Consider the following 461373-nt stretch of genomic DNA (forward strand, 5'->3'; position numbering starts at 1 on the left):
GGTCGCGGTAGAATGCCAATGCTGCTTCGTAGCGCTCTAAGGCTTCGCTGCTGCGTTTGAGGAACTGCAAGACATCGCCGATTTCTAATAATGTATTAGCTTCACCCAAGCGAGCGCCTATGTCGCGGTAGAATGCCAATGCTGCTTCGTAGCGCTCTAAGGCTTCTGTTGCTTTATAAACTCGAAACTTCGCTTTCCCTGCCCAATAATAAACTTGTGCTTTAGCTGGTGTTGCCACTTGCTCTGCTGCAATCTGTTCTAATAATGTTGTAATCAGCGATTCTAGTTCGGCAACACGAAAATTATTGTTCCAGTTTTGGGCTAAATCTTTAAGCTCACTGCCTTTCCACTCCCGGTCAACTACAATCAAGTGATACAGCCATTCAATTTGAGTTTCTGGCTGTTCATTGGCACTGCCAAAATACTCGGCTGCTCGTTGCGACAACGTGATAAACTCATCACGATGTTCTTGCCGCAGATGTTTTAACATCAGATTTCGCGTCAAATCATGAACATTATGCCCTCTATCAGGAAACTCTTCCACAAAAGGTAAAGCTTGCAATTCTGTATAGAGTTGAGATGATTGGGTTTGCAATTCTGGGCGCAGTGCTGCCAAAATCTCTGCATTAAACCAGTGTGGTACTACCGCCGCCCATACAGCCGCAGCTAACTCAGGCGAAAGCGTTAAGAGAAAACTCTCCGTTACAATCCAAGAGCGTTCTTCGTCTGTTTGTGCCTTTGCCAGCTTCTCTAAGAATGAATTATTCACAGCCGTTTCCTCGCCATCGCGTGTAGCGTTTTTAAGGCTGTCATAGTTGCCGCAGGTTGACCTTTAGACAGTATCATTGCGGACTCAACTTGAAATTCATTCAGCGATAGTCCTTCATTTTGGGCATAATCACACCAGGCTTTCAATTCCAAAATCGCTTCCAAAGGACAAAAGTCATGTAAACCCATCCACTCAACTGTTGGTTCCGGAATCTCTTGTCCGGCAATTACCACAATCAGCTTTTTTATCTTGACAACTTGTCTTAAAAATTTGCCACTTAACCAGTTTGCCAGTTCAGTAGGAGCTTTTTGATAAGAATCAAACAAAAATATTAGCTTTTCAGGAATTTGCTCTAAGTCCTGAAAAAAGGCCTCTTGTACTTTAGCAAAGCGAATATCAAGTGCCAACTTATCTTCACCAGACAAAACCACACTTAACTGGTTATCTTTGCCAATCATTGTTGTGTCAGAGACTTCTATCCCTGAACTGAGATATTGCTCCATAGCAGCATTTAATCTGGGAAAACGTTTCTTTCCTAGATAGTCAGGTACACAATCAAAAATGTAGGCAATTCCTCGCTGTGCCGATTTGATATCTATGTCCACACACAATACATTTTTTTCAGGTAATGTGTGCTTAAACCTTGTTAGTAACCAAGTTTTGCCAAAACCAGATTCGGCTTTAATTAAAAGTATACGTTTGGCAACGCTTCCCTGCACCATCCGATTAAAAAGTAAAACTTCCTGTGTGCGATTAGCAATAATCATGGATTCGGAGGATTATTTTGCTGAGGAGAAGATGGAGGATTGGCATCATCTGTCACAGAAAACTCTTGGTTTTCACCGTCTATATCAGTATTTTCTACCCAAACGTCTCCTTTAGTAACTGTTGCTTTATTTCCCTTCCCTGTCATCCGTGTTCTTCTAACAACAGTTCCCGGATTTGTCCCTGGCTGAGGGGGAGTTGGTTGTGAAGACTGTCTACCCCAAGCGTTACCGAAGATGAGTTGAAGAATATTAACTAAAAAGGCTCCCACTAAGGCAGCACCAATCATTTGAACCAATCCTCTGACATTTGATGTTTTCGCAACTTCTCCAGATAACCATGCCCAAATTCCTGACAAGAGAGCAAGTTCAATTACTACAGCAATAACCAAGAACCAGCTACCCCGAAAGATTCTTAACGGGGGTAATTGATTAATCAGATATCCAGAAACGGCACCGATAAATGCAGGTACTAAAATTTGTAAAAGCTCGTTTGGCATAGCAAAACAAACTAATTTGGTTGCGATTTTGCTTAATTAGGCTGAATTTACTATACACCCTAGATATAGCGGTTCTCGAATGGAAGCAATACACTTTGACCTCTCTCCTAAAAGGCTAACGGTGTGTACACACAAGTCGAATTACCCCCCTTAATCCCCCCTTGTGAAGGGGGGAAACAATAGATTTTCGTTCCCTCCCCTTTATAAGGGGAGGGTTAGGGTGGGGTAATTCGAGGACTGGTAGTGATTCGATACCTTGTGCGTAAATCTTATTCATGGATAATCAAGTGCGATCGCTAATCCCAAAACGAAGAGATACAGAAGTAGCTTTTCCCACAGTAAGATAAAAAACAGCTCAAAAACTAAATTAGTATATTTAATACTAGAATTACAGATTAAACCTTAAAACTATTGGTACATGGTATGTCGCTCAATCCCAATCTGGATGAAATCCAGTTGACCAAAGACGATTACGAACGCTTCTCCCGACACCTAATTTTGCCGGAAGTAGGACTAGAAGGACAAAAGCGCCTAAAAGCTGCCAGTGTCGTGTGTATCGGTACAGGTGGACTAGGTGCACCACTACTTTTATATCTGGCGGCGGCGGGTATTGGACGTATCGGGATTGTCGATTTTGATGTTGTCGATACTTCTAACTTACAACGCCAAGTCATCCACGGTACATCCTGGGTAGGTAAACCTAAGATTGAATCGGCAAAAAACCGCATTCACGAGATTAACCCCTATTGTCAGGTTGATTTATACGAAACCCGCCTAACTTCCGAAAACGCTCTAGAAATCCTTGAACCTTACGATATCGTCGTGGATGGTACTGATAACTTCCCCACTAGATATCTAGTTAACGACGCTTGCGTATTGCTGAATAAGCCCAACGTCTACGGTTCAATTTTACGCTTTGAAGGGCAAGCTACTGTATTTAACTACCAAGGTGGGCCAAATTATCGTGACCTTTTCCCAGAACCACCACCACCAGGAATGGTTCCCTCTTGTGCAGAAGGTGGGGTATTGGGAATTTTGCCCGGAATTATTGGTTTAATTCAAGCAACGGAAACTGTCAAAATTATTCTGGGACAAGGTAATACCTTAAGTGGACGATTGCTACTATACAATGCCTTAGATATGAAATTCCGGGAGTTGAAGCTGCGTCCTAACCCAATTCGCCCTGTGATTGAAAAACTGATAGACTACGAACAATTCTGCGGAATTCCCCAAGCTAAGGCAGAGGAGGCTAAACAGCAGATGGAAATGCAAGAAATGACCGTTAAGGATTTGAAGGAGTTGCTAGATAGTGGTGCGAAGGATTTTGTACTGCTAGATGTCCGCAACCCCAATGAGTACGACATTGCTAAAATTCCTGGTTCAGTGTTAGTGCCCTTACCAGACATTGAAAATGGCAATGGCGTTGCCAAGGTGAAGGAAATATTAAACGGTCATCGCTTAATTGCTCATTGTAAGATGGGCGGGCGATCGGCAAAAGCCCTCGGCATTCTCAAAGAAGCTGGGATTGTTGGGACGAATGTCAAAGGCGGAATTACCGCTTGGAGCCGAGAAATTGATCCTTCTGTTCCAGAGTATTAAAAACGCATAGGCGCTTCTCTACGAGACGCTACGTGTAGCTTGCTTCCCCGTAGGGGTACGCCTTCCCGGAGGGTAGGAACGCAGAGGTACGCAGAGAATAATCTTTGCGTACCTCTAAGTTTACAACCTGACTTTCTTAATTATGAATGAGCTACAGGTTTAACTTGACCCAACAAACTGTGCAGTTTTTCGCCTTCAATGACCTCTGTTTCTAAGAGTTGAGTAGCGATCGCTTCTAGCAAGTCTCGGTTCTGTCTAAGAATCTCTAGGGCTTGCTCGTGGGCTGTTTCTACGATTTCCTTGACTTCGATATCAATAGCTTTCGCTGTGTCTTCACTCACCGCCCGCCGAGGATTAGGAGCACCATTACCCAAGAACATAGACTGTTGTCCTTGTTGGTAAGCTAATGGCCCTAAAACTTTGCTCATACCATAAGTTGTTACCATCCGTTCTGCCAAGTCAGTTGCTCGTTGCAAATCGTTGGAAGCACCGGTTGTAATACTGTTAAACACAATCTCTTCGGCGGAACGTCCACCTAACAAAGTCGCAATCTGACCCCGCAGTTCATCTTCATTCAGCAAAAAGCGGTCTTCAGTTGGTAATTGCAGAGTGTAACCCAAAGCTGCCATTCCCCGAGGAATAATCGAAATCTTTTCTACGCGACCGTTTCCTGTGGTTAGCGCCCCGACCATTGCGTGACCAACTTCATGGTAAGCAACAATCTTTTTCTCAGTCTCGTTCATCACTCGACTTTTCTTCTCTAAACCGGCGACTACCCGCTCAATTGCTTCAGCAAAGTCTTCTTGAGCAATCCTTTCACGCATATTACGCGCTGCTAATAGTGCCGCTTCATTTACCAAGTTTGCCAAATCTGCACCAGCAAAACCAGGGGTACGAGTAGCGATCGCTCTTAAATCTACATCATCTCCTAATTTTACCTTTTGAGCGTGAATCTTGAGAATTGCTTCCCGACCAGATAAATCGGGACGGTCTACCAACACCTGGCGGTCAAAGCGGCCTGGACGCAGCAATGCAGAGTCAAGGCTTTCGGGGCGGTTGGTAGCTGCTAGGACAATCACCGTTGCATCACCAGCTGCAAACCCATCCATCTCAGTTAGTAACTGGTTGAGAGTCTGTTCTCGCTCATCGTTACCACCGTAAAAGCCGTTACTGCTACGAGACTTACCGATTGCATCCAATTCATCAATGAATACAATACAAGGAGCCTGTTTCTTTGCCTGCTCAAACAAATCCCGCACTCTAGAAGATCCTACACCGACAAACAATTCTACAAACTCCGAACCAGAGATACTAAAGAATGGAACTCCTGCTTCTCCGGCTACGGCTTTCGCTAAAAGTGTCTTACCAGTACCCGGAGGCCCAACTAACAAAACACCTTTGGGAATCCTAGCGCCAATTTGTGTAAATCGTGCCGGAGTCTTGAGGAAATCCACAATTTCCACTAACTCAGTTTTTGCTTCTTCTACCCCAGCCACGTCTGCAAAGGTGATTTTACCTGATTCGCCTTCAACGTAAACTTTAGCTTTGCTCTTACCAATAGAAAGCGCACCTTGGGGGCCACCGCCACCACCACGGGCAACAAAGAACTGCCAAATACCAATAAAAATTAGTGGTGGAATCACCCAACTTAAGAGGGTTGTAAACCAAGTATTCTTGGGTGGAGGTGTAGCAGCGAATTCAACTCCCTTTTCTTCTAGCAGTTTAGGTAACTCTAAATCAAAGATTGGTGTAGTTGCAAACACCGGGCCCGGCTCGGCATTTTCTGCTTTTAGTTGGTAAATAATCTGGTTTTGACCAACGGAAACGCGGCTAACTTCCCCTTCTTGTACTTGATGTATAAATAAGCTGTAGGGAACACCAGTAGGGCCAGAGGCAAATAAACCAGGCGAAAATAGATTTAAGAGCAAAAATAGCCCGGATACTGCCAGTAATATATTAGCAATGATCCGAAAACGAGGTGACTTAGGCTGTTCTTTAATTGGCATTGAGGTTACTAATCCTTAAAATGAAACCCGTTAAAAATGTGACTTTCACAGAAAGTCTGTTATTTGCCATCCAAATAGTTGAAGCAGTAGCTCATACCATTTAACAAACAATTTGATACAGAAGTAAACCTTGAAAGCATTGCTGTATCTAAGTTTTTTAATTGCGAATTGGTATTATACTGTCTCCAACCAATCAAAAATTTGGGCTAACTGATCCAGTGTTACCAGTCCATACTGCCAGAGGGTCATAGCCAGAAAGTTTGGGGTTTGCTCACAATGTCGCAAAGCAAGAGAAATTGCTCCACTAGGAACACCCAACTCTTCTTTTAAGAAATGCACCAATTGATCTGTAGCTTTCATAAAAATGTTAAATAAGCTTTATTTCTGAGAGAGCTTAACTTGGGTGATGTAATGCCCAGGCTTGTTCAGTTTGTTTTTATCGTTAACAATACTAACGCTTCTCATAATTTCTCTCCTCTAGCAATGGTTGCAGAATTTTTTATTTATGTAACTAAACTTAACAATTAAATTAATCTTTGTGAACTAACGAGCAAATACGGTTTACCGTACTCAAAGAGTTAATATCACTTGAAATGAGAAAATTTTAGGAACGCGGATTTAATTAAACCTGAGTTCGACAGATTCCAAAGAACCCCTCTGCAAACCTCTCTCTGCTTCGGGGAGAGGTTCATTGATTTTACAACTTACCAGAGCGATCGCCTTTGCCAAAGTCATGTAAAGTTATCTGTGGTGCGATCGCTTCACTGTATTATCTCACCAGTTAAACCGTGACTTTAAATCCAGAAACTTTCTTCAGCAACATTGCAACTGAGACGATTCCCGTCAACTCTGTAGCGGCTCCCGTCAACTCTGTAGTGGCTCCCGTTAACTCTGTAGCGGCTCCCGTCAACTCTGTAGCGGCTCCCGTCAACTCTGTAGTGACTCTCGTCAACTCTGTAGCGGCTCCCGTTAACTCTGTAGTGACTCTCGTCAACTCTGTAGCGGTTCTCGTTAACTCTGTAGTGGCTCCCGTTAACTCTGTAGTGGCTCCCGTCACGATTGAGATGACTAATATTTAAAAATTGGTCATCTCAATCGTGATTTTGTGACTATATAGGTAATAAACCTACAATAGTTGTCACTAGAAGCTAGTTTCTACTTCTGATATCAAAATCGGTGAATCACTTATGATTACCGTATCTGTGGAAAAATCGGAAAAGCCTCTTTCCCCCTGCCTCCTATGCTCTAAATGATAAGTCTTTAGCCGGACATGATATGATTCCCTATTTTCCACCGGGACACACTTGCTGCAATCTTTGGGGAAGTTGCCGACACATCTGCTGAAATCCTTGAGGATTAATTTGCCACCAAGCAAATAATCCCAAACTTGTACCCCCCACAAGCAATGCCAAAACTCCCCCTAGCATTACCAAACGTTTACCCCGCTTAGGTTTTGTAATTAAAGTTGGTGGAATTTCAGGGCTTAAAACTGGTTCCTCTGAAAGATCCAAATCTAAATCCAAATCTAAATCCAAATCTAGCAAAGCTTGCGAACTTTCTGTAAAAGAAATTGGTTCTTCTAATTTCTCTAGTTCCTCTAATTCCTCTAGTTTTTCTTCCTCTGGTTCCTCTAATTCCTCTAGTTTTTCTTTCTCTGGTTCCTCTGTTTCTTCTTGTATCGCTGCTTCTATAATTTCTTCTGGCAACGCCGGAGTCACAGGTACTAAGTATTCTGGGGAGATACGGCAATAAGTGAGAACAACCGACGTATTATCATGCCCATTTTTTTCGTTTGCTAAGTTAATCCAGTTGCAAACAGCATCTTCAACTGTCAGTTCACCTTTTAACACGGGTATTGCATAATCTTGCCAAGATTGTTCCACCAAGTTTTTATCACTTAAACCATCAGAACAAAGTAGCAATATGCCATCTTCTTCCAGGATGAATCGCTGAATTTTGATACGCAAAGATTCTGCATCTCTAGTCCCCAATGCTTGAGTTAAGGCATTAGCATCTGCTCTCAAGAGTGCTTTTCGATACAAGCTTTTAGCAAAACGCACTTCTCGCGTTGCCACATCATCATCTACTGTCAGTAGCTGACAATAATTGCGAGTAATCCAATAAGCACGGCTATCGCCAACATTAGCCAAGTAAAGTTCATGAGTATTATTAGATTGCCAGCCAGTACTCGTCTGCACTCGTTGTGGAACTTGCAGCGCCATCACAATGGTTGTAGCCATGCGTTCTTTGCCTTGGCGTTTTTGTTCATTATTGCGGGCACTAATCAGATTATTTACCACCCGTAAGCTTGCTTCTAATTGTTCCTGCAATAACTCTGGTGGTACAAGTACAGCTTGTTCTCTAACCTCCTTAAGTAAAGCGCGGATTTGCAACTTTACAGACTGCACCGCTAACTTACTGGCAACCTCCCCGCCTTCATGTCCGCCAATGCCATCGCAAACAATCGACAAGTGAGGCAATAAAGGTTCATTGAAAGCGACGGGAAACTCCATCCCCTTGTCGGTGGAGAGGGACAGTTGCTCCGCCGCATGGGGCATTGGGGATTGGGCATTGGTAACTTCTTCCTCATGCCCGATGCCCGATTCCCCACGCCCAAAAACTCCATCTCCTTGTGAGTGGAGTTTGTTATCTAAGTCACTTACAGCATTTGGGTAGCAAGCGTCTTCATTTTGCGCCATAATTGGCCCAATATCTGTAGAGCCTGCCACCTTCAAAACTAGTGGCAATTCTGCCGCAGATGCTAGTAGTAAATTATTGAGTTGAATATTAATAGTCTCTAACTCAACCTCATCACACATCTGCTGGACTATGTTCTGTAACCCTTTGGCTACTGATGCCTTTGCAGACGCTACCCAAAACTGCCAACACTCCCCTAGATTTCGTAAACTCAGTTTCTCATCTGCTGGTGTTTGGTAAAGTTCCAATAGTCGCACACACCAACCTTGAACTCTCAAGTTGTCTACTACTAGTAAACTGCGGCTAAGTCCCAATTCTGATAAAGATGGCCAAAGTTGGAGAATTTGCCACAGCCAATAAACTTGTCGTACCGCCGTTGCTTGCTCCCATGCCTCAACAATAGTTGAATAGATATTTCCTTTCTCATCTATCGGCACATTTTCTAACAACAGAATATCAGTTGTATCTCCCTCAAAGTTACTAGCAAACCCATAAGCCTGGGGGAGATGTAATCGCTCTTGATATAATCGTAGGTAAGGAATTACTTCCGTTGGCAATTCTTCAGGTGCATCTGGCGGCAGTCCCGGTTGAGTATCCAGCCAAATCTGGGGACTAATTACCTCATATCTCTGTGCTACCCTCGTACCTGGTGAGATTTTGGCAGACAATGAGCCAGTAGCCCAAAGATAGCGGTGAACTAAAGGAGTTTGACAAGTGGCACAAACACTATCTCCAATCGGATTAATGGGGCTATTACAGCGTGGATTTATACAATAAATTATCAGTTGAGTAGAAATCATAAAGGTATAAATTTAACAAACAAATCAACTAATGAACTTCGATTAAGTTTAGCTGGCAAAGATTTGAAGGCTAGAATAGACTGGATTTGTGTACCGCTAGCTACATCTTGTTACTGAAATTAATCAAAATTATTGGTAAAAAGACCAAGTTTTGTTTTCTGTAAATAACTTACGTCTGGCTGTATCTAATCGTAGAAATGCATTTACGTCAATGTAGAGTTTAGGATGGCGCTATGCCAAGTTTTACTTTAATTTGGCTTCTGGCAGGAGCAGTACTGTGTTTAATGGAACTGTTGTTACCATCGGCGTTTGTTGCTTTGATGATGGGAATTAGCGCTTTGGTGGTGGCGCTGCTGTCTGGTGTGGGTTTGGCAAGTGTATGGTTGCAAATTGTAGTTTGGCTATTACTTTCCACATTACTAATCGTGCTTTCTCGTCGGTTTTTGCAACCGCGACAACGCAAATCAAAAATTCGGGATGCAGTCATAGCTGAAACTTTAACAGAAATTCTGCCTGGGAAAACAGGGCGGGTGCTGTATGAAGGAAATTCTTGGCAAGCACGATGTGACGATGACAAATTTACCGTACCACCTCATCAAAAAGTTTATGTGGTTAGGAGAGAAGGTACTACTTTGATTGTGATACCAGAAAATTTGTTGAATTCTTAGTCATTTGTCATTAGTTCTTCTTCCCCTGCTCCACTCCCCTTTCCTTTTGAGTCACATTTAATACTTAAAAATTAGGAGATTTACAATGGAACAGTTTTTTTTACTAATATTTTTAGCCCTTGGTGGTTCTGCCGTAGCGGGATCTGTGAAAGTCGTTAATCAAGGCAATCAAGCTTTGGTGGAAAGATTGGGTAGTTATAACAAAAAACTGGAACCAGGACTAAACTTTGTCGTCCCTTTCGTAGATAGAGTTGTCTACCGAGAAACTATCAAAGAAAAAGTTTTAGATATTCCTCCTCAACAGTGCATCACCCGTGACAACGTTGGCATTGAGGTAGATGCAGTGTTTTACTGGCGCATTGTGGATATGGAAAAAGCCTGGTATAAGGTAGAAAATCTCCAGTCGGCAATGGTAAATATGGTGCTGACTCAAATTCGCGCCGAAATGGGACAACTGGAGTTGGATCAAACCTTTACTGCTCGTTCCCATATCAGTGAGCTTTTATTACAGGATTTGGACGTTGCTACCGATCCTTGGGGTGTGAAAGTGACACGGGTAGAACTACGAGATATTATTCCGTCTCAGGCGGTGCGAGAATCGATGGAATTGCAAATGTCGGCAGAACGGCGCAGACGGGCAGCAATTTTAAATTCTGAAGGTGAACGCGAAGCTGCCATCAATAGCGCTAGAGGTAAAGCTGAGGCACAAATCTTGGATGCTGAAGCTCGTCAAAAATCGGTAATTTTGCAAGCAGAAGCCGAACAAAAGGCGATCATTTTGAAGGCTCAAGCTGAACGTCAGCAGCAGGTTTTGAAAGCCCAGGCGATCGCAGAATCATCAGAAATTATTGCCCAAAAGCTCCACAATAACCCTAATGCCAATAAAGCGGTGGAAGTTCTGTTTGCCTTGGGTTATCTCGATATGGGCGCGACAATTGGTAAAAGCGATAGCAGCAAGGTGATTTTTATAGATCCGCGCACCATCCCCGCTGCTTTAGAGGGCATACGTTCTGTCGTTTCAGATGGTCAGGTTAGCTCTAACGAATTGTTTTCTAAACAAATACCAGGATTAGAAAACAATCGCCCTAGTTAGAAGGGGTAGAAGGGGCATGAGGGGACAAGTTTCTTTCTTGTCTCTTGGTCTTTTCCCAATGACCAATGACTAATGACTAATGACTAATGATAATTAACCCAGAACAGGTCATCAACGCTATTATTGCGATCGCTAATCCTTTAATTAAGGAAAAAATTCAGCGCAATGAGACTGTAATTAAATTACTTCAGCAGTTTAATCTCGATCCAGAGCATCCACCAGCAGATTTTAGTGGGGTTTATGCATACACACTGGTAGAGTACGGTATTGGAAAACCTAAACCTTTTTTAGAACTTTTTCGCCAAGAATCAATAAAACAAGCTTTCCGCAAAGCATTGGATCATAATAACCCCTCAATTTTGCTTTCTGAGGTTGATGCTTGGCTTGATGCATACTCGTTGGGTGATGACATTAGAAGTTTGGGAATTGACATTAAACGGGAAATTGCCGCGTTTTATATTGTTTTTGCCGAAGTTGCTAAACGCACTCGCAACCCAGCAGATACACTTATGAGCCAACAAATTGGCTCTTTGCAAAAACGCATTGTAAATATCCAAGAAGTACTTGACAGGTTGCCGACGCTGGAAGGTATTCGTACAAAGATAGCGCGGTTGGCTGCACAAAATTCTCCCGCATTGCTGGAGGCCGAAACACCCATCGAAAATCAATGTCGAGCCATAGCCCTAGCTCAACAAATGCGCGGCTGGTTTGAAACCTTGGGCTACCGCTTTGAAAAGTATGAAATTTGGGGTGATTCATATTTTGAATGGATTATTAATGTGCCAACCCGGCGTAACCGATATGACCGCATCCTAATCCGGGGAATTGAAGGCGAAGTTGGACTCAAGGATGTAGCTGTTTTGCGTGCTTCTGTGGAGCAGCAGAGAACTGATGAAGGTTGGTTAGTAACAGCAAGACGAATTGCACGCGCGGCACGGAATGAAGTTGAAAAGGAGGAAAATCGCCATTTAGGTTGTTACACTTTTGACGAACTCATTGACCAAGATGCTGATTTTAGCGATTATCTTGATTGGTTGTCAGCAGAAATTATCCGGCGGCAAATAGATACAAGATACGTTCCTTTAGCCTGCACAAAAGAGGAAATTGACCCCGATACTAAGCAGCGAATCGGCATTAGTCATTATAGCGATCGCGATGGTTGGATTGATGGTTATATTGATGTGTGGTTGGACGATCCCGCCAAAGAGCATATTTCTATACTAGGAGAATTTGGTACGGGGAAAACTTGGTTTGCTTTCCATTATGCTTGGGTGGCATTGCAACGTTACCGAGATGCCCAAAAACGCGGTGTTGAGCGTCCCCGTTTGCCTTTGGTAATTACACTCCGGGATTTTGCCAAAGCAATAAATGTTGAGAACGTTTTAGCTGGGTTCTTTTTTACACAACATAATATCCGTTTAACTAGCGAAGTATTTGATCAGTTGAACGGCATGGGTAAATTGCTGCTAATTTTCGATGGTTTTGACGAAATGGCAGCAAAAGTTGACCGTCAGCAGATGATTAATAACTTCTGGGAACTGGCAAAAGTGGTGGTTCCCGGTGCCAAGGTTGTTTTAACTTGTCGCACCGAACATTTTCCCGACGCAAAGGAAGGACGCGCTTTACTCAATGCCGAGTTGCAAGCATCTACCAAGCAGTTGACGGGGGAAACACCACAGTTTGAAGTGCTGGAACTGGAGAAATTTAACGACGAGCAAATTCGACTGGTGTTGTCGCACCAAACGGAAGCTGCAACAGTTGAGCAAGTAATGGGAAATCCACAATTATTGGATTTAGCCCGTCGTCCGGTGATGACAGAGTTAATTTTGGAAGCTTTGCCAGATATTGAGGCGGGTAAACCTGTGGATATGTCGCGGGTTTACTTGTACGCGGTGCGGCGGAAAATGGAACGGGATATTAAGAGCGATCGCACGTTTACATCTTTGGCAGAAAAGTTATACTTTTTGTGCGAACTATCTTGGGAAATGCTGTCTAAAGATGAAATGAGCCTCAATTATCGGCTTTTCCCAGAACGCATTCGCCGCTTATTTGGTTCTGTAGTTCAAGAAGAGAAGGATTTAGACCACTGGCACTACGACATGATGGGGCAAACAATGCTCATTCGCAATGCTGATGGTGATTGTACTCCAGCGCATCGGTCTTTATTAGAGTTTTTTGTAGCGTATAAATTTGCAGCAGAGTTGGGAGCCTTAGCGAGTGATTTTACTGATTTAGCGCAGGTGCGGTTCCAAATAAATCATGATGTTGCGCCTGTTGATTATAGTTGGTCTACTTATTTCAGTTGTCAGGTAGATGTGGCTGGGGAGATTTTACCAACTGCGGCATTGAAAGGATTTGTGAGTGAATCGTTGGAGAAGTTAAGGGTGACTTTTGGTAAAGCACCTTTAACAAAAGCCGTGATGGATTTGTTAGTAGGGATGATTGATGTTGAGCTTAAGGAATCGGTAGTTAAGGTTATTGAGGAGACGCGGGGAAAAAGTGAGGATGAGGTTGGTTATGTTGGGGGAAACGCAGCAACAGTTTTGATAAAGGTTGATAAGTTTGCTTTGGATGGAAGAGATTTAAGCGGCACTGTGCTTAAAGGTGCTGATTTTACTGAGGCTAGCTTGCGTCATGTTAATTTTGCACAAGCAAATTTGATTGACAGCACTTTTACTAGACTATTGGGTGCAATTTCTTCAGTTGCGTATAGTTTTGATAGTCAATTTGTAGCTACTGGTGATGGTGAAGGCATTGTTCGTATATGGAAAGTTTCTACTAGCGAGGAAATTTTGACTTGTAATGGACATACTGGCGGAATACTTTCGGTTGACTTTAGTCACGATAGTAATAAAGTTGCTAGCAGTAGTCACGATGGGACAATCAGGCTATGGGATATCCGCACTGGTAAATGTTTAATAATTTTACAAGGACACAATAGTTCTATAAATTCAGTTTCTTTCTGTCCTCAAGGTAAGATTCTTGCTAGTGGCAGTTTTGATAATACAGTGAGATTATGGGATATTCAAACTGGTAAATGCTTACAGATTTTGCAGGGGCATACTAATTCAGTATACTCAATTGCATTTAGTCCAGATGGTGAGATGCTGGCTAGTAGTGGTTTTGAACACACGATCAAATTATGGAATATTAAAACTAGCCAATGCTTAAAAACTTTAGAAGGACATAGAAATTCTGTAAAATCAGTTGCTTTTAGTCCAGATGGTAAGATGCTTGCAAGTGGTAGTTATGATGAGACTGTAAGATTATGGAACGTGAATACAGGCGAATGTAAGTTAACTTTGCAAGGGCATAATACATTAGTAGTTGCTTTTAGCCCTGATAGTAAGATAATTGCTACTACCGGCCACCAAACTATCAGATTTTGGGATGTAAAAATAGGTAAATGTTTCAAAATATTGGAGGGGCATTTCAATTCAGTACGTTCAATTGCTTTTAGTCCAGATGGAGATACTCTTGTTAGCGGTAGTTATGACAAGACAGTGAGATTTTGGGATGTTGCTACAGGTGAATGCCAAAAACTTTTACAGGGACACAGTATTTGGGTAAACTCTGTCGCTTTTAGTTTAAATGGTGAAATCATTGTTAGTGCAGATGATGAGACAACAGTAAAATTATGGAATGTTGGTACTGGTAAATCTGTAAAAATTTTACAAGGTCACACCAATTGGGTGCAATCAGTTGCTATTGACAGAGATGGTGAAATAATTGCTAGCGGTAGTGTTGATACAACAGTCAGATTATGGAATTTCCGCACAGGACAATGCTTGAACATTTTGCGGGGACACAGTGATTGGGTACGATCAATCGTTTTCTGCCCAAATGCTCAGATACTAGCTAGTGGTAGTGTTGACGGAAGTGTAAGATTATGGGATACAAAACTTGGAGAATGCTGGAAAATTTTTGAAGATAATCACTCAATCCGCTCAGTTGCATTCAGTCCCGATGGTGAAACATTAGCTATTAGTAATTCTGGCGGAGAAGTGAAGCTATGGAACATCTATACGAGCCAATGTCTTAAAACATTAGAAATCGGAAACGGCCCTTGGACACGTTCAATTGCTTTCAGTGCGGATGGTAAACTTTTAGCTAGTGGTACTCTTAATGAAAGCGTTGGGTTATGGTGTCCCTTCACGGGTGAATGCTGGAAAACTTTACAAGGTCACACCAAATCAGTATCGGCAGTTGCTTTTAGTCCAGATGGTAAAACTTTAGCGAGTGGTGCAGACGACCAAAGTGTAATACTTTGGGATATAAGCAGTGGTAAATATCTTAAAATTTTAAAAGGTCATTCTCTTTGGATTCGTTCAGTTGCTTTTAGTCTGGATAGTAAAATGCTTGCTAGTTGTAGTGGTGATGGCACAATAATGCTTTGGGAGACTAGCACAGGTAATTGCATAAGAACCCTTAGACCAAAAAGACCTTACGAAGATATGAACATTACAGGCGTTACAGGTTTAACTGAATCTAAAAAAGCAACTCTCAAAGCATTAGGTGCTATGGAATATGAAGTTTAATATTTTTAGCCTATTGCACTTCTGCTAATTGTGGAGTCAATGCAATTAAGGAAAGTTGATTTACCACAGTAACAAAACCTCAACTCCTAAAACCTCAGCACTTGTTGCTAAAGCTTCATCAGCCGTTACCAATTGAATATCATTTTGAAATGTAATTGTCAAATGTAGAGCATCCAGTGTACGCAATGGTGTATCAAACCGACTAATCCACTCACGCGCTAAATTATAGTGAACTGTTTCCACCGCAATTTGAGTATAAAATCCACTATCCAAATCTGCTTGGAAACTTTCTACAATGGCTATTGCATCTTGCTGAGATATTTCTTGCATTCTGACTCGACGCGATAACGCAGAAACGAGTTCAACCTCAACCAACTGACTCAAACCTACTTCAGTTTCATTGAGTAGTAATTGTTCAACTGCATCGCTTAAAGCTTCTGTCCAATACAAAGGAGCGATAACGCTTGTATCTAAATAAATCAACGACGTTCCTCTATACGTGCATTTATGACAGTTGTACTCAATGACTCACCCTTAATCCCAAGAGAATCACGAAATTGTTTCATACTTGCTAATCGTTCTTCTTTTGGTAGCGGAGGAACTAAACGAGCTACAGCTTTATCTTGCTCTAGCAAAATTACTTCTTCTCCCCTAGCTACTTGTTCCAAGAGAGATTTTAAATTCATAGCTGCTTCTTCAACGCTAATTCTCAACACTGCATTACTCCTGTAGTTAAGCTTGAAGATCAAAGAAAATTTCCTGCTCACATCATTTCTTTATAGAAATTCACATTATTAGCCTGTATAAGCAGGCTTTTTTCTAGTAGCCACGGGCTTGAGTCTGTGGAAAAATGAAATGCAACATAACATAAAATGGGTATGATTATTGACTAATTTCACTAGCTTGATTTACCTGGCATTGATTGCACAACCCAAAAAACTCTAAGGTGTGGTAAAAAACTTTAAACTTATGGCTGGATTTTAACTGGTCTTCTAGGTCATGAACGGGGCATTGATTAATCGGAATTGAGACACCGCATTGCAAGCAAGTAAGGTGGTGTTTGTCTTGCTGCGCTAGACTATAGAGGGCTTCACCGTTAGCCAAATTTCGCACTTGTACCATGCCTTCGAGTTTTAAGGCTTCTAGGGAACGGTAAACTGTTGCTAAACCCATGCTCTGATTTGTGTTACGTAGTTCTACGTAAATATCTTGAGCGGAAATGCCTTTTTTGATGGTTTTCAGTAGATTGAAAATACGCTCTTGACTGCGGGTGCGTATGACTCTCATAGATAATTATTTTAATATGCCACTGTAGTTGAAGCTGTTAGATAGGCTAATTGATCAATTAACTTTAACGGCTTCGTAATCTTATTTTCACTCAGTTGGAACAGAAAGTTATAGTATAGCGATCGCAGCATTCAGCAAAAGCCCGTGCAAACCAAGTATCTAGCCAAAATTTTCGTGACGCTTCGTCCTTCAGTCTTAGACCCTGCTGGCGTAGCTGTACAATCCGGTCTTAAGCAAATGGGATACGAGAACGTTGACCAGGTGCGGATTGGTAAGTACATTGAACTCACCATTACTTCGTCTGATGAGAAAAAAGCTCGTCAAGACCTCGATCGCATTTGTGACCAAATGTTAGCAAATCCCGTGATTGAAAATTATCGCTTTGATTTGATTGAGGTCGAAACCCAAACGGGAGTCTTTTAGGGATTAGGCATGGAGAAGAGGACAAGGGGACAAGGAGAATTGGGGACAAGGGGAAAGACTTGTTGCAAGTTCTAACTTTTGTCCCCTTGTCCCCCTGCTCCCCCTGCCTCCCCTGCTTCCCCTGCCTCCCCCACTCCCCACTCCCCACTCCCTTTGATTAATCATGAAATTCGGTGTTATTGTTTTTCCCGGTTCTAATTGCGATCGCGATGTTGCTTATGTAACCAGAGACTTGTTGGGGCAACCGACTCGCATGGTTTGGCATCAAGAAACAGATATTGCTGATTTAGATGTCGTTATTATCCCTGGTGGCTTTAGTTACGGGGATTATCTGCGCTGCGGTGCGATCGCGCGTTTTTCACCCGTGATGCAACAGGTTATTGAACATGCCCAAAAGGGTAAGTTTGTAATCGGTATTTGCAACGGTTTTCAGGTATTAACTGAAGCTGGACTTTTGCCAGGGGTGTTGACTAGAAATCGAGATTTACATTTTATTTGCGATCGCGCCCCCTTGAAAGTTGAGCGGACTAATCTCCCTTGGACGCAAGCTTATACGACTGGTGAAGTTATCACTTTGCCCATTGCCCACGGAGAGGGTCAATTCTACGCTAACGCAGCCACTCTGGCAGAAATTGAAGATAACGGGCAAGTTGTGTTTCGCTATGAAGGGGAGAATCCCAACGGTTCAGTCAATAACATTGCCGGAATTTGCGATCGCCAGGGCAATGTGTTGGGGATGATGCCGCACCCAGAAAGAGCCTCTGACGCGATGCTAGGGAATAGCGATGGCTTGAGGCTGTTTCAGGGATTGTTGGAGAAGGTAGCGGCATTAGCCTAGTACCGCAGGGCGGAAGTCAAAAGTCAAAAGCCAAAAGTTTTATATATCAAGACTTTTGTAAGTTTTAAAATGGTAGTTTGATTTTTACCGCGCTGTACTAGTAGTCTGTCAATAAAAGACCTCTTGCAAAAATCTCTAACACCCCACCCCCAACCCCTCCCCGCTTGCGGGGCTACGGTGTACACACAAGTTATCGAATCACTACCAGTCCTCGAATTACCCCACCCTAACCCTCCCCTTATAAAGGGGAAGGAACTAGATAGATTTCTTTTTCCCCCCTTAGAAAGGGGGGATTAAGGGGGGTAATTCGACTTGTGTGTACACCGTAGGCTTGCGAGGAAGGGAGCGTTTGCGTTAGCAAATGCGGGGTGGGGTTCTTCGGGTTAATAAGCAATCAAGCGGACATAATATTAACGTACCTCTTTAAGGGTATCAATTTGCTTGGTAAACAATTCAGTGAATAAACTAAGCACAGTCCGTTCTTCGCGTACTTTTATATTGGCACTAATTGACATACCTGATTGTAACTTGACGTTTTTCCCCTTAATCACTAAGAATTGTCTATCTAAATGGAGCTTTGCTGGAAATCTATAAAACTGATGTGTTTGATCTGGTGGTAATGCGTCTGATCCTATCCCATCCACTTCCCCTTTGATATCGCCAAATTCGCTGTAAGGAAAAGAGTCAATTCTGACATCTACCTTCATTCCTTTTCGGACGAAACCAATATCTTTGTTAGTAATGAAAACTTCAGCTATATAGTTTTCATTTGGGACTATTTGCATCAGTTTTGTAGTCGGAGTCGCTACGAATCCAGGGTTTTTTGCTTGTAAATCAAAAACTGTTCCGGCTACAGGCGCACGGAGTTCTTGATATTTAACATTTAACTGGGCTTGAGATATTTTACTATTGACATCTGCCAAACGTTGTTCATTATCTAAAATAACCTTCATGAATTGGCTATCGATTTCGGCAATGCGCTGTTTGTTATCAGCTATCTTATCCAAAATGTTTTTATCAGAAAGAGCCACTGTATTGCTTAACTCTTGTTGCCCTTTTTGTATATCAAACTGGAGACGTTTTTCTTCCTCGCCCAATTGCGCCACTTCTGCTGTGCGGTTTTGTACTTCTTGCTGTTGGTTGAGATACTGAAGCTGAGAAATACCACCTTGTTCTGCTAATATCTTAAGTTTAGCTAAAATCCCCTCTTGAATCGCTAAACTTGCTTTACTATCTTCCAGCTTATATTTGTTTTGAGCGAGTTGTTTTTTGGTTTTTTCTACTTCTAATTGCGCTGCCAAGGAGCGAGAGTCTAATTCTTTTTTGGCAACTTGTAGAAGTTGTTGTTCATCAATCCCTAGTGCGGAACCACTACCAGAATTTTTTAATTGAGTCCGTAATAATTCGTTTTCTCCTACTAACGTTGCCCGACTTTTCAGCAGAAAAGCAGCTTCTTGTGGCAAATTACTGCGTAAATATAACAGTTCAGAACCACTGGTGTTAGTTGCCATCATCAATTGGCGATAAATTTGGTTTTCTTTAATTAATGCAATGCGAATTTTCTTCAAAGAATCTAATTCAGCAACAGAAGCGATGGAATCAAAAGTTAGCAATAAATCTCCTGCCTTTACCTCTTGCCCATCTTTAACATTAACTGTTTTCACGACTCCACTAACAGGAGCCTGAACTTCTTTGACTGTTCCTTCAGGCTTTAATTGCCCTGTTGCTGGCACTACTTGCTCAATTTTGGCAAAATAAGCCCAAGCAATCCCAAAGCAGGCTAATGCCATTAGAGTGATCATAATTGTACGCGACCACATTGGAGATTGGCGCAAGACAATAGATTGCTCAAATTCCTGACTACTTGAGTTGATTAAAGACTGTTGAGCAGCTTTCTGTTGTTTTGTAAGGACTAATGAATCTTGCTTGACTCCATTTTTGTGATTGCCGTTGATGTGATTCCCATTAAGTTGAGTCATAACGATTTTAGATTTTGGATTTTAGATTTTGGATTTTTTGTAGAGTCGGCATTCTTTACCAATGCGAAAACCTTAATTTTGATATTTTGTGACAGTACCTACCCTACAGTTATTGCTATATCTATAAAATGTTAGTCAAACTGAAATATTTTGAAAAAGATGCGGGTAGTGAGGGGGATGAGGGAGCAGGGGGAAAATTACTCTCCTCTGCTCCCTGCTCCCTGCCCCTCTGCCTCTTCCTCATGCCCAATGCAATTGACTAATTACAAGTTCACATCTTGTTGCTGATACAGGTAAAAATAATGACCCTTAGCAGCCATTAATTCTTGATGGCTACCTTTTTCTATAACCCTGCTATTATCCATCACAACGATCATGTCTGCATTACTTACAGTATTCAGTCTATGGGTAATAAAAAATACTGTATCACCCTTGAATGCTTTGGCTAAATTGAGACATATTTGCCGCTCTGTGGGATAATCTAGTGCGCTGGTTGCTTCATCTAAAACTAGCAATTTTGGTCGTTGTAAAACAGAGCGAGCGATCGCAATTCTTTGTCGTTGTCCCCCTGAAAGTGCAGAACCCCGTTCTCCTACCCGCGTGTTGTAACCGTTGGGTAAGTTCATGATAAACTCGTGGGCGCACGCCACCTGAGCCGCTTCGATAATTTCTTCGGTTGTCGCATCAGGATTGGTTAGGGCAATATTTTCCTGAACGCTACCATCAAACAACAACGTTTCTTGGGGAACTACGCCAATTTGTCTTCGCAGTGAATAAAGTTCAACTTTGGCAATATCATAACCATCAATCAAAATTCTGCCGGACTCAGTTTCGTAAAGCCTCAGCAATAACTTCATCATCGTACTTTTACCAGATCCACTTTGTCCGACAATGCCGACAAATTTTCCTGGCTCAAATTCGAGGTTGACATTAGAAAGTTGCAGAGGGCCACTTGTGCCAAAACGGAAGGAAACATTTTCGTATTTCACTGCTCCCTTAATCGTAGGTAAGGGTATATTGTAGCGGTCTGTTTCTCCTTCTTGTGGCGTATCGACAATATCGCTTAAACGTTCTAAAGACAAGGCTGTTTCTTGGAAGCTTTGCCAGAGTTGAGCTAAACGCAATATTGGGCTGGTGACGTAACCCGATATAATTCTAAAGGCAATTAATTCGCCTAAAGTTAATTCTCCTTGGAGTACTAAATAAGCTCCTACCCACAAAACGAGTAAGCTACTGAGTTTGTTGAGAAAGTTGCTGGTAGAGTTAGCGAGGGTGGAAGTAACAACAGTTTTAAAACCAGCAGCAACAAACCGAGCGTAACGCTCTTGCCAAGAAAAGCGCGATCGCAATTCGATATTCTGCGCTTTTACGGTTTGAATTCCTGACATCACCTCAACTAAATAAGATTGAGTTTCGGCGTTGCGTTCGGCTTTGCCACGTAACTGTCTACTAATCGTGGGAGAAGCAACTAAGGTGATAATCACAAATATTGGAATTGTGCTTAAGCCTACTAAGGTGAGTTGCCAACTGTAAATCAGCATCACACCGATATAGACTAGCGAAAACAGAGCATCTAACCCAACTGTTAAAGCAGTACCTGTCAAGAATTGGCGGATATTTTCTAATTCGTTGATACGAGTGGAAAGCTCACCCACCGGTCGGCGTTCAAAGTAGCGCAGTGGTAAACGTAACAAGTGGTCGATAATTTGTGACCCTAAACCCATATCGATCCGGTTAGTGGTATCGACAAATAAGTAGGTTCGTAAAGTAGTCAATACTGCTTCAAATAGCCCGACTACTAATAGTAAAATCCCCAAAATATGTAATGTGCCAATACTATTTTGAGTGATAACTTTGTCGATAATTAACTGAACCACCAGAGGATTCGCCAACGCTGCCAACTGCACGAAAAAGGAAGCGACAAATACCTCTATCAGAACTCGGCGGTGGCGTGACAAATAGGGTAGAAACCACCGTAAACTAAAACGCTCTTGCGGTGTTTGATTGGTAGCAGTCAGCAGTAATACCTTAACTTTGGGCGGAAAGTCGGTTGGATCGACATCTAATTGTTCAACTAATTGAGCGGGTTTGCAGCGCACAATTCCTTTGGATGGGACACCGACAACCACGGTATTTGCATCCACTTCATATAAAACGGCAAAATTATCACCATAACGAATCAGCGCCGGTGTGGGGATGCGCGACACTGAGGCGATTGGTAGCTCTATCAACTGCGCCTTCAGTCCGATTAACTCTGCCAGGTAAGCAGTAACTTGAAACGATATGACACCCTGACGTTTGACTTGCTCAGTTAAGATGCGGCGAACCACTTCTCGACGAAACGGCATTTCTAGGTGCTTCGCAATCATTTGGAAGCAGGCGAAGGCTGTATTTAATTCTCCCTTACCACTAAAAAACGGGTATTTTTGTTTTGACGAACTTTTTGAGGTTGGGGTGGGTGTCTGAGGAAATATTTCGTCTGATGCATAGGGAATATCTAATTCCTCTGTGCTATCTGTGGTGTTACTTGCCGCAAGGACTATCTCATGACTATCTTCTAATATCAAATCTGACGGATGTATGCCAACCAACCGGGCAGGGTTTTGACTTATGACTTGGATATTGTCTCTGTCATTATCGAATTCTATGCGATCGCCAGGTGAGAAATTCGTGACTGTACCTCCGCCACTCAAAAACCAGACCCTTTCGCTATCGAGTTGGTTGAATGGAGTTGCCCCTGGAGGGAGGTAATGTATTTTTGCCTGTGGTAGGGCATTTTCTGCCACTTCTTTAAAATTTAAAGTAGCAAGCGGTTGCTGTTTCCAATACGAGCTGAAAATATCAAAAACTTCTACTAAATAGCTGCGGTTCTTGCGAGCATTGGCAAAATCTGGGTATAAACCCAGAAAGCTAAAATATGCCGATGCACTCACGGTTAAACATACTACTTCGGTGGAGGCGATCGCGGTTTCACAGGCAACATCGCGTAACAAACCAATTTCGCCAATAATTTCCCCCGGTTGCAGCAATTTTAGGGTAGTTGGCAGTTGCGTGTGGGGATCGTATCCCAACAGGCGCACTTGTCCCTCATAAATGATGGTAATGTGTTCTGGGAGACTTTCCTTACCAATAATTTTCTGACCTATCCGATAGCGCCAAGCTTGCACCTGTTCTGATAGGTTAGCGATCGCTGCATCTGGTAAACGATCAAACCCTTCTAGGGTGGTGACAAATTCGAGGAAACTGTTCTTAATATAAGTCATATAAAACAAGTAAAAGTGAGGAATTAAGCCGAAAACATTAGGGAGTATTACTTACTAACAGTTAGAGCTTTGGCTTTTATGCTAGTACTGACAATACTTCTGTGCATTCCGGTGTCTAAATATGTAAAAGTACAGAGGGTAGCTTCGTCTAATTGCAGGAATGTATTTATATCACACGGTTAGAATTGTTGGGCGTTTTTCAAAATCAATTAAAGTATGGTGTAAATACATTGAGGATAAGTTATCACTTAAGGAAACTACATAATTTATACAAACTTAAACTCAGTAACTAGCATTGCAATTATGTAAAATGGATACTTATCATCAAACGAAGACACATAAACGCAGTTATTAAATTTAGTATCGCCTATTCTAATTTATGATAATCAACATGAAACTATCACAGATGCTTTTTTAAGTAAATACCCTAGTTAAGAATTATGTAATAAACAAAACTTTAAATTTCGGAATTTTTTTAACAAATTCTTGAGTATGGGGATTGACGGTATCACTGATGGCAAAATAGTAAGCTTTTCTCAGCAAACAGCGCTATACCTGATTTGTAAAACAATTCTCCATCACTTTTTTGCTAGCCTAATTTAATAAAAATTAACTAGAAAAGTAAAGGTGAAGATTTTTTGTCACCTTACAGTAATTAAGTATTAAATTTATGAATAAAAGACAATAACTGGCTTCGGTAAATTTACCGATTTAATTAATATCAAGTTCATCTAATTACTATGCATAAAACAACCTCTTTTTCAATCAGTATGAGGTTGTTTTATACTACTAAGTAATTACTATGATTAGATATTACGCAGGATTAATACGTAAATTTGCCTGCACAATTATATCGTTGTAATCTTTGTCGCCACCATTTACCAAATCCTCAAAGCCAAAGGTGTTGTTCCCTAACATCCGAATGTGATCTGTCTTGTCTGAGTTAGCACCCAAGAATGCGAAGTAAACATTATTATTAGCATTGTTATTGAGAATCGTATCAGGACTACCATTAACAATAATAAATGGTGCAAACAGAGAATCAGGCCCAAAAGTCGCAGTAGAATCTGCTGTCCCTTGGTTATTCACTCTTAAGTCAATGCTTGAAACGCGTCCACGCACGGCGGCTTGGGCGTAACCAGCCTGTCCAACGAGAATATCTGCTTTGCCATCACCATTGGTGTCAATGCCACCATTTTGATCAGCCACCCGATAAAAGCCCACAAAGTTGTTGTAAGAAGCTTCTCTGTTGACTACAAAGTTAGCTGTTACCGATTGTGCCACACCCCGTAAATCAATCAGTTCCCCTTGATACTGATCTTGCAGATTTGTACCTAAAGTTACTTGTTTATCTGTTGGCTGAATCGTCACAACCAAATCCGGGAAGTTGAGAGAAAACCCTTCCTCTTCTGTGTTGTTATTTGTAGCTGAGGAAAAAATAACGTTTGAGAAAGAGCTTTTTCCTGAGAGTATATCCTGAGTAGTGCTGTTAGATACCAGATAAAATCTGAGTTTGGTATCAGAGTCAAGTTCTAAGATGTTTGTTAGATCGGCAGGATTAAAACCATTAGGCAGATTGGCAAGGGTAGAAAAAACCAGTTTGGAGCGCAAAAGAGCTGCTTGTGTATAGCCTTCTGCACCAGGGGCTATGCCGTTAATCCTACCTTGTTCATCATCAACAGTAAATACATTCAGTTCATTCACCTCTTTGGAGGTGTTGGTTTTAATCTTGATTGAGAGCTTTCCTTTATCACCTTTAAGGTTCAGCTTAGTCTTGACACTAAAGATATCGCCTGTAATTTTTGTCAGTAGAGGAGTCCCCTCAGCAACTGCAATTGTAAACACATCACTGGCTTTTTCTCCAGCAACATCCTGAGCGGTAACTTTGATGTTTATACTACCTACCTCCTGATTATCAGGAGTACCAGTAAAAGTCCTGGTAGCAGCATTAAATTTCAATCCATTCGGCAGAGGCGTATCGTCGTCTAGAGTTGCAGTGTAGGTGAGGGTATCTCCGACATCTGGATCGGTGAAAGTGTCATCTGGTACAGTGAAGCTGAAGAAAATACCTTCAGTGGCTTGTTGGTCTGCGATCGCCTTAGACAAGACTGGAGGATCATTGACATTATTAATCGTGATTTTAAACACATCACTGACTTTTTCTCCACCACCATCCTGAGCGGTAACTTTGATGTTTCGACTACCTACCTCCTGATTATCAGGAGTACCACTGAAAGTCTGGGTAGCAGCATTAAATTTCAATCCATTTGGTAGAGGCGTATCGTCGTCTAGAGTTGCAGTGTAGGTGAGAGTATCTCCGACATCTGGATCAGTAAAAGTGCCATCTGGTACAGTGAAAGTGAATAAAATACCTTGGGTGGCTTGTTGGTCTGCGATCGCCTTGGACAAGATTGGTGCTGCCATAATCTTAATTGATTAGTACTTACTATTTATGAATATCTTCGCCAAAAAAAGGGTACGAAAAAATCACGCTGAAGTAGTAGAGTTATTGTTTCTCACTACGACAACTCAGAAACCACTTTTCAGCCCGTGCCGGATATCTTATCACTGTTACACTACCGCAGATCACCCCTACAACGGAAGCCAATACGGTTCGGTTAATAATATTTTAAGAGTTACATACTTTACAAATTAAGCATCTTATGAGTTATCAAGCTTATTAAGATAAAACTTTTGCCCTATCTCGTTCCTGGGCTGCTACCTGGAAATGCGATCGCTCAAAAGCAAGAATGAGTAACAAAAAATCGGGCTTTTTGCTCCCCTCTCCTTACTAAGAAGAGGGGTTAGGTTTTGTAATTTATTAAATCCGCGTTTTAAGTCAAGACACTAGCAGAAAAAACGAAATCATTTATTGTGAGGCTAGTTGATACAATTCCCACTAATGAAGCCAACTCTATATTTCCAGTTTTCACGATAGTGTCAGCACCCTGTTGCAATAGCCTGAGATTACTGAAGTTAATACCGCCCAGCCCGATTTTATCAATGCCGATCGCAAAATCAGTAATAATGTTCTTGCTAGTTGGTAGACTGGCGTTAGCAATCCAGAATTGGTCAGCACCAGCACCACCAGTTAAGCGATTACCGCCTCCAATACCTGCAAATAGCACATCATCGCCATCACCACCAAACACCGAATCATTAGCACTAGAGAAGAGTTTGTCATCCCCAGAACCACCGTAGAGACGGTTATTGCTACCATTACTTTTGAGGGTGTCGTTACCTGAGCCACCGAAGGACAGTTGACGAGTTCCTTCAACTACTGTGAGAGTATCATTGCCTGCTGCCCCAAATAGATTATTACTACCATTGGCTTCAACTACGGTAATTTCATCATTACCATTTCCACCATCAGCACTAGTGTTGTTAGCAGGACTATTTGCGCCAATCAAGACTTGATCGTTACCGTCTCCTGTCGACACCGAGGAGTTACTGCCGACCACCACCGTGTCATCACCTGTTCCAGTGAAAATTGTGTTACCTTTATTACCCTCTACAAAGTCTGCTCCGTCGCCTGTAAATAAGGTTTGCTTTGGCTTGAGTGTGACATCATCACTGTTAGTAGAACCAAATTGAAGGTCTAGTGTTGTTAGTCCAACAGTGCGACCATCAAACCCTGCGGCTGTAAAGTACTGAGTATTACCTACACTTTGATAATCTAGAGTTGTTGCTTGACCATTAGTAGTTTCTTCCGAAGTCAAGACTTGTTTATTGGAGAGAACTGCATTCGGGCCTCCCACTAGTGCTTCTGTAATGACACGACCTTTTAAATCGCCATTACTGGGAATATCTAAACCCAGAATCCGAGCAAGTGTAGGCGTTACATCAGCATTACTGACGGGTGCATAGTCTACATAGCCTTGTTTAAAGTCGGGGCCAATAGCCTCCATGTTATTAAAAGTATCACCTCGACCAAAGCTGCCATGCATCCCCTGTCCTTGCTGCAAAGTTGTATCAGCAATTTCTACTTGAGCTTGAGGATTGTTTGGGTTGCTTGGGTCAGTGCTAAAGCTTTTGAAATTGATAACTATAGATGGAACTGGTGTTTTAGCATCACCTTTTAGCCCGATCGCACTCAGTGGTAAAGCACCTGGGATGTCTCCATAGGCATCGTCTACAAAAATACCACTGATGTAGTCTTTTTGGGAAAGCAGATCCACGACTTGTTTAGCAAAGTTAGCATTGCCATTAGGCAGATAAATTAAGTCAGAACCACCATTGGCAGCTACAACTATCTTTGTACCTGAGTCAAGTTGGCCATTAATTACCTGACCTGTACCACCAATTACACCATTCCCAGAAATAGGACGTTGACCTTTTGTGGCATCAACAGTTGCATACTGGATTTGGTTGAGGTTTGGGGGAAGGGTTGTCGGGTTAGGATCGTATAATGGTAGACCGAGATCGTGAGCTAAATCAATCGCCACAAAGCCTGCTGGTAGAAATCCCGGATTTACGCCTTCATAAGTTTGGGTGGCAGCATAACTTGTAGTTTTTGTGCCTTGACTATCAATAGCTTGTTTGCTGATGGTAGAAAAACCGTGGTCAGAAGTAACAAAGACATCAGTAGTCTTGTCTAAGCCTGTGCTTTTGAGATAGTCAAGAAGTTGCTTTAAATTATCATCAGCATTTTTGACCCCAGCTTTTGACGTAGGGCCATTGATACCTGGTGTCAAAGTGTTTAAACTATCACCCTGATTGTGTTGACTACCATCAGGATCTCTTGACCAGTAAACCAATGCGAATGGTTTACCGTCTTCCTGAAACTTGGGTAAAATTACTTTGGTAGTGGCATCTGCAAAATATTGTTGTTGAGCAATATTGGCATTGAGAGTGCCAGGAGTTGTATTATTACCAGCTGGTTGGACTCGTGGTGTGGGTTTTACATCTAGACCAGCTGCTTGTAAGCGATTAACAATATCTGGATCGAGTGGAACACCAGAAGGTGAACCGGCGGCTGTAGGCGGCGGTGTTGCACCATTTGTAGTGTCATCAATAATAATTGTATCGGGAGTAGGAATAGTACCTGTAGTACCACCTTCTCGATTAACTTGGGTAACATCTTGGATGGCAACTGGCCCTAGTTTACCAACTGCTGCTGTGTTGAAACCCTGCGATCGCGCATAAGCTAGAAGTGACTCTTCATCTAAAAAGTTGTTACCGGGAAACTTTTCGTCAATATCCCCTAGAACCGCATCATTTTCGATAAATGGCGTAACACTACCATTGGCATTAGCACTAGGAAAACCAGTGTAGATGGTGTTGCTAAAGTCACCTGTATCACCAAGATAATGCCCGGTGGCGATCGCAGAAGCATTCGGCGTGGTAAATGTCGGAAACAGTGAATGACTATTGGCAAAAGTAACTCCCTGCTGACGGATGCTATATAAAGTTGGCGTATCAATGGGGTTTACAGAACCGTTACGCAATCCATCTGCAACAAAAATAATGACATTTCTACCGTTGCCATTTGTATCAGCCATGTCAGTTAATCCTTAAGTATTGTGAGCTACGATTAATCGCAGCAATTGTATGTCTGTAGACTGAGCGATTAATTACACTCAACCCAAACTGAAAAATTTTTTGCTAGAGAAACCTGGGTAGTATTTGGCGACAAAATGCTTGGTGTCCACATAAATTAGTGGAGAAAATCAAATGAGTATAACTCTGGTCACTGCCTCAAAAGATAGTTGCTCAATGTTTAAGAAAGGTTATAAAAAAGTTAAGATTTGGGACAAAAAGCAGAAGGCTCTTTACGAACAAAAAGATCCCCGATTCCTTCAATAAATCGGGGATCTGCTCCTTTCGGTGGAGAGCAAATCAAATATGATTTCTATATCACTTTTTTGCATTAGCAAAATTGCTACAGCTTAATTAATGAATGTTACATCTAAGCTGTAATCATCTTTGGGCTAAATGACACTAGCAGAAAAAACGAAATCATTTATTGTGAGGCTAGTTGATACAATTCCCACTAATGAAGCCAACTCTATATTTCCGGTTTTCACGATAGTGTCAGCACCCTGTTGCAATAGCCTGAGATTACTGAAGTTAATACCGCCCAGCCCGATTTTATCAATGCCACTGGCAAAATCAGTAATAATGTTCTTGCTAGTTGGCAGACTGGCGTTAGCAATCCAAAACTGGTCAGTACCAGCACCACCAGTTAAGCGATTACCGCCTCCAATACCTGCAAATAGCACATCATCACCATCACCACCAAACACTGAATCATTAGCACTAGAGAAGAGTTTGTCATCCCCAGAACCACCGTAGAGACGGTTATTGCTACCATTACTTTTGAGGGTGTCGTTACCTGAGCCACCGAAGGATAGTTGACGAGTTCCTTCAACTACTGTGAGAGTATCATTGCCTGCTGCCCCAAATAGATTATTACTACCATTGGCTTCAACTACGGTAACTTTATCATTACCATTTCCACCGTCAGCACTAGTGTTGTTAGCAGGACTATTTGCGCCAATCAAGACTTGATCGTTACCATCTCCTGTGGACACCAAGGAGTTACTATCCACAAGCACCGTATCATCCCCATTCCCAGTTTGGATTGTGTTACCTTTAGTACCCTGTACAAAGTCTGCTCCGTCGCCTGTAAATAAAGTTTGATTTGGCTCAAGTGTAATATTATCGCTGGTAGTGGAGCCAAACTTAATTACTTCAGATTGAGGTTGACCTAAACCAGGAGCAAGATTGAGGGAATTATCCAGCTTCAACAGAATAATTTCATTGTTGTCTATGACTGGATTTTGAGGATCGTTTCCAGGACGACCTGTAGAGAAAGGATAGTTGTTGTCATTAGCTACCAAAATGGTGTTTTTGTCAACAACTAAAACATTTTCAATGGTTTGGAATGGGAAGTCAAAGGTAGTTTTACCATCTCCATTCAGGTCGTTGGGGTCTTGGATATTTAACAAGTCTGCAACTTCTTGTTTAGCTACATAGCCATTAGAATCTGTCTTAGACAAGTCTATTTTGTAAATCTTCTTAAATTTAGCCGCAGCCCCTTGATTGTTATCCCGTTCAATAACTAGGTACTCATTATCATTAATTACTGCTAAATCACCGATGGAATTTGACGGATTATCCAATCTGTAGTAACGTAACTGATCGCTGTATTTATGGCTAGCAATATCAAATTCGTTAATCCGCAAAGCACCAGGAGTATCGCCTTGAACCGTACCCTCTAGCAGCATATAGAGTTTGGTTTTGCTGGCGTTGATTGCTCCACCTTCAAAACCTTTGGAACTAGCTAAGTTAGCAAAAGCATCTCCTGAAAGAACATCGGGGTTTTGTGGCGATCGCACTATATTATATTGAGGATCGTCTCTGAGTTTATCCCGTACTCCATCGGCGATATCTGGGAAATCTGAGAAGAGTGCATCTACCCCTAGTTGATAAAACTGCTGAATTTCTAGTGCTAGCTTGCCTTTGTAATCTGCTGCTAAGTATTGATCTTCTGCTCGGAAGGTGTAAGGATGAACCTGCAACCCGGCATTGTGAGCATCTTGAACTAATGTAGAGGGAGGTAATGTTGTCTTATCAGCATCATTGACTACTCCATCGCCATTGACATCATCGGCTTTGCCATCACCATTAGCGTCAGTACCTTTGACGCTAACAATCATCCGCTTCCAAGGGCCAATGCCATCAGCATAAGTGGCAACTTCAGCCAAACCTTCTGGTGTTCGCAAGTCGCCATAAGTGCGAGTGTCACCACTGACTTTCAAATCATAAGGCTGACTCTCGATGATCTTGCCGTTAATGTCAATGTCACTAGCATCTAAAAGTTGAACAAGGGGAATATCCACCCCTGCCGCAGGCATAATGCGATCGTGCAGTTCTTTAAGGTTACTCACTTCAAAGGACTGGATGAAAATGCGACTGGGGTCAGTAAAATTATTTGCCTTCAGTGTATCGATTAATAACTGGCTGATGTTTCTGTTTATTTTGTTCGTGGTGCCAACATAGGTAGCTTCATCGGCAAAATAGGTCGGATGCTTAGTTTCAGGGTAGATACCAATCTTTTTACCTGTATCAGCTTCTACTTGCTTAACTAAATTGATGATTTCCGTGAAGGTAGGAATTTCAAATTGATCGTCAAAGGAGTGATCGCGGAAAGGTAGACGTTCTTCTGCACGTAAAGTCTTGATTTCAGCTAAGGTGAAGTCTTCAGCAAACCAACCTGTAATTGTGTTTCCATCTAAACTTACCGTTTTCTTGCGATCGGCAAACTCTGGATGCTTGTAAACATCTGTGGTTGTATTGTTGAAATTGACAGTACCATCAGCGTTCAAAACTGCTAAAGCTGGCTCATGACGAGCAATTAGCACACCATCTTTTGTAACTACCAAATCAGGCTCAATAAAGTCAGCGCCTCGGGCAATTGCTTGTTTATAAGACTCTAAGGTATGCTCTGGACGATAGCCACTTGCACCTCTATGACCAATTACTTTAGGAACTTCTCCATCTAAAGTTTTGAATCGGTCGGGTGTAGCGATCGGAGCCTCTAATAACTTACCAGTCGCATCAAAATGTAGTAGGTAGGGGCCAAACTCATCTCCTACCCAGATTGTCCCATCTTTATCAAAGACGAATGACTCTACATCAAAGTCTGCACCAGTTAATAATCTTCCAGTAGTTCCCTCATTGACAATTTGGAAAGGAACTTTTTTATTAGGATCAGACAGTTGGATGTAGTCTAAAACTTTAACACTGCCGTCTCCATTTTCTGTCCCTTTAAAATTTGGATCTACACGATTGATTCGTAGTAGAAAATCTGCACTATTATCTTTGCTACCGTAACCATTATCTGATAAAAAGTACAAAGAGTCACTGTTAGCAAATTGGACACCACTAAAGCCTTGTATTGGCTGTCCTGGGAAAGGCCCGGTTCTGCCATTAGCTGAAACGTCTGCACCAGAAGCTGGCCCATCACTAAAGGTATCAGCAGGTAAAGAAGCAAAGCCGACTAACTCAATTGCCATAATTTAGAATGTTGGTTGGGTATTTGGATTTAACTGCATCACAAGCTATTGAAGTTTTATCATTACTTGTGGGAAAAATAAATCATGAACTCAGGCTAGAAAACGGAATTATTGGTAAATTTCAGAATTGCAAAAATATAGCTTGAGAACTTGTATCCAAAATTAATCAATTATTCAATTACGTCAGCAATTGCCAACTGCGATCTGTTCAGTCAACTACTAATCTGTGTTAGTGAGTAATGAGTCTATAATCTGAGATTCAGAAAATATTTTTCCAGGAGAAGATTAAGATAAGATAAAATTAAATAGAAGAAATGATTAAGTATTTACATGAAAAACAAAACTTATACAGATGATATTGTGACATGATAAAGTCAGCCCCTTGCCCACAAGATGCTGCGCGAACGGGGAAGTCAGAAGTCAAAAGTCAATATATTTATATTTTAAATCCAACTGAATGTATTGATAATTATCAAAAGATAAAATTTGAGTTTTTGCAGCTTTATTTTGTTAGCGATCGCATCACTTTTAATCGTCAGTATTTATATCATTTGTGAAAATATTTATAACTAATGAAATGTTTAGATACCCGACTTGTTTAAGGAGTCGGGCATCTCATTGTTCAAGAATAATTTAGGATTCGGATGACCCTAGCCAACAAACTAAGCCACAACGCTAGCAGAAAAAACGAAATCATTTGCAGTCAGACTCGTTGAAATAATTCCTAGCAATGAAACCAACTCTGTATTTCCAATTTTCACCAAAGTGCCACTACACTGTTGCGACAGTGTTAGCTCACTAAATTGAGTTACGCCAACACCGCCAAGCCCAATTTTGTCAATCCCGATCGCAAAATCAGTCACAATGTTCTTGCTAGTTGGCAGACTACCATTGGCAATCCAGAATTGATCAGCACCAGTACCACCAGTTAAGCGATTACCGCCCTGTTGAGCAGCAAAAAGCACATCATTACCATCATCACCAAACAGCGAGTCATTGATATTAGAGAAGAGTTTGTCATCTCCAGAACCACCGTAAAGACGGTTATTGCTACCATTACTCGTGAGGATGTCGTTACCTGAGCCACCGAATAATGATTGACGAGAACCTTCAATCACTGTGAGAGTATCATCACCTGCCGCCCCAAACAAATTATTACTACCACTAGCTTCTACCACAGTAATAACATCATCACCATTGCCACCATCAGCACTGGTATTTTGAGCCGGGCCATTTTGACCAATAAATATGCGATCGCTACCATCTTCCCCAGAAACTGAAGAGTCGCTGCCTGCAAGCACAGTGTCATCATCGTTTCTAGCTAGGATTGTGTTACCTTGAGCGCCTTCTACAAAGTCTGCTCCGTCACCGACACTAAAGAATTGTCCTGGCTCAAGATTGACAGTATCGCTGTTGCTAGAACCAAAACCATTGGGGAAAGTAGGTAGTTGGGCAACAGGATGACGCGGATCGTAACTAGTGGTGTCGATATTTAGGGAATTGGGGAAGGCATTGGCGATATTTTCCCAAGGCACTAGCTTAAAGTTAGAGTTGACATTTTCGCCATCGATAGTCTTAGCAGGTTCATTGGAGCCGTCTTGGGTGACAAATAAACCAAATGGGAAGTTAGGCCCCAATGGCACATTAATCACATCAGCCCCATCTGACTCTTGCACACTGTCAATTGATCCATTGTTACCAATGGCAAAGTTACCCACATATTCGTTGTTACCTTCACGAGTGTAGGCAACAAAGGTGCTATCGCCTTGGCTAGATGCTAGCAGGTAGCCTGTGCCGTTTTTGCCGTAGTAGATGGTCAATCCTTCGGCATCGTCGGTGAGGTGAGAACCACCCTCAAAACGAACGCGATCAATTAGCTTGCCTGTTGTGCTACCGTCCGGTTCTGCCTGGAATTTCCAGATGCCCACATCTTCTTGGGCTATATAGAGAAAACCGGTTTGTTGGTCAACTACCATACCCTCTGTTTGGGGAGAACGCCCTTCTGTAGTAGGCGAGGGGATGGTAAATTCCCGCACTAGTTCTGCTCCAATTTGGCCATTACCTTTGTCAATCAATTTGAACTGAGCTATATCTCCAGTTTGGCGGCGACTGGTAAAGACATAGTAATCATTAGTTACAGGACTACGGTATAAGGTAAGTCCGTAAGAACTGCGAGTTGATGCAGAATAGGGAGGTTCAAAAGGTGATTCTTGGAAGATAGTACCAATATTGCTATCGGTGATATTTTCCAGATATTGACCAGGGGTGGTGGGGTTGGGGTTAATTTTGAATATTGCTAGTTTGTCGTTGTTGCGATCGCTAGCTACGGCAATATCAACAGATTGATTGCCTAATTTGAAACCGTATTGCAGGTCAATGTTGTTGTAGCGAATGCCACCAGGATTAACTGTCTGCAACAAATTACCAGACAAGTCATAAACCCGCAATCCAGCATTTTTGACTGAGGTTAATACTAGGCTATCACCAGAGTTTGTAGCATTAACATAGATGGCAGGATCATCAGCATCGGCATTCTGATCTACAGCAGGTAGTGCTGAATCTTCATCATCAAATAAATCGGGGTGGGTTTCTACTGTGGGTGCAGCAGTAGGAACTAAGTCTGCATTCAAAGTGAGAATTTGGGTAAATTGACTTTGGCTGAAGTTATTATCACTTACCAGCACAATCGACTGGCTACCATCTGCTAGTTTTGGCCCAAAGGTAATGCCCTCGATGTTATCTGTACCGTTAGGCAAGTTTAAGTCATTTAAATTCAACAGCAGACGTTTTTGAGCAGGTTTGATAGTAGCTAGTTGTTCAGCACTCAAATTATTGAGAGAATCGTAAAAACTAATGTCAGTTGCACCTTGTAAAGAAACTTCGTAGATTTTAATGGTGTTGCCTACACCTTCGGCAAAGGAACGTTCTAAGGCCAGTAAGGTTCCCCGGTTATCTATTGCTAGTAAATCTGTCAAACCATTGTTACTGGAACCTGTGCTAGGGTTCGGCGCTTGAGCGATAGTATCGGTAGTGTAGAGGTATTCTTTTTCTGGTTGTCCAGTAACCAGATTGTATTGCAGAATCCGGGAAGGGCTGCCACTAGTGAGTGAAGCCTTTAATCCATCTTGGGAGAGCGCGTTTTCAGTGGCGGTAAATAAAGTTTTTTGGTCGGGTGTAATGGTGAGACTTTCAAATGCCAAATTATTGTAAACGCCTGATGTCTGCGTATCACCTGCATCGATAATACCGTTGTTGTTGGTATCTTCAACTACTGGTAAGAATTTGGTAGGAATAAGTAGAGATCCTACTTCTTGCCCTGTTGTAAGGGAAAATTCCTTAATAAAGGGATTGGTAACACGACCAGCAGTAGGATTTACTTCGCCCTCTGAAGAAATGAAAACATTACCATTGTTAGTTAAAGCAATGCCTTCTGGGTCAAGGCTATTGAGTGCAAAGAAATTACTATTGCTATCTTTTAATGGTGTAACATCCGTAAAAGTTACCCCATCGCCAGCAGTGAAGGTATAAAAACGAGCAGGGGCAACTTGAGAGCGATCGTCTGAGATCGCGTAGTAACGATTATTTGCTGCATCATAAGTTACACCAGACAATCCACCTAAGGGAGTAGAAACTCCATTTACAGTTCCCGCCGCACCAGCAGGAATAAAGCCAGTAACGAAGGTAGTTTGTGTTTCAAAACTTACATTAGGAATGGTTTTACCTGCTTCAGTTGGTCTACCTTGCACATCTGCGAACACTAAGCGATGGTCAGAACTGGGGAAGGGAAAAGTACCTACTGGGGAGAATGTCGGGTCAGTATTTAAAGGCCAAAATACTCCTGAGTTGGTAATTGTTAGGTCAGCAGAGGGTAGCACGTAATCAGTCCGCAGGTTTCCGGGAGTTGTATCAGCAAAGTCTGCGGTATCAAAGCTAGGATTACCTTTTTGGCTAGCATTTGCACCACCTTGTAACCTTGCTTGTTGGGGGCCACCAAGGCTGGTAGGGATGACATTAGTATTGATATTGGGATTTTGCAGCAGTTGGCGAACAGCGTTGTCATAACTGTCACCATCTACGGGGTCAGCATTTTGATCACCCATAATCACAAAGTCTGAACCAGCAGCAATACCACCCGTTTTACCTGCATCATCATAGATATAATCATTTTTACCAGGCGTAATATAGTCTGCCCAAAAACGGATTTCATCATGGTTGCGTTTGCCGTTGCGGTCTTCCGGCCCATCAAAGGTTGGGGGTGTGGGGTGGCTGACGAGCACATGAATTGTCTCGCCGTTTACCTGAATGGGGACATCCCAATGACTTTTGGAGGAGAGGCGTAAAACTTTCAGTTCGTCCTCAGAATACCAATCTCTTGTCTGTGGTGTTGTCGGATCATCGGGAAGCAAAGCATTGGGCATATCCTTCCAGAGGAAGTTTTGGAAGGTGCGGACATGGGCAGTGTCGATGGGATATTTAGATAACAGCAACATTCCGTATTGACCAGGAAAATTACCGAATCCGAGGGCATCATCGCCATATCCCGGTTCGCCTGGGGTTGTAACTACTGTGCCGTTATTGTTCAAGTCAAAGCCAGAGGCAATACCCGTGTTGGAAGGAGCGATGTAAAAATAAGGATAATCAACGGGAGTTGCACCATTTTGACTGACTGCAAGATAATTTTGCTTGAATAGTTGAACTGCCTCCGGGGAGTAGTCAAACTCATTTATCAGTTGCACGTCTGAGTTATTGCGCTGGATGATTTCAGCAACAGCCTTGGCTTGAGCATTGTCAAGGGTAGACAAATCGCTGACTAATTGACCTTCAACGTTTCGATTCAGGGAAGCGTTGAACTGGGAAAAGCGAATTGTATTTGTAGTTACCATACTGGGAAAAGTTAAAGGAATTTAATTTTTAAAACTTATTGTTTTTGCCAAGCCTCAGACAACAGCGAGTTAATAGTGAAAGCGTCATCAACTCACCCTCGTAAATTGCCGAAGGTATTGATTAAGAATCTGCTTTCTTGGATTAACTTTTGCAGGTGGATACATCAAAGGTGCAGGTGGATACATTAAAGGTGCAGGTGGATACATTAAAGATGCAAGTCGATGCAACTTAGTTACAAGTCAATACATCAAAGGTGCAAGTCGATGCAACAAAGCAATTTGTAGAGTGGGCAAACATTTGCCCACCCAACACACTTAAACAGAGATAAAATTGCTTTGCGTCAGCGTCTTAGTATCAAACGCAGTCAGCACCGCTAGAGTTTGATTGCCTAAGCTAATCTGATTACCAGAGAAAGACAACTGATTAAAACTCAAACCAGACAAGCCGATTTTATCGCCCTCACCTAAACTGAAATCGGTAATGGTTTCTCGACCTGTGGCTTTCTCCAACACAAAGATATCGCTACCAGTACCGCCAGTTAAGTTATCATCACCCTTGCCACCGTTGAGGAAATCATTACCCGCACCGCCGACAAGTAAATCTTGACCATCACCACCTAAAAGGGTGTCGTTACCGTCACCGCCATAAAGTTTATCATCACCGTTATCACCTTCAAGATTGTCATTACCAGCATCACCATAAAGTGTGTCTTGACCATTACCGCCAAAGAGATTATCGTTGCCAGTACCGCCATAGAGTAAATCGTCACCATTGTCACCCACAAGGTTATCATTGCCAGCATTGCCGGAAATGGTATCTTGCCCATTGAGTCCGTTAATGATGTCGTTGCCGGATGTGCCACTGAGGTTATCGTTATTGTTAGTGCCGTTGAGGTTTGTACCGATTGCTACCGTTACTATCGCCACATCTGTGCCACCATTACCATCGCTGACGGTATAGTTAAAGCTGCCATTACCAGTGAAATTGGTTGTGGGAGTGAAAACTACATTGCCACTGCCATTTAAGGTAACACTACCGTTAACACCGTTATTCACAGCAGTGATGCTCAAAGCACCGCCGTCTACATCGGTATCGTTGGCTAACAAATCAGTCGCTAACAGAGTCAATGGCGTATTTTGATTGGCGCTAGCAGAGTCATCACCGGCTACAGGTGCTTGGTTTGCAGACAGATTAAACCGAGCTAGGCTAGGGTCATGGTCGCTATCCTGATCGGCGAACTCTGAGTTGATGTGAACTACATCATATCCATCCAGCTTACTGAGTAAACTATTACTCACTAAAACGTGGTCAAGTGTCTGCGCGTTGCCTTCAAAGTTGTAGGTGTAACGCTCATTTGGAGGTAGGGTTTCAATTAAGGAAGTCAGCCCAGCGCTTTCTAAAATGCTAACAGGATTGGAGAACTCAAAGTCATTTAAGTCGCCTACTACTGCGACATTGGCATTGGAGTCGATCGCTAAAATACTTTGGACAAAGTTTTTCACCAGCGTAGCTTGTTGCTGACGCTGGGTTTCGCTACTAAGAGTTGGCGGTTGGTTTGGCCCATATAGCGGTTGGTCGCCACCTTTAGAATTAAAGTGGTTGCCAACTATATAAACAGTTTTACCGTTGAAAGTAAATTCACCAACTAACGGTTTGCGACTGGTAGTAAAGGCGGAGTTGGTGGGATCAATGCGACCAGGGCTAGCAGAAAGTGTGGGTACACCATTGACATTGCTGACTGTGGTATTCGTTAGAGTACCGCCACCGGGGATGTCTACAAACTGAACTCGGCTAGGATTAAATAAGAAACCTTGGCGAATATTACCACCAGGTTCACCGCCATCTTGGTTGTTTGCTGGGTCAATTTCTCGATATTGATATGTGGGGCCGCCAGCCGCAACAATGCTATTTATTAATGTTTGGAAGGTTGTGCTAGCATCAACTACACCGTTATTTGTCGGCCCGTTATTGTCTTGAATTTCTTCTAGAGCAATGATATCTGGCGATTTCAGATTATTAACAATGCGGCTGGCAAGGTTGTTAAACTTGGCTGCACCATCGCCAGGGTCAAGGTTTTCAACGTTGAAGGTAGCAACTGTCAGTTGATTATTGGTGGGAGTTAAATTAGTGACTTCCTTAGTCAGCGTGTTGGAAGTCACACTCACCGAGGTAGGCAAAACTTCATAGTTGCTGAAACTGTAATCGACCACACCTTTAATCGTGTCGAAAGTAGCACCGACGTTAACTTTGGGTGAGCTACCAGAGGTAAACAGCGCGTCATCAATTTGGATACGTTCTGGATTAAAATCATTAGGACTAATCACCACACCACCGCGTGCTGTGCGTCCAGTGGCATTTGCGCCATTGTCCGCTAGTACCCAAATCTCTCCAAAAGAATTAGTTGGACTCACTGCCACAGGATTATTTACTTGTACTAGCATTCCTTCTAAACTTTCATAGAAATCAATGCCATCTTGGGCAGGGTCAAAGGTGGTGGTTCCAGTTTCGATATTACCAGTAGTGTCGTTATCGATTACTGAAGTGGGAATGGTTCTGCCGCCATTGCCGAGAATGGTTGCAGATGGTAAAGCATTACCACTAGAGAGTTTGACAATTGTGGGGTTAGTAATTTCTGTGGTTGTGAGGTTGTTAGAACCAGTAGCGCCACCAGGGCGGAACTCTGTTACCGTACCGCTTACCTTTACAGAGTCACCTACTTGTACAGTTGGCGCTGATGAGGTGAAGATAAAAATACCTTCGGAAGTGCGATCGTCGCTGTCTGGGTTGGGGTCTTGGATGTAGAAACCATTAGATTTCAGTGCGGTAACAATTCCTGGAACATCAGCTACATCTTGTCCATTTAAGGGTGAGATGTGAGATGCACCCTGAATATCGTGAATCCGAGGATTCACGACAACAGCGCCTAGTATAATGCTATCGGTGCGAAACTTTTTGAAATTGTTTTCTGATAAATCTTTGGCTGCTGTGCCGTCGTTGTAAAGAACGCTGTTGCCATCATCGCTGACGAATTGAATTTGAGAGGTATTTGTTAAATTCTCAGGGATGGTGATAATTCCTTCCGGGTTGAAGCTAGCAGGAAAAGTGGCAGTACGCAATTGCGGGGCGCTGTTAGGATTGCCATCCCAAGTGTAGAGGCGGAAATCGTTAGGGGCTGCTCCGGCATCTCCTGCTGGGCCAGCAATAATTACGTACTGGTTATTGGAATTCTTGCGAATTTCCCGAATACCCCGACCGCCTAAATCTAATTCTATAGGAGCGCCGAATTGTGCCGAGCCTTGTGTACCACCGCTAGCTGATATTAGGCTGGCGAAGTTGGTAACTTGAACAATCAGGGCATTAGCTCGTCCAGACGGGGGAACTTGGGGGGCGCGGAAAGCAATATAAGCTGTGGTATTGTCGGGAGCTATTTCTAAGCCCTCAATATTGTAGCCGTTTGTTTGCTTTGACCCGATACTAGTTGCAGCACTAGCAGCCAAGCCGTAGTAATTGGCTCCCTTGCCATGACCATTGGTAACATCCCAGTTAATGATGTCTTCGCGTAAAAAGTTATAACGTCCACCATAGCTAAGTGTGGTGGATGCTCCCGTACCAGTAATATCGGTGGCAAAAACCCGATCGCGGTTAGGGCGAGATTTACCATCATCGCTATTACTTTCTGATCCTAACCAGAAAATGCGATTGCCTACCCTGGTAGAAGCTTCAAGATCCACTTCTCGTAATACCCCAGAAGAACTATCAGTTAATCCTAAAGAGCTTGTAAAATCAAAGCCAGTTACCGGGAGTCCTGACTTACTGGAATCGTAGAGACGCAAAACTTGATTTTCGTCATCGGCTTCTAAGAAAAATGTTCCGCCCACGGGGATAGCGGTAGATGCATCACTCGTACCCGTTAAAAATTGAGTTGTGGGAGTACCGTTATTCGCTGATGCTGCATAAGCGATCGCATAATTAGCAGTATTAGCACCATCACTGACGGTCACTGTAATATTGGCATTACCAACACCTACAGGATTAATTTTCAGATTGCGGCTATTTCCAGTGCCAGTTAGCGTTAAATTGCCGTTAGGAACTACTGCGGCATTACTGCTGGTGACTGTGACGGTTAAATTGTCTACAAGAGTATCGGAATCTGCGATCGTAAAGTTTACGCCTAGTGTCTTTGCTGGATCGTTGGGGTTGTCGATAACACCGCTAATTGCTCCTGTTCCTGTGGTGGATAAAGCACCGTTAGCATCTAACAAATCTGTGGTGCTGGCTGTGTCTAGTTGAATAGTTGGCGCTTGTCCACTGACAACATCATTATCGGTGATGGTAATATTTTGAGTAGTAGTGCTGCCAAGGCTGATACCAGAGGAAGGGTTGCTGATAGTTAAGGTAGCGGTTTCTGTACCTTCAACCAAGGCATCATCAACAACGGTAAAGGTAACAAAACCTGTGGTTGAACCACTAGGGATAGTAATTATAGTGTCGCTGAGGTTGTAATCCTCTGGGGTGATGTTAGTTCCGGTTACAGCCAAGTTAACTGTTTGATTGCTGGATACTGCACTAGAAGTTGTGGCTGTAACAGTAATTGCTGTTTTACCTGCTTCCGAACCAGCATTCGGACTGACAGATAGGTTGACTGTTGGTGTTGCTGCACCACCAATACTAAACGTACCACTGAAATTTGTTGTGTCGGTGTCGCTACCAGTCCAGTTGCTTGCTGTATTAATTGCAGTCCTCGCTTCTGCTACTGATGCAAAACTAGTCGGGCCTGTGTAGCGTGAATCGTCAAATTCAGAAGATGCCTTACCGACTGCAACTGCATTGGTTCCAACAGTCAAACCAGTCGGCAAGGCAGTGGTGTTAGAATCGATCGCATTGGCATCGAAGCTTGAACGGTTGATAGTCACAGCAGCCAGGAAAGTAGGCGAAGTGCTGGTAGTTGAACTACCTGAACCACTTAGCGCACCCTGAAAGGCAATCAGGGAGTCACCCGATGTTGATAGGGCAAAGCTTGTACCGCCACTAACATTAGTCCAACCAGTGTTAGTGCCTCCATCAACATAAGTAACGACGGTTCCGACAGTCTGAGCCGTGGGTGCTACATACTGCAAAACTCCTTCGCCAGTACGGAAAGAGCCAGATGACTGCCAGCCATTATCTGTAACATTAATGATAGTCCCAGCGTCGATGTCTTTTAGCAGTACAAAAGAGAAGGTGTCGGGATTATCGGCAATCAGACTTAGAAATGCAACATCGCCAGCAGTTAGATTTGTAGGCATAACAATTTTCTTTTCCTTGAATTGGGGGAAACAAGCTTGAAGAATTCAGAAGTGAGAATTTAGTAGTCAAAATTAAAACAAAAACTCAAGTAATTTTAACGAAGCCAATTAATTCGCAAACAATCTAGATCGAACAAGGGTAGTTATGTGACAAGTATGACTTAATAAGATGTAATTGCTTATGTATTAAGTGCGATCGCAACACTCATACTAATTCACGAAAATCCTAATATGTATAGATTTATTGTAGGGGATGATAATGCCATGCCCTTACCAGTATTTAAAGTGAAATGGTATCACCAGCAACTGAGGCGATCGCATCCCATAACCACAAAAGGATGGATGCAAAAACTTAATTCATCCAAAAATTGACTATATAGTTAGTAAAAAAGTCACATATTTTAGTAGTATTAATCCGTATTCAACAACCTCAAACTATCTTGTTAACATTAAGAAACCGCTAGCAAAAGGTTAAAACAACAAATATTTGGTATGGCATCTCGTTTGCCCATAAAAAAAGCGGACACGATGCCCGCCTTACAATAAGTAGTTGGATATTATTAACTAAAAGTTACTATTGCCTACCGGAAATTACCAGGATTTAAGCGAACAGAGTTAGGTTGAGACTGACGACGAATTGCTACTCCATTGCGAAGATTTCTAGCGCTACCACCATCTTTGCGATCAAGGAAAGGTTTGAGATTAATACCACTTCTAGATGAACTAACCCGATTATTGCCACCGCCTAAAAGAGTGCGTCCTAAATTATATAATTCGTTGCCTCCACTACTGCGATCGCCATAGGTGTTAACGGCTATAGTTTGTTGCCCACTGTCAGCAGTGGTCAAGTTCTGAAAAATACTATTGCGGATAACATAGGGGTCTTTCCCAGGCGGTACTGTCAGCACAATTCTACAGGTTGGGTTAGCTTGTGTTGTAACGCAGACAATATTTTCGTTATTTTCTGTTGCTGTCTGGAGTTCCTGTAAGCCATCTGGGCGATACTGTTCTAAGCGACTGGCAATTGCTGTACAACGTCTTTGTGCATCCCAACCACCGCCCAAAGCTGCAGGTGCAGCCCAAGCAAAGTATTGCCCTGGTTGACTTTGTGGCTGATACATAACAGTGTATTGACCATTGTAAGTCTGACAGGTAAACCGAGTTGTACCATCAGCTGAGGGTGAAGTTGGTATACCGGTTGACGTGTCTATTGGTACTGGTGCTGATGAACCATCTGATGGTACTGTTGGTACGACAACGCCATCGCCAGTAGAATTATATTGCGCCATTGCTACGGAATTGCCCAGACACAAAGATAAGCCAAGACTACCCAAAGATATCAATCGAAGCAGTTGTGATGGCATAAATCATCCTCCAGTAGAAATAGGTAGGGAACTGATAATTTAAGTGACGAATAATTCTCTGTTTTGATTCATCAAAAACGCTATTTTTTTTCCTCTCTTGCTTTTTTCTCTGCAAGTAGCTTTTTTACCCGTGCTTTAATTTCTAGATAACGCATTATTAATTTTGACTTTTGACTTTTGACTAAAATTCGAGGCTATCAACATCTGCGGTTGGATAAAACCACTTATCTCAAGGCTTTCGCGCAAAGCACCAGCCAATAGTGGCTGACCTGTATTTTCCACAGATTCATCCTCTAACTGAAAATCTGCGGGCAAGGCTTCCCAAGATATTACCAATTCTGTTGAAGATTTAGCTTTAGGGACTTCCAGAAAATAAATTATCCAATTTACTCAGATCATATTTTTCTTTCTCCCCCAGCAAGAACTGCTCCCTGCCCCCCTGCCTACACCACGATAGAATATTTTTTTAGTTGGAAGTCCCTTATCGAGTTGGGTTGTCATAAACACCCCTTTTTATTGATTTGTCTTTATTTTATGGCTGACCCGTAGCTTGTTGCTGACGAGGTGACAAAAAAAGGCTAGGATGTAAGTCAACCGCTCCGCCCACAAGGGGGTGGGGCGGTTGAACCAGCGCTCCCATAACACCGAAAATCTGTTTAAACTGTGACTTTTGTACCGTCAAATTTGGTGAATGTAAAGCCATTGAATATTTCGTTGTAACCCAGTCTCTCATCCCTAAGCAGGCTAATAGCAACCTCTTCTCCCAAAGCCAAAGCAGCTGAACCATCGGAACGCCAATGGATACCGCCATGACCGCGACCAATAGCATAGTTAGTTGCTAATTTATTCAATTCTCCACCTACAGTTAGTGGTGTCCCACTGTAAGGAATTACTTTTGTGGGATCATTGGGATCAGGTACTACTGGTGAAGGGATAATAAAGTTTTCATCAAAAAACGCTTTCAACAGTGTGACATTGACGCCAGCAGTGGCAGCCGCACCACCAGTATAAGAGGAATGGGTTGGCGCTGCTTCTGGATATGCTTGGGGCAGTAGATAGGTATTGAAGGTGCTAAAGGTCTGAGCCAAAGCTTGGGAATTAAAAACCTCCGAATTAATCGGATACTTAGTTTTATTAACAATGTTGTTGTATACTAGCCCACCAAACGCTTCTGGGCGTAAAGTGCGGTGTACATAATACTTCTGCCAGTATGATGCTCTGATTACACGCGAGCTAGCCAAGTTAAGCAAGGCTTGGAAATGTCCCAGTGCAAAGGTTGCATTAGAACCAATTTGGGTCTTCGATCTGACGTAGGGATTGCCCGGATTCAAAGGTGTACCGTTGCTATTAAGAATCAAGGAGGCTCCCAGGTATGTAGGGCCGCCAATATGGGCATATTCACCTAAATCCCGAACTGTGGTTATGTAACGATTTTTGGGATCGTATTTTATGGATTTCCCTGAACTACCTCCATTCTGAATAGTCAACCATTCTTGAAAATTAAGTAGAAAGTCATTACCTGGAAGAGCAGTACGAATCAATGGCGAAACAAACTGAGTTCCCCAAGGAATAGTTAGCAACAAAAATTGTGAAAGATAGGGCCCGTCTAGTACTCCTGGTGGGATAACATATCTTGTACTTGAACCTGAACCAACGTAGTTGACACTACCACGAAATAAAGTTTGAGGAGTGACACGGCCATTTTGTTTTGGCCCTCGAAACGCCGAAAGCTTGTTGAGGTCTTCGACGGCTGCTAAAACTTTTGGGTTGTCAGTATTGTTTTGCAGCTTGGAAAGAGGTACATCTCGGAGTAAAGCTTGCCAGTAGAGTTCAACTGCTTCAGCAGCGCGTTCGGCGCTAGCTAGAGCTGGTGGTGGCGGCACAGCTATCTGTGCAGCATTGATTCCTTCTAGGCTAATTGCCAGAGGCCCTTGAGGATTAACCAGCTTTCTGCCGCCACCCAAGATGATATTTTCATAATCATTCGGGTTTTGCGTTGTCAGTGCTTTGGTCAAAGAGTTGTAAGCTTCTAGCTTGACTTCGCCTCGCTCGTTATGCGGTAATCCCCTACTGTCAGAGCCGATTTTGTTGGGATAACGCTCTTCATCGCCGTTGGTCGGATGCGGCGGAATGGGAATACTCCGTTCAACTCTGGCTGCTTCAACACGGACTCGATAGGCTTTATCAACAAAGCTGTTGTAGTTGAAGGCTCGATTATACCGTCTGTTGATATCTTGGGCTTGTACAACATTTCCTCCCTTCTTTGAAGAGAAAGGTGAACCTAAAACTCCTGCAACAACGCTAGCGGCACTAAACAAACCAGCACGACCGAGAAATGAGCGTCTGCTAGCGTGACTACCAAAAAAACGTTTGCTAGCTACACGGGGTTGTTTCAGTTTATTTATTTCGCTATTAGCCTGAGCAGCTTGCTCGGAACCTTCATGAGAATTCGGATCTTCTACTTGCATGAGATGTTCTCCATTGGCAAAAAATAATACAAAAATTTAGTTATGAGTGAATACATGAGCATTGCAAAGCTAGAACAACTAGCCACACACAAAATACGCGCCTCCAGAAAAACAAGTTAATATCGCCGGATTTAGGATGAAATCTGGGATTACTCTACTGGAGGTTAACTTGCATAGAAGGTGATTTTTCTGAAAGTCATCTAGATATTCAGTGCTGTTATGATGCTTTCATCACACGGCTGTTATAACTTTGTGGTTGTAACTCAGTCTGATAGGATGTTGCCGGGGTTAAAACATAGCTAAAACTACGGCTTAATTCTAGTCAAACTACAAACTACTGTAAATTTATCGATTTACCGTATTTTATAGATATTAAATTAGACTTTCTCACAATCGGTGATAAAAATCAAGAGGTTTTTACGTTAAACTTAGGGACTTCCAAGAAATAAATTATCCAAATGAACGAACCACAGAGACAAGGCAGCGCGGTCTTGGGGGTTTCCCCCATGAGCGACTCCGCGCACAGAAGCCAGTGCGTCCTTGCGGTTCCCCGACTTCTACCCCTACGGGGATCTTGTCTTGCTACGCTTTTAGCATTCCCGCTCTTTAGCAACTGGCGCGACATAGAGAGAGAAGGAAGAGAAGGAAAAATTGCTTAACTGAACTGTATTGAGATAAATTTCCGTCAAGACAAAGGATTGATTATTGCAAAGACGGCGATTTATCGCGTCTCTTGCCTTAACCGAACCATATTTGGATTAGCGCCAATCAGAGAAGCATTAAAGCCAACCCACAGGATTAAAAAACAAAAAACCCCGGCGAAACTAACCGAGGTAAGAGAGAGAGGTACGAATGACGATGAGATACAGCAATACCGAAATTTAAAAAATCTTAGCTAACGCTAAAACCTACTAAAACTAAAGTTGTAACAATTAAAGTTGCAAAAAGACCCTGTAAAACATATTTACGTTGTTCCCAAATTGCTGGGTACTCAGCGTAGTAAATTTTGGGTTCAGATGCGTAGTTATTGAGAACGCCGTCTTCGTTAGTGGTGGTGTACATAGTTTTTTCTCTTTTTTGTTTGTTTATGTAACTAAATTTAACAATATTGTTACAAAACGTCAAGAGTACTTGACAAAAAAAGACTGATGGATTTAATAAAAGTTGCTTATCAGGTATAGGGGATTTAGGCGAAGCTGCCCCAGCCGCCGAAAGCGGCATATCTGTTGGCTCACCGCTATGCCTTTACGAAATTTTTTAAATCGCAAAATCTAAAATCCAAATTAGAAACACGTTAGCGTAGTGATTTCGCGTCTCTACTAGTAATCACATTTAGCGCTCTATCTATTGCAATTATTCAGGACTTACGCAAAAATTGCTAACTTTGCTTAATTTATCGAACTGCCAAGAGCGCCGAGAATTCATAGAGTGTGCGTAAGTCCTACTAACCAAGGTGCGAAGCTCGTCACATCGAACCTTCGACGTGGTAGACTTCGGGCGATCGCTTTACTTTTTCTGGTTGGAGATCGCCTGTTTATTCGACAAGCGCTCGCGCTTCGACTAAGACTCTGCATCACCATCATCATCTATTCGTTGAATTTGCTCTTGATGAGTTGTCACTGTGGTAGTGGGATTGCTTTGCATAATCGCTGGCGGAACAGGTATTGATGGTTTTAAAACCATCACCGCCAAAGCAAAAAACATTGCAGTTATAGCTACGATGGCAACATTATTGCTACTGTCTTTACTCACGGCAGTCATCACATGTTTTAGCAGTGCATGAAACTGCTGCTCTTGTTCGGCATTTGCTGCCCTAAGCACAAATGCTTTAGGAGCATTTAATTTATGATTGAAATTGCTGGGTCTAGGGTGATCGGATTTCATGGTTGTAACCCCTACTTTTGATACTTGCCTGGAGAAATCCAGGTTTTTTCTTGAAACAGCGATCGCTCTCTATCTGAAGTTGTCGTCAAAAGCTTGAAACGACCAAATTCCGTTAATACACAAGATAGTATTTTTGTACAGTGCGTAAGTCCTATTATTTTTAGATGAAGTATAAATCTACATCTAATTATTCATTACCGCATCCAAAAGCACATTGGCATCAAAGCGGACTACATCTGTGCAAGGTAGCCCAGTTTCTGCTATTGTTTGAGCAATGCTTTCCTCTGCGGCAGACTGATCTAAATGGGCTGTATTCAGCGCTATCCCCACTACAGGAACACTTCCAAAAGCACCACCAGCGCTAGCAACAGTTTCATAAAGCCGAATCACTTCTGATAAAGGTGGAATTAGTACATGGGGATGATTACGTACATGAACTTGTCTTGCGCGATGTGCTAACAGCAGTTGGGTTGGTTGCGAACCACGGATTAGGGGTAAGGTTGCTGTTGAACCAGGATGTAGCAGTGAACCTTGTCCTTCAATGTGCAGGATGTCGTGGTTTTTGCCATAGCGCATAACTATTTGTTCTACAGCACCGGCGGCAAAGTCTACCCGCACGGCATCTAAAGCCACTCCGTCCCCTTCTAACATCACGCCAGTTTGACCGGTGGCGAGGAATTTAGAACGCCAACCTCGCTGTTTTGCTGCCCAATGTAACTCTAGACTAGTTGACATTTTACCGATCGCCATATCGGTTCCCACTGTCAAAACCCGCCGACAGGAAAGGGTACGTGCCATTCCACTAGCAACACTTATATTAGGTGGCTCTTTGCGTATATCCCAAATTACTTGCCCTGGTTTTAACAGTGCATTTAACTCTGGTATGTTCGCCATTGGTGTATGTAAACCATTTACCAGCGACATTCCAGCTTCTAGAGCGCCTTTAATTTCCAACCAGTAATCATCTGGTACAGCACCACCTCCTGGAGCAATGCCAATTACCAAGACTTCTGGCTTGTATTCTAGGACTGCGGCTACCGATGCCACTATTGGGACATCACGCTTGATTTTGGTTAATTCTGGTAGGGATTTGCCAGCACACTCGCGATCAATTACGGCTACGATTGGGGCTTGACTGTAACGTAAAATTGCTAACCCTGTTTTGCCGTGATGCCCAATAACTCCTTCATGCAGCAAGATAGCTACTCGTTGATTAAGTGATAGTTGCACTGTGGTGTACCCCCAAACCTGGTAAATCGTTTGGCAAAACTTTTCCTTCTTTTAGCAATGCACCCATAAAAGGGTCATCAATTAAATTGAGGTGACTGTCTAAATCTAGATAATCAGCTAGTGGCGCTAGCTGTAATGCTGCTGTATTAGCTAGGGAACTGTCAGAATAGCAACCAAACATTACTTGCAACCGATATGCTCGCGCTGTATGTACCATTCGCATTGCTTCAGTTAGCCCCCCTGATTTCATCAGTTTGATATTAATACCATCCACGTAGTTTGCCAAATGGGGAATATCGGAGCTTGTGAAGCAACTTTCATCGACAAAGATGGGCAGGGGAGAGTGTTCTTTGAGTTTTGCTAAACTTTTTTCCTGCCCCCGTGGCAATGGCTGTTCTACATATTTTATACCTAAATTAGCTAGCCAATTGCACATTGCGATCGCATCCTCCAAACTCCAGCCCCCGTTGGCATCAACAAAAAATTCTAATTTAGGTGCTTCTTCTCGCACTGCTAAGAGCATTTTTTTATCTGCATCTATGCCATCTGGATTACCCAGCTTTACCTTGAAAAGGCGGACATCAGTAAATTGTAACCAGTCTCGCGCTCTAGCCCTGGCTGCTTCTGGTGAATTAATCCCAATTGTGACGGAAGTCGGGACTATTTGGTTGCGATCGAGTCCCCAAATTTGCCATAAGGGTAATCCTACGCGCTTACCCAACCAGTCATGCATTGCTATATCTAACGCCGCTCTTGCAGCAGAAGGAACCTGGTTTTGTGTTAAAACTTGTTCAATTTCTTGTCGTTGTAAAGGGCTGAATCCTTCCAAAAATGAAACAACTTGCTGTAGGGCATCTTTGATTGTATCAGTTGATTGCCGATGATTACCCACACCGAATGGCGACGCTTCCCCCCAGCCTTCGATCCCATCATGTGAAATTCTCACCCAGACATTAGTTGTCTGTGCCGTTGTACCTCGACTAATAGTCAACGGAAACCTTTTATTTACTGTAAATAACTTTATATTTATTTGCATACTTCTTATACATATTATGTTATGCAAAGCCAGTGTAAGTTCAAAGTTTAGATTATTAGATGCATCTGTTATACTTTTTTACATTCATTGCTTGATGACTGAAGTTTTTATACATTATTTTTATTTATGAATGACTTAAAAAAATGGAAGATTTTAAAATCAAAAATGGTTTTAGATCATCCTTGGTGTCAGGTGAGGCAAGATGAAATAGAATTACCGAATGGGAAAATTATAGATGATTATTTTGTCAGTATTAAGCCTGACGTTGCGATGGTTTTACCTATTACTAATAATAAAGAGATAATTTTTGTCCGGCAGTACAGACATGCAGTAGGTGAATTTTTCTTAGAACTGCCAGCAGGCAATTTTGACCCAACAAAAGAGAGTGCAAAAATAGCAGCAATTAGAGAACTGAGAGAAGAAACGGGTTATATTTCCCAAATAATTAGAAAAATCGGAACTTTATACGATAAGCCGAGTAAAGATACCAATAAAATACATTTATTTTTAGCAGAGAATGTGAGCAAAATTGGAGAGCAACAATTAGATATTACAGAAGAGATTGAAGTTGTATTAATTCCCGTAGAATCAGTTTTAGACAAAATTATTCAGGGAGAGATTTGTGTTGCAGGAACTATAGCCGCTCTCTTCTTAGGTTTAAAGTTTATCACTTCTCAATAATTAATATAGCTTTTTTGGTTTTAGCAAGAATGATGCTTGAGACAGTTTTAAACTTTGGGTAATTTCAACTACTTCAATTGACATATAGTTACGCATAGCAGCCTAACAATTCTTTAAATTTGTAGCATACAATGCAATCCATGAGTACCGGACAAATTCCAATCTTTAATCAAAAACACTATACTTGTGACGATAATTCCAGATGAAGCATTGGTAGTTCGGGGAGGGCGTAATCGTCCAGAGGATATTCGACGTGGAATAGCTACTCATCCTAGTGGCATAACAGGAATTTCTGTAGAATGTGCAGTAGGATCGTCAGTAGCGGAGTTGGCATTGAGTATTCCTCATGGGCAGATTGGTGTAACAACAGTTGGCGAGGTTCGCCAAGCAGGTGGTGATGTAATCCGAACATCCGGTAGAAGTGCTAATCATGCAACATTAAGGGGTTTAAACCCGCAGCAAGTTAGTCAACTCCTTACACCTACTGTTCCAAATCCAATAAAGCAGCAGTTATAGTTTGGATCACCTAGAATGATTACTCCTAGAGTTTTTGCAGATTTTCATAATGCTGATGCTGAAGGGCGTTTGCGTTTGAACTGTATTGGTACAATCGAAGACTTGGCGAATCAAAGTATTGAGCTACGAGATGGGCAGTTACTCACTATATATAGCGAGGATTTGGAAGTTGATGGAGTGGTGCAGTTCTCCGAAGAGGAGAAGTTGTGGGTTGCTGCCATTGATTGGGATCGAATCAGACAAGTTGAAGATTTTGTTGTGCAGGCACAAGTTTGAGTATGCACGCACCTAATTTTTTAGTTTTTATCTTGCCCATTGCTGCAAGATGTAAGCATAAAAAGCCTCTTTATCTACTTTATCCATTGCATAAATTTTCCGACCACCAGGAACTACTTTAGTACGCCCCTGACTAATACCAGTGGTGATAATTTCTGTTTCCCACTCGCGCAATTGATAAAATTCTGGATGTCCCAGATAAGCTGTTGCCAACACATCCCAAAAATAATAATCCTGGGGGATAACTAGTGCATAACATTGTCCGGCTAAATCAGAAATTGGGTAGTGGCGTTGTCGTCCCATTTTGTATACTAACTCCGATGTGACTGGGACATTGTTAGTTAAATCCAAAGGACACATAATAATTTCAATTTGCGTTTGCCATACCCGCGCTGCTGAAACCGCATCCCAATAAACATTCCATTCGGCAGAACCATCTTGTCCTGCTTCTAAGCTTTTTTCTACATTGCCACCAACATTTAATGCACCCCCCATCCACACAATTTTGTGAATCTTGGCTTCAATATCTGGTGCTTTGTCTAACGCCACTGCAACCGTTGTCAAAGGCCCAGTTACCATCAACGTTACGGGGTCTGATGCCTCCCGCAACACCTGTATCATAAAATCTTGACCTGTTTCGGCAACCAAAGGCGTAGTAATGGTTTGGCTTTGATTGAGAATGGGGAGATGGTCAACGATAAACGAATCGCGGCGATAGAGAGTAGGAAATGGATTGATACCGCGCACAGTACTTTCTGCTACCGGGATATGAGAAAATCCCATCAAATCTATAATTTTACGTGTGGCGCTAACAGCAGGTTGAATGTAGCAATCTGCTGGAGTAACAACAACACCAAGGAGTTCAATATGATCCATCGTCAACAGCAGCATAGTTGCTAAATAATCATCTACACCGCCATCGTGATCCATTAATACTAGTTGTTTTGTCATAAAAGGAGAATTATATGGATGAGTTTATGGAAGCTGCTATTCAAGAAGCAAAACAAGGCAGACAAGAAGGGGGAATTCCCATTGGTTCGGTTCTCGTTAAGGATGGCAAAATTCTCGGCAGAGGACACAATAAACGTGTGCAAGACGCAGATCCTGTAACCCACGCGGAAATCGATTGTCTCCGCAATGCTGGGAGAGTTGGCAGCTACAGAGGTACTACACTTTATTCAACTCTAATGCCGTGTTACCTGTGCGCTGGGGCAGTAGTACAATTTGGAATTAAAAAAGTCATCGTTGGAGAATCCAGAACTTTTCCTGGTGCTAAAGAATTTATGGTATCTCACGGTGTGGAAGTAATTGATCTTAATCTTGATGATTGCGAACAAATGATGAGTGAGTTTATTGAAACTAACCCCCAACTTTGGAATGAAGATATCGGTAATTAGAGACAAGAGAGACGCGATTAATCGGCGTCTGTACAAGAGAGACGCGATTAATCGCGTCTGTACAAGAGTAGCCGGTGTCTTAGTGACTTTTGATAGGAGAATTATAGTAAGAGCGATCGCTATCTAAAAAGTCACCTTCACACGGACACTCATCACTCCTAACCTAGCAAAAGTGTGCTGTTATTATCAATCAGCGTCAGAGTTGCATTAGTAGCCATACCGGGGTTTTGCTGCGCCAATGCACCATAAGACTGAATGTAACGTCGCACTTCTAGGGGAAAGTGGGGGTAATCTAATAGTGCATCTCCATCAGCAATAGTTGCCCAAAACTCGCGCAAACTAGGAGCTAATTTTTTTGCCTGTGATAATGGTAAGTTTAATGGAGAGTGAGTTAGTAGCTTGATTAAGAATGGGAAAGAGCGATCGCCCATCCACTGCCGCGATGACTGTTGCAAGTCGGGGAACTCAGGCAATGACTCAACCCGATGAGATAAAATTTGCAACGATTCTTTACCTTGGTTATCTCGATGAAACTCTAGCACCCGATAAGGGTGAGGATAGCTTACTAAAGAACCTGTGGTAATATCATATACTCCATCTGAGTAAGCAATATCCTGAACGTGCAAATGCCCCGTAAATACTAGTTTGACTCCGTAGCGCCTTAGCAACTGCAACAGTTCTGCTGAATTGGACAACATGTATCGATTTGCCAGTGGATGGTTAGATTGATTGGGCAAATGCTCCACTACATTATGATGCACCATCACCAGAACTAATTCATCAACAGATGCCGCCAGCACCTCTTCTAACCACCGTAGCTGTTTGGCATCCAAACACCCTACCTGCTCACCTTGGTCATTAAAGGAGTTAGAATTCAGCCCAATCAGCTTAACTCCAGGCAATAACTGACGAATATAGTAAATCTGTTGTGGATCTTCATAGCCATACTTTGTGTAATAGTAGGGAAAATCCGCAAAAGCAATTGATTGCTGATCAGCCCATAGCACAGGAACATCATGATTGCCAGGAACAACATAGACGGGAAAAGGTAGCTGGGCTAAACATTGTTGCAACCAGGCGTGGTTCTCTGGTTCGCCGTGCTGGGTTAAGTCTCCTGGTAACAACAAGAAATCTAAATCAAGTTGTGTTAAATGTTCTAGTACACTTTGAAACGCCGAGATACTGACTTCTACTAGATGGAACCGATTGGGATGATCCCAGATTGTATGGGGAAGTGCCAGGTGTAAGTCACTGACTACCGCAAAGCGAAAATTGAGAGCCATTGATTTATGAAAATGTTAAAAGCAGAGGTTAAAACAAGCCTTTTCTCAAAAGTATAACGCTTGCTTTGTTTCGCTGCTCAGGAGTGCATTTACTTAATATTTGTATACATTGAGCATAGATTAAACGCTATGCTGACAATTAATTTAAAAGCTGAATATAACCATTAATCTGTAAAAATTATCGGAAATTAGCATCAGCCAATAACTAATGGGTAATAATTCAATAGTGTTAGCGACACGAAATGCAATCGCTTTGTTTGTTGGTTTCTCTGCTACTCACCTTTTCGGTAAAATAACTTAGCAGATCAGCAAGGAACAGGTTCAGGATCATGGCTCAAGCTAGTATTGGGATTATTGGTGGTAGTGGTCTGTATAAAATGGACGCGCTCAAAGATATAGAAGAGGTGCATATCCAAACCCCCTTCGGTTCACCATCAGATGCTTTGATTCTGGGGACTTTAGATAGTACACGGGTAGCTTTTCTGGCGCGTCATGGTCGCAATCACACACTGTTACCCTCTGAGTTACCGTTTCGCGCTAATATCTATGCGATGAAGCAATTGGGTGTGAAGTATTTAATTTCAGCTAGTGCTGTGGGTTCTTTGAAGGAAGAAGCGAAACCATTGGATATGGTAGTGCCAGATCAGTTTATTGACAGAACGAAAAACCGAATTTCAACGTTTTTTGGTGAGGGAATTGTTGCTCACATTGCCTTTGGCGATCCAATTTGTAAGAATTTGGCTGGTGTGTTGGCAGATGCGATCGCATCTCTCAATTTACCAGAAGTTACTCTCCATCGCGGCGGTACTTATGTGTGCATGGAAGGGCCGGCTTTTTCCACCAAGGCGGAATCGAATCTTTACCGCAGCTGGGATGCAACAATCATTGGGATGACGAATTTACCAGAGGCGAAGTTGGCAAGGGAAGCCGAAATTGCCTACTCAACTTTAGCTTTGGTGACAGATTATGATTGTTGGCATCCAGATCACGACAGTGTGACAGTAGAATTGGTAATTGCCAATTTGTTGCGAAATGCTGCGAATGCTCAAAAGGTTATTCAAGAAACTGTGCGGCGGTTGAGTGAAAATCCGCCGCCGAGTGAGGCGCATTCGGCGTTGCAGTATGCAATTTTGACTCAGTTAGATAAAGCACCAGCAGCGACGAAGGAAAAATTAGGGTTATTGTTGCAGAAGTATTTGTAGTATAAGAATTCAGAATTTATAAAAATTGGAAACCCTAATTTCATAATTTGAAGGAAATTAAGCAGCTTTACCACCCTTAATTTTCCAGTCATTCTGACTTCTAATTTTTGTACAGGCGCGATTAATCGCGTCTCCTAAATTCTTACAAAATAACTAATGGCAAATGACAGACAAGACCTCGCTAATATAATATCCATCTATGTTTGATAACGTCTGTCGCTTTTTAGCAGAGTCATTTTCAGGCGATTTTGCCACCTGGTTACTTGGCGAATCTATTGCACTTACCCAACTCAGTCCATCAGAATTATCCCTCGAACCGATTCGAGCAGATGCGTTAATTCTATTACAGTCAGACGAAATTGTTCTGCATATCGAATTTCAAACCGAAGCAAAAGCCGAAATTCCCTTTCGGATGACTGATTATCGATTAAGGGTGTATCGCAAATTTCCCCGAAAGCGAATGCATCAAGTTGTCATTTACCTGCAACCCACAACATCTGAATTAGTCCAACAAACAGCTTTTGTTTTAGAAAACACCCGTCATGAATTTGGAGTTATTCGTCTTTGGGAACAACCAAGCGAAATATTTTTAAATACTCCTGGTTTGTTACCGTTTGCAACTCTCAGTCGAACTGAGGATAAAACGCGAACATTGCAACAGGTTGCTGAAGCTATTGAGCGAATAAACGATACCCGAACACAAAGTAATATTGCTGCGTCAACGGCAGTCAAAGCTTAGGGTTAGTATTAAACAAGGAACTGATTAAAAGGTTATTACGGAGTGATGCTATGCGCGAGTCTGTAATTTATCAGGATATCCAGCAGGAAAAAGCTTTATCGATTGTTATCCGACTACTTCGCCGTAAAGTCGGAACTGTTGCACCTGCACAGCTATTAAAAATTCAAGCTTTAGACTCAACACAGTTGGATGATTTAGCAGAGGCTTTACTTGATTTTTCGAGTTTAACCCATTTAGAAGCTTGGTTAGCGCAAAATCAAAGTTAGTACAGCAGAATTGGGGAGTTTTCCGAGTCAGATATAGTTCAATACAGTTCAGTTAAGCATTTCTTTCTTCTCTCTGCGTCCTTGGCGTCCTTGGCGGTTCGTTAAAAAAATTGAGTTTGACAAAGAGTTTTAGCCTTAACTGAACCGTATTGAGATATAGTTTTTTAAATTAGAGCAAAAGCACAGATGTGTCAAGGAAGTACCAACGACGAATTTATTCGTCTTGAATATTAGCACCTCGCCATCCATGCAAAATCGGCATAGCAAACAATCCCCACGCTAAACCCGTAATTAATCCAAAAGGCGTAACCAGATAATTATTAAAACTCCACAAACCGAAAATCTGTGCTGCCAATTCCAAAGGATAAGCCATCATTAGCACACTAGCTAAAGCTACACCACTCCAGCCATACTGATTCAGCCAGTAAAAACCTTTACCACCAGTTATCCCATACAACAGACGAGTAATCAGCAAACCCGTGACAGTGCCGTAGCAGCGCATACACACAGCCATAATAAACGGTGGTGCTAAATCTAACCCCATATCTGGTTGCGGACATACATGATTACCCATGAAATAAATGATGTCCGCAATCCCAGGAAGCAAAGACACTCCAGACGCAGCCAAAAAGGGAGCGATAGGCGGGCCAAAAACCATCCCTACCAACAAGAAATCAGCAATCAAACTTACCCAATTAACCTGCAATTCTTCAGTGAAAGCTACTCTTGTCATTTTCCTTTCTTCGCGCCCTTTGCGTCTTTGCGGTACCCTGCGGGAAGCCCTACGGGTTCGCCAGATCCTTTATGCCGGGGAACCCGTCCACCGGACTGGCTCACCGTTTCCCGTCTACGTCCTCTTAACCTACCTTATTAACATAAGGACTTGTCAACTTATCCAACTGCTGAATCAACAGACTTAAGAATAATCCCACATCTGTCACTACACCCACCGATTCTACAGAACCGCGATCGCTTAACTTAGTCACCACAGCTGGATTAATATCCACACACACCATTTTCACTCCCGCCGGAGTCATATTCCCTACGCCAATCGAGTGCAGCATTGATGACAGCATCAAAATCATCTCCGCACCTTCTAGGTGTTTAGCATATTTCTCCTGTGCTTGAATCAAATCCATTACGGTATCAGGCAAAGGCCCGTCATCCCGAATCGATCCCGCAAGCACAAAAGGCACATTATTGTGGACACACTCATACATCACGCCACTTTTAATTGCCCCCGCTTCCACAGCTTTATGAATGCTGCCATAACGGCGGATACTATTAATTACCTTCAGGTGATGCCGATGTCCACCATGCACTACAACACCCCGCTTCATGTCTACACCCAAGGAAGTGCCCATGATATTTTGCTCGATGTCGTGAACTGCGATCGCATTACCACCCAGCAACGCTTGCACGTATCCTTCTCGAATCAGTTGCGCCAAGTGTTCGCCGCCACCAGTATGAATCACTACCGGGCCAGCCGTGACAACTACCTTACCACCAGCATCGCGGATTTTCCGCAATTCCCAAGCGACTTGCTCAACAACCAATTCCACGCGCCGTTCGCTGGAAACTCCCGCCGACATAAAGCTGAATTCTTGGGTGCTGCGGAGTTCGCGCGATTCAGTTTTGCGGATGGTGCGGATACCTAACACATCTACAATTACTCGTTCGCCAACTTTTAAATCGCGTAGTATTTTACACCGAGCAACTAGGCCATTAGCGGTTTGGGTAATTGCGATCGCACCATCCATCCGTTGATTTTCCACCTTCACCCACTGGCCATCAATTCGGACTTCGGTGGGATAAATTGTACTAACGTAGAAATCATCAGGTGCAACGCCGTCTTGAATTACCGGCTCAAGTTTTGCGTCTCGCTCATCATGCGGTAAATCTACAGCACCCAAATCAATCAACCGAGAGATGATTTCTTCCATCACCTCATGGGATGGCGCTGATACCCTAACCTCGGCGGCTGAGGTACTTTGACGCTGTTCTCCCAAGTTAAAATTCAGGACTTTGAAGCTTCCCCCAGCGTCTATAATTAAATCCAAAGCGCGGTTAATTAAGCCTGCGTCGAGCAAGTGTCCTTCCATGCGGATGACACGGCTTTCTACCGAGACATTAGCATGAAGTTCATCTCTAACTGGTTCTGTTACCCGCAAAGTTAAGCATTTAGCCGCACCGCCAGCTTTGAGAAATTCGGTAAGCGGTGTTTCCAGCACTTGGAAACCTACATCTGCAAGGCGGGTTTTCAAAGCCTCACTCGCCTTGTTCATAATGACGATGCTATCTACATTCACCGCATTACAAGCGAAGTTGACTGCATCAGCTTCTTCAAGTGCGATTCGCTTTTCGGGTGCGACTCGCATTTCGATTAAGCGGTTAGAGTAAGCATCAAAAGCGCCTGGATAATATAGCAAATAGCCATTTGCTAAAGGACAAAAACAGGTATCTAAGTGATAGAAACGTTCGTCTATGAGTCGCAGGGATAGCACCTCAATATCCAGCCATTTAGCTAAATAAGGGTGAGAATCTAATTCCGAGCGGAAACCGTATCCCGCCCATAACCAGCGTCCTTCTCGATCCAGCAGTGCGTCCCCTGCTCCCTCAAAGGGCAAATCTTTGGGAAGTTCATTGACTGTATAACCATTTGCCTCAAACCATTGTTTGAAGAAAGGCTCCTCTCCCTGACGTTCTTTGTGCAAAAAGCGACTGAGGACGACATTATTCCCTAATACTAAGCCAGCGTTGGCGGTAAAAACCAAATCTGGCCAACCTTTTTCAGGTGGTACTAAGTCTACAATGGCGTGTTCTTTAAGGATCTGGTGTAGTCCCTGCCACTGTTCCACGGCGCGATCGCGCGATGACTTGTGAATATTTCCTTCCATCCAAGGATTAATCACATAGTCCACATCGTAGTGGTCAGGAGGGCACATCAAAAAGCGAATACGGGAAGTCATAAAAATCTTACAAGCGTTTTATATGCTAGCCTATTTGGGATACAGAGGGATAGAGATTTTCGATTTACTGACATTCGATAGAATCTGTTACTAGAGCTTCTATCTTTTGATAGTTGAAGGTTTTACAAAGGGTTCACTATTAATTCTATTACTGGTAGATAGTAATAAGTACAGAAGGTGGCAAAAGTAATTAGTCATTAGTCATTGGTCATTAATATTCTCCCCCTGCCTCCTGCCCCCTGCCTTAAAATATTGCTCGTAGGTTAAAAATTAATATCATTTAGCCTAATAAGTGGCACAAGTAGAGCCAAAATATACTTTAATTAGATGAAAAATTAAGTATATACTTATACTGCTGCCGCTTATGTCATCGCCCCTTGAGCGCCCGCTAAAACTTGAGATCAGACTGCCATCCTCCCATCCTCACTTATTAGAAGGGCTAGATATATGGCTGCGTTTGGGTTTGATATCCGATGCCCAAGTTAAGCAGCTATGCCGAGAATTCTTGGTGTGTACGGTGGTGTTACAACCCCAGCCTGAAGCTAAAACAAAGGTAGCGTTTGTAACTTCCAACCCCGTGCAGCAGTTGCCCGTAGCAGCTTTACAACCTAGTAGCCGTAGACAACCGCAGCAACAACCAGCTAAACCCAACTTTATCAGCACAATGTTGCAGTCCTTGGGGGCAGAACTGAGTGTGCGTTGGCTACTTTTTCTAGGGGTATTCTTGGTAGTTGTGTCCTCTGGGGTACTGGCTGCGAGTCAGTGGGAGAGGTTTCCGGCTTCTGGACAGTATGGAGTTTTATTTGCTTATACTTTAACTTTCTGGGGATTAAGCTTTTGGGCAATTAGGCAAAGCAACCTTAGATTGACGGCTCAGACATTGCTAATTGTCACCATGCTGTTAGTGCCAGTGAATTTTTGGGCAATGGATAGCTTTCGATTGTGGCAAAATCCTTTAGATTGGATTGTAGTTGCGATCGCTTGTCCTACCCTCACTGCTATAACTGTTCTACTCTCCAAAAATCGCAGTATTTTTCCCAATTTACTTACCGGCAAATTACCTCTAATAAATATTCTGGGGCTGAGTTATCTGCATTGGGGTTGGCAATTACCAGGATTTCCCTTGATTGCCGTTTATGTGGCAATGATCGGCACAACTATTCTTACCGTTTATCATAATTACCAACAGCTTAATGCTATCAGTGAAGAAGATCGGCGTGATAAGCGCCAAGCAAGTATTAGTTTGGCTGCCACTGTAATTATTTATGCTTTGATAGTGCTGCTAGTGCGGGCAATTTTTGTTGTTCGGGTAGATGTGACGCAGTTGGGGTTAGCTATTGGTATTTGTGGCTGGCTTGTAACTTGGTTAGCAGAGAAGGGGAGGGCAGGGGGCAGGGGGCAGGGGGTAGGGGGAGCAGGGGAGGCAGGGGGAGCAGGGGAAGATAAAGAAGTAAATTCTTCATCCTCCTTATCTCCTCCATTCCCTTCGTCCTTGTTACTCTGGGAAAGACTGGGCGGCACTCTACTCTTCTTGGGTTGGCTGGTTTCGGTAGTAAGTTATCCTTGGCAGGCAATAGCTGTAAGTGGTTTGGGTTTGTGGTTTGTCGGAAGTCGTCTGCGGCAGTACAGTTTAAAATTAGACTTTGCAGCAGTTTTCGTTATTGGCTTGCAGACGATTTGGCTAGGTTGGCGATTAGTACCTGATAGCTTACAGAAATTAGCGATCGCAACCGCTACTCAACTTACTAATTCTCAAAATGAACCTTGGGCGTTGCTGAGTATAGCTTTATTTCCCTACATAATTTTGATGGTGGCGTTCACAGATAGTTTGCATCGCAACGAAAAGCGAGAATTGGCTAAATTTGGCGAACTGCTCACCCTCTTATTTGGAGCTTTTTTAACAACGATCGCAATAGTAAATCCGGCATTGCGATCGCTAAATCTGCTATTTTCTACAATTACTCTGGCATTTGTCACTCAACGCCGCTCCCCCGCATCCCTTCCCCTGATATATCTAACTCACATCGTGGGAGTGCTGACTTTTTGTTTTACCATTAATTGGTTATTACCAACCCTGAATCATCAAGTCTGGGCAAGTATTTTATTAGCTCTGATGGTTGCAGAATGGATATTTAGTTTAAGCGAAGGACTATGGCGACGTAGTGCCTGGGACATTGGTTTAGGATTAGCCGCCGCTAGTTTTTTCCTATTGTGGATGAATGCAGAATCATCTTGGTATGGCATAGCTGATAGACAAGCTTATTGGGGAGTCTTATGGCTAATTACGCCTATAACTCTCACAGGTGTTGCCAATGCCACAATTATAGAGCGTCGCCTTACTAGCCGTTACTTGAGTGTATTGGCTGTGGGAGTTGCCCAGTTACTGACTTTACAGCTACCTGAAACCAGATTAATTGGTTTAGCTGTAGGTACAGGATTGATGTTTGTAAATACGCGCTATTTGCGAAACCAAATATCTGCGGTAATTACAGAAGGATTTCTTCTAAGTTTTATCGTGGCACTTTTATGGGTAGGCGTACCTGGCTTACCTCGCCTCGCGCTACCAGGTTGGTTCGTCGTCGGAGCGATCGCAATCCTAATTTTATGGTTAACGCGAACAGTTTTGAACCAACGCGGTAACGAATTAGCAATTATATATGCAGCCGCCAGTGATAAATGGGCGATCGCCTTGTGTGGTTTTGAGTTGTTTGGTTTGACGATACACTCAATATTAATTTATTCAGGTTTTATTACTTCGGGATTTTTGTACATAGCTGCCACTGCAATCACCTTGGTAGCTATTGTTTATCGCAGTTGGCGAGAACCGACAAATTGGGCATTTTATGGCATCGGTTGGTCTTTGGAATTGTTGACTGCCCAAGGGCTGGGATTTGGGGAACGATCAATAATTAGGATTGCGATCGCAAATATTGCTTTAGGTTTAATCGCTCAACTTGTCGGCGAGTGGTGGCGACGACGACATCAATTAGAAAGCCTTCCTAGCAGTTTTCATATTTTGCCATTAATTTATGCTGCATTTAGTGTATTGCTGCGTGTGAACACCTTCACCGAATGGACTGGTTTGTATTCTTTGGGTGTAGCTTTAATTATCATTGGCGTGGGGCGACGCCGCGAAGACTTTAAACTCCTGCTGTACTTAGGAATTATTGGCGTATCAATTTCTGCCTATGAACTTTTGTTCTATCAAATGTCACAAGCTACAGGAGGAGCATTAGGTGATGGATTGATTGCCATGTCTACCCTTGGCGCAACTATTATGTATGCTTACCGCATCCTGTCGCCTTGGTTGGTAAGCTACTTACGGCTGACTCCTCAAGAACTGAAAGGAATTGCCCATATTCACTGGGCTTGGAGTAGCTGTTTATTAATGGCTGCCATTCCTCTTCCCATTGCAGTTAACCGTTTAGTGGGATTGGGAACGGGAGTATTTTTGATTCGCTATGCCATCTTTCAAGGACGAAATTTGCCCATTTCCCCCAGCATTTTTGGAGGAATCACAATCGCCGAAATGTGGGTTTACCTTGGTTTATTAGAGGTAGCCGGGATGAGGGTTTATTGGCGCGAGACAGCAGTAGGACGATTTTGGGCTGGGCCGTTAGTTCCTTGGAACGGTGCGAGCGCCTGTGTGGTAGCCTATTTTCTGTACATCTTACCTTGGGAAAATTGGGGTTGGTCTAAAAGACCTTGGCAGCAAGCCGCTTATATCATACCACTGATAATTTTATGGGAAACTAGACTGCGAACTTATCCCATTACCTTGCTACTCGCAGCTGGATTTTACATCTTCCTTGCAAAGGTCAGTGAAAACATCCGTTTTACTTATATTAGTGTGGCGTTGATTGATTGGGCGCTTTACCGTTGGTTTGATTCCTTACGCCTAACTGATGCTTTGTGGTATGTAACACCCATTGGGTTATCACTGCTTTATATTGCTCAAGTAGACACCCAACTGAAGCTACCAGAGTACAAAATATCTCGCCATATTCTGAGAGTGTTAGGTAGTGGTTTAATTTGTGGGTGGGCAATTTTATTTCATCAAAATACAGCTTGGATACCGGGAATTTTCAGCCTCATCGCCATTTTTGCCGGATTAGCTTTGCGAGTGCGGGCTTTTCTCTACATTGGTACAGCGACTTTTTTAATCACTACAATCTATCAATCAGTAATTTTCAGCTTGCAGTATTCCTTTTTAAAATGGGTTGTTGGCTTGCTAGTTGGCATTCTCCTGATTTACATCGCCGCTAACTTTGAAACCCGTCGCGCTCAAATAACTTCCTTAATTCGTAGCGCCATTGATGAATTCCAATCATGGGAATAGTCAGCTAAATGTTGAACTAATTAGATAGGCGGGCGATTGACTCGTATCAGTTTTCCAAACAAAGATTCTTCAGCTGCAATTGCCTCATGAATCCGGGTGGCTAATCGCTGCCGATCCAAATCCTCTGTGCAAACAATGATACCTGCATGATCTGGACTCATGCGATGCAAGCGGATAAAATCATCTCGATTTACTGTCAGCACTGCCCGCCCCTGAATCGTCGCCAATACAAGCACTTGGTCATCAGGAATTTGCTGGTTGGCTTGCCCTGCTTCTTGTACCGTCAGCACATCGTGACCAAATTGACGCAATAGCCCCGTAACCACTTTGGGAAACCCTTCATCGGCATAAAGCAATACCACCTTTAAGCCGCCTCTTGCCGTGCGATCGCTGCTTCAATTTCTTTAGGATAAACCTCAGCGTACAGCCATGCGTTCACCAAATCGGCAGCCGTTAGTGTCGGGTAATCTTCTAACAAATAGGCTTCACTTGCCCCTTGATGGCGCAAGCTAACCAACAGCCAAACCGGAATTCGAGTCTGCCGAATACAGGCATCGCCCCCCATCACCCCTGGTGTTTTCTCAATACCAATCAACCCATTGCCCAGACTCGCCGCCAAAATCTGAATTGCTTGTGCCTTTTCTTCCAAAGACAGGGCTAAAAGTTGAGGTTGTAGCTCTTTGAGTGTCATTGTGAGTATTAAACTGAATACTTGAGATGACTCATCTCCTAAATTGTTTAATTCTATCTTAATAGAACACTCTTGACTCCCGATGCGATTCGTTCGCGTAGCATCTCGCACGAAAAGAGCAATTACAGGAGATAAATTGCAACTAATACAGCAATCCTATCTAATTTGTGAAAATTCGCAGTGTCCAGATCCCCGACTTCTTTAAGAAGTAGGGGATCTAACTTTTCAATAAAACTCGTTAGCATCCATCAAAAAATATTGCTCCAGGGTTGACGTTTCGGTGTTTCGCGCAGTCTGTAGCAGCTTCCGTCTTCCCTGCAAGAACTTCTGTCTTCACGTTTCGGTGTTTCGCGCAGTCCGTAGCAACTTCCGCCTTGCCTGCAAGAACTTCTGTCTTCACGTTTCGGTGTTTCGCGCAGTCTGCAAGAACTTCTGTCTTCACGTTTCGGTGTTTCGCGCAGTCTGTAGCAACTTCCGTCTTCCCTGCAAGAACTTCTGTCTTCACATTTTGGTGTTTCGCGCAGTCTGTAGCAACTTCCGTCTTCCCTGCAAAAATTTCCGTTTTTCCTGTAGCAACTTCTTCTTTAACTCAGTGCTAAGTCGTGAGTCGTGAGTAAAGAGCAACTACGGTTATAAAAGGGAGAGGAAGAATGAAAATTGCTGAAATGACTCAAATTTTAGTTTTCTGAAAAAAAATCAACAATTTTACGCAGGACAACCTTGTAAAAAATTGTCCACTATTGAATTACTTGAATTAGGGTATTAATTATGGCAAGACAAAAACGCGATTCACGTATCCTTAGCAAAGCTGAGATGCGCTTGGCAAGTGTTAAATCTATCAGTCCTACTCTAGATGTAGGAGATAATTTAACGGTTAAAGATTATACAAACAAAATTGCAAGTCTCCGTCAATCTTTGGAAGCATACAATACCACTCTCTCTACTATTGATGTTTTATTAACCCAAATCACCGAAAATGAAAGAGATTTGGCAGACTATTCTGAAAAAATTTTGCTTGGTGTTGCTTATAAGTTTGGTAAAAATAGCCACGAGTATCAGATGGCTGGTGGTACTCGTAAAAGCAATCGCAAGCGTAGTGTACGCCAAGGTGTTGTTTTAACTAAGTAGGTCGTGGTGAATATTTATCGTCAGGATAAGGCAGGAGGCAGGAGGCAGAAGGAAAGAGGGTTTAAGCCTATTTCATTTTTCTTTACATAGTTTGGTTTTTCTTACTCGTTCTACTTACCAGCTAAAGGCAAGACTCTTCAAAAGTGAAGTTTAAGAAGATGAGGGGGATAAGGAAAGTTAAGAGGATAGGGAATACAAAGATTTTATCCACTCCCATTCCTGTATCAAACCTTCTCTTAAGGAAACTTGCGGCTGATATCCGAGAATTTTTTTCGCTTTAGATATATCAGCCGCCGTGTGGCGGGCGTCTCCCATCGCTTTTTCTATGTAGTTTTTCTTAATTGATTTTCCAACAATTTCTTCAATCGTATCCAAGACTTCTGCTAAAACCACCTTGCTACCGCCACCGATATTAAAGATTTCTCCTACTGCTTCAGGTGTAGAGGCGGCGGCTAAATTGGCGGCGATGATATCACTAACAAAGGTAAACTCCCGCGTTTGCTGGCCATCGCCGTAAATAGGAATCGCCTCATCCTGCAAAATCGATTTAAAGAACTTATGAAATGCCATATCTGGGCGCTGTTTGGGCCCATATACTGTAAAATAGCGCAATGACACACAAGGGACGCCAAAGTTTTTGTGATATAGTTCACATAAAAACTCCGCAGCTAGTTTCGTAATGCCGTAAGGAGAAACTGGTTTAGGACAAATTCTTTCATGGGTAGGTAACGTTTCTGCATCACCATATATACTAGATGAAGATGCAAACACTAACCTTTTCAGGTGTTTAGCATCCTTAGCTGCTTCTAACAAAACTTGTGTAGCGTTAATATTTCGTTCTGCATAACCTCGAAAAGCTTTACCCCAACTTGCTCTAACACCTGCTTGCGCCGCTTGATGGTAAACTATATCTACATCTTTTAAGAGTTTTTGCCAATCTAAAAACTGCATGTCTGCTTCAATTAATGTAAAGCCAGGTGACTGATGTAAGTGTGCAATATTTTTACGCTTTAACATCGGATCGTAGTAATCATTAAATTCATCAATTCCGATCACTTCTTCTCCTTGTTGCAGTAATGTTTCTACAAAATGAGAGCCAATAAAGCCAGCAGCTCCAGTAACAATAATTTTAGCCATGTTGCCTATTTTTTGATATTTAAATTGTTTTCTATATTCACAGATTCATAATTGTAATCAATAATCGTCATTACTTGAAGATGATTTTTTTACTCAATTATTTAAATGGTTAAAAACCATGATAAATAGTTAAATATTTTACTGATATTGGAACAAATTCATATACTCGTTTAAGTATTGCAATTTGAGAAAAGTTATAATTATACTAGTTAACCAAGTTAAATTTTAAGAATTAATACAGTAAAAATTCAATATAGTGGTTCTCAGTTTACTAGGTACAGAACCCCATTTTTAACCTAAGATCAAACAAAGAGCTTGCTTTGATGAACTTCATTTGATTACAAAAAGCTATAGCTATATTTATTACTGCCCCTGCTTGTGAGCCTTTTTATTTATGAAGCAATACAGTTTAGTCAAGCTTTTATTCTCTCCCCCTGCCTCCCCTGCCTCCCCTGCCTGCCTTAACAGATAAATTTCCTTAACCCAAGCGTATTGATTTATGAGGGGGCTTGCATAAGTGTGAAAATTAATGAAAAATTGATCCGCGAGAGCCAAATAGGGCATTCTCGTTTCGCAAGGAACGCACGAGGAAAGCAGTGAAAGTTTTAGTTGTAGGTAATGGAGGGCGCGAACATGCTCTGGCATGGAAACTGTTGCAATCTGAGCAAGTTGAGCAAGTTGTCTGTGTACCAGGCAATGGAGGTACAGCAAGTCTGGAACGTTGCCATAACTTGCCCTTAACAGTAGGTGATTTTGAGGGCATGAGCCGATATGCTCTAGAAAATGGTATTACTCTGGTGATAGTTGGGCCAGAAGTGCCTTTGGCAATGGGAATCACAGATTACCTCCAAAAGAAAGGATTGATGGTATTTGGCCCAGTCAGAGCGGGAGCGCAAATTGAAGCGAGCAAAGCTTGGGCAAAAGCCCTGATGCAAGAAGCAGGGATTCCGACGGCACGGGCTGCGGTATTTACGCAAGCAGCAGCAGCAAAATCTTATATCAAATCTCAGGGAGCGCCAATTGTCGTTAAAGCTGATGGCTTGGCGGCTGGTAAGGGCGTAATAGTAGCTGAAACAGTTGCACAGGCAGAAAGTGCCGTTGATGCAATTTTTCAAGGGCAATTTGGCAGTGCTGGTGAATTTGTTGTCATTGAAGAATGTTTAGTTGGGCAAGAGGTATCAATTTTAGCGTTAACAGATGGGTTAACGATTCGCTCCCTGTTGCCGGCTCAAGACCATAAGCGAGTTGGTGAGGGCGATACGGGAGACAATACTGGTGGCATGGGAGCATACAGCCCAGCACCCATCGCTACGCCAGAGTTGATGGCACGCATTCAAACGGAAGTATTAGAAAGAGCGATCGCAACCTTACTAGCTCAAAATATTGATTACCGAGGTGTACTGTATGCTGGGTTAATGATTGCACCCGATGGCGACTTTAAGGTTTTGGAATTTAACTGTCGCTTTGGCGATCCAGAAACCCAGGTGATTTTGCCACTGTTAGAAACACCCTTAGAAGAGTTGCTTTTAGCCTGTGTACAACAGCGATTAGGTGAATTGCCACCCATTGCCTGGAAAAAGGGAGTATCTGCAACTGTAGTTGCAGCTTCAGGTGGTTATCCAGGAGAATATGAGAAAGGCCAAGTCATTACTGGCATTAGTGAGGCAGAAGCAACCGGAGCAACAGTATTTCATGCAGGTACAAAATTAAACCAGCAACAAGAAGTTGTCACAGATGGGGGTCGGGTATTAAATGTGACTGGAATTGGAGAAAATTTTCAGCAAGCGATCGCCCAAGCATACGCAGGTATCAAATATATCCAGTTTGAGGGGATATATTACCGGAGAGATATTGGGCATAGAGTAGCCAGCGTAAAGCAGAGGCAAGGATAAGGCAGGGGGCAGGGGGAGGGAAAGTCGTAGTGAAGTCCAGAAATTGGATAATTTATTTTTTGGAGTTCGCTAACCTGAGCCGGAAAACTAGCCTAAAATCACGACAGGTTGAATTTTTGTTAGACTGCTCATCTGATCTGTGCGTAACTAATAGTCACAAAAATGGAGTTTAACGCCTTAATCCTCAACTGGATATCAACTCGGATGCCTGAAATGAGGTAAATTCGTTAAGACTACCTTACATAAATATCCCCTGGAGTTTCCCATCTCTCCCTCTTCCCTAACATGTTTGTCAAATTAACTGTTAATTTTTTAGTTGTTGGGCTTTATAACAAAGAGTATTAACAACTTTATTTAAGATGCTAAGTCTGTTTAAAACAATTCAACATGTGATCGCCACTTGGTGGTCGGAGTTCACACTCCAGACCAAATTATTGGCTGTAGCCACAATGGTAGTTTCATTGGTGATGAGTGGCTTGACCTTCTGGGCTGTGAATACAATCCAGCAGGATGCGCGGATGAATGACACCCGCTTTGGCCGTGACTTGGGGCTGCTGCTGGCTGCCAACGTTGCCCCCCTAGTCGCTGACAATAATCTGACTGAGGTTGCCCAATTTTCTCAACGCTTCTACAGCAGCACCTCTAGTGTGCGTTATATGCTTTACGCTGACGAAAACGGGGAAATCTTTTTTGGCATTCCTTTTTGGGAAGCGGAGGTAGAAAACTCTCTCACCATAAAACGGCGGATACAACTGCCGGAAGATTACCCTGGTGATGGGGAAAAGCCAATGGTGCGGCAACATACAACCCCAGATGGAACAGTCACCGATGTATTTATTCCCTTGATTGTCAATAAAAAATACTTAGGTGTATTAGCGATCGGTATCAACCCCAATCAGACTGCTGTCATCTCCACCAATTTTACCCGCGATGTCACCATTGCCGTTTTTATTACCATTTGGGTAATGGTGATTTTGGCAGGAGTAATAAACGCCTTGACCATCACTAAGCCCATTAAAGAACTACTGGTGGGAGTGAAGCAAATTGCTACCGGGAATTTCAAGCAGCGCATTGATTTACCTTTAGGGGGCGAACTGGGGGAGTTAATTTTAAGCTTTAATGAAATGGCAGAGCGATTAGAGCGCTATGAAGAACAAAATATTGAGGAACTGACCGCAGAAAAAGCCAAGCTACAAACCCTAGTTTCAACGATCGCAGATGGCGCTGTGTTGATTGACAATAACATGCAGGTGATTTTAGCTAACCCCACAGCAGAGCGAATTTTTGGCTGGGAAAACGCTGATGTGGAAGGTAATAATTTGTTACATCACTTGCCATTATCGGTACAAATGGAAATCGCTAGCCCCTTGTACGAAATGGCAGCAGGCAAATGCGAAAGCGCCGAATTCCGAATTTTTCTTAACCAACCCACCCCGCGAACGATCCGAATTCTCTTGACTACAGTACTCAATGTGCAAAGGGAAAGCATCAAAGGTATTGCGATTACTGTCCAAGATATAACCCGTGAGGTGGAATTAAACGAGGCAAAAAGCCAATTTATCAGCAACGTTTCTCACGAACTGCGAACGCCTCTATTCAACATCAAAACTTATATTGAAACTCTGCACGACTACGGCGAAGACTTAGCTTTAAAAGAACGAAAAGAGTTTCTGCAAACAGTCAACCATGAAACTGATCGCCTGACTCGGTTAGTTAATGATGTTTTGGATTTGTCAAAACTCGAATCTGGTCGCAATTACAGCTTCGATGGCGTAGATTTAGCCCAAGCGATCGAGCAAACCCTGCGTACTTACCAACTGAATGCTAAAGATAAAGGTGTTGAACTCATTCAAGAAGTTGCTCCTAATTTGCCATTAGTGATGGGTAATTACGATCTATTAGTACAAGTGTTTGGCAATCTGATTGGTAATGCCCTTAAATTCACTAAAGCCGGTGGTAAAGTGGCAATCCGCGCCTACCAACTAGATTTTAAACCCAGTCACACCCAATCTGCTCCAGTGCGGATTGAAATTTCTGATACTGGAATTGGCATCGCCACAGAAGATCAACACTCAATTTTTGAACGCTTCTTTCGCGTAGAAAACCGAGTTCACACTTTAGAAGGCACGGGTTTAGGTTTATCGATTGTCAGAAATATTATTGACAGACATCGTAGTAAAGTCCATCTGGTGAGTGAAGTTGGTATAGGCACCACTTTTTGGTTCGATTTAGCCACCTTTGAAGAAAAAGCGTCACCCATATTAATTGAACCTATTGCTGAAGCATCCAAAATCACAACAGTTTGAAGGTTAGGGAAGCATCCAAAATCATCACAGCCTGGAGATTAGGAATTGGGCATGGTTTGTTATTTTTTACCATTCCCTATAGTGACGATTTCGGATGAAGCGTTTGAGGGAATTGCCAGATGAATGGGGAATAGCTGCACTAGACTATAAGTAAGTTGAATTGACTCAATATTTAACAACATTGTCATTATCTATGAAAGCAATTGAAACCACAGCGACAATTAATGAGAGTGGACAACTTACGCTCGATAAATCACTGGGATTCATCAAACCACAACGTGTTCGTGTTATTGTCTTACTTTCCGAAGATGACGAAACCGATCCCGATGAAACACCTACAGAAGTTGTTATAGAAGGTATTCGCCAAGGTTTACACGAAGCTTTAACTGGGCAAACTCTTCCCCTCTCCGAAATGTGGTCAGGCATCGATGCAGAGTGAACTATCGCCAACCCAGATCGCTCTTACACCTCGTTTCAAAAGGGATCTTCGAGAACTTGCCAAACGTTATCCTTCAATTCGTACTGATCTCCAACCCTTAATTGACCAACTTCAAGCAGGTGAAATCCTCGGTGATAGAATTGCTGGAGTTAAATATCAGGTTTTCAAAGTTTGTCTCAAAAATAGCAACATTCAAAAAGGAAAAAGTGGAGGCTATCGAGTCATTTATTATCTGAAAACCGATCGAGGAATTATACTCACTACAATTTATTCCAAATCCGATATTTCAGATGTTAGTAATGAAACAATTGAAGAAGCAATCGCACAATACGAGCAAGAAATTCAAATAGCTGATAATTCAGATGTATAAACCCGGGTTTTTTGATACATCATCAATTGCAATTTAGCTGAGGAGACAATTTAAATATAAAATCGTAACTATTTAGCTCTGTATTAGACTCAACACAGAAGCATTATATTCCCCACTCCCCAGAAAACCCACATCAAGACCTTAATATAACGAATAACAAACAGACCAATAATAAACCCAAAAGTAACAGCAAAGCCTGATTGCGTTTTACCCAATTTTTTACAGTTATTGCAAAACTATTACTGTAACGTTGCTGTTCTAACTCTAACTTTGTCTCTTCAATATTTTGGTAGAGGGTACAGTCTTTAGCATAGGGACGCTGAGGAAAATTGCAAGTATCATCAGCATGATAAGTGCAGGTGTCGCATAGATACCCGCCCCCAGTGGCGCGGTGTAATGGAATACCAGGATGACCGTAAGCTTTGAGTGTCGTCCGGCAATAGGGACAACTAATAGCTTGACTATCAACGAGTTGATGGCAGTGGGGACAAGATACAGTAGCCAAAACCTTTAGTGCAAATAAGTTGAGTAAACTCTTTGATTCTAGCCATTCTTGAATTTTACTAGCAACACAGGCAAAAATTTTTACAAAGTAGAAATTAGCGGATAAAATTGTAAAGTTGGATGCCTCTCGGTGCTAGTATGATTGCTGACTATGGCTCAATACTGCAAAACATTTTTCAAGCGATCGCTCCAAATAGTAATGAATCCGATGTAGAGCAAAAGGTAGTAGTTCCCCTATTGCGTATCCTTGGTTACAGCAATGCCGATTGGCAGTCTCAAGTGGTAATTCTACAATCTAAGCTTGACTTCCTAGTGGGTCAACCAGACTCCGCTTTAATAAAACCAGCATATTTAATTATTGAAGTTAAAGCGCCCAGCAAAAACATTGCTCACAGCGTTTGGCAAATTAATAATTACATGCGCCACACTGGGTCTGTTATCGGGCTATTAACCAATGGCTATGACTTTCGTATACTTTATAACTATGATAAAAAAATTACAACTATTGTAGAGTATTCCCAAGCCACACTTATTCATAAATATCGGTCATTTTACAAAATTTTATCCAAAAAAACTTATTTAAACTTTACTTCTACTTTGTATAAAAATCAACAAAATATTCGTTTACAGTTTTTAAATTTAATCTCAAAAGAGGTGCAAGAAGAAGATATGTTGGGCTTATTCAACAAAGGCAAAACTTCTCCTATTCAAACACAGCAAACTAGTGAAGAAAAAAAATTAGTTTCTGAAACTAAAGAGGAACGCAAATCGATGATTATTACTGTATTTAATAACAAAGGTGGCGTAGGTAAAACGACAACAACTATCAACCTTGCGGCTGCTCTCAATAAGCTAGGTAAGCGAGTGCTGCTGATTGATATTGACGCTCAAGCTAATCTAACAATGGGATTAGGGATAGATCCTTTAGATGATGTTGAAAAGCAAGGTAAAAAAGATATTACCCATTTACTGACTGAACCAAGAACTAGTTTAGAAGAAACGATTATTCATAAGAACTGGGATGATGTTGAACTAGATATTGTTCCATCTCACATTCGTTTGAGTTATATGGAAGCTACGCTGATTAATACACCAGATATTGATCGTGTACTAGCTAAGAAGCTAAACAAACATCGTAATCAATATGATTATATCTTAATTGACCCACCGCCATCATTTGGTAAAGCTAATACTATTTCACTCATGGCCTCTTCTGGAGTATTAATTCCTACCCAGTTAGCTCCTTATCCCATTCGGGCATTAGAGTACGTGATTTCAAGAGCCATTGCACTTGATGAATCCAAAGATGAACCACTGCCAATTTTGGGAATAGCAGTCAGTATGTACAATAGAGCCGCAAATAAGGTTGCTTTAGCTATGACTCAGCAGATTTTTGATATTTTATCAAAGAATCCTGAAAGTAAAAATATAGAGTTATTCCCCCAAGAAACATGGATTCCAAGCCTGAGCATAGTTTCAACTACACCTAATAAGGGGTATCCGATTTGCTTTGCAGAATTTGATAAAGAATTAAATTCTAAAGATAAAGAAGCTGCACAGGATGCTTTTAACTGCTATATAAAACTAGCTAAACAATTGATTTCTGTTACCAAGGAAAAGGAGTAAGAAAATGAATAGCGCAGAACGCCGCGATCGTATTGTTGAATATTTACGTATCAAGTCAATCTCTCATGGACAAGTTTACACTTTTCAAATCGCTGTACCAGAGTCTGAAGTTTCAGAAGTTCCTTTTGAAAAACGTGAATACTTAAGTAACAGCCTTATTCAACAAGGCACTAATTTAATTCCTCTGATTGTGCGTCGTACTGAAGCATACAGTGAGGAAGAAGAGTATGAAGTTGTTTATGGTGCTGATTGGTGTCTAGTTGCTAAAGAACTTGACATTGAGAAACTCTGGGTTTGGGTATTTGATATGACTGATGAGCAAGCTGCTGCTGCTAAAGAAGAAATGCAGCAATTATTAGGGTTTTCAGATCCTATTGTAGTCTTACCATCAGTTTCTGAAGACACAGAATCAACTCAAAGAATACTTAAACAGCTTAATAAATTAGTTCTGGAAGTAGAAACGCTTAACAAAAAGATTGAACAAGTTACTACATCAGTTAAAAAATTGGAGGAGAGTCGAAGCAAGCAAACAAATATTGACATTGAGTTAGTTCAGCAATTTACAGAAGCTGTCAAAAAGATTATTGAAGAAGTTCCAAGCAAGCCATTGTACAGCATGAAAAAAGACCAACTTCAAGAAATTGCAAGAAAAAAAGGTGTTAAAATAACAACACGAATGACAAAGACTGATATTCTCAATGCTATTGAAAAAGCTGATAAAAATCATGTAGGCTAACTGAGCATTGCTTAAGATTCAGTTATTCACAGTAAATAATTTTCTTTACCCCTCTACGCCTCTGCGTGAGCTATTCCCCACCACGTACTTGATAGAAAAAAACGATCCCTGCGGCGAACTGCGTTAACGCATTTCTATAGCCTAACCATGCATCTGTCGCAATGCATTAAACGCCTTACCTCGCAATCCAACTGGTAACAACGATAACCCTAAACCAGTCCAAGCTTTAGCAGCCGAAAAAGACTGTCCTGCTAAAACTAGCTCTCTGCCTTTTTGCGTTTCACCCTTTTCAATTAAACGCAAACCTAATAATAATTGCGTTTCAGTTAGACGATTTTTCCTGATAGTCTCTATTTTTTCAGACTCAAACTTATAACTTTCTAAATACTGCATTTTATCAAACAAATAAGGAATGGCTCGATTAATACCTTGCTGCTCCGCATGGGTGCGATATTCCATCAATAATTCTGGTAAGTAATAACCTTTTTTGCCAGCCAAAGCCAGACGCACAAATAAATCATTATCCTCACAATTTTGCAGATTTGGCTGCATATATCCTAATTCTTGTAATGCTTTACGGCGAAATAATGTCGCCCCAACTTGAAAGCTTTGCTGAATAAATACCACTTCCAACAAATTGTCTACAACACCTGCTGGTAAATTCTTTCTACCCCAGCGATGAGAATTTTCTTGAGTTTTTACCTCATCCCGCACATTATCAATATCAATTATCCAATGGTCTGTACCAACAAAATCAATACTAAAGTCTTGAGCAAGAATAGCTGCTGTACTTGCAAGAAAATCGGGTGTTAGCCGATCATCATCATCAAATTTAATAAAGTATTCACCACTAGCTGCATCAAAGCCAGAGCGCATATTATTACTTTTACCAATATTTTGCAGATGACGGATATATTTAATCCGATGATCTGTATACTGTGACATTAATTCGGGTGTGCGATCGCTAGAACCGTCATCACAAATAATTAGCTCAAAGTCTTGCTCAGACTGATTGAGTACACTGTCAATGGCATAAGGAAGGAGATGAACACGGTTAAAAGTAGGAATACAAACAGTAATTTTAGGCATATTCTATACTATTTTAGGAAATATAGTAAATAAAATTGTATCCGCTCAGTAAGTAGGGGTAAAGAGAAAAATAACAAGGAATATTGATACGTTTCACGAATGATTTAAGATTGGTATAGTTTGCATGACGTTAACATTACCCGTTGTTTGTTTACATTGGTAAAACCCCTGCTGTGCTATCGTTTGTCCCAAAAATTCACTGTAGGGACTTCCAGAAAATAAATTATCCAATTTACTCAGATCATATTTTTCTTTCTCCCCCAGCAAAAACTGCTCCCTGCCCCCCTGCCTACACCACGATAGAATATTTTTTTAGTTGGAAGTCCCGTATTCTTGGGCATTGGATTAAAACACTCAACCGACAGTTAATCACTGATAAATAAATACTATTTTTAATTTAAGTAGAAAAGGAGTAGCAATGTCTGGCATTGAAGACAACAAAATAATTGCTCAACGGTGGATAGAACTCATTAGCGAGCATCGGATTGAAGATATCTGCGAGATGACTGCCCCAACTTGGAGAATGCACGGTGGTTTACCTGGGCTTCCTCCGGGGCCAGATGGGGTACGTAAACTTTTTGGTTCATTTGGGGCTATCCAGCAGAAATGGACAATTGAAGACGTAATTGCTGAAGGTGACAAAGTAGTGGTGCGTGCAACTAATACCTGCGTTCAGGAAAGTTTTTTTGGAATACCAAGTTATGGCCGAGAGCAAACGTTCACAGCTATTTTCATTCATTGGATTGTTGACGGGAAAATAATTGAAACCTGGCGTAACGCTGATGATCTCGGACGAGTTCTTCAGCTTGGGGCGCGGATTGAGCCAGGAGCTTCTGTATAGTAACTTTAGAGACTTGCTGAAATGGCAAGTCTCTTGAGAAACATTGGTGTCGTCGTTTTGATGACTGCTTTGGTTGCAGAAGCGGAGATTTATTGAGATTAATTTTGTCGCTAAATTGAGCCAAGCATTCTTGTATTTGGCGATCGCTTGAATAACTCCCATCTCAGTAGTATCAGTGTATCGCTAACAACTTTATGGAGTTCCACATTTATCTGGGTTAAAGCCTTTTGCATCCGTTGAAAATGAACACAAGCACTATTAGTAGCTTAAGGTATTGTTAACAAAAATTAGTATTTTGCAAATGCTCCAAGAAAGGAAAATTTTGTCAGAGTAGAAGTAAAGCTTTCGAGATTCACTCGTGTGTAAATTAAATGACTCTAATATTTAAAGAAACAACCAATAAAGACAATTATACCCGTGTTGCTCAACTTAAAGATGTTCAAGCAGCAGGCAGTTTGTTAGTCCACAAGGGAAAACATACTATTGTTTTGTTTTACTCAGATAATAAAGTTTATGCAATAGATAACCGATGTCCCCACATGGGTTTTCCATTGCAAGGTAGCATTTGCAAAGATGGTATTGTTACTTGTCCTTGGCATTATGCCCGCTTTGATATAGCTAGTGGTGGAACCTTCGACTCTTGGGCAGATGATGTTCCGGCATTTCCTGTGGAAATCCGTGATGGTGAAGTTTGGGTGAATTTAGCACCGCCAGTTAATCTTCATGCCCACCAACGCCAACGCCTTGAAGATGGTTTAAAGCAGAGTATTTCTTTAGTGATTGCCAAATCAACGATCGCACTGTTAGATATAGGAGTAAATCCGGCTGAACCATTTCAAATCGGTCTAAAATTTGGCACTAGTTACAACAAAACAGGTTGGGGTATAGGTTTAACTATCCATACCTGCATGATGAATCTCCTACCTTATCTAGATCAAGAAGACAAGCCTCGTGCCTTATTTCACGGACTTTCGGCAGTCGCTAATGATAGTGCAGATGCGCCGCCTCTGTTTGTTGTTCAGCCATTGCCTAACTCTACCGTTGATTTTCCGACTCTTAAAAGCTGGTTTTGCCAGTTTATTGAAGTACGGGATAGTGAAGCTGCACAAAGATGTCTAGTATCTGCGATTCGCTCAGGGGCTAATTTAGAGCAAGTTGCAGATATGCTGTTTTCATCGGCTACAGATCATCGTTATCTTGATATTGGGCATACCCTTGATTTTATTAACAAAGCACTAGAAGCACTTGATGTTGTTGGTTGGGAAGCTGCGGAATCTGTTCTACCTAGCTTAGTTTCGGGTTTAGCTAGTGCATCCCGAATGGAAGAATCTAATTCTTGGCGCTACCCTGTAGATTTGGTGGCAATATTAGAGTCGGCTTTTGAGCAATTACCCACTGTCTTAAGTGCAGGGAAATCTCAACGAGGAACTTGGTCAAACTCGAAGCAATTAATACCAATTTTATTAGGTGAAGACCCACAAGCGATCGCAGACTCGCTACTAAATGCCCTACAAGCAGGTTGTACAGAAGAACAATTAGCAAGTGTTGTTACTTATACAGCCGCACTGCGTGTAGCTCGTTTTAATACTAACAATGACTTTGGAGATTGGAATTCAGCACATCATCCATTTACTTTTGCTAACGCTGTGCATCAAGGGTTACGACGAGTGCCAACAGTTGAACTACTCAGAGGAGTCTTTGATGCGGCGATGAGTGTCTATTTAAATCGTTTTTTGAATGTACCACCAGCACGACTTCTAGAAGCTAAAGACTCCGTTTCAAATCCCGAAGAATTACTCCAGCAGCTACCAGATTTATTAAATCGTCAGCAGCAAGTTAACCAAACAGGTCAATTAGTGGCTAATTATTTATATAGTGGTGGCAAGCCTGAAAGACTAATGGCGCTGCTAGGAAAAATGATGCTCAGAGAAAACCGTGATTTTCATGTAATTCAAGAAATAGAAGCCGCTTTTCGTCAGTATTCTTTATTAGGCGATGCTCCTGCTGGGATTCATGTATTAGTTGCTGCTGCTCGGTATTTAGCAGCCCATTCTCCCACAATGCGATCGCAAGCACAAACCTATCAAATCGCTTATCGGTTACATAAAGGCGATCGCCTATTCGAGGAATCTTGACAAGCTCTCGGCTTCTAGTCATAGGCGCCGACTTTGAAAATTGAGTTTTCAATTTAAAAAGCCCTGGTAAAAATCCAGGGCTTTGTTTTATATCGGTTTATTAAATGCCAGCTAAAAATCTTTGCCAGCGCTTTCTATACACATAATCATCGCTCAATCATTTGCTAAAAAATAGCGCAGAACTACCCAATTTTTACCCATCTTACCTGGGTATTGCCTTAATAATTTCTTTAGATTTGCACATATTTTTACCGCGAAATCATTTATCTTCAGATTTTGCACTACGGGATTTAGTGTAAACGCTCCTCCCTAACTACTCCATCCCCTACAATCCATGCTACCCAATGGCTTTAGGTCAACAGCAGCAACCACTACACCCAACATCCTCCGTTATCACTAGCTAGCATGAGGTCATCTGCTTTGTAATCCCAGGCGTGACAAAGCAGATACTTCTACCGTTTCACTTTAAGGTTGATACATTTAGGCAAGCAGGGGAGCAGAGGAGCAGGGGAGCAGAGGGGAAAGAATTTGTATCAGGATTTTAGTGAAATGGTATTCTACCCCAATACGGTTCAGTTAAGGCTAAAACTCTTTGTCAAACTCAATTTTTTTAACGAACCGCCAAGGACGCCAAGGACGCAGAGAGAAGAAAGAAATGCTTAACTGAACTGTATTGACTTCTACCCCACCAAATCCACTTTGCTGTTGCTTACCAATATCTTGTAATCTATTTTTTAAACTTGATAATGTTATGAAAAAAATATCATCGCTCAAATCTTCTAACTTTAGCAAAAAATTCACAATGAGAAGAGAAAAAACTTTCGGCATATTTCTTGCATCTGCGCTATTACTTGCTTCTTTACCTTGTGTAACAGTTGCACAGACTAAGCCTGGCGCAGTTCCATCTAAAATTAATGGCAGTACGACCCAATCTAAAACAGTAGTTGCACGTATTTGGCATGGTCAAACACTGACGAATAAAGCAGAGGAATATTATAAATATTTAACTGAAGCTGGAATTAAGAAAATCCAATCGATTCCTGGAAATCGAGGAGCGCAAGTATTTCGTCGAACTAATGGCACAATTACAGAGTTTACTGTTATCTCTTATTGGGAGTCACGCGATGCTATTCGTGCCTTTGCTGGCAATGATATAGAACAAGTACACCCTTTACCCAAAGATAACCAGTATCTGATTGAACCAGAAACCAAGGTTAAACATTTTGATGTTTTACTAGATCAACGCCAATAATTCATTAAGGGAGTAAATACTCTTACGTCGAGATTCCACCTCAAATGCCGATTACTAAAATTTACCCTAGCAATACCGACCGTAAGCAATTGGTTTAGTAGAGTTAGCGGTAAAGGGGAGCATTGGCTCTATATTGCTAAATTACTAAGCCACGAACTGAATCACACCCCATTGTCCATTAGTTAACCAAGAATGGTCAGATTTTGCTACTTTCTCAACAACCTCAGATTCTAAACCTACTGCTACTTCCGACTTCAGGGTGCGTAATGCTACTGTTGGTACAGGTAAATAACAGACTATATCTGCAAAGCTGGTAGTAATATCCCAGTGGCGATCGCCTAATAATCGGCGATAATTTGCATCTCCTTTGACTATAATTAAGCTGGCATTGGTTAACTCATTCTTGAGAGAGTTAGGCATTTCCCAAAATGCTAAAGGTGATGTCCAAAAGTAATTTTCAGACAACACTAAACGCCTTGATGTAATATGCCTCTCCAATCTTTGAGCGAAAGATGTCACTTGTTGATCACTAGTAGCGGCTAAAAAACTTATTGTGTCATGTACATCCTTAATCATGGCATCAGAAACGAAAGTAGGATGGGGTTTCAGATGCAGGTAAACTTCATTAGCTAAGTTGCTACTTAATAAAAAATCTACTAAGCATAAATCACAAACAAGTTCAAAACCAGCATTGTCTAAGACAAAATCAATACGACCTCCTTGACAAAGAGTTAATAATTCACTAACTTGGGAGGCATCATTTACTAAAATGTGAGCTAGTTGATTTTGAATATCAAAACGGCTCCGGTCGTCCTCGAATGCTGACCATAAACTCAAGTCAACTCGATTTCCCCACAAAGCGAAATATAAGAGTGCAATTAAAGCTGTTTGATGTGCTGGGGCATCAATTTCAGAATCTTCTAGCCATTTATTAACCTGAGTACATAGAAGAATAGTCGAGTCAAGAGACGCTTCTAACCCCTGAGATTTTTGCAATTGGAATGGATCAACAGCTTGCCATATACCAGGGCGAAAATAATGAGTAATTTCTAGAATTAACCGATAAAAATAAGTCTCTACAAAAAACCAAGGAATATCTATCCAACGCTGACCTTTGTAAGCTTCTAGATACGTATCCCAAGCTGAAAAATCTGCACCAGTATCATTCACTAGAGGTTGTAAATATCCTGTTGGCAGTTCTGTAGCAAGGCTTTCTAATCTTGTATTAATATCCGCTGAAAAATTATTTTCCACGATAACTCGGCGAGCGATCGCAGGCATTCTTTGAGTGACTGTAAACTCAGTAAAAGAACCGATTTCTGAGCCTAAAAGTGATGGAGGTAGTGGTAATTTTGGCACTTTATATGAATTGATCACGAATTTCTCTTGCCCTCTATTTATAATCTATTAGCATTCAATAATCCTATAATCACCCTTTAAGAGGAACTTGTGTGTATGATAACGTCAAATTCCTAATATTTGAGATCATCTCCTTGAATTGCTTAAGCATCACCGCAAAAATAAGTTGTATAAATTTATTTTTAAACTAAATATTAGCCTTAATTTTCAAGCAAAAATATTTAAATTGTTTTTCTGTGGCTCCTTACAATAGCTATAAACTTATACCATTTCTTTGTGAGGCTGCGCCAAACCTTCTTAAATTCTTTCTTTCTTTGTGTCCTTTGCGGTTCGTTTTTCTTCCTTGTACTTAAATATGGTTTAGCACATCTTCATACAGAATTGGTATTAACCAAGACTACTTGTTTTAAAAGCAATAGTTATATAGAACTCATATTTGATTTTTGAACAAAACTCAGTACACCCTTATTCCTTCTTCCCAGTCCCCAATCCTTTACCTCTAGGAGTGATTCAAAAATTAAATCGGATTGCTATATTAGATAGGAATTTGGATACAAAATTCTGTTTCTTGGCTTGTTTTTGAGGTGCAAGTTAATTTGCCTTGATGCATTTCTACTACAATTTGATAACTAATAAATAAGCCAAGCCCAGTTCCTTTGCCAACAGGCTTTGTTGTAAAGAACGGATCAAATATTTTAGAAATTACCGATTCGTGAATACCTAAACCATTGTTTTTAATGCAAATATTAAGCCAAGTTTCATCAATGATCTCAGTCTTAATCCAAATAGTAGGAACAAACGTTTGACATTGAGTATCTTGACTAATTGATAGATTAGCAATTGCCTCGTTTAAAGCATATATAGCGTTATTTAAAATATTTAAAAATACTTGATTTAGTTGTGCAGGATAGCACTTTACATAAGGAATTACTCCATAGTTTTTAATTATTTGAATTACCGGATTTCCTGACTCACTTTGTAAGCGGTGACGAAGCAATGTGATTGTGTGATTGATACCTGCGTGAATATCAACATTTTTGATATCTGCTTCATCCAACCGAGAAAAATTTCGCAGTAACAGCACAATTTCTCTAATGCGTTCGCTGCCAACTTGCATCGACTCCAGCAGCTTACCTAAATCTTTTTGAATAAAGTCCAAATCCCAGGCTATTATTGCTTCTTGAATTTGTAGCGAGGGAACTGGATAGGTTTGCTGATAGAGTTGCAAAATTTTTAATAAGACTTCTGTATACTCAGATGCATGAGTGAGATTAGCGTAAATAAAGTTAACTGGATTATTAATTTCGTGAGCAATCCCTGCAACTAATTGCCGCAAACTCGACATTTTTTCAGTTTGCACCAGTTGAGCCTGAGTATATTTGAGTTTATCAAGGGTAACTTTTAGGTCGTGATTAGCTTGAATTAGCTCAATATTTCGTTGTTCTACTCTAGCTTCCAGTTGCTCATTCGTTTGCTTCAATAATGCTTCTGCTTGTTTGCGTAAGCGAAGCTCGTCGTAGACATCACTAATATTAATCAGTGAGCCAGAGAATTCTGTTTCACTTTGAGGTTGAGCAGATAGTTCCAACCAAACAATTACACCAGTTTGATGGTAAAAGCGGAGTACTTGACAAACCTCTACTCCGGTTTGTAGCTTTTCTAGAGTTTCTGACCACAAGTGCCGATCATTCAAGTCAATGAAATTGCCTAAAGCACTACCGATGACATCTGTTATCCCATAACCAAGAGTATTTGTCCAGGCTCGGTTAAGGAAATTGAGATTACCCAAGCGATCGCACTTAAACACAATTTCGCGCAGACTATTCACCAATTCCCGGTAACGCCGCTCGGATTCAGACAATTTCTCAATCAAACTGTACTGAATCTGTGTATGCAATTCATTGTTTATATCTGACATTCTACTATACTCTCAAACGCTGAAGTAGCTCGGTATGGTTAATTGTATCGGCGTATAAGGGGAAAACGTGAGTGTGGTAGAATTCTTGCTCAAACACCGTGCGAGCAGAAGTACAATCAGACAAAATAACAACCTGATAGCCTTTCTCATGTGCAGAACGACCTGTAGAATCAATACAGACCGAAGTGACTGCACCAGCTAGAACTACATGAGTAATCTCTTTTTCATGGAGAATCATGTCTAAGTTAGTATTCATGAAAGCATTAAATCCTCGTTTCCCGGGAACTTCGAGAATTCTGCTGCTAAAGGGTAGCAACTCATCAATCATCTGCGATCCCTTCGTACCAGCTTGAAAAGCCCCAACTGACTTGATAGTTTTAAGAATGCCAACAGGTTCAACCAATTCCTCGTAGTTTGGCGTAAAAAAAATCGGTGTGGCAATCATCAACACTGGAGTTTGTCGCAAACATTGTACAAGCTCAACAGTGTTTTCTAATACTTTGGTGGCCCTTGAAGATTCCTCAATCACACTATGTAGAATACCATCGGTTGCAAAGTAGTCATTTTGATAACCAATCAAGATCACAGCAGTACTTTGAGGTTGCATTGTATTTTTAAGTATTTAGTATATATAGACTCTTTATTATTCCCGTTTTAAATGTGTTTCTAACGATAACTAACACAGGGAACATATAGGGGTGTGAGTCGAATGGCATAATCGTTAAGCGTTAACCTTGATCTGGTTGGCTTTGAAGCGTAGGGCAAAGCAGCGCCATCGCTCTTAAGGCAGGCGAACGGCATCATAAAAGCCTAAAGCCAAAGAGCTTAAAACTTTGTAATAGTTCTCCCTAGTTGCTGTTATCTAGTCAGGACTTACGCAACCGACACAGAGCAATCGCAAACTAGTAGTACATAAGTATTGCTTGGAAGGAGAGATTTAAGTCTTCAGGTTTTAAATCACCGTTATCTTCAGATGTGTCTTTTAAGATTTTTTCTATACCTTTAGATACCATACTATGTATGCCCGAATCTAATACTTTTTGTATTGTTTTCTGTGCAAGTTAGTTGTTTGATATAAGTTCTTTTCTTTCTCACAAAATTTAGGTGTTCACTGAAGAGTTTTCTACATTTTTCACATTTGATTTCCTATCAAGGAGCAAAGCTGAAACCGATTACTAAAATTGTATCAATCACTGCTTTAAAGCAAATTAATTGGTATAAGCTTTCCCGTTAAGTCTTTCTAACTCTAGTACTTTGTCTACCAAGCTTTTTCCGCCATGCCTCCATGTAAATGTAAAACACTGGAGTTAGATAGAGAGTCAATATCTGAGAGAACGCTAATCCACCAACGATCGCAATTCCCAAAGGACGACGCGCTTCTGAACCTATTCCTGTACCCAGAGCAATAGGGAGCGTGCCAATTAAAGCTGCCATCGTCGTCATCATAATCGGGCGGAAGCGAGTCAAGCAAGCGGTATAGATGGCATCAAAGGAATTTTTACCTTCCTTTCGCTGCGCTTCAATGGCAAAATCCACTAGCATAATGCCGTTTTTCTTAACGATGCCCACTAGCAGAATGATGCCGATGAAAGAGTAAAGATTTAAATCAACCTGGAAAATCAGCAGCGTCAGTAATGCGCCAAAACCCGCCGAAGGCAGACCGGAAAGAATGGTGATTGGGTGTATAAAATCTTCATAGAGGATACCGAGAATTAGATAAATTACTAAAATAGACACCAACAACAATACACCTAAATCGTTGAAAGATTGTTGGAAGGTTTGGGCTGAACCTTGAAAGCTGGGGGTAATTGTTGAGGGTAATAGCTCACTGGCTGCTTGCTTGATAGCATCTGTAGCCTGACTTAGAGATGTTCCTGGGAGCGTATCAAAAGAGATAGTTGCAGAGGGGAGTTGAGCAACGTGAGTAACGGTGAGAGGGCCGACATTTTGAGTGATATTAGCGATCGCACTTAGGGGAACCTGTTTTCCAGTACTCGATTGCACATATAGTAGTGATAGGGCGCTGGGATCTCGCTGAAACTCCGGTTTTACTTCTAAAATTACATAAAATTGGTCATTTGGGGTATAGATAGTTGACACCTGGCTGGAACCATAAGCGGCGCTGAGGGTTTGTTCAACTTGTTGGGCGGTAATCCCAAGAGTTGCAGCTTTGTTGTGGTCAACTTGGACTTGGATTTGAGGAGTGCTGAGTTGTAAATCACTGTCAACGTCCCGGAGTCCTGGTAGAGTTTTGACTTTATCTACAAGTTTAGGAACGTATTGGCGCAGGTCTTGTAAATTCAAACTCTGCAAGGTGAATTGATAAGTAGAATTAGTTTGTTGACCGCCGATGGGAATAGCTGGCGGAGAACGGAGGAATGTCTTAACCCCAACTACACGTTTCAATTTGGGGGTTAGTTCTTGAATGATTTCGTCAGCACTCAGTTTACGTTCTGAACGTGGCTTGAGCCGAATCGTAATTCGCCCGGAGTTTACCGACGCATTCGGGCCACTTGCACCCACAATCGAGTCAACTGCTTCAATGTTGGGGTCTTTACGAATGATGTCAACAACCTTTTGCTGGTGACGGCGCATATCATCAAAAGAAATATCTTGCGCTCCTTTGGTGTTCGCCATCAGTTGTCCGGTGTCTTCGGTTGGAATAAATCCTTTGGGAACGATGACGAACAGATAGACGGTCATTACCAGCAAAATGCCAGAACCAATCAGTGTCATCAGGCGGTATTTTAAAATTGGTTTGAGCGTCCAATCATATCCTTGCAGTAGTAAATCAAATGCTCGTTCTGAGACGCGATACAACAAATTTGGTCTTTGCTGATGTGATGAACTTAAGAAACGACTGCATAACATGGGGGTGAGACTGAGGGAAACAAAACCCGAAACCAAAATTGCCACTGCGATCGTCACGGCAAATTCATGAAATAATTTCCCGATTATTCCACTCATAAACATGATGGGAATAAACACCGCTACTAAGGAAAGGGTCATTGACAAAATGGTGAAGCTGATTTCCTTCGATCCCTTCAATGCCGCGTTCAAGGGAGATTCGCCCATTTCTCGATAACGGACGATATTTTCTAACACCACGATCGCATCATCCACGACAAAGCCCACAGAAAGGGTTAACGCCATGAGTGAAAGGTTGTCTAGGGAGAAACCCGACAGATACATCACCGCAAAAGTGCCAATAATTGCTACAGGTAACGCCAAACTGGGAATTAGGGTAGCTGTTATGTCACGTAAAAATAAGAAAATCACCAAGACAACTAGACAAACCGACAGAACCAAAGTAAATTTCACATCGTTGACAGAGGCGCGGATCGTTTGGGAGCGATCGTACATAATCCCCATCTCAATGGATTTGGGAACTTGTTCGCGGAGTGTAGGTAAAAGCTCTTGGATAGCATCAACAATATTTACCGTATTAGCACCCGGCTGCGGCTGTACAGCGAGAACAACAGAATGACGATTTGTTACTTTGCGATCGCTATACAAATTCGAGACTTTAACGTTTTGTTCGCTGTCAATTATCTGCCCCAAATCCTGGAGTCGCACGGGCGCACCATTCTTGTAAGTTACAATTAGCTGGCGATAGCTGGCAGCATCGGTGAGTTGACCGTTCGCCTGAATCGTATAATTTTTGTAACTGTCAGAGAGACTGCCAGTTGGTAAGTTGACATTTCCTTGTTGAATTGCAGTTTTTACCTGACTTAGACCAATTCCCCGCGATGCTAACTCTCGCGGGTCAAGCTGGACGCGGACTGCATATTGCTGTTGACCAAAAACCTGTACCTGAGCAACACCATCAATCATCGAAATTGGTTGACCAACTGTTACCTCTGCGTATTCATCTACTGTCGAGATTGGCTGTGTCTCCGAATACATATAGAGGAAGAGAATTGGTGAGACAGATGGGTTAACTTTACGGTATGTGGGGGGGTGAGGCATTCCGGCTGGTAGTTGTCCGGCTGCTGCTGAGATGGCTGCCTGTACATCTTTGGCGGCATCTTCCACTCGGCGACTAAAGTCAAATTGTAGGGAAATGTTAGTGCTACCGGTTGAACTGGTGGAATTGAATGAATTGAGTCCGGCTATTTCGGTAAACTGTCTTTCTAGTGGTGCGGCGACGGAAGATGCCATTGTTTCGGGGGTAGCACCAGGGAGACTAGCAGAGACAGAAATAAAAGGATATTCAACGTTGGGTAAGGCGCTGATGGGTAATAGTAGATAACTCATCAGACCGAAGATGAGTATACCCATCATTACCAAAGTGGTCATGACTGGACGACGGATGAAGAGTTCTGAAAGGTTCATGGGTTTTGTTATTGAGTTAAGGCTTAACTCTTTGTCAAAGTCAATTTTTTTTAAACGAACCGCAAAGGACGCAAACAGCGCAAAGGAAGAGAAGGAAGAAATGGTTAAGTGAAATGTGTTGAAATTATATTTCAAAGTGAGTTTAATAAATGTGTGATGGGTGCAACGGCTCTATCTGCATATTTATAAACATCTCTAACGACTCCCACACTGCTTCTTGAACTTATCTATCTCTTCCTTTGTGTCCTTTGCGTCCTTTGCGGTTCGTTTAAAAAAGTTAAACATTACGATCGCTCACCTGTAAATGAGAACACCCGCCGAAACTTAACTTGATTAAGCTTTTTCCGCCACGATTCCATATATATATAGAAGACGGGTGTTAAATACAGAGTCAATATCTGAGAAAATACCAGTCCGCCCACAACTGCAATCCCTAGAGGACGGCGGGATTCCGAACCAGCCCCAAATCCGATCGCAATAGGCAAGGTTCCCATTAATGCTGCCATCGTCGTCATCATAATTGGACGGAAGCGCACCAAACAGGCTTGATAAATTGCCTCAGACGGTTTTTTCAATTCTTCTCGCTGGGCAACAATTGCAAAATCCACCATCATAATCCCGTTTTTCTTCACAATGCCCACTAAGAGAATTATGCCTATGAAGGAGTAAACGTTGAGTTCAACATGGAATATTATCAGCGTTAACAATGCCCCAAAACCTGCTGATGGCAAACCCGAAAGAATTGTAATTGGGTGAATGAAATCCTCATAGAGAATACCCAGGATTAGATAAATTACTAGGATGGCGATCACTAACAATAAACCCAAACTCGGCAGTGAACTTTGAAATACTTGGCTTGCGCCCTGAAAACTGGTGCTAATACTCTTAGGAATCACTTGATCGATCAGTTCTGCAATTTTTTGGTTGGCATTTCCCAAGGACGCACCAGGGGCGAGGTTAAAGGAAATGGTAGCAGCGTTCATCCGACCGTTATGATTGACCATTAACGGGCTGACTCCCTGAGATAGTTTGGCGAATGTCTTTAGAGGAACTGCTACTCCTGTGCTGGAGTTAATGTATAAGGTTAACAGAGCATTGATATCCTGCTGATATTGCGGTGCTAATTCCAAAATCACCTGATACTCATTGGTTGCTGCATAGATGGTTGACACTTGGTAGGAACCGTAAGCACTTCTGAGGGTATTTTCGATTTGCTCGGCGGTAATACCATAAGTTGAAGCTTTATCGCGGTCAATGTCAATTTGAATCTGGGAAGCAAATTGTAAATCGCTGTTGACATCCTGGAGTTCTGGTAAGTTCTTCATCTTCAGAACAAGTTGGGGAACATATTCTTGTAAGGGTTTAACATCAGAACTCTGAAGTGCAACCTGGTAAAGTCCTGTGCTTTGTTGAGCGCCAATGGGTATCGCTGGAGGATTTTGTAAGAATACTTGGATGCCTGGAACAGTGGCAAGTTTGGTTCGCAAATTTTGCACGATTTCGTCAGCACCAAGTTGGCGCTGCGATCGCGGTTTTAAGCGAATAAACAAACTACCAGAATTGGCTGCAACTGCTGCCCCACTGCCACTAGCACTCGCTCCCGCGCCAATATTGGAGTTGACTGCATCTACATTTGGATCTTGGCGGATCAGGTTAGCAACTGTCTGCTGATGCTGGACAAGATTATCGAAGGATGCATCTTGGGCTGCTTGGGTAATGCCTGTAATTTGTCCGGTATCTTCGCTAGGAATAAAGCCCTTTGGAACTACCACCAACAACCCAACTGTCACCACCAATAGAACGACAGATAAAATCATCGTGGTGAAGTGATATTTTAAGACTTTTTTGAGACTCCAATCGTACAGACCGAGGAAGCGATCAAATACATATTCGGAAGCTTGATATAACCGACTTTGATTAGCATGATCCACAGGACGCAGAAAACGGCTGCACAACATGGGAGTCAAAGTCAAAGATACAAAACCAGAGACGAGAATTGCCACTGCGATCGTCACAGCAAATTCATGAAATAATCGTCCCAGCACTTCACTCATGAACAACATGGGGATGAACACTGCAACTAGGGAAAGTGTCATCGACAGAATTGTAAAACCAATTTCTCTCGACCCATTCAACGCCGCTTCTAAGGGACGTTCCCCCATTTCCATGTGGCGGACGATATTTTCTAGCATGACGATCGCATCATCCACTACGAAACCCACTGAAAGGGTCAACGCCATCAGTGACAGGTTATCTAGTGAGTATTGCAGCAAATACATCACCGCAAAAGTTCCAATCAGCGAAACGGGTAAAGCCAAACTGGGAATCACCGTCGCCGAGAGGTTCCGTAAAAAGATGAAAATTACTAAGATAACTAGAGCGATCGTCAGAATCAACGTAAATCTGACATCATCTACTGAATCTCGAATTGATTGAGACGCATCATAAAGAATCCCAATTTCTACTGATGCCGGAATCTGCGATCGCAAATCCGGGAGCAATTTCTTAATCGTGTCTACGACTTGCACCGTATTGGTTCCGGGCTGCCTTTGAATAGTGATAATAATGGCGCGAGTATTGTTATACCAGCTTGCTACTTTGTCATTTTCTACACTGTCAACAATCCGACCCAGTTGATTGAGATAGATGGGCATTCCATCTTTATAAGATACTATTAACTGACGATAAGCAGCCGCATCCTCAAGTTGTCCGTTAGTTTGGACTGTAAAATTCTTGTGATTTCCCGAAAGACTGCCGGTAGGCAAATTGACATTACCTTGTTGAATAGCCGTCGCCACCTGATCTAGCCCAATTTGTCGCGCTGCCAATTGCTGCGGATCGAGTTGAATACGAGCCGCATACTTTTGGGAACCGTAGACAGCTACCTGTGCTACCCCATTGATTGTAGATAGCTTTTGCGCTAAATAAGTCTCGGCATAATTGTCTACCTGGGAAAGCGGCAGAGTAGGAGAATCGAGGTAAAGGTAGAGAATCGGTTGATCTGCGGGGTTAACTTTGCTGTAGGTGGGAGGATTAAGTAAATCGTTAGCAATTTGTCCCGATGCTCCCGATATCGCAGCTTGTACATCCTGCGCTGCATCATCAATGTTCCGACTCAGGTTAAATTGCAGGGTAATTTGAGTCTGTCCCAGAGTGCTAGTTGAGTTGAGCGAATCGAGTCCAGCAATACTGGAAAATTGCTTTTCTAGAGGACGGGCAACCGATGCTGCCATTGTTTCCGGGCTGGCTCCCGGTCGGGAAGCACTTACCTGAATTGTAGGATAATCTACACTTGGTAAATCGCTGATTGGCAGCAGGCGATAACTCATGAAACCGAAGATCAAAATCGCCGCCATCACCAGAGTTGTCATGATCGGGCGACGGATAAATGGTTCTGAGAGGTTCATGAATCACCTCCACCAGAGTTACGGGAATGATTTCTTCTTGGCTGATTCGAGTCATTACCGCCTTGAGAATTGCCGGGTGTTTTGACGCGAACTTTGCTCCCGGAGATGAGATTTGCCTGACCATCGGTAACAATTTTATCCCCTGGTTGTGGCCCTTTCTGAATTACATCTAGCCCCTGAATCGTGCTGCTAACTGTAACTGGAACGTTTTCTACCGTCATGTCTGGCTTAACTACAAAAACAAACTGCCCATCGGGGCCATTCTGCACGGCTTGGGAAGGAACAACCGTTGCATTCGGTTCTTCGGTCAACGTTAAAGTTGCGTTGACAAATTGACCGGGAAACAAATGTCCCTGAGTGTTGTCAAAGTCGCCAATTAGTTGAATTGTCCCCGTGGTGTTATCAACTGTGTTATTGACAAAGGTCAAAGCACCTGGTATTGGATGAGATGGATTATCGGGGAACGTTACATCTACCTTCAGCTTGCCATTCTGCATATATTTTTGTACCTGGGGCAGATTTGTTTCAGGAATGGAAAAAGCAACTTGAATCGGGCGAATTTGGGTGATGGTAACAAGTGGAGTTGTGCTGTTGGCTTGTACCACATTGCCCTGAGTCACGAGAATATTGCCAGCGCGACCATCAATCGGCGCATAAATTTTGGCGTAAGATAATTGCACTTTGGTATTGTCTAATGCTCCCTGGTCTGAAACGACAACAGCTTGAGCATTAGCGATCGCAGCTTGATCGCCCTTGACAACTGCGCCAGCATTAGTCAGCGCCACTTGATCGCTTTTCAAAACAGCCTCAGCATTAGCGATCGCTTCTCGATCTGCTTGGAGGGTTGCTGTAGCCGATTTACTATTAGAAACGTATTGCTGTGCTTGATCTAAACTGATAGCGCCTTTTTTGTATAACGTAGTATAGCGATCGCTCTGTCCTTGGGCAAATTCTGCTTGCGCTTGATCCTTGGCCAAATTCGCCTGGGCTTGTCGCACTAAAGCTTGGTCTTTGACTAAAGTGGCTCTGGCTTGATCTACCTGACCCAAATCTCTAGTTAATGCGTCTCTGGCTTGTTGTACCGAGGCTTGGTCTTTAGCTACAGTACCTTGAGCTTGCTGGATTGCAGCAGCTTGCGATCGGTCATCTAGAGTAAACAAAAGTTGTCCCTTTTTTACATCTTGACCTTTCTTGAAATAAACGCCAACAATCCGCCCACTAGCTTGGGGCGTAATCGATACCGTAGAACCCGCTTGTACATTACCGATCGCCTGTAGTTGCAACGGAACCGTTTTTTGTGTCACCATTGCCACAGTTACAGGTGTCACTTGCTGCCGATTACGCCCAGACTTTTCAGATTTGTCTGACTTGGCTGCACTCGCATGGATACCAAAAAAACCTAGCCCAGACAGCAATAGCATACCCAAAATTACCAAACGAATCTTTTTCTTTTTAGGCGATCGCGGTAGCTCTGGTTCTATCCTGTTCTCAGTCAAATTCTCGTTAGAAATTTCAATTTCATGGTTCATCAGAACCTCCAATGGATTTTAGTGTAAATATCTAGGCGTAAATAAATTAAAGTTTGTAGTGAGTTAGCGCGGTCTTCTCCCAAAGGGAGAGGCTTCTGCTAACACGAAGCGTCTCGTAGAGAAGGCGGTTTCCCTGATGAGCGACTAACTTTCCTGTTGGGTAAGGACTTTAGTTTTGATAGTCATTATTTTTAGAGATGAATCACTTATCACAAACCAGGATTATTAGAAACAATGAAATCTTTTACCACTTCAACTCCCGCTTATACCAATTTTATTTGAGGCGGCACATTTGAATAATTAGTTTTTTCCGGCTTGCTCGACGTGTTTTACAAATGGTGATTTTGTAGAATGTGAATCAAACCAATAATATTGTTCAATGCTTTTTAGAAAATCATACTTAAAATATTTCCTCATTTTATATACTTTGATAAATACTTATCTTTGTGTTTATTTATTACTTGTTAAACTGCCGATATAGAACTTGTAGAGCTTGTTTTTCTATCTGTCTAACTCGTTCTCGACTAATACCTATTCGCTTACCTATCTCTTCTAGAGTAAATTCATGTCCATCTGTTAATCCAAAATGCAAGGTTAATATTTCTTGTTGTTGTTTGGACAAGCTTGACAATAAGCTATCAACTTCATCATCGAAAAATTGCTGAGTAGTATAGCCATTTTCAGAATATCTATAATCTTCTATTAAATCTTCTAATTTCATCTCTTTATCTGACCCAACTCGAAGTTCGAGGGAGATAGTTGTACGAGCCAAAGCTAGATATTCTCGAATCTGACTAGGCTCTAAAGAAAGTGCATGAGCAATTTCTTTAGTGGTAGGAATACGTCCCAGCTTTTGAGATAACTCTCGCTGAACGCGCTTAATTTTGTTTAACTTTTCATTGATGTGCATCGGTAATCGAATCGCGCGTCCTTGTTGGGCGATCGCTCTGGTAATTCCTTGACGAATCCACCAGTAAACGTAGGTTGAAAATCTGTATCCTAGAGCCGGATTGAATTTTTCAACTCCTCTCTCTAAACCTAATGCACCTTCTTGAATTAAATCCATTAGCTCTAAGTTACGTCTTTGATATTGCTTGGCAATTGACACCACAAGCCGAAGATTAGACGCGATCATTTTCTGCTTGGCTTTTTTACCTTGATTTAGCTGTTGAAGTAGTTCCTGTTCACTTAACTGCATCTGGTTAGCCCATTCTGGCAATGTAGGTGTACGCTTTAATTCAACAGTCATTTTTTCTGATTCAGCAAGTATTTTCATCATCTGCTGAACTTGCTGGGCAAAAAAAACTTCTTGTTCTTGAGTCAACAGAGGTATCCGTCCAATTTCTTGAAGATAAGCACGGACTGTATCAGTGGAAGCTTTGCTTGTGTTAATAGCTTTAGTATCTGGAAATGATGTTAAATTACTCATAGTGAGTTAGCCTTTGCTCATTAATTAGGGTATTTTAGATTAGGGAAAAACCGTAGATAGTGGCTCGACGCTCCATAAAGGTTTTTATAAAAAAACCAGGTATCAAGCACTAGCTCCAAAAGAGCAATCAATACCCAAATTGCTAAAGAAACAATTACAGGTAGGCTGATATCAGGAAACTTCCTTTGCAAATCGATAATGCCAAATAACAGCAAAAACAGAAGTGAAACTCCCAATAGAAAGGACAGCTTAACGATCGCCAGAATGAAACGACTCATCTCTAAGATGCGATTGTAAAGCCTGGAAAATCTTTCCAGGATTTCCTCCATATTATTGATGACCAGTAGAATTTGTTGTTGATGTAGATGGGTAGCTAACGATAATTGTTGCTGCATTTGCATCAATTCATGTTCATTCTTGAAATTATCTAAAAGCTTGTCCCAAGGCAGTACTTGAGAGTTATTTGCCCAGATTGGAAAATCTTTTAAATGCAAGGGAACTAAATAGTTAATGAGTGCTATCAGAGCTTCATCAAAGTTACTAAGTTCAGAGGGAAGGGACTGAGTTAAACGAATGAGTTGGTCAATCTGAATCTGAAGTGTATAGTAATCTTCATATCTCCTTTGAGCGATCAACTGACTAGTAAAGGTGAGGAAAACAATTAACACCCCCAATAAAGCAGCTAGGGACTGGGATACAGCAGAAAAAAATTCAATCGCTACCTGTTTAGGTACTGTCAGCCAGGGGGCGTTTTCCCGCATAGAAAAAACTAGAGTGGCAACAAATACAAGCCCAACGATCGCTAGCTGATGGCGGGTAATCATAGCTATGACTATCCGCACTAAAGGAGTGTTACTGAGTTGAACCAGGATTTTTAGACCTGGGGCTGGTTCATAAATTTGGAGTCGTTTGGTTTTATAGGTTGACATGGTTGAAAGATACACTTCTTGACTTGTTGACAAGTATTCGTATACTTATTTACCACGCTGTAAACTTAGATGATTGTCCTCTGATTGAATCAATTTGCTCAGGTTAGCAACGGCGCTAGCATACTGAGGATCGGCTAATGTCGCCAAGGTTTGGTTTTGCACTAATGCTTTCTGTTGTGCCTCGCTTAACTCCACGTTAATATCTGGGGCAATGCCGACATGATTGATATCTCGACCTTTTGGTGTGTAGTATTTAGCGATCGTTAGTTTCAGACCTGAACCATCCTCTAGTGGCTCTACGGCTTGAACTAAACCTTTACCGAAAGTGCGAGTCCCTACTAAGGTAGCGCGATGATCGTCTTGCAGCGCTCCCGATAGAATTTCGCTAGCGCTAGCAGATCCCTTATCAACCAGTATTACTAAGGGTTTGTTGGTGAGAGGATGTCCCGATGCATTGTAGCTCTCTTTAACTTGGTCTCGATTTACCAAAGACACGATCGCCCCTTGCTTCAACCACATACTGGCAATTTGCAAACTTGCATCCAGCAGTCCACCTGGATCGGAACGCAAATCCAAAACGTAGCCCTGCACCTGCTGTTTTTCTAATGCTTGAATTGCTCGGTGCATCTCTGCGGGGGCAGTTTGTGTAAACTCTGGCAAACGAATATAACCAATTTTACCTGCTGCGGTTGTTTGCGTGTTGTAAGTTACAGGATGGATAGCAATATTGGCACGGGTAAGTTGGAAAGTTTGCGATTTATTGCCCCGTTGAATCATGAGTACTACTTTGGTTCCCACGGGGCCAAGAATCCGCTTAACGGCATCGTCAATTTTCATCCCCTGAGTTTTTTGACCGTTAATCTGAACAATTACATCATCCGGCAAAATACCTGCTTTAAAAGCAGGGGTTCCTTGAATTGGGGCGACAACGGTTAAGGCTTTAGTTTTTTCATTCTGTGCAAGTTCTAATCCTACGCCACTGAGGTTGCCAGAAATGTCGTTATTTAGGGCTTTAAATTCTTGTGGGTCAAAAAACTCCGTGTAGCGATCGCCTAATTTTGCCACCATTTCTTGAATCGCTCCATAAGCCTCTTTCTTAGAACTATAGGAACGGCTCATATACTGTTGTCGAATTGCTTTCCAATCTTGATGGTTAAAGCTGACATCAACATAATTTTTATCTAGGATTTGCCACACCTCATCCACCATATTTTGGGAGTTAGATTGGGGTTTACCTAAAGCTTTAGAAGCGTAAAAACTACTTCCTACAAGGATTGCTGCGATAGCGGCTAGTTCTATATTGACGAAGAATTTTTGTTTAAACATGCTTTAACTCTTGAAGAATAAGACAGAATTTAGAATATAATCCATGAAGGACTAATTTTTGACTTTTGGCTTTTGACTTTTGACTTCCGCCTTGCGGTACTAGGAGTTACCTTGGGATTGTCCTTTGCGGTGGGGATAAGCAGTCTTAAAAATATTCTGAATTTTAGTCTTTTGTTCAGCCGTAAGATTCAGGCTCAAAACTGCTTTACGCATTTTTTCACCTTGCTGTAATTTCGTTGACAATTCCTTTACCTGATCTGGGGTCAGAACTGCCTCAACTTGCTTGCGAACTTCTTCGCGCTTCTGGGCACGTTCTGGCGTATTGGCTCCTGGAGATGTCGTAGAAGTATCAGATACCTTTGTTCCATCATTCCCTTGAGATACATCTAGAGATTTAGAACTGGTGCAACCTGTCATTCCTCCAATCAGGATAGTTGCAAATAGCAGGATTGGTAAAATTATCTGTTTTTTAATCATTTACTTCTCTTGTGTTTGTTGTGTGTAATTATAGATAGCTGTTTAGTAGAAGATGTTTGAAAAGTCGCTGCTTTACTTACACAAGCTAATCTTAAAAGTTAGAATCAGTTTGCACATGAGCTAGAATTCCTAACCTAACCAGTAAAAAAGTACTCAAGTTATTGTGACTTTTTTCCTAATTTAGAAATAGTTAATTAGTCGGAACGGCTCTACCGATACTAGAGACAGATTCGTTATATAGGGAAGTAATGAGGACTGGGGACTGGGTAAAAAATTATCAGTCCCCAGTCCCTAGTTCCCATTCCCCATTTTCCAGTTCAATATTTACCTCTAAAATTGTGAAAATACCTATGGTTTTGTTAGAAAGACCATTGAGTTGGAACAGTTCTATGGTTCGCTTGATCTACCCATCTTTCCGTCTGTTGCTTTACTTAGAGTGGCTGTTATTAGCCACGGCAGTGTTCATGGAAGTTCTGCTGCCGTTTCAGTTGTCCTGGTCGTTGCTGCTAAGAATTCTGGCGATCGCAACTTTCAGTTTGATGGGCTTGAGACTACCAATGGTTAAGCTGGAAACAAAATTACTTTATACAGCCCTGGAATTCGGTTTAATTTGGCTACCGGCGACTCAACATAGCTTATCTCCTCGCTCCGTTTTGCTACTGTGTCTGGTACTGGTGATGCGGAGTTGTCTGATATTTAAGCGATCGGGACAGTTGGTTGTCTTGGGTTTATCTTTGCTATCGCATGGAATACTGCTTTTGTCAAGACCCATTGAACCTGAGAATTTTATGCGAGATAAGATGATCGCTATGTCTTGGGATTGGCGATTAAGTAATATATTATTGTTTAGCTTAACGTTAGTATTCGCTTTATTGTTAATTAACGCCCTGCTTGCAGAGCGCCAAAGTCGAGAGCAGTTAGAAATTGCCCATCAGCAATTAGAGAAAATCAATCAACAACTGTGCCAGTATGCTCTACGGATTGAAGATCAGGCAACTTTGCAGGAACGCAACCGAATTGCCCGCGAAATTCATGATGGGTTAGGACACACTCTCGCCGCCCAAACCATTCAGATTAATAATACTTTGTTGTTTTGGCAATCAAATAATGATAAAGCATTGACATTTCTCAAGCAGGCGAAAGAATTGGGGGCTGAGGCACTGCTAGAAATTCGGCGATCGCTTTCTGTTTTGCGTTCAAATCCTTTGCAAGGGCAATCTCTTAAATCAGCCATTGAAAAGCTACTGACAGATTTTCAGCAAACCACAGGTATTGAACCGTCCTGTAAAATTGATCTACTGTACAGTTTATCAACAGAAGTAAACACGGCCCTTTACCGCATTGTGCAAGAATCGTTGACAAATATTTGCAAACATGCTGAGGCAACGAGTGTCACTGTTAGACTACTGGCTCACGCTGGAATGATTCATCTGTCAATCGAAGATAATGGAAAAGGGTTTAACCCTACTCAAAATACAACTGGGTTTGGGTTACAAGGGATGCGAGAACGGGCTGTTGCACTGGGCGGCCAGTTGAATCTCCACAGCCAACTAGGAACTGGTTGTTGTATTTCTGTTTCTTTGCCACTATCAAAGGTTTTGTTATAAGGCTTTTCAATTAATTGAATTACCCACTCCCCACTCCCTACTCCCCATCTAAGTTATGATTCAGATTTTATTAGTTGACGATCAGCATCTTATTCGCCAGGGACTTAAGAGTATGCTTGAGTCGAATGCCCAGATGCAGGTAGTCGGTGAGGCGGAGAATGGGCAACGGGCGCTCGAACAGATTGCCGCGCTGCAACCCGATATTGTGCTAATGGATATCCGAATGCCTGTAATGGATGGAGTTGCCACAACAAAAGCGATCGCTCAACAATATCCTGATATTAAGGTTCTCGTCCTCACCACCTTTGATGATGATGAGTATGTTTTCCAGGCAATGCGACTAGGAGCCAAAGGCTATTTGCTCAAGGACACCGAACCAGATGAACTAATGTTAGCAATTCGAGCCGTCTACAAGGGACAAACCTTACTCGGCCCAGGATTGTTTGAGAAAGCACTCACGCCTATTGCTGCACCTGTCGCATCTGTGCAACCTCCTCCAGAATTGGCGCAACTTACACCTAGAGAATTAGATGTATTGCGGTTAATTGCTTGTGGAGCTAATAACCGTGAAATTGCTGAATCCCTGTTTCTTTCAGAAAATACTGTTAAGAATTATGTTACCAACATTTTGAGTCGGTTGAGTTTACGCGATCGCACTCAAGCCGCTTTGTTTGCCTATTCGTTGTTTGGTGAACTTAAATAGATAAATACAAAAATAATATTAAGGGCAGGGGGCAGGGAGAAAGAGAGTTTGAGGCTTGTTTATTTTATTTACACAGTTTGGTTTTATTATGCCGACTTATTTAAATTTGGGATTGTGAATGAGGAAAATCAATATTTTCTTTGATCGACAATTTAAAATTTGGGGATTGTTTGACTCTATAAGTATGTTAATAGAGGAACTATTCAATTTGCTGTCTAAGCGACGGTGTTAGAATCATTAGTCCCCGGACAATCTCTTCAGGAGTGGCTGTGCTATCTGTCGTCTTTTGAGCGATCGCCATCACTTCCAAAGCTAGGTTCGTGGGAATTCCCCTTGCTTCTAACCGCTTCAATTCCAAAATGTCAATGCCTGCTGCCAATCCATCTAAATACTCTTCTACACTCACTCCTAAGTTTTCAATTTCCGACATGGGTATAATTGGTTTTTTGTTTGACTTCTATAATTCAAGCATCAATATGTTCTTGTTGGGGGCGTAAGCTATTAATAGTAGCGGTCAAAACTAGGACAATTGCCAAAATCAACACGCTATTTCTGAGCATTGAATTATCAAAGTGCTTGATTGCGATCGCCACCAATGCCCAGAGTATTACTCCTGTATAAGCGATGTCTCGACGCTGGATGACAATAAATGCTGCAACTGCTGTTGCTATCGATACCATGACGAGAGTCCAGATTACAGCAGAAATTCCCCAACCGTTCCACCTATGAAAATACAAGGCACACGCTACGTTGACAATGGTAGCCACGCTGATCCAGCCTAGATAAATGCTGATCGGAAAGTGAATACACCATTTTTTCAGCCGAGATACACGCGATTTACCAATTTCTAACCGCATATAAACACCAATCAGGGGCAACAGAATCAAGAGCATTGCTATTACAGAAAGAGCAAAAAAGCGAGACAAAAACAGATACACCCAGATACTTTGAGCAACACAGGCAATTACCAATAGATAACCTGTGTTACGCAAATCAGGCTCATCTTGTTGGTTAGGTAGAGCTTGGTATACCCCAAAAGCAAATAACCCAAGGTAAATCAGCCCCCAGATAGCAAAGGCATAATTGGCAGGGATAATCAAGACATTTTTAAACAAAGTATTGGAAATTTCCCCTATACTGAGTCCATTGAGCGGAAAAATGTTCGATATTACGTTGATAACAAATGCACCAAAGATTGCAGCCAAAGTAACAAGCTGCCGCCAAAAATCCCGGTAATTGCCTTTTGTGGACTGCTGCATAGGATGTTAACTCATATCTTTTGTGCTTTTAGCTTACATCTGAAAAAGAGCGACGCATATAAACCACAGGCATATCGTGCAAGTTAATGAGGAACCAGAGCGATCGCTCTCTACCTAACTCAAATTTCTTTTCTGCGATCGCCTGCCGGAAATTGTAAACCAGCCCACTGCCAGAGATTTCCTTTCTACGAGACGCTGAACGCGAACGCTAGAAAGAGCGTGATTCAGTACCTAATGCCACACCAGCAGTTTTTGGCTGTATGTATACAATGTGTTCTATGATCATTGAAAAATCTTTTTGTTAGCAAAATGTCCAAGCGTAGTTACGCCATTCTAGGAACTGGTGCATTAGGTGGCTTTTATGGTGCAAAACTGCAAAAAGCTGGCTTAGATGTCCACTTTTTGCTGAAGAGTGATTATGAATATGTCAGTAAATCTGGTTTACTTATTGAGTCAAAAGATGGTGATTTCACCTTGACTCAAGTCAATGCCTACAATGATATAGAAAAAATGCCACGATGTGATGTGGTAGTGATAGCACTAAAGACGACACAAAACCATTTATTGCCGCAGATGTTACCACCACTCGTTAGGGATGATGGGGTAGTGTTGGTATTGCAAAATGGACTGGCGGTGGAAGAAGAAGTTGCCAAAATAGTTGGCAATGTCAGCATTATTGGTGGTTTGTGTTTTCTTTGTTCCAATAAAGTCGGAGCAGGACATATCCGCCACGTTGACTATGGAAAAATTATTTTAGGGGGATATGCTTCTGGCTATGATCCTACTGAGATTACAGATAAGATGCAGCAAATTGCCGATGACTTTACTAATGCTGGTATCTCAATAGAATTAGTTGAAGACTTATTAATAGGGCGATGGAAAAAATTGGTGTGGAATATTCCCTATAATGGACTGTCTGTAATTCTCAACGCTAGAACAGATGAATTAATGTCATATCCCCACACCCGCAAATTAGTTGAACAATTGATGTATGAAGTTGTAGCAGGGTCGAAAAGTTGTGGACGCATCATTCCTGATAGCTTCATTCAAACAATGCTGGATTACACCTTGAAGATGAAGCCTTATCGTACCAGTATGAAAATTGACTACGACGAAAGGCGACCTATGGAAGTAGAAGCAATTTTCGGGAACCCATTACGGAAAGCGCAAGCAGCAGATGTAGATTTACCGCAGATTAGCTGTATATACCAGCAGCTAAAGTTTTTGGATGAAAAAATAAGAGTGGGAGAACGGGAAAACGCTTAATTATTATTGTCTGAAACACTACACCCAACACTTAATATCGTGGTAAGACGATTAGCATAAAATTTTACCCCTCAAAACTTTTCAAACAGCCTCTAAAAACACAAGACATCATGAGTCAGGGAAGCATAATATCTCTCGGTAACGTTAATGCAGATTTTCAGGTACGAGTTGATCGCCGTCCAGACTGGGAGCAACGCGAAAAAATGAAACCATGAATGCGGATGGAAGAATACTTTAAATAATCGTAAAAATTCAGTCCACAAATCAACCTTTACCTCTTGGTGTAAATCTGCAAACCCAACAACAGGGAGAACTGATTGATTTACGGGGTGTCACAGAATTGGTTAAAGCTGATTTTGTGGTGAATAGAGAAGCTGCTTTTAATAACTTTGTTGGATTCTATCAAGTAGCGAATGAGAATGGTGGTATTGATACTAATGGCGATAGCCAACCTGATATTCTCCCCGGAGAGGCTGGTTATACTCAAGCAGCAGTTCGTGGGCGTATTGCTGGCATTGAACTAAAAGTTAATAACCAAGGTACGCCTATTTACATCGGCAGTTTAACACCTGGTTCTATCTTTGCACCATTTATAATTGTTGATGGCAGACCCGATGCAGTGTTAGATACTAATTCTAGTAACGATCCAAGCGTTTACTTCCCCTTTTTGGGTGCTAACACTGAGAAAGTGGATCATCTTCGCCTGTTAGGAAGTAATATCTTTGGTTTTGAAGATTTAGTCAATGGTGGCGATCGAGATTTTAATGATGTAATTGTGCAAGTTAATTTAAGTAAATATATTGTTTAAATAGTCATACCTCCTCAAGTTTCAGCACTTAGAACCGGGAACTCTAAACCCTCAATAGACCATTCGTAAGAGGTTAAGATCACAGGAAATCTATTGCTTTATCTTGTCGCAGCATCCCAATGTTTACCTGGCTTTGGGGTTGCCGATTTAGAGCTTGTTCCAAACCCTCCTCCACAAATAGCTGTCTTACCCTTTCAATTGTTGAGGTCCTGATGTTTATGGTCGAAGCGTAGGCGTAGCCCGCCGTAGGCATCGCTTGATCTATCCAACCTCCTGACTCTCGGTTAGTATCTGCCAGTAGTAACACACGCGTGTAATTTATTTTATACGCAGAAGTTTTACATGTAGTTGTCAATTTATCTAAGTATGCTCTCTCTTTAGATGTTAGAGAGACAATGTATTTTTTCTTCGGCATCAGATACGCGCACTACTTTGAGTATCTACAGATTACACTGTCCGCATATCCATCAATTTTCAATTGACAGACTACTAAAACTGTATTCAATCAGACTCCTTTTTTCTCTTGAACATTACCGATTTAGTCTAAACTTCAGTATTAATACTAGTGTTGTTAATATTTTTTCATGCCATATTAGGGCATCAATCTCAGTGTTTTAACTAAGAATCATTAGATATTTTACACAGATTGAAAACTATAGTTTTCAATCTAGTATTTCTGGCTAAACAGCAAAAATAACTGTAATTTCACCTTACCTTAAAGAAATAACTATGAATATAAATCATAATCTTCCCCATACCATTGTTTTTATTGATGCCAACATTTCGGGCTATCAAGACTTAATACAGAAAGTCAATCCCGATGTTGAAGTAGTAATACTTGATACTGCTAAAGATGGAATTGAGCAGATTACTGAGACTTTAAACGGACGAAAAAATATTGCCAGCATCCAAATCATCTCTCATGGTGCTGAGGGAGCCATTAAACTGGGGACAACCCTGTTAAACAAGGACAAGTTGCAGGCTTATCGTCAGCAATTACAACAATGGCGTACTGCTTTGACAGATGACGCAGATATTTTGCTGTTTGGATGTAGTATCGGTTTTGGTAAGGGTGAAGCGTTTTTAAGAGAATTAAGTCAGATTACTGGTGCAGATGTCGCCGCTTCCTTAGATATTACTGGTAATGCTGCTTTAGGGGGAAATTGGGATTTAGAAGTTGCAACTGGGGAAATTGAATCTGTTAGTGCTATTTCCCTAGAAGGACAGCAAAATTATGCAGGTATTTTGCCTCTAACAGTAGAGTATTTTGCTGGCAATAATACAACAGAAGGAAATGGAAAGGAAAGAACAGAGGTCAGGGAATGGTATGCGAATGAGAATACTAGCGGGGAATTTATTCATCAAGATTGGGGGTTTGGGTCTCCTAAATTTAGCATAGGTAATGATTCATTTATCGTGCGCTGGACTGGGTACATTTATGCACCCACAACTGGAGAATATTCCTTTGAGGAAGATTCTGATGATGGTGTTCGACTTTGGGTAAACAATCGGCAAATTATAGATCAATGGTCTAAGAGTGGTTTGAATGACAAACATAGAGCCTCAATATATTTAGAAGGAGGGAAATGGTATGGTATCCAAATGGATTATTTTGATTGGGATGCGGCAGCAGCTATAGATTTAAAATGGACACTACCTAATAGAAGTACAACTTATATTCCTAATGATCGACTCATTCCCTTAGTTAGTGATGGTTCATTTAGCGTAATGTCTTCAGGTTATGGCTTGAAAGGGGAATATTTTAATAACCGCGATTTGTCTGGAACACCAGTTCATACTGAAATTGATTCTGCTATTAACTTTGATTGGGGTAATCGTAGCCCTTGGGCAAGTAGCGTTAACAGTGATAACTTCAGTGTGCGCTGGACAGGAAATATTATTTTCCCAGAAAATGGATATTATAAATTTTTTACAGAAGCCGATGATGGTGTCAGGCTTTGGATTAACAATGAGCTAATTATAAATCGTTGGTTTGATGCTAGCCAAACTGATGAGAGTAATGTGGTTTATCGTTCAAAAGGAGAAGCAGCTTCCATCAAACTTGAATACTACGAAAGAGGTTTTGGCGCAAAAGCCAAATTACAGTGGCAAGCTTGGATAAATGAAAACAAAAATAATCAAATTATTTATAGAAGTTTTGTTCCAGCAACCAGCTTAATTCCTTACACTTTAAGACCCTCTATTTATGTATATCAACAAGGGGCTTCTGAACAAGATAAAACAGCCAAGTTTAAAATTAAGTCTTCAGATATAATACCAGAAGGTGGAATAAACGTATTTTATAGACTGGTTCCTGTTAATGGTGCATCAAATGATGATTTCTTAGATAACAACTTGGGGCAACTGACGTTAAGTCGCAATCAAACAGAGAAAATTATTAGCATTGACATTGTAGACGATAACATTGCTGAATCAGGTGAACAGCTGCGACTAGAAATTTTACCAGGTGTACAATATGCTAATACTGACTCAGAGACAGTTACTATTACAGATAATGAGCCTACAGTCAGCATTGTAGAAGTAATACCAAATCTTCAAGAAGGAGGTAATAAAGGTAGAGTAAAACTGAAGTTTGACAGAAATTTAACAGAGAAATTAACCCTCAATTTTGAAACATCACAGACAAGAGATACAGAGTCTGGTGATTATTCTATTCTACCCGTTACGATTAGCCCCAATCAACTTGATAATAATAGAGAAGTGATTGTCGATTTGGTTCAAGCAAACGATGATGACATTGCTGATGAACCAAGAAATGGTGAAGCTTTTAGCCTCTCTTTAAAACCAAATATCAATCAAAATAATTATCATGTTGGAACAACAAATATTATTGATTTTACAATCCAAGATGATGAACCAACGATAGGTATTGAAAAGCTGACAGATGGTTCGGAAAACAGGGGTAAAAATGCAGAATTTAAACTCAACTTTGAGCGATTAAGAAATCAATCATTTAAATTAAAACTTAACATACCTACTGTTAGAAACAAAGACGACTCAGATCCCAATAAATACATCAAAACAACTGGTATAGAAAGTATTAGAGGTAATTACATCAATACTGCCAAAGGTGCTGATTATCTAGTTTATTGGCGTTATGCAGATCATAGTAATAAAGAATACTTTTCTAATGATGAAATCACTATAAAGGCTAAGACCGGGCAAGGTGATAAAGCCATTATCATTGGTATAGAACCTATAGACGATGATGTTGCAGAAAATCTTGAATCTGTTACTGTTGAGCTAGCACAACAAACAAGCAATAGTGGTACTGAGTCCAACCTCTACTATCAAGTTGACCCCAATAAAAAATCTGCAACAATTTCCATTGAAGACAATGAACCTACCTTAGAACTGGTAGAATTTAGAAATGCTAAAGAATATGGCAAGTTACTGCTCGCTCAAGAAGATTCTGAGTCTATTGGTTATATTGAATTAAAAGCAAATAGACCAATTACCAATTCTTTGGGGTTGTGGGTAAAATACACTATTACTGCTGGCAGTAATGTAATTCAAGGCATTGATTACCTCAATTCTCAGTATCGGAAAGTATCTTTGCAACCGGATACACAACAAAATGGCATCATTATTCCTCAAGGCGAACAATTAAATATTCCGGGCAATAGTGTTGTCGATGCTTCTAAAATTAGAATTTACTTTATGGCATTGCCAGATGCTATTAAAGAAAATGCTGAAACTGTCACAATTGATGTTCAGCCTTATCATTTTGATACAGATATCACAGGCAATCCCTCAATTTCTAATTTCCGGTTGAAACAAGACGGTCAAATTGTTAGTAAAATTACGGCTAAGTTAAATATTGAAGATAGTAATCTCTATCAGCCACAAGTTTTCATATTAGATCAGGATAATCAGTTGGTTTCTGCAACAAATCCCTTAATAGTTAGAAACCAAAAAGTTGTCTTTAAGGTCAAGTTAGGCAGCCAACCTATTAGTGATGTTAATCTTCAATTTAATTCCCCAACATCAGGGAATTTAGACCGCAGCAATGTTAAATTCCAGGCATCGGCAAAACTAAATCTCGGCACAACAACTGTCAGCGAAGAAACCACAGGTGCTACAGAACCTAATAATACAGCATTCCAAGCAATTCCCATTACAACAACTAGCTTCAAATTTGATGGTTCCATTACTAGTAGCGCCTCCTCGACTGATGTTGATTTGTTTAAAATTTACTTGCAAAAAGGTGACAAAATTACTATTCGGGTAGATGCTCAATCGATCAAGTTATCGAATTTAGATTCAAGATTAAGGTTGCTAAATTCTCAAAGTGAAATTATTGTCGATAACGATGATACGAATGGAAGAGATCCGTTTATACAATATACAGTTACTGCGACGGATACTTACTATATCGGAGTTGCTCATTACAGTGTAAATTATAAACTTTCAGGCGCAACAGATACCAATTCAGGTTCTGGAAAATATAAATTGGCTGTTGATGTAAATCCCATATCTGCTACCAATTCTTGGGATGAATTACAAACATTCACTATTAATAATGTTACATCAGATTTGAATTTGACGGCTCAGATTACAAGTCAGGATGCTAACTTTGCTAACTTAAATATTAGCATTCCAGTTACAACGCAAATACCCTTAAAAACAAAGGTTACAGAAGGGACACAACCACAGGATCTTGGTAACCCAGAAATTAGCCTTTTAGTTTCTGACGCTATCAAAGAAGACAATAATCAACCGGGGCAATTTGGATTACAGTTGAATCATGCAGCGAAGCAAGATTTAGCTGTCAAATATACCATTAACGGTAATGCCACCCTTGGTAAGGACTATCAAGGTTTAATTAGTCAAGGAACGATCGCGATCGCTAAGGGTGAAACATCCGTCACAATTCCCATCTCTGCAATTAGCGATTCTATTAAAGAACCGACAGAAACGATTACTCTGACTTTAGATCAGGGAACAGGCTACACCCTAAATAGTGCTAATTCCACTAAAACCCTAAATCTTTTCGATAGCAATACTGTAGGGCTAGAAATAGCAAACGTTACCGTTGATGATCAAATTGTCAATGCTGAAGGTAAAGTCCTACCCATAATTGCCCCTACGTTCCGGACATTGCAAACCTCAGAACGGGTTGATAAAGAAACCTTTGCCATTCGTCTGAAAAGTCAACCTACTCAAGATGTCACCGTCAGCTTTGATGGATTAAATCAGGCTGAAGGTGAGTTAAAACTCTATAACGGTGCTTCTGTATCGACAATCACTTTTACTCCAACCAACTGGGATAAATACCAACTCTTTGATATTGTTGGGAAGCCTGATAATAAAGTTGATGGCGATATTACTTATCAGCTACAAGCAAAAACTACAAGTAGTGATTCTAACTACAATAAATTAACGTTTCCCATTGCCGTTGCCAATCAAGATATTGATGACGATATCGATAATTCGGTAACCATAACTCGTCCTGACTCTACCATAGCGATCGCCAGCTTGCAAGGAGGGAATGTCAATCTTGCTGAAGACAATGGCACGCAAACATTGAAAGTGGTACTCGACCGACCTGCACCACAAGGGGGAACCACGGTCTTCTTATCTTTAGATGGGAGTACTGCAACCTTAAATCAGGATTTCGCCCTCAATACAAACTACTTCCAATTACAAAGCGATAATAGCCCCTTTCAAGGGATAGGTGTCGGTCAATTTAGTACGCCCAGTTTTGCCGATCTCGATCAAGATAGCGATTTAGATTTAATTGTTGGCAAAGCCGACGGTCAAATCGCATTTTATGAAAACACTGGTACACCTGCTGTTCCCTTATTTAAAGAACTACAAAAAACCAATAATCTTTTTAACAACATTAATGTAGGCAATAACAGTACGCCAACCTTTGCTGATCTCGATAAAGATGGCGATCTAGATTTGATTGTTGGTAATGCCGATGGCAAACTTGCCGAGTATGAAAATATTAGCGATCGCACAGGAGTTAAATTTGGGCAGCGTTTCGGCTTAAGTAATCCTTTTGAAGAAATTAATAACAGCCTGCCAAACTTTTTTGAACGCTATTTTAGAAATATTAGTGTACCGCAAAACAGTGCCCCAGCCTTTGCCGATCTCGATCAAGATGGCGATCTAGATTTGATTCTTGGTAATGCTGATGGCAAACTCAAATACTACATAAATACTGGCACAGCTTCAAAACCAGTCTTCTCACTTAAAGAAAATAGTCCATTTGACGGTATTGATGTTGGCGATAATAGCATCCCATCTTTCACAGATATCGATAACGATGGTGACTTAGACTTATTTGTGGGGCGAAAAGACGGTTCTGTTGCTTTCTATCGCAATACAGGTAACCCAACAACACCAACTTTTACCGTAGATACTATCAACTTCCCTGGTAGTCCGTGGAAAGTAGGAGCAAATAGTGCGCCTGTTTTTGCCGATTTAAATAACAATGGCAGTGTAGATGTTGTCATTGGCGCAGCAGATGGAAAACTGCAATACCTCAAGCAATTTCCAGCAGTTGTGATTCCTGAAGGACAAACTAGCGCTGAAATTACAGTTAAATCTATTGGCGATCAAATTAAAGAAACAGACGAAACTATTAATCTGAAACTCGGTAGTGGAGAAGGATATCAAATCGATCAAAATGCGCCAGAAAATTTCCGGCAACCTCTGACAATTCAAGATAATGACCAAGCTGGAATTCTGATTAAGGATGCTCAAGGAAAATCATTACAGTCGCTACAATTTTCTACGAAAGAAGGCGATACTACTCCCCTCACCTTCACAGCCGAATTAACCAGTAAACCCACAGATACAGTTGAGATTTATTTTTCTACTAGTAATAATATAGAAGGAAAACTCATCACCAAAAACTCAAAAAAGTCACAATCTTCAGATGAAGTTGCTTTAAAATTTACTCCCGACAATTGGAATCAACCGCAACAATTTTTCATTGTTCCCCAGGACGATCGCGTTCAAGATGGGGCTGTTAGTTATGTTATTAACAGACGTATTCAAAGTAATGACCCCAACTATAACGATACGAACGATACGAAAAAATATCAGTTGACTGTCGTCAACAATGACGATGGTGACCAGGCAGGATTGACAATCACTCCACTAGTGGGTGTGACAGAAGGTACAGGAGATTCCTTTACAATTAAGCTCAACAGTCAACCTGTTGGTAACGTCGTGGTAACGATGACTCCAGGTAATGAGGAATTTAACTTCATCGGTAAACAACCTGGAGAAATAGTCAGTCTTACCTTCGATTCACAAACATGGGATATACCTCAAACCGTTCAAATTACTGCTGTTGATGATGACAAAGTTGAGTATCTACAAAAAAGTCAGATCAACTTCCAAGTTTCTGGAGAGGATGAACTTTATAAAAAACTAACTGCAACTCTCAAGCCTTTAGAAGTCCTCATCAAAGATAATGATATTCCTACAGCTCGCATTACAGCAGGGAGAGCCGCAGCAGAAATTTTCTCCACTCCTGGATACTTCATTATCGACTTGGATCGCGATCTGACATCACTACCTCCAGAAAATACAGGAATTGAGGTCAATTATCGTATTAATGGAGGAAGTGCTACTCTCAATCAAGATTATCAATCAATTCAAACTGATTCTAATACAACTGGTAAGGTTCGCGTTTTTGGTAATCAAGTCTTAGTGCCGATTGTTCCCATTGACGATAAGGTAGTTGAAGACCTAAACCTTTCTGTTAAGAATGTAACTCGAATTAACAATACAACATTAAAATTAGGAGTTTCTGCCAAAGCTTTAAGCTCTAATAAAGACGTAAAAAATGCCCAATCTTTGCCATTGTCTAAAGACAGCATTGTTGAATTTGGTAATATTAAAGGAACCGTAACTGAAACCACAAATCTGACTCAAATTGGCCAAGGTTGGTTCAACTTTGATGGCAAGGATGACTACGTTTCTGTCAATGATCCGAAAATTAGCGGCGATTATACAATTGAGGCTTGGATTAAAATCGATCAACATCAATCATTCTCACGGATTGTTGATTTTGGTAATGGTGAAGCACAAAATAACATCATTTTGAATTTTGATGGTGCTACAGGGAGACTGCGCTTAGAAACCTATGTAGGGAAAAACAGAAACTATACATCGGTAACCACAGAGAACTTGCTACCAACTGGTGAGTGGATTCATGTTGCTGGAGTCAATGATGGTAAAGGAAATGCTCATCTCTATATCAATGGAGAGTTAGTAAAATCAGCAAGCGGACAAAATATAGCTGAGAATGTGGATCGGGCAAGTAATTACATTGCTCGCAGTAATTGGGCAAATGATAAGTATTTTCAGGGGAATATAGCGGAAGTCAGAATTTGGGATACTGCCCGTACGCAACAGCAAATTGTAGAAAACATGAACCGTTTTCTCATTGGTAAAGAAGATAGTTTAAATGTTTACTACAGTGCTAATACTAATAGTATCAACCAACAGCAATTAACAACGGGAACAATTACAGATATCACTGACAAGGGTGTCAATGGCAGCTTAAAGAATGGGGCCAAGTGGACAGTTGACACTAATAATAACCCTGTTGACAATAACGTACTAAATTACAGGGGCGATATTCAAGTAAATGTTGACTCTGCTGTAGCACAGCAAATTACGGCAGGTTCTGTGGCCCGAATTCCTTCAGAAACAGTGTCGGTAGAGTTACTTCCTGGTGACGGCTATAAGTTAGATAATGCTACTAAATCAGCCAGTCTGAATATTATTGACAATGATGTCCCAGGAGTGCGAATTGTCGAAGCGGGAAATCGGACAGTTGCGATCGAAGATGATCCCTTCAAAACTAGCGATCAGGATCAAATTCGCTATTCTCAATTTGAAGTGTCGTTACTGAGTGAACCTTCTGCACCTGTGACATTAACGTTAACTAGCCCCACCACGAAAAATGGGAAAAAGCAGTTAACCTTGATGGATCTGTCTAGTGGAATTCCTAAGCCTGTTGATTCGGTGACGCTAACGTTTAAACCAGAAAATTGGTATCAACTGCAAACCGTTAATGTGCAAGGGTTTGATGATGGTATCCTCGAATCCGATACAGACCCCACAAATCCCCATGAGGCGAAGATTAAATATCAAGTTACCAGTAGCGATCCCAATTACCATAATTTACCAGTTGTCGATCAAACTATTGGTTTAGTCGATCGCGTTCTGGATAAAGCAAAAACCACTGAAGGCGTAACAGCAGGCTTTGGGACACTGCAACAGACGATAAATCAAATTGAATTGCCAATTATTGGTTCTTTAGAAGGGCGTTCGCCGACGTTGTTTGCAGATTTAGGGAATGCGATTGTTAAAGGCATTTCTCAAGCGCAAGCCGATCGCCTGACTTCAACAAAACTCGATAGCATTATTGAAAACGCTTTAACAGATTTAGGACTTACTGGTGTCAAAGTTAATACTAAAGTTACAGATACAGACACTTATTTTTCCTTTGAACTGAAAAAGCAGTACAACGCCTTTAATGTCAATCTGTCTAGCAATTTGGGGTTACCAGCTTTAGGAATTGGGTTTCAATCGCAAGGGAAACTCAGTGCTGATTTTAAATTTGATCTATCGATTGGGTTTGGGCTAAATAAGTTACTTGGGTTCTATCTCGATCCAGAAAAGACAAAATTGAGTGCGGATGTCAGCCTCACCCTCCCAGGTTTTGCAGCTAAGGGGAATTTAGGATTTTTGCAAGTTGACTTTAAAGACGACGATAAAAATCCGACGAAGTTAGGGGTTTCTTTTAACGCCCGTCTCAAAGATCCCGAAGCAGAGAAAAACAAACGTCAAACTGTTGAGACTCCTACAATTACAACAATTGATGTTAAAGCTACTCAAGTAGAAACCTCTCCAGATGATGCGGTAACAATTCCCAAAACGAAGAGTCTTGCCGCTGTTCCGTCAGAAAAAGCGCCCAGTGAACCTTTGGCGAATCCTGATAAAGGGCTACCCGATCAACTCACCAAGGCGATTCCCACCAAAAAGATGCAGCAAATTCCTGTGGGTAGTCGTACTTTGGCACAGACGGTAGACCAAAAAACGGTGCAATACAATCAGAATTTGCAGACAATTGAGCGAATTCCAGATTTAACTTCTGCTTTTCCCAAGGTATCTACCCAAACCTTAATAGATTGGTTAAAGAAGCCGTCTACAGAGATTTCTGGTATAGATCAGGCGATCGCCGATCTGCTCAAGCAAGCTTCTCCAGAAGTGAAAACAGCGCTGTTAACTCTCCTCAAAGACGCGGGTAATGTTGACATCGCACTGACAAATTTGCCTAATCAAAAAGACCTGCAAATTACCTATACAGGAACCCTAGATTTAACCAAGCTGTTGAGTGTGATTCCTGGAGTTAAAGATTTACCACTCAAAGGATTGAAGTTACCTGTCGAAAAACCCAGATTAACTATTACAAATTTAGGGCAGGAAAATGCAGACTACATTTTTGCGGCTGACAGTCTACCCAAACAAGAATTAATAACTTGGCTCGCAAACCAAGGCAAAACTCTATTACCTACAGAAGTTCAAAGTGTTCTCGATCAACTCTCAGCCCTGACAAAAAAAGTCAATTTAGTATTAGGGAAGCATCAAATTAAAGTCTCCTATCAAGGCGACTTAGATATAGCGCAGTTGACTGGTATAATTCCAGGTATTAAAGATTTACCCTTGAAGGGATTAACCCTAAACGTCACCAATCCTAGTATTACGATTACCAATCCAGGTAGTAAAAGTGCAAATTATGCGTTTATCGCTCAAGAACTGCCGAAGAAAGCACTAGTAGATTGGTTAACTAACCAAGGCAAAACACTTTTAAGCACAGAAAGTCAGGATGTTTTAAATCAGCTTTTAGCACTGACAGAAAAAATTGATTTGGTGCTAGGAAAAGAGCAAATTAAAGTCACTTATAAAAATAGTTTAGACTTAGCGAAGCTGACAACAGTAATACCTGGGATTAAAGATTTACCTTTAAATGGATTAACGCTACCTGTCATCAATCCTAGCATTACGATTACCAATCCTCAGAGCAAAAATGCCAGTTACGCCTTTAGTGCCGATAGTCTACCAAAGAAACAACTAGTAGATTGGTTAAGCAACCAAAGAAAAACACTTTTACCCGCAGAAGTTCAAAGTGTTTTAAATCAACTGTTAGATTTTACAGAAAACATCGATTTGGTGTTAGGGAAGGATCAAATTCAAGTCGCTTATCAAGGTAACTTAGATTTAGCCAAGTTAGCTAAAGTAATTCCAGGGGTTAAAGATTTACCTTTAACTGAATTGATTTTACCTGTTACCAATCCCCACCTGACAATTAGTAATCTCAAAGGGACTCCAGATTATGCCTTTGCTGCTGACAGTCTACCAAAACGTCCTCTGATAGAGTGGTTAAGCAAAAAAGGTAAAGAACTTTTACCCGCAGACGCACAAACTGTTCTCAATCAACTTTTTGCTTCTGGATTGGAACAGGTAGATGTGATTTTGGGCAATCAACAAATGCAAATCACTTATAACGGCGATTTGCAGTTGAATGCATTAATACCCTTAATTCCTGGGTTGACAGATTTACCTTTAGAAGAGTTGAATTTGCCTGTCACTAATCCCAGCCTAACGTTACTAAATTTCGGCGTGAAAGATAAAGCAGTTGATTATGCTTTTTCTGTGAAGCGCTTACCGAAAAAAGAGCTAATTGATTGGGTGAAGAATAAAGCTGTAAACCTTCTACCGCAAGAGGTACGTGAGGTTTTAGATAATCTATTGCAGTTAACAGAAAATGTTGACTTACAACTAGGTAAAAACCAGATTCAAGTTGCTTATTTGGGCGATCTAGATTTAGGGGCGATTTTAAAACAAGTTCCGGGGCTAAAGGATTTACCATTAAACACCCTGAAACTACTTGTAACAAATCCTCGGCTAACAATTACGAATCCTAGCAGCAGAGATATTGATTACAGTTTTAGTGCCGATCGCTTACCTAAAAAGGAACTGATTGAGTGGTTGGTGCAGCAGTTACCCGAAGATGCTAAATCCATGTAAATCAGGTTTCTGATATCGCCCAACAGGTGGATATTCTGTTTAGCGATCGCCAATTGCAATTAGCTTATCAGGGCAATGTCGATTTAGCTGCGATCGCAAAAGTCATACCTGGCATTAAAGACCTATCTTTAGATGGATTGACTTTACCTGTTAACAATCCGCGCCTCACTCTCAGCAATTTGGGAACAAAGAATCTCAAAGATATTGATTTTGCATTTGCTAGCGATCGCTTACCTAAGACAGAATTAGTCAATTGGTTGACAAAAACTGTCATCGCCAAGTTACCCCAAGATGTTCGAGAATTTATCAAAGGAGCGATCGCGGTTGTTGAGAATCTCGATGTGAAGTTTGCCAACAATCAAATCCAAATCACCTATTTAGGCGATCTCAATTTCAAAACTATCCTCGATAAAATCACCACGCAACTAGGAGACTTTTTACTTCCCCTCAAAGGATTAGATTTAGCGATCGCTAATCCCAGCATCACGATTACCAATCCTCAAGATTCCCCTAGCTTCAGCTTCAGTGCCGATCGGCTACCGCTCAACACCATCAATTCAGTGAAAACTTGGTTGACTAATCAGGTTAACACTTACATTACCGATGAAAGCACGCGCAATGTCTTCACGGGACTGTTGAAGGAAATTTCTCAAGTTGATTTAGTGCTGGGAGATAAACAAACTCAAATCAACTACCTGGGAACAGTCGATTTAGCCAAGGCGCTGAGGGTGATTCCGGGATTAAGTTCTTTGACTCCCAGTACTTTACAACTTCCGGTTCTCAATCCCAGCTTTACTGTCATTACCAACGCCAAGAATCGCAGCTATAGTTTACTTGCTGAACAGTTGCCCAAAAAACAGTTAACAGAATGGCTAACTGAAAAAGTTAAGGCGTTGCTTCCAACAGAAGTGAGTAGCATCATCGATTCCCTGTTGAACATAGGCGATCGCTTGGATGTGGAATTGGGTAACAATCAACTGCAACTGAGTTACAAAGGAAACCTTGATTTAGCCAAAATTATCGCAGTCATTCCGGGATTAAAAGACTTACCACTCAATGGTTTGCAGTTACCTGTTCTCAATCCCAGATTTGCGATTACGAATTTGGGTAAAAATGCCAGCTTTAGCTTTGCTGCCGATCAGTTACCCAAACAACAACTAATTACTTGGATCAAAGCCCAATTGCCTGAAGATGTGCGATCGCTACTCGATAATATCTCTGCGGTAGCACAGCAGTTGGATGTGGTTATGGGCAACAACCAGATTCAAGTCACCTACAATGGTGCAGTCGATTTGGTGCAAGTGCTTGGCTTGATTCCGGGAGTAAAAGAACTGCTTGCTAGTTCTACAACTCCCCTCAACATTATCAACCCCAGTCTGACTATCTTCAACCCTGGTAAGAACGCCAGCTTTAGCTTTGCTGCTGAGAAGTTACCCAAAAAAGAACTGCTCGATTTAATCAGTTCTCAATTACCAGCAGATGTTAAAGCTGTCTTCGATAAGTTATCAGCGAATCTGGATGTTGTCTTTGCCAAAGATAAAATTCAACTGGATTATCGCGGCGATATCGATCTCATGCAGATCGCCAATTTAATTCCGGGGGTAAAAGACTTACCTTTGAATGGGTTGGCACTCATTGTTACTAATCCCAGCTTGACATTAATCAACCAAGGTAAGCAAGGAGGAGCCTATAAATTTGACTATCTCTTGAGTGCCGAACGCCTCCCTGTTCAACCCCTAATTACTTGGGTAAAGGCTAATACTGGCAATGTCTTACCCCAACAAGTGGGTACGCTTCTCGATCAGCTACTAGCAATCGGTAAAGATAAGAATGGTAAAGACCTTGACATTAATCTCATTTTAGGAACTGGACAAATGCAAATCGCTGTGGTTGGCGATCTTGACATTGTGAAAGTCATTAGCTTGATTCCGGGTGTGAAAGATATCAAAGCCCTTGCGGGACTTAACTTGCCAGTTACCAATCCCAGCATTACCATTATTAATCCTAAGAGTAGCGATCCCAATCAAAAAGCTCAGTACCTCTTCAAGAGCGATCGCCTACCCAAAGAAGAACTCGCAACATGGTTAACAGAGCAGGCGAAAGCCGTACTACCAGAAGATGTAGTAGCAATAGTAAATAGTTTGAGTGCGATCGCTCAAGGAATTGATTTAGAAGTCAGTAACGATCAAATTGAGTTGTCCTACGAAGGGACAGTAGAACTGAGCGACATCCTCAAGCAAATTCCCGGCGTTAAAGACCTTCCCCGCGACCAATTCAAGTTACCTGTTCTCAACCCTAGTCTCACAATTAGCAATCTCGGAGCCAATCAAAAGGCTAATTATAGCTTCGTCGCCGATCGCTTGCCCAAAAAAGAATTGATTGATTGGCTGAAAGTCCAAGGAAAAGAACTAATTCCGGCAGAACTGCAATCTATCTTCGACACCTTAAGCGCAATAGGTGAACAGCTAGATGTTAAAGTCGGTGATAGTCAAATTCAAGTAACTTATCAGGGTGACTTAAAGCTAGTAGACATAATTAAGAATATTCCTGGGTTATCCTCCTTTAATTCCCAAGATTTAACTCTTAATGTTAAGAATCCTAGTATTACTATTCTCAACCCTGGCAAAAAAGCTGACTTTCGCTTTCAGGCAGAAAATGTCCCGATTCTAGACTTAACTACCTGGTTAGGAAATCAAGCAGCAGATATACTTCCGCAAGCTGCTAAAGATATTCTCAAGAGTCTGTCTGAGCAAAAAGGCAATCTCAACGTTGTCCTTGACAAGAACGAAATTCAAGTTCTTTATGATGGTGATTTTGATCTGTTTAAGCTTCTGGGACAAATTGATGGAGTCAAAACTTTAACATTGCCACCAGCAGGCAGTTTGTTAGTTAGCAAGCCAGCCTTCACGATTACCAGATACAAAGACAAACCCACAGACACTACTTACAAAACAGACTTTAACTTCACCGCCGAAAAACTCAAAAAAGACGGATTAAAGCAATGGTTAATCGACCAGGCAGGGTCTGCACTACCCCAATCCGTCAAAGATATTGTGTCTGCGTTAGTGGATACAGCCGCAGAGTTTGATGTCCTGTTCAAGAACAATAAACTGCAAATTAGTTACCCCGGAACGCTGGATGTTGGCAAGATTATTCAGAAGATTCCGGGCTTGTCAGACTTAACCACAGGATTGAACTTACCGATTACCAATCCCGTGCTGACAATTTATGACTTAAATAAAGGACTCAGCAAAGCAAATTATACCTTTGCAGCAGATCATTTACCCAAGGAAGAATTGGTAGATTGGCTGACCAAACAAGCCAACGCTCAACTCCCCCAAGAGGTGATGAATGTTGTCAATGATCTTCTGGAATTAGCTCGTCGCCTTGATGTACAGCTAGGCACAAATTCCATCCAAATCACTTACGAAGGCGTTCTCGATTTAGCCACAGTCTTGAAAAAGATTCCTGGCATAGATAACTTATCCGTTGATAATTTAAAACTACCAATTACCAATCCCAGTATCACCATTATCAAACCGGAGAAGAATGCTAGCGGGTTAGCTGGCACTTGGAAAGATGCAACTTTTAAATTTAAGGCAGATCAATTACCAACAAAAGAGTTAACATCTTGGCTTGGTGAAAAAGCGAAATCCATATTGCCGAGTGAAATGTCTAATACCGTTACCCAGGTCTTGAATGCTTTTGGTACGGTCAATTTGACATTAGAAAGCAATAAATTTCAAGTTACATCGGATCAGATCAAACTGGATCAGGTAATTAAGGCAATTCCTGGGCTAGACACTGTATTCACCACCATCCCCGATTTGTCTTTAACCAATCCCAGCTTGACACTGAGCAATTTTAATAAAACAACCAATTATCAGTTTTCTGCTAGTGGCATTAATCTGAGTAATTTAGCCACTTCCTTGGGATTACCAGCCAAAATTGGGGATGTAGATTTACTGCCGTCTACTGTTAATTTATTTGTCAGTAACGATCGCGTACAAATAGTTTCGCCAACTAGTCTTAATCTCACATCCTTAAGTAAAACTCTGGGCTTGCCAGAGGTGATTACTAAATATATTCCGGAAATTAAACTAGATAATCCTCAAATTAGCGTGATTAAAAGCAGCGCTTCCTCCAATAAAGAAATAAGTCTTTCAGGAGAGTTGAGCGGCTTGCAAGTTGGCTTAAGTTACAAAAATGGCAAGTGGGAATCTCAGGGCATTAATGATGGCAATCGCTTAAGTGTCTTGGATTTGGTCAACTTACTAAAAACAGCTAAATCTGGGGCAAAACAAGGTTTCTATGACCTGGTTGAGTATCAATTAGTAGGTGCGGCAAATCTGGGACTGAAAGCAAAAACAAGTATCAACGGTAATTCAGTATTTCCATCCTTCAGTTTTGATATCGCGGCTCAATTCCCCATATTTAACTACGGCAATCAACAACAAGCCGAAAAAAATGGGGCCAACATCAAACTTAATAATATCGCTATTGACTTAGGGACATTTATTAGTAATTTTCTTGGGCCAATTATTAAAGAAGTCAACGAAATTATTGAACCTATTCGCCCTGTAATTAAACTGTTAAATAGTGATACAAAACTTCTGGGTGAACTGGGGCTAGGAAAAGTATTTGATGCGAATAATGATAAAAAAATCACTCTTTTAGAAATTGCCAAAAAGTTAGTTCCAGCAGAACAGAAAGCGAAATTAGAACAATCAGAAAAATTCATCAAGGCTGCCGGGGATATTATCGATCTGATTGAGATTTTAAGCCAGATTCCTGCTAATGAACCGATTGTGATTGATTTGGGCAGCTATGCATTAACTGACTTTAAAGCAGCCAGTCAGAATGCTAAAGATGCTGCGGGTAAAGTAGATACTGGTGCGGGTAATACTAACGGACTACAAACAACAAAAACCACATCCGATCCACTCAAGCAATCGGAACAGAAAGTTAGTAGCAATCCTAATGCTAAAGCTACATCTAGTTTCTTCAGCAAACTAAAAAATCTTGAAGGGTTACAGTTCCCCATCCTCACCAATCCCCTCAAGGCAATTGATCTGCTGTTAGGTAAAACTACCGACCTGGTGATTTATGACATCCCCGACCTTGATTTTAACTTTGCTATTTCACAAAGCTTCCCTATCTATACTCCTGTCTATGGAGAGTTAAGCGGTGGATTTACAGCCAAAACAAATTTGGTTGGGGGTTTTGATACCTATGGAATTAATCAGTGGAAAAACAACAATTTCTCCTTAAAGGATTCCTATAAAGTCTTCGATGGTTTCTATCTAAGTGACTGGGATAGTACAGGAAAAGATGTTGATGAGTTGACCTTAACTGCCACTATTGCTGCTGGCTTGCAGTTAAAAGCCTTAATTGCTGACGCAACGCTCCGAGGCGGTATTCAAGGTACGGTTGGTTTAGATATTGTCGATGTGGGTGAAAACAATGGCACCAGCGATGGCAAGATTCGAGCTTCTGAAATTATTTCTCGGATCGACAAACCATTTGAATTGTTTAACCTCAATGGTAAAGTTGATGCTTTTCTCGAAGGAGAAATTAAAGTTTTCGGATTGGGTTCAGTCTGGAAAAAAGAATTTGGACGACTGAATTTAGCAAAGTTCTCTTTGGGTGCATCAGGATTTAGTGCTAGTGGTTCTGTTTCTCAAAGCTATATTGCGGCAGCGACAATTATCTTCGATACGAATTTCAACAATCAATGGGATGAAGGCGAAATTAAGACCATTTCCGATGAATATGGTCAATTTAATTTAGATTTACCCCAAGAATTCGATATCAATGGTGATGGCATCATTAACCCATCAGAAGGGCAATTGCTAGCTTTGGATGGTTTTGATACTTCCAGTGGCTTGCCATCTGGTGCTTTGATTGCGCTTCCAGATGCCAAGATTATTACGCCTCTAACGAGTTTACGAGCGAAATTAGTTCAAAAAGCAGGATTAACTGATAAAGAAGCAGATGTGCTGGTAAAAGAGCAACTAGGGCTAGAAAAATTTGACGATGATATCGATACCTTTGATCCGCTTTTGGCTTTAGGTAAAGGTAGCCAAAAAGGTTTAACTATTTATCTCACCCATATTCAAGTACAGGCGTTGCTAAATCATGGGCGTGCTTTTCTGGATGGTTTACAGAGCAATCCCAATAATTTACTAGAGGCGATCGCATCTTTGGCGAAGTTTTTCCAACAGCGATCGCAACAGCAATTACCAGCTTTTGATTTAACGAATTCAGAAGTTGTCAAGTCTTTCCTCACCTTCTTACTCGCAGAAAATCAACTCACAGCAACAGATGCCCAACTAAGTAAAGTTGCTGAAATTACCGCCGAAGGGAACAAATTCTTATCCCAAGTTGCTAAAGTTGGTGCATCAAAATCTCTAGTGGATGCTTTACCCGCCTTAGCTTCTGTGAAGCGAGTAGTTCAAGGCGATGTCGCAAAGTTAGTTAAGCAATTGGCTGAGGGGGGCAATCCAGATGTCATCTTCCAAGAATTTCAAACCACCCTCAACCAAAACTATACTTTTGTAGATGCCGATATCAGCGCCTTTGGCAATCGCATAATTCGCGTTATTGCTACTGAAGACATCAATGAAACTACTGATAATAAAGCAGAATTTAAAATTAGACATCTCCGAAAACGTTCAAAGTCTTTATGTGGCTAGGCTATAGTCCGTAAATGCAATCATCCTAAATTAGCTAGTTTATACGACAGAATAATGCTTTGAGATATTGACTGTTGATAATTAGGCAAAAAAATCTAATTATATGCGTTAATTTTAACCTAATGAAATAGCAGGTATTTTTAATGGTAATATTAGCGCTCTAATTTGTAATCTGACTAATCCACAAATTGTCAAAATAACTTGTTCATACTTTTTGGGATTTAACCTAAATCTGTCTTGAACAACTCGAAAGATTTTTACCGAACGGATTCGATGTTCGACAAATATTCGTTTAGAAGAAAATTCTTTGTTTGATTTTTTCTGGTCAGTTGTCAACTCTTTATTTCTTGGTTTCTTAATTGGAGTATCAATTACATCTTCTCCTATATAACCTAAATCTCCCTTAAAACTTTGTTTTAGGTCAAAATTATCACGATTTTCTCTAAACATTGTTATATCGCTTTTTGGGCCTGGTTCTCCTGCCACAAGATCAACAATATCTCTACCATCTGGCATAATGATTATTTGGCTTTTAAATGTATGATTACTTTTCTTGCCTGAAAAATATTTTTCTTGTTCCTCATTATCTCTGGGTCTTTCCCTGACTTGTTCATAGCTGTCTACAATTAATTCATACTCTGTAAGTATTTCTTGAACTACCATCAAGTCAGACTCGTTTTTTTTTACTTGTTCAATTAAACTGCATGGAAGCAATTCTCTCAGTATTGGCAACCAATAATTAAATGTGTCATTCGCTGTCGATTCACTCACTCCAAACTGGATACCAAGAAGTTGAAATGTCGTCATTTGTCTGAGATACACCAAGGTTAAAATTATTTGTTCTGTAACAGATAGTTTTGGTTTTCGACCTCCACCGCCAGCAATAATTCTAATTTTTTTTGATTCTTTTAAAGCTTGTTTTTCATAATTTAATTGTTCGGCATTTTTGATTAATTGTTGTAACTGTTCATACTTCAGGCCAATTAACCTCCGTGTTTCTTTAGGATTTTCTTCAATGTGCTTCAGTATATCACTCATATTTATGTGTCAAAAAACTTTTCTAATGTTCTTTTATCACAGAATGATACTATTTTGGAGATGTCTATTGAACTCAGTCAAGTTGCACCGAATCAAGAGTTAACGATACTCTACTCACTGTCTGGGACTGGAACTGAGAATGAAGATTATAAAGTTGGACAAGAAAATGTAGAAGAACTCTACATTCAACCAGGAGAAAGCAGTGCCACAATCACGGTTTCTGCCCTAAATGACGAAGGTACCGAAGGTCAAGAATCCATTACCCTAACACTCAAGTCTGTTGGCGAAGGTTATCTTATTGATCCGACAGCAAAAGTAGCGTTAATCAAGATTGGAGATGATGAGAAGCAGGTAATTGATAGTGTAGTCAAGGGATCTGATATTCGCGGTGGCTTAGGTGATGACACCTTAAATGGCACTCCAGATGATGACCAGTTAGATGGGGATTATGGTAATGATCTGCTGGATGGTAAAGATGGAGATGATGATCTCTTAGGCGCTCAATGTAACGATACCCTGATCGGTGGTTTAGGTGATGATGTTCTTGAAGGGAATTTCGGGGATGACAACCTTGACGGTGGTTTCGGAGATGATTTTATCGCAGGTAGTTCCGGAAGCGATCGCCTCGTGGGGGGTGACGGTGCAGATATCCTCAATGGTGGAGTTGGCAATGATTATCTCGAAGGAAATCATGGTAACGATGAAATTGCAGGCGGCAGCGGCGATGATATCCTGAACGGTAATGAGGATAATGATTGGCTGGTTGCTGATGATGGCAATGATATTTTAATTGGTGGTACGGGTGATGACATCCTCAATGGCGGTGACGGTGCAGATGTCTTCTTCCTTAATTCTCCTGAAGATGGATTTGATACTATTTTGGATTTCAATCCTCAAGAAGGAGATAAAATTCAGATTTCTAGCAAAGGTTTTGGTGTCACCAATCTGAATGATTTCCGCTTCATTAGTGGTGTGTTAGATTTTAAAGGTAAAAATATTGCTCTCATCCAAAATCAAGGCGATACATATTCCTACTTCCCGAATCTAGCTGACAATATTCAGATAGTTGATCAACAACCCACGGCGATTTCTCCGCCAACCAACAACAATCACAGCAACTCTATAATACCCAGCGATCCAGCCAAAGCAGCTAATACTAATAACCCTACACTGCTCGACAAAATTTTGCAGCGTGGTTATATCAAATTGGGTACATCTGCATCATCAAATACTCTGAAGTTTGATACTGAATTTGTCCGCGCTTTGGCTGCGGCACTTTTTGGGGATGCTAGTAAAGTTGAGCAGGTTACAAGCAATTTTGCTGACACATTCCAACTCGTTGCCGATCGCAAAGTTGATTTAAGTGCGCGCCGAGTTACCGAAAATCTCACAAGAGATGCCAGCCTGAATGTAGATTTTGGCCCTGTTTATCTCTACGATCACCAAGCTGTTCTTGTCCGAGCTAATAGCAATATCAAAAATGTCTTAGACCTGAATAGTCACACAATTGGTCTGCTGACTGGGACAACAGCCTTAGATAATTTACAAAACCTCTTAACTCCTGAAGGAGTTAAATTTGTTCCCCGCTTCTTTACCTCCACTGATGAACTATTTACTGCTTATAGCCGAGGTGAAATCGATGCTGTTTCTACAGATCGGTCGCTGATTTATAATCGAGTAGGCAGTTTATCCCAAGCGCAAAATCAGCGGGTTTTAGATGTCGAATTTTCTCAAGAACCCATTGCCTTAGTCTTACCGGAAAATGAGTCAGAGTGGGCAGATGTTGTGCGCTGGGTGACGAATGCGACAATTCAAGCTGAAGAATTTGGCATTAGTTCCCAGAATATTGACCAGATTTTCGCTGATAATACCGATAAGCGTGATGATAATGATTCTGATCTGGCAATTCGTCGTTTCTTAGGTTTAGAAGACGAATTGGGTGCAGCCTTGGGTATCCGCAAAGATTTTGTTGTCCAAGTAATTAAGCAGGTGGGGAACTATGGGGAGATTTATCAACGTAGTTTCCCAAATTTAGAGCGCGATCGCAATCTTCTGTGGACAGATGGCGGTTTAATGTATTCTCTACCTTTCTCTGGTAGCTCAGACGATGTTCAGTTAATCGATAACGATCAGCGCCAATTGTTAGCAGAGATTCAGCAGCGAGGCGTAATCAAGTTTGGTTTACCGGAAACTCTACAATTTCCAGGAATTGCCGCTAAACAAAATGATGGCACTCTCAAAGGCTTTGATGTTGATTTAGCTAGAGCTTTATCTGCTGCGGTGTTCGGAGATGCAAGCAAAGTTGAATTTGTCACCCAATCATTAAATGATGCTTTTGTCAATGCAGCTAATGGCATTGTTGATGTTTCTGCGGGAGCTTATACCCACAACCTGATACGTGATGCCAAGCTGGGAATTGACTACAGTCCAACTTATCTTTACAGCCAACAAGGGATTCTGACTCGGTTTGATAGCGGAATTACTACACTACCTACCCTCAATGGTCGTAAAATTGGTGTCGTCACAGGAACTTCTGCCCTGCAAAACCTGGAAGATGCTCTGGAGAAATTTGATGTCAGCTTCACTCCTTCCTACTTCGATCGCAGTGATGATATGTATGCTGCTTACGTCAAAGGAGATGTGGATGCTATTTTCAATGACATCACCCTGCTGGCAGGAAAAATACCGACTTTTGAGCATCCAGAAGAACACGAAATTTTAAAAGAAGTCTTCTCTAAGGAACCCTTAGCTTTAGTGATTGACGAAAACCAGTCAGAGTGGGCTGATGTGGTGCGTTGGGTAACTTATTCCTTAATTCAGGCGGAAGAATATGGTATTACCTCAAAAAACATTGATGAGTTGATTGCTAAAAATACCAATGACAACCTGGCTGATGATTCTGATGCCCAAATTCAGGAATTTTTAGGAATCAAAGGGAATTTAGGAGCCACCCTTGGCTTACCCAATGACTTTGTAGTCAAGATAATTCAGGCAGTAGGTAACTATGAGGAAATCTATGCACGGAATTTCAACACAGACTTGTTACCCCGCGATCAAAATGAACTCTATAGCAACTTTGGCATCCAATATGCTCCACCTTTTAGTGTTAACAACGCTAGTTTAACCGATGAACCAGATTTCCCATTGCTGCTGAGTCGCTCTCTTGCCAATGACAAAGTGCTAAAACTGGGTAGTGCAACTAAACTAAAACTGAAAATCAATAAAAACAATAGTACCCAAGTTAACGAAATTGGCGTATTTGTCGTAGATGACGACGCTGGTACTATAGGCGGACTGACTCCAGGTGCATCTGGTTATGCCCAAGCAGCATTAGCAAGGGCGCAAATCATGTTTAGTGCGATCGCTAACTTACCCCAAGGTTTTGCAGCAGAAGAACTGTCACGCATCTTAGACGAATTACCAGCATACACTCGTTTAGGCTTCTACGCCGTACAAAATGGTACTACTGATGCTCTCCTGCGCGGACAAAATCAAAGCGTATTCTTTGGCACTGTAGTTGGCAGTGATAATGCATTGAAGCTGTTGGATGCAGGTAACAATACCTTCTCCTTAGTTTGGCGCACCCCAGATGGCAGCAATTTTCTTGACTTAGAAATGACCATACAGCCAACTACTCAACTCCCAACCTTGGGCACAAAAACACAAACTCGATCCCAAGGCGAGATGCTAGACTTGCGCGAAATGAGTAACCAAAGTACCACAGCCAACTTCATGATTTATCGTGAAGCTGCCTTCGATAACTTTGTTGGCTTTTATCGGGTGATTGATCCCCTTAACGGAGCTATTGATACTGGTAATGGCATTGTGCTGCCAGGTGAAGCTGGTTACACTCAAGCTGCGATCAAAGATGCTCAAAAACTAGGTATCAATCTAAGTACCGCTAACCAAAACACCACAACCTTGAGCGCTACTCTTGATAAATCGATATTTGCACCATTTATTGTCAGCAATAGTAGTTTTGAACAAGTACTGAATGGGCAAGAACTTGACCAAGTTTACTTTTCGTTCCTCAGCGCTAATCGGGATGGTGTAGACCACATACGGATGTTAGGAGATAACATCTTTAGCTTTGAAGATTTGCCAGGAGGTGGTGATGTTGACTATAACGACATCATCATGCGCGTTAATTTGTAGCAAGGATTTTAATATCATGCAGAATCATTTTCATATATGAAATCAGCAACGCCTCTAATCAACCTGCAAAACTTTGTCATGCTCTGTTGTACATGCTGCTAACCTGAGCATGTTTGTATTTTTGTCGTTGAAACCAGAAATGGAGAGAGCCAAAGGTGAACCAATGAGTTGAGCAACTCGAAAGGCAGACTCGATCGCTCCTTCATGCAAGCCATCTCCAAGATAAGCTCCCGCATAATAAGTATTGTTTTCTCCATTGGTGGCAACTACTTCATCTCGATATCTAAAAGACTCAGTAGTATACAACGGAGTGTGATGTTTTTGAGTGTGAATAATGCGATCGCGAGCAATCAATCCTTCTAGTTGAAACGATAAAAAATAATGCTGTGGAGATGATATGTTGCAAAGCTGATTCAAATAACTGTTATAACCCCATCGGCTCTCTGTCTGGAAGAAATCAAATTCCGAGGGATGGTGGATGTGATGATGATCATACATGGAAGTATCCGTATGAATTGTAGTGGTTGCATAATTGGCTCTCCAACCTGAAAAACGTTTAATTTCAGCATCGGTTGGGTCAGCTAACAGCGCCATAACTTGGTCGGGTGGCGTGGCAAACACGACTTTATCAAACTCTTGGATCTCATGCTGCGATCGCTCGATTTTCACACCATCTAGGCTTCTTTCAATATTGGCAATCTCCACATTCAACAAGACTTCACCTTTAAATCGTTCCAAAATTTTTTCAATATAGGAATATACACCGCCTTTAATCCTGACCCATTTAACTGCAAGGTAGTCGCGTAACATCGGAATTGCCATCTCTGCGGGAAAGTTATCAATGAGTTGAAACGGTATTGAGTAACTATACATCGTCAGCAACTTTAGCCAGATATTACTGATACTTTGGTTGTTCACATATTGAGATAGTGGCTGATCGTAAAAATCTTCCATCTGAGCAAATCGCGTTTTTAGCCATAATCCAACAGAACGGGCATGGAGAACATCGAACCGCAGAGATTCAATGAGGCGGTGAATACCTGTATAGTTGTTCTCAATCATGACCTTCGAGAAAAAGGGATTGCCATCTTTGGGGAATAAAGCTGAACCAACACGGATGGGTTCTAGTTCCACTCCTAGCTCTTGCATAAGAGCAATGAAGTTGTGAAATACAGTAGGAAATTCTAGCACTCCACTTTCCAACATTTCATTGCAATCAGATTGGTTAGGCTGAACATTCTTGTTGAGTGTCCGAATATGTCCCCCCAACATCGGCTGCCGTTCAAACACGGTGACATGATGCCCTTGTTTATCAAGCAGGTAAGCTGTAGCCATACCACTGCCTCCACCACCGATAACTGCAATTCTCATAACTGACCTCTCAGTTGTTGAATATGAATGATATGTGTGATATCAAGTCCGGTTAATCACTTGTGATTACCGCATCTGTGCAAAAATCCCAAAAGCCTCTTTCCCCCTGCCCCCTTTCCTCTTCCTAACTGTCTATTTAGCTATTGCCTAAAAGCACATCACCAGATAATCGTTGATACAGCAATGCTCCAGTCCAGAATGTGGGAGCAAAACCGGGATAGCCTGATGAAGCATTGCAGAAATAGAAATTGTTGAGTGAGGTTTCGTGATTTAAGCGTCCCAGACCCATGTTGCGCGGTGTGAGACTAGAACCGTAGGAATTTCCATTGGGACACCAGCAAAAACGTTCATTGGTGGTAGGGCTGCCCGTGATATGAAAGACTAGATGCTTTCTAAAGTTCGGCACATATTCTTTTTCTACGACATCCAAAATAGAGTCAAAGATTTCTTGCTTTTTCTGGTTGTAGGCTTTGCGTTCGGCTTTGCCGTCCCGAAGGGAATCGCTCTGCCGCAATTGTTTAAAGTAGTTGTAATTAGCAACGGTCAGGAATTCGACAATCTGGCAATCCTCTGGACAATCCCGACTTGCTTGTGTCAATAAAGTGGGCGTTGTGATGGCAAAGCTGGGATTGGAAAAATCATTGTGTTCATACATCTGAGCAAAGGCTTCATTCAAATCCTGATGACCTGTGTGGAAAAGATTCCACTCGCCAAATCCATAATTTCGCAGGTCGAGGTCTTTGACGACGCAATAAGCCATGTAGTTAGATGCAGAATACTCATAGTTGAGTTTTCGGCGCACGGTTTTAGAGAAGTTTGACTCACCAATCATTTTGGCGGCTTTTTTGGGGTCAATGTTGCAAATCACAGTGTCACCTGTAAATTCATGAGTTTGATGGGTAGTTAGATCCATCGCCTCAACTCCGGTGATTGTGCGGTCTGTGAGTCTAAAATTTGTGACTTCATGGTTGAGCAATACCTGCCCTCCATTTGATTCAATCACTTTGACTAAAGAATTGATTACATGCTCAAAATGCTGGGTTGGGTAAAATGCACCGGCTTGATAGCCCTTGAACAAAGCGACCCAGGCATAAAACGAGAGTTGATTCGGAGGCAGCAGAAAATCAGGCCATTGCAGAGCAAATAAGGTTTGGGCGGCTTGGGGTAGCCGAAACTTGTCGAATACATCCTGAAGTGTGCTGTTGAGATATTGCACGGTACAAACTACTTCACCCGGATGTTGGAGCAGTTCAATTGGCTTAACTGGAGGAGCGAGTATTTTCAAACCTGCGCTCGTTTTTTCGACATCGTTAACAAATTGGCGAATGCGATCGCTATATGCAGGAAACAACCTTGATAATCGCTGGATTAGTTCTTCCGGTTCCGAAGGAATATCTAATGCATATCCCGGCATTCGCATGTGGTCAAAGCCATCCGGGTCGTACCGTTCAAAAGTCACTTCCCGATCCAAGCCCAGTTTCTTGAGTACCCGATTGACCGTTTGTCCTTCACCGCAATCCCAAACATAATGGAATTGGGCATTAAATGTATATTTTTTAGCCATCGTAAAGGTGTGACCAAAACCACCTGGATGCTCATGGGCTTCAAGGATTTGCACGGTCTTGCCATTTGACATTAAAGCACCAAAGACTAATGCTGATAAACCGCTACCGACAATAAGATAATCCGGTTTCATAGTATGATCCCTCGCTCGACGAGATATTCACAATTCGTCCGCTTTTTATGCTAATAGCCGTATTTCAAACAGGATGCGATTAAATGATGGCGATCGCATCGTAAATTAATTATTTAATACCACTTTAGAAGATGTTGATGCTTAAGTTCTCTTTCATCAGGAATAAACACCAATTCATCAATAGGTGAACTTATAATAAAAAATATTGTGATGCCGAAGATGGCGGCATAAATTTATCTTGATACCGCCCGGAATTAGAGTAACTTTAGTAGAGACAAACGTCCTGATAATTTGGGGTTGCAAAGTTCCTAGAGCAACTAATTCTTCACAAGTGCAGCACAAGTTAACTGGGGTTGTATATTTTCAGGAGATTGCGTTGCAATTAATTCAACTTTGCCATTAGCGTTGCGATGCCAGGAAGTAGCTTGGACAAGTCTCTCTGGAGAGGGAGGAATTTTGACTGTCACCTCACGATTGCGGTATGCTGAGATATCGCGGGTGTCAGACCAAGTGCGATCGCTCACTACTTGTTGATTTGGATTTTGCGGCACACCACCCCGACCCGTTACAACAAAGCGGTTGCTTTCATTGTCCGCGCAGCCTGTGGCAATTTGCTGAGATGGATCGGTGACATTTGCTGGTAATTCAACTAAACCCGAATTTGGATCAACGCCGATGGTATTGACTTGAACCGTGCCGCTAACCCCAAATTGGGAACTGGCAGTGATGTCATTTTCTGGCGTCAGTTGGGGACGAAACTTTTGTCCGAAAAGCCCTTGTGTAGTGATTTGGATATTGCCCCCCCGACCTTTGACGGCATTAGCAATAATGTCACTATTTTCTAAACCTACAATGTTCGGAGCGTTGAGCGTGATATTACCACCATCTCCTGCTTCCTTGGCTTCAACAGAAATTTTGCTGTTACCCCGCATTAATAACAGTTGTTGAGCATTGAGAACCAAGTTTCCTCCGTTTCCAGATTGTGTAGTTGCGGAAATTGTTCCGCGATTAGTCAGGAGAATCGAGTCAGCATAAACCTCGAAATTACCTGCATTGCCTGTACCCTCATTTCTCACCCCGATGTCACCTCGATCCATAACGCGCAATTGAGGCGTTATCAGGATTACCCCTCCCGCATTACCACTGGGAAATTCTGGTAGCCCATAAGTCGCACGGGTGACAGGATTAAGGCGTAGTGCATTAGAGCCAATTCTACTACTTAACATAGTATTTGGTGATGCACCGCTCACCTCGATAAAGTCTGAAGCCAAAATCTTTACATTGCCAGCATTTCCGATTGCGCCAGTCGAAGAGGTAACTAGGCTTCCAGCCTCCACTGTTAATCGTGCAGTTGTGATAGTTAGATTTCCAGCATTTCCACTTCCTACTGTTGATGAACTCACAACAGTAGGGAGAAATGTGATGTTATTAATTCCAGAAACATTTATCGAATCTGAGGCATCAATTTCGACATCGCCACCATTACCAATTGTAAGAGTCGTTGACCCAATAGTAGCGCCGTTAGCAACTGTAAGTTTTTGAGTTGACAAGGTAACGTTTCCTCCCTTTCCAGAACCAAACGAGCTTGTCAAAATCGATGTCATTACTGAAGGATTGACAGGATTAAATCCATTGGCTGAGATAGACTCGGCAGCCTTTACCATGATATTTCCACCCTGCCCCGAACTCAAGTTTTGAGATTTGATTTGCGCTCCATCCCGCAGCAATAGTTGTCCAGTTGAGATGGTAATGTCTCCAGCCTGCCCCTTCCCGGTTGTGTAGCTTGCTAATTGGCTGCTTCTAGTTCCTGTTGGGTTTGTTCCTGCGAGGGTAAACAATCCAGTGCTATTAATCGTAATCCGATTTGATGAAAAGACACCTTGATTTTGACTGGTAACAGCCGAACCTTCTAAAAAGCTGATATCTCTACCCTGCATTTGAATAATACTATTGCCAAACCCAAAGCCAGATACTTGTGCTTGTTGAGTCAACTGGATATTGCTTAGTCCCTCAGCATTAGAATAATCAAATGTCCACCCTTGGCTTGTAGGATTTAAGCGAACTTGTCCTGACTGGACACTACCAAGTTGGATCGAGCCATTTACGGTTTTGAGAACGCCACCTGTTAAATCAATTCCATTTCCTAGCAAAGCAAGGGTATTACCTGAACTTAGCTGCAAACCGAGTGGAGTTTGGGGGATGCTATTAATCGAGTTTTGTACTGCGATCCCGCCTGAGTTTTGGCCAAATTGCAAGCCAACTGGTACATTGATTGTCAACAGGGGTGCTACTGTAGTGTTGGTAGCATTAAACTCCACCCCATCAGCAAATTTAATGCTATTTGCAGTTGTACCAATAAAGGAGCCACCAATATTCAGTTGAGCATTGGGGCCAAAGACAATACCACTAGGATTGAGCAAAAATAAGCTAACCGGGTTGTTGTTGTTAATAGTTTGAATCACGCCATCAATGTGAGAAACACTACCTCCTGTAACCCGACTGAATATTGAGGATATATTAGGCGTGTTGATTAAATCAAAGATGGCTGAAGTACCGGTGGGAACACTAAACTGCTGGAAACTGTGAAAGAGGTTACTGTTTGCAGCACTACCGTTAGTGATAGTAAAATTATTACCAGTTTGGGAAACAGTGGTGTTGACAGTTCCATCTGCGGTGACTTGAGCGTTGGCAAAGCCGCACCAAAAGAGCATCCCACCTGTCAAAATTACATTAACCAAATTCCAGCAAACAGAGACAGCTTTCATCGCTCAGTTCCCATCAATATATATATATCAATAGGTTTCCCTAAATAAGATTGTGCATTAACAGTTTTAGAATCTTTAGTGTAATTCTGTAAAAACAGAACTTGCCGCAGACATTGCGTTCACCCTACCTTGATAGGTTTGTCCTTGCGATCGCATTGTGGGACAATGGGCTGCTAGATACCGAGTAAAAAATGCAGTCCCAATCTCCTCGGAAAAATCGTACTAAGAAAAAATAAGAGAAGGAATGAAGTTATATTACATCTCCACAATGGGAAATTGATAGTTAGTGTTGTTATTTGTAAATTACAATTTCTAACAGAGGTCAAAGGATTTAGTAATTTTGTCTAGCTTTGCTCAACGTTCAGTATTCATCCGCCATTTTCTAAAACTTGCATCTGTAAATGTTCTTTCAAATCTAATGGTTCCGTTGGCAGGACTAATAGATGTAATGTTTTTAGGGCATTTAACGGAAATTCGCCATTTAGCAGGTGTAGCACTAGCAACAATTTTATTCAATTATATTTATTGGACATTCGGTTTCTTACGCATGGGTACAACTGGAATGGTTGCACAGGCGATCGGGCGTAAAGATAACCAATCGGCAGTACTGATTGGTTTACAGCATGGAATTTTAGCACTGATATTAGGACTCGCCATCCTGATATTTCAACAACCTTTACAAATATTAGGGTTTGCGATTCTAAGTGCTACACCAGAAGTTAAAAGTTCTGGTGTTGATTTCTATAATGCCTTAGTATGGGGTGCCCCAGCAACACTGATTAACTTTGTCTTGATTGGTTGGTTTCTTGGACAAGCACAAAGTAGTAAAGTGTTGTTGCTTTCAGCTATTAGTAATTTTACAAATGTGCTACTTGATTATCTATTTATTGTTCAGTGGGGATGGGCAAGTAAAGGAGCTGGGTTAGCCACAGCCACTAGTCAATATCTGATGCTAATAGTAGGGATTTTGCTATATTGTCAAACAATTTCATTTAAACAAATACAAGCTTTAATTCGGGAACTATTTAACCTATCTGTTTTAAAATCAGCTTTAATGCTGAATGGAGAAATTATTATTCGGACTTTCGCTTTAATTTCGACAATGGCGATGTTTAGCAACCTCAGTTCTATGTTAGGAACTGAAATTTTAGCGGCAAATACCCTGCTGATACAAGTGGTAAGCTTGGCAGCATATTTCATAGATGGCTTGGCATTTGCTACTGAGAGCTTGGCTGGAATTTTTCAAGGTAGTGGAAATATTACTTCTTTAAAAAAACTGTTGCAAACTTCTGTAGTCAGTAGCTTAGTTATAGGATTAATGTTTGCTACTGCATTTATTTTGGCCCCAGAATCATTGTTAAGATTGCTGACTAATCATACTGAAATTATCAATCATTTACGTTCTTATATTCCCTGGTTGTTACCAGTTTTGGGTTTTGGCTCAGTCGCTTATGCGTTAGACGGTTATTTTCTAGGGTTGACTCAAGGTCATATACTTCGGCAAGCTATGCTTACAGCCACTGTAATCGGTTTTATTCCATCAGCAATTACAGCTTGGTACTTTCATAATAGTCATTTACTATGGCTATCAATGTCTTTATTTATGGCAGCAAGAACAATAACTTTGGCATTGTGCGTACCAAAAACATTTTCTAAAAGACAGTGAGTTTATTGACAAAGATTGGGGCGTAGACGTAGCCCTTCGTAGACATTAGATACGCTGGGTAAGGAAATTTAGGGATAGAGCAGCGATGTCTACGACGGGCTACGCCAACGCTCTAAAATCGAGGCATAGAATCTTAAGATTGCCAAAACCCTTCTGATGTGGGCTATTGGATTGATAAATAGCATATTTGATGTTAAAGTGCCAAGATTTCATTATCTAAGCAAATTGTTAGAAAAGCCAAGGTTGAGGGAAAACTTAAAGTAAGGAACTATGAACTATTAAGGCTGGAGTATGAATGCAGGAACATCGACTTTAGGAGGAGTAAAGCTGTGAAATGGTTTTGGAATATAAGTTTTTACGCAATTTTTTGGCTTTGGAATCTGACATTTTTAATGTTAGTTTACGTGGGGATATTGCCATACGTAGGTGTGCCATTATTTCAGGCAACCTTAATAGGTGATATTCCAACTGAGTTTTCCTTGACTCTAGTTACTTTAATTGCCATTCCCACAATTTGCAGTATTATTGGTGGTTGGAGGTTTATTAAACAACCTTTACAACTAATTCGCCTGTTTTATGGTGTAGAAGCACCACTATTTGTGTTGTGTTTATTGCGGTTATTTGTGATTAGAGAACTGACATCAGCTAGTAGCCAAATTCTGATAACAACGGGCGTATGTATAGCTGCTTTTACTAGAGAATTATTTTGGGGTTATGTTTCCCGGCGCAAAAGTAGTTTGCAATGGATACAAATGTTAGCCCATACATTAATGCTGATATTTGGCATTTATGCAGGTGCAGTATTGTTATTTTATGCCTTGCCTTTAGCAATATTTCTGTTGCAAGCATTCATCAAATTTGCATGGGTACAACCATTATGGGATGTACTATATCACTCAGCTTTTGTGGGGGGGTTATTCCTAATTCTCACTTGGCTAAGTATTCTTGGTTTTAGTGCCACATTATTTATTGCAATGCCATCGGTGTTAACAGCAATGTATGTACATTCGGGAGCAAAAATTTTAAGAGCTTTTGCTTCAGAACATGGTAAAAATAAAACATTTGCTGCTGCTGGTGCAGTTGTTGTGGCATTTGTAGTTACTTTTGTATCTTTACAACAACAACCCCAAGTATTAGCTTTTTCACTCTTAGCGAATGCACCCAAAAATGATGGCGATCGCCAAACACTCGTAGCCAAATCAGAACAAATCCGCACAGGATTAGTTAACGCTTATTTATCTTCTTACCGCTATCTTAGCAGCAAGCAAGAAAATAACCACATCAGTGCTATGTATGAGTATGTATTAGGCTTAGATAAATCGGCTGCTAATGGATTGCAAGCAACTTATAACTTTCTAATGTCACCATTTTTATATAATGGCTCTGACAAAGATCCTGCTAAGGCAGAGAAACTTTATGCCGATTTTTTTGATACACCTCTACAAAAAGTAGAAAAAGCAGCAGTTAGTCACGCAGTACAATCTACTTTTAATGAACAAGAAGTTAAAGCAGGTTTATTAAATATCAACGAAAAAAAAGTTTTATTGGTATCGCAACAAGTCACAGTTAAAGAACATGGTGATTGGGCTGATGTCGAATTGTACGAAGTTTATAAAAACCAAACACAAGAAGTTCAGGAAGTTTTTTACTCTTTTTCTTTGCCAGAAAGTGCTGTAATTACTGGCTTATACTTGGGAGATACTAATAAATTAGACCAACGTTTCCCTTTTGTTGTCTCTCCTCGTGGTGCTGCCCAGAAGGTTTATAATTCTCAAGTTAGACGTTCACGGCCTATAGATCCCGCTTTATTGGAACAAGTAGGGCCGAGACATTATCGCTTACGGGCTTTTCCTATTCCTCCTAAGAATGTACAACAAATAGTAGGGCAACCACCACTCCCCACAGAAATGCACCTATGGTTAACTTACGAAGTACTGGGACAAAACTTGGGTTGGGAAATGCCCGATTTAGGGGAAAGACGTAATATATTCTGGACTAATCAAACCAAGCGTATCCGCAACGGCAAAGAAATCAGTTTGAAAGACGATGCTTGGTTAGAAAAATTCATCCCCGCAAGTGGAAAAATTCAGCCTGTATTACATGAAGTAAATTTAGAGGAAGGCTACAAAATATTAGCTAAACCCCTATCTCGTCAAGATTATACTTTACCCAAAAACCAACGAGTTGCTGTAGTTCTCGATACTTCTCGCAGCATGGGGGAACATATTAAAGAATTGGCGCAAACATTATCATGGTTGAAAAAACACGGCTTTGCAGATAATGATTTGACAAACAACGATGCAGATTTATATCTTAGTGTTTCTCCAGGGGCTGCACCCAAACGGTTAGATGATCTCCTACAATTTCAACCGGAAAAAGTCGCCTTTTACGGCACAATTCAACCCCAAGAAATGCTGACACAGTTTAATAATTTGCGTGGAGATACAGCTTATGATGTCGTTTTGCTGTTGAGTGATGAAGGTAGTTATGAATTGTCGAAGAACGATAAAACCGTTCCCGATACGCCCGCACCTCTGTGGATGGTACATCTAGGTGGATTACCTGGGGTTTATAACGATGGCATCATTAAATCATTACAAGATAGTGGTGGTGGAGTTGGTGTTGATATTTCTGAAGTGCTGCAACGAATTGCTACCAAATCAGTTTTAAGCGATGTTGTGAGTGTTGTTAATGGTTATGCTTGGTATCTGCAAACATTAAACACAGCAATTGTAACTAGCAACCAACAGGATGATTTATTGCCCTTAGCAGCCAGACAATTAATTTTAGGGTTGAGTAAAAAAATTAAGTTAGACAATCTCAAAACTTTAGATGCAATTCATGCCGTAGCTAAAAAGTACAAGATTGTCAGCCCTTATTCTTCGATGTTGGTATTAGTCAACGATGAACAAAGACAGTTACTCAAAGAAGCAGAAGCCCAAAGCGATCGCTTTGACCGTAAAGTTGAGAATGGTAAGGAAAATCTCTCTAAACCCATTAATCCCTTGAAAGTTAGCGTCCCTGAAGCATCAGGGGGATGGCTTTTAGGTGTGAGTGCGATCGCCCTATTGATCTTTGTCAAGCGTCGGCGTTAATTAATTACTCACCGTTCTCGATTAAACAACGAAATCATCTCAGTGGATAAGTACACCTATTGATGGCTAGCATATACTGTTGATAAATGCGGATACATGATAACTGATTTCACCTACACTGCAACCAGGCAATCACAGACCACGGATTTATACCATGTGTAGGGTGGGCGTTGGCAATTGTCAGCGCAGTAAATGAGTTTAGCTGCACCGTGAGACTTTGGGATGGCGAACACACTGTTGGGTTGCATTTGAAATCATGCAATTACTTACCGATTGAGTGCTAGCAGGTTCAGAAGATTAACGATGGCACAAGCCAATACTGCACGCTTTGTGCATTTTTAACTCGGAATTGGGTTTTGGGAAAAGGTTAAAGGGTAAAGGTTCAAGGTTTTTTCTTTCCCCTTTTCCCCTTAACCGACAAGTATTGTGGCACAAGCAAGCGCCTACCGTAGGCGATCGCATCAGTATAATTATTCCAGTTCCCTCGAAGAATCAGTTTTTGCACAGATCCGGCAATCATAACTAATCAGGCAAACATCATATAATTCCTCAAAAATGAGCCAACGGTGAGTAACTTGCTAAGATGATGTTGATTCATTTTGACTCAAAGCAAACCATCGCTGACGAGCATTAGAACCATGAAGCATTTGTCAGACTACAACTTCTTTGACCCAGAAGTGCTTGTGTGCCCTTATGAATTCTACAAGCTAGCACAAGAGCAAGCACCAATTATGGAGCTACCAAGTCCCAGAAGGGAAGCAAAACTGTTTCTTGTTACTCGCTATGACTTAGTGCTCGAAATTCTTAAGGATACCAGAGTATTCTCTAGCAATTTCTCTACTTTACTAGCTGGCAAAGAAGAACAGGATGATGAGTTGCAGAAAATTTTGGATCAAGGCTGGCCTCAGATGAACACCTTACTCACGGCAGATCCACCAGAACACGAGCGATTTCGCTCGTTGGTAAATAAGGCATTCACCTCGGCGCGTGTTAATAAAATGCGTGACTTGATTGAGCAGATTGTTGATGAACTCATTGACAGTTTCATTGCTCACAGCAAGTGTGAATTCGTCAGTGAGTTTGCCGTACCTTTACCGCTCAAAGTTATTTCTCAACAGTTAGGTGTGCCGCAAACACATCTGCCGAAGTTGAAGCAATGGTCTGATGCTTTTATTGCGCGTTTAGGTAACACACTTTCTAAAGAGCAGCAGATCGAGTGTGCTAAAGATGTTGTGGCTTTCCAGCATTATTTTCGTGATGTCATAGAGTCACGCCAAAAACAGCCTCAAGATGATTTGATCACTGACTTAGTAGAGGCAAAAGTGGATGGAGAGCGATCGCTCGATACTGCTGAACTATTGAGTATAATTCAGCAAATATTAGTGGCAGGCAATGAGACTGTCACTAATGCGCTTGCAGGTGGGATGTTGTTGCTGACAAACAATAAAGAGCAGATGAAGTTGCTACAAACAGATATTTCTCTGTTAGAGAACTTTGTTGAAGAAGTTTTACGAATGGAAAGTCCCACAGCAGGAATGTGGCGAGTTGTGACGCAAGATACAAAACTCGCGGGCGTTGATCTCAAAGCTGGGTCTTTAGTTATGATCCGCTTTGATGCTGCTAACCGCGACTCTATAAAATTTATTGAGGGTGAACGTTTCGATGTGCGTCGCCATAATGCCAGCAACCACCTAGCTTTTGGTCATGGCATTCATTTTTGTTTGGGCGCTATGCTTGCTCGTAAGGAAATGCAGATCGCATATCAGCGTTTGCTACTACGGCTGAAGGACATTCGCTTGGCACAAGAAGGATACCAATACTTACCCAACGTACTCATGCGGACACTGAAGCACCTCTATATTGAGTTCGATAAGGTAGCATGAAATCTGCCTGACCACAACCAAACGGGAGCAGTATCAAGCAGTATTACTTACAGATGTGATGTCTATTACTATGACATCTGGGGCATCGATTTATCAACAAGACCTACAATAATCTTCTTCATTACAAAACTATTCACATTTTTGCAACACCAATTGTCTCGCTAACTCTTGAGGCGTGATCTGTCAAACCAAGCAGCATTTTCTTTCTCGTGAAAGTCATCTTCACGCCATCCATTCCACCTAATCGGGCGCTGCTAACACCAGTTGATAAAACTTGGATAGGTTAACAGAAACAACTGCATAATTTTTGGTCAATTGACTTTTACGTAAAAAACGAAAAAACAAACAACGGAGAAGCTAACAATGGCTGGTAAGTTAACTGACAAAGTGGCAATTATAACAGGGGCATCGTCTGGTATTGGCGAGGCGACAGCACTAGCGCTGGCATCAGTTGGCGCTACGGTAGTGATTACTGCCCGTCGAAGCGATCGCCTACTTGACCTAGAAACCCGTATTACTAGCACTGGTGGAAAAGTCTTATCCATTACTGCTGATGTTTCAGATGAGGCACAGGTAGAAGCATTGGTAAACAAAACTCAGGAAGAATTTGGCAGAGTTGATATTCTGATCAACAATGCAGGGTTGATGCTGTTAGGTCTGATTGACGGTGCAAATACAGAAGACTGGCGACGCATGATCAATCTCAACGTATTGGGATTGATGTACGCCACTCACAAAGTTTTACCCTTGATGAAAGCACAAGGTACTGGGCACATCGTCAACATTTCATCGGTAGCAGGTCGAGTTGCAAACGCCGGAAGCGGTGTCTACAATGCTAGCAAATGGGCGGTTGGGGCGTTTAGTGAAGCACTTCGCAAAGAAGTTTATAAAAACAACATCCGCGTCACGATTATCGAGCCAGGGTTGGTAGCAACAGAGCTAACACAGCACATTACAGATTCCACTGCAAAAGAGCAGGCGAAAAACTTTTACGGTTCGGTCAAAAATCTGGAGAGTGAAGACATTGCTAATGCGATCGTCTATGCCGTCACACAGCCGTCACACGTTAACGTCAACGAAATCTTGATCCGCCCGACTGAACAAGAACGGTAATTGACATTCTCTTAAAACTTTAAAGTTGCTTTATATTTTAACCTGCAATGCCATTGCATCGACCCGTTATGCCATTGCATCGACTCGTTATGCCATTACATCGACTCGTTATGCCATTACATCGACTTGTTATGCCATTACATCGACTCGTTATGCCATTGCATCGACTCGTTATGCCATTACATCGACCCGTTATGCCATTGCATCGACTTGTTATGCCAATAAACTGGTAAAAGTTAGCCTACTCTACGTTGTTACGTAGCAACTCTAAAACACTTGTGTCTACACCGTAGCTTTGATAAGAAGAGGGACTGGTTTTGCTTAAGCATTACCAGGGTGAAGTATCTCAGAATCTATCTGGACGATAAACTTGAATGACCTCAACAAAGACTTGTGTTTACACCGTAGCCCGAAGAGCAAGGAGTTAATGGCAAAGAGTCTATAAGACTAATGTTTGATTTCTGAAAAAGCTTGGTACAAATTAAATAGCCTAATTCCCTATTCCCTACTCCCTACTCCCCGCCCACGGAGATAATTTCAAAAATCAAATACGATTCCTATAATCGTTTCAGTGTTAAAAATGTAAATTAAAGTACAGGCTTTTACTACGAAAGTGTTCTTTGAGAATTGTTTCTAAATCTTGGCAAGTATGATTTGTATTGCTAAAAATTACTTGTAGTATTTCTAAAGGTTCAGTCTGTGGTTGAGAAGTTGATAAATTCCAGAAAATTTCTTTAGAAAAATCACAATTTTAAACTAGATTGCGATAATACGTTTAGAGTAACTCAAACCTGTTTATCCTTAACTGTTAATCCCCATACTAAATATAAGTAGAGTCAATGGCTGCTTCATCACCAGATAATTCAATCAGTTCATCAAGTACTCATACTTTAGATATAGCTAGGCAAGAGTATCAATATAACTACATCCATATTCCATCTATTGCGATGCTGGATCAGCTTTCTATTGCTGAAGAGTTCACCACTAACTGGTATTTTTTATTAGCCCAGCAGTTACGAGTTATTTTTGTCAATACCTTGATTGTCAACAGAGGTAATCAAGGTTCTAAGTCGATTCGTGATGATGTCGAAAGGTTTATTTTAGAAGCCTTGCTTAAGGGAGCATTACCAGCCCGAATCAGCATTATAGTAAGAGTCCTGCAAATTATACCTCAGTTTTTACTCAAAAGCATATCTAAGGATCTTAGAGAACTCGACGATCTTTTTTATTCTATTCTGAAAGAAAACGGACTTGTAATCCTCAGAGATGCTCTAAATAGGGTAATTAACCTTTTATATGAAGGACAGCCTACAGGACATGCAACCAGTCTTAAAGACTACGAAAATTTGTTTCCAGTGATTGGTGTCCCAGCGATCGCTAAAAGTTACCAGGAAGATGAAGTCTTTGCCTACACGCGAGTGGCTGGCTATAATCCCGTAATGATCGAGCGAGTAACTAGTCTAGGCGATCGCTTCCCAGTCACAGAGGAACATTACCAAGCAGTGATGGGAAGTGACGATTCATTAGCAACAGCAGGACAAGAAGGAAGGCTCTACTTAGCTGACTATAAAATTTTATCTGGTGTGATCAACGGGACATATCCACATGAGCAAAAATATGTCTACGCTCCCCTAGCACTGTTTGCCTTACCCAAAGGCTCAGATCCCACCAGGCTATTACGTCCGGTAGCCATTCAATGCGGTCAAACCCCAGGTTCAGATTATCCAATCGTTACCCCTAACTCCGGTAAATACGCTTGGCTTTTTGCCAAAACAGTTGTTCAAATAGCAGATTCCAACATCCACGAAGCTGTTACTCACCTAGCAAGAACTCACTTGTTAGTTGGTGTTTTTGCGATCGCAACTGCTCGACAATTGCCACTTACCCATCCCCTCCGAATTCTGCTGCGCCCACATTTTGATAGTACCTTAGCAATTAACGATGCCGCCCAACGGATTCTCGTTGCTCCTGGCGGTGGCGTAGATAGATTGCTCTCACCATCAATCGATAACTCTCGCGTTTTAGTAGTGCTAGGGTTGCAAAGCTATGGTTTTAATAATGCCATCTTACCCAAGCAATTCCAACAGCGTGGTGTGGATGATCCCAATCTATTGCCTGTTTATCCTTACCGGGATGATGCATTATTAGTCTGGGATGCTATTCATCAATGGGTTTCAGACTACCTAAAGCTTTACTACCCTACCGATGAAACCATTCACAAAGATATAGCCCTGCAAACATGGGCAGCTGAAATCTCAGCTTACGATGGTGGTCGTATCCCTGATTTTGGCGAAAATGGGGGCATCAAAACGCTAAATTACCTGATTGATGCCACTACGCTGATTATTTTTACTGCCAGTGCCCAACATGCAGCCGTTAACTTTCCGCAAAAAGATTTGATGGGTTACGCCGCAGCCATGCCATTGGCAGGTTATTTACCAGCCTCAACTCTCAAAAGAGAAGTTACCGAGCAAGACTACCTCAATTTGCTCCCCCCTCTAGATCAGGCACAACGGCAATATAACCTACTCAGCTTATTGGGGTCTGTATACTACAACAAGCTAGGCGAATATAAGCAAGGATACTTTACAGACGAGAAAGTAAAACCATTTTTACAAGCATTCCAAAGTCATCTTCAGCAGGTAGAAAATACAATCAAGGAGCGTAATTTGCACCGCCCAGCCTATGAGTATCTGCTTCCTTCTAAAATTCCTCAAAGCATCAATATCTGAATTGGGGACTGAGGGAGAAATCAATTCAAAATTCAAAAATTTCCCCTGACAGGTATCTTGCTACGCGCAGGCTCTCGTAGAGAAAAAAAGGACTTGAAAAGATAAAGAACAGAGGGAGAAAAATTAATTACCAATGACCAATGACCAATGACAAATGACAAATGACAAATGACAAACGACAGTAAATATTATGACACTCAAAGATAAAGTTCTCAAAGGTCATGCTCGCCAGCTTTGGCTTGCACCCATACTAGATAAAGTAGGTTATGACACTGCGATCGGCAAGTTTCTGCGTTTGATTTTCTATTATATGGATGCCTTAATCATGCTCAAAGCATGGCGGGACTTTCTTTACATCCGTAAGAACAATATTGGAAACAAGTATTTTGCAGTAGACCAAGCAATTATGCATTCTTCTCACTCCCAAGTGAGTGAATTAATGCAAACCCAACCACAACTGCGAGGAAATGATTTAGGCATTATCAGAATATTAGCTCCTAGCTACCTGCTCGATAATCCTTTAAGCTTGGGAACCAACAGTAACGAACATACAGGGCTACGTACTGTGATCTTACAAGCCTTACCAGAACCGTCTCAAAAGATAGACTTTTTAGGGAATCTAGTTGAGCAAAGCTTGTTAGAAGCTGTTAAACAAGGCAAATTACACATCGGCGACGATTTGCCAAAAATTATCCTGTCAATTTTGCACCAACTGATTTTTCAGATATCTTTATCTGAGGAAGAAATCACAGCATCACGTAGTTACATTAAGGGTTTGCCTCTTGCATCCTTGCCTAATTTCATAAGCAAGTATCTGCTAGCAATATTAACAGCGCCAAAAATTCGGCATCGTCAACATTTAATCAAGCGATATAAACAATCCGCTAAATGGGCATCTTACTTTGAAACAGGCGCTCAGTATCAGTTGAACGAACACCAAATCGCTAATACCCTTTTCGATACGATTCATATAGCTGGTACTGCCGGTACAAGTGCGCTTTTAGGATCAGTTATTGGTGTTCTATGCTTGGATAATGCCCTCAGAAATGATGTAGTTTCAGAAGTCAATGCAGTCTGGAATGGCAAGAAAACTTTAGATCCAGATGCTTTAGACCAGTTAACAATCCTCAATCAGGTGATTTTAGAAACAGCTCGTCTCTATCCACCTGTGCGATTTGTTAGTCAACTCACCACTGAAGGAGGTGAAGTTGAGATTGGAGAACAAAAATGCCCATTCCAAAAAGGTACTCGCTTGCTAGGCTCTATTTTTACGGCTAATCGGGATGCCAACAGATACCAAAATCCAGATGATTTTGACCTAACACGGAATTTTTCAGATATCTTATCTTGGAACGGCGAAGGACATGAGCGAGCTTGTCCTGGTAAATCCTTATCAATTGGCTTTATTAAGATTTTCTGTTTACATCTATTCCATAACTATCAATGGGAATCAATTACAGAAGTCACGTGGGATTTTGAAAAAGTGACTGCCGTTACTCCTAATAATTTAGTATTACAAGGTTTTGCTCACCGACTATGAGTAATAAGTTACCGTTCGCCCTTGAGTAATTATGAATTAAAAATTGGTATGACTGAATTAATTGAAAAAAAGCAACTCAATGATATTGCAACCTGGATGATTCCAATCAAACAAACAAACTTACCATCTGTCCTTCAGGGTGTGTTTTTTATGGATGGAAATCCACTGCCAGATACTTGCATTACTATGTACAATTTGGAATGGGACATACAGAATATAACTTTGGTTTTACCGGTCTTTGCTCCCTTACAGTGGACTTTTCATAAATCGATTGCGGGTTGGATATTACTACGTTCAGTTCAATTGTCTAAAGCAACTTACAAAATTCAGTTTGAAGATGAAACTTTGCAAGAAGCTCAAATCATACCTGTTTTCTTCGGAATACCAATTTCAAAATCGATTGTAACTTGTACAATGTCCCAAGACAAAAATTCTCTCAATGGAGATATTTGGCATAGAAAGAACGTTTGGTTTGGCGGACTTTCTAAATTTGGTGAGTATACTCTCCGTAAGGTTGTTGATAAAGATGGTCGTTATACTCCTGCTTTTAACGATATGCTTACCAGGGTGGAAAATGAGTGTTTAGTGATTGTAGCCCACTTATAATTGACAGTTTCCCGGCTAATGCTCTCTTAGAAAAGAAAACTCAAGTGATTCTTGCGCCGTAAATTTATCAACAAAAGACTAAAGTTTAGACAAAAGATAGCGAATATTTACTCCAAACTAATTTTCCACAATCCCTCTAGCGGATTGGACTGTTGCAATTGATTATCACTGCTGCCGAGCCAATTATTGTCAAACACCAACCCAACGCTGAATATTCGATTTAGAGGATATTGCCCTAGCTTTCCAAAACCTTCAATATTGCGTGAGTCAGTGATCACTTTCTGGTTCAACTGTATGGTTGTTTGGTTTCCGTCGTCAAAGTAAATTGTGGCTCGTTTATTGTGAAAACTTACTTGAACTTTGTAGACACCACCAGTTGCATAATAGTAAGCTTTAGCAGGTAGCTTTTGACCATCAATATTTTGCCCTTTGAACTCAACTGCGATCGCAGGCGTGCCTAGCAGTAACAGGACTGGCAGGACTAACCCTAAAACTTTCATTGGTAGTAACAAGCACTTTCAATCAAACTACTTTCTACTTTAAAACATAAAACTAATTTGTGGGTTAACTAGCGATGGAAAGTAACAAGCCGCTTTAAGCTTTTACGCTTAATGTTTCGTTACATACTTGTAATTTTTTCTGCCCACCTACTTAGGTGATAGATAAAACTGGGGCTGATTCACCAAACAAACTGAGTTGTTGTATAATCTTGTTCTCTAAGCTTTTGAGTCAGAATTCTAGAAACATTGCAATTATGCTTGTGCAAGTTTTTTGACTTGTGTGAGCGTTAAATAGTATGCTAATAACAAGCAACTAACTAGAGTATTCGGCTATCATAGTCAAGCGAACGCTTTTTAAACGAGCGTTCGCTTTTAACTTTTGCTCAACACTTGTGGCTTCTCAGTAGCAAAAGCCCGACTCTCCAGCAACAACTAGACTGGTGAGTGATAGTGGTGTAATAACGGATGTGTTTAAGCTGGGATAATACGAAGTTGCCAAAGATAGTATTGTTACATTCCGTTATATTGAACACAACCAGGAAAATCCGACTTCTCCCTTAACGGTGGTTGGATTGTTCATCAACCACTGACACCGTTCAATCAGGACAGTCTCTAAAGAATCGAGGGTATGAAATACTTCATTGGCTAATCGTTCTCTAAGTAATGGCCATATACACTCAGTTGGGTTAAGTTGAGGAGTATATGGAGGAATAGAGTACATGATGATATCTTTAGGAACAGTTAGATGACGAGTTGTATGCCAACCAGCCTGGTCTACAAGTAAAATAATTAACTTTTCCCCTTTAGAATTAACTTGAGTAGCAAATGCATCAAGTGCAATTTGCATTACAGTCGTATTAACTTTGGGCAAAATAAACAAACAGCTATTGCCAGTTTTAGGATGGACAAAACCGTAGGTGTATAACCACTTATAGCGCGGATAATGATGAGCTGTTGGACGTTTACCTTTAAGTGCCCAGGTTCTACGCACAACTGGTTTGAGTCCTAAACGGGCCTCGTCTTGTGCCCAGACTTCTACAAGCTTATTCGGGCATAACCAACGCATCAATTGCACAAAAAACTTCAGTTGGGCTTTAAAAAATGCCCAATGTTGCTGGGGTCGCGCTTCGCGAGTGTAAAGGTCTTGGTACTTGTAAACTAAAGCCTAAGCGTCTTAGTTGTTTCCATGCCGTTACCCGATGTATACGGATGCCAAATTGTTGTTGAATCAATTCTCCAACTTTTGGTCCACTCCACAACCCACCATCCTTTGGCGGTGACTGTAACTTTTCAAACAGTTCTTGAAGTTGTTCATCTGTTAGAGTTTTTTGCTTGCCTCCAGGTTTTTTTTGATGTCCATCTACGATACCATCTGCTCCGTTGTGATTGTAACGGCGAGCAATTTTACGCACCCAGTCAGGACTTAAGCCTGTTATTTCAGCTACTTGCTCAACTTTCATTGGATTACCTGGTCGGCTCAATAAGCGAATCACCAACCATCGCGTGCGTTCTTTTACATCTCGACAACGACGGTAGCGTTGGGTTAACTCTGCATAATCCAGGTGAGGAACGATCTCGATCCGAGCACGAGGCATGACTGCACACTTATTTTACTTCCATTAAATAATACTATCTATCGCAACTTCGTATAATATGAATCTTGGGTTTTAGATTTTAAATTTTGGATTGTTAAAGGTTAGTGGAGATTGCTTGTACAGGGCAGGTGGGGATACACTGTTCGCAGACGATACAACGCGATCGCGTGAATGTGAGTTTGTATGTCTCTGGGTGGAGAGTGAGAGCTTCGGTAGGACAAACCCCAGTACACAAGCCACAATGGACACAGACATCCTCGTCGATCGCAATTTCGCCTAAGGTATGAGAAACATTAACATGGCGCGATCGCATCCACTCGATCGCCGCATCTAATTGATCGATATCTCCCGATAGTTCTACTACCAGTTTGCCAATTTGATTTGGGGCAACTTGGGCACGGATAATATTGGCGGCAACGTTGAACTCTTTGGCCAGTAAATAAGTGACTGGCATTTGTACGGCGCGTTTCGGGAAGGTAAGAGTTACTCGTTTTTTCACAGGTTTAGCTGAGGGTTTTTTCTGTTGTAGCGTATTCATCGAAGAAGCAGGGGGCAGGGGGAAGAATTTTTAAATTTTCCTGCCTTTATGGTCTTAGAGCCAGCAAGTTTATTTATCTCAAAGTAAAAATATTTATTTTCCAGACCCGAAGCGCAATAAATAATGCGTCCTTGTTTCAAAGCCAATAAATTTATTTATGCGGTTCTCTCCCCTGCTCTCTGCTCCCTGCCCCTTTTCCTCTTTGATGACTCGAAAGATAGTTAATCAGTTAGAGGGTGTAACGAGTAGGGAATGGTGTGGTTTAATTACTTGAAAAGCACTGTAATTAATTTTGCAATTTAAGTTTATTACTTGTTATCTGTAGTATCCATTTTAACTTGGAAAACTTGTAACATGAAAATTTTAGTTGTAGAGGATGACGAGTTAAATGCTTATGTACTCACCGCCGTTTTGACTAACCAAAACTATGCGGTTGAAGTTGCCACTGATGGAGATGCAGCTTGGGATCTTATTCAAACTTACGATTATGATTTAATTCTCTTGGATGTAATGTTACCCAAACTAGATGGCATTAGTCTTTGCCGTCAAATCCGGTCTAGTGGTCTGCAAATGCCAATATTGTTATTGACAGGGCGCGATAGTAGTCATGAGAAAGCAATCGGGCTAGATGCAGGTGCAGATGACTATGTAGTTAAACCCTTTGATCAAGAGGAATTAGTTGCCCGGATTAGGGCGCTGTTACGTCGCAAAGTTGTAACCTCACAACCTGTGTTGGAGTATGGTCAGTTGCAGCTAGACCCTAGTAGCTGTGAAGTGACTTATGCAGGCAAGCTACTACCACTTACGCCCAAAGAGTTTGCTCTATTAGAATTATTCTTGCGGAATAATCATCGGGTGTTTAGCTGCGACATGATTTTAGAACATCTTTGGTCTTATGAAGATACGCCACAAGAAGAAGCTGTTCGCACTCATATCAAAGGATTACGACACAAACTCAAAACCGTAGGAGCGCCCAATGATTTGGTTGAAACAGTTTATGGTATTGGCTATCGTCTGAAACAACTAGGAGAGGGAATAGGGAGTAGGGAGCAGGGGGTAGGAAATAGGGAAGAATTAAATTGTGCAAAATCCTCGGTTCCAAATCTGAAATCACAGCAGCAAGCACTAATGGCAGTTGCAGAAATTTGGCAACGATTTCAAGGGCGAGTAGATGAGCAGGTGAAGGTAATAGAGCAAGCGATCGCAACTTTGAATCAAAATAGTTTAAATCCCGAATTGCTCTCCCTTGCAACCAAAGAGGCGCATACTTTAGCAGGATCTTTAGGTACTTTTGGCTTACCTCTCGGTTCAAAATTGGCACGCAATATCGAATTGCTGCTGAGTTCTGATAAAAGTTTGAGTAAATCTGAAATTGGCAACCTCGCAAGTTGGGTAAAGTTATTGCGTCGAGAAATTGAAGGAAATGACACAGCAGCAATATCTACATCAACAACGCCACAGGTATTAAAAACAGTAACGCAACCGCCGCAAAATGACCCCCAGGCAGAAACTAAAATATTGGTTGTAGATGATGATCCACAAATTCAGGCATTGTTGCAAACCTTACTTAGTCCTTGGGGATTCAAAGCGATCGCTCTTGAAGATCCGCTTCATTTCTGGAGTACTTTAGAAGAAGTTGCGCCAGATATGCTGATTCTAGATGTGGAATTACCCTATAAAAATGGTATAGAACTTTGCCAATTGGTACGCAACGATTCGCGCTGGGGTGAGTTACCCATCTTATTCCTCACTGTGCATAGTGATGCCAAGATGATAAATCAGGTGTTTAGCGTTGGTGCTGATGACTTTGTAAGCAAACCAATTGTCGGGCCAGAACTAGTTACCCGAATCGTCAATCGCCTAGAACGAATAAAATTGCGGCAACGCATGGTGCAGGTAGGCAGAGGAGTAAAGGGAGCAGGGGGAGTAGGGGGAGATAAGAAAGTAAATTCTTCCTCATCTCCCTCATCTCTAAATTTACAAGCTATCAGTGATCTGGAACTGAGGGTAGCAGAGCGCACTGCTGAGTTAATTACCGTAAATCGACAGTTACAGTCACAACTAGATGAACGTCAGCGAACACAGGAAGAACTACGATTTTCTGAAGCCCGATTTGCACGGATTTTAGATATTGCTGATGATGCAATTATTTCCATTAACGGATTTCAAAGCATCACCTTGTTTAATCAAGGAGCAGAGAAAATTTTCGGCTACTCTGCCCAAGAAGTGATTGGCCAGGGTCTTGATTTACTCTTACCGCAACGCTTTTCACAAATGCATCGTCAACATGTGGTTGACTTTGGTCAATCTCCCAATATTGCCCGCAGAATGGGGGAACGGCGTGAAATCTATGGTCGTCGTAAGGATGGCACTGAATTTCCAGCAGAGGCTTCCATCTCTAAAATTGATATGGGCAAGGAAATATTTTATACAGTTATATTACGAGACGTGACAGAGCGTAAGCAAATTGAACGGATGAAAGATGAATTTATCTCCGTTGTTAGTCATGAACTCCGCACTCCATTAACTTCAATTCACGGCTCTCTAGGAATGCTAACCAGTGGTTTGCTACCGACAGACTCAGAGCAGGGAAAACGTCTGCTGCAAATTGCTACTGAAAGCACCGAACGTCTAGTACGCTTAATCAACGACATCCTAGACATTGAGCGGATTGAGTCGGGTAAAGCGAAGATGGAACCAGAAATCTGCAATATTGTTGATCTGATTGTTCAAGCAGTAAATGTTATACAGCCTTTGGCCGACAAAGCAGGAGTGACGCTATCCATTTCAGCTTTATCTAATCAAGTATTGGCAGATTGCGATCGCATTGTCCAAACTTTGACCAATCTACTAAGTAATGCCATTAAGTTTTCGTCTGCTGGATCTACAGTTTGGTTGGGGACGCAACAACAAGGGGATGAAGTTTTGTTGACAGTCAAAGACACCGGACGCGGTATCCCATCTGACAAACTTGAGAGTATCTTTGAGCGCTTTCAACAAGTTGACTCTTCAGATTCGCGCAACCATGATGGTACTGGTTTAGGTTTGGCAATTTGTAAGAGCATTATGCAACAGCACGGCGGACGCATCTGGGCTGAAAGTGTATTAGGCGAAGGTAGCACTTTTTACGTCACTCTACCTTTGTTTGGGACTTTTAAAAATGCTGATTTAGAAGATTCTAACATTCCTCTAATTTATAGTCGTTATGAGCAAACTACAAATAGCCAACTAAATCAAGATACAGAATTTTTGACTAAAGAGAGTGTGACTAACGAAGATTTTGAACAACGCATGATGGAGTTACTTCAGCGAATTACCGTGAACCAACAAGAGGATGGCAGTAATGACAACAAAGCAAATTTTAGTGGTTGATAACGAGCAGTATATTCAAGAAGTTGCCAAGATTTGCTTGGAAACAGTTGCAGGCTGGAAAGTTGAGACAGCGAGTTCTGGTAAAGAAGGCATAATAAAAGCCGAGACTTACCTACCAGATGCGATTTTACTAGATGTGATGATGCCAGAGATGGATGGTATCGCTACCTTTGAAAAGTTACAAGCTAATCCGTTAACTAAAGCGATTCCAGTGATTTTGTTAACTGCCAAAATCCAGGCTTCCGATCGCCGTCGCTATACCCAGATGGGAATGATCGGTGCGATCGCTAAACCATTCAATCCTCTAGAATTAGCCACTGAAGTAGCCGTAGCACTGGGTTGGAGTCTAGAGTAAGCTAAATACCCCCCATATCATCTATTAATCACTTGGCAAATACTGGATTGGGTTTTGGACAAACGGTAAAAATTGGGTTGGCTTTCACGGAACGCCTAATCCTGATTCAGTTGGTAAGGCTGCCTCACACGGCTGTATTCGGATGTACAACAACGATGTGAAAGAATTATTCGCTCAGGTAAGTCTGGGAACACCAGTTATTGTCGTGCGATAGCTGATACTAAATGTGAAACATAAAACACGTATAAATCTTAGATTAACGCAAACCTAAAATTTCGGAAATCGCCGCTACAATATCCAAATAGAAGTTGCCTTTCACTGCCCGAAATAATTCAAATTTAGAGTCAGGGGCACCAAAAAAGGGTCTGAGAAACCATCCTAACTGCATACCAACAAAGGCATAAAGCAATAACCAGGATCTTAAAATAGTGGTGCGGGTTTTTTTACCAATTTCATCTTGTTGAGAAAGTAATTGCATTCCTTCATAAAGGAACTTAACTCCAAAGATGCCTGTAATACCAAAAATTAATACATTTAACAGCTTAAAAAATTGATAAGAATCAGGTGTGGTAATCAGAAAAAATAGCGTGACTGGTGCCAAGCTGAATAAAAGTACACTAATCACTGATACCGATGTGAGCAACACAACGAAATGCTGTTGAATACTGCTCCGTGAACCAAACAAAACGTTAAAAAAGAACAAAGTTGGAAAACAAATGATCAGTGTTAATAGATAAAATGCTGGAAGCTTGATAGCACCAGATAATGCCTGTGCCCAACTGTTAGATGCACCAATAATTGCGCCATATATTGCAAAGAAAATGGAACTAGATACAAACAGAGAACTGATTTTATTTTGTAATCGAACTCCTTGACGAATTTCTTCTAGAAATGCCTGGCGATCGCGCAATAAATTAACCAAAACTCCAAATTGTTGAATTCCAAACTTTTCGTTTTTCCGCATGTTTTTAAATCTTTTATATTTTATATAATTACTAATGCCTGATTAACGGATTCCTAAGAGATAGCTAATAGCTTGAATCACACTCAAATAGAAATTACCTTCTCTTTCGCGGAATAGTTGAAAAGCAGAATCAGGCGTACCAAAAAACGGTCTGAGAGTCCATCCTAACTGACTACCTACGAAAGCGTAAAGAAATAGCCAAAATTGTAAAATCTTCTGGCGTGTCTTACTACCTTCATTATCTTGTTCTAAAACTAAACTTGTGGCCTGATATAAAGACGAAATACCAATGAATCCTGTTAATGCAAATATGAATACATTTAACAGAATTAAAAATTGGTAGTTATTGGTAGTAATCAAGAAAAACAGTGTGATTGGCGCAAAGCTAAATAAAAGTACACTCGTAACTGAAACAGCAGTCAAGACTAATGCTAAATGCTGTCCAAATGTGCGCTTTGAACCAAAAACAATGTTAGCAAAATACAACGTTGGAATACAAATTAGCAGTGTGATTAAATAAAGTGCTGGAAGTTTAATAGCGGAAGACAAAGCTTGCATCCAACTATGGTATGCACCAATGATTCCGCCATAAGCAGCGAGAAATAAAGAACTGCAAACTAGTAAAGAAATAATTTTATTTGGTAATCTCGTACCTTGGCGAACTTCCTCTAGAAATCCTTGGCGATCGCGCAGGAATCCAATCAGCACCGCAAAGTATTTGATTCCTACAGATTTCCGTTCAATCATGTTATCCTCACACAGCTAAAATTCTAAGTTTCATCTTCCTTGATCACCGCCAGAACCATACTTCCAGGCATCAATCAAACGATGCCAATAATATTGTTGTTCTTTTGGTTGATTTTTAATCCATGTTTCTAACATTGGACTTAGCCAAAACAAAGTAGTGTATACACCTAAATTACTGTAATGTAACATCCAATCTAACAAACTGGCAAAACCTACTTGCGGAATTATTTTCGCAACTAATACAGGATGATCTAAACCAGTTTTTAGCAGTGTTTTTGTTAGTGCCGAAAACTGCACTATATCCTGTAAAAATGGTTTTAGCACCGGTGTACCTAACTGCTGCATTTCTTGAAATACCGCAGAGAGGAGTTGGTTGATTTGATCTGGGGCAATTTTCTGATTTACACCAACACTCATCGCCCTTTGAAACAACCAGGTAACAGTCAAACTTGGTTGATAAGGTTGCAGTAGTGTTAACGCTTTTGCAGATAATTGTTCTGTTTCCAGTGCTTCGTAAATGCCAAACGTTAAACGCTTCAAATGACGCACCATTGCCCCAAAACCACCAAAACTTAAGGGAGATTGACTACCACTGCTATCTCCGGCTGGTAGAATGCGACTCCAAGAGGTTTTGATGGGGCTTTGGCGATAGGTGGGAAAGAAACCAAATAGCGATCGCAGAAATTTCAGTTTGCTTAATTCCATTCCCTGATATTCTGGTAATAGACGCAGATATTCCTCAAATAGAGCTTCTAAACTTAAACGTTGGGGATCTGCATCCATATAAGTAAATAAGTAAGTTGTTCTGCCATCTCTAGCTGGAAAAGCTTCCCAGAAGTACTGACATTGATTTTGCAAAGGTGTAAATGATAATAACAAGTCGCCTGAGTTATTTTCCGCAAAACCTTGGGCACAACTTCCTACAACTAAGCACAGTGCGTCTGGTTTTTTGCCTTGACGTGCTTGTTGGCTGATGGGTGAAATATGTCCCATTGCGTCGATTAATAACCGAGTTTTGAATTGGTTATTTACCATCACCCCATCTGGATGAACTACCGCTTCAGTAAAGGGTGTATTTTCTAATAACTTTCCACCTGCGGCGAGAAATCGAGTTTTCAAGGTAGCTAGTAGGTAAACTGGATCTACACCGATATTCAAAACATCTTCTACCCAAACTTCTGTACCGCCAGCAAAACTAACTCGTGCTGGGTTATATTGAGTTGCGATCGCACTTTCTAATTCTTCCTCAGTCAGCAAGTTTAATTCCACAAACACATCTAATTCTTTGCGAGAAATATTCCACTCTTGTTCCCTCCCCCGCAAGATTCCCCGTTCCAGTAACGCTACCCGCAGTCCCTTTACCGCCAAGGCGCAACCAATTAAAATGCCCAAAGTACCACCGCAGATAAGCACATCGAAGTCTACAGCGCCTAAAGGCTGTTGATTTTCTTTAACTAACGTTGGTACTGGTGCGGAGTTTTGGCGCAGAGATGTTAGGATGCGATCGCTTTGGCGCAATCCTGCTAAAGCATCGCCGGGTAATTGGGAAAGAATTTCTTCAGTTAAAGACATTTTGGAAAAATTCAACTCTACATTCCAAAACTACCTGAGAATGAAGAAAGTAGATACGATACAGCATTTTGCATTTGAATGAAGTACATCTTTTACCCCCCTTAATCCCCCCTTGTAAAGGGGGGAAATTCCCAATCTAGTTCCCTACCCTTTCCAAGGGGAGGGTTAGGGTGGGGTATTTTTGTACTTCATTAACTTGCAATCTGTTGTATATTTATGGAGAGCTACGAGCATGGTCAACAATAAGAATCAAATACTACCATTAACCTCAGAGGTTGATAGAGAAGAGTTAGAAGGCGTTGTACAGGTGTTAGCAAACGTAACTAAGTTCCCTGCTGAAGTGGTTAAGCCACGTTTAGATGCATTGCTTGAGCAGTTGATCAAATCAAAACAGGAGCAACCATTTTACAAAACTGCAACGGCTTTTGAGTGGATAATAGCTTTTTGGGAATGAGCAGAGAGCCATAGGAGAGATACGCCCTTATTATCAGAGTATGCTTTAAGTCGGGCAGGAATATACGATGATGAGGAATCGGAAGATATTTAAGTGACTTATCTTGTCGATACCAACTTATTGCTACTAAGCTTTTATTAGGATAAAAATACGATGGATAGTATAAAAATCCGGTCGCATGTGGGTAAAGATGGTATTTTACATTTAGATATCCCAGTAGAAATGCCAGATACAGAAATTGAAGTTACGGTAACAATTCAAAGAGTTACACCACAACAACGGGGCTGGATACCTGGGTTTTTTGAAGAGGTAATTGGTGGTTGGGTAGGAAAACCGCTAGAACGGGCAGAACAGGGAGAATACGAAACTAGGGAGCCGCTATTTTGATTTATCTGCTCGATTCTAATGTCTGTATGCGTTTAATAAATAATAGTAGTCCTGCGGTAACAACTAGACTGGCATCCCAACAACCGGAAGATATTTTAGTTTCTAGAATAACCCAATTAGAACTGTACTATGGTGCTTACCGTAGTGCCCAACAGGAGAGAAATTTAGAAATATTGCAATTAGCTGCTTCAACTAGGGAAGCGATCGCAGGTAAGCTGTTCTATATTTAAGTTGCATAATTATGGCGGGCAAGATGCCCACCCCACAAGACTTATGTTTAATTCAGTTATGCAAATTAGATGTTTTTCAGCTTAAGCCTGTAAATATCCCTTTCAACATGGTAATTGTTTCGGGAATAATGGAAGTGCGATCTTTCAGGCAGCAGCAGAGCAACGCTTACGCCCATTAATTTTCAAGCGTCGGGACAGATGGAGTAAATCAGTTCACTTTTTTCCAAGTCCCAACAATTACTGTACCTGGATTGGTTTGCAAAAGCAAGATTTCCTTGCCACCATCAACAATAGTACCGGAAGCACTACTGCCATCTGTATATCTTATCTGCACCGTGCAATTTTGTTTAACACTATAGGTTCCTGAGTATGTTGCGTTTAGAGATATGGTACCGTCAAGGCTACTAGACTGTGTTGCTTGAAAATTTCCCCTTCCATTAAACTGGACTAAAGCAACTCCAGCTATAGGCGTTGCTAAGATCGTCCCAGTGAATTGAGTTCCATAGCTACCTGTTATGGTTGCATTATTACAAGAAGGCGTAGCTTGGGCGTTCACCTTTTGAGAGATAGCATCTGAAATGGTCAACGCTGACACACTACCAATTATTAATGTCGTAAAAAAGCCCTGGATTTTAAAGTTCATCAGATTCATGGAATCAAGACACCTTTGCATTAAATATTGACATAGGTCTTACGCACTGTACAAATTAATCATGGTATGAATTTACCAAAATAGGTTATTTCAAGCCTTGATTAATTATTCTTGGATAGTAAATAAACGCGTGTTGTAGGGGTTTATCAATGCTAAACCCTACGACAGATATGGTTTTTAAAACCATCTATATTTATTTTGTATTTCTGTCAATGCGTAAGTCCTGTGACACTAGAAGATTACTATTAAATGACTTAACTTGTAAATACCACGAGAAAGTAAAAATACAATTTTTTCCACCTTTGAGGTTAGCGTTAGTGAAGTTTGCCCCTCGGATGTGGGCAATAATTAGTCAAATAAAAAGACCTCTAAGAGGTTTTACTACATAAAATCTGTCCCTCTTATACCAATTCACGAAAATTCTGATACAAATGATTTATCTTTAAATTCTTTCCCCCTGCTCCCTGCCCCCTGCCCCCCTGCTGCCTATTTGTATCAATTTTAAAGTGAAACGGTATTACGCGTCGCAGAGGGACAGAGTTGAACTTTAGTCCAAATCAAAGCAGGGAGAGGTTCGTCTAACTCACGCAAAATTATCCTAAACCAAATAATTTTGCGATCGCAGGCAATAATTTATTACTCGCTTCAACCAGTGAAGCAAAAGCAGGTAAGCCTGTAAATATCCCTTTCAACATAGTAATTGCTGTTTTTGCAGTCTTCTGCTTAGTCGATTCTTGGGGATTTTTCCCCGCTTCAGCCAAAGTTTTCACCTGTTCTAGGGCTTCGGCTTTCTCTTCTTCTGGTAAATATGTGGATTGGATGATTGCATCTTGCAACTGCGACAATAATTCTTTAATTCCTGGTTTCTCGGCATCGGTTGCATCAGGTAACTGATTCAGGGCAATACTCACGTTACCGCTAATGGTTCCTAGATTAGCAATAGAATTATTGCCAGCGATACCGCTAACATTACTACTACCTTCAATATTGATGCCGCTAATATCTGACATATTTGTATTTCCTTGTGTATAAAATTTCGGCTGCTTGAGAGCAGTATCTACCATATTTTCTAAACTAATAATGCGCTTATCTTTTTCTACCAGCAATAATTGCTGACTCTGCGATAAAGCTTTGAGTTGATTATAGTCATCAAAATACTCGGCACTCAGTTGAGATTTATCGCTAAGAGCGGCGGTTTTGGCTCTGAGCAAGATTTTATCATCGCCGCGTTTCTCCATTGCCACGATTTCTAACTCGGCTTCGGGATGGTTTTCGGCAAGGTTTTTGAAGGCTATGGCAACAGCGCGGGGGTCAACACCTTGATTATGGTAAAGGTCGAGAGTATCAAAAATTGGTTTGATAAAATCGGCAAAGTCACCGTCTGCAAATACCTCTTGTTTATTATCAGGTTTGCGGAGCGGGTCGGGGTCTTCTTTGGTGGGTAAGCGCATAAAGACATATTCACACCTTACCCCATGCAATTTAGTTGTATTTGTAATGCCCCAATCTTCAATGTACGCGCCTGTGAGGGTTGCACCTGTAAAATCTGTGCCGTCTAGTTGCGTTTGCTTCAGTTTTGCTCTTGACAAATCGGCATCTTGCAAATTGGCTTCACTGAGATCGACACCAATAAAGCTGGCATCTGCTAAATTTGCTGATTGTAAGTTGATACCCCGCAGGTTTTCACGGTAAAAATTCTTATCCTGTCCCTGTCCTGTAACCAGCAGTTGACGTACTTGTGAGTTTTGCAGATAAGTTGAGCCAGGACGAACACGGTCAAGCATTTTGGCTTGATGCCAACGGCTACAGATAAGAATAGTGTTTCGCAAATCTGTACTTTTGAGTGTGGCTTGAGTGAAATCAGCATTGGTTAAGTTAGCACCACGAAAACTTGTACCTCCTGTTGCAGCAAAGGCGATCGCGATATTACGAACTAAAGAGTGTTTTTGATCTCCTTTTATGGCTCGCCAGCTGATGTAGATACTAAGGAACGCTCCGGCTACGGCTCCGGCTACGGCTCCGGCTCCGGCTACGGCTCCGGCTCCAGCTATGGCTCCGGATAAGGCTACGGCTCCAGCTAAGGCTCCGGCTACGGCTACGGCTCCAGCTACGGCTCCGACTCCGGTTAAGGCTCCGGCTACGGCCAAGGCTCCGGCTACGGCTAAGGCTCCGGCTACGGCTAAGGCTCCGTCTACGGCTAAGGTTCCGGCTACGGTAAAGGCTCCGGCTAAGGCTACGGCCAAGGCTCCCGCTCCTAAACCAGTTGCTATTCCTTGGCGAGTTGTGACGAAGAAAAAGGCAATTAATACGATTAGGGCAGCCCAGCCGCTAATCTGCTCCTTTAAGCTGGAAGTATCAAATATTAGTGACACCAAAGAACCGTTGATAGCCCATAAAAATCCTGACAGTCCCGACAATAAGAATGAGATAATAACTAAACCAATTGTCCAACGTCGTTGCAGTCCAGCTTTGGCATGACTGAAGTTTGCCCCTGTCAGGTTGGCTTTGGTGAAGTTTGCCCCTCGAATGTCGGCATAGCTAAACTTTGCACCCGCAAGGTCTTGTTCCTTGAAGTTGCGTCCTCGAAGATTTTGACCGGAGAAGTCTAAAGCCATGTTGCACTTTACGGAGGTGAGCAAATTTTACTACACGCTCACCCCTGTAAATTCAGGAATGGTTAGATATATTTGTTAGTTGAGCTTAAAAGGTGCAATTTCGAGGATAAAAGGTGCAACTTTGAGCTTCAAAAGGTCAACGTCGAGGATAAAAGGTGCAACTTCGAGCCTCAGAAGGTCATCGTTGAGCCTCAAAAGGTCAACGTCGAGCCTCAGAAGGTCAACATTGAGGTTCTAAAGCTGATTGTTGTACAGCCAATAGGGTTTGGTTATCTCAAAAAATAAAATTTACAGGTGCGATTTCGGTGATTTTAGCGATCGCCTACTTTATCCTAGTTCAACTGCTAGACTACCACCACATGAAACCTACCCCGATCATTTGATGATATACCAAATACCGTTATTGCTTTGACGTAAAATCTGGTATTTTTGCTCAACAAATTCCAGCAGCTTAGGAAAATTTTCTTTGATTATCTTCTGTGGTTCATAATCAATGAAGATATAAGGAGGCTTTGATGAATCTAACTGCTCTACAAGTGTTAACCATTGCTCAGGTAGAAAATATTCAAGTGCCCAACCACGTAGTATTGTCGCTTGAGTCCGACCAGAAAAGTAGTAAATAGCTGGATCGCCAGCTACATAAATCTCACCAGCAACACTTCCTGGTTGAGATATAAAGTTAGCCTCTGAATGAAGAGATGGATATTTTTTTCTAAACACAGTCTGATATTTCAATCGTGTATCTTCAGTTAAAGCGAAATTATTATTAACCAGAGTTACACTCTTTTTTATAAGAGTGGAGGACAAAGGTAAAAACAATAAAAATATGAGCAGAATTGTTGGGAATGGGGAATTTAATTCTTTTAAATAGCCCCATAATATATCTAATCCTTTTGTTGCTAAAATACCTATGGGTACAAACAATAGTAAAAAATGGTATTCCCATAATGCTTTATATTGTAGAGCAATAACACTCAAACCAAAAATGCACCAAGCAACAAGTAACCAAGTTAATATATTCTTAGACTTACGCAATGAAGTATCCATTGCAACAATAGCCATTAAACCTAAAGGATAAAAATTCTGTAAGAACCATTTTACTCCCGAAATAAAATCCTTTTTATTTAATGCAGAATTAGCAATAATAAGAGGCGGATATATAAAAAAGGTCTGATACAGGATTGAAAAACTATTAAACCAGGCAAAGTAGCTGGCAACCACTAAAAGAGGGAATATAACCCCTAAAAATATTGGTAAACAAACTTCAACAAATATTTTTTGAATTTTCTGCTGTTTTATTAGTACAGAATACATTAATATAGTTAGCCAAAACGAAAGTAATATCAGCAAAAATATTAATTTAAATAAGAGGACAATTCCACCAATAAAACCTGACAGTAAAAGCAGGATAAATCTTTGTTTCCCTTTGCTTTGAAAAGATTGAAAAGTTAGCCAAAGACAAAGGAATAAAGGAAAACCAACCAGTGCTTCCACTTGAGTAAGATGCCAAGCACCTGAAACAATGTAGTAAACACCAACCGTTAACAAAGGTACTAGGCTTGCGATTATCTGATGCCGAAAATAGCTTTTTAGAGTCAGCAGTAATATTATGGAAAAAAATACCATGTAAATAAGTTCAAAGGCATGGATGCCAATCTCATTAAAACCAAACAAAGTTCCTGCCAAAAAATAAAAGCAGAAAATTCCTGGTTGCTTTACATCCCAAAAATCACGATAGAGTAGCTTTCCTTGTTGCATCTCTAAAGCACCTAACCTAAAAAATGCTTGATCTCCATCAAAGGGAAAAGGTAAATGTACAAGACCAATTATGACAATAAAAATTACAACTAAAAAGTCAATTTTATTTAATTTAGTAAGACTAATCATGACACTTGTAATTTAAATATAAGTGACTATCCCGCATTAATAAATATCCTAGCAAGATAATAGTAATTATGTAGCTTATTTATCACTGATAATGTTTAGATAATGTTTATAAACTATAAAGAAACTGTAATAGGGAATAGCTATAGCCTCTTGATACTTAACTTTAATCTTAATTTTGTTTTGCTCTACCAAATTTTTTATAGTTTGCAAATGCTTGCGGTGTAAGCAAAACTCCATATTTATATCTCGTTTTAATAAGCAGGTAGGCACGGAAAAACTAAACTATGTAAAGATAAATAACTTGAATGCATTACTAACGGAACGTCTAAACCGTTGCCTCGATAAACTGCAAGTATGTCTCAAGTATTAATGTAGATATAGATACAGCACAATAACTTGCATTAAAGGAAATACTGATGGAGCGTTCAAAATTAGTTGCCATTATTACAGGCGCGATTTCGATCATTTTAGCGATCGCCTACCTCATCTTAGTCCAACTCCTCGACTACCGGGATATGAAACCCGCCCCCATCAGCCAATCTGGCCAAGCACCTGCGATTATTTCTGTTTTTTGGCAGGTTGACAAAACTACCGAGGCATGAGTCACATTTAGCTGAATTGTAGAGACGCAAAGGACTTGCGTCTTTTATCATTTATGTCAATAAGTAAAAACTCATGATGAATAGATAAAAAACAATAGCTATTATTCATTACTCAAATAGTTTTATATATAAGATTTATTTAGAGGATTTATCTCAAATTTGTTTAGATAAAGTAATACCATTTTGACAAAGATAACGGTAAGCTGTTTTTAAGAACATTAAATAAAGATAAATTTGTCTGATCTGCGTAGGCGTAGCCTATCGTAGACATCGCTAGGTTAACGGGGATCAACGCGAGTTGACTCAAACCCCAAATTTTTGATGACAATATAGAGGTAAGTTAATGGCTCAGTTTCTACTAGAGACTGTTTGGCTAGTTCCGTGCTATGCCTTAATAGGTGGTTTGTTAGCTGTACCTTGGTCGCCAGGGATCATTCGGAAAACGGGGCCAAGACCGGCAGGTTATGTAAATTTGGTAATGACATTTTTGGCATTTGTACATAGTGCGATCGCCTTACAAGCAACTTGGAATCATCCAGCCCAAGAAGTATTTATTCCTTGGTTATCTACAGCTGGTTTAAACCTCACCATTGCTTTAGACATATCCTCGGTGAGTGTCAGTGCTTTAGTTGTGATTACTGGCTTGAATTTGCTGGCGCAGATTTATGCCATCGGCTACATGGAAATGGATTGGGGTTGGGGACGCTTCTATTCATTATTAGGATTATTTGAAGCGGGACTATGCGCCCTTGCTCTATGTAATAACTTGTTCTTCAGCTATGTAATTTTGGAAGTCTTGACACTGGGAACCTACCTACTAGTCGGCTTATGGTTTAGCCAGCCGTTAGTAGTCTCAGGTGCGAGAGATGCTTTCTTAACTAAACGGGTGGGAGACTTATTCTTACTAATGGGCGTGTTGGCATTATGGCCCTTAGCCGGCACTTGGAGTTATCCAGAATTAGCCAAGTGGGCGGCTACTGCTAACGTCAACCCGACAACAATGACACTGGTAGGTTTAGCCTTAATTGCCGGGCCAATGGGTAAATGTGCCCAGTTCCCCCTGCATTTGTGGTTGGATGAAGCGATGGAAGGCCCTGTTCCCAGTACGATTTTGCGGAACTCGGTAGTAGTAGCTAGTGGTGCATGGGTACTGATTAAATTGCAACCTGTGTTAACTATCTCGCCTATAGTTTCCTCAGCTATGGTAGCCATTGGGGTAGTGACAGCGTTGGGTGCTTCTTTAATTGCGATCGCTCAAATTGATATTAAGCGCTGTCAATCCTATTCTGTCAGTGCCTACATGGGTTTAGTATTCATCGCCGTAGGAACGCAACAATACGAAACGGCGCTATTGTTAGTACTCACCCATGCTATATCCGCAGCCCTTTTGGTAATGAGTACTGGCGGAATTATCTGGAATAGCATTACCCAAGACGTAACCCAATTAGGCGGATTGTGGACACGTCGCCCGATTTCAGCAATAGCTTTTATCGTCGGGACATTGGGATTAATTGGTTTTCCACCCTTGGGTAGCTTTTGGGCGTTGGTAAAACTAGCAGATGGCTTGTGGGAAACACAACCTTGGTTAGTAGGTGTAGTGATAGCGGTAAATGCTTTAACAGCCGTGAGTTTAACCAGAGAATTCGGTTTAATCTTTGGCGGTAAACCTACACAAATGAGTCAGCGATCGCCTGAAGCCCACTGGCCTATGGTTCTGCCAATGGTGATTTTACTTGGTGTTAGTCTACATCTTCCTTTAGTGTTGCAAAGCTTATCACTTTTACCCGATTGGGCAACTCTCAATAAAGATGTCGCACTGCTTTTAATTTGGTCGAGTATTTTCGGTTGCACTATCACTGGCGTGATTTATTTAGGCAATATTCCTAAACCGATTCGCCTTCCTTGGCAAGGTTTACAAGATTTAATCGCATACGACTTTTACACCCCCAAACTCTATAAAATGACCATAATTTTTGGAGTTGCCAAAATTTCCCAACTTGCCGATATGATTGACCGCTTTGTAGTCGATGGCATTGTTAATTTCATTGGTTTATTTTCGCTACTAGGTGGTGAAGGTCTTAAATACAGCACCTCTGGTCAAACCCAGTTTTATGCGTTGACCGTTCTTTTAGGAGTAGGTGCTTTAGGAATGTGGGTAACTTGGTCATTTTGGAGAGTGCAGTTTTTAAATTTGATTTTTCAAATCTTGACACTTGGTTAGTTAAGCACCCCTTTCTTACAAACAGATAGTTTAATATTTTGACAATTTGGACAAGAATTTTATGAGCAGACAACATCCTCAAATGAATCTTTCTAGAAGAACTTTATTCAAGTTTAGTGCAGGCGCGATCGGTACAGGTGTATTGACAGCCGGACTTAGCTCAAACTTACTTGCAGCCGAAAAAAAAGCCCCAGTAGAAGATGATATTACCCCTGACAAGGCATTGCAAGAATTATTAGAAGGTAATAGAAGATTTGTTGCAGCAAAACGGCGCAATCCTAACCAAACTCAATCACGTTTAGTCGAAGTTGCCAAAGGTCAAAAGCCCTTTGCTTCCATTCTAGGTTGTGCAGATTCACGGGTTCCTTCAGAGATTGTTTTTGATCAAGGACTTGGAGATTTATTTGTCTGCCGTATAGCTGGTAACATTGCCACAACACAGCAAATTGGTAGTTTAGAATTTGGCAGCTTAGTATTAGGTACTAAAGTCATAATGGTAGTGGGGCATGAAAGATGTGGTGCAGTAGATGCCGCTCTTAAAGGTGCTGAAGTCCCAGGACGAATTGGAAGTTTGCTTGAGGCAATTAAACCAAGCGTAGAAAGTTCAAAAGGAAAAGCAGGAGATAAGTTAGAAAACGCTTGTAAAGCAAACATCTTAGCACAAATTGAAAAATTGAAATCATCGTCAGTTTTATCTGAGTTAATCAAGGCAGAAAAGCTGAAAATAGTTGGTGGTTATTACGATTTAGATACTGGCAAAATCAGTATAGTTAGTTAAATTTTTTCAATCTCGTTTCCAGGTTCCACCTGGAAATGTACTTCGTTGCTATGCAACCGCAAATTCAGAGACATTTATAACAATTATCAATTTTTTCAAATCCCCAATTGCCATGTTAAGTGTTTTGATTTGGCTTCCAATTTTCGCTGCTATTGTTATAGCAATATTACCTGAAAGTTTCCCTAAACATCGTATTCGTTTAACAGCATTAATTTTTTCTGGGATAGTTCTTTTCTGGAACCTTTTTATCCTGCTAAAATTTGATATCAGCAATCCAGGGATGCAATTTAAAGAGTATTTACCCTGGAACGAAACCCTTGGCTTGAGCTATCAAATAGGTGTTGATGGGCTTTCTATATTAATGTTGGTGTTAAATAGCTTGCTCACCTGGATTTCCATTTACAGTAGTAGTAAGGAAACTGAACGCCCCCGGCTGTTTTACTCCATGATTTTATTAGTTAGTGGAGGAGTTGCAGGCGCTTTTCTAGCAGAGAATTTGCTACTATTCTTCTTATTCTACGAACTAGAATTAATCCCCTTCTACTTACTAATTTCCATTTGGGGAGGGGAAAAACGGGGTTATGCTGGAATTAAATTCCTGATTTATACTGCTGTCTCAGGAGCATTAATTCTGGCAACATTCTTGGGTATGGTATGGCTGAGTGGTTCTACCAATTTTGCTTTTGATGCAGTCTCAACAGAAAACCTGTCAACGGCAAAACAAATCCTTTTACTAGCAGGGATAGTATTAGGTTTTGGTATTAAAATTCCCTTAGTTCCCTTCCATACTTGGCTACCGGATGCTTATGTTGAAGCTTCAGCACCAATTGCAATTCTTCTCGGTGGTGTGTTAGCAAAACTGGGAACTTATGGACTGTTGCGATTTGGATTGGGTATGTTTCCCCATGCTTGGAGTATTATTGCACCGACTTTAGCAATTTGGGGGGCAGTCAGCGCTATCTATGGAGCAGTAATTGCGATCGCTCAAACAGATATCAAGCGCATGGTAGCATACAGTTCCGTCGGTCACATGGGCTATATTTTGTTAGCTGGTGCTGCTAGTACTCCCTTAGCACTCGTTGGTGCAGTCGCCCAAATGTTTAGCCACGGTATCATCTTGGCGATTCTCTTCCATCTGGTGGGAGTTGTAGAAGCCAAAGTTGGTACGCGCGAGTTAGATAAACTCAATGGTTTAATGAGTCCCATACGCGGTTTACCCCTAATTAGCGCCTTACTAGTTTTAAGTGGGATGGCTAGCGCAGGTATTCCCGGTTTAACAGGATTTATCGCGGAATTTATTGTCTTTCAAGGTAGTTTCTCTGCCTTCCCCATTCCGACGATTTTGTGTATAGTGGCTAGTGGATTAACCGCAGTTTATTTTCTCATCCTCCTCAACCGCACTTGTTTTGGTAGACTCGATAACTTCGCCTACTATCCTAAAGTTCTTTGGTCTGAGAAAATACCAGCTTTAATTTTGGCAGCTTTTATCATCTTTTTGGGAGTACAGCCCACCTGGTTAGTGCGTTGGAGTGAATCCACAACTACAACAATGGTCGCTGCAATTCCCGCTTTAGAAAAAACTGTAATCTCTGAAGTCGCGTTGAAATAAGTTACAGTTTCTTCCCCATTCCCCATTCCCCATTTTTATTACCATGACAGCAATTAAAACAGCAATTAAATTACCTCCTTCCAAGCACGAATTTGCCGATGTAATTCATCGCTTAGAAGCAGGCGGTGCAATGTTACCTGATACTCCAGAAAATTTGATGCAAATTATCGGTTTATATAAAGCTTATGCTGTGCCGATGGATTTTTACTGGCGCGACCTACTTTATATTGCCGAACGTGAATTTTTAAACCCGCTTCCCTTCTTTAAATACTTCTTACCCAAAGAGTATTTAGAACTGCATAATCATTATGCTGGCGATGATGCCGATTTGCGAATTTGGCGCGGCGAAGCTACTGCACATCCAGAACTTTTGGCATTTATCGAAAAAGGTGAAACCTTCAAAATGCCGAAACTCTTCCATCACTTGTTCCACGATCGCATTAACATGGAATTTGCCGAAGCTTGTATGCGGGCGATGTTATGGCATAGAGGGATGGGTGGACAATTTGACCCTTACCTAGATTCAGACGAATACAAAGCCAACGCTGACAGGGCAATTAAAGCTTACTTCCAAGGGAACCCTGTAATGCTGGGACTTTACAAGCTGTTCCCAGATATGTTTTTGGAACAGTGTCGCCAGATGTCATACTACGCTAACCTGGGCTTATTCTGGGAAATCATGGCTCCGGTATTCTTTGAAATGTCCGACCGTTATGACGAAGGTACTATTACCAGCGTCCCAGAGGCGATGAGCTTCATAGTTAATGGTATATTTGCGATCGCAGGTCGTCCCATTTACCATCACGTTTATATTCGTGGCGAATGCTACGAAATAGTCCCTAAATCCAAGGGTTTCATGTGGCTATATGAAGCAGCATTACCCTATGTAGAAGCCGTTTTCTACCGCACCGCACCCTTCCGAGGGACAAAATCTTATAATGCTCAAGCGCGTCAAGTACCGGCAGACCAGAAAGACTTTCACTTTGGTATTCTTTACGCTGATGTATTTCCAGTGGGTACTGCTGGCATTCCTCCCACATTATTAATGCAAGATATGTTGCATTTTTTACCCCCATATCTTCTTGATTACTACAGCCAATATTGCCGGGGCGAAGAAGATATGTTAATTCAGTTGGGAGTTAGTTTTCAACGGTCAATGTACTGTGTAACTTCTGCGGTAATTCAAGCCTTGCGAACTGCTCTTTTATATCCATTAGATGACCCAAATCCCAAGCATTTACAAGCCAATCGTGATTTTTTTGAGATGCAGATAAATCGCTTTACTCGAACCGACTACAATATTCGTGATGCTGCTCGTTTGCGGAGTATTCAAAAGCAAGATTATAGATAAGAGAACACCTAAGAAGATGTTTGAAAAGGGTCGCCTTGAGCCTCAAGTGCGACTCAGGGGTGCAAACTCAAATGCCAAAATTGAAGAAGGCAGGAAGCAGAGGGCAATACAGTTCAGTTAAGGAAATTTATCTGTTAAGGCAGGCAGGGGGAGCAGGGGAGGCAGGGGAAGCAGGGGGAGAAAAAAAGGCTTAACTGAACCGTATTGGGGCAGAAGGAACAGTTGCAAAACCTTAAGGAGCTTGCGAAAGCTTTTGGCTACAAAGGAGATATAAACTTTCATTACATCCAAAACCAATAAAGAGTGGGTATTAGCTTTTTTAAATTTTTTGTAAAAAGTCCAATATCAACGAACAGCTTTCAGAATATCGTAAAGTAGTTTGTAGCGATTAAAACCTGCTTCATATAAAAGATTTGCCTGTGGCTGTACTACATTACTATCCTGCGGTAAAATTTTGAGTGCAGTTTCTAAATTGGGGTAAACACCAATCCCCACCATTGCCAAAATAGCTGCCCCGTAAGCAGCTCCTTCTTCGGCTTTGGGAGCTATGAGTTTTGTTTGCAAAATATCTGCTAAAATTTGTAACCAAATGTGAGAGCGTGCGCCTCCACCTGTTGCTAAAAGTTGAGCGAGGGGAGCGATCGCACTAATTACCTCCAATGCTGATCGCAAGCTAAATGCAACCCCCTCCAGCACAGCACGAGTTATATCTGCTTGTGTATGAGCTAATGACAAATTCACGAAAGCGCCACGAGTATCTGGATCGAGATGGGGACTTCGTTCTCCTGTAAGGTGGGGTAAAAATAGAACACCACGCGCACCAGGCTGCGATCGCTCTGCCATATCCATCAAATCAGTGTAGGATATCTGCGGGGCAAATGTATCTCGATACCAACGTAGAGAACCACCTGCTGCTAGCGTCACTCCTAGCAGATGATAGCCACCATCCACATGGCAGAACAAATGTACCCGACCTTCGGGATCGGGAATTGGGCGATGTCTACGACGGGCTACGCCTACGCACGGTGCAAAGATCACTCCCGATGTGCCAATGCTCAAACTACCCCGGCTCAGGTTGCTTGATGAGATGCCCAAACCGATAGCTGCTGCGGCATTATCACCTCCACCTGCGACTATGGGTAATCCGGCTGGTAATCCTACGCGGGCGGCTATTTCTGGTTTGAGTCGTCCTGCGATCGCAGTAGATTCGATTACCGGAGGAAACAACGCTGGATTAATATTAAGAGTATGGAGAATATTTGTATCCCATTGTCGATTTGCCAGATTTAGACAGCCGACACCAGAGGCATCAGATGGTTCTGTCACTGCTTCGCCCGTTAGCACATATCCCAGATAATCTTTTGGTAAAAGAATCTGCCACAACCGAGTGTATGCTTGTGGTTCTTCAGTCCGCAACCATAGAAGCTTCGGCAGTTGAAACCCTGTAGTTGCCAGATTTCCAGTGCGCTGGATCAACTCCTGTCGGGGAATAGCGGCTTCAATCTCAGCAACAGCTTTACCTGTGCGCTGATCGTTCCATAAAATTGCCGGTCTAATCGCTTTGCCATCCGCATCAAGAGCAACCATACCATGCATTTGTCCAGACAAACCGAGGGCAATTGCCCGATGTCCGTTTAGCTGTTGAGTAACATCGAAGAGAGCATCCAAACTGGCTTCGACCCAATCCGATGAGTTTTGTTCCGTCCAACCGGGTTGTGGAGTTAACAAGGGATAGCTTCTGGTTGACTGAGCGATAATTTGCCCTTGCAAATCAACTGCGATCGCTCTTACTCCTCCTGTACCCAAGTCTAAGCCAACTACGATGTCGCTCAATTGCCCCTCCAAATTCTTAATATTCAAAAGGCAGAAATGAAACTTCCGCCTTCAAAGCTCGCAGCTTTCACTCTCCGGTTAAGTTTTGACTAATGTTTCTTTAGCTCCAAACTCATACAACCTGCGTAAATGGTTCGTAACTGCATCAACAAAAAGCGGTGACTGGGACAAATCGCCAAAAATCTCAGTTAAATTAAGCAATGGTTTGGCATCGCTACCACTGGAATGAGCTAGTTGAGTTAGAGTACCTGCTATTGGGTCATCAATGGCAATGGTATTGCCTTGGTCATCGTTTCCATTGAGGTAACGGAACCAAGCAGCAACAGTTAGGCTCATATAATCAATGGCTCCTCCTTGATGCAGCGCGTCACGGATTGAGCCGAGAACAAATTTTGGCATTTTGGCAGAGCTATTCAAGCAAAGACGCGGGAGTTGATCTCGAATCTTGGGATTGGCAAAGCGTTCAATTAAAGTTTTTTTGTAATTATCTAAATCAATCCCTGGTACAGGTTGGAGTGTGGGCGTAACTTCTGCCATCAAATTATCAACGGTTTGCCGAATCAATGGATCTGCCATGACTTCATGAACGTATGTATAACCTGCCAAGGAGCCGAGATAGCCTATTAACAAGTGACTGGCGTTGAGTAGCCGGATTTTCATCATCTCGTATGGATGAACATCCCTAGTCATCTGAACGCCAACGGATTCCCAATCAGGTCTACCTGCGCTGAAATTGTCTTCGACTACCCACTGAAGAAACGGTTCGGCAACAACTGGAAAGGCATCATCGATGTTAAACTGCTCTGCCACCATTTTGATATCTGCTGGGGTTGTGGCGGGGGTAATGCGATCGACCATGCAGTTAGGAAAAGCCACCTGTTCAGCAACCCAATGCCCCAATTCTGGGTTTTGCATTTGGGCAAATGCGGTTAACATTTTGCGGGCAATATTACCGTTACCTTGCAGATTATCGCAGGATAACACGGTAAACGGTGCTATTCCTTGTTGACGGCGGCGATTAAGGGCTGCTGTCAGAAAGCCATATACTCCAATTGGTTCATCAGGATGCTGCAAATCGTACTGGATTGTTGGGTGATTGGTATCGAATTCACCGCTACCTTCAATATAGTAGTAGCCGCCTTCGGTAATGGTGAGGGTAACAATGCGGCATTTGGGATCTGCTAAGATGTCAATCACAGCTTGGCAGTTATCTGGAGCAAACAAATATTTTGTAATTGCTCCAATCACACGAGCGCGATCGCCTGCTGGGGATCTTTCAACTAAGGTATACAAACAATCTTGTGATTTCAGTGCATCCCGCATCCGTTTGTCGAATTCTAGTAGCCCAACCCCGCAGATTCCCCATTCACTATCGGGATTTTGATGAAAGTAATTATCCAGGTATAAAGCCTGATGTGCGCGATGGAACCCACCCACACCGATATGGACAATACCGTTTGTAATTTGATGGCGATCGTAATTGGGTACGCGAACGTTATTGCCTAAATGAGACAGAGATGCTTCATTCAGCTTGATTGCTGAGTCTGTGCTGATATTGCTGTTCATGGGATTCATTCTGGGTTAGGTGGTGACGATGAACTTTAGGGATGGCTTCACCGTCGCGATCGAACAGATGGCAAAGCTCACCATTAATGTAAATCGGAACGTAATCGTGCATGTTGGCTGGATTATCTCCGTCTGTTTGCACAACTATAGTTTCGCCACCCGCAATCTTGATGTAGAGAAAGGTTTCTCCGCCTAATCGCTCTACAACTAATACTTCACCATTCACACTTGGGTTATTGCGATCGAGCCGCAGATGTTCGGGACGAATCCCTAATGTTGCTCTATCCCCAACTGAGAGGGTTTTGGGCTTCACCGGAATCGTTACGCTTGCGTCACCAGGCAGTCTGACTGTTGCCCCAGAGTCATTGACGGCTGAAACTGTCACCGAAATAAAGTTCATTTTTGGCGAACCAATAAATCCGGCGACAAATAGATTGCGGGGATGATGGTAGAGTTCCAGGGGAGAACCCATTTGTTCGATGATGCCGCCCTGTAACACCACAATCTTATCGGCAAGGGTCATTGCCTCAACTTGATCGTGGGTAACATAAATCATCGTGGCTTGCAGGGTGTCATGTAAACTGGCAAGCTCAATCCGCATCTGCACCCGCAATGATGCATCCAGGTTGGACAGTGGCTCATCAAACAAAAATACTTTGGGATTACGCACCAAAGCACGACCGATCGCTACCCGTTGGCGTTGTCCTCCCGATAGTTCTTTGGGCTTCCGGTTCAAGAGTGGCTCCAGTTGCAGGATACGAGCGACTTCACGCGCTCTTTCATAACGCTGGGCTTTCTGCATACCCGCAAGTCGGAGGCTAAAGGCCATATTTTCTGCCACTGTCATGTGGGGATATAAGGCGTAGGTTTGAAACACCATTGCTAAACCGCGTTTATCGGGTGGCACATCATTAACTTTTTGCCCATCAATGAGTAAATCGCCAGAGGAAATTTCTTCTAGTCCAGCAATCATGCGGAGTAAGGTTGATTTTCCACAGCCGGAGGGGCCGACGAAGACAACAAATTCGCGATCGCCCACATCGAGATTAATGCCTTTGATAATCTCTGTGTCGGCGTAGGTTTTATGGATATTTCTTAAAGCAACTGTTGACATAAATTGTTTCCATTAATGGGTTTAAGTTTTTTTATTGTGTCAAAGATTTGAAATAAGAGAACGAACCGCAAAGTACGCAAAGAGCGCAAAGGTAAGAGAGTTGTAAAGGGTTTTTGCGTCAAGACAGTGAATTTTTGAAAAGTTGTGATGTTTTTGAGAAGAAGACAAGATTATCTGGCTTCTACTTCACTGCACCGAAGGTCAGACCCCGGACTAATTGCCGTTGACTCAGCCAGCCGAAGATGAGGATGGGTGCGATCGCTAGTGTTGACGCTGCGGAAAGTTTTGCCCAAAATAATCCTTGAGGGCTGGAAAATGAAGCAATAAAGGCTGTGAGTGGGGCGGCATCTGCCGTTGTCAAGTTCAAGCTCCAAAATGCTTCGTTCCATGACAAAATAATCGAAAGCAAGGCAGTAGATGCAATTCCGGGTACTGCTAATGGCAACAACACATGCACAAGTTCTTGCTGTGTGGTTGCTCCATCCATGCGATCGGCTTCGAGAATTTCTTTGGGAACTTCTTTGAAGAAGCTGTAAATCATCCAGACGACGATTGGCAAATTAATCAGGGTATAAATAATAATCAAACCGATGTGAGTATCCAGTAATCCGGCGTTGCGACACAAAATGTAGATTGGCACTAGCACACCAACAGGTGGCAGCATTTTGGTAGACAGCATCCAGAGTAAAGTGCCCTTGGTGCGTTTCGTTGGGAAAAATGCCATTGCGTAAGCGGCAGGTACGGCAAGCAGTAGTGCGACTATAGTCGATCCAAGGGAAATCGCTACGCTGTTAAACGCATAATTGAAATAATTTGCTCGGTCTTGGATGGCAATATAATTCTCCAATGTCGGGCGGAAAAACAACTGGGGCGGAGTTGAAACTGCTGCTACTTCGGTTTTGAAACTGGTGAGAAACATCCAGAAAATTGGAAAAAACAATATGCAAGCGGCAAGCCAGCCGAGTAATGTCCATAGCCAAATCTTCGAGGTTTTACGTGCCATGTTAAGTATCCAAATTACGAGCAACACTACGCATCAAAAATATTGCCACGATGTTGGCAAGGATTACGGCAATTAATCCACCGGCTGATGCACCGCCGACATCGAATTCCAGCAAGGCTTTTAAGAAGATGTAATAGGCAAGGTTAGTGGTTGCAAGTCCTGGCCCGCCGCCTGTGGTAACAAAGATTTCAGCAAAGATGGTCAGGAAGAAAATTGTCTCAATCATGGCAACCACAGAAATGGCGCGGCTCAGATGCGGTAGCATGACGAAACGAAATAGAGCGATCGCATTTGCGCCATCCATTCGCGCAGCTTCTAACTGATCGCGATCGAGTGACTGAATTGCAGTCAATAAAATCAGCAAAGCAAAGGGCAGCCATTCCCAGGAAACAATAATAATGATGGCAAGTAAGGGAACGCTAGCAAACCAATCAATTGCCCCTAAACCCAAACCTCTAGTAATTTGAGCAAACAGCCCATTCACTGGATGCATCAGCATATTTTTCCAGATTAGGGCGCTAACTGTGGGCATCACGAAAAATGGAGAGATTGCTAGTACCCGCGCCACTCCACGACCATAAAAGTCTTGGTCAAATAGTACTGCTAGTAATGTACCCAGACCAATTGTGATTGCTAAAACGGAAACAACCAAAACTATTGTGATAGCGATCGATGTCCATAAAGCTGAGTCACTGAGGATGAAAGTGAAATTTTCAATGCCGATGAATTTCCGTGCATCTGGATTCAGCAAGTTATAACGCTGAAAGGAAAACCATATAGTCATCACCAGAGGCACAATCATCCACAGCAGTAGGACAACGACTGAAGGCGCAACCAGAGGTAAGGTTGACACTTGCCGCGTAGTCCGTTGTTTGGTTGGTGGTGGTGTTTCGGATTGAGGTTTTACCGCTAATGAAGAAGACATAAGCAATTCGTAATTCGTAATTAAGAAAATCAGGTTAAATCTGGGTTTCTGGGGTTGGTATCGCCGTGGAACATCTGAGAATTATTCGATATAACCTGTGTGTTTCATGAAGCGTTCAGTCGATTTCTGCGATCGCTGCAACGCTTGATCTACCGAAGTTCGATTGGTTAACGCTGCTGCCAAGGTTTGCCCGACTGAAGAACCGATCGCCTGAAATTCTGGAATATCTACATATTGAACTCCCTTATAAGGAGTTGGTTGTGCTGATGGACGGGTAACATCAGCAGATTGGATCGCTGCCAGCACGATTTCTGCAAAGGGTGCAGCTTTTCGATAGTTGGGATTTTCATAAGTGGAAGTCCGAGTTCCTGGTGGTACAGCAACCCAGCCATTTTCCTTGGCAACCAGTTGAATGTATTCTTTTGATGTTGCCCAAGCAACGAATTTTTGCGCTGCTTCGGGTGATTTTGAGGTTTTTGGAACCGCTAGCGCCCAAGCCCAAAGCCAATTTGAGCCGTTAGGATATTTTTCAATTGGCGCACGAGCAAAGCCAACTTTGTTATACACTTGGGATTCTTTGGGATTGGATAACAACCCCGCAGCAACGGTTGCATCTACCCACATCCCGCATTTACCCGTTGAGAATAATGCTAAATTCTCATTAAATCCATTGGAACTGGCTCCTGGCGGCCCATATTTGTTAAGCAAATCGACATAAAAGGCGATCGCCTCTTTCCAAGGTGGAGTATTGATCGTTGGTTGCCACTTCATATCAAACCACTGTCCACCATAGGTATTAACCAATGTGGAAACAAATGCGACGTTTTCACCCCAACCAGGTTTTCCGCGCAGGCAAACACCATAAACCCCATGCGCTGGGTCGTGGATTTTGCTTGCCCATTCTCTCATTTGGGGATAAGTTGGCTGTTGAGGAACCGTAATCCCAGCTTTTTCAAACAAGTCTTTGCGGTAGTAGAGCATGGAACTTTCCCCATAGAATGGCACGGCATAGAGTTTGCCGTTGTTGGAAAGTCCTTCTCGTATGGGTTTGAGTAAATCGTTTACGTCATAGTTTGCGCCTAGATCCAAGGGTCTTAACCAATCCCGTCTAGCCCAGATTGGTGTCTCATAGGAACCGATGGTCATCACATCAAACTGCCCACCTTGACTTGCAGCATCTGTAGTTGTGCGTTGGCGTAACACATTTTCTTCCAACACAACCCACCTGAGTTGAATATCAGGATTAGCTTCTTCAAATTTCCGAGAAAGCCCTTGCATCACCACCATGTCGCCATTATTTACAGTGGCAATCGTCACTTTAGTTTTCTCTGCGGCTTGCGATCGCGGTGAGCAAGCATATAGCAGTTGCGCCAGCATCACTCCAGCGAGAAATGCAGCTACCACTTTAGCGAAGCGGCGAATACGCATCGCATAACTCCTTTAAAGTAAAAACCGAACGAAATAAATTTTTGATTTTATGCTCTAATTTTGGGCAAAAGCTCAATAATAGAAATCATACCAATCTGACTTCCATCACGGTCATTTGCAACAATTCTTCAATAAGAGGTTGAATCTATGACAGCAAAAGCAACTTATCAGTTTGCAGGTAAAACGATCCTAATTACTGGCGGTGCAGGAGATATTGGCAAGGCAACTGCACACCGTTTTGCTGCCAATGGTGCAGGAATAGCCCTGCTAGATTTGAATGAACCGAAGATGGCAGATGTGGCTGGGGAACTAAAAGGTTACAACGTTCCAGTTGGCACGTTTCGCTGTGATGTTACAGCTAGTGATGATGTTGCCAAAGCTTTTACTAGCGTTGTAAAGCAGCTTGGGCGGATTGACTATGTGTTTAATAATGCGGGTTATCAAGGAGTGTTTGCCACGACTGACGAATATCCTGAAGACGACTTTCAAAAGGTAATTAACATTAACGTTGTCGGCGTTTTTCATATTCTCAAGGCGGCTGCACAACAACTACGCGATGCAGGTGGAGGCGCGATCGTCAATATGGCGAGTTATGCAGGGGTGGTTGGGCCGCCAAATATGTTGGCTTATGCTGCTTCTAAATTTGCTGTCATTGGAATTACTCAGACGGCAGCAAAAGACTTAGCACCTTACGGCATTCGGGTAAATGCACTCTCCCCTGCGTTAATTGGCCCTGGTTTTATGTGGACAAGACAAACAGAATTACAAGCAGCAGTGAGATCGCAATACTTTGATACCGATCCAAAAGTAGTTGAGCAACAGATGATCAATTCAGTACCAATGCGACGTTTGGGAAGCTTGTCAGAGGTGGCAAATGGAGTAGCGTTTTTGATGAGTGAAGAGGCAAGCTACATTACTGGGTTTAACTTGGAGGTGACTGGGGGATAATAGAATTTTAAAAATAATTGAGCAAAGATTATCTCTTTGGGCATATAGTATAAATAATGCAATTATACCTTTGATAGAGACATAGTTTTTGCAGGTAGTATATGGGACAACCTTTTTTAGAGCAGCGCGATGCCAGCAAAGCTGGCTTGCCTCTGAGGGCGCGCAAATTAGACCTGGCTGCACATGCTGCTTGGCTCTATTACATCGCTGGCAATACGCAAGAAGAAATTGCCGCCAAGCTCAATGTGTCCCGGCAAGCTGCACAACGCTTAGTAGCACTGGCAGTCAGTGAAAAATTGATTAAATTTCGACTCGATCATCCCCTGAGTGAATGCATTGCTCTGGCTGAGTCGTTACGCGATCGCTTTGCTCTATCACTTTGTGAAGTAGTACCAACTGATGCAGGTAGTGGTGATACATTATACGGAATTGGTGTATGTGCTGCCACCCATTTAGAGGCTTACCTGATGGCTAAAACTCCGACCATACTAGCGTTGTCATCAGGTCGCACATTGCGAACAATGGTGGAGCAGATACCCTCAATGAACCAACCCCAGCATAAAATTGTATCAATTATTGGAAATATGTCTCATTCTGGGCGTGCAGGTCGTCACGAAGTAGTTATGCATTTATCCGATCGCGTCGGTTCTCAAGCTTACCCAGTGCCGACTCCGGTTGTTGCGACTAGCATCGAAGAACGAGAACTCTTGCAGACTCAGCGATCGTTTGTCGCCGTCAAAACTCTTGCAGAGCAAGCCAAAGTAACTTTTGTTGGAATTAGTCATATTGCTTGGAATGCTCCGTTACATCAAGACGGCTTCATCAATGACGATGAAGTGGCTGAGTTGATTGAACTAGGAGCAGTCGGAGAAATTGCAGGTTGGGCTTATAGCGATCGCGGAGTATTGCTGCAAGAAGGGACAAACAGTCGGGTTGCCAGTGTAGCCCTCGAACAACCCGCTCATCGACTCATTATTGGTGTGGCAGGCACTGTGAGAAAGTCGGAGGCGATTTTGGCTGCTCTACATGGCAAGTTAATTACAGGACTGATTACCGATGAAGCTGCTGCTCAAGCGATTCTTTCTAAGATTTAATAAGTTTACTTTTTACTTGTTAAAGGAATACGAATAGTAAACTCTGTTCCACATCCTGGTGTAGAATCAACTTCAATAATTCCTGCATGTTTGTCTACAACAATTTGATATGCGATCGCCATTCCTAATCCCATTCCTTTGCCTACGGGTTTAGTAGTAAACATATAATCAAATACCCGTTGCTTGACATCCTCTGACATCCCAATACCATTATCGTAAATCTGAATGATCGCGTAATGACTTGATTTATCAACTTGAGTTTGAAGCTTAATTTGATTGGTGTTGGTTTTAATATCCTTAAAACTCCGCTTTTGGCTGGCTTCTTCAAGTGCGTCAATCGCATTCATTAGAACATTTATAAACACCTGATTGAGTTGCCCTGCGTAGCATTCTACTAGGGGTAAATCACCGTATTTCTTAACGATCTGAATTTCTGGTTGATTGGGCGTGGCTGTCAGACGATGGTTCAGAATCATCAGAGTGTTGTCTAATCCTTCATGAATGTCTACAAATTTCATGTCTGCTTCATCGAGGCGCGAGAAATTACGCAGCGACAACACAATTTGACGAATGCGCTTGGTTCCCCCTTGCATCGATGCCATTAGCTTGGGTAAATCTTCTGCTAAAAACTCAATATCAAGGTCTTGGGCGCGATCGCGAATTTCTGGTGTAGGATTTGGGTAGGTTTGTTCATAAAGCTTTAGCAAATCGAGGATGTTTTGGCTGTATTCATTGGCATGATTGAGGTTGGCGTGAATAAAATTAGCAGGATTATTGATTTCGTGTGCCACCCCAGCAACCAATTGTCCCAAACTAGACATTTTTTCAGTATGGATAAGTTGAGCTTGGGTATTTTGCAATTCTTTCAAGGTTTTGCTGAGTTCCTGCGCCTGCTGACTGAAAACAAAGGCGCGATTGCGGATTTGTTCATATAGTTGCACCTGTCGCCATGCACTGATCAACCCAATCACCAACAATCCTCCCAAAACTGTAGCCAACAGGTTCAACGCCTGCAATGGCGATTCAATATTTTCTTGTGGCACAATCAACGCTACCGACCAATTTGCTTCTCTGAGGGGAGTGTAAGCAACATAGCTCCACCTACCATCCAGTTGAACCAATTCAATATTTGTGCGTTTAGCTACCATCTTTTGAGCAATTTCCACTAACTGGGGATTAGGCAAATTAAGGAAACTTTGAGCAGCTTTTTCGGGTGTACCAATTAGTTTTATATTGGGATGGGCGATAGGAATTCCTTGAGAATTCAGGGCAAAGGCATAGCTGCCCTTACCTTGATGTAAATTACTAATCACCTCAACTATCCGGTTAATTGGAATTCCTCCCATTAATACACCTGCTGGCTTTGTGCCTGTCTCAGCAGGAATCGGCGAACTAATCTGAATCTGTAACTGATTAGTTGTACGGCCAATAATTGGATCGGCAGCTACCGTTTCACCTACCATACTCCGCTTAAAAAATTCTCGATCTTTAACATTAAGATGATCCCCATGAGTATTAATTAATGTAGCATCTGGTGTAGCCAAAGCCATAAGTAAAAACGTTTGCAGCCGCTTTACCTCAGATTGCAAGTAAGGTTGAATTGCAGACAAATCCAGCGATCGCACCACAAGAGAATTTGCTAAAGTCTTAATTTCTGTCTTACGAATGGCTAACCAGTTATCAATATCATCCTGACCTTGGGATGTTTTTAATAGTGCTTGCTCCTTAAGACTATCGAGCAACAATCCCTTAACAATGTTATAACTAGTGATAGCTGTGGCGCTAATGCTAATAGACAAAATCACCACAATTGATAACAATAGTAAATTTCGCGATCGCCATTTCGATAAATAGTAATTTTTTTTGATTGGTACATACCGCCGGAGGTTGACTTTCAACCAGCATCTGCGTAATTTAAGGATCATCGTCACTTTGCTCAAAATTAAAATTTAACAACAAAGGCAATGTTGCTGGAAGAATAAACTAAAAAATATCTAATGTGCCTTAGGTCGAAAAGCCCACCCAGCTTATGTAATTTAAAGGTAGAAGAGTTTACTGCCCTTTGTCTCCTGCTTTTTTGAAAAGCAACTGCTGTATTCATACTCGATCAACGTTAAATCAGCTATTTCTTTAAAGTAGTCTGCCCAAAAATCAGCTTTTTCTAACCCAAATTGGCGAAGTCTGCCAAATGATAGACGCAAAGGCAAAAAACAAGAAAGAGAAAGAGATATATAATTTTTACAAATGATTTAAGACTGCTATATTAACCAAGTTACTAGTTATAGACATTTTCTTTTTTAGATTTTAGATTAGATATGAGTCACCCAAAAACCCCAAATCATCAACCAGGATTGGTTTTGATGCCTGGCCCAGAAGGCTGGTGGGATTCGGAACGAGTTTCTTCGCCACAAGTCTTGTATTGTCCCGATGGAACTTGGAAGATGTGGTATTACGGTCGGGATGCGTCTTTTGATCGGCAAATCAATTTGCCCACTGGTCGTTGTGGTTTAGCGATTTCTGCTGATGGAATTCATTGGCAACGCGTCCAAGGATTATTAACTATGGGGGCTGTCTTTGAGCCTCACCAAAATCCTAGTCGGTTTGACTCAGCCCATGTTGGTGTGAGCAATGTCTACTTCTACGATGGTCTTTATTGGATGTGGTATTTCGGTGGAGACCACACAGTTGTTGAAATGGGAGGCTTTAAAGCTAAAGGATTAAATATGCGCCCTGGCTGCGCTATCTCCCGTGATGGCATAAATTGGGTACGGTTGGAAGGTATTTATCAAGGAGCTTTTCTCGATTTAGGCAAGGCAGGGGAGTTTGATGCTCTATTTTGCGCCTGGCCACAAGTCTTGCGTGATGATGATGGAACCTGGAAACTTTACTACCATACCTTAAATCCTGACAAAGGATTCTTGGTCGGTTTAGCTGTGTCTTCCGATGGTTTTCATTGGCAAAAAGTTGGTCATATTTTAGAAGCAGGTGAGTCTGGCAGTTTTGATGAGAGAGGCATTGGTACTCGTAATGTTCTGAAAATAAAGGGACAGTACGTAATGTTCTACGAAGGTGTTAACAACAATGGTTATCACTCCATAGGTCTAGCTGTTTCTAGCGACGGGATTCATTGGCAAAAATATCTAGGACAGCAAGTTGGAGGTTCTATCTTTTCCCATACTCAAAAGGGTTCTGGTCGTTGGGATGCACGGGCTGTAGGCACACCTTGTGTAGTCGCAATGGATGATGGCAGTTTTCGGATGTACTACATTGGCGCAAACGAAGGTGGCCACGATGAACTATCTTCACAGCACCAAATTGGTTTAGCTGTAAGTGCCGGAACAGATTTTTGCCAATGGCATCGTTGGGGTGAATAGTCAAGTCGTAGTGAAGTCCAGAAATTGGATAATTTATTTTTTGGAGTTCCTTAACTACTCGCTCTACCAGGTCAGAGCAATCACTTACTGTACATATCTATCTTTAGATACAGAAAAAATTCATTTTGATTTCATTTTTTTATGGAACACTATGGATAAGTGAACGATAAGATATTTCAGACATTTATCGTGAATTAAAGGGTTTAAGACCCCTACATCTATATGTAGCACCCATTTCAATCGGGGTTTAAATCCTTGTCTGAAATGTCTTTAATTTTGAATTTTGAATTGTTAAATACCTTCATTTATGACAAGTGATTGTTAAAAATATGTTAGCCCGGAGTAAAATTCTCTGGTTAAGGCTTTGGCGTCAGCTGCTTCGACCCAGGCGATTAGCTTTCGTGGAAGCTTGCCTGATTGGTCTTGTCTCTGGGCTAGCGGCAGTTCTGTTAGGACAGGCAGTGGATTGGGCAGGCGCATTGCGAGTCCATATTTCTTACCTTTGGCCTGCCTACTTGGTGCTACCAGGCATTGGACTGATAGGAGGAATCTTAGCTGGTTGGCTAGTCGAGCGCTTTGCACCTGAAGCATCAGGTAGTGGAATGTCTGAAGTCAAAGCCGTATTGGCTCGCGTACCAATGCCGTTAAATCTGCGGATTGCTTTGGTGAAGTTGATCAGCGCAACACTAGTGCTGGGTTCTGGAATGCCTTTAGGGCGGGAAGGGCCAACTGTCCAAATTGGGGCAGCCTTGGCAAATCAACTGAGTAATTGGGCGCCGACTTCACCAGAGCATCGTCGGCAACTCATCGCCGCCGGAGCCGGGGCTGGGTTAGCGGCGGCTTTTAATGCACCGATCGCAGGTGTACTCTTTGTAGTGGAAGAATTACTGCAAGATGTATCAGGTATTACTCTTGGCACTGCGATTTTGGCTTCTTTTATCGCTTCAGTCATCTCCCGGCTCTATGGTAGTCACAGCCTGGATCTGAATCATCTAAATTTAGGTCTTCCCGATACAACTTTCTTTGCTCAGGAAATCCCTTTCTACTTGATCTTAGGAGTGCTGGCGGGACTACTAGGCATTCTATTTAATAAAGGCATTCTTGAGAGTCTAGCAATTAACCGTCGCCTGGTAAGGTTGAGTTTACCCTGGCGAATTGGAATTGCTGGGTTAGTCAGTGGTATTGCGATCGCTTTGTTACCTGCTACCTTTCGGGATCATGCTGGGCTAAGAGAAATTTTGCTTGTAGGTAATACTAATTGGTCATTTGCCGCGATCGCTCTTTTAGTTCAGTTTATCCTAATTATTTTTACCTACGGCTCTGGAGCGCCAGCAGGTTTACTAGTTCCCACCTTGGCTTTGGGGGCTGCCCTTGGTTACTTAGTGGGTGCTGTCGAACACAGTTTACTGGGAATGAGTGCTGCAACAGTTTATGCTCATGTCGGCATGGCTGCTTTTTTTAGCGCCGTCTCTAAAGTACCAATTACAGCAGTCGTCATTGTGTTTGAGATGACAACTGATTTCAATCTGGTGCTACCGTTAATGATTGCTTCTGTGGTTGCCTATTTAGTCGCGGAAAAAATTGATCGGCGATCGCTCTACGACCTTCTACTAGAGTGGAAAGGGATTCACATTACCAAAGAGCCAAGCACAGAGGGGCTTTTAGCACAACTGAGTGCCGCAGATGTGATGCAAAGGCGTGTGGAAACTCTCTCTAGTCAAATGAGTACTGATGAAGCAGTACAAGCATTTTCCCACTCTCACCATCGCAATTTTCCAGTTTTAGAGAATGGTAAAGTTGTTGGCATTGTCACTCAAAAAGATTTAGTTAATATTGCTTCCCAACAGTTAGAAAAAGATACAACGATCAGCCAGATTATGACACCAGAGCCAGTGACAGTAACCCCCACGGCTACACTAGCTCATGTCCTGCATATACTCAATCGTTATCATCTAAGCTGTTTACCTGTTACAGAAAATCGGAAGTTAATCGGAATTATTACTCGTAGTGATATTATTCGTGTAGAAGCAGAGCGACTCAGTGGTAATAGCGAACAAATAGAACCGAAATCAGCACCTTCTTATGTAGTTTACCAAACTCGCGCTCCGGCTACAGGAAAAGGACGTTTGCTAGTACCACTCTCACATCCACAGACAGCCGAGACTTTACTGGCAATGGCAGTTGCGATCGCTAAAGATCGCAATTACGAAATAGAATGTCTACAAGTAATTATCGTTCCATCTGGGCGCATCCCATCGGAAACACCAGTGCAAATCAGCAAAAGTCTTCAACTTTTGCAACAGGCAATATTATTAGGAGAGAAATGGCGGATTCCTGTTCACACTCAAATCCGAGTTACACATAATGTTGCTGGGGCAATTTTGGAGACTGTCAAAGATCGACACATTGATTTGGTACTGATGGGTTGGAAAGGCAGTACATCAACTCCTGGTAGAGTTTTCAGCCGAGTGGTTGATACAGTAATTCGACAGGCTCCTTGTGATGTTATTTTAGCGAAATTGGATGATAAAAGAGCTTTTGACCGTTGGTTGTTGCCAATGGCAGGCGGCCCTAACTCTAGCCAAGCAATTAAGTTATTACCTGCTCTTGCTTCTTTAAGTACATCACCTCAAATCAAGTTATGTCAGGTTTTTCAGCCTACTAATTCTATTCTTGACACAACATTACTAGATAAATCTGTTCACTTTCTGCAACGCCGAGTTAGTGGTAAAGTTATGGCAACTCCAGTTCGTGCCAATTCTGTTTCTGATGCTGTCCTTAAGTGTGCAAAACTTGACAACAGTGATGTGATTGTTCTGGGAGCTAGCCGTGAAAGTTTACTACAACAGGCAATTCAAGGAAATATTGCAGAGAATATTTCTCGCAAGAGTAATTGTACAGTTATCATGGTCAAAACTTAATTACGAATTACGAAAATCTCTACTTCGCTGTTCTGACAAAAGAGAAACTGGTGTTAGAGTTTTTCGCCAGCGTTTCACTGCTGTTTGTAATTCCCCCGACAACCAGCTATCAAATTGCGGATAAACTGGCGATCGCGCCACCAATTCCCACCCAGCAGGTTGTAAAATTTCTCTTAATGCTTGTTCTTGAACATGAGGATAATCAGGATTCACTTCATCTTTTGGGCCAATTCCACCTAAATCTCGCGCACCAGCTTCGATACAAGCGAGTATCCAGAAGTTATCTTGAACTAAATTGGGCGGAATTTGAATAGTAATATCTGGCGGTAAAATCTGACGCGCTTTCGCAATTACTTCTGGTAATTCATGGGGATCAAAAGGTGGTGCATCAAAAGTTTGCTGATGTCCAGGACTATGAGGTTGCAGGATGACTTCTTGAATGTGACGATAACGTTGATGCAATTTAGAAATAGCTTCCAAAGTTTCCCACCAATCATTTACAGTTTCTCCAATTCCCAACAGTAACCCAGTTGTAAAAGGAATCTGCAACTCTCCCGCCCATTGCAATTGTTGTAAACGAACTTCTGGTAATTTACTTGGTGCGTGCCGATGTACAGTATTTAACAATGTTGGCGTTAACTGTTCCAACATCAGCCCCATCGAAACATTTACACGCTTAAGCTTTTGCATTTCCTCAAAACTCAGAGGGCCTACATTGCTATGCGGTAAAAACCCCATTGAAAGTGCTAATTCACACAAATCAAAAATCCGCCCAAACCACGCTTGACGCCTTGACGAATGGGGATGCACTTCACCACTGAGGATAAGAATTTCACAAACTTTTTCGCTTTGAAGCGATTTTAAAATACTTTCTGCATCTGAAATACTCATCCAAGGACTTTTACCCGGTTCGCTGCGAAAGTTGCAGTAACTACAGCGATTAAAGCACTCGTAAGTAGGAACGATTGTATAAGCAGGGCTATAGGTGACAAGACGAGAATTATTAATTGGCATAAGTAAGATAATCTAAAAGAATGCTTTGTTCAAACTATATAGATTATCGTGTGATTTTTGTTGCTATTATATTAGATAGACAATAACTATTTTGCTTTATAAACTTCTGGTAACTGCCACCAAGAAATATGAGGATATTCGTGATGTTCTTCGTGGTAGCCGAAATGATAGCATGTAATAAATGACCACCAAATTGGACGGCTAATCGTTTGAGCACGATGAGGCTGAATATAACCTCCTATGGGTTCGCTATGGGGTATAAAAGTACCAAAATAAAATAATTGCAATGAACTTAAGAGCGAGGGAATCACCCAAAAACTCGTTAGATTAGCATGGGGTATATGAAGGATGTGATTAGCAAAGTGATAGATAATCGTCAAAGCAATCATTTGTCCCCAACTCCAGTAACCCTTCATAAAATGAAAATACCAAGCAAAGAAATTTTTGTGCTTTCCATTATGGAAATCTGGGTCTATTTGACTTGCTGGATTGTGGTGATGTAACCAATGTTTTTGCAATAACTTTTTATAGGGTAGAAGACCATAAAGAGATAAACTTAATGTCCCAATAAAATGATTAATCTTGGGGTTCTGGGGAAACACTACCCCATGCATGGCGTCATGAGATGTAATAAATAATCCTGTATATAAAAATGTTTGCCATAGGATTACAGGCAATAACATCCAAAATTTTAGCTTAGAGATGTCAAGGGAAAGTAATAAACTCAGGCTAATGACCCATGCGCTAATAATGATGATAGCAATGAAAAGCCCCTTAAACTGAGATTTACTTTTCACTACTGGAGTCAGTTTTGTTGGATGACTGGGTGGTTCTTCTAACTGGATCACGCTTTTACTCCGCCTAGCATTCAGGTGAAAATTCCAAAAATATAGTCATGAAAAAAGCAATTAACAGAGAAAATCTGTTAGTGGCCAATGTTTTACACTGGACAATGCTCAAAATATATATATGTATAAATATTAAGATACTTTAACTAGTATTACACAAGTAGATGCTATTTTAAAAACTGTTTTCGGTTGAAAGGTTGAGTAAAACAAGTAAAGATACTGCCAAACTTAGTGTTTATTACAACTAGTGCTTTCTGCTTGATACTTGTAGATATAATCTAAGCCTGCAACAAAGATGGTCAATAATTAGCAGCAAACTTAGGAAACGAGGTGAAGCACGTCCCGCAATACGCTATAACCCTTGAGATCCCAAAACAGGTAAGCTAGAAAACCGATCATAGCCAAGCGACCGTTCCAAAGTTCAGACTGAGGAGTTATCCCCAGATCGCCAGCATTGCGGTCTTTACCATTGTATGCAGTTTCAGTTTTATCACTAGGATAAAGCGCCATTGTTAAAATTACTTAAGATAGCTAATTACTTTGTTCATATTACTTAACCTTTTCATTTGGCGCTATCTGTCTCTAGTTTAAAAGTAGAAGCAACTCTAAAGAATGAGATTTTAAGGCGTTTAGGAAATATTTATCTAACAAAAGTTCAATAATATAGGAATCGTATTTGATTTTTAAAATTATCTCCGTAGGCGGGGAGTGGGGAGTAGGGAGTAGGGAATAGGGAATAGGGAATTAGGCTTTTAATTTGTACCGAGCTTTTTCAGAAATCAAACATTAGTCCTATAGCTTTTATTAGTCTATGAAGCAGAGGTATTTTTACTACACAACTGCTGATGACAACTTATAATTTCACTGAAAAACTATTTTATACATGACAAAAAATCTAACGAAAGTTAGAAGTTTTCTAGAGTGTTATTAAACAGATGAAGAAACAGTAAATAGGTTTTTCAGACTTAAAGTATAACTCCTACGGTACTGATTACAGCTGCAATAGTTGGACGATACCCCAAGTTTTGTATGGGTTGTTCCCTTGTTTAATAAAGTGGCTTTCGCGGCAAGGGTTGAAGAATCAGAAAAATTAATTTTTGCTACCAGTACATTCTGCTATTGTGACTCACATTCTCGTTTCGTTACATAGTGGCGATAGCGAAACATTGCTTCTAGTTGCACTTGCACTAACCAACCACTGACAAATTCAACTGTTCCTCCGCCGGGCATAGAGAAGGAAATAGCATCAGTCAGCCTAGTTTTACCAGCTTCCGGTTCAAATTCATGGCGATGTACCCAAGATTCAAAAGGGCCAGATATCTGTTCGTCGGTAAACAGGCGATATTTTTCACATTCAGTATGACGCGCTAACCAAGTTAAGGGTAATGGGCCGAGAAACAGGCGAAATTCTGTGATAGCGCCCACGTTCAGCCCCCCCTCACGACGAACGATTTGGACTGGCTGCCAAGGTGGATTCAGCAGTTGCAAAATATCTGCCCTTTCGTGAAATTTCCAAACTACTTCTGGTGGGGCATTAATTACTGAGGAATGTTTAAAGTGCAGCATGGAAAGAAAAACCTAAAATTCAACTTTCGGATTCTGTATCAATCTCGATATCTAGGGTATCTTCATCAACCCGCACGTACAAAATATTTGGGTTACAGCAAACTTGACAATCTTCAACATAAGATTGCTGTCCTCCAGCACTCAAGTCAATAAAAGTTAAGTTCGGTTCGCCGCAATAGGCGCAGTAATACTCGGCTGTGTTTTGCATCAAGTTTTCAGCTATAAATTCAATGGCTGTAGTTCCTTGAGGGATGGGTTGATATAACTCTGAGCTTCAGCCAAATGCTTTAGTAGTGTAGACTGTGGCAGAGGCCCTTGCAAGTGGCTCCAGGGTAATACTTGTTCTGTTGACCAATCGGCGTGGACGTAGTAATCTAAATCGGGGATTTGTCCTTTGAGTTGTTTAAAAGCACGTTTGTAGCTACCCAAGGAGTCGCCAAAGTCACGAGTCAGTTGCAGGAGTTGGGACACTCTGCGATCGCCTCTCGATAACAAAGCTTGTATAATCGACCAATTATAGCTTTCTGGGCGAAACTCTATTCCCTGTGGTTTTAGCTGTTTTTGCAAAAACTGCAACCGCTTTTCGGCTTGGCGATTCACCCCAAACCATTGAAACGGTGTGTGTGCTTTGGGTACAAAGGTGCTGCATCCGTATGTTAACCGCAATCCCGGCGCAGCTTTTTTGATATTACGCATCATCGTCACGGTTTGTTCTAAATCTTCTGCTTCTTCACCGGGAATTCCTGCCATTCCGTAGAGTTTCAAGCTTTTTAATCCACCAGCTTTGGCATTTACCGCCGCTTGGATAATTTCGTCGTTATGCAGCTTTTTGTTAATGATTTGCCGGATTTTCTCAGAACCACTCTCTACTGCAATGGTAAGCGATCGCGTGTCTCGTTTCGTCAAAGTTTCTGCTAACTGCACTGTTACGGTATTAGTTCGCACTGAAGCAATGCTGAGACGGACATCATCGTATTTTGGCTGACTAATATAATCTAGTAAAGTCTCAAACTCTGGGTGTTGAGTTACAGAAGCCCCTAATAATCCTAGCCGATTTGTGACTTCTAGACCTTTTGCGATCGCTGGAATTAATGAACTTTCAAGACTGGCTGTTCTAAAAGGCAGTGTTAGATAACTCGCCAAACAAAAGCGGCACATTTCTGGACAACTTCTCACCACTTCCACCATGTAAATATTTTCCCATGCGGCTTTTTCGGTGACTACAGTTGATGCCGATAGCGTATTTCCTCTGTAAGTTTGCTTTTGCACCACTGCGGGAATTTCGGAAGAAATTGGTTTAATTGACTTTACTGCACCATCTATGCTGTGATATTCGATTTCATACAAACTGGGTACATAAATTCCTGGGATTTGTGCAAGTCTTTTTAATTGAGTTTGTCTAGAAGCATTTCTCACTTCTTTGTACGCCTCAATGAAATTTCCCAGGAGGTTTTCGCCATCCCCGAGTAAAATTACATCAAAAAAATCTGCAAAAGGTTCGGGATTCGCTGTGAGAACGGGCCCACCACCAAAAATTATCGGATGAGAATCGTCACGAGAAGTTGCCAGAATAGAAATTTCTAAAGATTCCAGCAAATTTAGAATATTCACATAATCCAGTTCCCAGGAAATCGAAAATCCCACAATTTCTGGGGTTCTAGGGAGTTGTTCGTGAGTATCTGTAAACAGGCGACTCACCTGCACATCATCACGCATTGCTAAGGTTGCCCAAACTACCTGATAGCCGAGGCTAGTTATGCCTACGCTGTACTCATTAGGAAAGGCGAAGATGATGGGTATAGCGTTGGTATCTGGGTTAGCGGGGGTGAAAAGGAGGTGTTCAGAGGTAAATACAGATGATGTCACAGATGTTGTTAGGGGTGTTTAAATAATAGAGTCTCATAGAATTCGCGCCTACACAGGCAAAAACCATTCCTTCTCTTTTCTACGAGACGGTACGCGAACGTGGGTTTGATTTTAGTCCGCGCAGGCTGACAAGAGTTTGTCTAGCCGAGATTTATAGTCGCCAGGGCTTCTTTATCTATATTTGATTTTAAGCCATAAAATTATCAAGTTAAAAAACAATGTCACGCTATTAGCAAGAATAATTGGCAAGGCTTGTAAATAAATTCCGTAGATTAACCACAAAAAAACACCAATAATGAATGTAATCAGCGTTACCATAGAAACATCTTTTGCTGATTTTGTTCGCCACGTTTTAAACATCTGTGGTAAAAAAGAGATTGTGGTTATTGTGGCAGCCGCTAATCCTAAAATTGTCAGAAAATCCATTACGATGCAAACCTATAAAATAAAGTTTTCATTGGTTAAACAACTTATAAATTGATTTTTGCTTGAGAGTTTGTAATTGGCAGTTCTCCAATAATACTTTTTATTTAAGAGCAACGTGATTTTCTGAAATTTGGGAAAAACAGGCGACAATGCTATACTGAATATCTTTGCGATCGCTAAAACATAGCTTTCAGTAAAATTTTTGAAGAAGAATTCAGAAGTCAGAATTCAGCAGTCAGAATTAATCAGTCGGGGATTCAGACCGGCGCAGGAATTGAATACCTCCAAATCTCCGATTTGGAGGGGGTTTTAGACCCGTTTATTCATCCGCTAAATCGATTCAGAATTCATACTGAATTCTGGCTCCTGACTTCTGAATTCTGTTTGATAAAATATTCAAGCACTGCTGGGATTAAGGAAAGAATCGAAAATAGAGTTACAAAAATTATCTCAACACCCAGCTATCCATCGACATCGTAAATGTAATATAATCTCTGCGTTACCTTGCAGCCAAAATTTACTGTTTTCCTTCATTATGTGATGAAATATATGATGCAATACGGTTCAGTTAAGGCTAAAACTGTGTTATCAAAATCAATTTTTTAACGAATCGCCAACACGCAGAGAAGCCAGTGCGTTGGGCGGGCTTCCCGACTTGAAGCAACTGGCGCGACGCAGAGAGAAGAAAGAGATGCTTAACCCAAGCGTATTGATATATGATGAGCTTTCAATATCTAAAAAATATATGTGTGCTAATTTTATCGTAGTTAGAAATCTAACTCCTGAACAAGTGAAATCAGATAAAAATTGAAAAGATGCTTGTTATGATAAATGCCATGTAAACAATTCCTTCAATTAATTCTACTTTTTTTCGGTCTGGCATCGCATGATAACGGCGTTCAAACTCGCTTTGAGTCAGTCTGTCACCGTTTTCCAGAGCAGGAATTGTGTTTTTTGGCGCGATGTCTTCGACATAGCTAAAGTAGGCATTTGAAGTCATAGCTGGAATATTAAGAGGAGAAACTGTAGGGAAAATATTTTGCTTCTATCCAGATTTTAAAACATTACTATGCTGATATAGGATTACTATTTGATTTTTGAACGAATTATATGTGCGCCAATGCGATCGCATTGTTAGTCGATGCAATGGCATTGTCAGGCGATGCGATCGCATTGTTAGTTGATGAAAAAAACCAGATTGCAATCTGACGAATCTGAAATTACGAATTACGAATTGCTTTGCAAGATGCAGGCTTTAACCAAGGACTATGGGGCGTAGTGGTAGGATGATTTGCTGTTAGCACGACTTCCCCTTTTTGATTTAGCGCCAAACCAGTAGCTTCTATAATCGGTTCTGGTGCGGGGGTAGTTGTTTTGCTGGGAACAAATGAGCGATCAGGGTTATCACTGTTTGGATTGAGACTCACCAAATCTACATGCACTAGGTCAGGAGTTAGAATATCCGTTGTCGGATTAGGCGGTAAACCGCCGCGTCCAGTGATTGTAAAACTGCTCTTAGCAAAAGTTCCACCAGCTTGACAAGTCTGTGCTACTTCAGTGTCAATTGGTACTGTTGGTAGGTTGACTAAGCCACTCTTGGGTTCAACATCGGGCGTGTTTAATGTGACCTGTCCAGTTGCAACAATGTCACTTTCAGGGGATAACTGTTGCCGAAATTGAGTGCCAAAAATTCCTTGTGCATTGACTTGAATATTACTACCGGGGCTGCGTCCAAAGCCAGTCGCAATAATATCACTATTCTCTGAAGGAACAGCAACTAAAAATTTAGTACCAATGTTTATATTGCCATCAACTCCATTACTACCAGCAACACCACTAGTGGCAGAAATTAAACCCTGATGACGTAACATCAGTAAATTTTTTATCTTTAGCACAATATCTCCACCCCGACCTGTTCTGGATTCTGCAAATACACCCGTGGGTGAGCCATTGCTATTAGCTCCATTTACTAAAAATTTATCGGTAGCTTCAATTGTTACAGTACCTGCATTTCCTTCTCCAAAACTGCTGGCAACTAATTGAGCGCCACCCTTGAGTGTTAGTTCATTTGTGGTAATTTTAATGGTTCCGGCATTTCCCACTGCCTCTTTTTCCACTGCACTAAAAACACCGCTCGATAAACCATTGATATTAGTACCACTGAATACTGCATTTTGGGTATTAATATTAATACTACCTGCGTTTCCTCTGCCAAAAGTGCTAGCGCTCAGTCGAGCGCCATTAGTGATAGAAAATAACCCAGATGTGATATTTGTGTTTCCACTATTACCTTGAGCATTTGGATTGATAGTTTGTTTTCTAGGCTCAATTGTGACTGGAGGAGCGCCATTAATGATAGAAAATGACCCAAATGTGATATTTATGTTTCCACTATTACCTTGAGCATTTGGATTCATAGGTTGTTTTCTAGGCTCAATTGTGACTGTAGGAAACCCAAAGTCATTTTTGTTGACTTTAATGATTGGCGCCGTTGTAGAACCTAGCGTGCTGAATACACCGCTTTTGAAACTATCAAGCGCAATTACATCTGCGTCTAAAACTATAGTGCCTGCGTCGCCCACTCCTAAGGCACTAGTAGCTACTTGCGCCCCATCAATTAGTGATAGAGTTCCAGCATTGATGTCAATATTGCCGCCTTTACCTACGCCTCCAGATTCCACCGTGCTGAAAATGGCAGCTTCTCTAAGCTCAACAGCATTTTTGGCACGCACTGTCACATCCCCCGCCTTCCCTTGTCCACTGGTTAAGGCAGTGAGGAATGCGCCATCGTGTAACGAGAAAGAACCAGAATCAATAGTAATATTACCCCCGTTGCCAACTGTCCCCGTTTCCACCGTACTGAAAATCCCACTGACAATACCCTTTTTCTCGCCAGCAATATCAACTTTCCCAGTCACATTAACGTTGACATTCCCCGCATCCCCTTGTTCTGCTGGCTGGGTAGCAGATGCTCGACGAATAAGGGTTTGCAGTTGAGCGCCATCAGTGAGTGACAGAGTTGCAGCATTAATGTCAATATTACCTCCCTTACCCATGCCTCCAGATTCCACCGTATTGAAAATGGCAGCTTCTCTAAGTTCAACAGCATTTTTGGCACGCACTGTCACATTCCCCGCCTTCCCTTGTCCATCGGTTAAGGCAGTAAGGAATGCGCCATCGTGTAACGAGAAAGAACCAGAATCAATAGTAATATTACCCCCATTGCCAACTGTCCCCGTTTCCACCGTACTGAAAATCCCACTGAAAATACCATTTTTCTCGCCAGCAATATCAACTTTCTCAGTCACATTAACGTTGACATTCCCCGCATCCCCTCGTCTTGCTGGCTCTCCTGCAATAGTTTCAGGTGTCCCCAAACCTTGCTTAATACCAGCAGTTAGGACAGTTCCTCCTAAAATCTCTAGATTCCTGGCGTTGATTGCAATATTACCGCCACCAGCCCCAGTTACAAATACACTTGAATTATTAGTAAGGGATACATCTGTTCGCGCAACATTATCAGGAAATTTCAAGCTGAGATTATCACCATCTACACCCAGCGCTACACTACTAGGTTCCGCCACTCCTCCTAACTCAACTCGTCCACCATAAGCATTTAATTTTCCCCCATCCATGCTGACATTACCACCAACCAGCAGTAAACTTTTACCATTTGGTACTCGTAGACCAAATGCGTCAAACCCTGCTGGATCTTTACCTGCAAATGCAATTGAGTTATTTTGAATCGCTGCGTTTTGATTAATCTGATTAAATAGCAATGCTGAAGGATTAATAGTCAATAACGGTGAAGGAATATTTTTCTCAGTAGCGCTAAAAAATCCTCGATTTCCAAATTGCAGTGCATTCGCTGTTGTCGCCACAAACGAACCGCCAACATTTAATTGAGCATTCTGACCAAATACAATTCCATTGGGATTAATTAGAAACAGGTTCGCCGTAGGATTAGTGCGGATTATCCCATCAATATCAGAACGTGACCCACCCGTTACCCGACTGATGATATTTTGAATATCCGCAGCATTATTAAATATTGCAGTGCCTCCAGTGGGAACAGAAAACTCCTGAAAACTGTGGAACAGGTTGCTTCCTGCTTGAGTTCCTTCAGTGATATTGAAGATGTTCCCATTCTTTGTAACATTAGAGTTATTAGGCAAAGTGCTATCTGGAATAATTTGGGCAACAGCGCAATTTGTACTCCCAATGCTTGAACCACATATTGCTGCAATTCCTATAAACCAGCCCCAACGAATATTTATCTTGGACATTGCACCCCTCTTAGCAAACAGCAGTTGCTAAACTTTTGGTTATGTCACACCACTAACGTGGGTTTACGATGATTAAAGTCACCTCTGGATAATTTTTAGTTGCGATCGCATTAGTTTTACGCAAAACTTGCTGATTTCTTTACATAAATTTATACAATGGCATTGTCAGTCGATACAATGGCATTCTCACCCAATACAATCGAATTGTTAGTCGATGCAATCGAATTGTCAGTCGATGCAATGGCATTGTCAGTCGATACAATGGCATTGTAAGTTGATGCGATCACATTGTCAGCCGATGCAATGGCATTGTCAGCCGATACAATAGCATTGTAAATTGATACAATCTTGAAACCAAATACCATAATTACAGCCAATTACCCAACAGAACATAGGGGGCCCAAAACCTGGGACGTTTGTATTTGGGATTTTGCAAAAGAGCTAGCTGGGCGCGACGGAGTACTTCAGCTTTAGTTAGGTTTTTGTTGGCTAACTCTTGGTAAAATTGACTCATCAACACAGCAGTAGACTCATCATCTAAGTTCCACAAAGAAGCGATCGTACTGCGTGCTCCTGCTTGAAAAGCGACACCAGCAATTCCCAATGCAGCTTGTTCGTCCCCAGCAGCTGTTTGACAGGCACTAAGGATGAGCAATTCAATCGCTTCGGGTCTATTTTGCTCTAGTGTTCGCACTAACTCATTTAACTTTTTGACATAAATACGCTCATTCCAAGCGACAATAAATGTCTTCTCAGCCTTAGAGCTAAACTGACCATGAGTTGCAAGATGAACGATAGGGAAAGATAAAGAATTAATCCGGTTTTGCAAAGTTTTGCTGGTAAATTCTTGATTTAGAAGGATAGTGCTAGGGACTTGAGAGCGAATTTCTTCTAATTCAAGTTTGACGTTGGGTAGTGCAGAAAATCCCGAACTTGCTTGAGTCAATCCTGCTGCTATTGCCTTTAATCCTTTATCCAATGGTTTGGGTTCAATCAGTTGCAGACTGGGGGTAAGTGCAATGTTATACTTCTCAACTAGATACTGTTTGCCATCGTATAGAGCTGCCATCGGAATATTCCGCAACCAACCATCCAGTATAAACACTAAAGTAGGAGTCTTATTTTCAGCTAAGGCAGCTTCAGCAGGTTGAATCAGCCATTTGTAAACCTTCTGGGATAAAGATTGAACCTGTCGCAGCGTGTGTGGTTTGGGTAGATTTTCTTGTAGTTGCGCTAAAATAGTTTCCAATTCTTTTTCAACTACAGGGCTACTGTAGTGCAACCAACGCTGTTGAGGCAACTTAATAATTACCTCTAGTCGATCTGGCAAAATAAATGGATAAATAATTGCTGCCGTTGGATCTTTTTTGGGATTACGGATTTGAGCATTTAAACAGTTGTTGCGAAAGAAGTTTTCTAGTTCTGCTATTTGGAGTGATTCGATTGTATTGCTGGCTTTGGCAAGATTTTCTGAGCTAACTTGATTACCGTGAGATTGCAAAAGTAAATCAACCAACTGACGATAGACTGGTTCAACTTCCTCTCTAAAGGAAAATTTCACCGCAGAATTGACAGCAACTAAATCACTACGGAGGGCTTGGAGGTTATTAACTGCTTCTGTGTAAGCTGCTACTGCTCCTTTTGTATCTCCCTTAGTTTTAAGCAAACGTCCCAGTTGCCATTGCCATTGATAGCCAATATCTTTAGCATCGATATCTTGAGCGATGAGTAAGGCTTGTTGGGTGAGGTTTTGGGCATCAGACCACTGTTGAGTTTGTTCGTACACTTGACCTAAAACACCTGTAGCATAGGATTGTGTGCGTTTATCTTGCAAACTTTTTGCTTGCTCAATCGCAGTTGCTAGTAATTGGGCAATATCCAACCATGAGTCCGTGTCTGCGGCGGTCTTTTTTCGGAATTGCATTAGACTTTGGGCAAAGTTAATGCGGGCAGAAATTGCTGTCCGACTAAGGGGTAAGTCGTTAAGCTGAGTTTTAATTTGAGAGGATAATGTTTGGAAAGCTGACAATTGATCAGTTTTCAGCAGTAGTCTTAGTTGATTGGCTTGAGCTTGGATACGTGTAGTCGGTGAGGTTGCAGTTTTGATAGTTTGTTGATAGTACTTTATCGCTGTTTGCGTGTCTTGCTGGACACGGGCTGTATTACCCAGACTGAGGAGAATATCAGCGATCGCTTCTCGATCTGGCAACGATGAAGCTATTTCTAAACTTTGCTGCAATATTTGCCGAGATGTTTCTAAATCACCTGTAACTTGCACGACATTGCCAAGACTATGCAGGGCTGCGACTTTAACAGGTGAGTTGGGTTGACTTTGGAGAATCTGGGTACTTTCTCTTAAGGTCTTCTCGGCTTGCCGATAAAACCCTAAAGCTTGCAAAGCTTGGGCTTGGTTAATCCGATTTTGAATAGTTGCCCTTTGATTGCCTATTTTGGTATAAATGTCAAGTGAAACTCGCCAAGTATCTAGGGCATCTTCAGTTTTGCTTTGAGCCAATTGCAGGCGACCTTTGATATCCAGGACTTGGGCTAGAATTTGCGAGGAGTCTTTGGTGTCTATTTTTTTAGCAGTTTGTAATAAGTTGAGACTTTGAGCGATCGCAGTTTCTGCCTCTGACCACTTTCCCAATTGCTGATAAGCTAATGAGAGATTACCCAGTGCGATCGCTTGTCTTAGTTCATCTTCATTAGCTTTGAATGCAGAGATAGCCTGTTGCCAAGAAGTAGCAGCTTCAGCAAACCGTTCAGCTTCATAAAATTTACTGCCCTGTTCCAGCAAATGGGCATAGGACAACTTTTGAAGACTAGAGTTTTCCGCAGTTACATGTGCGAAGGTAGGGGGCAACAATCCTGCGCCTAAGAACATAGCCAAAAACAGCAGTACACTTAAAAAGCGTTTGATTTTCCGTAATCTAAATTTTTTTGCCATGTTTTTGTCCCCACTTGCACCGCGTTTTACTAAAAATAGACAGTGTTAAGTTCTCAACCTCCCTGGCGTTGATTAAATACACGACAATCGGCTGTCCTCTGCCAAGAAGAATGAGGCGTGACAGTCGGTGCAGAGTTAGTGAGAATTACATCGCCATTAGCAGCAATTACCCAACCAGTAGCTTCTACAATGCGATCTGGTGTTGGATTAATAGGATTTGTGGAAACTGCTGGAGTATTACCTACTTTTGGGTTGAGAGTCACCAAATCTACCTGCACTGCGTCAGCGCTGAGGGCTTCACCCGGATTAGGTGGTAAGCCACCGCGTCCAGTGATTGTAAAACTGCTCTTAGCTACAGTGCTACCTGCGGTACAAGTCTGTGCTACTTGGGTATCAACTGGTACGACTGGTAAGTTAACTAAGCCACTGTTAGGGTCGATATCCGGTGTATTGAGTTCTACAGTGCCGTTAATTCCAAACTGGGAACTAGCAGTGATATCGCTTGTTTGTGGGTTTTCTTTGTCTCGAAATTGAATACCGTAAACACCAAAAGCGCTGATTTGAACGTTTCCTCCCTTACCTGTGAAAGCATTAGCGGTAATATCACTATTTTCTTTGGGGACGGCAATAATGAAGCCATGAGGAGCATTGATAGTGATGTTTCCACCGTCTCCACCTTGATTTTCAATGCCTGCTGTTGTAGAAATTCTACTGCCACGGCGAATTAATAATAAATCCAGATTTTCCCGATGATTTTCTAAGGTAATATTGCCACCTTTACCAGAGGCAGTTTCTGCTGCGATCACAGCTCCGTTGTCCAAGCGGATAGAGCGTGCTACAACTTTTATACTACCTGCCGCATTATTATTCCCTTGACTAATGGTAGCGATTTTAGCACCATTGCTGACAGAAAGTGACTTGGTAGAGATGTCTATATAACCACCATTGCCTATGGCTTTCTTGTCTGCTGTGCTGAATACTCCACTAAAAAATCCGTTTTTATCCACCCCATCTAAGACGATATCGCGGGCATTGATGAACACGTTTCCTGCATTCCCTGGCCCTAGAGTACTGGTAGTTATAACAGCACCATTAGTGACAGAAAGTGAATCTGCTATAACATTGACATAACCCCCCTGACCCGCATATTTTGTTTCCATCTGGCTATATATACCACTGGGAAGAAAATACGATTGCACTTCATTCAAATATGAGCCTACTCCATCCAAGACAATATTGCGGGCGTTAATCAAGACGTTTCCCGCACTCCCTTGCCCTAAAGTAGTGGTACTTAGAGAAGCGCCATTGCTTACTCTTAGCGACTCTGCTGTAATATTTACACTGCCCCCCTGACCCACGCCAATATCTCTAACAGCGCTCGTAGCAGCACTGGATTGTCTGATTTGTTTATTTCTATCGAATTTACCCATCCCGTCAAACACAATATCGCGGGCGTTGATGAACACGTTTCCTGCATTCCCGCGTCCAAGAGTACTGGTAGTTATTACACCACCATTGGTGACAGAAAGTGAATCTGCTGTGATATTAATATCACCTCCCTGGCCCACACCCTGGTGGTACTCAGGTACATACGCAGTATTAATTCGGCTGTATATACCACTACTTTCTAATTGGGTACTTTGCCCATCAATGACAATATCACGGGCGTGAATATTTACAGCACCCGCATTTCCCTCTCCAAGGCTACTGACATCTAGTTGAGCACCATTGGTTAATCTTAATAACCTTGTTTGGAGATTGACATTACCCCCCTGACCAATGCCAGACGATTCAACTTTGCTAGATGCACCACTGTGCAAGTTAGGAGCTTTCTGGTTTTCTCCATCAAAGGAGGTTGTATCACGAACATTAATATTCACGCTACCTGCATCTCCTTGCCCGTAAGTGCCAGCATACAGTTGAGCGCCACCACTAGCAGACAGCGACCCCGCCGATATTTGGACATCACCTCCCTTGCCTTTTGCGCCAACTCCCACCCGATTAGAAATAACACTGTCAGCATCAGCAATGGTGAATGCTTCTGTGGCATTAATGAGAATATCTCCGGCTTTTACGTCAGATCCCCCTAGCCCTCGTGATATTCCTGCGAACAGTTGACTTCCTCGCAAAATCTTTAAGTTTCTGGCATTAATGGCGATAGTCCCGCCACTGGCTGCACGTACATTTACATTAGCGCCATTGGTAAGATACAGATTTGCTCGTAATTTACTATCAGGAAAACTCAAACTCAAATTGTTGCCATTCACATCAATTCCCACAGTTCCAGGTTCTGCCAATCCTCCCAACTCAACTCGACCACCAAAAGCAAACAATCCGCCACCATTCATGCTAATGTTGTCACCTACAAGCAGCAAACTTTTACCGTCGGGAACACGTAGACCTTTAGGAATAAAATTTTTTGACGGGTCTAATTCTGTTCCCTGTGCTTGTGAGTTATTTTGAAGCGGCGCTGCTGCAATTTGATTAAATAGTAAGGCGGAAGGGTTGACCGTTAGCAGTGACGAAGAACTTTGTGGATTTGAAGCACTAAAAAAACCTTGATTGCCAAAAGCGATCGCATTCGCTGTTGTCGCAACAAAAGAACCACCAATATTTAATTGAGCATTTTGACCAAAAATAATGCCGTTGGGATTAATTAGAAACAGGTTAGCTGTTCCATTAGCGCGAATTATCCCATCAATATTGGAAGCTAATCCACCCGTTACTCGACTGATGATATTTTGAATATTCGCAGCATTATTAAATATTGCAGTACCGCCAGTGGGAACAGAAAACTGCCCAAAACTGTGGAATAAGTTGCTTCCAGCTTGGGTTCCCCCTTCAATGGTACTGATGTTATTTTGTGTTGTAACCCTGGAATTATTGGGTAGAGTGCTATCGGGGGTAATTTGGGCAAAAGCGGAATTAACAGAAAAAGCGAATGTCTGCAATACAGCTTCGCCGATCGCACTACTCATCACCAACCAACTTCCCAGTGCAAATTTCCACCACCAATGCTGCCTATGTCGCTTCATTGTAGACATTGCACCCCTTAAATAACCAGCAAGAAGACTACATCCCCTTATCAAGGATAGATAGAAAATCCACAGTAGGATTACGAGAAATAATTACGAATAGTTACAATGCGATGCCTGCGGCGGGCTACGCCAAGGCTCTACAAATCTGCAATCAACCTTGCCTTCCTCAAAAAGAATTGCATCACAGTCTCTTCTCTAGAAATAATATCAACTGTACCCTCCATTCCTAATTGAATAGCACACTGGTGTTTGTCTCTACCTAAAGAAAGGCTTTCTGGCTCAATTGTTAACTCATAGAACGCACCAACATCTGTCATCTTTTGGCTGGCAGATGTTGTGGCGGTGGCATTAGCAGCATTTCCTTGAGGTGCTATCGCATCTGGGGAAATCGTCTTAACCTTGCCTTTGAGAGTCCCATAATCTGGATAAGGACAAGCAGAAACTCGCATTTGTACCTTTTGACCTTGTTTCAACTTATTTTTATCCTGAAGTGCTACTGCTGCCTTAATCTCCAAAAGAGCATCACTAGGGACAATTTGGGCAATCTGCTCTCCAGCAGGCACAGTTTGACCGGAGTTTCGCAGGTTTAATTTAGAAATAATTCCGTCTGCTGTGGCAGTAATTTTAGTCTGGCTGAGGTCAATATTTACTTGTTGAAGTTCGCGGGTGTCACTCTCTAGTTGTTTTTGGATTTCAATTCGTTGCTGGATTAAAGCTTGGCGTTCTTTGTCCAAAGTAGCAATGTTGGCTTGACCTGTAGCTTTTTCTTGGGCAATGCGATTATAAGCGATCGCTACTTGTGCATTACTGGGATTAAGAGCAGTTTGGACATTTTGCAATTTGGCTTTAGCTGCTAAGAGAGCTTGTTCTTGCTGGCGAACAGTTAGTTGTGCTTCCTCAAATTGATCTTGAGACAAGGCTCCGGCTTTGGCTACAGTCTCATAGCGATTTCGCTTTGACTGGGCTGCTTTCAGACCAGCATCCGCAGCTTTGACATTGGCATCCGCTTCTTCGACATCAGTAGTGGTAGTAATAAGTTTATCTTGATAGTTCCGGCTGCGATCGCTTAATTCAGCTTCAGCACCAGCAATAACCCGGTTGACGCGCTCAGTTTCAGCTAAAACTTGGTTATTAATGGCATTAATCTGGGCGTTGATTTGAAACAGTTGTAAACGACTTTGCCCAATGTTACTTTGCAGTTGGCTCTTTTTGGTTTGTAGCTTCGAGTTGTCAATAGTAGCAATCACATCCCCTTTTTTGACAACTTGATTTTCTGCAACAAAAACCCGCATCACCTGACCTTCCGTAGCAGCTTGCACAAGTCGCAATTCACCAGCAGGGCGGACAACAGCTTGTCCTTTAACTGTCACTTTATATTTGGTAACAGAGGCGAGTGGAACGCCTAACCCCACAGCACAGACAAGAACTAGTCCGCCCCAAGTAGTCCAACGACCAAGTGGCGGGAGAAATTCGTTGTCTTGAATTGGGGGCAAGTAGTCTGAGTTTGAATGGCTAACCATGATGGTTTAACTTAATGTATTGACAAATTAGAGTGGCAAAATTAGCGTAGGGTAATTTTGCGTACTTCTATTTCCGAGTAAGCGTAAGGGTCAGTTTCGTATTTATTAGCAGATAAGTTTTTGTTCGCACACACAGTGTTGGTTTTGCCGTAAATATCAGTTTTTGAGCAAGCTTGAATATACATGCCAGCCTTGAAGTAACAGGAACCGATAATACCCGTCATCCTCACTGTACCAGTACTACTCGTTACACCGGAACGCAGGTTTTTATAGTTGACGGTAACATTGCCACCGGACGTAACAGCAATGTCGATAGTCATCGGATCGCCAATCTTATATGTGCTGTCGAGAAGCTTGGTAATATTGTCGTTGTTGAAGCGGGCTTCAAGCTTGCCGATGTCCGTCGAGCCGTTAGCAAAGGACGGGCCGAAGTACTTCACCATCACGAGGTCGTTTTTTGAGTCATGGATCTGCCCGATGGTGGCTTCCGGCTTGTTCGTGGTGGTGTGCAACAGGGTCTGTTCCAGGTACATGGCATGATCAATATTCCTACAGTTCCAGGCAGCGGACTCCGTACCATCACCCTGCATTTCACGCAGTTCAGAACGGGGGTAAGCAGTATTTGTGCTGGTACGTGCGCCACCAGCGATCGCTTTCAAAAGCACACCATTCTTCGCAGCATTCAGACGAAAATATTCTGAATTACTGTATGTTTTGAGTTGCGGCTGCTTAATTTCCGTTGCCTTGTTTGAGTTGGGCGGGGAATTCAAGCTGATTGGCAGGGTGAGCTTCCACTTGCTTAAGTCAAGCACATCGGCCGGATACTGAGCGTTACCATTGCTCTCACCAGTTGAAGAAATTGAAGTATCACTACTTTCATCAGTTGAAGAATTTAAAGTATCACTACTTTCACCAGTTGAGGAATTTGAAGTATCACTGCTCTCATCAGTTGAGGAATTTGAAGTACCACTGCTCGTACAGCCATTGGTCGAACGCAAGGAATTAATCTTCAATTCGTCGATACGCAATCTAGAATCATTATCACCCACAATCTTGATCGCGTTGGCGGCTTGGTCGTTGACGTTTTGCTTGTTTTCATTGCCCTTGCCAGAGGTTTTACTGACCACAGTAGTCCAAGTTGCACCATTGTCCTTAGAAAGCTGTACGCTGTAGGTATACTTGTTCGTGCCGTACCAGTTAAGCACCAGATCATCTACGCGCTGGCAGCTATTGAATCTCGCAGTTATGGAAGCACCACGGGCGGCAGCCTCCCAATGGGTATTCTTATTTTTGTCAATAGCGTTGTCTGCAACAAACGAACCACTAGTAGATGTGGCAGTAGCATCGCTGAACGACACAACGGTAGGCGACGCTAGAGAAGTACTAGCTATCATTGCAGTCGAGACAGCTATCGTGAAAGACAGCTTTGAAAATTTTCTATTCATTCTTTAACCTTTATTAAATGTTGAACAATGAGTTGTTACTTAGATTTCATAAATGAATGATCTTTTTTGTCAATGCGTAAGTCATAGATGATTTTATTTACTGATTGCGCTGAATTTACCATTAGAGTTAGAAGAGAATGGCACTAAACCATTTGTAAATGGGTCAACGCCGTCTAAAAAGTCTAAGTGTTCACCAGGCTGATGGCGCAGAGCCTCTGGAGTGCCTTGGATTTTTAAACGCCCTTCTTCTAGCAGTACAATCCAATCAGCCCGCCCAATGACTTTCGGGCGATGGCTAATCATAATTGTGGTTTTGCCCAGGCGATGAGATAGCAGTCTATCTAGCAGTTTGGCTTCACTCACTGGATCGAGAGCGCCAGTGGATTCATCTAAAATTAATATTGGCGGATCAGTAACTATAGCTCTAGCGATCGCTAATCTTTGTCGTTGCCCACCAGAAAGATTCGCGCCAAATTCGCCTAAAACAGTTTGATACTTATCGGGAAGTTTACTAATAAACTCATCTGCACCAGTAATCTCGCAAGCTTGCACAATTTGTTCAAAGGTGATTTGAGGATAGCTGAAGCGGAAGTTTTCAAGAATTGAGCGACTCCAGAAGTGAGGTTCTTGAGGTACTAGCACCACCTGTTGACGCAGACATTCCATTGAGAGGTCTTGCTGATTATAGATGCCATAGCGGATATTGCCAGATTGGAGGAAATATAAACCAGCAAGTAGTTTGGCGAGGGTGCTTTTACCACAACCGGATTTACCAATCAGAGCAACGACTTGACCGCCAGGGATAATCAGCGAAAAATCTTGCAGCAAATCAACTCTACCTGCGTGGTGGAAATTAAGGTTGGTGCAAGTAATATCTACATTGCCCTTAAGTTCTGCCCAAGGCTTTTTCTCGTCTTTGTCATCTTCTGGCGTAGCATCAATCACCTCCGTCAGGCGTTGAATGACAATCTGGGCAGTGATAAACTCATCAACTAAGCCGATGACTGAACCCAAAAAGCCGAGAAAGTTACCACTCATCCCACTAAACGCTAGCAACTGACCGATGCTCAAAGTGCGATTAATTACCAAGTATGACCCTAACCACAGTAAGGCAATACTAGTAAAAGTAGAAATAATACTGGTAATTGTGCCACTGTAAAGCCCCAACTTCATCGTACTCCAGCCCAAGTTAGCAAGGCGACCATAATTTGCCTGATACTCTTGCCAAGCTTGGGGAGTGGCTTGGGTAGTTTTTAGCACCTGGACACCGCGAAAAGTTTCAACGAGAAAGCCTTGGTTTTCTGTACCCAAGACGATCGCCTGACGGGTTTTCTGGCGCAAAGCCGGGAGAAAAAGCAGGTTAACAAAGGTGACAATCATAAAGGCAGCCAGGGAAGCCAAAGTCAGCCCCCAACTGTAAAAGAGCATGAAGCCCAAGGAAACCAAGGCGATAAAAAATTGGCTGGGTAAACCGAGGACAATTTGGGAAACTAGCTCGTTGATGTGATCCACATCGGCAATGCGGCTAACTACTTCCCCACTGCGTCGTCCTTCAAAGTATGAGAGGGGCAAACGCAACAGTTGTCGCCCGTATTCTAGAATCAGTCCTAATTGCAGTCGTTGACCAAAGTGACCAATTAGGTGAGATTGTACCAAACCGATCGCACTGCTAAATAGACTCATAGCGATCGCTCCAATTGCCACCACGGTTAGCAGTTGCGTATCTCCCCGCACAAGTACGTCATCGGTAAGCAATTGCATCATTAAGGGAGAGATAAGCGAAAGTAGCCCGATGACAATGTTAATTGCGATCGCTTGAATCAGAATAGCGCGATAGGGTAAAACCCGCATCAGATAACGCCCAAAGCCACCGATTTTATCATCTGATTGCTGATAAAAGCGGTTGTCATCTGGCGTTAGCAGCAGCATGATGCCATTGCCCCACCCTTCGAGCAACTCCTCGCGGGTGAGATAGCGGATGCCTACACCAGGGTCAGCAATTACGTATTTTCTCCCCTTTTGCCCATACAGAACTACCCAGTGGTAGCCTTTCCAGTGAATGATGGCAGGTAGAGGCGCTTTATGCAATTGGTCAAGCAGTTGCACGGAGGCTTTAACTTGACGCGTATTAAATCCTAGAGTTTCTGCACCCCGGCTCAAACCCAGCAGGCTGGTTCCCCGCGATCCTGTACCAACTACTTCCCGCATTCGACTAATGGCAAAGGTGCGTCCGTAGTGTTTGGCAATAGTAGCAAGGCAGGCAGCACCACAGTCTTCTTCACTGTGTTGGAGTACACTTTGGTATTTCATAACTTAGAACTTACACATAGGAGAAAGTGAGTCGGGGCTTTCACCCCGACCAAAGCTAGTTTTCAAAATGTTAGAGGTGTTGACTCAACTCAAAAATGAATAAAATAGGTCAACCTAATTAAATTGGAAAACTAAGAAAAATCGGGGTAGACCAATTAAAATTTCAGCCCTACCGTGCTGCACAGTTTCGGTTCTTTACGGGATTATTTTACACGCTGAACCGATGAGATCGAATCGTTAGGCAAGCCTATGTCAAAGAAAAGATTCGGATACTTTCCTACTCCTACTCGCCTAGACGTCCCCGTGTAATTCGCGCCTGTCCATAACAACCATGTACCACGCTTAACTATAGCTGAGGTAGTTAGGTCATTTGCGGTATCACCTACATTCTTGCGGCTTTTGTTCGTAGCCAGTATCAAACCCCTAAATTTGTCGCCATTGTAAAGTTCTAAATCCGCACCACCTTCGATGACGGCTCCTTCTTCAGGAGTTAATTCTGTAAATAGTTGTTGCTCAGAACTACAAATTACTTTATCGGTACTGAACATTGTTTTTCTCCTATTCAAGTATGAATTATTCTGCAAGAATTGATTAAGCAATAGCTAGAACCAGTTTCCTTGATTTCATATTGATATTGAAATGTAATTAGTGAAAATTGGTCTAATCCCACTTTAAGATTCTGATATTAAATCTATAAAGTCAAGAATTCAAAAGTGATTTTTTTTGCATAATTAGATGATTTATGTTTTTATTATTCAAGTTTTTTTATTAAAAAATACTTCATTTTTTATTTTTGTTTTTGAGCATAAAAAAATGAATGTAGGAGCGCTCGTTATACGCCCCTACAGGTTTAATGTGTATGATCTTGTAAAGTGTAATTAGATTGTTGAAACAGAGGTTGTTTGATTTTACATTGCCCTTGATTGAACAGGAAGGCGATCAAGAGAAAAGTAGCGATCGCTTTAGTTAAGCTAGTCTATCAGCTTGTTCTATCGGACTCCTAAGCGTTTAGTAAAAGTGCTACCTCAGGTATCGTAGGCAACTCCTATAGTGCCAGTGACATATATACCATCTTTAGTATCTTTAAAATCGATTTTGTAAGTACCTCCTCGTATTTTGTCCCATTGAGTAGTAATTGAATTACCAACTTTAACTGACTTTGGTGGCGTTGTATTACCAGTCTTAACATTTCTAATAATGGCATTAAAGGATCGGTTATTCTTACCCGATTTGGTACTGGTAACGAGAGTGATGCCTCCACCTGGCCGCACATTGAACGATCGTGAGGAGAGAGATGTATCAAAATTAATTGTACTACCAAAACTATCAATACCAGCTCCTCCTTCAACAACGGCAGCAGCCTCGGGAGTTAATTCGGTAAACAAAAGCTCCTGTTGAATAGTATCCATCTCAAGTTGATTGAAATGTTCTTTGGTGTTTAACATTGTTACTTTCCTTTATTTCAGATTTTTATGTGGAATTAGTAATGTCTTGTCTAAATCCATTTAGATTTTCTGAGATTAAATCTATAAAATCAAGGCTTTTCAACTAACTTGTTACACATAATTCAATGAATTATGTTTTCATCATTCAAGTTTTTTATATTAAAAACAAGTTAATTTTGTTTCTCAAACTAAAGTTTTATAACATTCTTTGACTACTCTGAATCATGGAATTTAAGGGACTTGGTTCATGTAGCGAATGGCTTTAGCCTCTTGGGTATTCTTTTTAAGGGGATTAGGCGACTGAGACCAATTCTATATAAAGATGCGCCCAATTATATGAGGAACGAACCGCAAAGGGGAGGCAGCGCGGTCTTGGGGGTCTCCCCCATGAGCGACTGCCGTCGCAAAGGGCACAAACAAGAAGAATCCAAGGAAATTTGGGGCAGCCTCACAAAGAAATGGTATGAGTGCCTAAGTCCTAGTTAATCCACTTGATAATTATGAACTTTTGTAACTAGTTGCGGAATTCATAGACTTTTGATTCCGATAAGTAAGCAGAGGTTCGCAAAGAAGCTAAACGAACTTTCAAAGAGTGCAAGTTCTACTAGGGGGAATCGTTATGGAAAATCCAGGTCTTTGCTTAACACCCTTTCAGCGCAGATACCTGCTGAAAAGCTTAGAAACCGACTTACGTGCAGAATACCGTCGTCGCATTGAAATTATGCTGCTTTTCGATGCAGGTGAATCTCAAACTCAAATTTGTGAAGCTTTGGGATGTTCTCAAGAGACAGCACGCTACTGGATTACGATCGCACAAACAGGACAAGCTCACAAATGGAGCGATCGCTTGATGGGAAGACCTAAAACTGTCAATGAGCAATACCTCACTCACTTAAAAGAATTGGTAAGCCATAGTCCACGCCTTGCTGGCTATTCATTTGAAAACTGGACAGCACAATGGTTAAGCAAGCATTTGGCAAAAGAATTGGGAATTAAAATTAGCAGTTGTCATATTAACCGTTTGCTTAAGGAGATGGGGCTTTCCACACGACCAAAAGGCAACACAACTAAGCAAGAAACCTTACACCAAAAAGATTTAGTGCGGCTTTTATAAAAAACAGTACTCTTTGAAATAGTAAAAAAGTCATTAGTAATTAGTACCAATAACTAATAGACTTCTTGCAAAAGTCGGGAAAAGGGGAAGGTGGGGCCCCCTCTGGGGATAAGGGGCGGGGGGAAGGGGAAAAAGTTCTGTATCGTCTTTTTCCCCTTTAACCTTTACCCTTTTCCCTTTCTTGCAAAAAGCACTTTTGCAAAAGGTCTAATGACTAAATCGGCGGACGACTAAGCTAATCGGCATTCAAATTGCATAATCAGCGCGGGCAAGATGCTCACCGCACAAAATATTAAGAAAATTTTAATATGCACATTTAGATGTATTTTAGCTTATTCCTCCCATTGCTTGAAAGATGGGATTCCCGCCGATTTTCGTTAACACGCATAGGCATTGCTATGTCCCTACAGAGTGGTTAGTATATTTACCTGAAAATAGCTGTTTGTTCTTTTGCTAAAGCTAATGCGCGATGAGCATTTCTAAACTTTGTTTCATCTGTAAATTTATGACCAAAACACTTTAAATAAGCTTCCAGATATCGAATACGTAAGTATGGATCAGCCGGACTCTCAAGAAAGGGTAGGTCAGCTTCAACCATAAATCGGATAGCCAATAAGGGGATAGGGCTACGAAGTGGACGAAAGTTTGGGTTGTGCAAACCAGGACTTTGATTACGGTTATGAAATTCTCCTATCATTAGTCCTGACTCAACAAACAAAGGTTTAAGTTTTTGTTGGACACTATCTACTAACTTAGGAGCATCTTCTACATGGATGTCAGGAAAGATAAGTAAAAAAGCTCTATTAATTGCTAATTCCTCCTCTTTAACTTCCATCTCAAGAAAGATATCTCGGTAACGTCCAACAATTTCTTCTAATTCCTCTACATACAAATCTTTTGTGTGAATAACTGCCAGACGAATACTGTTTGACTTGAGAGAGTAAGGTACAAAAGGGCAAACTACGCCAGGTCTTCCTAAGTTAGGATGAGGTCTTCCTAAAAAATTTTTCACCCAATTCATAATTTCAATCAAGTAAGGAAGGTCTTCATTCTGCTGGAGTTTTTCGATTTCAAGAGTTGTATAAAGTTTCATGAGCTTAACTCAAATAGGGTAATTGTCTAATTCTGAATCCAAAATTGCTTTGACAATATGATGTGTCTGAAACTACTTATTATCTAAGCAAACAAAACAAGCCTTTAACTCTCTTTTTTTGGGTTAATCTGTGATTTTAGCGAATAAAAATGCTTTAATATTTTTGTGAATTTAAAAGAGCTTACACCAATAAATACACAAACATATTTTGCATCAAGCCAGTTGTATTCATTTATCTATCCTTTGAGCAAGGTAGAAGTCAGAGGACAGATAAAGTTTTAAGCTATGCTTTTGTGCCTTGCCCAAACTAGGTTTAAGACTCCCAACTAAATCATAAATTTAGTGGTTTTCAATTAGAAGGGATTCAGACCCCCTCTAATTGCCTTCAGCATAGCTGCCTTCATCAATTTGGTAATTTTAGGTAGAATACATCTGTATTATTCAGCAAATATCCATACTTTTTTACACTCTTAAGCTTCTATTATTTTTAATGAGTATATTATAAAGTTTATATGTAAGTAGTTATTTTTACTGTAAAATTTTAGTGTAGATTTAACAGTAAACACGCATTTAATATCAAGTTACTATGATTTTATCTAGCTTAAATTACTATAATTTAATCTAGCTAGATATTATAAATTCAGCCTAATTTTATCATCTGTATATTACTTAATAGATAAAGTCTAGTCTATTAAGCTAGTACCGTTTCGACAAGGGCTTAGACATCTGCAAAATCTATTTAGTACAAAATTGGATATTTGTTTAATTGGAAGCCGCTTATTTCTCAACAAATTCTCTCACTACTGCCATAGCATCAGGAGGAATCTGCGTAATTAGGCGAAATGGAAATGCCTTAGTTGAAGCAAATTGGGCATAATCTGATGTCAGAAAAATAGCATATTTTTTAGCTTCTGGAGTCATCTGGAAAGCAAAGGCCAAAGCTATAGCTTTAACGTACTTGCGAACATCTGCTGCTTGTTCACCCACAACTTCACCGCCACTAATTGGTGTATTTGGTTTTCCTATCTGATCTAATGTGGTAGTGGGGTCTTTTACACTCAGATGAGTACCGCCAACTATACCAACTAGCCATTTTGGGGATGGGATTTTGTCAAATCCCGCAATCTGTTCTGTTAAAGCTGGGGTGGTTTTATCTGCGGAACTTGCTAACACTAGGGTAGGAACTTGCACCTTAGTTAACCCAGTATCGCCAAAAATCAGAGAAGTTGTAGGATTGAGAGCGATCGCCTGTTTTATTCTAGTATCCCGTAGTTGATAGGTATTTTCTGGTAGCTTTTGAGCGATGCACTGCATAACTTCTCCCTCGCTGAAAGTAGTCAACTTATTTTTACAGCGTTGTTTGAGTTGTTCAAGTTGTAACTCTGCTCCAGCAATTTCTAAAGCTGTACCACCACCAAAAGAATGGCCAATGACCATCACGTTATTTGTTGCAAGTTTTCCTTGTAGCGGATGATTAGCCGTTTGGTTGAGCTTTTCTAATTCGTCGAGCATAAAACTAATATCTCGAGGGCGATCCAAAAACTCCTCAGGCTTCATAAGACTGGTTTTGCCTTGTAATGCTGAGTTAGTATTTGCCTGGTTACTACCGGGATGTTCTAAAGCTGCTACTACATAACCGTGGGATGCTAAATGTTCTGCCAGGTAATGCAAGTCTGTGCGGACTGATGTGAAGCCGTGAGAAAGGACAATCAAAGGTTTGTCGGGAGTTGCAGTAGTTGACCAGTAAACATCAACTGGAATTTTACGGTCGCGCTTTTGGTCATTCAGGCTTAAGTTGAGTATTTTTACTTGAGCGGTTCCTGGTTGACTGGGATCAAAAGGGTAAGCAATCTGCGGTGTTTTGGTGTCGAGTTGGGGAGCGATCGCTAGCATAAATTGCTGGGTGCGCCAAAAAGCTGTATTCAAACTCTGTGCAACTATAAAAGCCTTTGGTAAATCAATTTCTAAACGTTTACTGGGATAAGCCGCGATAAAACTCAGTATAGAAAGACCTTGCGGTGCTGTAGAACCTAATACCAATCCTGCTCTCAGTGCTTGCACCCCAGCTTTGTCCTTTCTGGCTAAGGCTGTAGCAAAGTCACTGAGAATAGTTGTACCAATCTGGGTATTAACTAACCTATTAACAGTGACAACATTCATCGGTATATTCATACCCAACGCCCCCAAGAAGAAACGGCGTTGTTCTTCAGATAATCGTTTAGCGTAAGGCTGTAAACTCCCAGGCAATTCCCCAGTTTTTGCAGCCTTTTGCAACTCAGCAAGGGAAATGGTTTCTGTAAATAAACCTAAACGTACAACAACTGTATCAGCCGCAATGACCGGAGTATTTGCCCCGAATTGTGTAAGTACAATTGCACCAAAGAAACCCGCAATTGTCTTAAGACTTCTCCAACTTCTTCTCATAAATATATACCAAGTGTTACTTACGGGAATATAACGGATATTTGTGTATTTGGCTACCCTAATAATTATCTATAAATAAAAGCAGATTTATGCATGAATTTGATAGTGATGTTTAGGATGGGCTGCGATGCTCGTTCGCGCAGTGTGCCGTAGACAAGGCTCGCTATTGGCATTATGCTGATCTCCTTAAAGCATTAGCAGATGCGGACAGAATTACATCAAAAACTTGAAGAAGAATTCAGAATCAATCAGTGAAGGATTCAGATTCATCACTGATTGAAGACTACTAAATCAAAGATTTAGTGAAGTTCTTAAACCTGCTTATTCAGACGCTCTCTACGAGACGCTAAAAGCGTAGCTTGCAACTCTTACAGAGTAAGCAGACTCGCTAAATCTACGCTATCTGCTTTTTTGGTCTTCAGAATGAATTTTGACTAATAAATTCTGTTTCGATAACAAAAGCAACGAATTGTAAAATTCATCACAGCTAAAAAAATTGAGGATAAATCAGTGTTGACAGCCACAAAAGCCTGATTGCTTCTCAGCTAGGTTTAATACTGTAAGGAAAGTCTAGAACAGGGTAAGCGATGCCTACGGCGGTAAACTAAGCATCTACAATCTGAACTTTTTGTGGGCTGATATCTTGACTGCAATTTTTTTTAACAGCAAAGTTTAACCCATCGCTTAATGCTCTGTTTTTTCGCTTTAGAACGTGTTGCAGAGGTGTTGCCGGGGATAGTCTTACTGCTTTAGTAGCTTGTCATTACCCATCAAATTCTACCAGCTACATCAACAATTTTTCTTGGCTTTATGCATCGCAGACTCCGCTACATTTTGATTTTGCTGCTCTCCCTGAGTATTATTATACTGTGGTGGCCTGTGAATAATTCTGAGTGCAATTCCGAGGCAATTCTTGCTGCCAAAACTACAAAGTTCCAAGTACATGCTACTCAGGTTATAGTTCAGCCGTGGCGTGGTCGTCATCATGTTTATGGGATTTTTATGATTCCTGACAAATACAAAAAAGCTCCATTTCTTGTATTAACCGTAAAAGGTGCTGGCAGTTACTGTTCAAAACAATTTGGTCAGATAAAAAACTATAATGATATTTTTCCTGAACCAGGAACTTATTTGGTGAGAAATTTTATTAGAACTCGAACGGCTTTGCGGCTGATTCTCCAAGGTTTGTACTTTCAAATCAATGATAAAAACAATTGGACTTTGACTTTTCCTGAACCAGAAACTAGTACTGTTACACGTAATTAGTCATTTCTTCTTTAATTACGTTAACGTAGCGGTAGCGTTCGCGTAGCGTCTCGTAGAGAGGAACGAGCGTCATTACGAATTATTCAGTCAGTTTGGTGATTGAGTTTCCAAAACTTCGTTTTTCTCTAACAAGACATTAGTAGCATTGACCACAATCTGTGCTGCTCCGGTAAAAAACGATCGCTCGATAGTCGCTGGAACATCGCTAGGTTTATGATAGTGCGGAGTACGTAAATTTGCGGTATCAGTCACTAACACAGCACCTACACCTTGATACCAAAATGGTGCATGGTCGCTGCGTAGAGTGTCTGGTGTCAGTAAACCTTTGAAAGGAATTGGTAGTGTTAGGACTGATGGCATTGATTTTTGTTTATTCAGAGCATTTGAGGGAAGCATCTGTGAGTTTTGAAAAGCACTCAGCAAAGGTAAATGTTCTGTATCACCGACTACTGCCAGAAAGTCGCCCTTGTCGCTAATTGGGATAATAGGCAACCCCGCAGGGTATTTTTGACATCCAGGAGTGTAACATGCATAACTTACCATATCCATAACGATCGCTCCGCCTAAATTTTGCAAGCGTGCTGTCTTGCTGACAAAAGCTTGACTACCCAAAAGTCCTGCTTCCTCTTTGTCAAAAAAAGCTAACTGTAACGTTCGTGGCGTGGGACGGGAACCAAGCAACCGAGCAACTTCCAGCACCACAGCTACACCACTGGCGTTATCATCAGCACCAGGGGATAAGGCAACAGTATCGTAATGCGCTCCTACGAGAATTGCTTTAGCGGCTTTGTTAGTTCCTGGGCGTTCGGCAAAAATATTTACACCCTCAGAGAACTTTTCCAATTTGGGCTTCCAGCCTAATTTTATGAGTTCAGTTGTGATATAAGTGCGAGTAAGCGATCGCTCTTTTGTTGTGTAGCGCTGATAATTTAACTTTTGGATATGAGTTAACAGCTTATTAGTAGACACTTGCGGCGCATTGTCAACTTCTTTTGACTCTGGCTGTGGTTGGGATGTTTCCACTGGAGTGCGCTCAACAATTGCTGGCGACGGACGCTGTTCAAAAAACGTGCTACCTCTGCTACCCACCACGGCAACTGCCATCAGCACCAACAGCATCAGCCAAATCCATTTTCTCATGTGATTTATCCTTGGCTTCCAGATTTAGGGTAGCGCAAATCCCCAGTTATCATTAATTAGATGCTCATCTAAATTAGTGACACGAAGAACTTAAAAACAGCCGCCTGTGAATGTTATGTCGTAGTCAGACCAAAGTAGAAGAGCAGTTTACCTGAAGCGGCAAGAGGGTTCTAACTAATAACAATGTAGGGGCTAGGTACCTAAGCCAAGCAGGAATTACCTGCTAAAAATACGATACGCTTCGGATAAGCAGAGGGCTAGAGAAAAAAGAAAGTTTCTCTGTACGAAACCGGAGATATCTGAATTTCCGTAAAGATTATCATAATAATCAAAACTCTATCTCTTGGCAGAAGTCTATATGTTTTGGGCAAATATTTCTTAACTTTTATTATCTAAAAATGATGACTGAATCTCAATAAAAACAGCAAAATAAAAGATAATCCAAGAGAACTCAATGTTAGCATATTTAACAAATAATTTTTTTCTTGAACAACTACATTTTCTGCATTTGAATCATTTAAAAAAGTATTAAATTGATTCACTGTGTTCTGTTGCTTTTCCCGATTGTAAGCATATCCATTAAGAACAGTAGTCTTATTACTAATCAATAAAACTCCATAAATAGGTGTTTTATTTACATAAGCGTGGTCTCCATCTGACTCAACCGTTTCTTTAAATCGTTTGTCAAGTTTTACTTCCCTCAGAAAATTGAGATGAATTTCTTGTCCCCTCAGAAAACGAAAAGCTGCTGATCTGGTTAATGAACAATTGATCTGATTAACATTAACTCGTTTACAAGCTAGTTCCACAGATTCAAATGTACAGAGAAAAGAAATACCTAACAAGAAGAAAAATCCTGCTAAAAGTAGTAAAAGTTTAGTTTTACCTCGGCAATAAGAGAATGAATGGATATTTTTCATCATGCTTTATACTTGTCCAAAATAGTAGAATCTGCCGTTTTGCTCAAATAATTTGTCGCTCTACAAGTTTTGTTCAAAAACTAAATAGGAATCCTATAATTTTAAAATATTTTGCCTGAATTTATATTCACATAAAAAGCTTTCTTTGCTAAAGTGAATATCAAGTTTGACAACTTGTCTTTTGACAGCGATCGCAGCTTCACTTACAGTGCCCCACTAGAGGAGTGCTGAGTAAAGAAGAAAAGAATTTATTATTACTTCTTCAAAATCTTTATTCTGACACTCAGAACTGATGACTCAGAACTCAGGGCTTTTTTATGGTAGATTTGTTGCTGATCACAATACTGGGGTTCCTGGGGAGTTTTGGACATTGCTTTGGGATGTGTGGCCCTTTAACAATGGCATTTTCCCTATCTCATCAGCCGAAAACACCACCAGCAGCCTCTTTGGGACGCACATCAACCTTAGAAAAGTCCGGCACTTGGCAACAGCAATTAAAATTTCATATTTTGCTAAACCTGGGGCGGATGTTGAGCTATGCTCTAGTCGGTGCTGGCATTGGGGCGCTAGGTTCGGTATTATTGCAAGGCGGACAACTAGCGGGTGTTGGTAGCGACTTCCGGCGCTGGATGGCAATTCTAACTGGCGTAATGCTGATTTGGTTTGGCTTAGGACAAGTAAAACCCGATTTACTGCCGCGAATACCCGTGTTACACCCCTTGTTACAAGGTAGTTTACACGATCGCCTCAGCACAGGAATGGTTAAGCTTTCCTTAAAAACCAAATGGTGGACACCAATGCTTTTAGGAATGACTTGGGGTTTAATGCCCTGTGGTTTCCTATATGCTGCCCAAATTAAAGCTGCTGAAACTGGCAATTTATGGATGGGTGGGGCAACTATGCTGGCTTTTGGCCTGGGAACCCTGCCAACTATGCTAGGTGTAGGCGTTTCCACATCTTTGGTAAGTAAAGACAGGCGCAGTCAGTTGTTTCGATTAGGCGGTTGGGTGACACTCATCATTGGCGTTATCACCTTGCTGCGAACTGGTGACACAATGGTAGATTACACCGGACACGCTGCCTTAATCTGCTTAATTTTGGCTTTAATTGCGCGTCCCATTAGTGGCTTGTGGGCATCACCACTGCGTTACCGTCGAGCCTTGGGAGTGGGATCTTTTGTGCTTTCTGTGGTTCACACCGCCCACATGATGGAACACTCATTGCAATGGAAATTTGCCGCCTTTTCTTTCCTGCCGCCAGAATTTCAGTGGGGTATGGCTGCGGGTGCTGTAGCATTGTTATTAATGTCCCCCGCCGCTTTAACGAGTTGGGAATCGTTGCAGAAATCTTTGGGCAAGCGTTGGCGACAGATTCATCTATTGGGTGTGCCAGCCTTGCTCTTGAGTGCCATTCATGCTGTGTTGATTGGTTCCCATTACCTGGGTTCCTCGCAATCAACTTGGGGAAATAAATTAGCAGTAGTACTGATGGGAATTGTTACCCTCAGTGTCTTAATGGTGCGTTCGCACTTTTTTTGGTCAAAGTTAGCCGTAGAAAAGTTTTATGTTCCCCCAACCAAATCGCGGTAAATCATCTTTATTTTCTGGCTCTATCTCAACGAGTCAAAAACAGAGGCGTTACCTATTTAAAGCCATTTCTTGGCATCAAGGAACAATAAAGTATTTATTATTCCTGAGTTGCTTAGTTATATCAATAACTAATATTTACCCGGCGTCTGCTCATAAAGTGGAAGTAGCCGGAGATGTCGGTGGCACTCTCCACATTGAACCAAATGATAATCCTCGTGCTGGAGAACCAAGCCAAGCCTGGTTTGCGCTTACCCGCAGAGGTGGAAGAGTGATTCCCCTATCACAGTGTAATTGTCAGTTAGCCGTTTATGCCGAACCTTATGCCACCGGAGAGCCACCACTGTTAGAACCACAGTTAAAACCTGTAGCAGCTGAACGTTATCAAGGTATTCCAGGTGCGGAAGTTGTCTTTCCTAAGCCAGGTATTTATGAGTTGCAACTAAATGGTAAACCAGTTTCTGGAGCAAGATTCAAACCCTTTGAGTTCAAATTTGAAGTTACTGTGGCAGGCGGATCTACACAGGATACACAAAAGCTACGAGATGTCAACGGTAATTTAGGAGAGGGTGAATCTCAGCAATTACCAATTTGGGCGATCGCACTGCCAATCCTCGGATTTATCGGCATTTTAGTTGTCGTACTACGAAATATGAGAGGGGGTGGGGAGTAGGGAGTGGGGAGTGGGGAGTGGGGGCAGGGGGCAGAGGGACAAGGTGATTTGAGTGAGAACTTACAACAAGTCTTTCCCCATTCCCCTCTTCTTACTTATGTCGCTTTTGATGCCACTGCCACGCATGACCGACAATATCTTTAATGGCTGGATACTGAGGTTGCCAGCCTAAAATTGTTCTGGCTTTTTCGCTAGCGCCAATGAGAATTGGGGGATCGCCAGGACGGCGATCGCGTTCTTCTACTGGTATAGAAATTCCTGTTACCTGTTCAGTAGCTGCAATAACTTCTCTAACAGAGAAACCACTGCCATTGCCCAAATTGAAAACTTCGCTATCGTTACCTTTTAATAAATATTCCAATCCCAAAATGTGGGCATCTGCTAAGTCATTAACATGAATATAATCACGAATACAAGTACCATCGGGCGTAGGGTAATCAGTGCCGAAAATTGAGATGGATTCTCGTTTGCCTAAAGCTGTCATCAGCACCAAGGGAATCAAATGGGTTTCTGGATTGTGATCCTCTCCAAGCAAACCACTGGGGTTAGCACCAGCAGCATTAAAATAGCGGAAACGCACTGATTTAAAACCGTAAGCAACATCAAAATCAGAAAGAATCCGCTCTACCATGAGCTTTGTCGCGCCATAAGGATTAATCGGATTTTGGGGATGGTTTTCTGGAATGGGTACAAATTCTGGTACACCGTAGGTGGCACAGGTAGAAGAAAAGACAAATTTCTTTACAGATGCCGTCAGCATCGCTTCTAACAGAGTCAAAGTACCAACAACGTTATTGCGGTAATATTTAGCCGGATCAGTTACTGATTCTCCTACGTAGGCATAAGCAGAAAAGTGCATCACAGCAGCAATATCGCGGGTTTTAAATAGATGATCTAGCAAAGGGCGATCGCCTGTATCTCCTACTATCAGTTCTACCTGTAAAACTTTTTCTACCAAATCACGATGCCCATAGACCAGATTATCAAGGATGACAATGTTATAACCCGCTTGCTTCAAGGCAAGCACCGTATGAGAACCAATATATCCAGCTCCCCCCGTGACCAAAATGGTAGGCTTTCCAGGCGACATAGTTTTTCCTTTTGAGTCGATTACTCGATTGATTTAGTTTACCGGTACTATATTACTCTTCTAGAAAAATATAAATAATAGACGCAGTGTCAAAAAATTGCACTAAAATCACTACGACGGTAGTCATTAGGTGTGAGGTTTAAGGTATTTTAAGTCAAACAGTGCAATTACAATTTGGCAATAAAATAAATTCATTTCCCGAAACCTCTAGGTTGACCCTTACGGGTGACGCTCCTAGCGTCGCTAAAGCTAAGAAGTCGCTAGTTGTTTTATGCAGGGAAACCATGCACGACAGTTACTCTTGGGGAACCACTTCTTTTCTGAACAAAAGAAATGGTGTGGAAATTCCAAGCAAGGAGGACTGTTTTACCACCTCATTGGCTCACTGCACCAGAAAATTTGAGAGTTAATCTATGTTTCTATTGTTAAGCCGAGTATTGCTGTGGCTGCTGATTGGCACTATCGTATATTCTCTGTTCCAGCGATTTTATCCCTCTGGAAGTTTTGTCGGACGATTAATCCTAGTCGTTATCTTGGTAATCGTAGCCCTATCATTTCTTAACCCCAGTGAACCTGCTGTGGCGTCGTTGTGGAGGATGCTGTCTTTTCCACTCAAGCCATTAGGAGCCTCTGTTTTACTGATGATTTTGGCAGCTCAGAAAATAAAAGGAGGTGGCATAGACAAACCAGGAGGATACATGATCGGTTGGGCACTGACAATTTTGCTGTTAGCAAGTACACCAGCCGTTGCCTATTTCCTTTATAGGGCACCTCTAGTAACTGCTACACCAACATCTGGGACACTGGTGGCGTTAGGACAACAAACCACCGCAGCGAACATTTCAGATGTTACAGGGGATGGCATTTTTTCTTATAATTTGAAAGTGCCTCCCTATTTATTACAAGGAAGTCCCCAAGATATTCGCACACGCGGTTTACGACTGGAAGACTTTGTACCGAATGCGGAAACGTTGCAATTGACAACAAGAACTTGGGAAAGTTATCTCGTTGAAATTTACAGGTTCTTACGTGTTCAGAGGTAATAAAGGTGAAGAAGGCAGGAGAAAAGAAGCAGGGGAGCAGGGGAGCAGGGGAGCAGGGAGAATTGGGGAAAATTTTCCCCTTACCTTTGCACCAATTCTTCTTTACCCTCTGCTCTTCGCCCCCTGCCCCAATTCCTCTTCTCTTCTGCCTCCTGCCCAATGCTCGCAAACTCGCTCATAGCGTTGCCATGCCGTTGGCGCAGCCTCTCGTAGAGAAGGCTTTACACGGCGCTATCTGCCTCCTGCTTTTTTCCATAACTATCCAGTTCAAAGAGGTAATAAAAGCTTAATTTACAAGCAATATTCCCTCTACAGTGCTGTCTCCTTGGACTAGCAGTTAATCTAGGATGATAAAGTTGCAAAATTGCTTTAATGGCAAAATCTCGACGAATCGCTAAACTCATTGCTTACCTACGTCCCCATTGGCGGGAGGCGTCTTTAGGCATTCTCGCTTTGTTGTCTGTCAATGCACTGGGCGTTTATATCCCCTTGTTGATTCGTGCTGGCGTTGACAAACTCTCCACAACCTTCGTCTTGAGCCAAATAATACATGACGTAGTAATCATTGTCTTACTCAGTTCGGCAATGTGGCTAATGCGGATGGCATCCCGTATTTGGCTATTTGGGGTAGGGCGACAGGTAGAATTTGATCTGAAACAAAGGATTTTTGAACACTTACTCAAGCTGGAGCCGGCTTATTTTGCTAGTAATACTGCTGGCGATTTGATTAGTCGGGCTACCAGTGATGTGGACAATATCAAGCGTTTGTTGGGTTTTGCAGTCTTGAGTTTGGCAAATATCGTGTTTGCCTATGCCCTAACACTGCCAGTAATGCTGGCAATTAGTGTGGATCTCACACTAGCCTCTCTGGCAGTGTACCCTTTTATGCTCTTGTTAGTGAGTCTGTTTAGTAATCGCTTACGCAAACAACAAGCAGCAGTCCAAGAGCAACTCTCTGACATCAGCGAACTTATCCAAGAGGATATCAGTGGTATTGCCTTAATTAAAATCTATGCCCAAGAAGCAAACGAGCGTCGAGCTTTTGCCAAGAAAAATCAGCAGCTATTGACTGCTAACTTGGAACTGGCAAAACTCCGAAATATACTGTTTCCGGTAATTAGCGGGTTAGCCAATATTAGTTCGCTGATAATCATCTGGCTAGGGACGGCACGGATGTCTTCTGGGACACTTCAAGTTGGTGATTTTTTAGTACTGTTAATTTATGTAGAACGTCTAGTTTTCCCCACAGCCATTTTAGGATTCACAATTACAGCCTACCAACGGGGTGAAGTTAGTATAGATCGCCTTGAATCGATTCTCTCTGTAACACCGAAAATTCAAGACACAGCCGATACCATACATCTACCTGTGGCTGAACTTAAAGGGGAAGTGACAGCTAAAAATCTCACCTATACTTACCCTGGTTACACTACTCCTGCGCTAGAAAATGTTAACTTTACCATTGCTCCGGGAGAAACCGTAGCCATTGTTGGGGCAATTGGTTCGGGAAAATCCACTTTGGCCAATGCTTTACCGCGCTTGTTGGATATTGAATCAGGACAATTGTTTTTAGATGGGGTGGATATTACTAAGATAGCGTTGGCAGATTTACGAGGTGCGATCGCCTACGTTCCTCAAGATAGTTTTCTATTTAGCACTACAATCAAAAATAATATCCGTTACGGTGATCCAATTAGCGAACAAGAGCAGATAGAATCTGTTGCTAAACTTGCCCAAATTGAATCAGAAATTAACAATTTTCCCCAGCAATATGAAACTATTGTTGGTGAACGTGGTATTACTCTTTCTGGTGGTCAACGACAACGTACTGCCTTAGCTAGGGCTATGCTGGTCAATGCTCCAGTATTAATTTTGGATGATGCCCTCTCTAGTGTGGATAATCAAACAGCCACGCAAATCCTCAAAAATCTCTCTGGTGGTACTGTACGCAAAACAGTAATTTTCATTACCCATCAATTATCGGCGGCGGCGACGGCTGACCGAATTTTTGTGATGGAAAAGGGAAAAATTGTCGAAACAGGTAATCACTTAGAACTTTTAAAACAACAGGGTCTATACAGAATTTTGTGGAGCCAACATCAAGTTGAAGAATTACTGCACTAAGTAGGTCGGCGTAAATAGACAATGTAACAATAGCGATCGCAAGCCAATACTTTTAGCTATACCTACCAGTGAACGCCCCTATCAATATCTCTGCACAAACTCAGAATCGCAAAGCCGATCACATTCGGATCTGTTTAGAGGAAGATGTTCAGTCTCATCAAATCACAAATGGACTGGAACGTTATCGTTTCACTCATTCTTGCTTACCCGAACTCAATCACAACGATATTGATATTAGTACAACTTTCCTGGGGAAACACCTTAATGCGCCCTTGTTAATTTCTTCCATGACTGGCGGAACAGAACAAGCCGCAATGATTAACCAACGTTTGGCGCAAGTCGCGCAACACTACAAAATTGCAATGGGTGTTGGTTCCCAGCGCATAGCGGTAGAAAAACCCCAGGTAGCTGATACTTTTGCTGTCCGTAAGTATGCCCCCGATGTTCTGCTATTTGCGAACTTGGGCGCTGTGCAACTTAACTATAAGTACGGCTTGGATGAATGTTTGCGGGTAGTTGATATCCTAGAGGCTGATGCCCTGATTTTACACATTAACCCTCTACAAGAGTGCATTCAACCCAAAGGTGATACTAATTTCCGGGGTTTGCTTGACAAGATAGCTACATTGTGCAGCAAACTGCCAGTGCCAGTAATTGCAAAGGAAGTAGGTAACGGCATTTCAGCAGCGATCGCACAAAAACTTCTCGCCTCTGGAGTAGCAGCAATTGATGTGGCTGGTGCGGGGGGTACTTCGTGGGCAAAAGTAGAAAGCGAACGGGCAGAAAATCCCTTGCAACGTCGCTTAGGAACGACGTTTGCCGATTGGGGTTTACCGACGGCAGAGTGTATTACAACTATTAGAGCGATCGCTCCAAATGTGCCCTTAATTGCTTCGGGAGGTTTGCGTCATGGATTGGATATTGCAGTCGCGATCGCCTTGGGAGCAGATATAGCTGGTTTAGCAATGCCTTTTTTGCAAGCAGCAGCAACATCAGAAAAAGCAGTTGCAGAACTTGTTGAAGTATTAATTGCCGAAATTACTACAGTCTTATTTTGCACTGGCAACGCCACTTTGTTTCAGTTAAAGCACTCTGATAGTTTACAGCGCATAGAATAAGTAAATAGGGAATAGGGAATGGGGAAGATAAGAAAGACAAGGAAAATAAGCAATGCCCAATACCTAATGCCTAATGCCCAATGCCCAATAACTAATAACTAATGCGTAATTTTATCAAACAAACTTTTGCTAGTTTAATTGGCACCTTACTAGGACTAATTATTTTTGGTGGTCTGGGAACCACTGGATTATTCTTGCTAATATTGGCTGCTACTTCTTCTAAAGATACTGGGCCAAATGTGAAAGATAAGTCAATGCTAGTTTTTGACTTGTCAATGAAAATTACTGATAGCGAACCTAGTTCAGATGAATTGTTTCAAAGCACAATATCAGGTGTAGATGACGAAAGAATGGCACTCCGCAAAGTTGTAGAAACTTTGGAAAAGGCGCGGCGCGATCCGCGAATTGTTGGGATCTATTTAGATGCAACAAACACAAGCCAAGCTGGTAACGTCGGCTATGCCTCTCTGAAAGAAATTCGGAAAGCGCTGGAGGAGTTTTGCGCTGCGGGGAAAAAGATTGTCGCCTATGGCAGTGATTGGAGTAAAAAAGAATATTACCTTAGTTCAGTAGCAGATTCCATTGTACTGAATCCTCTAGGAATGATGGAAATCAACGGCTTGAGTTCACAACCGATGTTTTTAGCCGGTGCATTGCAGAAATATGGCATTGGTGTTCAAGTCGTGCGAGTGGGGAAATTTAAGGGGGCTGTAGAACCATTTATCCTCACAAAGTTGAGTCCAGAAAACCGCGAACAAACTCAGAAATTGTTGGATGATGTTTGGGGAGAGTGGCGTACTACTGTAGGCGCAAGTCGGAAAATTGAACCTAAGCAGTTGCAAGCGATCGCAGATAGTCAGGCGCTACTCGAAGCCACACAAGCGAAAACTAGCGGTTTAGTTGATCAAGTCCAATACCCTGATGAAGTGGTAACTGACCTCAAAAAGTTGACAGATAGCGATAAAGACGACAAAACATTCCGACAAATTAGCCTGAATAGTTATGCAGAAGTTTCTGGCAAATCTTTGGGTGTAGAACGTAGTTCAAAAAATGAAATTGCCGTTGTTTATGCTGAAGGTGAGATTGTCGATGGTAAAGGAGAAGATGGGCAAGTAGGAGGCGATCGCTTTGCCAAAATCTTCAAGAAACTCCGACAAGATAAGGATGTAAAAGCTGTTGTATTACGAATTAACAGTCCTGGTGGTAGTGCTACCGCAGCCGAAGTTATGCAGCGAGAGGTGAAATTAACTCGTCAAGCGAAACCAGTGGTAGTGTCAATGGGTGATGTGGCCGCCTCTGGTGGTTATTGGATTGCTAGCGACTCTAATCGCATTTTTGCCGAACCAAATACTATTACAGGTTCAATAGGTGTATTTGGGTTGCTGTTTAATGGTGCAAAGCTAGCGAGTGATAACGGCATCACCTGGGATTCAGTAAAAACTGCAACCTATGCTGATAGTCAAACAGTTTCGCGTCCGAAATCGCCTCAAGAGTTGGCAATTTATCAACGTAGTGTGAACCGAATTTATGATATGTTTCTGAATAAAGTTTCTCAAGGTCGGAAACTCCCAGAACAAAAAGTTGCAGAAATTGCTCAAGGACGAGTTTGGTCTGGTGTAGCGGCTAAAGAAATTGGTTTAGTGGATGAAATTGGCGGGTTGAATAGTGCGATCGCTTATGCTGCCAAGCAGGCAAAACTAGGAGAAGACTGGGAAGTGCAAGAATATCCTCGCACTAACAGTTTCGGAGAACGGTTCTTTGGACGTGCAACCGAAGAGGTGCGGACTGCTTTAGGAATTGAGGGGACGCAACTTCAACAATCTAATCCCCTCATCAATGAATTCCAAAAGTTGCAACAAGAAATCGGAATTCTGCAAAAGATGAACGATCCACAAGGGGTTTATGCCCGTTTGCCTTTCAACTTGAAGATTGATTAACATCATCACCGGATCTATCCAACAATCACAACACCAATGCCCTTGCGATCGCAAGGGCGTTGTCATCCCTCTAGACTTGATACTAAGGAAAGTGTAAGTAATACCATTTCACTAAAATCCTGATACAAATTCTTTCCCCTCTGCTCCCCTGCTCCTCTGCTCCCCTGCTTGCCTAAATGTATCAACCTTAAAGTGAAACGGTATAAGTCGGCACAATAAAACCAAACTGTGTGAAGAAAAGTAAACAAGGCTCAAACTCTTTTTCTCCCTGCCCCCTGCCTTGTCCCAACGATAATTATTTACGCCGACCTACTTATTAGGGTTGGTAGTACTTCGACAACACTTGATGAAAGTGAGAAATTCCATATTCAATGTCTGCAAGCTGAAGTACACCATAAGCTTTGGAGTGAACACTTGCTTGTAGCGATCGCACTACCCCAAAGTCTTCATTTAACACCCGCTCAAATTCAGGTCGAAATTCATCCTGCTTATAAGGAAATGCTTCAATCTGTGCTTTTGTTTGATAAATAAAAACCTCAAACTTAGTTCTTGTGGGAGATAAAGGAGTCAGCCGAAAAACTGAAACTTTGTCTCTTGCAGTATTAATCATCATATTGGGAAAGATGAAGCCCTGGTAAGATTGTCCCCTTGGTTCTCCTGAAAAAGCGGGATGATCTTTCACAAATTCATCATCTGTAAAAGGAACAAATATCTGATAGTGTCGCCCAGTGGGAGTGTAAATAATATTCTTCGGATCGAAACACTTTAAACTTTGGGCATGAACAACTGACAAGTGATAACACTCTAGATAATTCTCAATGGGAAATTTCCAATTGGCTGGCTCTTCATAAAACCAGTGGTCAACCTGCTGAAGTTCCTGCCAAGAGTGCTGATATTGCTCTAGATAGGCTGAGAATCCGGCTAAATAACTGACTAAAGATTCCCCATCTGCTTCTGAGCAAACAAAGATAAAGCCGCCCCATGTCTCTACTCGTCCCTTAGCTAGATAAACAGCCGACTTATCTAAATTGGGAAAATACTCAGCGCGAGGTAAACCTTTAAGATTGCCTTCATAATTGAAGTTCCAACCATGATACGGACAACGCACCCGTTGACAATGACCCTGCCCTTGTAACATCTGCGCTCCGCGATGCGGACAAACATTGTGTATCCCTCGCAATATGCCATTATTATCTCGAATCACGAACATGGGCTGATCGCCAACTTGGCAAGTTAAATAATCCCCAGGATTAGGTAGATCGGATTCACGTCCTACAAACTGCCAGGTATTACGCCAGATAGTTTGCTGCTCATAAGCAAAAATTTGTTCACTAAAGTAATAACCACCAGGTAGTCCAAATTTTGGTTTATTAGTATTAGGAATTTCATCCACAAATGATGGATGGGTGAAGATATTCATAGTGTTAAGTTCTATTTAATCAGTGGTTTTGAGCGATCGCTGTACTCAGAACAACCTCAGATGAGATTGCCTCTTGCGCTAATTCCTGCCACCAAACCTGCATTGCATCAATCATTGCTCGGAACCCTGCTGCAAACTCTCCAAATTCTTCGGGTTGTATGTAGGCTGCCACAGATGTTCTTAAGCCCGCTTCATGTTCAACTTCCCACTCATCTAAATGTTTACTAAAAAAATATTGCAAATCCTTGGGCATTGCTCCTTCGTGTAACCACTTTACAAGTTTCACAATCAGAGTCAACTCAGGAATTGAAGTTGCCTCGATCGCGTAGGTTGCCCCAAGTACATAGCTTACTTGGTGGTCAAATAGCGATAGCATAGTTATTAGCAGTTTGGATGTAGCAACTGACGGCATTGTATTCTTTACAGCAACACCCAGTCTTTCTTCCAGCCCGTCAGCTAAAAGCGTGTAATGAGAGATTCCTCCAGTTGTACTACCCATTTCTTCATCTATGTTTTCTTGGAGTTCCTGAGCTACACCGTTCCATTTTGCACCCAGCGCTTTCCGTCTTGCTAACTCTGTGAAACCCACCAACTCCTTTGGAAAAATCGAATATTGCTGCATGACATAAGCAATTTGAGCAAAGCTTGCCTGACTAAGTATTTTTACGACAGGATTTTCTGTAATGCTAAATGCCACATAATCCTGAGCGAGCAGTTGATTAAGTTGCTTTGTTAAGTGATTAAATTCCATTCAATTTTTAGTCCTTTCTTATAGATTTGCTGAATGCTAATCTAGCTTTAACAGTTGCTAACAATTAACGCGCAATTGATATCTTATATGGACAGAATAGCTTCCTTAAATTGATAAACCTTGAGTAAAGCTACTGGAAATAACTAAGTAATTAAGTTGATTAAAATTAGTATTTTTTAGGTAAAAATACTAAGTCAGAATGATTTTAAAAATTTAATTAGTGGAAATTTACTATATTACAGAATTAAACTGATTAAAAATATTTGAATAATGAAATTCTTATAAGGATAATATGTTGTAAGATTAAGTCCAATAGCAAGCAGTTGATGAATTGTAAATAGAGATATTACCTATTAATTATTCGTTTCTTAATTAAACACAACATTATTTTGATAGTCCGAAGTTACTCATGGGTAATCTAGGTTAAGCAAAGACCTGCGCGAACCAAGATTTACCACTCATGAAGATACATCCATCTGGCAAAGTCCGTGCATTTTCATTACAGCTTGTTCTGGTCGTTCCTTTCGTATTGCAACTTTTTGGCATCGTGGGGCTGGTCGGGTATCTGTCGTTTAAAAATGGCGAAAAAGCGGTGAACAATCTAGCAGATCAGTTGATGGAGCGAACCAGTGGTGAGGTAAATCAACATTTAGATGCTTACTTATCGATTCCTCATAAAGTTATCCAGTTAAATGCGGATGCAATTCGCATGGGATTGCTGAATGTGCGCGATCGCCTCAAGGTTGGCAAGTACTTCTGGCACGAAATGCAAGCCTATGACCTAACCTTTATCAGCTTGAACCTAGCAACTGGGGAAGGAACTGGAGCCGGTCGTTACGATGGCAAAACGGTGACAATCGATGATAATGCGATCAAAACTCCAAGTCTGCCGAAAAATACGAAAACTTACTTAACAGATAATGATGGCAACCCAACCAAAGTGATGACGACCAGTACTTGGGATACCGTCAATGAACTTGCTTACACTGAACCTGTCAAAGCGGGTAAACCTATCTGGGTTCGCATTTATACTTACTACGATCCTGCTTATCCCCCCTATATTGTGGCATCGGCAGGTCGTCCGATTTATGATGCCAGCAAAAAACTGATTGGTGTTGTGGGGGCTGAAATTCACCTGTTGAAACTCAGTGAATTTTTACAAAAATTAAATGTCAGCCGCTTCGGACAAGTTTTTATTATGGAGCGTGATGGTATGTTGGTTGCCAATTCTGCTCAAGAAAAGCCTTTTACCGTAGTCAATAACGAAATTAAACGCCTTAAAGCAATCGACAGCCCCAATCCGGTGCTACAAAGCATTGCCAAGCAGCTTCAGCAGCGCATTCCAGATTTTCAGTCCATTACCAATACCCAAAAACTGAAAGTTAATGTTCAAGGAGAAAATTTCTATGTGCATGTTGTACCTTGGCGTGATCAACATGGTTTGGACTGGTTAGTGGTAGTTGGTATTCCGGAAAAAACTTATATGTCGCAAATCCATGCCAACACCCAAATTAGCATCCTGCTGTGTTTTGGGGCACTGATAGTAGCAACGACGATTGGCATATTTACCTCGCGTCGGATTGCAGATCCTATCTTGCGTTTAAATCAGACCACCAAAGCAATAGCATTTGGTGATTTAGAACAGACACTCCCAGAGGGGAATATCCATGAACTCAACACTCTTGCTCACTCTTTTAATCACATGGCAGAGCAATTGCGCGAATCCTTTATTGCTTTAGAAAATAGTAATACCGAACTAGAAGCGCGAGTCGAACAACGAACTGTTGAATTAAAAACAGCTATGAGTGAATTGCAGCGTACCCAAGCACAAGTAGTTCAAAGTGAAAAAATGTCTAGTCTGGGCCAACTAGTAGCAGGTATTGCCCATGAAATCAATAACCCCGTCAACTTTATTCACGGCAATATTACTCATTTGGATGAATATACTCAAAACTTGTTACAGATGATTTATCTCTACCAAGAACGCTATTCTAGTCATGATCCAGAAATTCAAGCATTAGCAGAGGAAATTGATCTAGAATTTCTCATTGAAGATTTACAAAAGATACTGCCTTCAATGAAAATGGGGACTGAGAGGATTCGTAACATTGTGCGATCGCTGCGGAATTTTTCGCGTATGGATGAAGCAGAATTTAAAGCAGTTGATATTCATGAAGGCATCGAAAGTACGCTTTTAATTCTGCAACATCGCCTCAAAGATAAACCAGACCGTCCAGCAATTGAAATTGTTAAAAATTATGGCAACTTGCCACAAGTGGAATGCTATCCTGGTCAACTCAACCAAGTATTAATGAATATTCTGGTAAATGCAATGGATGCCCTTGATGAGTTAGATATCAAGCGTACCTCTCAACAGATAGAGGAAAATCCCAGTCAAATTACTATCCGCACTTCATTAGTTGATTCACAATCAATAGAAATTGCGATCGCTGATAACGCACAAGGAATGCCAGAATCGGTTCAAAACCGGATCTTCGATCCATTTTTTACTACCAAACCTGTAGGCAAAGGAACAGGCATGGGTATGGCAATCAGCTACCAAATCATTACGGAAAAACATGGTGGGAAATTGCTATGTTTTTCTAGCCTTGGGCAAGGCACTAATTTCATAATTCAAGTGCCTATCCGCCAAAAAGCTTCTGAACCCGTCCTCAAAGTATAGAGCAATCGCATCATTTATTAAAATTGTTAAATCAACGACTGGAGTGATATTCAATACTATAAATACTTCCGCAACAATAACTCCAATTTTTCTTTTGTCGCTACTGGTGCTTTATGCAATTGAGTCAAAATCCCATACTTCAAAGCCGAATGCGCTTCACTCGGCTGTGGATTTTCACTCAACCGCCGCACAGTTTCTTGAATCACCTTTTGAGCATTCACCGGATTGCGCAGCAAATTGCCGATCAGCATTTCCACGAACAAATTTGTTCAATTGATTCTGGTTCGGTTGAATCTGCCGTTAAACAGGTTGACTGTCGAACAAAAATTTTCGGGGCACAATGGAAACAAGAAAATGTGCCTCAAGTCCTTGCCCATCGCTGTGCTTACCTTAATGAATTATTGTCGGTTTGAGCCACTTTAAAAAGTGAGATGCTCCCGATACAATGCTATAACCAGTGTTTCGGATACGTCCTTTCCTCGGCTAAGTTATTGAAGATCACAGCGCATAGCACTAGAATCATCGATCCCTCAAAAGCAGGTGTTAGCAAAAATTGCCAGTCTGGTTTCGTCATCATGACGACTAATGCAACAGCGCCCGAAGGTGGGTGTAAAGTTCCGGTAAGCTGCATGACTCCGATCGCACTAGAAACAGCCATTCCCATTGACAAGGGAGAAGAACCGAGAAAATGCAGAATTATCAGACTCACGATAGCAGCTAAAAGATTACCCCCAACGACATTACGAGGTTGAGCCAAAGGACTGTCAGGGACACCAAAGATCAAAACACTAGTAGCACCAAAAGGAGCCATCAGCAAAGGAGAATTAGTTTTTGCAGCAAGGTAAGACGTTGCACTGATGGCTAAGAAACTACCAATCCAACTCCAAAAAACATGCCGATGATGAGGTCTGTCTATTGGACAGGTTAGCGGACAGGATCGCCATCTGGCAAAGGTTTTAAACCAATAATTTTGCAATTTCAACCGAAGTTTTTTAGCGTCGATCATGAATGAACCACTCGATAATCACGACTCCCTGAATTGACTGAGCAAGGCTTTACTAAAGTTACAATAACATGACATTTCTCAAAAAATCTTTAAAAAGTATTCAAATATACAGAATTTTCTATTTTGTTGGGATTTAGCCTAAATCGATCAGTTTAAGTTGCATAAAAGTGGGCTGTTCGCGTTGACGTAGGGTAGCCCTTGCTACAAGCTAATCCAATACGGTTCAGTTAAGGCTAAAACTCTTTGTCAAACTCAATTTTTTTAACGTAGACGCTTCTCTACGAGACGCTACGCGAACGGCTTGCCGCAGGCTACCGCCAAGGACGCCAAGAACGCAGAGAGAAGAAAGAAATGCTTAACTGAACTGTATTGCAAGCTAATCATTCGTGGAAAATGAATGACGATTAGCTTAGTTGAAATTGCTCTTTGTTTGATTTGTTCTTGCTCACTGACTACAGCGAGGCGAATAAGTTGGCGAGGCCAACCTCTTAAACTTCTCTTCACGTCAGCCTAATAAATTTATAAAGGATTTCCAGAAATTAAATTATTCATTTTTGAGAGCGAAGATGATCGTTAGATTTTTCCTCCCCTGCCTCCCCTGCTTCCCCTGCCTGCCTCAACGGATAAATTTTTTAACTGAACCGTATTGGGTTAGGTGATACTCAACAGCCAAACTACATTAAATATCTCAGAAATCCTACTGAACCATCAAGACAATAAATGTAACTAACATATACATAAATATTGTCAGGATGCTGAATATGTCAGATTTACCGCTTCAGTGCAAAAATTTGAAAGAGCAGGTTGAGTGTATATTACAACTTTTACAGCAAGAACCAACGCTACGTTTCCAAGATATTACATCTGTACAAACTTCCCTAAATAAAGCGATTTCTCCAAAGTTTGAAATTGTATTTGCAGGTGCGTTTAGTGCTGGTAAATCAATGCTTATAAATGCACTATTAGAAAGGGAATTACTCTACAGCGCAGAAGGACACGCTACAGGTACAGAATGCAAAATCGAGTATGCAGAAGTAAATAAAGAACGTGTTGTTTTGACGTTTTTAAGTGAAGCAGAAATTCGTGAACAAGCAGTTTCTTTGTGTCAACAACTAGGATTTAAGACAGTAGCTAATATCAACCAAGCTGATGTAATTAACCTGCTACGCCAAGGTTGTGAAGCGATTATTCAGCAAGAGGGTGGTGAGAATAAATCAGAACGTGCAAAACAGGCGAAAGCGTTAATATTGTTACTAGAGGGATATATAGCAAACCGCGATCGCATTAATACGGTTAATAATGCTACATATTCAATGGAGCAATTTAACTTCTCCAATCTCAAGGAAGCGGCTGGATATGCCCGCCGTGGTAGTAATAGTGCTGTATTGAAGCGAATAGAATATTACTGTAATCATCCTTTGCTACAAGATGGTAATGTAATTATTGACACGTCGGGTATAGATGCACCAGTAGAGAAAGATGCACAACTCACTTATGCCAAAATTCAACATCCTGATACTTCGGCGGTAGTGTGTGTGCTAAAACCTGCTGCGGCGGGTGAGATGACAAAAGAAGAAACACAACTTTTGGAATTAATGCGGGAGAATGGGGGAGTACGCGATCGCGTTTTCTATATCTTCAACCGCATCGATGAAACTTGGTATAATGCTCAGCTACGGCAACGATTAGACGATTTAATTAGTGGGCAATTTCACAATACAAGCAAGGTTTATAAAACCAGTGGATTATTAGGATTTTATGGCAGTCAGATTAAACAGACAAGCCAACAAGATAGATTTGGTTTAGATTCTGTTTTCGCAGAAAGTATTAAAGGTTTAGATGGTAAAGAAGAAACACCACAATTTGTCTATGCGTTTAACAACTACTGCGTAAATTCAGGAAAGCTGTCTTCTAGTAAATTCCGTGTCTTTGTTAACGGCTTTGAAACCCCAAATCAAAATTATGTGCGAATTCTAGGAGATTGGGGAAATGAAATTATAGAACAGCTAATTAAAGATAGTGGTACTGAAGAATTTCGCACGGCAATTACTCGCTATTTTACCGAAGAAAAGCGTCCGCAATTATTTAAAAATCTTGCTGATGATTTGGAAGATATTTGTATTAACCTCAAAAAACATTATCATAATGTCCAACGCAACTTAGATAGTCAGCCTCAAGAAATTGAGACAATGAAGTTGCAAGAGTTACAACGCCTAAATCAGCAACTTCAGCAAATTGGTAAAGATTTTAATGAGCATATCACAGAAGAAGTTAACCAAGTAATTAATAATTCTTGTGATGCTTTTGAAGCAGATTTTAAGCAGTTGCAATCAAGAATGATTCGCCGTTTAGATGAATTGCTAGATACATTTTCTGTAGCTTCTGCTTATCAACGTGCAACTATTAGTCATCCTCGTAACGCTACCGCACCTTTAATTGCTATTTTAGTAGAGGCATTTTATTACTTAGCAAATCAATTAGAAGATATTTTACTTGAATCTTCTCAGCAAGTAGTAGCGAATTATTTTCAGCGATTGATTGAAAAGATTCATAAGTCAGAATATTATCGCCAGTTATATCGTTTATTAGATAATGATGGTGGTATTGAAAAAGAAATCAATATATTAGAAAAAAGAGTTGCTCAAGCATTATTTAGTGCAGCTAGTGTAGAGTGCGATCGCTTTGTACGAGAAAGTCCCAGATTTTACGATGAAGGCACTTTTTCTATATATCAATTTCGCCAAACTTTATCACAAACTTCTCAAGGTTACGACGCTGAAAGTATTGTGGAAGCAGAACCAGCAATTAGGCAATTATTGAAGTTAGATTTTGAGCCAAAAGTGTCCCAAACTATTCGTAAATCTTTCCGTCAAACCATTAATCAAACCCTGAAAACTCAGTTGTTACCAATGGCAGATAAGCAAGCAGATGAAATTTTGCAGCAATATCCACAGGCGCGTGCTTATTTAGAAAAAACATTAGAACAAGAAGCTAAAGAAAAAATTACGACTAATCGCCGATTATTGAGTGTTGTTGAAGAAAATATTGCAGCATATAATTTAGCAGTTTCTAATATTAACACTTGTTTACAATTAATGCAATTATATGACAATCTTTTGCCTATAATTGGTGATTCTTTTGATACTGTTAATAAGTTTGCTGATAGTAAGCTTTTGGTTTCAGATTTCGTGTAAGAGGTTTAATATTAATCTCAATTAATCTGTATTAATTGAGATAATTGTAGCTTGTAGTGAGTGCTTTAGCGCTCACTATGTACAGTTTTGCGTAAAATAGAAAAATCTAAAAAATTGATAGTGAGATAGAATATAAATTCAAGCCAATAGGTGTAATGATGGTGATGTTTTAGACTAGAGGTGGATTATGAACCTATTCCACTAATATAAAAATGTGGTAATCTGCTTTAAAGAATGTTTGAAAAGTCGTCTTTTCAGTAGCAAAATGTTCTAGATTTTCCTAAATCTATTAAAAAGGGGAACTTTGATTATTTTCCCTTTTTAATAGGGGTTAGGGGGGATCAATAAATGCCTGAAATCACAGCCAACCACTTTTCAAATAACCTCTTAAATACCCTAATTACAGTCTCAACTTTTTTTGTACCTTGTTTAATCCGTTGAACTACTAAGAAACTAGATTGTTTCTCTTAAAGGATAACGAATACCGTTGGTTGTCAGCTTACGTTAAATTAACTTAATTCTGCACTGAACCATAGTTAGACAAGGAATGATAGACATGGCATCTATTAATGGTACTATTGGTAACGATATTCATTCTTACTGGGACTCCAGAAACTGATTCCATTTTCGGTGATTTAGGTGATGACACTCTCGATGGTCTTGGTGGTGATGATAAGTTTTCTTCAATAATGTAATTGATGTCCTCGTTTTCGGTTCTTCTAACATATCCGATTTATACGTCTATAGTACTGATGGTTTTGACATCATTAAAAACTCTTCTATTGGGAGTATTATCAATATTGATCCTGGTAATCCCAACCGTAAACATAAAGATATAGATAAAACTATTGGAAGTGCTATAAATTCGATAGATTCGGAATTTCGTTCAGGAAAAACCAAATTCATCGACAGCATCACAGATTCTGATACAATCCAAAGGAGCTCGGTAGAGAAGAATATTTATGATTTGAAAGGCAACGATGTACTGTATAGCAACAATAACTTGGGTGACAATCTAGAGAACTTGATTCTCACAGGTAGCGCCGATATTAGTGGCATAGGCAACGCTCTGGACAATCGAATTTATGGGAATGCCGGTCACAACTTTTTGGTTGGCGGTGATGGTAATGACCACCTGCTTGGCTATGGGGACTACGACATTTTGGTTGGTGAGGCTGGTAATGACACGCTCGAAGGCGGTGCTGGTAACGACTTCTTAAATGGGGGTTCTGGTAGCGATATACTTATTGGCGGTGCAGGTAACAATACACTCACAGGCAATGCTGGTGCTGATAAATTTGTCTTCAACTTCAAATCTGAAGACATTGACATCATCAAGGACTTCAGCAACTTGGAGAGCGACAAAATTCAGATTTCTACAATTGGGTTTGGTGCTACTTCCACTAACGAGTTCAGTTATAACCGCAACACTGGTGCCTTGTCCTTCCAGGGAACTCAATTTGCCACTCTTGAGAACAAGCCTAATTTCATACCCCGTATTGATATTGAGCTTGTTTCTTAAGGTCTGATCTCTTCAATTAGCTAGGTCTTGTAGTGCCTAACCAAACTCAACTTTTAGATACTATGGCCCGTACTACGGGCGAGGGACGAGGAGGAAGCGTAAAGGTGAATGCTTCTAACTCTATAGAGTTAAATGGTACCTCAGCCGACGGTCAGATGCCCAGCCTCTTGACAACTGAAACCACAGGCGGGGGAGACCCCGGGAATTTAACGATTGAAACTGGGCAGTTGACTATCAAAAATGGCGCACAGATAACCAGTAACAGCACAGGACTTGGAAGAGCAGGTGATTCTAAAGTAGAAGCAAGCTCTCTGAGTCTTGACCAGGGAAGTATTACCTCGCAAACGACATCGGGTAATGGAGGAAACATTACTCTATCAGTAAAAGACCTCTTACTGCTGCGCCGTGGCAGTAAAATTTCCACTAGTGCAGGTACAGCAAAACAGGGTGGAGATGGTGGTAGTATCGATATTAACTCTAAATTTATTGTTGCTATCCCCGAAGAAAACAGTGACATAAGCGCTAATGCTTTTTCAGGTGCAGGTGGGAGAGTGGATATCACAACGAATGGCATTTATGGTATTAAGTTTCGTGAAAGTCTAACTCGCCTAAGTGACATCACTGCTAGTTCAGAATTTGGTAGACAAGGCACTGTAGAACTTAATACACCTGGTATCGACCCCAACAGTGGCTTAGTTGAGTTACCCACAATAGGTGTAGAAACTAAAGTAGTGCAAGTCTGCGATAGTCCAGGTTATGCTCAAAGCAGCTTTATCATTACCGGACGCGGCGGTTTACCTCTTAATCCCACTAAAGATATTTTCCCAAACCGCACAGTAGAAGTAGGTTGGGTATCGGTCAAACCTAGCAGTGAGCGCAACAATGCACCTGTTACCACTAGGACAGTTACCACCACACCAGAACGTATTGTAGAAGCAAGTGGATGGGCGGTAAACAAAAAGGGAGAGGTAGTACTTACAGCTAATATACCTGCTGGCGATCGCGGTTCGTGGCAGAAAGATGTACCTTGCAGTGCAACTCATGCTCATCAGTAAATGCTGTTGAGTTGCAAGTAATCACTCGTGATTCGCTCATTTTTATAGGAGTTAGAAAAAATATATTCAACCTACGCAGTTTAAGGTTTTGGCGCTAACTGAACTGTATTGTGCTATAACTACTCTTTCTTTACAAAATTGGGTACTAGGTATTAGAAAAACAATCCCTAATTCCCAACTTAATGGTTATGAATATCAAGCGTCGGCAATTTCTCACAGCTTGTGGACTAGCTACACTAGCTACCCAGATATCACCACTTACTGCCCAAGGTAAACTATCTCCAAACACCAGCAGCAAGCCGCCTCGCCTACAAGCTGGTGATACCGTAGGATTGATTTCCCCTGCGGGTATAGTTGACGCTAAAGATATTGAAGCAGTACAGCAATCTATCTCACAGTTAGGGTTAAAAGTCAAGCTGGGGAAGCATATTTTAGACCGTTATGGTTATCTAGCGGGTAAAGATACTGATCGCGCCGATGATGTAAACTTGATGTTTAGCGATCGCACCATCAAAGCGATTATTCCCATGCGTGGAGGTTGGGGTTGTAATCGCATTTTACCCCTACTCAACTACTCGCTAATCCGCTCCCATCCGAAAATTATCATTGGTTACAGCGATATTACGACGCTATTGTTAGCAATTAATGCTCGTAGTCAAATGATTACTTTTCATGGGCCAGTTGCTACGTCTACCTGGAATCAATTTACAGTCGATTACTTCAAGCGCATCCTATTTAATGCTGAAGCTGTAACTATGCAAAATCTCAACCCTAGTGAAGTGCGGATGGAGATAATAGCACCGGGAAAGGCGAGGGGTAAACTTGTAGGTGGAAACTTGTCAGTTTTATCAGCAATGGTAGGTTCACCTTACCTACCTTCTTGGAACAAAAACATTCTGTTTGTGGAAGAAGTTGGCGAGGATGTTTATCGTATAGATAGGATGCTGACGCAATTAAAAACTGCTGGGATACTTAATCAAATTGCTGGCTTTATCTTTGGGCAATGCACTAAATGTAGTCTTGGAGATGAACCATCGTTTACATTAATGCAAGTATTGCAACAACACATACTTCCTTTAGGTATTCCTGCTTGGTACGGTTCAATGATTGGTCATATTAAGGATAAATTTACCTTGCCAATCGGTGTAGAAGTGGAAATAAATGCTCAACTTGGGACAATACGAATGTTGGAGGCGGCAGTAAAATAATTTAGGATTTTAGATTTTAGATTTTAGGTTTATTTTGCGTAGCTTGCTGATTGGGGAGCAAGTATAAATTCTGGCGCAACTCTTTGAGATAAATTCGCGTTCAGACCTTTTGAAATTTTGGATTGAAGATTCAAAATCCACAATATCAAATTCGCTGATTTTGATTAAAATTTTGATAGATAGTATGTATTTCTCCTCGCTATGTTACGACTAACAGAAGTAAAGCTTCCGCTTGATCATCCTGAAGATGAGATCAAGACTGCCATCCTCAAAAAGCTGCAAATCACGGACGAAGATTTGATTAGCTATTCCATCTTCAAGCGTAGCTACGATGCCCGTAAAAAAGGAGAGATTACCCTTGTTTATATTCTGGATGTAGAAACGACTCAGGAAACTCATCTACTCAAGCGCCTGAAAAAAGATCCTCATGTAAGTGTCACACCAGACATGAGTTATCGCCTAGTGGCACAAGCACCAAGCAATTTGACGATTCGCCCCATCGTCATTGGTACTGGCCCTTGTGGCTTATTTGCAGGTTTGATGCTAGCGCAAATGGGTTTCTGTCCGATCATTTTAGAACGTGGCAAACAAGTCCGCGATCGCACTGCTGATACTTTTGGCTTTTGGAAGAAAAAATCAGACTTTAACCCAGAATCTAATGCCCAGTTTGGCGAAGGTGGAGCGGGTACATTCTCTGACGGTAAACTTTACAGTCAAGTCAAAGATCCTCAGCATTATGGGCGCAAGGTATTAACCGAACTCGTCAATGCGGGAGCCTCACCGGAAATTCTCTATATCAACAAACCGCATATCGGCACTTTTAAACTGGTGGGAATCGTCCAAAGTATGCGTGCTAGAATCGAATCCCTTGGCGGTGAAATTCGCTTTCAAAGCCGGGTGGAAGATATCAACATCGAAAACGGAAAGGTGCGGGGCGTAACCCTCGCCAGTGGAGAGTATATCGCCAGCGATTATGTAGTTTTGGCGGTGGGTCACAGCGCCCGTGATACCTTTCAAATGCTGTTTAATCTTGGAGTTTACATTGAGCCAAAACCATTTTCCATTGGCTTTCGGATCGAACATCCGCAGACTCTCATCGACCAATGTCGTTTCGGCGCTCAAGCTGGTCATAAGCTTTTAGGTGCTGCCGATTATAAACTGGTTTACCATTGCCAAAATGGTCGTTCTGTCTATAGTTTTTGTATGTGTCCGGGAGGCTTGGTGGTTGCAGCCGCATCAGAACCGGGGCGAGTCGTCACCAATGGGATGAGCCAATACTCTCGCAATGAGCGCAATGCCAATAGTGCGATCGTTGTGGGCATCACACCCGAAGATTATCCTGGCAACGCCTTAGCAGGAATTGACTTGCAACGGCGCTTAGAAGAACGAGCTTTTGAATTGGGCGGTGGAACTTATGAAGCGCCAGGGCAATTGGTGGGAGACTTTCTCAACCATCGCCCTTCTACAGCATTTGGCACAGTTAAACCGTCTTATACACCGGGGGTACATTTGGGTGATTTGAGTCAGAGTTTACCAGATTATGCGATCGCAGCCATCCGTGAAGCACTTCCCGCTTTTGACAAACAAATTAAAGGATTTGCAATGAATGATGCCGTGTTGACTGGGGTAGAAACCCGCACTTCATCACCGATTCGGATTAAACGCAAAGAAGATTATCAGAGTTTAAATACAGTCGGTCTTTATCCGGCTGGTGAAGGCGCGGGATACGCAGGAGGAATCCTCTCGGCCGGTATCGATGGTATCAAAGTGGCAGAGGCGGTGGCTTTAAGTATTTTGAGGAATGTGAGTTTGTAGTAGGCACAAAACGTGCTTAAAAATCCAGAAATAAAGTCCTGACTACGAACTTTATTTACCCTCTCTGCTCAGAAAAAATTGTCAGACTTACCACGCAAGATACTAAAATTTAGTTATCAATAAAAACATAATGTTTGATACTCGCCATTTTCCTGGGGCTTGGCAAACCCATTGGTTATATTTCGATTAATCTTTGAACATGGTTGTTGACAAAAATCTAGAAGCGTTCATTCCTTATACTCGCAGCGATATTATCAAAATTTGCCTGCAAGACGGTCAACTAAATGAGGCTGATGCCAAAAAATTTCAAGATTTCTGCCAAATCCTCACTGCGTATTATCACTTTCGTTTCCATAAAACCTTAGAAATTATTAAAGATAATTATGTACCTTTTAACCCCAATGAAGATATTCAACCAATAACTCCACTAACCTTCGAGCAATATGATGAAATGGAGTTAAATATAGTTGATGCTTTTCAGCATATTGTCGAAAGAGCGAATTATCTTCTGTTACCTGAATCGATTGTCAAGCGATCGCTAACAACCAAATCTCTAATTGATTTGAAAACTCAAGTTGATTTTGAGGATTTTGACCGCTTTATCTGTTACTACCGGGGTAATAGCTATAAAAAAATTTCAGTAAAAAAGTTCTTCTTTTGGCGAGAAGAAAAGACTATTGATATTTTGGAACGGATTGTTTTATTTGTCAAGTTCAAAGAAGCGGCTTACTTTCGTGCAAAGAAGATCAACATCCAAGATTTGAAATTCATTCCCGGTAAGATGTATGTTTACTGCTATAAAAATATTCCGAAGCTAGACATTGACTTACTCTTTCCCAATGTAAAAACGAGTATGACCTGGAAAGATCGCTTACTATTTGGAATTCCTGCTATTGGGGCAGCAATTCCTTTGATATTAAGAACCTTGCCAAATTTGTTATTGCTGGTTGCGGCAATTTTACTAGTACTAAATGTATCATTTTTAATTGAATTATTCAATGTAGAGTTGGAAAAAGTTAGAAATTTTATGCCAGTTTTGGTGGCAACTTTATCATTAACTATATCTTTGGGTGGATTTGCCTTTAAGCAATACACTAATTACAAAAATAAAAAAATTAAATTCCAAAAAATAGTTACCGATACGTTATTTTTTCAGAATTTAGCTAATAATATAAGTGTCTTTCAAATGTTTGTTGAATTGGCAGAAGAAGAAGAATGTAAAGAAATTATTCTGGCATACTATCACTTACTTACTAGCCCTATACCGTTAAGCCCTCAACAATTAGATTCTCGTATCGAAGCTTGGATGGAGAATAAACTAGGCACAAAGATTAACTTTGATATTCAAGGGCCTCTGAGCAATCTAGAAGATATTCGTGGTCAAGTAATTCCCAACAGCGAAACAACAGATAATGTACCAGAAGTCCCTTTACTAACCTATAATCAGCAGGGAGCGTGTCAAGTTCTCCCCTTGGATGATGCGAAAGCAGTGATTGATTATGTTTGGGATAATGCCTTTCAATATAATGGGATAATTTTGTAGGCAGGACTAGGGTTCCGATGTCAATTCTAATATCAAGCCTCACCTAGATACTTTCGAGGTAGGGCTTTTGTTTTTATGTCTGGATTGGATATGCAATCATCTATCAAGCGCGATGGCGTACACATCCGCGTAGGCGATCGCAGTGCAGAATTTATCCGATTATTAAAGCTGGTTCTTTACAGAAGTTAAATAGGGCTGACTCAGTTTCTGATTCATCTTCAAATACAGCAGAGATGTACCATTCACAGGGGGAACCATTCGTATATTCAGCCCAAGCAATTGTTGCTGTTTGACCTGATGGAATCCCTGACTCACCCAAGTTAAATGAAGCCCACTCTTCATCATCGACAGATACCCACAACTCTGTAATTGTCAGTTCAGTTTTATTGGTAACGGTAAAGGTGAATTGGTCTGACATAAATAGCCTTTTAGCAATAAATAAATTGCAGATTGTCAGTCACAGATCATACTGACACTTTTTTAAGGCATTTGCAATCTGGAGCTAGTAGTGTACCAACCCAAAATTGCTACGTGGAGGTAAGCAAGGGAGCAGGGGAGCAGGGGAGCAAGGGAGCAAGGGAGCAGGGGAGCAGGGGAGAAGGGGAGCAGGGGAGAGATTTTATAAGTTCTTTCCCCTCTGCCCCTCTGCCCCTCTGCCCCTCCGCTCCTCTGCTGACTACAACGCTTGCGTTTCCTTGGCAGATTACTAGTACAACTCATATTTCATTAACTGACAGGGCAACGTTCCGTTATACACCGCAATTCGCTGCGATGATTTTAGCCCAATCGATTGAGACAGTTCCTTGTTGCCACTTAAGACAAATGCAGTCCAGCCTTTAAAGCGTTGTTTCAACACATCGCCCAAAAGTTTGTAAAATGCCCCCAAATCGCTATCTCGCCCCAGCCGTTCGCCATAAGGTGGATTGCAGAATAAAATCCCACTGTCTGCGGGGGCAACAACATCAGCAAGCTCCATTTGAGAAAACCATACATGGTTATCAACACCGCAGTTTTGAGCATTGTTAATCGCTTGCTCAATTATATTTTCATCGCGATCGCTTCCCCAAATAGGTGCAGGCAGAGTATCCAGTTGGCTATCCTTAGCTTCTTGCAGCAGCTTTTCTAAAAGGGATAAATCAAAATCGAGCCAATTTTCAAATCCAAAAGATTCACGAAACAACCCTGGTGCGATATTAAGTGCCTTTAAGCTAGCTTCAAGAGGTAAAGTGCCAGAGCCACACAGAGGATCATAAAACATTTGGTCTGGCTGCCAGCCCGAAAGTTGAATCAGGGCAGCAGCTAGAGATTCCTTTAGGGGGGCTGCTCCAACCGCAGGACGGTAGCCTCGACGATGCAAACTATTTCCAGAACTGTCGAGTTTAACGGTACAACTATCGCGTTCAATATGAACATTAACCCGCACATCTGGATTGTGAAGCTCTACATTTGAACGCTCACCCAGATTTTCTTTCTGCTGGTCAACGATCGCATTTTTGACCTGGAGAGATGTAAAGTGGCTGTGGTTGAGGCGATCGTTTTTGCCTGTGACATTCACCGCCAAAGTCATATCGGGCGTGAGATAGTTTTGCCAATCGATACTCTGAACACCGCAATAGAGATCCTTGGTATCAAGGCAAGGAAACTCATGGATATTCACCAAGATTCGGAACGGCAGCCTAGCCCAGAGGTTGACCCGATAAAGTAGGGTGCGATCGCCCTCAAAGGCTACACCACAAAACCCAGGCTCCACTGAATGAGCGCCTAGCTGCTCTAACTCCTGAGCCGCAAGGCTTTCTAATCCACGAGCAACCGTTGCAAAATACTGATTCATCCGCTAATCCAAAGCATACTCTTCACTGCTGACCCATTGACGAACTTTAGCTTAACTTAACTTATATATTGTGACATTCGCTGTTAAGTCTGCAATTATAACCTTAGTAGAATACAACCAATTAAATAACAAGCCCTAGCTAAACGAAATCAAGCCGGAGTAATAACACCACAGCCAGTATTTGTGAAAAAAGATTATTATTTCTTCATTTTAAGTACTATCTTAAATCCAATTAACCCTGATAACATCAAGCTGAAATAGTGTTTAGGCACTTTATTTGCAAGACAACCCATTAATTAAAATAGTCAGAGGGATAAACAATGACTTTCGTATCTGATATTGTTCTGCTAAAAGACTTAACATCGTCATCAGATCAGGATTTGGGCCGGGTAAAAGCCGTAATTCCGGCGACAGTAAATCGTTTAACCAACCCGACGTTAGCAAGTATTTTTGGTAATGACCTGAAATTTGGTATTGCCTCCTTTAAGGATAAGCCACTACCGCCTCTTGGGGGTTACGCTGACTATGTATATAAACCAGAAGTCGCTTTAACAAATAATGTAACAACAATCAAAGACAAAATCTTTGACTTGAAAGCTTTTGGTGGCAATGATAGCTCCGAATCACAATTAGACGCACTCCTATACGCAGCTTTAGATAGCGGTGGCAGTCTCGGTTACAGAGTCGATTCATTTCGTATTGTTATAATTGCTACCGATAGTATTTATCACGTTGCAGGCGATCGGGCAGCAGTTAGTCCAAGTGATACTATTGCCAATAATGGAGATAGTGTAATTGATCCTAATGAAGATTATCCAGAGATTGGACAAGTAAAAACTGCGCTAGAAGCAAATAACATTATCCCAATTTTTCTCACTACAAGTGATGTTGCACTCAATTATCAGACACTAGTTACCCAGCTTGGCCGAGGCAGTGTACTGACTCTTGATTCTAAAAGTGAGAATTTTGCTGATGCCATAAAAGAGGCAATTGCTCAATCCAGAAATGTGATAAGTAGTGATGTTGTTACGACAAATGGAGACGATACCTTTAGTTGGGGGAATTTTTCGGCTGGTGATAAGGTTATTTTTGCTGGGGATGGTAATGACAAGATTTCGCTTTCTGGTGTTATTGGTAATCATTACATTGATGGGGGAGCAGGTTCTGACATCCTTGTTGGTGGAGATGGTACAGACAGAATAGATGGGGGTAGTGGTGACGACAAGCTTGTGGGGGGCAAGGGTGATGATACTCTTTTTGGCAGTAGTGGAAATGATGTTCTGCTCGGGAACAAAGGCAACGATTACCTACAAGGAGATAGTGGGGACGACTTCTTAGTAGGAGGCGCTGGTTCAGATAAGTTTGCATTTGCAACAGGATCAAAGTTTGATATTAAGGAACTCGGAGTTGATACTATTAATGACTTCAATCCTAAAGAAGACAAAATCCTACTATCTAAATCTACTTTTACCGCTCTAAGTAACTCAGTTTTCCCAACTGAATTAAATTCCGCAGACTTTGCTACAGTGACAAACGATACTTTAGCAGCAAGTAGTAGCGCGGTGATTGTTTACAATAGCGCAAATGGTTGTCTCTTTTATAACCCCAATGGTTTGGCAGATGGTTTTGCAGATATAAATTCCGGGGGTAAATTTGCACAATTGAGTGCTAGCTCCTTTCCGGCTCTAACTAACGCTAGTTTTGAGTTAGTTTTGTGATTGATTGAGCTTAATTTTCAACTTCACATAAGAGACTTTCAAGGAATAGAGTATTCAGGAAAAGTGAGATGCTCCCAGGCAAAAAAATTGAACTGAGATTACTCTATAATTTTCTAAAATCAATCATTGTCTGACGATAAGTATCTGGCAAACCTGTATCAAAACACTTGCCTTGAACAACATATCCTGTCATTCCCTTTTCCTGACATAATCTATCAAGACAAGAGGTTAACTGAAATTCGCCTCGTTCTCGGAAATTTTGGTTTATATGTTCTGCTAAAAAATCAAAAATTTTTGGTGTTAGTAAATACAAACCAAATATACATAAAAACTCATTTTCTGCCATTCCCTGTACACGCAAATGTTGTTGTGCATACTCAATGGTAGGTTTTTCATAGAGTTGTGTAACTTCTAGAATAGAGTTTAACTTGTGCCAAACTCCTGTTACACATCCAGATGTATGAAGATTTTCTCCTGGCGTTGTAGTTAAACTAACAACGCTTTGATTAACTTGCTCATAAACATCTAAAAGTTGACTAGCACATGATTTATTAATATCAGATGCATAAATGTGGTCGCCCAACATTAGCAAAAATGGCTCATCTTGCACCCAATCTTTGGCACAAAATACCGCATGACCATAGCCTAATTGCTCCTCTTGCAATAATATGGTAACTCTGCTTCCTAAATCTTCGAGATATCGGCTATATTCTTGATTTTGCAGTGAAAGTTTATTTAAAAGTTCTTTTTTGGGTGGCTTCTTGAATAAATCTTCAAATACTTCTTTATCATCCGGCTGTACTACAATCCCCACTTCTGTAATTCCAGCACTAATTGCCTCTTCAATAATTGCTAAAATTACAGGTTTTGCCCTACCATCTCGATCAATAATCGGAAAAAGTTCTTTTTTCACAACTTTAGTAGCTGGAAATAACCGAGTCCCAAAACCAGCTACCGGAATCACAGCTTTTCTAACTTTATTTTTCTGCATCAATCCTCAATCCTCATCAGCTTAAAATCTCCCCTGCCTCTTTGTCACCCCAACTTCTCAAACAACTCTGCTAACACCACATTAGAAAACAAAAACCCTTGGGGATCAGTCAAACGCAACCTTCCCTCTGCAACTTCCACCCAACCTTTCTCAAAATATCCTTGCAAACAACAGCAAATCTCCTCCACCTTCTCTTCCCCAAACCCCTCGGCCAACGCCGCCAAACTCACACCTTCCGCCAAACGTAACCCTAACATTAACGTTTCTAACAATACTTCCTTTGGGGGAGTCACATCACAATCAATCACACCGCCAGCTTGCACCCACTGGTAATATTCCCTAGTTTTACGTGGACGAGTGAAGCGTTTCCCATCAACATAACTCGCTGCACCCATACCAAAGCCATAGTAAGGGCGATTTTCCCAATAGACTCGATTATGCCGACACTGATGACCAGGTTGAGCATAATTAGAAATTTCATAATGCTCATAACCTGCACTAGTCAAAACTTGTTGCCCCATCTGGTACATTTTGACTGTAGCTTCATCCGTAGGCAAAGGAGTATCGCCAGGTTTGTAGTAACGCCCAAAAGCTGTACCTGGTTCGATGGTAAGATCATAGATGGAAATGTGAGTGGGTAAAAGTGCTACCGCTTTAGCGAGAGAATCTTGCCATTGATCCAAAGACTGATGCGGCAACCCAGAAATTAGGTCTAAACTAAATTCGGGAATCTCGACTTGGTGGATTAGTTCCACAGCTGCAAAAATATCTTCAACTGAGTGCGATCGCCCCGCCCTTTGCAATAATTCTGATTGAAAGGCTTGTACACCTAAACTTACCCGGTTTACGCCTGCACCGCGATAGCCTGCTATATGGGCTAAATCAAAGGTGCCTGGGTCAATTTCCATAGAAATTTCTGCCCCAGAAGCAATATCAAAATGCTTCTCTAGTTCTGTTACTATCCGTTGTAACTGCTCTATTGATAACAGTGAAGGAGTACCACCACCGAAGAAAATTGTCTTCAGAGGTTGACCAAATGCGCGTGTAATAGCAATTTCTTGACATAACACCTCAACATATTGAGAAATAGTACCAGATGTTTCGCCCCGCAAGCGATCGCCCACAACAGACACCGGAAAATCACAATAAAAACACCGCCGTCTGCAAAAGGGAATATGCACATACGCAGAACTCGCAATTCCAGAAATACTAAATTTTTGACTCATTTTGAGAAAAGATGAATTTAAGCCAACTGCGAATTAGAGACAATGAAAATGAGATAAGAATTCAGTCGTTCTGAAGTCAGGAGCCAGAAGAACTCTAAAATCGAGCGTGAAATCACTTCTAGATTTTATTAAAATTATCAAGTTTGGGTATCAAAGTCTTCTTAATTCTGACTTCTGGATTCTGGATTCTGAATTCTTACAAAACAAGTAGTTTCTTTACAACTTTTTGTCGTTTTACAACGAAACAATGAAAAATATGAAGATAAAAGCCTTTGGTTATAATAATTGCAGATATTGCCCTACTAAACCCTTAGTGTAAGTCAATATTGATGAGTTTATCTTACCGATGAAATAAAAAATACTTAACTTTATCGGTGAACACAGTTGCAGGAAAACAAGACAACCATGCTTGACGCCATTATTATTTTTTCATTCATCTTAGCAGCGTCGGGAATAGGGTTCTACAGCATTGAACTACTGCCCAATGGCACACTAGATCAGGTAACAAATCTTGAAGCTTTACGCTTGGTTGTTGCCGTCTTTGCGGCTATTATTGGTGGTGCGATCGGGCTGAGTTTCCAGACGACATATCGTCGCCTAGAATCACAAATCAAAGAAATGCCTCTGGAAGTGATTTTAACTCGTGCGATCGGCTTAGTGATTGGGCTATTACTAGCTAACCTGATGCTAGCCCCACTATTTTTGCTACCCATCCCGGCGGATTTTGGATTCATTAAGCCACTGGTGGCAGTTGTCGGCAGTATTATCCTCTCCGTGACTGGCATGAATTTGGCAGACACCCACGGACGAGGCTTACTGCGGTTTATTAATCCCAACACCGTCGAATCGATGGTAGTAGAAGGAACGCTAAAACCCGCCAATACCAAAGTTTTAGACACCAGCTGTATTATCGATGGTCGCATTGAAGCGTTACTTGAAACAGGATTTTTGGAAGGGCAAATTCTTGTACCGCAGTTTGTTTTGCAAGAACTTCAACAAGTAGCGGATGCTAGTAAAGACCAAAAGCGGGTTCGGGGAAGGCGAGGACTAGAAATTCTCAACCGCATCAAAGAAGAATATCCCGATCGCATCGTGATTAATACAATTGACTACGAAGATATTCCCACAGTCGATGCCAAGTTGGTGCGCTTTGCCCAAGAAATTAACGGCACATTGTTAACCAACGACTACAACTTGTCTAAAGTCGCTAGCGTCCAGAAAGTACCTGTTTTAAATGTAAATGATTTAGTGAACGCCGTCCGTCCCAGTTATTTACCAGGTGACAACCTTGATTTGAAAATTCTCAAGGAAGGCAAAGAACCCAGTCAAGGCATTGGCTACCTAGATGACGGCACAATGGTAGTCGTTGAAGAAGGCAGCAGTTATGTGGGTGGTGAATTGCGAGTAGTAGTCACCAGTGCTTTGCAAACCACCGCAGGAAGAATGATTTTTGCCAAACCCCAAGCTTCCGCATTAGCGTGAGGCAAATGTCCGGTGCAATTAAATATAAATTGTGCATACGCGCAGCGTCGGCGCGGCCATCGGTGCAGTCAACCTGCACCGATTATTTATTTGGACTCACCAGAGTCAGTTACCTGCAAATACTGTAACTGCTCAATTGATAACCCTGTCAACCTTGCTATTTGTTCTAATGGCATACCAGTATTAAAAAGATTGGTTGCCACTTCAAGTAAAGCTTCAGCTTTGCCTTCAGCTTTGCCTTCAGCTTTGCCTTCTTCTAAAATATCTTGATAAATCACTGACTCGCGCATAATATCTGACCTCAAAACTCGTCTGATAACCTCTTTGTCTAATACTAAACCAGCTAAAATTGCTGTGGAAGCAGCAATATTACTTTGATTTCTTGATTCTGTCATACTATTAATTTCTCGTGCAACTTGATTAAGCACGGCTTCTGGATCAATTGTACTACTCAAAACTGCAAAGGGTAACAGCCCAGGCGTTCTCAGAAATACTTCAGTTGGTTGTTCCCAAAGTCTGATAACTGAAAATTCATGGCGTGTTCCAGCAATTGTAAATGTATTTTGTTGCACCAACTTTGAATTTGTCTGCTTAAGATAAATTACAACTTGATGCATTGCTTTGTCTGGAAAGCGGCGATACACTCGCAACCGATAGTCAATCATCCGAAAAGGAATTTCAGCATCAGGTTGGGTTTGAAATTCCAAATGTAAAATATTTTGCTCCGACTGTAGCAGAATTAGGGCATCAGCACGAATGGGTTCGAGAGATAATTCTTTTGGACTGAGTTCGGTTAAAGTAATAGGTTCGCCTAATAACCAAGTGGCAAAATCGCTGGAGAAATTTTCAGCTAAAAATTTACAGATATTGTCAAACATTTTAGAATTTTACCAAATAGCTCACCCATTTGCTATTTATATTAATTTTGTTAATTCAAACATCTATTAATATTCTAATTTTTATAAATATTTAATGGTAAATTATCTAGAACTTTGTGGAACTAATGGATGCAGAAACTAGCGATCCTTTTGGTAGAAGTATTTACTGTCGCTCCAACAAAGTGATAAATTTTATGCCGTAAATTTGATGCATAAATGAAGGAAGACTATAAAAAACGTATTAAAGCGATCGCTTCTACAAGAGTTGTGAATATACCAATTTGGGTAGCAATAAGCTGTAATTCCGCGCTTGGCGATCGCTTCATTATCTATAATGATGACAAGTTCACTCGTCAGTACCAAGTTAATGCTGATAAATCTCTAATGGTAAATTATCTGGATCTTTAAAAAAAGTAAATTTTTTATTTGTAATTTCATCAACTCTAATATTTTCTACCTCTACTCCTTTAGATTTTAAATAAAAAACAGTTTCCTCAACATCATCAACTTTAAAAGCAAGATGTCTTAAACCACAAGCCTCTGGTTTACTAGGCCGTTCTGGAGGATTTGGGAAAGAAAATAGCTCTATTTGAGCATTTTCTCCAACTCGTAAATCTAATTTATAAGAATTTCTCTCAGCGCGAAAAGTCTCTTGAATAATTGGAAATCCTAAAACTTCTACATAAAATTTTTTGGAGCGATCGTAGTCAGAACAAATAATAGCTACATGATGAATACCAGTAGTTTTCATTGGTGTTTTGCTTGTTTTATTACAACTATTAAGAGAGTGTACGTAGTTGGTAACACAACCACATTACACCCTCTCAAGTATAGATTAAGCTTTAATCTTTTTAGTTGATCTTACCTTCCTTTTCAGAAACAAGCCAATGCTGCCAACAACAAACATGCTAGCTAAAGTACTGGGTTCAGGTACTTGTCGATAAGAAACTATACCGGAATCGGAAGTTTCGGAGGAAACAGAAAATAATGTTCCACTAATGTCGTAACTTTTATCAGGATTAGCTTTGTCAAGGAAGCTGTACAGCAATCCAATAGGTGCGTTATCTGCTAAGGATACAGTTGGAAATGCAACGGGATAATCTGGATATTCAACATCATCCTTTGCAGTGTAAATATTGGGATCATTATCGAATTGAAAACTTAGCGATTGCACTGGCGCTACTGGGATATTATCATTACTGAAAGTTGCATCATCAAAGCTAAATAGACCGTTACCCTTAGCTGTAGAACTATCAACATTGAACGCATAATTAATAATTGCAGCCGATGCAGATTTAGTGGTTAAAGTAGCTAAACCCAGAATCAGACTAGTAGCGATCGCTAATTTTTGAAACAATTTCATCTCAATTTTCCTGTCGCATTAGATAAATAAACTATTTAAACCCTGTAGAGACGTAGCAATGCTACGTCTCTATATTTTCACCAAACGTCTAAGACTTAATTCTTAGCGCCAGTAGAGTTATTCGTTTGACTCAATTGCCAATTCTTTAGAAGTTGATCGCGGTTTTGCCGTAAGTTTTTACCGTTACGTTCTTTAGGATAAGGAATATTATCGCCCTTAATTCCTTCCCAAAGAATTTCGTTGAATTCTTCTGCATCCAGGTTATCTTCACCGATAAAATTGAAACCCTTGGTTATAGCAGCCCACCATTTTGCATCATTTAGAATGGGCACAGCTGCTGTATTTTCAACCTTGGGATCTTGGCAAGCTGGTACTAGTTTCGGATCTACAGGTTTTGCACACAAATTACCTGGCACAATCGCTGTGTAAGGCTCAAAGTTCGGTTCTCTAATGAAAGCATCTGACATTGGTTCAGCATTAGCATCAGTAATTGCCAAATACTTAATATTTAACAAATCCTCTATCGTCCGCAATATATTAATGGTGTTGTAGTTAGTGCTAACGAGCGCACCCCGTTTTGTATAGGGTGAAATAACGTAGGCTAACGAACGGTGGGAATCAACATGATCTGGGCCATTTTGAGAATCATCTTCAATGATGAAAATTGCTGTTTCTTTCCACTCCGGCAAATGAGAAATTTTCTCTACCAGCTTGCCAATAGCATAGTCATTATCTGCCATTTGCAATTCAGGAGTATTTAGTCCAAATAAAGCAGTGCCAAAGGAACCAAAATGATCGTGAGATAAACGCACAAGCATTAAATTGGGTAATCCATTTTGCTTAAGATCCCTTTCCCATTCGTTGTACAAATAAATATCGGCATTATTTTGATCGAATGACCGGAAGTAAAGATCGGTTTTATCCAACAATGCAGTTTTAGTAACAGGAGCTTGAGGAATTTTGTCAGCGTAAGGGGTTGGAGAGATGGGAATATAAGCCGGGTTTTTCGGATCGGGTTTAGTAGGATCGGTTTGGCTAGTAGTGTAAGGAATTCCGTTATCAACGAAGAAACCGTAATTGCGTACAGTCTTGCCAGCACGTAGCGCCGTATCCCACAGATAACCACCAATGGCATCCGGTTTGAGATTACCATCTCCTTCGGGAGCATCAACATCCCTGTCTCCAGGTAATATGGAAGATCGCCCAGAAGGATCTAAAACTCCTGTTATACGGGTATTGATTGGCGAGTTATTTGAGGAAGTTTGCGGTAGTCCAAGACTGATATTCCGATTTGTACCTTCGTAATCGTAGGTTAAGCCGTTAAAGCCAGCGTTACCGTAAAGAACTGATTGACTTTTTTCGGTGTAGTCTGTAGTACGACCGTAAGTAGACCAGTTCCAACCTACTCCACTGGATTCGCCACTGTCGTAGAAGTTATCAAAAGTTGCAAAGCTAAGGGACAGCTTGTGATGGTTGGGTGAAATCTTGTAGGGAAACAAGGTAAGTGCTGGGTCGCCATTACCGATAGGTAAGTCACCGAGTACCTGGTCATAGGTACGGTTTTCTTTAACTATGTAGATAACGTGCTTAATTTTGCCTTGTAAATACCTCATTGTCCGGTCAGGACGACGACTATAAAAACCGTTGTTTTTGTCTACCTGGGTTGAAAGCGTAGCCAAAGTACTGCTACTTGGCACTGGAATAATTGAGATACCAGCTTTTTCTAAAGCCCAGTTGTAATCGTTTTTAAAATTAGTGTTACGTGCTTCTCCTGCTGGTGTCGTGCGACTGTTTGACGGGTTGGGGCCGGAATTACTCTTGGCATTGACAACGTAAAGTCTTTGACCATCAAGACTGACACTTACAGAATTAGGATACCAGCCAGTGGGGATGCGTCCATTCACCCGACTAGCTTGCAAGTCTACAACAGCGATCGCATTCTCGCCGCCTAGAGTAACATAAAGTGTTCGTCCATCTGGACTGAGAGCTAAAGAGTTGGGATTAGCACCTTTATATTTTTCACCAGGGCGAGACAGAGAGATGGTTTGAACAACCCGATTGCTATTTGTATCAATGACTGAAATCGAGTCATCATTACCATTAGCTACATATAGTCGATTTTGATCGGTCGAAAGCAGTACTTTGTTGGGCTGGCTACCTACTGGTATACGAGTGATTTTTCCAGAAGCAATTTCAACAGTAACTACTTCGTCATCGCGCTGGCTACTAATAAAAACTTTAGCTGCTTGACCTTTTTCTGTACTTTTGATAGCGACATCAAAAGGAAATTCACCAGTTGCTATTTTATCGCCTGCCCTAAAGAACTTAATTTCTTTAGTCACCTTACGGGTAGGAGTATCAACGATTGATATAGAGTCATTTTCAAAGTTTGCAGCTACTAAGGTCTTACCATCCTGACTAACTGCAATACCTGCTACAACTGCTCCTGTACTCACAGCTTTGGCTGGTGTATCCTTCAACAAACCACCATCATATTTAGGGAAGGGTGCAGTTTGGTCAGAATTGTGACCTAGTAGAATAAACGGGGCATCTGGTACGTACTGACTACCATTAGATGCATAAACATAAACGCGATCGTCAATTCCGCCTGATACAAAGAAGCGTGAGCCATCTTTAGCCCAAGCCAAACCGTTATAGGTATTAGGAATATTAATTTGTTGTTTTTTAACTAACTTACCGCTAGTCACATCATAGACAAAAACCCATTCTGCTTTTGGGGTTGTTGTACCACTTGGCTTGCCAGTTAGCGGGTCTAATACAGGATAAGTGAAAGTATTACCTGTATTTTCATCCTTGAAGTTTTGGTTATAACCACTAGTAAGCACCAGTAAAGTTTTTCCATCAGGGCTGAGGGCTGTGCTTACGGCTTCAGCAGCATCAGCATTATCATCTGTACGTAAACCAGTTCCTAAAGGTGCAAACGTCGAACCTGGTGCTGCTGCGGGCGTGATGATTTGACCTGTAGGTAGCAAAGCTGCTCCACTTTGTGAGTTACCAACGGGTCTGGTAGTTCCAGCGCCAGCTGATTGGATACTTGCACTCAAGCTACTTACCAGCAAAAGACTTAATAGATACCCTTGGTTTCTACTAGTTTTCATGCAATTTTTCTATGAATAGGGATAACCATAACTATTCAAGTACAGATATTTATGGTTGATGGTTAAGCCATGAGTAATTTTTGGTTATGTTTTGGTAGTAGCAGATTTTATCTAGTTAAGTTATTTAAACACCTTGTTTATTTTTTGACGTTACTGAGTGGAAATATCAAAATCCAGTTTTATTTTTGAAGTTTATAAAATTAATTGCTAGTATTTTTAATTTTGAATTGTTAGTTTTACTTTTAAATTGTAATTATTTCATTGTTACATTTTAGACTTTATGAATTTTTATATATAACGTGGTTTTTATTTGTTTCTCCCTAGTAGATTGTGAATGCTACTAGTAAAAGTTTTATACAAACTTTAATATTTTTACTTAATTTAAGCTTAACTTTTACTTAACCACTGGTAATAGATACTAAAAAAGTAAAAAACTGACAATATTTTTTAATAAATACTGTCTTTTAGCAATAGAAGTGATATGCTCAACAAAAGTCTTATTTTGTCATTGTTGGTGTTATTTGCAATAGCTCCTGCTGCCAATGCAGAGGTTAAATTGATTGCAATTGGGAGCCTAGATGGTAAGATTAGCGATCGCTCCACCCAAACATCTGCTCCTCTAGAAAACGGCGTTGCGGGAAACCTTTTGGGTGGTCTAGGGTCAGGACTAGCTTACGCTGGCAATAATACCTTTATCGCTATCCCAGACCGAGGCCCAAATGCCGTCTCATACAACAGCGCTGTGAGTGATACAGCATCCTATATCAACCGCTTCCAAACTATCAAATTGGAACTTATACCAAGCTCGCTTGGTTCAGCGTTGCCTTTCACCCTTACCCCTTCCTTAATTGACACAACTCTCTTATCAAGTAATGAGCCTCTTTACTACGGAAGTGGTGCGGGATTGGGTGTACCTAGCGGTGTCCCAGCCTTAAATACCAACGGTAAATACTATTTCACTGGACGCTCAGACAATTTCGACCCCAGCCAAATCTCAACATATAGCAACAATGCGCGTTTCGATCCTGAAGGGGTGCGTGTATCTAAGAGTGGAGAGCAGATATTTATCTCGGATGAATACGGCCCTTACATATATGAATTTAACCGCAATACAGGCAAGCGTATCAAAGTCTTTAACCTACCTAGCAAGTTTGCAGTCAGCAACTTGAGTCCTGTTAGTGATACAGAAATCAATGGCAACACCTCCGGTCGGGTTACGAACAAAGGTATGGAAGGACTTGCAATTACTCCCAACGGTAAGACACTGGTTGGCATTTTGCAGAGTCCACTACTCCAAGACGGTGGTACTAATGGTGCTTATACCAGAATCGTCAAGATTGACATAGAAACAGGTGCTACTCAGGAATACGCTTATCAGCTAGATAATATTGGTACGGCAGATAAACCGAAATATCCCACCGTCAGCGAGATTTTGGCCATCAACGATAACGAATTCTTAGTAGATGAGCGCGATGGCAAAGGTTTGGGCGACGGCTCTAAGGCTGCCTTTAAAAAGATTTATCATATCGATCTGACAAATGCTCAAGAAGTTAGCAATATCACCGGGGAAAGCAACCTTGTTGGCAAGGCGGTTAGTAAAACCCTGTTCCTCGATGTGGTGACTGCGCTGACTCAATACGGCATCAAAAAAGAGGACATTCCAGCCAAGCTTGAAGGTTTAGCCTTCGGAGAAGATGTGGTTGTCAACGGAGTCGAAAAGCATACATTGTTCATCGCCAATGACAACGATTTTCTTGGTACTTTAGCGCCAGATACTAACCATTCGACAAGTGTCGACAACCCAAACAAATTTTTTGTTTTTGCGGTTGACAGTATTGACTTACCAGGTTTCGTACCGCAGAAGATTAAAGGAAAAAACTGATATTGAGTTTGGTTGATAGTGATTGTTAGAAGCTGTTAGAGTAGGAATTTTACCTACTCTATATGCCAATACGGTTCAGTTAAGGCTAAAACTCTTTGTCAAACTCAATTTTTTTAACGAACCGCCAAGGACGCCAAGGACGCAGAGAGAAGAAAGAAATGCTTAACTGAACTGTATTGCTCTATATGCTTAACTATTTTCGTTTGTTTGCTAGCTTGTTAAGAGAGGCAAGAGGAAAACTGAGCTAGGGTTACTTCCATGAAATTAGATTGCATCACCAGCAATCCAAATCGCATGAATGGACAACCTTCTATTCGTAATCTTCGCCTTACCGTTCGTCGGGTGATTGAGTTATTAGCTACCTACCTTAATCGAAAAGAACTGCGCCAAGAGTTTCCCGAATTAGAAGATGAAGATATTCAGCAAGCCTTAATTTTTGCATCGTCCTACTTGGGCGATCGCTTTATATTGAAATAATCTGGATTTCCGTTACTCGGTGCATTGGTTTGGTTGGCTTTTCAGTAGTGATCAGTTGATCGGCTTTAATTTGCAGAGCAGCCGCCACATGAAGTGCATCCATCGCAGCTAAACCGTAAGTACAGGCAATTTGAGAAGCATTCTGTATAATTTGCTCTAAGTCAGTTGCCCAGTGAATGACAGAACTAAAAAATGTTTCGTAAAATTCTGCTTCGTCTTGTTGCTTGTTAAAAGTTGCTTTAGGCAGGACTTCTAACTGAACGAAGCTACTTGAGGCAAACTCTAGATTTTCATCGTTAAGAATTTGATGAGCTACAATGCTGACTGACTGAATGCCACAGAAAGCGCTGATGAGTACACCAGAGTCTATGTAAGTCTTCTTAAGACTCACGGAATCCACCTCGACGTTCAGCAAGTTCAAGTTCAATTTCGTCTTCGTTGAGAAGTTGCAATCCAGCAGCGATCGCTCTTTGTCGGATCGACCATAATTTTTTGGCTAAGGGTGTTTGTGGCACAAAATCAGATTCGGCAGGTGTTGTTTCTGGCTCAGATTTAAGTAGTTCAACAAACTCCAAAACTTTTTGTTGCTTTTGGGGTGTAAGTTGTCGCCAGTGTTCAAGTAGTTCAACTTCATTACCCATAAATACAACGCACGTGAATGATTTTTCTATTTTAGTGGCAGAAGCCTTAATTTTTGCATCGTCCTACTTGGGCGATCGCATCATTGAACTACCTAACCGCGATGAAGAGTGGTTCAAAGAAAGCATCACCGAGTTGTCCTTTTAATAAACCAGGGGTGCGGGGTTATGTACGTTCTTGACTTAAACCTAGCCGAAAGTAGTGAATTTGGTCATAAATTTCTGCTAGTTTGTCTTCAGGGATGTCTTACAATTGTTGGACAATCTTCTGGATCAGCATAAATCAAACTCTTCAGTGGTTGTTAATCAATAAGTTAGGAATATACGATTACTTTGTTGCTCAATTGAGGAATAAAATATTTTTTCTTGCTTTGCACCAAGGCGCAAAATTTTCATACCGTTAATCAGCAACGTTGAATTTTTGCTATTCCTGTAAAACAGTCTTTGATACAATCCTAGTTTTCTTGAGGTCTGCTTCCGAAAGTTCTTCTCCAGCTTGCAAGCGAGTGGCGGAAGTTTGCAACACTGTCGCTGCCCCTTTATCTCCAATTTGTAAGGCGGTTTTAGCTGCTGTTTGCAGCATCGTTGCTGCACCAGTGCGATCGCCTTGTTGCAATTTCGCCTCGGCTAACTGGGTTTGGCGATACTTTGCTAATGCTAAAATAGACTGTTGTACCTGCGGATTAGATGTTGGTTGATACGCCCGCACTACATCTGCATACACTGGCATCACGGGCGAAAGTAAACCTTCTTCGTTAACCAACGGGTCATCATAACGAATTTGTAGATGAGCGATCGCTTGCTTCCCCTCTGGCAATTGTCCCAGATAAATGTTCGCCAAAACTACCCGTTCTACATCCTGCATCAAATCTCCCAAACGGACAGCAAAGCTACCATCAGCTTCGGGTTCTACTGGTAACTCGATTGTGTCTGGGGCAACTTGGGCAATGGGTTTCAATTCTGCTAGTCGGACATTAGGTACTAGAGATAACAGCAAGTAGGCATTAGTTAGCCCAATCGACTGAATCCGGCCAAACAGTCGGTTAAATTGCTCTACAGCTTGTTCAGGGCGTTCAATATGGGCTAAAGTGCCACCACCGACATCGGCAATTTTTTCTAGCAAATCCTGATTCCAGCTATTGCCAAATCCGAAAGTGTTGATAGTTAGGTTCAGCTTGGCAGCCTTTTGTGCCAGTTTCAGACAGCGTTTGTTGTCATCTCGCCCAATATCCCATTTCCAAATCCGCAAAGCACTTTCACCATGCCCATCCGTCAGCAGAAACGCCTGGGAAACAGCGCCTCTTGTGCCCTTCATCAGTTCTGTAATTCCCAGTTCCAAACCGTCAGCGATCGCAGTGCCGCCGCTAGCAGTCAGTTTGCTTTTTATTTGAGATTTGATGCTTTCGGGGTCTTCAATTGTTTGGTTAGGGATAATGACTTCCGCAGTGCCGGAAAAAGCCACAACTGAAATGCGATCGCCTACTTTCAACCGATCAATTAATCCTTCTACAGCCTGGATCACCGTATTAATTGGGTGTCCATGCATGGAACCACTTTTATCCAAAATCAAGCAGAGATTGAGTGGTAGATTTTTGTCAGACTCATCAGCAATCGCCGAAATTGTAATTGCCAATTGACGTTGGCTACTTGTTTGAGCGACATCAACATTATTGTCATTTAACGCCGAGAGCAATTTAACTTTCATTGAGGAGGGGTATCTTGCAAAACTGTTTTAGAGACAATCCGGGTTTTCTTGCGATCGCTTTCGGATAAATCTCCACCAGATTGTAGCTGGGTGGCAGAAGTTTGCAACACCGTCGCTGCACTTGTATCTCCCATTTGCAGTGCAGTTTTAGCAGCCGTTTGTAACATTGTCGCCGCACCAGAGCGATCGCCCTGTTGCAATTTCGTTTCGGCTAGCTGGGTTTGGCGATACTTAGCTAATGCTAAAATAGAATGTTGTACCTGGGGATTCGGGTCTGCTTGGTAATTTTTGACTACATGGGCGTAAACTGGGATATTTGGTGTAACTAAACCTACCTTATTGGCGGCTGGATCATCGTAGCGGACTTGCACATGAGCGATCGCTTGTTCACCTGTTGGCAATTGTCCCAAATAAATATTAGCTAAGATTACCCGTTCTGCATCTTTCATTAAATCTCCCAACCGCACAGCGAAACGGCCATCAGCTTCTTGTTGCAGTGGTAACTCAATTGTGTCTGGGGAAACTTGGGCTACAGGTTTAAGTTCGGCTAACCGGACATTGGGCATCAAGGAGAATAACAGATAAGCGTTAGTCAATCCTACAGTTTGAACGCGGCTAAACAGGCGATTAAATTCTTCTACTGCCTGTTCGGGCTTTTGAATATAAGATAAAGTACCTAAGCCAGCATCAGCAATTTTTTCTAAAACATCTTGGTTCCAATTATCACCAAATCCCAAAGTGTTTAAAGTCAAATTATAGCTAGCAGCCAGTTGAGCGAATTTTAAACAGCGATTATTATCACCGTGTTCATTTTCACCGTCGGTTAATAAAAAAGCTTGAGAAACAGTATCTTTTTTACCCTTTGCCAACTCCTCAATGCCTAAGCGTAGTCCTTCATCAATCGCAGTTCCACCATCGGCGGCGAGGCGATTAATTTGCTGTTTAATTTTCTCTGGATCTTCGACACTTTGATTAGGTACTAAGACTTTGGCACGGTGATCAAAAACTACCACACTGAGGCGATCGCCAGGGTTAAGTCTATCTACCAGACGATTCGCGGCTTTTTTGACTGTTTCTAGCGATCGCCCGTTCATCGAACCACTATGATCGAGAATTAAGCATAAATTCAGAGGTACATGGCGGTCTTGATTTTCTGCGATCGCCGAAATCGAAATTCCCAACTGACGTTGACTGTTCAGTTGATTTGCGTCCAAATTACCATCATTCAAGGCAGGCTGCAAATTAACCTTCATAACTCAAAGTCCCTATTCAGGATATACATATTAAAAAATAACTTCAAAGCAACACTTTAACTCTACGGAAAACCTATCCAACACAAATACACTAATATAATCAGAATATCTTAGAAGCCAAGCATTGGCAGATGCGAAGCCGCCTTTAGCATTAGGGAGAAATCCGCACCTTAAGGAAGGCTGGCATCGCGCTAGGATGTATTACAGTTAACGGCATAGTTTCAGGCGATCAGTTGCTATGGACATTTCCCCAATTAAGGCTGTTCAAGCCCCATATTACGGCGATAACTTTTACCGGACACCACCGCCAGATTTACCTTCCCTCTTATTGAAGGAGCGAATTGTCTATATTGGGATGCCTCTGGTGCCTGCTGTCACAGAATTAATCGTCGCCCAATTGCTGTTTTTGCAATCTGACGACCCCGAAAAACCGATTAAAATCTATATCAATTCCACCGGCACTTCCGGTTACAGTGGCGAACCCATTGGCTTTGAAACCGAAGCTTTCGCCATTTATGACACCATGAAATATATCAAGCCTCCTATCCATACCATCTGCGTCGGTTCCGCAATGGGTATGTCAGCGATGCTACTCAGTGCTGGTACAAAAGGTTGCCGTGCTAGTTTGCCTCACTCCTCGATTATCCTGCATCAGCCCAAGAGCTACGCCCAAGGTCAAGCAACGGATATTCAAATTCGCGCCAGGGAAGTTTTGGTAAATAAAGGGGCGTTAGTTGATATCTTACATCGTACCACTGGACAGCCTCCAGAAAAAATTACTAAAGACATGGATCGCTTGTTATATTTAACACCCTATGAAGCGAAGGAATACGGTTTAATTGACCGAGTTTTTGAAAAAGAAGAACTCGCTAATCCTCCACTTCCTGCCAGTGTGCTTTAATTCGTCCTACCCTGCGGGTTCGCCCTTGGCGTTCTCGAAGAGTAGCTGCTAGCGCGTCTATGTCATTCGTCCTTTGTTAATAACCAAAAATTATTAATGACCAATGACTAATGACCAATGACTAATGACCAATGACTAATTAAGAACGGAGTAAATTATGCCTATAGGCGTTCCTAAAGTTCCTTACCGGATGCCCGGAGGACAATATACAGATTGGATTAGCATCTACGATCGCCTTTACCGGGAACGGATTATATTTTTGGGGCGAGATATTGATGATGAAATTGCCAATCAAATTATCGCTGTAATGCTGTATCTGGACTCAGATGATCCAGGTAAAGATATTTATTTATACATCAATTCTCCAGGTGGGATGGTTACATCTGGCATGGCTATTTTTGACACCATGCAACATATCAAATCAGATGTAGTGACTATTTGCGTAGGTTTAGCGGCTTCAATGGGGTCTTTCCTGCTGGCAGCTGGCACTAAGGGCAAACGCCTAGCATTGCCTCACTCACGGATTATGATTCACCAACCTTCAGGTGGCACCCGTGGACAAGCAACCGATATCGAAATTGAAGCTAGAGAGATTCTACGGATTCGTCACCAGCTCAATGGCATTTATGCCGATAAAACCGGGCAGACCATAGAAAAAATTGAAAAAGATATGGATCGTGACTTTTTCATGTCTGCCGAAGAAGCAAAACAATACGGTTTAATTGACCGTGTGATTGAAGAAAGAACCTCGGTAATAACAGGGGAGTAGGGAGTAGGGGAGCAGGGGAGCAGGGGAGAGTTCAATGTGCCAAGTTCAATCCCCTCTGCCCCTCTGCCCCTCTGCATTTCAAGCTTGTGAGAAATGCGGGTTAATTATTCCCCACTCCCTTTCTTTAAACAAACTGTAAACATTGAACTTTAAAATAGCAAATTAGCCCTTATTATTAATAGTTCAGGCGTGAAGCAGATAGCTAATAGCCTCTTGCTGGATATTCGATAGCTCATAGCTCAAGATGGATCTTGGAGATTGCTACCGTTTACTTGGTTTGCGATCGGGAGCTTCTTTTGCTGACATCAAAGCGTCTTACCGACGTTTGGCGCAGCAATATCATCCCGATATCAACCCAGATGACAACAAAGCCAAAGATAAGTTTATTGCGTTGACAGAGGCTTACAAACTCCTGCTGACAGTGGTACTGCCAGAGGAAACTGTGGCACATTCAACTCAGGTGTCAACATCTGGTGTGCGTGGTGATGCTAAGGCAACGCATAGGCAGAAAACACCAGTAACAACGGTGACAAGCCAAGAACCAGGCAAACCAAAGCCGCCTAATGTGTTGGAAATAGAAGAACGGCTGAAGTGGAAAACTTACGATCAATTACAGCGATTTTTGCAAGAAAGACGATTTCCGCAAGCGATCGCCTTGGCGGAAGCCTTAGCAGATCGTTTGTCAACAGATGCAGAAGTTCGCCAATGGCTAGCGATCGCCTATCAGATTTGGGGACGGGCGCTAATTTCCCAAAACCAGCTGCTCAAAGCCAGAATTTATCTCAAAAAAGCTTTGAAGACAGATCCCCATAATAAAAGTCTCTGGTATGAAGTGCAGCGAGATTTCCAACGATTAGAACAAATTTTTTAAATATTGACAAAATTTATTAAATTTATTAAAAATCAAAATCTCGTTTCCAGATTTTAAGAAGGAAATGGTCTTCATTGGCCTGCTACCACTGAGACGGGAGGCGGTAGCCTCCCAAAGAGCATTCCCAGTCTCAGACTGGGAACGAGGTAGGAATTACGAATTACGAATTACCGCCATCCGCGCAACACTGCTCCTAATGTAGCGATTCCCTCAACAATCTTCTGAGTTGGCTGAAAGCTAAAAGCTAACCTGATCGCATCATCCCCCTGTCCATTAGTGTAGCAGCGAGTCCCTGGTAGAAAACTGACACCGTGTTCACTGGCAGCCATTAAGAGTGCTTTGGCGCTAATGTCTGAGGGCAATTTACACCAAACGAAGAAGCCGCCATCGGGACGCAAAGCAACTACATCACTGGGAAACTCTTGAGCGATCGCTTCTAACAACAAATTGCACTTATGCTTGTAGCAGGCAATTAACTCTCGAATGTGATTCTCTAATTTGCCTGTGGCACAATAGCGGGCGACCACATGACTGACAAATGGCCCCACAGGCCCCTCACTTTTGAACATTGCTAGCCGCTCAATAATCGCTGGATCGCCACAAGCCCAGCCCAACCTGATACCGGGCGCAATAATTTTCGAGAAGGTACTCACGTATAATACCCATCCTTCTTGGTCAAGGGTTGCCAGGGGGGGCACAGTTTCTCCTTGGAAGCGCAAATCGCTATAAGCATCGTCTTCCACCACCAGCACGCCATATTCAGCCGCTAATGCCACCAATTTTTGGCGGCGAAATAACGGCATAGTAGTACCTGTGGGATTGTGAAAGGTGGGGATAGTGTAAATAAACCGGGGCCGGATGCCCTGCTTCTTCAAATCGCTCAATGTTACTTCTAGGGCATCTACATCCATCCCCAACTCATCCACAGGAATGGTAATTATGCGTGCGCCAGCTTGGACAAATCTCACAACTACTCCCAGGAAAGTTGGACCTTCGACAACTACCACATCACCAGGTTCGACAAACACATCTGGTAGCAAGCCCAGAATTTGACCAGAACCATAGCCAATGATTAGGCGATCGCGATCGGTAGTGATTCCTTTAGCCTGCAAGCGGAGGATAATTTGCTCGTATAGTTGAGCTGAAGGTGGGCCGTAATTGAGAGCTAGGGGAGCCTCTTCTGCCAGCACAGCAGCACTTGCAGTAGCCAAGTGAGCGTGAGGAAAGAGAATTGGGTCAGCTAGACCGTAGGTAAAGCTGACATTGACGATTTTGGTTAACTCTGTACTGTAGGTTGGCGGTGCAATATTTCTAGCTCGTTCGGCGAACAAATCAGCAATTCGATAAGCAGGGGTAATGGCAGCCATAAAAAGTTCAAAATTGGAAGTTACAGTAGAGAACACACAAGAAGACAATTAGCGAAAAGTCAGATTGGAATAAGCCTTCAATCTGTCAACACAGCGTCGGAACAAGCATCATTTTTCAAAAAAATAGGGATCTTAAACTTTCATGAGTCGCCGAGAATTCATAGTGGATTCTGGCTCCTGACGGATATATTCTTCCTTATAACATGATGACAAGTATCGTGAATATTGACTGATAAAACGGAATTACTGACAGTGAAATTAATTAACCTCAAGTGGCAGCAGCTAATTCTAAGCTTAGGCTGTCTACTACTGATGATTGCGTGTAAAAGTTTCTATCCCACTACTAACCCAAATGCTAAACTTCTTAAGGTGGCGACAGATCCCACCTTTGTCCCTTTTGAAATCCAAAGGGCTAGCGGGAACTTGGAAGGTTTTGATATTGATTTAATGAATGCGATCGCTAAAGTCGCAGGTTTTGCAGTCCAGTTTGAAAGTCTGCCCTTTGATGGGATGATCTCGACTTTGCAAGCCAAAAGAGTCGATGCTGCAATTAGCGGAATCACTATTACCGCCGAACGCCTGAAAACAATTGCTTTTTCACGGCCTTATTTTAAAGCCGGACTAGCGATCGCTGTCCGCCAAGACAATCAAAATATTAAAGACTTCAATAGTCTTAAAGGTAAAAAAATCGCTGTACAAATTGGTTCTACTGGGGCAGATTTTGCCAAAACCATCCCCAACGCCAAAATTAGTACTTTTAGTTCTGGTCCAGAATTTTTCCAAGACTTACTCAATGGCAATGTTGATGCTGTGATTAGCGATGCTTTCGCAACTTTGTATGCGATTAAAAATGGCAACCTCCAAGGCATCAAAGTTGTTACTGACTTGCTCACCCAAGAATACTACGGAATTGCTACGCCTAAAGACTCCCCCCATCTAGATGTAATTAACAAAGGTATAGCGACTTTGTTATCTAACGGCACTTACAACCAAATTTATCAAAAATGGTTTAACGTTGACCCTCCGCAATTGCCAGATTCTTGACAATAGGACATTGGGCATTGGGCATTGGGCATTGCTTGTTTCTCCCTCATCCCCCTCATCTTCCCCATTTATAAGCAATTACCAGCCAATATATTAAATATTTATCTAATATGCGTCACAATTAATACTGCCACCAAAATTCATTGATAAACTACAATCTCTTGTAGGTCTACTGTAGTCAGGGACAGCCAATTGTGGCACCTTGAATCTTAGTGGCTAGAAGCACCTTGGAGCGGGAATAAAGGAACTTCCACTATGCTGATTTGCCCTCAGTGTAAATTTGAAAACCCCAATAGTAATAAATTTTGTCAAAGCTGTGGCACATCCCTGACTCACAAGGTTTGTCCTGAATGCAGTACCGATGATGTACCTCTGAATGCACTACGTTGTCATAACTGTGGCACAGAATGTGGAACAGTGTTTTGGGCAATTATTGCTAAAGAAACGACTGCGAAAGCTTTGGGAGTAGGGGAGGATGTGGCAGAAAAGGGAGATGAGGGAAATGAAGGAGCTATATCTTCTTCATCTTCTCTATTTGCTAGTCCTCAGATTGCACCAGGCTCCTATTTAGACTCCCAAGAGCGTTATCAATTGTTAGATCCGCTACCTGGCCAAACGGAAACTGCCACTATTACTGATGTAGGGGTTAGAGTTCTAGACTGCCAGCCGTATCAAATATCACCTATTGAGGCAATACTAGCAAGTCAACAATCGGATTTGCTAACGCCATCAGTGGAAGCAAGTGGAATTCCTCACCTTGCTAGACTTTATATTTCATTACAATACCAAGGTCAGCCGGGGATACCGCAGATTCACGATGCATGGCAGCAGGGAAATATGGAGATAGTCATAATCGAAGACCGCTCACATTGGCAGTTTTTACTCGATTTATGGCAAGAAGAAACAACGAGTTCGTTAAAAATTTTACACTGGTGTTATGAAATGACCCAACTTTGGGCATTATTGGAACCAGTAAGTTGTCGTCAGAGCCTTTTAGATTTGTCGAATTTGCGATTGGATGAAGACCAAACGCTGGCGCTACAAAGGTTATATGTGGAATCATCCAATTCTTTGCCTGTCACCGAGTCGGCAGAAGATGCCGAAACCGAAACATCGGCTATTCCAGAGCAACCGTTAACCATTCAAGCTTTGGGGCGGGTTTGGCAAGCGCTATTTAGGCAATCTCAACGCACTCAATTTGGCCCTGTAGTCCAGATGTTGGGGGATTTAGAGGTAGGTAAGATTCAGACGATGGCACAATTGCGATCGCGTTTGGAGGAAATCTCTCTTGAACTGGAAGCACTAGGAACCGAAACTTTACCCCCAATAAAGGAGAAAAATACTGCTGTGCCAATTATCCCGCAATCATATGAGCCGGAAGATATCATTAGCAAAACTGATGATATGCCAACTGTTGTGCTGGCGATGCAGTTAAGTAGTTTAGAAGATGCAGGACGTACAGATGTAGGGCGTCAACGTCATCATAACGAAGACTACTTTGGCATTGAAACCAAAATTCAAAAGCTAGAGTCGCCCAAAAGTCGAGTCTTAGAAGGGCATGGTTTGTATATTCTCTGTGATGGTATGGGTGGACACGCTGGCGGCGAGATAGCCAGTAAGTTAGGAGTCGATACTCTACGGCAATACTTTCAAGAACACTGGATTACTAACCAACTGCCAACAGAAGATAGCATTCGTGAGGCAGTGTTTTTAGCTAATGAGGCGATTTATAAGCTCAATCAACAAGATGCCCGTTCTGGAGTTGGGCGCATGGGTACAACTCTGGTAATGTTGTTAATTCAAGATACTCAAGTAGCAGTCGCTCATGTGGGAGATAGTCGTCTCTATCGCTTGACGCGCAAGCGGGGACTAGAACAAATCACAGTAGATCACGAAGTTGGGCAACGGGAAATTACACGCGGAGTGGAAGCAAGCATAGCTTACGCCCGCCCGGATGCCTACCAACTCACACAAGCTTTGGGGCCTCGTGACGAAAACTCGATTCATCCCGATGTGAATTTTTTTGAGATCAATGAAGACACTCTTCTACTGTTAGCATCGGACGGTCTATCAGATAATGATTTAATAGAAACTCATTGGCAGACTCATTTAGAACCCTTACTTAGTTCTGGCGTTAACTTAGAACAGGGCGTTATAGACTTGATTGATTTAGCTAACCAACACAATGGTCACGACAATATTACTGGTATACTTATTCGAGCAAAAGTACGCCCAAATCTGGAAAGTTGAAAAAATGGGGAATTGGGAATGGGGAATCGGGAATGGGGCATGAGAACTAGGAAATAATTTTCCTAATACTTAATCCCTACTTCCTCATCCCTACTCCCTACTCCCCACTCCCCACTCCCTCTTAACTTGTAGGTTGTATTGTGGTTAGTCTGACTTTGTTAGAACCGCAACAGAAAACGCCCCTCCAGCAGTGGTGCTTTGAAAACTCTTCCATAATTCGGATTGGTCGAGCGGTAGATAATCATGTTGTTTTAACTGATAGTTTAGTTTCGCGGCATCATCTAGAACTGAGACACGATTCTGCTGACAATGGCGGTGGTTGGCGGCTGATTAGTCAGGGTACTAATGGGACTTTCCTCAACGGTGTCCTTGTAATTCAGAGTCCGTTACCAGACAATTCATTGTTACAACTGGCACAGGGAGGCCCAATACTGAAATTCCAAATTCAGGATGTAGCAGTACTGGAAACTGGTGTGCGATCGCAACAGATGCAAGAAACAGAAGAAAACGCCGTTGCAACACTCCATTCAGCCCAAGGTAGATATACTTGCACCCATGAAGGCAATTCCCCAAACAATCTGTTTTGCATCCACTGCGGACAACCTCTCTCAGTACAACAGAAAATTCGCCATTATCAGGTGTTGCGAACTCTCGGACAAGGAGGTATGGGTACTACTTATCTCGCTTGGGATGCGGCTGGCCAGATTGCGGGTATGCCACAACTGCTGGTGTTGAAGCAAATGAATGCCGATATGGTAAAAATTGCCAAAGCTCAAGAATTATTTGAGCGAGAGGCGCATACTCTCAAATCCCTTAACCATCCGGGAATTCCTAAGTATTACGATTTCTTTGTAGAAGGCGGAAAAAAATACTTGGCAATGGAACTAATCCACGGACAAGATTTAGAAAGACGTGTCTATACTACTGGGCCAGTTACGCCAAGCCAAGCGATCGCTTGGATGATCCAAACCTGCGATATCCTAGACTATCTTCATAGCCAAGAGCCGCCACTAATTCACCGCGACATTAAACCCGCCAACTTAATGCTGCGAAGTTCAGTAAATCGCATAGTGGTGCTAGATTTTGGTGCAGTTAAGGAAATTGGCACAGCGCCCGGTACTCGGATTGGTGCAGAAGGTTACTGCGCTCCTGAGCAAGAACGAGGACAACCTTTGACTCAATCAGATTTGTATGCAATTGGGCCAACGCTGATTTTTCTGCTCACAGGCGAAAACCCTTTCAAGTATTACCGCCAACGAGGGCGAAACTTCAGGTTCGATGTGGCAAAAGTTCCCACCATTAGTTCCCAATTAAGAGATGTAATTGATCGCGTTACAGAACCATTACCACGCGATCGCTATCAAACTGCGAAGGAATTAGCTGCGGCGTTAGCTGCTTGCCAACTTTAGAAAGTCGGGGGTGCGGGGTGGGGAGTTAGGAGTTAGAATTCTTCCCCTGCTTCCTCATTCCCCCTATTCCCTACTCCCTATTCCTCATCCCAAGTCTCTACAGCTAGCAATTCACTAACTGGGTCTTGCATACTAAAGCCAAAGTCAAGCAGTTCCTGTTTCCAGTGCTGCCATTCATTACCGTAGAGCAAAGCGATTTTCCAGATGCTATCGCTTGGCTTGATAATGTTCGATTCTATGAGTGATTGCACATTACGCTGCAATTTCACCATTGGGTGAATCACTTGCTGAGTCATAACCTCGATTGAATTCAGATTTTGTTGGTAAATACTTAATTAAAACTGCTTTCCATTCTGCAATTGTTGCTGGATCGTAGAGTGGTGTAATTTTGGTAAAGCTAGTCTTAACTTTTTAACTATACCATAACAAACTCTACTAAATTACTGGTAAATTCGCTTTTGTACGGTAATTACCACCACAAAACTCTAAATTCACCAAGCAGTCCTTAAACTTTTTGCAGAACCTGGGCAGAGGTTCAGGGGATAAGGATAAGGATGCTTTTGTTTCTCTTTAACCTTTAGCCGCCTTCTTTTTCCTTGTAACCTTTTACCACTAGAGTGCAACAGTACCTTTTGTAAGATATCTATTGTGGACGCCAAGCAAAATAATTAGTCGTCTGGGAGGTTGCACTATGTAGTGTGACTGAGGATGACTAGAAAAATTTTATTTTGTTGAATCACGAAAAATATGTGTGTTTGTTGAAGAACTGTAGGACACGGGCTAGTTTGAAAGTTTTTGACTGACAGGGAAATTTGCAATTGAGTAGAAATATCTACTGTTTATGTTTATTTAAACGTTATTTACAATATCGCAAACATCTAACTTTAGGCTGAATAATCGCAAATCTTTATATAATCTTAATTTTCTGCCCAGTGAATAAAACTTGGAGAGCGATGCCTACGGCGGTAAACTACGCACGGGAAAATTGTCGGTACAGCATAAGCTCACCATAAAGCTTCCTTATCTCTAGAGTCAGCATTTGAATTTTATGTAAAAAATTTCTAGCAAAGATGTTAGTTTCCTTGGGGAGATGGGTAATCTCATAACGGGAGGCTTGCTACTACCTAAGTATTTACCGCAGCAAGTATGTGAAGCATGACTGATTCGGGGGATGAATACTTAATTTCCCGCAAAAAGCAAATTGAGCGGCGACAAAAGATCGTCACTATAGTGTCGTTAGTGTCGTTTCTTGGTTCCACAGTGTTTGCAGTAATTCCGGCAATCCAACAAGCTAGTCAACCTAAGCCAGTAATTGCATCTCCTTCTGTTGAGTCAGAATTACAGCAACAGGCACGGGGCTACGAGATGATTTTACAACGGGAACCAGAAAACCAACTTGCTCTAGAGAAACTGTCCATAGTGCGGTTGCACTTGAAAGATACTAAGGGTGCGATGACACTTTTGGAGAAGTTGGTGAAGTTGCACCCCAATCGGCAAGATTACAAAGTTGTATTAGAGCAGATTAAGAAGCAAGAGGGAAATAGCGATCGCAGCCCAAATAACCAACCAAAATCTAAATAAGAATTTCACTTAAAGACTTTTGGAAATTAATAATTGTCAGATTACAAAAAATGTTTGATCGTAAATCTATTTTGATCACTGGTGGTACAGGCTCCTTCGGTAAGCAATTTGTGAAAACGATTCTCAGCCGATATCAACCTCAGAAAGTCATAGTTTATTCACGGGATGAACTGAAGCAGTATGAAATGGCGCAGGAGTTTAACACACCAGTGATGCGCTATTTCATTGGAGATGTGCGCGATCGCGATCGGCTACGTCTGGCAATGCGGGGTGTAGATTTTGTTATTCATGCTGCGGCGCTCAAGCATATTCCTGCTGCTGAGTACAACCCAATGGAATGTATTAAAACTAATATTCATGGGGCAAATAATGTTATTGATATCGCCCTCGATCAAGAAGTAGAAAAGGTGATTGCCCTCTCAACAGATAAGGCAGTTAATCCAATTAATCTCTATGGTGCAACCAAGCTAGCTGCTGATAAACTTTTTGTTGCAGCTAATAATATTGTTGGGGAGATGAAAACTCGGTTTGCTGTAGTTCGTTACGGTAATGTTGTTGGTTCAAGAGGCTCGGTAGTACCTTTTTTTCAAAAACTGATTCAAGAAAAATCCCCAGAGATACCCATTACAGATCCACGCATGACCCGCTTTTGGATTACACTTCAACAAGCTGTGGATTTAGTTTTTAATAGTTTTCAAAGAATGCAAGGAGGAGAAATATTTGTACCTAAGATTCCTTCAATGAAAATTACAGATTTAGCTGAAACACTCGCACCAGGAGTACCAATTAAAGTTGTTGGTATTAGACCAGGAGAAAAATTACATGAAGCCATGTTTTGTTCTGAAGCTTCACATTTAGTCTTGGAGTTTACCGATCATTATGTGATTAAACCAACTATTGAATATGCTCATTCTGTGGATTACACTTGCAACGCTTTAAGTGAAAAAGGAGTCCCTGTTTCTGAAGGGTTTGAGTATAGCTCAGAGATAAATACAGAATGGCTAAAAGGTTTTCAATTACTCGATATACTAAAGAAATGAGTGACTACATTCCTTATGGAAGGCAAGATATTAATCAAGAAGATATTGATGCTGTAATTGAAGTTTTGCGCTCAGACTGGATTACTCAAGGCCCAGCTATAGATAGATTTGAAGAATCTGTTGCCAACTACTGTGGAGTGAAATATGTCGTAGCGGTTTCTAGTGCAACAGCTGCATTACATATTGCTTGTCTTGCTGCTGATTTGGGCCAAGGAGATATTCTCTGGACATCACCAAATACCTTTGTTGCCTCAGCTAATTGTGGACTTTATTGTGGTGCAAAAGTTGACTTTGTTGATATTGATCCAAATACTTACAATTTGAGCATAGATGAATTAGAAAGTAAGTTAGCTGAGGCGGAAAAGCAAGGTTGTTTGCCCAAAGTATTAATACCAGTGCATTTTGCAGGGCAATCTTGTGAGATGCAACAAATTGCTGCTTTATCACAGCGTTATGGTTTCAAAGTCATCGAAGATGCTTCTCATGCGATTGGCGGCAGCTATCGTGGAAAATCTATTGGTTCCTGCCAATTTTCCGATATGGCGGTTTTTAGCTTTCATCCAGTAAAGATTATCACAACTGGTGAAGGCGGTATGGTGCTTACAAATCAGGAGGAATTGTATCAGAGATTGATTAGATTAAGAAGTCATGGCATAACTCGCAATCCAGATTTAATGCAAGGAGAATCTCACGGTTGTTGGTACTATCAGCAACTGGAATTAGGTTTCAACTATCGAATGACGGATATCCAAGCAGCATTGGGTGCTAGTCAACTGCAACGACTAGATAAATTTGTGGAACGTCGGCAGTTGATAGCTCAAAGATACAATCAGCTATTACAAGATTTACCCCTGATATTACCTTGGCAACACCCTGATTCTGAATCTAGCTGGCATTTATATGTAATTCGGCTCAAGCTGGATAAGATTAATAAAACTCATCGACAGGTATTTAAAGAACTTCGCAGCGCAGAAATTGGTGTGAATTTGCACTACATTCCAGTGCATACACAACCTTACTACCAAAAATTAGGTTTTCAATTAGGAGACTTTCTACAGGTTGAGCAATACTACGAGGAAGCTATTACTATCCCTTTATATTATGGGCTAAATGAAGAGAGTCAGAATAAAGTAGTAATTTCACTAAGAGAGAGCCTGACATGAAAACTGTAATTATTGTTCAGGCAAGAATGACTTCAACTCGCCTTCCTAGAAAAGTACTCAAAAAGGTATTGGATAAGCCTTTATTAGAATATCAGATTGAGAGATTAAAGCGAGTCAAGTTGGCTGATGAAATTGTAATTGCTACTACCATCAATAGTACAGATTTGCCAATCATTGAACTTTGCGATCGCCTTTTAATTCCATATTTTCGAGGTTCTGAAGAAGATGTCTTAGGCAGATATTATGGAGCAGCAAAAGAACATCATGCAGATGTAGTGGTTCGCGTTACCTCTGATTGCCCACTTATCGATCCACAAGTGATTGACAAGGTAATTCAATTTTATCTTGAGCATAAATATGAATATGATTATGTTTCTAATTGTTTAGAAAGAAGCTATCCACGGGGAATGGATACTGAGGTTTTTTCATTTATAGCATTACATCAGGCGTTTGTAGAAGCAACAGCACAACCCGACCGGGAACATGTGACTCCGTTTATTTATATGCACCCCGAACGTTATCGATTTGCTCAAGTAGTTTCTTCAGAAAATCAAAGTTCACATCGCTGGACAGTGGATACAGAAGATGATTTTGAACTGATAAAAAGAATTATTGAAGCACTTTATCCTCAAATTCCAAAATTCAGCTTAGGAGATTGTTTAGATTTGTTGAGGCAGTATCCTGATTGGTCGCTAATTAACGCACACGTAGAACAAAAAAAATATGGTAAGTAACTCGGAATTTAGAACTGAGCAAGAATATTTTTGGGCTGGTAAATTTGGTGATGAATACATCGCTAGGAATAAAGGAAATATTTTGATTGCTAATAATATTTCATTATTTACAAAAATCCTTTCCAGAACTCACTATATTCACTCTTTAATTGAGTTCGGTGCCAATATAGGTCTTAATCTTCAAGCAATTAGACAACTTCTTCCGGAAGCAGAAATTTCAGCAGTTGAAATTAACCAAAAAGCTGTGGAAAAATTGCAATCACATGATGATTATCAGGTTTACCATCAGTCAATATTTGACTTTGTACCTGAGCGCCAATATGACTTAACTCTGATTAAGGGAGTTTTGATACATATCAGTTCAGATATGCTTACCAAAGCGTATGAACTACTTTATCAAGTTAGTAATCATTATATTTGTATTGCAGAATATTATAATCCCACACCTGTAAAAATAACTTACCGTGGTCATCAAGATAAATTATTTAAGCGAGATTTTGCAGGTGAGATGCTTGATAAATTTCATGACTTACGTCTATTAGATTATGGATTTGTATATCACCGAGATAGCCAATTTCCTCAGGATGATTTGACTTGGTTTTTATTAGAAAAGACTGGTTATAAATGAAACTATTGATTCGGGCAGATGCATCAACACAAATAGGCACAGGTCATGTAATGCGCTGTTTAGCTTTGGCTCAGGCTTGGCAAGATGCAGGGGGTGGAGTAATTTTTGTGATGGCGACGGAAGCTCCAGATTTAAAAACTCGGTTAAAGTCGGGAGGAATGGAAGTTATCTATCTACCGATTGAGATTGGCAGTGCTGAAGATGCCGAAGAAACAGCAAAACTTGCGCGTCAATTCGATGCAAATTGGGTTGTAGTGGATGGCTACCAATTTGGTGCTAAGTATCAAGAAATCATCAAGGAATTTGAGCTAAAACTTTTATTCATTGATGATTATGGACACGCAAAACAGTACTATGCGGACATTGTTTTAAATCAAAATATTCATCCCGAGGAAGAATTGTACAGAAATCGACAGCCATATACTCAGTTGTTGCTTGGTACAAACTATAGCCTTTTGCGACGGGAGTTTTGGCAGTGGCGGGGATGGCAGCGATCGCTCCCTTTGATAGCTAAGAAATTATTAGTTACACTAGGCGGTGCAGATCCAGATAATGTAACTCTCAAAGTTATTCAAGGATTGCAAAAAGTAGAAGTGGAAGAGCTAGAAGCTGTTGTTGTAGTTGGAGGAAGCAATCCACATTATGATCGGCTGCTAGTGGTTAGTCAGGAATCAAAGTTTCCGATTCATTTGAAAAGGAATGTTAAAAATATGCCTGAGTTAATGGCTTGGGCTGATGTGGCGATCGCAGCTGGTGGCTCTACATCTTGGGAACTGGCTTTTATGGGTTTACCCAGCATTGTGCTAATTTTGGCAGATAATCAGCAAGATACTGCTGAAAAACTCGGCAATTTGAATATAGTTATTAATTTAGGCTGGCATCAAGATATTTCAGAAGTAGAGATAGCACAAGCAATTAAGAAATTACTATTAGCCAAGCAAACAAGGATAGAAATTAGTCGGCACGCTCAACAATTGCTAGATGGTTATTGCACTGCCAGAATAATAACCATATTAATGGAGGCAAAAAAATGAATCCAATTCGCATTGACCAGCGCTTAATTGGAGGAGGTCAGCCTTGTTTTTTGGTGGCAGAGATAGGTATTAATCATAATGGTGATATCGAATTAGCCAAAAAAACCATTGATGCAGCTGTTCATGCTGGTGCTGATGCAGTGAAATTTCAAAATTATCGAACCGAGGATTTCATTTCTGATAAGTCTTTGGCTTACGAGTATATTTCTCAAGGTAAAACTGTTGTTGAGTCGCAGTATGAAATGTTTAAACGCTGCGAACTCACAACAGAAGCGCTGCGCGAATTAAAAGCTTACTGCGATGGTCGCTTCATCAGCTTTCACAGTACACCTACTAGTAAAGCTGGCATTAGAGATTTAGTAGAAATCGGTGTACCAGTATTGAAAAATGGCTCTGATTACCTGACACATTTACCCCTGATTCGACAAATGGGGCAAACAGGTTTGCCTACTGTACTTTCAACAGGTATGGCAACACTGGCAGAAATTGACGATGCTTTACGTACCTTCTACCAAACAGGAAACAACCAGCTAATTCTGCTTCACTGTACCTCATCTTACCCAACACTACCAGATGACGTACACCTACGTAAAATACCGACGCTGTTAGCAGTTTTTGGGTGCTTAGTGGGCTTCAGCGATCATACTGAGGGGACTACTGGAGCAGTCGTAGCAGTGACACTAGGAGCTTGTTGGATTGAAAAGCATTTTACGCTTGATAAAAATTTGCCAGGCCCAGATCACCACTTCTCATCTGACCCCGATGAATTTCGGGATCTGGTTACAGCAGTACGAAAAACAGAAAAATATCTAGGCAATTCACGTATAGAGCCTACATCTAGTGAAATACAAAGCCGTCATAACTATCGCCTATCTTGTGTAGCCGCGCATTCATTACCAGCAGGGCATTTGTTGACCCAAGATGATATTGTCTTCCAGCGTCCTGGGACGGGTATACCACCAGCTCATTTATATTTACTAGTAGGACGCACTCTTAAATATGCCTTACCAGCCAACAAAGTTATTAAGTTATCAAACTTGAATTAAAGTATTTCCGTAACCAGCAACAGATAGTATTTTCAATACTATAGATTTTATATGAGTGAAACACTAACCTTCGATCCCATTTGGGAAGAGAAATATAGCCAGGGGCATTCGCAGCGCTATCCTTGGGATGCAATAGTAAGCTTTGTTTTCCGGCATTATCCATATTACAAGCCACGCCATGAGCTGAGAATTCTAGAGGTTGGTTGTGGTACTGCCAGCAATCTTTGGTTTACAGCACGTAAAGGATTTTCCGTGTCGGGTATTGATGCTAGTCCCAGCGCGATTAGGTATGCACAAAAACGTTTTTCTGAAGATAATTTGATTGGTGACTTTCGTACAGGTGGCTTTAATCAACTACCTTTTAAAAATAACTATTTTGATTTGGTAATAGACCGGGCTGCTATTACCTGCTGTGGTTTTTCGGTGGTACAACAAACGGTAGCCGAAATTAGACGCGTACTACAAGCAGGCGGGAAATTCTATTTTAATCCTTATAGCGATCGCCATAGTAGTTATGCATCTGGACGACTGGGATCTGATGGGCTAACGTTAGATATCTCTGCTGGCACATTGGTGGGAGTGGGGCAAATTTGCTTATATGGGAGGCGTGAAATAGATGCTTTATTTACACAGGATTGGCAGTTGTTGAGCATACAGCACTTGGAAATAATTGAACAGGTTCAACCCCAGTATACGGCGCATTCAGAGTGGCGAGCGATCGCTCAAAAATTACCTCAATAAGCTGTGTATGAAAATTGTTTTTTTAGGCAATCATACCGTTGGTGTCAAGGCTCTTGAGACAATAAGTAAAATGGCAGATGTGGTAGGTGTAGTTAGCCATCCTCCCGATCCTGAAGATGGAATTCGATATCTATCTGTTTACGATTTTGCTATTCAACAGGGGTGGACTGTTATTCGTAGTATTGGTAAAAATCCAAGTTTAGAAAATTTCATCCAGAATGCACAACCTGATTTGCTATGGGTAACAGATTATAGATATCTCTTACCACTTTCCCTGCTTCAGTTAGCTCCTTTGGGTGCAGTGAATTTGCATCCGAGTTTGTTACCCAAATATCGAGGCCGTGCTCCTCTTAATTGGGCTATTCTCCAGGGTGAGCGTGAATTAGGATTGACTGCTCATTTTATAGATAATGGTACAGATACTGGCGATATTATAGAGCAAATCAGATTTGAACTGAGTCCAACACAAGATGTAGGTGATGCCTTAGAGATCATCTATCCTATCTATCAAAAGTTGACTCGCATTGTCCTTAAGTACTTTCAAACAGGAAAAATTCCTAGAAAGCCACAAAATCATAGCCAAGCTACAATCTTTCCAGCTCGTAAACCTCAAGATGGTTTGATTAATTGGCAGCAAACAGCTTCCAGTATACATAATCTAATTCGAGCAGTAGCAAAGCCATATCCTGGTGCTTTTACTTATTTTGGCAATTGGAACATAACGATTTGGAAAGCTTGTGTTGAATCTAGTTTTCATAAAGCTACACCTGGACAAATACTATCAGTTAGTTTAGATAAGCAGTTCTGTGTCGCATGTGGAGAGGGTATTCTGCGGGTTCTAGACTTTACAATTGAACCACAAATTGAGCAAGGCTTTTCCATTTATTTAGGTGATATATTACAAAAATACTGAGTATAGCTTGCAACTTAATTTTTAATATATGCTTGCCAGTGCTATTTTTTATCTGATGCAGATAAAACTGATGGCTTATTTGAATTAATGGTGTGTTAAGTGTTTGCTTGCCCGCCTCTTCAATTAGGGAATTTTCCAAGGCAGGATTCCAATTTGTAGACAAGAATAATGCTGAAAATTGCAAGCAAGTTGAAATACTACTATTTAGCAAAAGTGTAAAATAATACATCTTGTATGGCTATTACAGATTACCACTTAGATAATGAGCGCATTGTTGGATATTACTCGAATTTGATTCACAAATATAAGTTTGATGCAAAAGCATTAGATTGGGGTAACCAAAAATCTCAAGAACTGCGCTTTTCAATACTGACACAGATTGGTCAGTTAGATGGAACGAGTGTTCTAGATGTGGGCTGTGGTCTTGCTGACTTGCTAGGCTACCTGCAACGGTGCGGCATCAGCCTTGACTATACTGGCTATGACATCACTCCTGCGATGATTGACTTTGCACATCAGCGCTTTCCTCACGCCCACCTAGAGATACGGGATTTGATGGCTAACTTCAACCCATTACCACAGTTTGACTATGTACTAGCTAGCGGAATTTTTTACCTGCGCCAGGTAGAGCCGATGGCTTACTTGGAATCAATGATACGAAGGATGTTTTCGCTATGCCGTAGAGGTGTGGCTTTTAATACTCTTAGTTGTTTTGCATCAGAACAAAATCCTAATGAATTTTACGCCGATCCAGTGCAAATGCTAGCTATGTCCCTGAAGATTACCCGATACGTAGTTATCAGACACGACTATTTGCCGCACGATTTCACAGTCTATCTCTATAAGGAAGAAAGATGATCGTCACGATTAGTCAACCACGCTATCAGCCTTGGCTTGGCTACTTTCACCGCATTGCAATTAGCGATTTATTTATTTACTTAGATACAGTCCAATACACTCCGCGTGATTGGGAAAACCGCAATAAAGTAAAGACCGATCGCGGTTGGGCATGGCTTACTGTACCCGTCAAAGCCAACTACCATGCCATGATTCCTGAGGTACTGGTAGATAATGAACAACTTTGGCAATGGAAACACTGGGGAACCATCAAGACCTATTATGGTAACTCTCCTTACTTCTGTTCTTTTGCCGAACAATTACATAGTATTTACAAAGAGAAAATATGGCATAGTCTAACTGACTTAAACTTGTCCCTAACTAATGTATTGTGCGAGTGCTTAGGACTTGAGCAGCCTAAATTTATCAAAGCCACCGATCTCAACATACAGGGGAAAGGGTCAGAACTCATTCTCAATCTCTGTAAGGCTGTAGGCGCAACAGTATATTTATCTGGTTCCCAAGGTAGGAACTACATGGAAGAAGCTGCCTTCGCTGACGCAGGTATTAATATTCATTACCAGGATTATAACCATCCTGTTTATCCGCAACTACACGGTGACTTCCTGCCAAACTTGGCAGCGATTGATTTACTGTTCAACTGTGGTGCTGAGAGTTTGGATATCCTTATGAGTGGGCAGGATGAAATTAAACAATGAAAATTCTTGTAGTTGCTGCTCATCCTGATGATGAAGTACTCGGTTGTGGAGGGACGATCGCTAAACATACTCAACAAGGCGATCGCGTTGATGTTCTGATTTTAGCAGAGGGAGCTACCAGCCGCACTCCACAACGCGATCGCAAAAAGCTGCAAAATGAACTTTCAGCTTTGGCTGAAGCTGCCCATCAAGCTAATGAAATCCTGGGAGTAGCTTCTCTAACGCTGCATGACTTCCCTGATAACCGCATGGACACTTGCGACTTGTTAGACATAATTAAAGTCATAGAACAAAAAATTATTCAATATCAGCCAGCAATTATTTATACTCACCATATTGGTGATGTTAATATTGACCACTGCCGTGTTCATCAGGCGGTAGTAACTGCTACTCGACCGATGCCCAGTAGTACTGTTAAAACCCTACTGTTTTTTGAAATTGCTTCTAGTACTGAATGGCAAACTCCAGGTTCAGCTCCTGCCTTTGTCCCTAACTGGTTTGTGGATATATCAGAAACCTTAAGTTTGAAACTAGAGGCATTAGCAGCTTATGAGTCTGAGATGCGTCCTTGGCCTCATGCTCGTTCGATTGCGGCTTTAGAGCATCTAGCTCACTGGCGTGGTGCTAGTGTAGGTGTCGAAGCTGCTGAGGCATTTATCTTAGGGAGAAGACTGAATTAGTTGAGGCAGTGAAGGTGAGGTATTGCTGTTGTAGTCATAACTCTAAGTAGTAGATTTAAATTTTTATAAAGACTCACTGTCCTGCAATCACCGTGAATTCACAGAAGTAATTTTGCAGTTAGCGTGAATTTAGAAGAATTTATCAGTAGAATTCCCCTTGGATACATAGTAGATATAGCGTTAGATTGCTTGAGTTAATAGGCGATCGCTTTGCATTACTCCAGTCATGGAAATGGGAGATATTTTCACATCACTAAAATATTTTTTTAGGAAGTAAATCAACGCTATGTCTACCAAAAATAAAGTTCTTTTCTTTTCTCCCTATGGCTTGTGGCTAATTCATAACCAACTGGATGCTGTTGTAGCTACTGCATTACAACTTCGTGACTGTGAAGTTTTAGTTGTGGGTTGTGACGGCATTTATAATGACTGCGCTATTACAAGGTTTAATAGTAGCGAAGAATTATGCAAAAGCTGTTCTAAAGTAGGCAAAAACTTTTTTGAAGATTTATTTGGTTTACCATACACACAACTACGCAATTTTATTGAAAATGATGATTACACTATTGCTAACAATTGGATAAAAACAGTCAGTCCTGAAAATTATAATAATGCTGTATATAATGACTTACCAATTGGTAAATGGGTAACCTCAACTATTTATACCCACTTTCGTATATCTGTGACAGGACTAGGTAGCAATCACATTCAAAGAGTTCATAGAAAATATTTAATCGATGGTTTAGTTACTTATAATGCACTGATTAGACTATTTAATAATTATAAGCCAAGTAATCTATTTTTATTTAATGGGCGATTTGCTCCCTATCGTATTGCATTTGAAGTAGCACGTCAGCTAAAAATTGATGTTATAACTCACGAAAGAGGTTGGATTGATGATAGCTTTATATTTTTTGACAACACTACTACATTGAATACACAGCCACTTTTAAATTGTGTAAAAAATTGGCAAAATACAACACTAACTAATGAAGAACTAGCACAAACCAAGAATTATTTCATAAATCGTGAATATGGCTTGGATATGAACTGGCCATCATTTTATAATTTTCCAACAAATCATATAGATATTCGTCGTCAATTAAGAATACCTTTAGAAGCTAAAATTTTTGCAGTATTTACTTCAAGTGAAGATGAATTAGCAGCATTAGATGATAGAGCAAGAATTACTGAGCAATTTAATATAATTGCCAATTTAATAGAAATATTTAAAAATAGAAATGAATACTTAGTAATTCGTCATCATCCTTATATAGGAGGTAACAAAGATACTCCAATAGAAACAGATTCTTTGTCAAAAGCTTATCAACAGGTATTCTCTTTACCAGAAAATGTCCGCGTTGTGATGCCTTCTGAACAGTTAACTTCTTATGCATTGCTTTGGCATACAGATGCAGCGCTCGCCTTTTTTAGCACAGTAGCAATTGAAGCGATCGCTAGAGGTGTACCAACAGCAATATTAGCAACTTCATCCTATGAAAAAGCCTCACGATACACTATTCAAGACACTAGTATTGAACATCTAAATCAACTCATTAATAACCTATTGACAGATTCATCGAAACTAACAGCAGAAGATTTAAAGAGACTTTATCGCTTTACAAATGCTTACTTTTTTAAATTTTCTCATAAATTTCGCTCAATTGGTATAAAGGATTTTTATTCACACAACTTGAGATTTGAAACTTTAGATGATTTACAACCAGGTAATGATCCAACCTTAGATAAAGTTTGTAACAGAATTATACTAGGTTCTTCCCTTGATAATTTACCTAGTAACGATTTGGATAATCTATTGCCAGAACAAGAAAAGGCTTTTTACAAGCAAGAATTGCAAGAAACAGAAAATCATAAAAATTTGGTAAGAGAACAGAGTTTAAATTACCATAAAAATTTGGATTCAGATATTTCTGTAGTAGCTATTATATATCTTAAGTACAAAAATTTTTCATCGACTGAAAGTCAAATTTCACCTGATTATTTACATGAATCTCGATATAAAAACATAGCTATATATGAAGTTAATGATTGCAAATTAAGCGATTATCAAACTATTATAGACTCTGTTTTATCTTTAACAGAAAATATAGCAGCAGATTATATACTTCTCGCTAACAACTATACTCAGTATGATGAATCATTTATATCCTCAGCCATTGATATCCTAATATCTCCAGATTCTCAAGATATAAATGGAGTTTTTACTGGAGGTTGGCTATCAACTGTAGAAAACAGAATAGAGGATGGCTTATTTATCTCTGGGGTATTCAATAAGCAAGAAAAACTTGTATTTCGCCAGGGAAACATTACATATCCACAAGCATTAGAAGTACTTCCACTACTCAACATTCCGCTTAGTGTGTTGTCATTTGGAATACTTAGAAAGAGTATACTAAGAGAAATTCTGCAAGAAGTCATAACAATACCAGAAAATCAAGCTGCTCAATACTTATTTGAATCAGTTCTTAATAGTGATAATATTTATAAAATTGAACTGCCTAAGATGGTTATTCGTCAAGAGTTAGAAGTCTTGAAAGCTGTTAATAACTCAACGCCAGAATCGCCAATTCATTTTTTTACAATAGTCCTAAATGGGCAACCATTTATTCAGTATCACATTGAAGTATTTAAACATCTTCCTTTTAAATGGCATTGGCATATTATTGAAGGTGTAGCAGACTTAAAACACGACACAAGTTGGAGCGTGAAACTAGGTGCAAATATCAGTGAGGAAATGCATAAAAATGGTCGTAGTTACGATGGGACTACAGAATATCTAGATGAAGTAGCACAACTTTACCCGAACCAAGTCACAATATACCGCAAACCAGAGGGTGTTTTCTGGGACGGAAAACGAGAAATGGTCAATGCACCACTTCTCAACATTCAAGAGGAATGTTTGCTATGGCAAGTTGATGTAGATGAATTGTGGACATTAGAGCAGATTTGTACTACTAGAGAAATGTTCATTAGCAATCCTGAGAAAACAGCTGCTTTCTATTGGTGCTGGTGTTTTGTAGGAGAAAAATTAGTTATCAGTACTCGTAACTGTTATACACAAAATCCTCAATTAGAGTGGCTAAGAACTTGGAGATTTAAACCAGGAGCATTTTGGGCAGCACATGAGCCTCCTGTTTTAGTAGAAACCTCATTAGATGATCAATATCAAAATGTAGCAGCAATCAATCCTTTTTTACATCAAGAAACTGAGAGACTTGGTTTAGTTTTCCAGCATTTCGCCTATGCAACAGCAAAACAATTGCGATTTAAAGAGCAATATTATGGTTACAGTAATGCTACTTATGAATGGCAGACGTTGCAGGAAGCAACTAAGTTTCCAGTTCTTTTGCGTGAATACTTATCATGGGTAAGAGATGAAACGAGGGTTGATACTGCTGAATCATTGGGTATAGTACCAATTGCACAGAAAGAACTTAACACGAATAATTGGCGATTCTTACAAAAAGATGGAATGCAGCAGCAAATTTCACAAATTAAAAAACCAAAACCAATAATTATAGTTGATGGCGTTTTCTTTCAACTCCACGAAACTGGCATTGCTCGTGTTTGGAAATCCTTGCTTGAAGAATGGGTTAAAACTGGATTTGCTAAACATATTATTGTGCTTAACCGTCAAGGAACTTGTCCCCAGATTGCAGGTATTAAATATCGGACTGTACCGTTATATAACTATTACAAAACTGAATCTGACAAGGCAATGTTACAGGAAGTGTGCGATGAGGAAGATGCAGATTTATTTATCTCTTCTTACTATACAATGCCGATAACAACGCCTTTTGTCTTCATGGCACATGACATGATACCAGAAATCATGGGCGAACTTTTAGGATGGGACTTAAATAATCCACTTTGGCAAGAAAAGCATTATGCAATTCAGCACGCTATAGCCCATATAGCTGTTTCAGAAAATACAGCTAAGGACTTAGTAAAGTGTTTTCCTGATATTTCTTTAGACTCTGTAGCAATTGCGAAAAATGGTGTCGATCATCAAGTATTTTTGCCCGTATCTCAGGAAAACATTAACTTATTAAAAATAAAGTACGGTATTACTAAGCCATACTTCCTTTTAGTTGGTGCTGGTACTGTCTATAAAAATAGTATGTTATTTTTCGTAGCTCTTTCACAGCTTGTCAGTAAAAGTGGATTTGATATTGTTGTGACAGGTAGCGGCGGTTTACTAGCAAATGAGATCAGAGAATATACATCAGGTTGTGCTGTTCACAGGGTAGAACTCAGTGATGCTGAATTAGCAACAGCTTACTCTGGTGCAGTGGCGCTTATTTATCCTTCTAAGTATGAAGGTTTTGGTATGCCTATATTAGAAGCAATGGCTTGTGGTTGTCCTGTAATTACTTGTCCTAATGCTTCAATTCCAGAAGTTGCAGGTGAAGCTGCAATATATGTGAATGATGATGATGTAGATGCAATGACAAATGCACTTTCTAAAGTACAAAAATATAGTGTTCGTCAGCCATTAATTGATGCAGGTTTAGTACAGGCAAAACAGTTTTCTTGGCTAAAAATGGCGCAAACTATCAGTTCTGTATTAATTAATACTACACTTATTCATTTAAATTTAAAGAAAATTAATCTAATTATTTTTCCTGATTGGTCACAACCAGAAGAGTCTCTTGGTTTAAATTTACAACAAGTTATTAACGCGATCGCCACTCATCCTAATAGTGAAGAAACTACCCTAGTTATTGATACTGCTAACATTGCTAATGAGGATGCTGAACTATTTTTATCTAGTGTGGCTATGAATCTTTTGGTAGAGGAAAATTTAGACGTTACTGAAGGATTAGAAATTTCTCTAGTGAAAAACTTAGCTGATATTCAGTGGGAAGCTTTGCTACCTCGCCTCAATGCCAGAATTATTTTAGAACATGAGGATAAACAAGCTTTAGCACAAGTGTCAGTAGCTAAAGTACCTTCTTGCCAAATCGATAATTTAAGCAATCAACTAAATATTTTATTGAAGCAAGAAAAACAAATTAAATATCAATTATCAAAAAACTTAATTACTTACAATATTAAAGAAATTCCTATAACTCTTCCCTACGATCATGTTTTGCCACATTATCAGAATAAGTTTAGACTATATGATAAATTCATAGGTGTTTTAGCTAAATATTTACCAAACAATCAAGACTTTATAGTTGACATTGGAGCAAACGTTGGTGATACAACAGCCCTGTTACTACAATATTGTTTAAATCCAATTATATGTATAGAAGCAGATGAAGAATTCTTTAGTATTATGGAACATAACCTTTCAAAATATAACCAAAGAATTGTTTTTGTAAATTCTTTTGTATCAGGAAACAAATTGAAAAATGTAGAACTGGTAAAAAATATGGGTACAGCAAGAGCAGTAGAAAGTAAAACTAAAACTTTGAAATCATATTCATTAGAATCAATTATTAAAAATTCAAATTTAGGTAAGTGTATACTCATAAAAACTGATACTGATGGATTTGACTTTGAAATTCTACTATCCTCTCTGAGCATAATTAAAGAACATAGTCCAATACTTTATTGGGAAAATGAGATTTCATCCTTAAAAGATATCGATCTGGCAAAAGATTTACTTAAAAAGCTAGCAAGTATGAATTATACAAAATATATCGTTATAGATAATTTTGGTAATCCGTTGTTTTATGGATGTTCATCTCAATGCTTAGAGCAAATTAATGAGTATCTATTTAACAATATTCATACTAAAAATAATACTTTTTATTATACAGATATAGTTGCTTTTCCAGAAAAATATAGTCATTTTATTCCACAAATAGAATCTGAGTATAATGATTTTATCAGAGGTTCAAATGTATACCCTACTCATTAATACGAGTAATATTGGTGTTGAAAATGCCAAAGTGGTTTCATCTAGTGTTGCTATAAATCTACTCATCTAAGAAAATTTAGATATTATTGATATCGGTTAATTCTGCTAGTGATTTTAATAAGCAGCTAAAATTCATTGCTTTGCTAACTCAAAAAAATTATGATTGAATGATTTTAGTTGTAAATTGTATATTGTATGTTGTCATTTTTTTTGTAAATATTCTTTATTATACCAGAAAGTTTTGTATTTATAATCTTAGCTAATTAAAGGTAATTTAAAAGTGAAACAAACTAACTTAACTAATAGAGTGGAAGTGTCTATTACAGAAGTATTAGGTGTGAAATATGGAAATATTAATGTTATAGTTTTTCCTGATTGGTCGCAATCAGAAGAATTACTGATTATACAATTAGAACAAGTAATCAAAACGGTAATCAATCATTCTGATAGTAGCCAGATAACGTTACTTATAAATACTAATGGCATTTCTGAAGATGATGCAAATTTAGTTTTATCTACTGTGGCGATGAATCTGCTACTAATAGAAAATTTTGATATTACTGTAGAATGTGAAATTTCTCTGCTGGGAAATTTAGATGAAATTGAATTAAGAGCTATAATTCCTTTTCTCCACGGTCGAATTATTTTAAAAAATGAAAATATAGAGGGTTTAGCATTATCTCTAATACAAAATATCCCAGTGTATGAAATAAAAAGCTTCAATAATATACATATAGAGCAGTTAACTTTTGATTTAAGTAATAGATTATTTCAAGAGGGCAGATGGACAGAAGCGATCACTCAATATCAAAAACTTTTAGAAATCCAATCGGGTGATGCAGATATTTATTGGAATTTAAGTTATTGCTATAGACAGTTAAACTTGTTAGATGAATATTTCCAGACTCTCCAACAAGGAATTAAACTTTACCCGCAAGAAGGAAGATTACATTTTTCATTAATCATAGATTTGCGGCGTAATGGACGTATTCAAGAAGCTATATTAAGTGCAGAGAATGCGGCTAAATGCTTACCTAATGATTACACTTTTAAAATTCTCAAATATTTAACAGTTCCATCAATATACGAAAATAAAGAAGAAATTAACTTCTATCGCCAGCGCTTTACTCTAGGACTGCAAGATTTAGTTCAGCAAACATCTCTCAAAACTACAGAAGAACAAAAAAGTGCTTTAGCAGGTATAGGCCGCCTCACAAATTTTTACCTATCATATCAGGCACAAAATGATATAGATTTGCAACGCCAGTATGGAAAGTTAGTACATGAAATTATAACAGCTAACTATCCACAATGGGTAATTCCTTTATCTATGCCTAAGCTTCAGCCTAATCAAAAAATTCGTATTGGCTACGTTTCACATTACCTGCATTCTTATAGTGGCACACTTTGGTTAACTGGCTGGTTACGTTACTGCGATCGCCAAAACTTTGAAATTTACTGTTACTACACAGGAAACGAGCCAGATCCTGTTACCCAACAGTTCCAAAATTACAGCGATGTTTTTCATCATATTCCTTATAACTTATCAGCAGCTTGTGAACAGATAATTGCTGATAAATTGCATATCTTAGTCTTTCCTGAAATAGGTATGGACGCACAAACCATGCAAATGGCCGGTCTGCGGCTTGCGCCTTTGCAATGTGTGGCTTGGGGACATCCGGTAACGACTGGCTTACCCACAATTGATTACTTTTTATCTAGCGAGTTAATGGAACCCGAAAATGCCCAAGAACATTACTCAGAAAAATTAATTCGCTTACCTAACATTGGAGTTTCTTACCCTAAGCCATATATTCCCCCAGTTATCAAAACCCGTTCAGATTTTGGCTTACAAGATGATGCAGTCATCTACTTATGCTGTCAAGCTCCTTTTAAATACCTACCGCAATATGATTTTATTTTTGCGGAAATTGCTCGTCGTCTTCCTGAAGCTAAATTTGTATTTTTGCGTGGTACTTTACTTGAGCCACGCCTAAAGCGTGCTTTTGCTGCTGTTGGACTTAACAGTGAGGATTATTGTGTATTCCTCAATATTCCAGAGCGGCTAGACTATCTAATTATTAACTTACTTTCAGACGTTTATCTAGATACATTTACTTGGTCTGGTGGTAATACTACTCTAGAAGCGATCGCTTGTAATCTCCCGATTGTCACTTGTCCAGGGGAATTTATGCGTGGTCGTCATTCGGATAGCTTTTTAAAAATGCTAGGGGTGACAGATACTATTGCTGAAAACGAAACTGAATATATTGAAATTGCTGTCAAATTAGGACTAGATCCGGCTTGGCGAGGCACTATTGCAGAAAGGATGAGCCAAAATCACGATCGTCTTTTTGATGATAAAGCTTGTGTCGAAGGTTTAGAAGCCTTCTATAAAGAAGTTTGTAATAAGCACTGAAGTGCTTAAATTTGTAATTAAAGAGGAGAAGGACTAAAGTCCTTACTACGAACTTTTGAATTGTTTGTAGTAAGGACTTTAGTGCTAAAAAAATCTATGTACCAATATCGGAATAGTTGGGGAAAAGTAGGACGGCGTAAATAATTAAAGGTTTGTAGTGTACCCCTGCGGGGAAGTAAGCTACGCGTAGCGTCTCGGAAAGAGGGCTAAAGCCCTCACTACAAACTTATCTTTTCTCAATATACCTTTGCCACATTTGCTGGTAAGCTTTCTCCATTTCACGCGTAAACTGCTTACCATTCCATAGTGGTGCTGTCTGTCGAGATGCTTTCAACTTTAAAGCCACCTGCTGGCGTAAAGCTTCATCTTTCCCCAAACGCACACCCCACTCTACATACTCTTCATCAGTCCACGCAATACCTTCTATGATACCAGCATTCATCATCATGGTGTAGCTATTTCGGGCGGCAAATTGCTGTCCAACTCTGCTGACTAAGGGAATACCCATCCAAAGTGTTTCTAAGGTTGTCGTCGCGCCGTTATAAGGATAAGTATCTAATACAACATCAGCAATGGCTAAATTTGCTCTGTGGACAGACTCAGAAACATCTAAGTCTAAAAATCGTAGACGTGAATACTCTACACCCTCTTCTTCTGCTAACTGCATAAAAAATTTCTGCACAGCTTCAGAGTCTGCTATCCCTTTAATTAAAAAATAGCTATTAGGAACTTCCTTAATAATTCTCATTTGCAGCCGTGCTGTATCTGGGTGGCGTTTAAATCCTCTTTGAGCGCTCAGAAAAACTACAGCATTACTAGGAATATCTAGAGAGTCCCGTCGTAAAGTTGGCACACCGATTTCAAAACCGTCCACTGCTATATAAGTTTGTGGTAATCGCCAGATCTTTTCTGTATAGTACTCCTGAGCAGATTCGGGCAAAACATAAGGATCAGCAATAAAGTAATCAACTGCTGGTATTCCCGAAGCATCCCAACCCAACCAGGTTACTTGTACAGGTGCAGGTTTAAGCGCTATTATTTCACAAGTGACATCCAGAGTAATACTATCCAAATCGATTAAAATATCAATTTCATCTTCGTAGATTTTTTCAGCAATGTCATCACTATAAATTCCCCCTAGATAAGCTTGATTAAATTGCTGGACATACCATCCCTGCAATGGATCATCTACTTGTTTATAATTTATAAAATATCCATAAATATCAAACTGTTCACGGGTATGGTGTTGAATTAGCCACCTAGCTAACCAGCCAACTGAATGCCTAGATAAACAATGTGATAAGTAGCCAATCTTTATTTGCTTATTTCTATTACGTGAACTCCGTTGTTTATATCGCTGAACTTTTTCAATAGCATATTCTTGCACGTTAAGCTGACATAGTTGCGCTATTTGATTCTGAATTTGTCTATTTTTATGCGGATTGTCTTGTAAGTAAGGTGCATAATAATTGGCATTAAATAGACGCAATACTCTAGCATATTCAAGATTTATAGGTTGTTCTTCTATTAAAGATTTCAGTAAATATTTCTGCTCTAGGAAAACTGTGCATGCTTCGTTCCAATAAGCAGGAGCTTCCATTAATCCTCTCTGGATTAGGTGTTTAGCAAAGACTTGATCGGTTAAACTATTTGACAGTGAGTAGCATAATTTAGCAGTTTCTATTCCTTGAGAATAATTGTAATCCCTTAAATAAAAACTAGCGAGATGGCGCAGAAGTTCTGTATTTTCAGGCTCCAGCCGTAAACATAGCTCAACCAATGATATTGCTACCTTAGGCCGCCGCATAGAATGGGCAATTTTAACTGCGGCTGGCAGTAAAATATTAATGAAAGATTGAGGCTCACTAACATGGGTTAGACAACATTCTGCAAACTCTAGGACAGAGGGATGTAAAGGGTTATCATTGATGATATTCCCCAATACTTCCAACAATAACTTAATATCTATGATTGCTTCTGACTGAATTAACTCAATTACCTCTAGGGAAGTTAATTCATCACCAGTAAAAGTTTTGAGTTTGATAGATAGCTCAATTAAATACAGAAGATTATTCACATATATAGGAGAAATTTCCCGTATATGTTGGCGAATTGCCCAAGCAACTGAATAATCTGCCAGTGTCTCTCTGCGTTCGGCTTCGGTTTGCAGAACCTTTATCAATTCCACAGTCCATTGCTCAACTTGTTCGGCTTCTCCCTCCTGCATAGCCAGCAGCCAAGTCATTTGCGCTTCTGCTTCTTGTCCCTGCAATAGCAACATTAATCCTAAGTTCCAGTAGTGAGATTTCACTTCTGGTTCTGTTTCGATAGCTTGTTCATAGCAGCTAGCAGCTTGAGTATAGTTACCTTTGATAAAATATTGCTGGGCTTGCTGCTCTGATGAGGTGATGTTAGTAAAAGTTTGGACAGAAGTCATAGTCAATAATTTTTAGGATAGTACTAGTACTATTCCCAGAATTGAGAACAAAATTAAAGTGGGTAGCCTAAACTACCCACTGTTATAAAGCTTGCAATTGGATATAGAACTCAAGTTATTACTTAGAAGTCAACTCTGAATAGACGGCGTTACAATTTGGTTGCAGTGGAGTGCCTGATGAAGCTCCAGCTGGACCAAAAGTTGTAACACTAGTACTCTGGTCACCAACAGCATTAGACTGGCATAACACAGCTAGAGTAGTTGCTTCACTGGTAGATAATACTATTGATTTAATAACAACACCCTGGTAAGATTTGAGCACCGGCTTCAGAGATATACCATTATTGGCAACCTGAGTATCACCCCCATTAACAGCGTATGCATAATTCTCAGTTTGGGTTCTAATACCAAGTCCTAACTGATCCATACTAGTAGTGAATTTAGCATTTTCTAAAAAGTATGCTTGTTGAGCGCGGTTCATAGAACCAGTATACTGTTTAGCTTCTGACTGCTTACCTTTGTTAGCTTGGTTCAAGAAAGAAGGTAGTGCGATCGCAGACAAAATACCGATAATAATAATTACTACTAGTAATTCAATAAGTGTGAAACCTTCGTTTTCCTTCTTTTTGCCGATGATGTGTTGGAGAAACTTTGCTTTCAATTCGGTTTTCATAAGTGTTTTCCCTGGTGTAGGATGTGGTTGTGTGTTCTAGATATAACTTACCCAACTGTGATCGTTTTCCTATCACCTTCAGAAAAAAAGTTTGGGGAAATGCGGTTACACAATCCAAAATCCTTGCAACTAAAAGCCCCTGGTCTACACCAAGAGCTAGATTCTCAATTTCAATAGTCGGATTGCCTTATTCAAACTCAGGTGGCCATAATTCTAATACCGCTAGTTCCCAACCTGGTAGCAAGTCTGGTAGTGTGAGCGTGTCTCCATTCTGCAATACCACTGGAGCTTGGTTGATTCGATAAACCGTTACTGTCAATTTATCAGGGTCAATCAATATGCCGACTACAGATCCAAGTTGCAAAAATAGCTGAATCTTCTCTTCAAGCGGTTTTATTCTGTCGCTTTTAGATTTAATCTCAACCATCAAGTCTGGAACTAACTCTACAAAGTCGCGCTTAGTCTTTTTCAATCGGTCAGCGCGAACAAAAGACACATCAGGGGCACGCAGGTTTCTTTTTTCCGAGTCGTCCTCTTCTATTCTAGGTAATATGAAGCCTGCGCTAGAGCCAGTTACTCGCCCTAGCTTGCGCGACATTACCCAAATATTCAAGAAGGTACTCAACCGAGTGCCAATTTCCTCTGACTCGTAATCTGATGGCCCCATAACTATGATTTTCCCTTCTACCAGCTCCATCTGCCATTCTGGATGCTCGGTTTGTAGCTCCTCTAAGTCTGTAATGGTGAAAGACATAATATTACAGAAAATACCTTTATATATATCATAAGTACCTCTGGCTTAGGCGTAGCCCGTCGCAGACATCGCTTACCATCTGACGTAGACGATCGCAATTTATTATGCTATATTAAACGTAGTCGTTATGAGTTCGTATATTTTCATGGCTAACGCAACAACAGAAAACTTGGTAATTATCGGTTCTGGCCCAGCAGGGTACACAGCAGCTATTTATGCCGGACGCGCTAACCTGAAACCCGTTGTATTTGAAGGTTTCCAAGCCGGGGGATTACCTGGTGGGCAATTAATGACAACGACGGAAGTTGAGAACTTTCCAGGGTTTCCCCAAGGGATTACCGGGCCAGAACTGATGGATCAGATGAAGGCTCAGGCAGAACGCTGGGGGGCTGAACTATATACTGAAGATGTTATATCAGTTGACTTGAGTCAGCGTCCATTTACAGTGCGATCGCAAGAGAGGGAAATAAAAACCAACAGCATCGTCATTGCTACGGGTGCAACTGCAAAACGTTTGGGTTTACCCAACGAACATGAATTTTGGAGTCGGGGTATTTCCGCTTGTGCAATTTGCGATGGTGCAACACCAATTTTTCACGGTGCAGAATTGGCTGTAATTGGTGCTGGCGACTCGGCGGCGGAAGAGTCAATTTACCTCACCAAATACGGTTCTAAGGTAAATATGTTAGTACGCAGCGATAAAATGCGGGCTTCTAAAGCCATGCAAGACCGCGTTTTGAACAACCCGAAAATCCAAGTGCATTGGAACACAGAAGCCGTGGATATCTTCGGTAACGGCCACATGGAAGGGGTGAAAGTTCGCAATACTAAAACTGGTGAAGAGAGCAAACTGCACGCTAAAGGTTTATTCTACGCCGTTGGTCACACTCCCAACACCTCTTTATTTAAAGGTCAGTTAGAACTGGATGAGGTAGGTTACGTTGTCACTAAGCCTGGTTCTGTGGAAACCAGTGTAGAAGGCGTTTTTGCTGCTGGCGACGTACAAGATCATGAGTTTCGGCAAGCAATTACGGCTGCGGGTACTGGTTGTATGGCGGCGATGTTGGCAGAACGTTGGTTGTCGTCCACTGGCTTGATTCAAGAATTCCATCAACAGCCAGAAACAGCAGTTAATGAATTAGAACATCAGCCAGCCAAAAAGACTGAAGCCGAGGAAGAAGCTGGATTTAAATTGGATGCGACGCGCCATGAGGGAGGTTATGCTTTACGGAAATTGTTCCATGAAAGCGATCGCTTACTCCTTGTTAAATACGTCTCTCCTGGTTGTGGCCCTTGCCATACTCTGAAGCCAATTTTAAACAAAGTGGTGGATGAGTTTGACAGCAAAATTCACTTTGTGGAAATTGACATCGACAAAGACCGAGATATTGCTGAAAATGCTGGTGTGACAGGAACGCCAACAGTTCAATTGTTCAAAAATAAAGAACTGGTGAAGGAAGTCAAAGGTGTGAAGCAAAAGAGCGAATACCGCCAGTTGATTGAAAGTAATCTATAGGAGAATAGGGCATGGGGAAGACTGTGCCCAATACCCGCTACAGTTGGCTTAAATGTTAGCTTTAATAAGTTAGGCAATAGCATACCCTGTGTGTTGCCTAACATTTGGCGGGTGAAATCCCAAGACAATTTTCTCTTTGTGAATTCCTGCTGCTATCAATTCGTAGGTTACACCATCTTCTGTGTCATCCCGTTGCACCCAAATTTTGCCATCAATAATATCAAGATGAACTCAGCAACCGTGAATTCGCTTAACACCATCCCAGCCTAGCGTTATCAACAAATAACTTCAACCTCACATTACGGCGACGAAACAAAGCACGACTGAAATAAAATCCAATGTTGTTTGATTCATCCAAGACACAACAGAACTAGATTACACTCATCATCGGTAAATTAAGGGATTAGGGCATATTGGTGATGGTAAAGGTAGAGGAATGATGCTACACAGTTGTTTAGCAGTAGTACCAATACCTCACAATCCACAAATTTTGGGATTGGCAGGACAAATACCTTGGCTGCGTAGTCAAAAAAAGGATAATGACAACACGTTGGTCGAAGCGCTACCAGAACTATTGAGAACAGATGGTGAAGGGGAGATTTGGGCAGAGATGGTAGAATCCATAGGCACTGCACCAGCGCCACAAACTGGGTCAATTTGGGTAAGTGTCGGGGGGATTAAGGGGAGGGTTAGGGTAGGGTAAAAAAATATTGGACTTACGCATGAGTTATGGAATAACGTAGACACAAAGTGGCTTGCCGCAGGCTACCGCAGAAGCGCAGAGGAGAAATGAGAGTTTGAGAGATATTTTGCGTAAGTCCTAATTTCATAAGACTTTTGACTTTTGACTTCCGCCTTGCGGTATTAACGCCTCAGTGAGTAATGATAATTGGCGGCTTACCTGTAAAATTTTTAACCATGATTACGTGCCATTTGTAATTTTGTAAGTTAAAAATTAAATATTAATTTAGGTGAGCGGATGACAAGTAATAATATTGAGATTGTTTTCAGTTTTGATACAACTGGAAGTATGTATCCTTGCCTTACTCAAGTACGGCGAAAAATCAAAAATACCGTTACCAGACTAATAGACGAAATTCCCTTAATTAAAATTGGAATTATTGCTCATGGTGACTATTGCGATGCAGGTTCAACTTATGTCACCAAAATATTTAATATATCTGGTGATGTTGATGCTATCTGTGATTTTGTGCAAAATGTCGAACCTACTGGTGGCGGAGATGCACCGGAATGTTACGAATTGGTATTACATGAATCGCAATCTTTATCTTGGTCAAAATCAGCAACAAAATCACTGGTTTTGATTGGCGATGATATTCCCCATCCGCCAGCACACAATCCTAAAAAACTGAATTGGCGCAAAGAGTTAGATAAATTAGCTGAGGCAGAAATTACAGTTTACGGAGTTCAAGCACTCAATCGCCCTCATGCCACTCCTTTTTATCAAGAACTTGCAGAAAAGTCTGGCGGTTTTCATATCAACTTAGACCAATTTTCGTATATTAGTGATTTGTTTTTAGCAGTCTGCTACCAACAATCTTCTAACGATCAGCTACAAGCTTATGAACAAGAAGTAATTGACCAAGGACGCATGAGCCGTGGGTTAAATAAAATATTTAACACCATGATGAACCGGGAAGCAACATCCTATTACGAATCGGCTGATTTACGGGCAGTTTCTCCGGGGCGTTTCCAAATTTTAGAGGTTGAACAAGATATTTCAATTAAAGCCTTTGTATTAGAAAATGGTTTAAGTTTTAAAGTTGGGCGGGGTTTCTACGAATTTACAAAAACAGAAACTATCCAGGCTCAAAAAGAAATTATCTTAATGGATCGAGCAACGGGTGATTTATTTGAAGGAGGTGCTGCACGAGAAATGTTAGGTCTACCGATGGATGCAACGATTCGGATTAAACCGAGTAACCTAGAAAAGTATGTTGTGTTTGTCCAAAGTACCTCTGCTAATCGTAAACTAATTGGCAAAACTCGATTTTTATATGAAGTCGAAGACTGGGATCGCTAAATCCCAACGATTATAAGTCAAAAGAGGCAGGGGAGCAGGGGAGAGGATTGAACGGAGCTTGTACTCCGACCAATCAAGAACTTCTTAGAAAGACGGGGCTTGATACCCATGTTCCGCTCCGCTTCACAGCTTCTCTGCGAGACTCTACGCGAACGGGGCAGGGATTGCTTCCCCTGCCCCTCCGCCTCTTCGGTCACGGCTACCCAAACAAAGCCTGCTCATGCAGGCTATTCTATTCGCTAGGTATTTTGTAATAAGTCTAATGACCCAGATTAAGCCAGAAGTAAAACGTACAGAAGAACTGCGCCAATTATTGCAACAAGCCAGTTATGCTTATTACGTTTTAGATGCTCCAATTATGGAGGATGCAGTCTATGACCAGTTATATCGAGAATTGCAACAACTAGAAATTCAGTATCCAGAATTGGCGACTCCCGATAGTCCGACTGTGCGCGTGGGTGAGAGACCAGCAACGCAGTTTACCTCGGTGCGGCATAATATCCCCCTGTACAGTCTAGAGAATGCATTTAATATCAATGAGTTGCAAACCTGGGATCAGCGTTGGCGGCGACAAGTACCGAAAATAGACTCGGTAGAATATGTCTGTGAACTCAAAATTGATGGTTCTGCTTTGGCTCTGACCTATCAAAATGGCATTCTAGTTAGGGGTGCAACTAGGGGTGATGGGGTGACGGGTGAAGATATCACCCAAAATGTGCGGACAATTCGCTCAATTCCCTTACGTTTGAATTTTGAAGGGTTAGAAATTCTAGAAAGGGTGGAAGTACGCGGTGAGGCGTTTTTACCGTTGGAAGTATTTAAACAAATCAACGAGGAAAGACAAAAAGCAGGCGAGCAATTATTTGCCAACCCCCGCAATGCCGCAGCTGGTACACTCAGACAACTAGACTCGCGCATTGTCGCTAAACGGCGATTAGATTTCTTTGGCTATACCTTACACATTCCTGGTAGAGATGACGCCAGTATTGCCAATACCCAATGGGAAGCATTGGAGTTATTAGAAAAGATGGGTTTTCGAGTCAACCCCAACCACAAACTGTGTGCCTCGATCGCAGAAGTGGCAAAATATTATGAATACTGGGATACGGAACGGCTGAATTTACCCTACATGACTGATGGGGTAGTAGTAAAGCTGAATTCTTTTAAACTTCAAGAACAGCTAGGGTTTACCCAGAAATTCCCTCGCTGGGCGATCGCTCTAAAGTACCCAGCCGAAGAAGCACCCACTCGTGTCGAAAATATTGCTGTGAATGTCGGACGAACGGGGGCGTTAACGCCGTTAGCCGAGATGCGCCCAGTGCAACTGGCGGGGACAACAGTTTCTCGCGCTACTTTACATAATAGCGATCGCATTACTCAATTAGATATTCGCATCGGCGATACTGTCATTGTCCGCAAAGCCGGAGAAATCATCCCAGAAGTGCTAAGGGTACTCAAAGAACTCCGTCCCTCTGACACTGAACCTTTCGTTATGCCCACCCATTGCCCAGTTTGTGGTCAACCAGTGGTGCGAGAATCAGGTGAGGCGGTGACTCGGTGCGTCAATGCTTCCTGTGCAGCGATTCTCAAAGGTTCCATTGAACATTGGGTAAGTCGTGATGCTTTAGATATTAAAGGCTTGGGGGAAAAGCTGGTGCATCAACTCGTTGATAAAGGTTTGGTGCATTCTGTTGCCGATTTGTATGAGTTGACAAAAAGCAAATTGTGTGCATTAGAAAGGATGGGGGAAAAGTCGGCTGAGAAATTGGTAGATGCGATCGCTCAATCGAAAAACCAACCTTGGTCAAGGGTATTGTATGGTTTAGGCATCCGGCACGTTGGCAGCGTCAATGCTCAATTGTTGACTCAGAAATATTTCACTGTAGACCAGTTAGCGACAGCAAAGCAATCAGATATTGAAGGAATTTACGGTATTGGTGCTGAAATTGCCCAATCTGTGTACCAGTGGTTTCGGATTGATGCCAACCAAAAGTTGATAGAACGCTTACAAGCAGAAGGGTTGCAATTAGCTGCTACAGAGGAAACAAAAACAATTGGGGATGGTAATCAAAAGTTCGCAGGTAAAACTTTTGTAATTACAGGAACATTACCAACCTTAAAGCGAGATGAAGCCAAGGCTTTGATTCAAAAAGCTGGTGGGAAAGTGACTGAATCAGTGAGTAAAAAAACCGATTATTTGGTAGTAGGCGAAGATGCAGGTTCTAAATTAGAAAAAGCGGTTTCTTTGGGAATTACGCAATTAAGCGAGCCGCAATTATTGGAGATGCTGGAGGATTGATGTATATCTGGCAAATGCGTCAGACTCATTAATTATTAACGTTTATTAAGCTTGGCTTCTGCCTTAATCCTCCCTAACCCTGTTTTTTAGGAGGGAATTAGAGCAAGTATAAAAATAGGATATTCTTATACTACTGTAAATTGATCGATTTATCGTATAATATTTTTCAGCTGCGATCGCTTCCTTTGGTATGTAGTCATTAAGTGCAAGCAACATACCAAAAGAAACGAACGAGTGCGAAGACTGCCCTATAGATCAAACTATGGAGAATTCAGATGAGCAACAAACACATTGAAGTCAAGCAGGTAGCTGGTTTAATCGGTGCCGAAATCAGTGGCGTAGACCTTTCGCGTCCCTTGCACGATGATGCAGTCAAAGAGATTCGTCAAGCACTATTGAAGTGGAAAGTCGTGTTCTTTCGCGGTCAGAACATAGATCATGCTGCACAGATTGCGTTCACCGCTCGTTTTGGCGAAGTTACCTACGCGCATCCCCACGAAGATGAGCCAATTGAAGGCTTCTCAGAAATATTGCCGATTGACCGCAGTCGTTACGAACGGCGCAATGGCCTGCGGCGTTCTAGCTACGAGAGCCGTTGGCATACCGATGTGACAGCAGTTGTCAACCCGCCTGCGGCATCAATTTTGCGTGCGGTTAACGTTCCTAGCTTCGGTGGTGACACCCAGTGGACTAACTTGGTTGCAGCCTACGAGGGTCTATCAGCACCCTTGCGATCGCTAGCAGACGGATTGAAAGCCGAACATCGCTTCAATGCCCGTTTGAACCTGCCCAGCAATAGCAAAATCGCCCAGCGCATTGCAGCCAATCCCCTGGTTTCAATACATCCAGTTGTCAGGGTTCATCCTGAGACAGGCGAACGAGCATTGTACGTGAATCCTGGCTTCACCTCGCACATTCTTGACGTATCACGGCAAGAAAGCGACCTGCTGCTTGAGTTGTTTTTCAACCAGATTACCAAGCCTGCCTACACTACCCGCTTCCGATGGAACAACGGTGACATTGCCTTCTGGGACAATCGCGCCACCTCGCATTTAGCCCCGCAGGATCTGGATCATCTGGAAGTCGAGCGCGTCCTCTATCGCACCACCATAACGGGTGATGTTCCAGTCGGGCCTGATGGTTTCCGATCGCAAGTGGTTGAAGGTGAAGCGTTCAACAGCCAATTACCAACCGTCTTGAAGAACCGATCTGAGAAGCTGGAAGCAGAACCAGTGCTTTCGTAAGCAAGTACTGCGGAATATGTCCGTAGTCCGTTTGAGTGGACTTACGCTATTAGCCAGAGAATTTATTCTCTGGCAAAAAAGTGGCCAGGTGCAAGAATATAAATCTGGATTGTACTGTTATATTTCTTACGAATTTATGTCTAATGGTAGGTTTATTTTCGCCTACCTGTAGTGGTAGATAATTTATCCTAAAAATTGTTAAAAGAAAATTTGGAGTTTTATTAAATAAAATCAATGTCTGAACAAAAGCCCATAAGCCCCTGGAATTATAAACCTTGGTGGTGTCAACCCTGGTCTATAGTTCTCACAGGTGTAACCCTGATTGCTGGTAGCTGGTTACTATTTAAAACTATCTGGCTAACAGTTCTCGTCTCCATTCCTGTAGTGACATGGATGGGGTTTTTTGTGTTGTTTTGGCCACAACTAATGATTCGCAGTGGGATTTTGGAGTCGTATAAGGACTAATTCGAGTATAAACGTCGGAATATTTCCATGTTTCTCGCCTAGTTGTTTGGCAAGGGGCGCAACTACACCGCGCCCTTGCTTTTGACAGTAGCAAATCACTGCAATCCATGAAAAGCTAAACCGAGAGTACCTGCTGGAGCTGAAGAATAAGCGATATCTAGAGAAACACTAGCTTCTATCGTCAGAGGGCCACCAATTAAAGGAGTTGTAGTACTTGTTGCAAAAGCTTTACCTGCTACTAGATTAAAGTCCAAAGGAGATGGGCTAGGATTGCTAGCTGAGTTAATATCAATGTCAATAATCTTTCCGGGGGTTAACTGCAAGGTACTAAAAACTGTATTAGCCTGAGCTTGGGCGTCTTTAGCCGCTTCGCTAAGAACCTGGAGACGTGCCTGCTTTAATGCTTCGTCTGAGGCAGTGAAGCTTATATTCTCTATTAGATTCGCACCTGCTTTGATAGCTTTGTCAATTGCTCCTCCAGCTTGATCCGTTGGTAACTCAAACTGAAGTTTGTTGAGTCCTTCAAAGCCAGTTAGGGTTTGATTACCATCTTTATCATATTTATAGACGGGATTTAGTTGAATAGATGTAGTTTGAAGTTCTTGTGCTCCAAGCTTTTTCAGCACATCAACTACTGCTGTTGAACGTTGAGCAACTTCTTCTTGAACTTCGGTTGCGGTTTTTCCCTGTACTTGAATCCCTAATTGCACCTCAGTTAAAGTACTGGGAACAGTGACCTTTCCTTGACCAGTAACTTCCAATTTCTGAACAGTGTTTGGATTAGTGCTACCAGTAAGGGGATCGATAATCCCAAGAGCCTGCTTAATCGCACCTGTGAGATTATCATTAGTAGCCGAAGCGAGAGTGCCTGCTGAATTTTGAGAATAACCGATATCTAGAGAAACACTAGCTTTTATCGTATCAGGACTACCAATTATAGGAGTTGTGATATCTGCTGCAAAAGACGCCTTATTTAATGATGTTAATCCTTCAACCACCAAAGGAGATGGGGTAGGATTGGCAGTTGAGTTAATATCAATGTCAATAATCTTCCCGGGAGTTAACTGCAAGGTACTAAAAACTGCATTAGCCTGAGCTTGAGCGTCTTTAACTGCTTCGCTAAGAACCTGCAAGCGTGCCTGCTGCAATGCTTTGTCTGAAGGAGTGAAGTTTATATTCTGTATTAGATTCGCACCTGCTTTGATAGCTTTGTCAATTGCTCCTCCAGCTTGATCCGTTGGTAACTCAAACTGAAGTGTGTTAAGTCCTTTAAAGCCGATTAGGGTTTGATTACCATCTTTATCATATTTATAGACGGGATTTAGTTGAATAGATGTAGTTTGAAGTTCTTGCGCCCCAAGCTTTTTCAGCACATCAACTACCTCTGCTGAACGTTGAGCAGTTTCTTCTTGAACTTCGGTTGAGGTTTTTCCCTGTACTTGAATCCCCAATTGCACCTCAGTTAAAGTAGTGGGAACCGTTATCTCTCCTTTACCAGTAACTTCCAATTTTTCAGCAGTGTTTGGATTAGTGTTACTAGTCAGGGGAGGGATGATCACAAGAGCCTGCTCACTCGCAACTGTGAGATTATTTGTGTTAGCCATCTTATTTTCCTTCCTTAAATGATGTTTGAAACCTGTTGATGTTTTAATCTTAGAGGATGTCTAAAAAGTAAGAAAGCTCACTCACCGATATCCTGTCAATAGAAAAAATACTTAAGGATGACAGCGTGACGAGAGCCATGAATCCACCGTACCTAATTAACTTTCATCGCCGCAGTGGGAATTGCTATCAGGACTGATTCCAGTAGCTAGAAAAGACGGTATAAATCGCAGTGTTGACATGTCAAGTAGTGAATGCAATCTTTTAACACCATCTGCGACTTAATATTACTAGGACTTACGCATCAGTAACGAAAAGTCAAAGGTTTGGGCTGGGCATTGATCATTGGGTATTGAGCATGGAAAATTTACCGATGCCCCATTCCCTATGCGCTATACCCAACTCAACGAATAATTGTACTGCGTAAGTCCTGATTACGTAACAAGTTTGTCGAATTTAAGAGGGTCATAATTGTAGCAATTAAGGCACTTTTACCATTTGGTACGCCAAAACCAAGTAAATTATTTTCTATAAATATATTTATCAGTTAGTGGGTTGACAACAAAATGCGTGTGATGCGTAAACGCATTAGCGAAGCGGTAGCGACGTTCGCGTAGCGTCTCGTAGAGAAGGAGCGTCAGCGGCTTGTAGTCAGACATCGCCTGCTAATAAAAACTTTTTATTAGTTGCTTTTTCGAGTTGTCTAAACAGTATTTAACTTAATTGAATTATCAGATTGGAAGGCAAACATCTGGAGATAGGTAGGGCTGATTCATGAAATTTTTGTACGTTTTAAGAAATTAAGCTGAGGATTTTGCAGGATTAAAATTAGACATTATTTCAGTTTTCATAATTCTTGATTTTGTGTAACAATCCACTGCAAATCTAACCATAATTTAGGATAAATCTTCTTAATCTGCGATTTGGGATCGTGTAACAAATTTGTAGCATTCACGCAAACAACTTCTACTAGACCCAGATATTCTGCCACTTCTATCAGTAAATTTTTTTCTGCTACTACAGCAGAAATCAGTCTGTCAGGGCAGTAAATTCTTATATATTTGGCATGAGGGATATACATTCCTTTTGATTTAGAATTTAGCACTTTTATATAGCAGTACTGTAGTAATTTCCATGCTCTTGGGTGAGCTTGCTTGATAATCAGAGTAAATTGTTGGGCTAAGTCTTCTTCGGTAATCATTACTCTCTCCATTATTATTGTGCTAAAAACTGTTATTTCATCTCATTTATACACAGTAAAGGTGACGTAGCATTGCTAATGCTGTCTGCATTTTTACCTGAGTAAAATTAACAATTTTTAGTTGGGGTAAAATTTACCCATGCGGCAGAATTTATTGGTAAGTTTTCTACGGCTTTTGTTACTTTCCTATCAAGGATCAAAGCTGAAACCGATTACTAAAACTGTATCAATCGCTGCTTTAAACCAAATTAATTGGTATAAAGCGAAGTTACTGAAAAAAGAATTAAGCAGCCAGTATTGATTACTTTCATTGGCTTTACGGTAGTCAGTGTTACTTGCTGACTACCTTTCTCTTTTTAGTCCAAAGTCCAGTCCCTATATCAAATCATCTCTGCACAGAAGCGCAGAGATGATCCAAACTGTGCTGCAAAGTTAAGCGATCGCTTTCACTACATGCGATCAATCATGAACCGACATACTCAGCAAATAATTGCAGGATAAATTATTATGTCCGACGACAAAATTAGACAGATTGCTTTCTACGGTAAAGGCGGTATTGGTAAATCTACCACCTCCCAAAATACCCTAGCTGCGATCACTCAAGCAGACGGTGAAAAGAAGCAAGAAGATGCTCAAGGCGAAGGCACTAGAAGCACTTGTACCAATTCACAATGGGCTTCACCCCGCTACGCTAACACAATGGGCAACTCTTGGAGACGCTAAAAGCAAACGCACCGCTACGCTAACGCAATGACGCTCTTACGGACGCTCGTTCCTCTCTACGAGACGCTGCGCGAACGCTACCGCTTCGCTAACGCTAACGCTGCGCTAAAGCAATTAAAAAAATTAGATACAGCAATGCTTTCAAGGTTTGCATCTGTATCATATTTTTCGTGAAATGGTATTGCAAAAGGAAATGTCGAAATCGTTACTGGTAGGAAGAAAAAGTAAGTCCAATAGAGACATCTAAAACCTTTTTATACCGACAATAGGAATTTTGGCCTTGCTGAATCGAGGTATGAACTTGGGTGTAGAGACGTAAAATTTTAATTATCTCCAAGGATTTTCACCACAACGCACAATTGTTTTTATACCGCAATCAGCAACGCCAGAATTCTCAAACAACCTCTTAGCGATTTGCTACCAATTTTTGAGCGATTTTTTGCTTAAATAGACGATAAAAAAACAATGGATTACCTATGACATAACGATCCCAAAGACGAGTAGGTTCAGTAACTAAGCGTGTTAACCACTCGAAGCCATTATTCGTCAGCCACTCAGGGCCACGATATGTAGAGTTAGTATAAAAATCTAGACACGCGCCTAAAGGTAAAAATACACGAGCTTCAATTTTATTGAAGTTATCTAAAATCCACCGCTCCTGTAATGGCATACCAAAACCAATATATAAAATATCAGGTCGGAATTTATTGATTTTTTCTATTATTAAATCATTCTCTTTTCCTGATTTCTCAAAGTAACCATGATGTCCACCTATCCGAAGGTTTGGTGCAATTGATACCAACTTTGTAATTGCTTCATCCACTACGCCAGGTTTTCCAGCTAATAAAAACAAAGAAACATTTTCTTTTTCACATTTTAATGCTAAATCTTCTATATAATCTGGTGCTGTCATGCGATGTACAGAATCCAGTGAATAACCGCTTAAGTTAGCCGCTAACAATACACCAAATCCATCGCAAAATACTAAATCTGCATTATTTAAAAAATCTCGATACCAAGGCTTTTCATAAGCAAAATTCATCGCTCTAATATTAACATTTTCGACAATTGTCTTTTTTGGTTTTTTGACTGATTCTACTAAATAATCGATTAATTCTTGTACTTTCACTTTATGGAATCTTGTATCAAACAACTTAATTTCAGGGAAAGTTTTCGTATTCATTGTTTCCATTGTTATTTCCTCCTTGTCTACTTTACACAAACTTATGGTTAATCAATGATCATCAGAATATGGCTCTTAACCTACGACTGATGCATAAATGTATTTTAAGGATGCAAGATAATTGTTGATATCCAAGTGTTTAACACTTATCCGTGCATTAGCTCCTAGAGATATTCTCAAATTCTTATCTGCAATTAAAGATTGCATTGCCTCTGACAGCTGTTGAATATCACCCGGATTGAGTAATAAACCATTCTGATTTTGAGTAACTACTTCGGGTATTCCTCCTACCTTAGTCGTTATGACAGCTAAACCCCAACTCATTGCTTCTAGTAGTGCCATCGGCAAACCTTCGTTGTAAGAAGGTAAAACAAATACATCAGCTTTAGCTAAAAGCTCGTCGCGTTTTTCTTTGTCTACCCAGTCAAGGATAGTAATGTGGTCAACAAGATTTAGACTTTGAATCAAACTACGAGCTTTTTCTACATCTCCATCACCTGCCATAGTCAACTTTGCTTTACTTTTCTCTTGGGCAGGTATAGAAGCGAATGCGTTAATTAAATCAAATGCACCTTTGCGCTGACCAATGCGACCTAGAAATAAGAAAAATACCTCGTTGGAATCTACATGCTGTGGAATTTGGGCAGGAATTCTTACTGCATTAGGAAGAACAATAACTTGCTCTGGCTTCAAACCAAGATTTTCGATATAAAATTTTTTCCAGCTATCTGATAAAACAATAAAACGGGTACATTTCCTAAAAGACCAACTAAGCCATTGCTTCAGTAATTGAGGAAGCTCAGAGTAAAACAAATGAAAGTCAGCACTATGAGCATGAATAATTAGCGGTTTTTTAAACAGCCAACAAATTACACTAGTGATTGAGTGACGAAAAGCACTACCTCTCTCTGAAACATGGACGTGAATTAAGTCGGATTTTTTATTTAATAAATTCCAAAATAACTCCCCTATTGCCTGCACAAATACCAATACTTTCTGGAGAGCAGAGCCATTGGGTAAAGTAGCTATATGTGTAAATTTAATATCAGAAGTAGCTTCAGTGGCTTCTTCAAGGATGAGCTTTTGCACGGAAACTATTCCACCTTGGCGCTCCAAGCTTTCGCCTAACATAGTAATCTTTATAGGACTCATAACAAAAGAGCTTATTTAGGGTAGATAAATTCATCAAATATTTATGTACGGCACATTGTACTTAAACTATGATTAAGTTATGTATTTGTCAATGATAGTCATTAAGAGTTTTAGTGTAATAAAGATTACCATGCCGCAAAGACCGGGCTAAACGTTGTTTACCCGTGGCGTGTACTTTATTCTTAAAACTGATTGAATTATCCGTTGACAGACCGGAAAAACTAATGAACTTATTTGAGCTTTTAACAGGGCAAGACAATCATCTAGCCCTAGTTACACCGTCTGAGCGATCGCTAACTTATAAGCAATTGCGCGAGAATATTGTTGGACTAGTAGCGCAACTCAACAGCTTTGGATTGAAACGAGGAGAACGTATTGCCATAGCCATGACTAACGGTTCACCAATGGCTATTACCTTTTTAGCTGTTGCCCTGTGTGGCACTGCTGCACCCTTAAATCCTAAATACAAACAAGAAGAATTTGCTTTCTATTACGAAGATATCCAAGCAAAAGCACTGATTACGTTATCTGAGTTGCCAAAAGCAGCGATTGCCGCCGTCACACCCGACATGATGCTGATTAATGCCAAGGTAAATACTGACAGTACACTGAGTTTTGAATTAGTCAAAACAGCCTCAAAACCAGCAGAATCCTCGAATCCCGCAGCTCCCAACGCCGATGATTTAGCGATGATTCTCCACACTAGCGGCACCACCAGCCGTCCCAAACGTGTGCCGATTCGTCATCGCAATCTAATCGCATCAGCCAACAATATTATTACTGCTTACTCACTCACAGCAGCTGACACTACACTTTGCCTAATGCCCCTGTTCCACATTCACGGATTGGTAGGATGTTTGCTGGCAACTCTAGGATCGGGCGGCACATTAATTTGTCCCAATGGTTTTAATGCTTTGGAGTTTTGGAAACTGGTAGATATTTACAAACCTACCTGGTACTCCGCAGCGCCAACCATGCACCAGACAATTTTGGCCCGCGCTAGCCGCAACACAGAAATTGTCAAAGCTAATCGCTTTCGCTTCATTCGCTCTAGTAGCGCTCCCTTGCCTCCAATTATTATTGAACAACTAGAGGCAACTCTGAATGCTCCCGTTGTGGAATCTTACAGCATGACTGAAGCATCTCACTTAATGACTACTAACCCTTTGCCGCCAAAAGTGCGGAAACCGGGTACTGTAGGTTATGGCTTCGGTGTGGAAGTCGGCATTATGGACTCCGAAGGCAACCTATTATCTCAGGGAAGCTTGGGCGAGGTGGTGGTAAAAGCACCGAATGTCATAGATGGTTACGAAAACAACCCGGAAGCTAACGCCACCGCTTTTGTAAACGGTTGGTTCCGCACAGGAGATCAGGGAACACTGGATGCAGACAGTTACCTCCGTTTAACTGGACGCATTAAAGAATTGATTAATCGGGGTGGAGAAAAAATTTCTCCTTTAGAAGTCGATGATGTCTTACTGCGCCATCCTGTCGTCGCCGAAGCCTTAGCCTTTGCCGTTCCCCACAAATCTTTAGGAGAAGATATCCATGCTGCTGTTGTTCTCAAAGGAGAAGTGAGCGAAAAAGAACTTTTAGCTTACTGTTCAACTATGCTGGCAGACTTCAAAGTTCCTAAGCAAATTCACATTTTGGATCAGCTACCTCGTGGTGCTACCGGGAAACTGCAACGATTAGCTATGGCGAAATTGCTTAACATAGGCTGAATCAGCGATACACTAAGGAAAATTCCTTGAGGAAGCTTTGATGGCACGGCCAAATGGGGTTAAAACTGAAATGTCTGCACAGGAATTGCCTACAATTTCAGATGAAGATACAGTGACAATTGAAGATTTACCAGAAGCAGTGGAGGATGTTCAGGATATTGATGACATCTTGAACTCACTTAAAACTTTGCTCAGTAGCTTAGAAAAACTCCAAAAAGTCCGGCAGGAAGTGGGAGACATCAAACCGTTAATCGGGCGGATGCTTGATGGAGAACTGGTTGCTGGTGAAGAACTAGAGCAACTTAAGACAGGTGTGAGCAGTCTTTCTCGCCTTGTTCGGGCTTATAATGACCATCAAATAGCGTTGGCTAAAGCACAATCTGCTAGAAACTTGCTAGATCAAGTCCTTAAAGAGCGTAAAGCTAATTGAAACAAGAAGCGATCGCCTTTTTAAAGAGGCGATCGCCTTTAAGTATGTCTACGGCAGCAAAATAGATCATTAAAGTTAAGTAGGGAGGGTATTGTACTCTACTTAATATTGATATTTTTCTCAATAATTGGTTAATAACCTAAAATAGGTTATACTCAGGAAGGTCTAGTATTACTTGCAAGGTAGGTATCGTAATGAAGACTAATAGAGAGAGTCTACCCTTGGATCAGATTCTCTTAGAGGATAGCTTACAACTGCTTAGGAATCTACCTGATGAATGTGTTGACTTAGTTGTATCCTCTCCACCTTATAATCTAGGCAAAGAATACGAATCAAGGCAGGCTCTTGAGATTTATTTGGCAGAACAAACAGCCGTTCTACTTGAATGTAGCCGGATTCTCAAAAATACAGGTTCGCTATTTTGGCAAGTTGGTGCTTTTTCTGATCGAGGAATGTTGATTCCTTTGGATATTCGTTTTTTTCCGATTTTAGAGTCATGTAGATTGATTCCTCGCAACCGAATTATATGGGCTAGGCAACATGGTCTTCATGCACAGAAAAAGTTTTCTTGTAGACATGAAACTATTCTTTGGTTTACTAAATCTGATAATTATAAATTTAATCTAGATGCTATTAGAGTTCCGCAAAAGTATCAAAATAAGAAACATTATCAAGGAAATCGGAAAGGTGAACTTTCATGTAATCCAGAAGGAAAAAATCCTGGTGATATTTGGCTATTTCGGAATGTTAAACACAATCATGAAGAACAAACTATACATCCATGCCAATTTCCAGAAGACTTGGTAGCTAGAATTATCTTAGCTACAACTAACAAAAATGATATTGTTTTAGATCCATTTATGGGTTCTGGTACTGCGGCAGTGGTTGCGAGAGATCATGAACGCCATTTTATCGGCTCAGAAATTGAGCCAAAATATCATCAAGTTGCGTTGCGTCGTCTCAGTGGCAATCCAGATAAAAATGGTTGTTTTCCAAATTTAAAAACATTGCGCGATTATGTTGAAAAAACTGGTCAATCTATTGATAAATTCCACTTTGATGTGCAAGTGGGAAATAAAGCTTCAGAACGCAGCAAAGCAAAAATTTATCCAGAAGAGTATCACTTGCAAGAAATGGAAGATAGATTGATTTATGAAGAATCTGCTTTTGCAGCTAATCTAAGAGGTGAAGAGATTCCAGTAGATCCAAAGCTTAATGGTAATGGTAAAAAGACCTCTTTGCAAAATAAAATAGTAAAACAGGTAGAAGAAATAGAACAAATTGAATTAAAATTATGGAGTTAATAGATTAATTTTTACAATAAGTTAAATAGGCAGCGACTACGGGCTAAACGTCCAGGAATGATTTGGCATTGGCGATTGATTCTAGTGTTCACAGTTCTAGAATATCTTTTAGATGAATACTCAGTCCAGATGATAGGCACTATTGTATTTTGTTGTTCAAATAATCCAACCAGTCTGATTGGTACATCAAAAACTTGGTATTTAGTCAAAGCTGTTAACTGATTAACAGCTTGCTCGTAATAAAGAGTGCTGTTGGAAGCAGGAAACATTAAAGCCTTTGTCACTAAAATCACTAGATTAGTAGGGTATCCAACAAATTCAGTTTTAGCTTTGAAGAACAATTCTGAGCGCAAGGTGTTATTAAGTAGGAAGGGATAATTAGAAAATTGAATTTCAATGATGATGCCAGCTTTGGCAAAATCAACCTCTGTACCCAAAAATCTGTAAGGTACTGGAATAGGTATATTTGATTTCCAATCATCATGAATAAAGGCAGCTTTAATGTATTCGTTCGTACCTACTGGATCGAATATTGCATTACCCTGAATTCCAGCTTGATCTGAAGCCTTGATGTGCAAAGGCATTCTAGTAAGAATAGTACTAATCTTGTGCCATTCGTTCTGGTATTGGGTATTAATGATTGTATCTGCCGAGTTAAAGTCAACATATTGAATAATGATTATTATGTCTCCTTTTGGTATTTCAACAGTTCTTCAATAAAAGTAAGCGGATCTATTTTAAGGACTTGGGCAACTTGTAAAAATTCAATCACGTCAAGACGACGCTCTCCACGTTCATACTTTGATACATAGGATTGCGGAAGCTCTAGCTTTGCTGACAACTCTGCTTGAGTGAGCTTGGCAGCTTTGCGGGCTTCTATAAGTAGCTGGCGAAACCGATTGTACTCTTCGCTGAAAACTGATTTAGGCATTTTAGCTTGCCTTTTTTCTGGCGATGGTTTATTCGATCTCAATAAGAGTTAGTACATATTACTGAAACTTAGTTAAATTCTAAAACCTAATATAGGATAAACCCAAAATAGGTTTTTAAGTATATCTAAATCTATGCTTTTATTTGAAGGATATTAAATTTTGCAAGATATCTATTTATGATGATGAACGTTGCACCCGCCATTGTAATACTAGGTCAAAATAGCGTGACAGTAGCACGCAAAATAATCACTGTGCTACCAGGGGCGACACTATACGGTTTAGCCGATCGCACATCGGGAGTTGATGTCAGCTTTACTAACTTTGGCGAGACGTTGCGCGAGTTATTTGCCCAAGGAACGCCGCTAATTGGCATTTGTGCCGCCGGCATTTTAATTAGAACGCTAGCGCCCGTAATCTCGGATAAACGACAGGAACCACCAGTGTTAGCTGTAGCTGAAGATGGTAGTGCTATTGTTCCCCTCTTGGGCGGACTTGGTGGGGTAAACGATTTGGCTCGTCGCATTGCTGAAGCCCTTGATGTCAAACCTGCAATTACGACTACTGGCGATTTACGTTTGGGTACAACGTTGTTATCTCCTCCCCCTGGATACCATTTAGCAAACCCAGAGGATGCTAAGAAATTTATCTCAGATTTGCTAGCCGGGGCAAAAGTCAAGTTAGAAGGTACAGCACCTTGGTTAAGAAATAGTAAACTGCCCATAGATTCACAGGGAAATTTGACCATTCAAGTTACGGAACGTTTGGTGGCTCCTACAGCTAACTGCCTTGTCTACCATCCAGCAACGATCGCGATCGCAATTAATGACACCATTGATGATGCAGTAACTTTAGTACAGCAGTTACTAGTTGATGCCAAACTAGAAAAAGCATCAGTCGCCGGGATATTTGCACCTATTACCGCCGCAGCTAATCCCGCAATCCACGCCGTAGCTAGCGCCTTCGGAGTGTCTGCCCGCTTTTTTACTCCAAATCAGCTAGAAAATCTGTTATTACAAGGTTATAGCCCCGCCCAAGCAGTAGCGATCGCAGCTACAGGTACATCTCCCTTATCTTCCTTATCTCCCGACATTGCGATCGCCATTGCCCCTCAACCAATTGACCCCAACACCATTGGTCAGCCACGGGGACGGTTAGCGATTATTGGTACAGGCCCTGGTGGATCGCAATGGATGTCTCCCGAAGTGAAGGAGATACTCAAGTCGGCAACTGACCTAGTGGGTTATAAAACTTATTTAGATTTAGTTGGTTCTCTGGCTGATGGCAAGCAACGGCATGAATCTGACAACCGTGAAGAAGAAGCACGGGCAAAAATGGCCCTTGATTTGGCAGCAACTGGGCGATATGTAGCTGTAGTTTCATCTGGTGATCCTGGTATCTATGCAATGGCAACAGCAGTTTTTGAAGTATGCGATCGCTATGCTAAACCTGAATGGAACACTATCGACATTCATGTAGCACCAGGCATCTCCGCCATGCAGGCAGCAGCCGCCGCCATTGGTGCGCCCCTTGGACATGACTTTTGTGCTATTTCTCTGTCTGATATCTTGAAGCCTTGGTCTGCGATCAAACAACGAATTGCTGCTGCTGCTGAAGCTGATTTTGTAATTGCTTTCTACAATCCTGTTTCTAAAGAGCGTACTTGGCAACTGGCAGAAGCGAGAAATATTTTGCTGCGACATAGAACACCAGATACCCCAGTAGTGTTAGCTCGGAATCTTGGTAGGCCAGGACAAACAGTGAAAGCGATCGCACTTGACCAGTTAGAACCAGCAAGCGCTGATATGCGGACAATTATTCTTGTTGGTTCCACAAAAACCCGAACCATCAAGCGCAACGATGGCAGTATCTGGGTTTATACGCCGCGTCGCTATACCGAATAGTAGGCATGATCATTGCACCTACTTAACCTAATACAAAACCATCAACAGATAGAGAAAAAGTGGGGATAATGATAAGTTGAAAGGATAGAAAACAGACAACAACTCATTGTGAATAATTCAGTATTAATTGCCCTTTCCCTATTAACGTGTATAATCCTGTCGCCAGTTAGCAAAGCTGATACTGTCCAAAGTTCAATCAATCATGCCATCAAAATGTCTTCATTCAACCTCAGTTCCCAAAAATGGAAAAATCGTGTGCTACTAGTCTTTGCACCGTCTGTTGATAACCCTATCTATCAGCAGCAAATGCAACTATTACAAAAGTATAATAACGGTTTTGCAGATCGGGATTTAGTTCTCGTTCAGGTTTTGGCAACAAATGAAAGCTATGCCAACAAACAGCCAATAGATGAGTCTTCTGCTGCCAAGTTGCGCGAGTCCTTTGGGGTTGACAAAGAAAATTTCCGTGTGATTTTGGTAGGCAAAGATGGTGGTGTTAAGCGCAGTGATGCTACAGTAGTGCAGGCGACAGCAATTTTTAAAGAAATTGACGCTATGCCCATGCGTCAGCAAGAAATGCAACAGCGACGCAGAAAGTAGCTAGAATTGCTCATACAACTAGCAATATTCCTGATAGATGTTTACTTGCGCTGTAAAATTTAATCGGATAATCTGAGCGATCGCAATTGTTTTTTAAGAAAATCAATGAACAAATTCCTACTGAGTTTGCTTTCTTCTCCTGTGCTGATTAGCTCTATTCTCTCTATGGGAGTAATGCTCAATCACGCACAAGCTATGGAGCCAGAACCAGCAACTAAAACTACAGACCGTCTATCTTGTATACGCAATAAACATAAAGTGGGTTTAGTATGTGCAAGGGCTTCCGTATTAGCTCAAATTCCTAACTATCAGCGTGAAATAGAATTTTCTCAAGAAGATGCTCCTATGCTGGAGTTCAATGATGAAGAAAGCAATGTGGCAATCAACTTATTTGGCTGCGATTGTCCTGCTTGTATAAATTCTTTACGTCAGATGCGCGGCGCGACACCCTTGGTATATTAAGATTTTACGAATTTACCTCTGTTTATAATCCAATATGGTTCAGTTAACGCTAAAACGTTTTAACGAACCACAGAGACGCAGAGAACACAGAGAGAAGGAAGAAATGCTTAATTGAACTGTATTGGTTTATAACTCACATTCCGCAAACTTTTGTGAGGGCATAACAATATTGTGCCCTCACTGTATGTTGTATTAAAAATAATTACGCTGATTTTTCCACTCGCAAACCAAAGTAGGTCAAAACAAGCTCAGTTAAGCCACTATTGACAACTTCGTGTACTTCTCCCGGTTCTATCGCCACGCAGTTCCCTGGAAGCAGAGGGTATTCTGTACCATCAATGTGAATTACTCCTGAACCTGCTTCTACAAAGAATACTTCGCACATATCTTGATGTGCGTGTGCTGGTGCGGTTTGTCCGGGAGCAAAACGTGCTTGAGAAAAGTTAGTTAAGTGAGGCAAATCGCCGAAGCGTAGCATCACCTTTTTCTTGATTTCGGCATTGTGAGAAACAGATTCTTCTGGTAGGTTTTTCAAAGAAGTGGTAATCATTAAGGTCTTAAATCGTTAGATAATTCCACAATACCCCTAGAGCCATCAATCCTTACCCGTTGACCATCTTGCAATAGCCATGTAGCACCTCGAACATCCATGACGGCGGGAATTCCGTACTCACGAGCAACGATCGCACCGTGAGAAAGCCGTCCACCAGCTTCGGCAATTAATCCTCCAGCCCTTAATAATAACGGGGCCCAGCCGGAATCTGTGTAAGGTACTACCAGAATCGTATCTAGATCAATTTCTGGCACATCTTGTAAATTTCGTAACACCTTTACCCTACCTTCAGCCTGTCCCTGGCTGGCTCCAATCCCTTGTAAAATTTGGTCAGAGTAGAGTTTAGAGGGAGCTAAGGGGTGAGGGGGTGTATTACCGTAAACTAAAAGGGGTATTTGAATGATCTCACCATCTTGGACGAATTGCGATCGCCTCGATTCCACTAACTCATCTAACTCCTCAATTAACCTAGAATCGTCACCCGTAATTAAACGCCGCACTTCATCAAATTCTAGAAAAAAGATATCTCCTGTTTTCTTGAGTAAGCCGGACTTTAACCAAATCTTCTCTAAAGCGACAAAACTCCAACGCAATTCAGCCAAAAGCCGTGAATAAACTTCGGTAACTCGTCCCTTGATATCCACACGCCGTTGCACAAATCCACGTTTGCGCTTACCAGCAAAAATGCTATTAATCGCGTCTTTAGCGCCTGATTGCGGTTCGTTACCCTGCATTAACTGCACAAACATCTGCTTAATCATCTGGGGATTTTCCCGCCAAGTAGGAACGGAAATATCTGTTCCCACTTCACTTAAATAGCCGTAATCCTGAAGTAATTCATCAAATTCTCGCAGGATCTTTTCTCCCTCTGGGGTTTGCTTTAATTGCTCAAATACTCGCTGTGGTTCAAATTCAAGCAATACTTGTTTAGCATCTGTTGCTATTGCACTGAGCGATCGCAATGCCGCTACCTCTGGAGTAACGCTATTATCAATTTGCCCATCCTTCACCCGAAAAATCGCTTGCCGCACAGCAGCACTTAAGGGAGCTAAAATACTGTAATATGTCCCATGACGTAGCAACTCTAAAATAAAGTCAATTCTGATTAGCAGCTTGGCTGGTTCCAAGTTACTTATATCTTCTTGTGCCAACTGCGACAAACCAGGAATGAAGCGTTTGTGATAATCCTGCTTGAAGTCTTTTTCTAAACTTAATTCCCGCCTCAGCAACTTCCCTAGTCCTGGTAAATTCTCCCAGGTTGACTGCAAGGACGGTTTACTTAATTTAGCTCCTCTGGTTAAAAATTCTAAACTTTCCGGCGGCAATCCCATACGGAGAAAAATATCTCCTAAGAGGGATGCATTAAAGTAAGCTCTAGAATAATGCAGAGTTGCTGTTTCAGTAAAATCTAACCCTAAAGCGCGTTCGCCCAAAACTAGAGTAAAAAATTCTCCCCAAACTCCACAAGTTAAGGGACGATTAATCGACCATGTTAAGGGATGAATTACTCCGGGAATCACTTCGGCGGCAATTTTGCGTGTCCAGATTGGCAGTAGAGTAGTGATTGGTCGAGATTGCAACACCCAGAGTGTTTGACCGTCGTAACTCCATTCGATATCTTGAGGAGTGCCATGATAGCGTTTTTCGAGTCGATAAGATAAGTATGCAACTTGCTTGATTAATGCTTGAGGGACTCTTCCTTCACCCTCTAATTGCACAGAGGAAGAATTTTCTGTTTCAATGACAAAAGCGCGATATTGTTCTGGTGTGACTTTTCCCGAAACGACTTGTGTCGGGCTGCCTGGAAGGGCTTCAATGATAATTGCATCAGCTTGCCCAGTTATGGGATCGCGGCTGAAAGCTACGCCAGAATATGCACTTTGGACTTGTTGTTGAATCAACACAGCCATTGCTGTATCATTTAAGCCGCGATCGCGCCGATATTGCACAGCAGACGGATGATTGTAAGAAGCTTGAACTTGAGCGATCGCTGATTGTAATGCCTCTTGGCTAGTAACATCTAAAATTGTTTTATACTGCCCAGCCGCAGAAGCGTGTTCTGAGTCTTCTCCAATGGCAGAAGAACGCACCACCAAGGGAGATAATTCTGATGGCTGGAGGAATTCTGTCAACATTTGGGGATCGTCGATTGGGGCGAGTACCCAGCCTTTCGGGACTGGATAACCCCAGCGCTTAATTTGAGATAATGTAGCCGCCTTTTCTCCAACAATAGCAGCATCCAACTCTTCATCTAAAGAAACTATCGCGCGCTCACCGCGCAAAAATTCCAACATTCCTTGCGATTCAGTTTGTGCCTCTTGGGCTGGCAGATTCATATCATCAGGAATTTTAGTATAAATCCAGCCCATTAAACCAGCTAAAGCAACAGCAGCAAGTATTCTGGGATAATCGCCAAGGTGCAGAATCATCACAAACAGAGGAAAGAGAAGTAAAACCCCAAATTTTACTACCTTTCTCGATTGCAGAATTGTAAAGCTAATACCTGCAAAGAAGAATACAAATATTGCAACCAGTGGATCATGTACTACAAATCCCCAGACGACATTTGTCGTACCTGCCCCTCTGCCTATCCAGTATCTACCTATTACCAGAGCAATCAGGGCGATCAATTCCCAAAACGATCCCTCTGGGAAGAAAACGCGGGTGAGTAAGACTGCTGCAACTCCTTTCAAAGCTTCTGACAAGACTGCCAGAATTCCGACAAACCTACCGCCATGATAAAAGGCAGCTGATACACTAATGTTTCTTGTACCAACTTGTGATAATTGCTTGCCCGTAAGCGCGTAAGTGATCCATGCAATCAGGGGTAATCCGCCCAAGAGGGGGCAGACAATTAAAATAACTAAGACACCCCAAGGTTCAAACATTCGTGATTTTGGACTTTAGATTTAAATTTTCCATCTAAAACCTTAAATCTAAAATCTAAAGTTTTTCTAAAATTTTTGATGATGATAATTAGGGCGTTTTTATCAAAAAGAATTCAGGAGTCAGGAGTCAGAATTCAGAAGGGATTGGGCATGAACACAGGGGTTTCAAACGATCCAAATCTTAGATTTAGAGGTCTACAACTAGGTAGTGGTTTAAATACCCAAAGGAAAAGCATTCTAAATTCTGGATTCTGGATTCTGGATTCTTCTTCATTTACTAGTTGCTGAATGGACACTTGGCTACGACGGCAACCGTTTAAGACAAGTGTCCTTCTAAGCTACTAATGGTTTTAGTTTAGCGCATAGGCCGCTTGCAGCGCCCAGATTATGAGAGCAGCGATCGATCCCAGAAGCAACACGGTAGAGATAGTGACTACTTTTGGGGAATCTGCACCCTCAAACTTCATAATTCCGCGATTTAAGTCGGACATAGCTTTGTAATCCTCTTTTGTTGGAGCATGAAACATTTGTCCGTTTTGATTGTAGTCCTTCTTTTTGCGGATGATGTTAAATTCCTTATATTATTTTGTTTCAGCTTGGCAATTTTTCCATCGCCAAAATTGCTTACTTCTTTAGAGATATTTAGTCTGATTTATACAAATGTGGCGGATGAGGGAGCAGGGGGGATGAGGGGACAAGGGGACAAGGGGACAAGGGGACAAGGGGACAAGGGGACAAAAGTTTAGAACTTCCAACAAGTCTTTCCCCTTGTCCCCAATTCCTCTTTCCCAATGCCCAATTAATATCCTGCTTGCTTGTCTACGACGTTCCGCAAGGGCTGACCGGTTTGGTAGCGTTGGAGATTGTCAATAAATAGTTGTGCTATTCGCTCTCTGAGGCGTGGCGAAAGGGCTGAACAATGGGGGGTGATAAAGGCGTTTGGCAATGACCACAAGGGACTTTCCGGTGGCAGGGGTTCTGTAGCTACTGTATCTAATCCAGCACCCGCAATCCATCCCTCACGTAGTGCGGTGATTAATACGGCTTCATCTACGATCGCACCACGAGCAATGTTAATTAAGTAAGCAGACTGACGCATGGAGCTTAATGCAGCTTCATCGATCAAGCCTTTCGTTTCTGGAGTTAATGGTGTAGCAATAACTACATAATCTGCTGCTGGTAGGAGCGATCGCCACTCATCGACACCCACAATCTTGTCAAAATTCGGTAGGGGTTCGGGATGGCGGCGACTACCCCAAACTGTGACTCCAAAAGCTTTGGCACGAGATGCGATCGCTTTACCTATGTTCCCTGTACCGAGAATTAATAAATTCGCGTCTGCCAACTCTTCGAGAGATATTCCTCTTACCCAAGTGTGTTCATCCTGCAAAGTTTGCAATTTCCGCAGATTCTTGGCGTGATGGAGCATAAATGCTAGTACGAATTCCGAAATTGGAATCGCATGAACCCCTGCGCCATTAGTCAGGATAATATCCTTTTGCAAAAAATTTGGTGTGAGGATGTGATTCACACCAGCACTCGGTGACTGTTGCCAACGCAGCCTGGGTGCTGCTGCCAGTACTTTGTCATGGGTAGAGGTTTTCAGGTAAAATCCGTTAACATAAACTTCTGCATCACTAGCATCACCATCAAGATTACCTTCACTATCTACTTCCACAACATCTATATCAGATGGTAGGTGTGGCTCAATATCAGCAATGAGATGATCGGGTAAAATTAGTTTCACTATTTGCTATTCCCTCATTTCATTTTGGATTTTTAATTTTGGATTTTTGATTGTGCAACCCAATCGGCAACACCTCTTAATTTTTGATTTTTAATTTTTAATTGTTTAGTATCCTGCTTCTTTGTCTACTACATTTCGTAACGGTTGACCAGCTTGATAACGCTTTAGATTGTCGATAAATAGTGCTATTGAACGCTGTTTACTTTTTGGTGAATGGCCGGAAGTATGAGGTGTGATAAAGATGTTAGGAAGTGACCACAAAGGACTTTCTGGGGGTAGTGGTTCTGAATTAACTGTGTCTAATGCTGCACCTGCAATCCAACCTTCTGTAAGTGCTTTTATTAATGCTGATTCATCAACTACGCCACCGCGAGCAATATTAATTAGATAGGCATGTTTTGGGAGCGATCGCAATACAGATTCATCAATAAATTCTTTGGTTTCTGGAGTTAGTGGTGTTGCAATAACTACATAATCAACCCCTGGCAGGAGCGATAGCCATTCATCAGCACCCACTACTTTATCAAAATTTGCTAGCTCTTGGGGATGACGACGACTGCCAATAATTCTTAAGCCGAAGGGTTTAGCACGGGCGGCAATTTCTTGACCAATACCACCAGCGCCAATAATTAGCAAGGTAGCATCTGTCAACTCTTGGATGGCAAAGCCTCTTTTCCAGTGACGTTCTGCTTGTAAAGCATATAATTCCTGTAGATGCTTGGCATGAGCCAATATATAAGTGATCACAAATTCTGCGATCGGAATTCCATGCACTCCGGCCCCATTTGTGAGGATGATATCTCTTTTCAAATAAGTTGGTGTCAAGATGTGATTCACGCCTGCATTTGGTGCATGATGCCAACGTAGTGCAGGTGCTGCTTCTAGTATTTTATGCAGTGTCGGACTTCTGGATAAAAACCAACTGAAATAAACTTCAGCATCGCTAGCATCCCCATCTAAATTTCCTTCAACATCTACCCTGACAACCTCTGTATCAGGTGGTAGATGAGGCTCAATGTCGGCAACGAGATCGAGCGGTAAGATCAGTTTCATGGTAGATAACCTCTTTCCTATTTACAGGACTATCTCTAGAAATTGCTTCTGTTTAACTAATCAATTAAGTATTATTTACTACTAGTACAATTTTTTCTAATTATTAATAGTCATGGAATTTTGGATTTTAGATTGTTCCAAAGGATGAATCTACAAAAAATATCGCCTACATAATTCGTAATTTGCTCTTTAATTACGAATTACGTTAGCGTGGCGTCTCCAAGAGTTGCGGTAGCGTTAGCGAGTCAGAGGACGCTCTTATACCATTTCACTAAAATCCTGATACAAATTCTTTCCCCTCTGCTCCCCTGCTCCTCTGCTCCCCTGCTTGCCTAAATGTATCAACCTTAAAGTGAAACGGTATTACGTCCCTAACGCAACGCTTACGAGTGTCGAAACGAGCGTCATTACGAATTACAAATTATTAGGTTATGAAGCACTAGTTAGTTGTTTAGTAAGTTTTTCATTAGTGACAAATTCGCTAAAAGTACTCACGACTGGTGGCGTTAGCGGTGTCGGTTCACTCTGTAAAGGTAAGCGTGGAAATAATAATTCAGCAGTGCGATACGCTTCTTCTAAATGGGGATATCCAGAAAACACGAAAGTTTCTATGCCCAAATTTTGATATTCCAGCATCCTAGCAGCAACGGTGTCGGGATCTCCAACTAGGGCTGTACCAGCACCACCCCGCACCAATCCAATTCCTGTCCAGAGGTTGGGGCTAATCTCTAAGGTTTTTCGACTACCACTATGTAGTTGACTCATCCGCCTCTGTCCTTCAGAATCAGAGCTAGCCAGGTCTTTTTGAGCTTTTGCGATCGCATCCTCATCTACATACTTAATTAGCTCATTGGCGGCATCCCAAGCCGCAGATTCGGTTTCTCGTACAATTACATGCAAGCGAATCCCAAAACGAACTGTTCTCCCTTGTTCAGCCGCTATTCGCCGAACTTCGGCAATCTTTTGGGCTACTTGTTCTGGAGGTTCGCCCCAAGTCAGGTAAACATCTATATGTTTAGCAGCAACTCGCTTGGCAGCAGCAGATGAGCCACCAAACCACAGAGGTGGATAGGGTTTTTGAACTGGTGGAAATAGGAGTTTACCACCTTTGATATCTAGGTAGTTTCCTTTAAAATCGACTGTTTCCCCACTGACAATACCCCGCCAAACTGTGAGAAATTCATCGGTTAAATCATAGCGATCGTCATGACTAAGATGCAAGCCATCCCCAGCAAGTTGCACCGGATCTCCACCTGTCACCACATTAATCAACAATCTTCCTTTAGAAATCCTGTCAAATGTAGCTGCCATCCGTGCAGCAGCACCTGGAGAAGTAATTCCTGGACGAATTGCTACAAGAAATTTCATTTGCTTGGTGACAGAGATGAAAGCAGCAGCCGTAATCCAAGCGTCTTCACAAGAACTTCCTGTGGGTAATAATGCGCCGGTGTAGCCTAAATTATCCACAGCTTGGGCAATTTGCTGCAAATAATCAGGTGTGGCAACACGAGAGCCAATATCTGTGCCTAAATAGCGTCCGTCATGAGATCCAGTAGGAATAAACCAGAGAATTTGCATGTTTGTCAGGGTATGAGAGATTTAAACACCGTTAATTCGACGCATTTACCGTAGTTTAATTAATATCTTACAGGAAATTATTTAAAAAACCAGTATAGATTCACGATTCATAAATGGCTACGCCCGTCGTAGGCATCGCACTCAAGTCAGAAGAATATAGCGCAGCCTCATACAGAATTGGTATTAGTATACTAAAAGTAGAAATTTTGCCTTATCCCAGTCAAAAAAATGCCTATTCAACAGGTAAGTAAAGAGTATATTGCCATAGATCCTGACTATTGTTGTGGTAAACCCCGCATTGTGGAAACAAGAATAACTGTTGCTGCTATTGCAAAAATGTATTTGGAGATGGGGGAATTTCTAGAAGAAATTGCTTCTGAATATGATTTATCTAAAGCAGCAGTTTATGCAGCAATGGCGTACTATTACGATCATCGAGAAGAAATTGAGCGCCATACGGCAGAAAGTGAGGCGTTAGTAAAGGAAATGAGGCGTAATAGTCCTCCTTCTCCTTTAGAAGCAAGGCTAAAGGCAATTCGGGGTGAGTAGTCGGATAAGATTTCATTTAGACGAACAGGTAAGGTCAGTTATTGCCCAATACAGTTCAGTTAAGCATTTCTTTTTTCTCTCTGCGTCCTTGGCGTCCTTGGCGGTTCGTTAAAAAAATTGAGTTTAACAAAGAGTTTTAGCCTTAACTGAACCGTATTGAGTTATTGCCCGTGAATTGCGCCGTCATGGTATTGATGTGACGACAACCACTGCAAGCAAGGAACTCGTTCAATTGGACAGATAGTTGAAAGTCTGCTGCTGATTTATGAGGTTTATACGCCTGAGCAAATGGTAGGGCGTGTTGAGTATTTGTAAATAAACATTATGTCCTCAAGTGCGATCGCACTTGACAATCAAGACAGGTTCTACAAGATCAGGCGATCGCTTGACTTTTAAGACAGTCGCTACAAATTAAGATTGGATGATTTATTTTTTGATAATAACTAATAATTTATAGTTGTTCCTATTCAGATGCGGTGTAACATATCGCAAGGTGTAGGAAAACCGCGAAGGCGCAAGGTTTTCAAAAATTAATTAAAGGGAAAATTTGCCAAAGATGGATTGTGTTACAAAAAAAGCAGGAGTATTCTAGTGTGGAATTTGAAAGCTGGTATTTTAGTACTCACACTGAGTTGCATAATTACGACTGGTATAGCAGTATATCTGATTGGCGGCATTGAACCAGCACAAATTCAAGCTTTGCTAAAATCTTCTGGAATCTGGGCACCTGTTATTTATGTTGCTTTGTACGTTGTAGCAACTATGTTAGTTTTGCCCTCAACAGTGCTGAATTTAACTGGAGGTGCAATTTTTGGCCCTTGGCTAGGTACTTTTTGGACTAGTGTAGGAGCAGTTATTGCGGCAATAATTGCCTTTATTTTTACTCGGACTATCGGACGTCAAACCGTTGCAAAACGACTAGCAGGACGCTGGCAAGCTATGGATGCTGAGGTGCGGCGTGGAGGGCTTTTTTATATGTTTGCCATCCGATTAGTACCAATCATGCCCTATGGCTTGGTTAACTTTGTAGCTGGACTGACTTCGATCACCTTTAAAGATTATGTTCTAGGTACAACACTAGGAACAGTACCAAGTGTATTACCTTTTGTATTAGTAGGTAGTTCTGGTTTGAAGGCAGTTAAGACCGGCGATTTTTTGCCCCTAGTACTCGCCTTGGGCTTAACTGGAACCTTGGTAGCAGGGTCTACTTGGTATCGTCATCGTCGGACTTTTCCCAAAAAAGCTGTAGAAAGCCTTAAAGGATCAGATTCAAATTACATAAATCCAAAGAACAAATAAATTATCGGAATGGGACTTGAATCTTGCTAGGTATACTGGGAACGAAACCTTGATGATGACAATCAGTCTGTCAGCTTGGCTGTTCAAAAATTAAACAAGATTTTTAGATGCTACCAAAGTATTCATTGATTGTTCCAATTTATAACGAAGAAGAAATTATTCCTGAACTATATCGCAGACTGAGTGCAGTAATGAATCGGTTGGATGGTGTTGTCGAATTAATTTTAATCAATGATGGTAGCCGCGATCGCTCCCTACAACTACTGCGAGAACTCCATCAAAAAGATCCACGCATTTGCTATTTAAGCTTTGCTCGTAACTTTGGTCATCAAATAGCAGTTACGGCTGGTCTTAATTTTGTCCGGGGTCAAGTTATCATCATCCTTGATGCTGACTTACAAGATCCACCAGAACTAATCCCCGACATGATTGAAAAATGGCGACAGGGTTATCAAGTCGTCTACGCTCAACGCACTCAACGCCTCAAGGAAAGATGGTTTAAGCGTTTTACTGCCTACTTTTTTTATCGCATCCTCAAGAAGCTTGCAGATGTAGAGATTCCTACTGATACTGGTGATTTTTGTTTAATGGATCGCCAGATCGTAGATATTCTCAATTCTATGCCAGAACGTAACCGTTATATCCGTGGTCTGCGTTCTTGGGTTGGATTTGAGCAAACAGCAATTCAGTTCGAGCGCAACCCCCGCTTTGCTGGGCAAGTTAAATACACTTTCAGCAAATCCTTGGCGCTTGCCATCAATGGTCTAGTATCCTTTTCGATAGTGCCACTGCGATTATCAACCTATTTAGGATTAATAGCGGCTGCGGCGGCTATTTTCATGGCTTTATTAGTCTTGTATTGGCGGCTTTTTGTCCCCCATTCGCCTTTAACTGGGTTTACGATTATTTTGATGGCAATCTTCTTTCTCGGATCTGTGCAGTTAGTAAGCGTTGGCATCTTAGGCGAATATATAGGGCGCATCTATGAAGAAGTTAAAGCCAGACCTCTTTATACTTTGACAGAGGTAGGTGGTTTTTATCACAAATCCTCCAACTCAACGCGCAATTCTGACAAACTAGATAATTTAGAAGATCCTACTATTCAAAATTAGACAAGTATTGACCTAAGAAAGGCAAAGGACATTTGCTGGAGCCAGGAGGGGTAAGAGCCTGTGTAGCCCATATCTACAGGTTAAGCGATTTGCGGCGATTACCTACGATACAGTAAGCGATCGCAGTTGCTAAAGTTAACTTAGCCAAAAATTTTGACATATTTTCGCCTCATGGAAAATTACTGGGTATTGCATTGTAGCAAGCTCTATGCAAAGATAATTCTACAAAAGTACGGTAAGTCGATAGAACTATCGTATTTGCTAACAATTGATGCTGTCAGAATATAGCTGATTACAAATTAGTGTTTTCAGTTAATGTTAATTGGCAAATAATAACTTGCATCAAAATTAAGCTTTAGTCGATGTCAGTAGCCATTGATTAACTTTGTACAGCATAACAAAAAAACGCCATTACGATGTCTCAAAAGTATCAGTTTATATAGCATGGGTTTGAGTTTTTCTTAAAAAAGACTTTTCTTTTTTAAAACAGTGATTGTCTCATTTAAGACGTTTATGGGATTCTGTCAATCGTCAGAATTCATAGTTTGCTGCGAATTTTGGATTGTACATTCAACTGTTTATTACTGATTTGAATCTTGTCAGAGGTTTGTACTTTTTTACCAGCAAAATTTTGGTAAATCGATAATTCAATGTTTTATTAAAAACATTTGAATAAAGAATTTATCTTTTTTTCTGTCATAGTGACAGCTAGTTTATTCATTTTTGAGGTTGAGGAGTTAAGGAGTCATGTTGAATTTGCGCTGGAATTATAGATATATATTTTTTCTGATATCGTTGCTAGATATTCTAGCTATCATGGTTTTTTATCCAGCCAAAAGTCAGGCTGAACTACCTAAATCTAATGTATCTACTACTGAAATAGAAGATAACAAAGCTCCACAAGTATTTGTTAATCAAACAGTAGACACTTCAATTGCACCAGCCACTCGTAAAAAAGCTCCAAATGATCTCCGAGAGCGAGTGACACCTGTCTCACAATTGTTGCAAGTTACACCACCAACTGACAAAAAAGCTCCAAATAATTCCACGGGACAAGTAACATCCGTCTCGCAACTGTCAGATGTTAAGCCGACAGATTGGGCTTTTCAAGCATTACAGTCTCTAGTTGAACGCTACGGTGTAATTGCAGGATATACAGATAATACATTCAAAGGCGATCGCTCTCTAACGCGCTATGAGTTTGCAGCTGGGTTAAATGCAGCTTTAGATCGCCTCAATGAACTAATAGCAACTTCAACGGCAGATTTAGTCAAACGAGAAGACTTGGATACCATCAAAAAACTACAAGAACAGTTTTCTCCAGAACTCGCTCAACTTCGGGGGCGTGTAGATAGCCTGGAAGCGCGAACTGCACAGTTAGAAGGAACTCAGTTTACGACCACAACCAAACTTATAGGTCGATCTCAGATTGTCCTTGGCGAAGTTATAGCAGGCAATAACGTCGTCACCAAGAGACCAGCACCTCACAATGCCACACTTCAAGGCTCAACTACTTTACGGTTAAACAGCAGTTTTAACGGTAAAGATTCACTAGCTATAACAATAGGAGGTGGAAATATTGAATCATTGGGACAAACAAGAGCTGGATTATTGGGAACTTATGAGGGGAGAACTGCTGATAACTCCAGTATTACTTTTGCACGCAACACTCTTATTCTCAGTGGTGTTCGCTATCGCTTTCTACCTTTTCCAAATACCCAAGTCAACATTTATCCCTTATCTGATGGAGCTAGTGAGATAGGTCTTTCTGGCCCGATTAACCCATATTTTGAATCGTCTTCTGCGACTGGTGCTAATGGGATTTCACGATTTTCACGGCGGTCTTTGGTCTATAACTATGGAGATAGCGGCCCCGGAATTGCCATACTCCAGGGATTAGGTAAACAGGTTCAATTTGGGGTAGCGTACAGCGCACCAAATGGTAACAACCCCACACCTAATAATGGCTTATTTAAAGGCAGGTATTTAGCTCTAGCACAGTTAATATACTACTCTTCTAATCGGAATTTTCGGGTGGCAGCAACTTACGTTAATACCTATAGTCCACCAAATACTCTAGGTTTTAGTGGAACAAATTTCGGCCCAGCAGTCGGGAGTAACTTGGTAAACAGTACCGTACCAGGGGCGGCAACTATAGGCAACCTTTATGGTCTACAAGCGTTTTATCAAGTTAATCCCAAGTTTGCAGTCAATGCGTGGGTAAGTTATGCAGCACACCGCTATGTGGGGCGCGGAGATGGCGAAGCTATGGATTGGGCTGTAGGGCTAGCATTCCCGGATCTTTTTAGTGAAGGTGCTCTAGGGGGGATTTTAGTTGGTATGGAGCCAAAAATGATTAGTCTCAGTAGGGGTGTAGATTTGGGACTAGGTTCGGGACGAGCGGACAAAGATACTTCCCTACACGTTGAAGCATTCTATCAATATAAAATCGGAGATCATATTGAGGTTACGCCAGGTGTGATCTGGATAACTGCACCAAACTCTGATTCTAGCAATCCTGATAGTTTATTTGCTTGGGTTCGTACTGTCTTTAGGTTTTAACCTTTGCCACTCCCCGGACTGATTAAACTTTGCTTAGACTCGTTTAATCGAAAAGTCTGGGGATTGTTGAGTTTTAGGGAGAAACTTAACTCGCAAGTAGGACACGTTAGCTTGGATATATACACAAAATAGTCCAAAAAGCAAGCCTATTTAGATAGGTAATAGATTCATTTGACATAACTTGACGTTTGAATTTGTTTACTAAAATACTTGCTTTTTGTCGAAAACTGTGAAAAGCTTTGTTATGTCCAAAACTACGGTTTACCGATCAAGTTAAAGTATTAATTGACTATTAATCTGGTGGCAATCTGTCTTAAGGAGTCACGATTTAAGGCTACTAAACTCTTGATTAGTAATTAAAAACCTAATTTCTGGCCTACTTCCCTTGTAAGCGAGAGATTATTCCAAAATTACTAAATTGGTGTTGTAGTAAGTTGTCAAGAGGTAGGCAAACAGATTTATGAAATGGTGTGTAGCATCGATGGGGTGAAGACTTGATGCTTAAGACTTATCGATGGGGGGAAATTGTAAATGCTGAAGACGTTAACAACCGATTTTGAACTCGAGTTAGAAGGCGATGTGCTTGTGATTGGAGGTGGGCCGGCTGGAACTTGGGCGGCATGGAGTGCTGCATCAAGTGGAGCTAGAGTGATCCTCGTAGACAAAGGGTATTGTGGAACAACTGGATGCGCTGCTGCATCTGGCAATGGTGTGTGGTACGTGCCACCCGATCCCGAAGCACGAGAAACAGCAAAGGCAAGTCGGGAATCGTTGGGTGGGTTTTTATCCGATCGCAACTGGATGGATCGGGTACTGAATCAGACCTATGTCAACGTTAATCAGTTAGCAGAATGGGGTTATCCCTTCCCTACCGACGATGATGGTAAACCCTACCGGCGATCGCTGCAAGGGCCGGAGTATATGCGCCTGATGCGGCGACAAATCCAACGGGCAGGAGTCAAAATTTTAGACAACAGCCCTGCCTTAGAACTACTGGTAGATGACGATGGTGCTGTTGCTGGTGCAACAGGTGTGAACCGTCAAACTGGTGAGAAATGGATAGTGCGATCGCAGTCCACAATTATCGCAACTGGTGGCTGTGCGTTTCTCAGTAAAGCGTTAGGATGCAACGTCCTGACGGGGGATGGTTATTTAATGGCGGCAGAAGCTGGTGCTGAGATGTCGGGTATGGAATTTTCTAATGCTTATGGCATCTCTCCCGCCTTTTCTTCAGTTACCAAAACCCTATTTTATAATTGGGCAACCTTCACCTACGAAGATGGTAGTGTGATTCCGGGAGCAAGTTCTCATAGACGTTCAGTAATTGCCCAGACATTACTGCAACAGCCTGTTTACGCCATCATAGACAAAGCGGCGGAATCAATGCGGCCATCTATGCGTCTAGCACAGCCTAACTTCTTTTTACCATTTGATCGTGCAGGTATCGATCCATTTACCCAACGTTTCCCGGTGACTCTGCGCCTAGAAGGAACTGTGCGCGGTACAGGAGGAATTCGGATTGTAGATGAGAGTTGTGCCAGTTCTGTGCGGGGACTCTATGCAGCAGGAGATGCCGCTACACGCGAACTGATTTGTGGCGGATTTACTGGCGGTGGTAGCCATAACGCAGCTTGGGCAATATCTTCTGGCTATTGGTCAGGGAAATCGGCTGCTGAATATGCTCGTAGTTTGGGGGAACAGAAAACTCAACGACTAGTTTTGGGTGTTGGAGAGGTAGTATTACAGAGTGGGAGCGATCGCTCCTTAGCAACTGATGAAGTAATTCAGGCAGTCCAAGCTGAAGTATTCCCCTACGAAAAGAATTATTTCCGTACAGAACAAGGCTTAACTGAATCTTTGGGTAAGCTAAATCATCTTTGGCAAGAACTCCGCAGTAGCCACGTAAGTTCAGATAAAGAGCTGATCCGGGCGCGAGAAGCTGCGGCAATGGTAGCCACAGCCCGGTGGATGTATAGCAGTGCTATTGAACGTAAAGAAACTCGTGGTATGCACAAACATCAAGATTATCCAGAACTTGATGCTAACCAGCAACATCACCTGATTAGCGGTGGATTGGATCAAGTTTGGGTGAAGAGTCAGCCTTTACATAGTACAGAAAAGTCACAATCCAAAATAGGAGCATTAGTGTGATTGAGTTGGTCAGCGAGTCGCGGTGCATAAAATGTAATATCTGTGTGAACATTTGTCCAACCAATGTGTTTGACAGAGTACCCGATGCGCCGCCAACCATTGCTCGACAGAGCGACTGCCAAACTTGTTATATGTGCGAATTGTATTGTCCAGTTGATGCTCTTTATGTTGCACCAGAAAGCGATGTGACGACTTCAGTCAACGAGGCAGAATTGGCAGAAGTTGGGCTACTGGGTAGTTACCGTGAAAACATCGGTTGGGGACATAAACGCACCTCAACAGCAAAAGCCGATCAAACATTCCAAATTCTGAAGCAGATGAAATAGTGCGGCGGAGAAAAGAGTCATGTTGTTATCAGTAGGAACAGGTTATATCAGTAAAAATAAATTTGCTTCCAGATTATCAACATCAGTGGCTTGTATCCTACTGCTACTAACTACAGCATGTAGCCAAGGCGAAACTAAATCTGCTCAGTCGATTGAGGCTATTAATGCTAATAATACTGTTGCTGCATCTAATAACATTTCTACCCTACGTATAGGTTATGTAGGTAGTTCAGAACCGACAGGGCCACTTGGTTGGGCAAAGAAAAAAGGAATATTAGAGCGTGAGTTGCAAAAGCTAGGATTTAAAAACATTACTTTTGCACGATTTCCTAATGGGCCGGATCTAAATGAGGCGCTTGTCGCAGGACAATTAGATGTTGGTTCTCTAGGGGATACACCAGCCATAGTTCTGAGAGCGAGGGGTCAGGAAACTCGATTATTGCGAATTACTCAATTTAATACAACTGCTTGGTTAGTAGCGAAAAAGAACGGCCCGCGATCGCTTGCTGAACTCAAAGGTCAAACGATAGCTACTCAAAAAGGTTCTTATATGCATAGATACCTGCTGGGTCTATTAGCTGAAGCTAAAATTGCCAAGGATGTAAAAGTTGTTCACTTGATGACTACTGAGGCAAAAGGAGCTTTAGAACGTGGTGATGTAGCAGCTTACGCAACTTCAAGCGATCTAGGGCCTTTTCTGAAATCACAAGGGTTTCCAGTGATTGATTCTTCGGCAAATCATCAGGGTTTATCAGGGACATCATTAGTCGTTGCAACCGAAAGCTTTTTGGCGAAACAACCTGATTTTCCCCAAAAATTTAATGCAATTCTCACAGAAGCAGCGAAGGATTTAAAAGCTAATTCTGAAGAATATTATCAATATCATGCTCAAACTACTAAATATCCCATCGATATTATAAAAGTATCGTTCCCACTGAAACAGATATCAGAAGAACCATTACCAGCCGAGGGTGTGAAACTTTTAGAGGGGACAAAGAAATTTTTAGTCTCGCAAGGTTTAGCAAAGTCGGACTTTAAATTAACAGACTGGGTTGCTGAAAAATAGGAAATGGGGACTTGTACTGAGCGTATCGCTAAAGCGAAAGCTCCGCTAACGCGTAGCGTCTCGTAGAAAAGCTGAAGTAGTGGGGAGTGGCAAAGATGAAGGAGATGAGGAGGCAGAAATCAGTAAGTTTTTTGAGCAAGAAAAACAAATTTCTGTAATTAAGTTTTTCAAAAGCTCAACTTCCAAGCTCAAAGGTGCAACTTTCAAGCTCAAAGGTGCAACTCCCAAGCTTAAAGGTGCAACTCCCAAGCTCAAAGCCTCAACTCCCAAGCTAAAAGGTGCAACTTCCAGGCTAAAAGGTGCAACTCCCAAGCTCAAAGGTGCAACTTCCAGGCTAAAAGGTGCAACTCCCAAGCTCAAAGCCTCAACTTCCAGGCTTATAAACTTAGAACTTACGCAATAACTCTCTAAAACTCTCATTCCTTCGTGTCCTTTGCGCCTTCGCGGTTCGTTTTTCCATTATTTTGCGTAAGTCCTGTAATCTTTCTGCCTCCTTCTTGACCAATCCATTTGAAAATCCAGGTAAAATGCTATGACTATTGCACTAGATCGTCCACATAAAACCAAGTCAGCTCAAATCCGCGAAAAACTTGGTTATCCGATCATTGACACCGATGTGCATACCCAAGAATTTCCCCCAGCATTCTTAGACTATTTAGAGCAAGTTGCTGGAACTGCGATCGCAGAACGTTTTCAAGAACACTTACCCGGTGCATCTCGCTCTAAATGGTTTAAGCAATCTTGGGATGAACGCCGCACTTACCGCACCGCCCGTCCTCCTTTCTGGACTCGTCCCACCAACGACGCTTTAAATTTAGCTACTATTAGCTTGCCCAAGTTACTGCACGAACGTTTACAAGAAGCTGGTACAGACTTTGCCGTTGTGTACCCCAACTTGGCAACGATGGCTCCACACATCGGCAATGAAGAGATGCGGCGGGCTGTTTGCCGTGCAACTAATACGTATCATGCTGATATTTTCCGTCCTTATAGCGATCGCTTAACACCCATTGCCGCTATTCCCATGCATACGCCCGAAGAGGCGATCGCAGAATTGGAATATGCGGTGAAAGTGCTGGGACTCAAAGCCATTCAAATCCCCGGACATATCCGCCGCCCGATTCCCGCCTTCGAGAAGTATGGCGAAGAAGTAGCCAACGAAGCCATCTGGATTGATACCTTTGGCTTGGATAGTAAATATGATTACGATCCCTTCTGGGCGAAGTGCCAAGAACTGAAAGTTGTACCCACCACCCACTCTTCCGGTATGGGCTGGATAAATCGGCGTTCCATTAGCAATTACCAATACAACCATATTGGTCACTTTGCATCGGCTGGGGAAGCATTATGTAAATCTCTGTTCTTTGGTGGTGTAACTCACCGCTTTCCTACACTCAAGTTTGCCTTTTTAGAAGGAGGTGCAGCTTGGGGTGCTAGTTTATATACCGATTTGATTTGGCACTGGGATACTCGCAATAAAGACCATTTGGTAGAAAATAACAATCCCGCCAATGTTAATTATGAAGAACTGCTCGAATACTACACCCGTTATGGTGGCGAACTAGTACATGGTCGTTTGGATCAACTAGGCAGTGGTTTAGGTTTCCATGCTGATTTAATATCTCCCCTAGAACCAGGTGATTTGGATGAATTCGCTGCTTCAGGAGTTACCAAGCCAGAGCATATCCGCGATCGCTTCTTGAATCATTTCTACTTCGGTACAGAATCAGATGATACCCGTGTAGCTCAAGCTTTTAACCGTAAAGCTAATCCTTATGGCGATCGTATTAAAGCATTTTTAGGTTCTGATTCTGGTCATTGGGATGTACCTGATATTACTGCGATCGCTGCTAATACATATTCAATGGTAGAACGCAAGATTATCACTGAAGAAGATTTGCAATATTTCCTGTCAATTCATCCCTTGGAGTTGTACACCAGCCTGAATCGTGACTTCTTTAAAGGTACGGCTGTGGAAAAAACAGCAGATGAATTTTTGGCTAAAGCCGGCCGTTAATTCCATCTTCTCGTTATGTCCCTCAATCTTGATGATCCCCCCAACCCCCGTTAAAAAGCTACCGTGCATACACAAGTCAAATTACCCCCCTTAATCCCCCCTTATAAAGGAGGGAAACTGGAAAATCTAGTTCCCTCCCCTTTATAAGGGGAGGGTTAGGGTGGGGTAAAACCTTGGGTTAATCAAAAAGGGGGGGCTAGGGGGAATCTAAAGATACACAAATCTTTTGAATAATTTAGAGTAAACTATCATGACGATCGCTTTAGACCGCCCACAAAAAACTAGGTCTGCTCAAATTCGAGAAAAACTTGGTTATCCGATCATTGACACCGATGTACATACCCAAGAATTTGAACCAGCAGTCTTGGATTATTTAGAGCAAGTTGGTGGAACTGCACTTGTCGAACGTTTCAAAGAAAATTTACCAGGATCTTCCCGCTTTAAGTGGTACAAGCAAACTTGGGAAGAACGTTTTGCTTATCGCTCCAATCGCCCTAACTGGTGGGGTCGTCCAACAAAAAATACTTTGAATTTGGCTACTATTAGCTTGCCCAAGTTGCTGCACGAACGCTTGCAAGAAGCAGGTACAGACTTTGCCGTTGTATACCCCAACTTGGCAACGATGGCTCCGAATATCGGTAACGAAGAAATGCGGCGGGCTGTTTGTCGAGCAGTTAACACCTACCATGCTGATATTTTCCGCCCTTATTCTGACCGATTAACACCCATCGCCGCCATCCCACTGCACACTCCCGAAGAAGGGATTGAAGAGTTGGAATATGCGGTGAATGTTTTGGGACTCAAAGCAATTCAAATCCCCGGTTATGTTCGTCGGCCAATTCCTGCCTTTGAAAAGTATGGCAAAGAAGTAGCTAACGAAGTGGTTTGGATTGATAACTTTGGCTTAGATAGCCAGTATGACTACGATCCATTCTGGGCTAAGTGCCAAGAACTGAAAGTTGTACCCACAACTCACGCTTCTAGCCAAGGTTGGACAACTCAGCGTTCTGTCACCAACGCCCAATATAATCACATTAATCACTTCGCCTTTGCAGCAGAAGCATTATGTAAATCGCTGTTTTTTGGTGGAGTTACCCGCCGCTTCCCAGAATTAAAATTTGCCTTCTTAGAAGGTGGTTCAGCTTGGGGTGCTAGTCTATACGCTGATATTATTTGGCACTGGGAAACTCGTAACAAACAACATTTGTTGTCAAATAACAATCCTGCTAATATCGATAAGGAAGCACTAATAGAGTTGTACACCCGCTATGGTGGCGAACTGGTAGATGGACGCTTAGATCAGATTGGTGACGGTTTAGGATTCCACCATCAACTATTGGCTCCAGAAAATCCAGGCGAACTCGACGAATTTGAACTAGCAGGAATAGAGAAGCCAGAAGATGTGCGCGATCGCTTCTTGAATCATTTCTACTTCGGTACAGAATCAGACGATACCCGTGTAGCTCAAGCTTTTAATCGTGCAGCTAATCCCTTTGGTGATCGCATTAAAGCCTTCTTGGGTTCAGATTCTGGTCACTGGGATGTGCCAGATATCACCGCCGTTACTGCCAACGCCTACTCAATGGCAGAACACGAAATCATTACCGAAGAAGACCTCCGCTACTTCCTCTCAATCCACCCCTTAGAGTTGTACACCAGTCTTAATCAAGACTTCTTCAAGGGTACAGGTGTTGAGAAAGCCGCCAACGAATATTTAGCGGCTAAGAAATAACTGTCATTAGTCATTAGTCATTTGCAAAGGACAAAGGACTAATGACAAAGGACAATTACAACGTTCCATGTTCCATTTCCTCTGTTCATTTGTAGCGTGGGCCTTGCCCACTCTACATTTCTCCTAAATTCTGTGTCTAATACCAACAATCTGTACCTTTATTGCATCGGTTTGCACCTTTGATACATCGGTTTGCACCTTTATTGCATTGACTTGCACCTTTATTACATCGACTTGCACCTTTATTGCATCGACTTACACCTTTATTGCATCAACTTACAAAAACTAACTTACACAAAAATGATTTAATTATGGTACTGGATATTACAAAACCAAAGGATTACATTGACCTAGCAGCTTCTCTATCCAAGGAACTTGCTCAATCAGCAGTAGAAAGGGATGCTCAAGCCGGAGTTCCAGAAGAAGAAATTAATAAACTGCGTGAAAGTGGTTTGTTACCACTAATTGTGCCTAAGCAATATGGTGGCATTGGTGCAACTTGGATTGATGCTTTTAAAATTGTTAGAAAGCTATCAAAAGCTGATGGTTCAATTGGTCAATTGTATGGTAATCATCTCAATTTGACAGCTTTAGGTCATGTTTCTGGCACACCAGTCCAAAAGGAAAAATATTATCGAGAAACTGCTAAGAATAACTTATTTTGGGCAAATGCTATTAATACGCGAGATACTAGATTGAAAATTAACCCAGAAGGCGAAAATTTTCGGGTTAATGGTGTTAAAAGCTTTGGTACTGGTATTTCTGTTGCTGATTACCGGGTATTCTCTGCTTTAGAAGATGGTGTAGAATTGCCCTTTATATTCATAATTCCCAAAGATAGGGAAGGATTAGTTTCTAATCAAGATTGGGACAACATTGGGCAACGTCGCACTGATAGCAGTAGTTATACATTTAATAATGTTTTAGTGGAAAAAGATGAAATTTTAGGGACATCCAATCCTCCTAATAGTGCCTTCTCGACTTTTCTTGGCATTATAGCCCAGCTCACAAAAACCAATGTTTATCTGGGAATTACGAAAGCAGCCTTCGCCGCCGCTCGTGAGTACACAAAAACTACTACTAAACCGTGGATTACATCAGGGGTAGATAGTGCTACTCAAGACCCATATCTTCTGCATCATTACGGGGACTTTTGGGTGGAAATCCAAGCTGCGATCGCTCTAGCTGATCAAGCAGCCGAGAAGGTACAAGCAGCATGGGAGAAGGATGTAGAACTTACTCATCAAGAGAGAGGAGAAGTTGCAATCGCAGTTTCCGCGTCCAAGGCATTAGCTACCCGTGTAGGTATAGATATTACCAACCGCATCTTTGAAGTTACCGGAACTCGCGCCACAGCAACTAAGTATGGATTTGACCGTTACTGGCGGGATTTACGAACCTTTACCCTGCACGATCCTGTGGATTACAAATTGCGTGCGATCGGTGATTGGGTACTCAACGAGCAGCTACCTGTCATTACCCAATATTCTTAGGGCATTAAACATTGAATAATACTAAGTTTCACTCACAAATTTTAATCTTCCACTAGCACGATATTGGAGTGGGATCTTCTCACTCCACTTCCTAAATTTTCCCTCCTAACTATTAAGTTTTCATTTCCTCGAGTCGTTGCGGGGTGGGTAATACCCACCCATTCCCTAAAATCATAATTGAAGAAGAATTCAGAAGTCAGAATTAAGCAGTCAGAATTAATCAGTCGGGGATTCAGACCCGCGACTGATTGAAGACCTCCAAATCTCCGATTTGGAGGGGGTTTTAGACCCGTTTATTCATCCGCTAAATCGATTCAGAATTCATACTGAATTCTGGCTCCTGACTTCTGAATTCTGTTTGATAAACTTTTTAAACTTAGAAAAAATATGTATTGGAGTTTTTAAATAACTTAATATAAAAGATTTTTTGTTTGTTACATGGCAATTAATCATCATTGTTCTAACCAACTAGAGGGAAATCAATAAAACAACCCATGCCAGCTTTAAAAGGAAAGTTTGAATTCAGAAAAAACCAGAGAACAACACGTCGTTCCTTGTTGTTTGCTCTCGGTTACTGCTTAATGCTATCAACGGCCCTATCAAGTTGTAGTGAAGCAAAAAATAATACTCAGCAGTCGGCAGCTTCCCCTGAATCGGTAGTTTCATCTAGTACTACAGAGAAGTCAACACAGAAACAAGTAGTACGGATTGTACGTTCAAAACAACTTACCGCTCTGGCAGTTTTAGAAAAACAGGGTTCCTTAGAAAAGCGATTAGAGCCTCTGGGTTTTAAAGTACAGTGGCCTGAGTTTGCAGCTGGGCCACAACAACTAGAAGCCGTAAATGCAAATGGACTGGATATCGCATCTACAGCCGAATCGCCTCCTGTATTTTCACAAGCAGCAGGAGCGCCTCTTGTTTATCTAGCTACTACACACCCTAGTGGTAAAGCTATTTCACTTTTAGTTCCTGTAAACTCTCCGATTAAAAGTGTTAGCGATTTGAAGGGCAAAAAAGTAGCTTTTCAAAAAGCCTCTATTGGGCACTACTTATTAGTTAAAGCATTAGAAGATGCCGGATTAAAACTGAGTGATGTCCAATCAGTTTTTCTCCCGCCGTCAGATGCAAATGCAGCATTCAGTCAGAACAAGGTGGATGCTTGGTATATTTGGGAGCCATTTGCTACCAGAAATGTACAAAATAAAATAGCTCGTGTTTTAGCAGATGGTGGTAAGTTGCGGGATACTGGCAACTTTTACTCAACCTCACGCCAGTTTTATCAGGCTCATCCTGATGTTATCAAAGTGTTTCTAGAGGAACTAGAAAAGGCAGAAATTTGGACTAAGGATCATCCCAAAGAAGTAGCACAACTGCTTGCTCCTGTAACTCAACTAGATCCGCCTACTTTAGAAATAATGCATGATAAATATGATTATGGGCTGGTACCAATTACTGAAAAAACTATTATCAAGCAACAACAAGTTGCAGATAAGTGGTACAGCTTAGGACTTATCCCCAAAAAAGTGAATGTTAGAGACGGGTTTTTGACACCTGAAGAGTACGCCAAAATTACTCCCTCTGAGGTTTTAGCGAATAAATAATTATCCCAAGAATAAACTAAAACACAGGAGAACCTGATGCCTACCTTAACTTTGACAGAGGTTAAAATTAGGTCTATTAATGCTCCTTTGGGAGCCATAGTTACTAATCTTGATGCCAGTCAAGCGATCGCACCTGAAGTTATATTACAACTTAAGCAAGCTTTGCGCGATCGCCACATCTTAATTTTCAAAGACCAAAAGCTCTCCGATGAACAGCTTTTGAACTTTTCTTTATATTTTGGCGCACTCTTTGTACCATCTGATGAAACTTCAGTATTGGCTTCTAAACCAGGAGAAACCCCGGTGGTGATTCCAATTTCTAATGTCGATGGTGGCTATACCGGTACTGGAGAACTCACTTTCCATTCTGATCACAAATGGACTCCTACGCCATCTAGTGGTTCACTTCTTTATGCGTTAGAAATACCAACTCATGGTGGGGATACTTATTGGTTAAATACCAATTTAGCCTATGAGGCATTAGATGAAGCTACCAAAGAACGGATTGCAGATTTACAGTTAATTACCTACAATCCATTTTTGCGAGATCGGAATGCACCCCGGTCTTTGTATCGTTTGGACAAAACTATTCCTTTAATTAGTCCGATCTTTCCCCATCCTTTAGTTAGAACACATCCAGAAAGTGGTAAAAAGCATCTTTACTTAGATGCTGCTACAGAAGTGGAAATTGTCGGGTTAGAGCCGAAAGAAGGATCTAAACTGATTGAACAGTTGAGACAACATCTAACTCAACCCAAATTCTACTACAAACACAAATGGTCTGTAGGTGATATTGTCTACTGGGATAATCAAGCCACCTTGCATTACCGTCAAGCATTTGATCCAAATGAGCGACGAGTATTAAAGCGGGTTAGCCTTGCAGGTAGTCGTCCCTTTTAGGATTGATAGCTCAGAAGATTAAGCTAATGGGCATTTGATTTTATATATTTTTAAGGCAGTCAAGAGTTATTCTAATTCTTGACTGATTAAACTTGTCTAAATGTCAGACTATATGTTTAAAAAAATCATAAAAATATTACTTTTTTGTTTAAAACAAGTGTTTATAAATACTTTATTTTAAGAAAAAGCTTGATAACATCTAAACTGAAAGTGAGAGCTACTAGTACTTATTAAAAGCGCCACGGCGAAAGTTATTAAAATTAAATATAAAAAATATTATGGCACTTCTAAAATTTTTGCAAAGTCTCAATTTATCTATCAATAAGCCGCAAAAATCAAAAGAAAAAAAGACAAAGACAGTATATGAACATAGTCTAAATAGTGAACCTATAGAAGCAAAATATAAAATTGAGCGTAAACATATATCTTTACTGGTGGCTGCTTGCTCCCTGACGATACCAATGAGCATAGTTGGTTGTAGTCAAGAAACTAAAAATGCTCAAAACGAAGCATCCGCAATTAGTACACAATCTCAAAGTCAAATAGTTTCTAATATTCCACAAAAACAAGAGCTACGAGTTGTTTATTCTAAGCTTGGTTCTCTTGCAGTGATGAGAAAGCAAGGAACTCTAGAAAAAAGTTTGGCAGCAAAGAATTTTACTGTCAAGTGGCTAGAGTTTGCTGCTGGCCCACAAGCTTTAGAAGCGTTAAATGCTGGTTCCCTTGACATCGCAGCCACAGCTGAGTCACCACCTATATTTGCTCAAGCCGCAGGTACGCCTCTTGTGTATATTGCAACGACCCGATTTAATGGTAGAGGAGTTTCTTTTTTAGTACCAAAAAACTCTCCGATTAAAAGTGTTGCTGACTTTAAGGGCAAAAAAATTTCCTATCAAAAAGCCTCTATTGCCCATTATGTCTTACTAAAAGCGTTACAAAAAGAGGGACTAAAACTGGGTGATGTAAAATCTCTTTTTCTGCCACCTCCAGATGCAAATGTGGCTTTTAGTCAGGGAGGAATTGATGTTTGGGTCATTTGGGAACCTTACATTACCAGAAATGTCCAAAAAAATCTTGGTCGTGTATTAATAGATGGACAAGGACTCCAGGATATTGGTAGTTTTTATACTACCTCACAGAAATTTGCCAAAGAGCATCCTGAAATTATCAAAGTTTTTTTAGAGGAGTTTATCAAAGCTGAAGATTGGTCGCAAAAAAATATTGATAAGTTAGCAGAACTTGAGACGGGTGACGTTGGTATCGATGTACCAACTCTCAAAGCGATTCATAGTAAAGCAGTATATGGTTTGCTACCAATCACCGATGAAGTTGTTAACAAACAACAACAAATAGCTGATTTATGGTATACACAAGGACTTTTGCCAAAAAAAGTTAATGTCAAAGATGGAGTACTTACTCCAGAAGAATATGCAAAATTCACACCTGATTCAATTAAAGCTAATAAGTAATAATTATAATTAACTTTAAAACACTGAAAAATGTAAGTTATTAACTGATATTTTTATATTAGTATTTAATCAAAAATAGAGGTGCAAAAATGTTTAATAATTTTTTGGAAACTAAGACAACGGTAATTAGTAAGATAGCTTTATTTGTAATCCCTGGCTTTGTTGCTTTATCTACTACTTTAATAAGTTGTACGTCAATATCTAATACAAATACAGCAGATCCTAAAGCAGAGCCAGTAGGGGCTAAGACTATAAATTTTAAAACAAAGTTGCTGCGAATAGGGTATCAAAGCTCTGGTGATTTAGTTAGAGTCAGAGGAGTTTTAGAAAAACGTTTGGAGCCTTTGGGCTTGAAAGTAGAGTGGGCGCAATTTGCCCAAGGGCCACAACTCATGGAAGCGATGAATGTGGGCAAAATTGATATTGGCTCAGTTGGAGAAACTCCTCCCATCTTTGCTCAAGCTGCGGGTGCAAGAATCGTCTATTTGGCTGGGAGAAGACTTGGCCCTAATTCAGGTAAAGGTAGTGCGATCGCAGTTCCTAAAGGTTCTCCAATTAAAACTTTAGCTGATATCAAAGGAAAAGAAGTCGTCTTTCAAAAAGGTTCTGCTTCTCACTATTTTATCATCAAAGCTTTAGAAGAAGTAGGCTTAAAATATACTGATATTAAAGTTTTGAGTATGCCCAATGTCGAAGCCCGTGGTGCATTTATTGAGGGAAATATTCCAGTTTGGGTAACTGGTGATCCTCACTTAGCTTTGGTAGAAAAACTCTACGGTGCGCGTGTACTGCGAGATGCCACAAATATTGGAACCCCAGGCGGATATTATGTAGGAACACGCGAGTTTGCCAAAGAAAATCCTGAATTACTTCGGATTATCTTGGAAGAAATTGATAAAAACGGTCAATGGGCAGAAGCAAATCGTAAAGAGGTAGCCAAACTCATTGCACCAGTACTTAAAATTGATCTACCCATTCAAGAAATAATTTCTGGACGCGCTACTTATCGAATAAAAGGAATTACTCCAGAGTTGATGAAAGCTCAACAAAGTGTTGCAGATTTATTTTATAACGAAAAAATCTTACCCAAAAAGATTGATGTTCAAGAAGCATTACTCACGCCTCAAGAATATGCAGCTATTACTCCACCAACACTAATAAGTGAAAAGTAGAGAGTGATCAAATATGAAGTTTGTTTTATTAAACAAACTAGAATACCAATTTCCTAAATGCAAAAAGAGATTAGCTAAATTAGCACAATCTTAATTTTTAATCATAAGTTGGTGTTCTAGGAGGTTTAAATAGCAACTTTCTATTATCTTACTTGCTGAAAGAAAGTAAGACTGACAACGTAAAAGCTAAAACTTACAAGGAAAATCACAACTCATGATCAAGCCATTTCAACCACAACGCCGTACAGTTTTAAAGCGTATTGTCCAATATTCAGTACTCGGACTGTTAACTTTATCATCTTCCTTAGTGGGTAGCCTTGTGCAAAGCACCCAAGCGCAGACAGCCACAGAACTTAACTTGGCATATCAAGGTTCTGGTGATCCTGTCAAGTCTAAAAAAGTTATCGAGCTACGTTTCAAAGCATTGTATCCAAACGTAAAGGTAAATTGGGTTGGGCCATTTGCAGCAGGGCCGCAATTGATAAAAGCGCTGAATGAAGGTAAAGTGGATATCGGTACTGTCGGAGAGACACCTCCAATATTTGACCAAGCCGCACGCCCAGGCCTCATCCCTGAAGTTGTCTATCTTACTGGACGCACGCCCACCGATGGTACAGGCCAAGGTATTGTGGTGAAAGCTAATTCTCCCATTAAGAAAGTAGCGGATCTTAAAGGTAAGAAAATTGCTTTTCAGGTAGGGTCGAATGCACAGTATTTACTAGCAAAAGCTTTGCAAGAGGTAGGGTTAAAAATTAGCGATATTCAAATCGTTGCTTCGACTCCAACTGAAGCCCGCGATGCCTTTCTTCAAGGCAAGGCTGACGCTTGGGTGGCTGGCGATCCCCTTTTAGCTGCTGTGGAAAATACTACTCCAATTCGGAATCTGAGAAATGCAAAAGGAATTAATACTCTCAACGGGTTTTATATTGGCAGGCGTGCATTTGTCACCCAAAATCTGCAATTTGTGCGAGTGTTTTTAGAGGAAGCAGAGAAGGTAGGAGAAGCGCTTGAAAAAAACCCAAGCGATTATGCCAAGCTTTTAGTTGATGAACAGAAATTAGATCCAGCAGTTGCACTAAAGGTGGCAAGCCGTCGTACTTATAAATTGAGAAAAATCACACCTGCGCTCATTGACCTACAGCAGGGCGTTGCTGATTTCTATTTTGATCAAAAAGTCATCCCGGTTAAGGTTGATATCAAACAAGGGGTTCTTTCTGATCTACAATATAAAGCGATCACACCTGATAATATCAAGTAAGGGTAAACAGGTAGCAGGTTTATTCAGCTATTAACTTGGGTGGCTGTATTGGTTTGGCAAGATACTTGTGAAATCATGCTGAAAGCACCTATTACACTGTAGCGTAAGTTTGCTTACCTTTAGCAACGGGCTTAACAAGTTAGTTGAGCAACTTGTTAAGCCTATTGTCTGGTTAATTGAGATGGATAATAAATAGATTAGCGAAAATCGAGGAAGAAAAAGCAGGCGATCGCTAACCTCCTTACAGATGTGATTTGGGACTGACGATTAGTTCTAACTAAAATATTCCAGTAATGAAAATACCATTTATTCCCCAACGCCGCACAGTTTTAAAACGCATTGTCCAATTTTCTATATTGGGATTGTTTATATCAACTCCCTTAATAGGTAGCTTAGTAAATAACGCTCAAGCACAAAAAAAAGCTAATTTTACTGCTAAAGTTATCAACTTGGCATATCAAACTTCTGGTGATATTGTCAAAGTCAAAAAAGTTGTTGAGCCACGTTTCAAAGCATTGGGTGTGACTGTAAATTGGGTTGGGCCATTCCCAGCCGGGCCGCAACTAATAGAAGCGATGAATGCAGGTAAGGTGGATATCGGTAATGTGGGAGAGACACCGCCAATATTTTCGCAAGCCGCAGGTATCACAGAAGTTATCTATATTGCTGGACGCACACCCAGCAAAGGTGCAAACCAAGGTATTGTAGTCAGAGCTAATTCTCCAATTAAGAAGATTGCGGATCTTAAAGGTAAGAAAGTTGCTTTTCAGAGGGGATCGAATGCACACTATTTATTAGCAAAAGCCTTGCAAGAGGTGGGGTTAAAAATTAAGGATGTTAAAATTGTTGGTTTGACTCCATCTGAAGCCCGTGACGCTTTTATTCAAGACAAAGTTGAAGTTTGGGTAGCTAGTGACCCTTTTTTGGCTCTTGTGGAAAAAATTATTCCAATTCGTAATCTGAGAAATGCAGCAAAAATTAACACTCTTGGCGGCTTTTATCTTGGTAGGCGTAAATTTGTTACCCAAAATCCTGAATTGGTGCGAGTATTTTTAGAGGAAGCAGACAAGGTAGGAGAATGGGCTGAAAAAAAACCAACTGAAGTTGCCAAAGCTTTTGCTCCCGAACTTAAATTAGATATATCAGTTTTAGAAAAGGTAGCACGCCGACGTACTTTTAGGTTGAGAAAACTAACACCTAGCATTATTGCCGAACAACAGCGCGTTGCTGACTTTTATTTCCAAGAAAAAATCATTCCCCGTAAAATAGATATTAAAGATGCGATCCTTCCTACTCAACTTGATGTGGCTATTACGCCTGTTCGTCTCAAGTAACGTAAACAGTTACAGACAGGTTTATTCAGCTATTAAATTGGCGATCGCATCTACTAATTCGGCTGGCTCTACTGGTTTGGCAAGATGCTTGTTAAATCCGGCTGCAAGTACTTGCTTGGCGTTCATTTCTCCAGCATAGGCGGTGAGTGCGATCGCTCGAATTTGCCCTCCTTGTTCTGTTGGTAGTGTTCTCAACTGTCGCATAAACATACATCCATCCACTTCTGGCATCCCAATGTCGCTTAAAAGTATATCTGGCAGAGACTGGCTTAAAGCGGCTAGTGCTTCATTTGCTGATGCCACTGCTGTCACATTTGCCCCATACTGCTCTAATAAGAAGGCAATAAATTCTCGCGTATCTGCATCATCATCCACTACTAAAATATTGACACCATTTAAATTTGAGGATGTCTCTGAGTCGCTACTGTCTGGTTTAATCTCTATTTGATTTTGAATCAATGGGAGTCTCACGGTAAAAGTTGCTCCCTGATCTTCGCCCCTGCTTTCTACCTGCACTGTCCCGCCATGCAGTTCGACTAAGTGACGAACGATCGCTAACCCTAATCCCAATCCACCAAACTTTCTGGTGGTACTGCTGTTCTCTTGGCGAAAATATTCAAACACATAAGGCAGAAAATTAGGATCAATGCCCTTCCCAGTGTCGCTGACGATAATTTGAGCATAAAGCGGGGAGTGGTTTGGTGTTTCTTTACCCCCTACTTGTTCGAGTCGAATATCAACCCGTCCCCCCGCAGGTGTAAACTTAACTGCATTTGAGAGCAGGTTCCAAACGATTTGCTGCAATCGGCCGGAGTCACCCAAAACTTGCCCTAAATGTGGTTCCAGGATGATGTGCATCTCAATTGACTTAGCTTCTGCTGACAGCCGCACTGTTTCCATTGCTGCCGAAATCACAGATGTCAAATCAACCGGGTAGATATTTAAGCTAAGTTTACCTTGTAAAATTCGGGAGATATCCAGCAAATCTTCAATCAGTTGAGCTTGTAACCTAGCATTTCGCTCAATAGTCTTCAGCGCTTGAGGAATTGTCTTTTCATCAAGTTTTTTGGTTTGGAGTAGCTTAGACCATCCTAAAATTGGGTTGAGTGGCGATCGCAATTCATGAGAAAGAACTGCTAGAAACTCGTCTTTAATTCGGTTAGCGTTTTCTGCTGCTTCCCGTGCCGTTTGCTCTGCCTCGTATAAACGCGCTCGTTCCATTGCTTGAGCGCACTGCTGTGCTAGTGCCAGAATGAAGGGTCGATCATCCTGATTAAACTCTTGAAGTTCGTCAAAAGCTAGAGACATGCCACCTATGGCTCGTCCCTCGATAATCAATGGAATTGAAATCCAAGCTCCGTAGTCAACCTGGGCGTATTCCTGAGCTAGATGTGAGTAACGAGCAATCCTCGCTGTTGTTGACTCTTGCCAGATGGGCTGCTTGTTTCTCACTGCTTCTGCCAGTGGTACGGATGTATGAATAGAGAATCGACGCCATTTATCCATCGCTTTCTGTTCATAACCTACTGCACGGACAATTTCTAGTTCAGTGCCGCTTTTAGTCACTAGTGCTACTAAAGCAGAACTAGCTCCCAAAGCTGCCATACCTTGCTCTACAATTACTTCAGCAACCTGTGCCGGAGTGAGAGATTCAGAAAGTGCGGCAGTAATGGCTTGCAGACGCGCAGTGCGAGATGCTGCCCGTAAAGCCGCCTGTTGAGATTGCTGTGTTTCTGTATATAGTCGAGCATTATCAACGGCTACGGCAGCCCGGCGAGCCAACTCCTGGGCTAACATTAGGCTTTTGGTAGGGTAGCGACGGACTGAAGAAGATACCAAAGTCATAGCTCCCAGCACCCTTCCCCGAACTATGAGGGGTACACTAATGCCGGATGTAGGATTTAGTTCTTGCAAAATTTTTAGATGACTGGTATTAAGGCTTATCTCTTGTATCTGTTCATCAGAAATAAAATGAGTAATTTGTGATTTGCCTGTCTCTATTACCTCAGCAATACCTTTTTTGAGTGTTAAATCAGGTGGATAATTTTGTAACTGTTCTACTAATTCTTGTTTTTTTGGATCGGCATGGGCTGCTGTAACCCGGCGAACTAATTGATTGTCACAAATAATATCAACTAAGCACCAATCAGCTATTTCAGGCACTACCAAACGCGCTAAACTAGCTAAGGTTGTCTCGTAGTCTAATGATGCAGCCAAAATTTCACTAGCTTCAGTTAGAAAACGCTGCTCTACCTCCACCTGCTTGCGCTCTGTAATATCCCGCGAAGACGCTTGCATTTCTAAAATTTCTTTAGTTTGGCGATCGCGGATAGCTCGAATAGTTGCTTCTAACCAAATATAATGTCCGTCTTTGTGACGAGCACGGTGAGTAACAGTATAAATATCAGGTAAATCGGCATTGATTGGATAATTCCTGGCAATCTCTGCCAAATCGTCAGGGTGAACTAACTCTTGGCTGTGATTACCTACTAATTCCTCTGGTTGATACCCCAATACTGTGTAGCAAGCTGGTGAAATGTACAGAAGAGTTCCATCTACTCTGTGGCGGGAAATAATATCCGTTGAATTCTCAGCCATCAGCCGAAAACACGCCTCACTCTCGCGCAGTTTTGCCTCTGCCTGCTTGCGTACATTAATGTTACGGAAATAAACTGATAACCCTGTAGATGAAGGATAAGCGCGAACCGCAAACCACGCATCAAAGGGTGGGTAATAATCTTCAAGCTCAAGCGGCATTCCTAGAGCAACTGCCCTTTGATAAAGCTGACCAAAGCTAGTATTAGCCAGTTCTGGAAACTCTGACCACAAATTTTTTCCAAGCAGATCCTCGCAGGAACGCCCTAGAGTTCTGCTTCCCTCATGATTGAGGTAGGAGAAGCGCCACTCACTGTCAAAGGCAAGAAAGCCATCAGTGATACTTTCTAAAATTTTGGTAACTTGCTCTTTGGCAGCTTCAGCCTCTACACGAGCCGCTTGCTCCCGCTCAAATAGTTGTTCACGCTCGACTTCTGCTTGCTTGCGATCAGTAATTTCTTGACAGATTGCACCCACCCAGGTAATATAACCTGGTAGTTGAATCGGATAGTAATTCACCGACCAATGCCGCTGCTTTCCAGGCGCGGCGGGTGTCTCTCCACTGGCCTCTTGGGCAATAGATTCTCCCGTTTCGATCACATGGTGGAAAGCTTCCATGACCGCAGAATCTACCCCCGGTAGCACTTGGGCGACAGTCTTACCGATATGCACTTCTTGGGAAAAACCGTTAATTTCAGCTAAAGCATCATTCAAGCGAACGTATCTTAATTTCTCATCCCATAAACCAATACCTATAGGTGCATTATTTAAGAGGGTATCAAGTAGAACATTAGCTTCAATCAAGCGAGTCTGCTCTGTTTTCAGTAGCGCCAGCAATTGCTCACGTTCTGCCTCAGCTTGCTTGCTATCGCTGATATCTACGCACATTCCAACCCATTCCTCGATTTCGCCTGTTTCGTCGAGTATCGGTACACCGCGTATCTTCATGTAACGGTATTCGCCATCATGCCGCAGAACACGATACTCGGCAACTGCAACGCTGCGTCCAAAAAAAGCCTGTCGCCAAATACCAGCTACAGATATACGGTCATCTGGGTGCAGTGCATCAACCCAACCCCATCCTTTGTATTGTTCGGGACTTTGCCCAGTGAACGCCTCCCAAGTCGGAATCTCCTCAACAACGTTGCCCCAAGGTCCGGCGCTCCAGACAATGGATGCGCTTGCTTCTGCCAGTGAGCGGTAGCGTGCTTCACTATGACGCAGATTTTCTTCTACTTGCTCCTGTTCGCCCAAATATTGCCGCAAATCTGTAACCTCTTGAGCTTTTAGATGATCAATTAAATCTTGAACAAGGGGAAAATTTTCTTTCTCAATCGAGACATCTGAGGTTTCAAAAATCTAGCGACGTGTCCATTCGTTTTCCCATCGGTTTATACTGTGGAACGAAACCCCTAATATTGTTCCCAGTTTTACCTGTGAAAGTTTGAGGCACTACCGAGTCTAACGAATTTATGCAATCCTTGGCTGTTCGATTGCAGGCATAAGCTTAATATATTTTTATTTTTATAGTCGATATTGGAATATAGCAGATGCTATAACTCTCACTACATCTATCTAGAGTTATAGAGGTTGTAAGTTGATGATTATGTACTACATCAACTATTAGGCAACCTATTTAAGCTAGTAATAGAGTTGTTTCAATCTAGGGAATGAAAACATGAAGGTTTGGCTTGCCTGCTTTTTAGTGCTGTTTGCTTTGGCGGAACTGTTTGACTGGTTAAAAAAATTTAATTTGCCATTACCTATCTATATTTTGGGTGGCGCTTTTTTAGCTGTTGCTTCTAACTATGATAAGATATTCGACTCCTATTTTGCTGATTCAAGCATTGAAGCATCACTCGAACAATCAGAGTTAGATTCACTAACCCCATCTACTAATCCTATTTCTTTTCCAGTTGCCAGTCCTGTTGAAGATGCTCAAACATTTCAAACGGATGATTAGCTACATAGCGCGTAAGCGTAGAGCGTCGTAGACATCGCTTGTCTACTCTCTAAGCAACAAGTAAACTGCTACATTAATACATTAATATAGAAGCTCAGGTTAATCAGCTTTGAACCTAGAGTCAGAAAACTAACTTCTGCGCCTGTAACATCTACCCAATTCAGGCTACCGCCGCAACGCCGTGATTAGTAGACTATTAGAAAAATTCCGTGTGCCTTTTGTCAAAGTTCAAGATTCCCGTGAAACTTCCAAGAGCAAAAGCTGGTTGCAAATGATTTTAGTTACCAGTGTAGGAGTTACCGCCTTTATCTGGGGAGTTCGGGAACTCAAAGGGTTGCAGCCTTGGGAGTTGAGAGTTTATGACCAAATGTTGCGATCGCGTCCACCAGAAGCACCTGAACGGCGAATTTTGCTGGTAAAAATCACTGACGAGGATCTTAAACAAGGTAAATGGACTATATCAGATCGTAGAATCAATCAGCTATTAAAAAAAATAGAGTCTTATCAACCGCGAATTGTTGGTTTATATCTTTTTCAACCAGAAAACAAATATTTGGTGGCTAATTTGCAAAATCAAGATAACATCTTCAGCACCTGTTTATTCAACACCTTGGGTAAAGATGAAATGCCACCACCGCCAAATTTTCCTATAGATAATGTTGGATTTGGTAATGTGGTTGCTGACAATGAAAACGACCAAATTCTCCGCCGCAGTTTGTTATTTGTCCACTCTCCAGAAGAAAAATGTACAACACCATTTGCATTTGGTGCGCTCATAGCAATTAATTATTTAGATAAACAAGGCATTGAATACAATTTCACAAATAAAAAAGAATTTCAGTTAGGTAAAATTATATTTCCGCGTTTACAACCGAATTCCGGTAGCTACGAACATCTGAATGCAGATGGTTATCAAATATTATTAAATTATCGTCATCCCAACAGCATTGCCAACCAAGTAACCCTCACACAAGTCCTCAGTGGACAAGTCAAACCCAGTTTAATCAAAGACCGCCTTGTAATTATTGGCACTACAGCAGCTAATTTCTCTCAAAGTAGCTTTTATACACCCTACAGTGCTTTGCCAGATCAACCACCCAGAATGCCCGCTTTGCTTATTCATGCACAGATAGCAAGTCAACTCATCAGTACAGTGTTGGATGGGCGACCTATAATTTGGTATTGGCCAGACTTGGCAGAACTTATTTGGGTGTGGAGCTGGTCGCTTTTAGGTGGAATTATAGCATGGCGGTGGCAAAATCCGTTGCTGTTGCTGCTGGTGGTCGGGACAACTTTACTTGGTTTAGTAGTAATCTGCGTTGTTTTGTTTTTGCAAGGCGGATGGATACCATTAGTTCCCTCTGCTTTGGCTTTGGTGATTAGTAGCATCTGTGTGATTGCTTATACTAGCTACCAAAATCAGCAGCAAACTCAGGTGATTATTCTGCAAGTTGAAAAACAACAAGAAGCGATCGCTCAATTAAATGTACTCTTAGAAGATAAAACAGCACTTCCCGACTCGTCTGTTGATTTTACTCCCCCAGTTGATTCACCAGAAATAAAATCAGGTGATTTGCTTTTGGGTGGACGCTACAAAATCTCTCAAGTTCTCGGTGCAGGTGGATTTGGCCGCACTTATTTAGCACGGGATACTCAACGCCCAGGGAATCCGATTTGTGTAGTTAAAAAGTTAATGCCAGCCCGTCAAGATACACGATTTTTGCAAGTTGCTCGCAGGTTGTTTAATAGTGAAGCTGAAATTTTACAATCTTTGGGTAAGCATCATCAGATTCCCGAACTACTTGCTTATTTTGAAGATGACCAAGAATTTTATTTGATTCAACAATATATCGAGGGACATACCCTAAGTGAAGAATTACCACCTGTGCAGAATGTGCAGAATGAATCATTTGTAATCGAGATGCTCAAACAAGTTTTAGAAGTTCTAGAATTTGTTCACCAGCATCGAGTGATTCATCGTGATATCAAACCGGCTAATATTATTAGATGTGCTGAAGATAATCGCTTAGTATTGATTGACTTTGGTGCAGTCAAATTGATGCAACCGCCAAGTAGTGAGCAAACAGAATTAGCCACAGTAGCCATTGGGACGCGGGGTTATACACCTCCAGAACAATTTGCTGGTCATCCGCGCTTATGCAGTGACATTTACGCTTTAGGAATGATTGCCATTCAAGCCATAACTGGGATACTACCCCAAGACCTCCACCCAGATCCAGAAACGGGTAATATTATGTGGCGGCAAACGCTGCAAGTGAGTGAAGAATTAGCGGTGATTTTAGATAAAATGGTTTGCTATCATTTTAGCGATCGCTATCAATCAGCCGCCGCAGTTTTACAAGATTTGAAACGTCTTTAGGTTAAGATTATTGGTGGGTGTTATGGTGTATAGAGACGTTGTAATGCAACGTCTCTACAAAGTTTATCGATAGATACTTAATTATTAATGCTATTCATCTTTAGCCCATATTGACCTTGTTTTTCTATAATCTGAGTCAATATTTTGTGGCAATGACAGTCACTTTCACATTGATGTAATATGTCTTGTGGAGCAATTGAACTAGAACCTAAAGCCAGACATATTTTTCCAGTACAAGTAAGCTGTTTCCCGCTTCAGCGCCAAAGGCCGTGCTGATAAAGCTGGCGATGTAGCTGACAAATGGGGGCATTGTCGCCACCACAATCAAGATCCTTAGGTAAAGACGCGATTCATAGCGTCTCTACAAATGGTCTATTTGTGGCATTCTTTTTTCAAATTGGTATAACACTTTATGTCTACATTCTGAGCCTATAGCTTTTCGGATATCTTCCCAAATTTCTGATTAACACTTATGGCAATACTCCTCGATTGAGCCTAAGCATTACCCAACGAATAGCAAAATACCATTTTTTCCTACAACAGCTTTCTTGTGGAGCGTTGTTGCCGGAGTGCAAACCAGTATAATAGCCTGGATGTTCTTTAAAAAATAGCTAATCTACTCTTCTCTTAGCGTCCTTTGCGCCCTTTGCGGTTCGATATCCTAAATCATGTCCACTCAACCCACAATCCAAAGCATATACACCGATGGTGCTTGCACCGGAAACCCTGGCCCTGGTGGTTGGGGAGTTGTCGTCTATTTTAGCGATGGTTCAATCCACGAAATGGGCGATGCATCCCCTCATACCACTAATAATAAAATGGAAATGCAAGCTGCGATCGCAGCCCTCCAATTTTTGCAAACATCTCAACAAACCCAACCTATCACCCTGCATACCGATAGCGAATACCTAATTAACTGCGTTACCAAGTGGGTGAAAGGCTGGAAAAAGAAAGGCTGGAAAAAATCAGATGGTAAACCCGTCCAAAACCAAGAGCTTTTGGAAACTCTTGATGAACTCAATACCCAACAGGTAAAATGGCAACACGTTAGGGGACATTCTGGTAACATAGGTAACGAACGTTGTGATGCGATCGCTCGCACATACGCTAGTGGTAAAATTCCTTCGCTACAACAATTAACTCCGACAAATTTTTATAAATCTTTACCTTGCAAAAATGACCTAAATGTAGCAAAAGTAGCTGATTATGAAAAAAACTCTCGAATAGTTAACCAAAGTCCCCAACAAATCAGTACTTCTGCACTAGAAATAACCGTTATGGAACCATCTATTGGGCCAACTGCGGCCGTAACCGATGAAAAACCGCCAGAAATCAGGGTTTCGCAACTCCGCAGCTTGGTCGAAACTCTGCGTATCGCTGACGAAATTTCAGAGAAAGGCTACTTAATCACCAGTTCTGAGTTAGCAGACTTGATGGATGTCCACGCCAGCGCTGTTACCAGTCGGGGAGATCAATGGCGCTGGCGCAACTGGATAGTGTCACGGGTACGCCGTGAAGGAAATCAAATTCTTTGGGAACTGGAACGCGGGGATCAAGTAGGAGGTGAAGAGGAATAGGCAGCAGGGAAGCAGAGGGGACAAGGGGACAAGGTGACAAAAGTTTACAGCTTCCAACAAGTCTTTCCCCTTGTCCTCTTTCCCATGCCCAATGCCCCACTCATAACTCACCACTATATTTCCGTCCCCGCCACTCGCGTGGCTTGCGGAACGCAGATAAGAAGATTCGCAGCACAGCTAAGGGATCGGCAAAAGGGGAAAGCCAGAATAACCAGCAGCCCTTAGCGCTTTTACGATCATAGGAAGGTGCGATCGCAATTAGCATAGCAAAGCGAATTATCACCAAAAATAAATTTAGTCCCAGCAGAAGAAGTGGGGGAGTGGGTAACGCGATTAATCCCGTTTGTAGCGAGTACGAGAGCGGGGGAGAAATCAGCAAAAAAGCGAGGACTATTAAAAGAGGTAGACCTTGAACAGATGTAAGTAGCCATAAATCTCCCCACAACTGCGAACGAGAAGTTGCATCTTTGAGATCAAGACTCCGCCCCCATTCCTTCCACGTCTCCATCGCCCCTTCATACATCCGTACTTTTAGCACCTTTGCGCCATCTAAAAAGCCTACCTTATACCCTTGAATAGCAATATTTCGCGCCAAAGTGACATCATCACAAAAAGAACCACTCGCACTGCTATAGCCACCCACAGCAGCTAAAACAGAGCGGCGACACAAAAAACATTGCCCATTTGCCATCACCCGTTCTGGCTGCTCTGTATTGATCCCAGCCGGGTCAAATCGGTAAAGCAGAGTCATCAACAAAGCCGGTTGTAGCCAGCACTCTCCCGGATATTTGAGGATGAACTGGGGTGAAAGGGAAACGAGATCATAGCCCTGTGCTTCGGCCGTCTTCACCAAACCAGCAACCAAACCAGGATGCGGTTGAATATCAGCATCCAGCCCCAAAAACCACTGACTACCCTCAGAGCTAAATAGAAAACCGTTATGCAACGCCCAAGGACGCCCCACCCAACCAGAGGGTAAGGGATCATCTGTCATCACGCGAAAGCGCGGATCTTTCTGCTGTGTTGCTTTTACTAAGTCCGGTGTACCATCAACAGACTTGCTGTCTACAACAATAATTTCCCGAACTTCGTAGCTTTGATGACTTAAACCAGCCAACAACGGGCTAATACGAAGCGCCTCGTTCAGCGTAGGAACGACGACGCTAACCTTACCCAAAAGCTCCAGTGTCGGCTGTTGCGGTTCTATTGGAGGAAGCCGTCTTGGCCCCTTTAGCAGGCGCGAAAACAGAATCGCCGTTGCTGGTACTTGGATAAGTAGCAGTAAAAGAGAGATGGCGCTTTCTACCATCAAAGCGTTGTCATTGGTCATTGGGCACTTGTACTGAGCGTTCGCGTAGCGTCTCGTAGAGAAGTCGAAGTATTGGTCATTAGTCATTCATTGGGCATTAGGCATTGGGAAAGAGGAGGCAGTTCTTGCTGGAAGCAGAAGGCAGAAGTTCTTTAATTTTGAATTGATTTCTCCCTCTGCTCCCTCATCCCCTTATTCCCCACTCCCTACTCCCTACTCCCTAATTTATCGACCTATTTCAAGGCAACTTTAACGCTTCTTGCCACTGAGACTTCCTTGTTTGCTGGTTCAACAGCAACTGGAGTGGGAGTGGTTGAACTGCTTAACCACAGAGCCACAGCAGGAGTCACACCAAACAATAAACCGAGCAACACTGGGATGGAGAATCCAGCGGCCAAGCTTAGTCCGGCGGCGAAGGCAAAGTTAGTTAAATAAACGACTAAGGGTAGATTAAGTTGCGATCGCTCTAATTTAATCGAAGCGTTTCTCCACAAAAATCCTGCCACAGTCATAAACAAAGCACTAGTACCAAACCAACCTGCATAGTTCTGGTAAGGTGTGCCAAAGAAAGCTCCTGGATGTTCCCAATACCAAAAAGGTAGAGAAGTTTGACTCATCGCTGGCTCAAGGGCAAAATCCCAGCAAGTGAAGAGTAAAGCACCAACGGCTATAGCCGCAATATGGCGTCCCCAACTGGGTTTTTGTGCCACTTTCAAACCAGTTCTTGCAATTAAATAAGACGACAGCCCAACATAGAACCAAGATAAAGGAATTGTGAAAGGAACTAGCCCCGCAATTTTATAACCCAAGCCACTCAAGTAGCTATAATCACCAAATGGAAAACCCGTGCTGGTTCCTAGTAGTTCACTACCCAAGGAAATAAACATAGCCGGCAGCATAAATCCTAGCCAAGTTCCTAATCCCAGCGTCCGGTAGGCATAAATAGAGACAGCTATTGTCCCCAAGATGATATCAACTACACCGCCACCTGCCATACTTAACTGTACAGCAGTTTCTCCAACCTGCGATAAATTGAAAAGTATTTCAGCATTAGGTACGACCAGTAGCATCCCTACCAGTCCAAAGGCTTTTGACACGATATGACCAATGAGGCATACGCGTTCAGCAATAACAAGTTGTCTCATGATAATTCCTTAACAAGATGTGACACGCGGCTACTCGGCTGCTAACAGTTTACAAATGTTTAACAACATATTTAACTACTTTGTGCCGCAATTCTCTACAAACTTGTTTGGCTTTCTTGGGAAGAGCATAACAGCCTATTGATTGAAGCTATAAAAATATGATGATAGATTTACTAGTCTAAGCTATATAGTCAAAATCTACATAATTTCATCTGTAAAAATTTCTAGTTTATTGTCCCACTGATACCCGTATGATGAAGAACTCCTTCCGATGTAAGGATCTGGTTGAGGCAGGACAATCACCATAAGACTTCTTGGCATTTGTCGGGAAAAGGGTAAGGGGGAAGGGGGAAAAGTTCTGTATTGTCCCGTTCCCCTTTAACCTTTACCCTTTACCCTTTTTCCCTCTTTTGCAAAAAGCACTTTTGCAAGAGGTCTATAGATTAAGCAAGCTCTACAGTAAGTGTGAAGATTGACACATTTATCCCCAAAAATCACGGCAAGGGTTACTAGGTATACCGTAATCTAGAGGTTGTTGATAAACAGCTTCTAACTTAATGACTAACAGACGCCAATTTTTAAAAGGGGTGGCAGGGCTTTCTGGCTTATCTTTAGCTGGTTGTGGCTGGAGGCTAGCTGAAGTACGTGCTAATTCTAATACTTCGGGTCAACGTGACCAACTTTATATCTTTACCTGGACGCAATATACCGACAACCAATTATTGAAAACCTTTAGCACCCAAACAGGCATGAAAGTGCTAGCGGATGTTTATGATTCCAATGATGTCATGCTGGCTAAGTTGCAAGTTGGAGGCGGTGGGACTTACAGCATCATTTACCCATCCGATTACATGGTGCAGAAGATGGTAAACAAAGGTTTATTAACAGAAATAGATCACGATCGCTTAATCGGTTTAGAGAATTTATTCCCCCGGTTTCAGAATCCTAGCTATGACCCGAATAACCGATATAGCATCCCTTTTAACTGGGGGACAACAGGTTTACTTTATAATTCTGAAAAAATCAAAGATGCACCACAAGACTGGGATTATCTTTGGCAAAACCAAAAGCAACTTAATCAGCAGATGACCTTGCTCAATGATGTTCGAGAAGTTATGGGTGCGACATTACGGATGCTAGGTTACTCTTACAATTCAAAAAATGAACAAGAAATCAAACAAGCTTATGAAAAGTTGAAAGTTCTAAAACCTGCGATCGCACGTTTTGACACAGACGCTTGGCAAAATCAAATTCTGGCAGGAGATTTACTATTGGCAATGTGCTATTCAGCAGATGCCGTGAGAATTTCTCAAGAAAACCCTAAACTCAAATATGTAATTCCTCGCAGTGGTTCTTCATTATGGACAGACACTATTGTAATTCCTAAAACAGCCCCTAATTTAGCTGGAGCTTACGCTTGGATTAACATGATTTTGCAACCAGAATTAGCAGCCCAAATCAGTAAACGTCTGAATATTTCTACGCCTAATAGTGCTGGATTTGAGCAATTGCCAAAAAAAATCCAAAATAATCCTAATTTATTTCCCTCCGAGCCACTTTTAGCAAATTGTGAACGTGTTAGTCCTGTAGGAGAATTTGAAGAGGTTTATGATCGCTATTGGACTCAATTAACTAGTGGCTAAAATAGGAGAGACGCGATTAATCGCGTCTGTTAGGAATTAGGAGTTATAAATAGTGAATTTTAAAAAAAGTGATATTTCTAAAATACAAGAATTGCATCACCCACGAACGAATTGGCTGCAACCTTTGGTATTACTTGCACCATCTGGGATTTGGTTATTGCTTTTATTAGTGCTACCAACTTTGATAATTTTCCAGTTAAGTTTAGTTGCAGACATCCGGCCAGGAGATTTGGTCAATCCCAACGGATTCAAAAACTACATCCGCATATTTGACCCCCTTTATGTGCAAGTAATTGTGCGATCGCTGTTTTTTGCGTTTGGTACTACAATAATTTGTTTAATTTTGGGCTTCCCTGTCGCCTATTGGATTGCTCAGATAGCACCGCAGCGTTGGCGGAATTTGCTACTATTAGGCTTTGTCTTACCTTTGTGGACTTCTTCGTTACTTCGTTCTTATGCTTGGATTACAATTCTTCGCCCTACTGGTTTATTGAACAGTTTACTCAGCAATTTAGGCTTACCTACTTTGGAATTACTTAACCAGAGTCAAGCTGTATTTATTGGTATGAGTTACAGCTTGTTACCCTATATGGTTTTGATTTTATATGCTTCTCTCGAAAAGCTAGACAAGCGGTTGCTAGAAGCGGCGGCTGATTTAGGTGCAAATCCGATAGAAACTTTTTGGCAAGTAACCGTACCGCAAATTTTGCCTGGAATTGCGGCTGCTTCCATGCTTGTATTCATCACAGGCTTAGGGGATTTTGTCGATCCAGAATTACTTGGTGGTGCTTCTAGTATGACGGCGGCACGGTTAGTTTATAACCAGTTTCTGGGAGCAACACAAAATTGGGGATTTGGTTCAGCTTTAAGTATGACGTTAATTTTGCTTGTTAGTATTGCGATCGCACTTTTAATTAAGTTTGGCGAGACTGCGCCCAAACGCTAAACTTTTCGTCACTTATATATAATAAGGGCATCAAACGCCAGCGAGACAACGGTTATGCGTCTCACCTGATCTCAAAAATGCGTTACCAACTACTGATGAACTTCCCTGTTCAGACGATACGCCAGTGGATAACGAAGATCAAAATTTTTTGCCCAATATTTTACTCTTCTTACTCAACTCCATTTGGGCAAATCGTATGGATTTGGTACTTCGGAGTAGATATGGCAGTATATCACACCACAGGAGTAAATCCCAGAGTACCTGTAGTGCCAGATGCTTTTTTAAGTGTGGGAGCAGAACGGAAAAAGGGTAGCAAATCACGTAAAAGTTACGCGGTTTGGGAAGAAAATGGGGTAATTCCAATATTCACATTAGAAATGGTATCCCACACCCCCAGAGGTGAATACGACGAGAAGCTAGATATATACAAAAAACTCGGTGTTTTGTACTACGTAATTTATAACCCTGAGTTTTGGCAACGCGACCAACATCAACCCTTTGAAGTGTATAAGTTAATAGATGGAAACTACCAACTACAAATAGGTGAACCTTATTTGATGCCAGAGGTGGGGTTAGGTATTGGGCGACACCAAGCTGTAATTGCCGGCATACAACAGGAGTTTTTATGTTGGTATGATGAGCGAGGAAATCGCTATTTGACAGATGCAGAACAGGCAGAACAGCAGCGACAAAGGGCCGAACAGTTAGCGCAATATTTACGTTCTATAGGTGTAGATCCAAATAATCTACCTAGTAATTAAGGCGATCGCATTTCCCAAAATATCAAACCGCAATGCAAGATTCATTAGTTATTAGTCAAATGACTAATGACTAAATGGTTTAAATCATCTGTATTACTATTAATTAACTCCTTAATTGTAGAAAGAAACTCATGCTCTAAATAAGGCTTAGTCAAATAAGCTTTTGCACCTAATTCTTGAGCAAGCTGGCGATGTTTTTCAGCGCTACGAGAAGTGAGAATCACTACAGGTATTTTTGCTAAATTGGGGTATTGACGGAAATTGCCCAACAACTCAAAACCATTCATTCGTGGCATCTCTAAATCGGAAATGACAACTTGTATTTCTGGATGTAACTGTAACTTTTCTAAAGCTTCTACACCATTTTGAGCTTGTATTACTTGATAACCAGATTTTTGCAGTGTGAGAGAGATAGTTTGGCGCAGACTAATTGCGTCATCTACAACTAAAACAACTTTTGGTAATTTATTCTCTGTTTCTTGAGAGTAACTGGATTGGGTTCCTTTCGGTAATTTATAATCTGGCTCTTGAGAGTAACTCGGTTGGGTTTCTATAGGTGAATTGTTATCTGACTCTTGAGAATAACTGGGTTGGGTTTCTATGGTTGTCGTAGAAGTAGAAGCAGCAAGTAATGGTGTAGATGAAAAAGTATGTCCTGATATTGCTAAGGCTTTTTTATTTGACAAAGAAGGTACTGGTAGCGCCATGACATCAAGTGTTGTTTGTTGAAGCTCACTAGATACCAGGAATGAAGCATCAATCACTAAGATGAGATTACCATTAGCTAAACTACTACAACCATAAATGTATTTTGGCGGTGCGATCGCATTTCCTAAAGGTCTAATTACCAGTTCTTGTTCACCAATTATTTGGTCAACTTCTAAAGCAAATCTTCCCTGATTTCGTCGTAGCAAAAGCACCGGATTTTTTGCTATGCTTGGGTCGTGATTACTTGATGTGTTGTATAAGGTATCATCATTAAAGCATGAATCATTATAACTAATCAACTTTGAAAGTTGACGGAGGCTGACCATAGTTTCATCATCGTCTGTATTCCAATATAAGACTTTTTGACCTTCTATTTCTTTTATTTGCTGCTCAGAGGGAATCAATATTTTTTCGATACTGTCCAAAAGAAGGGCATATACAACACCTTTGGCTTGAACTAGCATTAATTTTTCGGTAGTCATAGAAAAAGGAATTTTGAGTATGAATATTGTTCCTTGGTTAGGTAAGGATTGAACTGAAATTGATCCATTAAGTGCGTTCATCTGAGTCCGCACGATATCTAACCCCATACCGCGCCCAGAGATTTCACTTACTTTAGCAGCAGTAGAAAATCCGGGTGAAAATATCATGTCTAAAAGTTCAGATTCGACCAGATTAGAAGCATAGGTTTTAGTTTTTTCTTCAGTTTGTATGGGATAAAATTCAGCAGCTTTTCTGCGAATTCTATCTAAATTTAATCCCTGTCCATCATCTCTAACTTCAATAACAGTTTGGCTACCCTGATGATAGGCGCGGATTTCGATTAACCCTTGTTCTGCTTTACCAAACTCTCGGCGAAGTTGCGGAGATTCAATCCCGTGGTCAAAAGCATTACGTACTAAATGTAACAATGGATCGTACAGTTTTTCTGCGATCGCTTTATCAACTAGTACTTCAGTACCACTAAGTTTCAATTCTACAAGTTTGGCATGAACATTCCCCAACTTATTTACCATGTGGGGGAAGCGATTCAGAATATTGCCCAAAGGCGACATTCGTGCTTCTACTAAGCTATCTATAATATTAAGAGTTAAATTTTCTTGTTTGTCACTAATTTGGACAGCTTGCGTCACAAGCAAGTCAAGAGATTCTGTGGTTTCTTGTAGTTGTAGAGTCTCTTCTATTGCTTCATGCAATGTCATCTGAAAATCTGTATATACATCCATTTCTAAAGAGTCAAAATTCACTGCAAAATTTTGCGTTTGTTGTGAGGCAATATTTTGTTTTTGTAATGGTAAATCACGTAACTCATTTAAAGTTGTTTGGTGTCTACTGAGTTGCTGGATTAATTGGTCAATTATTTCTTTGACTTGTTCATTTTGCAAACTATGTCGTTTTTGGTAAATCAACGATTCTCCAGCTAGATAATTGAGGTGTTGCAGTCTCTCTGTATCTACTCGGATAAAAGAAGGTTGGCGAAAGTTTTTAGTTTGAACATACTCTGATTTATCTTCTGTTTCTTTGTTGATTTGTGTCGCTAAATCAGGTATGACTTCAATAGCTGTTTCAGGAAAATTTACAATTTCCTGCTCATTGACAGTTAAGGAATCACGCTTTACTGAAGAATCATTCGTGGTTGTCACCACTTGCTCTGTAAGATTTTCGTTAGCTTCTTCTCCCCATATTGCCTCTAGTAGGTTCTCAGTTGTTTGAGAAGGATCATTAGGTATTTCTTTAAGAACTAACAGTGTTTGTAACTTGGGATTATCAAGCCAGTTTTTCTCTTTATTAGTAACAGGAGGATAGTTTTTATATTCTTGGGCTAATCTATGAATTTGGTTTTGTAATATTTTAATGACTGATATGTAACTATCAGATATGTCAACAGAATGCTGAAATTTTGTAACGGCAAATAAAATTATTAAAATTATCCCATTTCGATAAATAGTAAGGCTTTGACTATCTTCTTCATCTTGAACAAAATCAAGAAACTTTTGTAGCCAGTTATCGATATAATCAAGTAAATTTTCTTTTTCTAATCTGGGAACCATTAAATCAAAATTAAGCTCTGCTTCTGGTATTTTGATTTCGTGATTAAACCAGCCAAAAATGTAACGAATGACTTTTAAATAAAACTTGGCAGTTGTTGGCTTTACTGATTCATTTTTATTATTATCAGATGTAGTGATAAATTGGTAAAATTGTTCTTCTGAATTATTTTGTAATTCTTCAGATAACTCATTATTTACCACTGTCGTGAGTTTTTCCAAAGCTGGAGAAGTTTTTCCGCCAGAAGTGCGATCGCCTTCTAATACCAATTTTTGTGCTTGTTGCAAATCTGCAAGAGCAATTTCTGCAATTTGCTGCACCTGAGTGGGGTTTGCTTGCAGCGCTGACAGAATTGTTTGAGAAATTTCTCCCAATCCAGGTAAATTTAGAGATTCTGCTAAACCGAGAAACACCTCAGCTTGAGAGTGTAAAAACTCGATAAATTTGTCATGACTTGGTGGATTGTTAACAGCTTTAGCAATACTGTTTAGACGTTGCTCTACTCCCACTTCAAAAACGGACTGGACAATATCAAATCCCAGTTCTTCAGAAGTAGGAATATGAGTTTCAGCACCAAATGCATCGCCCAGCTTTTCTTGCAACTGTGCAAACACTGAAGTCGCTCGATGGAGTAATTCTTCATCATTAACAGTACTGCCGATTAATTCGGTATTTAATGCTATGCTAAGACACTCATAAGCTTGTAACAAAAGTGTTTGTAATTCGGCATCAACTACCACTTTTGGATTATATAAAGCCTTAAATACATCTTCTAAAAAATGGGCTATCATCTTAATTACTTCTAGCCCAACATTAGCAGCACCACCTTTAAGCGTATGAGTAGCTCGCATTAAGTTATGAACTTTAGCAGTACTGTAATCTTCTGATAAGCTAAATAATTCTTGTTCAATAATCTGGACTAATTCTGGGGCTTCAGCCAGAAAGTAGATATATCCTTGTTCGCGGATTTCGTTATCTGTGATCATAAGTGGGGAGTGGAGAGTGGGGAGTAGGGAGTGGGGAGTGGGGAGTGGGGAGTGGGGAAGATTGAAATTTACGTCTAATGTGAATTGAGTAGTTGAAAACCTTTCAGTTTCGTTGATAATTCCAAAATCATGGTTTTGTCCAAGCCTGAAACCCTTATGGAAAAATGGGATTTTTTAATTCACATCAAATGTAATTCCCTATTCGCTACTCCCCTTATTCTCTAAAGAACGAATCAAAGCACGGAGTAATCTTCCTACAGATTCACATTGCCTCAAAATAGGGGTGACTAGTTGAGTATCTGTAAGTCCAACTTTGGCTCTAGCTGATAGTAATAAGTGAGTTTCTAGTTCTTTGAGAGAGCCTTGTGCTATTCGGAGAAATTTTATGTATTTTGGGCGATACTCTCGCCCATAGCCCTCAGCTATATTTGCTGGAGTTGATACAGCTGCCCGACGAATCTGTGAAGTCATTCCGTAAAGTTCCTCTTTTGGAAATGCAATCGTTAGCTGATAGCAAGCTTCAGCTAAATTCATGCCTTCTTGCCAAACTATTAAATCTTGATAAGATCGAATTTCAGAAACTGTCATTTGCCACTCCCCACTCCCCACTCCCTATTCCCTACTTCACTTTAAACTTACTAGCAGTTGTTAATAAATCTTGCGCCATCCCTGATAAATCTTGGAACACACTAGCAATTTCTTGAGATTCTGCAAAAGTCTTATTAGCAATTTCTGCTACATCTTGCATTGATTTTGTGACTGTTACAGATTGCGTCATTTGTTTTTGAGTCGCTGCGGTAATTCGCTCGATTAGCTGGCTAATTTCGGCAGTTGCATAAACGATCGCATTCAAGTTTTGGCGAGTATCATTGACCAGATTTGTACCTTCCACAACCTGCTGAATACCAGTTTCCATCGCTACTGCTACTTCTCCGGTTTCTGCTTGAATCTCTTGGACTAATTTTTCTATTTCGATGGTTGCTGCTGCTGACTGGCGAGATAAAGAACGGACTTCATCAGCTACAACTGCAAAGCCTTTACCATATTCACCTGCACGGGTGGCTTCAATAGCTGCATTCAAAGCCAGCACGTTTGTCTGTGTGGCAAAATTACCAATCAAATTAACCACTTTGGAGATTTTTTGCGAAGATTCACTGAGGCGTTTAATCTTCTTGCTGGTTTGAGCAACGGTTTCACGAATTCCTTGGATTGCTTTTACAGTTAAGTTCATCGCAGTATCGCCAGACTCAACAGTTTCATTGGCTTGTTGTACCGCTACTTGCACTAACTCAGCATTCGTCACTACAGCTTGAGTAGAGTCTACCATCTGTTGAATCTCACCTAAAGCTGCGGTAATTTCCTCAGATTGTTGTTGTGCTAAATTAGTCAGTCCCGTTAGTGAAGCCTCGCTGTTACCGGAAGTTTGGGCAACTTGTTGAGCAGCTCCCTGTACCTGAAGAACGATTTGCCGCAGTGCTTGCAGGGTATTATTATAAGCATCGGCGATCGTGCCTAATTCGTCTTCTGTAATGGGTGCGCGTACTGTTAAGTCGCCGTTGAGGGCGGGTCTAAGGGCTAGTAAAAGTTGAATAGATCGTTGTTGTAGTAATTCTTTGGCTGCCTTTTCTCGCGCTGCGGCTTCTGCTAATTTGGCTGACTGTCCTTGTACTTGTTGCAAATATTCAGTCTGTTGTAATGCTAGCCCTAACTGGTTGCCAATGCGTGCTAACAAGGTGACTTCCGATTCATCCCAATCACGAGTTCCAGAATTTTGATAAGCTGCTAGCAATCCCCACAATTGTTCCCCAGCAAATACAGGAACAATTACATAAGCTTTAACTTCAAATTGCTCTAAAATCTCAATGTGGCAAGGAGAATGACCTACCTGATAAATGTCATTAACAACAAAGTTTTCTCCTTGGGCATATCGACCTCCTTGAGTTTCTTGTAAGTGGGTATCTTCCCAGACAGTTTTGATATCGGGGCCTACCAGTTTTACCCAAGTATGAGCTACTGATTCTGCTACAAATTCACCACTCCAATTAGGGTTGAAGCGATAGACTGCGACGCGATCGCATCGTAATAATTGCCGTACTTCTTGATTGGTTGTTTTGAAGATTTCTTCTACATCTGAAGATTGCCGAATGCGGTTACTGATCTTAGTGACAGCTTTCTCTTGTTCCGCTATCTGAGCTAGTTTGTCAGATTTCAACCGAACTAATTCCAAATAATCTATCTGTGATTTAGCTAGGCTAAATTGTAAGCTAGTCTGAACCAAAAAGTTAACTTCCCAAGTTTCCCACTCACGGGGGCGAGAATTTTGATAAGCTGCCAGCAAACCCCACAATTTCTCCCCGAAGAATATAGGAACAATTATGTAAGCTTTGGCTTCAAACTGCTCTAAAATCTCAATATGGCAAGGAGCAAGCCCTACTTGATAGATGTCATTAACAACAAAGTTTTCGCCTCTGACATATCTACCTCCCTTAGTTTCTTGCAAGTAGGTATCGTCCAAAACGGTTTTAATATCAGGGCCTACCAGTTTTGTCCAACCAGTACCCACAGACTCAGCCACAAATTCGCCACCCCAGTCAGGGTTAAAGCGATAGACTGCGACGCGATCGCATCGTAATGATTGACGCACTTCTTGAGTGGTTGTTTTGAAGACGCTATCTACATCTAAAGATTGTCGGATGCGACCTACTATTTTAGTAAAAGCTTTTTCTTGTTCAACTATTTGAGCTAGTTGCTCAGATTTCTTATGCATCTGTTCTAGATATTCGCCTTGTGAGATAGCCACACCAAATTGCAGTCCAATTTGGGTAACAAAGCTTTCTTCCCAAGGTTGCCAATCACGAGGCCCAGAATTTTGATAAGCTGCCAGCAAGCCCCATAATTTCTCTCCAGCAAATATGGGTGCAATGATGTAAGCCTTCATTTCATACTGCTCTAAAATATCAATGTGGCATTGAGCATGACCCATTTTATATATGTCTTTGGCCACATAGCTTTCCCCCCTGGCATAACGTCCTCCTTGGGTGTCTTGCAAGTGGCTATCTTCCCACACCATGTAAAAATCGGGGCTGACCATTTTTACCCAGCCATTACCCACTGACTCAGCGACAAACTCGCCACTCCAGTCAGGTTTGAAGCGATAGACGGCGACGCGATCGCATTTTAGTAATTGCCGTACTTCTTGAGTGGTTGTTTGAAAAAGCTTATCGACATTTGATGCCCGCAAAATTTTGTCGATGACTTTAGCTACAGATTTTTTTGCTAGTATGCGCTGCTGTTCTTCTCTTTTGAATTCAAAACTCTGTAATTTGTATATGAGTTCTGTTGTAATTTGAGATAGTAGGCTAATTTCTACTTCTTGCCACTGCCGTGTTGATAAGCAATTATTTACTACCAGTAATCCCCATACTTTACCTTCTACTACAATCGGTAAACTCAAACTAGCTTTAATTTGAAATTTATCTAGGAGTTGCTTTTGATAAGGGGTAAGTTGAATCTGACTGACATCGTCAATAACTACAGGTTCTATATAGTCTTGATTGGTATATAAACCAAAAATAATTCCGGGAATATTTTCGCCTAAAGTTGGTGTCCAACCTAATGTTCTTGATTCTGCTAAAACATTACCTAAATCAAAGGAAGTAAACTGATAAATTAAGGCGCGATCGCAGCCAATTTTTTCTCTAATTTGCGCTACAGTAATTTTGAGTAGTGTATCAAGGTCTGGCGCTTGGCGCATGTGAGTTGCGATGTCTTGCAACTGTCGCCGCCAAGTTTTAAATTCCTGAGCGATCGCATTTAACAAAGATATTTCATTGCCAGCAATATTTGTTATATTAGCGTTCCCATTCAGATTTTCTACTTCAGAGATTAGATGCTGATTTTCCTGGCTATTGTTATACAAAAATGTCATTTTATTAACCTCAAAATTTATTAGAGTAATAGTTGGTTATTAGACAGGTAACAAGGAACTAGTATCTGGCTAAAAAAGATTAAAAATCATTAAATTAATATGCCTAATCAGTCATGATCAAGCCTTCAATTATGAATTTTCCACATCGGAGCTTGGATAATTGTTATGGCATCCAAATTAAAAATCATATCCTCAGAATCATTAATAAAATATCCCTGTAAAAAAGGTGATATTTTAGGATAAAATAATTCGCTACTTGGGGGCTTCATTCGCTGTGTATCTAGCCATTCAATATCTATCAGTTGTCGCACTAATAGTCCTAAATACTTCCCTTTGTTTTCGAGAACAATCGCCATCATTTTTGAAAGTAAATTTGCTCCTTGCGAAATTGGAGGATAACCTAACATTGCCTCTAAATCTACTAACCAAAGCATCTCACCGCGCCAGTTATAGATACCCAAGACGCTACTGGGCATCTGAGGAACGGCACATATTTCTGGTAATGATACTTGCAAAACTTCTGTAATATGTTGTAATGAAATTATCGCTGTATCCCTTGCTCCCAAATTAAAACTTAAAAACTTTTCCTTGGTTTCCAAAGTTATTAGTTCCTTTATGCTTGATTATTGCTCTCTAGCCACTATTTGGAGTATTATTTTATTTTGTACAAGTTCTCAATTAGAAAGATAGACTTCTAGTTTTTTGTGGATTTATCAAATTTTCCCTAGCTAATTAATCGTTTCAAAACTACCGTTAGTTCTTCTCGATCAATCGGTTTGGATAAATAACCATCAGCGCCCAACATATTACCCCAAATTTTATCTACATCACTATTTTTTGTAGAACAAAACACTACAGGTATTTTGCTAGTACTAGGATTGTTTTTTAACTCTCGGCAAATTTCAAAGCCGCTTTTACCTGGTAAAATTACGTCAAGAAATATTAGGTCTGGCTTATTTTTATCTATTTTATCTTGAGCTTCTTCACTGCTTGTGGCGCTAATCACAGAATAACCTGCCTGTTGCAAGTAACGGCTGATTATTTCCATATCTGTTAAGCCATCTTCAACAACTAAAATAGTATTCATGGTAATTACCCTTTAAAAAATTTTAAGCATGTAAACAAATTAGACATACAAATCCTAAATTATGCGTAAATAAAGACATTTAAGAAACTAGATACTAGTACAAGTTAGCGGAAATAAACTTACCATTTGAAAACATTTAGAAAGCCCAAAATTAAAGTATGCGTAGATTTTGACTTTTGGCTTGTGTTACTAGCTCCTAACTCCTTATCATAAATAATATTCACAGAGCAAATAGGACTGCTTTGAAGAAGAATTCAGAAGTCAGAATTCAGCAGTCAGAATTAATCAGTCGGGGATTCAGACCCGCGACTGATTGAAGACCTCCAAATCGGAGATTTGGAGGGGGTTTTAGACCCGTTTATTCATCCGCTTTTTCGTTCAGAATTCATACTGAATTCTGGCTCCTGACTTCTGAATTCTGTTTGATAAATACAAAATCTGTATTTGTCTAATTTTGATGCAATCTTTATATATTAACCTCCGAAAAATTACGTAATGAACATAATTTAATATATGTTTTAGTTACGTAATAAATTTCGGTTTTATATAAAAAAAGTAGGTGGATTTAAAAACGCCACCTACTTGCATCTTATGAATTTGGATTTCTCATTTATCACCCCAGTAATTTTATGTTTACTGGGGTGGAAAAGTTTATCGATTGTAAAATTTTTTGTTATCGCTATTCTTAATCAATAGGCTCATGCTGAGGAATGAAATTGTAAAACTAATCAGATTAGTTGATAATTAATCATCAATAAAAATTATTACAGCATTTTGCAACCAAATGAGGTATAAAACCAAGGATTTACAAATCAAATTATTCTTCTCCTTTCTGCTCAAAACCAGTGACTTTGTACCTCATGCAAAAGAAAATTGCTGTAATTCTCGCTACTTACAAACTTCTAAATTAGCTTGAGTCTTATCGATGGATACACTCGGCGTAGGTAAATATTTACGTACTATACTCATTACCTTGTCAGGCACTACAGGTTTAGTTATAAAATCTGTAGAACCGACTACCTTAGCACGAACTCTATCTAAAAGACCATCACTACCTGTTAATATAATTACTGGTGTATTGGCGAAAGCAGATATTCGTCGCAACTGAGTACAAATTTCGTAACCACTGGCGACTGGCATAATCAAATCCAAGAAAATCAGGTCTGGTTTATCTTGAATTAGGGTTGGGAGAGCTTGTACAGCATCTTGAATTTTGATAAACCTTAGTCCATTGGAAGTGATAATATCCTCTAGCATTTTACAGACCTGAGGGCTATCATCTACGCAGGCTACTAATGGAGCAATTGATTTCTTTGGTTGTGCGTTGATAGGCTTATTATTGCCCTCCATGACTACTAAGGGCATGTCAGGTATTTCCACTAATTCGATGATTCCTTTAAGGATATAAGGAAGCAATGAACGAGTGAGCGGCAATACATTCTGCTTCATTTTCACGGCTAAATCTCGCAAAGTTAATTTGCCGTTGATTAAATTTACAAAGTTTTTGTAGACAGATGGACTTACCATCTGCTGAAGTTGTTCTGGTCGCCGTAGAATTGGTGCCAAGTCAGGAGAAAAATTTGCTAAACCTGCTTCTGACCAAATTTTCCACGAGTCTTCCATGTGTTTTACAGACATTTCTGCACTCGTGAAGCTCATTGGTGCTTCTAAGATAACTTCTTGACTGCGATTGCAACTTATAGAAGCAAAATTTCCTTGTATAGCTAGGTCAAATAATAATTCTGCTATGGTGTTTTCGGCAATAGACTGAATCTGTTCTCTCTGAACTTTCTGTTTTTTATGAAAGATTTCTAGAAGGCGATAATCCCAGTAATCCATTGATACGTCTTGTAAACGCAACTGCAATTTATCAACATCAATCTGGGGACAATTTTGAGCCATCTGTCTACGCCAACGGCGGAAGGGATGAGTTCCACCTGTTGCCCAAACTATCCGCCCCAGCCGATAATAAAAAGTCCATTGGCTGCCTTTAGAACTTTTAATATTTAATTTGCCATTGTATTGTAGCTGAGTACAAGTTTTAAATTCATTAACTAGGTTATTTGAAAAAATAAGTTCCGACTGGGGCATATTTTGTTCCTTATATTAAAAAGCCAGCTATTGAGAAACCCACACTAGTACCGCAAGTCAAAAGTCACTTATTCTTTAATTTTTTATGATTTATGACTGTTGGGAATGATAGGTTTATTTCCACCGACCTGTACTAGCTATATGCTGGTTAGCAGATAGGTCAGTAAATGCCAATATATTTCGTATGTGGCAGTCTATATCAAGTTTATAAAGTCAAGGGATATAGGAGAATAGCAAAAATATTACTAGTAAAAAAGTCATATAGCATAGAGTTGATTCTCGGCAAATTTTATGACTCAAATAGGTTGCTATAGCCCACATCATTAAGAAAAATGCATTCAGTATTTATATCTTTAATTTTAATAATTTTCATACGGAATTCTATCCGTATAATTTCTGAATTTTTATTTAAAAAACATTGGCAGTCTCTTTCTAGATTTCATTTATTTAGATTGACAATGTATCTTAAAATATTTATTTTTATTTACATTTATTAATATTTATTGCTTGTAGAGAGACGCGAAATTGGACTGGGCAACTCTTGGAGAGGCTACACCAACGCTAATGCGTCTTTCTACATACCTGAAATTACCACTAATAATTATTAAGTGTATCAAGTATTTATTTAGGATAACTTATTTAAGGTTTGTTGTGGTTTTGATAACTGATAACAGCTGCCCTAAGATTACTTTGGTGTTCTGAAAGAAGCCGATCGCCTTCGTCTTTTTCTAAACCAGTCCAGTGCATTAATAGCGCTAGCTTAACCCATTTACCACTGCGTTCTAATAAAAAACCAGCTGCTTCTCGACTTAAACCTGTGAGGTCTTGCAAAATTCGCAAGGCGCGATCGCGTAACTTTTGATTTGTTACTGCTACATCTACCATGCGATTACCATAAACTTTGCCTAGTTTGACCATCACCCCAGTAGAAAGGATATTTAAAGCTAATTTTGTGACCGTACCAGCTTTCAGGCGAGTTGAGCCAGCGATTATTTCTGGCCCTGTTAATAGGCGAATGTCAATATCGGCATCAAAGCTAACTTGTTCTGCGGGAACACAGGCGATAAAAATAGTCTTGGCTCCTCGCACACGAGCAGCACGAAGCGCACCGTGGACATAAGGCGTTGTCCCACCTGCGGTAATGCCGACTACGACATCTAGCTGGGTAATTTGTCGCCCTGCGATCGCAGCCTCCCCATCTTCGATGCTGTCTTCTAAATCTTCCGAACTGCGTACCAGTGCGCCAGCACCACCAGCAATAATCCCCTGTACCAACTCTGGGGGCGTACAAAAAGTAGGTGGACACTCAGCAGCATCTAACACTCCTAACCTGCCACTTGTGCCCGCACCGATATAAAATAAGCGTCCTCCGTGGCGCAAACGCTCTGCGGCGCTATCAATTGCTTGTGCCAATTGAATTTTCGCCGCCGCAACCGCCTCGAGAGCCTTTTGGTCTTCGCTATTAAACAGCTCTACCAATTCCAGAGAACTGAGCTGGTCTAAGTTAAGACTGTTAGGATTTACCAGCTCGGTTAAAAGATGCCCACGTTCCTGCAAGTTTGTCATTTGTCATTTGTCCTTTGTCATTTGTTCTACCCTGCGGGAAGCCCTTCGGGTTCAGTAGTCGCTCATGGGGGAAACCCCCAAGACCGCGCTGCTTCACCGCTAGCGCGTCTATGTCATTTGTTCTACCCTGCAAGAAGCCGCAGAAGCGTCTATGTCATTTGTCTTTTGTCAATTAGCGACTAGTGACCAATGACTAGTGACCAATGACTAATGACCGATGACTAATGACTAATTACAACAATCCTTCTAATTTGCGACGCATCTTCTCTAGTTCAGAATCAGATAATTCTGGTTCTTCTAGTGGCTGTTGATTAAGAGGGTAGGTGTCTTCAACAGTATCCTCCTTCTGAGCGTCTGCTTGCCAGTCAGTTTGTTCGACGTTAAGTTCTGGGGGAGTTACAACTAAATTGCTGCTTTCTGGGATGATTTCCCATTCATATCCAGCACTTTCGCAAAATTCCTTGATTTCCTCAGCATCGATCGGCTCTGGTGTAGGTGAGGGAAAATCCTGAGCTTCTAACATCAGGGCAAAGCGGGTGGCGTCGTCTTCTGACTCGAACATCAGAATTTTATTGCGATCGCCTTCCCGAATGGTATGAATTCCCTCATTTTCTGTTCGAGCATTAAAAATTAACACAAAAACACGCATTGGTGTAATCATCTGTCTTTTTTAAGGTCTATTCATATTAAAGTTCTATGTTGTGCCTCAGCGAAAGTCACAGGAACAATTCTCATTCTATTGGGATCAGATTTACCTGAAAACGCCAATATTATGAAGCACAAGTATTGGATTAAGCAAATACCGTAACTTGACCAATGAGGTCTTGGTTTAGTTAGCGTATCCTGGAAATGGCATACTGAATCAGCGTGTCAGTTAATGCTTGTGTGTGCCAGCAATATCTGGCAATTAATACTGTAAAAGCAAATGACTAAATCTCCCAATCAAGATATTCTCTCACCATGTCCTATCCGCAAGCGTCTATGGTTGCTGGTGTTGAGTCGGGGTAGCATTGCTTTGGGCGGACTTTTGCTGTTAGGAGTTATTGTCGGTATTTGTCGGTTGTGGACTTTTGTCCAAACAGAGTTAACACCTTTAGCACAACAAAGCCTCACAACTACACTCAACCGTCCGGTAAAACTGGGAAAAGTCACACAATTTTCGTTGACGGGAGTGCAGTTTGGGGCTTCAGCTATTCCAGCGACATCCACAGATCCAGATTGGGCTACAGTTGAAGCTGTAGAGGTGGGTTTTGACCCTTTACAACTAATCTTTAACCGCCATCTAAAACTAGATGTTACCTTAGTCAACCCAGATATTTATATTGAACAGGATAAACAAGGGCGCTGGGTTTCCACTAATATAGCGCCGTCGCGTGAAGGCGCTGCTATTAAAACCGATTTGGACAAGCTGTGGTTTCGCAATGCCAAGCTGGCCTTGATGCCGCAGAAGAAGGCAGGGGGAGCAGGTGGAGAAGCAAGGGAGCAGGGAGCAGGTGAGACCAGCCCCCGTCTTGGCGGTCTCCGTCACGATGGGGGACTGGCGAACCCGAAGGGGAGCAGGGGGGAAGAGTTGCGACCCTCACTCCGCTCCTCAGACTCATCTTCTTTATCTCCGGTAACATTTTCTCAAATCAATGGTTCTGCACAACTTTTAGCAAATAACCAGGTGATCAGGTTTGATGTGGGGGGGCTAGCAGACAGTGGTGGCAGTATTTCTATTCAGGGAGAGACGCGTTCTCGGGTGCTAGCAGGGAACTTTCAAGTGCGATCGCAAAACTTCCTGGCTGCGGATATTTATCGATTAATTAAGTTACCAGTGAGTTTACAGGCGGGTCGAGCCAATGGCGACTTGTTGGTTAGGTTAGCACCAGGACAACGGACTTTATTGTATGGCAACGCCACTGTGCAAGGCGTAACAGTTCAAGTGCCCAAAGTTCCGCAACTGTTGAGCAATAGCCAAGGAAATCTTCGCTTCCAGGGAACGGAGTTGCAGTTAAACAATGTTACTAGTAACTACGGCAAAATTCCCCTAGTGGCTACGGGAATCATCGACTCTCAAGCAGGCTTTAAGTTGGCAGCGCGTGTTAATGCGGTGAGTTTGGTTAATGCCCAAGAGACTCTCAAGGTAAAACTACCTGTGCCGATCGCTGGACAAGTACAAGCTGATTTGCAAATTACTGGATCAACTACCCAACCAATTCTCTCAGGTACAGTTACCACTATTCAAACTGCTCGGATTGACAAAGTTGATTTTAATAGCATCAGTAGTAAGTTTGAACTTGCTACTAGTTCCTCTTTAATTACCCTAAAAGATATTCAAGGTAAAGCTAAAGTTGGTGGTGATATCACGGGCGCTGGGACAATTCAACTCGGTAAAAATCCGCGACTGGATATAAATTTCGCTGCCAAGAATGTTCCAGGGGATGCGATCGCAAAAGTTTATGACATAACACCCAACTTTCAAATCGGCAATGTCTCAGGTACTGCCCAACTAACTGGCCCTCCCACAAATGCCCAAACGGCGGTACAATACCAGGCTCCTAACGGGACTTACCCAGGAACGGGTGAAGTTGCGATCGCTCCAAATCGCAATGTCTCTTTCCGCAATGTAGCTCTGAATGTAAGTGGTGGTACAGTCCAAGCAACTGGTAGTTACGCCAATCAGCGTTGGCAAGCTGTGGCTGTTGCTTCCGGGGTAAAATTGGAACCCTTTGTAGACAAAAGTCAACTACAAAATGTCTCTTTGGGGGAAGCACAGTTTAATGGTCGTCTCATTCTCTCAGGCAGCACAGCACCATTTAAAATTGCTACGATTCGCAGTGATGGTGGAGGAGTTCAAATTGGCGGCGGTACAGTTGCAGTTTCTAATATCCAACTACAAGACCAAAGCTTCTCTGCTCAACTCGTAGCTAATGGTGTGCGGTTGGGACAAATATTAAAACAGTCTCCCCCAGCTTTAAATAACCCATTGGCGGGTACGTTCCAAATCGCAGGCAACAGAGATAATTTCAGCCTGAAAACCCTCCGTGGCAGTGGCGAGGGTCGTCTTGCTATTGGGGGTGGTACAGTTACAGCTTCTAATATTCAAGTAGCTAATGGTACATATCAGGCGCAAGTTCAAGCAAATAATGTTCCTGTGCAGCAGTTGGCAACAGTACCAAAGCAGTTCCAAGGAGCGTTAACTGGTCAAGCAAACGTCGCGGGTTCTGTTGACTCTTTTAAGCTGCAAAATATTCAAGCCAACGGTCAAGCACAGATAAATGTTGCGCGTGGAATTATTACAGCCTCTAATATTCAAGTAGCTAATGGTGCATATCAGGCGCAAGTTCAAGCAAATAATGTCCCGTTGCAGCAGCTAGCAGCAGTACCACCGCAGTTTCGAGGGACGTTAACTGGTCAAGCAAACGTGGCGGGTTCTGTTGAGTCCTTTCAACCGCAAACTATCCAAGCCAGTGGTCAGGGACGGGTGAATCTTGCCGATGGAACGATCGCAGCCTCTAATATCCAGTTGGCTAATGGTCGCTATCAAGCTGTAGTTAATGCTTCCGGTTTGGAATTAAATCGGTTAAATCAGCAATTGCGGGGTCAGTTTGGCGGTCAGTTGCAATTAGCTGGCAAGTTTGGCTCATCCAAATTAGCTGATGTACGTGCTGCTGGACAGGTGCAATTATCCCAAGGTATCCCTGGTCTTGAGCGACCCTTGAATGCTGCGATCGCTTGGAGTGGTGAAAGGCTGACCATTGAACGAGCAACTGCTCCTGGTTTAAGTGTTACTGGTAACATATTAGCCAATGCAAGAAAGGCAGGTATACCGGAAATTACTGCATTAAATCTCAATGTCCAAGCCCAGAATTACAACTTAAAACAGTTACCAATCAATCTTCCTAATCAGGTTGCTGTGGCAGGAAGAGTAGATTTTAATGGACAAATAACTGGTAAGCTACCCTTGCCAAATGTGGTAGGGCAAATTAATTTACGAGACTTAGTTGTTCAAAATATTGCTTTTGAACCGTTGTTAAGTGGAAATATCGATTCAGCACAGGGACGCGGGTTAAATTTGAACTTGGCGGGTAATAGAGATCGCCTGGCCTTCAATTTAGATGCTAATAATCGCCCGAAATCCTTCTTAGTAAAATGGCAGCAAGCATCAGCTACAGGTAATGCTCAAGGTAATGATTGGACGCTCAAACTTGCAAATTTTCCCTTACAAATATTGAATTTGACTCCGCCAGCAATTACTCGACTGGGTACTGGTAAGATAGCTGGTTTGTTAACTGGAGATTTGCTATTTAATCAGCAGACATTGGCAGCAACAGGGAATTTAGCGATCGCTAATCCACAAATTGGGCGGCTTAAAGGCGATCGTTTAGCTGCTCAATTCCGCTACAGTGATGGGAAAGGCACACTTACCAGTAGTGAATTTGTCAAAGGCAAAAGTAGCTACGCTTTTGTCGGTAGTTTTGATCAAAGTCCTAAAGGCCCTCAACTACAAGGTAAACTGAACGTCAACCAGGGAGAGATCCAAGATGTTCTAACGGTAGCGCAGATATTTGATTTACAAAACTTGCCAGGTGGTTCAGCAGAAATCTACGGCACAGCAGAGGATCTAACCACCACCCCCCAAGGAGCGCCAAATCAACCTTTATTAACCCAAATCCAACGGTTTTCTGAAATTGAAGCTTTGGTAGAACAACAGGAAGAACAGCGACTTAATTCCACTCCTATACCAGATTTGGCAGACTTAAAAGGAACTTTCAACGGGGAAGTGGCTGTAAATACAGCTACAGCCAATGGATTATCAGTAGATTTTAATTTGAATGGACAAGACTTTGCCTGGGGTAAAAAGGAAGAACTGAATCGTTATTATACTGCCGACAAAGTGATTGCCGAAGGTAACTTTGAAAATGGTGTTTTGAGTTTGCGACCTTTACGGCTTGAATCTGCAAACAGGTTGATTGCCTTTACGGGTAACGTTGGCGGTGATGAACAATCTGGACAGTTGCGGGTGAATAATTTGCCAGTACAAGTACTGAATAATTTTGTCAAACTACCAGTTGGAATCAGAGGTAATCTTAACGGTACAGCAGCCTTAGCAGGCAGCATTGCTAATCCCCAAGCTAGAGGAGAATTGCAAATCACAGAAGGATTATTGAATCAAAATAAAATAGATTCAGCGATCGCAAGTTTCAGCTATGCCAACGGACGCTTAAACTTTGGTAGTACGGTAGCAGTTGCTGGGCCAAAACCTGTTGATATTACTGGTAGCATCCCTTATAAATTGCCTTTTGCAACCGTTGCACCAGACAGTGAGCAAATCAATTTAGACATGAAGTTAGAAAATGAGGGATTAGCGCTGTTAAACGTATTGACTAATCAAGTGGTATTTGAAAAAGGTGAAGGAGAAGTAGACCTCAAGGTACGCGGAACATTGCAAAAACCCGAAGTAAATGGAACTGCTACTATTAATAATGCTACTTTTTCAGCCCAAGCTTTGCCAGGTAAAGTAAGACATGTTACGGGTAAAGTTCTGTTTAATTTTGATACCATCTTAGTAGAAAATCTTCAGGGTCGATTTAGCCGTGGAAAGGTAGAAGCTGCTGGAGAAATTCCCATTTTCAACAATGACAACACTATCAACAATCCCTTGAGAGTTAATCTCGATCAGCTAGCGTTAAATCTGAAGGGACTTTACTTGGGTGGTGCTAGCGGCAATTTACAGATTACTGGTTCTGCCCTTAACCCAGTAATTGGCGGTAAAGTAAATTTATTTGATGGTCAGGTATTGCTAGCAGAATCTACCAGCACCGCTTCATCTGCAAATAGTGGTATTGGCGTATCGCCTACAAAAGCCAATAAGCAGAGTAAATCTCAAATTGGGAATGGGACGGTAAATACGGTTGCTAGATTTAATAATTTAGATTTAGAACTCGGTAAAAACGTCGAAATTACCCGTCCACCTATTCTCAGTTTCCGCGCAACTGGTAATCTCATAGTTAACGGCTCAATCAATCAGCCAATACCCGATGGTACTATCCGACTAGAACAAGGTGGAGTAAATTTATTTACTACCCAATTTAATCTTGCTCGTGGCTATACACACACCGCAACTTTTAGTCCCTCTCAACCCCGTGATCCCAACTTAGATATTCGGCTATATGCCAAGGTACTGGACGTAACCCAAAGTAATGACTTCAGCCGGGTAAATACCACAGGTTTATCAGCATTAGAGAGTGTTCGAGTCGAAGCCACTATTAACGGTCTAGCCAGCAAACTGAACGAAAATCTAGAACTAACAAGTAGTCCGTCACGTAGTCAAACCGAAATTGTGGCACTTTTAGGAGGTGGGTTTGTAGACACCCAAGGACGAGGTGACAGTACTTTAGGTTTGATTAACATCGCAGGTTCGGCTGTGTTCAACAATTTTCAGTCAGCTTTTAACCAGATTGGGAGTAGCTTTGGCTTAAGTGAACTCCGGATATTTCCTACCGTTATTTCTGATAATCCCGAAGCTGGAAGGAGCAGTTCAACTTTGGAATTAGCAGCAGAGGCTGGGGTTGATATTTCTTCTAAAATCTCGGTTTCCAGCATCAAAATTTTGACAACAAATGACCCCTTTCAGTGGGGTGTTAACTACCGAATAAACGATAAGTTTCGTGTCCGCGCTTCCACTAACTTAACCGATGATAGTCGTGCAGTAGTGGAGTATCAAACACGGTTTTAAATAAATCTCTTTAATTTTAAATTATGAATTAGTTCCTGTTCCCTCTTCTCCTTGCTTCTCAATAGCTTGTCGTACCTGTTCAACATTCAATTCTAATGCTTGGGCGATTTGCTCTATACTTAAACCAAACTTAAGCAGACGGGGTATAGTCTCCAGCTTTGTTTCTTCCTTTACTTCTTGGTAAAATTTAGTTTGTCTCCAATCAGTTAATCCAAACATCGCTTCCAACTCCTGCTGAGTTTTGTTTACAAATTTATAGATAAGCATTCTCTCTACTAATTCTAAGAGATTGCTACGGTTAGCTTCATCCGTTTGCTGTACTTGATTTATCAAGTTTTTCGCTTGCTGTACGGCTTTATCTTCTGTTGCAACTACTAACTTAATCACACCTAGCCCAATCGAAGACAATGGGACATCATCTAACTCATCTAAATAAATTATCCGAATTTGCTGTTGAGCCAATGATGTTTAATAAATGAATGGCACGCCTGGGTCGAGACTGCGTTGAGCAAAAAGTAATACCGCTTGCCAACGACATTGAGGTTTATATTGATTTATATACAGGAAAGCCTCTGTTATTATTCGCCAATAAATATCATCATCGCGCTGAAACTGTACCTCAACAAAATAGATTGGATATTCTGGAAAGTCAGGTTTGGGTACGAATAAACCATCGATACGGCGTGCTAGTTCTTTTATTTCTACCGAGGTAAATTGGTAGTGCAACGCCAGGAATTCAGATTGTTCCAAAAGTTCAAATAAGACACCTGGAAGAGTTTGAAATAAAGTGTAAAAAATCGTGTCTGTTTTCATGCACTCTGGATGTTTAAATATTTTGATATATTCATAAGTAAATATTAGATGTTGATATTATCGCCCCCCTCTTGATTGATAATTAATCGTAAAATTGATAATCCTAAAATTATCAGAAATAGCACTAAACCAATTGTGCAAGCATAGCTGATTTCCAAGTTACCAAAAGCTTGCTCGTATAAATAATAAACAATCGTTTTTGAGCTATTAAGTGGCCCCCCTTGTGTCATAATATATACTTCTTCAAATACTTTGGTGGCAGAAATAGCCGAAATCACCGCCACTAATGCTAAATACGGCTTCATCAAAGGTATGGTAATATCCCAATGTTTACTGATACCATCAGAACCATCGATCGCAGCAGCTTCGTACACATCAGCAGGAATAGATTGCAACCCCGCTAAATAAATCACCATGTAGTAGCCTAGCCCTTTCCACACGGTGACAGCCATAACACTAGCAAGAGAAATTGGTACAATACCAAAAATTTTTTCTGGGCTAGTTAACCAAGGAATGCCTTCTGGAAAAAGGCCCAAAGCTTTCAAAAATTGATTCAGTAATCCGTTTTCTGCATACAGCCATTTCCAAGCTATTCCGGCAACCACCATTGAAATTACCACTGGGGTGTAATATGCGGATCTAAACCAATTCATCCCCCGCAGTTTCTGATTTACCAAAATTGCCAGCACTAAGGGAGCAATTACTAAAATTGGGACTACACCCACAAGATATAGAAAAGTGTTTTCCAAGGTTTTCCAAAAAACTGCATCCTTCCAAAGCTTGAGGAAGTTGGCAAAACCGATCCATTGTGGCGGCTGGGCAATATCTTCGTAGCTGGTAAAGCTGAGGTAAAACGCTTGCAGTGCAGGCCAAAAGACTGTTAACGCCAAAAGAATTAAGGCGGGTAGTAAAAATAAATAAGGGGTTAGTCGCTGTTTGATGAATATCCAATTTTTAGGTGTTAATTGATTCATATAAGGTCTAATAGTTGTTTTCAGTTTGTCAGCAAGAATTTGGAGATGTGAGTAGATTTAAGCTTCAATATTCTAAAGGGATATATTTGCGTAGCGCTAATTAATAATTCGGAGAGAATTACGATGGAAACTCAACACAACCCGCCAATTGAACATCAAAATGTTCCCATAAACCACCGTGGACTGCATGAATTTTTGTATAGTTCTGACGACGAACACACCGCTACTGAGGTGAGTATAACCCCTGAACTGGCAAACGATGGTACTGAAATTATTGAGCTTGAGGCTTGGAGTGCATCTGCTCAGAACGCTAAAATTGCAGGTGTTTACGCAGTATTAGACGCAGAACGCCAGGTGCAGTACATTGGCTATTCTCGGAATGTGTTGCTTTCTCTAAATAGTCATGTCAGTCAAAATGGTCAGCAAAAATGTGCTTTTGTACGTGTGCAAGCGTTCAAGTTCCCCAAGCGTCAAGAAATGGAAGATTTGAGAGATGCGTGGATAGCAGAACTCGAAAGTATACCACCTGGTAATGCAACTGATGGCGATATGTGGGCTGGTACGGTAGGGGAAGCTGCCAAGGCCGTAATGTCAGAGGTGGAACGTCAAGCCTACGAAGAGAAAAAGCTAAAACTGCGGAAAGCAATGGCTGACACAACCCTTTCTAAAGAATCAGAAACAATAGATGCGACTATGGCCGAACGTCAGCGTCAGCTTGAAGCTGCTGTGACAAATGATGATTGGAGTGTAATTATTGACGCACAGACACAAGAAACCAAGTTTTAGGATGAGGTTTCTTCAGAGAGCGTTAGCCCCTAGTCCTATAGCTTTACTGCTTCAATGACGTTTATTGGTAAAGAAGTGGGAACGATGCGAGTGAGTTTGAAGCCTGCTGATGCTAAAAGCGATCGATATTCGCCTTCAGTGCGTTCGCATCCACCTGTCATCACCAGCATATTCAGGTCGATAAGCTTGCCAAAGGATGAGGATGGGTTATTACCAGGGGTAATTACTTGTTCAAAAAGCAAGAGTTTGCCATCTTCTGGCATCGCTTGATGACAGTTCTTCAGAATCACAAGGGATTTTTCATCATCCCAGTCATGAATGATGAACTTGAGCAGATAAGCATCACCACCAGATGGTACTGATTCAAAAAAGTTTCCTGCAATAGTTGTGCAACGATCTGCAAAATTTTCTCCTTGCAAGCGAGGTTTTGCATTCTCTATCACCTTCGGTACATCAAAGAGAATGCCTTTGAGTTTTAGATTAGCTTTGAGTATGGTAGTAATTAAACTACCCTGTCCGCCTCCGACATCCACCACAGTGTTAAATGAAGAGAAATCATAGTTATTTATAATTGCTTCTAGTACTGTAGCGGTCACATTGGTCATTGACCGATCAAAGAGTTTGCCAGCTTCAGGATTTTGAGCGTAGTAATCCCAAATATTCATGCCAGCGACGTTATCAAAAGCAATTTCGCCAGTTTTGACGCTGTGTAGCAGGTTTCCCCAGCCCAAGTAATGGACTTGTCCCAGTTCGGAGATTGCAAAAAAACGTAAAGAACCAGGAGTATCTGTTTGCAAGGTTGCCGCTAAGGGCGTTAAGGCAAAGCGGCGGTTTTCATCCTCAGCAAATATACCCACACTGGCAAGGGCACGCAGTAAGCGGTAGAGAGATGGTGGATGCGTTTCGGTGATTGCAGCCAGTTCCTCGACAGTTTTGGGTTGTTCTTGGAGGTAGTCGGCAATACCAAGCTTTGCAGCGATATAGATTGCCTGTGACACCCAAAAGCCAGAAATCATTTGTAGCATGGCAATGGGTGGAGGTAGTTCAGCATTAAAGGTTACATCTATTTGAGTCATATTGATTGATTTTTTCCTTTGTTTAGTAATAACGAAAGTCCGTTAAAGTCTTCATCCCCACCTTGATTTTGTGTTGACACAGGTAACGAATGCCCTGCTCTACTGCTAACAGTACCTCCAAGCTCGGCAGTAAGCGTAATCGAGTTATAATGACACAGCACAAATGGCATAAACTTGTAAACCAACGGGTGTCTGAATAATCACAGATTCTACACCAAATACTTGGGCGATCGCATTCGGTGTTAGAACTTCTTCAGGTGTACCAACTTCCCAAATATGACCCTGTTTTAATAATGCAATGCGGGAACTATACCGGGCCGCTAAATTGAGTTCGTGTAAAACTGTGATAATAGTTAATCCCTGCTGCTGATTCAGTTCTTTAAGCAGTTCTAATAGTTGCAATTGATAGTTAATATCTAAAAAAGTTGTCGGTTCATCTAATAGTAAAACTTTTGGTTCTTGCGCTAGTGCTAGAGCTAAAAAAGCTCGTTGCCTTTCACCACCTGAGAGATGTTCGATTAAGCGATCGCTAAATTTTTCTAATTGCGTTTTTTCAATTGCAGCTTCCACTTTGCCCCAATCTTGGGCGGTTAATTCCCATTGCCACCAAGATTGATGTGGTGTGCGTCCTAAGCTTACTAATTGTCGCACTGTTAAGCCAACAGGAACCGTTTGTTGTTGCGGTAATAATGCCAGTTTCTGTGCAACTAGATTTGGGGGCTGAGAGTGAATTGCTTTGCCATCAAGTAGCACTGTTCCCTGCTGTGGGGAGAGAATACGACTCAGCAATTTGAGTACAGTAGATTTACCTGAGCCATTAGCACCAACTAAACTCAACCATTCTCCTGTTTGCAGAGTGAGATTAATATTTTGAACAATTGGTACTAATGTGTAACCGCCTGTGAGGTTTTGCAGTTCGAGTGGCATTTCAAATATTCAAAAATTAGAAACTTAATTTTACAGTGAGTTGATTATTTAGAAAGCTTTTCACTCTGTCCCCAATTCACTGGGCAACGGGAGCAATGCGATTTTGTGAGGTGGGCAAGCAGGGGAGGCAGGGGAGGCAGGGGAGGAAAAATAAATTAAGTGTATTTTGAAGTATTTATAGTAGCGCATGTTACTAAATTCTCTCTTTACTCTCCCTGCTCCCCCTGCTTCAAAAAGCGATGATCTCACATTTTCGCGTTGCTCCATTGGGCAACTTTATCAGGAGACACCCCTTCACTAGTTGCCCAAGTAGCAAAGGTGTGACGTGTCTTACAGGGTTTAAGGGAATAGGGCAACGTGTCCTTACTTATTGCCGCACAATAAGCCAAACCGAATTAACCCACGCTGATAACCGCGACGCATTAATCCCAGTGATAATGCCCCTTGGATGGTAGTCCAACCAGCATTTAGTAAGCCCCAAAAGGCTTGGGGAGTGAATGCGGAATCAATCACCACGTTCCAAAAAGGGGCAACAGCAGTTGACCAATCGGCGGTGCGGATATTATGTAATGGTAGTTGATGTGCGATCGCTTCGTACTCTGGCAAAGAAATCACATAAGGCAAACAATACACCCGATAAATATCCTGCAAATGCTTTTCCTCATCCGCCGTTAGTGGCAACTCATCAGTTGATCGATGACACCAAGTCACCATAATTAACTTGCCACCAGGCTTCAATACTCGGTAGCACTCCTGGAGAAACTTGGTTTTATCTGGCATGTGTTCACCGCTTTCTAGCGACCAAACCAAGTCAAAAGAATCGTCAGCAAAGGGCATTGCTTGAGCATTTGCGACTTGGAATTCTGTTCTCAAACTCAAATTAGCTTCCATTGCGCGTTCCGTTGCTCTGGCGGCTTGTACAGGACTCAGTGTAATGCCTGTAGCCTTAGCATTAAACTTTTGTGCTAGGTATAAAGAACTGCCGCCAATACCACAACCCACATCTAGGATATTGTCTGCGGTTTGTACCCCTGCCCAATTCAGCAGTTCTTCGATTAAATCAATTTGAGCCTGACGGCGGTCTTTTTTCTGGGTGCCATCAACGCCGTAATAGCCGTGGTGCATGTGTTCGCCCCAAATCTGTTCCCACAGACCAGAGGAAGCATCGTAAAATTGCTGAATTTGCTGGTAAAGTGTTGCGCTCATGAAAAAAGCTGTGTTAAGACAAAGCCGAATTTAAAAAAACATACACATTAGGCTACCATGTGTGTTTTTAATTAAAATAGGTCTTTTGGTTTGCAGGGATCATAAACTCCGGTTTTTCTTCTCTAGAAAATTTTACTGACTTTATCTTAATAAGCTGCCTTTGCTCTCATTTGCATACCGGATGTTTCCTGGATGCCTAGCATGATTAAGTTTTTGAATTTTAAATAATTATGACTGTTGCTCGCACAATTTGTTTGGGATTTATGGCTGTCATTGCTGTGGGCACTATCCTGTTGATGATGCCTTTTTCAGTTAACAATGGTACGTGGAATAACCTGATTGTGGCGCTATTCACATCTACATCCGCAGTTTGTGTCACAGGCTTATCAGTAGTTGATCCTGGTACTTATTTTTCCTTTTGGGGTCAGTTGTTTATTGCCCTATTAGCTCAGATTGGCGGATTGGGCTACATGACAACTACTACATTTCTGATTTTGCTCATTGGTCGAAGGTTTGATATGCGGCAAAAAATAGCTATTCAACAAGCTTTAGACCGACCGGGGATGAGTGGTAGCGCCCAGGTTATTCGTTCAATTATTGCCACAACTTTAATTTTTGAAATTACCGGGATATTCTTACTCTTACCAGCTTTTGTTCCTGAATATGGATGGAGCAAAGGACTGTGGTTAGCAATTTTTCATAGTATCAATGCTTGGAATAATGCTGGTTTTAGTTTATTTAAAGATAACTTAATCAGCTACCAATCATCCTTCTTAGTAGTCTTCACTATCACAATGTTAATTATCTTTGGGGGAATTGGGTATCAAGTAATTTTGGAAATGTACCTCTGGTTGCGCGATCATATTTTTAAAAAATCTATTAAAAACCAAATATTTTCTCTAGATTTTAAAGTTGCAACCAGCACAACTGTTATATTATTATTAATAGGATTTGTTGCATTTTTTTGTATAGAAATCAGAAACCCTGAAACTTTTGGTTCTCTAAATTTAAGCGGCCAGATATTAGTAGCTTGGTTCCAATCAGTTACTCCTAGAACTGCTGGTTTTAACACCATCGATATTGGCAAAATGACCAGTGCTGGTCTATTTATTACGATTGCACTAATGTTTCTTGGCGCAAGTCCAGGTGGTACAGGAGGAGGATTGAAAACAACAACCTTGAGAGTGTTGACTAGTTGCACTAAAGCTATTCTCCAGGGGAAAGAAGAAGTTTTATTGTATGATCGCAAAATAGCAATATCTTTAATTTTGAAAGCTGTGGGTGTGTTGGTGGGTTCAGTCGCGGCCGTAATTTTAGCTACGATTTTAATAAGCCTCACAGATCCAACATTAGATTTTATTCAAATTTTGTTTGAAGTAGTATCAGCCTTCGCCACTGTAGGACTTTCTACAGGCATTACAGCAAGTATTTCTACAACAGCAAAACTCATCTTAATTGTCACGATGTACGTTGGACGAGTAGGTATTTTACTTCTGATGTCTGCTGTACTAGGAGATCCACGCCCTACCAGAATTCACTATCCTGAAGAAAATTTACTCGTGGGATAGTTAGAAAGAGGGTAAGTAACAAGAAGTGGGGAGGAGAATAATTTTGACAACTAACAACTGCTAATGACTAATGACTAAACTGATAACATATACATTTGAAGGCAAAAAATAAAATTTTTAATTCAAGCGGTATAACCGTTTTTTGCCCTAAATACAGGGAGCCATAATAAGGATAACAACGGTGAATCTGTCATCATTAAGTTTTTTTCGCAGTTTACGTAAAGATAACCACCAATTTGCTGTAATTGGGTTAGGTCGCTTTGGTAGGTCTGTATGTTCCACGCTGCACAATTTTGGTTATCAAGTACTGGCAACAGATATTGATGAAAAACGAGTTTCAGAAGCATTAACTGAGGGAATCGTTGGTCATGCTTTGCAACTAGACTCTACAGAATCAGCCGCACTCAAAGAAGCTGGAATTTTTGAATTTGATACTGTAATTGTAGCGATTGGCAACTACGTTCAGGAAAGTATTATAACTACCCTAAATGTGAAAGAGGCTGGTGTACCCCACGTCGTAGCCAAAGCTTCTAGTGAAGTTCACCGTAAACTGTTGCGGCGAGTAGGAGCAGATCATGTTGTTTTTCCTGAGTATGAAGCTGGTTGTGCCTTAGCGCGTACACTTACCAAACCAGCAATCTTAGATCGGTTTGATCTAGACCCAGATAACAGCATTGTAGAGTTGATTGTACCTGATGAATTTCACGGCAAAACAATTACTGAGCTTCAACTTCGTAACCGCTACGGGTTAAATTTGCTAGCAGTGAGCCAGGATGGTAAATTTATAATTAATCCTGACCCTACAAAACGTTTAGAGCGTGGATCGGCAATGGTAGTTATTGGCTGCAACAAAGATATCAATCGTTTGCCGATTTAAAAAAGTTAGGAGTTGAGAGTTAGGAGTTAGGAATTATTAACTATCAAGAACCTATCCCACTAATAATATTTGTGCTACAAAGCTTAAGTTAATTGAGAACTGAAAACGAAAAATCAAGGTTTTCAAGCACATTTTACGAAAAGAAGTAGAGATTTTTAGAATAGTGGGATAGGTTCAAGGAAAATAAAAGCGCCAGTTTCCAGAATTGATGCTAAATTCTGACGCCTGGCGTATGACTTGTTTTTTTATTTCTAACTCTGAGTTTTTTATTGTCCAGGACTTGTTAAAATAGGCTGGAATTCAATTGAGGCAGGCACATTGCCAGGGTTCGCTGGAGTTTCTGGTTGATTTGGCATTTGTCGCTTAAGTGTTTGTATTAAATTATTTGTAGTAGCTGTTTGACTGGGTTGAGGCTGCTGTTGTCCAATTTTCTGGGCAATTTGCTGCATTAGCTGCTTAATTTTTTCAGCTTGTTCAATATTCCCTTGCTCACGATACTTGTTATGGGCATAGTTCAAGACTCTACTAGCTTTTTTGATGTCGCCCTGATTATATAAAGTGACTCCCAAGTTATAGTAGGCTGAGGCATTTTTCGGATTTAGGCGAATAGCTTGCCGATAAACGGAAATAGCCTCATCAGCTTGACCATGAATTGCTAGCAAATTTGCCATATTGTTGTAAGCTGTGGCATTTTTAGGATCTAGCTGCAAGGCTTGGCGATAACTGGCGATCGCAGGCTCAATTTGACCTTGTTGTTGCAAGGCGATCGCTAAGTTAAAATAAGCGTTGGCGTTACTGCTATCTAGATTAATTGCTTTTTGGTATGCTGCGATCGCATCCTCAAGCTGCCCTTGTTCATACAACGCCAAACCCAGATTATACAGCGCTGCTGCCCTTGTGGGATCTATCACAAGACTTTGGCGGTAAGCTATAATTGCTGCCTCTTTTTCTCCTTGTTGGTGCAACACTAACCCTAAGTTGTAATAAGCTTCGCTAAAGTTGGGATTAGCTTTAATCGCCTCTGTATATTCTTGTAAAGCTACATCTAGGCGATTTTGCTGCATAAATATATTACCCAAAAAATTTCGGGCTGCTGCAAGACTTGGATCTAGCTGCAACGCTTGGCGAAAGGCATATTCTGCACCTTGTAAGTCTTGGCGGTTATAGCGCGTGACTCCTTGCTGAAAAAAGCTCGCTGCCTCAAGATTTTGAGAAACTGCGGTTTCTGCTAGCACCTTACTTTCTGGAAAATTAGTAATTGCCGATGCAGCCAAGACTAAAAACGCAGAGGAAGCAAACAGAAGTTTGAGCAAAGATTCTTGCTGAACAGGGCTTCGGTGAAATGTCACCTGAAATAACCAATGTAACCACTGTTCCAGTTGAGATTTTTTAGACATGAGTGGTAGACCTGTACTTATGCTTGGATCGTTATAAGTCAGAGTACCCACCACAGCATGAGAAATTACAAATCAAAAACACCCTTATTAATAAATAAATTTAAACTAACTGCTCTTTTACTTTTACGCCATCTCTCTTGACTATATAAGCTGGAACACCGACAACAACACAATTTTTGGGAACATTTTTGACTACAACTGCATTCGCACCCACTTTGACATTATCATCTATAGTTATTTTACCAATCACTTTTGCTCCTGCACCGATGCTGACATTGTTACCAATTATGGGAGATCCCTTAGTGTTATAGCCGATTGTCACCTGTTGGCTAACCGAGCAATTTTCACCAATACTTTCTGCTGAAATTACTGTACTGAATCCATGTTGAATAAATAGCCCAGAACCAATATTAGTAGAGTAAATAAAAAGCGATGGACATGGTTTATATAAAATTTTGAAAACCTGCGTCAGAATAAAGCCAATCGTGTCATCCTGCTTAATTCTGTGATAGTAAATATTTCTAAATTCTAGATATTTAGAAAGAAAATATAGCAAATTAACCCAGTCTGCACTAGATTCCTTCTTATCATCAAGTCTCTTTATCCATTGATTTACATCTAAAATAATTACCTCTTTATTTTTACTTAAGAGAAACAAGATGAGCATGGGAGCAGTTAGGATCTGTCGAATAGTTTGGGCAAACTTAATTATGAAATCACGCATAACCTGACCTCACACTGGATATGATTATTATCTAAACAAATTAAAAGTTGCTGTTGTTCAGCAACTCTAAACATAATATCCTGAAACTCTACAGTTTCATACTTGAACGAAATTATGGTCTTCGGCAGAGTAGAAATCTAGTTTTGGAGATTAATCAATCGGTGTTCTTGATAGCTGACGGTAAAATTAGCATTGCATCGCCGAATGAATAAAAGCGATATCCAAAAGCGATCGCTTCGTTGTATATATTCAATAACCGTTGTCTGCCAATTAGCGCACTTACCAACATCAGCAAACTGGAACGCGGCAGGTGAAAATTAGTAATTAAACCATCTACCACCCGCCATTGATAGCCGGGATAAATAAACAGGTCTGTTTTGCCGCAAAATGGTTGTAAATTCCCAGATTGAGCCGCCCCTTCTAAGGCCCGTACTGCTGTTGTTCCTACAGCAATAATTCGACCACCAGCTGCTTTAGTAGCGCGGATTTGCTCTACTGTAGCGGCGGGGACTTCAATCCATTCTTCGTGCATCTGGTGGGTAGTTACATCCTCCACTTCCACAGGGCGAAATGTCCCTACACCAACGTGTAGCGTTATAAAAGCTTGATGGATATTGCGATCGCGCAACTTTTGTAATAATTCTGGGGTAAAATGCAACCCTGCCGTCGGAGCTGCGATTGCTCCTGGTTGTTTAGCATAAACTGTTTGATACTGCTCATCAGCAGCTTCTGAGGTAGTGATGTATGGTGGTAGCGGCACTTCACCAAATACCTCTAACAGTTGCACCAAAGATTTTCCCTCTGGCACATCGAATTGCAACAAACGCCCCCCGGTTGCTGCGTCTGTTTCTAGAACCGTAGCCGTGAGTTGGGGACTGGAGACTAGGGACTGGCGACTGGGGACTAGGGAAGAATCTTCCCAATCCCCAATCTCTAATCCCCAACCCCCAGTTCCTCCTTGCCTTGCTTCAAAAATAATCTTCGCTCCCTGTTTGAAGCTTTTTCCCGGCTTAACTAAAGCTAACCAACAGTTATACTGCCGCTCTTCCAACAGCAACACTTGGATTTTACCACCAGTGGATTTATGACCATAAAGCCGCGCTGGAATGACTCTTGTATTGTTCATGACCAACAAATCATTAGAGCGCAGCAGTATAGGCAAATCGCGGAAAATGTGGTGCAAGGGTGGTGTTTCGATGCCCGTAGTCGGAGAATCAACTACCAGTAACCGTGAGCTATCTCTAGGAACTGCTGGGTTTTGGGCAATGAGTTCTGGAGGTAATTCGTAGTCATAGCCAGCTACCGAGCAATCTAATTCAAAATCTTTTTCTTGTGGGCGAGAGGTATCTTTCAAATTGGCTTCTACTAGTTTTTGGTTTATTTAGTATTTATACTCTCTTAAAAAAGCTTGTTTGAGCTTTCCCTTATATTGGAACTTTAAGAGATTTTCGTTTAGTTTCATCACTTGACTATAAGATGGGTACTATTAGGTAACACGGAAAAATTAACAAAAAAATTGGGTAAACCTCCCCATCAAAAAAGGGGGGCTTTTACCCTACCGGGAACAGGCAATGATTGACGAATATATATATGTAGGATTGGCTTTGATCCCAAGCACCAACAAACATGGAATACTTGTACTATCTGGCAAATGCCAGTCTAACCCTGAGGGTCGTTCAACACCTGCACGCTAGACCTCAGACACCAGTTTCTTTCGTCACCGTAATTCATCAAATTGATGGCTGGGTGGTTAGGATCAAACTCAAAGGTCAAGTCTCGCCCCAAGAAGATGGCGACTTTCGCGCTTTTCTAAATGAATTAGGAATTAGCTACGAACCGCCAATGAGGGTGCAGATGGCACTTTGGAGTTTGGAAGCCGGACAGTGCCCTGTGGACGTGATGCGTCGCTATCAGGTTGCGATCGTCTCTCATGGTAACCCAGAGAGAGATGAAATTGAAGCGTTCCGGCAACAGTTTGTCCGGGGCTTAGGCTACTGTCCAGAAACTTTGGCGTAATCCTATTTGGTTGTAACGCCACTACAAAATTATTGGTCATTGGTAATCAAAATATTTTATCGATTACCGATTAACCATTATCAATTAAAGAGTCGAAAGCTGCCAGAATGTATTCTTGCAGCTTAAACTTATATCCGGCAGCTGATGAAGTAGCTAAAGCTTCTTGGCTTGCTGTAACCATAGTCAGATTTTTTGATATCCTTTGACAGTAGACAATAGCAACATCAAATCGACAAGAATAATCTGCCTTCTCAGGGTACTGGGCTAAAAACATTCCAGCCGTCCGCGAGATTTTTGCTTGCTTTTGTGGGGTGATTGCGCTTCTTCCCCCTGCATCCCAACTACCTGAACTGCGGGTTTTGACTTCCACAAATGCTAGTAATGAGTGGGGAGTGGGGAATGGGAAGTGGGGAGTGGGGTATTCTTGCCTGCTGTCCTGCTCTTTCCCAGTTATTCCATGATATTCAGCAATAATATCGATTTCTCCCCAGCGACTAGAAAAGCGACGATGGAGAATAATCCAACCTGTAGATTGTAACCATTGGGCTACTAGGTCTTCTCCTAATTCACCAATATCTGGATAATGAGATGGAGGAAGGTTAGCCATTGACTAAAAATATCATGAATTCTATGAATTCTAGGTTAAGCGATGCTTGGGGCGGGCTACGCCTACGCATAACAGGTTCTAAGCAAAACTCATGCCGTACTGAGTTGGGGCACAAGTGTAAAACAGACCATAAGATTTGGGCAAGTATACTCAGCTTATTCCTTTGGGGAATAGTTGGCATCACCGCAACCGTCGGTTTTGCTCCCACAGCTTTGGCACTTGAATATAATAAAGAAATTTTGGTTGACGCTGATTTCTCAGGGCGTGATTTAACAGATTCCAGCTTTACCAAAGCTAATCTCCGCCAGAGCAACTTCAGCCACGCTAATTTGCAGGGTGTGAGTTTCTTTGCAGCAAATTTAGAGTCTGTGAATTTGGAGGGAGCTGATTTGAGAAATGCCACTTTAGACTCAGCTCGTTTAGTTAAGGCAAATTTGACAAATGCACTGTTAGAGGGTGCTTTTGCTGCTAACGCCAGATTTGATGGCGCAATCATTGACGGGGCAGATTTTACCGATACGCTGCTGCGTTCAGATGAGCAAAAAAAATTGTGCAAACTTGCCAAAGGAACTAATCCTATTACAGGACGAGATACGCGTGATACGTTATTTTGTCCTTAGTATTTTTTAGCTAGGAATTGGGAATTGGGCATGGGGCATGGGAAAGAGGACTTGGGGACAAGGGGAAAGACTTGTTGGAAGCTCTAAACTTTTGTCACCTTGTCCCCTTGTCCCCTTGTCCCCTCTGCTCACTCTGCTCCTCTTCCCCCATTCCCCATTCCCCACTCCCTACTCCCCATTCCCCATAATATATTGAGCAACTACCAACCACTAGCACCAATCTTTTGACAAACAATTTTCATTCCTTTGCCTGGTGAAGAACTTGCTACAAAAGGGATTTCTCCTTTTTCTTGATCCTCTTCAAGTAGCTGTCCTTCTGGCCCGTAAATCGCAATGCGATTGCGAAACAGCCGCGATTCTTTGCAAGAGGCATCAAAGGTAGTCTCGAAGACGCCATCACCGTAAATCCCGTAAAGCTTGTATGTGGTGCCCTTAATAGTTTCCGTGTCTAGAGCTACGCTGTTTCCCAATTTATCATGCCCTACAGTGACATATCTTTCTGCATCTTGAGCGAACGCACTACCATTGCTCAACAAAATAGCGATCGCTCCCACCATGCCGCATATCTTAAAATACATACGCTTTAAAAATATCAAGATTTCATATATTTCTACCCGCAATTAAACTAGTTCTGGCACTGTAGAAGCACTGAAATCAAGATAGAGCGAGGTATTATACTACTGAGTAATACCTTATGAAAAGTGTAAAGCACTAAGTAAATAGCTGTAATACTTGTCAAAGTATGAGTGAAACACTTGCTGATATTGCCATACGTTGTACACAATGCAAGAGTTACTGAGTCCAGCACTATACAAAGTATTTACGTAAAACAACCCGAAATGACTTGCATTGAGCAATCGAATAAGAGATGCTAAAAATAGCATCTTGTAAACTGTAGCGCTTGGTAATAGCAGAGTGCTAATAAAGATTAAACAACCGCAAAATTCTTTTCGGTTAACGATAATCCAGCAGTAACTAAAGCAAATTGTACCTGAGTAAACTTAGACGCACTGCCATCAAGGTCAAAGAACAATCCACCAGTAGCGCTGTTGTAGATAAATCGCTCTTCACTACTAGTTGCAGATGTTCCGAGGGTAAACAGACTTGTCTCAAGTGTACCTGATGATAACCCACCACCAAAGCCAGCAGCTGATATCTGAATCAGTTCATTAGTCGCGTTGAAGTCATAAATAGTATCAATACTTTCATTGAAACTATTGAAAGCAAAGGTGTCAGTACCAGCTCCTCCAATTAGGCTATCATTGCCTTTGCCACCTGTGAGGGTATCATTGCCATTACCACCTGTAAGTGTGTTTTTACCAGACGCACCAGAAGCTGTAAGATAATCATTGCCTTCGCCACCAGCGAGGAGATTATCGCCTGATGAATAGTCAACAATCAAGCGATCGTTACCTGCACCACCGTCGAGCGTGTTATTGCCAGAGACAGTATAAACTCCGTATGAGGAGTATAAAGAGGCTGAACCAGAGGCATCAAGAGAATCATTGCCATCGCCACCAGAGAGTAGGTTATTCCCTGATGAATAGTTAGTAACTAAGTTATCATCACCAGCGCCACCATTCAGGCTGTTCTTACCAGAGACAGCATCAAGATAAAACTCGCCTCGGTAGTCGTTGTAGTCGCCAGAGATACTAAGAGAATCATTCCCATCGTCGCCAAAGAGCAAATTATTACCATTTGAATGGTCAGTACTCAAGTAATCCTGACCTGCACCGCCGAAAATCGTATTATTCCCACCTGCCCCATTTATCGTATCGTTACCATTGCTCCCCACTATAGAATCATCGTACTCTGTACCTGAGATATTTAATTGTTCGATATTTTTGTAAGTAACGTGATTCGTGCCTGCTGTAATGGAGCCAGTGTTAGTAACAGCATCGAATGTCGAAGTAATTCCGTCGCTAGTAGTATAATTATACAACGACAACAAATCGTTACCTAGCCCTCCATCGATGGTATCGTTGCCGCTATTACCCCCGTGGAGCGAATCGTTGCCATTGCTCCCCACAATCAAGTCGTCGTAGTCTGTACCATAAATATTTAATCCTTCGATATTCTTGTAAGTAACGTGACTCGTGCCTGCTGTAATCGAGCCAGTGTTAGTGGCAGCATCGAATGTCGAAGTGATGCTCTCGGTTGCACTATAGTAATAGAACGATAAGTAATCGTTACCAGCACCGCCATCTATTGTATCTTTTCCACTAACGCTTCCATCTATTGTATCATTGCCACTGCTCCCCACAATCAAGTCATCGTACTCTGTACCTGAGATATTTAATCCTTCGATATTCTTGTAAGTAACCTGATTCGTGTCTGCTGTAATCGAGCCAGTGTTAGTAGTAGCATCGAATGTCGAAGTAATTCCCCCAGCAGCATAGATATACGAGACTTTCAAGAAATCGTCACCTGTCCCTCCATCTACTGTCTGAGTTACTGAGTTAGAGGGGGAAGTATATAGAACCAAAGAGAAGGAATCATTGCCATCGCCTCCAGAGAGTAGGTTATTGCCAAACGTGGCATCAAACCTTCCAGAGTAGTCGTAGTAGCTAGAGACAAAGAGAGAATCATTGCCATCGCCTCCAAAGAAGAGGTTATCGCCGCTTGAATAGTTAGCAATTAAAGTATCGTCACCAGCACCACCGTCGAGGGTGTTATTGCCAGAGGTGTCAAATCCGTACCTGTCAGAAGCGTAGCTAGAGGTACTAAGAGAATCATTGCCATCCCCACCAAAAAGCAGGTTATCGCCTGTTGAATAATCAGCACTTAAGATATCATCACCAGCACCACCGTTGAGGGTGTTATTGCCAGAGGCGGCATTGGTATTTCCCCCGTCGTAGTCGATGTGAGTCCCAGAAGTGGAGAGATTATCATTGCCATCGTCCCCAGAGAGCAGGTTATTACCTGTTGAAGAGGTAGCACTCAATTGATCGTTACCAGCACCACCGTTGAGGATGTTATTGCTTGTTGAATAATTAACGTTTAAGTCATCGTTACCTTCACCGCCAAAAATTGTATCATCACCATAACTTGGATCGTTTCCACTACTGCCCCCAAAAAGATAATCGTTGCCATTAGTCCCCACAATTAAGTCATTGTAGGTTGTACCTCTGATTTCTAATCGTTCAATATTTTTGTAGTTAACCTGATTCGTGCCTGCTGTAATCGAACCAATGTTAGTGGTTGCATTGAATGTCGAAGTCATTCTCCCCGTAGCATTGGTATAATACCCTTGTAAAAAATCATCACCTTTCCCTCCATCTACTGTTTGAGTTACTAAGAAAGAGGGGGCAGTGGATGAAGCCCTCAAAGAAAAGCTGTCATTGCCATCTCCACCAAAAAGCAGGTTATTGCCTGTTGAACCCTCAACACTCAAGTAATCGTTACCAGCACCACCGTTAAGGGTGCTATTGCCTGTTGAATCGTCAGCATTCAATACATCGTCACCAGTACCACCAACGAGGGAGTTATTGCCCGTACCACCAATTAGGGTATCTTTCCCTGCACCACCAATGAGAGTATCATTTCCCGTACCACCCCGTAGCAAGTCGTTGCCACTTTTGCCGTCGATTTTGTCATTACCGCCCTGACCATTCACTACATCATCTGAGTTATCTAAACCCGTAATGTTGTTGGAGAGGTCATTGAGGAAAGTTACCGTGTTTTTGCTGTTCAGTTTAGTTTTAGTGGAGTTGGCATCAAAGACATCAAAACTGTCGGTAATACTAGTTTGCCCATTAAACAGGATATTGCCAATCGCTGGTGTTGCACCAGTTGCTTTCTGGTTCTCCAAATTTTCTAATTTGAAGTTTTGCAGAATGACTATGGTTTCACCTACCCCTTCAAAGGCAATTTCCAAATTGCTGCCATTCTGGGTAAGCAGCAAATTTTCGGCACGAAAGAAGTCATAGCCCTCGAATTTTAGGGTGTCCACTTCGGCAATGACTGCTGCTGTTGGGTTTGTTCTTTTACCGACGCCACCGAAATCGGTGATGGTATCAGTGCCGTTGAACACGTCAACAAATTTAAACTTATCCTTGCCACCACCACCAGTCAAAGTATCGTTGCCATTAGTAGCTGTGATGGTATCGTTACCTGCAAGACCGTTAATCGTATCCGCTAACTCGCTGCCGACTAGCGTATCATTACCTTTGGTTCCAATTATATTTGCCATAACTTTTACTATTTAAATCAATTTTTTCAGGAACTTAAGTTGTCAATTTGCTATAAGTGCTATTTTCGGGCACCAAAATCCGCCTCAAGGGTGATACTTGCAGTATAATCTAATACACTAATTCGATATTTACTGAAATTTTTGGTTTCGGTTTAGGAGTGTTATTGAGCCAACCCTCTTGCATTTAACAGAGGTTGATTGAGGAATTATGCAAGAGCCGAAGAATCGTTTCTTCTAAGCTCGACTTTATCCATTTTTTTACAACACTTAAGCTGACGCTAAAACCTTTGTAGGACAGTAGCTTTACTTTTTCGATTTCAGGGTGAATCAGTGAGATGGATAAAGTTTTTGCCAAAAAGCTAGGGTTTTTGCTCTATAAGGAGAACCAAGTTATTAATTTTGATAAAGCAGCTAAAGATATTAGACTTCTTGCATAAGTCGGGAACTGGGGTTGGGGGAAGGGGAAAAAGTTCTGTATCGTCCTTTTCCCCTTTAACCTTTACCCTTTTCCCATTCTTGCAAATAGCACTTTTGCAAGAGGTCTATTGATAATGATGCTGAGAAAACTGACTTCTCAAGGAATTCAGCAAAATATTGACTCCCAAGTAAAAAGAAACCTAGAGGGGAGCAACGCGATCATCTTCCAGCTAGCTAAAAAAGAGCGATCGCACTCCACCAAGGTAAAACTGTACCTCCAAATTTATCTCACACTCTTAAACCATTCAGTAATTCCCTGAGCGATCGCATTTGCCGTTTTCTTTTGTACCTCTGGGTTGACTATCTGCTCAAATTCATCGGGATTACTCATAAAACCCAATTCCAGCAACACTGATGGTGCAGCAGTTGGACGTGTCAGCGCCAGATTATCCCAAAACACCCCATAAGAAGGTTTGCCAACTTTTTTAACTACATATTTCTGTAAATACATTGCTAGGTTGTGGGCTTGGGGTTGATACCAAAAAGCAGCGAATCCTTTGGTTTTTTCGGCATCGCCATCATCGGGTAAGGAATTGTGGTGTATCGAAATAGCGATCGCAGGTTCTTCTTGACTAATAATTGCTTGACGTTCTGCTAGAGAAAGTTCGCGATCGTCCTCCCGTGTCATCACTACCGTTGCTCCTCGCTTCACCAACTCATCCCGCAGCAACTTGGATACCACCAAATTTAAATCTTTTTCTAAATATCCAGTTGGGCCACTGGCACCAGTTTCTTTACCTCCATGCCCTGGATCTAGTACAATCTTGAGATTAGCTAAAGGCTTGCGTCTTGTGTTACCAATTTTCGGCGGATGACGCAAAGCCAAAACCAGGGTTGTACCGTCGTATCTCAGCTTATATCCCCACTGTTGAGCTTTTTTGAGGTTAAAGGTGTATTTTACTTGTTCTGGAGCCTCCTGTTGCCAATCTAGGCGAGAAATTAGAGGGTCATCATCCAGACGAATAATGTCCGTTTGGGCAGTGGTATTGTAGAGAGTGAGAGCGATCGCACCCTCACTTTGTAGCACGCTCACAGGTACGGGAACTTGTAAGGGGAAAACTATCTCTGTCGCACCAGGGAGTTGACGGTATCCGACACTGCGAATTATTGTCTGTGGCGGAACTGCACCAGGGAGAATGCGGGTTTCTTTACTATTAATCCAAGCGCCATAGTCTAGGCGCAGCCATTCACCTTCTCTACCTGTTACTGTTGCGCGTGTGCCTTTGGGCAGTGGTGTAAGTCGGGAATAATCGGTGCTTGGGCCAGTGCGAGCAACGCCTGACTCTACTGTAACCTCAGAAACTGGCAACTCTGCTCTTGAAAGGATTTGAATTTTACCAGTCCCTGGTTGAGTTATCGTCTTGCCATTGAGTGTCAGTTGAAATTGAGGTTGTCCCAAATTGGCGGCTGTTGCCACAGTGGTGCAACCTTTATAATTGCCTACGCTAGACTGGGCATAAGGCTGATTTTGCCCTGTCAAAGCTGCCAAATTATTTGGTAGTTGTGCCTGTTGAGGTTGGGGTGGAAGGGCAATAGTTTGATTAGCCAACTTGACAGATACGCTAGCGTTAGGGGGTGCGATGGCGCTAAAACAAATTAGCTCTCCCGGTAGTCTGGCAATGTCAACTGCGGGAGCCAGGGAATCTTTAGCAAAGGCTAACCCCTGTGGTAGCTCAGGATCAGTGGGAAGCCTTGTCACTTTAATCTGGAGTTCTTGATTGTCGTGACGCACAGTAAAAAGATTTTCCCCCAATTGCAAGGGGAAACTAGGGGAAAAATGACCAGCTTTGCTGCGGGTAATTGGCTTACTATTGATCAAAACCTGACCATCTGGTGGTGCAGTTCCCAGAAAGAAGATTTTTTGGGAACTTGTCTGGTAGCTTGTTTCGGGAAAAACGACTTTAAGAGATGGCTCTGCCAGTGCTACAGAGGAGGTGACAATATAGCCTAATATTACTAATCCTAAAAGGTTTTTCACAAGCTCAATCACTGAAGATTACACCACAACAACTGTGGCACAATGACGGGATGTATTTTTAGAAGTTGTTAAAAATTCAAACTAGTATGACTAAGTTTATTTTTGTAACTGGGGGCGTAGTTTCCAGTATTGGTAAGGGCATTGTAGCAGCAAGTCTAGGGCGTTTGCTCAAGTCGCGCGAATATTCCGTGTCGATTCTCAAACTTGACCCTTATATCAATATCGATCCTGGCACAATGAGTCCCTTTCAGCATGGGGAAGTATTTGTTACTCAGGATGGTGCAGAAACAGATTTGGACTTGGGGCATTACGAACGCTTTACCGATACCTCAATGTCGCGTTTGAATTGTGTAACGACTGGCTCGATTTACCAGGCAGTTATCAATAAAGAGCGGCGCGGAGACTACAATGGCGGCACAGTACAGGTTATTCCTCATATTACTAATGAAATAAAAGAACGGATTCTGCGAGTTGCTAAAAGTACAAATCCATCTGTAGTAATTACAGAAATTGGCGGTACGGTGGGAGATATTGAATCACTACCGTTTTTGGAAGCAATTCGCCAGTTTCGCAAAGAGGTAGGAAGGCAGAATGTGCTGTATATGCACGTAACTCTGGTGCCGTGGATTGCTTCTGCGGGTGAAATGAAAACGAAGCCAACACAGCATTCAGTTAAAGAACTCAGATCCATTGGCATTCAACCAGATATTTTAGTTTGTCGGAGCGATCGCCCCTTACCCAAGGGATTAAAGCAGAAATTGTCTGGATTTTGCGATGTACCGGAAGAATGCGTCATCACCTCCCAAGATGCCAAAAGTATCTATGAAGTACCCCTAAATCTAGAACGGGAAGGAATGGCAGAACAAGTGCTGAACTTGCTGCAAATGGAACAGCGCCAACCAGATTTGACGCAGTGGCAAACCTTGGTACAACGGTTACATAGTCCCAAGCATGAGCTAGAAATTGCTATTGTTGGTAAATATGTGCAGTTAAGTGATGCTTATCTATCTGTAGTAGAAGCATTAAACCATGCGGCAATTTCCACTTATGGCAAACTGCGCCTGCGTTGGGTGAATTCAGAAAATTTAGAAACCCAAGCGCCCGAAACTTATCTTGAGGGTGTCGATGGCATAGTTGTACCAGGAGGTTTTGGGGTTCGGGGGGTAGATGGCAAAATTGCCGCGATTAAATACGCCCGCGATCGCCAAATTCCCTTTTTGGGTTTATGCCTGGGTATGCAATGTTCTGTAATTGAATGGGCCCGGCACGTAGGGGGATTAACAGGTGCTAATAGTGCTGAATTTGACCCTCATACATCTGATCCAGTAATTAATTTATTGCCAGGACAGCAGGAAGTGGTGGATTTAGGGGGTACAATGCGCTTAGGGCTATATCCTTGTCGTGTTCTTCCTGATACACTAGCTTTCAAGCTTTATCAAGAAGATGTAATTTATGAACGACATCGACATCGGTATGAGTTCAACACTGCTTACCGCGATTTGTTGTTAAAGTCTGGCTATGTAATCAGTGGTACTTCTCCCGATGGACGCTTAGTTGAAATTGTGGAATTACCCAAGCACCCATTCTTTCTTGCTTGCCAATTTCACCCAGAATTTCAATCACGCCCCAGTAGCCCTCATCCTTTATTTAAAGGATTTATTCAAGCAGCGATCGCTCTTTCTCTTTCAACTTTAGGTACACCAACACCATTGGAGGTTTCATAAAAATTGATAATTAATTGCAACATTACCTTAAGGCTTCAGTAGACTTGGATATACAGGGTGCATCATTGGTAAATTTCGGACTTGGGGAGATGTTGTGGCGTACTGGGTGAAAATCCTTTACGAAAGGAGAGAATATGTAGTGAATTTTGAACGTGTCCATGCTTTTTGTTATGAACTGAACGGCAGGGTTACTTTTTGGTTACCCGATAGTGCCATTCCGATAGTGATTAACCCACAAAATAGCTTGGAAGATTATCAAAAGATCCTCAATTATTTAGAATGTGTGACTGGATTGGAATTAGATCATGCCCACTGGGTAAAAATCTATTACGATAAAAACGAATATGTAATTAATCTCAACTGCATCAGTTCTTTTTGTCATGAACCGAATGGCAGGATAACTTTTTGGTTGCCAGATGGCACTATTCCCATCATCATCAACCCTGTGAGTAATCCTGAATCTTATGAAAAAGTTGTAAAATACGTTAAGAAAGCAACTGGATATTCTTTGTCTTAGTATTACAAATTACAAATTACGTTATCGTAGCGGGGCGTAGCCCATTACGAATTACAATTAATTCTCCAAGGCGCTTTAATACACTAAGTACTTGGTGTAGTTCTGAATCACGTTCAATTGATAGCGCATAAGAACGTGCATACCAAGGATGTTCTTGTTGAATCAATTTAACAAAAACAAATTCTCTACCGTTGATTAGTAAACCAAAAGTTGGTTGTTCAGGATTTGGACAATCAAGCATATATGCGAGTGCTTGAGGTAAGGCTGTCATCACATCAAATTTACTGCTTTTAGATTCGATGACAAGTACCCAAAAACGTTTTTGGATGACAAGAACATCAATGTTTCCTTTAACGATAAAACTCTCGTCTTCAGCAGAAATCTCAACAGAAGTCTCGGTTTCAATCTCAAAAGGAGGTTGATAAAATCCAGCTAAATCGAGTAAAGGAGATAGCACTACCATCTTTACTGCCTCTTCTGACATTAGACGGTGCTTATTCAAGTTTAAATAGTTACTTTTTACTCGCGCCATCGCTTGCTTTTCACCATCAGTCAGAGTTGGTAAATTTTCTGTCCACTCTGGAAAAAAGTTGATGTCTGTGGCAAGTTGCAAATTAAATTTTTCTTCTAATTCGTAAAGACTGATATCTCTAGCTGAGATTGTTTGAACCATCATTTAAAATTCCGAATAGTGTTGCCACGCCAACTTTGCTGCACCTACTATCCCAGCAAAATTACCTAACTCGGCAGGCAATATTTGTAAACCCACCCGTGATAAAGGCTGAACTCGCTTCTCAATTTCTGCCTTCACTGCTGGTATGAAGAATTCAAAGCTGCCACTTATACCACCACCAATGACGATCGCTTGCGGTGTGAGTACATAAATTAAACTCGTCAAACCAATCCCCAAATATCTACCATATTCTTGCCAAAAAGTCAATGCTGCGCTATCTCCTTGTTGAGCAAGAAAACCCAATTCGACGGGTTCCTTAAGAGTGCGACGGCGAATTGCAGTAGCACAAGCATATTGTTCCAAAGAGCCTTGATTGCCACTATTACAAATTGGGCCATCAGGATTTAATGAAATTAAACCTAATTCTCCGGCGGCTCCTTGATGTCCAACAAATAGTTTGCCATCAAGGATAATTGCGCCACCAACCCCAGTACCTAAAGTTAGCAGAATCAGATTTTGAAAATGGCGACCGGCTCCCAGCCAAGCTTCTCCCAAAAGAGCGCAATTAGCATCATTAGCGATCGCAGTCGGTTTGCCAGTTTTCGCTTCTAACCAGTCTGCTAAAGGCACATCGATCCATCCAGGTAAGTTAATAGCGATTTTAGCAATGCGTCTTGCTGCATCAGATGGGCCAGGAGTACCAACACCAATAGCAACAGCTTGATTATCTGGATCAATTTGAGCGATCGCATCTACGATCACCGCCAGCACAGCCTCTGGCGTTGTCGGTTGGGGAGATGCCACAGTCAAAGATAAGAGACAAGTACCATCAGATGCAAAACGCCCCAGCTTAATTGCCGTTCCCCCCACATCAATGCCAATTACTTGAATTTTGTCATTTGTCATTTGTCATTTGTCATTTGTCATTGGGCATTGGGCATGGGGCATTGGTAATTGCTGAATAGTTATTCCCTATTCTCTATTATTGGGCGCGAGTTGTTTTCATCCCCGATCTGTTCGCGTAGTGTCTTTGCTTGGGAGAAGACGCGCAGCTTTCAACTCTGATTTTTGTAAATTAGCAAAAGTCGTGCTGCGGAAAGTCGATTGCTCTTGCCAACCTGTAACTGGCGCACCTCTTAAGATACCAGCAAGCGCAACGGAAAGGATAAACCCGCCAGTAGCGGCAGCAATTAACGTTAGATTATCTTTCATACAAATCTCTCTATTGTTTATTTGTCATTTGTCAGTTGTCCTTTGCTAATGACTAATGACCAATGACTACTTTCGGATTCTATTTTCTCTTCGTAAACGGGGATTGACAAATTCATTTAACCCTTCACCAAGTAGTGATAACCCTACCACCATGAATGTCATGGTTAAACCAGGGAAAAGTGTAGTCCACCAAATGCCAGTAGGTAGAGCTTCTAAGGCTTGTTTTAAATCATGTCCCCATTCTGCCACTTCTTCGGGAAGTCCTAGCCCCAGAAAACCCAAACCGCCCAATACCAAAATCGCATCAGCAGCGTTGAGTGTAAATAAGACGGGTACACTTTGAATGACGTTGAAAAATAGATAACGAGAAAGCACAACCCAAGTAGAAGCGCCCATTGCTTGAGCAGCTTCGATGAACACTTCAGTTTTCACGCTCACGGTGTGGTTGCGAACAACGCGATAATATTGGGGAATGTAAGCAATGCTAATAGCGATCGCTGCATTTAATATCCCACGCCCCACCACAAACGCCAGTGTTACAGATAGCAGTAGTCCCGGTAGAGTGTAGATGCTATCCATAATAAACAGCAACACTTTATCCAATTTACCGCCGAGATAACCACTCAGCATCCCCAAAGGCACACCTATAATCATACTCAACGCTGTTGCTAAAATCACTACCTGTAAAGCAGCTTGAGCTCCAAACAATGTCCGGGAGAACACATCATAACCCAAACGACTAGTACCAAACCAATGTTTAGCTGAGGGTGGCTCGTGAATTGGATTAGAAAGAAAATCTTTGGGGTTTTGCAGCCATCCCCAAGCCTGGAATACGGGAGCGAAGAATGCCAGGAAGATGAAAAATAGGGTAATGGCTAACCCGATGAGCATGAGTTTTTGCGAAAGATTGAGACTATTGCCAAACTGTAAAAATGTCGGTAGTCGCCGTTTTGTAATGGCCATAAAGCGATCGCCTGGATCAAAGCTTGATACGCTGACTATTTTACATATCAGATAGGGGATTGCGTAAACATTCTGAATAAAAGTCCGACTCTTGAGCGCTTGTCATTACTAACATCTTTTAAAGTGACTGGGTGATAAAATCAGCAGCCCAACACATATCCTGTAATCGCAACCAGCCTCGCCATAAGGTCTGCCAACCGGATAGACCATCAGATTTGCGGCCAAGAAAACCACCCAAACGAGCGATCGCTAAAAAGAATTCACCCAGGGTCAACTCACAATTTGTTAACCCAAGACGAGCAACTAAGACTTTTAACATAATTGAAGGTATGTACTCGTGTGCCAAGATCTGAGGATTGCTGCGACTAAGTTGGCGTAACTGTAATAATCTGACTGAAACTATCGCAAAAAATGGTAAACTCCCTTGCGAGTTGGCAGCTATGGCTGCACCGATAGCGTAGGCGTAGCCCGCCGCAGGCATCGCTCTTTGTGTACGACGACTGTCCCCTAACTTAGCATCTCTCCATTGTTCCACTGCCCACGTCTGGAGGTCTGTGAAATTTTCCAAATTCATACTCTGACTCTCATACACCCCTACTTCACTTTAAAAGATGTTGGTAATGACAAGCCTTATAAACCTACGGTGTACACACAAGTTTGAAATAGCTGATTGACTAAGGTTTTACCCCACCCTAACCCTCCCCTTATAAAGGGGCTACAGTGTATACACAAGTTGGAAGTAGCTGATAAATCTGGGTTTTACATACTCAGTGTTGAGTATGGTAAATTGCGTAGACGCAAAGCGGCTTGTCGCCAGACATCGCTAACATCTTTAGTCATTGATGCTCATAATGCTGGTTTGCTGGTTCATGTCTGGACTTTTCGCAATGAAGACTATTTTTTGCCACTAGACTTTTAAGGAAGGAAATTTCCAAAGCGAATTTGAACTATTTTTCAGCTTAGGTGTTAATGGTGTATTTAGTAACTACCCAGATATAGCAGTTTCCCACTCTACTGTTGAGTGGTAATTTGGTAGGGGAATAACAAATCACGGAAAAGTCACATGCTTTTACCTCAGTGGAAATCCTGTATAACAGCAATAACCTTGACTGCAATCAGTCTTATTGCATCCAAGTCGGCGTTGGCAGTATCCCTATATTCAGTTACCGACTTAGGCAGTCTTACAGAACAAGCCTACAGTTACGCTACAGGCATCAATGACTCAGGTCAGGTAGCCATTAATTCTTTGACAAGTTCTTTTTTTTACAGCAATGGTTCAGTTAAAAACATTAGTCCCTTACCTGAAGATAATCAACTTGCAGTATCTGGTATCAATAACTTGGGGCAAGTAGTTGGTAATTCGGTTCGTAGCAACAACTTTACTGGAAATAACCCTTTCCTATACAGCAATGGTATCACCCAACGCCTTCCTATCCGAGACGCCATTCCTTATGCCATTAACGATCGCACCCAGATAGTCGGGGGAGCAAGCGGACTTGGGCCTTTTTTATACAGTAATGGTACAGCAACCAGCATAGGAAGTCCTGGTACTATTGCCTACAGTTTAAATAACTTGGGACAAGTAGTAGGCATTCTCAATTCAAGCACAGCTTTTCTGTACGGAAACGGCCAAACTACTAATTTGGGAACTTTGCCAGGTGACGCGTACAGCGTAGCAAATGATATTAATGACTCAGGACAAGTGGTGGGTGGTTCGGGACTTACTGGAGTAGACGATAGTAATGCTTTTCTGTACAGTTCCAACACGGGACTCCAAGACCTCGGTAGGTTACGTCCTACAGATTCATTCAGTCTTGGTGTGGGAATCAATAATTTGGGTCAAGTAGTCGGGTTTTCTGGCAGTAACAACAACTTTTTTGCAGCAGATGGCAATGGTTTGCGGGCTTTTCTTTATAGTGATAACACCCTGTACGACTTAAATGACCTGATTGCTCCTGGTTCAGACGCTGGCTTTACCTTGACAGCAGCATCTGCCATTAATAATAATGGCCAAATTGTCGGTCGTGGTGCAGTTAATGGTGAATTACGCGCCTTCCTCTTGACGCCAACGTCATCTGTCTCAGTACCTGAACCAACTTTAGCCTTTCCTATTTTGTCGTTCGGTGGTGTTATAACTTTATTTGCAGCACTCAAGTGTAAACGTCACTCTAGCAGTGCATTCATACAACAAAAACTTTAGGTAAACAAAGCAATTACTTAAGAATAGGGATTGATATAATGTGTTGCAAAAGTCCCCATCTGCAACGAAGAGGCAGGGGGCAGGGGAAAATGACCCCTGACTTCTGCCGTGGAATAAATGGGGCAACATTTTTTTACGTCCGCCACTTCAAAAAGCGTGGTTTTCATTCAGGTGGGGTTAGAATCCCCTTTCTATTCTATCCCCCTTGCTCCCTGCTCCCTGCTCCCCTGCCTCTTTTTCAAGGTACTCCCAAGATGGGGATTGCATAAGCGTATTTGTTTTCACAAACTAGTCATAATCTGAGCCAATTGATTAGATAAATCAACTACAGAATCCTGGCATTTGTTAAATAAAACGCCAGCTAGAAAATAATAATCGCCAGAATAAAATGCCATGTTCTTTTTTCGGAGTTCTTCTATGTGGTTTTTTACCTTAGGATCAGAGCTATAGTAGCCGAACTGTAAAGGTAGTACCATGAAATTTTGAACGCAATATCCATATTCTTTTGCTAAGTTCAGCGTACTTGTTGGATTAGAAAAACTAGATATTAAAACCAACACATTTTCGTAACCTAACGACAAAAGATCGTTGGTAACTGTGGCTCCATCCACGCCCCCAAATAAGAGTGGCATATAAATATCATTATCTGGTGCGGGGAGGTAAGGCGGATTGGCTACGAGATACTCGGCATCTGGTTGAGAAGAATTAAACAAAGATGAATTATGAATTATATATTTATTAGTGAGATTATATTCATCGATAGTTGAATTTGCGACTTTCCATGCAGAGGTATTTAATTCAAATCCTTGGATTACGCCATCAAAGTTATTTCTTAATAAGGAATTAATTACAGGGCTGCCATCTCCTGAGCCAAACTCCACAATAGATTCGTAATTTTTACAATTTCTGAAAACAAAATTTTCTAAGCAATTTGAGTAAAAATTAGATTCTTCAGGGCAAAAAAAGATATCTTTCATTTGACTGCACTTCAATGTGTAAGGTATAATCAATCTAGTATTAGGTTATTTAATACCTTGAGTTACAAGCCATAAATAACCGTTTCTTTAGTAAAGAAATCTTTGCTAAATAAATTGGATTGTAGGGAAATTAGGAATAGTAATGATGTAAAAATGTGAAATTATAAACGTCAGAATAAATCTGCCATTTTTAATTTCTAATTTTTTAGATTTCTTAGATGAGTTAAACAGACTGTTTTGCTTCGCGTATCGATCGCACAACAGCAATACCCGCGCGATCGCTCATGAGTTTCTGCTGATCGTACCCAAGCAGTAATTCCCATGCATCATTGGGATATCGTTCTGCTAATGGCAAAGCCACATCATCTAACATCCAACGACCGTGGCGTTCATCTTCTCTGATGTGGAGTTCCCAATAACCCACCGCTACTTCTGAGAGTCCGAGTCGTTGTGCCGCCACCATATAATTTTTGTAAACCGCAGGGCCAGCCACCTCAAAATAGGTCAAACCGCCGCTATAACGCAGAAAATAGCGTTTGCGCTCAGTCACTAGAAAATTATGATTGGTAGAAGCCAAAACTTCCCAAGGTACTAAATCGAAATACGCCTCTGGTTCAGTGTTCATTCCGAACTCAGCAAGCATTTGGGCAAAAAATGTAGAGTGCTTGCGAGATAAACGACCATTGCCGTATTCTTCTATTAGTACTCGCATCAGCGTACACTGCACTTCATTAGCAACACCACCCAAAATGCGGGAAAGATGACTAGCTTCAACCAAGCCATCAAAAGATCCGATTGCTAGCAGGTGACGATAGCCAGATTCAGTCATTTCCTCACGAATGTAGCGGCTACTCTCCGACAAAAGCGGATCTAAATCGGCAGATGTGCGCTCAATTAGCGCTTGTTTTACATCTAATTGTTGCAGTGCAGCCACATCAAATTGTGCCAGTTCCCACTTCTGCCAAGCAGCTTCAATTTGGTCACGACATGAACACAAGTAAAGCGATCGCTCATTAGTATAATGCCGCAAATCGTCATACCAAAACAGCTTTAGCCGATTGATTCGATAAAGTATCCGTTGCAGAAAATTGTGAGCCTGTTCATCAGAGCGATCGTTTTTATAAGCAGACCGAATTGCTCTTGAAAGTGCCTGTTCAAACTCACTAGCTATTGCAGGTTTTACATCTAATTGATGATCCAAATCCTCCATTGCTAGCAGTTCTATAAATTGTTTCTCAGCACGGTCGTAGTTGGTAATTGTTCCTTCTTCTGTTTGCGTACTCTTTTTTGCAGCCCCAGCGTTAGGAAATATAACTAAATTGCTTTGCATGGAATCTTCGGTAGCATTGTAAAAGTGAGAAATAATTTTCACCTTTAATACTTAACTTCCCACACAGTAGCTTTCTCTACCTCTTTCCTTGGTTATAAAGAAAAATTAAGTCTAGGGGAACAAAGAAAAGGGACATTGGGCATTGGGCAATAGTTCTGCCTCCCCTGCCTCCCCTGCTCCCCCTGCCCCCTACGGCTGCCCAACCGCCTTACTTGGCGGAATCTCCTCAAGAGGAATGAGTGCTTCGATTACCGACTTGACAATTGGGGCGGCGACAGTAGAACCATAAGCACTTTCTCCTTTTGGTTCATCCACTAGGGCGAACACTACATACCGAGGAGATTCCACTGGCAAAATAGCCACGAAGCTAGTCATTCTAGCACCCTTAATGTAACCACCATTAGGACTAGCTTTTTGAGCTGTACCAGTTTTACCAGCAATGCGATATCCCGGAATTTGTGCCGCCTTTCCGCTACCTTCATTAACAACAGTTTCCATCATTTCCACAACCTTTTGGGTTGTTGCGGATGAAAAAATTTGGCGGGGGACGGTGTGAGTAGGTGAATCATGCATTTGCCCTTTGCTATCAATCAGTCCCCGAACTACATGGGGTGTGACCAATTTACCGCCATTGGCTAAAGCACCGTGCATTTGTACTAGTTGTATGGGCGTCATAGAAAAGCCTTGCCCAAAGGAAGTAGTAGCTGGTTCAATTGGCGAAGCGATAAATTCTTCTTGACTTTTGAGCCGGCCACCAACTTCAAAAGGTAAATCTGTATCAACTTTTTGTCCTAGCCCTAAGCGTTCTAGCCAGTTATAGTAAATTGAAGGCTTTAAGCGTTGGATAATTTGCACCATGCCAATGTTGCTGGAATATTGCAAAATCTGAGCGATGCTGATTCGCCCATTAGCATTATTCATCGCATTTTTAATAGTGTAATTAGCTACTCGAATAGAACCGGAGTCATTAAACATATCATCTGGTTTGATGACTCCATTTTCTAGAGCGATCGCTACATTCAAAGGTTTAAAAGTCGATCCCGGTTCATAAAGATCCGCCACCGTCCAGTTTTTAAATAGTGAGATATTAGCTTTAGCGTATTCATTAGGGTTATAAGTGGGCTGAGAAACGAGGGCGAGTAAGGAACCATCCAAGGCATCCATGACAATTACTGCCCCACGTTTAGCGTTAAACTTATCCATTTGTTGTTTGAGTGCAACCCGGGCAATTCGTTGCAGACGGCTATCAATAGTGAGTTGCAATCGCAAATCATCAAAATGCAAAAAACCTTCAGGGGCATGATCCGGCATCAATGCCCCATTACCCGACCGACTGAGGCGCACCGTTTGCACAGGACGTTCTAGCAACTTCTCTTGAGAATATTCCACACCTGCTTGACCACGGCGATCAAGATTCACGTAGCCCACCACATCAGAAGCCAAATCGTCTGGCGGATAATATCGGGAGTATTTTTCAGCCCACTCCAGTCCATTTAAGCGCAAAGAGCTGATGCGATCAATAGTTTCTTCGGGAAGAGATGAAGCAAGTATAATTCCGCTTCTTTTACTTTGAAAAGTTTTTACCAATTCAGCAGTATCTTTTGCCAATATTGGGGCAAGTCGCCCTGCCATATCTTCATTAGACTTATCAAACAGCTTGGGATGAGCGTATAAAGTATATACAGGAAGGTCAATCGCTAACAGACTACTATTGCGATCTACCACCGGGCGACGGGGCATAAAAGGTCGCAAATTCACCATTTGCTGGTTTCGCGCCTGCTCTGTTAACTTTGGCCCCTTGACAATTTGTAAATTGTACAACTTAACACCCAACCCCAACCCTGCTGCCATTAATATGCCCCATACTATAAACAGTCGAGACTTGGTGTTAGATGTTTGATTTTGGATATTAGAGGCAAGTGTCCCTAACAATCCTCTTTTAGAACCCTTCTGTCGCCTTTTAAATGCTGGGTTCCGAAATTTTCTATTTGTTCTGCTTGGTGATTTTTGCATTGGGTTGTCCTTTGTCATTAGTCATTAGTCATTTGTCCTTTGTTGTTCGTCCTTCGTTCTTCGTCTTTTAAGTTCTGTTCCTTCTTAGAGTTGGCACTATTACCTAAAACCGACACTCAGATTTGTTTGTCTGAAACTAATGACCAATAACCAATGACCAATGACTCTTAACCTTAATACCCCAGTGGCGAGAGTGTTTGCTGTTGTGTTTGGGGATTTGGCGTTGTGTTAGACGATGCTGGCTTAGGACTACGAGATGCTGGAGATAAGAAAATCATCCCTTGAGGAGTCGGTGATACCAGCCCTGCTGTTGGTTGTTCTGCTTCCTGGGCAATTTTATTTGTCAGCGTCGCGTTGGTTGTTGTTAGTAGCCGCTCATGACGTTGGAGGTTTTGCAGCCTGCGATATGACTTACTCCAAAGCTCTTGAGAATATACCGTCCAGCCATAAACAGCAAGTGTCGATGCTACTAACAAGAACGCCAAAACTGTCGAATAACGGTGAAAGGTATACAAGCGCAGCAACCACAAAGGTGCCGCTCCAGAATTAGCCATTATGGGAAGGCGAAGAAAACCTACCCCTGAAGTTTTCTGATTTGCACTCGACTGCTCATTGAGATTTAGCACTTGTTGTCTACCCAACTGTTTCCCCGATTTGGGTATAAAGTCTCCATTTGTGGAAGAAACCGCTAGCTTTTTCGGGGAACGCTGTCTTTTTTGAGAGGATACTAGTGCAGCTTCTTGGGCAGCAGGTGTAGAAGCGCTTTGTGCTGCTGATTCTATACGTGCAGAACGTCGCCTTCCTAAAGAAAGGATAGAATCTCGCCCGAACCAAGTACCCCTTGTAGAAACAGCAGATTTACGAGCAACTACCATAAATTTTTTAGATGAGAAATACTGTACTTTAGATTGATTGTCTTAATTGTCTCTTTTTGCTTAATTAAAATCGCCTTCTGTGCAACAAGCACACATAACAGACTACACCCTTTTAACTGTTCTGATAGATAGCTATACCAATTGCATCCTCTCGATATTGCAATTTTGCAATCAGCGATTAGCAATTTGACAGCTTGCCCTTTAGATATCGCACCTAAAGTATGGCAACGCAGGGCAGCAAGGTGCAATACTCCAGGAAAAAATAAATTTTTTGCTATGATAGCTCGGTTTGCTATAAAATTTCGTAATTTCCTTCTTGCTACTGGGTTAAGAGAAACTAATCAGATGGCTGTATGACAACTAATCAAAAAAAAGAATACCCCAAAGGATTGTTTTTTTTTATATGTAATCTCGTAGCATTTAAAAAAAAGCAATAAATACGGTATCGTATTCAACAGGCGAAAAATTGTTCTAGCCACAATTGGTGAAAGAGGAGTTATGAAAACAAGAATCTTTGGTTTAGCTGTAATCTTAAGTCTGGCAACAATTCTCGGAGCTTGTGAAGGCGGCGGTGGTGATGCTGGTGGTGGCGGTACTACTAGTACCCCAGCTGCTGGTGAACCAACTGATGCACCTGCTGCTGGTGGTGGGTCGTCTACACCTGCTGCTACTCCCGCAACTACTCCCGCAGCTAGTCCTACTGCTACTCCTAAATAGGACATCCTAAACTTTAGTTGAAATTATGCCCAAAACAGCTTAATTAACAACGCTCATCACCACATAGTTTGAATTAATTAGGTTAACTAAAAACCTATATTTTTCTGTTGGTGTATCAGAGCTTAGAGTACGCTTGAATATCAGCTAAGTAGGGCAGCAAATAAAGGACACTGGTGATGAGGATTATCTCTTCAACCATGTGTCCGCCTAAAATCCTCGCCTGACCATAAAGGCAGGTGAGCAAGGAGCAAGATAAAAAGATGTTGGAATTGCCCAGTAATAGAGGGTTTCAAGCATTTAAATTTATTTATGCTTAATGTTAAATAATTATTTCGATAGCGCAGCGTTAACGAGTCAGACGCTCCTACGTCACTAATGCAACGCTTACGAACGTTGCAAAAAGTACCATAAGAAATAATACATGCTTGCTTCAGCAGCCCTAAATTTAGGGACTTCCAATTAAAAAAATAATCAATCGCTGTGTAGGCAAAGGAGCAGGGGAGCGGAGGGGACAAGGGGACAAGGTGACAAGGTGACAAAAGTTTAGAACTTCCAACAAATCTTTCCCCTTGTCCCCAATTCCTCTTTCCTCTTCTGTGACTGAACTTTATTCCAAGTCGCAGGAAGTTGAGTTATGTAAATCTAAGCCATTATGTAGGCAAAATATTTCCCTGCTTTGGTGTTTGGAATGACTTAGACTCCTAACTTTTCAGAGGACAAAACAATTCATTGCGATCGCTGGCAATCCCTCTTGGGCATTCCCTGTCGTCTGCTCTGTATCAGAAGAGACCTGGTGATGTCCCTTGATATTGCCAGATTTTTATTGGGAAAATTTTTAATGGGAATGGAGAATGGAAAAAACAGATTTTCATCCTGCGTTGTGAACGCAGTTCAGATATGGAGAGAGTTAAAGCGATAAAAGCAATAAGATTATTGGGCTTAATTGTGATTAGTGGAACCTTTTTTGTGTTAATTAGCTCTTGGCGATCGCCAGTAATAGCATTACCACCACCAGAGGATACACCAGAAGAAATATTACGCACTAAAATTATCATAGAGGCGCGATCGCCTATTGATGGAAAATCCCTAACAGCTGCCGAATATATTCAATTACAAGCGCAGCTCCAACTTGCTCCGCCCCCAAAACTAGACCCCAAAATTCGAGAACAGATTTTCTTGCTTCGTATACGTAAAACCTTACTTCAGTTTTTCCCATTTTTAAATTTTTGAAAAATTCGTCATTTAGTCATTTGTGCAATGCCCCATACCCCATTTCCCATTCCCCATTCCCCATTCTGATGTAGGATAACGGTGGCGACAAAATTGCAAATAAATGTAAAGAATATATATAGATATTAAAAAAGTAGATTTAGTCAATCACGTTATATCACTTAGGTAGCTTCATGTCCATAACCACGATTGCCCCTGAACAGGTTAACAGCATCGTTTGGAATCAGCATAACGATCCCTTTGAAATATTAGGTTCTCATCCCGTAGAACAAGACGGTAAAACTGTCTGGGCTGTGCGGGCTTATCTACCAAATGCCAGTGCAGCATGGGTGGTTCTTCCTGAACAACGCAAGGAATACCCAATGCAAACAGTGCATCATCCCCACTTTTTTGAATGCACGATTGACACTCCAGAACTGGCAAACTACCAGTTAAAGATTAAAGAAGGGGAACATGAGCGTGTCACTTATGACCCTTACGCTTTCCGTTCTCCCCGCTTGACAGACTTTGATTTGCATTTGTTTAGCGAAGGCAACCATCACCGGATATACGAAAAACTGGGAGCACACCCCACGGAAATAGGCGGTGTTAAGGGCGTTTATTTTGCCGTTTGGGCACCCAATGCTCGCAACGTTTCATTGTTGGGAGATTTCAACCTCTGGGATGGGCGTAAACACCAGATGCGTAAAGGCCCCACCGGGGTTTGGGAATTGTTTATACCTGAAATCGGTGTGGGAGAGCATTACAAATATGAAATCAAAAATTTTGAAGGACACATTTACGAAAAATCTGATCCCTACGGTTTCCAGCAAGAAGTTCGCCCGAAGACAGCATCCATTGTCACTGATTTAGATGCTTACAGTTGGAATGACGAAAGCTGGATGGAAAAGCGGCGTCACACTGACCCCCTCACCCAGCCTGTCTCAGTCTATGAAGTGCATTTAGGCTCTTGGTTACACGCTTCGAGTGCAGAACCAGCTAAACTGCCAAATGGTGAAACTGAACCAGTAATTATCGTTTCTGGACTAAAGCCGGGCGCACGCTTCCTTACCTACCGAGAATTAGCTGACCGACTCATTCCTTATGTCAAAGAATTAGGATACACCCACATAGAAATGTTACCCATTGCGGAGCATCCCTTTGATGGTTCTTGGGGTTATCAAGTAACTGGTTACTATGCCCCCACCTCCCGTTTTGGCAGACCCGAAGATTTCATGTATTTTATTGACAAATGTCATGAAAATGATATTGGGGTTATTGTGGATTGGGTTCCTGGTCACTTTCCCAAAGATGGACATGGTTTAGCTTTCTTTGATGGTAGCCACCTATACGAACACGCTGACCCCCGCAAAGGCGAACACAAAGAATGGGGTACTTTGGTGTTCAACTACGGTCGCCATGAAGTAAGTAATTTTCTAGCAGCAAATGCTCTCTTCTGGTTTGACAAATACCACATTGACGGGGTTCGTGTCGATGCTGTTGCCTCGATGCTCTACAATGATTATTGCCGCGAACCAGGAGAATGGCTGCCCAATCAGTACGGCGGCAGAGAAAACTTAGAAGCAGCAGATTTTCTACGTCAGGTAAATCACACCATCTTTAGCTATTTCCCAGGTGTTCTCTCAATTGCGGAAGAATCTACTTCTTGGCCAATGGTATCTTGGCCTACCTACACAGGCGGACTTGGTTTTAACTTAAAGTGGGATATGGGCTGGATGCACGATATGCTGGATTACTTCAGTATGGACCCTTGGTTCCGCCAGTTCCACCAAAACAATATCACTTTTAGTATGTGGTACAACCACAGTGAAAACTTCATGTTGGCTCTGTCCCACGATGAAGTGGTGCATGGTAAGAGCAATATCATCGGCAAAATGCCGGGGGATACATGGCAGAAGTTGGCTAATGTGCGTTGTTTATTTACCTACATGTTTGCTCACCCAGGTAAGAAAACCATGTTTATGAGCATGGAGTTTGGGCAGTGGAGTGAGTGGAATGATTGGGCTGATTTGGAGTGGCATTTATTACAGCATGAAGCCCACCAACAGTTAAAAACGTTTTTCCGGGAATTGAACCATCTCTACCGTTCTGAGCCAGTTTTGTACACCCAGGATTTTGCTGAACCTGGGTTTGAGTGGATTGACTGTAGCGATAATCGCCATAGTGTAGTTTCCTTCATGCGTCGTGACAAGGATTCTGATGATTTTGCGATCGTCGTTTGCAATTTTACACCGCAACCCCATTCTCACTACCGTATTGGTGTACCGCAGAAGGGATTTTATACAGAGTTGTTCAATAGCGATGCGCGTCAGTATGGCGGCAGCAATATGGGCAACTTAGGCGGTAAGTGGACGGATGATTGGTCTTTGCACAGTCGTCCCTATTCGCTGGATTTGTGTTTACCACCTTTGGGTGTGTTAATTCTCAAGTTGGATAAGAAGAAGACTGCTGAGGCATTGCAATAACAATTAAGGGTGGGCATCTAGCCCGCCCAAGAGTAATCAAAACTTTATTTATATATCGACAGCATTGCTAGCATTGCTGCACCATTAGAGCATGAAAGCGATCGCGCAACATCTATTTTTAAACTAGCGATCGCTCTGTATTTATCCGTGGAATTATATCTAGCACTTAGCATCAGCGCAATACTGAAGGCTGACAGTAGCTGTTTACTAGGTAATAATAAGTCCATCTGTAGATAGATGCACTCTGTATGATATGTTGCCTAAACTCCTCTTGCCACAATCCCCCCTGTTCTGATGAGATCAAGTTTTGCGCTAATTGTGGAATTCCCCTGATAATATTGCGACACTATCGCCCTATCCAAGTATTAGGTAGCGGGGGATTTGGTAAAACTTATTTGGCTGAAGACGTTGAAAAGTTCAATGAAATATGCGTCATCAAACAATTTGCACCGCAGGTACAGGGAACTGGCGCACTCCACAAGGCAACAGAATTATTTCAGCAAGAAGCAAGGCGACTGCAACAGTTAGGAGAACATCCTCAAATTCCAACGCTGTATGCATATTTTGAGGAAGATAAACGTTTGTATTTGGTACAGCAGTATGTGGAAGGGCAGAATTTATTAGAAGAATTACAACACCAGGGAATCTTTAGTGAGTTCAAAATTCGAGAATTATTGCTCGATTTATTAAATATTCTTCAATCTGTTCACCAACACAAAGTCATTCACCGAGATATTAAGCCACAGAATATTATTCGTCGCAAATCTCCCCAACCGCCAAAAAGAGATTTGGTACTCATCGATTTTGGTGTGTCTAAACAGTTGAGTGAGACAGTGGTTGTTCAACAAGGAACAACTATCGGCTCTTTTGGCTATGCACCTTTAGAACAAATGCAGGCTGGTGAAGCATATCCAGCTAGTGATTTATACAGTTTAGGTGCAACTTGCTTTCATCTGCTTACTACTATTCCCCCTTGGGAATTATGGAAAAAACAAGGATACGGCTGGATTGATAATTGGCGTCAACATTTGCGACAACCATTGAGCGAAGAATTGGCAGCTATTTTAGATAAGTTGCTGCAAACAGATTACCAGGAGCGTTATCAATCATCTGAGGCAGTTTTACAAGATTTAAATTGTTTGCCACCACTGCCAAATATCCCGCCCACGGCAACTTATTATCATCAATCATCCGCGCCACAGCCAGATATCCCACCTACGGCAACTTATTATTATCAATCATCCGCGCCCCAGTCAGATATTCCACCTACAGCAACCTATTATTATCAATCATCTCTGCCAAAGCCAGATATTCCACCTACGGCAACATATCATCATCAATCACCACTGCCGCTACCAGAAATACTGCCCACAGCAATCAACGATAATCAACTACTATCACCTGTAGATTTACCCAAACAAAAAGCTAAATCTAAAAAATCATTGCTAATAATTGGTATTATTCTGTCTTTGGGTTTAGGCGGATATGGAATTTCGCAAATTACTAATCATCTTTTTGCCAAAACCGTAGCTTATCAGAAACTGGCGCTAGTTAATAACCTGACTGGGCATACAGATTGGGTGAGTAGCCTTGCCATTAGTCCCGATGGACAAACTCTAGTAAGTGGCAGTGGAGATAGAAGCATCAAAATTTGGAATCTGCAAACCAGTGGCTTGAAAACTACTCTTTCATTGCATACAGATGTGGTGAGTTCTGTTGCGATTAGTCCAGATAGCAAGACTTTGGTAAGTGGCAGCAAAGACGGCACAATTAAGATTTGGAATCTGGAAAATGGTAGCTTGAAAAATACTCTCAGTGGACACAAAGATGCGGTTAATTCTGTTGCTATTAACCCCGATGGAGAAACTTTAGTGAGTGGGAGTGCTGACAAGACTATTAAGATTTGGGATTTGCAAACAGGGAAACTGAAAAATACTCTTACTGGGCATACTAAATCGGTTTGGCGAGTAGCTTTTAGTCCAGATGGTAAGACTTTGGTGAGTGGAAGTTACGATAATACAATCAAGATTTGGAATCTACAACCACCTTCTTTAAAAGCTACCTTTACTGGGCATACAGATTTAGTTTACTCTCTCGCCATCTCCCCAGATGGAAAAACTTTGGTGAGTGGTAGTACTGACAAAACAATCAAGATTTGGAATCTACAAACGGGTGAGTTGAAAAATACTCTCAACTGGCATAAATATGGGGTGACTTCCGTCGCCATCAGCCCAGATGGACAGACGCTGGTGAGTGGAAGTTTTGATAACACAATTAAAATTTGGAATTTGCAAACGGGTGAGTTAAAAAATACCCTGGCTGGACATACAGATTTAGTTTATGCCGTTGCTATTAGTCCAGATGGACAGACTCTGGTAAGTGGGAGTAAGGATAATACTATTAAAATGTGGCGCGTACCATAGATTTACAGTATCTTCCTTATTTAAATGTTATGTATGCAGCAAAACCCGCATTTTTTAGCGATCGCACTTCACCTACCCACTTAAGCAAATTCATACCTAGCAACCTTTTTGGGCTTTTCTATCCGTCGAACTCACGTTGAATTACGGTAATCAGTCCGTAAATAATTTATTTTCAGTCAAGCTATATTGTCACACGAATTTACCTTGTAACGATAGCTTGAGAATATATCTTTCTAGTTTTTTAATAGCTGTGACGGAAATTAACTTATGCACTTGTAAAAAAGGATTCAGCAGTCTAGACTGGGAATTTTCTTCTATACCTAAATAGGCACGCCCTGTACATAGACTATACCGTTAAGCATAATGTTGGGAGAATTAATAGTAACTGCCCCTATTGCGTCAATAGTAATTGCTCCACCTGCGTTAATAGTAATTGCTCCACCTGCATCAATCGCAATTGCTTCACCTGCGTCAATCGCAATTGCTTGTGCGGTATTAGTAATTGTAGCAGATTCCAAATCTATAGAAAGAGGAGCAGTATTATTAATCGTTCTATTAGCTTTGACGTTTATGCTACCATCAATGTCATTCAAAGTGACGGTTTGCCCCTGAGCAGTCTGTGTTTCGATAAATTTTTGTGTATCATTAAAGCTGAGGCGATGGCCAGAACCAGTTGCAGTTTGGACATAATAGCCTCGATTTTCAGTACCTTTATCATCATCAACAAATCTTACTATGTGACCAGCACGGGTTTTTATGGTGCGTAGTCTCACTTGACCGTTTTGAATTGTGTCATCTACAGTTTCAACTGTTTTATCCTTACCATTCCAAACTCCACCAATAATATAGGGTCGATGAATATCTCCATGCTCAAAGGCAACCAGAACTTCGTCGTCGATCTCAGGCAAGCAATAAAATCCTCTATCATTGCCTGCTCCTAGCCCTACCACCCTAGCCCAATGGCTTTCATCATTCATGGTTAAGGTAGGGAATTTTACTTTAACGCGCCCCCAACCTTTTGGATCGTTATTGTTAGTCACCAGACCTACTAAGAGAGTTTGGCCAGGTTGGAGATGTGTCTTGGGAGGCAATATAGAAAGTAAGCTACCTTCTCTCAGCCCTCGAACTGTAAAATTAGTTGTGTAATTCCTATGGATGTATCGGTGACAGGTTCCTGTTACGTAGTATTTGCCACTATAGCGAGTTCCCATATTTTTAAGTGTAACCACTTTGCCCGGTCGAATCATAGGGTTTCCCATAGCTTTCGCATCAGCAGTCACAAACTCTCCACTAAGTTCATTACAAAGGGACTGAGCCATTTGTTTTGCTTCTTTTGAAGTATCTACAGGTTGGTCTACCACAATCATTTTAGGAGGTTGTTTCATTTTAAACTTCTGACTGATGCTGCTCCCATCACCATTTCCTGTCTCCGTGAGCAACTGTTCCTTTGAAATGGTTTCTGAGATTAATTTTTTATTACCATAATCCCAGCTATTAACCTGGACTGAACTAACTTGTTCGGCACTGGTAACTTTAACATCAAAGCTCGTAATATCTTCAAGCCAGTCCAGCTTGAGAGAACCGTCACTTTTGGGCTTGCAAAAGTGAATCTTATTGTCCTGCACAAAGAGTTCAAACCCGATTTTTGCGGCGCGTTCCCGCAGAAATTCCATATTGGTTTGATTTTCTTGAAAAACATATTCATGGGAGACACCACTCGCATCCAATTGACCGATTTTAATCTTTGCTTCTTGAGCAATACGTCGCACAATATCGGTATCGGTAGAGTTTAAAAAAGATCGGTTGTAGCGACCCCGATGCAGTCGATGGGAAACGTCATAGCCATGCACGATAATATGGGCTTCAGATGTATGGGAAAATTTGACTTCAATACCTGTAATTTCTCCCTCAATTAATCGATCCTCTATTTCAGCCACTTGAAAGTCAAGGTCTTCTGTCGTACTAGCCTCGAATCCAATCGAAATTGGATCGCCAATATTAAAGTACTTTTCGTTTTTCCAAGGTTCGCTGTCCTCGCTCGCGGCGACATAGACATTATGAATTTTAATAATAAACATACTTGGCAGATGTAAGCTTTCATCCACAACAATTTCCAGAATGTCCTGCATTAGTTTTTCTGGTGCTTTTGCTCCACCCAGTTTGAGTATAGGTTTGTGTAAATAAAGGGTTTGACTATTTTTGGTAGGCATTGGAAGATACTCTTATTATTGTTAGGTAAAAATTAGAAGTTGTTCCCTAGAAAAATAGCATAGGTTATTAGATTGAGATAACCTTTAGTAAGTTTTAGAAATTAAGGAAGTTGTTTAGCAATGGCTCCTGTTGTAGGTGGCTTTCCTCCTGATATATTTTCAGGATCGACTTCTTGGAGTCCAATATTAACGATCGCTTTAACCGGTGTACCATCAGCCAGAAATAGAGTGAGTCGATAGTTTAAACTTGTCATAACGCAGTGGAAATAGCTATCGTGCCAGGTCAAAATATACACTGGTGGGCGAGTAAGAGTATTGCTACGAGCTGTCGCACCCTTTTTAATGTTATTAATATATTCTTTAAGAACAGATGTCTTTTTTTCATAAGTATCAAATAATAAATTTTGTAATGTAAATGAATAGGGTTCTACTCCAGAAAAATTAACCTTTGGCAATAAAGTGCTTCCTCGATGGCCTACATCACTATCCCAAATTATTTGTCTAGTAAAATCAAGTTCTGATGGATTAAACATGAACTCAATATCTTTCGCCTGTCCGCTAGGGTCACTATGAACTATCAGCTTTGCTTTTTCAAGTTTCATTGCGTTTTCCTCAATTCTTTGAATGCATTAAAATTACCAGGGTAAACAGCCTACAGATCGTCCTCGTCGTTCGCACTCATGGATTAGACGATGGTGCAAAAGCTGTTCGATTTCCTGAACCAGTCTTTCCAGTACATCTGGTATTTGTTCAGATTTTGAGGAAGTCTGAGGGGTTGTAATCGTTTTTTGCGAAAAGATCCGATTGCTTTGATGGAAGCCGTTACGTTCCATCTCAAGATTTAGACGCAAATTGATGCGATCGCAAACTATTTGTGTAAGCAATTCTAAATCTTCTACTGCTTGCTGAACAGTATTGACAGCTGGAGTTAGTACTTCCTCAAGTATGGGGTTTTGGGGCGCAAAAGTACCCGGTGGAAGCTGCGTTAAGTCTTGCGTTAGCGACACTTTCGCAGGTTGTTCATAGCGATCATTGTCATAAGCCAGTAAGTCTTGAATACTAGACTGTTGTGTAGAGCGATCGGTAGCATGACTTTGATTGAGCTGTCGCAATAGCTCATGAACCGTCTTGAAATCTGCTTCGTTGTCTACACCATCGTCAGAAGCGTCTTTACGCTTTGAAGATTTGGAATCAATCGGGGGCTTAAACTCACTCATGATTAAACTTGCAACTTACATTCATTTCCAGGCGCTTTCACCAAAATATCCCTTTGCATCCCTAGAGACTGCATCGCCGCCAGCAGACTGCTTGCCAATTTTCAAACCCTCAAAGGCTAAAGTTAATTCTTCAACTGCAACCATATTGCCATCGGCTTCTAAACTAGGGAGTTTCCATCCCACTGGAATGGCACCAATCAGGCACCAGCTCTTCATGACTTCTCCAGCTTGGTTGTATGTCAAAATATTAACGTTGCGTCGCCGCGTTTTTTGCTCAAATAATTCGCTTAACCATTCCGAAAATGTATTATCATCAGTTGTCCCCCGCTTTAGGGTAATATCTGAAAAACGAGTGTGTCCTAAACTAATTCTTTGCTGCTCGTTTACGCCACCTTCGTGATATACTTCTTTTTCCACCTCAATACTGATGCCTGAACATTCTGAAAATGAGGCAACTATATTTTTCCCAATTTCTATATAGAATCGGTTGGTTGTGACGTAGTTCTCAACGTGAGAATTGGATTGTTGTGTAGCCATTTTATTGTCTTCCTGTACTAGAGTTACCGATTCTTTCTCTCTGAATTTTGATATCTGCGTTAAGTCGTTCGTAAACGCGATCGCATAATTGATGCATTAGCACCGGATTGTTGAGATATCCTTGGGCTAACTGTGCCAGACGGTTATGCTCAAAAGCTGTGTAGGTTAAGTTTGTATGACTATTTTGGGACATGGACATCACCGAATCATTGATGGGTGTTAACTTCCCAAGGAGAGGCTCAGGCGATCGCTACACTATGATGTGCTTATTTCCGTGGGTAAGCCCATATTAAGGTGGTTAATGAAGCATAAAAGACAAAAGTCACATTTCAAATTTCCAAAAGCAGTTCCTTAAAATTATTTCCAACTTTGAATCAGCATCTGGGCATCCTTAAAAAAGTGGCTCGTCTCAGAAATTTGTTCAGCCATAGCGATCGCATTACGGAATTTACCATTTCTAGCCAACTCTTTGGCAAAAGAAAGCCGACAAAGATCCAACTCCCGCAGTTTTTTCTGATACTGTTCCGAGCTAGGCGGCTCTTCTGAAACCATCACGTTATAAGTAGAACGATTGATGTAGCTTGAAGATGGCTGTTTTAAAGTCTTTGCCACAATTGGCTGCTTGCCTAGATGAAAACGAGATTGTAGTTGCTTTAGGTCAATCTTCCTCCAGATTGAATCAAACAATTGCCTTGTGATACTTATGAAGCGCGAAGTAAACGAGCCTGATGTCCGAAACACATCCTGAAAAATACTTGGATGGAATAGTTGAACATACGCCCGATTTTTTGGCACAATCGTCGCTGTTGATGACTGCGGAGATTGTCGCATCCCCAATTGGAAAACCGTTTGATCCAGATCGTTAGATAATGGCCGCATTGCTTGATAAACTGTTCGATCTGCTGGATTATGAATGGCTGAGTCCGAGTATTGGACAATAGTTCGATCTGTTGGGTTTTGAATGGCAGAATCTGAGTATTGGACAATAGTGTTGTTATGGTTTTGAACTACAGCAACCCCAGCAGCATTAAGATTTTTAGAATTATTATCTAAAGAAAATTGAGCAATGGTATTTGGCGTAAAGCTTACTGCCTCAACGGTTCGGGTAGGTTGGGATGAAGAACTGATCCGTTCTACCGCTCCAGGTTTTTGCAGCGAGAGAGGTACATCATTGACCAATTCTACCGAAGAAGGAGAGTCTTGGGGGCTTGGCTTCGGTAGTCTTTGCAAAACGGTCTTGTCATTTCTTGCTTCTGAAAAAGGACTTGCGACTTGCATAATGGTCACATTCTCTAGCCCGCCGGAGGCATCGCTTACTTCTACTTGTTGCAGTGCCCCCCGTAACTTTTGCTCTGAAGGGTTAAGATCGTTGGATGGATTCTGCATAGAGGTCTGTCTCATAATAATTGAGTGTATAGGTTAAGACATCAATAAACATTTATTTTCTAGACTTGTCATCTAAAAAATATTGATTGGTTTTGCACCCTTCTGAGTGCTTATCCAATTAGCACAACGTTGAAAGGAGATAATCTCAAATTGGCGCAGAGAGAGAGGCAAAAAACAGCCATACTTTTAAGCAACTACTTAGATATAAGCTATATAACTCTATATAAAGGGAGTTTAAAGCAGAAGAGATCAGACAGAAGTCTGATTCTAATTTCCTCACATAAACAAGGAAAATAATATTGCAGAACTAAAGAAGCATATTCCAAAAAAAGCGCTGGATATTCCTTGAGTACCTCTATTAGCGCTCTTTTATATCTTTGCTTAGAGAAAAATGCTCGTGAGCATCCCAGTTTTTTGCAAAGAGGGTAAGAATCAGGCAGGATAGCTAATAGAAGAGTGTATTTACCGATCAATCACTCCACAAAAACAGCAGGCACTTCAAGAACATATACAGGCGAGCGCTAAAATATTGTATGAATACACGTCATCGGCTCCAGGGAAAATCTCAATGGATGTAACCGATTATCAGATTTTTAGGAGTATAAAATTGTTGTGGACATGCTGGTTGGACGCTACGAAATTATTCGAGAATTGGGTGGCGGCGGCTTTGCGATTACCTTTCTAGCAAAGGATTGTCTACAACCCAGTCAGCCGTTATGTGTTGTCAAGCAATTACGTCCTGAACGTACTGAACCTCGGATTGTGGAGTTCTTTGAAACAGAAGCGACTGTTCTGGAAAAGTTGGGTAAATATTCCCAAATTCCTCAATTATTGGCGCATTTTAGAGAAAATAATAATCTTTATATTGTTCAAGAATTTATTGAAGGACATGACCTAAAGGCAGAAATCATTCCAGGTAAGCAATTAAGTGAAAGTTATGTCACTAAGCTATTACAAGATGTTTTACAAGTTTTGTCCTTCGTACATAATCAGCAGGTAATTCACCGCGACATCAAGCCTGAGAATTTGATGCGGCAGCATCGGGATGGAAAGATTTTTTTAATTGACTTTGGGGCAGTCAAGGAACTTAGCACTCTAATAGTAAATGTAGAAGGTAAGGTGACTTCTACCGTCATCGTAGGTACTCCTGGCTATATGCCTAATGAGCAAAAGAATGGTAAACCCATATTTGCTAGCGATATATATGCCTTGGGAGTAATGTTGATTCAAGCATTGACGGGTGTTTCGGCAGTGGACTTTGAAGAGGATGCCAAAACAGGTGAAATTCTCTGGCGTCATCAAGCACGGGTAAGCAAGCATCTAGCTAATGTGTTAAGCAAGATGGTGCGTCGTCATTACAGTTTACGCTACGCCAACGCAACCGAAGTGCTACAAGACCTTTCAAAAAAACTGTCTCCACCACCAACACGGCCACAACAATCAGTTAACTGGTCGCGGCGCAGAGTTATTCAAACCGTAGGGTTAATGGGAGCTAGTTTTAGCTTTGCAATTGGGGTTGAGAAACTCTTGCTCAACAATGCTAAGAGAAAAGCTTTGCCATCAAACTCATCTATTCCCGCAAATAATATTCCAGTACCTTCGCCGAATGAGACTCCAGCATTACCTACAAAAAGCGTAAATACTAAGGAATTAGCTTTAAAAACCTTCCAGTTTGAAGTCATGAAGGTAGATAAGCAAGGAAACATTACTATAATCAGTCCTGGTCAGGCAATTTATTTTATAGAAGACCTTGGTAACGGCAACACACTGGAGATGGTAGAAATTCCTGGCGGTCATTTTCTCATGGGTTCACCAGTAGGAGAAAAACAGCGAAACCCAAATGAGGGGCCGCAGCATCCTATGACCATTAAAGTTTTTTTCATGGGTAAATTTACGGTCACGCAAGAACAGTATCAAGCAGTTATGGGAATCAACCCCTCTTACTTCCAAGGGGCTAATCGACCTGTTGAACAAGTAAGTTGGAATGATGCAGTCAAGTTTTGTCAAAAGCTGTCACTCATGACTAACAAGAACTATCGTTTACCCAGCGAGGCGGAGTGGGAGTATGCATGTCGAGCGGGAACGACTACCCCATTCTATTTTGGTGAAACGATTACGACTGAGATAGCTAACTATAATGGTAGTTATATTTATGGTTCTGCTCCTCCGGGTGAGAATCGTCAGGAGACTATGGATGTTGGTAGTTTACCTGCTAATGCTTTTGGTTTGTATGAGATGCATGGCAATGTCTGGGAATGGTGTCAAGACAAATACCACAATGATTACCGTGGAATGCCTGCTGATGGAAGTGCTTGGGTAAGTGGAAATAATAATCCTTGCCTGCTACGGGGTGGTTCATGGTTAACTCAGTCAAGCGTCTGCCGTTCATCTGCCCGTTTAGACGGAGGCAATTCGGATGTAGCGTTCTACGACTTCGGCTTTAGGGTGGTTTGCACACCAGGGTAAACACATCTTATTTACTTAGGACTTACGCAAAAATTGCTAAAAAGCTTAATTTCTCGAACCGCCAAGACGCCAAGAGCGCCGAGAATTCGTAGAGTGTGCGTAAGTCCTATTACTAATAAAAAGTAAAAAGAATTCCCCAATTATCTGAATAACAGCACAATCAAAGGTTGTATAACGTGCAACAGATCAAAAGTTGTTGCACGTTATGCCAAATAAACTAACGCGCCTACATATTGCACTATTTCCGTGTAGACAGTTATTAGTTAAAAGTGTTTACCAAAAAAGGCAGAGGGCAAAAGGCAGTCCCGATGTGGTAAATAATTTGGCATTCGATATCTCCACCCACACTTACCACCAATTGGTAGAGGACTGAAAGCTCTGGCAAAGTGTAGCTTTGTTACAAGAACTCTGGAAAAGGAAGAAACAGGACAAATGCGATGATCGCCCGCAGGCTACAGCACTTGTGTGTACACGCTCCAAAGGCGTTTGTTGACCAACCCCAATGAGTAGCACACCGTCTAGAAGTGTCCACTTGTCAAGCATGTGTAACTTTTGTTAATATTAAGTCAAGGGAATATATAAAGCTAATGTTGCAAAACACCGGAGAGTAAAAACTATGGATATCCCTATGGAGCTTAACTTAGAGCAAAAATTTAACCTCAAACTTTACGAAGAGCAAATTAAGGGGTTAAACCAGGAAGAATCTAACAAATTGCTTTTAGAGGTGCTGCGGCAGTTAATGGTCAAAGACAATATGATCAAGCATCTTCTCAAGCAGACTTAACTAACTGGGGATATTTGTTAATTTTCTAGAGGACAAATAGAAACAAAAGGATGTAGTAAGCCTTCTTTAGATAAAACTGCAAGCCGACTCTATCCTCTGGCGGTATATATTCAATCTCAACAACAACTGGCGTTAATGTTGCTCCTGCCTAACGAGGTTCATCTCCACAAAGTTCATTACCAAAAGCTTGTCGGATTTACTCAGCACGATCGCGCTATTTTTTAGAACCAAGCAGAAAAATGGGCATCAGGCATTTGTCAATGTTATTTCTCTTCTGCTTTCTTATCTTCTTCATCGCCTCACAATCCCAATCCCCGTTACCCCTTCGCCCCTAATCTTCAAAGCGTACCCCTAGTTCCCCAGTCAGACTAATCCTGACTGGGGATTGTTTGTTAAGGATTATTACTTAGTTTCTCATAACTGAGACTAAGATAGGTGTCATCTTTTATGTTCTATATTGTCTTGTTCAGGGAACAGGCAATCAAGTTTCAGAGAAAACCAATTTTTAAGGAGAGCGAAATGCTTGACGCTTTTTCTAGATCTGTAGTTTCAGCAGATGCCAGCACTACTCCCGTATCTGATATTGCTGCTCTCAGAGCTTTCGTTGCTAATGGTAACAGACGTTTAGATGCTGTAAATGCGATCGCTAGCAACGCTAGCTGTATCGTCTCTGATTCTGTTGCTGGAATGATCTGCGAAAACCAAGGTTTGATCCAAGCTGGTGGTAACTGCTATCCTAACCGTCGCATGGCTGCTTGTCTGCGTGATGCTGAAATCATCTTACGCTATGTAACCTATGCTTTATTAGCTGGTGACGCTTCAGTTCTAGATGATCGTTGTTTGAATGGTTTGAAAGAAACTTATGCCGCTCTTGGCGTACCCACAACCTCTACAGTACGTGCCGTTCAAATCATGAAGGCGTGTGCAGCTGCTCACATTCAAGATAACCCCAGTGAGGCTCGTGCTGGTGCCAAATTGCGTAAGATGGGTTCTCCTGTCGTAGAAGATCGCTGCGCTAGCTTGGTTGCGGAATCTTCCAGCTACTTTGATCGCGTAATTTCTGCTCTGAGCTAAGGAATTTGCGAATCGCAATTCACTCAACAGATTGACATCCAACACAGTTTAAATAAAAAGTCTTTTGGGAGATTTAAGAAATGAAATCAGTTGTTACCACCGTTATCGCATCTGCTGATGCCGCAGGTCGTTTTCCCAGCACCTCTGATTTAGAATCAGTACAAGGTTCTATCCAACGTGCTGCTGCTCGTTTGGAAGCTGCTGAAAAGCTAGCTAATAACATTGATGCAGTCGCAACCGAAGCTTACGACGCTGCGATCAAAAAATATTCTTACTTGAACAACGCTGGTGAAGCTAATTCCACCGATACATTTAAGTCGAAGTGTGCTCGTGACATCAAGCACTACCTGCGCCTTATTCAATACAGCTTGGTAGTTGGCGGTACTGGCCCATTGGATGAGTGGGGTATTGCTGGACAACGTGAAGTTTATCGCGCTTTGGGCTTGCCCACTGCTCCTTATGTTGAAGCTTTAAGCTTTGCTCGCACCCGTGGTTGTGCGCCTCGTGATATGTCTGCTCAAGCATTGACTGAGTACAATGCTTTACTAGACTACGCTATTAACTCTCTCTCCTAGTTTGTTGCCAAACTTGTCATTTGGTGACAAGAGTATATTGTGACTCTACAAGCCTGGAGGTTCTTGGCTCTTTGCTTTGCCTGTTAAGGTTGAGTAATGGCAAAGAATCTTCAGGTTTATTTTGTCTTAATAGGATTGGCAAGTTGATATATATGGATAAACGCTTTTCTAATTTTTTTAATCTCACAGAAGACCAGGCGATCGCTCTTTTGGATACGCCTCAAGACCAATTGAGTGAGGATGATTCACGTTATATTGCCGCTTCTCATTTAATTAATTTTCCCACAGAGCGATCAATTAAGGCGCTGATGCAGGCAGTGCAGCAAACTGACCCCTCGTTGGATAACCGCATCGTCCGCCGCAAGTCGGTAGAGACTTTGGGGCGACTGCAAGCTGAGTCAGCTTTACCTGTGATTCGCACCTGTCTTTTTGATGAAGACTGCTACACCGTGGAAAATGCTGTTTGGGCGATCGGTGAAATTGGGACTCAAGACCCCGATATTTTAGAAGATGTTGCTCAATTGCTGGATAAGCCAGGGCAAACCTATCGAGTAATTATTCACACATTAACAAAGTTTAATTATCAACCTGCCCTAGAACGAATTCGCAAATTTGTAGATGATAGCGATCCACCGACAGCTAGTGCAGCAATGGCCGCAGTTTGCCGTTTAACTGGCGACTATTCCCAGATGGGAAAAGTAGTGGCAATGTTACAACACCCAAATGTTTTAGGACGGCGGTTGTCTATCCAAGATTTAATGGATGCCCGTTACTATGATGCAATACCTTATATTGCCCGATGTCCAGTATCTTTGGTGTTTCGGCTGCGAGGAATTCGGACTTTGGCAGAAGCCGGAATCGCTGCGGGAGCAATTACTTATGCCACGATTCAACCTTATTTAGAGCAGACGTTATACGACCACCCAAATGATCTGAGTTTGGTTCATAGTTACCCAAGCCCCCCTACTTTACCAGTTCTGATTCGGGGATTGTATGAAACAGACTTTGGGCGCTGCTATTTGGCAGCTAAAACTATTCTTGACCATCACGCTGATGCTGCTCCTGAAGCTTTGTTTGCTACCTACGCCGAAGAAGCAAATAATGATTATGGCGCTCACTTCCATGTGATAAAGCTGTTCGGTTGGTTGAAACACACCCCAGCTTACGATTTACTAGTTGAAGGCTTGCATAACAAACAACCACAGTTTCAAAAATCACGGGCAGCAGCAGCGATCGCTCTTGGTGAACTCGGCGGTCCACGGGCAATTCCCGAACTGAAACTTTGTCTAGAAACCAAAATTTGGGATCTGAAGTATGCGGCATTGATGGCGCTAGAAAAACTTGGTGATACCAGTGGTTATGAACAAGTCGCCAACGATGATGATTGGCTGGTTCGTGAAAAAGCCAAGTCAACCCCTACGGGGAATTAAAAATTAAAAATTAAAAATTAATCACACCGATGATAAATCTAGAGGGTTGAAGAAGAGGCAAGGGAGCAGGGAGCAAGGGGGAAAGTTAAAATGGGGATTCGGCCCAATCAATTCGAGAACCACTGCACATTAATGATAATTTATTAAAATCTTGTTATGTCCACAGAAGAACTATTCCAACAACTAAAACACCCCAACCCTCACCTACGCGACCAAGCAATGTGGGAATTGGCTGAGAATCCCGATGAGACAACTATTCCCCGGTTGATGAGTATTCTTGATGAAGAGGATACCACCTATCGACGAGCTGCCGTCAAAGCTCTAGGAGCGATCGGGCCTGATGCAGTGACTCCTCTAGTTGAAGCTTTGCTCAATAGTGATAATGTCACCGTCCGGGGAAGTGCAGCCAAAGCACTGGCACAAGTCGCCATTAATCATCCAGATGTTCCCTTTGCAGCTGAAGGTGTGCAGGCTTTAACGACTGCTCTTAATGACCCCAATCCTGTAGTGAATATTGCAGCTGTCATGGCTCTAGGTGAAATTGGTTCTCCCGTGGTGGATGTTTTGATTGAAGCATTGCAAAGCACAGACAACCCAGCACTGGCAATTTCTATCGTGAATGCCCTTGTCTCAATTGGCGATCGCCGAGGTGTGGAAGTGCTACAATCCCTCATTCAGGATGAATCCACCGACTCCTATGTACGCGAGTCTGCCACTAGTGCATTATCTCGCCTAGAGATGACAGTGAAGTTTCAGCGAGGAGAAAAGTAATATCAATAGGACGAAAATAGCTTGGTAGAGGGAATTTGTGTGGTTGGTAAAATATAAAATAAACCCAACAAAGTTCCTTTACCCTGATAACCGTGAACCTCCAAATCGGCAAAGATAAACCACTTGCAACCACCAGTACAAATATCGTAGAAACAGAAAAAATTCTCTGTCCTCATTGTCAGCGCACAGCGACAAACGGCATTAAATGTAAGGGAATTTGTGTAGCTGACAGTGATTATTAATAGACAGCAACCAACTTCTAACCAAAACTCTTAGTCGATATGTACATTCAAATTAAACCAGAACTAGAGCAATTTATTCAGGCACAGTTAGCAAGTGGTAGATTCGCTAGTGCTGATGATGTCATTAATGAAGCCTTTAAACTGCTACAAGAAAGAGAGCAAAGACTTGAAGAATTACGCCAAAAAATTGCTGTAGGAATTGAACAAATTGAAGCAGGACAGGTAACTGATGGCGAAGCTGTATTTGCTAGATTTCAAGAAAAAATTCGTCTAATTGCTGAGGAGTCCTCTGAATGAATAATTATTCACTTTCAGAGGCAGCAATTAAAGATTTAGATGAAATTTGTGAATATATTGCTCGGATTAACCCAAAAGCAGCCTCTAAGCTTTTTGATGACATTCGTGCCAAGTGTAAATTATTAGCTAATTTCCCAAATATGGGTAAAGATTATAGCATAATTGTACCAAACCTGCGCGGATTTGTTGTGGATAATTATATTATATTTTACTACCCAAGAGAAGATGGAATTAGTGTTGCTCGTGTTGCCAGTGGGTATCGTGATTTAGAATCTTTGTTCACAGATGAATAATAAAACTATAACTGTGTCTTTGGTCTAGAATTTATTGCTGTGTTTAAGAGCATAAAACCAAAATGGTACTAAATTAGTACCAAAAAAGTAACCTCCAAAGCGATGCATACGCCGGGCTTTTTCGCAATAAGCAAGAGTTAATGACATTATTTTAAACTTTATTGAGAATATACTTCACTTATTGACATAATACGGTCGCCCTGAGCAAGCAGCTGAACGGGAACATTACCAATCATCTGTTTCGGACTGGCGTTCAATTTGCGCGATCGCTAATTTCGCAAGAACCCGCACCACCTCTTGTTCATCATTAAGTAGCGGTTGTAATGCTTTTAATGCACTGCGATCGCCAATTTTACCAAGGGAATTGATTGCTGCCTTCCTCACGTCTAAATCAGTATCTTGAATTGCCAAAATTAAATGCGGCACAGAGGGAGGATAATTTACTTGTCCCAAGGCTGCGGCTGCTTCAGTACGAATGAGCGCTTCTGGATCAGTCAGAGCAGAAACTAGAAGGTTGCAGGATTTTTCGTCTGACTGCTCTTGTGCCACATGACCAAGGGCGCCGATGACAGCACATCGGACATCCAAAGAAGCGGCGTTCAAAGCTTTGTATAAATGGTCTGCTGCTTCTGATCCAATAAACGCCAACGCCCATGCAGCAAGACCCTTAATATCCTGTGGATGCTCGTCTGATGCTAAAATTTCCAGCAACGCTGGTACAGATGGTTCTCCTGTTCTGGCTAAAGCCCCGGCGGCTGAACTTCTGACTACCGTATCTTCATCATTTAGAAAAGCATGAAGTAAGTCTGGCACAGCACACGGGTCAGATATGATAGTGAGTGTCTTGGCAGCAGCCCGTCGCACAACTACATTGGAATGATTTGCCAGTGCCTCTATGAGAAATGGCGTTGCTGCTTCACCAATTTCACCCAAGGTTTCGGCAAACCGCAGTCGCACCATTCCCCGTGGATCTCCTAAACCCTCCACTAGTTGTTTGAGAACTTTTTGATCTGTAGAATCGAAGGTTTCTAGTGTAATCTGCTCGTTTACCCTCTGAACTAGATCATCATTTTCAGCTTGCACTCGCAGGATAGGATCATCTACTGCTGGAGCTTTGGAGTTGAGCGATTGACTCATGACAAATTCCCTATCACCGTTATTGTTAAATGATCTAGTACAGACCGGCGGAAATAAACCTACCGTTTTATTACAGCCAGAAAGCCTAAAATTAAAGATTTTTGACTTTTGACTTTTGACTTCCGCTTTGCGGTACTAGTTACCAGATGTCAGAGTAGATTGCTGCTGTCGTAGTGACTCAAGGGTTGCATCTAGCTGGGTAAGCTGAGGTTGCAGGCTAGCAAGTGCTTGTGCTTTCATAATTTTGGCACGCTGCGCCATTGACAAGGTATCGTTAACCAGACGTTCCCGATATTCTTGTAATTCAGCGATCGCTTCTGTGAGTTCTTCAAGGCTGGTTTGAGCGCTTGAGGTGAGTTCTGTAGTATCAGCCATATCCTTTGTGTTTCCTAAAAGTAGATTTAAAATCCCCATGTTCGATTTTCTCAGATTCAGTCATCAACGGACAAACCTTTTTTATAGTCCTAGTTCTACCTTTGATACCAACTTCGGATAGGTAATCTTGTTTCAAACTTATAGAAGAGTTTATTTATCAAGATTTTCAATTTTATTATCCAAAATCCAAAATTTAAAATCCAAAATTGGTATAGCAGTCCTAAATCATTCGTGAAAATTATATCTCTCTTTATTTCTTTCCTTCCTTGGCGTCCTTGGCGTCCTTGGCGGTTCGTTTCTTAATCTATATTTTTCACAACTCAAATAGGATTGCTATATTGCTTCATCTAATCGCTGATGCTAGCTTTCTTTCCAAATCGAATAAAAACCCGTGGATATATTCTTCTGTCCACTCAGCACCGTAAAAACGGGTGAACATTCCCCGTGCTGGGTCTTTTTCGGCTCGATAGCGGAGATAACGCAGTTGAGCCTGTTCAATATCTGCTAAATATTTGGAGTCGGTTATCGGCTGCGCCTGGTCAACAAAATCTAGGTAGGCTTGTAGATAGTCTTTGAAGGCTGCAAACACATGGGTTTCCACTACCTCAGTTTCCTGGGGGCGCGTCCAGAGAAAGGCGGGTGAGAAAAAGGGCTGGGCTTCTTCGGGAAAGTCGCCCCCCCAAGGTAGATGCTGCTGATGTGCGTGAAAAGTTGGCAGCATAGGCTGGGTATACTTCGCCTGATATCCCAAATCATCCCGAAATAGGGGTTGCATATCGAGGGCAATTAAGTGTCCTCCTGGCAAGGTAACTAAATCTGCGCCAAAGAAGGGCAAATCGTAATTCAGATGGGGAAAAATAACGAAATTTAATACTTGAAGTGAGTTACCCCCTTGGACATGGGCGGCTCGAATTTGCCGGAGTTTGTTAGTTTGATAGGCATAGCTAGTCGTTAAGACCTCTTGTTGATGTTTGCCTTTGCCCACTTTTGCTTGCTTCGACTCAAACCCTTGAGGAATTGCATAAGGCTGCAAATTCAAGCGTTCCTGCAAAAGCGCGATCGCATAATCTAAAAATGGCTGATAGAGAGTCAATGTCGCTTCGCTCCCAATTAAAAATTCAAAATTCAAAATTAACTATCACCATTTTTTTGTGGTGATGTAGATTTAAAGCACTATTTGGCTGCATTAACTACTAATGGCACAGCATCCTCAAACAAAAATTCATGCAAAAATCGCTCTGACCATTGATGTCCAAAGTAGCTACTGAACAAACCAGATGCAGGATCGCGATCGGCACTATATTGATCGTAGTCTTTTTGGGCTTTGACAATCCGTTGAATGTCTGACTGGTCGCTCAGAGGTTTAGCTTGGAGTAACATTTGCCAGTACAAATTCAGATAGTCTTTGAATGCCTCAAAGACTCTCGTTTTTACTGTTTCTGCATCGGTTTTGGCAAATAAGAGATATTTTGAGAAGTACTGATTAGCATCGTAAAATTTCATTTCCAAGCCTTGTGCCAAGTCTGGATACTTATCATGTAATGTCTGCAATGGATGTATATACTTCCTCAAGTAAGCTTCATCTTGAAATAAAGGTTGGAAATCCATCACAATCAGGTTTTTCACCTGACCGAAAGACAGAAAATCAATGCCGAGTAAAGGCAACTCGTAATTATGACTAGGATAAATCACACTATTAAGAATTTGGGCACTTGCGCCTGCATCAATGTATGTATAGCGGATTTTCCGTAACTGTGGGCACTGATAGCACCAACTCTGAATTGTGGCGGGGTTTCTGCCGCGATCGCTCACCTGATACTCTAGTCCTGGGGGAATTGGGCGACTTTCTAATGTAAACCGTTGCAAAAGCCATTGTTCCAGATGCTCAAGGAAGCACTTATACATAAAATTTATAGCCTAATTTGCCTTAACCCCAGAGAATAGGGTATTCCCAGATTCGCCGTCTCGAATATGTTAAACAAAGCAACGATCCTTAACGTTAGGATTAGGCGATAGTGCAATGCCTACTGATGGCGATCGCCAGAATGATTGCCTAGAAACGATAGCAAGTCCTTCAAAATTATGAGCGACCAGATGATCAAACGGATGCTCTAGATAAATTGTGTTGTACCATTTGTGCTAAATTCGCCTCAGTTAAATAGCGTCGTTCAGAACAATAGGTCATCAAATACACTCCATTCATCATCCGTACTGTGCTGACGCGCACCCGAAAATCATCGGTCATAAACCAGCAGCGTTCCTGACCTTGGTTGGTTTCATATTCGGTATCGATGGTTAAAATACCATCTTGTCCGAACCAGTAACGGCTAACTACCGGAATTTTTTCTACATAGCCTTGGTTGCGGAGCAATTTTCCCGATCGCCCTGTTTCATCATCTGGCACATCAATTAAGACAGCGACACGATCCTGATTGGGTTCTTGATCGTCGTCATGTTCTTGCCACATAAAGGTAGCACCTCCCTTAGCACTAGCTGGATCGATACCTTGCGGCTGGCAGATTGCTTTTACCCGTGGGTCATCAAGTGCGATCGCGCCTACATAAAGCTTTGATTCTCCCGATTGATCCGGCACCGTATCAAAGTGATGCACCGTGCGTTGGGTAAACCAGACCCCTTCACTCTTACGGAAAAACTCCGTCATGGTCATTGGTGGTACAAAAGGCATAGCTGATCCCCCTAATGATTGTAGATAGGTCGCGGTACAATACCCCTAAATAATCTCACGATTTCAACTCATGATCAGCAGGGATCAGAAGACACCTCAAGAAGTTTTGGCTGTCCTCAAGGCAGGATTTGCTCTAACTCAAGAAGATTTATATCAATTCAACCTCAGTGGTTTAGAACTGCAAAGAGCTAATTTGCATCAAGCTACTTTGATTCGAGCGAATCTCAGCAAAGCGGATCTCAGTGCTGCCGATCTCAGTGGCGCTGATTTACGCGCAGCCGATCTTAGCCAAGCGATTTTAAGGGATGCCAATTTACAGGCAGCTTGTTTGTACCGAGTCGATCTCAGTGGCGCAGATTTACGAGGAGCTATTTTGACCGATACCAAGCTGGTAGGGGCAATATATGATAGCCAAACCCTGTTTCCCGAAGGCTTTAATTACAAATCCTCTGGGGCGATTGGGCCAAATGCCTATTTGAATGGCGCCCAGCTGAATACAGCCAACTTGCGTCATGCTGATTTGCAAGGTGCAAGTATGTTGGGAGCATATTTAGGAGGAGCTGATTTAACTCATGCTAATCTTCAAGGAGCACGGCTAAGTCAGGCTGACTTGCGGAAAGCCTGGTTGCCAGGAGTATCTTTACGCAATGCTCGGTTAAATGGAGCTAACCTCGCAGGAGCTGATTTACGAGCAGCAGATTTAACTGGCGTTGATTTCGAGCATCTGGAAAGCATTGCTGGAGCAGATTTTACCCATGTTCAAGGACTAAGTGACGAAATGCGATCGCGTCTCCTTAGCCAACCAGCACAAGAGCTAGATACACCTCATGCTTTAACCCGCCGTACTACACGCGCTAGCCTAGAAACTAAGTAGGTCGCTGAGATAAGGCAGGGGGCAGGAGGTGAGGGGACAAGGGGCAGGGGGCAGGGGGAAAAAGAGTTTTAGCGTTGTTGACTTTTATTCACACAGTTTGAGGTTATTGTTATGAAAGTTTGAGAATGGGGGCAAAGAGGACAAGGAGGAGAAACAACTCAAAGTTATTTCCTATTCCCCATTCCCCATTCCCTATTCCCTTCTTAAGATTTAGTAGCTGTCCAGTCTTTTTTCAGCAACGCCAGAAAGGTAGCAATTCCTTTAGAAAATCCTAGTGGGTCGGGTAGAACATACTGCGGAAATTCTTCATACGGCCGCCACGGCTCTGAAGAATTATGTCGCAGGTGCAAAACGCGATCGTTCCCTTCCAATTTCCAGAGCATTTGACCGCCAGTGGGAATTTCAGCCATTTGTTTCTCCTATGGTGCAAACAATAATACTCAGTCACAGTTTGCTCTTTCCCAATTCTGCCAGTCTAAATATTAATTTATGTCAACATTGCTACAAAATTTCTAGACTTTTGTGTTGAATTGCTGTAAGAGCATAGATAAATTATAGGTGTTCATCACTGAGTTAGGCATAACTCAAAGAAATAGTTTTTTCTACCTAGTGGTAGAGTCAGCCTCAACTCTTGGAGACGCCACGCGAACGTGGAAGTCAAAAGTCAAAATTAAGAACCCCATAAATGAATTTAGTTGCTCTGCATCCAAATTATTTTTTAGATAAAAGTCAACAGTAAATATTCTCCTCTGTCCCCTTGTCCCCTTGTCCCCGCTCCTCAAAAGATTAAATTCTCCATTGCCGCCCCCACCACCCGATGATCGGCATCCTGCCTCAGTTGCACCAGGGCTTCCTTGGCTTCAGGAGTATCAAAGTGCTTGAGGGCATAAGCAACTCGTACCCGAATATATTCAAACTCAGAATTTTTCATGTTTAGGAGTTGGGACAAAGCTACCTCAGACTGACGGGAAGCCGCCAATGACCCCAGCGCATCTATAGATGCTTCTTGGACTGCGGCATCGTCACCTTCTAGCCCCAGAATACAAACCTCTACAACTTCTTCAGGGCAATCCATTTCTACCAAGGCTGCTAAAATACTGCGACGTACCAACCAGTGATCGTCTCGTAAAAATGTCTGCACCAGATGAGAGGCTGAAATTCTGCCAAACAAGGACAGGGAATTAGACGCTTCTGCGCGGACATTTGGGGTGTTATCAAATTTCATAATTTGCAACAGGGCAGCAAAGGATTCTGAGGTTTTTTGCTTGCCTAACTCCCTAGCAACAAAGGTTCGCACCAGAAATTCTGGGTCTTGGATATGGCGGTTGAGCAAAGGAAAAGCAACATCTGCCGGATAATCTTGCAGGGCAGAGATCGCCTTCAGGCGGTATTGAAAATCCGAGTTTTGCAGATCGGTTTCGATTTGACTGAGATCCATAGAATTGACAATCTGAAATTAAGTGACAGTTTCAAACCCTTCTCAAAGCCCTTCAGGAATGGGAAAGCGTTCTCCTTTTTGGTAAGCGGCGAAGTGCTGCTTAAAGTACAGTGTACTGGTCATATTTGGTTCGTTACTCTGGTCGGGTGTAAATTCATATATCGGCACTTGTTCCCGAATCAGTTGAATCAGATTAGGATGGAGTTGTTCAAAGGATTCAACCCGAGTCGTTGTTGTCTCAAATCGTAAGCGGGCTGGATGACCATAGCCCAGTTTCATCCAGGGTAACCAGGGACAGTCTCGCGCCCAAGTGGCTGAAGGAAGATTCTTCACCCCTGGCCGGGAAATGTGGCTGGTGAAGTATTCTGTCCCATTAAAGGTTTCACCGGGACAATAATCTCGGTATTTGGGATCTGCTGCTAATGGATGAGGATAGGTCAAGGGAATTTCTACGACAGAGGTAACATAGTCTTGTCCTTTGGGAATCACCGTCATTTTCGGTCGAACAGCCCCCTGCACTATGCGATTGGCAATATGCACGATCGCTACAGCAGAACGAGTAGAATCGGGTTGCCATGTATGCAGGATTTCTTGGGTTTGTGGATCGCAAAATAGACCTAACTCCCGATTGATCCGATAACCTACCTGTTCAAACTCAGGATCGGAACGAATAAAAACTTTGGTTGCATTCATCCCAATAATCGAGAATAATTTCTCTCGTGGGCGTTTGCCTGTTTCTTGCCACCAGACTTCTCCCTCCCAGCGATAGTAAAGCTGCTGACCATGATACTTTCTATAGAAATCAAGGTTATTAACTGTGTAGTCTTCTGAATTGTTCATAGTTTCCCTTTTGAGTTTCCTAACAATTTACCGCTACAGTGTTACTAACTAGCCCTGCTGAAATTTTGAAAAAGGGCAGGAGTTCTACTTTTCAACCAGTCTATTAATAGTTTTGACCATGACTCAGCCACAATTGAGTGAAAAAGTTCGAGAACTGATTCAAAAAGCAAGGATTGTCAGTTTTGCTACTTGGCAAAATACCCATCCAGCAGAGGCTATTGGGCTATTCCAGGCGGCTGACGATCAAGGACGCTATCTCACTGATGAAGATTTGCAGCAGATTCAGCAGCTTGTATCAGCAAATACAGAACTCGTTGCCGTAAGTCAGAGGTTACGCGATCGCGTCCGTGAAATCGTAGATGAAGCCAGAACCCATGTATTGGCTACATTCCCCAATATTATCCAACCCGGTGGTGGACTCTACCCAGTAGTAAGGGCAGATGCCTGTTGGCGTGATTTTTGGCACTTTTTACGCTGTATTACTTACGGTATCGCCGGACAGCACACCGACTATACTAGCACCGAAGGATTACACTATATGCAACTGTTGTATCAAGAGTTACAAGTACCTTTAGATGCAATGGTTGTAGGATTAGAAGGTATTAAAACTGCCAGTTTAAAGCGAGTGGAACCCGAGCAACAAGCAATCGTTGCTCCCTACTTCGATCATCTAATTGAGCAATTAAAGCAATTTAGCTAATTATTGGTGCGATCGCTTGGGGCATTAACAGTTAAATGAATCTATTTTGGATTTTTGATTTTGGATTTTTGATTGGCCCCATGCACACCACTTGCTCTACTTAGGGTAGATATTTTAGTTGTCTTAAAACTACACTCTACACTCTACCCTGACAAGGTTTCAGCTTAACTGACTGCGAAACTTACTAATACTAATAGTTAATAACACAACAGCAAAGGCGACTAAAGCCAAAACATTCATCCACAGTACATCTAAGCCAACACCTTTGAGTAAAAGACCTCGAACGATCGCAATGTAATGACGGAGGGGATTGAGTAAAGATAGCGTTTGAAACAAAGGTGGCATGGCTTCAATAGGTGCGATCGCTCCAGAAGTTTGTACCATTGGTAAATTAATAAAGAAAGCTGTCAAAACTACCTGTTGTTGGGAACTATTCACAGTAGCTAACAAAATACCCAAGCTAATCCCGACAAATACATACATACTTGATAGAGCTAAAAATAGCAGAAAACTACCTCGAAATGGTACATGAAATATTACTGTTGCTAAAGTGGTGGCTAATAAAACATCTCCCATTAATAAAAATGCTAAAGGGACAATTTTCGATAGTAATATTTGCCAGTTAGCAGCCGGAGTCATTAGTAATTGTTCTAAAGTACCCGTATCTTTTTCCCGGACTACAGTAATTGCTGATACTAATGTTCCAATTAATGTTAAAACTAAACCCATAACTCCTGGTACAAAAAACCAACTACTCGTCAGTCCAGGATTGTAAAGAAATACAACTTCGGGTGAAACCGGGGGATTTACTTTACCTTGGGTTAATTGTAGATTATATTGCTGGATAATTTGATTCATATAATTTCCGGCAATCCCGGCTGTATTAGCATTTACAGCATCAATAAATACTTGAATTTCTGCTGATTTTTGTGCCAGTTGACGCGGAAAATCGGGAGGAATTATTACCCCAACATCTAGCTTTCCTTCTTCTACCTGGCGACTCAATGCTTTTTCACTGCTTGGTACAGATTCTAAAGTGAAAATCCGATTTGATGTCATGGCTGAAACTAACTCTCGACTAGCACTAACGTTGGCATAGTCAATGACACCTAATCGCAAGTTATGAACGTCGGGATTAAGGATAAATCCATAGAGTAATAATTGAACTGTTGGCGGGACAACTAACAGAACAATTAATTGCTTGTTGCGGAGAATTTGATTAATTTCTTTCCGCATTAATGACCAAAATGGACTATCAAATAATCGCTGAATAAGTTTCATAAAATTACTTTTTATTTAACCATAGAGACGCAGAAAAGCCAGTGCATTACGCTCGTTGTAGCAACTGGCGCGACACAGAGAAATTAATTTGGTAATTGCATTCGGCTTAAAACTCGGCGTGATACGTTGAAAAATACAAATCCCAAAGCTGCAAGCATGAGTAAATCAAACCAAACTCCGGCAAATCCTGTACCACGCACGAAGGCGTCACGAGTGATATCGATATAATAACGCGCCGGAATTATGTTAGGTAGTAGTGATAAGGGAAAAGGAATATTGTTGAGGGGATAAATAAAACCTGAGAGTAATAATGATGTGATAAAGCCTACAAGAGAAACACCTTGTACAGCAGCATTTTGGTTACTACTGCGAACTCCTAAAAGCAATCCAAAAAAAACGCTATCTGTCAGAAATAGTAAAGTACCAAGTACTAATATTATGGGATTGCCAACTATGCCAATTTGGAAAATAATTGATCCTAATATCATAACTACTAATGCCTCCATGATGGCAATTAATAAGTATGCTAATCCTTTACCAAGTAATAGTTCAGTGGCATTAATACTAGAAGCGTAGACTTGTAAAATTGTTCCTTTTTCTTTTTCCCGTACCATTGCGATCGCAGAAAGTAATGAAGGAAAAATCCATAGTACAACTCCGTAAGTTCCTGGCACAATATACAGTGATTCTAATCTCCCAGGATTAAACCATAGACGCATTCTTGCTGTAATACTACTATTAGCAGGTATCAGTCCATGCTCTTGCATGAAAAAGTTTGTCACTCTTTGAATACTATTTCTAATTACACGGGCATTGTTAACATCAGTAGCATCAATTAACACTTGAAAATTTGTATTTCTACCTGCTTGAATATCACGGCTAAATTCCGGCGGAATAATTACTGCGGCTTTAGCAATTCCTTTATCTATTGCATCGCGTGTAGGATTGCCACCAGACCATTGTTTAGGCACAAATTGATTGGTGGCATACAGTCTTTCAATATAACTGTTACTTAGGTTTGTACGACTGAAATCTTGGACAATTAAGGGAATATCTTTACTCTCTAACCTAATGGCAAAACCAAAAATTATTAAACTAATGAATGGCAATAAAAATGCTAGTGCCAACGTCAGGCGATCGCGGCGGAATTGGGCTATTTCTTTTACACATTGGGCAATAATTCGTTTCATATATATTAAGTACGGCTTTAGCTAAAATCAGAGTGTTTTTAAACGCAGAGGAACGCGGAGGAACGCGGAGGTTTTTGGAGGATAATTTGCTGCATACTCATTTTCTATTTTTGCGATCGCTGTACTATACCAATAAAAGCATCTTCTAAAGAAAAAGGAATCGGGCGTAAAGAATTGATAGTAATTTGATTAGCTTCTAAAAGTTGAGTTAGTTGATTTATTTCCTGTTCAGGATGATCGAGAACAACGTGTAAACTATCAGCGAAAATCGAGATGCGCCAAGGCTCGAAATGTTGTTTGAGTATCTTGGAAGCTACTTGGTTTTGATTGACAATAATTTCTATTAATTGTCCCGGTTGCGAGGCTTTGATAGAACTTGGTGAACCTTCGGCGACAGTTTCTCCTGCAACCATAAAACTCATGCGGTTGCACTGTTCAGCTTCTTCTAGATAGTGTGTTGTCACTAAAATAGCTGTACCGTTGCGGGCAAAGTCATTAATCAGCTTCCAAAACTGGCGACGCGCCAGGGGATCTACCCCCGATGTGGGTTCGTCTAAAAATAAAATATCTGGTTCGTGCATCACACAAGCACCGAAAGCAACTCGTTGCTTCCAACCACCTGGTAGCTGTCCAGTAATCATATCTGCTTGTCCTTCTAAACCACAGGTAGCAATTACCCAATCAATTTTTTCCCGTCGAAGTTTGCGAGGTACGCCGTAGACTCCGCTATAAAATTCGAGATTTTGCAGAATAGTTAAATCGTCGTAAAGTGTGAATTTTTGACTCATGTAACCAATACGTCGCCGTAAGTCTGCACTCCGCAGATTTCCGGTTTCACCACCCAAGGAAATTTCACCGCCGCTTGCTGCTAGTAATCCACACAGCATCTTAATTGTGGTGGTTTTTCCAGCACCGTTAGCACCTAACAACCCAAAGATTTCCCCGTAGCGCACTTCAACGTTGACATCTTTAACGGCTTGGAACTTGCCAAAAACACGGTTAAGGTTGTGAGCATATATAGCCAGTGAAGACGCAAATAAAGCATTTGTCTCCTTGTCCCCTTGTCCCCTTGTCCCCTTGTCCCCTTGTCCCCTCTTTCGATAACGAGGAAACGGGAAAAATTGCGGCGCTGAACCTTGTTGTCGCAGGCGCGTGACAAAGACGTTTTCTAATGTGGGTTCGCCATGCTCGATACTGCCAGAAGGTAACTGATGTTGTTGCAGCAGTTCACGGACTTGGATTTCGCCGGAATTTATATCTTCAACAAGGACATCCAAGCGATCGCCAAAAGTTTGCACATCTACTATATTTGTCTGGTCAGTCTGAGATAATATCTCTTCTGTAGCTTGTAAATTTGCTGTTCGCAATTCCAAGCGATGCAAGCCTAAGTTAATCCGTAATTCTTTGGGTGTGCCAATTTCATGAATTTGCCCAGTGTACATCAAAGCCACGCGGTGGCAACGTTCAGCTTCGTCTAGGTATGGTGTCGCAACTACAATTGTCATCCCCTCGGCTGACAATTCTCCTAGCACATCCCAAAATTCCCGCCGGGAAACTGGATCAACACCTGTGGTAGGTTCATCTAATAACAATACTTCTGGTTGAGAAACCAAAGCACAACACAGCGCCAGCTTTTGTTTCATCCCACCAGAAAGTTGTCCCACTAAGCGATCGCCAAATCGCTCTAAATTCATTAATTTTAAATATTTATTGCGGCGTTCCCTTAATAAATCATCTGCTACTTGCCGCAAACCTGCTGCATAACGTAAGTTTTCATCAATACTCAAATCCAAATACAGCGAAAACTGTTGAGTGAGATAACCTGTGATTAATCGGGCATCTCGCGCAGGTTGATTAAATATTTGCACCTCCCCCGCCGTTGCTTCCATCACACCGCCCAAAATGTGAAATGTACTAGTTTTCCCAGCACCATCAGGGCCAATTAAGCCAAACATTTCACCTTTGTTGATACTCAAATCAATTCCCCGCACAGCAGCTAAGTTTCCATAGTGCTTATGCAAACCGCGAACTTCAATTGCTGTGGTTGGCAGGCTAGATGATGGTGGTAAGTTTGCAGAGAAAATAGTAATTTGCTGTTTCATTCCCTTCTACCTCCTGCCCCCTGCCCCCTCTCCCCCAATCCCCACTCCGTGGGGGCCCCGAGTCCCCCTGCCTTCAAACTAATTTCGGCATCTGCTGGCATCCCCATTTTGGCGCAGGGTAAATCTGATTCACTATAAGGTTTTTCGGGGTTAAAGCAGCTATCAGGGTTTTGAACTTTGATCCGAATCCCTACTACTTGTCTGACTCGATCTTTTTGAAAGTAAATATTTTCTGGTGTAAATGAAGCTTGCGGATCGATCGCAATTACTTTACCTTCTAATGGTTTGTCCGGCGCAGAATCAATGAAGATTTTCGTTGTTTGTCCTAGACGCACTTTGCCAATATCACCTTCGGGAATAAAACCTCTAAAATACACTGTTTTGGGGTCAACAATTGTCAAAATATTAGTCTGACTGCTAACTATGGCACCTGGTTCAACACTCCGGGCTGTAACTACTCCATCTAAGGGACTAACTACATTTACATCTTTTTTGGAGTCTGCAATCTGGGTGAGGATTTGCTGATTTGATGCTTGAGCATCTTTCACTTTGGCACGGGCAGAGTTGACTTTTGCCTGTGCAGATTTAAGTTGAGCATAACTTTGCTGCTGCTTTCTAACTAGTGCTGTTAACTGGGCGTTGCGAATGTCAGGATTGAAACCTGTAGTTTTAACTTGAGTTAACGCTCCTGATGTAGCCTGTAATTGTTGGCGTTCGGCATTAACTGCTGCAACTCGTGCTTCTAGGGTTGCGATCGCAGTATCTAAAGTAGTTTGGGCTTGATCGAATTGTTGTTGATTTACCGCCCCTTCTTTTACCAATTGGGCATAGCGATCGCGGTTGATTTTTGCTAAATTAACTTCTGCTGCTGCCTGTTTAACTTGCGCTTGTGCTTGGACTAATGTGGCTCTGGCTGCTGCGACATTTGCTTGTGCCTGCTCAATTCTTCCTTGGGTGTCTCCTTGAGATTGCCGCAAATTCAGTTTGGCTTCGTTAATTTGGCTGTTAATTTCTTGAATTTCTCTGGTGACTCGCTCGACATCTGAAATTGCCTGTTGTTCATCATATTTAGCAGATGTCACTCTTGCTTGAGTACCGAGTAGTTGTTGTTGCAGCAATTGATCGTCTGTGTTGTCTAACTTAATTAACTCTTGCCCCTTTTTAACTGCTGCCCCTTCCCGCACGGCAATTGTCTCAATTCTTCCAGAACGCTTGATCCCAATCTCGGTTTCATAACCCTCAATCCGCCCGCTAACTTGCAGTATATTTGCTGATACTTGCGGTTGAGAGCGCCACACAGCGTAGCCAATGCCACTTACCACCACTAGCCCTATCAGTAAAAAAATGGGTTTTTTGCGGCGTTGCTGCTTCGATACTGGCGTATCTTTAAGATTTTCCGGGGATGTCGGGATAGTCTGAGTCATAGTAGCAGCCTGGATTGTGAAAAATATTTTGTATAAGAGAATGGAAAATTTTGAATTCTTTGTCATCATACTAGACTGTCTAGTATGATATAGCAAGATATACGCAAAAAAATTTACCATTCATGCCTATCAACCCTGCTTTCCAACTAGAAAATCCTTTACCTGCGATCGCTCCAAAGCAAGAGCAAATCTTACAAGGAGCTATACAGATATTTTTGAAGGAGGGTTACGCTAAAACAAGTATGGATCGTGTCAGTGCGTCAGCTGGAGTATCGAAGCAAACGATATACAGTCACTTTCAAGATAAAGAAGGACTGTTTAAAGCGTTGATAGAACGGTTGACGATTACTTGTTTTCAAAGCATTTTTACTATAGAAAAATTACAGGGAGAACCAGCAATTTTGTTGCGTCAAATTGCCGAAATTTATTTAACCAAGGTTGCTGATAATTCCGATTATTTGGCATTATTGCGTTTGATAATCACTGAGTCACAAAACTTTCCCGAACTAGCAAAACTTTATAACCAAATCGTTGTGCAACGAGGTCGGCAAATACTAAGTTACTATTTTGCATCTCATCCAGAACTAGCAATCAGAGATCCAGAGGCAATGGCTCATATTTTTTTAGGTTCGCTAGTATCCTACGTGATTGTAGAGGAAATTTTGCATGGTAAAGAACTTACATCTTTATCACGCGATCGCTTGCTAGACAGCTTAATAAACATGGTCATGAGCCAGTCCCTAAATACGGTTGGATAAACAACAGTACTACAGCCGAAAACTTCGACATCGCCAGCTAACGGGTCATGTACTTTTGCAGGGTAAAGCGATCGCCTCACATGGGATACACCAATATTTACCAATTTTTACCCATGCCTCTGAAAGACCATCAATAAGACTTTTTAGTACATTCCGCATTGAATCTCTCCACCACAGGCTCATTGCTATTAGTGACATCTTTAGTTTTAGCGGTAAGCGAAGCCATGCCGTAGGCTTATACCACAATACAGTTCAGTTAAGCATTTCTTTCTTCTCTCTGCGTCCTTGGCGTCCTTGGCGGTTCGTTAAAAAAATTGAGTTTGACAAAGAGTTTTAGCCTTAACTGAACCGTATTGGCTTATACCAATTCTCCAAAAGGAGGCAACAGATGTAAATCAGGAAAGTCTTGTTGCATCTAAGTTTCTTGATTGCGTTAGCGTTAGCGATAGCGCAGCGTTAGTGAGGAACGAACGTCGGAACGAGCGTCCGTAGGAGCGTCATTGCGTTAGCGTAGCGGGGCGTTCGCTTTTAGCGTCTCCAAGAGTTGCCCATTGCGAATTGGTATTATCGCTTGTTCGATTAAAGTTGCTGGGAAGCGATCTCTCTACTTAATGCCGAAGCCCACATGCGACATCACAAAAAATTCTGACAACTGAACCTTAAGTACTTGGCTAAAAAGATTCTATTTGATATGGTGAGTTAACATATCAGATTGATATAGCAAAATGCTGAAATTGGCAGTATTGGGACTCTTACAGCGAGAGCCTTTAAATGGTTATCGGCTGAAACAGCAACTTGATATGTTTATGAGTTGCAGTATTTGTGTCAACTATGGGGGGATTTATCCGCTTCTCAAGCGTATGGAAGAACAAGATGAAGTGATGCTATGGGCGGAACAGGTACAAGAAGATGGGAACTGTGGAAAAATATATCAGATTACACCCCACGGCAAAAGCACTTGGTATCAAGAAATGCTGGCATACCCTCATGAAAGTTGGGTAAATGCGCGATCGCGGTTCTTAATCAAATTTTTTTTCTTTAGTTATTTATTACCTGAAGAACGAGTGCAGTTAATTGAACATCGATTAATGTCATGTCGGTTACGCCTGGTAGACAAAAAAGCACTTGAAATTACTGATGATTTATATCGAGCGAAATTACAAAAACGGGCAATTGAAGTGATCCAATCGGAGATTGAGTGGCTAGTTGAGCAACTTCAAACAGAACAACTCCAATTAGCTCAAACGCCAACTCCAGTAAAAGAGCTTTAACATCCAAAACTTTTGAAGTATCCTAACTAACTATGTGGATCGTCAAAATTGCTTTACGTCTTCCGTATACATTCGCGATCGCAGCTTTGATGATTGTGATCCTTGGTGTAGTAACGATATTTAGTACACCAGTTGACATCTTTCCCGCAATTAACATTCCGGTTGTCAGCGTAGTTTGGACTTACACTGGTACCACATCTGAGGAAATGGCACAGCGAATTGTCACCATTAGCGAACGCGCTATGACAACAACCGTTGGTGACATCGAACACATTGAATCTCAATCTTTAAGTGGTGTTAGTGTCGTCAAGGTTTTCTTTCAACCCAACGCTAATATCGCCTCAGCCGTCGCTCAAATTACCTCTGTCAGTCAAACAATTCTCCGCCCTTTGCCACCGGGGATCACACCGCCATTTATCATTCAATACAATGCTTCTTCGGTGCCGATTATCCAGATGAGTGTTAGTAGCAAAACCTTGCCAGAAGAAGCACTCTTCGACTATGCTACCAACTTCGTCCGCACCCAATTAGCAACAGTGCAAGGAGCGAGTGTACCTCTGCCCTATGGTGGTAAACCTCGGCAAATTATGGTTGATATCGATCCCCAAGCGATGTTGGCTAATGGCATTTCTGCCCAAGATGTGACGAATGCTGTCAGTGCCCAAAACCTGGTTTTGCCCGCAGGAGATATGAAAATAGGCGATCGCGATTTCGCCGTACAAATCAACAATAGTCCAGATGTGGTGGCAGCACTCAACGACTTACCCATTAAACAAGTTAATGGTACTATCATTTCCATTCGTGATGTTGCCCAGGTAAGAGATGGCTTTGGTGTGCAATCGAACATTGTACGTCAGAATGGCAGGCGATCGAGCTTACTTAGTATCCTAAAGAGTGGCAATGCCTCAACTATTGATGTGATCGAGCGAGTCAAAAAAACTTTGCCTCGCATCCAATCCACCTTACCCCCAGAACTGAATTTAGCGTTTTTGTTCGATCAATCTATATTTGTGAAAGCTTCTATTCAAGGCGTTCTCAAAGAAGGATTGATTGCAGCCTGTCTCACCGCGCTGATGATTTTGATTTTCCTGGGAAGTTGGCGCAGCACTGTAATTGTAGCCGTATCAATTCCCCTCTCAATGCTGGTTTCGGTCATTGTCATGAGTCGTTTGGGACAAACTTTCAACATCATGACATTAGGTGGTTTATCCTTAGCTGTTGGTATTCTTGTAGATGATGCCACAGTAGAAATTGAAAATATTCACCGAAATCTCGGACAAGGTAAACCAATTAAGAGAGCAATCTTAGATGGCGCTCAACAAATCGCTACTCCAGCACTTGTAGCAACATTATGTATTTGTATTGTTTTTGTGCCGGTCGTGTTTCTAAGTGGAGTCGCAAAGTATCTATTTGTCCCGCTAGCGATGGCGGTAGTATTTGGGATGCTTGCTTCTTATGTGCTATCTCGGACTGTAGTCCCAACGATGGCAAGTTATCTTTTACCACATGAAATAGATTGGCATAGAGAAAGCGAGGATCATAATGGTAATAACAACCATCATCATCTAGATCCGGCAGTTCAAAACAATAATGGTAATAACAACCATCATCTAGATCCAGCAATTCAAAATAATAATAGTCATAGCGACAACCACCAAACAGAAGAGACAACAACGAAAACTGCCAAACCTGTAAAGAAAGATTGGATATGGCAGTTACACGAAAAGTTCAACCGACAATTTGAGAAATTTCGTAGTTGGTATTACAACGTCCTGAACTCAGCATTAAATCACCGTCGTATAGTCTTTGTACTGTTTGGTGCATTTATCGTCAGTGCAGGAGTTTTGTTGCCGTTCGTTGGTCAAGACTTTTTCCCAGAAGTCGATGGTGGTCAGTTTAGCCTACACGTTCGAGCCTTACCTGGTACTCGTTTAGAAGAGACAGAAAGAATTGTCAGCCAAGTTGAAGACGTTATCCGCCAGACTGTACCAAAAGATAATCTCGCTCTGATTCTGGATAATATCGGCTTACCCACCAGTGGCATTAACCTTACTTATGGCTACAACGGTGCGACAATTGGGCAGGCTGATGCTGATATTCTTGTGTCCCTAAAAGAATCTGGTGCAACTTCTTCTTACATCAAGGAACTCCGCCAGAAATTGAAAGCGACATTTCCCAACTATACCTTCTTTTTTGAGCCAGCTGATATTGTTACCCAAATTCTCAATTTTGGTTTGCCTGCTGCTGTTGACGTGCAAATATCTGGCCCTCTGAAAAACTCAAAAGCCAACTTTGAAATTGCCCAAAAAATCGCCGACCGGATGACGCGCATTCCTGGGGCTGTGGATGTACATCTCCAGCAAGTTGTCGATGCTCCCAAATTACGTCTTGATGTCGATCGCACCGAGGCTCAACAATTGGGTATGACCCAGCGTGATGTTGCCAATAGCGTTCTCACTTCCTTAAGTTCAAGCGGTCAAGCTGCAATCAACCAATGGCTTGATCCCAAAAAAGGCGTGAGTTACACCCTGGCTGTACAAGTTCCCCAGTATAAACTTGATTCTATTGACAGCCTGAAAAATACGCCAGTTAGCAACGGTCAAACTGCACCACAACTTTTAGGTAACTTGGCTACTGTCAAACGCGATACAGTGATGCAAGTTGTGAATCACTACAACATTCAGCCAGTTTTCGATATCTACGCTAACTCCTCTGGTCGTGACCTGGGGGGAGTTGCTAACGATGTCAATCGAATCATTGCTGATTATCAGAAAAAATTGCCTAAAGGAAGTCAGATTAATGTCCGGGGGCAAGTGCAAACCATGAACTCTTCCTTTCTGGGACTTGGTTTAGGACTTGTGTTTGCAATTGTGCTGGTTTACTGCTTAATGGTGGTGAACTTCCAATCTTGGCTTGATCCCCTGATTATTATGATGGCATTGCCAAGCGCTTTAGCAGGGATCATTTGGATGCTGTTTGTGACCCGTACCACTCTTAGTGTCCCTTCGTTAATGGGTGCAATTATGAGTATTGGTGTAGCGACATCAAACAGTATTCTTATGATCACTTTTGCTAATGAGCAACGTGTAGAAGGTAAAAATGCCTATGGTGCAGCGTTAGCGGCGGGCTATACAAGGTTGCGTCCGGTTTTGATGACTGCCTTAGCTATGCTGATTGGGATGGTGCCAATGTCTCTGGGTCTTGGTGAAGGTGGTGAGCAGAATGCACCTTTGGGTCGCGCTGTAATTGGTGGCTTGTCAGCTGCAACAGTCGCTACTCTGATCTTTGTACCTGTCGTATACAGCATTATGCGCCGTCAAGCACCTCATCCGATTGATGAGGATGAAGACGATTTAAATTTCTCAGATCCACAGACAGCCTACTCGTTATCATCATCTCAAAGCAAGTCATGAGCAATTCAAAAGGTCGCTCCCAAGATTCTCTAACTTCTCTACGACACGCCACGCGAACAGCTTAAGCTTATTGGGGACGGCAGATGCTCCACTTGGGGAAACTCCAAGACCGCACTGCCTTAGAAATGTACCCTTGGGGACTGGATACTAAAGAAGAAATTCTTTGAAAATTTGGTTGGGTCTAAATCCCTATTCAAATCTTCCCCAATCCCCAATCCCCAGTCCCCAATCCCCAGTTTAATGACTCTAGCTGCTAAATTTCTGCAAACTAGATAATATGGAACGGTTTATTTATGGATTCTCAGCATCCCCCATCTCCTAATTCTGAACAACAAACGGCTTCTAGAAAACAAAAGCGTGGTATTGGTGGAATTGGTTGGGCTGTAGTTGGTGTTGTTTTTTTTGGTAGCCTACTGGCTATAGGTATTCTGCCCCGGTTAAGCCAGAGGTCAGAATTACAAGCAGCAGTCAAGGAAGCAAGCACCATCCCCTCTGTTAAGGTGTTTACTCCCACTCGCGCTACTGCTAGTACCAAATTGGAACTACCTGGTAGTATTGTAGCCCTTAATCAAACGACCATCTACGCTCGTAGTACTGGGTATTTACGGCGGTGGTATGCGGATATTGGCGATCGCGTCCGGGCTGGTCAGTTATTGGCAGAGATTGATTCACCAGACACCGATCAGCAAGTTCTGCAAGCAAATGCAGAGTTAGTGCAAGCACAAGCTAATGTGTCTCAAAGTCGTGCTAATTTAGCTAAAGGTATTTCTGATTTGAAGCAAGCCCGCGCTAATCTATTGATCGCACGTCAAAGCTGGGAGCGCTGGCAATTTCTTGTCAAGCAAGGTGCAGTCGCTCAACAAGATACAGATACAAAATATGCTACATATCAGGCTAATATTGCCAACGTTGAGGCAGCACAAAATACTGTTAGTTCTGACTCTGCCAGCGTCAAAGCAGCAGAAGCTAACGCCCACGCAAGTCTTGCAAACTTTCAGCGTAATAGGGTATTACAATCTTATAAGAAAGTCACTGCTCCCTTTGCCGGAGTAATTACCTCACGTAACGTCAATTCAGGTGTTTTAATTTCAGCAGGTAATAGTAGCACCAGTACTAGTAGTAGCATCAGTACCAGCAACAGTAATACTAGCAATACCAGCCTTTATACTATTGCTGCTTATGACAAACTAAACGTGAATGTGAATGTTCCGCAGAGTTTATCACAGTCACTACAGACTGGACAAACAGCGCAAATTACAGTCAGAGAGTTACCACAACGAGTGTTTACGGGTAAAGTAGTGCGTACTAGCAACGCTATAGATCCAAATACTCGCACTTTGCTAACACAATTAGAAGTACGCAATTCGGACGCGACGCTGCGACCTGGGATGTATGCTAGTGTCAAATTTGCTATTAATCGTAACGATCCTCCTTTTATTGTGCCAGATAGTGCCTTAGTCGTTAACGGTGGAGGTACGCAGGTAGCAATTGTAACTAATGAAAAAAAGGTGCATTATCAAAAAGTTACTGTTGGGCGAGATTATGGTACTGAAGTAGAAATTACATCAGGTTTGACAGAAAATGAATCGCTCATTGCTACTCCTACGGTTGATGAGATAGAGGGTTTACGCGTACAGCCAATTGTACAAACAAAAACAAAATAGTAGTCTGTCTCATTAATTTTCATGAGTTCGTAGTAAGCACAAAGCGTGCTTAAAAATCCAGGACTAAAGTCTTGACTACGAACTTGTTCACCCATCAATTTCAACTTGACAGACTATATCTCAATACGGTTCATTGCTATGGAACAAACAAACCCCGAACGCCATGAATACCGCATGGAGAGGTTATATCATGTCCGGCAAAAGACTTATCATTAAGACCGCAGAAAGCAGGGGGAAAGAGGTTTTTCTGATTTTTGCACAGATGCGGTAATCATAAGTGATTAACCGGACTTGATATTATTACTATGTCGGGAGGTTCAGAATCTAATAGTGCGATCGCCAGCAACTGTAACGATCGCTGGCTATGGCAAGTTCACTCTCACCTTGAGCGCACGATTATGCTGCACAGTTTAAACGTGGAAATTCCCCTGACTGAAATCTATCGTCGCATTAATTTTTAAGGCTGCTTGACTCTCTGACAATAATACTGACAGGAATTTTCATCAATCAATCTCTAATCATATTAGATTGCTTCTCAATTATGACTTTTGAGTGATAAATTTTATCAGAGGCTTTATCCTTTGGAACTGATTAGTGGGACTCGTTACCAAAAGAAGCACTCCCAAGAAAGCTAGAAAAAGTAAACAGCATCCAACCGAAACAAATATGCTTTTGGGTTTGCCAATCGTATCTGGCTTCTATCGTCGGGATTGTGTTAGCTTCAACGATTTCTAATCCCCAGTAGCCCAATGCGCTGATGCCAAACAACATAGTGCTGACAATAGACAATTTAGCGATGACTTTGAAAATGTAATTGCTTAAAGTAGGCGGTGTCTGAAACGATTGTCTGTGACGATGATAAATAGTGAGTTCACTTGGAGCTACAACCAAAACACGTTTTGGTTTTTGTTGAGTGAGTTGGCAGACAACTTGTTTATTATCAGTCATGGGTCAAACCAAAGCCTGTTGGTTGTAGCTAGATTATTTTCAGTAATTATATTGTAAACTTTCGTCAGATAAATGTGGTTAAATTTACATAAAATTTCCACATTTAGAAAAGATATTCTAATGATTAAGCGATGTCATACGAAAAAACCCATAGGACAAACAAGCAGCGTGATTCGATTTTTAAGCAGTGGTTAAATCGGGATGAACTATTTTCTTGTGAGTCCGTGTCAGTCACAGCTCAATAGCATCGCCAATCAACTCATCATCCGTCCAAATTGTTTGCTGGGGTAATGTGATGAATTTACAACCTGATACTTCAATCACTTTCAACCTGCTTGCTATATTCGGTTTCCTCAGTTAAAAGCCATTGAAGGAATAAACCTGAGCTTTAGGGGTAGATAAATATTCTATTAATGACTCTTAAATATACATTTGTTATCTTTCACTAGGAAGACGCGATCGCACAACTGCTTTCGTAGGATGGTAAAAGTCGATTGCTTGTAATCGCATTGCTCTCATTTGCAGTCAGCTATTGCAAGTAAAGCAGTTTAGGACTTTTGAACATTATGAATCAGACGTTGACTCGTCCCCTGGCCATTGTAACGGGTGCCTCAAGTGGTATCGGCTATGAACTCGCCAAACAGTTTGCTCAAAATGGCTTTGATCTGGTTGTCACAGCCACAGGTTCTAGCATCAATGAAGTGATTGGTGCTTTTGAAAAACTAGGTGCTTCTGTTGAAACCATCCAGGCGGATCTTGCCACATACAATGGAGTCGAATCCCTCTATAATCAAATTCAAGCCATTGGAAGACCAGTGGAAGCGATCGCCATTAATGCCGGAGTTGGGGTAGGTGGCAAGTTCACTGAGACTGACCTAAAGGAGGAACTGAATCTGATCGACCTAAATGTGGTGTCATCGGTTCATCTTGCTAAACGGGTAGTCAAGGATATGGTCGAGCGCGGTAACGGCAAAATTCTCTTCACATCCTCAATTGCCGCACTCATGCCTGGCCCATTTGAGGTGGTATATTCAGCCTCAAAAGCCTTTATTCACTCCTTTGCAGAAGGACTCCGCAACGAATTAAAAGACACGGGTGTAACAGTCACAGCGCTCATGCCGGGCCCAACGGATACAAACTTCTTTCACCGAGCCGGGATGGATGATACCAAGGTGGGTGCAGACAAGAAGGATGACCCAGCTATTGTTGCTAAACAGGGGTTTGAGGCTCTGATGGCAGGTAAGGATGACCTGGTTGCAGGCTCATTAAAAACCAAAGTTCAGGGCAATATCAGCAAGGTTTTGTCAGATACAGTTAATGCAGAACAGCACCGCAAACTCACTGAGCCAGGAGCCGCTAATAATTAATTGTAATCAGGGAAAAATCCTATGGTCAGTCAATTGCAGAAGTTACCGACAGATTAAACATTAAGCACCCTGGAACCTGTTATCCACAAGGAAATACATAATGGCGTTGAATATCAAAGATTTACAGATTCACAGCCCTGCATTTACTTCTCTTGAGCGTATCCCAAAACAGTATACCAGCGACGGTAAAAACATCTCACCTCCCTTGGAATGGAGTGGATTACCAGCCGGAACCCAGCAATTAGCACTCATCTGTCACGATCCAGATGCGCCCATACCGCAGGGGTTTACTCACTGGTTAATCTATGGAATTCCGCCGACGGTTAACCAGATTGCAGAGGGAGATGGTAGTAAATTTACTGAAGGTATGAACAGTAGCAATCAGCCAGGGTATACTGGGCCTGCTCCACCAAAAGGGCATGGGCTTCACCATTACTATTTCTGGTTATATGCCCTAGATGCAAAGCTTGACCTGAAGTCAAATATCAACCGTGAGGAACTACTGAATGCGATCGCTGACCATGTGATTGAGCAAGCGCGGTTGGTTGGAGTCTATGAATCTTGACATTTATTAATTCTAGAAATCCAAGGAGGGTGTAATACCAATTCGCAATGGGCAACTCTTGGAGACACTAAAAGCGAACGCCCCGCTATGCTAACGCAATGACGCTCGTACCGACGCTCGATGACTCGCTAAAGCTGCACTATCGCTAACGGTGCGCTAACGCAATTACAAAACTTAGAGATACTTGCCTTTGAGGGTTTACATCTGTTTCATAATTTTAGTGAATTGGTATGACTACAAATCTTTTTTGAGTAATATCACCAAGGTGTACTTGCAGTACCATGTTCAGTCTGCCATAAGTGAACCTCAGCCAATGATCCCCTTGACGGGATATCAAACTGGTGTACTCTTCTGCTTTCCGGAGGAGTTGGGGAAAACTTGCCTTTATAAAAGAAAGTGCCATGCGATCGCTTGAGTAAGTCGCTGATGGCAAGATAAAGATGTAGCATTCTTCTTTAACCGAAAAAAATCGGCGGACTAATAGTCTTGTCGCCGAAGTCGTCAATGTTTTAATTGCTACTGTTTTGTCTGGCTATCAATTCAGATTTCTGACTCTCAATCGCTTGGAGCATTGGGACTTTGTACATCAATATCAGATGAAGCTAAATTAGGAATTTGCCAGTTGAGTTGCTCGGCTTTGAGTACTTCAATTAGTGGAGTTGGAGCAATGAACTCAAGTTCTTGGGTGGTAGGATTAGTTTTAGCAACTAATTGAGTCCCATCTACAATTTTTAAAATTGCTGGCTCTCCGATTGGCAGTTTTAGCCCAGCAACTTTTGCATCATTTGGCAGGTAAATAGCGTCACAATCCCAGTCTTCATCTGTAGTTTCGCCATGACCGAGATAGTAAAGAGCGTTTAGAGTTGAGTTTTCAGGTTTTCGAGCATAGATAGCTAATGGTTTCCCCGTTTCATTGCGACATCTAGCCCAATCTTCTGAAGTTTCCATAGTCTGTTTTTGCAATTCTAAAGCAGCAATTTTCTGCTGTAGTTCTTCTGCGGTATATCCCATTTGTTCTGGGTTTTTCCTAACTTGCATTAGACTATTAAGCGTTTGAACAACTTTTGGATAGTCAGGGCTATCTTCAGAAATTCTATCTGCCCATGAAGGTTGAGCTAGTCCTATAGTGATCACAAACAGCAAGACGATTAAAATAATTTTCCCAGGTTTCATAAGTTTCTTCTTTTGTGAAAGCATCATTTCTTGGTGAAAATTTGCTTTGAATGCGAAAAGCGTAGATACATCTTCAACATATTGCGACTAACTAATAAAATCAAATATTCTTAATTGTCAAAACCATAAGTTAAAGTAATTATTTGACGAACTGAGTAAACATAAGACATCAAACCAATTCGCAATGATACTCGTACCGTTTCACTTTAAGGTTGATACATTTAGGCAAGCAGGGGAGCAGAGGAGCAGGGGAGCAGAGGGGAAAGAATTTGTATCAGGATTTTAGTGAAATGGTATCGTTCCTTGTTAACGCAATGGGCTAACGCTCCGCTTTGCTAATGCAATTGAATCAAGCCCGACACAACAGGCAAAAGAGGTTCTATGAATTCGCTGGCTTCAAACCCGTTTAGATTTTAAATTTTGAATCTTCAATCCAAAATTTAAAATCTAAAATCCGGTGAATGTTTATTCGCAAAAACGTATCGGTGGAATTTTTAAGCTACATAGTCAAAAAGCATAGTAGTCATGTAGCGATCAGCCCACTCTTCACCAAAGGATTTCTCTAGAACTCGCCGAGTTTTGTCATTTTGTTGCTGCTTGGTACAGTAATTTCGCTGTCCTGCCAGAACCTTGGAGATGTCAAGATTTGATGTCAGAGGTGTTTGTTGACTAGCAATCTGACAATGAATGGTTAAAAATTCCCGAACTCGATTGAGAAACCTATCTTCTTCTTGAGAGTCCCCAGGACGGACAAATAGACAAAATTCCGAAAAGATATCGCCCCATTCTGGTAAAACTCGTGGTTGGGAAAACTCAAGCCCAGACAAAACAGACAATTGTTGAGAATAGCTTGGTGGTAGAGTGCGATCGCTACTGACGGGAGACAAATCAGCGATCGCCGCACTAATTCCTCCTCGTCCGCCAACCAAATCTGTACCAAAAATCGGTAAGGCATATTCGGGATTAGGGAACATTACACAGTGCAGAATATCTAATCCATTGCCAACCTGAGCCAATTCTAAATGCAGTTTGCGAAATTGCAAAGCTTGGTAGCAATGATTTTCAATGATCAGTCGTTCACCTTCCAAATGTCCCTCAACGTAGCCTAAACCTTCTGGGACAGAGTAAGGGGAGATATCGAGGTACTGTTGCCAAATTTCTTCAATGGAATCCGCTAATCTGTGGATTAAGGGGTGCTGACGGGTTCTTAATGACGTTTGCATAGAGTTCAACATACGCTTCATCTTTGAGAATAGAATTAATATTTACCTTGGCGTATAGTTTGTGCAAAATTTGTGCAGTCTTGCATTGGGGAAGAAGTAGGGAGTAGGGAGTAGGAAGTAAGGGAAAAAAATTTACCCCTCTGCCTCTTTTCAATGCCCAATGCTCAATGCCCCATATCCCATGACAATCAACTTGCCCAAGCCTTAACTCTTTCTAAGCGTCGCAGAATTCGGTTAGCTAGTTCGACTCCTTTAACGGGCTTACACAGATAATCGTCAGCACCAACAGTAAAAGCTTGATTCTGACTGGCGGAATCTGTCAGCACACTCAGAAATAAAACTGGCAAACGCTGCCAATGAGGGTCACTGCGGAGAATCTGGCAGAGTTCAAATCCGTTGATCTGTGGCATATTGACATCTAATACTAAGGCATCGGGGGTGACAGTTTCTAATACTGTCCAAAATTGTTGCGGATCGGCAAGGGTTGTGACTTTAAATCCCCAAGGTTTCAGCAGAGTGGGGAGAGTGTGCAACCAGTCTTGATCGTCATCAAGAATCATCACCTTCTTTGTTATCTCAGTACCGCTCAACAAGTTTACTGCTGTGTCAATAACCTGTTCAGGAGGAATTGGTGCTGTTAAAAACAGTTTTCCGCCCCGCCGCATTACCTCCAAGCGATCGCCCAATTCACTGCGATCGCTAATCACGACAATTGGCAAGCCAGGGTAACGCTGTGCTAATATCTGCAATGTTTCCCAAAAGTTACTTACTTGGTGAGTATGGGGTTGAAATGGAATTGAGGGAAAATGCAACAGTATGATATCAGGATTTTGGTCTAAGCTATCAAAAACTGAATCTCTTGTGAGCAAAGCTTTAGCCATATTCTCCAGCATCGGCGCAATCTGAATGCGAATTCCTCGGCTTGCCGCCACAGGTTCTAAGGACTGGTTAAACTCGATATCAGAACTCACAATCAATAAAAGCGGTGATTGCCTATTGGGAACCTGAGACGGTTGAATCAGTGTAGTCTGCTCAATGTCTTGCTGGAGAGCCATTACCAGGGTTTTCATCAACGGCGCGTGTTTCGGTTGTAGCGGTTCTCGACCACCCAACCAATACTCTAATTGCCGTGCGATGTGCATTGTTTTGCTTAACCCAAAGATTCCCAGATTCCCCGCCAGTTTGTGAGCAACTTGTTGCGCCTGTGCTTGTTGTTGGGGTTTGAGTTGATTTATTTGTAAGTCTCTGACAACTTGTAACAAAATTGTCATCTGGTCGAGGCTTTTCGGTTTTGTAGTTTTCCAAGTCTCGTTGAGAAAAGCCAAGTATTGTTGTTGGGAATTGTCAGCAAGGTCATACTTTGGGAAATCACTCAACGTTTTTAGAGATACAGCTATTTGAGAGTCACCCTTAGCATTATTTACAGCAGGTGTTGCCGATTGGGTGGTTGATTCTTCTGTGCTTGGTGCTTTTAAATAGTAACCCCGTCCATGCATGGTAGCGATAAAATCATGAGGCGCACCTGCTGCAACTAGCTTTTGTCGCACTCGACGGATATGGGAACGTACCGTTGCCTCAGATGGAAAATCTTCTGAAGACCATAATCTGTTTAGAAGTTGTTCGCTACTAAAAACATGCTGACAGTTTCGCAGCAAAAGTTCTAGCAAATCATATTCCATTGTCGTCAGGTTCAGGGGGCGGCCATTGTAAGTCACTTCACAAGTACTGGGGTTAAGGAGCAAATCTCCCCAAGTCAGTAAAGGAAAGGGATTGTTACTTCCTCGCCTCAACAATGCCCGAATCCTGGCAATCAGTTCTATAGTCTCGAAAGGTTTTACAACATAGTCATCTGCACCTGCATCCAATCCCTGGACTTTGGCGGTAATGTTATCTTGAGCCGTAAGTAACAGAATTGGGACGGTGTATCCCTCTGTCCGCAGACGCTTGCATAAGCTAATGCCATCCAATTTTGGCAGCATGATATCCAGTACAATCAAGTCATACTCAAAGGTGGAGCCATAAGTCCAACCCATTTCCCCATCTTTAACTACATCTACAACATAGTGATGGTTTGCCAGATTTCTAGTTAGGATTTTAATTAATAAATCGTCATCATCTACAAGCAAGATTTTCATTGATGCGGCTACCAATGGAGAATTCTACTAATTTGCTCCGGTAGATCCAGGGAGTTAAAGGGTTTTGTAATTACACCACTAACTCCCAAATCATTAAACTGACGCTTTTCTGCCGTTTGTGCTTTGGCAGTTAAAATAATCACCGGAATTTGTTCTGTTTCAGAATGAGACTGGAGTTCTTTAAAGGTAGCAATACCATCCATATCTGGCATCATCACATCCAGCAAAATCACATCGGGTTTTTCGCTTTGGGCAGTCTGGATGCCTTCAAAGCCAGAACTAGCCGTGAAAACTTCCCAACCTGCTGCCATTTTGATGCCAAATTGCACAACGGTTTGAATGGTTTCTTCGTCATCAATAATTAAAATCCGCTTCATATTCATAGCTCACTCTCCATGAGATATTGACGCACTCAAGGGTAGGTAGTGTGAATGCAAAGGTGCTTCCACATCCTGGAGTACTCTCAGCCCAAATTCTACCGTTGTGTTGTTCAATAATTTTGCGACAGATGGTCAGCCCTAAACCAGTACCACCTTTTTTGCGGGAATCTGATGAATCTACTTGTTGAAACTTTTCAAAGATCCGTTCGAGTTGGTCAGCAGGAATGCCTTGCCCTTCGTCTCGCACCCGAAACACTAATTCTTTGGGGAGGTTTTGGGAACCTTGCTCTTGTTCTACGGTTAGCCAAACAGTCCCCCCAGGTGATGAAAACTTGATGGCATTACTGATTAAATTTGTCAAAGCTTGCAAGATATAATCTGCATCTGCCCAGACTGAGATATCTTGTGGTTGTTTGACCAGAGTGATTTCATGCTGCTGTGCCATTGCTTGCATTGCCTCTGCTGCTTGGATCATCAAATTAGCAGCATTACAGGCTTGGCACTCCATGATGACTTTGCCAGACTCAATTCGCTGTAAATCGAGGACGTTGTTGACTAAACGTACTAAGCGTTCAGTGCTGTCATCGGCAATTCCTAGCATTTGTTGTCCTTCGGTCGAGAGACTGCCCAATCGCCCTGTAGCTAGGATTTTCAGGGCACTGTGCAACGAAGTTAGGGGAGTCCGTAATTCATGGCTAATTACAGAAATGAATTCATCTTTCATCCTTTCAATGGCTTTGCGATCGCTAATATCGCTGCTAAGAGCAAAAAATCCCTTCACCGTGTTCTGGTCATCTACATCAGGGATGTAAGTTACATCAACCGATCGCCAACTCCCATCTTTTAAAAGAATATCATTTTCATAGTTGACGGCTCGCCCAGATAAAGCTGTTTTTACATAAACTTGCATTCTTTGGTAGCAATCTTCTCCCCAAACCTGTTGTAGATGGGAACCATAAATTTCTTTAGGAGATTGTCCCAGCCAATCCTGATATGCTTGATTATTAAAGCGATATTGTTGTTGCTCGTCCACGTAGGCGATTAGTACTGGCAGCGCATTGGTAATTAAGCGCAATTGCTCCTCACTCTGTCGCAGTGCCGCTTCCGCCTGCATTCGCACATTAATTTCCTCTTGCAATTCTGCGGTACGAGCTGCTACAACCTCTTCTAGGCGTTCCAGTAGTTGGGCTTGAGATAAAGCAATACTGATTTGATCGGCCAGTTGTTGCATCAATTCCAACTCAAAATCTACCCAATGACGAACGCTGTCGCATTGGTGCGCGATTAACAAACCCCAAAGGTGATTTTGTGACTGGGCATTGAGGTTTTGCACAATCGGTACAATTAATTTGGCTTTGATCTGGAATTGATCGACAAATTCCACCAAACAATCTGCCAAGCCAGCTGCCGGATCGTGTACATCTGCGGTCGCACGTACCCGTCCCTGAGCATACAATTGTTGATACTGTTGGGGAAAAACTTCTTCAGGAAATTCCAGATCCATCAGTGTGGGATAATCTGGTAAAACTGCTTCGCTGATGGTTTTTCCTGTACCATCCGGCAATACCTGATAAATTAGCACGCGATCGGCTTGCAGAATCCGTTGCACTTCTGTGACGGTGGTATGCAGAATTTCCTTTAGCTGTAACGACTGGCGAATTTTCAGCGTCACTTCCGAAAATAGTTCTACCCGTTGCTGTTGCTGTCGTAATTCCGCCTGCATTGATTCCCGGCGCTGACTAATGTCTCGTAATAGCAGCAGATGACAGTAGGGAAGTACGTTAGGTATTAAGGTATACTCCATCTCTCGCTGCTTCTGGGCAGAAGATGAAACTAACAGTTCCCCCATCAATGATTGTCCTGGCGGAAAACTAAGAGAGTTGGGTTGGCAAGTAAATTCGGCAGTGATGAAATTAGCTAAAGCTTGCCCTTTGAGTTGCTTACGTGACAAACCGAGTAAATCACAAGCAGCAATATTCATATCTACGAAACATAGGCGATCATCAATTAAGGCGATCGCATCATGAGCGTTCTTAAATAAAGTTTGAATCAGACGCTTCTGAGTTCGTCGTTGATGTTTAGATTTTTTCGCGCCAGATTGCGATTGCTGCTTCGAGGAAAGTTTAGACACTTACATCTATAATGCAAAGGGACATTTCCATTTTTACTGAACTTATCAAAAGTTTAAATTTTATAAAGTTAATGTTGGAAAATTTAACGAGTTGCGGAAGTCCCTTAGTCGTGGAGTTGCTTACTATTCCATCTGGTAGACTGGAGGCATTGATTGGGCTAAGTTGACCTATGACTATTGCGATCAACCAACCAATACAACAGAAGCCACTCAGCTTTGATGAGTTTCTCGCCCGTTATAGTGGCGATAACCGCTATGAACTGATCGATGGAGAGGTGTTTGACTTGGAACCAACAGGTCTCCATGAACAGGTTGCAGCCTTCATAACCACAAAGATTTGTGTCCAGATCGACGAAGCAGGCTTACCTTGGTTTGTCCTTCAGCGAGGATTATTGCGCCCTTCTAACATTGGTATGACAGCATTTCGACCTGATGTTGCAGTTATCGATCCAGATGAACTTATCAAAGAACCGCTTTGGTCTGACCAGTCAATTTTGACACTGGGCAGTTCGATTAAATTTGTCGCGGAAGTTGTTAGTAGTAACTGGCAAAATGATTATGCCCGTAAGGTTGAAGACTACGCGGTTTTAGGCATTCCCGAATATTGGATTGCAGACTACGCAGCTAATGGTGGTACTCGACACATTGGGAAGCCCAAACAACCCACCCTCTCTATTTGTACGCTGGTGAATGGGGAGTATGAAATTCAGCAGTTTCGAGGCAATCAGACCATCGTCTCTCAAACTTTCCCAGATTTAAAACTAACGGCTGAACAGGTGTTGAGGGCTGGTAGATAAAATCTGAACACTACAAACCTATCAAAGTTTAAGTTTACTTGCTGCCGCTAATTTGAACCGTTGATAAAGTTTAGCTTTGTTCCGGTGATGTTTTTTGCAGGCGATCGCTTGGGATGCCACTATCACCCTTTTGGGCATATATAAATTTAGGCGATGCACTGAGCGTAGCCGAAGTGGGCTTGAAACCCGGATGGCAGGGACTGTAGGAGCGTATCGGATCTTTCCCCCTGCTCCCTGCTCCCTGCCCCCCTGCCTCTTCTAAAACCATCATCAGCAAATTTTTTCTTTTTTATCTTTATGCAGCAAGGATTTGGCTGTTACGCCGTTCCTGTAGCAGCAGCTTTTGCATCTGTGTTTGATTTTAACCGCGTGATAATAGCTTTACGAACGCGATCGCTTTTTCGTACCGCACCTGCTAGTTCATATTCCCGGCTGTCTTTGCCATACTTCGTTGCTACACCACTAACTAAGCGTTCTGAAGTTTCACGAATGTTCTTTTCCAGAGTTTCGATTTTTTCTTTTGCCGAGTCAAGGGTGTTTAACATCTTATTATATTGATTGAGTTCGCTGCGTAGTTCCCCAGTTAACTCAGTCAAATGCTGCAAACTGATGGAATCACCAAAATCGAGGACAGGATCAATTGATTGAAACCCGATTGTCTGCTGTTCTGTTTTTTCTAGTACGGAAGAAGTTCTTTTTTTGCGTGGCATCAATGTACACCTTTTACTTAACTTTATACTTCTAGCGTCTCTCAACAAGATAAGGAATCGGTTCAGTGAAAATAGCCAAAATCAAGCATCTTTTTGAAAAAAACTTGAATTATTAATTAAGTAATTACCGCTAAATAACTTGTTTTGTCAGCCAAAGTTCTTACCTTGTTAACCAAAGCTTTTGCCTTGTTAAACAAAGTACTTGCCTTTTCAGCCAAAGTTCTTACCTTGTTAACCAAAGCTTTTGCCTTGTTAAACAAAGTACTTGCCTTGTTAACCAAAGTACTTGCCTTGTTAAACAAAGCTTTTGCCTGGTTAACCAAAGTACTTGCCTTGTTAAACAAAGCTTTTGCCTTGTTAAACAACGATCGCAAATCTTGTCTGTTGGCTCAAAATTGCGCGTAGGCATAGCCCCCACTTTCCCTGCCCAATGCCCAATCCCCAATCCCCATTAAAATCAAAATCGTTTGTGCAAACTGAGTGCAAATTTCTCTGATTACATTAAAATTTACAAATCTTGATGTTCATCGTTACGCGCTCATAAGAAAATGATCATAATAAAGCGAGATAAAACGCCTAAAAAGCTTGAGCATCTAGGAAATAACAACTTCCATGCTTAGAAAAGCTGGCAATTTGAGTTGCAACAAATTAATCCAGCAGTTTGATTGGACTGGGTGAGCAATCTGAAATTTATTTATAAATCGAAACAATTTTCTTAAACTTTCGTTAACAGGAGAAACAATTAATGCCATTTGGACCAGCTTCACGCCTGGGAGTAAGTTTATTTGATGAAACCCCTCCCGTTGAGTGGGTATCAGGTCGCTCACAAGAAGAAGCAGAAACAATTATTCGGGCAGTCTATCGGCAAGTATTAGGCAATGCCTATGTGATGGAAAGTGAGCGGCTCACTGTGCCCGAATCCCAATTTAAGCGAGGTGAATTGAGCGTCCGCGAGTTTGTTAGAGCAGTAGCTAAATCTGAACTCTATCGTTCTCGCTTTTTTACCAGTTGTGCCCGCTACCGGGCGATCGAACTCAACTTCCGCCATCTGCTGGGTCGTCCACCGCTAGATTTAGAAGAAATGCGGGTACACAGCACCATTCTTGATACTCAAGGGTTTGAAGCTGAGATTGATTCTTATCTCGATAGTGATGAGTATCAGTCTACCTTTGGTGAGAACATTGTGCCTTATATCCGAGGCTACAAAACCGAAGCTCTTCAAAGTATGGTGCAATTTACTCACACCTTCCAGTTAGTGCGGGGTGCTTCTAGCAGCAGCCTGAAGGGTGATCTGTCGGGCAAAGCTCCCAAGCTTAATTCC

The 461373-nt window shown here is 41.5% G+C and carries 339 protein-coding genes and 12 pseudogenes (1 of these 351 running past the window's edge); 169 read left to right on the forward strand and 182 right to left on the reverse strand.

Annotated elements, in window-relative coordinates; genetic code table 11:
• The 3 genes from RMZ43_RS00175 to RMZ43_RS00185 all read right to left on the reverse strand — a co-directional run.
• Window positions 1-769 (reverse strand): tetratricopeptide repeat protein (locus RMZ43_RS00175; protein WP_428850682.1); only part of this gene is annotated, 769 nt, incomplete at its 3' end.
• The gene (locus RMZ43_RS00180; protein WP_322652945.1) at window positions 766-1536 is read right to left on the reverse strand and encodes a hypothetical protein; all 771 of its coding nucleotides are present in this window, start codon (window positions 1534-1536) and stop codon (window positions 766-768) included. The genes RMZ43_RS00180 and RMZ43_RS00175, both read right to left, overlap by 4 nt.
• Entirely contained in the window at window positions 1533-2033 is a 501-nt protein-coding gene (locus RMZ43_RS00185; protein WP_322652946.1) for a hypothetical protein, read from the reverse strand. Before RMZ43_RS00185 ends, RMZ43_RS00180 begins: the two co-directional genes overlap by 4 nt.
• A gap of 423 nt (window positions 2034-2456) precedes the next feature.
• Here RMZ43_RS00185 and moeB point away from each other — a divergent pair, with 423 nt between their 5' ends.
• Complete coding sequence (moeB, locus tag RMZ43_RS00190; protein ID WP_322645605.1) at window positions 2457-3632, forward strand: molybdopterin-synthase adenylyltransferase MoeB; 1176 nt, start codon at window positions 2457-2459, stop codon at window positions 3630-3632.
• A 140-nt stretch (window positions 3633-3772) separates the two neighbouring features.
• Here the strand turns inward: moeB and ftsH4 are convergent, their stop codons facing one another.
• Both ftsH4 and RMZ43_RS00200 read right to left on the reverse strand, forming a co-directional pair.
• Window positions 3773-5638 (reverse strand): ATP-dependent zinc metalloprotease FtsH4, encoded by a 1866-nt coding sequence (gene ftsH4, locus RMZ43_RS00195; protein ID WP_322645606.1) that lies wholly within the window; start codon window positions 5636-5638, stop codon window positions 3773-3775.
• A gap of 174 nt (window positions 5639-5812) precedes the next feature.
• Window positions 5813-5998, reverse strand: a complete 186-nt coding sequence (locus RMZ43_RS00200) for a DUF2949 domain-containing protein (RefSeq protein WP_322645607.1) — start codon at window positions 5996-5998, stop codon at window positions 5813-5815.
• 428 nt (window positions 5999-6426) lie between these two features.
• Between RMZ43_RS00200 and RMZ43_RS00205 the strand changes: the two genes are divergently transcribed.
• Window positions 6427-6717, forward strand: coding sequence for a hypothetical protein (locus tag RMZ43_RS00205; RefSeq protein WP_322652947.1), 291 nt, complete (start codon window positions 6427-6429; stop codon window positions 6715-6717).
• A 204-nt stretch (window positions 6718-6921) separates the two neighbouring features.
• Here the strand turns inward: RMZ43_RS00205 and RMZ43_RS00210 are convergent, their stop codons facing one another.
• Complete coding sequence (locus tag RMZ43_RS00210; protein WP_322652948.1) at window positions 6922-9135, reverse strand: protein phosphatase 2C domain-containing protein; 2214 nt, start codon at window positions 9133-9135, stop codon at window positions 6922-6924.
• Between the two features lie 233 nt (window positions 9136-9368).
• On the opposite strand from RMZ43_RS00210, the gene RMZ43_RS00215 reads away from it, so the two are divergent.
• The 3 genes from RMZ43_RS00215 to RMZ43_RS00225 all read left to right on the forward strand — a co-directional run bounded on the left by RMZ43_RS00215 (window position 9369) and on the right by RMZ43_RS00225 (window position 15434).
• Window positions 9369-9803: an NfeD family protein gene (locus tag RMZ43_RS00215; RefSeq protein WP_322645610.1), complete on the forward strand. Its 435-nt coding sequence runs from the start codon at window positions 9369-9371 to the stop codon at window positions 9801-9803.
• Window positions 9804-9888: 85 nt separating this feature from the next.
• Window positions 9889-10896: an SPFH domain-containing protein gene (locus RMZ43_RS00220; RefSeq protein ID WP_322645611.1), complete on the forward strand. Its 1008-nt coding sequence runs from the start codon at window positions 9889-9891 to the stop codon at window positions 10894-10896.
• Between the two features lie 86 nt (window positions 10897-10982).
• A complete protein-coding gene (locus tag RMZ43_RS00225) occupies window positions 10983-15434 on the forward strand; it encodes an NACHT domain-containing protein (RefSeq protein ID WP_322652949.1) in 4452 nt (1483 codons plus the stop codon).
• A 60-nt stretch (window positions 15435-15494) separates the two neighbouring features.
• On the opposite strand, the gene RMZ43_RS00230 is transcribed toward RMZ43_RS00225, so the two are convergent.
• From RMZ43_RS00230 to RMZ43_RS00240, 3 genes are all read right to left on the reverse strand, one after another.
• Window positions 15495-15917 (reverse strand): type II toxin-antitoxin system VapC family toxin, encoded by a 423-nt coding sequence (locus tag RMZ43_RS00230; RefSeq protein ID WP_322652950.1) that lies wholly within the window; start codon window positions 15915-15917, stop codon window positions 15495-15497.
• Window positions 15914-16150 (reverse strand): type II toxin-antitoxin system Phd/YefM family antitoxin, encoded by a 237-nt coding sequence (locus tag RMZ43_RS00235; protein ID WP_428850683.1) that lies wholly within the window; start codon window positions 16148-16150, stop codon window positions 15914-15916. The genes RMZ43_RS00230 and RMZ43_RS00235 overlap by 4 nt, the downstream gene beginning before the upstream one ends.
• Window positions 16151-16316: 166 nt before the next feature.
• Window positions 16317-16721, reverse strand: a complete 405-nt coding sequence (locus RMZ43_RS00240) for a Fur family transcriptional regulator (protein WP_322652952.1) — start codon at window positions 16719-16721, stop codon at window positions 16317-16319.
• 144 nt (window positions 16722-16865) lie between these two features.
• On the opposite strand from RMZ43_RS00240, the gene purS reads away from it, so the two are divergent.
• Both purS and purQ read left to right on the forward strand, forming a co-directional pair.
• A complete protein-coding gene (gene purS / locus RMZ43_RS00245; protein ID WP_100897184.1) occupies window positions 16866-17144 on the forward strand; it encodes a phosphoribosylformylglycinamidine synthase subunit PurS in 279 nt (92 codons plus the stop codon).
• 163 nt (window positions 17145-17307) lie between these two features.
• On the forward strand, window positions 17308-17982 hold the full coding sequence (purQ, locus tag RMZ43_RS00250) for a phosphoribosylformylglycinamidine synthase subunit PurQ (RefSeq protein WP_322652953.1): 675 nt from the start codon (window positions 17308-17310) through the stop codon (window positions 17980-17982).
• A gap of 410 nt (window positions 17983-18392) precedes the next feature.
• On the opposite strand, the gene RMZ43_RS00255 is transcribed toward purQ, so the two are convergent.
• The 7 genes from RMZ43_RS00255 to RMZ43_RS00285 all read right to left on the reverse strand — a co-directional run bounded on the left by RMZ43_RS00255 (window position 18393) and on the right by RMZ43_RS00285 (window position 42413).
• On the reverse strand, window positions 18393-19961 hold the full coding sequence (locus tag RMZ43_RS00255) for an HlyD family efflux transporter periplasmic adaptor subunit (RefSeq protein ID WP_322652954.1): 1569 nt from the start codon (window positions 19959-19961) through the stop codon (window positions 18393-18395).
• A 263-nt stretch (window positions 19962-20224) separates the two neighbouring features.
• Window positions 20225-23224 (reverse strand): peptidase domain-containing ABC transporter, encoded by a 3000-nt coding sequence (locus tag RMZ43_RS00260; protein WP_322652955.1) that lies wholly within the window; start codon window positions 23222-23224, stop codon window positions 20225-20227.
• A gap of 813 nt (window positions 23225-24037) precedes the next feature.
• Complete coding sequence (locus RMZ43_RS00265) at window positions 24038-25648, reverse strand: putative Ig domain-containing protein (protein ID WP_322652956.1); 1611 nt, start codon at window positions 25646-25648, stop codon at window positions 24038-24040.
• A 410-nt stretch (window positions 25649-26058) separates the two neighbouring features.
• Window positions 26059-28725: an alkaline phosphatase family protein gene (locus tag RMZ43_RS00270; RefSeq protein ID WP_322652957.1), complete on the reverse strand. Its 2667-nt coding sequence runs from the start codon at window positions 28723-28725 to the stop codon at window positions 26059-26061.
• Window positions 28726-29154: 429 nt separating this feature from the next.
• Window positions 29155-32244 (reverse strand): esterase-like activity of phytase family protein, encoded by a 3090-nt coding sequence (locus RMZ43_RS00275; RefSeq protein ID WP_416212425.1) that lies wholly within the window; start codon window positions 32242-32244, stop codon window positions 29155-29157.
• 662 nt (window positions 32245-32906) lie between these two features.
• Entirely contained in the window at window positions 32907-37127 is a 4221-nt protein-coding gene (locus tag RMZ43_RS00280; RefSeq protein WP_322652958.1) for a phytase, read from the reverse strand.
• A gap of 315 nt (window positions 37128-37442) precedes the next feature.
• On the reverse strand, window positions 37443-42413 hold the full coding sequence (locus tag RMZ43_RS00285; protein ID WP_322645622.1) for an Ig-like domain-containing protein: 4971 nt from the start codon (window positions 42411-42413) through the stop codon (window positions 37443-37445).
• Between the two features lie 231 nt (window positions 42414-42644).
• Between RMZ43_RS00285 and RMZ43_RS00290 the strand changes: the two genes are divergently transcribed.
• Window positions 42645-42785 (forward strand): hypothetical protein, encoded by a 141-nt coding sequence (locus tag RMZ43_RS00290; RefSeq protein WP_322645623.1) that lies wholly within the window; start codon window positions 42645-42647, stop codon window positions 42783-42785.
• A gap of 209 nt (window positions 42786-42994) precedes the next feature.
• Here the strand turns inward: RMZ43_RS00290 and RMZ43_RS00295 are convergent, their stop codons facing one another.
• The 7 genes and pseudogenes from RMZ43_RS00295 to RMZ43_RS00325 all read right to left on the reverse strand — a co-directional run bounded on the left by RMZ43_RS00295 (window position 42995) and on the right by RMZ43_RS00325 (window position 50395).
• Entirely contained in the window at window positions 42995-43777 is a 783-nt protein-coding gene (locus RMZ43_RS00295) for a COP23 domain-containing protein (RefSeq protein WP_322645624.1), read from the reverse strand.
• A 183-nt stretch (window positions 43778-43960) separates the two neighbouring features.
• Window positions 43961-44146, reverse strand: a pseudogene (locus tag RMZ43_RS00300) (hypothetical protein); the annotation flags it as partial.
• Between the two features lie 287 nt (window positions 44147-44433).
• Window positions 44434-46245, reverse strand: a complete 1812-nt coding sequence (locus RMZ43_RS00305; RefSeq protein ID WP_322645625.1) for a vanadium-dependent haloperoxidase — start codon at window positions 46243-46245, stop codon at window positions 44434-44436.
• Between the two features lie 891 nt (window positions 46246-47136).
• Window positions 47137-47307, reverse strand: coding sequence for a photosystem II assembly protein Psb34 (gene psb34, locus RMZ43_RS00310; protein WP_322645626.1), 171 nt, complete (start codon window positions 47305-47307; stop codon window positions 47137-47139).
• Window positions 47308-47805: 498 nt separating this feature from the next.
• Window positions 47806-48129 carry a hypothetical protein gene (locus tag RMZ43_RS00315; RefSeq protein WP_322645627.1) on the reverse strand — a complete coding sequence of 108 codons (324 nt, stop codon included), beginning with the start codon at window positions 48127-48129 and terminating at the stop codon, window positions 47806-47808.
• Between the two features lie 183 nt (window positions 48130-48312).
• On the reverse strand, window positions 48313-49359 hold the full coding sequence (locus RMZ43_RS00320; protein WP_322645628.1) for a DUF1611 domain-containing protein: 1047 nt from the start codon (window positions 49357-49359) through the stop codon (window positions 48313-48315).
• A complete protein-coding gene (locus RMZ43_RS00325) occupies window positions 49343-50395 on the reverse strand; it encodes a dipeptide epimerase (RefSeq protein WP_322645629.1) in 1053 nt (350 codons plus the stop codon). The genes RMZ43_RS00320 and RMZ43_RS00325 overlap by 17 nt, the downstream gene beginning before the upstream one ends.
• Before the next feature lie 126 nt (window positions 50396-50521).
• On the opposite strand from RMZ43_RS00325, the gene RMZ43_RS00330 reads away from it, so the two are divergent.
• The 3 genes from RMZ43_RS00330 to RMZ43_RS00340 all read left to right on the forward strand — a co-directional run bounded on the left by RMZ43_RS00330 (window position 50522) and on the right by RMZ43_RS00340 (window position 51868).
• Window positions 50522-51076 (forward strand): NUDIX hydrolase, encoded by a 555-nt coding sequence (locus RMZ43_RS00330; protein ID WP_322645630.1) that lies wholly within the window; start codon window positions 50522-50524, stop codon window positions 51074-51076.
• Window positions 51077-51262: 186 nt separating this feature from the next.
• Entirely contained in the window at window positions 51263-51592 is a 330-nt protein-coding gene (locus RMZ43_RS00335) for a flavoredoxin (protein ID WP_322645631.1), read from the forward strand.
• Window positions 51593-51607: 15 nt separating this feature from the next.
• A complete protein-coding gene (locus tag RMZ43_RS00340; protein WP_099101510.1) occupies window positions 51608-51868 on the forward strand; it encodes a hypothetical protein in 261 nt (86 codons plus the stop codon).
• 27 nt (window positions 51869-51895) lie between these two features.
• On the opposite strand, the gene RMZ43_RS00345 is transcribed toward RMZ43_RS00340, so the two are convergent.
• On the reverse strand, window positions 51896-52819 hold the full coding sequence (locus tag RMZ43_RS00345; RefSeq protein ID WP_322652959.1) for a nucleoside hydrolase: 924 nt from the start codon (window positions 52817-52819) through the stop codon (window positions 51896-51898).
• A gap of 14 nt (window positions 52820-52833) precedes the next feature.
• Here RMZ43_RS00345 and RMZ43_RS00350 point away from each other — a divergent pair, with 14 nt between their 5' ends.
• Complete coding sequence (locus tag RMZ43_RS00350) at window positions 52834-53265, forward strand: nucleoside deaminase (protein ID WP_322652960.1); 432 nt, start codon at window positions 52834-52836, stop codon at window positions 53263-53265.
• Window positions 53266-53423: 158 nt separating this feature from the next.
• Here RMZ43_RS00350 and RMZ43_RS00355 read toward each other — a convergent pair whose 3' ends face one another.
• Entirely contained in the window at window positions 53424-54548 is a 1125-nt protein-coding gene (locus RMZ43_RS00355; protein ID WP_322645634.1) for a metallophosphoesterase family protein, read from the reverse strand.
• A gap of 329 nt (window positions 54549-54877) precedes the next feature.
• Here RMZ43_RS00355 and RMZ43_RS00360 point away from each other — a divergent pair, with 329 nt between their 5' ends.
• Window positions 54878-55750 (forward strand): S-methyl-5'-thioadenosine phosphorylase, encoded by an 873-nt coding sequence (locus tag RMZ43_RS00360; RefSeq protein WP_322645635.1) that lies wholly within the window; start codon window positions 54878-54880, stop codon window positions 55748-55750.
• Between the two features lie 199 nt (window positions 55751-55949).
• Window positions 55950-56755: pseudogene (locus RMZ43_RS00365) on the forward strand (Rpn family recombination-promoting nuclease/putative transposase).
• Window positions 56756-56969: 214 nt separating this feature from the next.
• Here the strand turns inward: RMZ43_RS00365 and RMZ43_RS00370 are convergent.
• Both RMZ43_RS00370 and RMZ43_RS00375 read right to left on the reverse strand, forming a co-directional pair.
• Window positions 56970-57488, reverse strand: a complete 519-nt coding sequence (locus RMZ43_RS00370; RefSeq protein ID WP_322652961.1) for a DUF2085 domain-containing protein — start codon at window positions 57486-57488, stop codon at window positions 56970-56972.
• 124 nt (window positions 57489-57612) lie between these two features.
• Window positions 57613-59724, reverse strand: coding sequence for a TIGR00300 family protein (locus RMZ43_RS00375; protein ID WP_322652962.1), 2112 nt, complete (start codon window positions 59722-59724; stop codon window positions 57613-57615).
• Window positions 59725-60088: 364 nt separating this feature from the next.
• Between RMZ43_RS00375 and RMZ43_RS00380 the strand changes: the two genes are divergently transcribed.
• Entirely contained in the window at window positions 60089-64063 is a 3975-nt protein-coding gene (locus RMZ43_RS00380; RefSeq protein WP_322652963.1) for a DUF2157 domain-containing protein, read from the forward strand.
• A gap of 20 nt (window positions 64064-64083) precedes the next feature.
• On the opposite strand, the gene RMZ43_RS00385 is transcribed toward RMZ43_RS00380, so the two are convergent.
• Window positions 64084-64425, reverse strand: coding sequence for a DUF5615 family PIN-like protein (locus tag RMZ43_RS00385; protein WP_322652964.1), 342 nt, complete (start codon window positions 64423-64425; stop codon window positions 64084-64086).
• 2 nt (window positions 64426-64427) lie between these two features.
• Window positions 64428-64754, reverse strand: coding sequence for a DUF433 domain-containing protein (locus tag RMZ43_RS00390; protein WP_190727535.1), 327 nt, complete (start codon window positions 64752-64754; stop codon window positions 64428-64430).
• Window positions 64755-65522: 768 nt separating this feature from the next.
• Here RMZ43_RS00390 and RMZ43_RS00395 point away from each other — a divergent pair.
• Window positions 65523-65882 (forward strand): hypothetical protein, encoded by a 360-nt coding sequence (locus tag RMZ43_RS00395; protein ID WP_322645640.1) that lies wholly within the window; start codon window positions 65523-65525, stop codon window positions 65880-65882.
• Between the two features lie 177 nt (window positions 65883-66059).
• Here the strand turns inward: RMZ43_RS00395 and RMZ43_RS00400 are convergent, their stop codons facing one another.
• A complete protein-coding gene (locus RMZ43_RS00400; RefSeq protein ID WP_322652965.1) occupies window positions 66060-67019 on the reverse strand; it encodes an NAD-dependent epimerase/dehydratase family protein in 960 nt (319 codons plus the stop codon).
• Window positions 67020-67615: 596 nt separating this feature from the next.
• Between RMZ43_RS00400 and purD the strand changes: the two genes are divergently transcribed.
• From purD to RMZ43_RS00420, 4 genes are all read left to right on the forward strand, one after another.
• Window positions 67616-68911, forward strand: a complete 1296-nt coding sequence (gene purD, locus RMZ43_RS00405; RefSeq protein ID WP_322652966.1) for a phosphoribosylamine--glycine ligase — start codon at window positions 67616-67618, stop codon at window positions 68909-68911.
• A 359-nt stretch (window positions 68912-69270) separates the two neighbouring features.
• Window positions 69271-71217, forward strand: coding sequence for a two-component system sensor histidine kinase NblS (nblS, locus tag RMZ43_RS00410; protein ID WP_322652967.1), 1947 nt, complete (start codon window positions 69271-69273; stop codon window positions 71215-71217).
• 160 nt (window positions 71218-71377) lie between these two features.
• Window positions 71378-71656 carry a type II toxin-antitoxin system RelN family antitoxin gene (locus tag RMZ43_RS00415; RefSeq protein ID WP_322652968.1) on the forward strand — a complete coding sequence of 93 codons (279 nt, stop codon included), beginning with the start codon at window positions 71378-71380 and terminating at the stop codon, window positions 71654-71656.
• The gene (locus RMZ43_RS00420) at window positions 71646-72026 is read left to right on the forward strand and encodes a type II toxin-antitoxin system RelE family toxin (RefSeq protein ID WP_322652969.1); all 381 of its coding nucleotides are present in this window, start codon (window positions 71646-71648) and stop codon (window positions 72024-72026) included. The genes RMZ43_RS00415 and RMZ43_RS00420 overlap by 11 nt, the downstream gene beginning before the upstream one ends.
• Window positions 72027-72159: 133 nt before the next feature.
• Here the strand turns inward: RMZ43_RS00420 and RMZ43_RS00425 are convergent, their stop codons facing one another.
• Complete coding sequence (locus RMZ43_RS00425; protein WP_322645646.1) at window positions 72160-72531, reverse strand: zinc ribbon domain-containing protein; 372 nt, start codon at window positions 72529-72531, stop codon at window positions 72160-72162.
• Window positions 72532-72668: 137 nt separating this feature from the next.
• On the opposite strand from RMZ43_RS00425, the gene RMZ43_RS00430 reads away from it, so the two are divergent.
• Both RMZ43_RS00430 and RMZ43_RS00435 read left to right on the forward strand, forming a co-directional pair.
• A complete protein-coding gene (locus tag RMZ43_RS00430; protein ID WP_322652970.1) occupies window positions 72669-74156 on the forward strand; it encodes an AAA family ATPase in 1488 nt (495 codons plus the stop codon).
• A gap of 4 nt (window positions 74157-74160) precedes the next feature.
• Window positions 74161-74892 carry a Rho termination factor N-terminal domain-containing protein gene (locus RMZ43_RS00435; protein WP_322652971.1) on the forward strand — a complete coding sequence of 244 codons (732 nt, stop codon included), beginning with the start codon at window positions 74161-74163 and terminating at the stop codon, window positions 74890-74892.
• A gap of 141 nt (window positions 74893-75033) precedes the next feature.
• Here RMZ43_RS00435 and RMZ43_RS00440 read toward each other — a convergent pair whose 3' ends face one another.
• A complete protein-coding gene (locus RMZ43_RS00440) occupies window positions 75034-75981 on the reverse strand; it encodes a glycosyltransferase family 2 protein (protein WP_322652972.1) in 948 nt (315 codons plus the stop codon).
• Window positions 75982-76399: 418 nt separating this feature from the next.
• Between RMZ43_RS00440 and RMZ43_RS00445 the strand changes: the two genes are divergently transcribed.
• Window positions 76400-76822: an ester cyclase gene (locus tag RMZ43_RS00445; RefSeq protein ID WP_322652973.1), complete on the forward strand. Its 423-nt coding sequence runs from the start codon at window positions 76400-76402 to the stop codon at window positions 76820-76822.
• 371 nt (window positions 76823-77193) lie between these two features.
• Window positions 77194-78957: a Rieske (2Fe-2S) protein gene (locus RMZ43_RS00450; RefSeq protein WP_322652974.1), complete on the forward strand. Its 1764-nt coding sequence runs from the start codon at window positions 77194-77196 to the stop codon at window positions 78955-78957.
• A gap of 582 nt (window positions 78958-79539) precedes the next feature.
• On the opposite strand, the gene RMZ43_RS00455 is transcribed toward RMZ43_RS00450, so the two are convergent.
• Window positions 79540-79749, reverse strand: coding sequence for a hypothetical protein (locus tag RMZ43_RS00455; protein WP_428850684.1), 210 nt, complete (start codon window positions 79747-79749; stop codon window positions 79540-79542).
• Window positions 79750-79759: 10 nt separating this feature from the next.
• Here RMZ43_RS00455 and RMZ43_RS00460 point away from each other — a divergent pair, with 10 nt between their 5' ends.
• Complete coding sequence (locus RMZ43_RS00460; RefSeq protein WP_322652976.1) at window positions 79760-80209, forward strand: antibiotic biosynthesis monooxygenase family protein; 450 nt, start codon at window positions 79760-79762, stop codon at window positions 80207-80209.
• 144 nt (window positions 80210-80353) lie between these two features.
• Here the strand turns inward: RMZ43_RS00460 and RMZ43_RS00465 are convergent, their stop codons facing one another.
• From RMZ43_RS00465 to RMZ43_RS00510, 10 genes are all read right to left on the reverse strand, one after another.
• On the reverse strand, window positions 80354-81586 hold the full coding sequence (locus RMZ43_RS00465; protein ID WP_322652977.1) for a damage-control phosphatase ARMT1 family protein: 1233 nt from the start codon (window positions 81584-81586) through the stop codon (window positions 80354-80356).
• A gap of 517 nt (window positions 81587-82103) precedes the next feature.
• Window positions 82104-83486: a PAS domain-containing sensor histidine kinase gene (locus RMZ43_RS00470; protein ID WP_322652978.1), complete on the reverse strand. Its 1383-nt coding sequence runs from the start codon at window positions 83484-83486 to the stop codon at window positions 82104-82106.
• 4 nt (window positions 83487-83490) lie between these two features.
• Window positions 83491-84093 (reverse strand): cysteine hydrolase family protein, encoded by a 603-nt coding sequence (locus tag RMZ43_RS00475; RefSeq protein WP_322652979.1) that lies wholly within the window; start codon window positions 84091-84093, stop codon window positions 83491-83493.
• A gap of 623 nt (window positions 84094-84716) precedes the next feature.
• Complete coding sequence (locus RMZ43_RS00480; RefSeq protein WP_322652980.1) at window positions 84717-87821, reverse strand: efflux RND transporter permease subunit; 3105 nt, start codon at window positions 87819-87821, stop codon at window positions 84717-84719.
• A gap of 284 nt (window positions 87822-88105) precedes the next feature.
• Window positions 88106-91228 carry an efflux RND transporter permease subunit gene (locus tag RMZ43_RS00485; protein ID WP_322652981.1) on the reverse strand — a complete coding sequence of 1041 codons (3123 nt, stop codon included), beginning with the start codon at window positions 91226-91228 and terminating at the stop codon, window positions 88106-88108.
• Window positions 91225-92757 (reverse strand): efflux RND transporter periplasmic adaptor subunit, encoded by a 1533-nt coding sequence (locus RMZ43_RS00490; protein WP_322652982.1) that lies wholly within the window; start codon window positions 92755-92757, stop codon window positions 91225-91227. Before RMZ43_RS00490 ends, RMZ43_RS00485 begins: the two co-directional genes overlap by 4 nt.
• Window positions 92758-93214: 457 nt before the next feature.
• Window positions 93215-94186: an RNA polymerase sigma factor, RpoD/SigA family gene (locus RMZ43_RS00495; RefSeq protein WP_322645659.1), complete on the reverse strand. Its 972-nt coding sequence runs from the start codon at window positions 94184-94186 to the stop codon at window positions 93215-93217.
• Window positions 94187-94206: 20 nt separating this feature from the next.
• Window positions 94207-95115, reverse strand: coding sequence for a hypothetical protein (locus tag RMZ43_RS00500; RefSeq protein ID WP_322645660.1), 909 nt, complete (start codon window positions 95113-95115; stop codon window positions 94207-94209).
• A 45-nt stretch (window positions 95116-95160) separates the two neighbouring features.
• Window positions 95161-96441: a S41 family peptidase gene (locus tag RMZ43_RS00505; RefSeq protein WP_322652983.1), complete on the reverse strand. Its 1281-nt coding sequence runs from the start codon at window positions 96439-96441 to the stop codon at window positions 95161-95163.
• 99 nt (window positions 96442-96540) lie between these two features.
• Window positions 96541-96918 (reverse strand): hypothetical protein, encoded by a 378-nt coding sequence (locus RMZ43_RS00510; protein WP_322652984.1) that lies wholly within the window; start codon window positions 96916-96918, stop codon window positions 96541-96543.
• 389 nt (window positions 96919-97307) lie between these two features.
• Between RMZ43_RS00510 and RMZ43_RS00515 the strand changes: the two genes are divergently transcribed.
• Window positions 97308-98525 (forward strand): sensor histidine kinase, encoded by a 1218-nt coding sequence (locus tag RMZ43_RS00515; protein WP_322652985.1) that lies wholly within the window; start codon window positions 97308-97310, stop codon window positions 98523-98525.
• A gap of 55 nt (window positions 98526-98580) precedes the next feature.
• A complete protein-coding gene (locus tag RMZ43_RS00520) occupies window positions 98581-99228 on the forward strand; it encodes a response regulator transcription factor (RefSeq protein WP_322652986.1) in 648 nt (215 codons plus the stop codon).
• Between the two features lie 199 nt (window positions 99229-99427).
• Here RMZ43_RS00520 and RMZ43_RS00525 read toward each other — a convergent pair whose 3' ends face one another.
• Window positions 99428-99658: a hypothetical protein gene (locus RMZ43_RS00525; RefSeq protein WP_322652987.1), complete on the reverse strand. Its 231-nt coding sequence runs from the start codon at window positions 99656-99658 to the stop codon at window positions 99428-99430.
• Window positions 99659-99692: 34 nt separating this feature from the next.
• The gene (locus tag RMZ43_RS00530; protein WP_322652988.1) at window positions 99693-100487 is read right to left on the reverse strand and encodes a tryptophan-rich sensory protein; all 795 of its coding nucleotides are present in this window, start codon (window positions 100485-100487) and stop codon (window positions 99693-99695) included.
• A 309-nt stretch (window positions 100488-100796) separates the two neighbouring features.
• Between RMZ43_RS00530 and RMZ43_RS00535 the strand changes: the two genes are divergently transcribed.
• Window positions 100797-101753: a putative 2-dehydropantoate 2-reductase gene (locus RMZ43_RS00535; RefSeq protein WP_322652989.1), complete on the forward strand. Its 957-nt coding sequence runs from the start codon at window positions 100797-100799 to the stop codon at window positions 101751-101753.
• 238 nt (window positions 101754-101991) lie between these two features.
• Window positions 101992-102561 (forward strand): annotated as a pseudogene (locus RMZ43_RS00540) (DUF4114 domain-containing protein); the annotation flags it as partial.
• A 79-nt stretch (window positions 102562-102640) separates the two neighbouring features.
• Here the strand turns inward: RMZ43_RS00540 and RMZ43_RS00545 are convergent.
• Entirely contained in the window at window positions 102641-102868 is a 228-nt protein-coding gene (locus RMZ43_RS00545; protein WP_428850685.1) for a hypothetical protein, read from the reverse strand.
• A 422-nt stretch (window positions 102869-103290) separates the two neighbouring features.
• On the opposite strand from RMZ43_RS00545, the gene RMZ43_RS00550 reads away from it, so the two are divergent.
• Together RMZ43_RS00550 and RMZ43_RS00555 are read left to right on the forward strand one after the other, a co-directional pair.
• Window positions 103291-114645 carry a DUF4347 domain-containing protein gene (locus RMZ43_RS00550; protein WP_322652990.1) on the forward strand — a complete coding sequence of 3785 codons (11355 nt, stop codon included), beginning with the start codon at window positions 103291-103293 and terminating at the stop codon, window positions 114643-114645.
• A gap of 26 nt (window positions 114646-114671) precedes the next feature.
• The gene (locus tag RMZ43_RS00555) at window positions 114672-121340 is read left to right on the forward strand and encodes a hypothetical protein (RefSeq protein ID WP_322652991.1); all 6669 of its coding nucleotides are present in this window, start codon (window positions 114672-114674) and stop codon (window positions 121338-121340) included.
• Between the two features lie 114 nt (window positions 121341-121454).
• Here the strand turns inward: RMZ43_RS00555 and RMZ43_RS00560 are convergent, their stop codons facing one another.
• Window positions 121455-122378: a transposase family protein gene (locus RMZ43_RS00560; RefSeq protein ID WP_322652992.1), complete on the reverse strand. Its 924-nt coding sequence runs from the start codon at window positions 122376-122378 to the stop codon at window positions 121455-121457.
• On the opposite strand from RMZ43_RS00560, the gene RMZ43_RS00565 reads away from it, so the two are divergent.
• Complete coding sequence (locus tag RMZ43_RS00565; protein WP_428850686.1) at window positions 122358-126533, forward strand: transporter substrate-binding domain-containing protein; 4176 nt, start codon at window positions 122358-122360, stop codon at window positions 126531-126533. The genes RMZ43_RS00560 and RMZ43_RS00565 overlap by 21 nt on opposite strands.
• Window positions 126534-126587: 54 nt before the next feature.
• Here the strand turns inward: RMZ43_RS00565 and RMZ43_RS00570 are convergent, their stop codons facing one another.
• The 3 genes from RMZ43_RS00570 to RMZ43_RS00580 all read right to left on the reverse strand — a co-directional run bounded on the left by RMZ43_RS00570 (window position 126588) and on the right by RMZ43_RS00580 (window position 132365).
• The gene (locus RMZ43_RS00570; RefSeq protein WP_322652994.1) at window positions 126588-127904 is read right to left on the reverse strand and encodes an FAD-dependent oxidoreductase; all 1317 of its coding nucleotides are present in this window, start codon (window positions 127902-127904) and stop codon (window positions 126588-126590) included.
• 136 nt (window positions 127905-128040) lie between these two features.
• The gene (locus RMZ43_RS00575) at window positions 128041-129600 is read right to left on the reverse strand and encodes a phytoene desaturase family protein (RefSeq protein ID WP_322652995.1); all 1560 of its coding nucleotides are present in this window, start codon (window positions 129598-129600) and stop codon (window positions 128041-128043) included.
• 317 nt (window positions 129601-129917) lie between these two features.
• Window positions 129918-132365 carry an S-layer family protein gene (locus RMZ43_RS00580; protein WP_322652996.1) on the reverse strand — a complete coding sequence of 816 codons (2448 nt, stop codon included), beginning with the start codon at window positions 132363-132365 and terminating at the stop codon, window positions 129918-129920.
• Between the two features lie 340 nt (window positions 132366-132705).
• Between RMZ43_RS00580 and gntT the strand changes: the two genes are divergently transcribed.
• The 7 genes from gntT (at window position 132706) to RMZ43_RS00615 (ending at window position 145000) form a co-directional block, all read left to right on the forward strand.
• The gene (gene gntT / locus RMZ43_RS00585) at window positions 132706-134031 is read left to right on the forward strand and encodes a guanitoxin biosynthesis MATE family efflux transporter GntT (protein WP_322652997.1); all 1326 of its coding nucleotides are present in this window, start codon (window positions 132706-132708) and stop codon (window positions 134029-134031) included.
• A 329-nt stretch (window positions 134032-134360) separates the two neighbouring features.
• Window positions 134361-137126 carry a TIGR02921 family PEP-CTERM protein gene (locus RMZ43_RS00590; protein ID WP_322652998.1) on the forward strand — a complete coding sequence of 922 codons (2766 nt, stop codon included), beginning with the start codon at window positions 134361-134363 and terminating at the stop codon, window positions 137124-137126.
• Window positions 137127-137764: 638 nt separating this feature from the next.
• Window positions 137765-139009: a cytochrome P450 gene (locus RMZ43_RS00595; protein WP_322645677.1), complete on the forward strand. Its 1245-nt coding sequence runs from the start codon at window positions 137765-137767 to the stop codon at window positions 139007-139009.
• A gap of 363 nt (window positions 139010-139372) precedes the next feature.
• Window positions 139373-140122 (forward strand): SDR family NAD(P)-dependent oxidoreductase, encoded by a 750-nt coding sequence (locus RMZ43_RS00600; protein WP_322652999.1) that lies wholly within the window; start codon window positions 139373-139375, stop codon window positions 140120-140122.
• Window positions 140123-140961: 839 nt separating this feature from the next.
• A complete protein-coding gene (locus tag RMZ43_RS00605) occupies window positions 140962-142854 on the forward strand; it encodes a lipoxygenase family protein (RefSeq protein WP_322645680.1) in 1893 nt (630 codons plus the stop codon).
• 190 nt (window positions 142855-143044) lie between these two features.
• Window positions 143045-144394 carry a cytochrome P450 gene (locus RMZ43_RS00610; RefSeq protein WP_322653000.1) on the forward strand — a complete coding sequence of 450 codons (1350 nt, stop codon included), beginning with the start codon at window positions 143045-143047 and terminating at the stop codon, window positions 144392-144394.
• 48 nt (window positions 144395-144442) lie between these two features.
• Window positions 144443-145000, forward strand: coding sequence for a hypothetical protein (locus tag RMZ43_RS00615; protein WP_322653001.1), 558 nt, complete (start codon window positions 144443-144445; stop codon window positions 144998-145000).
• A 107-nt stretch (window positions 145001-145107) separates the two neighbouring features.
• Here the strand turns inward: RMZ43_RS00615 and RMZ43_RS00620 are convergent, their stop codons facing one another.
• From RMZ43_RS00620 to RMZ43_RS00630, 3 genes and pseudogenes are all read right to left on the reverse strand, one after another.
• Window positions 145108-145500, reverse strand: coding sequence for a hypothetical protein (locus tag RMZ43_RS00620; RefSeq protein ID WP_322653002.1), 393 nt, complete (start codon window positions 145498-145500; stop codon window positions 145108-145110).
• A 520-nt stretch (window positions 145501-146020) separates the two neighbouring features.
• Window positions 146021-147095, reverse strand: a pseudogene (locus RMZ43_RS00625) (IS630 family transposase).
• Between the two features lie 94 nt (window positions 147096-147189).
• Complete coding sequence (locus tag RMZ43_RS00630) at window positions 147190-147594, reverse strand: NIL domain-containing protein (protein ID WP_322645684.1); 405 nt, start codon at window positions 147592-147594, stop codon at window positions 147190-147192.
• Between the two features lie 393 nt (window positions 147595-147987).
• Here RMZ43_RS00630 and RMZ43_RS00635 point away from each other — a divergent pair, with 393 nt between their 5' ends.
• From RMZ43_RS00635 to RMZ43_RS00645, 3 genes and pseudogenes are all read left to right on the forward strand, one after another.
• The gene (locus RMZ43_RS00635; RefSeq protein ID WP_322653003.1) at window positions 147988-151005 is read left to right on the forward strand and encodes a response regulator; all 3018 of its coding nucleotides are present in this window, start codon (window positions 147988-147990) and stop codon (window positions 151003-151005) included.
• Entirely contained in the window at window positions 150977-151360 is a 384-nt protein-coding gene (locus tag RMZ43_RS00640; protein ID WP_322653004.1) for a response regulator, read from the forward strand. Before RMZ43_RS00635 ends, RMZ43_RS00640 begins: the two co-directional genes overlap by 29 nt.
• A gap of 31 nt (window positions 151361-151391) precedes the next feature.
• A pseudogene (locus tag RMZ43_RS00645) lies at window positions 151392-151574 on the forward strand (L,D-transpeptidase); the annotation flags it as partial.
• 42 nt (window positions 151575-151616) lie between these two features.
• Here the strand turns inward: RMZ43_RS00645 and RMZ43_RS00650 are convergent.
• Genes RMZ43_RS00650 through RMZ43_RS00660 form a run of 3 tightly spaced genes read right to left on the reverse strand, consistent with a single transcriptional unit; the run spans window position 151617 to window position 154643 of the window.
• Window positions 151617-152324: an actin-binding WH2 domain-containing protein gene (locus RMZ43_RS00650; RefSeq protein WP_322653005.1), complete on the reverse strand. Its 708-nt coding sequence runs from the start codon at window positions 152322-152324 to the stop codon at window positions 151617-151619.
• A 42-nt stretch (window positions 152325-152366) separates the two neighbouring features.
• A complete protein-coding gene (locus RMZ43_RS00655; protein WP_322645688.1) occupies window positions 152367-153071 on the reverse strand; it encodes an actin-binding WH2 domain-containing protein in 705 nt (234 codons plus the stop codon).
• A 30-nt stretch (window positions 153072-153101) separates the two neighbouring features.
• Window positions 153102-154643 carry an FAD-dependent oxidoreductase gene (locus RMZ43_RS00660; protein WP_322653006.1) on the reverse strand — a complete coding sequence of 514 codons (1542 nt, stop codon included), beginning with the start codon at window positions 154641-154643 and terminating at the stop codon, window positions 153102-153104.
• A 232-nt stretch (window positions 154644-154875) separates the two neighbouring features.
• Between RMZ43_RS00660 and RMZ43_RS00665 the strand changes: the two genes are divergently transcribed.
• The 3 genes from RMZ43_RS00665 to RMZ43_RS00675 all read left to right on the forward strand — a co-directional run bounded on the left by RMZ43_RS00665 (window position 154876) and on the right by RMZ43_RS00675 (window position 155714).
• Window positions 154876-155097 (forward strand): hypothetical protein, encoded by a 222-nt coding sequence (locus RMZ43_RS00665; protein ID WP_322645690.1) that lies wholly within the window; start codon window positions 154876-154878, stop codon window positions 155095-155097.
• 153 nt (window positions 155098-155250) lie between these two features.
• Complete coding sequence (locus tag RMZ43_RS00670; RefSeq protein ID WP_322645691.1) at window positions 155251-155484, forward strand: hypothetical protein; 234 nt, start codon at window positions 155251-155253, stop codon at window positions 155482-155484.
• Window positions 155481-155714 carry a PIN domain-containing protein gene (locus RMZ43_RS00675; RefSeq protein ID WP_322645692.1) on the forward strand — a complete coding sequence of 78 codons (234 nt, stop codon included), beginning with the start codon at window positions 155481-155483 and terminating at the stop codon, window positions 155712-155714. The genes RMZ43_RS00670 and RMZ43_RS00675 overlap by 4 nt, the downstream gene beginning before the upstream one ends.
• Before the next feature lie 208 nt (window positions 155715-155922).
• Here RMZ43_RS00675 and RMZ43_RS00680 read toward each other — a convergent pair whose 3' ends face one another.
• The 3 genes from RMZ43_RS00680 to RMZ43_RS00690 form a co-directional block, all read right to left on the reverse strand.
• Window positions 155923-156357 carry a hypothetical protein gene (locus tag RMZ43_RS00680; protein ID WP_322645693.1) on the reverse strand — a complete coding sequence of 145 codons (435 nt, stop codon included), beginning with the start codon at window positions 156355-156357 and terminating at the stop codon, window positions 155923-155925.
• A gap of 602 nt (window positions 156358-156959) precedes the next feature.
• On the reverse strand, window positions 156960-158981 hold the full coding sequence (locus tag RMZ43_RS00685) for a pentapeptide repeat-containing protein (RefSeq protein WP_428850687.1): 2022 nt from the start codon (window positions 158979-158981) through the stop codon (window positions 156960-156962).
• A gap of 375 nt (window positions 158982-159356) precedes the next feature.
• Window positions 159357-160868 carry a hypothetical protein gene (locus tag RMZ43_RS00690; protein ID WP_322653653.1) on the reverse strand — a complete coding sequence of 504 codons (1512 nt, stop codon included), beginning with the start codon at window positions 160866-160868 and terminating at the stop codon, window positions 159357-159359.
• Window positions 160869-161284: 416 nt separating this feature from the next.
• Here RMZ43_RS00690 and RMZ43_RS00695 point away from each other — a divergent pair, with 416 nt between their 5' ends.
• The 5 genes from RMZ43_RS00695 to RMZ43_RS00715 all read left to right on the forward strand — a co-directional run bounded on the left by RMZ43_RS00695 (window position 161285) and on the right by RMZ43_RS00715 (window position 167429).
• Entirely contained in the window at window positions 161285-161470 is a 186-nt protein-coding gene (locus RMZ43_RS00695) for a hypothetical protein (protein ID WP_322653654.1), read from the forward strand.
• Between the two features lie 343 nt (window positions 161471-161813).
• The gene (locus RMZ43_RS00700; protein ID WP_322653655.1) at window positions 161814-163691 is read left to right on the forward strand and encodes an NAD(P)H-quinone oxidoreductase subunit F; all 1878 of its coding nucleotides are present in this window, start codon (window positions 161814-161816) and stop codon (window positions 163689-163691) included.
• Window positions 163692-163752: 61 nt separating this feature from the next.
• The gene (locus RMZ43_RS00705) at window positions 163753-164469 is read left to right on the forward strand and encodes a carbonic anhydrase (RefSeq protein WP_322653656.1); all 717 of its coding nucleotides are present in this window, start codon (window positions 163753-163755) and stop codon (window positions 164467-164469) included.
• Window positions 164470-164581: 112 nt separating this feature from the next.
• Window positions 164582-166078, forward strand: a complete 1497-nt coding sequence (locus tag RMZ43_RS00710) for an NADH-quinone oxidoreductase subunit M (RefSeq protein WP_322653657.1) — start codon at window positions 164582-164584, stop codon at window positions 166076-166078.
• A 43-nt stretch (window positions 166079-166121) separates the two neighbouring features.
• Window positions 166122-167429: a CO2 hydration protein gene (locus RMZ43_RS00715; protein WP_322645700.1), complete on the forward strand. Its 1308-nt coding sequence runs from the start codon at window positions 166122-166124 to the stop codon at window positions 167427-167429.
• Between the two features lie 345 nt (window positions 167430-167774).
• Here RMZ43_RS00715 and xylB read toward each other — a convergent pair whose 3' ends face one another.
• From xylB to RMZ43_RS00745, 6 genes are all read right to left on the reverse strand, one after another.
• On the reverse strand, window positions 167775-169262 hold the full coding sequence (gene xylB, locus RMZ43_RS00720; protein ID WP_322653658.1) for a xylulokinase: 1488 nt from the start codon (window positions 169260-169262) through the stop codon (window positions 167775-167777).
• Window positions 169263-169340: 78 nt separating this feature from the next.
• Window positions 169341-170828, reverse strand: a complete 1488-nt coding sequence (locus tag RMZ43_RS00725; protein ID WP_322653659.1) for a mannitol dehydrogenase family protein — start codon at window positions 170826-170828, stop codon at window positions 169341-169343.
• Complete coding sequence (locus tag RMZ43_RS00730; RefSeq protein ID WP_322653660.1) at window positions 170785-171942, reverse strand: ABC transporter ATP-binding protein; 1158 nt, start codon at window positions 171940-171942, stop codon at window positions 170785-170787. Before RMZ43_RS00730 ends, RMZ43_RS00725 begins: the two co-directional genes overlap by 44 nt.
• Window positions 171943-172123: 181 nt before the next feature.
• Complete coding sequence (locus RMZ43_RS00735) at window positions 172124-172945, reverse strand: carbohydrate ABC transporter permease (protein WP_322645705.1); 822 nt, start codon at window positions 172943-172945, stop codon at window positions 172124-172126.
• Between the two features lies 1 nt (window position 172946).
• Window positions 172947-173870, reverse strand: coding sequence for a carbohydrate ABC transporter permease (locus RMZ43_RS00740; RefSeq protein WP_322645706.1), 924 nt, complete (start codon window positions 173868-173870; stop codon window positions 172947-172949).
• A gap of 81 nt (window positions 173871-173951) precedes the next feature.
• Window positions 173952-175298, reverse strand: coding sequence for an ABC transporter substrate-binding protein (locus tag RMZ43_RS00745; protein WP_322653661.1), 1347 nt, complete (start codon window positions 175296-175298; stop codon window positions 173952-173954).
• 147 nt (window positions 175299-175445) lie between these two features.
• Here RMZ43_RS00745 and RMZ43_RS00750 point away from each other — a divergent pair, with 147 nt between their 5' ends.
• Together RMZ43_RS00750 and RMZ43_RS00755 are read left to right on the forward strand one after the other, a co-directional pair.
• Window positions 175446-176246, forward strand: coding sequence for an SDR family NAD(P)-dependent oxidoreductase (locus RMZ43_RS00750; protein ID WP_322653662.1), 801 nt, complete (start codon window positions 175446-175448; stop codon window positions 176244-176246).
• A 101-nt stretch (window positions 176247-176347) separates the two neighbouring features.
• On the forward strand, window positions 176348-177340 hold the full coding sequence (locus tag RMZ43_RS00755; protein WP_322645709.1) for a sugar-binding transcriptional regulator: 993 nt from the start codon (window positions 176348-176350) through the stop codon (window positions 177338-177340).
• A gap of 5 nt (window positions 177341-177345) precedes the next feature.
• Here RMZ43_RS00755 and RMZ43_RS00760 read toward each other — a convergent pair whose 3' ends face one another.
• Window positions 177346-179265: a sensor histidine kinase gene (locus RMZ43_RS00760; protein WP_322653663.1), complete on the reverse strand. Its 1920-nt coding sequence runs from the start codon at window positions 179263-179265 to the stop codon at window positions 177346-177348.
• A gap of 390 nt (window positions 179266-179655) precedes the next feature.
• Here RMZ43_RS00760 and RMZ43_RS00765 point away from each other — a divergent pair, with 390 nt between their 5' ends.
• Together RMZ43_RS00765 and RMZ43_RS00770 are read left to right on the forward strand one after the other, a co-directional pair.
• Window positions 179656-180714 carry a glycosyl hydrolase gene (locus RMZ43_RS00765; RefSeq protein ID WP_322653664.1) on the forward strand — a complete coding sequence of 353 codons (1059 nt, stop codon included), beginning with the start codon at window positions 179656-179658 and terminating at the stop codon, window positions 180712-180714.
• Window positions 180715-181043: 329 nt separating this feature from the next.
• Window positions 181044-183635, forward strand: coding sequence for a chloride channel protein (locus RMZ43_RS00770; protein ID WP_322653665.1), 2592 nt, complete (start codon window positions 181044-181046; stop codon window positions 183633-183635).
• On the opposite strand, the gene cofG is transcribed toward RMZ43_RS00770, so the two are convergent.
• The 13 genes from cofG to RMZ43_RS00835 form a co-directional block, all read right to left on the reverse strand.
• On the reverse strand, window positions 183636-184649 hold the full coding sequence (cofG, locus tag RMZ43_RS00775; RefSeq protein ID WP_322653666.1) for a 7,8-didemethyl-8-hydroxy-5-deazariboflavin synthase subunit CofG: 1014 nt from the start codon (window positions 184647-184649) through the stop codon (window positions 183636-183638).
• 86 nt (window positions 184650-184735) lie between these two features.
• Window positions 184736-185497, reverse strand: coding sequence for a beta-carotene ketolase CrtW (crtW, locus tag RMZ43_RS00780; protein WP_322653667.1), 762 nt, complete (start codon window positions 185495-185497; stop codon window positions 184736-184738).
• Between the two features lie 318 nt (window positions 185498-185815).
• Entirely contained in the window at window positions 185816-186007 is a 192-nt protein-coding gene (locus RMZ43_RS00785) for a chlorophyll a/b-binding protein (RefSeq protein ID WP_322653668.1), read from the reverse strand.
• 606 nt (window positions 186008-186613) lie between these two features.
• Complete coding sequence (locus RMZ43_RS00790; protein WP_322645715.1) at window positions 186614-187063, reverse strand: SRPBCC family protein; 450 nt, start codon at window positions 187061-187063, stop codon at window positions 186614-186616.
• A 19-nt stretch (window positions 187064-187082) separates the two neighbouring features.
• Window positions 187083-187271 (reverse strand): CPXCG motif-containing cysteine-rich protein, encoded by a 189-nt coding sequence (locus tag RMZ43_RS00795; RefSeq protein WP_012411100.1) that lies wholly within the window; start codon window positions 187269-187271, stop codon window positions 187083-187085.
• An 11-nt stretch (window positions 187272-187282) separates the two neighbouring features.
• The gene (locus RMZ43_RS00800) at window positions 187283-188929 is read right to left on the reverse strand and encodes a B12-binding domain-containing radical SAM protein (protein ID WP_322645716.1); all 1647 of its coding nucleotides are present in this window, start codon (window positions 188927-188929) and stop codon (window positions 187283-187285) included.
• A gap of 171 nt (window positions 188930-189100) precedes the next feature.
• On the reverse strand, window positions 189101-189355 hold the full coding sequence (locus tag RMZ43_RS00805; RefSeq protein WP_152589587.1) for a SemiSWEET transporter: 255 nt from the start codon (window positions 189353-189355) through the stop codon (window positions 189101-189103).
• A 796-nt stretch (window positions 189356-190151) separates the two neighbouring features.
• Window positions 190152-190355, reverse strand: coding sequence for a hypothetical protein (locus tag RMZ43_RS00810; protein ID WP_322646026.1), 204 nt, complete (start codon window positions 190353-190355; stop codon window positions 190152-190154).
• Between the two features lie 220 nt (window positions 190356-190575).
• Window positions 190576-193641, reverse strand: coding sequence for a filamentous hemagglutinin N-terminal domain-containing protein (locus tag RMZ43_RS00815; protein WP_428850688.1), 3066 nt, complete (start codon window positions 193639-193641; stop codon window positions 190576-190578).
• Window positions 193642-194008: 367 nt separating this feature from the next.
• Complete coding sequence (locus RMZ43_RS00820; RefSeq protein ID WP_322654085.1) at window positions 194009-196588, reverse strand: CHAT domain-containing protein; 2580 nt, start codon at window positions 196586-196588, stop codon at window positions 194009-194011.
• A gap of 53 nt (window positions 196589-196641) precedes the next feature.
• Window positions 196642-199632 (reverse strand): S-layer family protein, encoded by a 2991-nt coding sequence (locus RMZ43_RS00825; protein WP_322654086.1) that lies wholly within the window; start codon window positions 199630-199632, stop codon window positions 196642-196644.
• Between the two features lie 131 nt (window positions 199633-199763).
• Window positions 199764-201146, reverse strand: a complete 1383-nt coding sequence (locus RMZ43_RS00830) for an HlyD family secretion protein (RefSeq protein ID WP_322654087.1) — start codon at window positions 201144-201146, stop codon at window positions 199764-199766.
• Window positions 201147-201187: 41 nt separating this feature from the next.
• A complete protein-coding gene (locus RMZ43_RS00835) occupies window positions 201188-202444 on the reverse strand; it encodes a polysaccharide lyase family 7 protein (RefSeq protein WP_322646012.1) in 1257 nt (418 codons plus the stop codon).
• Here RMZ43_RS00835 and RMZ43_RS00840 point away from each other — a divergent pair.
• Window positions 202392-202598, forward strand: coding sequence for a hypothetical protein (locus RMZ43_RS00840; protein WP_322646027.1), 207 nt, complete (start codon window positions 202392-202394; stop codon window positions 202596-202598). The two genes, RMZ43_RS00835 and RMZ43_RS00840, sit on opposite strands and share 53 nt — an antisense overlap.
• A gap of 86 nt (window positions 202599-202684) precedes the next feature.
• Here the strand turns inward: RMZ43_RS00840 and RMZ43_RS00845 are convergent, their stop codons facing one another.
• The 3 genes from RMZ43_RS00845 to RMZ43_RS00855 all read right to left on the reverse strand — a co-directional run bounded on the left by RMZ43_RS00845 (window position 202685) and on the right by RMZ43_RS00855 (window position 206310).
• Window positions 202685-204901: a peptidase domain-containing ABC transporter gene (locus tag RMZ43_RS00845; protein ID WP_322654088.1), complete on the reverse strand. Its 2217-nt coding sequence runs from the start codon at window positions 204899-204901 to the stop codon at window positions 202685-202687.
• Between the two features lie 203 nt (window positions 204902-205104).
• Window positions 205105-205449, reverse strand: coding sequence for a beta/gamma crystallin-related protein (locus tag RMZ43_RS00850; RefSeq protein ID WP_322654089.1), 345 nt, complete (start codon window positions 205447-205449; stop codon window positions 205105-205107).
• Between the two features lie 477 nt (window positions 205450-205926).
• The gene (locus tag RMZ43_RS00855; RefSeq protein ID WP_428850689.1) at window positions 205927-206310 is read right to left on the reverse strand and encodes a hypothetical protein; all 384 of its coding nucleotides are present in this window, start codon (window positions 206308-206310) and stop codon (window positions 205927-205929) included.
• A 655-nt stretch (window positions 206311-206965) separates the two neighbouring features.
• On the opposite strand from RMZ43_RS00855, the gene RMZ43_RS00860 reads away from it, so the two are divergent.
• Window positions 206966-207460, forward strand: a complete 495-nt coding sequence (locus tag RMZ43_RS00860; RefSeq protein ID WP_322654090.1) for a helix-turn-helix domain-containing protein — start codon at window positions 206966-206968, stop codon at window positions 207458-207460.
• A 424-nt stretch (window positions 207461-207884) separates the two neighbouring features.
• On the opposite strand, the gene RMZ43_RS00865 is transcribed toward RMZ43_RS00860, so the two are convergent.
• Complete coding sequence (locus tag RMZ43_RS00865) at window positions 207885-208553, reverse strand: DUF6875 domain-containing protein (RefSeq protein WP_322654091.1); 669 nt, start codon at window positions 208551-208553, stop codon at window positions 207885-207887.
• 777 nt (window positions 208554-209330) lie between these two features.
• On the reverse strand, window positions 209331-210977 hold the full coding sequence (locus tag RMZ43_RS00870) for an alpha/beta hydrolase (RefSeq protein ID WP_322654092.1): 1647 nt from the start codon (window positions 210975-210977) through the stop codon (window positions 209331-209333).
• A gap of 810 nt (window positions 210978-211787) precedes the next feature.
• On the opposite strand from RMZ43_RS00870, the gene RMZ43_RS00875 reads away from it, so the two are divergent.
• Window positions 211788-212243 carry a hypothetical protein gene (locus RMZ43_RS00875; RefSeq protein ID WP_322654093.1) on the forward strand — a complete coding sequence of 152 codons (456 nt, stop codon included), beginning with the start codon at window positions 211788-211790 and terminating at the stop codon, window positions 212241-212243.
• An 87-nt stretch (window positions 212244-212330) separates the two neighbouring features.
• Here the strand turns inward: RMZ43_RS00875 and RMZ43_RS00880 are convergent, their stop codons facing one another.
• Together RMZ43_RS00880 and RMZ43_RS00885 are read right to left on the reverse strand one after the other, a co-directional pair.
• Complete coding sequence (locus RMZ43_RS00880) at window positions 212331-213383, reverse strand: M28 family peptidase (protein WP_322654094.1); 1053 nt, start codon at window positions 213381-213383, stop codon at window positions 212331-212333.
• A 392-nt stretch (window positions 213384-213775) separates the two neighbouring features.
• The gene (locus RMZ43_RS00885; protein WP_322654095.1) at window positions 213776-214306 is read right to left on the reverse strand and encodes a hypothetical protein; all 531 of its coding nucleotides are present in this window, start codon (window positions 214304-214306) and stop codon (window positions 213776-213778) included.
• Window positions 214307-214620: 314 nt separating this feature from the next.
• On the opposite strand from RMZ43_RS00885, the gene RMZ43_RS00890 reads away from it, so the two are divergent.
• Both RMZ43_RS00890 and RMZ43_RS00895 read left to right on the forward strand, forming a co-directional pair.
• Window positions 214621-215892 (forward strand): sulfite exporter TauE/SafE family protein, encoded by a 1272-nt coding sequence (locus RMZ43_RS00890; protein WP_322654096.1) that lies wholly within the window; start codon window positions 214621-214623, stop codon window positions 215890-215892.
• Window positions 215867-216562, forward strand: a complete 696-nt coding sequence (locus tag RMZ43_RS00895) for a hypothetical protein (protein ID WP_322654097.1) — start codon at window positions 215867-215869, stop codon at window positions 216560-216562. Before RMZ43_RS00890 ends, RMZ43_RS00895 begins: the two co-directional genes overlap by 26 nt.
• Window positions 216563-216653: 91 nt before the next feature.
• On the opposite strand, the gene galE is transcribed toward RMZ43_RS00895, so the two are convergent.
• The gene (gene galE / locus RMZ43_RS00900) at window positions 216654-217652 is read right to left on the reverse strand and encodes a UDP-glucose 4-epimerase GalE (RefSeq protein ID WP_322654098.1); all 999 of its coding nucleotides are present in this window, start codon (window positions 217650-217652) and stop codon (window positions 216654-216656) included.
• A gap of 413 nt (window positions 217653-218065) precedes the next feature.
• On the opposite strand from galE, the gene RMZ43_RS00905 reads away from it, so the two are divergent.
• The 4 genes from RMZ43_RS00905 to sppA all read left to right on the forward strand — a co-directional run bounded on the left by RMZ43_RS00905 (window position 218066) and on the right by sppA (window position 223874).
• A complete protein-coding gene (locus RMZ43_RS00905; RefSeq protein ID WP_322645735.1) occupies window positions 218066-218695 on the forward strand; it encodes a hypothetical protein in 630 nt (209 codons plus the stop codon).
• 372 nt (window positions 218696-219067) lie between these two features.
• Window positions 219068-220819: an ABC transporter ATP-binding protein gene (locus RMZ43_RS00910; protein ID WP_322645736.1), complete on the forward strand. Its 1752-nt coding sequence runs from the start codon at window positions 219068-219070 to the stop codon at window positions 220817-220819.
• A 68-nt stretch (window positions 220820-220887) separates the two neighbouring features.
• A complete protein-coding gene (gene fni / locus RMZ43_RS00915; RefSeq protein WP_322654099.1) occupies window positions 220888-221937 on the forward strand; it encodes a type 2 isopentenyl-diphosphate Delta-isomerase in 1050 nt (349 codons plus the stop codon).
• A gap of 101 nt (window positions 221938-222038) precedes the next feature.
• Entirely contained in the window at window positions 222039-223874 is a 1836-nt protein-coding gene (gene sppA, locus RMZ43_RS00920) for a signal peptide peptidase SppA (RefSeq protein WP_322654100.1), read from the forward strand.
• A gap of 316 nt (window positions 223875-224190) precedes the next feature.
• On the opposite strand, the gene RMZ43_RS00925 is transcribed toward sppA, so the two are convergent.
• Together RMZ43_RS00925 and RMZ43_RS00930 are read right to left on the reverse strand one after the other, a co-directional pair.
• Window positions 224191-225294 carry an aromatic ring-hydroxylating oxygenase subunit alpha gene (locus RMZ43_RS00925; protein ID WP_322654101.1) on the reverse strand — a complete coding sequence of 368 codons (1104 nt, stop codon included), beginning with the start codon at window positions 225292-225294 and terminating at the stop codon, window positions 224191-224193.
• A 19-nt stretch (window positions 225295-225313) separates the two neighbouring features.
• Window positions 225314-226045, reverse strand: coding sequence for a DUF3865 domain-containing protein (locus tag RMZ43_RS00930; protein WP_322654102.1), 732 nt, complete (start codon window positions 226043-226045; stop codon window positions 225314-225316).
• Between the two features lie 460 nt (window positions 226046-226505).
• Here RMZ43_RS00930 and RMZ43_RS00935 point away from each other — a divergent pair, with 460 nt between their 5' ends.
• Window positions 226506-228728, forward strand: coding sequence for a sensor histidine kinase (locus RMZ43_RS00935; protein ID WP_322654103.1), 2223 nt, complete (start codon window positions 226506-226508; stop codon window positions 228726-228728).
• A gap of 56 nt (window positions 228729-228784) precedes the next feature.
• Here RMZ43_RS00935 and RMZ43_RS00940 read toward each other — a convergent pair.
• Window positions 228785-228985 (reverse strand): annotated as a pseudogene (locus tag RMZ43_RS00940) (S-methyl-5'-thioadenosine phosphorylase); the annotation flags it as partial.
• Between RMZ43_RS00940 and RMZ43_RS00945 the strand changes: the two are divergent.
• Window positions 228986-229141: pseudogene (locus RMZ43_RS00945) on the forward strand (ISKra4 family transposase); the annotation flags it as partial.
• A gap of 35 nt (window positions 229142-229176) precedes the next feature.
• Here the strand turns inward: RMZ43_RS00945 and RMZ43_RS00950 are convergent.
• Window positions 229177-229734 (reverse strand): HPP family protein, encoded by a 558-nt coding sequence (locus RMZ43_RS00950; protein WP_322645742.1) that lies wholly within the window; start codon window positions 229732-229734, stop codon window positions 229177-229179.
• A gap of 761 nt (window positions 229735-230495) precedes the next feature.
• Here RMZ43_RS00950 and RMZ43_RS00955 point away from each other — a divergent pair.
• From RMZ43_RS00955 to RMZ43_RS00985, 7 genes are all read left to right on the forward strand, one after another.
• Window positions 230496-232928, forward strand: a complete 2433-nt coding sequence (locus tag RMZ43_RS00955; RefSeq protein ID WP_322654104.1) for a dynamin-like GTPase family protein — start codon at window positions 230496-230498, stop codon at window positions 232926-232928.
• A 569-nt stretch (window positions 232929-233497) separates the two neighbouring features.
• Window positions 233498-233623, forward strand: coding sequence for a hypothetical protein (locus RMZ43_RS00960; RefSeq protein WP_322645744.1), 126 nt, complete (start codon window positions 233498-233500; stop codon window positions 233621-233623).
• A gap of 272 nt (window positions 233624-233895) precedes the next feature.
• Entirely contained in the window at window positions 233896-234450 is a 555-nt protein-coding gene (locus tag RMZ43_RS00965; protein WP_322645745.1) for a calcium-binding protein, read from the forward strand.
• Window positions 234451-234482: 32 nt separating this feature from the next.
• Complete coding sequence (locus tag RMZ43_RS00970) at window positions 234483-235505, forward strand: S-layer family protein (RefSeq protein WP_322654105.1); 1023 nt, start codon at window positions 234483-234485, stop codon at window positions 235503-235505.
• A 188-nt stretch (window positions 235506-235693) separates the two neighbouring features.
• The gene (locus RMZ43_RS00975) at window positions 235694-236713 is read left to right on the forward strand and encodes a S66 peptidase family protein (protein ID WP_322645747.1); all 1020 of its coding nucleotides are present in this window, start codon (window positions 235694-235696) and stop codon (window positions 236711-236713) included.
• Between the two features lie 201 nt (window positions 236714-236914).
• Entirely contained in the window at window positions 236915-238528 is a 1614-nt protein-coding gene (locus tag RMZ43_RS00980; protein ID WP_322654106.1) for an NAD(P)/FAD-dependent oxidoreductase, read from the forward strand.
• A 199-nt stretch (window positions 238529-238727) separates the two neighbouring features.
• Complete coding sequence (locus RMZ43_RS00985; protein WP_322654107.1) at window positions 238728-240071, forward strand: TMEM143 family protein; 1344 nt, start codon at window positions 238728-238730, stop codon at window positions 240069-240071.
• 151 nt (window positions 240072-240222) lie between these two features.
• Here the strand turns inward: RMZ43_RS00985 and RMZ43_RS00990 are convergent, their stop codons facing one another.
• Both RMZ43_RS00990 and RMZ43_RS00995 read right to left on the reverse strand, forming a co-directional pair.
• The gene (locus RMZ43_RS00990; RefSeq protein WP_322645750.1) at window positions 240223-240489 is read right to left on the reverse strand and encodes a hypothetical protein; all 267 of its coding nucleotides are present in this window, start codon (window positions 240487-240489) and stop codon (window positions 240223-240225) included.
• 288 nt (window positions 240490-240777) lie between these two features.
• Window positions 240778-241902, reverse strand: a complete 1125-nt coding sequence (locus RMZ43_RS00995; protein ID WP_322654108.1) for a THUMP domain-containing class I SAM-dependent RNA methyltransferase — start codon at window positions 241900-241902, stop codon at window positions 240778-240780.
• Window positions 241903-242222: 320 nt separating this feature from the next.
• Between RMZ43_RS00995 and RMZ43_RS01000 the strand changes: the two genes are divergently transcribed.
• Window positions 242223-243620, forward strand: a complete 1398-nt coding sequence (locus RMZ43_RS01000) for a hypothetical protein (RefSeq protein WP_322654109.1) — start codon at window positions 242223-242225, stop codon at window positions 243618-243620.
• A 103-nt stretch (window positions 243621-243723) separates the two neighbouring features.
• Here the strand turns inward: RMZ43_RS01000 and RMZ43_RS01005 are convergent, their stop codons facing one another.
• Both RMZ43_RS01005 and hemW read right to left on the reverse strand, forming a co-directional pair.
• A complete protein-coding gene (locus RMZ43_RS01005) occupies window positions 243724-244611 on the reverse strand; it encodes a UTP--glucose-1-phosphate uridylyltransferase (protein WP_322654110.1) in 888 nt (295 codons plus the stop codon).
• A 44-nt stretch (window positions 244612-244655) separates the two neighbouring features.
• The gene (gene hemW / locus RMZ43_RS01010) at window positions 244656-245837 is read right to left on the reverse strand and encodes a radical SAM family heme chaperone HemW (RefSeq protein ID WP_322654111.1); all 1182 of its coding nucleotides are present in this window, start codon (window positions 245835-245837) and stop codon (window positions 244656-244658) included.
• A gap of 405 nt (window positions 245838-246242) precedes the next feature.
• Between hemW and RMZ43_RS01015 the strand changes: the two genes are divergently transcribed.
• The gene (locus tag RMZ43_RS01015; RefSeq protein WP_109008493.1) at window positions 246243-247319 is read left to right on the forward strand and encodes a PIN/TRAM domain-containing protein; all 1077 of its coding nucleotides are present in this window, start codon (window positions 246243-246245) and stop codon (window positions 247317-247319) included.
• An 86-nt stretch (window positions 247320-247405) separates the two neighbouring features.
• Here the strand turns inward: RMZ43_RS01015 and RMZ43_RS01020 are convergent, their stop codons facing one another.
• The 4 genes from RMZ43_RS01020 to RMZ43_RS01035 form a co-directional block, all read right to left on the reverse strand.
• Window positions 247406-248197 carry an Rpn family recombination-promoting nuclease/putative transposase gene (locus RMZ43_RS01020; RefSeq protein WP_322645755.1) on the reverse strand — a complete coding sequence of 264 codons (792 nt, stop codon included), beginning with the start codon at window positions 248195-248197 and terminating at the stop codon, window positions 247406-247408.
• Window positions 248198-248561: 364 nt separating this feature from the next.
• Entirely contained in the window at window positions 248562-248948 is a 387-nt protein-coding gene (gene gloA2 / locus RMZ43_RS01025; RefSeq protein ID WP_322645756.1) for an SMU1112c/YaeR family gloxylase I-like metalloprotein, read from the reverse strand.
• 84 nt (window positions 248949-249032) lie between these two features.
• Window positions 249033-249560, reverse strand: a complete 528-nt coding sequence (locus RMZ43_RS01030) for a PEP-CTERM sorting domain-containing protein (RefSeq protein WP_322645757.1) — start codon at window positions 249558-249560, stop codon at window positions 249033-249035.
• Window positions 249561-249655: 95 nt separating this feature from the next.
• Window positions 249656-252679, reverse strand: coding sequence for a beta-propeller fold lactonase family protein (locus RMZ43_RS01035; RefSeq protein ID WP_322645758.1), 3024 nt, complete (start codon window positions 252677-252679; stop codon window positions 249656-249658).
• Window positions 252680-253160: 481 nt separating this feature from the next.
• Between RMZ43_RS01035 and RMZ43_RS01040 the strand changes: the two genes are divergently transcribed.
• A complete protein-coding gene (locus RMZ43_RS01040; protein ID WP_322645759.1) occupies window positions 253161-254561 on the forward strand; it encodes an esterase-like activity of phytase family protein in 1401 nt (466 codons plus the stop codon).
• A 258-nt stretch (window positions 254562-254819) separates the two neighbouring features.
• A complete protein-coding gene (locus RMZ43_RS01045) occupies window positions 254820-255038 on the forward strand; it encodes a DUF433 domain-containing protein (protein WP_322645760.1) in 219 nt (72 codons plus the stop codon).
• Here RMZ43_RS01045 and RMZ43_RS01050 read toward each other — a convergent pair.
• Entirely contained in the window at window positions 255025-255429 is a 405-nt protein-coding gene (locus tag RMZ43_RS01050) for a type II toxin-antitoxin system VapC family toxin (RefSeq protein ID WP_322645761.1), read from the reverse strand. The genes RMZ43_RS01045 and RMZ43_RS01050 overlap by 14 nt on opposite strands.
• On the reverse strand, window positions 255419-255679 hold the full coding sequence (locus RMZ43_RS01055; RefSeq protein ID WP_322645762.1) for a hypothetical protein: 261 nt from the start codon (window positions 255677-255679) through the stop codon (window positions 255419-255421). Before RMZ43_RS01055 ends, RMZ43_RS01050 begins: the two co-directional genes overlap by 11 nt.
• A gap of 13 nt (window positions 255680-255692) precedes the next feature.
• Between RMZ43_RS01055 and RMZ43_RS01060 the strand changes: the two genes are divergently transcribed.
• A complete protein-coding gene (locus RMZ43_RS01060; protein WP_322645763.1) occupies window positions 255693-255824 on the forward strand; it encodes a hypothetical protein in 132 nt (43 codons plus the stop codon).
• Between the two features lie 276 nt (window positions 255825-256100).
• On the opposite strand, the gene RMZ43_RS01065 is transcribed toward RMZ43_RS01060, so the two are convergent.
• Both RMZ43_RS01065 and RMZ43_RS01070 read right to left on the reverse strand, forming a co-directional pair.
• Window positions 256101-257381, reverse strand: a complete 1281-nt coding sequence (locus tag RMZ43_RS01065; RefSeq protein WP_322645764.1) for a vWA domain-containing protein — start codon at window positions 257379-257381, stop codon at window positions 256101-256103.
• Window positions 257378-258634 (reverse strand): vWA domain-containing protein, encoded by a 1257-nt coding sequence (locus RMZ43_RS01070; protein ID WP_322645765.1) that lies wholly within the window; start codon window positions 258632-258634, stop codon window positions 257378-257380. Before RMZ43_RS01070 ends, RMZ43_RS01065 begins: the two co-directional genes overlap by 4 nt.
• 238 nt (window positions 258635-258872) lie before the next feature.
• Here RMZ43_RS01070 and RMZ43_RS01075 point away from each other — a divergent pair, with 238 nt between their 5' ends.
• The 3 genes from RMZ43_RS01075 to RMZ43_RS01085 all read left to right on the forward strand — a co-directional run bounded on the left by RMZ43_RS01075 (window position 258873) and on the right by RMZ43_RS01085 (window position 261175).
• On the forward strand, window positions 258873-259535 hold the full coding sequence (locus tag RMZ43_RS01075) for an ATP-dependent Clp protease proteolytic subunit (RefSeq protein WP_109008535.1): 663 nt from the start codon (window positions 258873-258875) through the stop codon (window positions 259533-259535).
• A 157-nt stretch (window positions 259536-259692) separates the two neighbouring features.
• The gene (locus RMZ43_RS01080; protein ID WP_109008536.1) at window positions 259693-260304 is read left to right on the forward strand and encodes an ATP-dependent Clp protease proteolytic subunit; all 612 of its coding nucleotides are present in this window, start codon (window positions 259693-259695) and stop codon (window positions 260302-260304) included.
• 244 nt (window positions 260305-260548) lie between these two features.
• Entirely contained in the window at window positions 260549-261175 is a 627-nt protein-coding gene (locus tag RMZ43_RS01085; protein ID WP_322645766.1) for a J domain-containing protein, read from the forward strand.
• A 167-nt stretch (window positions 261176-261342) separates the two neighbouring features.
• On the opposite strand, the gene RMZ43_RS01090 is transcribed toward RMZ43_RS01085, so the two are convergent.
• Window positions 261343-262542 carry a PLP-dependent aminotransferase family protein gene (locus RMZ43_RS01090; RefSeq protein ID WP_322654112.1) on the reverse strand — a complete coding sequence of 400 codons (1200 nt, stop codon included), beginning with the start codon at window positions 262540-262542 and terminating at the stop codon, window positions 261343-261345.
• A gap of 252 nt (window positions 262543-262794) precedes the next feature.
• Between RMZ43_RS01090 and RMZ43_RS01095 the strand changes: the two genes are divergently transcribed.
• The 3 genes from RMZ43_RS01095 to RMZ43_RS01105 all read left to right on the forward strand — a co-directional run bounded on the left by RMZ43_RS01095 (window position 262795) and on the right by RMZ43_RS01105 (window position 267245).
• Complete coding sequence (locus RMZ43_RS01095; RefSeq protein WP_322654113.1) at window positions 262795-263586, forward strand: basic amino acid ABC transporter substrate-binding protein; 792 nt, start codon at window positions 262795-262797, stop codon at window positions 263584-263586.
• 255 nt (window positions 263587-263841) lie between these two features.
• The gene (locus RMZ43_RS01100; protein ID WP_322645769.1) at window positions 263842-265836 is read left to right on the forward strand and encodes a serine/threonine phosphatase; all 1995 of its coding nucleotides are present in this window, start codon (window positions 263842-263844) and stop codon (window positions 265834-265836) included.
• Window positions 265837-265976: 140 nt separating this feature from the next.
• Window positions 265977-267245 carry a protein kinase domain-containing protein gene (locus tag RMZ43_RS01105; RefSeq protein WP_322645770.1) on the forward strand — a complete coding sequence of 423 codons (1269 nt, stop codon included), beginning with the start codon at window positions 265977-265979 and terminating at the stop codon, window positions 267243-267245.
• A 77-nt stretch (window positions 267246-267322) separates the two neighbouring features.
• Here the strand turns inward: RMZ43_RS01105 and RMZ43_RS01110 are convergent, their stop codons facing one another.
• Window positions 267323-267541, reverse strand: a complete 219-nt coding sequence (locus tag RMZ43_RS01110; RefSeq protein ID WP_012407469.1) for a DUF4327 family protein — start codon at window positions 267539-267541, stop codon at window positions 267323-267325.
• Between the two features lie 859 nt (window positions 267542-268400).
• Here RMZ43_RS01110 and RMZ43_RS01115 point away from each other — a divergent pair.
• The 14 genes from RMZ43_RS01115 to RMZ43_RS01180 all read left to right on the forward strand — a co-directional run bounded on the left by RMZ43_RS01115 (window position 268401) and on the right by RMZ43_RS01180 (window position 286670).
• Window positions 268401-268826 carry a tetratricopeptide repeat protein gene (locus RMZ43_RS01115; protein WP_322645771.1) on the forward strand — a complete coding sequence of 142 codons (426 nt, stop codon included), beginning with the start codon at window positions 268401-268403 and terminating at the stop codon, window positions 268824-268826.
• Window positions 268827-268876: 50 nt separating this feature from the next.
• Entirely contained in the window at window positions 268877-269866 is a 990-nt protein-coding gene (gene pseB, locus RMZ43_RS01120; RefSeq protein WP_322654114.1) for a UDP-N-acetylglucosamine 4,6-dehydratase (inverting), read from the forward strand.
• Window positions 269824-271029 (forward strand): UDP-4-amino-4,6-dideoxy-N-acetyl-beta-L-altrosamine transaminase, encoded by a 1206-nt coding sequence (gene pseC / locus RMZ43_RS01125; protein WP_322654115.1) that lies wholly within the window; start codon window positions 269824-269826, stop codon window positions 271027-271029. The genes pseB and pseC overlap by 43 nt, the downstream gene beginning before the upstream one ends.
• Window positions 271026-271763 carry a glycosyltransferase family protein gene (locus RMZ43_RS01130; protein WP_322645774.1) on the forward strand — a complete coding sequence of 246 codons (738 nt, stop codon included), beginning with the start codon at window positions 271026-271028 and terminating at the stop codon, window positions 271761-271763. Before pseC ends, RMZ43_RS01130 begins: the two co-directional genes overlap by 4 nt.
• Complete coding sequence (locus RMZ43_RS01135; RefSeq protein WP_322645775.1) at window positions 271753-272391, forward strand: pseudaminic acid biosynthesis-associated methylase; 639 nt, start codon at window positions 271753-271755, stop codon at window positions 272389-272391. Before RMZ43_RS01130 ends, RMZ43_RS01135 begins: the two co-directional genes overlap by 11 nt.
• On the forward strand, window positions 272388-273425 hold the full coding sequence (gene pseG / locus RMZ43_RS01140; RefSeq protein WP_322654116.1) for a UDP-2,4-diacetamido-2,4,6-trideoxy-beta-L-altropyranose hydrolase: 1038 nt from the start codon (window positions 272388-272390) through the stop codon (window positions 273423-273425). The genes RMZ43_RS01135 and pseG overlap by 4 nt, the downstream gene beginning before the upstream one ends.
• Window positions 273422-274471 (forward strand): N-acetylneuraminate synthase family protein, encoded by a 1050-nt coding sequence (locus RMZ43_RS01145; RefSeq protein WP_322654117.1) that lies wholly within the window; start codon window positions 273422-273424, stop codon window positions 274469-274471. The genes pseG and RMZ43_RS01145 overlap by 4 nt, the downstream gene beginning before the upstream one ends.
• A 51-nt stretch (window positions 274472-274522) precedes the next feature.
• On the forward strand, window positions 274523-275212 hold the full coding sequence (locus RMZ43_RS01150) for a class I SAM-dependent methyltransferase (RefSeq protein WP_322645778.1): 690 nt from the start codon (window positions 274523-274525) through the stop codon (window positions 275210-275212).
• 7 nt (window positions 275213-275219) lie between these two features.
• The gene (locus RMZ43_RS01155; protein WP_322654118.1) at window positions 275220-276125 is read left to right on the forward strand and encodes a methionyl-tRNA formyltransferase; all 906 of its coding nucleotides are present in this window, start codon (window positions 275220-275222) and stop codon (window positions 276123-276125) included.
• A 234-nt stretch (window positions 276126-276359) separates the two neighbouring features.
• A complete protein-coding gene (locus RMZ43_RS01160; RefSeq protein ID WP_322654119.1) occupies window positions 276360-276983 on the forward strand; it encodes a class I SAM-dependent methyltransferase in 624 nt (207 codons plus the stop codon).
• Entirely contained in the window at window positions 276980-277681 is a 702-nt protein-coding gene (locus tag RMZ43_RS01165) for a WbqC family protein (protein WP_322654120.1), read from the forward strand. Before RMZ43_RS01160 ends, RMZ43_RS01165 begins: the two co-directional genes overlap by 4 nt.
• Window positions 277678-278361, forward strand: a complete 684-nt coding sequence (locus RMZ43_RS01170) for a PIG-L deacetylase family protein (protein ID WP_322654121.1) — start codon at window positions 277678-277680, stop codon at window positions 278359-278361. The genes RMZ43_RS01165 and RMZ43_RS01170 overlap by 4 nt, the downstream gene beginning before the upstream one ends.
• A 286-nt stretch (window positions 278362-278647) precedes the next feature.
• Window positions 278648-284251: an FkbM family methyltransferase gene (locus tag RMZ43_RS01175; protein ID WP_322654122.1), complete on the forward strand. Its 5604-nt coding sequence runs from the start codon at window positions 278648-278650 to the stop codon at window positions 284249-284251.
• 280 nt (window positions 284252-284531) lie between these two features.
• Window positions 284532-286670, forward strand: a complete 2139-nt coding sequence (locus RMZ43_RS01180; RefSeq protein ID WP_322654123.1) for a tetratricopeptide repeat protein — start codon at window positions 284532-284534, stop codon at window positions 286668-286670.
• 226 nt (window positions 286671-286896) lie between these two features.
• On the opposite strand, the gene RMZ43_RS01185 is transcribed toward RMZ43_RS01180, so the two are convergent.
• From RMZ43_RS01185 to RMZ43_RS01195, 3 genes are all read right to left on the reverse strand, one after another.
• Window positions 286897-289107 (reverse strand): O-linked N-acetylglucosamine transferase, SPINDLY family protein, encoded by a 2211-nt coding sequence (locus RMZ43_RS01185; RefSeq protein ID WP_322654124.1) that lies wholly within the window; start codon window positions 289105-289107, stop codon window positions 286897-286899.
• Window positions 289108-289225: 118 nt separating this feature from the next.
• Window positions 289226-289780, reverse strand: a complete 555-nt coding sequence (locus RMZ43_RS01190; protein ID WP_322654125.1) for a type IV pilin-like G/H family protein — start codon at window positions 289778-289780, stop codon at window positions 289226-289228.
• A gap of 187 nt (window positions 289781-289967) precedes the next feature.
• Window positions 289968-290534 (reverse strand): Uma2 family endonuclease, encoded by a 567-nt coding sequence (locus RMZ43_RS01195; protein WP_322654126.1) that lies wholly within the window; start codon window positions 290532-290534, stop codon window positions 289968-289970.
• A 145-nt stretch (window positions 290535-290679) separates the two neighbouring features.
• Between RMZ43_RS01195 and trxB the strand changes: the two genes are divergently transcribed.
• Complete coding sequence (trxB, locus tag RMZ43_RS01200) at window positions 290680-292050, forward strand: thioredoxin-disulfide reductase (protein ID WP_322654127.1); 1371 nt, start codon at window positions 290680-290682, stop codon at window positions 292048-292050.
• Between the two features lie 69 nt (window positions 292051-292119).
• Here trxB and RMZ43_RS01205 read toward each other — a convergent pair.
• Window positions 292120-292338 (reverse strand): annotated as a pseudogene (locus RMZ43_RS01205) (XisI protein); the annotation flags it as partial.
• Window positions 292339-292486: 148 nt separating this feature from the next.
• Here RMZ43_RS01205 and RMZ43_RS01210 point away from each other — a divergent pair.
• The 5 genes from RMZ43_RS01210 to RMZ43_RS01230 all read left to right on the forward strand — a co-directional run bounded on the left by RMZ43_RS01210 (window position 292487) and on the right by RMZ43_RS01230 (window position 298102).
• Window positions 292487-292753 (forward strand): hypothetical protein, encoded by a 267-nt coding sequence (locus RMZ43_RS01210; protein WP_322645788.1) that lies wholly within the window; start codon window positions 292487-292489, stop codon window positions 292751-292753.
• A 276-nt stretch (window positions 292754-293029) separates the two neighbouring features.
• Window positions 293030-294094, forward strand: coding sequence for a vWA domain-containing protein (locus RMZ43_RS01215; RefSeq protein WP_322645789.1), 1065 nt, complete (start codon window positions 293030-293032; stop codon window positions 294092-294094).
• 262 nt (window positions 294095-294356) lie between these two features.
• Window positions 294357-296393 (forward strand): NAD-dependent DNA ligase LigA, encoded by a 2037-nt coding sequence (gene ligA, locus RMZ43_RS01220; protein WP_322654128.1) that lies wholly within the window; start codon window positions 294357-294359, stop codon window positions 296391-296393.
• A 275-nt stretch (window positions 296394-296668) separates the two neighbouring features.
• Entirely contained in the window at window positions 296669-297637 is a 969-nt protein-coding gene (locus tag RMZ43_RS01225) for a TauD/TfdA dioxygenase family protein (RefSeq protein ID WP_322654129.1), read from the forward strand.
• Window positions 297638-297871: 234 nt separating this feature from the next.
• Window positions 297872-298102 carry a DUF6737 family protein gene (locus RMZ43_RS01230; RefSeq protein WP_322645793.1) on the forward strand — a complete coding sequence of 77 codons (231 nt, stop codon included), beginning with the start codon at window positions 297872-297874 and terminating at the stop codon, window positions 298100-298102.
• Window positions 298103-298197: 95 nt separating this feature from the next.
• On the opposite strand, the gene RMZ43_RS01235 is transcribed toward RMZ43_RS01230, so the two are convergent.
• On the reverse strand, window positions 298198-299706 hold the full coding sequence (locus RMZ43_RS01235) for an SIMPL domain-containing protein (RefSeq protein ID WP_322654130.1): 1509 nt from the start codon (window positions 299704-299706) through the stop codon (window positions 298198-298200).
• Between the two features lie 845 nt (window positions 299707-300551).
• The gene (locus RMZ43_RS01240; protein ID WP_322645795.1) at window positions 300552-300905 is read right to left on the reverse strand and encodes a hypothetical protein; all 354 of its coding nucleotides are present in this window, start codon (window positions 300903-300905) and stop codon (window positions 300552-300554) included.
• Between the two features lie 507 nt (window positions 300906-301412).
• On the opposite strand from RMZ43_RS01240, the pseudogene nifH reads away from it, so the two are divergent.
• Window positions 301413-301508 (forward strand): annotated as a pseudogene (nifH, locus tag RMZ43_RS01245) (nitrogenase reductase); the annotation flags it as partial.
• A gap of 526 nt (window positions 301509-302034) precedes the next feature.
• Here nifH and RMZ43_RS01250 read toward each other — a convergent pair.
• Both RMZ43_RS01250 and RMZ43_RS01255 read right to left on the reverse strand, forming a co-directional pair.
• Window positions 302035-302820 (reverse strand): WecB/TagA/CpsF family glycosyltransferase, encoded by a 786-nt coding sequence (locus RMZ43_RS01250; protein WP_322645796.1) that lies wholly within the window; start codon window positions 302818-302820, stop codon window positions 302035-302037.
• A gap of 66 nt (window positions 302821-302886) precedes the next feature.
• Complete coding sequence (locus RMZ43_RS01255; RefSeq protein WP_322645797.1) at window positions 302887-303963, reverse strand: glycosyltransferase family 4 protein; 1077 nt, start codon at window positions 303961-303963, stop codon at window positions 302887-302889.
• A gap of 224 nt (window positions 303964-304187) precedes the next feature.
• Here RMZ43_RS01255 and RMZ43_RS01260 point away from each other — a divergent pair, with 224 nt between their 5' ends.
• From RMZ43_RS01260 to RMZ43_RS01270, 3 genes are all read left to right on the forward strand, one after another.
• Window positions 304188-305687, forward strand: coding sequence for an acyl--CoA ligase (locus tag RMZ43_RS01260; RefSeq protein WP_322645798.1), 1500 nt, complete (start codon window positions 304188-304190; stop codon window positions 305685-305687).
• A gap of 40 nt (window positions 305688-305727) precedes the next feature.
• Window positions 305728-306117 (forward strand): hypothetical protein, encoded by a 390-nt coding sequence (locus RMZ43_RS01265; RefSeq protein WP_322645799.1) that lies wholly within the window; start codon window positions 305728-305730, stop codon window positions 306115-306117.
• A 221-nt stretch (window positions 306118-306338) separates the two neighbouring features.
• Window positions 306339-307421, forward strand: coding sequence for a DNA-methyltransferase (locus RMZ43_RS01270; protein WP_428850690.1), 1083 nt, complete (start codon window positions 306339-306341; stop codon window positions 307419-307421).
• Window positions 307422-307432: 11 nt separating this feature from the next.
• Here RMZ43_RS01270 and RMZ43_RS01275 read toward each other — a convergent pair whose 3' ends face one another.
• Together RMZ43_RS01275 and RMZ43_RS01280 are read right to left on the reverse strand one after the other, a co-directional pair.
• Window positions 307433-308005: a restriction endonuclease gene (locus RMZ43_RS01275; RefSeq protein ID WP_322654132.1), complete on the reverse strand. Its 573-nt coding sequence runs from the start codon at window positions 308003-308005 to the stop codon at window positions 307433-307435.
• A gap of 98 nt (window positions 308006-308103) precedes the next feature.
• Window positions 308104-308352 carry a helix-turn-helix domain-containing protein gene (locus RMZ43_RS01280; RefSeq protein ID WP_322654133.1) on the reverse strand — a complete coding sequence of 83 codons (249 nt, stop codon included), beginning with the start codon at window positions 308350-308352 and terminating at the stop codon, window positions 308104-308106.
• A 180-nt stretch (window positions 308353-308532) separates the two neighbouring features.
• Here RMZ43_RS01280 and cobJ point away from each other — a divergent pair, with 180 nt between their 5' ends.
• The 3 genes from cobJ (at window position 308533) to RMZ43_RS01295 (ending at window position 311316) form a co-directional block, all read left to right on the forward strand.
• A complete protein-coding gene (cobJ, locus tag RMZ43_RS01285) occupies window positions 308533-310254 on the forward strand; it encodes a precorrin-3B C(17)-methyltransferase (RefSeq protein WP_416212447.1) in 1722 nt (573 codons plus the stop codon).
• A gap of 108 nt (window positions 310255-310362) precedes the next feature.
• The gene (locus RMZ43_RS01290; RefSeq protein WP_322645804.1) at window positions 310363-310854 is read left to right on the forward strand and encodes a DUF4174 domain-containing protein; all 492 of its coding nucleotides are present in this window, start codon (window positions 310363-310365) and stop codon (window positions 310852-310854) included.
• Between the two features lie 105 nt (window positions 310855-310959).
• Window positions 310960-311316, forward strand: coding sequence for a hypothetical protein (locus RMZ43_RS01295; RefSeq protein WP_322654135.1), 357 nt, complete (start codon window positions 310960-310962; stop codon window positions 311314-311316).
• 202 nt (window positions 311317-311518) lie between these two features.
• Here the strand turns inward: RMZ43_RS01295 and RMZ43_RS01300 are convergent, their stop codons facing one another.
• From RMZ43_RS01300 to ssuD, 6 genes are all read right to left on the reverse strand, one after another.
• Window positions 311519-311866 (reverse strand): cupin domain-containing protein, encoded by a 348-nt coding sequence (locus RMZ43_RS01300; protein ID WP_322645806.1) that lies wholly within the window; start codon window positions 311864-311866, stop codon window positions 311519-311521.
• Window positions 311866-314757, reverse strand: coding sequence for a glycerol-3-phosphate acyltransferase (locus RMZ43_RS01305; RefSeq protein WP_322654136.1), 2892 nt, complete (start codon window positions 314755-314757; stop codon window positions 311866-311868). The genes RMZ43_RS01300 and RMZ43_RS01305 overlap by 1 nt, the downstream gene beginning before the upstream one ends.
• 350 nt (window positions 314758-315107) lie before the next feature.
• Window positions 315108-315284, reverse strand: a complete 177-nt coding sequence (locus tag RMZ43_RS01310) for a hypothetical protein (RefSeq protein ID WP_181374256.1) — start codon at window positions 315282-315284, stop codon at window positions 315108-315110.
• Between the two features lie 272 nt (window positions 315285-315556).
• Entirely contained in the window at window positions 315557-316507 is a 951-nt protein-coding gene (locus tag RMZ43_RS01315) for a D-2-hydroxyacid dehydrogenase (RefSeq protein ID WP_322654164.1), read from the reverse strand.
• Between the two features lie 102 nt (window positions 316508-316609).
• Window positions 316610-317557 (reverse strand): D-2-hydroxyacid dehydrogenase, encoded by a 948-nt coding sequence (locus RMZ43_RS01320; RefSeq protein WP_322654137.1) that lies wholly within the window; start codon window positions 317555-317557, stop codon window positions 316610-316612.
• A gap of 429 nt (window positions 317558-317986) precedes the next feature.
• Window positions 317987-319135, reverse strand: coding sequence for an FMNH2-dependent alkanesulfonate monooxygenase (gene ssuD / locus RMZ43_RS01325; protein WP_322645809.1), 1149 nt, complete (start codon window positions 319133-319135; stop codon window positions 317987-317989).
• Window positions 319136-319363: 228 nt separating this feature from the next.
• Between ssuD and RMZ43_RS01330 the strand changes: the two genes are divergently transcribed.
• The 17 genes from RMZ43_RS01330 (at window position 319364) to RMZ43_RS01410 (ending at window position 341176) form a co-directional block, all read left to right on the forward strand.
• Complete coding sequence (locus tag RMZ43_RS01330; RefSeq protein ID WP_322645810.1) at window positions 319364-319684, forward strand: DUF433 domain-containing protein; 321 nt, start codon at window positions 319364-319366, stop codon at window positions 319682-319684.
• Window positions 319685-320275: 591 nt separating this feature from the next.
• Window positions 320276-320983: a TVP38/TMEM64 family protein gene (locus RMZ43_RS01335; protein WP_322654138.1), complete on the forward strand. Its 708-nt coding sequence runs from the start codon at window positions 320276-320278 to the stop codon at window positions 320981-320983.
• A 107-nt stretch (window positions 320984-321090) separates the two neighbouring features.
• Window positions 321091-322095, forward strand: coding sequence for a glycosyltransferase family 2 protein (locus RMZ43_RS01340; RefSeq protein ID WP_322645812.1), 1005 nt, complete (start codon window positions 321091-321093; stop codon window positions 322093-322095).
• Window positions 322096-322842: 747 nt separating this feature from the next.
• Window positions 322843-324657: an iron uptake porin gene (locus tag RMZ43_RS01345; protein ID WP_322654139.1), complete on the forward strand. Its 1815-nt coding sequence runs from the start codon at window positions 322843-322845 to the stop codon at window positions 324655-324657.
• Window positions 324658-325188: 531 nt separating this feature from the next.
• A complete protein-coding gene (locus RMZ43_RS01350; RefSeq protein WP_322654140.1) occupies window positions 325189-326808 on the forward strand; it encodes an FAD-binding protein in 1620 nt (539 codons plus the stop codon).
• The gene (locus tag RMZ43_RS01355; RefSeq protein ID WP_185582283.1) at window positions 326805-327134 is read left to right on the forward strand and encodes a 4Fe-4S dicluster domain-containing protein; all 330 of its coding nucleotides are present in this window, start codon (window positions 326805-326807) and stop codon (window positions 327132-327134) included. The genes RMZ43_RS01350 and RMZ43_RS01355 overlap by 4 nt, the downstream gene beginning before the upstream one ends.
• A gap of 19 nt (window positions 327135-327153) precedes the next feature.
• Complete coding sequence (locus RMZ43_RS01360) at window positions 327154-328200, forward strand: ABC transporter substrate-binding protein (RefSeq protein WP_322654141.1); 1047 nt, start codon at window positions 327154-327156, stop codon at window positions 328198-328200.
• A 79-nt stretch (window positions 328201-328279) separates the two neighbouring features.
• Window positions 328280-328603 carry a hypothetical protein gene (locus RMZ43_RS01365; protein WP_428850691.1) on the forward strand — a complete coding sequence of 108 codons (324 nt, stop codon included), beginning with the start codon at window positions 328280-328282 and terminating at the stop codon, window positions 328601-328603.
• 129 nt (window positions 328604-328732) lie between these two features.
• Window positions 328733-330217, forward strand: coding sequence for an amidohydrolase family protein (locus RMZ43_RS01370; RefSeq protein ID WP_322654143.1), 1485 nt, complete (start codon window positions 328733-328735; stop codon window positions 330215-330217).
• Between the two features lie 250 nt (window positions 330218-330467).
• Window positions 330468-331949 carry an amidohydrolase family protein gene (locus tag RMZ43_RS01375; protein WP_322654144.1) on the forward strand — a complete coding sequence of 494 codons (1482 nt, stop codon included), beginning with the start codon at window positions 330468-330470 and terminating at the stop codon, window positions 331947-331949.
• A gap of 311 nt (window positions 331950-332260) precedes the next feature.
• Window positions 332261-333442, forward strand: a complete 1182-nt coding sequence (locus tag RMZ43_RS01380) for an acyl-CoA dehydrogenase family protein (RefSeq protein ID WP_322654145.1) — start codon at window positions 332261-332263, stop codon at window positions 333440-333442.
• A gap of 494 nt (window positions 333443-333936) precedes the next feature.
• On the forward strand, window positions 333937-335043 hold the full coding sequence (locus RMZ43_RS01385; RefSeq protein ID WP_322645819.1) for an aliphatic sulfonate ABC transporter substrate-binding protein: 1107 nt from the start codon (window positions 333937-333939) through the stop codon (window positions 335041-335043).
• A gap of 36 nt (window positions 335044-335079) precedes the next feature.
• Window positions 335080-335943: a TauD/TfdA dioxygenase family protein gene (locus tag RMZ43_RS01390; protein ID WP_322654146.1), complete on the forward strand. Its 864-nt coding sequence runs from the start codon at window positions 335080-335082 to the stop codon at window positions 335941-335943.
• A gap of 278 nt (window positions 335944-336221) precedes the next feature.
• Window positions 336222-337412 (forward strand): aliphatic sulfonate ABC transporter substrate-binding protein, encoded by a 1191-nt coding sequence (locus RMZ43_RS01395; RefSeq protein ID WP_322654147.1) that lies wholly within the window; start codon window positions 336222-336224, stop codon window positions 337410-337412.
• Window positions 337413-337501: 89 nt separating this feature from the next.
• Entirely contained in the window at window positions 337502-338584 is a 1083-nt protein-coding gene (locus RMZ43_RS01400) for a sulfonate ABC transporter substrate-binding protein (RefSeq protein ID WP_322654148.1), read from the forward strand.
• A 214-nt stretch (window positions 338585-338798) separates the two neighbouring features.
• Window positions 338799-339842 carry an aliphatic sulfonate ABC transporter substrate-binding protein gene (locus RMZ43_RS01405; RefSeq protein ID WP_322654149.1) on the forward strand — a complete coding sequence of 348 codons (1044 nt, stop codon included), beginning with the start codon at window positions 338799-338801 and terminating at the stop codon, window positions 339840-339842.
• A gap of 293 nt (window positions 339843-340135) precedes the next feature.
• Window positions 340136-341176: an aliphatic sulfonate ABC transporter substrate-binding protein gene (locus tag RMZ43_RS01410; RefSeq protein ID WP_322654150.1), complete on the forward strand. Its 1041-nt coding sequence runs from the start codon at window positions 340136-340138 to the stop codon at window positions 341174-341176.
• A 21-nt stretch (window positions 341177-341197) separates the two neighbouring features.
• On the opposite strand, the gene RMZ43_RS01415 is transcribed toward RMZ43_RS01410, so the two are convergent.
• A complete protein-coding gene (locus RMZ43_RS01415; protein ID WP_322654151.1) occupies window positions 341198-345037 on the reverse strand; it encodes a hybrid sensor histidine kinase/response regulator in 3840 nt (1279 codons plus the stop codon).
• A gap of 412 nt (window positions 345038-345449) precedes the next feature.
• Between RMZ43_RS01415 and RMZ43_RS01420 the strand changes: the two genes are divergently transcribed.
• The 3 genes from RMZ43_RS01420 (at window position 345450) to rnhA (ending at window position 349691) form a co-directional block, all read left to right on the forward strand.
• Window positions 345450-345734, forward strand: a complete 285-nt coding sequence (locus tag RMZ43_RS01420; protein WP_322645826.1) for a hypothetical protein — start codon at window positions 345450-345452, stop codon at window positions 345732-345734.
• A 181-nt stretch (window positions 345735-345915) separates the two neighbouring features.
• Window positions 345916-348114 (forward strand): CHASE2 domain-containing serine/threonine-protein kinase, encoded by a 2199-nt coding sequence (locus tag RMZ43_RS01425; RefSeq protein ID WP_322654152.1) that lies wholly within the window; start codon window positions 345916-345918, stop codon window positions 348112-348114.
• Window positions 348115-348782: 668 nt separating this feature from the next.
• Entirely contained in the window at window positions 348783-349691 is a 909-nt protein-coding gene (rnhA, locus tag RMZ43_RS01430; protein WP_322654153.1) for a ribonuclease HI, read from the forward strand.
• A gap of 100 nt (window positions 349692-349791) precedes the next feature.
• Here the strand turns inward: rnhA and cruG are convergent, their stop codons facing one another.
• The gene (cruG, locus tag RMZ43_RS01435; RefSeq protein ID WP_322654154.1) at window positions 349792-351021 is read right to left on the reverse strand and encodes a 2'-O-glycosyltransferase CruG; all 1230 of its coding nucleotides are present in this window, start codon (window positions 351019-351021) and stop codon (window positions 349792-349794) included.
• Window positions 351022-351233: 212 nt separating this feature from the next.
• Window positions 351234-352145, reverse strand: a complete 912-nt coding sequence (cruF, locus tag RMZ43_RS01440; protein ID WP_322654155.1) for a gamma-carotene 1'-hydroxylase CruF — start codon at window positions 352143-352145, stop codon at window positions 351234-351236.
• 557 nt (window positions 352146-352702) lie between these two features.
• Here cruF and RMZ43_RS01445 point away from each other — a divergent pair.
• The 3 genes and pseudogenes from RMZ43_RS01445 to RMZ43_RS01455 all read left to right on the forward strand — a co-directional run.
• The gene (locus RMZ43_RS01445; RefSeq protein WP_322654156.1) at window positions 352703-353788 is read left to right on the forward strand and encodes an ABC transporter substrate-binding protein; all 1086 of its coding nucleotides are present in this window, start codon (window positions 352703-352705) and stop codon (window positions 353786-353788) included.
• Between the two features lie 52 nt (window positions 353789-353840).
• Complete coding sequence (locus tag RMZ43_RS01450; RefSeq protein WP_322654157.1) at window positions 353841-354734, forward strand: ABC transporter permease; 894 nt, start codon at window positions 353841-353843, stop codon at window positions 354732-354734.
• 58 nt (window positions 354735-354792) lie between these two features.
• A pseudogene (locus RMZ43_RS01455) lies at window positions 354793-355495 on the forward strand (Uma2 family endonuclease); the annotation flags it as partial.
• Window positions 355496-355539: 44 nt separating this feature from the next.
• Here RMZ43_RS01455 and RMZ43_RS01460 read toward each other — a convergent pair.
• The 8 genes from RMZ43_RS01460 to RMZ43_RS01495 form a co-directional block, all read right to left on the reverse strand.
• Window positions 355540-359238, reverse strand: coding sequence for a hybrid sensor histidine kinase/response regulator (locus RMZ43_RS01460; RefSeq protein WP_322654158.1), 3699 nt, complete (start codon window positions 359236-359238; stop codon window positions 355540-355542).
• 198 nt (window positions 359239-359436) lie between these two features.
• A complete protein-coding gene (locus RMZ43_RS01465) occupies window positions 359437-359826 on the reverse strand; it encodes a four helix bundle protein (RefSeq protein ID WP_322645834.1) in 390 nt (129 codons plus the stop codon).
• Between the two features lie 31 nt (window positions 359827-359857).
• A complete protein-coding gene (locus RMZ43_RS01470; RefSeq protein WP_322654159.1) occupies window positions 359858-363166 on the reverse strand; it encodes a GAF domain-containing protein in 3309 nt (1102 codons plus the stop codon).
• Between the two features lie 125 nt (window positions 363167-363291).
• Window positions 363292-363765, reverse strand: coding sequence for a chemotaxis protein CheW (locus RMZ43_RS01475; RefSeq protein WP_322645836.1), 474 nt, complete (start codon window positions 363763-363765; stop codon window positions 363292-363294).
• Window positions 363766-363890: 125 nt separating this feature from the next.
• Complete coding sequence (locus RMZ43_RS01480) at window positions 363891-364253, reverse strand: response regulator transcription factor (protein ID WP_322645837.1); 363 nt, start codon at window positions 364251-364253, stop codon at window positions 363891-363893.
• Between the two features lie 888 nt (window positions 364254-365141).
• Window positions 365142-366344 (reverse strand): response regulator, encoded by a 1203-nt coding sequence (locus RMZ43_RS01485; RefSeq protein ID WP_322645838.1) that lies wholly within the window; start codon window positions 366342-366344, stop codon window positions 365142-365144.
• A gap of 639 nt (window positions 366345-366983) precedes the next feature.
• Window positions 366984-367910 carry an N-acetylmuramic acid 6-phosphate etherase gene (murQ, locus tag RMZ43_RS01490; protein ID WP_322645839.1) on the reverse strand — a complete coding sequence of 309 codons (927 nt, stop codon included), beginning with the start codon at window positions 367908-367910 and terminating at the stop codon, window positions 366984-366986.
• Window positions 367911-368142: 232 nt separating this feature from the next.
• Complete coding sequence (locus tag RMZ43_RS01495) at window positions 368143-368571, reverse strand: DUF3110 domain-containing protein (protein ID WP_322654160.1); 429 nt, start codon at window positions 368569-368571, stop codon at window positions 368143-368145.
• A 264-nt stretch (window positions 368572-368835) separates the two neighbouring features.
• Between RMZ43_RS01495 and RMZ43_RS01500 the strand changes: the two genes are divergently transcribed.
• A complete protein-coding gene (locus tag RMZ43_RS01500; RefSeq protein WP_322654161.1) occupies window positions 368836-374631 on the forward strand; it encodes a translocation/assembly module TamB domain-containing protein in 5796 nt (1931 codons plus the stop codon).
• A gap of 21 nt (window positions 374632-374652) precedes the next feature.
• Here RMZ43_RS01500 and RMZ43_RS01505 read toward each other — a convergent pair.
• Together RMZ43_RS01505 and RMZ43_RS01510 are read right to left on the reverse strand one after the other, a co-directional pair.
• Window positions 374653-375444, reverse strand: a pseudogene (locus RMZ43_RS01505) (Rpn family recombination-promoting nuclease/putative transposase).
• Between the two features lie 44 nt (window positions 375445-375488).
• Entirely contained in the window at window positions 375489-376418 is a 930-nt protein-coding gene (locus RMZ43_RS01510; RefSeq protein ID WP_322645842.1) for a carbohydrate ABC transporter permease, read from the reverse strand.
• Window positions 376419-376541: 123 nt separating this feature from the next.
• On the opposite strand from RMZ43_RS01510, the gene RMZ43_RS01515 reads away from it, so the two are divergent.
• Window positions 376542-377204, forward strand: a complete 663-nt coding sequence (locus RMZ43_RS01515) for a GIY-YIG nuclease family protein (protein WP_322645843.1) — start codon at window positions 376542-376544, stop codon at window positions 377202-377204.
• A gap of 35 nt (window positions 377205-377239) precedes the next feature.
• On the opposite strand, the gene RMZ43_RS01520 is transcribed toward RMZ43_RS01515, so the two are convergent.
• From RMZ43_RS01520 to RMZ43_RS01530, 3 genes are all read right to left on the reverse strand, one after another.
• Window positions 377240-378280 carry a methyltransferase gene (locus RMZ43_RS01520; protein WP_322654162.1) on the reverse strand — a complete coding sequence of 347 codons (1041 nt, stop codon included), beginning with the start codon at window positions 378278-378280 and terminating at the stop codon, window positions 377240-377242.
• Window positions 378281-378424: 144 nt separating this feature from the next.
• Complete coding sequence (locus tag RMZ43_RS01525; RefSeq protein WP_322654163.1) at window positions 378425-379207, reverse strand: ABC transporter ATP-binding protein; 783 nt, start codon at window positions 379205-379207, stop codon at window positions 378425-378427.
• Between the two features lie 363 nt (window positions 379208-379570).
• Window positions 379571-380413, reverse strand: coding sequence for a methyltransferase domain-containing protein (locus RMZ43_RS01530; RefSeq protein WP_322653321.1), 843 nt, complete (start codon window positions 380411-380413; stop codon window positions 379571-379573).
• Between the two features lie 230 nt (window positions 380414-380643).
• Here RMZ43_RS01530 and RMZ43_RS01535 point away from each other — a divergent pair, with 230 nt between their 5' ends.
• Both RMZ43_RS01535 and RMZ43_RS01540 read left to right on the forward strand, forming a co-directional pair.
• Window positions 380644-381981 (forward strand): TrkH family potassium uptake protein, encoded by a 1338-nt coding sequence (locus RMZ43_RS01535; RefSeq protein WP_322653320.1) that lies wholly within the window; start codon window positions 380644-380646, stop codon window positions 381979-381981.
• 181 nt (window positions 381982-382162) lie between these two features.
• The gene (locus tag RMZ43_RS01540; protein WP_322645848.1) at window positions 382163-382858 is read left to right on the forward strand and encodes a potassium channel family protein; all 696 of its coding nucleotides are present in this window, start codon (window positions 382163-382165) and stop codon (window positions 382856-382858) included.
• 266 nt (window positions 382859-383124) lie between these two features.
• Here RMZ43_RS01540 and RMZ43_RS01545 read toward each other — a convergent pair whose 3' ends face one another.
• The 3 genes from RMZ43_RS01545 to queA form a co-directional block, all read right to left on the reverse strand.
• Entirely contained in the window at window positions 383125-384255 is a 1131-nt protein-coding gene (locus tag RMZ43_RS01545; RefSeq protein WP_322653319.1) for a tetratricopeptide repeat protein, read from the reverse strand.
• Window positions 384256-384355: 100 nt separating this feature from the next.
• Window positions 384356-384979, reverse strand: a complete 624-nt coding sequence (locus RMZ43_RS01550) for a serine O-acetyltransferase (RefSeq protein ID WP_322645850.1) — start codon at window positions 384977-384979, stop codon at window positions 384356-384358.
• Between the two features lie 154 nt (window positions 384980-385133).
• Entirely contained in the window at window positions 385134-386333 is a 1200-nt protein-coding gene (gene queA / locus RMZ43_RS01555; protein WP_416212430.1) for a tRNA preQ1(34) S-adenosylmethionine ribosyltransferase-isomerase QueA, read from the reverse strand.
• A 272-nt stretch (window positions 386334-386605) separates the two neighbouring features.
• Here queA and RMZ43_RS01560 point away from each other — a divergent pair, with 272 nt between their 5' ends.
• Window positions 386606-386995, forward strand: a complete 390-nt coding sequence (locus RMZ43_RS01560; RefSeq protein WP_322645851.1) for a hypothetical protein — start codon at window positions 386606-386608, stop codon at window positions 386993-386995.
• A 70-nt stretch (window positions 386996-387065) separates the two neighbouring features.
• Here the strand turns inward: RMZ43_RS01560 and RMZ43_RS01565 are convergent, their stop codons facing one another.
• Window positions 387066-387602, reverse strand: a complete 537-nt coding sequence (locus tag RMZ43_RS01565) for a YraN family protein (protein WP_322653318.1) — start codon at window positions 387600-387602, stop codon at window positions 387066-387068.
• Window positions 387603-387625: 23 nt separating this feature from the next.
• Between RMZ43_RS01565 and RMZ43_RS01570 the strand changes: the two genes are divergently transcribed.
• Window positions 387626-388222 carry a pentapeptide repeat-containing protein gene (locus RMZ43_RS01570; RefSeq protein ID WP_322645853.1) on the forward strand — a complete coding sequence of 199 codons (597 nt, stop codon included), beginning with the start codon at window positions 387626-387628 and terminating at the stop codon, window positions 388220-388222.
• Window positions 388223-388422: 200 nt separating this feature from the next.
• Here the strand turns inward: RMZ43_RS01570 and RMZ43_RS01575 are convergent, their stop codons facing one another.
• Both RMZ43_RS01575 and RMZ43_RS01580 read right to left on the reverse strand, forming a co-directional pair.
• The gene (locus RMZ43_RS01575; RefSeq protein WP_322653317.1) at window positions 388423-388800 is read right to left on the reverse strand and encodes a hypothetical protein; all 378 of its coding nucleotides are present in this window, start codon (window positions 388798-388800) and stop codon (window positions 388423-388425) included.
• A 350-nt stretch (window positions 388801-389150) separates the two neighbouring features.
• Entirely contained in the window at window positions 389151-392414 is a 3264-nt protein-coding gene (locus RMZ43_RS01580) for a beta strand repeat-containing protein (RefSeq protein WP_322653316.1), read from the reverse strand.
• A gap of 551 nt (window positions 392415-392965) precedes the next feature.
• Between RMZ43_RS01580 and RMZ43_RS01585 the strand changes: the two genes are divergently transcribed.
• Window positions 392966-393151 (forward strand): hypothetical protein, encoded by a 186-nt coding sequence (locus tag RMZ43_RS01585; protein WP_322653315.1) that lies wholly within the window; start codon window positions 392966-392968, stop codon window positions 393149-393151.
• On the opposite strand, the gene RMZ43_RS01590 is transcribed toward RMZ43_RS01585, so the two are convergent.
• Entirely contained in the window at window positions 393115-394869 is a 1755-nt protein-coding gene (locus RMZ43_RS01590; protein WP_322653314.1) for an N-acetylmuramoyl-L-alanine amidase, read from the reverse strand. The two genes, RMZ43_RS01585 and RMZ43_RS01590, sit on opposite strands and share 37 nt — an antisense overlap.
• 86 nt (window positions 394870-394955) lie before the next feature.
• Between RMZ43_RS01590 and RMZ43_RS01595 the strand changes: the two genes are divergently transcribed.
• A complete protein-coding gene (locus tag RMZ43_RS01595; RefSeq protein ID WP_322653313.1) occupies window positions 394956-396593 on the forward strand; it encodes a CTP synthase in 1638 nt (545 codons plus the stop codon).
• 94 nt (window positions 396594-396687) lie between these two features.
• Window positions 396688-397110, forward strand: a complete 423-nt coding sequence (locus tag RMZ43_RS01600; RefSeq protein ID WP_322645857.1) for a hypothetical protein — start codon at window positions 396688-396690, stop codon at window positions 397108-397110.
• Between the two features lie 16 nt (window positions 397111-397126).
• Here RMZ43_RS01600 and RMZ43_RS01605 read toward each other — a convergent pair whose 3' ends face one another.
• The 5 genes from RMZ43_RS01605 to RMZ43_RS01625 all read right to left on the reverse strand — a co-directional run bounded on the left by RMZ43_RS01605 (window position 397127) and on the right by RMZ43_RS01625 (window position 400532).
• Window positions 397127-397783, reverse strand: coding sequence for a type I restriction endonuclease subunit R (locus RMZ43_RS01605; RefSeq protein WP_322646018.1), 657 nt, complete (start codon window positions 397781-397783; stop codon window positions 397127-397129).
• A gap of 3 nt (window positions 397784-397786) precedes the next feature.
• On the reverse strand, window positions 397787-398689 hold the full coding sequence (locus tag RMZ43_RS01610; protein WP_322645858.1) for an ROK family protein: 903 nt from the start codon (window positions 398687-398689) through the stop codon (window positions 397787-397789).
• Window positions 398690-398785: 96 nt separating this feature from the next.
• Window positions 398786-398995, reverse strand: a complete 210-nt coding sequence (locus RMZ43_RS01615; RefSeq protein ID WP_322645859.1) for a hypothetical protein — start codon at window positions 398993-398995, stop codon at window positions 398786-398788.
• 66 nt (window positions 398996-399061) lie between these two features.
• Window positions 399062-399958 (reverse strand): ABC transporter permease, encoded by an 897-nt coding sequence (locus RMZ43_RS01620; RefSeq protein WP_100901440.1) that lies wholly within the window; start codon window positions 399956-399958, stop codon window positions 399062-399064.
• A 118-nt stretch (window positions 399959-400076) separates the two neighbouring features.
• On the reverse strand, window positions 400077-400532 hold the full coding sequence (locus RMZ43_RS01625; protein WP_322653312.1) for a hypothetical protein: 456 nt from the start codon (window positions 400530-400532) through the stop codon (window positions 400077-400079).
• Window positions 400533-400778: 246 nt separating this feature from the next.
• On the opposite strand from RMZ43_RS01625, the pseudogene RMZ43_RS01630 reads away from it, so the two are divergent.
• Together RMZ43_RS01630 and RMZ43_RS01635 are read left to right on the forward strand one after the other, a co-directional pair.
• Window positions 400779-400986: pseudogene (locus RMZ43_RS01630) on the forward strand (glycerophosphodiester phosphodiesterase family protein); the annotation flags it as partial.
• A gap of 35 nt (window positions 400987-401021) precedes the next feature.
• The gene (locus RMZ43_RS01635) at window positions 401022-402158 is read left to right on the forward strand and encodes a DUF3466 family protein (RefSeq protein ID WP_322653311.1); all 1137 of its coding nucleotides are present in this window, start codon (window positions 401022-401024) and stop codon (window positions 402156-402158) included.
• Between the two features lie 281 nt (window positions 402159-402439).
• Here the strand turns inward: RMZ43_RS01635 and RMZ43_RS01640 are convergent, their stop codons facing one another.
• The 4 genes from RMZ43_RS01640 to RMZ43_RS01655 form a co-directional block, all read right to left on the reverse strand.
• A complete protein-coding gene (locus RMZ43_RS01640) occupies window positions 402440-403135 on the reverse strand; it encodes an SAM-dependent methyltransferase (RefSeq protein WP_322653310.1) in 696 nt (231 codons plus the stop codon).
• Between the two features lie 223 nt (window positions 403136-403358).
• Complete coding sequence (locus RMZ43_RS01645; protein WP_322645863.1) at window positions 403359-404465, reverse strand: iron-containing redox enzyme family protein; 1107 nt, start codon at window positions 404463-404465, stop codon at window positions 403359-403361.
• 189 nt (window positions 404466-404654) lie between these two features.
• Window positions 404655-406478 carry a peptidoglycan D,D-transpeptidase FtsI family protein gene (locus RMZ43_RS01650; protein WP_322653309.1) on the reverse strand — a complete coding sequence of 608 codons (1824 nt, stop codon included), beginning with the start codon at window positions 406476-406478 and terminating at the stop codon, window positions 404655-404657.
• Window positions 406479-406651: 173 nt separating this feature from the next.
• Window positions 406652-407353: a hypothetical protein gene (locus RMZ43_RS01655; protein ID WP_322653308.1), complete on the reverse strand. Its 702-nt coding sequence runs from the start codon at window positions 407351-407353 to the stop codon at window positions 406652-406654.
• A 498-nt stretch (window positions 407354-407851) separates the two neighbouring features.
• Between RMZ43_RS01655 and RMZ43_RS01660 the strand changes: the two genes are divergently transcribed.
• From RMZ43_RS01660 to glgB, 3 genes are all read left to right on the forward strand, one after another.
• Window positions 407852-408070 carry a hypothetical protein gene (locus tag RMZ43_RS01660; RefSeq protein ID WP_322645865.1) on the forward strand — a complete coding sequence of 73 codons (219 nt, stop codon included), beginning with the start codon at window positions 407852-407854 and terminating at the stop codon, window positions 408068-408070.
• Between the two features lie 897 nt (window positions 408071-408967).
• Complete coding sequence (locus RMZ43_RS01665; protein WP_322645866.1) at window positions 408968-409300, forward strand: hypothetical protein; 333 nt, start codon at window positions 408968-408970, stop codon at window positions 409298-409300.
• A 173-nt stretch (window positions 409301-409473) separates the two neighbouring features.
• Window positions 409474-411765, forward strand: coding sequence for a 1,4-alpha-glucan branching enzyme (gene glgB / locus RMZ43_RS01670; RefSeq protein ID WP_322653307.1), 2292 nt, complete (start codon window positions 409474-409476; stop codon window positions 411763-411765).
• Window positions 411766-411809: 44 nt separating this feature from the next.
• Here glgB and RMZ43_RS01675 read toward each other — a convergent pair whose 3' ends face one another.
• Window positions 411810-411992 (reverse strand): hypothetical protein, encoded by a 183-nt coding sequence (locus RMZ43_RS01675; protein WP_322645868.1) that lies wholly within the window; start codon window positions 411990-411992, stop codon window positions 411810-411812.
• 21 nt (window positions 411993-412013) lie between these two features.
• Between RMZ43_RS01675 and RMZ43_RS01680 the strand changes: the two genes are divergently transcribed.
• Complete coding sequence (locus tag RMZ43_RS01680) at window positions 412014-414188, forward strand: protein kinase domain-containing protein (protein ID WP_322653306.1); 2175 nt, start codon at window positions 412014-412016, stop codon at window positions 414186-414188.
• Between the two features lie 320 nt (window positions 414189-414508).
• On the opposite strand, the gene RMZ43_RS01685 is transcribed toward RMZ43_RS01680, so the two are convergent.
• The 6 genes from RMZ43_RS01685 to RMZ43_RS01710 form a co-directional block, all read right to left on the reverse strand.
• On the reverse strand, window positions 414509-416398 hold the full coding sequence (locus RMZ43_RS01685; RefSeq protein ID WP_322645870.1) for a VgrG-related protein: 1890 nt from the start codon (window positions 416396-416398) through the stop codon (window positions 414509-414511).
• Between the two features lie 101 nt (window positions 416399-416499).
• The gene (locus tag RMZ43_RS01690) at window positions 416500-417000 is read right to left on the reverse strand and encodes a hypothetical protein (RefSeq protein WP_322645871.1); all 501 of its coding nucleotides are present in this window, start codon (window positions 416998-417000) and stop codon (window positions 416500-416502) included.
• 33 nt (window positions 417001-417033) lie between these two features.
• Window positions 417034-417615: a hypothetical protein gene (locus tag RMZ43_RS01695; RefSeq protein WP_322653305.1), complete on the reverse strand. Its 582-nt coding sequence runs from the start codon at window positions 417613-417615 to the stop codon at window positions 417034-417036.
• Window positions 417616-417636: 21 nt separating this feature from the next.
• Window positions 417637-418152: a phage tail protein gene (locus RMZ43_RS01700; protein ID WP_322653304.1), complete on the reverse strand. Its 516-nt coding sequence runs from the start codon at window positions 418150-418152 to the stop codon at window positions 417637-417639.
• Between the two features lies 1 nt (window position 418153).
• Entirely contained in the window at window positions 418154-418345 is a 192-nt protein-coding gene (locus RMZ43_RS01705; RefSeq protein ID WP_322653303.1) for a hypothetical protein, read from the reverse strand.
• 164 nt (window positions 418346-418509) lie between these two features.
• Window positions 418510-419538 carry a hypothetical protein gene (locus RMZ43_RS01710; protein WP_322653302.1) on the reverse strand — a complete coding sequence of 343 codons (1029 nt, stop codon included), beginning with the start codon at window positions 419536-419538 and terminating at the stop codon, window positions 418510-418512.
• A 618-nt stretch (window positions 419539-420156) separates the two neighbouring features.
• On the opposite strand from RMZ43_RS01710, the gene RMZ43_RS01715 reads away from it, so the two are divergent.
• The 6 genes from RMZ43_RS01715 to RMZ43_RS01740 all read left to right on the forward strand — a co-directional run bounded on the left by RMZ43_RS01715 (window position 420157) and on the right by RMZ43_RS01740 (window position 426638).
• The gene (locus RMZ43_RS01715) at window positions 420157-422004 is read left to right on the forward strand and encodes a bifunctional serine/threonine-protein kinase/formylglycine-generating enzyme family protein (RefSeq protein WP_322653322.1); all 1848 of its coding nucleotides are present in this window, start codon (window positions 420157-420159) and stop codon (window positions 422002-422004) included.
• A gap of 616 nt (window positions 422005-422620) precedes the next feature.
• Window positions 422621-422788, forward strand: coding sequence for an NblA/ycf18 family protein (locus tag RMZ43_RS01720; RefSeq protein ID WP_109008822.1), 168 nt, complete (start codon window positions 422621-422623; stop codon window positions 422786-422788).
• A 519-nt stretch (window positions 422789-423307) separates the two neighbouring features.
• On the forward strand, window positions 423308-423862 hold the full coding sequence (gene cpeB / locus RMZ43_RS01725) for a C-phycoerythrin subunit beta (protein ID WP_322645876.1): 555 nt from the start codon (window positions 423308-423310) through the stop codon (window positions 423860-423862).
• An 80-nt stretch (window positions 423863-423942) separates the two neighbouring features.
• Window positions 423943-424437: a C-phycoerythrin subunit alpha gene (gene cpeA / locus RMZ43_RS01730; protein WP_322645877.1), complete on the forward strand. Its 495-nt coding sequence runs from the start codon at window positions 423943-423945 to the stop codon at window positions 424435-424437.
• 152 nt (window positions 424438-424589) lie between these two features.
• Complete coding sequence (locus RMZ43_RS01735) at window positions 424590-425867, forward strand: HEAT repeat domain-containing protein (RefSeq protein WP_322653301.1); 1278 nt, start codon at window positions 424590-424592, stop codon at window positions 425865-425867.
• Between the two features lie 156 nt (window positions 425868-426023).
• Complete coding sequence (locus RMZ43_RS01740; protein ID WP_322645878.1) at window positions 426024-426638, forward strand: HEAT repeat domain-containing protein; 615 nt, start codon at window positions 426024-426026, stop codon at window positions 426636-426638.
• A gap of 2 nt (window positions 426639-426640) precedes the next feature.
• On the opposite strand, the gene RMZ43_RS01745 is transcribed toward RMZ43_RS01740, so the two are convergent.
• Window positions 426641-426814 carry a hypothetical protein gene (locus RMZ43_RS01745; protein WP_322653324.1) on the reverse strand — a complete coding sequence of 58 codons (174 nt, stop codon included), beginning with the start codon at window positions 426812-426814 and terminating at the stop codon, window positions 426641-426643.
• A 105-nt stretch (window positions 426815-426919) separates the two neighbouring features.
• Between RMZ43_RS01745 and RMZ43_RS01750 the strand changes: the two genes are divergently transcribed.
• Window positions 426920-427177 carry a type II toxin-antitoxin system ParD family antitoxin gene (locus tag RMZ43_RS01750; RefSeq protein WP_322645880.1) on the forward strand — a complete coding sequence of 86 codons (258 nt, stop codon included), beginning with the start codon at window positions 426920-426922 and terminating at the stop codon, window positions 427175-427177.
• Window positions 427174-427470, forward strand: a complete 297-nt coding sequence (locus RMZ43_RS01755; RefSeq protein WP_322645881.1) for a type II toxin-antitoxin system RelE/ParE family toxin — start codon at window positions 427174-427176, stop codon at window positions 427468-427470. Before RMZ43_RS01750 ends, RMZ43_RS01755 begins: the two co-directional genes overlap by 4 nt.
• 225 nt (window positions 427471-427695) lie before the next feature.
• Here RMZ43_RS01755 and RMZ43_RS01760 read toward each other — a convergent pair whose 3' ends face one another.
• The 5 genes from RMZ43_RS01760 to RMZ43_RS01780 form a co-directional block, all read right to left on the reverse strand.
• Window positions 427696-428607 carry a HEAT repeat domain-containing protein gene (locus RMZ43_RS01760; RefSeq protein WP_322653300.1) on the reverse strand — a complete coding sequence of 304 codons (912 nt, stop codon included), beginning with the start codon at window positions 428605-428607 and terminating at the stop codon, window positions 427696-427698.
• Between the two features lie 135 nt (window positions 428608-428742).
• Window positions 428743-429021: a hypothetical protein gene (locus tag RMZ43_RS01765; protein ID WP_322653299.1), complete on the reverse strand. Its 279-nt coding sequence runs from the start codon at window positions 429019-429021 to the stop codon at window positions 428743-428745.
• 304 nt (window positions 429022-429325) lie between these two features.
• Window positions 429326-430111: a phycoerythrobilin:ferredoxin oxidoreductase gene (locus RMZ43_RS01770; protein ID WP_416212024.1), complete on the reverse strand. Its 786-nt coding sequence runs from the start codon at window positions 430109-430111 to the stop codon at window positions 429326-429328.
• A 44-nt stretch (window positions 430112-430155) separates the two neighbouring features.
• Window positions 430156-430887, reverse strand: a complete 732-nt coding sequence (locus RMZ43_RS01775) for a 15,16-dihydrobiliverdin:ferredoxin oxidoreductase (RefSeq protein ID WP_322645884.1) — start codon at window positions 430885-430887, stop codon at window positions 430156-430158.
• A 193-nt stretch (window positions 430888-431080) separates the two neighbouring features.
• Window positions 431081-431668, reverse strand: a complete 588-nt coding sequence (locus tag RMZ43_RS01780; RefSeq protein WP_322645885.1) for a phycobiliprotein lyase — start codon at window positions 431666-431668, stop codon at window positions 431081-431083.
• A 70-nt stretch (window positions 431669-431738) separates the two neighbouring features.
• On the opposite strand from RMZ43_RS01780, the gene RMZ43_RS01785 reads away from it, so the two are divergent.
• The gene (locus tag RMZ43_RS01785) at window positions 431739-432542 is read left to right on the forward strand and encodes a pentapeptide repeat-containing protein (protein WP_322645886.1); all 804 of its coding nucleotides are present in this window, start codon (window positions 431739-431741) and stop codon (window positions 432540-432542) included.
• Between the two features lie 203 nt (window positions 432543-432745).
• On the opposite strand, the gene RMZ43_RS01790 is transcribed toward RMZ43_RS01785, so the two are convergent.
• From RMZ43_RS01790 to RMZ43_RS01800, 3 genes are all read right to left on the reverse strand, one after another.
• Entirely contained in the window at window positions 432746-432952 is a 207-nt protein-coding gene (locus RMZ43_RS01790) for a hypothetical protein (protein WP_322645887.1), read from the reverse strand.
• Window positions 432953-433320: 368 nt separating this feature from the next.
• Window positions 433321-433980 carry a HEAT repeat domain-containing protein gene (locus tag RMZ43_RS01795; RefSeq protein ID WP_322645888.1) on the reverse strand — a complete coding sequence of 220 codons (660 nt, stop codon included), beginning with the start codon at window positions 433978-433980 and terminating at the stop codon, window positions 433321-433323.
• Window positions 433981-434022: 42 nt separating this feature from the next.
• Window positions 434023-434820: a DUF1838 family protein gene (locus RMZ43_RS01800; protein ID WP_322645889.1), complete on the reverse strand. Its 798-nt coding sequence runs from the start codon at window positions 434818-434820 to the stop codon at window positions 434023-434025.
• Window positions 434821-434938: 118 nt separating this feature from the next.
• On the opposite strand from RMZ43_RS01800, the gene RMZ43_RS01805 reads away from it, so the two are divergent.
• Window positions 434939-435520 (forward strand): phycobilisome protein, encoded by a 582-nt coding sequence (locus RMZ43_RS01805; RefSeq protein ID WP_322645890.1) that lies wholly within the window; start codon window positions 434939-434941, stop codon window positions 435518-435520.
• A 159-nt stretch (window positions 435521-435679) separates the two neighbouring features.
• On the opposite strand, the gene RMZ43_RS01810 is transcribed toward RMZ43_RS01805, so the two are convergent.
• The 4 genes from RMZ43_RS01810 to RMZ43_RS01825 all read right to left on the reverse strand — a co-directional run bounded on the left by RMZ43_RS01810 (window position 435680) and on the right by RMZ43_RS01825 (window position 441517).
• Window positions 435680-436801 (reverse strand): ABC transporter permease, encoded by a 1122-nt coding sequence (locus RMZ43_RS01810; RefSeq protein ID WP_322645891.1) that lies wholly within the window; start codon window positions 436799-436801, stop codon window positions 435680-435682.
• Window positions 436802-436884: 83 nt separating this feature from the next.
• On the reverse strand, window positions 436885-437991 hold the full coding sequence (locus tag RMZ43_RS01815; protein ID WP_322653298.1) for an ABC transporter permease: 1107 nt from the start codon (window positions 437989-437991) through the stop codon (window positions 436885-436887).
• A 104-nt stretch (window positions 437992-438095) separates the two neighbouring features.
• On the reverse strand, window positions 438096-440093 hold the full coding sequence (locus tag RMZ43_RS01820) for an ATP-binding cassette domain-containing protein (protein WP_322653297.1): 1998 nt from the start codon (window positions 440091-440093) through the stop codon (window positions 438096-438098).
• Window positions 440090-441517 (reverse strand): HlyD family secretion protein, encoded by a 1428-nt coding sequence (locus tag RMZ43_RS01825; RefSeq protein ID WP_322653296.1) that lies wholly within the window; start codon window positions 441515-441517, stop codon window positions 440090-440092. Before RMZ43_RS01825 ends, RMZ43_RS01820 begins: the two co-directional genes overlap by 4 nt.
• A gap of 122 nt (window positions 441518-441639) precedes the next feature.
• Between RMZ43_RS01825 and RMZ43_RS01830 the strand changes: the two genes are divergently transcribed.
• The 6 genes from RMZ43_RS01830 to RMZ43_RS01855 all read left to right on the forward strand — a co-directional run bounded on the left by RMZ43_RS01830 (window position 441640) and on the right by RMZ43_RS01855 (window position 449084).
• Window positions 441640-442275, forward strand: coding sequence for a TetR/AcrR family transcriptional regulator (locus RMZ43_RS01830; protein WP_322645895.1), 636 nt, complete (start codon window positions 441640-441642; stop codon window positions 442273-442275).
• On the forward strand, window positions 442268-442612 hold the full coding sequence (locus tag RMZ43_RS01835; protein ID WP_322646028.1) for a hypothetical protein: 345 nt from the start codon (window positions 442268-442270) through the stop codon (window positions 442610-442612). Before RMZ43_RS01830 ends, RMZ43_RS01835 begins: the two co-directional genes overlap by 8 nt.
• 388 nt (window positions 442613-443000) lie before the next feature.
• Window positions 443001-443546: a PadR family transcriptional regulator gene (locus tag RMZ43_RS01840; protein WP_322645896.1), complete on the forward strand. Its 546-nt coding sequence runs from the start codon at window positions 443001-443003 to the stop codon at window positions 443544-443546.
• A 32-nt stretch (window positions 443547-443578) separates the two neighbouring features.
• The gene (locus RMZ43_RS01845; protein ID WP_322653295.1) at window positions 443579-446959 is read left to right on the forward strand and encodes an efflux RND transporter permease subunit; all 3381 of its coding nucleotides are present in this window, start codon (window positions 443579-443581) and stop codon (window positions 446957-446959) included.
• A gap of 293 nt (window positions 446960-447252) precedes the next feature.
• Window positions 447253-448623: an efflux RND transporter periplasmic adaptor subunit gene (locus tag RMZ43_RS01850; protein ID WP_322653294.1), complete on the forward strand. Its 1371-nt coding sequence runs from the start codon at window positions 447253-447255 to the stop codon at window positions 448621-448623.
• A gap of 305 nt (window positions 448624-448928) precedes the next feature.
• Window positions 448929-449084, forward strand: coding sequence for a hypothetical protein (locus RMZ43_RS01855; protein WP_322653293.1), 156 nt, complete (start codon window positions 448929-448931; stop codon window positions 449082-449084).
• Between the two features lie 130 nt (window positions 449085-449214).
• On the opposite strand, the gene RMZ43_RS01860 is transcribed toward RMZ43_RS01855, so the two are convergent.
• A complete protein-coding gene (locus tag RMZ43_RS01860; RefSeq protein ID WP_322645900.1) occupies window positions 449215-449571 on the reverse strand; it encodes a hypothetical protein in 357 nt (118 codons plus the stop codon).
• A 566-nt stretch (window positions 449572-450137) separates the two neighbouring features.
• Between RMZ43_RS01860 and RMZ43_RS01865 the strand changes: the two genes are divergently transcribed.
• Window positions 450138-450938: an SDR family NAD(P)-dependent oxidoreductase gene (locus RMZ43_RS01865; protein WP_322653292.1), complete on the forward strand. Its 801-nt coding sequence runs from the start codon at window positions 450138-450140 to the stop codon at window positions 450936-450938.
• 100 nt (window positions 450939-451038) lie between these two features.
• Window positions 451039-451503: a YbhB/YbcL family Raf kinase inhibitor-like protein gene (locus RMZ43_RS01870; RefSeq protein WP_322645902.1), complete on the forward strand. Its 465-nt coding sequence runs from the start codon at window positions 451039-451041 to the stop codon at window positions 451501-451503.
• 217 nt (window positions 451504-451720) lie between these two features.
• On the opposite strand, the gene RMZ43_RS01875 is transcribed toward RMZ43_RS01870, so the two are convergent.
• The 6 genes from RMZ43_RS01875 to RMZ43_RS01900 form a co-directional block, all read right to left on the reverse strand.
• Entirely contained in the window at window positions 451721-452008 is a 288-nt protein-coding gene (locus RMZ43_RS01875) for a hypothetical protein (RefSeq protein ID WP_322653291.1), read from the reverse strand.
• A gap of 50 nt (window positions 452009-452058) precedes the next feature.
• Window positions 452059-452676, reverse strand: coding sequence for a hypothetical protein (locus RMZ43_RS01880; RefSeq protein WP_322653290.1), 618 nt, complete (start codon window positions 452674-452676; stop codon window positions 452059-452061).
• Window positions 452677-453170: 494 nt separating this feature from the next.
• Window positions 453171-453899 (reverse strand): phycocyanobilin:ferredoxin oxidoreductase, encoded by a 729-nt coding sequence (locus RMZ43_RS01885; RefSeq protein ID WP_322645904.1) that lies wholly within the window; start codon window positions 453897-453899, stop codon window positions 453171-453173.
• 188 nt (window positions 453900-454087) lie between these two features.
• Entirely contained in the window at window positions 454088-456034 is a 1947-nt protein-coding gene (locus tag RMZ43_RS01890) for a response regulator (protein ID WP_322645905.1), read from the reverse strand.
• A gap of 8 nt (window positions 456035-456042) precedes the next feature.
• Window positions 456043-456417, reverse strand: a complete 375-nt coding sequence (locus RMZ43_RS01895; RefSeq protein WP_322645906.1) for a response regulator — start codon at window positions 456415-456417, stop codon at window positions 456043-456045.
• Entirely contained in the window at window positions 456389-458545 is a 2157-nt protein-coding gene (locus RMZ43_RS01900) for an ATP-binding protein (RefSeq protein ID WP_322653289.1), read from the reverse strand. The genes RMZ43_RS01895 and RMZ43_RS01900 overlap by 29 nt, the downstream gene beginning before the upstream one ends.
• Window positions 458546-458715: 170 nt before the next feature.
• On the opposite strand from RMZ43_RS01900, the gene RMZ43_RS01905 reads away from it, so the two are divergent.
• Window positions 458716-459342, forward strand: coding sequence for a Uma2 family endonuclease (locus RMZ43_RS01905; RefSeq protein WP_322653288.1), 627 nt, complete (start codon window positions 458716-458718; stop codon window positions 459340-459342).
• A 70-nt stretch (window positions 459343-459412) separates the two neighbouring features.
• Here the strand turns inward: RMZ43_RS01905 and RMZ43_RS01910 are convergent, their stop codons facing one another.
• Together RMZ43_RS01910 and RMZ43_RS01915 are read right to left on the reverse strand one after the other, a co-directional pair.
• The gene (locus tag RMZ43_RS01910) at window positions 459413-459613 is read right to left on the reverse strand and encodes a hypothetical protein (RefSeq protein WP_322653287.1); all 201 of its coding nucleotides are present in this window, start codon (window positions 459611-459613) and stop codon (window positions 459413-459415) included.
• A 46-nt stretch (window positions 459614-459659) separates the two neighbouring features.
• Window positions 459660-460052 (reverse strand): hypothetical protein, encoded by a 393-nt coding sequence (locus tag RMZ43_RS01915; protein ID WP_322645909.1) that lies wholly within the window; start codon window positions 460050-460052, stop codon window positions 459660-459662.
• 165 nt (window positions 460053-460217) lie between these two features.
• Between RMZ43_RS01915 and RMZ43_RS01920 the strand changes: the two genes are divergently transcribed.
• Together RMZ43_RS01920 and RMZ43_RS01925 are read left to right on the forward strand one after the other, a co-directional pair.
• Entirely contained in the window at window positions 460218-460457 is a 240-nt protein-coding gene (locus RMZ43_RS01920; RefSeq protein WP_428850692.1) for a hypothetical protein, read from the forward strand.
• A gap of 340 nt (window positions 460458-460797) precedes the next feature.
• Window positions 460798-461373, forward strand: partial view of a phycobilisome linker polypeptide gene (locus RMZ43_RS01925; RefSeq protein WP_322645912.1) — the 5' portion only. The gene runs 285 nt beyond the window's last position; only the first 576 of its 861 coding nucleotides appear in the window; it begins with the start codon at window positions 460798-460800; its stop codon lies beyond the right edge, outside the window.

The organism is Nostoc sp. CmiVER01, from assembly GCF_034531135.2.
Classification (GTDB): domain Bacteria; phylum Cyanobacteriota; class Cyanobacteriia; order Cyanobacteriales; family Nostocaceae; genus Nostoc.

Excerpts from the sequence above, each read along its gene's own strand:
- RMZ43_RS00180 (WP_322652945.1), bottom strand. The coding sequence starts at position 1,536 with ATGATTATTGCTAATCGCACACAGGAAGTTTTACTTTTTAATCGGATG.
- RMZ43_RS00185 (WP_322652946.1), bottom strand. The coding sequence starts at position 2,033 with ATGCCAAACGAGCTTTTACAAATTTTAGTACCTGCATTTATCGGTGCC.
- moeB (WP_322645605.1), top strand. The coding sequence starts at position 2,457 with ATGTCGCTCAATCCCAATCTGGATGAAATCCAGTTGACCAAAGACGAT.
- ftsH4 (WP_322645606.1), bottom strand. The coding sequence starts at position 5,638 with ATGCCAATTAAAGAACAGCCTAAGTCACCTCGTTTTCGGATCATTGCT.
- RMZ43_RS00200 (WP_322645607.1), bottom strand. The coding sequence starts at position 5,998 with ATGAAAGCTACAGATCAATTGGTGCATTTCTTAAAAGAAGAGTTGGGT.
- RMZ43_RS00210 (WP_322652948.1), bottom strand. The coding sequence starts at position 9,135 with ATGATTTCTACTCAACTGATAATTTATTGTATAAATCCACGCTGTAAT.
- RMZ43_RS00215 (WP_322645610.1), top strand. The coding sequence starts at position 9,369 with ATGCCAAGTTTTACTTTAATTTGGCTTCTGGCAGGAGCAGTACTGTGT.
- RMZ43_RS00220 (WP_322645611.1), top strand. The coding sequence starts at position 9,889 with ATGGAACAGTTTTTTTTACTAATATTTTTAGCCCTTGGTGGTTCTGCC.
- RMZ43_RS00225 (WP_322652949.1), top strand. The coding sequence starts at position 10,983 with ATGATAATTAACCCAGAACAGGTCATCAACGCTATTATTGCGATCGCT.
- RMZ43_RS00240 (WP_322652952.1), bottom strand. The coding sequence starts at position 16,721 with ATGAGAGTCATACGCACCCGCAGTCAAGAGCGTATTTTCAATCTACTG.
- purQ (WP_322652953.1), top strand. The coding sequence starts at position 17,308 with ATGAAATTCGGTGTTATTGTTTTTCCCGGTTCTAATTGCGATCGCGAT.
- RMZ43_RS00255 (WP_322652954.1), bottom strand. The coding sequence starts at position 19,961 with ATGACTCAACTTAATGGGAATCACATCAACGGCAATCACAAAAATGGA.
- RMZ43_RS00260 (WP_322652955.1), bottom strand. The coding sequence starts at position 23,224 with ATGACTTATATTAAGAACAGTTTCCTCGAATTTGTCACCACCCTAGAA.
- RMZ43_RS00265 (WP_322652956.1), bottom strand. The coding sequence starts at position 25,648 with ATGGCAGCACCAATCTTGTCCAAGGCGATCGCAGACCAACAAGCCACC.
- RMZ43_RS00270 (WP_322652957.1), bottom strand. The coding sequence starts at position 28,725 with ATGGCTGATACAAATGGCAACGGTAGAAATGTCATTATTTTTGTTGCA.
- RMZ43_RS00275 (WP_416212425.1), bottom strand. The coding sequence starts at position 32,244 with ATGGCAATTGAGTTAGTCGGCTTTGCTTCTTTACCTGCTGATACCTTT.
- RMZ43_RS00280 (WP_322652958.1), bottom strand. The coding sequence starts at position 37,127 with ATGGTAACTACAAATACAATTCGCTTTTCCCAGTTCAACGCTTCCCTG.
- RMZ43_RS00285 (WP_322645622.1), bottom strand. The coding sequence starts at position 42,413 with ATGCCTACAAATCTAACTGCTGGCGATGTTGCATTTCTAAGTCTGATT.
- RMZ43_RS00290 (WP_322645623.1), top strand. The coding sequence starts at position 42,645 with ATGTATAGATTTATTGTAGGGGATGATAATGCCATGCCCTTACCAGTA.
- RMZ43_RS00295 (WP_322645624.1), bottom strand. The coding sequence starts at position 43,777 with ATGCCATCACAACTGCTTCGATTGATATCTTTGGGTAGTCTTGGCTTA.
- RMZ43_RS00305 (WP_322645625.1), bottom strand. The coding sequence starts at position 46,245 with ATGCAAGTAGAAGATCCGAATTCTCATGAAGGTTCCGAGCAAGCTGCT.
- psb34 (WP_322645626.1), bottom strand. The coding sequence starts at position 47,307 with ATGTACACCACCACTAACGAAGACGGCGTTCTCAATAACTACGCATCT.
- RMZ43_RS00315 (WP_322645627.1), bottom strand. The coding sequence starts at position 48,129 with ATGAAATCCGATCACCCTAGACCCAGCAATTTCAATCATAAATTAAAT.
- RMZ43_RS00325 (WP_322645629.1), bottom strand. The coding sequence starts at position 50,395 with ATGCAAATAAATATAAAGTTATTTACAGTAAATAAAAGGTTTCCGTTG.
- RMZ43_RS00330 (WP_322645630.1), top strand. The coding sequence starts at position 50,522 with ATGAATGACTTAAAAAAATGGAAGATTTTAAAATCAAAAATGGTTTTA.
- RMZ43_RS00340 (WP_099101510.1), top strand. The coding sequence starts at position 51,608 with ATGATTACTCCTAGAGTTTTTGCAGATTTTCATAATGCTGATGCTGAA.
- RMZ43_RS00345 (WP_322652959.1), bottom strand. The coding sequence starts at position 52,819 with ATGACAAAACAACTAGTATTAATGGATCACGATGGCGGTGTAGATGAT.
- RMZ43_RS00350 (WP_322652960.1), top strand. The coding sequence starts at position 52,834 with ATGGATGAGTTTATGGAAGCTGCTATTCAAGAAGCAAAACAAGGCAGA.
- RMZ43_RS00355 (WP_322645634.1), bottom strand. The coding sequence starts at position 54,548 with ATGGCTCTCAATTTTCGCTTTGCGGTAGTCAGTGACTTACACCTGGCA.
- RMZ43_RS00360 (WP_322645635.1), top strand. The coding sequence starts at position 54,878 with ATGGCTCAAGCTAGTATTGGGATTATTGGTGGTAGTGGTCTGTATAAA.
- RMZ43_RS00370 (WP_322652961.1), bottom strand. The coding sequence starts at position 57,488 with ATGACAAGAGTAGCTTTCACTGAAGAATTGCAGGTTAATTGGGTAAGT.
- RMZ43_RS00375 (WP_322652962.1), bottom strand. The coding sequence starts at position 59,724 with ATGACTTCCCGTATTCGCTTTTTGATGTGCCCTCCTGACCACTACGAT.
- RMZ43_RS00380 (WP_322652963.1), top strand. The coding sequence starts at position 60,089 with ATGTCATCGCCCCTTGAGCGCCCGCTAAAACTTGAGATCAGACTGCCA.
- RMZ43_RS00390 (WP_190727535.1), bottom strand. The coding sequence starts at position 64,754 with ATGACACTCAAAGAGCTACAACCTCAACTTTTAGCCCTGTCTTTGGAA.
- RMZ43_RS00395 (WP_322645640.1), top strand. The coding sequence starts at position 65,523 with ATGGCAAGACAAAAACGCGATTCACGTATCCTTAGCAAAGCTGAGATG.
- RMZ43_RS00400 (WP_322652965.1), bottom strand. The coding sequence starts at position 67,019 with ATGGCTAAAATTATTGTTACTGGAGCTGCTGGCTTTATTGGCTCTCAT.
- nblS (WP_322652967.1), top strand. The coding sequence starts at position 69,271 with ATGCTAAGTCTGTTTAAAACAATTCAACATGTGATCGCCACTTGGTGG.
- RMZ43_RS00420 (WP_322652969.1), top strand. The coding sequence starts at position 71,646 with ATGCAGAGTGAACTATCGCCAACCCAGATCGCTCTTACACCTCGTTTC.
- RMZ43_RS00430 (WP_322652970.1), top strand. The coding sequence starts at position 72,669 with ATGATTGCTGACTATGGCTCAATACTGCAAAACATTTTTCAAGCGATC.
- RMZ43_RS00435 (WP_322652971.1), top strand. The coding sequence starts at position 74,161 with ATGAATAGCGCAGAACGCCGCGATCGTATTGTTGAATATTTACGTATC.
- RMZ43_RS00440 (WP_322652972.1), bottom strand. The coding sequence starts at position 75,981 with ATGCCTAAAATTACTGTTTGTATTCCTACTTTTAACCGTGTTCATCTC.
- RMZ43_RS00445 (WP_322652973.1), top strand. The coding sequence starts at position 76,400 with ATGTCTGGCATTGAAGACAACAAAATAATTGCTCAACGGTGGATAGAA.
- RMZ43_RS00450 (WP_322652974.1), top strand. The coding sequence starts at position 77,194 with ATGACTCTAATATTTAAAGAAACAACCAATAAAGACAATTATACCCGT.
- RMZ43_RS00460 (WP_322652976.1), top strand. The coding sequence starts at position 79,760 with ATGAGAAGAGAAAAAACTTTCGGCATATTTCTTGCATCTGCGCTATTA.
- RMZ43_RS00470 (WP_322652978.1), bottom strand. The coding sequence starts at position 83,486 with ATGTCAGATATAAACAATGAATTGCATACACAGATTCAGTACAGTTTG.
- RMZ43_RS00475 (WP_322652979.1), bottom strand. The coding sequence starts at position 84,093 with ATGCAACCTCAAAGTACTGCTGTGATCTTGATTGGTTATCAAAATGAC.
- RMZ43_RS00480 (WP_322652980.1), bottom strand. The coding sequence starts at position 87,821 with ATGAACCTTTCAGAACTCTTCATCCGTCGTCCAGTCATGACCACTTTG.
- RMZ43_RS00485 (WP_322652981.1), bottom strand. The coding sequence starts at position 91,228 with ATGAACCTCTCAGAACCATTTATCCGTCGCCCGATCATGACAACTCTG.
- RMZ43_RS00490 (WP_322652982.1), bottom strand. The coding sequence starts at position 92,757 with ATGAACCATGAAATTGAAATTTCTAACGAGAATTTGACTGAGAACAGG.
- RMZ43_RS00495 (WP_322645659.1), bottom strand. The coding sequence starts at position 94,186 with ATGAGTAATTTAACATCATTTCCAGATACTAAAGCTATTAACACAAGC.
- RMZ43_RS00500 (WP_322645660.1), bottom strand. The coding sequence starts at position 95,115 with ATGTCAACCTATAAAACCAAACGACTCCAAATTTATGAACCAGCCCCA.
- RMZ43_RS00505 (WP_322652983.1), bottom strand. The coding sequence starts at position 96,441 with ATGTTTAAACAAAAATTCTTCGTCAATATAGAACTAGCCGCTATCGCA.
- RMZ43_RS00510 (WP_322652984.1), bottom strand. The coding sequence starts at position 96,918 with ATGATTAAAAAACAGATAATTTTACCAATCCTGCTATTTGCAACTATC.
- RMZ43_RS00515 (WP_322652985.1), top strand. The coding sequence starts at position 97,308 with ATGGTTCGCTTGATCTACCCATCTTTCCGTCTGTTGCTTTACTTAGAG.
- RMZ43_RS00520 (WP_322652986.1), top strand. The coding sequence starts at position 98,581 with ATGATTCAGATTTTATTAGTTGACGATCAGCATCTTATTCGCCAGGGA.
- RMZ43_RS00525 (WP_322652987.1), bottom strand. The coding sequence starts at position 99,658 with ATGTCGGAAATTGAAAACTTAGGAGTGAGTGTAGAAGAGTATTTAGAT.
- RMZ43_RS00530 (WP_322652988.1), bottom strand. The coding sequence starts at position 100,487 with ATGCAGCAGTCCACAAAAGGCAATTACCGGGATTTTTGGCGGCAGCTT.
- RMZ43_RS00535 (WP_322652989.1), top strand. The coding sequence starts at position 100,797 with ATGTCCAAGCGTAGTTACGCCATTCTAGGAACTGGTGCATTAGGTGGC.
- RMZ43_RS00550 (WP_322652990.1), top strand. The coding sequence starts at position 103,291 with ATGAATATAAATCATAATCTTCCCCATACCATTGTTTTTATTGATGCC.
- RMZ43_RS00560 (WP_322652992.1), bottom strand. The coding sequence starts at position 122,378 with ATGAGTGATATACTGAAGCACATTGAAGAAAATCCTAAAGAAACACGG.
- RMZ43_RS00570 (WP_322652994.1), bottom strand. The coding sequence starts at position 127,904 with ATGAGAATTGCAGTTATCGGTGGTGGAGGCAGTGGTATGGCTACAGCT.
- RMZ43_RS00575 (WP_322652995.1), bottom strand. The coding sequence starts at position 129,600 with ATGAAACCGGATTATCTTATTGTCGGTAGCGGTTTATCAGCATTAGTC.
- RMZ43_RS00580 (WP_322652996.1), bottom strand. The coding sequence starts at position 132,365 with ATGAAAGCTGTCTCTGTTTGCTGGAATTTGGTTAATGTAATTTTGACA.
- RMZ43_RS00595 (WP_322645677.1), top strand. The coding sequence starts at position 137,765 with ATGAAGCATTTGTCAGACTACAACTTCTTTGACCCAGAAGTGCTTGTG.
- RMZ43_RS00600 (WP_322652999.1), top strand. The coding sequence starts at position 139,373 with ATGGCTGGTAAGTTAACTGACAAAGTGGCAATTATAACAGGGGCATCG.
- RMZ43_RS00605 (WP_322645680.1), top strand. The coding sequence starts at position 140,962 with ATGGCTGCTTCATCACCAGATAATTCAATCAGTTCATCAAGTACTCAT.
- RMZ43_RS00610 (WP_322653000.1), top strand. The coding sequence starts at position 143,045 with ATGACACTCAAAGATAAAGTTCTCAAAGGTCATGCTCGCCAGCTTTGG.
- RMZ43_RS00615 (WP_322653001.1), top strand. The coding sequence starts at position 144,443 with ATGACTGAATTAATTGAAAAAAAGCAACTCAATGATATTGCAACCTGG.
- RMZ43_RS00620 (WP_322653002.1), bottom strand. The coding sequence starts at position 145,500 with ATGAAAGTTTTAGGGTTAGTCCTGCCAGTCCTGTTACTGCTAGGCACG.
- RMZ43_RS00635 (WP_322653003.1), top strand. The coding sequence starts at position 147,988 with ATGAAAATTTTAGTTGTAGAGGATGACGAGTTAAATGCTTATGTACTC.
- RMZ43_RS00640 (WP_322653004.1), top strand. The coding sequence starts at position 150,977 with ATGACAACAAAGCAAATTTTAGTGGTTGATAACGAGCAGTATATTCAA.
- RMZ43_RS00650 (WP_322653005.1), bottom strand. The coding sequence starts at position 152,324 with ATGCGGAAAAACGAAAAGTTTGGAATTCAACAATTTGGAGTTTTGGTT.
- RMZ43_RS00655 (WP_322645688.1), bottom strand. The coding sequence starts at position 153,071 with ATGATTGAACGGAAATCTGTAGGAATCAAATACTTTGCGGTGCTGATT.
- RMZ43_RS00660 (WP_322653006.1), bottom strand. The coding sequence starts at position 154,643 with ATGTCTTTAACTGAAGAAATTCTTTCCCAATTACCCGGCGATGCTTTA.
- RMZ43_RS00665 (WP_322645690.1), top strand. The coding sequence starts at position 154,876 with ATGGTCAACAATAAGAATCAAATACTACCATTAACCTCAGAGGTTGAT.
- RMZ43_RS00670 (WP_322645691.1), top strand. The coding sequence starts at position 155,251 with ATGGATAGTATAAAAATCCGGTCGCATGTGGGTAAAGATGGTATTTTA.
- RMZ43_RS00680 (WP_322645693.1), bottom strand. The coding sequence starts at position 156,357 with ATGAACTTTAAAATCCAGGGCTTTTTTACGACATTAATAATTGGTAGT.
- RMZ43_RS00685 (WP_428850687.1), bottom strand. The coding sequence starts at position 158,981 with ATGGCTTTAGACTTCTCCGGTCAAAATCTTCGAGGACGCAACTTCAAG.
- RMZ43_RS00690 (WP_322653653.1), bottom strand. The coding sequence starts at position 160,868 with ATGATTAGTCTTACTAAATTAAATAAAATTGACTTTTTAGTTGTAATT.
- RMZ43_RS00695 (WP_322653654.1), top strand. The coding sequence starts at position 161,285 with ATGGAGCGTTCAAAATTAGTTGCCATTATTACAGGCGCGATTTCGATC.
- RMZ43_RS00700 (WP_322653655.1), top strand. The coding sequence starts at position 161,814 with ATGGCTCAGTTTCTACTAGAGACTGTTTGGCTAGTTCCGTGCTATGCC.
- RMZ43_RS00705 (WP_322653656.1), top strand. The coding sequence starts at position 163,753 with ATGAGCAGACAACATCCTCAAATGAATCTTTCTAGAAGAACTTTATTC.
- RMZ43_RS00710 (WP_322653657.1), top strand. The coding sequence starts at position 164,582 with ATGTTAAGTGTTTTGATTTGGCTTCCAATTTTCGCTGCTATTGTTATA.
- RMZ43_RS00715 (WP_322645700.1), top strand. The coding sequence starts at position 166,122 with ATGACAGCAATTAAAACAGCAATTAAATTACCTCCTTCCAAGCACGAA.
- RMZ43_RS00725 (WP_322653659.1), bottom strand. The coding sequence starts at position 170,828 with ATGAACAGCAATATCAGCACAGACTCAGCAATCAAGCTGAATGAAGCA.
- RMZ43_RS00730 (WP_322653660.1), bottom strand. The coding sequence starts at position 171,942 with ATGTCAACAGTTGCTTTAAGAAATATCCATAAAACCTACGCCGACACA.
- RMZ43_RS00735 (WP_322645705.1), bottom strand. The coding sequence starts at position 172,945 with ATGGCACGTAAAACCTCGAAGATTTGGCTATGGACATTACTCGGCTGG.
- RMZ43_RS00740 (WP_322645706.1), bottom strand. The coding sequence starts at position 173,870 with ATGTCTTCTTCATTAGCGGTAAAACCTCAATCCGAAACACCACCACCA.
- RMZ43_RS00745 (WP_322653661.1), bottom strand. The coding sequence starts at position 175,298 with ATGCGTATTCGCCGCTTCGCTAAAGTGGTAGCTGCATTTCTCGCTGGA.
- RMZ43_RS00750 (WP_322653662.1), top strand. The coding sequence starts at position 175,446 with ATGACAGCAAAAGCAACTTATCAGTTTGCAGGTAAAACGATCCTAATT.
- RMZ43_RS00755 (WP_322645709.1), top strand. The coding sequence starts at position 176,348 with ATGGGACAACCTTTTTTAGAGCAGCGCGATGCCAGCAAAGCTGGCTTG.
- RMZ43_RS00760 (WP_322653663.1), bottom strand. The coding sequence starts at position 179,265 with ATGATCCTTAAATTACGCAGATGCTGGTTGAAAGTCAACCTCCGGCGG.
- RMZ43_RS00765 (WP_322653664.1), top strand. The coding sequence starts at position 179,656 with ATGAGTCACCCAAAAACCCCAAATCATCAACCAGGATTGGTTTTGATG.
- RMZ43_RS00770 (WP_322653665.1), top strand. The coding sequence starts at position 181,044 with ATGTTAGCCCGGAGTAAAATTCTCTGGTTAAGGCTTTGGCGTCAGCTG.
- cofG (WP_322653666.1), bottom strand. The coding sequence starts at position 184,649 with ATGCCAATTAATAATTCTCGTCTTGTCACCTATAGCCCTGCTTATACA.
- RMZ43_RS00785 (WP_322653668.1), bottom strand. The coding sequence starts at position 186,007 with ATGGCGCTTTATCCTAGTGATAAAACTGAAACTGCATACAATGGTAAA.
- RMZ43_RS00790 (WP_322645715.1), bottom strand. The coding sequence starts at position 187,063 with ATGCTGCACTTTAAACATTCCTCAGTAATTAATGCCCCACCAGAAGTA.
- RMZ43_RS00795 (WP_012411100.1), bottom strand. The coding sequence starts at position 187,271 with ATGCAAAACACAGCCGAGTATTACTGCGCCTATTGCGGCGAACCGAAC.
- RMZ43_RS00805 (WP_152589587.1), bottom strand. The coding sequence starts at position 189,355 with ATGGATTTTCTGACAATTTTAGGATTAGCGGCTGCCACAATAACCACA.
- RMZ43_RS00810 (WP_322646026.1), bottom strand. The coding sequence starts at position 190,355 with ATGACTTCAAATGCCTACTTTAGCTATGTCGAAGACATCGCGCCAAAA.
- RMZ43_RS00815 (WP_428850688.1), bottom strand. The coding sequence starts at position 193,641 with ATGTCCAAGATAAATATTCGTTGGGGCTGGTTTATAGGAATTGCAGCA.
- RMZ43_RS00820 (WP_322654085.1), bottom strand. The coding sequence starts at position 196,588 with ATGGCAAAAAAATTTAGATTACGGAAAATCAAACGCTTTTTAAGTGTA.
- RMZ43_RS00825 (WP_322654086.1), bottom strand. The coding sequence starts at position 199,632 with ATGTCTACAATGAAGCGACATAGGCAGCATTGGTGGTGGAAATTTGCA.
- RMZ43_RS00830 (WP_322654087.1), bottom strand. The coding sequence starts at position 201,146 with ATGGTTAGCCATTCAAACTCAGACTACTTGCCCCCAATTCAAGACAAC.
- RMZ43_RS00840 (WP_322646027.1), top strand. The coding sequence starts at position 202,392 with ATGGAAGCACCACGGGCGGCAGCCTCCCAATGGGTATTCTTATTTTTG.
- RMZ43_RS00845 (WP_322654088.1), bottom strand. The coding sequence starts at position 204,901 with ATGAAATACCAAAGTGTACTCCAACACAGTGAAGAAGACTGTGGTGCT.
- RMZ43_RS00850 (WP_322654089.1), bottom strand. The coding sequence starts at position 205,449 with ATGTTCAGTACCGATAAAGTAATTTGTAGTTCTGAGCAACAACTATTT.
- RMZ43_RS00855 (WP_428850689.1), bottom strand. The coding sequence starts at position 206,310 with ATGGATACTATTCAACAGGAGCTTTTGTTTACCGAATTAACTCCCGAG.
- RMZ43_RS00860 (WP_322654090.1), top strand. The coding sequence starts at position 206,966 with ATGGAAAATCCAGGTCTTTGCTTAACACCCTTTCAGCGCAGATACCTG.
- RMZ43_RS00865 (WP_322654091.1), bottom strand. The coding sequence starts at position 208,553 with ATGAAACTTTATACAACTCTTGAAATCGAAAAACTCCAGCAGAATGAA.
- RMZ43_RS00870 (WP_322654092.1), bottom strand. The coding sequence starts at position 210,977 with ATGAGAAGAAGTTGGAGAAGTCTTAAGACAATTGCGGGTTTCTTTGGT.
- RMZ43_RS00875 (WP_322654093.1), top strand. The coding sequence starts at position 211,788 with ATGCATCGCAGACTCCGCTACATTTTGATTTTGCTGCTCTCCCTGAGT.
- RMZ43_RS00880 (WP_322654094.1), bottom strand. The coding sequence starts at position 213,383 with ATGAGAAAATGGATTTGGCTGATGCTGTTGGTGCTGATGGCAGTTGCC.
- RMZ43_RS00885 (WP_322654095.1), bottom strand. The coding sequence starts at position 214,306 with ATGATGAAAAATATCCATTCATTCTCTTATTGCCGAGGTAAAACTAAA.
- RMZ43_RS00890 (WP_322654096.1), top strand. The coding sequence starts at position 214,621 with ATGGTAGATTTGTTGCTGATCACAATACTGGGGTTCCTGGGGAGTTTT.
- RMZ43_RS00895 (WP_322654097.1), top strand. The coding sequence starts at position 215,867 with ATGTTCCCCCAACCAAATCGCGGTAAATCATCTTTATTTTCTGGCTCT.
- galE (WP_322654098.1), bottom strand. The coding sequence starts at position 217,652 with ATGTCGCCTGGAAAGCCTACCATTTTGGTCACGGGGGGAGCTGGATAT.
- RMZ43_RS00905 (WP_322645735.1), top strand. The coding sequence starts at position 218,066 with ATGTTTCTATTGTTAAGCCGAGTATTGCTGTGGCTGCTGATTGGCACT.
- RMZ43_RS00910 (WP_322645736.1), top strand. The coding sequence starts at position 219,068 with ATGGCAAAATCTCGACGAATCGCTAAACTCATTGCTTACCTACGTCCC.
- sppA (WP_322654100.1), top strand. The coding sequence starts at position 222,039 with ATGCGTAATTTTATCAAACAAACTTTTGCTAGTTTAATTGGCACCTTA.
- RMZ43_RS00925 (WP_322654101.1), bottom strand. The coding sequence starts at position 225,294 with ATGAATATCTTCACCCATCCATCATTTGTGGATGAAATTCCTAATACT.
- RMZ43_RS00930 (WP_322654102.1), bottom strand. The coding sequence starts at position 226,045 with ATGGAATTTAATCACTTAACAAAGCAACTTAATCAACTGCTCGCTCAG.
- RMZ43_RS00935 (WP_322654103.1), top strand. The coding sequence starts at position 226,506 with ATGAAGATACATCCATCTGGCAAAGTCCGTGCATTTTCATTACAGCTT.
- RMZ43_RS00950 (WP_322645742.1), bottom strand. The coding sequence starts at position 229,734 with ATGATCGACGCTAAAAAACTTCGGTTGAAATTGCAAAATTATTGGTTT.
- RMZ43_RS00955 (WP_322654104.1), top strand. The coding sequence starts at position 230,496 with ATGTCAGATTTACCGCTTCAGTGCAAAAATTTGAAAGAGCAGGTTGAG.
- RMZ43_RS00960 (WP_322645744.1), top strand. The coding sequence starts at position 233,498 with ATGGTACTATTGGTAACGATATTCATTCTTACTGGGACTCCAGAAACT.
- RMZ43_RS00975 (WP_322645747.1), top strand. The coding sequence starts at position 235,694 with ATGAATATCAAGCGTCGGCAATTTCTCACAGCTTGTGGACTAGCTACA.
- RMZ43_RS00980 (WP_322654106.1), top strand. The coding sequence starts at position 236,915 with ATGTTACGACTAACAGAAGTAAAGCTTCCGCTTGATCATCCTGAAGAT.
- RMZ43_RS00985 (WP_322654107.1), top strand. The coding sequence starts at position 238,728 with ATGGTTGTTGACAAAAATCTAGAAGCGTTCATTCCTTATACTCGCAGC.
- RMZ43_RS00990 (WP_322645750.1), bottom strand. The coding sequence starts at position 240,489 with ATGTCAGACCAATTCACCTTTACCGTTACCAATAAAACTGAACTGACA.
- RMZ43_RS00995 (WP_322654108.1), bottom strand. The coding sequence starts at position 241,902 with ATGAATCAGTATTTTGCAACGGTTGCTCGTGGATTAGAAAGCCTTGCG.
- RMZ43_RS01000 (WP_322654109.1), top strand. The coding sequence starts at position 242,223 with ATGACTTTCGTATCTGATATTGTTCTGCTAAAAGACTTAACATCGTCA.
- RMZ43_RS01005 (WP_322654110.1), bottom strand. The coding sequence starts at position 244,611 with ATGCAGAAAAATAAAGTTAGAAAAGCTGTGATTCCGGTAGCTGGTTTT.
- hemW (WP_322654111.1), bottom strand. The coding sequence starts at position 245,837 with ATGAGTCAAAAATTTAGTATTTCTGGAATTGCGAGTTCTGCGTATGTG.
- RMZ43_RS01015 (WP_109008493.1), top strand. The coding sequence starts at position 246,243 with ATGCTTGACGCCATTATTATTTTTTCATTCATCTTAGCAGCGTCGGGA.
- RMZ43_RS01020 (WP_322645755.1), bottom strand. The coding sequence starts at position 248,197 with ATGTTTGACAATATCTGTAAATTTTTAGCTGAAAATTTCTCCAGCGAT.
- gloA2 (WP_322645756.1), bottom strand. The coding sequence starts at position 248,948 with ATGAAAACTACTGGTATTCATCATGTAGCTATTATTTGTTCTGACTAC.
- RMZ43_RS01030 (WP_322645757.1), bottom strand. The coding sequence starts at position 249,560 with ATGAAATTGTTTCAAAAATTAGCGATCGCTACTAGTCTGATTCTGGGT.
- RMZ43_RS01035 (WP_322645758.1), bottom strand. The coding sequence starts at position 252,679 with ATGAAAACTAGTAGAAACCAAGGGTATCTATTAAGTCTTTTGCTGGTA.
- RMZ43_RS01040 (WP_322645759.1), top strand. The coding sequence starts at position 253,161 with ATGCTCAACAAAAGTCTTATTTTGTCATTGTTGGTGTTATTTGCAATA.
- RMZ43_RS01045 (WP_322645760.1), top strand. The coding sequence starts at position 254,820 with ATGAAATTAGATTGCATCACCAGCAATCCAAATCGCATGAATGGACAA.
- RMZ43_RS01055 (WP_322645762.1), bottom strand. The coding sequence starts at position 255,679 with ATGGGTAATGAAGTTGAACTACTTGAACACTGGCGACAACTTACACCC.
- RMZ43_RS01065 (WP_322645764.1), bottom strand. The coding sequence starts at position 257,381 with ATGAAAGTTAAATTGCTCTCGGCGTTAAATGACAATAATGTTGATGTC.
- RMZ43_RS01070 (WP_322645765.1), bottom strand. The coding sequence starts at position 258,634 with ATGAAGGTTAATTTGCAGCCTGCCTTGAATGATGGTAATTTGGACGCA.
- RMZ43_RS01075 (WP_109008535.1), top strand. The coding sequence starts at position 258,873 with ATGGACATTTCCCCAATTAAGGCTGTTCAAGCCCCATATTACGGCGAT.
- RMZ43_RS01080 (WP_109008536.1), top strand. The coding sequence starts at position 259,693 with ATGCCTATAGGCGTTCCTAAAGTTCCTTACCGGATGCCCGGAGGACAA.
- RMZ43_RS01085 (WP_322645766.1), top strand. The coding sequence starts at position 260,549 with ATGGATCTTGGAGATTGCTACCGTTTACTTGGTTTGCGATCGGGAGCT.
- RMZ43_RS01090 (WP_322654112.1), bottom strand. The coding sequence starts at position 262,542 with ATGGCTGCCATTACCCCTGCTTATCGAATTGCTGATTTGTTCGCCGAA.
- RMZ43_RS01100 (WP_322645769.1), top strand. The coding sequence starts at position 263,842 with ATGCTGATTTGCCCTCAGTGTAAATTTGAAAACCCCAATAGTAATAAA.
- RMZ43_RS01110 (WP_012407469.1), bottom strand. The coding sequence starts at position 267,541 with ATGACTCAGCAAGTGATTCACCCAATGGTGAAATTGCAGCGTAATGTG.
- RMZ43_RS01115 (WP_322645771.1), top strand. The coding sequence starts at position 268,401 with ATGACTGATTCGGGGGATGAATACTTAATTTCCCGCAAAAAGCAAATT.
- pseB (WP_322654114.1), top strand. The coding sequence starts at position 268,877 with ATGTTTGATCGTAAATCTATTTTGATCACTGGTGGTACAGGCTCCTTC.
- pseC (WP_322654115.1), top strand. The coding sequence starts at position 269,824 with ATGGCTAAAAGGTTTTCAATTACTCGATATACTAAAGAAATGAGTGAC.
- RMZ43_RS01130 (WP_322645774.1), top strand. The coding sequence starts at position 271,026 with ATGAAAACTGTAATTATTGTTCAGGCAAGAATGACTTCAACTCGCCTT.
- RMZ43_RS01135 (WP_322645775.1), top strand. The coding sequence starts at position 271,753 with ATGGTAAGTAACTCGGAATTTAGAACTGAGCAAGAATATTTTTGGGCT.
- pseG (WP_322654116.1), top strand. The coding sequence starts at position 272,388 with ATGAAACTATTGATTCGGGCAGATGCATCAACACAAATAGGCACAGGT.
- RMZ43_RS01145 (WP_322654117.1), top strand. The coding sequence starts at position 273,422 with ATGAATCCAATTCGCATTGACCAGCGCTTAATTGGAGGAGGTCAGCCT.
- RMZ43_RS01150 (WP_322645778.1), top strand. The coding sequence starts at position 274,523 with ATGAGTGAAACACTAACCTTCGATCCCATTTGGGAAGAGAAATATAGC.
- RMZ43_RS01155 (WP_322654118.1), top strand. The coding sequence starts at position 275,220 with ATGAAAATTGTTTTTTTAGGCAATCATACCGTTGGTGTCAAGGCTCTT.
- RMZ43_RS01160 (WP_322654119.1), top strand. The coding sequence starts at position 276,360 with ATGGCTATTACAGATTACCACTTAGATAATGAGCGCATTGTTGGATAT.
- RMZ43_RS01165 (WP_322654120.1), top strand. The coding sequence starts at position 276,980 with ATGATCGTCACGATTAGTCAACCACGCTATCAGCCTTGGCTTGGCTAC.
- RMZ43_RS01170 (WP_322654121.1), top strand. The coding sequence starts at position 277,678 with ATGAAAATTCTTGTAGTTGCTGCTCATCCTGATGATGAAGTACTCGGT.
- RMZ43_RS01175 (WP_322654122.1), top strand. The coding sequence starts at position 278,648 with ATGTCTACCAAAAATAAAGTTCTTTTCTTTTCTCCCTATGGCTTGTGG.
- RMZ43_RS01185 (WP_322654124.1), bottom strand. The coding sequence starts at position 289,107 with ATGACTTCTGTCCAAACTTTTACTAACATCACCTCATCAGAGCAGCAA.
- RMZ43_RS01190 (WP_322654125.1), bottom strand. The coding sequence starts at position 289,780 with ATGAAAACCGAATTGAAAGCAAAGTTTCTCCAACACATCATCGGCAAA.
- RMZ43_RS01195 (WP_322654126.1), bottom strand. The coding sequence starts at position 290,534 with ATGTCTTTCACCATTACAGACTTAGAGGAGCTACAAACCGAGCATCCA.
- trxB (WP_322654127.1), top strand. The coding sequence starts at position 290,680 with ATGGCTAACGCAACAACAGAAAACTTGGTAATTATCGGTTCTGGCCCA.
- RMZ43_RS01210 (WP_322645788.1), top strand. The coding sequence starts at position 292,487 with ATGATGCTACACAGTTGTTTAGCAGTAGTACCAATACCTCACAATCCA.
- RMZ43_RS01215 (WP_322645789.1), top strand. The coding sequence starts at position 293,030 with ATGACAAGTAATAATATTGAGATTGTTTTCAGTTTTGATACAACTGGA.
- ligA (WP_322654128.1), top strand. The coding sequence starts at position 294,357 with ATGACCCAGATTAAGCCAGAAGTAAAACGTACAGAAGAACTGCGCCAA.
- RMZ43_RS01225 (WP_322654129.1), top strand. The coding sequence starts at position 296,669 with ATGAGCAACAAACACATTGAAGTCAAGCAGGTAGCTGGTTTAATCGGT.
- RMZ43_RS01230 (WP_322645793.1), top strand. The coding sequence starts at position 297,872 with ATGTCTGAACAAAAGCCCATAAGCCCCTGGAATTATAAACCTTGGTGG.
- RMZ43_RS01235 (WP_322654130.1), bottom strand. The coding sequence starts at position 299,706 with ATGGCTAACACAAATAATCTCACAGTTGCGAGTGAGCAGGCTCTTGTG.
- RMZ43_RS01240 (WP_322645795.1), bottom strand. The coding sequence starts at position 300,905 with ATGATTACCGAAGAAGACTTAGCCCAACAATTTACTCTGATTATCAAG.
- RMZ43_RS01250 (WP_322645796.1), bottom strand. The coding sequence starts at position 302,820 with ATGGAAACAATGAATACGAAAACTTTCCCTGAAATTAAGTTGTTTGAT.
- RMZ43_RS01255 (WP_322645797.1), bottom strand. The coding sequence starts at position 303,963 with ATGAGTCCTATAAAGATTACTATGTTAGGCGAAAGCTTGGAGCGCCAA.
- RMZ43_RS01260 (WP_322645798.1), top strand. The coding sequence starts at position 304,188 with ATGAACTTATTTGAGCTTTTAACAGGGCAAGACAATCATCTAGCCCTA.
- RMZ43_RS01265 (WP_322645799.1), top strand. The coding sequence starts at position 305,728 with ATGGCACGGCCAAATGGGGTTAAAACTGAAATGTCTGCACAGGAATTG.
- RMZ43_RS01275 (WP_322654132.1), bottom strand. The coding sequence starts at position 308,005 with ATGCCTTTGCACATCAAGGCTTCAGATCAAGCTGGAATTCAGGGTAAT.
- RMZ43_RS01280 (WP_322654133.1), bottom strand. The coding sequence starts at position 308,352 with ATGCCTAAATCAGTTTTCAGCGAAGAGTACAATCGGTTTCGCCAGCTA.
- cobJ (WP_416212447.1), top strand. The coding sequence starts at position 308,533 with ATGATGAACGTTGCACCCGCCATTGTAATACTAGGTCAAAATAGCGTG.
- RMZ43_RS01295 (WP_322654135.1), top strand. The coding sequence starts at position 310,960 with ATGAACAAATTCCTACTGAGTTTGCTTTCTTCTCCTGTGCTGATTAGC.
- RMZ43_RS01300 (WP_322645806.1), bottom strand. The coding sequence starts at position 311,866 with ATGATTACCACTTCTTTGAAAAACCTACCAGAAGAATCTGTTTCTCAC.
- RMZ43_RS01305 (WP_322654136.1), bottom strand. The coding sequence starts at position 314,757 with ATGTTTGAACCTTGGGGTGTCTTAGTTATTTTAATTGTCTGCCCCCTC.
- RMZ43_RS01310 (WP_181374256.1), bottom strand. The coding sequence starts at position 315,284 with ATGTTTCATGCTCCAACAAAAGAGGATTACAAAGCTATGTCCGACTTA.
- RMZ43_RS01320 (WP_322654137.1), bottom strand. The coding sequence starts at position 317,557 with ATGAAACTGATCTTACCGCTCGATCTCGTTGCCGACATTGAGCCTCAT.
- ssuD (WP_322645809.1), bottom strand. The coding sequence starts at position 319,135 with ATGCAAATTCTCTGGTTTATTCCTACTGGATCTCATGACGGACGCTAT.
- RMZ43_RS01330 (WP_322645810.1), top strand. The coding sequence starts at position 319,364 with ATGCCTATTCAACAGGTAAGTAAAGAGTATATTGCCATAGATCCTGAC.
- RMZ43_RS01340 (WP_322645812.1), top strand. The coding sequence starts at position 321,091 with ATGCTACCAAAGTATTCATTGATTGTTCCAATTTATAACGAAGAAGAA.
- RMZ43_RS01345 (WP_322654139.1), top strand. The coding sequence starts at position 322,843 with ATGTTGAATTTGCGCTGGAATTATAGATATATATTTTTTCTGATATCG.
- RMZ43_RS01350 (WP_322654140.1), top strand. The coding sequence starts at position 325,189 with ATGCTGAAGACGTTAACAACCGATTTTGAACTCGAGTTAGAAGGCGAT.
- RMZ43_RS01360 (WP_322654141.1), top strand. The coding sequence starts at position 327,154 with ATGTTGTTATCAGTAGGAACAGGTTATATCAGTAAAAATAAATTTGCT.
- RMZ43_RS01370 (WP_322654143.1), top strand. The coding sequence starts at position 328,733 with ATGACTATTGCACTAGATCGTCCACATAAAACCAAGTCAGCTCAAATC.
- RMZ43_RS01375 (WP_322654144.1), top strand. The coding sequence starts at position 330,468 with ATGACGATCGCTTTAGACCGCCCACAAAAAACTAGGTCTGCTCAAATT.
- RMZ43_RS01380 (WP_322654145.1), top strand. The coding sequence starts at position 332,261 with ATGGTACTGGATATTACAAAACCAAAGGATTACATTGACCTAGCAGCT.
- RMZ43_RS01385 (WP_322645819.1), top strand. The coding sequence starts at position 333,937 with ATGCCAGCTTTAAAAGGAAAGTTTGAATTCAGAAAAAACCAGAGAACA.
- RMZ43_RS01390 (WP_322654146.1), top strand. The coding sequence starts at position 335,080 with ATGCCTACCTTAACTTTGACAGAGGTTAAAATTAGGTCTATTAATGCT.
- RMZ43_RS01395 (WP_322654147.1), top strand. The coding sequence starts at position 336,222 with ATGGCACTTCTAAAATTTTTGCAAAGTCTCAATTTATCTATCAATAAG.
- RMZ43_RS01400 (WP_322654148.1), top strand. The coding sequence starts at position 337,502 with ATGTTTAATAATTTTTTGGAAACTAAGACAACGGTAATTAGTAAGATA.
- RMZ43_RS01405 (WP_322654149.1), top strand. The coding sequence starts at position 338,799 with ATGATCAAGCCATTTCAACCACAACGCCGTACAGTTTTAAAGCGTATT.
- RMZ43_RS01410 (WP_322654150.1), top strand. The coding sequence starts at position 340,136 with ATGAAAATACCATTTATTCCCCAACGCCGCACAGTTTTAAAACGCATT.
- RMZ43_RS01420 (WP_322645826.1), top strand. The coding sequence starts at position 345,450 with ATGAAGGTTTGGCTTGCCTGCTTTTTAGTGCTGTTTGCTTTGGCGGAA.
- rnhA (WP_322654153.1), top strand. The coding sequence starts at position 348,783 with ATGTCCACTCAACCCACAATCCAAAGCATATACACCGATGGTGCTTGC.
- cruG (WP_322654154.1), bottom strand. The coding sequence starts at position 351,021 with ATGACCAATGACAACGCTTTGATGGTAGAAAGCGCCATCTCTCTTTTA.
- cruF (WP_322654155.1), bottom strand. The coding sequence starts at position 352,145 with ATGAGACAACTTGTTATTGCTGAACGCGTATGCCTCATTGGTCATATC.
- RMZ43_RS01445 (WP_322654156.1), top strand. The coding sequence starts at position 352,703 with ATGACTAACAGACGCCAATTTTTAAAAGGGGTGGCAGGGCTTTCTGGC.
- RMZ43_RS01460 (WP_322654158.1), bottom strand. The coding sequence starts at position 359,238 with ATGATCACAGATAACGAAATCCGCGAACAAGGATATATCTACTTTCTG.
- RMZ43_RS01465 (WP_322645834.1), bottom strand. The coding sequence starts at position 359,826 with ATGACAGTTTCTGAAATTCGATCTTATCAAGATTTAATAGTTTGGCAA.
- RMZ43_RS01470 (WP_322654159.1), bottom strand. The coding sequence starts at position 363,166 with ATGACATTTTTGTATAACAATAGCCAGGAAAATCAGCATCTAATCTCT.
- RMZ43_RS01480 (WP_322645837.1), bottom strand. The coding sequence starts at position 364,253 with ATGAATACTATTTTAGTTGTTGAAGATGGCTTAACAGATATGGAAATA.
- RMZ43_RS01485 (WP_322645838.1), bottom strand. The coding sequence starts at position 366,344 with ATGCCCCAGTCGGAACTTATTTTTTCAAATAACCTAGTTAATGAATTT.
- murQ (WP_322645839.1), bottom strand. The coding sequence starts at position 367,910 with ATGACAAACTTGCAGGAACGTGGGCATCTTTTAACCGAGCTGGTAAAT.
- RMZ43_RS01495 (WP_322654160.1), bottom strand. The coding sequence starts at position 368,571 with ATGATTACACCAATGCGTGTTTTTGTGTTAATTTTTAATGCTCGAACA.
- RMZ43_RS01500 (WP_322654161.1), top strand. The coding sequence starts at position 368,836 with ATGACTAAATCTCCCAATCAAGATATTCTCTCACCATGTCCTATCCGC.
- RMZ43_RS01510 (WP_322645842.1), bottom strand. The coding sequence starts at position 376,418 with ATGAATCAATTAACACCTAAAAATTGGATATTCATCAAACAGCGACTA.
- RMZ43_RS01515 (WP_322645843.1), top strand. The coding sequence starts at position 376,542 with ATGGAAACTCAACACAACCCGCCAATTGAACATCAAAATGTTCCCATA.
- RMZ43_RS01520 (WP_322654162.1), bottom strand. The coding sequence starts at position 378,280 with ATGACTCAAATAGATGTAACCTTTAATGCTGAACTACCTCCACCCATT.
- RMZ43_RS01525 (WP_322654163.1), bottom strand. The coding sequence starts at position 379,207 with ATGCCACTCGAACTGCAAAACCTCACAGGCGGTTACACATTAGTACCA.
- RMZ43_RS01530 (WP_322653321.1), bottom strand. The coding sequence starts at position 380,413 with ATGAGCGCAACACTTTACCAGCAAATTCAGCAATTTTACGATGCTTCC.
- RMZ43_RS01535 (WP_322653320.1), top strand. The coding sequence starts at position 380,644 with ATGACTGTTGCTCGCACAATTTGTTTGGGATTTATGGCTGTCATTGCT.
- RMZ43_RS01545 (WP_322653319.1), bottom strand. The coding sequence starts at position 384,255 with ATGTCTAAAAAATCTCAACTGGAACAGTGGTTACATTGGTTATTTCAG.
- RMZ43_RS01550 (WP_322645850.1), bottom strand. The coding sequence starts at position 384,979 with ATGCGTGATTTCATAATTAAGTTTGCCCAAACTATTCGACAGATCCTA.
- RMZ43_RS01560 (WP_322645851.1), top strand. The coding sequence starts at position 386,606 with ATGGAATACTTGTACTATCTGGCAAATGCCAGTCTAACCCTGAGGGTC.
- RMZ43_RS01565 (WP_322653318.1), bottom strand. The coding sequence starts at position 387,602 with ATGGCTAACCTTCCTCCATCTCATTATCCAGATATTGGTGAATTAGGA.
- RMZ43_RS01570 (WP_322645853.1), top strand. The coding sequence starts at position 387,626 with ATGAATTCTAGGTTAAGCGATGCTTGGGGCGGGCTACGCCTACGCATA.
- RMZ43_RS01575 (WP_322653317.1), bottom strand. The coding sequence starts at position 388,800 with ATGTATTTTAAGATATGCGGCATGGTGGGAGCGATCGCTATTTTGTTG.
- RMZ43_RS01580 (WP_322653316.1), bottom strand. The coding sequence starts at position 392,414 with ATGGCAAATATAATTGGAACCAAAGGTAATGATACGCTAGTCGGCAGC.
- RMZ43_RS01585 (WP_322653315.1), top strand. The coding sequence starts at position 392,966 with ATGATGCTGAGAAAACTGACTTCTCAAGGAATTCAGCAAAATATTGAC.
- RMZ43_RS01595 (WP_322653313.1), top strand. The coding sequence starts at position 394,956 with ATGACTAAGTTTATTTTTGTAACTGGGGGCGTAGTTTCCAGTATTGGT.
- RMZ43_RS01605 (WP_322646018.1), bottom strand. The coding sequence starts at position 397,783 with ATGGTTCAAACAATCTCAGCTAGAGATATCAGTCTTTACGAATTAGAA.
- RMZ43_RS01610 (WP_322645858.1), bottom strand. The coding sequence starts at position 398,689 with ATGACAAATGACAAAATTCAAGTAATTGGCATTGATGTGGGGGGAACG.
- RMZ43_RS01615 (WP_322645859.1), bottom strand. The coding sequence starts at position 398,995 with ATGAAAGATAATCTAACGTTAATTGCTGCCGCTACTGGCGGGTTTATC.
- RMZ43_RS01620 (WP_100901440.1), bottom strand. The coding sequence starts at position 399,958 with ATGGCCATTACAAAACGGCGACTACCGACATTTTTACAGTTTGGCAAT.
- RMZ43_RS01625 (WP_322653312.1), bottom strand. The coding sequence starts at position 400,532 with ATGAATTTGGAAAATTTCACAGACCTCCAGACGTGGGCAGTGGAACAA.
- RMZ43_RS01635 (WP_322653311.1), top strand. The coding sequence starts at position 401,022 with ATGCTTTTACCTCAGTGGAAATCCTGTATAACAGCAATAACCTTGACT.
- RMZ43_RS01640 (WP_322653310.1), bottom strand. The coding sequence starts at position 403,135 with ATGAAAGATATCTTTTTTTGCCCTGAAGAATCTAATTTTTACTCAAAT.
- RMZ43_RS01645 (WP_322645863.1), bottom strand. The coding sequence starts at position 404,465 with ATGCAAAGCAATTTAGTTATATTTCCTAACGCTGGGGCTGCAAAAAAG.
- RMZ43_RS01650 (WP_322653309.1), bottom strand. The coding sequence starts at position 406,478 with ATGCAAAAATCACCAAGCAGAACAAATAGAAAATTTCGGAACCCAGCA.
- RMZ43_RS01655 (WP_322653308.1), bottom strand. The coding sequence starts at position 407,353 with ATGGTAGTTGCTCGTAAATCTGCTGTTTCTACAAGGGGTACTTGGTTC.
- RMZ43_RS01660 (WP_322645865.1), top strand. The coding sequence starts at position 407,852 with ATGAAAACAAGAATCTTTGGTTTAGCTGTAATCTTAAGTCTGGCAACA.
- RMZ43_RS01665 (WP_322645866.1), top strand. The coding sequence starts at position 408,968 with ATGGAGAGAGTTAAAGCGATAAAAGCAATAAGATTATTGGGCTTAATT.
- glgB (WP_322653307.1), top strand. The coding sequence starts at position 409,474 with ATGTCCATAACCACGATTGCCCCTGAACAGGTTAACAGCATCGTTTGG.
- RMZ43_RS01675 (WP_322645868.1), bottom strand. The coding sequence starts at position 411,992 with ATGGACTTATTATTACCTAGTAAACAGCTACTGTCAGCCTTCAGTATT.
- RMZ43_RS01680 (WP_322653306.1), top strand. The coding sequence starts at position 412,014 with ATGATATGTTGCCTAAACTCCTCTTGCCACAATCCCCCCTGTTCTGAT.
- RMZ43_RS01685 (WP_322645870.1), bottom strand. The coding sequence starts at position 416,398 with ATGCCTACCAAAAATAGTCAAACCCTTTATTTACACAAACCTATACTC.
- RMZ43_RS01690 (WP_322645871.1), bottom strand. The coding sequence starts at position 417,000 with ATGAAACTTGAAAAAGCAAAGCTGATAGTTCATAGTGACCCTAGCGGA.
- RMZ43_RS01695 (WP_322653305.1), bottom strand. The coding sequence starts at position 417,615 with ATGAGTGAGTTTAAGCCCCCGATTGATTCCAAATCTTCAAAGCGTAAA.
- RMZ43_RS01700 (WP_322653304.1), bottom strand. The coding sequence starts at position 418,152 with ATGGCTACACAACAATCCAATTCTCACGTTGAGAACTACGTCACAACC.
- RMZ43_RS01705 (WP_322653303.1), bottom strand. The coding sequence starts at position 418,345 with ATGTCCCAAAATAGTCATACAAACTTAACCTACACAGCTTTTGAGCAT.
- RMZ43_RS01710 (WP_322653302.1), bottom strand. The coding sequence starts at position 419,538 with ATGCAGAATCCATCCAACGATCTTAACCCTTCAGAGCAAAAGTTACGG.
- RMZ43_RS01715 (WP_322653322.1), top strand. The coding sequence starts at position 420,157 with ATGCTGGTTGGACGCTACGAAATTATTCGAGAATTGGGTGGCGGCGGC.
- RMZ43_RS01720 (WP_109008822.1), top strand. The coding sequence starts at position 422,621 with ATGGATATCCCTATGGAGCTTAACTTAGAGCAAAAATTTAACCTCAAA.
- cpeB (WP_322645876.1), top strand. The coding sequence starts at position 423,308 with ATGCTTGACGCTTTTTCTAGATCTGTAGTTTCAGCAGATGCCAGCACT.
- cpeA (WP_322645877.1), top strand. The coding sequence starts at position 423,943 with ATGAAATCAGTTGTTACCACCGTTATCGCATCTGCTGATGCCGCAGGT.
- RMZ43_RS01735 (WP_322653301.1), top strand. The coding sequence starts at position 424,590 with ATGGATAAACGCTTTTCTAATTTTTTTAATCTCACAGAAGACCAGGCG.
- RMZ43_RS01740 (WP_322645878.1), top strand. The coding sequence starts at position 426,024 with ATGTCCACAGAAGAACTATTCCAACAACTAAAACACCCCAACCCTCAC.
- RMZ43_RS01745 (WP_322653324.1), bottom strand. The coding sequence starts at position 426,814 with ATGAGGACAGAGAATTTTTTCTGTTTCTACGATATTTGTACTGGTGGT.
- RMZ43_RS01750 (WP_322645880.1), top strand. The coding sequence starts at position 426,920 with ATGTACATTCAAATTAAACCAGAACTAGAGCAATTTATTCAGGCACAG.
- RMZ43_RS01755 (WP_322645881.1), top strand. The coding sequence starts at position 427,174 with ATGAATAATTATTCACTTTCAGAGGCAGCAATTAAAGATTTAGATGAA.
- RMZ43_RS01760 (WP_322653300.1), bottom strand. The coding sequence starts at position 428,607 with ATGAGTCAATCGCTCAACTCCAAAGCTCCAGCAGTAGATGATCCTATC.
- RMZ43_RS01765 (WP_322653299.1), bottom strand. The coding sequence starts at position 429,021 with ATGGGGATTTTAAATCTACTTTTAGGAAACACAAAGGATATGGCTGAT.
- RMZ43_RS01775 (WP_322645884.1), bottom strand. The coding sequence starts at position 430,887 with ATGTATAAGTGCTTCCTTGAGCATCTGGAACAATGGCTTTTGCAACGG.
- RMZ43_RS01780 (WP_322645885.1), bottom strand. The coding sequence starts at position 431,668 with ATGCCTTTTGTACCACCAATGACCATGACGGAGTTTTTCCGTAAGAGT.
- RMZ43_RS01785 (WP_322645886.1), top strand. The coding sequence starts at position 431,739 with ATGATCAGCAGGGATCAGAAGACACCTCAAGAAGTTTTGGCTGTCCTC.
- RMZ43_RS01790 (WP_322645887.1), bottom strand. The coding sequence starts at position 432,952 with ATGGCTGAAATTCCCACTGGCGGTCAAATGCTCTGGAAATTGGAAGGG.
- RMZ43_RS01795 (WP_322645888.1), bottom strand. The coding sequence starts at position 433,980 with ATGGATCTCAGTCAAATCGAAACCGATCTGCAAAACTCGGATTTTCAA.
- RMZ43_RS01800 (WP_322645889.1), bottom strand. The coding sequence starts at position 434,820 with ATGAACAATTCAGAAGACTACACAGTTAATAACCTTGATTTCTATAGA.
- RMZ43_RS01805 (WP_322645890.1), top strand. The coding sequence starts at position 434,939 with ATGACTCAGCCACAATTGAGTGAAAAAGTTCGAGAACTGATTCAAAAA.
- RMZ43_RS01810 (WP_322645891.1), bottom strand. The coding sequence starts at position 436,801 with ATGAAACTTATTCAGCGATTATTTGATAGTCCATTTTGGTCATTAATG.
- RMZ43_RS01815 (WP_322653298.1), bottom strand. The coding sequence starts at position 437,991 with ATGAAACGAATTATTGCCCAATGTGTAAAAGAAATAGCCCAATTCCGC.
- RMZ43_RS01820 (WP_322653297.1), bottom strand. The coding sequence starts at position 440,093 with ATGAAACAGCAAATTACTATTTTCTCTGCAAACTTACCACCATCATCT.
- RMZ43_RS01825 (WP_322653296.1), bottom strand. The coding sequence starts at position 441,517 with ATGACTCAGACTATCCCGACATCCCCGGAAAATCTTAAAGATACGCCA.
- RMZ43_RS01830 (WP_322645895.1), top strand. The coding sequence starts at position 441,640 with ATGCCTATCAACCCTGCTTTCCAACTAGAAAATCCTTTACCTGCGATC.
- RMZ43_RS01840 (WP_322645896.1), top strand. The coding sequence starts at position 443,001 with ATGCTGAAATTGGCAGTATTGGGACTCTTACAGCGAGAGCCTTTAAAT.
- RMZ43_RS01845 (WP_322653295.1), top strand. The coding sequence starts at position 443,579 with ATGTGGATCGTCAAAATTGCTTTACGTCTTCCGTATACATTCGCGATC.
- RMZ43_RS01850 (WP_322653294.1), top strand. The coding sequence starts at position 447,253 with ATGGATTCTCAGCATCCCCCATCTCCTAATTCTGAACAACAAACGGCT.
- RMZ43_RS01855 (WP_322653293.1), top strand. The coding sequence starts at position 448,929 with ATGTCGGGAGGTTCAGAATCTAATAGTGCGATCGCCAGCAACTGTAAC.
- RMZ43_RS01860 (WP_322645900.1), bottom strand. The coding sequence starts at position 449,571 with ATGACTGATAATAAACAAGTTGTCTGCCAACTCACTCAACAAAAACCA.
- RMZ43_RS01865 (WP_322653292.1), top strand. The coding sequence starts at position 450,138 with ATGAATCAGACGTTGACTCGTCCCCTGGCCATTGTAACGGGTGCCTCA.
- RMZ43_RS01870 (WP_322645902.1), top strand. The coding sequence starts at position 451,039 with ATGGCGTTGAATATCAAAGATTTACAGATTCACAGCCCTGCATTTACT.
- RMZ43_RS01880 (WP_322653290.1), bottom strand. The coding sequence starts at position 452,676 with ATGAAACCTGGGAAAATTATTTTAATCGTCTTGCTGTTTGTGATCACT.
- RMZ43_RS01885 (WP_322645904.1), bottom strand. The coding sequence starts at position 453,899 with ATGCAAACGTCATTAAGAACCCGTCAGCACCCCTTAATCCACAGATTA.
- RMZ43_RS01890 (WP_322645905.1), bottom strand. The coding sequence starts at position 456,034 with ATGAAAATCTTGCTTGTAGATGATGACGATTTATTAATTAAAATCCTA.
- RMZ43_RS01895 (WP_322645906.1), bottom strand. The coding sequence starts at position 456,417 with ATGAATATGAAGCGGATTTTAATTATTGATGACGAAGAAACCATTCAA.
- RMZ43_RS01905 (WP_322653288.1), top strand. The coding sequence starts at position 458,716 with ATGACTATTGCGATCAACCAACCAATACAACAGAAGCCACTCAGCTTT.
- RMZ43_RS01910 (WP_322653287.1), bottom strand. The coding sequence starts at position 459,613 with ATGATGGTTTTAGAAGAGGCAGGGGGGCAGGGAGCAGGGAGCAGGGGG.
- RMZ43_RS01915 (WP_322645909.1), bottom strand. The coding sequence starts at position 460,052 with ATGCCACGCAAAAAAAGAACTTCTTCCGTACTAGAAAAAACAGAACAG.